Source organism: Sphingobacterium puteale (assembly GCF_050986225.1).
Classification (GTDB): Bacteria; Bacteroidota; Bacteroidia; order Sphingobacteriales; family Sphingobacteriaceae; genus Sphingobacterium; species Sphingobacterium puteale.
In genome coordinates, this window is the sequence record NZ_CP158959.1 from 634385 (window position 1) to 1095757 (window position 461373).

Annotated in this window: 392 protein-coding genes, 6 tRNA genes, 3 rRNA genes, 1 other RNA gene and 1 riboswitch (1 of these 403 running past the window's edge); of the genes, 213 read left to right on the top strand and 189 right to left on the bottom strand. The window is 40.4% G+C overall.

Annotation, left to right across the window (positions count from 1 at the left end):
* The first annotated feature begins 89 nt into the window (after positions 1-89).
* Together ABTV71_RS02540 and ABTV71_RS02545 are read left to right on the top strand one after the other, a co-directional pair.
* A complete protein-coding gene (locus ABTV71_RS02540) occupies positions 90-1052 on the top strand; it encodes a hypothetical protein (RefSeq protein WP_121124428.1) in 963 nt (320 codons plus the stop codon).
* A 170-nt stretch (positions 1053-1222) separates the two neighbouring features.
* Positions 1223-2464 carry a hypothetical protein gene (locus ABTV71_RS02545; RefSeq protein ID WP_121124429.1) on the top strand — a complete coding sequence of 414 codons (1242 nt, stop codon included), beginning with the start codon at positions 1223-1225 and terminating at the stop codon, positions 2462-2464.
* 138 nt (positions 2465-2602) lie between these two features.
* Here ABTV71_RS02545 and ABTV71_RS02550 read toward each other — a convergent pair whose 3' ends face one another.
* The 7 genes from ABTV71_RS02550 to ABTV71_RS02580 all read right to left on the bottom strand — a co-directional run bounded on the left by ABTV71_RS02550 (position 2603) and on the right by ABTV71_RS02580 (position 13201).
* The gene (locus ABTV71_RS02550; RefSeq protein ID WP_433902186.1) at positions 2603-7447 is read right to left on the bottom strand and encodes a DNA repair ATPase; all 4845 of its coding nucleotides are present in this window, start codon (positions 7445-7447) and stop codon (positions 2603-2605) included.
* Between the two features lie 20 nt (positions 7448-7467).
* Complete coding sequence (locus ABTV71_RS02555) at positions 7468-8901, bottom strand: serine hydrolase domain-containing protein (RefSeq protein ID WP_433902187.1); 1434 nt, start codon at positions 8899-8901, stop codon at positions 7468-7470.
* An 80-nt stretch (positions 8902-8981) separates the two neighbouring features.
* Positions 8982-11096, bottom strand: a complete 2115-nt coding sequence (locus ABTV71_RS02560; protein ID WP_433902188.1) for a flotillin family protein — start codon at positions 11094-11096, stop codon at positions 8982-8984.
* 88 nt (positions 11097-11184) lie between these two features.
* Positions 11185-11907, bottom strand: a complete 723-nt coding sequence (locus ABTV71_RS02565) for a hypothetical protein (protein WP_433902189.1) — start codon at positions 11905-11907, stop codon at positions 11185-11187.
* An 11-nt stretch (positions 11908-11918) separates the two neighbouring features.
* A complete protein-coding gene (locus ABTV71_RS02570) occupies positions 11919-12113 on the bottom strand; it encodes a DUF4177 domain-containing protein (RefSeq protein WP_183078687.1) in 195 nt (64 codons plus the stop codon).
* The gene (locus tag ABTV71_RS02575) at positions 12100-12807 is read right to left on the bottom strand and encodes a PspA/IM30 family protein (RefSeq protein WP_433902190.1); all 708 of its coding nucleotides are present in this window, start codon (positions 12805-12807) and stop codon (positions 12100-12102) included. Before ABTV71_RS02575 ends, ABTV71_RS02570 begins: the two co-directional genes overlap by 14 nt.
* Before the next feature lie 4 nt (positions 12808-12811).
* Entirely contained in the window at positions 12812-13201 is a 390-nt protein-coding gene (locus ABTV71_RS02580; protein ID WP_121124436.1) for a YbjN domain-containing protein, read from the bottom strand.
* Positions 13202-13292: 91 nt separating this feature from the next.
* On the opposite strand from ABTV71_RS02580, the gene ABTV71_RS02585 reads away from it, so the two are divergent.
* The 3 genes from ABTV71_RS02585 (at position 13293) to ABTV71_RS02595 (ending at position 15037) form a co-directional block, all read left to right on the top strand.
* A complete protein-coding gene (locus tag ABTV71_RS02585; RefSeq protein WP_433902191.1) occupies positions 13293-13952 on the top strand; it encodes a helix-turn-helix domain-containing protein in 660 nt (219 codons plus the stop codon).
* A gap of 59 nt (positions 13953-14011) precedes the next feature.
* Positions 14012-14353, top strand: a complete 342-nt coding sequence (locus ABTV71_RS02590) for a hypothetical protein (RefSeq protein WP_147430385.1) — start codon at positions 14012-14014, stop codon at positions 14351-14353.
* 285 nt (positions 14354-14638) lie between these two features.
* The gene (locus ABTV71_RS02595; RefSeq protein ID WP_146191128.1) at positions 14639-15037 is read left to right on the top strand and encodes a hypothetical protein; all 399 of its coding nucleotides are present in this window, start codon (positions 14639-14641) and stop codon (positions 15035-15037) included.
* Positions 15038-15100: 63 nt separating this feature from the next.
* On the opposite strand, the gene ABTV71_RS02600 is transcribed toward ABTV71_RS02595, so the two are convergent.
* Entirely contained in the window at positions 15101-15496 is a 396-nt protein-coding gene (locus ABTV71_RS02600; RefSeq protein WP_121124439.1) for a single-stranded DNA-binding protein, read from the bottom strand.
* A 182-nt stretch (positions 15497-15678) separates the two neighbouring features.
* On the opposite strand from ABTV71_RS02600, the gene ABTV71_RS02605 reads away from it, so the two are divergent.
* The gene (locus ABTV71_RS02605; RefSeq protein ID WP_121124440.1) at positions 15679-16038 is read left to right on the top strand and encodes a hypothetical protein; all 360 of its coding nucleotides are present in this window, start codon (positions 15679-15681) and stop codon (positions 16036-16038) included.
* A 139-nt stretch (positions 16039-16177) separates the two neighbouring features.
* Here ABTV71_RS02605 and ABTV71_RS02610 read toward each other — a convergent pair whose 3' ends face one another.
* The gene (locus tag ABTV71_RS02610; protein WP_433902192.1) at positions 16178-16765 is read right to left on the bottom strand and encodes a helix-turn-helix domain-containing protein; all 588 of its coding nucleotides are present in this window, start codon (positions 16763-16765) and stop codon (positions 16178-16180) included.
* 420 nt (positions 16766-17185) lie between these two features.
* Here ABTV71_RS02610 and ABTV71_RS02615 point away from each other — a divergent pair, with 420 nt between their 5' ends.
* On the top strand, positions 17186-17692 hold the full coding sequence (locus ABTV71_RS02615) for a tetratricopeptide repeat protein (protein WP_121124442.1): 507 nt from the start codon (positions 17186-17188) through the stop codon (positions 17690-17692).
* A 91-nt stretch (positions 17693-17783) separates the two neighbouring features.
* On the opposite strand, the gene metE is transcribed toward ABTV71_RS02615, so the two are convergent.
* From metE to ABTV71_RS02630, 3 genes are all read right to left on the bottom strand, one after another.
* Positions 17784-20096 (bottom strand): 5-methyltetrahydropteroyltriglutamate--homocysteine S-methyltransferase, encoded by a 2313-nt coding sequence (gene metE, locus ABTV71_RS02620; RefSeq protein WP_433902193.1) that lies wholly within the window; start codon positions 20094-20096, stop codon positions 17784-17786.
* 75 nt (positions 20097-20171) lie between these two features.
* Positions 20172-20275, bottom strand: a riboswitch (SAM riboswitch).
* Between the two features lie 152 nt (positions 20276-20427).
* Positions 20428-21117, bottom strand: coding sequence for a response regulator transcription factor (locus ABTV71_RS02625; RefSeq protein ID WP_108636230.1), 690 nt, complete (start codon positions 21115-21117; stop codon positions 20428-20430).
* Between the two features lie 54 nt (positions 21118-21171).
* On the bottom strand, positions 21172-23001 hold the full coding sequence (locus ABTV71_RS02630) for a sensor histidine kinase (protein ID WP_433902194.1): 1830 nt from the start codon (positions 22999-23001) through the stop codon (positions 21172-21174).
* 217 nt (positions 23002-23218) lie between these two features.
* Between ABTV71_RS02630 and ABTV71_RS02635 the strand changes: the two genes are divergently transcribed.
* Positions 23219-23542 (top strand): hypothetical protein, encoded by a 324-nt coding sequence (locus ABTV71_RS02635; RefSeq protein WP_433902195.1) that lies wholly within the window; start codon positions 23219-23221, stop codon positions 23540-23542.
* Positions 23543-23599: 57 nt separating this feature from the next.
* Here the strand turns inward: ABTV71_RS02635 and pyk are convergent, their stop codons facing one another.
* Complete coding sequence (pyk, locus tag ABTV71_RS02640; protein WP_121124446.1) at positions 23600-25027, bottom strand: pyruvate kinase; 1428 nt, start codon at positions 25025-25027, stop codon at positions 23600-23602.
* A gap of 136 nt (positions 25028-25163) precedes the next feature.
* Entirely contained in the window at positions 25164-25658 is a 495-nt protein-coding gene (locus ABTV71_RS02645) for an IPExxxVDY family protein (protein ID WP_241254902.1), read from the bottom strand.
* Between the two features lie 287 nt (positions 25659-25945).
* Here ABTV71_RS02645 and ABTV71_RS02650 point away from each other — a divergent pair, with 287 nt between their 5' ends.
* From ABTV71_RS02650 to ABTV71_RS02685, 8 genes are all read left to right on the top strand, one after another.
* Positions 25946-26182, top strand: a complete 237-nt coding sequence (locus ABTV71_RS02650) for an acyl carrier protein (RefSeq protein ID WP_028070665.1) — start codon at positions 25946-25948, stop codon at positions 26180-26182.
* Positions 26183-26209: 27 nt separating this feature from the next.
* Complete coding sequence (gene fabF / locus ABTV71_RS02655; RefSeq protein ID WP_121124448.1) at positions 26210-27463, top strand: beta-ketoacyl-ACP synthase II; 1254 nt, start codon at positions 26210-26212, stop codon at positions 27461-27463.
* Between the two features lie 84 nt (positions 27464-27547).
* A complete protein-coding gene (gene rnc, locus ABTV71_RS02660; protein WP_121124449.1) occupies positions 27548-28288 on the top strand; it encodes a ribonuclease III in 741 nt (246 codons plus the stop codon).
* 55 nt (positions 28289-28343) lie between these two features.
* Positions 28344-29726 carry a histidine--tRNA ligase gene (hisS, locus tag ABTV71_RS02665; RefSeq protein WP_433902196.1) on the top strand — a complete coding sequence of 461 codons (1383 nt, stop codon included), beginning with the start codon at positions 28344-28346 and terminating at the stop codon, positions 29724-29726.
* 243 nt (positions 29727-29969) lie between these two features.
* Positions 29970-30965: a pyruvate dehydrogenase (acetyl-transferring) E1 component subunit alpha gene (gene pdhA / locus ABTV71_RS02670; protein ID WP_120261760.1), complete on the top strand. Its 996-nt coding sequence runs from the start codon at positions 29970-29972 to the stop codon at positions 30963-30965.
* Between the two features lie 29 nt (positions 30966-30994).
* A complete protein-coding gene (locus tag ABTV71_RS02675) occupies positions 30995-32626 on the top strand; it encodes a dihydrolipoamide acetyltransferase family protein (protein WP_121124451.1) in 1632 nt (543 codons plus the stop codon).
* Positions 32627-32889: 263 nt separating this feature from the next.
* Entirely contained in the window at positions 32890-34080 is a 1191-nt protein-coding gene (locus ABTV71_RS02680) for a serine hydrolase domain-containing protein (protein WP_121124452.1), read from the top strand.
* A gap of 137 nt (positions 34081-34217) precedes the next feature.
* On the top strand, positions 34218-34577 hold the full coding sequence (locus tag ABTV71_RS02685; RefSeq protein ID WP_121124453.1) for a CoA-binding protein: 360 nt from the start codon (positions 34218-34220) through the stop codon (positions 34575-34577).
* On the opposite strand, the gene ABTV71_RS02690 is transcribed toward ABTV71_RS02685, so the two are convergent.
* The 3 genes from ABTV71_RS02690 to ABTV71_RS02700 form a co-directional block, all read right to left on the bottom strand.
* Positions 34574-35824, bottom strand: a complete 1251-nt coding sequence (locus ABTV71_RS02690; RefSeq protein WP_121124454.1) for an ROK family protein — start codon at positions 35822-35824, stop codon at positions 34574-34576. The two genes, ABTV71_RS02685 and ABTV71_RS02690, sit on opposite strands and share 4 nt — an antisense overlap.
* Before the next feature lie 151 nt (positions 35825-35975).
* On the bottom strand, positions 35976-39377 hold the full coding sequence (locus ABTV71_RS02695) for a family 16 glycoside hydrolase (protein ID WP_433902197.1): 3402 nt from the start codon (positions 39375-39377) through the stop codon (positions 35976-35978).
* 186 nt (positions 39378-39563) lie between these two features.
* Positions 39564-40832 (bottom strand): Gfo/Idh/MocA family oxidoreductase, encoded by a 1269-nt coding sequence (locus tag ABTV71_RS02700; protein WP_121124456.1) that lies wholly within the window; start codon positions 40830-40832, stop codon positions 39564-39566.
* Between the two features lie 537 nt (positions 40833-41369).
* Here ABTV71_RS02700 and ABTV71_RS02705 point away from each other — a divergent pair.
* Both ABTV71_RS02705 and ABTV71_RS02710 read left to right on the top strand, forming a co-directional pair.
* Complete coding sequence (locus ABTV71_RS02705) at positions 41370-43517, top strand: glycosyl hydrolase family 95 catalytic domain-containing protein (RefSeq protein WP_433902198.1); 2148 nt, start codon at positions 41370-41372, stop codon at positions 43515-43517.
* Between the two features lie 44 nt (positions 43518-43561).
* Positions 43562-44812 carry a glycoside hydrolase family 88 protein gene (locus tag ABTV71_RS02710; RefSeq protein WP_121124458.1) on the top strand — a complete coding sequence of 417 codons (1251 nt, stop codon included), beginning with the start codon at positions 43562-43564 and terminating at the stop codon, positions 44810-44812.
* A gap of 88 nt (positions 44813-44900) precedes the next feature.
* Here ABTV71_RS02710 and ABTV71_RS02715 read toward each other — a convergent pair whose 3' ends face one another.
* Entirely contained in the window at positions 44901-48782 is a 3882-nt protein-coding gene (locus ABTV71_RS02715) for a hybrid sensor histidine kinase/response regulator transcription factor (protein WP_433902199.1), read from the bottom strand.
* 141 nt (positions 48783-48923) lie between these two features.
* On the opposite strand from ABTV71_RS02715, the gene ABTV71_RS02720 reads away from it, so the two are divergent.
* The 7 genes from ABTV71_RS02720 to ABTV71_RS02750 all read left to right on the top strand — a co-directional run bounded on the left by ABTV71_RS02720 (position 48924) and on the right by ABTV71_RS02750 (position 60192).
* Positions 48924-52043 carry a SusC/RagA family TonB-linked outer membrane protein gene (locus ABTV71_RS02720; RefSeq protein ID WP_433902200.1) on the top strand — a complete coding sequence of 1040 codons (3120 nt, stop codon included), beginning with the start codon at positions 48924-48926 and terminating at the stop codon, positions 52041-52043.
* Positions 52044-52056: 13 nt separating this feature from the next.
* A complete protein-coding gene (locus tag ABTV71_RS02725; RefSeq protein WP_433902201.1) occupies positions 52057-53745 on the top strand; it encodes a RagB/SusD family nutrient uptake outer membrane protein in 1689 nt (562 codons plus the stop codon).
* 153 nt (positions 53746-53898) lie between these two features.
* A complete protein-coding gene (locus ABTV71_RS02730; protein ID WP_433902202.1) occupies positions 53899-55167 on the top strand; it encodes a DUF2264 domain-containing protein in 1269 nt (422 codons plus the stop codon).
* Positions 55168-55456: 289 nt separating this feature from the next.
* Positions 55457-56731: a glycoside hydrolase family 88 protein gene (locus ABTV71_RS02735; RefSeq protein ID WP_433902203.1), complete on the top strand. Its 1275-nt coding sequence runs from the start codon at positions 55457-55459 to the stop codon at positions 56729-56731.
* Positions 56732-57084: 353 nt separating this feature from the next.
* Complete coding sequence (locus tag ABTV71_RS02740) at positions 57085-59046, top strand: tetratricopeptide repeat-containing sensor histidine kinase (protein ID WP_121124463.1); 1962 nt, start codon at positions 57085-57087, stop codon at positions 59044-59046.
* The gene (locus ABTV71_RS02745; protein ID WP_121124464.1) at positions 59039-59665 is read left to right on the top strand and encodes a response regulator; all 627 of its coding nucleotides are present in this window, start codon (positions 59039-59041) and stop codon (positions 59663-59665) included. The genes ABTV71_RS02740 and ABTV71_RS02745 overlap by 8 nt, the downstream gene beginning before the upstream one ends.
* A 110-nt stretch (positions 59666-59775) precedes the next feature.
* Positions 59776-60192, top strand: coding sequence for a hypothetical protein (locus tag ABTV71_RS02750; protein ID WP_121124465.1), 417 nt, complete (start codon positions 59776-59778; stop codon positions 60190-60192).
* 118 nt (positions 60193-60310) lie between these two features.
* Here ABTV71_RS02750 and ABTV71_RS02755 read toward each other — a convergent pair whose 3' ends face one another.
* The 4 genes from ABTV71_RS02755 to ABTV71_RS02770 all read right to left on the bottom strand — a co-directional run bounded on the left by ABTV71_RS02755 (position 60311) and on the right by ABTV71_RS02770 (position 63630).
* On the bottom strand, positions 60311-61120 hold the full coding sequence (locus tag ABTV71_RS02755; protein ID WP_147430389.1) for a hypothetical protein: 810 nt from the start codon (positions 61118-61120) through the stop codon (positions 60311-60313).
* 150 nt (positions 61121-61270) lie between these two features.
* Positions 61271-61888, bottom strand: coding sequence for a hypothetical protein (locus ABTV71_RS02760; RefSeq protein WP_121124467.1), 618 nt, complete (start codon positions 61886-61888; stop codon positions 61271-61273).
* 288 nt (positions 61889-62176) lie between these two features.
* Positions 62177-62602, bottom strand: coding sequence for a hypothetical protein (locus tag ABTV71_RS02765; protein ID WP_433902204.1), 426 nt, complete (start codon positions 62600-62602; stop codon positions 62177-62179).
* A gap of 44 nt (positions 62603-62646) precedes the next feature.
* On the bottom strand, positions 62647-63630 hold the full coding sequence (locus ABTV71_RS02770; protein WP_433902205.1) for a helix-turn-helix transcriptional regulator: 984 nt from the start codon (positions 63628-63630) through the stop codon (positions 62647-62649).
* Positions 63631-63900: 270 nt separating this feature from the next.
* Here ABTV71_RS02770 and ABTV71_RS02775 point away from each other — a divergent pair, with 270 nt between their 5' ends.
* Positions 63901-64113: a DUF2750 domain-containing protein gene (locus ABTV71_RS02775; RefSeq protein WP_121124470.1), complete on the top strand. Its 213-nt coding sequence runs from the start codon at positions 63901-63903 to the stop codon at positions 64111-64113.
* 49 nt (positions 64114-64162) lie between these two features.
* The gene (locus ABTV71_RS02780; protein WP_121124471.1) at positions 64163-65116 is read left to right on the top strand and encodes a helix-turn-helix transcriptional regulator; all 954 of its coding nucleotides are present in this window, start codon (positions 64163-64165) and stop codon (positions 65114-65116) included.
* A 198-nt stretch (positions 65117-65314) separates the two neighbouring features.
* Here ABTV71_RS02780 and ABTV71_RS02785 read toward each other — a convergent pair whose 3' ends face one another.
* Positions 65315-65785 (bottom strand): DinB family protein, encoded by a 471-nt coding sequence (locus ABTV71_RS02785; RefSeq protein ID WP_121124472.1) that lies wholly within the window; start codon positions 65783-65785, stop codon positions 65315-65317.
* A 341-nt stretch (positions 65786-66126) separates the two neighbouring features.
* On the opposite strand from ABTV71_RS02785, the gene rplC reads away from it, so the two are divergent.
* The 34 genes from rplC to ABTV71_RS02955 all read left to right on the top strand — a co-directional run bounded on the left by rplC (position 66127) and on the right by ABTV71_RS02955 (position 86314).
* The gene (gene rplC / locus ABTV71_RS02790) at positions 66127-66744 is read left to right on the top strand and encodes a 50S ribosomal protein L3 (protein ID WP_077438124.1); all 618 of its coding nucleotides are present in this window, start codon (positions 66127-66129) and stop codon (positions 66742-66744) included.
* Between the two features lie 5 nt (positions 66745-66749).
* Positions 66750-67379, top strand: a complete 630-nt coding sequence (rplD, locus tag ABTV71_RS02795; RefSeq protein ID WP_070570413.1) for a 50S ribosomal protein L4 — start codon at positions 66750-66752, stop codon at positions 67377-67379.
* A 1-nt stretch (position 67380) separates the two neighbouring features.
* Positions 67381-67671, top strand: a complete 291-nt coding sequence (gene rplW, locus ABTV71_RS02800) for a 50S ribosomal protein L23 (protein ID WP_077438123.1) — start codon at positions 67381-67383, stop codon at positions 67669-67671.
* A 6-nt stretch (positions 67672-67677) separates the two neighbouring features.
* Entirely contained in the window at positions 67678-68505 is an 828-nt protein-coding gene (rplB, locus tag ABTV71_RS02805; protein ID WP_077438122.1) for a 50S ribosomal protein L2, read from the top strand.
* Entirely contained in the window at positions 68505-68771 is a 267-nt protein-coding gene (rpsS, locus tag ABTV71_RS02810) for a 30S ribosomal protein S19 (protein WP_002997495.1), read from the top strand. The genes rplB and rpsS overlap by 1 nt, the downstream gene beginning before the upstream one ends.
* A 6-nt stretch (positions 68772-68777) precedes the next feature.
* The gene (rplV, locus tag ABTV71_RS02815; protein WP_077438121.1) at positions 68778-69212 is read left to right on the top strand and encodes a 50S ribosomal protein L22; all 435 of its coding nucleotides are present in this window, start codon (positions 68778-68780) and stop codon (positions 69210-69212) included.
* A gap of 11 nt (positions 69213-69223) precedes the next feature.
* Positions 69224-70015, top strand: coding sequence for a 30S ribosomal protein S3 (gene rpsC, locus ABTV71_RS02820; RefSeq protein WP_077438120.1), 792 nt, complete (start codon positions 69224-69226; stop codon positions 70013-70015).
* A gap of 62 nt (positions 70016-70077) precedes the next feature.
* Entirely contained in the window at positions 70078-70500 is a 423-nt protein-coding gene (gene rplP / locus ABTV71_RS02825; RefSeq protein ID WP_046674870.1) for a 50S ribosomal protein L16, read from the top strand.
* Positions 70501-70592: 92 nt separating this feature from the next.
* Positions 70593-70811, top strand: coding sequence for a 50S ribosomal protein L29 (rpmC, locus tag ABTV71_RS02830; protein ID WP_077438119.1), 219 nt, complete (start codon positions 70593-70595; stop codon positions 70809-70811).
* 14 nt (positions 70812-70825) lie between these two features.
* Positions 70826-71080 (top strand): 30S ribosomal protein S17, encoded by a 255-nt coding sequence (rpsQ, locus tag ABTV71_RS02835; protein ID WP_028071573.1) that lies wholly within the window; start codon positions 70826-70828, stop codon positions 71078-71080.
* 1 nt (position 71081) lies between these two features.
* Positions 71082-71450, top strand: a complete 369-nt coding sequence (gene rplN, locus ABTV71_RS02840) for a 50S ribosomal protein L14 (protein WP_104385212.1) — start codon at positions 71082-71084, stop codon at positions 71448-71450.
* Positions 71451-71452: 2 nt separating this feature from the next.
* Positions 71453-71800: a 50S ribosomal protein L24 gene (gene rplX, locus ABTV71_RS02845; protein ID WP_104385211.1), complete on the top strand. Its 348-nt coding sequence runs from the start codon at positions 71453-71455 to the stop codon at positions 71798-71800.
* A complete protein-coding gene (gene rplE, locus ABTV71_RS02850) occupies positions 71800-72369 on the top strand; it encodes a 50S ribosomal protein L5 (RefSeq protein WP_046674875.1) in 570 nt (189 codons plus the stop codon). Before rplX ends, rplE begins: the two co-directional genes overlap by 1 nt.
* Positions 72362-72631 carry a 30S ribosomal protein S14 gene (gene rpsN, locus ABTV71_RS02855; RefSeq protein WP_028071569.1) on the top strand — a complete coding sequence of 90 codons (270 nt, stop codon included), beginning with the start codon at positions 72362-72364 and terminating at the stop codon, positions 72629-72631. Before rplE ends, rpsN begins: the two co-directional genes overlap by 8 nt.
* 137 nt (positions 72632-72768) lie before the next feature.
* Positions 72769-73167 (top strand): 30S ribosomal protein S8, encoded by a 399-nt coding sequence (gene rpsH, locus ABTV71_RS02860; RefSeq protein ID WP_077438117.1) that lies wholly within the window; start codon positions 72769-72771, stop codon positions 73165-73167.
* A 21-nt stretch (positions 73168-73188) separates the two neighbouring features.
* Complete coding sequence (rplF, locus tag ABTV71_RS02865; RefSeq protein WP_077438116.1) at positions 73189-73743, top strand: 50S ribosomal protein L6; 555 nt, start codon at positions 73189-73191, stop codon at positions 73741-73743.
* A 5-nt stretch (positions 73744-73748) separates the two neighbouring features.
* Entirely contained in the window at positions 73749-74102 is a 354-nt protein-coding gene (gene rplR / locus ABTV71_RS02870; RefSeq protein ID WP_077438115.1) for a 50S ribosomal protein L18, read from the top strand.
* 12 nt (positions 74103-74114) lie between these two features.
* Positions 74115-74633: a 30S ribosomal protein S5 gene (gene rpsE, locus ABTV71_RS02875; RefSeq protein ID WP_121124473.1), complete on the top strand. Its 519-nt coding sequence runs from the start codon at positions 74115-74117 to the stop codon at positions 74631-74633.
* A 5-nt stretch (positions 74634-74638) separates the two neighbouring features.
* Positions 74639-74818 carry a 50S ribosomal protein L30 gene (rpmD, locus tag ABTV71_RS02880; protein ID WP_045753985.1) on the top strand — a complete coding sequence of 60 codons (180 nt, stop codon included), beginning with the start codon at positions 74639-74641 and terminating at the stop codon, positions 74816-74818.
* 118 nt (positions 74819-74936) lie between these two features.
* On the top strand, positions 74937-75383 hold the full coding sequence (gene rplO, locus ABTV71_RS02885) for a 50S ribosomal protein L15 (RefSeq protein WP_121124474.1): 447 nt from the start codon (positions 74937-74939) through the stop codon (positions 75381-75383).
* A gap of 3 nt (positions 75384-75386) precedes the next feature.
* Positions 75387-76724 carry a preprotein translocase subunit SecY gene (gene secY / locus ABTV71_RS02890; protein WP_046674882.1) on the top strand — a complete coding sequence of 446 codons (1338 nt, stop codon included), beginning with the start codon at positions 75387-75389 and terminating at the stop codon, positions 76722-76724.
* Between the two features lie 9 nt (positions 76725-76733).
* Positions 76734-77516, top strand: coding sequence for a type I methionyl aminopeptidase (gene map, locus ABTV71_RS02895; RefSeq protein ID WP_077438114.1), 783 nt, complete (start codon positions 76734-76736; stop codon positions 77514-77516).
* 74 nt (positions 77517-77590) lie between these two features.
* Positions 77591-77809: a translation initiation factor IF-1 gene (gene infA, locus ABTV71_RS02900; protein WP_002997456.1), complete on the top strand. Its 219-nt coding sequence runs from the start codon at positions 77591-77593 to the stop codon at positions 77807-77809.
* Between the two features lie 45 nt (positions 77810-77854).
* Positions 77855-77971, top strand: a complete 117-nt coding sequence (gene ykgO / locus ABTV71_RS02905; protein WP_013665024.1) for a type B 50S ribosomal protein L36 — start codon at positions 77855-77857, stop codon at positions 77969-77971.
* A 28-nt stretch (positions 77972-77999) separates the two neighbouring features.
* The gene (rpsM, locus tag ABTV71_RS02910; RefSeq protein WP_077438113.1) at positions 78000-78377 is read left to right on the top strand and encodes a 30S ribosomal protein S13; all 378 of its coding nucleotides are present in this window, start codon (positions 78000-78002) and stop codon (positions 78375-78377) included.
* A gap of 10 nt (positions 78378-78387) precedes the next feature.
* The gene (rpsK, locus tag ABTV71_RS02915; protein ID WP_046674885.1) at positions 78388-78777 is read left to right on the top strand and encodes a 30S ribosomal protein S11; all 390 of its coding nucleotides are present in this window, start codon (positions 78388-78390) and stop codon (positions 78775-78777) included.
* A gap of 60 nt (positions 78778-78837) precedes the next feature.
* On the top strand, positions 78838-79446 hold the full coding sequence (gene rpsD / locus ABTV71_RS02920) for a 30S ribosomal protein S4 (protein ID WP_108636193.1): 609 nt from the start codon (positions 78838-78840) through the stop codon (positions 79444-79446).
* A gap of 96 nt (positions 79447-79542) precedes the next feature.
* Positions 79543-80535: a DNA-directed RNA polymerase subunit alpha gene (locus tag ABTV71_RS02925; protein WP_077438111.1), complete on the top strand. Its 993-nt coding sequence runs from the start codon at positions 79543-79545 to the stop codon at positions 80533-80535.
* 128 nt (positions 80536-80663) lie between these two features.
* Entirely contained in the window at positions 80664-81170 is a 507-nt protein-coding gene (gene rplQ, locus ABTV71_RS02930; RefSeq protein ID WP_077438110.1) for a 50S ribosomal protein L17, read from the top strand.
* Between the two features lie 157 nt (positions 81171-81327).
* Positions 81328-82473 (top strand): aspartate aminotransferase family protein, encoded by a 1146-nt coding sequence (locus ABTV71_RS02935; protein WP_121124475.1) that lies wholly within the window; start codon positions 81328-81330, stop codon positions 82471-82473.
* A 140-nt stretch (positions 82474-82613) separates the two neighbouring features.
* Positions 82614-83576 (top strand): acetylornithine carbamoyltransferase, encoded by a 963-nt coding sequence (locus ABTV71_RS02940; RefSeq protein WP_433902206.1) that lies wholly within the window; start codon positions 82614-82616, stop codon positions 83574-83576.
* A 53-nt stretch (positions 83577-83629) separates the two neighbouring features.
* Positions 83630-84427, top strand: a complete 798-nt coding sequence (argB, locus tag ABTV71_RS02945) for an acetylglutamate kinase (RefSeq protein WP_108636189.1) — start codon at positions 83630-83632, stop codon at positions 84425-84427.
* Positions 84428-84453: 26 nt separating this feature from the next.
* On the top strand, positions 84454-85260 hold the full coding sequence (gene proC, locus ABTV71_RS02950; protein ID WP_121124476.1) for a pyrroline-5-carboxylate reductase: 807 nt from the start codon (positions 84454-84456) through the stop codon (positions 85258-85260).
* The gene (locus tag ABTV71_RS02955; protein ID WP_121124477.1) at positions 85250-86314 is read left to right on the top strand and encodes a M20 family metallo-hydrolase; all 1065 of its coding nucleotides are present in this window, start codon (positions 85250-85252) and stop codon (positions 86312-86314) included. Before proC ends, ABTV71_RS02955 begins: the two co-directional genes overlap by 11 nt.
* A 34-nt stretch (positions 86315-86348) precedes the next feature.
* Here ABTV71_RS02955 and ABTV71_RS02960 read toward each other — a convergent pair whose 3' ends face one another.
* Positions 86349-86822, bottom strand: coding sequence for an Lrp/AsnC ligand binding domain-containing protein (locus ABTV71_RS02960; protein ID WP_046674894.1), 474 nt, complete (start codon positions 86820-86822; stop codon positions 86349-86351).
* Between the two features lie 357 nt (positions 86823-87179).
* Here ABTV71_RS02960 and ABTV71_RS02965 point away from each other — a divergent pair, with 357 nt between their 5' ends.
* Positions 87180-88226, top strand: a complete 1047-nt coding sequence (locus ABTV71_RS02965) for a hypothetical protein (protein ID WP_108636380.1) — start codon at positions 87180-87182, stop codon at positions 88224-88226.
* Here ABTV71_RS02965 and ruvC read toward each other — a convergent pair whose 3' ends face one another.
* Positions 88227-88793 (bottom strand): crossover junction endodeoxyribonuclease RuvC, encoded by a 567-nt coding sequence (gene ruvC / locus ABTV71_RS02970; protein ID WP_433902207.1) that lies wholly within the window; start codon positions 88791-88793, stop codon positions 88227-88229.
* A 100-nt stretch (positions 88794-88893) separates the two neighbouring features.
* Between ruvC and ABTV71_RS02975 the strand changes: the two genes are divergently transcribed.
* Entirely contained in the window at positions 88894-89868 is a 975-nt protein-coding gene (locus ABTV71_RS02975; protein WP_108636185.1) for a lysylphosphatidylglycerol synthase domain-containing protein, read from the top strand.
* Positions 89852-90982 carry a glycosyltransferase gene (locus tag ABTV71_RS02980; protein WP_245971328.1) on the top strand — a complete coding sequence of 377 codons (1131 nt, stop codon included), beginning with the start codon at positions 89852-89854 and terminating at the stop codon, positions 90980-90982. The genes ABTV71_RS02975 and ABTV71_RS02980 overlap by 17 nt, the downstream gene beginning before the upstream one ends.
* Before the next feature lie 7 nt (positions 90983-90989).
* On the opposite strand, the gene ABTV71_RS02985 is transcribed toward ABTV71_RS02980, so the two are convergent.
* A complete protein-coding gene (locus tag ABTV71_RS02985) occupies positions 90990-91724 on the bottom strand; it encodes a lysophospholipid acyltransferase family protein (RefSeq protein ID WP_433902208.1) in 735 nt (244 codons plus the stop codon).
* A 124-nt stretch (positions 91725-91848) separates the two neighbouring features.
* Between ABTV71_RS02985 and ABTV71_RS02990 the strand changes: the two genes are divergently transcribed.
* Genes ABTV71_RS02990 through ABTV71_RS03000 form a run of 3 tightly spaced genes read left to right on the top strand, consistent with a single transcriptional unit; the run spans position 91849 to position 94085 of the window.
* Positions 91849-92124 (top strand): DUF2089 family protein, encoded by a 276-nt coding sequence (locus ABTV71_RS02990; protein WP_433902209.1) that lies wholly within the window; start codon positions 91849-91851, stop codon positions 92122-92124.
* Positions 92114-92698 (top strand): YIP1 family protein, encoded by a 585-nt coding sequence (locus ABTV71_RS02995; RefSeq protein ID WP_433902210.1) that lies wholly within the window; start codon positions 92114-92116, stop codon positions 92696-92698. The genes ABTV71_RS02990 and ABTV71_RS02995 overlap by 11 nt, the downstream gene beginning before the upstream one ends.
* Positions 92699-92708: 10 nt before the next feature.
* On the top strand, positions 92709-94085 hold the full coding sequence (locus ABTV71_RS03000) for an alpha/beta hydrolase family protein (protein ID WP_433902211.1): 1377 nt from the start codon (positions 92709-92711) through the stop codon (positions 94083-94085).
* A gap of 137 nt (positions 94086-94222) precedes the next feature.
* On the opposite strand, the gene ABTV71_RS03005 is transcribed toward ABTV71_RS03000, so the two are convergent.
* The 3 genes from ABTV71_RS03005 to ABTV71_RS03015 form a co-directional block, all read right to left on the bottom strand.
* Positions 94223-94930 (bottom strand): SDR family NAD(P)-dependent oxidoreductase, encoded by a 708-nt coding sequence (locus ABTV71_RS03005; RefSeq protein ID WP_433902212.1) that lies wholly within the window; start codon positions 94928-94930, stop codon positions 94223-94225.
* A gap of 2 nt (positions 94931-94932) precedes the next feature.
* A complete protein-coding gene (locus tag ABTV71_RS03010; RefSeq protein WP_433902213.1) occupies positions 94933-95847 on the bottom strand; it encodes a lysylphosphatidylglycerol synthase transmembrane domain-containing protein in 915 nt (304 codons plus the stop codon).
* A gap of 88 nt (positions 95848-95935) precedes the next feature.
* On the bottom strand, positions 95936-96268 hold the full coding sequence (locus tag ABTV71_RS03015; RefSeq protein WP_121124486.1) for a hypothetical protein: 333 nt from the start codon (positions 96266-96268) through the stop codon (positions 95936-95938).
* Between the two features lie 54 nt (positions 96269-96322).
* Between ABTV71_RS03015 and ABTV71_RS03020 the strand changes: the two genes are divergently transcribed.
* From ABTV71_RS03020 to ABTV71_RS03030, 3 genes are all read left to right on the top strand, one after another.
* Entirely contained in the window at positions 96323-96886 is a 564-nt protein-coding gene (locus ABTV71_RS03020) for a lipocalin family protein (RefSeq protein WP_121124552.1), read from the top strand.
* 194 nt (positions 96887-97080) lie between these two features.
* Entirely contained in the window at positions 97081-98232 is a 1152-nt protein-coding gene (gene gmd / locus ABTV71_RS03025; RefSeq protein ID WP_121124487.1) for a GDP-mannose 4,6-dehydratase, read from the top strand.
* A 99-nt stretch (positions 98233-98331) separates the two neighbouring features.
* On the top strand, positions 98332-99258 hold the full coding sequence (locus ABTV71_RS03030) for a hypothetical protein (RefSeq protein WP_121124488.1): 927 nt from the start codon (positions 98332-98334) through the stop codon (positions 99256-99258).
* A gap of 559 nt (positions 99259-99817) precedes the next feature.
* Here the strand turns inward: ABTV71_RS03030 and ABTV71_RS03035 are convergent.
* The 5 genes from ABTV71_RS03035 to ABTV71_RS03055 all read right to left on the bottom strand — a co-directional run bounded on the left by ABTV71_RS03035 (position 99818) and on the right by ABTV71_RS03055 (position 107970).
* Entirely contained in the window at positions 99818-103564 is a 3747-nt protein-coding gene (locus ABTV71_RS03035; protein ID WP_121124490.1) for a HAMP domain-containing sensor histidine kinase, read from the bottom strand.
* Positions 103565-103652: 88 nt separating this feature from the next.
* Positions 103653-104426 carry a succinate dehydrogenase/fumarate reductase iron-sulfur subunit gene (locus ABTV71_RS03040; protein WP_183078688.1) on the bottom strand — a complete coding sequence of 258 codons (774 nt, stop codon included), beginning with the start codon at positions 104424-104426 and terminating at the stop codon, positions 103653-103655.
* Between the two features lie 14 nt (positions 104427-104440).
* Positions 104441-106375: a fumarate reductase/succinate dehydrogenase flavoprotein subunit gene (locus tag ABTV71_RS03045; protein ID WP_121124491.1), complete on the bottom strand. Its 1935-nt coding sequence runs from the start codon at positions 106373-106375 to the stop codon at positions 104441-104443.
* A gap of 57 nt (positions 106376-106432) precedes the next feature.
* Entirely contained in the window at positions 106433-107203 is a 771-nt protein-coding gene (locus ABTV71_RS03050) for a succinate dehydrogenase cytochrome b subunit (RefSeq protein ID WP_121124492.1), read from the bottom strand.
* A 170-nt stretch (positions 107204-107373) separates the two neighbouring features.
* Positions 107374-107970 (bottom strand): porin family protein, encoded by a 597-nt coding sequence (locus ABTV71_RS03055; protein WP_433902214.1) that lies wholly within the window; start codon positions 107968-107970, stop codon positions 107374-107376.
* An 88-nt stretch (positions 107971-108058) separates the two neighbouring features.
* On the opposite strand from ABTV71_RS03055, the gene ABTV71_RS03060 reads away from it, so the two are divergent.
* The 6 genes from ABTV71_RS03060 to pruA all read left to right on the top strand — a co-directional run bounded on the left by ABTV71_RS03060 (position 108059) and on the right by pruA (position 112421).
* On the top strand, positions 108059-108268 hold the full coding sequence (locus ABTV71_RS03060; protein WP_121124494.1) for a hypothetical protein: 210 nt from the start codon (positions 108059-108061) through the stop codon (positions 108266-108268).
* A complete protein-coding gene (locus tag ABTV71_RS03065) occupies positions 108265-108606 on the top strand; it encodes a tRNA-binding protein (RefSeq protein ID WP_121124495.1) in 342 nt (113 codons plus the stop codon). The genes ABTV71_RS03060 and ABTV71_RS03065 overlap by 4 nt, the downstream gene beginning before the upstream one ends.
* Before the next feature lie 9 nt (positions 108607-108615).
* Positions 108616-109083, top strand: coding sequence for a nucleoside deaminase (locus tag ABTV71_RS03070; RefSeq protein ID WP_433902215.1), 468 nt, complete (start codon positions 108616-108618; stop codon positions 109081-109083).
* 101 nt (positions 109084-109184) lie between these two features.
* On the top strand, positions 109185-109793 hold the full coding sequence (locus tag ABTV71_RS03075) for a superoxide dismutase (protein WP_121124497.1): 609 nt from the start codon (positions 109185-109187) through the stop codon (positions 109791-109793).
* Positions 109794-110039: 246 nt separating this feature from the next.
* Positions 110040-110693 carry a peptide-methionine (S)-S-oxide reductase MsrA gene (msrA, locus tag ABTV71_RS03080; RefSeq protein WP_433902216.1) on the top strand — a complete coding sequence of 218 codons (654 nt, stop codon included), beginning with the start codon at positions 110040-110042 and terminating at the stop codon, positions 110691-110693.
* A gap of 90 nt (positions 110694-110783) precedes the next feature.
* A complete protein-coding gene (gene pruA, locus ABTV71_RS03085) occupies positions 110784-112421 on the top strand; it encodes an L-glutamate gamma-semialdehyde dehydrogenase (RefSeq protein ID WP_433902217.1) in 1638 nt (545 codons plus the stop codon).
* Positions 112422-112534: 113 nt separating this feature from the next.
* Here pruA and ABTV71_RS03090 read toward each other — a convergent pair whose 3' ends face one another.
* The 6 genes from ABTV71_RS03090 to ABTV71_RS03115 form a co-directional block, all read right to left on the bottom strand.
* Positions 112535-113716 (bottom strand): metallophosphoesterase family protein, encoded by a 1182-nt coding sequence (locus ABTV71_RS03090; protein ID WP_433902218.1) that lies wholly within the window; start codon positions 113714-113716, stop codon positions 112535-112537.
* A 6-nt stretch (positions 113717-113722) separates the two neighbouring features.
* Positions 113723-114490 carry an endonuclease/exonuclease/phosphatase family protein gene (locus tag ABTV71_RS03095; protein ID WP_433902219.1) on the bottom strand — a complete coding sequence of 256 codons (768 nt, stop codon included), beginning with the start codon at positions 114488-114490 and terminating at the stop codon, positions 113723-113725.
* A 177-nt stretch (positions 114491-114667) separates the two neighbouring features.
* Positions 114668-115693 (bottom strand): recombinase RecA, encoded by a 1026-nt coding sequence (recA, locus tag ABTV71_RS03100; RefSeq protein WP_104385174.1) that lies wholly within the window; start codon positions 115691-115693, stop codon positions 114668-114670.
* Positions 115694-115761: 68 nt separating this feature from the next.
* A complete protein-coding gene (gene nth, locus ABTV71_RS03105) occupies positions 115762-116439 on the bottom strand; it encodes an endonuclease III (RefSeq protein WP_121124502.1) in 678 nt (225 codons plus the stop codon).
* A 220-nt stretch (positions 116440-116659) separates the two neighbouring features.
* Positions 116660-116851: a hypothetical protein gene (locus ABTV71_RS03110; RefSeq protein WP_147430391.1), complete on the bottom strand. Its 192-nt coding sequence runs from the start codon at positions 116849-116851 to the stop codon at positions 116660-116662.
* Positions 116852-116933: 82 nt separating this feature from the next.
* Positions 116934-118559: a S8 family peptidase gene (locus ABTV71_RS03115; protein WP_433902220.1), complete on the bottom strand. Its 1626-nt coding sequence runs from the start codon at positions 118557-118559 to the stop codon at positions 116934-116936.
* 300 nt (positions 118560-118859) lie between these two features.
* Between ABTV71_RS03115 and ABTV71_RS03120 the strand changes: the two genes are divergently transcribed.
* A complete protein-coding gene (locus ABTV71_RS03120; RefSeq protein ID WP_433902221.1) occupies positions 118860-120950 on the top strand; it encodes a S9 family peptidase in 2091 nt (696 codons plus the stop codon).
* 45 nt (positions 120951-120995) lie between these two features.
* Here the strand turns inward: ABTV71_RS03120 and ABTV71_RS03125 are convergent, their stop codons facing one another.
* Positions 120996-121259, bottom strand: a complete 264-nt coding sequence (locus ABTV71_RS03125; protein ID WP_108636160.1) for a hypothetical protein — start codon at positions 121257-121259, stop codon at positions 120996-120998.
* Positions 121260-121833: 574 nt separating this feature from the next.
* Between ABTV71_RS03125 and ABTV71_RS03130 the strand changes: the two genes are divergently transcribed.
* The 7 genes from ABTV71_RS03130 (at position 121834) to ABTV71_RS03160 (ending at position 128894) form a co-directional block, all read left to right on the top strand.
* Positions 121834-122550 carry a GNAT family N-acetyltransferase gene (locus ABTV71_RS03130; protein WP_077438076.1) on the top strand — a complete coding sequence of 239 codons (717 nt, stop codon included), beginning with the start codon at positions 121834-121836 and terminating at the stop codon, positions 122548-122550.
* A 183-nt stretch (positions 122551-122733) separates the two neighbouring features.
* Positions 122734-123918, top strand: a complete 1185-nt coding sequence (gene argG / locus ABTV71_RS03135) for an argininosuccinate synthase (RefSeq protein WP_121124505.1) — start codon at positions 122734-122736, stop codon at positions 123916-123918.
* Between the two features lie 78 nt (positions 123919-123996).
* Positions 123997-125016, top strand: a complete 1020-nt coding sequence (argC, locus tag ABTV71_RS03140; protein WP_433903694.1) for an N-acetyl-gamma-glutamyl-phosphate reductase — start codon at positions 123997-123999, stop codon at positions 125014-125016.
* 345 nt (positions 125017-125361) lie between these two features.
* Positions 125362-125859 (top strand): DUF1648 domain-containing protein, encoded by a 498-nt coding sequence (locus tag ABTV71_RS03145; protein WP_121124507.1) that lies wholly within the window; start codon positions 125362-125364, stop codon positions 125857-125859.
* A 21-nt stretch (positions 125860-125880) separates the two neighbouring features.
* The gene (locus ABTV71_RS03150; RefSeq protein WP_121124508.1) at positions 125881-126642 is read left to right on the top strand and encodes an AAA family ATPase; all 762 of its coding nucleotides are present in this window, start codon (positions 125881-125883) and stop codon (positions 126640-126642) included.
* Between the two features lie 330 nt (positions 126643-126972).
* On the top strand, positions 126973-128268 hold the full coding sequence (locus ABTV71_RS03155) for a DUF3472 domain-containing protein (RefSeq protein ID WP_433902222.1): 1296 nt from the start codon (positions 126973-126975) through the stop codon (positions 128266-128268).
* Between the two features lie 68 nt (positions 128269-128336).
* The gene (locus ABTV71_RS03160; protein WP_433902223.1) at positions 128337-128894 is read left to right on the top strand and encodes a DUF4468 domain-containing protein; all 558 of its coding nucleotides are present in this window, start codon (positions 128337-128339) and stop codon (positions 128892-128894) included.
* A gap of 47 nt (positions 128895-128941) precedes the next feature.
* Here ABTV71_RS03160 and ABTV71_RS03165 read toward each other — a convergent pair whose 3' ends face one another.
* On the bottom strand, positions 128942-129778 hold the full coding sequence (locus tag ABTV71_RS03165) for a hypothetical protein (RefSeq protein ID WP_433902224.1): 837 nt from the start codon (positions 129776-129778) through the stop codon (positions 128942-128944).
* 383 nt (positions 129779-130161) lie between these two features.
* Between ABTV71_RS03165 and ABTV71_RS03170 the strand changes: the two genes are divergently transcribed.
* From ABTV71_RS03170 to ABTV71_RS03185, 4 genes are all read left to right on the top strand, one after another.
* Entirely contained in the window at positions 130162-130677 is a 516-nt protein-coding gene (locus ABTV71_RS03170) for an RNA polymerase sigma factor (RefSeq protein ID WP_433902225.1), read from the top strand.
* 38 nt (positions 130678-130715) lie between these two features.
* Positions 130716-131405 (top strand): hypothetical protein, encoded by a 690-nt coding sequence (locus ABTV71_RS03175; protein ID WP_433902226.1) that lies wholly within the window; start codon positions 130716-130718, stop codon positions 131403-131405.
* 6 nt (positions 131406-131411) lie between these two features.
* A complete protein-coding gene (locus ABTV71_RS03180) occupies positions 131412-131933 on the top strand; it encodes a DUF4252 domain-containing protein (protein WP_121124512.1) in 522 nt (173 codons plus the stop codon).
* A 90-nt stretch (positions 131934-132023) separates the two neighbouring features.
* Positions 132024-132602 carry a DUF4252 domain-containing protein gene (locus ABTV71_RS03185; protein ID WP_433902227.1) on the top strand — a complete coding sequence of 193 codons (579 nt, stop codon included), beginning with the start codon at positions 132024-132026 and terminating at the stop codon, positions 132600-132602.
* Between the two features lie 87 nt (positions 132603-132689).
* On the opposite strand, the gene hemL is transcribed toward ABTV71_RS03185, so the two are convergent.
* From hemL to ABTV71_RS03215, 6 genes are all read right to left on the bottom strand, one after another.
* Positions 132690-134000 carry a glutamate-1-semialdehyde 2,1-aminomutase gene (hemL, locus tag ABTV71_RS03190; RefSeq protein WP_433902228.1) on the bottom strand — a complete coding sequence of 437 codons (1311 nt, stop codon included), beginning with the start codon at positions 133998-134000 and terminating at the stop codon, positions 132690-132692.
* An 87-nt stretch (positions 134001-134087) separates the two neighbouring features.
* Complete coding sequence (locus ABTV71_RS03195; protein ID WP_121124515.1) at positions 134088-134480, bottom strand: hypothetical protein; 393 nt, start codon at positions 134478-134480, stop codon at positions 134088-134090.
* A gap of 165 nt (positions 134481-134645) precedes the next feature.
* Positions 134646-135614, bottom strand: a complete 969-nt coding sequence (gene hemB, locus ABTV71_RS03200; RefSeq protein ID WP_433902229.1) for a porphobilinogen synthase — start codon at positions 135612-135614, stop codon at positions 134646-134648.
* Positions 135615-135713: 99 nt separating this feature from the next.
* A complete protein-coding gene (hemC, locus tag ABTV71_RS03205) occupies positions 135714-137300 on the bottom strand; it encodes a hydroxymethylbilane synthase (protein WP_433902230.1) in 1587 nt (528 codons plus the stop codon).
* A gap of 249 nt (positions 137301-137549) precedes the next feature.
* Positions 137550-138791 (bottom strand): glutamyl-tRNA reductase, encoded by a 1242-nt coding sequence (gene hemA, locus ABTV71_RS03210; protein WP_121124518.1) that lies wholly within the window; start codon positions 138789-138791, stop codon positions 137550-137552.
* 219 nt (positions 138792-139010) lie between these two features.
* On the bottom strand, positions 139011-139850 hold the full coding sequence (locus ABTV71_RS03215) for a hypothetical protein (protein WP_433902231.1): 840 nt from the start codon (positions 139848-139850) through the stop codon (positions 139011-139013).
* A 311-nt stretch (positions 139851-140161) separates the two neighbouring features.
* Here ABTV71_RS03215 and ABTV71_RS03220 point away from each other — a divergent pair, with 311 nt between their 5' ends.
* On the top strand, positions 140162-140500 hold the full coding sequence (locus ABTV71_RS03220) for a hypothetical protein (RefSeq protein ID WP_245971330.1): 339 nt from the start codon (positions 140162-140164) through the stop codon (positions 140498-140500).
* A gap of 31 nt (positions 140501-140531) precedes the next feature.
* Here the strand turns inward: ABTV71_RS03220 and ABTV71_RS03225 are convergent, their stop codons facing one another.
* The 4 genes from ABTV71_RS03225 to rbfA are packed head-to-tail and all read right to left on the bottom strand — an operon-like array spanning position 140532 to position 143320.
* The gene (locus tag ABTV71_RS03225; protein ID WP_121124521.1) at positions 140532-141182 is read right to left on the bottom strand and encodes a hypothetical protein; all 651 of its coding nucleotides are present in this window, start codon (positions 141180-141182) and stop codon (positions 140532-140534) included.
* Between the two features lie 2 nt (positions 141183-141184).
* Positions 141185-142273 carry an aminotransferase class V-fold PLP-dependent enzyme gene (locus ABTV71_RS03230; RefSeq protein ID WP_433902232.1) on the bottom strand — a complete coding sequence of 363 codons (1089 nt, stop codon included), beginning with the start codon at positions 142271-142273 and terminating at the stop codon, positions 141185-141187.
* Positions 142257-142913 (bottom strand): leucyl/phenylalanyl-tRNA--protein transferase, encoded by a 657-nt coding sequence (aat, locus tag ABTV71_RS03235; RefSeq protein ID WP_433902233.1) that lies wholly within the window; start codon positions 142911-142913, stop codon positions 142257-142259. The genes ABTV71_RS03230 and aat overlap by 17 nt, the downstream gene beginning before the upstream one ends.
* A gap of 32 nt (positions 142914-142945) precedes the next feature.
* Entirely contained in the window at positions 142946-143320 is a 375-nt protein-coding gene (gene rbfA / locus ABTV71_RS03240; protein WP_433902234.1) for a 30S ribosome-binding factor RbfA, read from the bottom strand.
* Positions 143321-144068: 748 nt separating this feature from the next.
* On the opposite strand from rbfA, the gene argH reads away from it, so the two are divergent.
* Entirely contained in the window at positions 144069-145400 is a 1332-nt protein-coding gene (gene argH, locus ABTV71_RS03245) for an argininosuccinate lyase (RefSeq protein WP_108636128.1), read from the top strand.
* 112 nt (positions 145401-145512) lie between these two features.
* On the opposite strand, the gene ABTV71_RS03250 is transcribed toward argH, so the two are convergent.
* On the bottom strand, positions 145513-146571 hold the full coding sequence (locus ABTV71_RS03250; RefSeq protein WP_433902235.1) for an aldose epimerase family protein: 1059 nt from the start codon (positions 146569-146571) through the stop codon (positions 145513-145515).
* 140 nt (positions 146572-146711) lie between these two features.
* On the opposite strand from ABTV71_RS03250, the gene ABTV71_RS03255 reads away from it, so the two are divergent.
* Complete coding sequence (locus ABTV71_RS03255; protein WP_433902236.1) at positions 146712-148070, top strand: deoxyguanosinetriphosphate triphosphohydrolase; 1359 nt, start codon at positions 146712-146714, stop codon at positions 148068-148070.
* A 169-nt stretch (positions 148071-148239) separates the two neighbouring features.
* Positions 148240-150351, top strand: a complete 2112-nt coding sequence (locus ABTV71_RS03260; protein ID WP_433902237.1) for a DNA topoisomerase 3 — start codon at positions 148240-148242, stop codon at positions 150349-150351.
* Positions 150352-150384: 33 nt separating this feature from the next.
* Here the strand turns inward: ABTV71_RS03260 and ABTV71_RS03265 are convergent, their stop codons facing one another.
* The 4 genes from ABTV71_RS03265 to ABTV71_RS03280 are packed head-to-tail and all read right to left on the bottom strand — an operon-like array spanning position 150385 to position 152560.
* Entirely contained in the window at positions 150385-151275 is an 891-nt protein-coding gene (locus ABTV71_RS03265; protein ID WP_433902238.1) for a TIGR01777 family oxidoreductase, read from the bottom strand.
* 26 nt (positions 151276-151301) lie between these two features.
* Positions 151302-151682: a hypothetical protein gene (locus ABTV71_RS03270; protein ID WP_433902239.1), complete on the bottom strand. Its 381-nt coding sequence runs from the start codon at positions 151680-151682 to the stop codon at positions 151302-151304.
* A gap of 4 nt (positions 151683-151686) precedes the next feature.
* Positions 151687-152049, bottom strand: coding sequence for a hypothetical protein (locus ABTV71_RS03275; protein WP_433902240.1), 363 nt, complete (start codon positions 152047-152049; stop codon positions 151687-151689).
* A gap of 4 nt (positions 152050-152053) precedes the next feature.
* Positions 152054-152560, bottom strand: a complete 507-nt coding sequence (locus tag ABTV71_RS03280) for a GbsR/MarR family transcriptional regulator (protein WP_121124556.1) — start codon at positions 152558-152560, stop codon at positions 152054-152056.
* A gap of 153 nt (positions 152561-152713) precedes the next feature.
* On the opposite strand from ABTV71_RS03280, the gene ABTV71_RS03285 reads away from it, so the two are divergent.
* From ABTV71_RS03285 to ABTV71_RS03295, 3 genes are all read left to right on the top strand, one after another.
* Complete coding sequence (locus ABTV71_RS03285) at positions 152714-153697, top strand: hypothetical protein (protein ID WP_121124531.1); 984 nt, start codon at positions 152714-152716, stop codon at positions 153695-153697.
* 93 nt (positions 153698-153790) lie between these two features.
* On the top strand, positions 153791-154219 hold the full coding sequence (locus tag ABTV71_RS03290) for an energy transducer TonB (protein ID WP_433902241.1): 429 nt from the start codon (positions 153791-153793) through the stop codon (positions 154217-154219).
* 77 nt (positions 154220-154296) lie between these two features.
* On the top strand, positions 154297-155061 hold the full coding sequence (locus ABTV71_RS03295) for a suppressor of fused domain protein (protein ID WP_433902242.1): 765 nt from the start codon (positions 154297-154299) through the stop codon (positions 155059-155061).
* A gap of 71 nt (positions 155062-155132) precedes the next feature.
* Here the strand turns inward: ABTV71_RS03295 and lat are convergent, their stop codons facing one another.
* Positions 155133-156419, bottom strand: coding sequence for an L-lysine 6-transaminase (lat, locus tag ABTV71_RS03300; RefSeq protein WP_433902243.1), 1287 nt, complete (start codon positions 156417-156419; stop codon positions 155133-155135).
* A 19-nt stretch (positions 156420-156438) separates the two neighbouring features.
* Positions 156439-157968 carry an L-piperidine-6-carboxylate dehydrogenase gene (gene amaB, locus ABTV71_RS03305; protein ID WP_433902244.1) on the bottom strand — a complete coding sequence of 510 codons (1530 nt, stop codon included), beginning with the start codon at positions 157966-157968 and terminating at the stop codon, positions 156439-156441.
* Positions 157969-158098: 130 nt separating this feature from the next.
* On the opposite strand from amaB, the gene ABTV71_RS03310 reads away from it, so the two are divergent.
* Entirely contained in the window at positions 158099-159271 is a 1173-nt protein-coding gene (locus tag ABTV71_RS03310) for an acyl-CoA dehydrogenase family protein (RefSeq protein ID WP_433902245.1), read from the top strand.
* A gap of 601 nt (positions 159272-159872) precedes the next feature.
* Here the strand turns inward: ABTV71_RS03310 and ABTV71_RS03315 are convergent.
* A complete protein-coding gene (locus ABTV71_RS03315; protein WP_433902246.1) occupies positions 159873-160157 on the bottom strand; it encodes a hypothetical protein in 285 nt (94 codons plus the stop codon).
* 644 nt (positions 160158-160801) lie between these two features.
* Here ABTV71_RS03315 and ABTV71_RS03320 point away from each other — a divergent pair.
* The 7 genes from ABTV71_RS03320 (at position 160802) to ABTV71_RS03350 (ending at position 169418) form a co-directional block, all read left to right on the top strand.
* Positions 160802-162331: ribosomal RNA gene (locus ABTV71_RS03320) — 16S ribosomal RNA — on the top strand.
* A 121-nt stretch (positions 162332-162452) separates the two neighbouring features.
* Positions 162453-162526: transfer RNA gene (locus ABTV71_RS03325), tRNA-Ile, on the top strand.
* 12 nt (positions 162527-162538) lie between these two features.
* A tRNA-Ala gene (locus ABTV71_RS03330) sits at positions 162539-162612 on the top strand.
* A 278-nt stretch (positions 162613-162890) separates the two neighbouring features.
* A 23S ribosomal RNA gene (locus tag ABTV71_RS03335) occupies positions 162891-165774 on the top strand.
* Between the two features lie 171 nt (positions 165775-165945).
* A 5S ribosomal RNA gene (rrf, locus tag ABTV71_RS03340) occupies positions 165946-166057 on the top strand.
* Together the 16S, 23S and 5S rRNA genes with 2 tRNA genes alongside form the textbook arrangement of a ribosomal RNA operon.
* A gap of 847 nt (positions 166058-166904) precedes the next feature.
* A complete protein-coding gene (locus tag ABTV71_RS03345) occupies positions 166905-168311 on the top strand; it encodes a Gfo/Idh/MocA family protein (RefSeq protein ID WP_183078746.1) in 1407 nt (468 codons plus the stop codon).
* Positions 168312-168380: 69 nt separating this feature from the next.
* Positions 168381-169418, top strand: a complete 1038-nt coding sequence (locus ABTV71_RS03350) for a formylglycine-generating enzyme family protein (RefSeq protein WP_433902247.1) — start codon at positions 168381-168383, stop codon at positions 169416-169418.
* A gap of 45 nt (positions 169419-169463) precedes the next feature.
* On the opposite strand, the gene carB is transcribed toward ABTV71_RS03350, so the two are convergent.
* Together carB and ABTV71_RS03360 are read right to left on the bottom strand one after the other, a co-directional pair.
* Positions 169464-172283, bottom strand: coding sequence for a carbamoyl-phosphate synthase large subunit (gene carB / locus ABTV71_RS03355; RefSeq protein ID WP_433902248.1), 2820 nt, complete (start codon positions 172281-172283; stop codon positions 169464-169466).
* 260 nt (positions 172284-172543) lie between these two features.
* Positions 172544-174802: a glycoside hydrolase family 20 protein gene (locus tag ABTV71_RS03360; RefSeq protein WP_121125612.1), complete on the bottom strand. Its 2259-nt coding sequence runs from the start codon at positions 174800-174802 to the stop codon at positions 172544-172546.
* A 150-nt stretch (positions 174803-174952) separates the two neighbouring features.
* Between ABTV71_RS03360 and lipA the strand changes: the two genes are divergently transcribed.
* Positions 174953-175834, top strand: coding sequence for a lipoyl synthase (gene lipA, locus ABTV71_RS03365; protein ID WP_104385109.1), 882 nt, complete (start codon positions 174953-174955; stop codon positions 175832-175834).
* A gap of 195 nt (positions 175835-176029) precedes the next feature.
* Here the strand turns inward: lipA and ABTV71_RS03370 are convergent, their stop codons facing one another.
* From ABTV71_RS03370 to upp, 6 genes are all read right to left on the bottom strand, one after another.
* Positions 176030-177664, bottom strand: coding sequence for an amidohydrolase (locus tag ABTV71_RS03370; RefSeq protein ID WP_433902249.1), 1635 nt, complete (start codon positions 177662-177664; stop codon positions 176030-176032).
* Between the two features lie 153 nt (positions 177665-177817).
* On the bottom strand, positions 177818-178228 hold the full coding sequence (locus ABTV71_RS03375; RefSeq protein ID WP_104385107.1) for a BrxA/BrxB family bacilliredoxin: 411 nt from the start codon (positions 178226-178228) through the stop codon (positions 177818-177820).
* A 149-nt stretch (positions 178229-178377) separates the two neighbouring features.
* Complete coding sequence (locus tag ABTV71_RS03380) at positions 178378-178911, bottom strand: AAA family ATPase (RefSeq protein ID WP_433902250.1); 534 nt, start codon at positions 178909-178911, stop codon at positions 178378-178380.
* A 23-nt stretch (positions 178912-178934) separates the two neighbouring features.
* On the bottom strand, positions 178935-179537 hold the full coding sequence (gene pnuC / locus ABTV71_RS03385) for a nicotinamide riboside transporter PnuC (protein ID WP_433902251.1): 603 nt from the start codon (positions 179535-179537) through the stop codon (positions 178935-178937).
* Positions 179538-179587: 50 nt separating this feature from the next.
* Positions 179588-180061: a ribonuclease H-like YkuK family protein gene (locus tag ABTV71_RS03390; RefSeq protein WP_046672303.1), complete on the bottom strand. Its 474-nt coding sequence runs from the start codon at positions 180059-180061 to the stop codon at positions 179588-179590.
* A 103-nt stretch (positions 180062-180164) separates the two neighbouring features.
* Positions 180165-180812 carry a uracil phosphoribosyltransferase gene (gene upp / locus ABTV71_RS03395; protein ID WP_121125610.1) on the bottom strand — a complete coding sequence of 216 codons (648 nt, stop codon included), beginning with the start codon at positions 180810-180812 and terminating at the stop codon, positions 180165-180167.
* A 284-nt stretch (positions 180813-181096) separates the two neighbouring features.
* Between upp and uvrB the strand changes: the two genes are divergently transcribed.
* From uvrB to ABTV71_RS03420, 5 genes are all read left to right on the top strand, one after another.
* Entirely contained in the window at positions 181097-183130 is a 2034-nt protein-coding gene (gene uvrB, locus ABTV71_RS03400; protein ID WP_121125609.1) for an excinuclease ABC subunit UvrB, read from the top strand.
* A 130-nt stretch (positions 183131-183260) separates the two neighbouring features.
* Positions 183261-183866, top strand: coding sequence for an outer membrane beta-barrel protein (locus tag ABTV71_RS03405; protein ID WP_433902252.1), 606 nt, complete (start codon positions 183261-183263; stop codon positions 183864-183866).
* A gap of 325 nt (positions 183867-184191) precedes the next feature.
* Positions 184192-185223, top strand: coding sequence for a glutamate 5-kinase (gene proB / locus ABTV71_RS03410; protein WP_433902253.1), 1032 nt, complete (start codon positions 184192-184194; stop codon positions 185221-185223).
* Positions 185220-186470 (top strand): glutamate-5-semialdehyde dehydrogenase, encoded by a 1251-nt coding sequence (locus ABTV71_RS03415; protein ID WP_433902254.1) that lies wholly within the window; start codon positions 185220-185222, stop codon positions 186468-186470. Before proB ends, ABTV71_RS03415 begins: the two co-directional genes overlap by 4 nt.
* Positions 186471-186481: 11 nt before the next feature.
* Positions 186482-186886 carry a hypothetical protein gene (locus ABTV71_RS03420; protein ID WP_433902255.1) on the top strand — a complete coding sequence of 135 codons (405 nt, stop codon included), beginning with the start codon at positions 186482-186484 and terminating at the stop codon, positions 186884-186886.
* A 64-nt stretch (positions 186887-186950) separates the two neighbouring features.
* Here the strand turns inward: ABTV71_RS03420 and ABTV71_RS03425 are convergent, their stop codons facing one another.
* Entirely contained in the window at positions 186951-188087 is a 1137-nt protein-coding gene (locus ABTV71_RS03425; RefSeq protein ID WP_343563241.1) for an acyl-CoA dehydrogenase, read from the bottom strand.
* A 287-nt stretch (positions 188088-188374) separates the two neighbouring features.
* Here ABTV71_RS03425 and ABTV71_RS03430 point away from each other — a divergent pair, with 287 nt between their 5' ends.
* Positions 188375-189010 (top strand): peroxiredoxin, encoded by a 636-nt coding sequence (locus ABTV71_RS03430; RefSeq protein WP_121125603.1) that lies wholly within the window; start codon positions 188375-188377, stop codon positions 189008-189010.
* A gap of 296 nt (positions 189011-189306) precedes the next feature.
* On the opposite strand, the gene ABTV71_RS03435 is transcribed toward ABTV71_RS03430, so the two are convergent.
* Both ABTV71_RS03435 and ABTV71_RS03440 read right to left on the bottom strand, forming a co-directional pair.
* Positions 189307-190413 carry a trypsin-like peptidase domain-containing protein gene (locus ABTV71_RS03435; protein WP_433902256.1) on the bottom strand — a complete coding sequence of 369 codons (1107 nt, stop codon included), beginning with the start codon at positions 190411-190413 and terminating at the stop codon, positions 189307-189309.
* A 24-nt stretch (positions 190414-190437) separates the two neighbouring features.
* Positions 190438-191010 (bottom strand): RNA polymerase sigma factor, encoded by a 573-nt coding sequence (locus ABTV71_RS03440; protein WP_120261390.1) that lies wholly within the window; start codon positions 191008-191010, stop codon positions 190438-190440.
* A gap of 289 nt (positions 191011-191299) precedes the next feature.
* On the opposite strand from ABTV71_RS03440, the gene ABTV71_RS03445 reads away from it, so the two are divergent.
* The 3 genes from ABTV71_RS03445 to ABTV71_RS03455 all read left to right on the top strand — a co-directional run bounded on the left by ABTV71_RS03445 (position 191300) and on the right by ABTV71_RS03455 (position 197114).
* On the top strand, positions 191300-195349 hold the full coding sequence (locus tag ABTV71_RS03445; RefSeq protein WP_433902257.1) for a glycoside hydrolase family 2 TIM barrel-domain containing protein: 4050 nt from the start codon (positions 191300-191302) through the stop codon (positions 195347-195349).
* A 250-nt stretch (positions 195350-195599) separates the two neighbouring features.
* On the top strand, positions 195600-196841 hold the full coding sequence (locus ABTV71_RS03450) for an MFS transporter (protein ID WP_121125598.1): 1242 nt from the start codon (positions 195600-195602) through the stop codon (positions 196839-196841).
* 48 nt (positions 196842-196889) lie between these two features.
* Entirely contained in the window at positions 196890-197114 is a 225-nt protein-coding gene (locus tag ABTV71_RS03455; protein ID WP_121125597.1) for a (4Fe-4S)-binding protein, read from the top strand.
* Between the two features lie 58 nt (positions 197115-197172).
* Here ABTV71_RS03455 and ABTV71_RS03460 read toward each other — a convergent pair.
* From ABTV71_RS03460 to ABTV71_RS03500, 9 genes are all read right to left on the bottom strand, one after another.
* Positions 197173-197249: transfer RNA gene (locus ABTV71_RS03460), tRNA-Asp, on the bottom strand.
* 26 nt (positions 197250-197275) lie between these two features.
* Positions 197276-197349: transfer RNA gene (locus ABTV71_RS03465), tRNA-Asp, on the bottom strand.
* 33 nt (positions 197350-197382) lie between these two features.
* Positions 197383-197456 (bottom strand) — tRNA-Asp (locus ABTV71_RS03470).
* Between the two features lie 60 nt (positions 197457-197516).
* Positions 197517-197590, bottom strand: a tRNA-Asp gene (locus tag ABTV71_RS03475).
* A gap of 72 nt (positions 197591-197662) precedes the next feature.
* On the bottom strand, positions 197663-198736 hold the full coding sequence (gene prfA / locus ABTV71_RS03480; RefSeq protein WP_104385093.1) for a peptide chain release factor 1: 1074 nt from the start codon (positions 198734-198736) through the stop codon (positions 197663-197665).
* Between the two features lie 98 nt (positions 198737-198834).
* A complete protein-coding gene (locus tag ABTV71_RS03485; protein ID WP_108636081.1) occupies positions 198835-199164 on the bottom strand; it encodes a DMT family transporter in 330 nt (109 codons plus the stop codon).
* A gap of 73 nt (positions 199165-199237) precedes the next feature.
* Positions 199238-199819: a Crp/Fnr family transcriptional regulator gene (locus ABTV71_RS03490; RefSeq protein WP_183078744.1), complete on the bottom strand. Its 582-nt coding sequence runs from the start codon at positions 199817-199819 to the stop codon at positions 199238-199240.
* On the bottom strand, positions 199801-200556 hold the full coding sequence (locus ABTV71_RS03495) for a UDP-2,3-diacylglucosamine diphosphatase (protein WP_121125596.1): 756 nt from the start codon (positions 200554-200556) through the stop codon (positions 199801-199803). The genes ABTV71_RS03490 and ABTV71_RS03495 overlap by 19 nt, the downstream gene beginning before the upstream one ends.
* Before the next feature lie 58 nt (positions 200557-200614).
* A complete protein-coding gene (locus tag ABTV71_RS03500; RefSeq protein ID WP_433902258.1) occupies positions 200615-202783 on the bottom strand; it encodes a M1 family aminopeptidase in 2169 nt (722 codons plus the stop codon).
* A gap of 215 nt (positions 202784-202998) precedes the next feature.
* Here ABTV71_RS03500 and ABTV71_RS03505 point away from each other — a divergent pair, with 215 nt between their 5' ends.
* Complete coding sequence (locus ABTV71_RS03505) at positions 202999-205122, top strand: prolyl oligopeptidase family serine peptidase (protein ID WP_433902259.1); 2124 nt, start codon at positions 202999-203001, stop codon at positions 205120-205122.
* A gap of 109 nt (positions 205123-205231) precedes the next feature.
* On the opposite strand, the gene ABTV71_RS03510 is transcribed toward ABTV71_RS03505, so the two are convergent.
* From ABTV71_RS03510 to ABTV71_RS03600, 19 genes are all read right to left on the bottom strand, one after another.
* On the bottom strand, positions 205232-206470 hold the full coding sequence (locus ABTV71_RS03510) for a thioredoxin family protein (RefSeq protein ID WP_121125593.1): 1239 nt from the start codon (positions 206468-206470) through the stop codon (positions 205232-205234).
* 258 nt (positions 206471-206728) lie between these two features.
* Positions 206729-207967, bottom strand: coding sequence for a thioredoxin fold domain-containing protein (locus tag ABTV71_RS03515; protein ID WP_433902260.1), 1239 nt, complete (start codon positions 207965-207967; stop codon positions 206729-206731).
* Between the two features lie 113 nt (positions 207968-208080).
* Positions 208081-209268, bottom strand: coding sequence for an aminopeptidase C (locus ABTV71_RS03520; protein ID WP_121125591.1), 1188 nt, complete (start codon positions 209266-209268; stop codon positions 208081-208083).
* A 199-nt stretch (positions 209269-209467) separates the two neighbouring features.
* A complete protein-coding gene (locus ABTV71_RS03525) occupies positions 209468-210520 on the bottom strand; it encodes a TerC/Alx family metal homeostasis membrane protein (protein ID WP_121125590.1) in 1053 nt (350 codons plus the stop codon).
* Positions 210520-211491, bottom strand: coding sequence for a polyprenyl synthetase family protein (locus ABTV71_RS03530; protein WP_121125589.1), 972 nt, complete (start codon positions 211489-211491; stop codon positions 210520-210522). Before ABTV71_RS03530 ends, ABTV71_RS03525 begins: the two co-directional genes overlap by 1 nt.
* 50 nt (positions 211492-211541) lie before the next feature.
* A complete protein-coding gene (locus tag ABTV71_RS03535) occupies positions 211542-212105 on the bottom strand; it encodes a DUF3109 family protein (RefSeq protein ID WP_121125588.1) in 564 nt (187 codons plus the stop codon).
* A gap of 5 nt (positions 212106-212110) precedes the next feature.
* Positions 212111-212896 (bottom strand): DUF3108 domain-containing protein, encoded by a 786-nt coding sequence (locus ABTV71_RS03540; protein ID WP_104385082.1) that lies wholly within the window; start codon positions 212894-212896, stop codon positions 212111-212113.
* 95 nt (positions 212897-212991) lie between these two features.
* The gene (locus ABTV71_RS03545) at positions 212992-213537 is read right to left on the bottom strand and encodes a DUF2480 family protein (protein WP_183078743.1); all 546 of its coding nucleotides are present in this window, start codon (positions 213535-213537) and stop codon (positions 212992-212994) included.
* Positions 213538-213600: 63 nt separating this feature from the next.
* Complete coding sequence (locus ABTV71_RS03550; protein ID WP_121125586.1) at positions 213601-215706, bottom strand: peptidylprolyl isomerase; 2106 nt, start codon at positions 215704-215706, stop codon at positions 213601-213603.
* A gap of 289 nt (positions 215707-215995) precedes the next feature.
* Positions 215996-216619, bottom strand: a complete 624-nt coding sequence (gene lptC / locus ABTV71_RS03555; RefSeq protein WP_121125627.1) for an LPS export ABC transporter periplasmic protein LptC — start codon at positions 216617-216619, stop codon at positions 215996-215998.
* A gap of 4 nt (positions 216620-216623) precedes the next feature.
* Positions 216624-217949 (bottom strand): hypothetical protein, encoded by a 1326-nt coding sequence (locus tag ABTV71_RS03560; RefSeq protein ID WP_433902261.1) that lies wholly within the window; start codon positions 217947-217949, stop codon positions 216624-216626.
* A gap of 176 nt (positions 217950-218125) precedes the next feature.
* Complete coding sequence (locus tag ABTV71_RS03565; RefSeq protein ID WP_433902262.1) at positions 218126-219109, bottom strand: DUF6427 family protein; 984 nt, start codon at positions 219107-219109, stop codon at positions 218126-218128.
* Between the two features lie 20 nt (positions 219110-219129).
* On the bottom strand, positions 219130-219339 hold the full coding sequence (locus ABTV71_RS03570) for a CcmD family protein (RefSeq protein WP_108636066.1): 210 nt from the start codon (positions 219337-219339) through the stop codon (positions 219130-219132).
* A 213-nt stretch (positions 219340-219552) separates the two neighbouring features.
* A complete protein-coding gene (gene ccsA / locus ABTV71_RS03575) occupies positions 219553-220221 on the bottom strand; it encodes a cytochrome c biogenesis protein (protein WP_121125582.1) in 669 nt (222 codons plus the stop codon).
* A gap of 35 nt (positions 220222-220256) precedes the next feature.
* Positions 220257-220916, bottom strand: a complete 660-nt coding sequence (locus tag ABTV71_RS03580; protein WP_121125581.1) for a heme exporter protein CcmB — start codon at positions 220914-220916, stop codon at positions 220257-220259.
* Between the two features lie 77 nt (positions 220917-220993).
* Positions 220994-221392 carry a hypothetical protein gene (locus ABTV71_RS03585; protein WP_433902263.1) on the bottom strand — a complete coding sequence of 133 codons (399 nt, stop codon included), beginning with the start codon at positions 221390-221392 and terminating at the stop codon, positions 220994-220996.
* Positions 221393-221495: 103 nt separating this feature from the next.
* Entirely contained in the window at positions 221496-223331 is a 1836-nt protein-coding gene (locus ABTV71_RS03590) for an ABC transporter ATP-binding protein (RefSeq protein WP_121125579.1), read from the bottom strand.
* A 161-nt stretch (positions 223332-223492) separates the two neighbouring features.
* The gene (locus tag ABTV71_RS03595) at positions 223493-224044 is read right to left on the bottom strand and encodes a hypothetical protein (RefSeq protein WP_433902264.1); all 552 of its coding nucleotides are present in this window, start codon (positions 224042-224044) and stop codon (positions 223493-223495) included.
* A 136-nt stretch (positions 224045-224180) separates the two neighbouring features.
* Positions 224181-224969 (bottom strand): SAM hydrolase/SAM-dependent halogenase family protein, encoded by a 789-nt coding sequence (locus ABTV71_RS03600; RefSeq protein ID WP_108636061.1) that lies wholly within the window; start codon positions 224967-224969, stop codon positions 224181-224183.
* Positions 224970-225392: 423 nt separating this feature from the next.
* Here ABTV71_RS03600 and ABTV71_RS03605 point away from each other — a divergent pair, with 423 nt between their 5' ends.
* The 11 genes from ABTV71_RS03605 (at position 225393) to ABTV71_RS03655 (ending at position 235328) form a co-directional block, all read left to right on the top strand.
* Positions 225393-226358 (top strand): PhoH family protein, encoded by a 966-nt coding sequence (locus tag ABTV71_RS03605; RefSeq protein ID WP_121125576.1) that lies wholly within the window; start codon positions 225393-225395, stop codon positions 226356-226358.
* A 220-nt stretch (positions 226359-226578) separates the two neighbouring features.
* Entirely contained in the window at positions 226579-227529 is a 951-nt protein-coding gene (locus ABTV71_RS03610) for a phosphoribosylaminoimidazolesuccinocarboxamide synthase (RefSeq protein WP_433902265.1), read from the top strand.
* Between the two features lie 33 nt (positions 227530-227562).
* Positions 227563-227943 (top strand): STAS domain-containing protein, encoded by a 381-nt coding sequence (locus ABTV71_RS03615; RefSeq protein ID WP_104385068.1) that lies wholly within the window; start codon positions 227563-227565, stop codon positions 227941-227943.
* Between the two features lies 1 nt (position 227944).
* Positions 227945-228856 carry a ribonuclease Z gene (locus ABTV71_RS03620; RefSeq protein WP_433902266.1) on the top strand — a complete coding sequence of 304 codons (912 nt, stop codon included), beginning with the start codon at positions 227945-227947 and terminating at the stop codon, positions 228854-228856.
* 109 nt (positions 228857-228965) lie between these two features.
* Positions 228966-230024: a histidinol-phosphate transaminase gene (gene hisC, locus ABTV71_RS03625; protein ID WP_121125573.1), complete on the top strand. Its 1059-nt coding sequence runs from the start codon at positions 228966-228968 to the stop codon at positions 230022-230024.
* Positions 230025-230028: 4 nt separating this feature from the next.
* On the top strand, positions 230029-231168 hold the full coding sequence (hisB, locus tag ABTV71_RS03630) for a bifunctional histidinol-phosphatase/imidazoleglycerol-phosphate dehydratase HisB (RefSeq protein ID WP_433902267.1): 1140 nt from the start codon (positions 230029-230031) through the stop codon (positions 231166-231168).
* A 123-nt stretch (positions 231169-231291) separates the two neighbouring features.
* A complete protein-coding gene (gene hisH / locus ABTV71_RS03635; RefSeq protein ID WP_121125571.1) occupies positions 231292-231891 on the top strand; it encodes an imidazole glycerol phosphate synthase subunit HisH in 600 nt (199 codons plus the stop codon).
* Positions 231892-231903: 12 nt separating this feature from the next.
* Positions 231904-232656, top strand: coding sequence for a HisA/HisF-related TIM barrel protein (locus ABTV71_RS03640; protein ID WP_121125570.1), 753 nt, complete (start codon positions 231904-231906; stop codon positions 232654-232656).
* A 1-nt stretch (position 232657) separates the two neighbouring features.
* Entirely contained in the window at positions 232658-233410 is a 753-nt protein-coding gene (gene hisF, locus ABTV71_RS03645) for an imidazole glycerol phosphate synthase subunit HisF (RefSeq protein ID WP_433902268.1), read from the top strand.
* A gap of 153 nt (positions 233411-233563) precedes the next feature.
* Complete coding sequence (hisIE, locus tag ABTV71_RS03650; RefSeq protein ID WP_121125568.1) at positions 233564-234148, top strand: bifunctional phosphoribosyl-AMP cyclohydrolase/phosphoribosyl-ATP diphosphatase HisIE; 585 nt, start codon at positions 233564-233566, stop codon at positions 234146-234148.
* Positions 234149-234428: 280 nt separating this feature from the next.
* Complete coding sequence (locus tag ABTV71_RS03655; protein ID WP_121125566.1) at positions 234429-235328, top strand: WD40 repeat domain-containing protein; 900 nt, start codon at positions 234429-234431, stop codon at positions 235326-235328.
* Between the two features lie 104 nt (positions 235329-235432).
* On the opposite strand, the gene ABTV71_RS03660 is transcribed toward ABTV71_RS03655, so the two are convergent.
* From ABTV71_RS03660 to dacB, 5 genes are all read right to left on the bottom strand, one after another.
* Positions 235433-235909 carry a GAF domain-containing protein gene (locus ABTV71_RS03660; RefSeq protein ID WP_121125565.1) on the bottom strand — a complete coding sequence of 159 codons (477 nt, stop codon included), beginning with the start codon at positions 235907-235909 and terminating at the stop codon, positions 235433-235435.
* A 107-nt stretch (positions 235910-236016) separates the two neighbouring features.
* Positions 236017-237873 (bottom strand): beta-N-acetylhexosaminidase, encoded by a 1857-nt coding sequence (locus ABTV71_RS03665; protein ID WP_121125564.1) that lies wholly within the window; start codon positions 237871-237873, stop codon positions 236017-236019.
* A gap of 534 nt (positions 237874-238407) precedes the next feature.
* Complete coding sequence (gene ruvA / locus ABTV71_RS03670) at positions 238408-238989, bottom strand: Holliday junction branch migration protein RuvA (protein WP_121125562.1); 582 nt, start codon at positions 238987-238989, stop codon at positions 238408-238410.
* A 33-nt stretch (positions 238990-239022) separates the two neighbouring features.
* Positions 239023-241305, bottom strand: a complete 2283-nt coding sequence (locus ABTV71_RS03675; RefSeq protein ID WP_121125561.1) for an NADP-dependent malic enzyme — start codon at positions 241303-241305, stop codon at positions 239023-239025.
* 93 nt (positions 241306-241398) lie between these two features.
* Positions 241399-242823, bottom strand: a complete 1425-nt coding sequence (gene dacB / locus ABTV71_RS03680; RefSeq protein WP_433902269.1) for a D-alanyl-D-alanine carboxypeptidase/D-alanyl-D-alanine endopeptidase — start codon at positions 242821-242823, stop codon at positions 241399-241401.
* 176 nt (positions 242824-242999) lie between these two features.
* Between dacB and ABTV71_RS03685 the strand changes: the two genes are divergently transcribed.
* The gene (locus tag ABTV71_RS03685) at positions 243000-244775 is read left to right on the top strand and encodes an aminopeptidase P family protein (RefSeq protein WP_433902270.1); all 1776 of its coding nucleotides are present in this window, start codon (positions 243000-243002) and stop codon (positions 244773-244775) included.
* A gap of 123 nt (positions 244776-244898) precedes the next feature.
* On the opposite strand, the gene ABTV71_RS03690 is transcribed toward ABTV71_RS03685, so the two are convergent.
* From ABTV71_RS03690 to ABTV71_RS03730, 9 genes are all read right to left on the bottom strand, one after another.
* On the bottom strand, positions 244899-245306 hold the full coding sequence (locus ABTV71_RS03690; RefSeq protein WP_433902271.1) for a response regulator: 408 nt from the start codon (positions 245304-245306) through the stop codon (positions 244899-244901).
* Positions 245306-247180, bottom strand: a complete 1875-nt coding sequence (locus ABTV71_RS03695; protein WP_433902272.1) for a PAS domain S-box protein — start codon at positions 247178-247180, stop codon at positions 245306-245308. Before ABTV71_RS03695 ends, ABTV71_RS03690 begins: the two co-directional genes overlap by 1 nt.
* A 360-nt stretch (positions 247181-247540) precedes the next feature.
* Positions 247541-249334: an alpha-L-fucosidase gene (locus tag ABTV71_RS03700; RefSeq protein WP_433902273.1), complete on the bottom strand. Its 1794-nt coding sequence runs from the start codon at positions 249332-249334 to the stop codon at positions 247541-247543.
* 218 nt (positions 249335-249552) lie between these two features.
* Complete coding sequence (locus ABTV71_RS03705) at positions 249553-251406, bottom strand: alkaline phosphatase (protein ID WP_433902274.1); 1854 nt, start codon at positions 251404-251406, stop codon at positions 249553-249555.
* Entirely contained in the window at positions 251400-252923 is a 1524-nt protein-coding gene (locus tag ABTV71_RS03710; protein WP_433902275.1) for a RagB/SusD family nutrient uptake outer membrane protein, read from the bottom strand. The genes ABTV71_RS03705 and ABTV71_RS03710 overlap by 7 nt, the downstream gene beginning before the upstream one ends.
* Positions 252924-253020: 97 nt before the next feature.
* Complete coding sequence (locus tag ABTV71_RS03715; RefSeq protein ID WP_433902276.1) at positions 253021-256398, bottom strand: SusC/RagA family TonB-linked outer membrane protein; 3378 nt, start codon at positions 256396-256398, stop codon at positions 253021-253023.
* A 35-nt stretch (positions 256399-256433) separates the two neighbouring features.
* Positions 256434-257381 (bottom strand): FecR family protein, encoded by a 948-nt coding sequence (locus ABTV71_RS03720; protein WP_433902277.1) that lies wholly within the window; start codon positions 257379-257381, stop codon positions 256434-256436.
* A gap of 98 nt (positions 257382-257479) precedes the next feature.
* Positions 257480-258007: an RNA polymerase sigma factor gene (locus ABTV71_RS03725; protein WP_433902278.1), complete on the bottom strand. Its 528-nt coding sequence runs from the start codon at positions 258005-258007 to the stop codon at positions 257480-257482.
* A 198-nt stretch (positions 258008-258205) separates the two neighbouring features.
* Positions 258206-259669: a hypothetical protein gene (locus tag ABTV71_RS03730; RefSeq protein ID WP_433902279.1), complete on the bottom strand. Its 1464-nt coding sequence runs from the start codon at positions 259667-259669 to the stop codon at positions 258206-258208.
* Positions 259670-259980: 311 nt separating this feature from the next.
* On the opposite strand from ABTV71_RS03730, the gene ABTV71_RS03735 reads away from it, so the two are divergent.
* The gene (locus ABTV71_RS03735; protein WP_433902280.1) at positions 259981-261081 is read left to right on the top strand and encodes a Fic family protein; all 1101 of its coding nucleotides are present in this window, start codon (positions 259981-259983) and stop codon (positions 261079-261081) included.
* 37 nt (positions 261082-261118) lie between these two features.
* Here the strand turns inward: ABTV71_RS03735 and ABTV71_RS03740 are convergent, their stop codons facing one another.
* Complete coding sequence (locus ABTV71_RS03740) at positions 261119-262210, bottom strand: DKNYY domain-containing protein (protein WP_433902281.1); 1092 nt, start codon at positions 262208-262210, stop codon at positions 261119-261121.
* Between the two features lie 809 nt (positions 262211-263019).
* Here ABTV71_RS03740 and ABTV71_RS03745 point away from each other — a divergent pair.
* The 6 genes from ABTV71_RS03745 to ABTV71_RS03770 all read left to right on the top strand — a co-directional run bounded on the left by ABTV71_RS03745 (position 263020) and on the right by ABTV71_RS03770 (position 274371).
* The gene (locus ABTV71_RS03745; protein WP_433902282.1) at positions 263020-264756 is read left to right on the top strand and encodes a hypothetical protein; all 1737 of its coding nucleotides are present in this window, start codon (positions 263020-263022) and stop codon (positions 264754-264756) included.
* Positions 264757-264835: 79 nt separating this feature from the next.
* Positions 264836-268255, top strand: coding sequence for a DEAD/DEAH box helicase (locus ABTV71_RS03750; protein ID WP_433902283.1), 3420 nt, complete (start codon positions 264836-264838; stop codon positions 268253-268255).
* A gap of 19 nt (positions 268256-268274) precedes the next feature.
* A complete protein-coding gene (locus ABTV71_RS03755; RefSeq protein WP_433902284.1) occupies positions 268275-268961 on the top strand; it encodes a hypothetical protein in 687 nt (228 codons plus the stop codon).
* A 52-nt stretch (positions 268962-269013) separates the two neighbouring features.
* Positions 269014-269337: a hypothetical protein gene (locus ABTV71_RS03760; protein ID WP_147430461.1), complete on the top strand. Its 324-nt coding sequence runs from the start codon at positions 269014-269016 to the stop codon at positions 269335-269337.
* Between the two features lie 125 nt (positions 269338-269462).
* Positions 269463-272714, top strand: a complete 3252-nt coding sequence (locus tag ABTV71_RS03765) for a SusC/RagA family TonB-linked outer membrane protein (protein ID WP_433902285.1) — start codon at positions 269463-269465, stop codon at positions 272712-272714.
* A gap of 136 nt (positions 272715-272850) precedes the next feature.
* Positions 272851-274371: a RagB/SusD family nutrient uptake outer membrane protein gene (locus ABTV71_RS03770; protein WP_433902286.1), complete on the top strand. Its 1521-nt coding sequence runs from the start codon at positions 272851-272853 to the stop codon at positions 274369-274371.
* Positions 274372-274569: 198 nt separating this feature from the next.
* Here the strand turns inward: ABTV71_RS03770 and ABTV71_RS03775 are convergent, their stop codons facing one another.
* Positions 274570-275655 (bottom strand): Gfo/Idh/MocA family protein, encoded by a 1086-nt coding sequence (locus ABTV71_RS03775; protein WP_433902287.1) that lies wholly within the window; start codon positions 275653-275655, stop codon positions 274570-274572.
* Between the two features lie 51 nt (positions 275656-275706).
* A complete protein-coding gene (locus tag ABTV71_RS03780; protein WP_433902288.1) occupies positions 275707-276318 on the bottom strand; it encodes a hypothetical protein in 612 nt (203 codons plus the stop codon).
* Positions 276319-276435: 117 nt separating this feature from the next.
* Here ABTV71_RS03780 and ABTV71_RS03785 point away from each other — a divergent pair, with 117 nt between their 5' ends.
* Together ABTV71_RS03785 and ABTV71_RS03790 are read left to right on the top strand one after the other, a co-directional pair.
* Positions 276436-276624 (top strand): sulfatase-like hydrolase/transferase, encoded by a 189-nt coding sequence (locus ABTV71_RS03785; protein ID WP_245971368.1) that lies wholly within the window; start codon positions 276436-276438, stop codon positions 276622-276624.
* A 7-nt stretch (positions 276625-276631) separates the two neighbouring features.
* Complete coding sequence (locus ABTV71_RS03790) at positions 276632-278722, top strand: polysaccharide lyase 8 family protein (RefSeq protein WP_433902289.1); 2091 nt, start codon at positions 276632-276634, stop codon at positions 278720-278722.
* Between the two features lie 120 nt (positions 278723-278842).
* On the opposite strand, the gene ABTV71_RS03795 is transcribed toward ABTV71_RS03790, so the two are convergent.
* The gene (locus ABTV71_RS03795; RefSeq protein WP_433902290.1) at positions 278843-281236 is read right to left on the bottom strand and encodes a TonB-dependent receptor; all 2394 of its coding nucleotides are present in this window, start codon (positions 281234-281236) and stop codon (positions 278843-278845) included.
* A gap of 425 nt (positions 281237-281661) precedes the next feature.
* Here ABTV71_RS03795 and ABTV71_RS03800 point away from each other — a divergent pair, with 425 nt between their 5' ends.
* From ABTV71_RS03800 to ABTV71_RS03830, 7 genes are all read left to right on the top strand, one after another.
* The gene (locus ABTV71_RS03800; protein WP_433902291.1) at positions 281662-282282 is read left to right on the top strand and encodes an RNA polymerase sigma factor; all 621 of its coding nucleotides are present in this window, start codon (positions 281662-281664) and stop codon (positions 282280-282282) included.
* A gap of 63 nt (positions 282283-282345) precedes the next feature.
* On the top strand, positions 282346-283326 hold the full coding sequence (locus tag ABTV71_RS03805) for a FecR family protein (protein WP_433902292.1): 981 nt from the start codon (positions 282346-282348) through the stop codon (positions 283324-283326).
* A 118-nt stretch (positions 283327-283444) separates the two neighbouring features.
* Positions 283445-287098, top strand: a complete 3654-nt coding sequence (locus ABTV71_RS03810; RefSeq protein ID WP_433902293.1) for a SusC/RagA family TonB-linked outer membrane protein — start codon at positions 283445-283447, stop codon at positions 287096-287098.
* Positions 287099-287112: 14 nt separating this feature from the next.
* Entirely contained in the window at positions 287113-288765 is a 1653-nt protein-coding gene (locus tag ABTV71_RS03815) for a SusD/RagB family nutrient-binding outer membrane lipoprotein (protein ID WP_433902294.1), read from the top strand.
* A gap of 31 nt (positions 288766-288796) precedes the next feature.
* The gene (locus tag ABTV71_RS03820; RefSeq protein WP_433902295.1) at positions 288797-289990 is read left to right on the top strand and encodes a metallophosphoesterase; all 1194 of its coding nucleotides are present in this window, start codon (positions 288797-288799) and stop codon (positions 289988-289990) included.
* A gap of 46 nt (positions 289991-290036) precedes the next feature.
* Positions 290037-290888 (top strand): glycerophosphodiester phosphodiesterase family protein, encoded by an 852-nt coding sequence (locus ABTV71_RS03825; RefSeq protein WP_433902296.1) that lies wholly within the window; start codon positions 290037-290039, stop codon positions 290886-290888.
* A gap of 325 nt (positions 290889-291213) precedes the next feature.
* Complete coding sequence (locus ABTV71_RS03830; RefSeq protein ID WP_433902297.1) at positions 291214-293577, top strand: glycoside hydrolase family 3 N-terminal domain-containing protein; 2364 nt, start codon at positions 291214-291216, stop codon at positions 293575-293577.
* Here ABTV71_RS03830 and ABTV71_RS03835 read toward each other — a convergent pair whose 3' ends face one another.
* The 9 genes from ABTV71_RS03835 to ABTV71_RS03875 all read right to left on the bottom strand — a co-directional run bounded on the left by ABTV71_RS03835 (position 293578) and on the right by ABTV71_RS03875 (position 309382).
* Positions 293578-293988 carry a hypothetical protein gene (locus ABTV71_RS03835; RefSeq protein WP_121125535.1) on the bottom strand — a complete coding sequence of 137 codons (411 nt, stop codon included), beginning with the start codon at positions 293986-293988 and terminating at the stop codon, positions 293578-293580.
* Positions 293989-294044: 56 nt separating this feature from the next.
* A complete protein-coding gene (locus ABTV71_RS03840; RefSeq protein ID WP_433902298.1) occupies positions 294045-295079 on the bottom strand; it encodes a sialidase family protein in 1035 nt (344 codons plus the stop codon).
* A 206-nt stretch (positions 295080-295285) separates the two neighbouring features.
* Positions 295286-296722, bottom strand: coding sequence for an alpha-L-fucosidase (locus ABTV71_RS03845; protein ID WP_433902299.1), 1437 nt, complete (start codon positions 296720-296722; stop codon positions 295286-295288).
* 71 nt (positions 296723-296793) lie between these two features.
* Positions 296794-298380: a SusD/RagB family nutrient-binding outer membrane lipoprotein gene (locus ABTV71_RS03850; protein WP_433902300.1), complete on the bottom strand. Its 1587-nt coding sequence runs from the start codon at positions 298378-298380 to the stop codon at positions 296794-296796.
* 11 nt (positions 298381-298391) lie between these two features.
* Positions 298392-301640, bottom strand: a complete 3249-nt coding sequence (locus ABTV71_RS03855) for a SusC/RagA family TonB-linked outer membrane protein (RefSeq protein WP_433902301.1) — start codon at positions 301638-301640, stop codon at positions 298392-298394.
* A gap of 23 nt (positions 301641-301663) precedes the next feature.
* Complete coding sequence (locus ABTV71_RS03860; RefSeq protein ID WP_433902302.1) at positions 301664-302734, bottom strand: ROK family protein; 1071 nt, start codon at positions 302732-302734, stop codon at positions 301664-301666.
* Positions 302735-303178: 444 nt separating this feature from the next.
* A complete protein-coding gene (locus ABTV71_RS03865; RefSeq protein ID WP_433902303.1) occupies positions 303179-305068 on the bottom strand; it encodes a SusD/RagB family nutrient-binding outer membrane lipoprotein in 1890 nt (629 codons plus the stop codon).
* Between the two features lie 11 nt (positions 305069-305079).
* Positions 305080-308190, bottom strand: a complete 3111-nt coding sequence (locus ABTV71_RS03870) for a SusC/RagA family TonB-linked outer membrane protein (RefSeq protein ID WP_433902304.1) — start codon at positions 308188-308190, stop codon at positions 305080-305082.
* A gap of 25 nt (positions 308191-308215) precedes the next feature.
* A complete protein-coding gene (locus ABTV71_RS03875) occupies positions 308216-309382 on the bottom strand; it encodes an ROK family protein (RefSeq protein WP_433902305.1) in 1167 nt (388 codons plus the stop codon).
* 249 nt (positions 309383-309631) lie between these two features.
* On the opposite strand from ABTV71_RS03875, the gene ABTV71_RS03880 reads away from it, so the two are divergent.
* Together ABTV71_RS03880 and rpsO are read left to right on the top strand one after the other, a co-directional pair.
* Positions 309632-310846: an acyltransferase family protein gene (locus ABTV71_RS03880; RefSeq protein ID WP_245971366.1), complete on the top strand. Its 1215-nt coding sequence runs from the start codon at positions 309632-309634 to the stop codon at positions 310844-310846.
* A 102-nt stretch (positions 310847-310948) separates the two neighbouring features.
* Positions 310949-311227 carry a 30S ribosomal protein S15 gene (rpsO, locus tag ABTV71_RS03885; protein WP_104385015.1) on the top strand — a complete coding sequence of 93 codons (279 nt, stop codon included), beginning with the start codon at positions 310949-310951 and terminating at the stop codon, positions 311225-311227.
* Between the two features lie 115 nt (positions 311228-311342).
* Here the strand turns inward: rpsO and ABTV71_RS03890 are convergent, their stop codons facing one another.
* Complete coding sequence (locus tag ABTV71_RS03890; RefSeq protein ID WP_433902306.1) at positions 311343-312002, bottom strand: DUF6266 family protein; 660 nt, start codon at positions 312000-312002, stop codon at positions 311343-311345.
* 615 nt (positions 312003-312617) lie between these two features.
* Here ABTV71_RS03890 and pnp point away from each other — a divergent pair.
* Together pnp and ABTV71_RS03900 are read left to right on the top strand one after the other, a co-directional pair.
* Complete coding sequence (gene pnp / locus ABTV71_RS03895; protein WP_121125524.1) at positions 312618-314804, top strand: polyribonucleotide nucleotidyltransferase; 2187 nt, start codon at positions 312618-312620, stop codon at positions 314802-314804.
* A gap of 89 nt (positions 314805-314893) precedes the next feature.
* Positions 314894-315349, top strand: a complete 456-nt coding sequence (locus tag ABTV71_RS03900; protein ID WP_433902307.1) for a hypothetical protein — start codon at positions 314894-314896, stop codon at positions 315347-315349.
* A gap of 37 nt (positions 315350-315386) precedes the next feature.
* On the opposite strand, the gene ABTV71_RS03905 is transcribed toward ABTV71_RS03900, so the two are convergent.
* The gene (locus tag ABTV71_RS03905; RefSeq protein WP_433902308.1) at positions 315387-315713 is read right to left on the bottom strand and encodes a DUF493 domain-containing protein; all 327 of its coding nucleotides are present in this window, start codon (positions 315711-315713) and stop codon (positions 315387-315389) included.
* Positions 315714-315789: 76 nt separating this feature from the next.
* Positions 315790-318072 (bottom strand): GH92 family glycosyl hydrolase, encoded by a 2283-nt coding sequence (locus ABTV71_RS03910; RefSeq protein WP_433902309.1) that lies wholly within the window; start codon positions 318070-318072, stop codon positions 315790-315792.
* Between the two features lie 143 nt (positions 318073-318215).
* Here ABTV71_RS03910 and ABTV71_RS03915 point away from each other — a divergent pair, with 143 nt between their 5' ends.
* Positions 318216-319226, top strand: a complete 1011-nt coding sequence (locus ABTV71_RS03915) for a LacI family DNA-binding transcriptional regulator (RefSeq protein WP_121125520.1) — start codon at positions 318216-318218, stop codon at positions 319224-319226.
* Here the strand turns inward: ABTV71_RS03915 and ABTV71_RS03920 are convergent.
* Positions 319216-319686: a methionine-R-sulfoxide reductase gene (locus ABTV71_RS03920; RefSeq protein WP_433902310.1), complete on the bottom strand. Its 471-nt coding sequence runs from the start codon at positions 319684-319686 to the stop codon at positions 319216-319218. The genes ABTV71_RS03915 and ABTV71_RS03920 overlap by 11 nt on opposite strands.
* A 338-nt stretch (positions 319687-320024) precedes the next feature.
* On the opposite strand from ABTV71_RS03920, the gene ABTV71_RS03925 reads away from it, so the two are divergent.
* From ABTV71_RS03925 to ABTV71_RS04000, 16 genes are all read left to right on the top strand, one after another.
* Positions 320025-321287, top strand: coding sequence for a cytochrome c3 family protein (locus ABTV71_RS03925; RefSeq protein ID WP_433902311.1), 1263 nt, complete (start codon positions 320025-320027; stop codon positions 321285-321287).
* 37 nt (positions 321288-321324) lie between these two features.
* Positions 321325-324339: a TAT-variant-translocated molybdopterin oxidoreductase gene (locus tag ABTV71_RS03930; RefSeq protein ID WP_433902312.1), complete on the top strand. Its 3015-nt coding sequence runs from the start codon at positions 321325-321327 to the stop codon at positions 324337-324339.
* 29 nt (positions 324340-324368) lie between these two features.
* The gene (gene nrfD, locus ABTV71_RS03935; RefSeq protein WP_077437920.1) at positions 324369-325853 is read left to right on the top strand and encodes an NrfD/PsrC family molybdoenzyme membrane anchor subunit; all 1485 of its coding nucleotides are present in this window, start codon (positions 324369-324371) and stop codon (positions 325851-325853) included.
* 6 nt (positions 325854-325859) lie between these two features.
* Positions 325860-326396 carry a DUF3341 domain-containing protein gene (locus ABTV71_RS03940; protein ID WP_104385006.1) on the top strand — a complete coding sequence of 179 codons (537 nt, stop codon included), beginning with the start codon at positions 325860-325862 and terminating at the stop codon, positions 326394-326396.
* 106 nt (positions 326397-326502) lie between these two features.
* Positions 326503-327018, top strand: a complete 516-nt coding sequence (locus ABTV71_RS03945) for a c-type cytochrome (RefSeq protein ID WP_317125734.1) — start codon at positions 326503-326505, stop codon at positions 327016-327018.
* Between the two features lie 19 nt (positions 327019-327037).
* A complete protein-coding gene (locus ABTV71_RS03950; RefSeq protein WP_433902313.1) occupies positions 327038-328273 on the top strand; it encodes a quinol:cytochrome C oxidoreductase in 1236 nt (411 codons plus the stop codon).
* A gap of 43 nt (positions 328274-328316) precedes the next feature.
* Entirely contained in the window at positions 328317-329654 is a 1338-nt protein-coding gene (locus ABTV71_RS03955; protein WP_433902314.1) for a cytochrome c oxidase subunit II, read from the top strand.
* Positions 329655-329787: 133 nt separating this feature from the next.
* Positions 329788-331554, top strand: coding sequence for a cytochrome c oxidase subunit I (locus tag ABTV71_RS03960; RefSeq protein WP_433903695.1), 1767 nt, complete (start codon positions 329788-329790; stop codon positions 331552-331554).
* An 80-nt stretch (positions 331555-331634) separates the two neighbouring features.
* Complete coding sequence (locus tag ABTV71_RS03965) at positions 331635-332678, top strand: COX15/CtaA family protein (protein ID WP_433902315.1); 1044 nt, start codon at positions 331635-331637, stop codon at positions 332676-332678.
* A 73-nt stretch (positions 332679-332751) separates the two neighbouring features.
* Positions 332752-333657: a heme o synthase gene (cyoE, locus tag ABTV71_RS03970; protein WP_077437914.1), complete on the top strand. Its 906-nt coding sequence runs from the start codon at positions 332752-332754 to the stop codon at positions 333655-333657.
* A complete protein-coding gene (locus tag ABTV71_RS03975; protein ID WP_121125512.1) occupies positions 333657-334238 on the top strand; it encodes a cytochrome c oxidase subunit 3 in 582 nt (193 codons plus the stop codon). Before cyoE ends, ABTV71_RS03975 begins: the two co-directional genes overlap by 1 nt.
* A 9-nt stretch (positions 334239-334247) precedes the next feature.
* Entirely contained in the window at positions 334248-334982 is a 735-nt protein-coding gene (locus tag ABTV71_RS03980) for a cytochrome c oxidase subunit 3 (protein WP_121125511.1), read from the top strand.
* 27 nt (positions 334983-335009) lie between these two features.
* Entirely contained in the window at positions 335010-335387 is a 378-nt protein-coding gene (locus ABTV71_RS03985; protein ID WP_077437911.1) for a cytochrome C oxidase subunit IV family protein, read from the top strand.
* Positions 335388-335399: 12 nt separating this feature from the next.
* Entirely contained in the window at positions 335400-336131 is a 732-nt protein-coding gene (locus tag ABTV71_RS03990; RefSeq protein WP_433902316.1) for an SCO family protein, read from the top strand.
* A 13-nt stretch (positions 336132-336144) separates the two neighbouring features.
* Positions 336145-336690, top strand: a complete 546-nt coding sequence (locus ABTV71_RS03995) for a DUF420 domain-containing protein (RefSeq protein WP_433902317.1) — start codon at positions 336145-336147, stop codon at positions 336688-336690.
* A gap of 27 nt (positions 336691-336717) precedes the next feature.
* A complete protein-coding gene (locus tag ABTV71_RS04000) occupies positions 336718-337173 on the top strand; it encodes an ABC transporter ATPase (protein WP_433902318.1) in 456 nt (151 codons plus the stop codon).
* Positions 337174-337338: 165 nt separating this feature from the next.
* Here the strand turns inward: ABTV71_RS04000 and mtgA are convergent, their stop codons facing one another.
* Positions 337339-338103, bottom strand: coding sequence for a monofunctional biosynthetic peptidoglycan transglycosylase (gene mtgA / locus ABTV71_RS04005; protein ID WP_121125507.1), 765 nt, complete (start codon positions 338101-338103; stop codon positions 337339-337341).
* Positions 338104-338155: 52 nt separating this feature from the next.
* Positions 338156-339685, bottom strand: a complete 1530-nt coding sequence (locus ABTV71_RS04010; RefSeq protein WP_433902319.1) for a TlpA family protein disulfide reductase — start codon at positions 339683-339685, stop codon at positions 338156-338158.
* Between the two features lie 144 nt (positions 339686-339829).
* On the opposite strand from ABTV71_RS04010, the gene mutS reads away from it, so the two are divergent.
* Positions 339830-342436: a DNA mismatch repair protein MutS gene (gene mutS, locus ABTV71_RS04015; RefSeq protein WP_433902320.1), complete on the top strand. Its 2607-nt coding sequence runs from the start codon at positions 339830-339832 to the stop codon at positions 342434-342436.
* A 95-nt stretch (positions 342437-342531) separates the two neighbouring features.
* On the opposite strand, the gene ABTV71_RS04020 is transcribed toward mutS, so the two are convergent.
* Entirely contained in the window at positions 342532-343677 is a 1146-nt protein-coding gene (locus ABTV71_RS04020; protein WP_433902321.1) for a hypothetical protein, read from the bottom strand.
* A 94-nt stretch (positions 343678-343771) separates the two neighbouring features.
* On the opposite strand from ABTV71_RS04020, the gene ABTV71_RS04025 reads away from it, so the two are divergent.
* Together ABTV71_RS04025 and ABTV71_RS04030 are read left to right on the top strand one after the other, a co-directional pair.
* Entirely contained in the window at positions 343772-344479 is a 708-nt protein-coding gene (locus ABTV71_RS04025; protein WP_433902322.1) for a tRNA1(Val) (adenine(37)-N6)-methyltransferase, read from the top strand.
* Positions 344480-344482: 3 nt separating this feature from the next.
* Entirely contained in the window at positions 344483-344977 is a 495-nt protein-coding gene (locus ABTV71_RS04030) for a metallophosphoesterase family protein (protein WP_433902323.1), read from the top strand.
* Positions 344978-345137: 160 nt separating this feature from the next.
* Here ABTV71_RS04030 and ABTV71_RS04035 read toward each other — a convergent pair whose 3' ends face one another.
* Positions 345138-345473: a MerR family transcriptional regulator gene (locus ABTV71_RS04035; protein WP_077437903.1), complete on the bottom strand. Its 336-nt coding sequence runs from the start codon at positions 345471-345473 to the stop codon at positions 345138-345140.
* Between the two features lie 221 nt (positions 345474-345694).
* Between ABTV71_RS04035 and ABTV71_RS04040 the strand changes: the two genes are divergently transcribed.
* Positions 345695-346063 (top strand): hypothetical protein, encoded by a 369-nt coding sequence (locus ABTV71_RS04040; protein ID WP_245971365.1) that lies wholly within the window; start codon positions 345695-345697, stop codon positions 346061-346063.
* Between the two features lie 83 nt (positions 346064-346146).
* Here the strand turns inward: ABTV71_RS04040 and accD are convergent, their stop codons facing one another.
* The 5 genes from accD to dprA all read right to left on the bottom strand — a co-directional run bounded on the left by accD (position 346147) and on the right by dprA (position 350352).
* Positions 346147-346989: an acetyl-CoA carboxylase, carboxyltransferase subunit beta gene (gene accD / locus ABTV71_RS04045; RefSeq protein ID WP_121125500.1), complete on the bottom strand. Its 843-nt coding sequence runs from the start codon at positions 346987-346989 to the stop codon at positions 346147-346149.
* Between the two features lie 211 nt (positions 346990-347200).
* Positions 347201-347298: signal recognition particle sRNA small type (gene ffs / locus ABTV71_RS04050), an RNA gene on the bottom strand.
* A gap of 151 nt (positions 347299-347449) precedes the next feature.
* Positions 347450-347677: a DUF6814 family protein gene (locus ABTV71_RS04055; RefSeq protein WP_121125499.1), complete on the bottom strand. Its 228-nt coding sequence runs from the start codon at positions 347675-347677 to the stop codon at positions 347450-347452.
* Positions 347670-349172, bottom strand: a complete 1503-nt coding sequence (locus ABTV71_RS04060) for an MFS transporter (protein ID WP_433902324.1) — start codon at positions 349170-349172, stop codon at positions 347670-347672. Before ABTV71_RS04060 ends, ABTV71_RS04055 begins: the two co-directional genes overlap by 8 nt.
* 58 nt (positions 349173-349230) lie before the next feature.
* Positions 349231-350352, bottom strand: a complete 1122-nt coding sequence (gene dprA / locus ABTV71_RS04065) for a DNA-processing protein DprA (protein ID WP_121125497.1) — start codon at positions 350350-350352, stop codon at positions 349231-349233.
* Between the two features lie 245 nt (positions 350353-350597).
* On the opposite strand from dprA, the gene ABTV71_RS04070 reads away from it, so the two are divergent.
* Positions 350598-350831 carry a hypothetical protein gene (locus ABTV71_RS04070; RefSeq protein ID WP_121125496.1) on the top strand — a complete coding sequence of 78 codons (234 nt, stop codon included), beginning with the start codon at positions 350598-350600 and terminating at the stop codon, positions 350829-350831.
* A gap of 55 nt (positions 350832-350886) precedes the next feature.
* On the top strand, positions 350887-351072 hold the full coding sequence (locus ABTV71_RS04075) for a hypothetical protein (protein WP_433902325.1): 186 nt from the start codon (positions 350887-350889) through the stop codon (positions 351070-351072).
* Here the strand turns inward: ABTV71_RS04075 and rsmG are convergent, their stop codons facing one another.
* Both rsmG and ABTV71_RS04085 read right to left on the bottom strand, forming a co-directional pair.
* Complete coding sequence (gene rsmG / locus ABTV71_RS04080) at positions 351073-351711, bottom strand: 16S rRNA (guanine(527)-N(7))-methyltransferase RsmG (protein ID WP_183078737.1); 639 nt, start codon at positions 351709-351711, stop codon at positions 351073-351075.
* 21 nt (positions 351712-351732) lie between these two features.
* The gene (locus ABTV71_RS04085) at positions 351733-352896 is read right to left on the bottom strand and encodes a glycosyltransferase (RefSeq protein WP_433902326.1); all 1164 of its coding nucleotides are present in this window, start codon (positions 352894-352896) and stop codon (positions 351733-351735) included.
* Positions 352897-353122: 226 nt separating this feature from the next.
* Between ABTV71_RS04085 and tgt the strand changes: the two genes are divergently transcribed.
* The 3 genes from tgt (at position 353123) to ABTV71_RS04100 (ending at position 356452) form a co-directional block, all read left to right on the top strand.
* Complete coding sequence (gene tgt, locus ABTV71_RS04090) at positions 353123-354253, top strand: tRNA guanosine(34) transglycosylase Tgt (RefSeq protein WP_108635974.1); 1131 nt, start codon at positions 353123-353125, stop codon at positions 354251-354253.
* Positions 354254-354354: 101 nt separating this feature from the next.
* On the top strand, positions 354355-355434 hold the full coding sequence (locus ABTV71_RS04095) for an LptF/LptG family permease (RefSeq protein WP_121125493.1): 1080 nt from the start codon (positions 354355-354357) through the stop codon (positions 355432-355434).
* A gap of 106 nt (positions 355435-355540) precedes the next feature.
* Positions 355541-356452, top strand: coding sequence for a DMT family transporter (locus ABTV71_RS04100; RefSeq protein ID WP_433902327.1), 912 nt, complete (start codon positions 355541-355543; stop codon positions 356450-356452).
* Positions 356453-356571: 119 nt separating this feature from the next.
* Here ABTV71_RS04100 and ABTV71_RS04105 read toward each other — a convergent pair whose 3' ends face one another.
* The gene (locus ABTV71_RS04105; RefSeq protein WP_433902328.1) at positions 356572-359622 is read right to left on the bottom strand and encodes a VIT domain-containing protein; all 3051 of its coding nucleotides are present in this window, start codon (positions 359620-359622) and stop codon (positions 356572-356574) included.
* A 178-nt stretch (positions 359623-359800) separates the two neighbouring features.
* On the opposite strand from ABTV71_RS04105, the gene ABTV71_RS04110 reads away from it, so the two are divergent.
* A complete protein-coding gene (locus ABTV71_RS04110; RefSeq protein ID WP_433902329.1) occupies positions 359801-361099 on the top strand; it encodes an esterase-like activity of phytase family protein in 1299 nt (432 codons plus the stop codon).
* Positions 361100-361286: 187 nt separating this feature from the next.
* Here ABTV71_RS04110 and ABTV71_RS04115 read toward each other — a convergent pair whose 3' ends face one another.
* Both ABTV71_RS04115 and gltB read right to left on the bottom strand, forming a co-directional pair.
* On the bottom strand, positions 361287-362747 hold the full coding sequence (locus ABTV71_RS04115) for a glutamate synthase subunit beta (protein WP_121125489.1): 1461 nt from the start codon (positions 362745-362747) through the stop codon (positions 361287-361289).
* Positions 362748-362764: 17 nt separating this feature from the next.
* On the bottom strand, positions 362765-367279 hold the full coding sequence (gene gltB, locus ABTV71_RS04120; RefSeq protein ID WP_121125488.1) for a glutamate synthase large subunit: 4515 nt from the start codon (positions 367277-367279) through the stop codon (positions 362765-362767).
* Positions 367280-367584: 305 nt separating this feature from the next.
* On the opposite strand from gltB, the gene ABTV71_RS04125 reads away from it, so the two are divergent.
* The 4 genes from ABTV71_RS04125 to ABTV71_RS04140 all read left to right on the top strand — a co-directional run bounded on the left by ABTV71_RS04125 (position 367585) and on the right by ABTV71_RS04140 (position 371355).
* Positions 367585-368682: a mandelate racemase/muconate lactonizing enzyme family protein gene (locus tag ABTV71_RS04125; RefSeq protein WP_433902330.1), complete on the top strand. Its 1098-nt coding sequence runs from the start codon at positions 367585-367587 to the stop codon at positions 368680-368682.
* 257 nt (positions 368683-368939) lie between these two features.
* Positions 368940-369920: a deoxyhypusine synthase family protein gene (locus tag ABTV71_RS04130; RefSeq protein WP_046674101.1), complete on the top strand. Its 981-nt coding sequence runs from the start codon at positions 368940-368942 to the stop codon at positions 369918-369920.
* 128 nt (positions 369921-370048) lie between these two features.
* Positions 370049-370696 carry a hypothetical protein gene (locus ABTV71_RS04135; protein WP_433902331.1) on the top strand — a complete coding sequence of 216 codons (648 nt, stop codon included), beginning with the start codon at positions 370049-370051 and terminating at the stop codon, positions 370694-370696.
* Between the two features lie 83 nt (positions 370697-370779).
* Positions 370780-371355, top strand: coding sequence for a non-canonical purine NTP diphosphatase (locus ABTV71_RS04140; RefSeq protein ID WP_121125484.1), 576 nt, complete (start codon positions 370780-370782; stop codon positions 371353-371355).
* A 102-nt stretch (positions 371356-371457) separates the two neighbouring features.
* Here the strand turns inward: ABTV71_RS04140 and ABTV71_RS04145 are convergent, their stop codons facing one another.
* The gene (locus tag ABTV71_RS04145) at positions 371458-374007 is read right to left on the bottom strand and encodes an OstA-like protein (protein WP_433902332.1); all 2550 of its coding nucleotides are present in this window, start codon (positions 374005-374007) and stop codon (positions 371458-371460) included.
* Positions 374008-374019: 12 nt separating this feature from the next.
* Between ABTV71_RS04145 and tilS the strand changes: the two genes are divergently transcribed.
* The 5 genes from tilS to ABTV71_RS04170 all read left to right on the top strand — a co-directional run bounded on the left by tilS (position 374020) and on the right by ABTV71_RS04170 (position 377808).
* Positions 374020-375393: a tRNA lysidine(34) synthetase TilS gene (tilS, locus tag ABTV71_RS04150; protein WP_245971362.1), complete on the top strand. Its 1374-nt coding sequence runs from the start codon at positions 374020-374022 to the stop codon at positions 375391-375393.
* 51 nt (positions 375394-375444) lie between these two features.
* Positions 375445-375939, top strand: coding sequence for a hypothetical protein (locus ABTV71_RS04155; RefSeq protein WP_433902333.1), 495 nt, complete (start codon positions 375445-375447; stop codon positions 375937-375939).
* Between the two features lie 89 nt (positions 375940-376028).
* Entirely contained in the window at positions 376029-376349 is a 321-nt protein-coding gene (locus ABTV71_RS04160; protein ID WP_121125482.1) for a DUF4834 family protein, read from the top strand.
* Positions 376350-376382: 33 nt separating this feature from the next.
* The gene (gene recF / locus ABTV71_RS04165; protein WP_121125481.1) at positions 376383-377486 is read left to right on the top strand and encodes a DNA replication/repair protein RecF; all 1104 of its coding nucleotides are present in this window, start codon (positions 376383-376385) and stop codon (positions 377484-377486) included.
* Positions 377479-377808, top strand: a complete 330-nt coding sequence (locus tag ABTV71_RS04170; protein WP_077437878.1) for a DUF721 domain-containing protein — start codon at positions 377479-377481, stop codon at positions 377806-377808. The genes recF and ABTV71_RS04170 overlap by 8 nt, the downstream gene beginning before the upstream one ends.
* 1036 nt (positions 377809-378844) lie before the next feature.
* Here the strand turns inward: ABTV71_RS04170 and ABTV71_RS04175 are convergent.
* From ABTV71_RS04175 to sucC, 3 genes are all read right to left on the bottom strand, one after another.
* Positions 378845-379465, bottom strand: a complete 621-nt coding sequence (locus tag ABTV71_RS04175; RefSeq protein ID WP_121125480.1) for an L-threonylcarbamoyladenylate synthase — start codon at positions 379463-379465, stop codon at positions 378845-378847.
* A 166-nt stretch (positions 379466-379631) separates the two neighbouring features.
* A complete protein-coding gene (asnS, locus tag ABTV71_RS04180; protein ID WP_121125479.1) occupies positions 379632-381077 on the bottom strand; it encodes an asparagine--tRNA ligase in 1446 nt (481 codons plus the stop codon).
* A gap of 247 nt (positions 381078-381324) precedes the next feature.
* Positions 381325-382518: an ADP-forming succinate--CoA ligase subunit beta gene (sucC, locus tag ABTV71_RS04185; protein WP_108635949.1), complete on the bottom strand. Its 1194-nt coding sequence runs from the start codon at positions 382516-382518 to the stop codon at positions 381325-381327.
* Positions 382519-382690: 172 nt separating this feature from the next.
* Here sucC and ABTV71_RS04190 point away from each other — a divergent pair, with 172 nt between their 5' ends.
* From ABTV71_RS04190 to ABTV71_RS04205, 4 genes are all read left to right on the top strand, one after another.
* Positions 382691-383341 (top strand): ABC transporter ATP-binding protein, encoded by a 651-nt coding sequence (locus tag ABTV71_RS04190; RefSeq protein WP_183078747.1) that lies wholly within the window; start codon positions 382691-382693, stop codon positions 383339-383341.
* Positions 383342-383450: 109 nt separating this feature from the next.
* The gene (locus tag ABTV71_RS04195) at positions 383451-383930 is read left to right on the top strand and encodes a hypothetical protein (RefSeq protein WP_121125477.1); all 480 of its coding nucleotides are present in this window, start codon (positions 383451-383453) and stop codon (positions 383928-383930) included.
* A gap of 75 nt (positions 383931-384005) precedes the next feature.
* Positions 384006-384536: an HAD family hydrolase gene (locus ABTV71_RS04200; protein ID WP_121125476.1), complete on the top strand. Its 531-nt coding sequence runs from the start codon at positions 384006-384008 to the stop codon at positions 384534-384536.
* Between the two features lie 131 nt (positions 384537-384667).
* Positions 384668-385672: a LacI family DNA-binding transcriptional regulator gene (locus ABTV71_RS04205; RefSeq protein ID WP_121125617.1), complete on the top strand. Its 1005-nt coding sequence runs from the start codon at positions 384668-384670 to the stop codon at positions 385670-385672.
* A gap of 79 nt (positions 385673-385751) precedes the next feature.
* On the opposite strand, the gene lpdA (ABTV71_RS04210) is transcribed toward ABTV71_RS04205, so the two are convergent.
* Entirely contained in the window at positions 385752-387140 is a 1389-nt protein-coding gene (gene lpdA, locus ABTV71_RS04210) for a dihydrolipoyl dehydrogenase (protein WP_121125475.1), read from the bottom strand.
* Between the two features lie 244 nt (positions 387141-387384).
* Here lpdA (ABTV71_RS04210) and ABTV71_RS04215 point away from each other — a divergent pair, with 244 nt between their 5' ends.
* Complete coding sequence (locus tag ABTV71_RS04215; RefSeq protein WP_121125474.1) at positions 387385-387684, top strand: DUF3817 domain-containing protein; 300 nt, start codon at positions 387385-387387, stop codon at positions 387682-387684.
* Positions 387685-387848: 164 nt separating this feature from the next.
* On the opposite strand, the gene ABTV71_RS04220 is transcribed toward ABTV71_RS04215, so the two are convergent.
* The 7 genes from ABTV71_RS04220 to ABTV71_RS04250 all read right to left on the bottom strand — a co-directional run bounded on the left by ABTV71_RS04220 (position 387849) and on the right by ABTV71_RS04250 (position 397120).
* Positions 387849-388253, bottom strand: a complete 405-nt coding sequence (locus tag ABTV71_RS04220; RefSeq protein ID WP_121126216.1) for an acyl-CoA thioesterase — start codon at positions 388251-388253, stop codon at positions 387849-387851.
* Between the two features lie 66 nt (positions 388254-388319).
* Positions 388320-389726: a dihydrolipoyl dehydrogenase gene (gene lpdA / locus ABTV71_RS04225; protein ID WP_121126217.1), complete on the bottom strand. Its 1407-nt coding sequence runs from the start codon at positions 389724-389726 to the stop codon at positions 388320-388322.
* A gap of 354 nt (positions 389727-390080) precedes the next feature.
* Positions 390081-390614 (bottom strand): plastocyanin/azurin family copper-binding protein, encoded by a 534-nt coding sequence (locus tag ABTV71_RS04230; protein ID WP_104384943.1) that lies wholly within the window; start codon positions 390612-390614, stop codon positions 390081-390083.
* 55 nt (positions 390615-390669) lie between these two features.
* Positions 390670-392271 carry a response regulator gene (locus tag ABTV71_RS04235; RefSeq protein ID WP_433902334.1) on the bottom strand — a complete coding sequence of 534 codons (1602 nt, stop codon included), beginning with the start codon at positions 392269-392271 and terminating at the stop codon, positions 390670-390672.
* A gap of 23 nt (positions 392272-392294) precedes the next feature.
* Positions 392295-392855: a chemotaxis protein CheB gene (locus tag ABTV71_RS04240; protein WP_121126219.1), complete on the bottom strand. Its 561-nt coding sequence runs from the start codon at positions 392853-392855 to the stop codon at positions 392295-392297.
* A 6-nt stretch (positions 392856-392861) separates the two neighbouring features.
* Complete coding sequence (locus ABTV71_RS04245; protein WP_245971405.1) at positions 392862-393701, bottom strand: CheR family methyltransferase; 840 nt, start codon at positions 393699-393701, stop codon at positions 392862-392864.
* On the bottom strand, positions 393689-397120 hold the full coding sequence (locus tag ABTV71_RS04250; RefSeq protein WP_433902335.1) for a response regulator: 3432 nt from the start codon (positions 397118-397120) through the stop codon (positions 393689-393691). The genes ABTV71_RS04245 and ABTV71_RS04250 overlap by 13 nt, the downstream gene beginning before the upstream one ends.
* Positions 397121-397718: 598 nt before the next feature.
* Between ABTV71_RS04250 and ABTV71_RS04255 the strand changes: the two genes are divergently transcribed.
* Together ABTV71_RS04255 and ABTV71_RS04260 are read left to right on the top strand one after the other, a co-directional pair.
* Positions 397719-398237, top strand: coding sequence for a KdsC family phosphatase (locus ABTV71_RS04255; RefSeq protein ID WP_121126221.1), 519 nt, complete (start codon positions 397719-397721; stop codon positions 398235-398237).
* Positions 398237-398818 carry a Maf family protein gene (locus ABTV71_RS04260; protein WP_433902336.1) on the top strand — a complete coding sequence of 194 codons (582 nt, stop codon included), beginning with the start codon at positions 398237-398239 and terminating at the stop codon, positions 398816-398818. The genes ABTV71_RS04255 and ABTV71_RS04260 overlap by 1 nt, the downstream gene beginning before the upstream one ends.
* Positions 398819-398856: 38 nt before the next feature.
* On the opposite strand, the gene ABTV71_RS04265 is transcribed toward ABTV71_RS04260, so the two are convergent.
* The 20 genes from ABTV71_RS04265 to ABTV71_RS04360 form a co-directional block, all read right to left on the bottom strand.
* The gene (locus ABTV71_RS04265) at positions 398857-401445 is read right to left on the bottom strand and encodes a TonB-dependent receptor domain-containing protein (protein ID WP_433902337.1); all 2589 of its coding nucleotides are present in this window, start codon (positions 401443-401445) and stop codon (positions 398857-398859) included.
* A 102-nt stretch (positions 401446-401547) separates the two neighbouring features.
* A complete protein-coding gene (locus ABTV71_RS04270) occupies positions 401548-401967 on the bottom strand; it encodes an HYC_CC_PP family protein (protein ID WP_433902338.1) in 420 nt (139 codons plus the stop codon).
* Positions 401968-402316: 349 nt separating this feature from the next.
* The gene (locus tag ABTV71_RS04275) at positions 402317-404782 is read right to left on the bottom strand and encodes a phosphocholine-specific phospholipase C (protein WP_433902339.1); all 2466 of its coding nucleotides are present in this window, start codon (positions 404780-404782) and stop codon (positions 402317-402319) included.
* Between the two features lie 5 nt (positions 404783-404787).
* Positions 404788-406227 (bottom strand): SusD/RagB family nutrient-binding outer membrane lipoprotein, encoded by a 1440-nt coding sequence (locus ABTV71_RS04280; RefSeq protein ID WP_433902340.1) that lies wholly within the window; start codon positions 406225-406227, stop codon positions 404788-404790.
* 15 nt (positions 406228-406242) lie between these two features.
* The gene (locus ABTV71_RS04285) at positions 406243-409629 is read right to left on the bottom strand and encodes a SusC/RagA family TonB-linked outer membrane protein (RefSeq protein ID WP_433902341.1); all 3387 of its coding nucleotides are present in this window, start codon (positions 409627-409629) and stop codon (positions 406243-406245) included.
* Positions 409630-409823: 194 nt separating this feature from the next.
* The gene (locus ABTV71_RS04290; protein WP_433902342.1) at positions 409824-411008 is read right to left on the bottom strand and encodes a FecR family protein; all 1185 of its coding nucleotides are present in this window, start codon (positions 411006-411008) and stop codon (positions 409824-409826) included.
* 82 nt (positions 411009-411090) lie between these two features.
* A complete protein-coding gene (locus tag ABTV71_RS04295; protein WP_433902343.1) occupies positions 411091-411684 on the bottom strand; it encodes an RNA polymerase sigma factor in 594 nt (197 codons plus the stop codon).
* A gap of 274 nt (positions 411685-411958) precedes the next feature.
* Entirely contained in the window at positions 411959-412720 is a 762-nt protein-coding gene (trpA, locus tag ABTV71_RS04300; RefSeq protein WP_433902344.1) for a tryptophan synthase subunit alpha, read from the bottom strand.
* 3 nt (positions 412721-412723) lie between these two features.
* The gene (gene trpB / locus ABTV71_RS04305; RefSeq protein WP_121126227.1) at positions 412724-413908 is read right to left on the bottom strand and encodes a tryptophan synthase subunit beta; all 1185 of its coding nucleotides are present in this window, start codon (positions 413906-413908) and stop codon (positions 412724-412726) included.
* Positions 413905-414504 carry a phosphoribosylanthranilate isomerase gene (locus ABTV71_RS04310; RefSeq protein ID WP_433902345.1) on the bottom strand — a complete coding sequence of 200 codons (600 nt, stop codon included), beginning with the start codon at positions 414502-414504 and terminating at the stop codon, positions 413905-413907. Before ABTV71_RS04310 ends, trpB begins: the two co-directional genes overlap by 4 nt.
* Before the next feature lie 28 nt (positions 414505-414532).
* Entirely contained in the window at positions 414533-415522 is a 990-nt protein-coding gene (trpD, locus tag ABTV71_RS04315; RefSeq protein WP_433902346.1) for an anthranilate phosphoribosyltransferase, read from the bottom strand.
* A 374-nt stretch (positions 415523-415896) separates the two neighbouring features.
* Entirely contained in the window at positions 415897-416319 is a 423-nt protein-coding gene (locus tag ABTV71_RS04320) for a hypothetical protein (protein ID WP_121126230.1), read from the bottom strand.
* Between the two features lie 125 nt (positions 416320-416444).
* Complete coding sequence (locus ABTV71_RS04325; protein WP_028072584.1) at positions 416445-416666, bottom strand: DUF2795 domain-containing protein; 222 nt, start codon at positions 416664-416666, stop codon at positions 416445-416447.
* A gap of 122 nt (positions 416667-416788) precedes the next feature.
* On the bottom strand, positions 416789-417547 hold the full coding sequence (locus tag ABTV71_RS04330; RefSeq protein WP_121126231.1) for an ABC transporter ATP-binding protein: 759 nt from the start codon (positions 417545-417547) through the stop codon (positions 416789-416791).
* A complete protein-coding gene (locus ABTV71_RS04335; RefSeq protein WP_121126232.1) occupies positions 417529-418320 on the bottom strand; it encodes a lysophospholipid acyltransferase family protein in 792 nt (263 codons plus the stop codon). The genes ABTV71_RS04330 and ABTV71_RS04335 overlap by 19 nt, the downstream gene beginning before the upstream one ends.
* A gap of 64 nt (positions 418321-418384) precedes the next feature.
* Positions 418385-419302, bottom strand: a complete 918-nt coding sequence (locus ABTV71_RS04340) for a substrate-binding domain-containing protein (protein WP_433902347.1) — start codon at positions 419300-419302, stop codon at positions 418385-418387.
* Position 419303: 1 nt separating this feature from the next.
* The gene (locus ABTV71_RS04345) at positions 419304-419777 is read right to left on the bottom strand and encodes a DsrE family protein (protein ID WP_433902348.1); all 474 of its coding nucleotides are present in this window, start codon (positions 419775-419777) and stop codon (positions 419304-419306) included.
* Between the two features lies 1 nt (position 419778).
* Positions 419779-420759, bottom strand: a complete 981-nt coding sequence (locus ABTV71_RS04350) for a c-type cytochrome (protein WP_433902349.1) — start codon at positions 420757-420759, stop codon at positions 419779-419781.
* Between the two features lie 80 nt (positions 420760-420839).
* Positions 420840-421742, bottom strand: a complete 903-nt coding sequence (locus ABTV71_RS04355) for a LysR family transcriptional regulator (protein ID WP_121126235.1) — start codon at positions 421740-421742, stop codon at positions 420840-420842.
* A gap of 60 nt (positions 421743-421802) precedes the next feature.
* Positions 421803-423173, bottom strand: coding sequence for a dipeptidase (locus ABTV71_RS04360; RefSeq protein ID WP_433902350.1), 1371 nt, complete (start codon positions 423171-423173; stop codon positions 421803-421805).
* Between the two features lie 106 nt (positions 423174-423279).
* Between ABTV71_RS04360 and ABTV71_RS04365 the strand changes: the two genes are divergently transcribed.
* The 7 genes from ABTV71_RS04365 to ABTV71_RS04395 all read left to right on the top strand — a co-directional run bounded on the left by ABTV71_RS04365 (position 423280) and on the right by ABTV71_RS04395 (position 432038).
* Complete coding sequence (locus tag ABTV71_RS04365) at positions 423280-423594, top strand: hypothetical protein (RefSeq protein WP_433902351.1); 315 nt, start codon at positions 423280-423282, stop codon at positions 423592-423594.
* Positions 423595-423768: 174 nt separating this feature from the next.
* Positions 423769-424152 (top strand): RNA polymerase sigma factor, encoded by a 384-nt coding sequence (locus ABTV71_RS04370; RefSeq protein ID WP_433903696.1) that lies wholly within the window; start codon positions 423769-423771, stop codon positions 424150-424152.
* On the top strand, positions 424145-424495 hold the full coding sequence (locus ABTV71_RS04375; protein ID WP_433902352.1) for a hypothetical protein: 351 nt from the start codon (positions 424145-424147) through the stop codon (positions 424493-424495). Before ABTV71_RS04370 ends, ABTV71_RS04375 begins: the two co-directional genes overlap by 8 nt.
* 185 nt (positions 424496-424680) lie before the next feature.
* Complete coding sequence (locus tag ABTV71_RS04380) at positions 424681-427425, top strand: outer membrane beta-barrel protein (protein WP_433902353.1); 2745 nt, start codon at positions 424681-424683, stop codon at positions 427423-427425.
* Between the two features lie 17 nt (positions 427426-427442).
* Positions 427443-428231, top strand: a complete 789-nt coding sequence (locus ABTV71_RS04385) for a GLPGLI family protein (RefSeq protein WP_121126240.1) — start codon at positions 427443-427445, stop codon at positions 428229-428231.
* Positions 428232-428527: 296 nt separating this feature from the next.
* Positions 428528-431245 (top strand): outer membrane beta-barrel protein, encoded by a 2718-nt coding sequence (locus ABTV71_RS04390; protein ID WP_433902354.1) that lies wholly within the window; start codon positions 428528-428530, stop codon positions 431243-431245.
* A gap of 1 nt (position 431246) precedes the next feature.
* Entirely contained in the window at positions 431247-432038 is a 792-nt protein-coding gene (locus tag ABTV71_RS04395) for a GLPGLI family protein (RefSeq protein ID WP_121126242.1), read from the top strand.
* Between the two features lie 75 nt (positions 432039-432113).
* On the opposite strand, the gene ABTV71_RS04400 is transcribed toward ABTV71_RS04395, so the two are convergent.
* A complete protein-coding gene (locus ABTV71_RS04400) occupies positions 432114-432293 on the bottom strand; it encodes a histone H1 (RefSeq protein ID WP_104384913.1) in 180 nt (59 codons plus the stop codon).
* Between the two features lie 118 nt (positions 432294-432411).
* Entirely contained in the window at positions 432412-434550 is a 2139-nt protein-coding gene (locus ABTV71_RS04405; protein ID WP_433902355.1) for a S46 family peptidase, read from the bottom strand.
* A gap of 176 nt (positions 434551-434726) precedes the next feature.
* Between ABTV71_RS04405 and ABTV71_RS04410 the strand changes: the two genes are divergently transcribed.
* The 4 genes from ABTV71_RS04410 to ABTV71_RS04425 all read left to right on the top strand — a co-directional run bounded on the left by ABTV71_RS04410 (position 434727) and on the right by ABTV71_RS04425 (position 437236).
* Entirely contained in the window at positions 434727-436097 is a 1371-nt protein-coding gene (locus tag ABTV71_RS04410) for a DEAD/DEAH box helicase (RefSeq protein WP_121126244.1), read from the top strand.
* A gap of 5 nt (positions 436098-436102) precedes the next feature.
* Positions 436103-436348, top strand: coding sequence for a hypothetical protein (locus ABTV71_RS04415; protein WP_121126245.1), 246 nt, complete (start codon positions 436103-436105; stop codon positions 436346-436348).
* A 99-nt stretch (positions 436349-436447) separates the two neighbouring features.
* A complete protein-coding gene (gene gldC / locus ABTV71_RS04420) occupies positions 436448-436798 on the top strand; it encodes a gliding motility protein GldC (RefSeq protein WP_088160288.1) in 351 nt (116 codons plus the stop codon).
* A 27-nt stretch (positions 436799-436825) separates the two neighbouring features.
* Positions 436826-437236, top strand: coding sequence for an EVE domain-containing protein (locus ABTV71_RS04425; protein WP_108635912.1), 411 nt, complete (start codon positions 436826-436828; stop codon positions 437234-437236).
* Positions 437237-437345: 109 nt separating this feature from the next.
* On the opposite strand, the gene ABTV71_RS04430 is transcribed toward ABTV71_RS04425, so the two are convergent.
* The 7 genes from ABTV71_RS04430 to ABTV71_RS04460 form a co-directional block, all read right to left on the bottom strand.
* A complete protein-coding gene (locus ABTV71_RS04430; protein ID WP_108636105.1) occupies positions 437346-437873 on the bottom strand; it encodes an acyl-CoA thioesterase in 528 nt (175 codons plus the stop codon).
* 14 nt (positions 437874-437887) lie between these two features.
* Positions 437888-438802, bottom strand: coding sequence for an SDR family oxidoreductase (locus tag ABTV71_RS04435; RefSeq protein WP_121126246.1), 915 nt, complete (start codon positions 438800-438802; stop codon positions 437888-437890).
* Positions 438803-438925: 123 nt separating this feature from the next.
* Positions 438926-439870: a M20/M25/M40 family metallo-hydrolase gene (locus ABTV71_RS04440; RefSeq protein ID WP_121126247.1), complete on the bottom strand. Its 945-nt coding sequence runs from the start codon at positions 439868-439870 to the stop codon at positions 438926-438928.
* Between the two features lie 133 nt (positions 439871-440003).
* A complete protein-coding gene (locus ABTV71_RS04445) occupies positions 440004-440654 on the bottom strand; it encodes a lipoprotein signal peptidase (protein ID WP_108635909.1) in 651 nt (216 codons plus the stop codon).
* Between the two features lie 54 nt (positions 440655-440708).
* Positions 440709-441095: a TraR/DksA family transcriptional regulator gene (locus ABTV71_RS04450; protein ID WP_046674049.1), complete on the bottom strand. Its 387-nt coding sequence runs from the start codon at positions 441093-441095 to the stop codon at positions 440709-440711.
* Between the two features lie 3 nt (positions 441096-441098).
* Positions 441099-444512: an isoleucine--tRNA ligase gene (gene ileS, locus ABTV71_RS04455; protein ID WP_121126248.1), complete on the bottom strand. Its 3414-nt coding sequence runs from the start codon at positions 444510-444512 to the stop codon at positions 441099-441101.
* A gap of 320 nt (positions 444513-444832) precedes the next feature.
* Positions 444833-445183 carry a HesB/IscA family protein gene (locus ABTV71_RS04460; RefSeq protein ID WP_104384906.1) on the bottom strand — a complete coding sequence of 117 codons (351 nt, stop codon included), beginning with the start codon at positions 445181-445183 and terminating at the stop codon, positions 444833-444835.
* 284 nt (positions 445184-445467) lie between these two features.
* On the opposite strand from ABTV71_RS04460, the gene glyA reads away from it, so the two are divergent.
* The 8 genes from glyA to purE all read left to right on the top strand — a co-directional run bounded on the left by glyA (position 445468) and on the right by purE (position 453213).
* Positions 445468-446739 (top strand): serine hydroxymethyltransferase, encoded by a 1272-nt coding sequence (gene glyA, locus ABTV71_RS04465; RefSeq protein WP_121126249.1) that lies wholly within the window; start codon positions 445468-445470, stop codon positions 446737-446739.
* 574 nt (positions 446740-447313) lie between these two features.
* A complete protein-coding gene (locus ABTV71_RS04470) occupies positions 447314-447904 on the top strand; it encodes an RNA polymerase sigma factor (RefSeq protein ID WP_077437828.1) in 591 nt (196 codons plus the stop codon).
* A 226-nt stretch (positions 447905-448130) separates the two neighbouring features.
* Complete coding sequence (locus ABTV71_RS04475; protein ID WP_121126250.1) at positions 448131-448826, top strand: zinc metallopeptidase; 696 nt, start codon at positions 448131-448133, stop codon at positions 448824-448826.
* 134 nt (positions 448827-448960) lie between these two features.
* The gene (gene ffh, locus ABTV71_RS04480; protein ID WP_121126251.1) at positions 448961-450301 is read left to right on the top strand and encodes a signal recognition particle protein; all 1341 of its coding nucleotides are present in this window, start codon (positions 448961-448963) and stop codon (positions 450299-450301) included.
* Between the two features lie 126 nt (positions 450302-450427).
* Positions 450428-451015 (top strand): NADH-quinone oxidoreductase subunit A, encoded by a 588-nt coding sequence (locus ABTV71_RS04485; RefSeq protein WP_433902356.1) that lies wholly within the window; start codon positions 450428-450430, stop codon positions 451013-451015.
* 2 nt (positions 451016-451017) lie between these two features.
* Positions 451018-451521, top strand: a complete 504-nt coding sequence (locus ABTV71_RS04490; RefSeq protein WP_104384901.1) for an NADH-quinone oxidoreductase subunit B — start codon at positions 451018-451020, stop codon at positions 451519-451521.
* A 32-nt stretch (positions 451522-451553) separates the two neighbouring features.
* Complete coding sequence (locus tag ABTV71_RS04495) at positions 451554-452696, top strand: 5-(carboxyamino)imidazole ribonucleotide synthase (RefSeq protein ID WP_121126253.1); 1143 nt, start codon at positions 451554-451556, stop codon at positions 452694-452696.
* Between the two features lie 7 nt (positions 452697-452703).
* The gene (gene purE, locus ABTV71_RS04500) at positions 452704-453213 is read left to right on the top strand and encodes a 5-(carboxyamino)imidazole ribonucleotide mutase (protein WP_433902357.1); all 510 of its coding nucleotides are present in this window, start codon (positions 452704-452706) and stop codon (positions 453211-453213) included.
* Between the two features lie 43 nt (positions 453214-453256).
* Here purE and ABTV71_RS04505 read toward each other — a convergent pair whose 3' ends face one another.
* From ABTV71_RS04505 to bshA, 4 genes are all read right to left on the bottom strand, one after another.
* The gene (locus ABTV71_RS04505) at positions 453257-454240 is read right to left on the bottom strand and encodes a sugar phosphate isomerase/epimerase family protein (protein WP_433902358.1); all 984 of its coding nucleotides are present in this window, start codon (positions 454238-454240) and stop codon (positions 453257-453259) included.
* 247 nt (positions 454241-454487) lie between these two features.
* The gene (gene frr, locus ABTV71_RS04510) at positions 454488-455051 is read right to left on the bottom strand and encodes a ribosome recycling factor (protein ID WP_121126255.1); all 564 of its coding nucleotides are present in this window, start codon (positions 455049-455051) and stop codon (positions 454488-454490) included.
* Positions 455052-455079: 28 nt separating this feature from the next.
* Positions 455080-455784, bottom strand: coding sequence for a UMP kinase (gene pyrH / locus ABTV71_RS04515; RefSeq protein WP_075991132.1), 705 nt, complete (start codon positions 455782-455784; stop codon positions 455080-455082).
* Positions 455785-455858: 74 nt separating this feature from the next.
* Positions 455859-457001 (bottom strand): N-acetyl-alpha-D-glucosaminyl L-malate synthase BshA, encoded by a 1143-nt coding sequence (gene bshA, locus ABTV71_RS04520; protein ID WP_121126256.1) that lies wholly within the window; start codon positions 456999-457001, stop codon positions 455859-455861.
* A gap of 257 nt (positions 457002-457258) precedes the next feature.
* Here bshA and ABTV71_RS04525 point away from each other — a divergent pair, with 257 nt between their 5' ends.
* The 5 genes from ABTV71_RS04525 to ABTV71_RS04545 form a co-directional block, all read left to right on the top strand.
* Positions 457259-457978, top strand: a complete 720-nt coding sequence (locus ABTV71_RS04525; RefSeq protein WP_433902359.1) for a DUF1003 domain-containing protein — start codon at positions 457259-457261, stop codon at positions 457976-457978.
* Positions 457975-458379: an alternative ribosome rescue aminoacyl-tRNA hydrolase ArfB gene (arfB, locus tag ABTV71_RS04530; RefSeq protein ID WP_433902360.1), complete on the top strand. Its 405-nt coding sequence runs from the start codon at positions 457975-457977 to the stop codon at positions 458377-458379. The genes ABTV71_RS04525 and arfB overlap by 4 nt, the downstream gene beginning before the upstream one ends.
* A 149-nt stretch (positions 458380-458528) precedes the next feature.
* Entirely contained in the window at positions 458529-458897 is a 369-nt protein-coding gene (locus ABTV71_RS04535; RefSeq protein WP_121126259.1) for a BlaI/MecI/CopY family transcriptional regulator, read from the top strand.
* A 29-nt stretch (positions 458898-458926) separates the two neighbouring features.
* Positions 458927-460972 (top strand): energy transducer TonB, encoded by a 2046-nt coding sequence (locus ABTV71_RS04540; RefSeq protein ID WP_433902361.1) that lies wholly within the window; start codon positions 458927-458929, stop codon positions 460970-460972.
* Between the two features lie 12 nt (positions 460973-460984).
* Positions 460985-461373, top strand: partial view of a hypothetical protein gene (locus ABTV71_RS04545; protein WP_433902362.1) — the 5' end (the start) only. Its footprint extends 505 nt past the window's final position; the window shows 389 of its 894 coding nt (coding positions 1-389); the start codon lies at positions 460985-460987; its stop codon lies beyond the right edge, outside the window.

A 461373-nucleotide genomic window follows, 5' to 3' on the forward strand; every position in this document is an offset into this window, starting at 1 on the left:
TGGTTAGAGTAGTGCTTCATGGTACAAGTCAACCTAGTGATGTTTCGAACGAGTGATAAAATTATAAACCAATATAAATTTTTAAGATTATGAATAATGTTGTGAATGGTAGCGGCGGGTTAAGAATTGAAAATAATGGGCCAGTTACCAAAAATGAAAATCAGAAAACAACGAACCATATCTATCTCCATCCTGGAGAACGAAGTGGTGAATTTGAACGATGGATGCGTGAAATTGGCGGATTGCTCCAAATAGATCGAGAGTATTCGGCGTTAAAACCACTTTTAGATCTTATTGTTGCGGTTTTGGAACCTGACCGGATTTTTCTGATACCGCATCCTGCTATTGAAAAGTGTGATGTCAAAGCCTGTATGGAGATTATCTTGATACTTGATGGCTGGGAATATGATTTAAATCGGAACGAGCCAATTGTAAGAAGTATCCTTGAGCTCGTTTGCTTGAGGCAAAGTATTATTGTGTTTAATCTATTTGCAAAGAAAGAATGGGAGAAAAAACTGGAGAAAGAATATTATTACTATATGGCGCATTGTCGATCTAAATTTCTGGTGTTTTCGGGCAATCCATATCGTTTGATCGATTCAGAGGATAGCTCGATAGAAAATTCAAAAGAAATCTTTTCCGGTAAATTTAATAACCAAATTACGAAAACAGAGCGGTTTCTGGAAAAATGTAAAACACTGTTATCGGACGATGAAGTTATTCCAGATCTAGCCTATGCCCTTATATCATCATGTCTAAAACAGATCTACAGCCTAGTCATTAGTACTTTTTCGTTAGATATTCCAGTTTTAAGCGGAACCTGTAAAGAACTCGAGGAAATGGCTGCCAGAGTGCTGCCACAATTGCGGGGGCAGATCAAGAAAAATATTGATAATTATCCAACGTTAGATGTGCTTGATTTCGAGAATTTTGAAGATGATAAATTGCGCATGAAGAGTCGCATTCCCGATATGGTGGAACTTGAACGTTTATTAGACATTGCTAAAATTGCTTTTGAGCAGAAGATGGTCGTATTATTTGGTCGTGAATAAACTTTGTAGTAGATAATAAGGCTGTAGTATCAAAGCTGTATAAATTCATGGGTGACATATTAAGCTTTTCACCACTTATCGTGGCGATCCTAAAATAAGAATTCTACAGATTAATAAAGGATCTGCGCTAAAGCAGATAAATACGTCGACAGTTAAATAAAATCAGCATTATGGAAAATCAATATTTAAGAAATCCTGAGGATGAATATGAAATCCCATGGTTTTTAGTAGGAGGGGGGATTTTCGAGTCTATTCAAGATGATACTTTTGAATCCTTTAACGAGAAATTATGGAATATATTGATCGCTTTAACATCAAAAAATAAAAAAGATGAAGAGGAACGAAAGCAATTAGTTGCGCATCTAGATAAGGTTATATTGATGGTCAAGGGCTGTCATTATTTTTTACACCATAAAAAGCGGTTAAATTATGAGGAAGAATGGATCGATATAAAATGGTATAAAAACCCATATAGGTGCAGTAAGAATTATCGGCCAAAAAGGGATAAAAAACTCAATCATCATTTGGCCCATTTTGAATACCCGTTTACAAAACTCTCCAGAAAAGAGATCCAAAACTTCCCAAAGGCCTTTAAGAATTTTTTTTCGAAAATGGATCTATCCTCTTGGCTTAATCTCCTTGGTGATTGGAAAAACTGTTTACTGTACGACGAAAGCTTAGTTGAGTGGATGGTAGATGATGCCCCACTAGAAACCTATGAACAATTGTTAAAACTACATGAGGCAAGCATTGTGGCATACAATTGGGCTGAAGCTGATTATCCTCCACCCAATAAGCATTTAATTATAGATTATTTGCTATCCAATTATGTCGATAGCTATCGCAGTGCAAGTCCCTATAAACGGATTGAGCAAATTTTTTATGAGAAGAATTATACAGATCTCCGTGAAGGTATCGTGAGTTTATATCCATTACAATCTTCTGAAAATAAACCGCCCAATATAGAGATTGATGATCTACGATACACATTGAGATGGTTATTGGAGACTGGTTGGTTACTGTTGCAAACAGACTATTTTCCGGAGGACTGGTTGGATCCGGATGCAGCTAACTTTTTACGATGTCCAATCAACAAAGAGGAATTATATTTCTGGAGGCCTAAATCGCTGAGTAGTAAAGAACAGAAAAATCTGAGAAAAACATTGTCCAAATTATATTATGGAATTGATGTGCGGAAAAATATTTCCGTCGTAGATGGGCGAATCATTTTCCAATATGAGCGTGGATGGTCGGCAGGAATGGTGGAAGAAGAGCTAGAAACTCGTAATCGACTTCTGAAGACATTGGATATATTAACGTTGGTTTTATTGGATTTATGCAAGCGTAGAACAAAGCCCGAAGGTATTTGCTATCCACCTGAGAAAACTGAGAAAGTTGAAGAAAAAGAATGATGATAGTATCAAATGATACTATCATTAATCAGCCTAAAAGTAGTTAATGCTTAAAAAATTTTGATAGTAATCGTATCAAAAATACTGCTATCCCAGCTGAACAAACAAGAAAGTCAGCTGGAATAGCAGTAAAAAGTTTTAATTCCTATACTCCCGAATTGCCTGAATAATACCTTCCAGATTTTCATTGAAGTCCAGTAGCTGACCGAATACTTTATCGTCTTTGGCCAGTCCACCATGTTTATTGTTCTTGCGGAAGATTTCCTTGATCGTTTCCCAACGTTCCTGTTCAACAGGATTTAACAGCTCGGCAAGCTCTTTTAGTTTTAAGAGGTTACTTTCAGTATCCGCTGTCAGTGTCTGCGATTCGCTCTCATAGTGCGCGAGAAGAACCTGATCAATTTCCTGCTCATTCATCATCGGTACCACCTGCGCCACCAGCTTGCTCATATTCCGATAGGATCCCTGCATTTTGAATGGCGGTTCGGTACGGTAATTATCCTGCATCGCTGCACTCTGAATATAATTCTGATTGACCTTGATCACGACATTTCTGATTTTCAGTACATGTCGCAGCACCGCGATAAAGTCATCAATATCCTGTTTCAGGTAGTTGCCCTCTAAATCGGGCAGTTGATCCATAACAGACTGCGCATAATTGACCAGGGCATAAAAGTCATTAAACGATTTGCTTGCAATCTTTTCGAGGTAACTGTTTTCAATCGCCGCATTTTCGATCAAACTGAGGTTGAATAATGCTTCGGTATCACCGATCACATCGCCGAGATTGTACACATCGGCCCGGTTGGCAAGCATGTCGGGGATCTGAAACTTAGAGCCGCTCTCTGTATATGGGTTTCCGGCCATCACGATGCAGAAGCGCTTGCCACGGAGGTCATAGGTCTTGCTCTCGCCCTCAAAAATACCATCAATCTTACGTTGACCATCGGCAAGGGAAATGAACTTTTGTAAAAACTCCGGATTTAAGTGCTGGATATCGTCCAGATACAGCATGACATTGTCGGCCATCTCAAATGCGAGATTGATCTTTTTGAGTTCTTCCCGTTCTCCGGATGTTTTCGCTTCAATCGGGTCAATGGATGTAATCGAATGACCAATGGTCGGGCCATTGATTTTGACGAAATGTAAGCCCATCGTTTTGGCAAGATATTCCATTAAGGTGGTCTTACCGTAACCCGGAGGCGAGATTAATAGAAGCATTCCCATACGGGCCGTACGCTTGTTGTCGCCTGCGGCTCCCAGCTGTTTGGCGAGGTTGTTTCCGATCAATGGGAAGTAAACTTCATTGATCAGCTTATTACGGACAAAGGAAGTCAGTACTTTGGGCTCAAACTCACCGATCTTTAGTTCTTTGGCATAGGACTTCGCAAGCTGTTCCTTCAATGTGGAGAATGCCACAAAACGGGGTACATTATAATCAGCGAATTGCGCCAGACGTGCTAAAAATTCGTGATATTGGATATACTCCTCTCCATTGTTCAGGATTGGATGGTTGCCTTTTAATCCGCTGATATGTGCCTGGTCTTTTGCGATGATCAGGTGATACGCATGGGTCGGATAAAGCAACATGATGGCTGCTTCCTCAATATATTTGCGTAGCGTAAGATATTCCGGATGCTCGTCTACAAAGGAATTGAGCCAGTTCAAAGTCAGGTAAAAACGATCTGCCAGGCTAAATTGCTCATTCTGAATATCCGCTTCAAATAGCTTGTAACTTTTCTTGGATTCCAGCAATCGAATAAAAGCCTTTTTCAGTTCATCGGATTGTTCACTGACGACAAAGGTATTGTAGCATGTAAACGTATGAAAAAGGTAAGTCGCGAGGTCACGGCCATGAATGGTGGAGCGATCCAAATGTGTCTCCCATGCATTGAATAACTTGGTCAGTTCATCAATGACAGACTGGTAACGATTTGAATTTGGAAACGTTTTTAATATCGTGTAAGTCGAGTGTATCAGTGCCAGCTGCTTTGCCCGTTGATCATCCGAAAGAGATTGCCAAAATAACTGAGCCATCGTACGCAATAGGGGATCAAAGCGAAGCAGATCCAATTTAGTATCCAACTGTTTGACCGTATCATAGATCAACAGTGCATCCACATTGTGAACTCCCTTGACATAGCCTTCCGAATAACTTTGCTCCACAGTCTGTGTGATAAATGAGGAGGCATCAAAATCTTGTTGTCCTTTCGAAGCAAGGAATGCTTTGTAGGCGAGGTATTCTGCACGATAGACTTCCTTATTTTCAGAGACAAGTTCCTGATCCCAGATGTCCTTAAAACTGTTGATTTCCTCGGTCTGCACCTTTTGATAGAAACTTGTCCCAGTCAGGTGGAAATACAGTTCATCATTTCTGCGCAGCAAGGTAAGGCTGAGGGATTGACTATTGACCGCAAACTTATGCTTGCCCAATGCAATGATATTTTCGCCATCTACAAAGAGATCATTTTTATCGCGTAAAACCCGTAAGGCATCTTCCTGTGATTTCTTTAACAGATTTTCAAGGTTTTCTGCTTTTGAGACATCCTGCAGTGTTTTTAGCTCCTGTACCAACTGTCTGATCTTGTCGATCATCAGATCCGAGGCAAAGAAGCTGAGGATCTCTTCCCGTGTTGCAAATGTCTTGGATTTGTTCTCAATGTTCTTTAATACACGAAGACCGATCTGTTCGAGCGAGGACGTACGCTTGTTGATCTGTTCAACAATTTGTTCCCTGCGAGAATTAAAAGCCTTGATAACCTCATCACGTTTGTCCGCGATCTTTAAAGCAAAATCTTCAAATTCAGAAAATTTACTTTCAAGTTCCTCCAGTTGAACGATGACTTTTGTGTAATATTCGTCGACCTTTTCGGTTGTCGTTGACAGTTCGAGGTAGTTGGTTACGGATTGCTCCAACAGGGTTAGCTGTGCTGAGAATTCCGCTATCGCTTCTGTACTTTTTAATGAATTGAGTTTTCGCGTAAGCTGTGCGCGAACCTCATTTAATGAGGAGAAAATAACCGAAATCTTCTCAATGATTTTGGTTGTCTGTGTGGAGTCGTCAATTTTTAGACTATTGAGGATATCAATCAATAGTTCCAGTTCGCTTGAAATGGCTGAATTGGCTTCCTCGATTGCTTTGGCATCATAGACCTTCACGATGGCCTCCACATTTTTCTTCTGCTGTTCCACCTTTTGTTCGTAAGGAAGCAGGGCTTCATCGCGTAGGAGGAAAGCAATGGTTTTTTCAGCCAGTTCGGAGGTGATACGCTGCAGTTTTTCCAATAGACTATCTATCCTGACCGTATCAATATATTTTATATTTTTAAGGTCGATGATTTCACCCTGAATACGGCGAGCATCGGCCAATTGATGGACGAGCTGATCGAGTTTGTCCACAACGGTACTATTGATGGTGAACGTGAGTTCTTCCATCTTCTTTTCTGCTGCTAGATTTAATTCTGCGGCATGTTTGCGTTGTGCCTGTACTTTGACAAACTCATCGATAGCGGTATTGGCGACTTCCTTGATCTGTGTTAATGGCTGGCCAAGATTTGATAAGGCGTCATCTTTGATCCAGAAATAAGAATCCAATAAAACCGTGGACTTTTTGAGGATATCTTCGTATAAACCTTCGTAGCTGTCCTCTTTGTTGATCAGCTGTATAACCTCCTGCGCCTCGGCCATCGCCTGCACGATCTGTTTATTGCCTACTTTATAAAGGGGATCATCTTTCTTCTGCTCATTTTCTTTGAGCATGGCCATATAAGGTGTTTCCCAGATCTGCACCTGATGGTGTCTGGTCGCTTCCGCCTCGGTACGGAAATAAATTAGGCTACCATCTTTAAACAAGGTAAATCCGTTGCAGATAATCGGGGTCTCAACATGCTGCTGAATGATGTTATAGGACAGTAGGATATAGGTATTGGTTTCCTCCTGACAGAATATATACAGAAAATCTTCACCATTGGGGGAGGCAATCCTGCGTAGGAATGATACTTGTTCAAACTGGGCATCAAAAACCTTATGTGTGCCATTTTGTAAGTAGTATCCATTGGAAAAAATAATCCCTTGATTGTCCGGTAACAATATTGCTGATTCATTCAGTGATTTTAGATTGACGACTTCCTTTGTCCGCTGGTTGTAGACGAAGGCCCTGAAATCTTCCTGGTACGGCTTGATACGTACCGCAATAAGGTTTCCGAGATCCGCGTAGTAATAATCGGCATCGTCCAATTGTTGGTCGGCATTGATGACTTTTTCGGAATAGATCCCTTTGCCGCTGTCTGTATTGTTTTCGATCTTGAAGGTGATATCGCCATGGATCGCCTCAATAAAGATCTTATCCATGATGGATATATGGGGATACTTTCCGAGCCGACGGTCTTCGAGCGTGGTTTTCGTCCAGTCAAATTCAAATTGATTAGGCAATTTGACTTCGTGGATGCTGCGGTCATCCTGATACTGGAGCTTACCATCTTTGATTAGCCATTTGAATGCTTTGAGGTCAGCGGGATTTTTGCTGGTCTGAAAGATCATGTACAAATAGTTCTCTGTCCTACGAAATTTGGAGAATATGGAGTCCCTATAGTATTTGTATAGGTTTTGATAATCTGAGATGAAATTTTGATCGTTGATCAGGTCGAGGGACTGCGGAATAAATTGATTGTTCTCAAATGCATAAACACTGAAAACATCTTCCAGCTTGATCTCGGTACGCAGTCCAAAATGCACGTTATATCCAAAAATACATTGATTATCCAAGGCCAGAATGCCGCGGGCAACACAGTTGTTTTCTGTGGTGATCCGTTGATTGGCTTTGAGGACAAAGCTCGTTGAATTGAAGACTTCTTTACGGGCTTCATTCAACTGTTGGAGCTTGGTCGCTAGTTCTTCTTTCTGTGTAAGAAGTCGTTTTCGGATAATTTCATATGCACCTTGGTCAAGGCTGTCGTTCTGATTTATTACGTTTTCTTCTGGCATAAGTTCCGCTAGTTCTTGACTTATTTAACTTTATTGAATTTTAATTCCTGACCATTTTGATACAGCGTCAGCGCTGTGATCTGATCATTTTCTTTGCTGAATTTCAGCTCGGCTTGCACAGCCGTATAAAATAACTCTAATTCGTTTTTCGGATAGACTTCGATGGCTGACTGTCCCGATAACTGGGCAAATAGACTACCATTATCATCAGCTGTAATTTTGAACTTCAATTCAGGTTGTTTTGTGTATTCATATGTTCCTAAAAGCTGTTTGATCTGAAACTCCACAAGTATGATCGCTCCCGTTAATTTTTCACGGTCAATAACTGGAGCTTTTCTTTTTTGAAGAACTGCATTAACAGCGGATGTCAACGGATATACATCGATCGTATTCCACTTGTTTATTAAAGCGATGAAATATTTTTGTTCTTTAAAATCTCGAATGTTGATCGTTTTATAGCCTGGATATCCCCCTGTGTGAAAATGCATCTTGCTTTCACTGTTGGTACTGTCGGTAAAGAGCCAGCCAAAACCATAGTACAAACCTGCCATTTTAATGGATTTGCCATTATTGAGCGTATCGACAGAGATGGCCTTCATGAAATTTTGACGCGTTAATAGTGTATTGTTTTGGATAGCCTGATTCCATTTGAAGAGATCTTGAGCCGTACTACTTATTCCATAGGGGCCACTTCCGCCATCAAAATAGGTTAGATAGCTAAATGCGGGAAAGTCATCAACACTTTTGAAGCTCCTGGTCTTCGCATCATAGGCCATTCCTTTTGCGTAGTTTTTCAGGTCAGCATTGGGTGAACGCGCCGAAAATACAGACGTGTTTTTCATTCCCGCGGGTTTGAATATATGCTGCTGCATATAGGAAGCAAAAGATTGCCCAGATACTTTTTCTACAATCAGAGCCAGGAGCAGGTAGTTTGTATTCGAATAAGTGTATTGATCACCTGGCTTAAAGGAGGTGCTGTCAATCTTTGTCTCAATTATTTTGAGAAAGTCCTGATTTGTATTTATTTTTTTCTTATCGATCCATTGCGGATCCCAAGCCAAAAATTCAGGTATTCCCGAGGTATGACGCAATAGATTTTTGATACGGACATTTTTGAATTTTATATGCGGGAAATATGTGGTAATATCATCCGCATAGGAGAGCTTGCCCTGTTCTTCCAATTGCATAATGGCCATCGCCGTAAACTGCTTGCTGACTGAAGCGAGTTCAAAACGACTGTTGTTAGTTATCTTTTTTCCCTTCTCTGCGGTTTCGAAACCCATATATTTTTCAAAAACAACTTTACCACTGTCGACTACCAAGAATGCCCCACTCAATTCACCGTCTTGATTCAAGGACTGGAATAGTGAATCCAATCGTTGCTGAACCGTCTGGGCCGTTAGAGACAGGGTGTTTAAGCACAGGAAAACAGAAAAAAGGATAAAACGTATCATGTGATTGCTTTGGTTTTTAAGATATTATCTTGAGCCTGTTAAGATTTGAATCTTTCCAAGGCTCAAGATAATGGATGTGGTTACAGCTTTTTATTGGAAATGCCTAAGTTTTTTGCCAATCCAAACAGGGAATTGATAAAACCTGCATCTTCACCGTTCTCGGCATCTGTGGCTGCCTGCTGTAATTTGATCAAGGCTGCAGAAACTGTTAAGTTCTTGATATCATTGGATGAGATCCCATATTTATCTGCGAGTCCGCGTACTTTTTCGGCGAGATCACCTTTCCCGTCCGGGCCCAATAGTGAATTCTTAATATCAGTCGCATGTTTAGAATTGTCGATCAGCTGGTCAAAACCTTTGGCGTTGGACACCTGACGTACAATGTTTTCGAAGAACATGGTTTCACCGCCGACAATGTCAATCTTCGCTGTTTTAAGTGCTTCGGACAATACCCCAGCCTGTGCTTGGGCAATATCTTTTTGGATGTTGATCTGTGCAAGTTCGATGTCACGTTCTTTCTGTAACTGTAATTTGAACTCCTCGTGGTCTTTACCCACACCATCCAGTTTTTTCATGGCCTCGGCTTTCTCTTCGATACCTTTTGCCTCCGCAAGTGTTTTTTCACGAACAACTTCTGCCTGTGCTAAACCTTCTTTGCGCATGGCCTCGGCTTTTTTCTCGATCACAGTGGCCTGTACAGTACCTTGCTTTTCTTCGGCTTCGGCTTTTGCAACCATTACTTCGGCTTCCGATAAACCTATTGCGGCTTCTTCTTTCGCCTGCGCTTCAGCTATGATCTTACGGCTTTCAGCCTCTTTGAGGGACGCTTCTTTTTTCGCTTCGGCGTCTATTAATAATTCCTGTGCACGTTTTTCAGCGATCTTACGTGCTGCTTCAGCGTCGATTACTTTTTTCTCAGCTTCTTGTTCTGCCGCAATTTTCGCTGCTTCAGCGGCTTTAACTGTAGAAATTAATTTCTCTTCGGCTTCTTGTGATGCTGCGATAACGCCCGCTTGTTTCTTCCGTTCTACTTCGCGGAATACTTCAATATCTTTGACTCCTTGTTGTTCCTCGATAACACCTTTTTCCAATTGGACGCGTTCTTTGATCACCCCCTGGATACTTTTCTTTTCTGTCTCAATCGAACGTTCTTTGTCAATCTGAGCCAAAGTGACTATACGCTCACGTTCGGTTTGTTCCAACGCGCGGTCTTTTTCCACACGTTCTGCTTCCACAGCATCAGTACGCTGCTTGTTCTTCTCGGCAATGATTATCTGACGTAGTTTATTTTCTTCCTGTACGGCCAGTTGCTCTTCGGTCGAAATGCGGACGCTTTCATATTTCAAACGCTCTTCTTCACGTACCTTTGCGATCTCTGCTTCTTCACGGGCTTTGATATTATCAATTTCACGCTTTTGCTTTTCTTCTTTTTCAGCAAGCTGACGATCCAATTCTAAAATCGCTTCGCGAGCTTCGACGTTTTGCTTTTTGATCAATTTCTCTTCGTCTCGACGGATAAAGTTGGCATTAATATTTTGTTTTGCTGTCAGTTCAGTGATTTTCTTGATACCTTCACTATCCAGGATATTGCTGGGATTCAAATGTTCGATATCTGTCTGCTCCAGATAGTCAATTGCACAGTCATCAAGGATATAACCGTTTAGGTCTGTGCCAATGATGTCGAGGATTTCATCGCGAAACTCACGACGGGCTTCATACAATTCGATGAAATCAAATTTCTTACCTACAGTCTTGAGCGCTTCAGAAAATTTGGATTCAAAAATGCTCTTTAAAGTTTCGGGTTCGCTGGCACGGTCACAACCCAGATTCTGGGCAACATTGATCACATCGTCCACATTTTTGTTGACACGGACAAAGAAGGCCACCTTAATATCAGCACGGATATTGTCTTTACAGATCAGTCCTTCGCCTTGCATACGGGCAATCTCAATTTTTTTGATGGAGATGTCCATGATCTCCATCTTGTGGAAAACCGGGACCACATACATACCCTTGTTGAAGGCGACTTTTGTCCCACCAACACCTGTTCGGACAATCGCCTTTCCTTGCGGAATTTTTTTATAGAAGGCACTCAGTACAACAAAGAATGCAAAGATTAAAAAGACAGCTAAACCGACAATCAGCAATATAATTCCGTTTAAGCCGCTTAAAAATAAAAGAGGTTGATATAGCATATGATTAGTATTTATTTAGATTTTTGTATTTAGATTTTGCTTGCGCAAGCTTATGGTTGACAAGGCGATTCTGTTTTGCGCATCAATTTTAAATATTGTCTATGGTGATTTCCTTTGTGACATAATAATATTTCTTGTCCTTGGATTCGTCCACGATAATGACATCATCCCCATAACCAATCTTTTCGCCATTATGGCTCACGACATTGAGACGAATTGGATCCTGCTGGATGATAAATTCAGCAGAACCAATTTTTTTACCTTCAATGCTTGCGCGCATTTTGCCCATGCGACCAAGGAAATCATGGCTTTCTTCGCCATTGTAGCCAATATTCTTGAACATTCTTGCTAAGGGTTTTGTCAGAAAATGCATAAAGAAAAACGTAACGATGAAAACAGGAATTAGGATCAATACAGATTTTATCCCCCAGGAAGCGACATCAATAAATAATGAGGATACAATGGTGATCACCCAGCCAATAAACTTAAACATGGTTACAATAAGCATAATCGGTACTTTACCAACGTTGATATAATCCATAGCTTTCGCAAAAAAGCCCGGTTCGGAATGTGTATCGGAGTCTGTATGCTGGTGTGGGTGATCGGGCCCGTCGGCATCAATATCATGTGAGCCATCTACGTCGCTGACGTCGGGGGTAGGGTGTAAATCCACATCGGCATCCGCATCAAATAGATGTACGCCATCGCCCATAAGGAACATAAATAACCAATACACTACAGACAGGCCTGTCAGGACAGTCATGATACCATTTGATAATGGGTTGAATAAGATATTGATTAATTCTGTCATCGTGTTTTCTTTTAAATTTTTTCTCTTTTGAAGGTGTAATGAAAAGACCATGAGCTACCATTGAGTTCAAGATCCTGCATTGCGACCAATTCCCAGCCCTGATTTCCTAAGTCGTTAAGAATCTCGTCGATTTTCTCCGGATCCAATTTGGTTCCCCAGAAACCTTTGGGCTCGATTTTAACGGTTTTATACTCAAATCTCCGCATCGCCATTTAATTTTCTTTTTAATTCTTCCAGTTCTCTGTTGACGGAATCCGAACCACCAATGGATTCATTAATTTCATCTACTTTGCTTTTGTTGCCCATTGCGATCTCACCATAAGCTTTGGCGAGAGCCTCGTCCTCTTCGACCTTTTCTTTCATGCGCTCCAGCATGGAAATGGTACTGTTGGAGTCAATGTTGGCTAGTTGTCGGTTGACCATTTTAGCCGCATTGGATACTTTAACTCTTGCTTTCAAGGTTGATAATTCACTTTCCCATTTAGATATATTGAATTTAAGTATATCCACATTCTTGTGCAACTCCTCTGCAGAACTCTGATGAATTGTCGCCTGTTTTTCCAGCTCAGTGGCTTCGATCAACAATTGCTTTTTCAGTAGTAAGGCCTCTTTAGCTAGACTTTCTGCTTTTTCAGCAGAAAGTTCCCCTTTTTGAGCCTTCTGCAATAATAAAATAGCTTTGTTTTCAAATTCATTGGCTTCTTCTTTTTTCTTTTCACAGTTATTCTGTGTACGTATGGCCAAGGCCTTTACTTTTGCATACGCTTCTACCGACTGCTCCAGGTCTTCTTTCATCTCACGGATACCTTGTTCCGTCATTTTGATGGGGTCTTCCATTTTATCCACTACAGCGTGGATTTCTGCTTGACCGATTCTGAAAATTCTCTTAAAAATATTCATTATTCTATAATTTTGAAAAACTAATTAACTGATTATAATACTCGCTGATTAAAAGACTGAGCGAATTGATGGCGGCATCAAATTCATTCTGATCGAGATTATGTAGCTGCAGCGTATATCGGAATATGACTTTTCTGCCATCCTCTGTCAAAGCAAACCCGCCATGGATAATATCTCTATTTTTGATAAGTAACGATTTGAACATATCCATGTTTTCGTTGTTGATGGTAAATAAATACTGCTCGAAAATTACGACAGGCTGTGCAATCCCCACAATGAGATTGCGGATACCATCATCTTCATTTTCGATCACAAAAACACCTTCTTTTTCATCCTTATGGGTAATGTTATAACCGATATTGGCGATATAATTTTCAATTTTTGAGAAGTACATAATCAAGTTTTTTATATATTGCACATATTCTTTGCATAAAGATAGTGAATTGCAAAAATATTTTGCAAGAAAAAATTAATTTTTTTTTAAAATGAGTAACGTCGGGAATAATATTAAAAAGCTGAGAAAGGTGAAAGGATTGAGTCAGCAGGCTTTTGGAGATGTTTTTAATCTCACTAGAGGGAATATTTCATCTTACGAAGAGTTGCGTGCCGAACCAAAAATTGAGATTGTTTTGAAGATTGCAAATTATTTTGGCATTCCTGTGCAGCATCTGATTGAAAAAAATCTTTCTGTTAATGAGATTCTCAATTTTAACGATTATTTTCAGCCTGATACGCCTGCAGTAGGGGAGAAGCGATTGGCACAGGTCCCGTTGTTGGAACGTGAAGCGTTGTTAGATGCCTGTACTTATGTGTCAAAATTAAATGAACTTCCGGTAATTGAGTTTCCGCTGCAAAGCCGCAGTCGTTTTATTGCGATGGAGTATATGGATGCTATACCGGTACCGGGCGATTTCACTGTAACAGCACAGTCGATTCTGTTTTTTGAAGAAATTGACATAGAAAGCTTACATACGTTAAACAATGCCTTTGGTCTGTGTTTTTCAGCCGAGGAATTCTTTATCGGAAAATATTCCATGGCAGAAACAGAAATAAGCCTGGTGTTAAACGCCTGGAAAAAAGTTGACTTTATATTGGCCGAGAAAGGAAACTTTTGGAAATTGTACGGTAAATTTGAACGGATATAGGCTGTCAAAGCAATACCTCCGATAATCCGAAAAGCGACCGGGCTCCTGGAAAACCAACCGTGGAAAAAATTGAAACCTCAGATAAGATCGACGAGAAAGTTGGTTGTTCAACGGAAAAGGCCATGAAAGTAATCCTTGCTCTCAAAGAGGTTGAAGAAAGCAAAAGAAATCTGGATAGCTTGACTGATCACAAAGCTAATATATCGTTTATCATCGATAGTTTGAAACAGGATGGAACAGAACTGTATTCTCTTACCGTTGGGTATAATAATGAGGAGAGATTCGAACCTTATTATCATTTCTACTTGAATAAAAGTGATTGTAAGAATATTCAGATTATGGATATCGTCTCTGGGGAATATCTTTCTCTGGCAAATTGGAGAAGCCAGAATCCTGATTAATGCCATAGTTTTGTTACAATCAGAGATTGTTTTAGTCATTGATATTTTAATTTAGACGCATGGAAAAGAGAAAAACGGAAGTTTTTTAATACTTATTTGTTTTTGTGAAAAAATATATTTGGATTATAAATTAAAATAATCCAAATTTAAGTTGGTAAATAATTTTAATTTATTATAAACTTATTCGTTTCGTGAAACCATCATTCTTTATTCAGCATCTCTGAATGATGAATAAATTTGATAGCTTCATCACAATTTAAAAACAAATTTATACAAATGAAAAAAATGGTATTATCTGCAGCAATTGCTGCACTTTTCCTTGTTTCTTGTAATAATGCAGATAGCAAAAAAGTAGAAACAAAGGATACGGTCACAACGACTGATACACAAGGTGGTGTTGCCCAAACAACAACGACTGAGACAACAACGACTACTGAGGTGCCGAAGTTTAGTTCTCCGGAAGCACAGCAGCTGGCAGACGATTACACAAAATATGTGAATGAATATGTGGCTGCTGCAAAAAGCGGAGATGCAACTAAAATTCAGGAGTTAGCCGGAAAACAACAGGAGTGGGCTACAAAAACTGCTACCGCTCTTACTAAATTAACTCCGGAAGATGCGAAGTTATGGTCGGAGTATGCTCAGAAGCTAGCAGCAGAGCTAACTGCTAGTGCAGCGAAATAGTTTTTTTGATAAAAATAAAAAGCAGGGCTTTGTATAAAAGTCCTGCTTTTTTTCTGTCTTAAATTAGAATGGAAGATCTTCCTCATCCTCCTCTTGTGGTACCGGAATATCCTCGTTTGAGCGGTTTTGATCTGATAGAATCAAAAAGCTGTCAACCTTGATTTCAGTAATATATCTTTTCGCTCCATCAGCATTTTCGTAGTTACGATAGGTTAGTTTCCCTTCAACCATGAGTTTGGTCCCGCGGCTACATTTCCGTTCAATGGCATTGTTTTGCTTGCCCCATACGACGAGTGTATGCCATTGTACTTCCTCGACCCATTCTCCGGCTTTGTTTTTGAAAAGATCATTTGTGGCAAGTCGTAAAATAGTGTAATTTATCCCAGTTGAAGTGGTTTTGATGACAGGATCATTTCCTAAATGACCAATTAATTGTACTTTGTTACGTAATGTGCTCATTTTGTCTAATTTTTAAATGTTTCTAATAATTCTTATTTTAGTTACTGGCCATAACAATTGATGTGGAATGACCTTGAGCAAAGATGAAAAGGACAAAGAATAATAATCGTCTGTTTACCATTTGTATTCGACTATAGTCGGTTGTAACCGTTTGTTGTCGTTTAACTTTCATATTGTATACTATGGAAAAAGTTTGTTTGGAATGTGGGAAAAATATACGGGGAAGATCGGATAAGCGCTTTTGCGATGACTCCTGTCGAAATGCTTACAACAATAAATTGAATAGCGATCAGACCAATCTGATCCGGAATGTGAATAATATATTGCGTAAAAACCGGCGTATTTTGGCGGATGTGCTGGAAGGGGAGGAGAAGGGGATGACAAAGGTACAAGGGGAAAAATTGAAAAGACTGGGTTTTGATTTCAAATTCCACACGCATACATTTGCTAATAATAAAGGGCAAACCTATAAATTTATCTATGAGATGGGCTACCTCATGCTAGAAAATGACTGGGTATTGATTGTCCAAAAGAAGCCATGATAAGACTCAATTTACGGTTTCTTTCTTCTATTGTCTCTTTTGGAAGAAAGGGTCCTTCTGACTTATAAAATCTATTCATACAGCTGTATTTTCAGCTTGCACGGATCATGAATTTCGATTTGCGCAAGCTGACTATCAGTTAATCTTGACTTGCATCGGATCCTTTAATTCGAAAATAGTTTATCACTGTGAAAATGATAATCACGCCATAATAGCATACGGGGATTAGCAGAAAAAACCAGCTTTTAAAGATGTAATTCAAATACAAGGGCTGTCGAATATGGAAAAATTTTGCTGCCAAGAGATAGCTTATAAAGGCGCCGAGAAGTAAAAGACCTGTTGCATGTATGATGATGATCTTTTTTAGATGCTTGCTGTATTGGGCGTCTTTATTTTGCTTGGTGTAGCCCATAATGGCTGGAACCAATAAGCCCAATAGCGGGTTGACTAAGAAAGTTAGAGAAGCTAGATAAAGAGCCTTTATGCTTCCGCTTTGATTGTTGTCGATACTGATTTGATTTACATTTGGCATAATTAATTGTTCTAAAGGAATTTTTAAAATCTGGCTGATTTGTCTTAAACTGAAACCACTGATCTCTTCTGTCCCCTTTTCGATTCGTTGTACTGTTCTTAAAGATAGACCGGCTTGATTGGCGAGATCCTGTTGTGTCAGTCCTCTGAGCTTTCTAGCTTGTTTGATGAGTTGATTTACTGTTTGATTTTCCATGAAACGAAAATGACTAAAAGGTTTATGATTTTAAAAAAAACGATATGACAATAATATGCCAATGATATTGCGTATTTGTAAGTTGTTAATAGTCAAATATTTTGTAATTTGATAAATATTTTGAATCTTTGCAGCACAATAAGGTATTAATATAAAATAAAAAACGGAAGAATATGTTTGCTATACTAAAAACCCCAGCTTCGTCCTTAAAGAAGAGTCTTGGGCATATTCTCCGGAATACCGCACTCTCTTAATCTTCTTTTCTGGGCCACTTTTGGCATTTGTATATGACATCGGATTGTGATGTCTGTATTGCCACGCGATCATTTGAGATGATCTAACCGATAAAAGGAAATGGCATCTGTGTGGCTAGAGGTAGCCGCAAGAAGCTCAATACTCATGTAATGTTTTAAAAAAACGATGAATTCAGTGAATAAATATGTTCTCCAGGCCTTGGATAATTATCCATATTATCTGGAGGATACGCTAGAATCCTTATCCTATGCCTTGTCATACGATGAATCCAATACGATGGCATTGTGCCTAATGGGGCGGGTCTATGCGGAGCAGCTGTTTGATTATGAACAGGCAAAGAAATATTTTCAGGAAGCTCTCAGCCATAATGTGCATGCTTTGGAGGTGTATCCTTATTTTATACAGACCTTAATAGACATGGGCGATTACGAAGCAGCAAAGAAAACCATCAAATATGCATTGACATTGCCCGGTATGTCCCTGACAGCGATCTGGATTAAGAAGGTGTTGCTGCTTGAGAAATTAAAGAAATACAAAAAGGCTTTAAAAATCCTCAAAATGGCTAAGTTGGATAACCTGGACAGCGATCTGTCCACGGTCATAAAGTCTGTCGAAGATCGGATTAAAGGAAAACAGGAAATGATCAAGACAAGCAAAAAGCGAGGTAAATAACTGAAGGAGATGCTTGATTTCGAATAAAATGCTCAAAAAATAAGCCCAAGATGAATTCTCATCTTGGGCTTTTATCAATATAGTTTAAGAATTATTCTGCTCTTAAGATTTTTGCAGCATCAACCATTGATTCTAAAGCGGCTTTGGTTTCAGGCCAAGCACGTGTCTTCAAACCACAGTCAGGGTTAACCCAAAGTTGTTCCGCAGGAACTACTGCTTTTGCTTTGCGCAATAAGTCTACCATCTCGTCTTTGCTTGGTACACGCGGTGAGTGGATATCGTATACACCCGGACCGATATCGTTCGGGTATTTGAAATCACCGGCAAATGCATTCAATAATTTCATTTGTGAACGTGAAGTCTCGATCGTGATAACGTCAGCATCCATTGCTGCGATATCTTCGATCACATTGTTGAACTCAGAATAACACATGTGTGTGTGGATCTGCGTATCATCTTCTACATTGGATGAAGAAACACGGAATGCACGTACCGCCCAGTTCAGGTAATCTTTTTGATCTGCTTTGCGCAATGGCAAACCCTCGCGGATAGCTGGCTCATCGATCTGAATGATTTTGATACCTGCTTTTTCCAACGCTTGTACCTCATCCAGGATCGCTAATGCAATTTGGTAAGTCGTTGTTGAACGTGGTTGGTCGTTACGTACGAAAGACCATTGTAAGATGGTAACAGGGCCAGTCAACATGCCTTTAACCGGACGGTTAGTCAATGATTGCGCGTAAGAAGACCAACGTACAGTCATATCTTGTGGACGATATACATCTCCGTAGATAATTGGAGGTTTCACACAGCGTGAACCGTAAGATTGTACCCAACCGTTTTGAGTGAATGCATATCCCGCCAATTGCTCACCGAAGTATTCAACCATGTCATTACGTTCGAACTCGCCGTGAACCAATACGTCGATATCCAATTGCTCTTGAAGACGGATTGTGTTTTCGGTTTCTTCAGCAATTGCTTTATCGTATTCTTCTTGTGTGATCGCTCCTTTTTTTAGATCAGCTCTCCATTTACGCACATCTTTCGTTTGCGGAAATGAACCGATCGTTGTGGTAGGGAATGCTGGCAAGTTGAACTTCGCTTGTTGTGCTGCTTTACGGTCAGCAAAAACTGATGTACGTTTTGCATCATCATCAGTAATGTTGCTTGTGCGTTCTTTTACCTCTGGTTTGTGGATCAATGGAGAAGTACGGCGGCTTTCAGCTGCAGCTTTGTTTGCTTCAAAACGTTTTGCTGTTTCGGCGTCAACTTCACCTTCTGCTAAAACTGCAAGGTCTTTTACCTCCGCTAATTTTTGTTTAGCGAACGCTAACCAGTTTTTCACTTCAGCAGGTAATGATTGCTCATTGTGCTCATTGTCCAAATCAAAAGGGACGTGCAATAAAGAGGAAGAAGGAGCAATCCAAACGCGGTCTTTGCCTAGTGCATCAACTGCTTGTTTGATTTTAACCAATGATTTTTCGTAATCGTTTTTCCAGATGTTACGGCCTTCAACAATACCTAAAGATAATGTCAATGAAGCTGGAACTTTAGCTAAAACGGTATCCAATTGGTTTTCTCCACGTACTAAATCCAAGTGTAATGCATGGATCGGTAAGTTAACCGCGATATCTTCGTTATCTTTTAAAGCTTCGAAGTAAGTTGTCGCGATCAATTTGATGTTTTTGGCAGCAGCAGCCAATTTCTCGAACGTAGGTTGGTATAATGCTTTTACTTTTGCATCTAAATCTAAAGCCAAGAAAGGCTCGTCGATCTGAACATATTGTGCTCCAGCTTCTGCCAATTTAGACAAGATTTGCTCATATACAGGAACTAATTTATCCAATAGGTCGATACGGTCGAAACCAGCTTCTTTTTCTTTACCGATCAAAAGGTAAGTGATTGGGCCTAATAAAACAGGTTTTGTCTCAATACCCAATGATTTTGCTTCGTTGTATTCATTCAGGAATTTCTCAGAAGTCAATTTAAACTCTTGATCTTTTGTGAATTCAGGAACCATATAGTGGTAGTTGGTATCCAACCACTTGGTCATCTCCATTGCAGTCACGTCAATTCCTTCTTGCTGGAAACCGCGCGCCATTGCAAAATATAAGTCTAAGCTGTAGTTGTTGTCTACTTTATTCAACAAAGAATGATAACGAGCAGGAATAGCACCAACAGTAAGGGTTAAATCCAATACTTGATCGTAAAAAGAGAAGTCGTTGGAAGGGATCAAATCTATTCCAGCATCTTTTTGTGTTTTCCAATTGCCTTCACGAATTTTTTTTGCTGTGTCCAATAATTCCTCAACAGAAGATTTTTTAGCCCAATAGGCCTCATTGGCTTTTTTCAATTCGCGGAACGCGCCCACACGAGGGTAACCTAAATTGTTAGTCAATAACATAATAATGTTTTTAATATTTCTTTTTCAACTATATTTCTTGCTAGAGAGAAGGACACACTAGAATTCGGTGACTTCGGCTTATCATTCCCATGTCAAGTAGGGTAGAATTTAGCACCTTGTCAAGGGACAGGTTGCTAAGGCTTCATCGGGTCTATTCCCTCTGCCTTTCTCTATAAGCGACGCTAAGTTAGCACATTTTTTTTTGACATGCAAATTTTTTATAAAAGAGCATGTATTTTTTATAATCTACTAAGAATAGAAATGTTTTATTTCTTTCTTTTCATTGGAAAGCAGGGTGAAATTGTTCAGTTGAATCTCACCCGCTATGCTTTTAGCTTACCAGAAGTTTGTATCCTTTCCCGTGCACATTGACAATTTCTACCTTGTTATCTTCTTTTAGATATTTGCGAAGTTTGCTGAGAAATACATCCATACTTCTGCCGGTGAAATAATTGTCGTCATGCCATATTTTTAATAAGGCTTCTTCACGGGTCAATACATCATTCTTTTTTAAACAAAGTAAACGAAGCAACTCGGCCTCTTTTGTTGATAATTTTTGCGTTTGGCCCTTGTAGGAAATCTGCTGACTTGTATAATCAAAGAAGTAATCTCCAATTTCAAATTTGTCTGCAACCACTTCATCTTCTTTGTCTCTTACGCTACGTTTCAGAAGGGCATTAATCCGAAGCAGTAACTCCTCAACACGGAACGGCTTGGTAATATAATCATCTCCACCTAATTCAAACGCCTCAGTCTTGTCTTCCATCATCCCCTTTGCGGTGGCGAAGATGATCGGTACAGTGCTATTTGTTTTTCTGATTTCGCGGCCTACGGTAAAACCGTCTTTTTTAGGCATCATGACATCGAAAATGCATAAGTCGTAATCATTTTTTTTGAATTGGGAGATGGCTTCATCCCCGTCTATACAGAGCGTGACGTCAAATTTTCCCTTTAATTCGAGATAATCCTTTAAAAGATCCCCCAAATTGGGATCATCTTCTGCTAATAATATCTTTTGCATAATGAATCTATTAATTTTCACTAATGTTCCCTGAATATACAAAAAAGGAACGTGTTATTTTTTTATGGGCAAAATTACCTCAAAGGTTGTGCCCTTATCTTTTTCACTTTTTACAGTGATTCTTCCATTAAGTCTTCTCAATATATCCTGTACATAACTTAAGCCTAAGCCAAAGCCTTTGACATTGTGGACATTTCCGGTGGGAATACGATAAAACTGATCAAATATCTTTTGTAAATGATCCCGGCTCATCCCGATTCCATTGTCGGCAATGGTGATAACAATATTGTCGCCAATATTTTTAGAACTGATATTTACATGTAGATCTCCTTTGCTGTACTTAATTGCATTGTCCATTAAGTTGTAAAATACATTGGAGAAATGCAGTTCATCCCCGACAACAATATCCTTTGTTGCAGCGAGATCGACACTGAATTTTCCGCCAATGTTCTGCATCCGAAGCTGCATACTGTCGGTAACAGCGGCGACAAGGTCGTTGATATGAACATCTTCGCGGTCAAGTTTCAATGTTTCTTTTTCAAGTTTTGCCAAATCCAGTACCCTTTCAATATGATTTCCGAGACGAACATTCTCATCATAAATGATATTGGCCAATTTCTGTACACGTTTATGGTCTGCATTGATGTCCGGATCCTTGAGTGATTCGCTGGCGATCATAATCGTAGCCACGGGAGTTTTGAACTCATGTGTCATGTTGTTTATGAAGTCGGTTTTCATTTCAGATACTTTCTTTTGCCTGAAGATAATAATAAGCGTATACGCAAAGCATCCGACCAATAGAAATAGGAGCGCGAGCATGGGCAGTAACAAATACCCCATGTTGTCCGCAATAATCGCCTTTTTATTCGGAAAGTATATGGTCAGTTTTCCTGGTGCAGCACCGATGTCACCTTTAAAAAGAGCAGTTGAGTACTTTGTGGTATTTATAGGGCTGTTTAATTCGGCTTCATTCAGAATATTGTTCAGCAAGATGTTGCTTGTGCTCCATATTTCGATATTAAACGGCGCTTTGATCTCACGTTGTGCCAGTTCTTCTTTTAAGAGTTCCTGAACAATAATGACGTTTAGCCGGTCTTTTAGCGGTCTTTTGGCAAGCTCCATCCCAATAGCGACATCTTCGATGTAATCAGCCTTTTTACCACCGAACATGGCAACAGAGTCGTAGACGTTGAATTCATACCGGGCATTTTGCCGGGATAATTTATTTAGTTTCGTTTCGAGTTCGAAAATCTTCCGGGCTAATTTTGGATCTGATCTTGGGGGGAGGACAAATAAATCTCTTCCTATCAGTCTTTTGTAGTCGTCAAAATGGATAATCAAAAATCGAGTGCTATCATCCTTTGCTTCTATACGCGGAATAGTCTTTGTTGCTGACACAATGACGTCTTCCTGATAATACATGCTATTTGTCGGGGTTTTGATAATATTGATCTCAACGAGATCCTGATATTGTGGTCTTCTGATATAGGTTTCATAAAACCAGTTTTCAATATTGACTACATTGGGGTAAAGTGCCTTTAATTTGTCTTCTCGTATTTTATATTTTTGATAGACCTGATCTAATTTGCCACGGAGCTCTTCAATTTGAGTTTGGAGCCTAAGCTGTTCAGTTAACTGACGTTGTTTCGCTTGTTCCTGCTTGGATTTTTCGATATTACGCTCCTGTTGTACTTTCGCGAAATCCACGACCTCACGGCGTTCGAGTTTTCCCGCAACAGCCGTAAGCGCAGCATTGACAGATTCATCAAAAAGCTGTGATTTTTGACGATAGGAATCCCGCAGGAAATAGAATTGCATGGCCAATACCCCGATTAGCGCCAAAGACATTAGTCCAATGATTAATACAATGCTATTTTTCTTCATTAAATCATATTTTGAAAAGGTATAATCTCAAGCGAATCATGCACTCATTATACACTGGCTTTCTGTACCATTCTTGCCTTCCATCTTCCACTTTACTTGAATTGTTACAAATATAAAGATGCTAACTTGTTTTGACGCTGTTTTAACAATGTTTAACAGCAATTGCTTTAAATCTTGGTTATGTTGTTGTAAATTAGAAGTTAAAATAGATTATGTTATGAAAGCTTACGTATTATCATTGGCATTATCTTTTACGGTTGGAATTGCCTTTGGCCAGATCAGACCCAAAGAGCATCGGCCCTTATTGCAGGATAAACAATCCCGGATGCCAGTCCTTGGATTAGATACCACATCAGCTAAGTATAATATGCCCGTCAAGAGATCCAAAAACCTGGATAGTTTGGCCCCCATGCCGGGAACGGAAAAATTACCAAAAAGAAGGAAATCATCCGAGGATACATTACAGTTTAAATTATTGGAAGATAGTTTGAAAGTGAAAGATTTCAAATTAAAGATAGACTCCCTATACCCTAAGAAATAAAAAAAGAAGAGCATCCGTTTCAACACGGATGCTCTTCTTTTTTTTTGCTCCTATTTCTTACAGCTGAGAAACACGGATCGTATTTGTTTTACCTTTTTCGATTAACGGAGTGGACGCCGTATTGATGATGATCGATCCCGGTTGAACGTAGTTGTTTTTGACGATAAATCTATTGACATCATGGATAGAACCATCTGTACTTTCGAATTTGTCGTAAATAAATGTTTTTACGCCCCAAAGCAAGCTCAATTGTCTCAATAATGTCTTTGTACCTGTAAATACCAGGATGTCCACATTTGGTCTGTAACTTGTGATTTCAAATGCTGTTGCACCGGAAGATGTCAGCACGGCAATTGCAGAGGCATTTGTTTTTTGAGCCAGATATACTGAAGAGGCGCAAATTGCGTCTGGAATAAGCGTTCCGTCGTGTATCTCACTAACTTTCTCATTATAATAAGGATAAGAAGTTTGTTCCACGTGGATAATAATCTTACTCATTGTTTCGATCACGATTTCCGGGAATTCACCAACTGAAGTCTCACCACTTAACATCACTGCATCTGCACCGTCCAATACTGAATTGGCAACATCGTTTACTTCAGCACGAGTAGGACGAGGTGTGGTAATCATGCTTTCCAACATTTGAGTAGCGATAATTACAGGTTTTGAAAGGTCCCTACATTTTTGGACAATGATCTTTTGAAGTCCCGGTACCTCTTCCATAGGAAGTTCAACACCAAGATCTCCACGAGCGACCATGATAGCGTCAGTAGCTTCGATGATCGCATCAATGTTTTCGATCGCTTCTGGTTTCTCTATTTTGGCGATTACGCGCGCATGACTTCCTTTTTCAGCAATGATCTTTTTGCACTGCGCGATATCTTCCGCCGAACGAACGAATGACATGGCAATCCAGTCAGCACCGTGATCCAATGCGAAGTTTAAGTTATCTAAATCTTCTTCAGTCAATGAAGGGATAGATACTTTGGTGTTTGGCAGGTTGACGCCTTTACGTGAAGTAAGAACGCCTCCATGCACCACTTCACAAGTAACGGTGTCTTTATGATTGGTCTCTAAAACACGAAGTTGAAGTTTTCCGTCATCAAGTAATATGATTTCGTTTGCTTCAACATCATTTGGAAAGTTTTCGTATGTAATATAGATTCTGTTTTCATCTCCAATGAGTTCGTGTGTGGTGATTTCAACTTTTGAACCATTGACGAGAACAGCACCACCTTCTTTCATCTTTCCGATCCGAATCTTTGGACCTTGTAAGTCAGCTAAGATGGCAACATTGAATCCGGTTTCATTATTTATTGCATTTATAGTTTCGATTACCTTAAGGTGATCTGCCTGGCTGCCATGAGAGAAATTCAACCGACACACATCAACCCCTTTGGCAATCATGTTGGTCAAAACTTGTTTGTCTGCCGAAGCAGGGCCTAATGTTGCGACAATTTTAGTCCTTTTTTGAACTTTTTCCATCTGTTATTTTGTATTTTTTAATGTTCTTCATTTATGACAACAAACAGCCTGCTGTATTGTTGTCGTTTTGTCAAAACTAAATCGAATTAATTTAGATTTACAGTTAGGTGTATTTGCTACACTAACCTACAGTCTGCTAAAATATGAGATTTTCTTTAGATTTCAATATTTTTGGTGATATTTCTTTCGCTATGACTACCTCCGGTAATTTGCTGATCCTTTTGATTATATGTTCAACGTCTTCTTCGCAGATGTAATTTTTGATGATGACAAAGAAATCAAAATGGGGGTTTTCAGGGATTAAAAAGGTTCCCTCGATACTTTTATTGTTGATAAGAAAATATTCTGTGTCCGAATCGGGACTGAGGTAATGAAAAGCGGTGAAGTGGTAGCTTATTTTTTTCTTTGCGTCAAAGATGATATGATATTCAAGCTCTTCTTCAGATTTGTTTTTTGGACGGCCATCATGATCATATTTGCTCTCTTTGCCTCTGGAAAAATCCAGATTTGTCACTTTGTTGATAAAGTGACAGAGGCGGTAATCTTTCAGCGGGCAGGTGATGGCGAGTAGGGTGAAATCTAACTCTTCATCCATGTCCATGTCTAACCTTGCTACTAACTTATTGACCACTTTTTTTCTAAAATATATGTTCTTATGCTAACGAAGGTACTAATAATTTTAAGGTGGGAATATACTTTTTGTGTAAAATTTGAGTTAATTAGCTGAGCGTTTGGAATACAAAATATTTTTTGTTATACTTGAACTAAGTTAATATAGAGTGGGTTAGCTAGTATAAGACGCGAATAAGTTCGGTCGCCTAACACGGTGACTTTCATCTAAATATCAATTTAGGTTTGAATTTTGATGAAATTTATTTTTCTTTGCACAGATTTATTAAACAATTAAACTATAAAATCATGTCAGATATCGCTTCAAGAGTAAAAGCAATTATCGTTGAAAAATTAGGTGTAGACGAAAACGAAGTAACACCAGAAGCTTCATTCACTAATGATTTAGGTGCTGATTCACTTGACACTGTTGAGTTGATCATGGAGTTTGAAAAAGAATTCAACGTTGCTATTCCTGATGATCAAGCAGAGACTATCGGTACTGTTGGTCAAGCAATCGCTTATTTAGAAAAAAACGTTAACTAACTAATTTAATTAGGCTAATCGTAATAAATGGAGCTTAAAAGAGTAGTAGTAACAGGATTAGGCGCCCTTACACCAATTGGTAATACCGTCTCAGCATACTGGGAGGCATTAATAAATGGTGTAAGCGGAGCTGCTCCTATTACGCATTTTGATGCGTCAAAATTCAAAACTCAGTTTGCGTGTGAGGTAAAGGGGTTTGATCCACATGATTTTATGGATCGTAAGGAAGCTCGTAAAGTCGATCCTTTTGTACAGTATGCAATTGCGTCTACTGATGAGGCAATTAAAGATGCTGGCTTAGATTTTGAAAAATTAGATACAAATCGTATCGGAGTAATCTGGGGCTCAGGAATAGGCGGTCTGACAACTTTTACAGAAGAAGTTGCCAACTTTGCAAAAGGGGATGGAACACCACGTTTCAATCCTTTCTTTATTCCTAAGATGCTCGTTGATATTGCTCCAGGACATATTTCAATGCGCCATGGCCTTCGCGGTCCTAACTTTTCGGCAGTATCGGCCTGTGCCTCTGCCACCAACGCAATGATTGATGCTTTTAACTATATTCGTATGGGAAAAGCGGATGTGATTGTTACCGGTGGATCAGAAGCGACGGTCAATGAGGCTGGAATCGGTGGATTCAACGCAATGCATGCATTGTCAACAAGAAATGATGATCCCAAAACTGCTTCCCGTCCTTTTGATAAAGACCGAGATGGTTTTGTTTCGGGTGAAGGTTCGGGTGCCTTGATCTTAGAAAGTTTAGAGCATGCCTTAGCACGTGGTGCAAAAATCTATGCAGAGATTGCCGGAGGTGGCATGAGTGCGGATGCACATCATATCACAGCCTCGCATCCTGAAGGATTGGGCGCTAAATTGGCAATGACGATGGCTGTCAACGATGCAGAGATGGATTTTTCAGATATTGATTATATCAATGTCCATGGAACATCTACACCTGTCGGTGATATCAGTGAAACGAAGGCTATTGTTGACCTGTTTGGTGAACACGCATATAAATTGAATATCAGTTCAACAAAATCGATGACTGGACACCTATTGGGTGCTGCTGGGGCGATAGAAACAATTGCTTCAATCTTAGCTGTGCAAAATGATATTGTCCCACCGACAATCAATCACTTCACAGATGATCCGGAAATTGATAATAAACTGAATTTTACATTCAACAAAGCGCAAAAACGTATTGTTAATGCAGCGTTGAGTAACACCTTTGGATTCGGTGGACACAATGCTACCGTGATTGTAAAAAAATATAAAGCTTAATGTTTGATCCTTCAAACATGGTTTGGTAATATGAGCTAGCGACAGGTTCTTTAATTAGAACTTGTCGCCTTATTTTTAGATGAGATGCCTTTTTCAAGGATATACAAGTTATATATTTCGCCGGATCGGGAATATGTTAGAAAACTAAAAAACCTACTTGGTTTTATTCCCGGGAATGTGCATCTGTACAAGATGGCATTTAGACATAAGTCTGTTGCAATAACAATCAAAGAAGGGGCTAAAAACAGCAACGAGCGCCTGGAATTCTTGGGTGATGCTGTTTTGGGATCTGTCGTTGCCGAACTGTTGTTCAAGAAATATCCGTATAAAGACGAAGGCTTCCTCACGGAAATGCGTTCCAAAATTGTGAGTCGTGCAAACCTGAACCAACTTTCCAGAAAATTAGGATTCAATGAAATGATACAGTTCGATGCCCGAATGATCAGTTTTCCAAACAAACAAGGGTCGTTGTTGGGCGATGCATTTGAAGCGTTGATCGGTGCCGTGTATCTCGACAAAGGTTACGTATTTACAAAAAGCTTTCTCCTGAACCGTATTATTAAACCACATGTCGATATCCAATTACTGGAACAGACTGAGACTAATTTCAAAAGCCGGTTGATCGAATGGTGTCAGCATACGGGTAAAGAAATCCTATTCCAACAAACGGATAACCCGGAGGGAGAATCTTCGAAAATGTTCAGTATCGAAGCTGTTGTAGATGGGGTTGTATGTGGTCTAGGACGCGATTTTAATAAAAAATCCGCTGAAAAATTAGCTGCGGAAAAAGCCTGCGAATTCCTTAAGATTCTGGAAGTAGAATAAAGGATTTTCATTCTTTAATTTATTTAGTCCCCGCTAAATATTAACTTTGCCGGATATGGCAACAGTAAAACCTTCCTTGGCGAAAGGAACCCGTGATTTTTCGCCTTCCGAAATGATCAAACGTAATTATATTTTTGACACATTGAAAGCTGTGTTTAAAAAATATGGTTACAATGAAATACAGACACCTTCATTTGAGAATTTAACGACCCTAACAGGTAAATACGGTGATGAAGGTGATAAATTGATCTTTAAGATCCTTAATTCCGGAGATTATTTGGCAAAAGCCCCAGATGGTCTACTTCATGATAAAAATTCAAATAAACTCATTCCACATATTAGTGAAAAAGCACTAAGATATGATCTGACGGTGCCTTTTGCACGTTACGTTGTGATGCATCAAAATGAGATCTCCTTACCATTTAAGCGGTTTCAAGTACAACCTGTCTGGCGTGCGGATCGTCCACAAAGAGGCCGTTACCGTGAATTTTACCAATGTGATGTTGATGTGGTGGGATCAGAAAGCTTGCTGAATGAAGCTGAATTTATTCTGATTTATCAAGAGGCTTTCGAACGTTTTGGACTGAAGGATTTTAATATTAAAATCAACAACCGGAAGATCCTTTCTGGTATCGCCGAAATTATCGGGAAGCCGGAGCTTATTGTCGATATGACTGTCGCCATTGATAAATTGGATAAAATTGGATTGGATGGGGTCAATAAAGAGCTGCTGGAAAGAGGTTTTACCGAAGCTGATCTGAATCTTTTGAAACCGATCATCTTATTGGAAGGTTCAAATAAGGAGAAACTTGCATCACTAAAATCTATCTTGGCGGATTCTTTGATTGGTTTAAAAGGCATAACTGAAATTGAGGAAGTCTTCGATTATATTACTAAGTTGAGCGGGGATACCACACTGTTGACCCATATTGTTGATCTGGATATTACCTTGGCGCGAGGTCTCAATTATTATACAGGCTGTATCTTTGAGGTGAAGACAAATGAAGTTGCCATGGGCAGTATAGGCGGTGGCGGACGCTACGATGACCTTACCGGGATGTTCGGTCTGAAGGACCTAACCGGTGTTGGTGTTTCTTTTGGAGCTGACCGTATATATGACGTCCTGGAGGAATTGAATTTATTTCCAGCAAACAAAGCAGATTCTACCAAGCTGTTGATTATCAATTTTGAGAAGCAACTTGAAACCTATACACTGAGTTTGCTCAATAAACTTCGCAAAGAAAATATTGCTGTTGAATTGTATGCTGCACCAGTGAAACTAAAAAAACAAATGGGCTATGCCGATGGAAAAGGGATTCCTTATGTCTTATTGGTCGGGGAAGAAGAAGTTTCTTCTGGTCAGTTATCGCTCAAGGACATGGAAAGCGGAGAACAGGTGAAGGTTACCGAAAATGAGCTTATCCAAAAACTTCGCTAGCAAATAATTTGTATAAAAAAGATAAAGCCAAATGATTATCAAGTCCTTTGGCTTTTTTATTTTCATAAGTTTTTGATTTATTTGGTTGTGCCATTCATTTATTTGTTAAAAAATGCTATATACTTTAAATCAAATGTCTTAGAAGTGTCTTAAAGTGTAAATAAAATTGATTTTTGACCAAGGAAATTCATCCAAAATTATTAGATTTGTAGTCTAGAATTGTAAGAAAATCAAAACTTTGAAATGAGTTCAACACCTATAACAAAAGAGACATATTTGGAGTGGTATAAGTCTATGTTACTTATGCGTAAGTTTGAAGAAAAAGCAGGTCAACTTTACGGACAGCAAAAGATTCGTGGTTTCTGTCACTTGTACATAGGACAAGAGGCAGTAGTCGCTGGAACGATGTCGGTAATTAAGCCTGAGGATTCTTTAATCACTGCTTATCGTGATCACGCCCACGCTTTGGCTAAAGGCGTTTCTGCAAATGCTTGTATGGCTGAATTATATGGAAAGATCACTGGTTGTTCGAAAGGTAAAGGAGGCTCTATGCACTTTTTTTCTAAAGAACATAAATTCATGGGTGGCCATGGTATTGTCGGTGGTCAGATTCCTTTAGGTGCTGGTATCGCATTTGCTGAGAAATACCTTGGTACAGATAATGTAAACATCTGTTATATGGGCGATGGGGCTGTACGTCAAGGTGCATTCAACGAAACACTAAACATGGCGATGCTTTGGAAACTACCTGTTATCTTCGTTTGTGAAAACAACGGTTATGCAATGGGTACTTCTGTACAGCGTACCACTAACATGCAAGACATTTACAAAATGGGATTAGGTTTTGATATGCCTTCAGCTCCTGTTGACGGTATGGATGTTGTTGCTGTACACAACGCAATGGACGAAGCTGTTCAACGTGCCCGTGCTGGCGAAGGACCTACATTCTTAGAAATCCGTACTTACCGTTACAAAGGACACTCTATGTCTGACCCTGCGAAATATCGTACGAAAGAGGAATTGGAAGCCTATAAAGATCGCGATCCATTATTAGCGACTAAACATGCTATTTTGGAAAACAAATATGCGGATGATGCTTGGTTTGCGGAGGTTGAAGCTGATGTGAAAAAAGTAGTTGATGAGTCTGTGAAATTTGCGGAGGAATCTCCTTATCCAACAGCGGACGAATTGTACAAAGATGTCTATGTACAACAAGACTATCCATTTATTTTAGATTAATACTCTTTAACTTGATAATATAATACAGAATGGCTGAAGTAGTAAGAATGCCGAAAATGAGCGATACAATGACCGAAGGGGTCATCGCAAAATGGCACAAAAAAGTTGGCGATAAAGTAAATTCTGGTGATTTAGTAGCTGAAATTGAAACAGATAAAGCTACAATGGACTTCGAGTCTTACCAAGAAGGTACTCTTTTATATATTGGCCCAAAAGAGGGTGAAGCAGTAGCGATCGATGCTGTTATCGCTGTTTTGGGTGAGCCCGGTGAAGATTTTCAGGCTTTGTTGAGCGGAGATGCTCCTGCAGCTGAAAAAGCGCCAGAAAAAACTGAAGAAAAAAAAACAGAAGAAGTTTCTGGTCCAGAATCTTCGGCTGACACAGTGACTCCTGAGGAATTGGGATGTACTGTGATCACAATGCCTTTGTTGAGTGATACCATGAAAGAAGGTGTTATTGCGCAATGGAATTTCAAAGTTGGTGACACGATTAAATCGGATGATGCTATTGCCGATGTAGAAACGGACAAAGCGACAATGGAAGTTACGGCTTATGCCGATGGTACGTTGTTATATGTTGGCCTTGAGGCCGGCGAAGCTGCAAAAGTAAATGATATTATTGCTATCGTTGGCCCTGCCGGAACTGATATCACACCTTTATTAAATCAAAAATCTGCTCCTGCGAAAGCAGAAACTGCGGAGGCTCCTAAAGCTGACTCGGCTCCGGCTGCAACTGCTGCGCCAGTTCCGTCCACTACTAGTGACGATTCACGTGTAAAAGCTTCTCCTTTGGCACGTAAGATCGCAAAGGAAAAAGGAATCAATTTGAGTGATATCAAAGGGTCAGCAGATGGTGGCCGTATCGTGAAAAAAGATGTTGAGTCCTTTGTTCCGACTGCAGCGAAAACAGCTGAAACTGCAGCTGCAGCAGCTCCGGCTACAGAAACAAAAGCAATTACTTTACCTACCTATGTTGGTGAAGAACGCTATACAGAAAAACCGGTCAATCAAATGCGTAAAACAATTGCGCGCCGTTTGGCTGAATCATTGTTCACTGCGCCGCATTTCTATTTGACAGTGTCTATCGATATGGACAATGCCATGGCTGCTCGTGCTCAAATTAATGAGATCGCACCAGTAAAGGTTTCTTTCAATGACATCGTCGTGAAAGCTGTCGCAGTAGCATTGAAAAAACATCCAGCTGTGAATTCTTCTTGGCAGGGAGATAAGATCCGTTTCAATGAGCATACAAACATTGGTGTTGCTATGGCTGTTGAAGATGGCTTGTTAGTTCCCGTAGTGCGTTTTGCTGATGGTAAATCATTATCTCACATCTCTGCTGAGGTGAAAGATTTTGCTCAAAAAGCGAAGGCTAAAAAATTACAACCAGCAGATTGGGAAGGTTCTACATTCACAGTTTCCAACTTGGGTATGTTTGGTATAGATGAGTTTACATCTATTATTAACTCTCCTGACGGAGCTATTCTTTCAGTAGGAGCTATCCAGGCAGTTCCGGTTGTGAAAAATGGTGCTGTAGTTCCCGGTAATATAATGAAAGTAACTTTGGGCTGTGACCACCGTGTGGTAGATGGCGCTACAGGGGCTGCATTCTTACAGACATTAAAAGCATTGGTAGAAAATCCAGTTCGGTTGTTAGCATAGATTTTTGATACCAATAAAATATTAGCCACTTTAGGAATAAAGTGGCTTTTTTTGTGCTAAAAATTCGTTTTTTTATACTAAAATCTTCATTTTAGCATTATTATATTTAAACTCGGTTCTTTATTGAAATTCAAAAAGAATACACAGAATGGAACGGGCATGAGATAATTGCGATGTATAAATCGTATGAAGACGAGGCGCAGATTTACCTTCGAGATAGGGGTAAACATAACATAAAATAGAAAATCCGGGAGATACAATACGTGAAATTATTTTTTTTAAAGGGAATGGTAGCTCTTTTGTTGGCATCTACAGTTGCCTGTAGTTCAAAAGAGAAAAAACAAAAAGAAGCGGCGATAGCACAGGCAAAAATAGATAGTACAAGACTTATTTACAACCCTCAGAATGCAGACCCCAATATTGATGCATTTATGAAAAACCTGCATTCGAGATCTGCATTTAACGGAAATGTGCTGGTGGCGAAGGATGGTAAAATTCTATATCAAAATACATTTGGCTGGGCCAACTACCTGAAACGTGATAGTTTGGATATTGATGATAAGTTCGAATTGGCGTCAGTCTCTAAACCTTTAACTGCTGTTGGTACATTGAAATTGGTCGAAGCAGGAAAATTACGCCTGGACCAGACAATTAATGATTTTTATCCAGATTTTCCTTATCCCGGTATTACGGTCAAAATGTTACTGACCCATCGGTCAGGCCTACCAAATTATGTCTATTTTTCAGAGAAACATTGGCCCGACCGCAAAAAAGGAATGACTAATCAGGATGTTATGAAAATGCTAACGGAGTTTAAGCCGAACAGATATGGCGCTCCCGGCGGACGGTTTTTCTATAATAATTCCAATTTTATGGTCTTAGGCGCTATTATCGAGAAGGTATCGAAACAGGATTATGCAACATATATGAAAGACAGTGTTTTCAATGTTGCCGGAATGACCAATACCGCTGCGCTGTCAAAAGCCGTATACGAAAAGATACCGACCAATGTCATTGGACATGATAAGATATGGCGTAGATCAGTGGTACAGAATTTTCAGGACGGCCCGTTGGGAGATAAGGGAATTTATAGTACAGTACGAGACCTTTACCGTTTTGATTTAGCGCTTCGTGATGGCCGTTTATTAAAACAATCGACGTTGGATTCGGCTTACCGTGGTTACCCTGATGCAAAAAAAGGTATTTTTAGCTATGGATATGGATGGCGAACTTTTGAACATGGGAACGACCATATTGTTTATCATACCGGATGGTGGCACGGTTTTCGTCACATCTATGTACGGGATCTGAAAAGAAATATTGTTATTGTTTTACTTTCGAATATGACAAATGGCAGTTTGGTGAAATTGGATGAGCTTTATAAAATTTTAGGAATGCCAGTTTTACGTAAGAATGCTTATAGCACTCATGGTGACTTTATTATTGATGAATAATTCTATGTTCATCCATAATAAAATGAATGCATAACTTTACTTTGGGCGTTGATAAGTTGATAACCGGATGCCGGATATAAAGAGGACGATAGGCAGGTTTTTAGAGATAAATCATTGATGAACAAAAAAGTATAAGGATGAAAAAGACGTTAATCTTAGGTGCCAGTACAAATCCTTCGCGCTATTCAAATAAAGCCGCGAATATGCTCCGTAAACACGGACATGATATTGTTAATATTGGTTTGAGCGGTGGAGAAGCGGCCGGTGTACCTATTGAAAAGAAAGGTGACATACATACTGATATTGACACGGTGACCATGTATCTTGGCGAACAGAATCAGAAAGAATATTATAACTATATTTTGGAGACCAAACCAAAGCGTATTATTTTTAATCCGGGTGCGGAAAATGCTGAACTGGAACAGCTGGCAATGGAAAATGGTATAAAAACTGAAAGAGCCTGTACTCTGGTATTGTTGAGTACAGGTCAGTTTTAGATTTTGGATTTCTGTTGCAATTCGACAGACAGATACTTTGTGATAAAATAGTTTGTCAAACCGATCGTGTTGCTGTCTAGATTCAGGCTTGATACTTTGATATCGCAATGTTCTTTTAAAATAGCCATCGTATATGAATTGATTGCCTGTTGTATAGGGATTGTAATTAACTCATTGGCTTTGGCAATTTTTCCTCCCAGTACAATTAATTCGGGATTGAGCAGCTGGATCAGGGAGGCAAACGCCTTCCCGAGGTTGGTGCCTAGTTTAGAAATTTGATTTATTGCGAATTGGTCGCCCTTATTAGCTGCTTCGATCACGTGCGTCGGTGTTAAGTGATCTAACTCTTCTTTCTGCAACTCATTGAGTTTGGTAAGCTCACCTTTCTCGATCTCCTGCTTTGCATTGTTGACCAAGGCAATTCCGGAGGCCACCGTTTCGAGACAGCCTCTTTTGCCACAATAACACAATTCGCCGTTATCAATAAATGGCATATGCCCTACCTCGCCCGAGTAACCGTCACGCCCGAGATAAACTTCGCCATTAGAAACTATTCCAAGACCTATTCCCCAATCCATTAGTATAATAAGACTATTCTTGGTGTTTTTGGCTAAACCGAATTTCAATTCCGCATACGCAGCACCCTTCACATCATTGAGTATGTATACGGGCTTTTGGTATTTGTCTTCGAAATATGCTGTGATAGATTGTGAAGCATCGTGTAAAAACGTTTCATTTGTTCCTTCCTCAGCATTGATTAGTCCAGGCATACTAATGATCAGTCCGGTTAGATTTTCGGTATCTACCGCTTTTTCCAGTAAATATTGGTCAATAATTTTTGTAATGTCATGAAGATTATCCGCGTTGCGGGATAACTCATTGTCCAGCTCAACAGTTTCAGCAACAATATTTTGATTATTGTCCATAATACTCAGTGTAATGGAGAAACGTTGAAGTTCTATACATAGTACTTGAAATAACCCGTCACATAGCCGATATAGGTTGGGTTTGCGACCACCGATGGATTCTCCCTTGTCAAATTGACGAACGATATTGTCTTCCAATAGTTCCGCAATCAGGCTGTTGACCGTTGGAAGGCTTAACGAAAGGTTTTTTACGATGTCGTTTACTGATACAGATCCTAATTCGGCTATTAATTTTATAATAGAAAGTTTATTGAATAGATTTTTCTTTTCAGGCTTGCTATCCAATTTTTTGTTAATCAATAGGTTTACGGCTTTAGTCATAAAACATCATATTTTGAATTAGAATCCCAGATCTTTAATTTAATAAAAGTTTTTGGAATCATTCTGTTATTTTTCTCACTTGTCAAACAAGCCGGTCTTTTAGCAAAAAGGGGATAAGATTCCTTATCCCCTTTTTCTGCACTTCAGGAAGTTATTTGAGTTTTTTAACTCGGATATCTTTGAAGAATACTTCAGTTCCATGGCCCAAGAAACCTATATGGCCACTTGTACGTTTTAAACCAGGGTGTTGTTTTCCATCCAGTGTTCCATTTTTACTCGCTTCAGCGATATCTGCATCAACAATAACGGTACCATTTAAAGTTACTTTAACACGATTGCCTTTTACATATATTTCTTCAGAATTCCACTCGCCCAATGGTTTTAAATGTCCTTTTTTGGCCGTTACCACGCCATAGATAGAACCGTGGTACTGGTAAGGTTTTAGGTCTTTATACACATCTGCACCGTCATCCAGTACTTGGATTTCCATAGCTTCATAAGCCGCATCTCCTTCTAATGGAGCACGAATCCCAACGCCATTGTTAGCTCCGGGAGTCAATTTGAAGTCAAAGCGATAAATAAAATCAGCATATTCTTCTTTTGTATATAAGTTGCCACCGAATTTTGCATTGGGATATACCCAGATATAACCTTCGTCATTTATTACATAAGCTTTGTTTTCAGTCCATTTGTCGAGATTTGTTCCATCAAATAGGACATCGAATCCTTCTTTTTTCTCTTGCTCACTTAGTTTAAAAACTTGTCTTCTGGGGAATTCTTTGATAAAGAGATCCCTATAGTAAACCACTGAACCATGAGCCTGCAGTTCAATCTGTTCTGTAGGGAAAATGGATTGATTTCTATCCCAGTAATTTTCAAGCGGGATATTATCGGTAACTAATTGACCATTTAACCAAACAGAGACATTTTCGCCCTGCATTTTAATTTTGAACGTATTCCATTCGCCCGTGGCATTGTCAGCCACTTTTAACGGTTTGCTTTCATTTTTTTGATTATTGTACAATCCTCCCGAACCGACTTGTGCACCGACTCTAGTGTTGGCAATATCCCAGATCTGAACTTGTGGTGTACCTCTCAAATAGATACCGGCATCACCCTCTATGCCACCATAGTTCTCCAATTTCCAGTCAACTAACATCTCGAAATCTCCGTATTGTTTTATTGTCGCCAGGTTATCTCCTTTTCCGCTAAAAACAATTTCGCCATTTGATGCTGACCAGCCTTTGCGCATGATGTCGTCTGCTTTGGCTTGTTCAGCTGCCAATGTTTTGGCATTCATTTTACTCCGTTTGATCGGATCAGCGACCAATCCCTTCCAACCACTTAGGTCTTTACCATTAAAAAGCGATACATAACCCTCTTTTATTGGCATTTCAGAAAGGTAACGAACTACGGCTTCTTTCAGGTAGCCACTCTCACTACCTGACAATTTACCTATGACCTGCTCTAAGACTTCCCTTACTTTGCTACCATAATATTTATTATCCATGGCTATGTTCATGGCGGTATTCGCAGCAGATTCGCCTAATTGTGGATCAGCCATTTTGTCCGCAGCAAAAATAAAAGCTTGATAGGTACCTGTTGGCTGCAGGGCTGCAAGTGCGGCTTTCTTCTGTTCTACTGTTTTTGCAACACTAAAAGCGTCGCGCAACAACAGTGTTTTCTGATCTGCAGTATTTGTCGAAGATGAAATGGATTTGATTAATCCTTTATAAACTGTATTGAATAAGTTTTCGTCTTTTTCCGTCCTGGATAATGATACCAGTTCGGGAAGGGCATTCGCAGATGACCAACTAGACAATGAGGTAATTGCTGCAGTCCTCAACTCCGGATTGTTATTATTCACGTAATTGCTAACTGCTTTTAAGGATTGGTCATCACCGAGTCCAGCAAAAATAGGAAAGTATTTTGAAGCACTAGGAGCTGCCGATTTTGAAATATTGGCAGCTAGTTTTCCTGTTAGTCCGTTGGCATTTGGGCTTGATTGGACGACATTGACAATCGCTTTTTGCAGTAAAGCGGCGGATTTCTGATCTGAGGTATTGTTCAGTCTATTGAAAAGTTCTTCGAGATCGGATTCCTGAGCGACATTAGGTAACGCTTTATTTATCGCTTCCTCAACGGAAGGGTTTGCTGTTTTGATTGCCAATACTGCTTTTGACGAAGCGCTATTGGAACGTTTACTCAATATATCCAGTAACTGAATTTTTTTGCTGTCATCAACAGTCGCAAGCGCGTTATTGACATCATTGATCACATTGGCGTCCTTGGAAGAAAGGATAAGTGCCTTAACAGAATTATTGAACTCTTGGTCCGCATCGAAGGCCTGAATTAAGGTATTGGTTTCTTTGCCCTGTGAAAGCGTGTTGATTGCGCTTAGTCCGGCCAATTTTGTGACTGGAGATGTCGCTTTGCCGACTAAGGCCTGGATTGCAGTTAAACTGCTTGCAGATCCGTTATGTGCAAGGTAATTTAGTACACTTTCCTGTACTTCTGGAGTACCTTTACTCGCTAAAGCGAGCAGGCTTTTGGCATCATTGCCTTTGCCATATTTGCCCAGCAATTGTAATGCGAGATTACGGTATGCGCCATTATCACTCTTTACGGCTGACAGCAGGTTTTTTTGTTGCTTTTTTGGATCGATGGCTGCCAATAGTTTCAACGAGGCAAATTGTCCGTTAATGGATTTTGCTTTTTGTGATTCCTGAAAGAATTTATTGAGGAATTTGACTGCGTCTTGATCATGCTTATTGTCGATCAGCGATTGCGCATAATCAATACCTAGTCCTACAGCATCAAATTTATCGTAGCTGTATGCCGCATCGTTTAATTTATTTTGAAATAAAGGCGCCGAAGCTGTACCGCCAATTTTACTGAGAGCGATCAACGCTGTGCGTTGGAAAGCATCTGAATTATATTTTTGCGTTAAATTTAAAATGGCATTTTCCGCATTGGTAACTTTTAAGTCACCTAATGCGGTAACGATGGCGATAGTAGTTTTTTCAGTCGTTGAGGCAGCTAGGGCTTTTTCCAGCGCCGCAGCGGACTCGCTGGTACGGATAGATACCAAAGTTCTTGCAGCTGCATCAGCGAGGTAATCGTTTGTTAAACAGTTTGCGACAGCAGGGACTGCGGAGTTGTCCGCACATTGGCGGAGTAAACGCAAAGCGAAAACTTGATTTGTAGGTTCGTTCAGTTGTGTGATAGATTTTGCTAAGCCTTCAACAAATATCTTTTTTTGCTGTTCTTTTCCGGGTTGATTGACATAAAAAGAATAGCTATTGGCAGCAAATTCAATAGGCGCATTATTACTTCCGGGAGCTTTTAGGCCTTTTAGGAAAGCAACGATGTCATCGGAAGTAAATCCTTCCAGTTCGTGCATGGCGAGTAGAAACTTTTCTTTTTCCTCTGCCGGTTGTTGGGCCAGTACGTCAGCTATTTTGGTAGCTGTGGTTCTATTTTGCGGTTGCTGGGCGTATGAAGCACTCGAGATGAGGAGTAATACAGCCAGCGAATTAAATATCTTTTTCATCCGTTTAAATCTGTTTTTCATTTGTGACGAAGCGATCAGATGTATTCATTTCCTTATGTAATTGAATAAATCATGATGGTTTCATTGAGATTTTTATCTTTTATCGGCATGAAGTATCATGGCGATTGCTATCCATCTGTTTTCTGATGTCTCTTTTGTTCATGATATTTCATCGGATTATAATTGTTAGATGGACCAAGGACCTCGCATTGGTTGGTGAATTAAACGGTTTGCCGCATCATCATCAATAAATTGCTCATTTTGAGAATCGTATTTCAATGAGCGGTTGAGACGAAGGGCTGCCAGTCCCATATTGACTAATGTACAGGAGCGATGTCCATTTATTTCATTGAGGGCAAATTTTTCGCGTGTCCGGACAGACTCCAAAAAGTCTGTAATCTGCGGAGCAGGCTCTGGATACTGCGCTAGTTTTCTTTCCAAATCTGGAATATCAGACGCAAAGCCTTTGTACAGTTTGCCTTTTGGACCTTCGATATAAGCTGCTTTTTCATCTTTGGCTTCGCCATCTAAAATGATCTGACAACCATCGGCGTAAGTAAACGTAATGCGTCTCCACGTACCCACCGCATCTGGGTGTTGCTGTGGTGCATCGACATCAACGGTCACCGGGCTTTCGTTGTCCTTACCGAGGAAATATTGCACGGGATCCATGTAATGTTGCCCCATATCACCTAATCCGCCCCCGTCATAATCCCAATATCCTCTAAAAGTAGTGTGTACACGGTGTTTGTTATATGGCTTATAAGGAGCGGGACCCAGCCAAAATTCGTAATCCAGCTCAGCCGGAACTTGTTCTTCGGGTAGGTTTTCTTTTCCCACCCAATAGAATTTCCAGTCAAACCCTGTATGCTTACTTATTGTCACTTTTAATGGCCAACCCAACATGCCTGTATCGACCAGTTTTTTGATTTTACTGACAGGAACATTCATTCCATAAAAATCGTCTTTGAAACGGAACCATGTATTTAAACGGAACATATTTCCATGCTGTGCTATCGCTTCTTTTACTTTCTTACCTTCACCGATGGTCCGTGTCATTGGTTTTTCACACCAGATATCTTTTCCTGCTTTAGCGGCTTCGATGGACATAAGACCATGCCAGTGTGGTGGCGTGGCAATGTGGACAATGTCTACTTCAGGAGATTTGATTAATTCTCTGAAATCGTGGTATTCTTTTACACCGCCCCCCAAGTCGTTTTGCGCTGCCGCAAGATGGCTTTTGTCAACGTCACAAATGGCAACTGTTTTTGTCCCGGCATAGCCGAAATGTCCACGGCCCATATTTCCGACGCCAATTACTCCTTTAGTTAGATGATCACTTGGAGCAAGATAGCCCTGGCCTCCAAGTACAAAACGTGGTACAATAGAAAATGCTGCAGCACCTACCACTGATTTTTTAATGAAATCACGCCTTGATGAATTCTGTTCTTTCATGTTGGTTGGATTAGTTGTTTTATAATTGATCCTTTTAGGCTGTTAAAATAACTGCAATTGGATATTGAACCTAAAAATAGATAAAAAACTGTTAAATATAAACTGATAACTAAAATTTTACGTATTGTTTCTTCTCGTTTTATGAAAAAATAATAAAAGAGCGGTTCTATAATCATTTCTTTCGTATATGGCGTTTGATTCTATTGCGGAAAAAGTAAATTTAGTAACAGAATTGTTACGTAACTACTCCCGAATGAATTCCCTGCCGAAAAGCCTAGATTTTGTGGACACAGTCTGGCGCGCCCAGTTGTATATCTGAGTATTTGACCGTTTTTGGTAGGGACGAAATGATTTTTGGCCCCATATTGATGCCCGAATCGTATGCTTAGTTTGAATTTATACCGCTGACACCAGAAAAAAATTAACGGATTTGCTAATGGGAACCTGAGAAGTCACTTAATCGTTTTCGTAAATCAAGCTTGATTATACTTAGATAATACGGCATCTTTATGGAGCCTTGTAAAGAGGAAAACCGATATGATGAGACCGAGAACACTATTATTAATCCTTATTTATATCATAACCCTACAGATGCTAGGGTTTGGGCAATTTAAGGTTGCTCCGCTCGGAAATACCATATATGAGGGGGTATTCACGGGTAACGGTCTATTGGGGACCATGACTTACCTGTCCGGGGAAAAGTCAGTGCGGGTTGACATTGGCCGAACAGATGTATATGACCATCGCGCCAATTCAGCTGATAAACTGTTTGATAAAGCCCGTCTGTCTCTAGGCTATTTCAATCTGGATTTGAGCTGTACGATCGAACAGGCCAAAGGAGATATCTATTTGAAGGATGCATATGCTGTGGCGACGATTGTGACCGATCAGGGATCAATCAAAGTAAGGACCACAACGCTCTCTAATGCTAACATTATTTTATTGGAGGTGTTAAAAAAGAATTTCAAAGGAAGGTATACGTTCAATTGGATTGCCGATTCCGCAATCAGTCCGCGCATGAAGTTTAACTACACCCCAAAACCCAAGGCTTACCTTCCCAATCCAACCGGAACCGACGGACAAGAGGGCCAGATAAAATTCTATGAACAACCCTTGACAGCAGGTGGCGGTTATACGACTGCTTACTTATTGCGTTCGTCCAAAGATCTTGATACCTATGTGATCACAGTCGGCTACAGTCAGGCTGGAAAAGACTTTACCAGAAAAACACTTGACTATCTCCAGAAATTTGATGCAGGGAAGATCAATGCCAGTCTGAAGGAGCATCGTCAATGGTGGACAGACTATTTTAAAGCATCTACGCTTGAATTGCCGGATCCAATCTACCAAGGTTTCTACGATATGCAATTGTATAAGCTCGCGAGTGCCACGCGCTCGGATAAACCAGCCATGGATCTGCAAGGTCCTTGGACAAGCGCTACGCCTTGGCCTGCTTATTGGCTTAATCTGAATATGCAGCTTGCTTATTCACCGACTTTTAAAGCAAATCATTTGGATATCTCCACATCCCTAATACGGATGATCGACCAGAATAAAGACAATTTGCGTTTAAATGTCCCGGAGCCCTATCGTTATAATAGTATCGCCATAGGCCGATCATCGGGACCGGATTTATGGAGCCCCGTGTTACTGCAGAAAGGCGTCTCCCTGGAAAAAGCTTCTGATGGTGATAAAGAGCTTGGCAATCTGGTGTGGCTACTGCATAGCTACTATCAGTATTATCGGGCAACATTGTCGCAAGAAGTATACGATCGTCTCTTTTCACTTTTGAAGGAAGCGGTCAACTACCATTTGCATCTAATGGAAAAAGATGCAACGGGAAAATACCACATCGCTGTTAAAACTTATTCACCTGAATATGCTAAGGGATTTGCTTACAATACAAATTATGATCTGTCTATTTTAAAGTGGGGGTTAAAGACGCTCTTGGAACTGGACGATGAGCGTGGGGGTAACGATCCACTTCATGCTGTATGGGAGGATGTGTTAACCCATCTGGTTGAATATCCACAAAACAGTGATGGTTTTATGATTGCCAAAGACGTACCCTATGATGAATCACATCGCCATTATTCGCATCTTATGATGATTTATCCTTTTTATGATGTGAACTGGGATCAAAGGGAGAATAGGAGACTGATCGAAAAATCCATCGCGCATTGGCAGAGCAAAAAGCAATGGCTCCAAGGCTATTCATTTACGGGTGCTGCTTCCATGTATGCAATGATGGGGCGTGGCGATGCTGCTTTAGCTTCATTGGATGTTTTGTTGAACAAATATATCAAACCGAATACCTTATATGCAGAAAGTGGTCCTGTGATCGAAACTCCGCTGGCAGCCATGGCAAGTATACAGGAATTGTGCCTACAATATTGGAACGGAATATTACGCATATTTCCGGCAGTTCCAAACAGATGGAAAGATGTTTCGTTCAGTCACTTTTTGGTGGATGGAGGCTATTTGATTTCAGCACGACGACAAAACGGAGCCACAGTAGCCGTTGAGATTAAAAGTCAATATGGAGGATCATTAAAACTCAGGCTTGATATAGTGAACCCATCCGTTCAAATACTTGGAAAAGGACAGTACACGAAAAAAGCGGATGGGTTGATCCTATTAGAACTCGATAAAGGTGCCATAGCTGCTATCCGTGAAAATAAATAGTGCGAAGACTTAAAAATCAATAACGTAAAAAGGGAATATAAATAATGAGACTAGAAAAGCAAATCTTAATGATTGTATGGGCTGCTTTGGGAACAAGCAGTCTGGCCCAGGGGCAAACGGAAAAATTGAACCTGTCGAAAGAGTTTATTCAGCAGCAACTTGACGGCGCTGCCAAGCAGATAAAGGTTTTGGATAAAGAAACGCCAAAGGATAAATTTCCAAAAACATTTGAAAATGGGAAGGAGGTTTTTTCGTCATCGAGTTGGTGGTGTTCCGGATTCTATCCCGGTACTTTATTTTATTTATATGAAGGAACCAAAGATCAGGAACTGCTGCGGAAAGCTGAAGATAAATTGACCTATCTGGAGAAGGAAAAAAATAATAAGGGGACGCATGATCTGGGCTTTATGCTGTTCTGTAGTTTTGGAAATGCCCTTCGGTTGACCGGAAATACACAGAAATACGAACCGGTTTTAACGACAGGGGCCAATTCATTGGCATCGCGTTATAGTCCGAAGACAAAAACTATCCGTTCGTGGGATCACGGGGCCTGGGACTATCCCGTCATTATAGACAATATGATGAACCTGGAGTTTTTGACACAGGTCTCTAAAGTAACAGGTGATAAGAAGTATTATGATATTGCGGTCACGCATGCCGAAACGACGCTAAAAAATCATTTTCGAAAAGATTATAGTTCGTATCATGTGATAGATTATGATAAAAATACGGGTAAGGTCCGATCTAAAAAAACACATCAGGGTGCTTTTGATGAGTCTGCATGGTCGCGTGGCCAAGGTTGGGCTTTATATGGTTACACGATGATGTACCGTGAAACAAAGAAGAAGGAATTTTTAAAGCAGGCGCAACAGATAGCGAAATATATCCTTGACAATCCAAACTTACCCTCAGATCTGATTCCTTACTGGGACTTTGACAAGGATAAGATCGCTTCATCTGATAAAATGTATCCGAATAAAGATCTAAGAGACGTTTCTGCTGCTGCGTTGTATGCTTCGGCCTTACTGGAACTTTCGCAATATACTAAAGGCAGTGAGTCGGCACTTTACCTCAACAAGGGCGAGACAATAATTAAAAATCTATCGCAAGCACCTTATCTGGCTCCATACGGACAAAATGGAGGCTATATTCTTCAGCACAGTGTTGGTGCTTTACCCTTGAATTCAGAAGTGGATGTGCCTTTGACCTACGCTGATTACTATTATGTAGAAGCATTGGTGCGCTATAAAAGATTGTTGGCGGGTGAGCCAATAATTAAAGAAATTGCAAAATAAATATATATATATCACAAAATAAAGAAGCCATATTTTTAGCATAAAATGTGGCTTCTTTATTTTAACAATCCCTGTTTAAGTAATGGTTTTAGCCGTCTTGATCTGAGGCCGACGTTTCTTCAGACGGATTATGTCCGAAATGTTTCTTGAATTCTTTACTAAAGTATTTTCTGTCTGAAAATCCTACGGAATAAGCGACCTCACTGATATTCATTGAAGATTTCAATAACACTCTGGCTTTATTAAGTCGGTACATCTTGACATAATTGTTGATAGACAGATTGGATATTGCTCTGAGCTTGCGGTAGAGAATAGGCGCACTCATTCCCATGTTTCGGGATATAAAGTTAACGTCAAAATCTTCCGACTGGATATTTGCTTCAATCAGTTGATCCAATGTGGCAATAAATTGCGCATCCAGTTCATTGTCGAAATCTGTCTTTTTAACCTGAAATTCCCTGCTCTTTTTACGGCTGATTGCGATGAGATTCTGTACAGATAGAAACAATAGCCTATTGTCAAAAGGTTTGGTTAGATAGATGTTTGCTCCAAATTGTAGGGCCTGTGTCTGTGAGGCACTGTCTGTCACTGCGGTCAGCAAGATAACGGGAATATGGCTAGTTGTGATATTTGTCTTTATTGCCTGGCATAACTGAGCTCCGTTCATATAAGGCATCATTAGGTCAGACAGGATCAGGTCGGGGATATATTCTTGCGCTTTTGTTAATGCATCTTCGCCATTGACAGCCGTGATGACGGTATAGCTTTCCTGAAACAAATGGACAATGGTATCCAGTAGTTCTCTATTGTCTTCGACAATGAGAATGGTCTGTTGCAAAGATCTGTCCGGGGCAGCCGGAGTTGCTAAATTTGAATTATCTATTGCGGTCACCATAGGGTCTGTAGGAGAGGACACGCGGACTTTCGATAGCTTTGGCAAACGTAGGCTAAAAACCGTCCATTCTCCTTGTTCATCTTTCATTGTAAAGCAACGGATCTCTCCCTGATGTTGTAAGATAATCTGTTTGGTCAACGCTAATCCGATTCCGGTACCTATGCTGTCGTTTGCCTGTTCTTCCCGATAATATTCTTCAAAGATCTTGAATTGATTATCCGTTGCAATGCCAATGCCGTTATCAACGATGTTGATAATGACGCTGTCTTCACTCTCAAGGAGCTCAAGATAAACGGTGCCATTCTCGGGCGTATACTTAATGGCATTTGACAATAGATTGAACATAACCTTGTCAAATTGAACAGGGTCTATGGATTGTAACCCTACGGCATCTAATTTCCGGATATAATAATTGATATGTTTATTCTGCGCAAGATCGTTGAGGAGGTAAAATGTGTCTTCAATATATTCTTTGAAAGGGATATCATTTTGTTTCAGGATAAAGTGCTTGTCATCAAATTTTTTGAAATCAAGTAGCTCGTTAACAACCCCCAATAATTTAACAGCGTTCTTTTTAATCCGTTTGATCTTAGACTGGGTGGTCGATAAATTGGCGGTTTCGGTAATGATTTCATCCAGAGGTGCGGTGATCAAGGTCAGCGGCGTACGGATTTCATGCGAAATTTGTGTAAAGAATTTGATTTTCTTTTCCTGTTCCCGTTCGGAATTGATCAGCATCTGGCGTTCAACGACAAACTTAATGACAAAATGCACCCCGAGAGTAAATAGTCCGGCGTATAAGAGGTAGGCCCACCAGGTGCGCCAGATCGGAGGTTTTATAGTTATATGTATTTGTAGCGGAGTACTGCTCCAGATGCCGTCATTATTGCTGGCATATACGGTCAGTGTGTGCCGACCTTCGGGGATATTGGTGTATCTGATACTTGGGGTATTAGTTTCTATCCAGTCTTTGTCAAAACCTTCAAGTTTATAACGATATCTATTTTTCTGTGGTTTGATAAAATTGGAACTTGAAAAATTGACCGTGATAAAATTCTCGTCATAACGTAATTGCAACTGATAGCTGTTGGACCGATCACCTCGCTGGATGCGGCCATAGTTTAATGGGGTATCTTCAAGGAATATATTTCTAAAAAGCACATTCGGTTTCTTCTGATTAAAAGTGATTTTTCGGGTGTCGATGGAAACCAGGCCGTTCAGTGTAGTCACGAACAAGACGGCGGCGTCGCTGCTATAGACCTTTGCTCCTTGCATGTTCTTAACGGGGAGACCATCGTACTGATTAAGAACCGTATGATACTTGGTACTCGGATCAAAAAAAATCAGTCCATTTTTGCTGCTGATCCAGAAATGTTTGTCTATCATCACTGGCCAGCCAAGGGTGTTATTTGGGAAGCGTGCTATGAGGGTTAAACGATCTTTAAGATCGAAATGATATAAATCCCCCTTCGAAGTGAGCCAAATATTACCATTGGGTGCTACATAAAATCCATTTATGTAAAGTGAGTCAACTTGCTTTATGGGGTGGATAGTAGTACTAAAAGTCTTTCTCCGAAATAGCCTTCCTGATTGCAGGAAATAAATCTGTTGTTTATCATCTGCCTGTATCTCATCTATTGTATTTGCTGCGAGCGAGGAATCAAACTGTGGTGGTTTTTCCTGTTCCTTAATGTAAAGCCCCTTATTTGTACCTAAATATATTCGTTGTGCAGGATCCACGTAAATGCTGTAAATATTGTTTTTCAGGTTTAAGAGATCCTTTTCGAGGAGATAATTTTTGGTGTTACCCGATTTTAGGTCAATGATGGAGTAGCCACCACCATATTGTGCGGCATATAATTTTTCATCCCGTACATAAAGGTCTTTTATCAGGTTTGATCGGGTCAGCTTCGGTTGCGGACTAGTATTCCCCGTAATTTTATCAATTTTATTGATTCCTTCTTCTTCAGTGCCTATCCAAGCAGCATTTTTGGAAACGGCAAAACTACCCACGATATCGCTATTCAAACGTTGCTTTAATAAAGAACGTGTAGAATAGGATCGGATAGGGATCAAATCAGGATAAACTGCATTAATACCTCCAAAATATGTTCCTAGCCAGATCACTTTTTGATTATCGACAAAGATGTCATAAATTGAGTTTTGACTGAGAGAGTTTTTTATGGACGTATTATGTTTGTAATTTGTGAAAGCAGGAGACCCCGTGAAAACGGAAAGCCCTTTCAACGTTCCGATTAATAGCTCCCCATTTGCGTTTCTGATGATTTTACGGACGTTGTTACTCAGGAGGTTACTATTTTCTTCTCTTAGATTCCGCCAATTTCGACTGGAAAAATTGAACAGAAATAGACCATGTAATTTTGTCCCTACCCAGAGCATGTTGTCTTTAAAATGCATTGTACTAAATATTCGTTCCTTTAGAGGTAATACGGGAAACCCCAAGCTATGGATTTTAGATATTCGTTTGTTTTTGTATATAAATGATTCAAGACCGTGGGAACTAGCTATCGTGTACGAGTTTAGTCCTGTTTGAACTATAGTCTGTGTATGAGGTCGATCTAAAATTAATTTAAAATCATAGGAGCCTGAAGCCGGAATAGCTATATATAGACCTCTATTTGTACATAAAAAGATATGACCTGAGAGAATTTGTATATCCGAGACAATGAGTTTTTCTATAAAAGGCTTTCCTTTTCTCAATACAGCCTTTCGTTTGTCAATGTTGAAGATAAATACTTGTGTTGCGGTAGCTATAAAAAGATCATCTTTGTCATTTATACAAATCTTATTGATATAATCCAATTTGTTGAATATGCTATCCTGAACACGAAGGTTTAAAATAGTTTGTGAGTCGTAAACAAACAGATTATTCCCTCCGCCAAACCAAAGTTTTCCCTTTTTATCCTGCGCAATAGTCAAAACAGCCTGTTTATCTAATACATTGTCCTGTGTTAGTGTCTCAAAACTGAAATTCTGGCCCAAACAAGGCATAAAAGGACAAAATAGCCATGCTATGATGACCACGTTTTGGATCTGCTTTATGAGGAAATTCATAGATAAATAGCGGTTATAGTTCAAATTTAAGATTTTACCCCTTAATATTTATAAAAATCACCCTATTGAATAGTTGCACTTGCCCAATTTTGATGCTGTTAAGCAACCGATTTTTAAATTATAAAACCAATTTCCTAAAGTATGGCTAAGTTTTACGCAATTGGATTGTCCGCTATGACATTATTTGCTGTTGGTGTCGCTAATGCCCAACAGAAAGTAAATGTTACAGGACAAATCAAAGACAGTCAAGGAACACCATTATCAGGTGTTACAATTCGAGAGAAGGGAGAAACACGCTCAACCTCCACAAATGGATCGGGAACCTATTCCTTGTCCGTCAGTCCCAATGCAACACTAGTAATCTCCTATGTGGGATATCAAAACCAAGAAATTGCCCTCAACGGACGAAATGTCGTTAATGTAACTATGGATGGTACAAGTTCGGTTATTGATGAAGTTGTTGTTGTGGGGTATGGAACGCAGAAAAAGGCAAATTTGACGAGTTCAGTCTCTACCATAGATCAGAAAGTTTTGGACTCTCGTCCAATATCCAATGTCATGTCTGCAATGCAGGGAGCTGCGCCTGGATTAGTAGTGACTCGCTCAGGTGGACAACCCGGTGCCGAGGGCTTTTCGGTTAATATTCGTGGAGATCTATCTACGGGTTCATCTAACCCATTGGTACTTATTGACGGTGTTCCCGGTTCTTTGACCTATACCAATCCAGACGATATTGCAAGTATTTCTATTCTTAAAGATGCTTCGGCAACGGCCATATATGGATCTAGGGGAGCAGCGGGTGTCGTTCTTGTGACGACAAAATCTGGTCAGGGAAAATTGAAGGTAAACTATCAGGGGATGTGGACGGCGAAAAAGATGGGACTTTTTCCTGAGCGGATTAATAGCTGGGAGGAGGCTGAGATGCAGAACCTCGCTCGTATAAACGCTGGTCAATCTCCAGATTGGTCAGCAGAGTTAATTGCTCTGATGAAGGATCCTAATCAATATTATAGAATTAACCCAACGAACCCCACTGCCTATCAATATTTTGGCAATTATAATTATCCGGAGATTTTATTGAAAGATAAATCAACACGTTTAAATCAAAATCTATCTATTTCAGGAAGTACAGAAAAGGATAATTACTTGTTCTCATTGGGTTATATCACGGATAAAGGAATTTTTAGATTTGGACCAGATGACTATAAACGTTTGAATGGACGTTTTAATTATCATCGGGAACTTTCCAAGATGTTTAGCTTGGACTCTAAAATATTATACAGTAGATCGGAGAGGAACTCAAGTGTTTTAGGAGCCAGTAATGATTATGGTTTGATTTATAATATTGTTTCTTCAAGGAGTATTAGTCCTATATATCTTCCAGAAAGTGGTGATACAAAATATGCCGCCGGAAGTGCTGCTGGAGAAACTGTTGGGTTATTAAAGGATGGCGGACGTAACAATAATGTCATCCAAGAAATTGGCGGAAGTTTTGAGCTTGGGGCAAAAGATATTTTTACGGAGGGTTTAAAGCTACGCCTGTTGTATAGTCCAAGAATTGTGATGGAGAATGATAATAATACCAGAATCCCAGTTCCGATGTATAATGTAAATGGACGAACTGGATGGGCAGGGGGAATTAATCTTAATTCAATCATCAAGGGGCGTTCTCAAACATTAACGAACAATTGGCAAGCTGTAGGTGAGTATAATCGAACGTTTAATGAAAAGCACGAGGTGTTAGTACGTGGAGGATATCGTTATGATGATTATCGTTACGATTATATTGGTGCGTCAGCATCGAATCTCCCTACGGATGATGTATTGGCTTTAAGTCAATTTGGGGATAAAAATAATACTAGTGTTGGAGACAATATACAAACCAATACATTGATTTCTTTCTTTGGTACCGCACAATACGTTTTTGACCAGAAGTATATTATTCAGGGAACGTTAAATCGGGAAGGAAGCTCACGTTTATCACCAGCCAACCGCTGGATTACTTTACCTGGTGTCTCAGCAGGCTGGCGTATAAACAATGAATCGTGGTTTGGCAATGCTTCCAAAATTTTTAATGAATTAAAATTGCGAGCAGCTTGGGGTAAACAGGCAAATGATCCTAATAGCGATAATCCCCGGGCTAATAATTACGATTATATAAATGCGCTATCCAAGGGAGATGCATATCCATTTAATAATGTACGGAATACTTACTATTGGATTGGAAGTGCCGCTTCACCGCTAAGAACCTGGGAGAAAGTTACAAATACCGATGTTGGATTGGATTTCGCGATGTTCAATAGAAAACTTGATGGATCATTCTCTTATTTTTGGCGTGAAACCAAAGGAACATATGGGGTCATAACGCAGCCTGGTGTATTTGGTATTGGCAGCCCTAGTTCAAATATTGGCGATTTCAAATCTTGGGGCTGGGAGCTGAGCTTAAATTGGCGTGATAAAATTGGTGAGGATTTTAATTATACTATTGGAGCTAACTTATCAGATAATAACAACAAGGTTGTTAAATTTTTAAATAGAACCAGCTTAGGTGGCGGTCTCGTTTCTCTTTTAGAGGGATATTCTAAAAATTCAATTTTTGGATACCGTACGGATGGTTACTTCCAAAATGCTGATGAGATAAAAAATAATCAGGTAAATCATCAAAACCCGAATTTGGGGCCTGGAGATATTCGCTATGTTGATGTAAATGGTGATGGAATTATTTCCTCTGGTAAAGGTAATTTAGAGGATCCAGGTGATTTAGTATATCTCGGTACTCAAAATCCAAGATATTCTTTTGGATTGAACCTAGGTTTCAATTATAAAGGGTTTGATTTTAGTGCATTTATTCAAGGTGTTGGGAAAAGAAAGTTTTTACTGCCTTCCGTTTTGACTCTTCCTTATGTTGAAAGCTGGCGGCAGGCTTGGGCCATCCATAAAGATTACTGGACGCCAGAAAATCCAAATGCAATGTTTCCAAGGCCAGTCATGGGAGGTGGAAGTAATACAAGAATTTCGGATAAATGGGTAGTCAATGGAGCTTACGCACGTATGAAAAATATCCAACTGGGCTATACCTTACCAAAGGAATTGACGACAAGAGCGAAAATAGAACGTCTAAGGGTCTTTTTCTCCGGCGAAGATCTATTTGAATTTAAAAAATCATGGAACCCTTATTATGACCCTGAAACACCAAATGGACAGGCATTCGGATATCCATTTTTCCGTTCATTCACATTAGGGGTAAATGTTACGTTTTAAAACTAGGGAAATTATGAAAATCGAAATAAATAAATCAAAAACCATCATAAAGAGAGCTGCAAAATTGGGAATACTGATTGCATCGGCCAATATTCTATTTTCGTCATGTATGAAGGATTTAGATAATAAGATAGATGAGACTAGGGTGACAGATGCGTCTTTTTGGAAAACCGAACAGCACTTGTTGATGGGTGTAAATTATCTTTATACCTTCTTGCCAGGAATTGGCGAAAATAGCGCCGCAAATTGGACTGATGACTCTCGTTCTACAGGTAACAATTCAATCAGCGATGGATCTCGCTTGGTGCCTAATAGTAGCGGGGATTATACAAATAATTATCAGCTAATCCGCGCAGTAAATACTATCTTAGAAAAGGCAGAAAAGATGTCGCTAGATGCGGCTGTTATAACGAAATATAGCGCTGAAGCACGTTTTTTTAGAGCTTATGCTTATGGAGAATTGCTCAAGAGATTTGGGGGAATGCCGATCGTAACCCGGACATTAAATCTGAATGATGAATTGCTTCAAGCGCCAAGAGGAACACGTGACGAAGTTGTCAATCTGATTTATAGCGACCTGGATTACGCGATCCAAAATTTGCCTGAAGCAAGTGCGACAAAATCCACTGATTACGGGCGGATCAATAAGAGTGTTGCTCAGGCGCTTAAGGTTAGACTTGCGCTTTTTGAAGGGACTTTTGAAAAGTATCATCAGTTTGGAGATGCAAAAAAGCACCTGACATTAGCGAAAAATACGGCCAATGATATTATTTCAACAGGCTATTTTAAGCTTTTTACTTATGGAGCTGACCCGGCAAAGAGTTATTATTATCTTTTTCAAAAAGAAGGGAATGGTTATGCAAATAAGGAAGTCATATTACCCCGTTTATATGGTAAAGATATGACGGATAGAATATCAACGCACAATTATAGCCGGAATATAGAACAAGGTGCGATTACTCCCACGCGTTATTTAGTAGACGCTTATTTATATATCGATGGTCTACCTAGAGATGGGGCAAATAGATCTCCTTATTATAAACCTAGTGTAAGCACCTTAACGGAATTTGAAAATAGGGATCCTCGTTTGGCAATGACTGTTTTTAAAACCGGAGATACTTATATCAATGGCTCTAAATACCAGCCTATGTTTTCATTTACACAAACTGGCTATAAAACCTTCAAATATTTTAATGATACGGATTGGGTGAACCAAGCGAGTTTTAATGAACATAAAATTATTCGATATCCTGAGGTGTTGTTGTCATATGCAGAAGCAGTTTATGAACTAGATGGAAATATTTCAGATGCTGACCTGAATAAATCGTTGAATATCGTTCGAGAGCGTGCTGGAATGCCAAAATTGACAAATGCTTTTGCTTTAGATCATCAATTGAATGTATTAGAAGAAATTAGAAGAGAGCGTAGAGTCGAATTTGCAATGGAAGGTGAACACCGCTATTGGGACATTATCCGTTGGAAAATTGCAGAAAAGGTATTGCCATTACCTACGTTAGGCATTCAGTTTTTCAAAAGCGAATATGCGGAACAACCTGTTGTGAGTCTTACGCCTGAAGGATATGTAATCGCACAAACAGCAGCGACGAGAAAATTTGATCCCGCTCGTGATTATCTCTGGCCGCTTCCTATCTCAGAATTGTCCTTAAATCCGAATTTGGTACAGAATCCTAAATGGCAATAAGATTTGATTTGTAACAAATTTACGGATCAATCGCTCGCGCAATCGTTTGCCAGAGCGATTGATTCTTTTTAGCTTGTTTTTCTGTATTAAAATAAAGATTTTTAATGTTTTGTGTGTGCTTGTTGAGCACATATTACTTATAAACCATTATCGATGAAGAGAAGATCCGTATTAAAATTATTAGGCGGTGCTGGGATTGGTGCACTGACACCATTGTTGCCGATGGACGTGAAGGCAAATGTTTTACATAAAGAAAGTATAAGCTATACGGGAAATGATCGCGCTTATTGGGTATCAATACTAAGCAAGATGGCCACACCTATATTGGATAATATCAGTAAGCAACAATGGCGCAAAAATATGCCGATGGAGGTAAGTCCTACTTTTGATAGCAGAGATCCGGGGGTGGGTTACCTCGAGGCTTTTGGTCGATTGTTGGCAGGAATGGCGCCTTGGTTGGCATTACCCGATGACAGCTCAGAAGAGGGGAAACTCCGTAAAAAATTACGTGATCAAGCCTTATTGGGTATCAAATATGGTGTGGATCCAAAATCTCCGGATTACTTTACATGGCGGGGACCTTCATCGCAAACCCTGGTAGATGCAGCGCATTTGGCTTTAGCGTTTCTGAGAGCACCTAAAGCGCTATGGGAACCATTGGACCAGATAACCCAAAAAAGGGTTGTCGAAGAATTCAAACTATTGCGTAAGATCAAACCGAATGAAAGCAACTGGTTACTTTTTGCTGCAATGACCGAAACCTTCCTTTATAGTGTAGGCGAGGAATGCGCGCGTGAGAAAATAGACTATGCAGTCAATAAATTTGATCGGGAATGGTATGTTGGCGATGGCTGGTATAGTGATGGGGCACGCTTTAGCTTTGATCATTATAACGGCTATGTGATCCATTGTATGCAGGTCGAATCACTACGTCATAATATTTCTGCGGGTGGAAAATACAAGGAAATGTATGAACGTGCATATAAGCGAATGCAGCGTTATGCACATCATTTAGAACGGATGATATCGCCTGAAGGGCACTATGTGGTCGTTGGGCGGTCGTCTACTTATAAGAATGCGGCCTTTCAACCTCTGGCAGCAGTAGCTTTAGAGGATAAATTGCCAGAAGATATCTCAAAAGGTCAAGTAAGGGCGGCCCTTACGGCGGTACTCAGACACATCTATATTGACAAAACTTTTGCTCCTTCGGGATGGCTCCGTATGGGAGTGGTTGGAGACCAACAGTCAAATTTGGCTGACTATTATACTAACGCCGGATCAATGTATGTGGCATCGCTGTCGTTCCTGCCGTTAGGATTACCTGCTACGGATGAGTTCTGGACATGTGTTCCACAGAAATGGACATCGCAGAAATGCTGGAATGCGGAACAGTTTCCGAAAGATTATTACGTCAGTTATTAATTCCTTGTTCTTTTATTCATAATCTAAATAATAACAAAATAGAGGTAGTAGATAGGTCTCATACTATATAAGTAAAAATTCAAAACTCATAGCTTAACACTAAATAAAGATAAAAACAAAAATAAAGATACTTGTTAAGCCTTAGGCTCGTATTAAGTAAAAACTCAATACGCAAGTCTCAATACTAAATAGATAACAGATAGAAAATAAAAAAAATAGAGATACTAGGTAGGTCTTAGACGTGTTTAAGTAAATTCTTGATACTCATATCTCAATACTCAATACTAATATGAAGGTACAACACTATATTTCAGGAGCGTTAATGATCGGGCTTGGTCTACAGGCAATATCATGTTCTAGTCAGAAGAATTTAACAACAGCCAAATTGGGGCTTAACAAGGAATTTGTCCAAACCAATCTTGAAGACGCACATAAACAGATTACCTATCTGGCCGCGTCCATACAGGAGTCGGATATTCCCACCACGTATAAAGACGGGAAATATGTCAACTGGGGCTCTAGCTGGTGGTGCTCCGGATTTTATCCCGGTACTGTGCTCTATCTTTTTGAATATACAAAAGACGAGAAGTTGTTGAATGAGGCAAAGCGGAAACTAAATCATTTAGAAAAAGAGAAGAACAATAAAGGAACACATGATCTTGGGTTTATGCTATATTGCAGCTTTGGTAATGCATTGCGTTTGACAGGTGATTCTACAGCTTACAAAGAAGTGCTAAGCACTGGTGCGGCTTCATTGGCAACACGTTTTCACGAAGCTCCGAAAACCATCCGTTCATGGGATGGTGGTAAGAACTGGGACGGGCAACCGTGGACTTATCCCGTTATCATCGATAATATGATGAATCTGGAATTTTTGACTGAAGTGTCCAAAATAACAGGAGATAAAAGATTTCGGGATATAGCTATTCAGCATGCAAATACGACAATGGTCAACCATTATCGGAAAGACTACAGTTCTTACCATGTAGTAGATTATAATCCAGAAGATGGCAGTATCATATCCCGGAAGACTGCTCAGGGTGCATTTGATGAATCTGCCTGGGCAAGGGGACAGGCTTGGGGTCTATATGGTTACACCATGATGTACCGCGAAACCGGTGACAGTAAATATTTGGAACAAGCTCGGAATATCGCCAAGTTTTACCTTAATCATCCCAATCTTCCGAAGGACCTGATTCCGTATTGGGATATGGATCAAAATAAACTGACCAAAGAAAGTAAGTACTATCATCAGAAGGATCTACGTGATGTCTCTACCGCAGCGGTTACCGCTTCAGCTTTGCTGGAATTGGCACAGTATACAAAAGGTAGTGAAAGCCAATTGTACATTTCCAAAGCCGAGCAGATGTTAAAGTCACTTTCTTCTAAACCGTACAAAGCGGACTATAAAGAAGCTGGTGGTTATATATTGAAACACAGTGTCGGTTCTATTCCACATAAAACTGAGGTAGATGTACCATTGACTTATGCCGACTATTATTACGTAGAGGCGCTGATTAGATATAACCGAATGCTCAATGGCGAAAAAGTGATCAAACAGTAAGGATATTATCAATGTATAGCGGGCTAGGCAAGCTAGCTCCATTTTAAAAGAATGAATTCCAGTCATATGAACTATACATAACTTATCATTATCGTATTGTTGCCGCCAGAACCGCTGTGGGGCACTTGAAAGGGCTTTAAAGTAGTTGATCGGAGTTTATGTATCTGAACGATCCCGGTTCTATGTCTTGTTTTACTTCATTAATTGATCTGATGGATTTGGGCAATGATATTATCAAGCAGATAGAACAAGTACAGTTGTATTAAATGTCGTCGGAAAACAACAATATATTATCTTTTTTTTGCATTTTGTGTGATAGAAATAGACCAATCTGTCAATATCAAGCTGAATAGATGAAAAAACTTGTTTTTCTTACGATACTGCTGTGCAACATGCTTTTATCTGTTTTTGCATTACAGCAGAGCGGACCGTCTACCGGTTCCATTGACAGTCTGTGGAATGTATTCAATACCGTTAAGAATGATAGCCTGAGAGCGAGAGCAGCTCTTTTGATCGCGAATCAATCGATGTTCGAAAAAAAAGATTCAGTCACTGCTCTGCGCTATTTGGGTGAAGCACAAAAATTATGTGCAAAGCAGTCATACCTGAAGGCTTTATATACATACTATCGGGCTTCACATATTTTTATGACCGCGGGGGAGACCGATGAATGTCAGCAGCTTTACCGGCAGGCTGCGGTTATGCTGGAGAAATTTAATACCCAGGAAGCTTATGAATTTTGGGTGAAAGCCTGGTGGAATTATGCTATGATTATTGATCATAAAGATGATCGGAAAAGCATGGTGCAGATCCAGATTGATAAAATAATTCCCGCAGCAATCAAACAGAAGGATTATAATCAAGCTGCAAAATCCTACCAGGCTATTGGTTCCGCTCTTAAGGAGATCGGCGATACAGAAAGGGGAATTTATTATTTTAAAAAAGGACTTGAACTCTATGAGAAATACCCTCTTTCAAAAGAGAGACATGCTATATCATTATTAAATTTAGCACGTGAATATGTAGAATCTCGCGAACTTAACTTAGCGAAATCCTATCTTTTAAAATCGGAGCGAATTTTAGATACGCTAAAGGAGTCTTTGGCACATCTGAATTATGGTGAAACAGCCAGTATGTATTATTGCGCAAAGAACGATTTTCCGAAAGCGCTTCAGGTCGTCGAAAAAGCGCTGAAAATTGCGGAACAGCTAAATATGCCTTATGAGATAGGCATGATGCATTATCAGAAGTTTAATATCTTTTATAGTTTGGGAAAATATGAACTTGCATTGAAGGAGCTTAAGATTGTCATGCGGGATATGCCTTATGATATGACAAGTAATATGCAACAAATTGCTAAAGATTTGTCTAATACCTATGCCAAATTAAACGATTACCCAAATGCTTATAAATGGCTTGGGAAACATGTTGCCATTAAAGACAGCTTGGCACAAGTGGCTTATAAAAGTGAAATAGCTGGCCTGGAGACCAGATTTAGAACAGCTGAGAAGAACGAGAAAATCATGAGACTGGAGTTTGAACAGAGGGAGACTGTACTTCAACAGAAAAACCAGCGTTTATATAATTATATATTGGGTATATTTTCTTTGGTCTTGCTGTTGTTGCTCGTCTTGTCTGTCTATTTATATCGTCAGCACAGGAAGAGGGCACAACGCGACCTGGAACTGTTGGCACAGCAGCAAGAACTTCAAGTGACCAAAGCGCTCTTGGAGGGGGAGGAACTGGAACGTCATCGGGTTGCCCGTGATTTGCATGATGGACTTGGCGGGCATTTGACTGCCATGAGACTTCAGGTCTCTTCCGAAGACAATCTGCCGGTATTGGATGGGATAAAATCTCAGCTGGATCAGATGATCTCTGATGTCAGACTGATAGCACATAATATGATGCCTGAAAACTTATCACGCTCGGGGTTATCGGTAGCCCTAGAAGATCTCTGTACTTTGATGCAGCATGGCGCTGTTGTCATTGAGCTGCAGTGCAATGGCCTCTCCAGCACTATTGCGGAGAATATGCAGTTGAATATTTATCGTATCATTCAGGAGCTGATCAATAATGCCATTCGACATGGGGACGCAGATCAAATTATCGTGCAATGCCTACAAAATGAGCAAGGCTTTTTGATCGGTGTAGATGACAATGGCAAAGGATTTGACGTAGGGGAGGTTGTGGGAGCTAAACGGGGAATGGGACTTAAGAATGTACAAATGAGGGTAGAGTATTTAAATGGAAAAATGAATATCTCGTCACAGCCAGGGGCGGGAACAAGTGTCAATATTGAAATCAATGTCTGAGGAGCAAAAAACATTGGCTATCTTGGATGATCATCCAATTGCCATCGAAGGAATCAAATCATTTTTAAAAGAAAATCTGTCATACGGCCGGGTGCTTGGATTTTCACTGGGTCGGGCGCTGACCGATTTTTTGAAGCAGGATCAGATAGATCTGCTCTTATTGGATATTGCCCTGCCCGATACGAACGGTATCGATCTATGTGGCGAACTCAAAAGGAATTATCCCGAGCTTATCATCGTTGGCTTTAGTAATCATATGGCGCGCAATAGCATTCTGCAGATGCTTGCCAATGGTGCTGCAGGATATATTCTAAAAAGTGCCGATGCAGAGGAAATTATAGCCTGTATTCAGAAAGTTTCTCAAGGCAGTATGGGCTTATGTGGGGCAACGCAACGGCTCATAGCCGCCGCACCATCCCGACAACTACCTTCACTGACGATGCGCGAGAAACAGGTGTTGCAGTTACTGGCAGAGGGAAAAACAAGTGCGCAAATTGCCGAAAAACTATTCCTGAGCCCATTGACAGTAGATACTTATCGAAAAAATCTGATTCAAAAATTTACCGTAAAAAATACTGCTGAGCTGCTGACAATACTCTTTAAGGAAAATTTACTCTAACCCCTTGCTTGTGGTGACTACCCTAAAATTGGGAGGGTAAATTACCCTATTTCGTGGTATTGTTCGCCCCCCTGTGTATATCTACTTTTGTTTATATAGATATGCAAAAGATGAAAACAATTAACAAAAACCTAATGATCCTTTGCCTAGCGGCAATGGTGTCAATGATCTTTGTCAGATGTAGCAAAGATAAGAATGAACCTATCGTTTCGGGAAAAATAGATGCCATTGTAGGCTCTTTTAAAGGAAAGATGGTCATCGGCGGTGATGCTGAATATTTTAACGCGATTGTCAATGTTACCAAGGTGGATGATGGCAAAGTGAAGGCCACAGTGAAAACAGGTGAGGCCTATAGTAGAGCTACTGCTAAAACATTTCCTGTACAAAACGTATCCAATATCCATATTTCCGGTCAGGGACCCATGGGGTCAATTACCTATAAACTTGATGATAAGAATATTCAGATAAGCACAGAGTCTGAAGCTAGCAGCGATGTAGAATTTTATTTTGAGGGAACAAAGCAATAATCACTTTCGTTAGGAATTCAAGAAAAAAAAATCACGGTCCAACTAATTGGAATGTGATTTTTTTTGTTTTATCCAGTGCTGGAGTGAATCTTTGGAAATATAACTCTCTGTATGAAGCCTATTTCAGGTTTTTATGCAGTTCATCCAGTCCCTTGTTGACAATCTCGGTCCTTCTGTAACATTCTTCCGATCTGGCCTGAAGCGCGTTGAAGGAGGCAAATAGAACCTGTCCGTAGTCGTTGTACCTATCCTGCAGTTCGATGACTTGGGACAAAGCCTCTTTAAATTCCTCCTGGTCACGGTCTAGTGAGACAATATCGACCTGAGCCTCCAGATAATGGTGATAGATCTGATTGACATCCTCCCAGAGCTGTTCGTCTATCCAGCTTTCTTTTTCATAGATCATCTCAAAATGAGCATTAAACCATCGGTATGCTTCGGAAACCTCATCGTGGAGATCCTGTATCTGTTGGTTGTGGTAGATTACCCCCTTAAAGAACTCCCCGATATTGATGTTGATTTTTGTGCCGTCATCATGTTCATCGAAAGGGAGGACCGAAGGCGCTTTGATCTTAAGCATGACTTCCAGTATATCTAGGTCCTGTTCAATGGGCAGCAATAGATATTCAAGTTCGGCTACTTCATAATCAATCTCTTCCAGTATCCGATATTGCTCTTTGAGTGATTGAAGCATATCCCAGGTGAGGTCGTGCATGAGGTAGTGGGCATCGAGGCCCTTTTTTTCAAAATCCGACCGGGGCTTATCAAGGTGAAAGCGGAGGACGATTGGCCTTAGCTGGTGTTCTCTGACGATTTCTTTCATAATTGTAGTGGTATGGATATCTGGAATTACCGCCATTTTAACTGTTTTGACCGGTCTTTTTAGTCCTTCCCGCATCAAGATAGAAAATGGCGGTGTTTTTTCCAAATCTGTTCTTTCTGTTAACGTAGTCTATACGCTGGTATCTGTTGATTTATACCTCCGCTGGCGGAAGTTTATATTTATCCAGGAAAATGCGGCTTCCTCGAGTCCTTAACGTGTCAGGCCAGAGGAAGCCGGCGATGTGGGCCCTAGCGACTACAGTACAAAGCTGCTGGTCACATCGCTGTAGTTTGGTGTCGGATCAATGCCGATATAGGTGACCCTAAATTCATATTCCCTGAATGTTTCCAGGCCTTCAATGATACAGGTACTTTTTGAGCTGAGCTGGGATGTCCATTCCAGTTCGCTTCCTTTGTGTCTGTACTGGTATTGGTACATTCTCGCTCCGGGCCAGGCATCTGTTTTTAGCGTAATCCGTCCACTGCCTACATGGCTTGGTTCGGCAACGGGGCGCTGTGCCTTTCGCACTAGGCCGGCATAAGAGGAGCTTGTTTTTTTGATATTGAAACCGGCCGCCAGTACGATCGTGTCGTCGTTGCCTGCGATGGTATCCACATATTTGCCGAGCTCTTTAAGTACGTAGACCAGTTCCTCTCTTTTTTGTTTACGGACCATAATTGCCCTGGTGTCTCTGTAAGCCGCCTCAGTTGCGGAGTTGCGGAATGCGGCGAGTGCGGATTCCAATACTGTCAATGAGGGTACCGGCGTTGGGAACAAGATAGCTTCCTGGGCCATCTTCGTGGCGATCTGCTCCGCAAACTGCATTAATTGTACATCGGTCTGGTCTTTTTCGTTAATTGTTAATTGACTCATAATTTTTAAATGTTAAAAGTTTAAAATAAATTATTGTGCTAGCAACGATACAAACATACGACAGTGGAGAGGACGTGGAGGGGGTAAAATTGTCCCAAAATGCAAAAAGCAGAAAATTCTTTTTGGGACAATTTTACCCCTTTTATTTATCGAATTGGAATAATATATTCTGAAAAAATGGCGTTTTTTGCGGAATGGAGTCATATTTTGGGGGGAAAGTTTTGTTGACCTGATCTTAGGAGAAAAGTAAATTCCCCTAAGGAGTTTTTGAATTCCCTTGAGGGAAAACTACGCCCCCTCTGGTGTAAAGTAAATTCTCCTTGGAAGATTTTGTAACCTCTTAAGCGAGAATTGCACCTCCTGTGGAGTAAAGTAAATTCCCTCCGGAGGATTTTGTGATCCCTTAAGGGAGAATTGCGCATCCAGTGGAGTAAAGTAAATTTTCCTTGGAAGATTTTGTAACCTCTTAAGCGAGAATTGCACCTCCGGTGGAGTAAAGCAAATTCCCTCTGGAGGATTTTGTGATCCCTTAAGGGAGAATTGCACATCCAGTGGTGCAAAGTAAATTTCCCTTGGAGTATTTTTCGTACCCCTGGGAGAGATTTGCATCTCCAGTGGAGTAAAGTGAATTTTCCTTGGAGCATTTTGCGTATCCCTGAGGAAGATTTGCATCTCCAGTGTGGTAAAGTAAATCCCCCTTGGGGTATTTTGCATACCCTTAAGGGAAAAGGAAGCTTCTGAAGAGCTTAAAATAAATTTTATCCATCGCTTTTATAAGCGTATTTAGGTTCCATAGGCGGCGGGTGTAGTTTGCGCTCCATGGCCGGAGTGTGGCCAAAGTAGTGGACATAAGTTTTAATAAAATATTTGGCCGTCGAAAACTGTAATCTGAAAGCGATCATATCGACGGAATCGTTGGAGGTACGGAGCATTTCACGTCCTTTATAGATGCGTATGGTCCGAATTGCCGCATTGACAGTAAGGTTGTTCTCTTGAAATACGCGGCAAAGTGTGGTCTTGCTCGTTAGAAGGGCTTTAACGATGGTATCGACTTTTAGTCCCTCATCCATATAATGTGCATAGATATAGGCCTTTGCCCGATGTAGGAGCGAGATATCCTCCTGTTGAGCCGATTTGCGCTGTTCGGTCAGGTCCCTATGATAAAGCTCAATGATATTGCTTGTATAAAATTGTAGCCTGACACTTAATGAATAGGCCGAGGATTTGGCCTGTTGGATAAGGTCGAGGACTTTTCTGATGCGGTAGCCAATCTTTTCCATGGCTAATACCTGTGTTACCTGTAGCCTGTCCAGTTGCAGGGTATTCCATTCCAGTGCTAAGGAGCTGGAATCTTCTATTTCAACTCCGATCAGGATCATGGCGACTTTACCAGCTTTTATCTGATAGCTGATTTCTTGATCTCTATTAAAGTAGCCCAAGTATTGCTGATGGACTAAAGTGGCTTGACTAAAGCCTTTTATGGAAGAAGAACCGTGAAATTGGAAAGCCAGCCAGAGCGTAGTCTCGCTATTGCGGATATTAAAGTTCCAGTCTTCTTCAAAATGTCCGGCTATTTCCAAAAAAGAATGGCTGCCTATTTTTTTACTGGCGATATACTGATTTTTAGTACAAAGAATAGGATCCTCCGCCGTCAGAAAATTAAAGTACAGTCCTTTGGGGGCGGTATGGCGTTGTGCTAAATGATACGGATATTTAAGGTTTATGCTTTTGTTGATTAGCATATTTTTTTGAAAAATTGGTTAGTATCGTTAAGATACAAAAGTATTTCGATGTAAGCAACTTAATGGTGTTCAAAGATTATTTTCTTTTTAAAGGACAGTGTGAACAGGAGGGACGAATGGAATTCAAAAGGACGATGATATTGATCCCCGCCCTATTCGCTTTATATCTAATTTTTTCAATCAGGCCGTAGTAACTCCAGTTGCGGAGCAAGAATTTATCTCTTTAGCGACTTCTTTACTCGTTTTTGGTCATTCTCAGAATAGGCATTATTGTCAGCAGTCAAACAATGGCCAGATTATTCGCCTAAAGCAATTACTTTAGTTGGGTTTAAGAATGACGTGATAGAGTTGATTGAACAAAATACTTGTTTAATTCATGTGTTTTCTGTCGATTCAAAGGCTGGGTTAGTGGTCAATTTAAAGGAATTTGCTCGGGATATGAGTGATGAATTTGGAAAAATATTAAACATCACCTGCTTTTGAGCGTGTTTTTCTACGTTAGAAAAAATGAATAACTCGTATCTTTATCCCTATGACCGACATTCAGAAAAGATTTGACCGTATCCTTGCTATTTATATGCACCTGCAAGCAAAGCCTGTGGTGACTGCCGCTGCGCTGGCAGAAAAATATGAGGTAAGCCTGCGGACCATCTATCGCGATATCCGCTCCCTCATGCAGGCGGGAATACCTATTTATGGCGAAGCAGGAAATGGCTATTCCTTGGTCGAAGGATATAAAATGCCGCCCCTGCAATTTAGCCGCGAGGAGGCCCTGAGTTTTGTCGCTGCTGAAAAATTGGTTGAGAAGTATACAGATAAGAATCTCGCCCACCATTTTACCACAGCTATGCTCAAGATGAAGGCTATTTTGAGAGGGAATGAAAAGGAACATGTTGCTTTGTTGGGTGACAATTTTCTTGTTCGAGGCGGCCGCCATCAGTTCAATGAGAAATTGACCCATGGTACAAATACACTTATAGAAAGTATAGCGGAAAAAAAATGTGTGGAAATTTATTATTCCAAACCGTCAGACAAAACACCAGAAAAACGGGAGATTGAGGCGGTGGGTATTTTTGTGGAAAGTAAGTTTTGGTATGTCCTTGCTTATTGTAAACTCCGCAATGACTACCGGCAATTTCGTCTGGACCGGATCAGCAATATCCGGAAGCTCGCTGATGGTTTTGGAAAAGAACACCCCGAACTTTCTTTTTTTCTGAATAAACGGCACGAGATGCCAACAACTAAAGTGGTAGTTCAGGTGAACAGAGAGATGGCGAGGTATATGGAATGGGATCGTCATTACTTTGGATTTCAAAAGGAAGTAGTTACTGACAGTTATGTTGAAATGCACTTTGAAAGCATCCATGTTGAGCGTGGATTTGCACGCTGGTACATGATGTTTGCCGATAAAGGAAAGATTATAGAGCCGGAATCGCTAAAAGGAACCGTAAAGCAATTGCTGGAGGCAGCACTCGAACAGGTTTAATCTGAGTTTAGGGGGCTTGGGGCTCCCTCTGTCGGATTGCTAAAAAAGGTACCTGTCCGGAATTTTGGATGCAATCCGAACAAGTACCTTATATAATAACAAGGTCTAAGATATTAATGATAATAAATTGGCAGGTTGCCAATAATATGTAGAGCGTCTGCAACCAGTAATACTAAAATCTCCGATCTCATCTAACAATTAATCCCGTTCCCAGAAAAACGGTGGTTGGACACCAAGCAGACGTAGGTATACAAATCCTTGACCACGGTGGTGGATTTCGTTGTCAATGAAATAGAGTATGCTGTGAATAATCGGTGACTTGTATTGACCAAATAAGTTAAATTCTTCGGAGAAGCGTTCTTCCGAAATTTTGTCAAATAGTGCGCTGATCTGCGGAGTAGCTTCATCCCAGGCTTGCAACAATTGCGCTTTGGTTGTATAGTTGAATTTCTCGTTAAGTTCACCGCTTTCGTTAGCGACAATTTCCTGTAGCCCGGGAACCGCGATACCCAAAAGCTCCTGGATCATTTCGGCAAATGTCCGCATGCCTTCTACTTTATACGTGAAAAGTGCTTCTTCCGGAAATTTTTCGATCGTTTGTCTTGTTAAATTTCTGTGGCCCAACCAATGTGCAAGCAGCTCGTTCTTGGAAATGATTTCTGTTTTCATGATTATCGTATTTTAAGTGTTCAAATTTTAATCTGGATGAATTGTCTTCCATTATTAAGACAGTTCAAAATTAGCCGAAGATATGACAGCTGTATGGCAGCAGAGAAAATGAAATCTTGTTTTTTTATTTTTTTGGTGAATGAATTGTGCGGTGTGGTGTGAGTTGTCTGATCGGGAGAATAAAACCAGCGTAAGGAGGAAATTAGAAAATAAAAAAAATAATTCACTAATTATTTGACAGTTATAAAAATGTTTGTAACTTTGCAGTCCCTTAATGGGAATAGTGTGTCTTGAGCGAAGCCCTACTGCTTCGAAGGACTTTTAATTAATTAATTTACAACATGTCAGGTATTATTGGAAAAAAAGTAGGAATGACAAGCCTGTTTAACGCTGAAGGAAAGAATATTCCTTGTACAGTGATTCAGGCTGGGCCGTGCGTGGTTACGCAGATACGTACGGAAGAAAAGGACGGCTACTCGGCAATTCAACTTGGTTTCGACGAAGCTAAGGAGAAAAACACGACAGCACCTTTGAAAGGGCACTTTGCGAAAGCAAACACAACGCCTAAGCGTAAGTTGGTAGAGTTTAAAACTTTCCCAGATGCAAAACAACTTGGTGACGTAGTTGACGTTACACTTTTCGAGGAGGGCGAATTCGTAGATGTAGTCGGTACTTCAAAAGGTAAAGGTTTCCAAGGTGTAATGAAACGTCATGGATTTGGTGGTGTAGGTGGTGCGACTCACGGTCAGCACAACAGATTACGTGCTCCAGGTTCATTAGGTGCTTCATCATGGCCTTCACGCGTATTTAAAGGTATGCGCATGGCTGGTCGTACAGGTGGTGACAGAGTTAAAGTTCAAAACTTACAGGTGTTGAAAGTTTACGCTGAGCAAAACCTTATCGTTGTTAGTGGTTCCATTCCAGGAGCTAAAGGTTCTTATGTAATCGTAGACAAATAGTAGAGATGGAAGTTAAAGTTTTAAATTTATCAGGTAAAGAAACAGGTGCCAAGGTGCAACTTCCTGAGTCGGTATTTGGGTTAGAGCCTAACGATCATGCGATCTATTTGGATGTGAAACAATACTTAGCGAACCAACGCCAAGGAACTCACAAATCTAAACAACGTAATGAAATCGCGGGTTCAACTCGTAAATTACACAAACAAAAAGGTACTGGTGGTGCTCGTGCGGGTTCTATCAAATCTCCATTGTTTAATGGTGGTGGTCGTGTATTCGGTCCTCAACCTCGTGACTACTCGTTCAAATTGAATAAAAAATTGAAACAAGTAGCTCGTAAATCAGCGTTGTCATACAAAGCAAAAGATAATAACATTGTCGTATTGGATGAAGTAAAATTCGATGCGATCAAAACTAAAAACTATGTTGCTTTGATAAATGCGTTGAACGTAGCTGATGAGAAAACCTTATTGGTATTGCCAGCTTACGATGAAATTGTTTATAAATCAAGCAGAAACTTGAAAAAAGCAAAAGTTATTGTTGCTTCTGATTTGAATACATATGATGTATTAAATGCAACAAAATTATTGTTAACAACAGATTCTGTTAAAACTTTGGAGGAAGCATTAGCTAAGTAATATGGAAATTATCAAAAAACCTATCTTGACTGAGAAAGCTTCTATCTTAACGGAGAAATTAAACCGTTACGCTTTCAAAGTAGATCACAGAGCAAACAAAATCCAGATTAAATCAGCTGTTGAAGCTATGTTCGGTGTGACAGTTCTTGCTGTAAACACTGCAGTTGTAGCAGGTAAAGCGAAAAGCCGTTACACAAAAGCAGGTTTCGTATCTGGTAGAGCTCCTAAGTATAAAAAAGCTATCATTACGATTAAAGATGGCGAAACTATTGACTTTTACAGTACTATATAATTTAAGATGGCAGTTAAAAGATTCAAACCGGTAACCCCTGGTACTCGTTTCAGAATAGGCGCAGATTATTCTGATGTTACTACAAACGTTCCTGAAAAATCGTTAGTAGTAAAAATCAACAAGAAATCAGGTGGTCGTAATAACTCCGGTAAAATGACTATGCGTTATCTCGGTGGGGGACATAAAAAAGTATACCGATTAATTGATTTCAAACGCGATAAAAAAGATATCCCTGCAAAAGTAGCTACTATTGAGTACGATCCAAACCGTACTGCTCGTATTGCATTGTTGCACTACGCTGATGGTGAAAAACGCTACATCATTGCTCCAGCTGGTTTACAAGTTGGTCAAACTGTAGTTGCAGGAGATAAAGTTGCCCCAGAAGTTGGTAATACATTACCATTAGCAAACATTCCATTGGGTTCTATCATCCACAACATTGAATTAAATCCTGGTCAAGGTGGTTCAATTGCTCGTTCGGCTGGTACTTATGCTCAATTGTCTGCTCGTGATGGTAAATATGCCATCATCAAATTGCCTTCAGGCGAAACACGTATGATCTTATTGACTTGTGTTGCTACAATTGGTTCAGTATCGAACCATGAAAGATCTAACCAAGTGTTAGGTAAAGCAGGTCGCAAACGTTGGTTAGGTCGTCGTCCAAGAGTTCGTGGTGTTGCGATGAACCCAGTAGATCACCCAATGGGTGGTGGTGAAGGCCGTACTTCAGGAGGTCACCCACGCTCACGTACAGGTGTATTAGCTAAAGGCTTCAAAACACGTTACAAGAAGAAAACATCGAATCGTTACATCATTGAGAGAAGGAAAAAATAATGGCTCGTTCAATTAAAAAAGGTCCTTATATCGATCACAACTTAGAAAGAAAAGTTCTTTCTATGAATGAAACTAACAAAAAGTCAGTTATCAAAACATGGTCTCGTAGATCAATGATTTCACCTGATTTTGTTGGCCATACCTTCGCAGTGCACAACGGGAATAAATTTATCCCTGTTTATGTAACAGAAAATATGGTAGGTCACAAGCTTGGTGAATTCGCGCCTACGCGTACATTCAGAGGCCACGCAGAAAAGAAAAAATAATAGGTAATGGAAGCAACAAAAAAACTTAAAAAGTCTGTCTTAATTAGACAACGCAAAGAGCAAGAGAAAGCTCAACAAGGTGGAGCTTCGGATGCCAAATTATTGAACTGCCCTACTTCGCCTCGTAAGATGCGTTTAGTGGTAGACTTAATTCGTGGCCAGCGTGTTGAAAATGCATTATACATTTTGAAACACTCTAGTAAAGAAGCTGCTGCTCGTGTAGAAAAATTATTATTATCTGCAATCAAAAACTGGGAAGCCAAAAACGAAGGTAAATCAGTGGAAGAAAGCGAACTAATTGTAAAAGAAGTATCAGTAGGTGGCGGTCGTCAATTGAAAAGATTGCGTCCAGCTCCTCAAGGTCGCGGATACAGAGTTCGTAAACGTTCAAATCACGTTACGTTGGTAGTTGATAGCAAATTAAACGTTGAACAAAACTAATTTATTGAGAAATGGGACAAAAAGCAAATCCAATAGGTAGCAGATTAGGAATCATCAAAGGTTGGGATTCTAACTGGTTCGGAGGTAAAAACTATTCCGATAAATTAGTTGAAGACGAAAAAATCAGAAAATATCTTTCTGTTCGTATTGCAAAAGGTGGTGTAGCTAAAGTTGTTATCGAAAGAACTTTAAAACGTATCACTGTTACAATTCACACTGCTCGTCCAGGTATCGTTATCGGAAAAGGTGGTCAAGAAGTTGACAAGATCAAAGAAGAGTTGAAAAAACTGACTAAAAAGGATGTTCAAATCAACATTTTCGAGATCAAACGCCCTGAGTTAGATGCTAAGTTAGTAGCTGAAGGTGTCGCTAAGCAATTAGAGGCGCGTATTTCATTCCGTCGTGCAATGAAAACTTCAATCGCTTCTACGATGCGTATGGGTGCAGAAGGTATCAAAATCATGTGTTCAGGTCGTTTAGGTGGTGCTGAAATGGCACGTACTGAACAATACAAAGAAGGAAGAACTCCTTTACACACATTGCGTGCTGATATCGACTACGCTTTAGCTGAAGCATTGACTACATACGGTAAAATCGGTATCAAAGTTTGGATCTGTAAAGGTGAGGTTTACGGTAAACGTGACTTATCTCCAAACATTGGTCAAGCATCTGGTGTAAAATCACGTGGCAACCACGAAGGTGGTGGCGAACGTCGTGACAACCGTAACAAAGGTGGTCGCGGTGGAAACAACCGTGGTGGAAACAACCGTGGTGGAAATAACCGTGGTCCGAAAAAAGATTAATAGAGTTTATTTAGATTACAACAAAAACCTGCTGAAGAAGCAGATTTAAAAAGTATACGAACATGTTACAGCCAAAAAGAACGAAGTTCAGAAAGATGCAGAAAGGCCGCATGAAAGGTAACGCTTCTCGTGGAGCGGAGTTAGCTTTCGGTTCTTTCGGTATCAAAACAATGGAGCAAGCATGGATCACTAGCCGTCAAATCGAGGCAGCTCGTATTGCGGTTACACGTTATATGAAACGTGAAGGTCAAGTTTGGATTCGTATTTTCCCTGACAAACCTGTTACGAAAAAACCTGCAGAGGTACGTATGGGTAAAGGTAAGGGTGCTCCAGAATACTGGGTAGCAGTAGTACGCCCAGGCCGTATGTTATTTGAAGCAGAAGGTGTGCCTTTGGAAATTGCCAAAGAAGCTTTACGCCTTGCAGCTCAAAAACTTCCGGTTCAAACTAAGTTTGTGATTCGTAGAGACTACGTTGAAGCATAAAAATCTTGGTAATGTCATCATTTAAGCGTTAGGGCCGTTACCCCTAACGCTATATATAAACAGATGATAACCCAAATAACAACTGAAAAAACATGAAAAATTCAGAAATTTTAGAATTATCTAATGAGGACTTAGCAGCTCGTCTTGTAGAGGAGAAAGCAGCCCTTACAAAATTGAAATTTGCACATGCTGTTTCAGCTATTGAGAACCCTAACGTGATCAAAGCAGCACGCAAAACTATCGCTCGTATCAGTACAGAGATCAGTGCACGCAAAGCTGCAGCTAAAAACGAAACAGCCTCTGAGGCGTAAAATTTAAAGTCGAAATGGAAAGAAATTTAAGAAAAACAAGAATCGGCTTAGTAGTTAGCAACAAAATGGACAAGTCTATCGTCGTGGCTGTTGAACGTAAAGTAAAACACCCTATCTATGGTAAGTTCGTTAAAAAAACTACTAAATTTAAAGCTCATGACGAAACTAATACCTGCGGTATCGGCGACACGGTATTAATCATGGAAACTCGTCCGCTGAGTAAAACAAAAAACTGGAGATTAGTTGAAATTATAGAAAGAGCTAAATAACATGGTACAACAAGAATCAAGACTTAATGTAGCTGACAATAGCGGTGCTAAAGAAGTTTTAGTAATCCGTGTATTGGGCGGTACGCGTAAGCGTTATGCATCAATCGGAGATAAGATTGTTGTATCGGTGAAAAGCGCTATGCCTTCAGGAAACGTGAAAAAAGGTTCCGTTTCTAAAGCAGTAGTAGTTAGAACGAAAAAAGAAATCCGTCGTAAAGATGGTTCTTATATCCGTTTTGATGACAACGCCGCTGTATTATTAAATAATAATGATGAGCCACGTGGCTCACGTATCTTTGGCCCTGTTGCCAGAGAATTGCGTGAGAAACAGTTCATGAAAATTGTATCACTAGCACCGGAGGTTTTATAATTATGGCAATCAAGAAAACAAAAACGACTACGCACAAAATCAAAATTAAAAAAGGTGATTTAGTGAAAGTTATCGCTGGTAACTCTAAAGGTGTTCAAGGAAAAGTATTAACTGTTTTAGTGGATAAAAATAGAGCTATCGTTGAAGGCGCTAACATCGTAAAAAAACACACTAAACCAAGTGCAGCTAATCCTAATGGTGGTATCATTGAGAAAGAAGCTGGTATTCACATCTCTAATTTAGCTGTTATCGATCCTAAAACAGGTGAAACTACCCGTGTAGGCCGTAAGTTAAATGCAGATGGTAAATTAGTTCGTTACGCTAAAAAATCAGGGGAGGAAATTAAATAATGACTTACGTACCAAGATTAAAAGTGAAATATGCGGAGGAAATCCGTAAAGCACTTCAAGAAAAATTTCAGTATAAAAGTATTATGCAGGTTCCCAAACTTGAGAAAATCGTTGTTTCACAAGGCGTAGGAGCTGCAACAGCTGACAAAAAATTAATCGATAACGCTATCGCTGAATTGACTTTAATTACAGGTCAACAAGCCGTTGCTACGAAATCGAAAAAAGATATTTCAAACTTTAAATTACGTAAAGGTATGCCTGTAGGGGCACGTGTTACTTTACGTGATAACAACATGTTCGAATTCTTGGATCGTTTGGTAGCCGTATCGCTTCCACGTATTCGTGACTTCCGCGGTATCAACGATAAAGGTTTCGACGGACGTGGTAACTATAACTTAGGTATCACTGAACAAATCATTTTCCCTGAGATCAACATTGATAAAATCAACAAGATCCAAGGTATGGATATCACTTTTGTGACTTCTGCTCAAAATGATGTTGAAGCTTTAGAATTGTTGAAGCAATTCGGTTTACCATTTAAAAATCAAAATACTAATAACAATGGCTAAAGAAGGATTAAAAGCACGCGAAGTAAAACGCGCTAAATTGGTAGCTAAATATGCGGCAAAACGTGCAGAATTAAAAGCTGCTGGCGATTACGTTGCATTAGATAAATTACCTAAAAATGCTTCTCCGGTACGTTTACACAACCGTTGTAAATTGACTGGTCGTCCTAAAGGATATATGCGTCAATTCGGTATCTCTCGTGTAACTTTCCGTGAGATGGCTTTAGATGGCAAGATCCCAGGGGTGAAAAAAGCTTCTTGGTAATTTAAAAAAAATACTTAATTTTGCCCGGGCAATTCTACTTAGGATTGCCGGGTTTTTGCATTTTAAAATTGTTTAACAGATAGCAGGTCCCAGACCAATGGTTGGGAGGGAAACCGCTGTCGCAAATTTCATATATAATGACTACAGATCCAATTGCGGATTACCTTACACGAGTAAGGAATGCCATCAAGGCCAACCACAGGGTTGTTGAAATTCCTGCATCGAACCTTAAGAAAGAAATTACTAAAGTTCTTTTTGACAAAGGTTACATTGCTAATTACAAATTCGATGAGAATGGCGTACAGGGTACGATCAAAATCGCATTGAAATATAACCCAATTAGCAAAATTCCGGCTATTCGTACGTTGACACGTGTGAGTAAACCTGGTTTAAGAAAGTATGCAAGTGTTGAAACTATGCCTCGTGTTTTGAATGGTTTAGGTATCGCTATCTTGTCAACATCTAAAGGTGTAATGACAGACAAAGAAGCTAGACTTCAAAATGTTGGTGGCGAGGTTTTATGTTACGTTTATTAATCTAGGTAAAAACACAAAGAAATGTCAAGAATTGGAAAAGCGCCTATCGCTATCCCTGCAGGGGTAACTGTTACTATTTCAGACAAAAACTTAGTATCAGTAAAAGGTCCTAAAGGCGAATTAACACAACAAGTTGATCGTGACATCAATGTTGCTCAAGAAGAAGGTAACATCGTCGTAACACGTCCAACTGATCAAAAGAAACACAAAGCATTACACGGTCTATACCGTTCCCTGTTGGCTAACATGGTTCAAGGTGTGACTGAAGGTTACAAAACTACGCAAGAGTTAGTCGGTGTAGGTTACCGTGCGACAAGTACTGGTAACGTATTAGAGTTAACTTTAGGTTTCTCTCACCAGATTGTCTTTGTATTGCCAAAAGAGGTTAAAGTATCAACTACTGCTGAAAAAGGTAAAAACCCTACAATCACTTTAGAATGTGCTGACAAACAATTGATCGGTCAGGTAGCGGCTAAAATCCGTGGCTTCCGTAAACCAGAACCTTACAAAGGAAAAGGTATCAAGTTTGAAGGTGAAGTGTTGAGAAGAAAAGCAGGTAAATCAGCTAAAAAATAATAATCATGGCAGGACAAAAAGCATCTCGTAGAGAGAGAATCAAAAAAGGAATCAGAAAAAACCTTGCTGGAACGTCTGAACGTCCACGTTTATCGGTTTTTAGAAGTAACAAAGGTATCTATGCACAAATCATTGACGATAATGCAGGTAAAACATTAGTTGCTGCATCTAGCTTGTCAAAAGAATTTGTTGCATCTGGTAACAAAGTTGAGCAGTCTAAAGCTGTAGGTAAATTGGTTGCTGAGAAAGCATTAGCAGCAGGTATTAATAAAGTAGTTTTTGACCGTAATGGGTACTTATACCATGGCCGTATCAAATCTTTGGCTGAAGGTGCTCGCGAAGGCGGTTTAGACTTTTAATCATAGAAAGAAATGGCATTAAGCAATATAAAAAGAGTAAAATCAAGCGAAATCGAATTAAAGGATCGCTTAGTAAGTATCCAACGTGTAGCGAAAGTTACTAAAGGTGGTCGTACTTTCAGCTTCTCTGCAATTGTTGTAGTAGGTGATGAAAACGGTATTGTTGGTTACGGTTTAGGTAAAGCTAAAGAGGTAACTGAGGCAATTACTAAAGGTATCGACGACGCTAAGAAAAATTTGGTGAAAGTTCCTGTAATCAAAGGTACTGTTCCTCACGAGCAATATGGTAAATATTCTGGTGGTTCGGTTTTGGTTAAACCAGCTATTGCCGGTACAGGAGTTTTGGCAGGTGGTGCAATGCGTGCAGTATTGGAGTCTGCTGGTATCAAAGACGTATTGGCTAAATCATTAGGTTCTTCTAACCCACACAACGTGGTAAAAGCAACTGTAACTGCTTTAGCAAACATGCGTGATGCATATACAGTGGCACAACACCGCGGTGTCGATTTGAATAAAGTATTTAACGGTTAATTATCATGGCAAAAATCAAAATCACCCAGATAAAGAGCGTTATCGACAGAAGCGAGCGCCAAAAGAAAACTATTGAGGCATTGGGTTTGAAAAGAATCAACCACTCAGTAGAAGTTGAAGCTACTCCAGCAATCATTGGAATGGTACGTAAAGTAAACCATTTAGTAGCTATCGAAACTATTTAATATTAGCATATGGAAAGGGTCTTTGGGCTCTTTCCATTACTTGTATTTATAATAATTATTTTTTAATCGCTAGTACCTGTTTAGTGAGAGCGAAGGGCTAGCACAATTTAGTTTAAAAATGAACTTAAGTAATTTAAAACCTGCAAAAGGTGCAGTAAAAAGTAGCAAACGTATTGGCCGTGGTACTGGTTCTGGTCGTGGTGGTACTTCTACACGTGGTCACAAAGGAGCTGGTTCTCGTTCAGGTCACTCTACGAAAATTGGTTTCGAAGGTGGTCAGATGCCTTTGCAACGTCGTGTACCTAAATTTGGTTTCAAAAACATCAACCGTGTGGAGTACAATGGTGTCAACCTGGATACTTTGCAAGCGTTGATCGAGAAATTCAATTTGACAGCTGTAGATTTCGATGCATTGAAAGCTCATGGATTAGTGTCTAAAAATGACAAAGTAAAAATCTTGGGGCGCGGTGAATTGAAAGCTAAAGTTGAAGTAACAGCGCACGCGTTTACTGCTTCTGCTCAAAAAGCTATTGAAGCTGCAGGCGGTTCTATCGTTAAAATTTAATAAATGAAGAAACTAATCACAACCTTAACCAATATTTGGAAAATCGATGATTTACGTACGCGTATTCTAAATACCTTACTTTTTCTTTTGATTTACCGTATTGGATGTCACGTGGTATTACCAGGTGTAAATCCTCATGCTTTGGCTTCCGGTCAAAAAGAGGGTTTATTGGGCTTATTGGATATGTTTGCGGGGGGATCATTCTCTCGTTCGGCTATCTTTGCTTTAGGGGTAATGCCATATATCTCGGCATCCATTGTTGTTCAATTGCTGGGCATCGCGGTTCCTTACTTCCAAAAGATGCAGAAAGAAGGGGAAAGTGGTCGTCAAAAAATGAATCAGATTACTCGCTATTTAACATTAGGGATTACTTTGCTTCAGGCTTTTGCTTATGTACGTACTCAGATCGAGCCAAGTGCTAAAACAATCGCAGACCCATTGTTCACTATTCTGACTGCCATAGTTTTGACAGGCGGTACTTTATTTGTGATGTGGTTAGGAGAAAAAATTACGGATAAAGGTATCGGTAATGGTATTTCTTTGATCATCATGACTGGTATTATCGCTCAATTGCCAAGTGGTATCACTGCGGAATGGGTTTCTAGAATGGCGAAAGGTGGTGGTGGTCCAATTCCATTGTTGCTTGAATTTGTAGCTTTGTTCTTCGTCGTGATCTTTACGATCTTGATCGTACAGGGGGTTCGTAAGATTCCTGTACAATACGCAAAGAAAATTGTTGGAAACAAGCAAGTCGGTGGAGTACGTCAGTATATACCTTTAAAGGTAAATGCTGCAGGTGTAATGCCGATCATTTTTGCACAGGCGATCATGTTTGTGCCAATGAGTTTAGGACAGTTCTTCCCAAATCTTCAGTCGGAATTTTTGACTTCGTTGAGTAACTATACTTCTGTAGCGTACAACGTGACTTTTGCGGTGTTAATTATCGCATTTACGTTCTTCTATACAGCGATCATGGTTAATCCACAACAGATGTCAGATGACATGAAGAAAAACGGAGGTTTTGTTCCGGGTATTAAACCGGGATTGGAAACTAGTAATTTTATAGACCGCGTAATATCAAATATTACATTTCCAGGTGCAATTTTCTTAGCGATTATTGCTATTCTGCCTGCTATTGCAAGTTTGTTTGGTATTAATAATCAATTTGCACACTTCTACGGAGGTACGTCCTTATTGATTTTAGTGGGTGTGGTGTTGGATACTTTGCAACAGATCGAATCTCATTTATTGATGCGTCATTACGATGGATTGATGAAAACAGGTCGTATTAAAGGTCGTTCGGCCGCGTCTGTTGAGGGAATGGATCATTCGGCAATTTAATTTCTTTAGATGTCTAAAGTATTTTATAAGTCAGCAGATGATATAGAGCAATTGCGGAAGTCAGCAGATGTGCTTTCGCAATTGCTTGGTGAAATCGCAAAAGTGATTAAACCTGGGGTAAAAACTATATCTCTTGATAAATTAGCTTATGAGTATATCCATGATAACGGCGGGACGCCGGCGTTCTTAAATTACCATGGATTTCCATACTCTTTGTGTATCTCTGTCAACGATCAGATTGTGCACGGTTTTCCCAGCGATTATGAAATTAAAGATGGTGATCTTGTTTCAGTCGACGGGGGGGTCAATTTGAACGGTTTTATCAGTGATTCAGCTTACACTTTCGGTGTCGGTGAGATTTCTGAGGAAGCCCAATTGTTGTTGGATGTCACAAAGGAATCATTGTACAAAGGTGTTGAACAGGCTGTGGCCGGTAAACGTGTTGGGGATATTTCCTCTGCAGTCCAAGAGTACGTGAGCAAATTCGGTTTCGGAATTGTGCGCGAATTGGTCGGACATGGCGTTGGATATCATTTACATGAAAAACCAGAAGTTCCAAATTATGGAAAACGTGGTGCAGGCCCGAAGTTGGAAGAAGGTTTGGTTATTTGTATCGAACCGATGATCAATGCGGGACGAGCAGGTGTTCGTTTTTGGGACGATGGTTGGACAGTAAGTACAGTAGATGGGAAATTATCGGCGCACTTCGAACAGATGGTTGCTATCCGAAAAGGAGAACCAGATGTGTTGCTGACATTCGAACATGTAGAGAAAGTTTTGAGTAAAAAGTAGTTGGTTTTCAATTATTTTTATTTATCTTTGCACTCCTGTTCGCAGGCTTTTAAATTAAATTTAATCGAGAATATATGGCTAAACAAGCCTCAATAGAACAAGACGGTATAATTAGAGAGGCACTTTCTAATGCTATGTTTAGGGTAGAATTGGAAAATGGACATGAAATCATCGCCCATATTTCTGGTAAAATGCGTATGCACTATATCAAAATTTTACCTGGGGATAAAGTTAAATTGGAAATGTCTCCGTATGATTTGACTAAGGGAAGGATTACTTACCGCTATAAATAGTCGTAAGCCCTTTAATTAGCGCAAGCTTTTGAAAAAATAAATATCATGAAAGTAAGAGCATCAATAAAAAAACGTAGCGCGGACTGTAAGATCATCCGTCGTAAAGGTAAAGTTTTTGTAATCAACAAAAAGAACCCGAAGTTTAAACAACGTCAGGGTTAATTCATTAAAAATAATAGCTTAATATTATATGGCAAGGATAGCAGGTATTGATTTACCTAAAAACAAAAGAGGTGTGATCGGCCTTACCTATATTTTTGGTATCGGTCGTACAAGAGCTCAATATATCTTGGAAAAAGCTGGTATCAGCGAAGATGTGAAGGTACAAGAGTGGAATGATGAACAATTGGCAGCAATTCGTAGCATCATCAACGATGAATTGAAAGTAGAAGGTGCATTACGTTCAGAAATCCAATTGAACATCAAACGTTTAATGGATATCGGTTGTTACCGTGGATTGCGTCACCGTAAACACTTACCGGTTCGTGGTCAACGTACTAAAAACAACTCACGTACTCGTAAAGGTAAACGTAAGACAGTTGCAAACAAGAAAAAAGCTACTAAATAATAAATAAGAAATGGCTAAAACTAAAAAAGCTGCAAAAAAGCGTATCGTTGTTATCGAACCTGTTGGTCAGGCTCACATTAACGCAACGTTTAACAATATCATTGTAACTTTGACTAATAACCAAGGACAAACTATTTCTTGGTCTAGTGCCGGTAAAATGGGTTTCCGTGGTTCAAAAAAGAATACTCCATATGCTGCTGGTCAAGCTGCGCAAGACTGTGGAAAAGTTGCTCATGACTTGGGCTTACGCAAAGTTGAAGTGTTTGTTAAAGGACCTGGTGCTGGTCGCGAATCTGCAATCAGAACATTACAAACTGTAGGAATCGATGTGACTACTATTAAAGATATCACACCACTTCCTCACAACGGTTGTCGTCCTCCAAAACGCAGAAGAGTTTAATTAATTTAAAGATAAGATTCATCGGCTATAGGCTGATAGATACTTTAATTGTAAAAGAAAATGGCTAGATATACAGGACCTAAGTCCAAAATTGCCCGTAAATTTAGAGAGCCGATCTTCGGCCCTGATAAAGCGTTAGAAAAGAAAAATTACCCTCCTGGACAACACGGAGCTTCTAAACGCAGAGGTAAACAATCTGAATATGCTATTCAGTTGTTAGAAAAACAAAAAGCAAAATACACTTACGGTGTATTAGAGCGTCAATTCGCAAACCTATTTGTTAAAGCTTCCTCTAAACAAGGTATTACAGGTGAGATCTTCTTGAAATTATTAGAAGCTCGCTTGGACAACGTAGTTTACCGTTTAGGTATCGCTACATCTCGTGCCGCTGCTCGTCAGTTGGTATCTCACAAACACATTACTGTTAACGGAAGTGTTGTTAACATTCCATCATATAGCTTGCGTCCAGGTGACGTTGTAGCAGTTCGTGAACGTTCTCAAACTCTTGAAGCCATCACAAATTCAGTTGCAGGTCGTACTGTAAACAAATTTTCTTGGTTAGAGTGGAATGCGAAAGAATTGACAGGTACTTTCTTAAGCTATCCAGAAAGATCTGATATTCCTGAAAACATCAAAGAGAACTTAATCGTTGAGTTATACTCTAAATAATAAATAAAATAGAAGTATGCATAGTCCATTTTTGGGGTATGCATCTTTCTGTTGTATTACAATTATTATTACAAATAAAACATTAAAAGAAAATAAATGGCAATTTTAGCATTTCAAAGACCGGATAAAGTTATCATGCAAAAATCTACGGATTTTGATGGTACGTTTGAATTTCGTCCATTGGAGCCTGGTTTTGGTGTAACCATTGGTAATGCTTTGCGCCGTATTCTATTGTCCTCGTTAGAAGGATATGCAATTACGTCGATAAGGTTTTCTGGCGTTTCGCACGAATTTTCAACGATCAAAGGTGTTGTTGAAGACGTAACTGAGATTATCTTGAACTTGAAACAGATCCGTTTCAAAAAAACAGGTGAGATTGGCGACAACGAAAAGGTATTTGTAGTAATCAATGGTCAAGAGCAATTCTTAGCTGGTGATATCACAAAATTCTCTAATAACTTTACTGTCTTAAATCCAGACTTAGTAATCTGTAACATGGATAACGCAGTGACAATTGAATTGGAATTGAGTATTGCTAAAGGTCGTGGATATGTAAATGCAGATGAGAATAAAGTGACTGACGCGCCAGTAGGTGTTATCGCTATCGATTCGATCTTTACTCCGATCAAGAATGTTAAATATACCATTGAGAATTACCGTGTAGAGCAAAAAACTGACTACGAGAAATTGTTGTTGGACATTTCTACAGATGGCTCAATTCACCCCGAAGAAGCTTTGAAAGAGGCGGCTAAGATCTTAATTCAACACTTTATCTTATTCTCCGATGAGAATATGCTTCTTGAGTCTCAAACAAAAGAAGAAACTAAAGTTGTCGATGAGGAGATCTTGCACATGCGTAAGATTCTGAAAACGGAATTAGTGGATCTTGACCTTTCAGTGCGTGCATTGAATTGTTTGAAAGCTGCTGATATTCGTACGTTAGCTGAGTTGGTAACTTACGACGTAGCTGATATGTTGAAATTCAGAAACTTCGGTAAAAAATCGTTAAGCGAAATCCAGGAATTGGTTAAATCTAAAGGTTTATCATTCGGAATGAACTTAGCGAAATATAAATTAGACGAAGAATAATAATTTATTAAGCGACCACTATATGTAATTCCTCTTGACATGGATTGCGGGATAAGATGAGCATTGCTTTTAAAAGTCTAGCAATCTAGTTAAAACAAGAACGGTATATATAGTATAATAAAATCAAAATGAGACACGGAAAAAAAGTAAATCACTTAGGCCGTACGGATAGCCATAGAAAAGCAATGTTGGCTAACATGGCAACATCATTAATCCTACACAAACGTATCACTACGACTTTAGCTAAAGCTAAAGCATTGCGTACATACGTTGAGCCTTTGATTACTAAATCTAAAAACGACACAACACACTCTCGTCGTACAGTATTCGCTTACTTAAAAGATAAAGACGCAGTTTCTATCTTGTTCCGCGAAATTTCTGAAAAAGTGGCTAACCGTCCAGGTGGTTACACCCGTATCATCAAAATGGAAAACCGTTTGGGTGATAACGCAGAAATGGCTTTCATCGAGCTAGTTGATTACAACGAAATCTACGGTAAAAAAGCTGCTGCTGCTGAGAAAAAAGCTACTCGTCGTCGTGGTGGTGCTAAAAAAGCTGCTGCTCCTGCTGAGACCGAAGCTCCTGCTGAAGTAAAAGCTGAAGTAGAAGGTGAAGAAAAAGTTGACGGAGAATAATATTGATCCCGTTACAAATAAAAAAGTCCTCTTTTTAAGAGGACTTTTTTTATTTTATGACCATTCCTACCGTTTTAACTGATATATTTGTAATGCTAAAATCTGATAGCTTTTTCTATTACTAGCTATTTCGTTTATCAATCTATAATTCATTAAGATGAAACCATTTGATGTTTATCCCATTAATCCCATTAACATAGTTAAAGCTAATGGATCTACGGTGTGGGATGCCGAAGGAAATGCTTATTTGGACTTGTATGGTGGCCATGCCGTGATATCGATCGGACACACGCATCCACGTTATGTACAACGTATTACAGAACAGTTGAATCGTATCGGATTCTATTCTAATTCTGTTGAAATTCCAATTCAGCGTGAACTTGCGCGATTGCTTGGCGAAGTATCTGGTAAGGTTGATTATGACTTATTCCTTTGTAATTCGGGCGCAGAAGCGAATGAAAATGCTTTGAAGCTTGCTTCTTTCTATAATAAGAGAAAAAAAGTAATCGCGTTCTCTAAATCGTTTCATGGTAGAACATCGCTGGCTGTAGCTGCGACCGACAATCCAAGTATTGTTGCGCCTGTCAATGAGACTGACAACGTCGTTTTTCTTCCGTTCAATGATGGGGAAGCACTAAAGGATGCATTTTCAGCTTATGGCACAGAAATTTCTTCTGTTATTATCGAAAGTATTCAGGGCGTTGGTGGAATTAGAGAAGCGTCCGTTACCTTTCTTCAATTGATCCGCTCACTTTGCGACCAATATAATGCGGTATTTATTGCGGATGAGGTGCAATGCGGCTATGGTCGGACAGGTTTGTTCTATGCGCAGGATTATTCTGGAGTAGATGCGGATATTTATACCATGGCCAAAGGGATGGGAAATGGTTTTCCTATCGGGGCAATAAGTATCTCTCCTAAGTTTAAAGCTTCCCACGGTAGTTTAGGGACAACCTTTGGTGGCAACCATTTGGCCTGTGCAGCGGCTTTGGCTGTTTTGGAGGTCATTCAACAAGATCGTTTGATGGAGAATGCGAATGCTGTAGGACAGTATCTCATTGACGAATTAAAGCGAATTGAAGAGATCGTAGAAGTGAGAGGAAGGGGATTGATGATCGGAATCGAGCTTCCTGCATCTTTGGGACATGTAAAGAAAGATCTTTTGTTAAAGAATCGTATTTTTACGGGGGAGGCTAAACCTTATGTTATTCGATTGCTTCCAGCATTGAATATTACAAAAGAACATGCTGATCAATTTTTATTGGCATTAAAAGAACATATAAAGGCGGCTGTAGTCGCTTAACGATAATTAGATGAAATAATAAGGGTGACTTCCTCCTGTAAGGTGGAATCTATCTGAATTGTTTCTTCAGCATAAATAAACAAAGCGGGTAGCACAAAGCATTGTGTCCTAGAAAAGGCTCGCATAAATGATTTATATAGATGAAAAAGTTTTTCTCTGTAAAAGACGTATCCAGTGTAGCAGACGTTGTCCAAGAGGCGTTAGCGCTAAAAGCGGCACCTTATGATAATCAAGATCTTGGTAAACATAAGACCTTGGGTCTTGTATTTTTGAACCCTAGTTTGCGTACACGTCTGAGTACCCAAAAAGCGGCGATGAACTTGGGTATGAATGTGATGGTTATGAACATGGACAAGGATGGCTGGGCGTTGGAGACACAGGATGGTGTCGTGATGAACGGCAGTACTGTTGAACATATCCGTGAGGCAGCAGCCGTCATGGGTGAATATTGTGATATCCTTGGCTTACGGTCTTTTCCGAAGTTAAAAGATCGAGAAGAAGATTACAGTGAGGATCTATTCAATAAATTTATTAAATATTGTGGTGTACCTGTTGTTTCGCTTGAAAGTGCAACACGCCATCCATTACAAAGTTTAACGGATATCATAACGATCACTGAACATAAGAAGACGGCGAAACCAAAGGTTGTATTGGCTTGGGCTCCGCATGTGAAAGCTTTGCCACAAGCTGTGCCAAATTCCTTTGCAGAGTGGATGTGTAAGGCACAAGAAGAAGGACTTGTCGAGTTTACTATCGCGCAACCTATGGGCTATGAACTCAGTAAGGATTTTACGAGAGGAGCGACAATTTCAACAAATCTAAATGAAAGTCTGAAAGACGCTGATTTTGTTTATGTGAAAAACTGGTCATCCTATCAGGAGTATGGCGAGGTATATACGGTAGATGAGGATTGGATGATGGATAACGAGAAACTGTCTTTGACAAATGATGCGAAGGTCATGCATTGTTTGCCTGTAAGGCGGGATCTGGAGTTGTCATCCGAGATTTTGGATGGACCAAACTCCTTGGTGATTAAGGAAGCAAGTAATCGTGTCTGGGCGGCGCAGGTTGTTTTAAAACGAATGCTGGAAGATCTAGTCTAAGAACGGTCTTTTTGATTATTGAGAAACTATTTTTATTTGGGAAAAGTTGCGTAATGGCTAATAGTGTATTAAATATTATAAAAATTGGCGGAAATATTATCGACGATGAGGGTCTGTTAGATTCTTTTTTAGAGAAATTTTCCGCACTGTCAGGGAAGAAAATCCTCGTGCATGGCGGTGGCAAAATTGCGACACGTCTCGCAAGTGAGCTTGGTCTACAAGCACAAATGGTTGATGGTCGCAGAGTGACAGATGAAAATATGCTGCGTATTGTGACGATGGTGTATGCTGGATTGACAAATAAGACCATCGTTGCCAAATTACAAAAACTAAAATGTGATGCTGTTGGTTTGACAGGGGCAGATGGTGATGTGATTAAGGCTATAAAAAGACCTGTCAAGGATATTGACTATGGTTTTGTTGGAGATTTATTGCATGATTCTGTGAATACATTGGCAATAAAAAAATTCCTGGAAGCGGGCTTTGTTCCGGTATTCTCTGCCATTACACATAATGGTTTAGGGCAGCTGCTCAATACGAATGCGGATACCATTGCATCTTCTTTGGCAGTCTCTTTGTCGTCCCTATATGAGACTTCGTTGGTATACTGCTTCGAGAAAAATGGAGTATTACGTGATGTGACCGATGAAAATTCGGTGATACCAACGATTAAATCCGACGAATTTGAATATCTTAAAGAGTCAGGCATTGTCAATGATGGTATGATTCCAAAATTGCAAAATGCATTTAATGCAATAAATAAAGGTGTTCAGGAGGTATATATTGGTCATGCCAATAATTTGCACTTGTTTCAACAAGGGCAGTTTGGTACCTGTTTGACATTAAAATAATCATGTAATCTAATCTAAACCCAACTATGAAAAAGGTCACTATTATCGGAAGTGGCAATATCGGTCTTTCCTTGGCGAAAGGGCTTGTAAAAAGCGCGTTCGCCAGTGCTGCCGATATTACATTGACCCGCAGAAATCTGAATGCTTTGGCTGAGGAAGCAAGCCAGGGATTCTCGGTAAGTAATGATAATAAAGCTGCTGTTAAAGGTGCTGATATTATTGTCTTCGCCGTATTACCGCAGCAATTAAAAAAGGTATTGGTTGAAGTCGCTCCCGAAATAGATAAGAAAAACCAGATTTTTGTTTCCATTGTATCTGGTGTTTCCTGTGCTGACCTGAGAGCTGTATTGGGTGATGATGCGACGGTAGTACGTGCGATGCCAAATACGGCCATTGCTATCGGTCAGTCGATGACTTGTATTGCGAGTGATCATGCTTCAGAAGGTAGTCTAGCTGAGGTAGAAAGGATGTTTGAGACCGTTGGTTCGGTAGTCATTATAAATGAAGATCTGATGACTTCAGCAACAGCCTTGTGTGCCTGTGGAATAGCATTTTTCTTACGTGCTATACGAGCTGCGTCACAAGGTGGGGTTGAAATTGGCTTCCATGCACATGATGCCTTAAAAATGGCTGTTCAGACGGCTAAAGGTGCCGCAGATTTATTATTGCACACGAATGCGCATCCTGAGGGCGAGATCGATAAGGTAACTTCACCGAAGGGGTGTACCATAGCCGGATTGAATGAAATGGAACATCATGGTTTTAGTTCGGCTTTTATCAAAGGAATAAAATTGTCTGCGGATAAAGCAGGAGGACTATATCATGAAGGATAAGGAGAGCTTATTCAAAGATAGTCTAGCTTTATTGAAACAGTTGATCGCTCTTTCGTCCTTAAGTCGGGAGGAGGTCCTGACAGCTGACCTGATTGAGGCATTTTTCAAAGAAAGGCTCATTAAAACCTTTAGAAAGGGTAATAATGTTTGGGTATACAATAAACAGTACGCGCTAGATAAGCCGACTATTCTGCTTAATTCGCACCATGATACGGTAAAAGCCAATCCGGGTTACACCCGTGATCCATTGGCACCTTCTGAGGAGGATGGGAAACTGTACGGTCTAGGAAGTAACGATGCGGGCGGCTGTCTGGTGTCGTTGATCGCTACTTTCTTGTATTTTTATGACGAGAAGGATTTAAAATATAATTTTTGTGTAGTGGCGAGTGCCGAGGAGGAGATATCGGGCAGAAACGGGATTGAGTCTGTCCTGGAGGATATCGGACCTATTGATTTTGCAATTGTTGGCGAACCGACACTGCTGGATTTAGCTATCGCAGAAAAAGGTTTGATGGTATTGGACTGCAATGCGATAGGGGTAGCGGGCCATGCTGCGCGTAATGAAGGCGATAATGCTATTTATAAAGCAATTAAAGATATCCAGTGGTTTAAGGAGTATGCTTTTGAAAAAACATCAACGACTTTAGGCCCGATAAAAATGTCCGTGACAATGATTCAAGCAGGATCGCAGCATAATGTAGTACCGGCTAATTGTAGTTTTGTGGTTGATGTACGGACAACTGATGCTTATACAAATGAAGAAACACTGGCGATCATCAAATCTCACGTTACTTCTGAAGTTTCGGCTCGATCTACTCGTTTGAAATCATCTGCTATTCCGGAGGAACATCCTATCGTTCAGGCAGGAGTAAAACTTGGGCGTAAGCTATATGGGTCTCCGACAATGAGTGATCAGGCGCTTATTCCAGTACCTTCTTTGAAACTGGGGCCCGGAGACAGTGCAAGATCGCACATGGCTGATGAATTTATTTATATTGATGAAATTCGGGAAGGAATAGATTTGTATATAGCTATGCTACAAGAGATAGTATAAAAAAAGCTTCCAAGAGTTGGAAGCTTTTTTTATACTAGACTAAGCTGATCTGCCGCTTAATACTTTCTTCAAGGGAGATAATCGTTTCTGTGCGCTGAATTCCGGGCACGGATTGAATATCTTCATTCAATACTTTTCTGAGGTGGACAGTGTCCCTACAGATAATTTTCGCAAAAATACTGTATTGGCCGGTACAATAATGTAACTCAACCACTTCTTTGATTTCTTTCAGCTTATCTACCGCATCTGCATATTGTGAACCTTTTTCTAGATAAATACCGAGAAAGGCAGTGATGTCAAATCCAACTTTTTGGGGATTGATAATAAGATTTGAACCTCTGATGATACCTAACTCTTCCATCTTCTTCATTCTAACGTGGATGGTACCACCTGATACGATTAGCTTTTTTGCAATCTCGGTATAAGGAATAGAAGCATCGTTCATTAGAATAGACAGGATTTGGATATCCAAATTGTCTAGATCATAGTTTGCATATTGATTTTCCATTAACAATGGGTTTTGTGTTTCATTCATTGGTCATACATTAAAATCTGACCAATTGCTAAAATAATTAAATTTATTTCAAAATTACTAAGAATTTTCGGTTTATAGATGTAAATTTAATAAAAAATACTTATTGATATTGATAATGTTGTATGTTTTTGATTGAAAGTGCTTATAATTGTTTTAGAGGTGATTTTATTGTAAAGTTATCGGATTCTTTCGTTATCTTGTTATTAAAGTTGAGAGGAAATATAGGGATATCGTGTGATTAAGGATCTCATACGGTGTTATGAAGATCAAAGGTAAAATAAGAGTAAACTGTAGGGCCTGTCACAGCAAGGTCTCAATACTAGAATAACGATGGAAGAAGTTCAAGATGTAAAGATTTCGAGGAAGAAGCCGATTTTTGAGGTAGGGGAAGGGCTCCATAAATATCTTAGGCTATATCAACGGGATGAGAAATTGCCCATTGGTTATAAGGATCTATTGAATTTTACAGAGACGGTACCGGTCATGGATAAATTTGGTCATGATACTTTTTGGGAAACTCCACTTTATCCTCAATATCTCATTGATCAGTTGTACGACGGGTTAAAAGTAATTTATGCTAAGCTCAAAGCTTCTGGTAATACACGGATTGTACAGCACAAATATATCGACCGTGTGGAGTATTGTGGTTTTGGTAATACGAGGCCTTTTCGTATTCGTATTGTAAACCGGCTGAATGACGTCTATGATTATTTCTATATCAAGCAGGCAGATGCATCACGGATATACGGTTTAGAGCTGGAGGAAATACTATCTCCCAATCAGGTCAACTATATGGTGGATCAGGATACACTGGTTGAAGAACATATTGTTGGTATCCCCGGTGATATATTTTCTCAAACCCGAATGTTTACGCCTGATTACAATTTGACACGTATTTCGAAGGAATTCGTCAAGTTTAATGAACGTTGTATTATCACGCTGCTGGGAGATATGCGTGCCTATAATTTTGTTATGCAGATTACACCTGATTTTGATGACTTTCAGTTTAGGATCAGAGCAATTGATTTTGATCAACAATTTTATGAGGGAAATCCCAAGGTATATATGCCACAGTTCTTTAAAGAGAACTATCCATACGTCAAGCTTGCCATGGAGCATTTGACAGAAAAAACGGTGCAGCAATATCAACAGGAGGAACGTTCTTCGATCGTGCACAGGGTGCGAAGCGAGCGACACCGCATTGCTGATCTTCGGGATGCTTCGCAAACTCAAATCCTTTCAACACCCGAAAACATTAAACAACTGCGCGAAGGTTATGCGGAGTTTTACCAAAATAACTCTTACTTGAAATGTAAGACAATGACTGATATTGTTGAATTAAATGTGAAAAATGTGATTCGACAGGTACAGATGTAATTATCTGATTCGGTCTTTATTGTCTTTGATAAAAGAGGACCATCCTGAATAGGATTTTCCGCTGCCAGTGCTGCTGTTTTTTTGAAATGAATGGCAGACCGCAATTGCCAGCCCATCTGTCGCATCTAGGAATTGGGGCGTTTCTTCAAACTTTAATAGGTTTTTGAGCATGGCAGAAACCTGTTCTTTCGTAGCATTTCCATTTCCGGTGACGGATTGCTTTATTTTTCTGGGGGAATATTCAAAGATCGGAATATCCTGTGCCAGTGCAGCAGCCATGGCAACGCCCTGCGCCCTTCCTAGTTTGAGCATCACTTGAATATTTTTGCCGTAGAAGGGAGACTCTAGCGCAACGCAATCCGGATTATATTCCTGCATTAGTGCAGAGGTCTTTTTGAAGATGCGTTGCAGTTTTAATGCATGGTCATCGAGATGCCCCATCTTGATCACACCCATTGAAATAAGGGATATGGTATTGCCGACTTCTCTGATAATTCCGTACCCAAGCACGACCGTACCGGGATCTATCCCTAGAATGATTCTTTCTTTCGCCTTTTCCTTCTGCATGTACAATATTACAAATTTTGCGCTTTATAAGTGGATTGATGTCTACAAAACTTAATCATTTGGCCAAAATTTAGTAACATTGCTCTCTAATTATCAAAAGTTGACCGGGAGACAAAAAAAATACATCAGTCTTTTATTAAAGATACTGGTTTTTGCACTTGCGACATGGTATATTATTACCAAGGTGTCTGATAAGAGTAATATCGATAAGTTTAAGACACTGATCACTGGATTGGAACAGCATTCTGTTGTATGGACGCTGATCTTGATTGTTGTTTTAATGCTTGTAAACTGGCTTCTGGAGGTTGTTAAATGGCGCTATCTAGCATCCAAACTGGAGCGAATATCCTTTTGGAAGGCGTTTCAATCCGTTTTTTGTGGACTTACTTGGGCGATTTTTACTCCGAATAGGATTGGCGAATATGGTGGAAGGGTATTATTTCTGAAACCCCAAAATAGAGCTAAGGGAGCCGTCGCCATGGGGGTTGGTTTATTTGCCCAATTGGTACTGACGAGTGTAGCAGGATCACTGAGCATTGCTTGGTTTCTCTGTAAGTTCTTATCTACGCCATTATCTGTTCAATTTGGTGTTTGGTTGTTGGCTATTATTTATGCTGTCGGGTTTGTGATATTGTATTTTAATGTGCGATGGGTGGATATGCTTGTGGGCCGAATTAAGTTTTTGACGAAAATCAAACCTTTTTTTGAAGTTCTTGAACATTATTCTGCACGTGAGCTCTGTATTGTTTTGCTAAATTCATTGGCTAGATTTATCATTTTTACCTCACAATATATTATTTTGATGAAATTGACTTTGCCTGAATTGCCTCTTTTATCCATGATCTTGATGATTTTTATCCTCTTTTTCGTTCAGGCAGCACTACCAACCTTGGATATTTTTGATTTTAGTGTGCGGAGTTTTGTGGCAAGTAATCTTTATAGCTATATTACAACACAGGAGATTGCGGTGATGGCTATTGTATCATGTATTTGGTTTGTCAATTTAATTCTTCCTGCAATATTTGGTTCTATTTTTGTTTTTAAGATAAATTTTTTCGGTGATACAAATTCTTAGCTATTTATTGATCAGTTTTGCCTGTGTGTACGCTATTCTCGTATTATGGATGCGGAAAGGTTGGGCCAGGATCCAGGTGCCTTATAGTAACTTAATTTCTACAAAAACCGTATCGGTAATTATTGCTGCCCGTAATGAAGAATTAAATATCCGGAGAACGATAGAATCCATATTAAATCAAAATTTTCCAAAAGAGCTTCTTGAACTTATCATTATTGATGACCATTCGGACGACAATACCTCCGCGATTGTTAAAGAATATATAGAAAGTGGAGTCAAGCTGATTCAGTTAAATGAGAATGGTCGGATGAATTCCTATAAGAAGCTGGCCATTTCGAGGGCAATTGACTGCTGTAGGGGGGAAATTGTTATAACGACTGACGCGGACTGCCGGATGGGCCCAAATTGGTTGGCTACCGTGATCGGAACCTTTGAAAAGGAAGATGCTTATTTATTGTCTTCTCCAGTCGTATACTCAGAGGAAAAGAGCTTTTTTGAACGACTACAGACCTTGGAATTCCTGTATCTTATAGGCCTTGGTGCAGCGGGGATAGGTAATGGAAAACCTACGACCTGTAATGGTGCGAATTTAGCTTATCGAAAAGATATATTTAAACAAATGGGAGGGTTTAAAGGTATCGATGAGCTTGCTTCGGGGGACGATGAGTTATTTTTGCATAAAGTGGCGGAGAAGTATCCCGAACGAATTGCTTTTTGTAAATCAGAGGATGCTATTGTGTATACAGACGCTAAGCCTGATCTTGGGTCATTTATTAGTCAAAGAAGACGCTGGGCATCCAAGAGTACCAGGTATAAAAATAAAGGCGTCATTGCTTTAGGAATTGCTATTTGGCTGTTTAATGTGCTATTGCTGCTGGCAGCAATTCTTGCGATCACAGGAGGGAAGACACTTGGATGGGTTGTCCTCTTTGCATTGCTCCTTAAAATAACAGTTGAGTTTTTGTTTATTCAGCCCTTAACCAATTTCGCAAAACGCGCGACTTTGCTTTGGTATCTCCCGATATTGAGTCTTGCTCATATTCTATACTTAGCTTATATCGGAATATTGGGGAATGTTGGAAAATACGATTGGAAGGGTAGGCAAGTCAAATAAAACTATATTAATTTTCCACTTTCCGCTTAATCGTTTCTTCCGCTAATTTTACGATTTCCTCGATATTTTTATCCGTGGTGTCCAAAGGGTCCAGTACTTCCCATGTCATATGTAAAAAAGGAGTCAGTGGATACATGCCATATTGTACCATTTCGTAGGATCCTTTTATCGCAATCGGAACCACCAATGCATTTGGGTTTTTCTTTAATAATGTTGCAATACCACCAACGTGAAAAGCTTTCATCTTGCCTGTTTTTGACCGGGTCCCTTCTGGAAAGATAAAGGCCGACCAATTTTTTGTTTTCATATTGTTGGCAAGTTTGAGGATCTCAGCTATGGATTGTTTTGGGTCATTACGATCAATATTGGCAGCCCCACCATGTTTTAGGTTAAATGAAATACTGGGTATACCACTGGCCAGTTCAATTTTTGAGATAAATTTTCCATGAAATCTTCGCAGAAAATAGATCAGTGGGGGGATGTCAAAAGTACTTTGATGATTGGCAACAAATATGATCGGCTGCCCTAATGGGATGGATTTATTGTCAATAAAAGTGACCCTATTGAATAAGGTATAGTAGCATGCAACCAAACATGCATTTAAGATGTCAACGCTTTTTTTATGCGCATTGTAGCCTCCTAATTTTAGGCATAGCCATTGGATAGGGTGGAATATAATCAAAGATAAGCCAAAACAAAACCAAAATATAATAGATAGGATATAGCCTAAAAACTTTTTCATATGCTTTTTTTATTGTTTACAAATATATCATTAAGCAACCATTTTTGAAAAATATTGATAATATTGTGTTTTATTTTAATAATATTAATATTATATTTAACAATATTAATATTCATTTTGTAGAATGAAAAAAATACCTATAAATTGTCCATGTTGTGATGCGAAGTTAAAAGTCTCCAAGCTGGTCTGTGATTCCTGCGATACCGAAGTTGCTGGTAAGTTTACTTTACCCTTACTCATGCAACTGACAGTAGAAGAGCAGGAGTTTGTTCTGAATTTTCTAAAGTATTCAGGTAGCTTAAAAGAGATGGCCAACCAGATGGGTAAATCTTATCCTACTGTTCGCAATATCCTAGATGATCTGATTCATAAATTAAATACGTTTACCAATGAAAATTAAGCAGTTGTTATTAAATCCCTTTGTGGATTTTTCTGAACGGGTACTGTTTGTTGTAGGTATCATCGGCTTTTTGTTTTCCAGTTATCTTGTTTATCTGTCTGGCGAGCAATTTAATGGCTTTATGCATTTCTTTAGACCCCAAGTACCGGTTTCCTTTATTACGGTGTTAAAAGTTCATCTCTATATGGTTTTGGCTCCTTTAATTTTATTATATGCAGTAGGGAGGATGCTAAACCATAGGACCAGAATCATCGATGTATTGAATGTCATTTTGATTGCGCCATTTTCGCTTTACTTGGTTCTGCTACTGGGTAAACTATTGAATCAGGATGAATTTACCAAACAGATTGATGAAGCCTTAAAAAATGGTGATCATACTTTATCGACTATAGATAAAGGCCAAATGATATTATTTGGTGTATTTGGAATATTGGCGCTATTTCTCCTGTTTTACCAGTTCTATTTATTAGTCAAAGGAATGAATGTTGCCGTAAACAATAAAAAGATTTGGATAAGCATATTATTTGTGGCATTATATTTTATACTTGATTTAGGTATACAGTTTTATTTTTGATAGCAAGGAAATGATGAAGAAAATTTTCTATTTATTTTTGATCTGTTTGCAGTTCTCATGTGCAGATGCACAGACCTTTGATGGTTCATGGAAAGGTGAAGTGAGCGTGTCTGGGCAGAAATTACTTTTGGTATTTAATCTAAAACAGGATAGTAATGATAATTGGGTAGGAACTTTTGAAAGTCCGATGCAGACCTCATTGAAATTTCCGATTAATACAATAGAAGTGAACAAGGACTCGATATCGATGGATGTCAAAGCGATAGGTCTATTTTATACAGCTTATCTGGATCGGGATAAAGATGTGATGAAGGGAGTGATGAAGCAGGGGAGTTTTGAATCTGCTATGATATTGGTACGAAGTGAAAGTGAGCAAAGCGGACTTTCCCGTAAGCAGGACGTCTTTCCTCCCTACGATTACATCGAACAGGAGGTTACGTTTCAAAACGTGAAAGGAAATGCTACTTTAGCGGGAACGCTTACTTATCCCAAAGGGGGAGGCGCTTTTCCGGCTGTTATCCTCGTTAATGGAAGTGGACAACAAAATAGAGATTCAGAAGTTTTTGGACATCGTCCATTTAAAATATTGGCGGATCACCTCAGTAAAAATGGTTTTGCCGTGCTTCGTTATGATGATCGCGGTATAGGCGGTTCTAAGGGAGAGGTCAATTTGGCTACGACGGTTGATTTCGCTTCGGATGCTAATGCAGCTGTGGATTTTCTGAGCAGGCAACAGATGGTCAACACAGAAAAAATTGGTATTATCGGTCATAGTGAAGGAGCTTTGATCGCTGAAATGGTTGCGGCGGAGAACGATAACGTCAATTATATTGCTTTGTTGTCCGGACCTGTCCTCAAAGGTGATTCCTTATTGATTCTGCAGAGCTATGCTTTGGGGAAAGTGGCTGGATTATCTGAACCGGCCTTGGAAATAAATAAGCGCAATAACAGAAGGTTATATGACATTCTGCTGACGGATGAGCCGCCAGAGGATCTGGCAAAATCATTGGAAAAAGAACTTATCAGTCAAAACGATGGAAATGCATTAACATCAGCTATGAAAGTTAAATTGAGTCCGATGTTGATCCCATGGTTCAAAACTTTTCTCCGCATCGATCCGGCTTACTATCTTAAGCAAGTGACAGTACCTGTTTTCGCGTCCTTTGGAGGAAAGGATATTCAGGTTCCTGCAAATGAAAATATCTATGCTCTTCAACGCCTTCACTTAAATACGACAGATGTAATAATTAAAGATTACCCCAATTTGAACCATCTCTTCCAAAACGCGCAAACAGGAAAAATTGAAGAATATTTTGAAAACTCGGAAAGTTTCAATGAACAACTAATGGATGATCTTACAAAGTGGCTTAAATTGAAGGCAAAGTAATTGGATCAAGATATTCGTATGAACGACACCTATTAAAAGTTCAGCGTCCTATCTAAAGATCTATCTCCGATAGATCTTTAGATAGGACGCTGATAAGTGAATATTTTAGCAATACGCCGTTTTCTTCTTCTTACTTGTTAGGGGGTTGTATTGGCTACAGGAAGGATTTTGCCATTGAAATATTTATGCCCATTCTGTGCAAAATCAGCAATATATCTGCCCATTTCAAACGCAAGCGTACCAGCCTCCATGCCCGGGAATGCAGCTTCAAACATTTCGGTTTGTGACGATCCCAAGGCTAAGCAGTTAACCTTGATGCCGTTCTCCTTAAATTCTTCAGCGAGACATTCTGTTAAAATCGCCAACGCGCCTTTACTGGTAGAATAAGCTGAAAGCCCGGGAAATTTCATTGAGCCTTGAAAGCCGCCCATACTGCTGACGTTGACAATATGGGAACCTTCGTGCATGAACGGAACAACATGCTGTATCATATTGACGTGTCCCATAATATTTGTCTGAAGCATTTCCGCAAAATCCTGACTGCTGGTCTCCATGAACGGTTTATTGATTAATGCCCCGGCATTGTTGATCAGGATGTCAACGCTGTCAAATTTCGATTGAATAAAAGGAACTAGCGTTGCATAGTCATCATAAACGATATCAAATTGCGCAGGGTAGAGTGTACCCCCGTCATAATTGAGCTGACTTGCGATTTCATGAAGTTTTCTCAATTTGTCTGCTGATCGGGCCAATGCAATAACCTTGTTGTCCTTTTTTGAGGTCAAATCAAGTACAGCTTCAAACCCCACCCCGCTGCTTGCTCCGGTAATAATAATATTCGCCATGTTTATTCTTCTAATTTTTGACTTTGTTCAACTTCTTCGACAGAGGGCAGTTTATCCTCTCCGATTGCTTTGGGATTGAAGATAAAATAAATTCCGGAGAGTGCAACCATCGCCGAGATAATATAAAATAACAATGTGATCAATACCGCATTGTGTGAATCAACCTGAAATATGCCTGCTCCCCACATGATTACGAGTTCGCGCATACCCAATCCGCCCACGGAGAAAGGGATGATAGAGACTAATGAAGACGCCAGAAATAGAAATAGATAAGGGGAGAACTTTCCGTTAAATCCTAAGGCATAAAGAATTAAAATCGCTGCGAGCACTTGCATGGACTGCACACCAATCGCTTTTAGGTGCGCTTTTAGGAAGGTAGACCTGTACTCTTTGAAAAATTTTGTGACAATAAAATAGTAGAGGATACTGCCTAGCATAAACAAAATGACCGTCAGGTAATTTGGAATTCCCAGCTGTGGCATGTAGGTAATTAAAGCGGCAATAATTAGGCATAAGGCCCATAAACCACTTAGCCTGTCTAAGAATAGTGCCGTAAATAATTTACGGCCTTTAATACTGAATCTTTTTCGTAGAAAGAAGATTTTGTATCCATCTCCACCTACCCCCCCCGGTAGAATGAGGTTGTAGAATAGTCCCAACTGGTAGAGCTTCAAATTATATTTTTCGGAAACATCCAAACCAATTGCCCTCAAAAAGGTTAATAAGCGTGAAGACGATATAAAAATTGAGATGCTATAAGCTAATAATGCTAGGAATAAAAAGATAGGATTTGAATGAATTACAGCTTCTTTGAGATCTTTTAGCGAAACTTTACTGAAAACCCAATATAAGGCTCCCACAGTAACGACAATCTTTAGTATATTTTTTAGGATCTTAAAACCTTTTTTTTTGTCCATAGAAGTTTATTTTTCCAATCTTAATCAATTATATTGGCGATTTTGGAAAATTCAAAGTTAGGAACTTTGTCGAATTGTGCAATTTTACTTAAGCGATAGTTGGGTAAATTCTTGAATACAATAATATCAGATATAAAATACCGAATATTGTCGCAAGAGAAAATAGCCAATTTAGGTCAATTCTATTATATTTGTGTTTTAGCACAGCAATCATTAAACCGACGATAAAGCAAAATAGCAAAATAGGGGCGATCAAAGAAACCTTATTTGTGAAGGCTAAGCTGATTTGACTTAATTTCGCCTTAGCTTCCTGGCCAAGAAAAAGTGGATAGGTTGCGAAGGCCAGGAGAATAATAAATAGCCTTAAAAGAGTTTTTGCAATTATTTTGCTTATGGTATGATTTTTGGCTGTAATCTTCATGATTTGTGGATTAATTTACCCCAAAAATACAATTTGAAATTAAAATTTAGACATATGAATCGATTCGTTTTATCATTAGCAACTGTTTTTGCTACGGTGTCCTTATTCTCTTGTGGTGCACAAAAGCAAGGTACATCATCTGGAAATCCTAGTTATGGTTCTTCCAATACAAGTGCAGCTTCGGGACCTAGCGCCTCAGAGTGGAAATCTGCCGTGAAAGGAACTTGGACACTGAATTCAATCGATAGGGAAAACTTACCTTCTACGTTCACGATTAAAAGTGTCTTTGAAGAAGCTCCAGCAGAGTGTTTTGTAGGTAGTTCATGGAATTTTATTGGAAACGGAAAGGGATCAATCACCTTTAACGCGCAAGGTACTTTATGTGCTCCGGGGGCATCACGTGAGATCTTCTGGTCTATCTATAATCCTGGAAAAGGTCTAGGTGAGCCGCAATTCCAGTTTAAAAAGATCTATGCAGGAGATAAAGCCAAAAACGTGACCACAGGTTACCGTTTGGATCTGTCTTATTCTGATGGTAATAAATTAGTCATGAAAATGCCGTTGACAGTTGCCAATGGTGAAGCATATTTGGTCTTTAATTTCTCCCGCGTAAATTAACAGAAGCAAGAAAAAAGGCATAATGAAAAGCTATAGGAAATCCTATGGCTTTTTTTGTTGAAAATTTAATACTTTTACACTCCGAAACCATCATGATTTATTCCTATTGGGAGCGGAGTTGAACAGATTTATCGGATGAAAAATAGCATGATTCCCGGCGACAAGGCTAGGAATTGCTCAATATAGATAGAAATATGGCTGAACAAAACACGAAAACTGCATTGATAACAGGTATTACAGGTCAAGATGGTGCCTATTTAGCAGAATTCCTATTGAAAAAAGGTTATAGGGTACATGGTCTAAAACGCCGGAGCTCCCTTTTCAATACCGATCGTATTGATCACCTTTATCAAGATCCCCATCTTGACAATAGAAATTTTACATTGCATTTTGGTGATTTGACTGATTCAACCAATTTGATCCGCGTTATTCAGGAGACGCAACCGGATGAAATCTACAATCTAGCGGCGCAATCCCACGTTAAGGTAAGTTTTGATACCCCCGAATATACCGCCAATGCCGATGGTATCGGTACACTTCGTATATTGGAAGCAGTCAGATTACTGGGAATGATTGAGAAAACACGTATTTATCAGGCCTCAACTTCTGAGCTATATGGTCTGGTGCAAGCGGTGCCGCAAAGTGAAACTACTCCTTTCTACCCGCGAAGCCCGTATGCTGTTGCCAAGATGTATGGCTATTGGATTACTGTTAATTACCGCGAAGCCTATAAGATGTATGCCTGTAACGGTATTTTGTTCAATCACGAAAGTCCTGTTCGGGGCGAGACATTTGTGACGCGTAAAATAACCCGTGCTGTAGCAAAAATTGCATTGGGATTACAGGACAAACTCTATCTGGGAAATCTTTCTGCTCAACGGGATTGGGGGCATGCAAAGGACTATGTTGAGGCGATGTGGTTGATACTCCAACAGGAAAAACCTGAGGATTTTGTCATTGCGACCGGAGTTACCACAACTGTCAGAGACTTTGTCCGCTTAGCTTTTGCCGAACTGGGGATTGAAATCGAATTCAGCGGGAAAGGAGAGCAAGAAAAAGGAGTGATCATTGATGTTGATGAGGAGCGTTTGGCCGAATTGAATATTGATAAATCGCAGATTAAATTTGGGCAAACAGTCGTTAAAGTGGATCCGGCTTATTACCGACCGACAGAAGTTGATTTGCTTATTGGAGATCCTACCAAAGCAAATACCAAGCTAGGCTGGAAACCTAAATATAACCTCCAGATGCTCGTAACAGATATGGTACAATCAGATCTGCATCTCATGAGAAAGGAAGAATATTTGAAACAAGGTGGTTTTCAGACACTGAACTATTTTGAATAATTCATAATTGATAAGGAAAAAATAAAACTGGAATAATTTTTGTTTAAACATTTATTGGTATGAATCAATGAATTCATACGATGAATATGACAGTGTATTATGATGAATTCAGAGGTTGTTTCGAATAAGAAGGAGGACGAAAAGAAGAGAGATTCTTCTAAAGTTTATTTCTTCATCATTGCGATAGCAGCGTTACTAGCAACGAATATATATTTTTATGTTAAGTTTAAGACGAATGGAGAAAAAGTCTATGCCTTAACTGTAGAAAAAGAAAACCTTCAGGTACAGATCGATCGGATAGAGGCCGAGTTGGATAAGATTGACGTTGAAAATATTCAATTGACTCCTGAGATGACGGTGCAAAAGGATGATTCGCGAGCAGAAATTGCTGCGCTAAGGAAAAAGCTTGAAAATAAAAGCATTACTCCTAAAGATATAGATGATGCGCAACGTAAAATCAATCTATTAAAGAAGCAAGTTGACAATTATCGTGTGGATGTTCAGCGATTGATTCAGGAAAATCAAATTTTATCAAAGCAGAATTCAAATTTGAATGAGTCTGTTGCCGAGAAAAACAAACAAATTACTTCTTTGACGACGACTAATTCTGAATTGAAGGAGAAAGTGACAACAGCATCTGCTTTAAAGGTTTCAAGTATCAGCATTAATGGGCTTGAGGTCAAAAAAAATGGTAAGGAGTCTGTTGAAGAACGGGCCAAACGTGTGGATAAACTGAAGATCAATTTTACCATCGCCGATAATGCACTGGCAAAAAATGGAGAGCGGGACATTTATATAAGAATTATCGATCCGCAAGGTAACCTGGTTGTTCAGGGAGACAATATTTTCTTTGTTCATGGTGAAAAATTGCAATATACCTTTAAGCATAATATTTTGTTTACGAATAAAGGAGAGGATTATATTGTGTATTGGGCAGCAGAGAATGGTTTTACCAAAGGAGCATATACGGTATTACTTTACGAAGACAATGCTATAATGGGCAGATCCACAGTGGTATTGCGTTAGTAAAGCAGTAATATAAAAAAGATAGAACGGGCGTCCCACAGTGATGCCCGTTTCGTTTTACAGTCCGCTCAGTTTTTCAGTTTGGTTTTAGGATCTTTTTGTCATTTACTTTACGACACAAATGAAATTCTTTAGGATCAGGCGTACAAAAGTTGATGATTTAGTCCAAGTGGCGAAGAAGTCACTAAATGGCATTATGTGATGATCCTATTTGCCTATGACCTAAGATGATGAACAATTGCCCATTCGCCAAATTCAATATCGACTTTACTACGCTTCCATATATACAAGGCATTGAAATTGGTATAGGGGTTGGATCAAAAATCAATTTTACTATATTGATGCCAAATAAAATTCGACACTTTGTTAGATTCAGCGAAAAAGGGTCAAACCTCATCTGGAGATTTGACCCTTTTTTTATGATTTCTGTAATTAAAAGCTTTCCTCCCAAATTTAATTCTGATTTGCAAATGTGAATTTCATTTATGATACGGCCGCCTTCTTTTATTTATAAAATAGGCGCTCTAGATATGGTCAGTTTATTTTTACGCCATCCCGATTAAGACTCTATTTGCTGTAAAGGAAGTAGGATATGGAAGGTGGTTCCCTCCCCCTCCATTGTTTCAAAGTAGATCTGTCCGTTACAAGCTTCTATCGTTTTCTTAACGAGTACCAGGCCTAAACCATTTCCGGAGCTTTTTGTGGTGAAGTTAATTTGGAATATCTGATCTTTCATCCCTTCGGGTATTCCATAACCATTGTCCTTGACATCTATCTTTACAAACTTGTCTGAGTATCGTTCGATGGATATTTCTATCTTCATGTTTTTTCTTCCATATCCACCCTCAATGGCATTTTTTATCAAATTATTGAATGTCCGAAGGAGCTCATTGCCATCGGCTTTAACAATCAGTGTTTTTTGATCAGCATTATTTATTAAGCGGATGTTAACGTTTGGGGTATTGTTATAGAGTGATATGGATTTCACAACTTTTTCAACGATATTGATATTTTCCATCACCGTCGTTGGAAATTTTGCAAAGTGGGAAAACTCTGAAGCAATCTGTGTCAATGCATCTATTTGCTCAATAAATGAGGTGGAAAACTTATTGAAGCGATCCGGAAACTTCGGATCATTGTCTTTATACGATCTTCGAAGCTGTTGTATGCCTAATTTCATGGGCGTCAACGGATTTTTAATTTCATGTGCGATCTGCTGCGCCATCTCACGCCAGGTAGATTCACGTTCCGTGTCCTTGATCTTATTGGCATAGTCCTCCAGTTTTATGATCATGAGGTTATACTCTTTGATTAATGTCCCTATTTCATCGTTTCTTTGCCAGAAAAGGGGTTCGTTAGGCTGTCCTAGCCGAAGCTGAGAGATCTTTCTACTGATGATACTGAGTGGATTGGTTACACTGTTGGCAACAAAAGTGGCATAGAAACCGAAACCAATGATGATTAATGAATAGATATTGACAATGGTATTAAGTAGTAAATTTTTATTGATATTTTCTTCTTTTTGAAGCGAGAAATTCGGAATGCCTATATAAGCGACCGTGCTGTAATCTTTATCCCTAATTGTAACGTAACTTGTTTCAAACTGAAAGGTTCCGATTCCCTCATCTTCAATTGTTTCTGATTTTTTTAGCAGCGAAAGATTTTTTAGCGCTATCGGGTTGATGAATGTGGAGAAAAGTTCCAGGTCATAAATTCGGCGTTGTGAACTGTACAAAAGCCTGCCTGATTTTGAGTACAGGTTGAAATCCTTTGATATGGTCTCAGATAATGTCTTTAGAATGCTAATAAGTTGGTTTTCATTGGAGACTTCATCGGTATTGGGGAGCATATTTTCTATCCGTTTTCCTAGTTCGATAATGAAACGCTCCTTACTATTTCTATTGTTGTTGTAGAGCTGTTTATTGATGCTGATATATGAAATCACAGCCGATATCAGAATGGCTAAGATCACCGAGGAAATAATCGAGGTCTGGATACGTGTCGAATATTGTATTTTATTGATGATTTTATAGAATTGATATTTCAGATTGCGAAACGTCAGTTTTGTATTTTTCAGGAAGATATAAAACGAAGTGACATAATGAAACAACATGAAAATCATGAAAAACACCAAAAACAGGAAAGAGGATGTCGCGACATAATCCCAAAACGATGGTTTCTGTTTACTAATGACATAGGTTGAAAAGGTATTGGCAACATAAGCCATGTGTAGGTATGAATCCCGATCCAATATCTCAATATATTCTCCAGGTACACCTTTTAATCCCCGGAGGTTATTTTCATAGGTATACTTGCCAAATTGCGTGACAAGCGAGCCTCCTTTATACAAGGCAATGGAATACTCTCCTTTATTATAATATTGCGAATTATTGATCCGCATATCTGTCAGTATTTCGGGATACGGTACCGTATAACTGAAATCCTTGTTGGATAGATTAATAATCACGTTAACGACCCTGTTTTGATCGATTGTCACCGGAATAATCGAAAAATATTCATGTGTTCCAAGTTCAGCACTGGCACGGTAAAAATTTTGAGTAACCTTGATCGATTTATTGATTACTTTCTCTCGATATTCATTAATCTTATTTTGACTGTTCGGATTTAATGGAATACTATTTTGATCATAGTAATATGCCTTAAAGTCATATTTTGAAAGATATCCACTGAAGTATTTTTTCTTGATAAAATCATTGATGGCATCGGTATTTGTATAGGGTAAGCTGATATTGAACAAGTGTTTTAGTTCCTTATCATTGGTAATTCCATTCTCAATATCTGAGAATAGTGAAACAGCATTAACGTCATCTTCCGATTGAAGATTGTTTAACAAGATCTTCATGTCAATGAGATCTCGCTCCTGATAGAAACGAGCATGCGTAATGGTACTTATGATCGCCCAAAGGATCAAAACGGCGATATAATTGGTCAGAATATGCCTATCAAAGTATTTCTCGCCGAAAGATTTGATTAGGATAATCAGGGCTAAAAGCAGATTGACCAAGCTATTTTTCTCAATGTAAATGGAGATAATGAGAATCACAAATATGACACAGGCCAATTGGATATTTAACAACTGAGTAGGTTTTAGTTCCAACTTTTTAAGAAAGAACAATACCAGATCTATGTAAATGCTTAATGCTAATATTCCCATTCCGACAATGCCTAAATCCACCCAACTCAGGAAATGCAGGTCAACAAGTTTGGTGAAATCGAAATAGATATTATTTGAATGGGTGATCAGTGTGCCGGCAATATCATATAAAAGTGCAAAGGCAAAATATATACTCAGTATAAAGCCAATGGCAATAGGTAGTCTAAAGAGACGGATATTTTTGATTTTGTCAAAATTGAGCTCCTTTCGAATGGAATAGATAAATAGTATCCACCATAGGATCAATATTGTCGTGGATAACACCGACCAAATATTTGGGAAGAATCTATTATAGGCATAGTTGCGGGAGTCAAATATAGCAAACGTGGCATTTTCAGAGAGCAGATTCCATTTCAGGTCCGCAAATTTGACCAAGACAAATATACCCGCCAATAACACTATTGCCCACCAAGCTCTTTTGGTCTTTGCCATGTGCAGGCAAAGGCTGTTGAAGAAAATCAAAAGCGCAATCCATGCCAGTAACCAGCAGAAGAATTGTAAGATGGTATAGATATTTTCATGCTCGCCATCTTTAAGCTTCACAGAAAATAGGTAAGAGCCCTCATTGCTGTAGATATTTTTGATGGCTACGGTATCCGTATAGGAGGCAATGTCGATGTTTCGCGTATCAAAAAAGTTTCTGCGTAGCGAAGAGTTTAAGTAAGGATTGTTATTGTTGGTATAAGGCTTAACAAGAATATAGGCAAGTATGCTAATATTTCCAATTGTTTTTTTACGAATGACGTAGGACCTATTGTCATCTTGTACGAAATTAGATTTTTCTAAGAAGCCCTGATCGGTGATCGGTACAAATAAATTTGTGCTCCACATCTTGGGTTGATGGTCCTTAAAGAGGAAAAGATAAACCTCTTGATCGTTTTTATACCTTTCGAAGGCTTGATATACGGCTATGGGGTATTGATCGTAATTTTTAAATGTTTTGAGCAGCAGCGAGTCCTTAAAAATAAGATCTACCTTTTTTTCTTGTTCGGAGATATAATCATTGAGTGATTTGGTATCGATGTCAAGTATTTCCTTATTTGTAACAGATTCTTTGATGGTGATCGCTGTTCCTATAAAGCATAGTGTTAAGATAAGTAGAAGTAAACGAATTTTTATACCAGAATTCACGTTAGTCAATTTACATTATTGTAAATATAAAAAAAAGTCCTTGCTTTCTTAGGACAAGGACTTTTATATTATTTTATTCTAAAATTGCTTATGCGTGTGGTTCTTCCTGTTTGAAGATTTTAGCAGTCAAATACTCGCGGTTTAAACGAGCGATATTCGTTAATTTAATACCTACTGGACATTCAGCTTCACAAGCACCGGTGTTTGTACAGTTACCGAATCCCTCAGCATCCATTTGATCTACCATTGCTTGTGCACGTTCGTAACGCTCAGTTTGACCTTGAGGCAACAAAGCAAATTGAGATACCTTAGCCGATACAAATAACATTGCAGAAGCATTTTTACATGCTGCAACACAAGCGCCACAACCGATACACGTTGCCGATTCGAAAGCTTCGTCAGCAATACGTTTAGGAATAGGAATCGTATTGGCATCCGGAACGCCACCTGTGTTGATATTTACATAACCACCGGCTTGTTGAATGCGATCAAAAGCCGTACGATCAACCGCAAGGTCTTTCAATACCGGAAATGCGGCAGCTCTCCAAGGTTCGATCACAATAGTTTGTCCATCGTGGAAACTACGCATGTGCAATTGACATGTTGTCGTACCTTCTTTAGGACCGTGTGGGCGGCCGTTGATTACTAATGAACACATCCCACAGATTCCTTCACGACAGTCGTGATCGAAATATACAGGGTCTTCACCTTTACGTGTCAATTCCTCATTCACAATATCAAGCATCTCTAAGAAAGACATATCATCAGCGATATTGCTTGCCTGATAAGTTACAAATTGACCTTTATCTTTATCATTTTTTTGACGCCAAACTTTCAGCGTTAAATTCATATGTTGTGCCATGATAATTTTCTTTCTTATTTATAACTTCTTTGTGTTAACTGAACGTTCTCGAATACCAAGTCTTCCTTGTGCAATTGCTCTGGCACATTTTCACCTTTGTATTCCCAAGCAGATACGTATGCGAACTCCTCGTCATTACGTTTTGCTTCACCTTCTTCAGTTTGGCTTTCCAGACGGAAGTGACCACCACAAGACTCAGCGCGTTGTAATGCATCAACAACCATTAACTCTCCCAATTCTAAGAAGTCAGCGACGCGACCAGCTTTTTCTAAAGAAAGATTTAATTCTTCGTTTTCTCCAAGGACCTTAACGTTAGTCCAGAATTCTTTTTTCAACTCTTGAATCAAACCCTGAGCTTTTTGTAGTCCTTCAGCTGTACGAGCCATACCACAGTATTCCCACATAATGTGACCTAATTTTTTGTGGATATCATCAACCGTTTGTGTTCCATTTAAAGACAACAATTTGTTGATTTTTTCTTCAACTTCTTTACGTGTGGACTCGAAAGCTGGGTGGCTATGATCTACTGGTGCGAAAGAACCTAGTTTAGCAAGGTAATCACCCACAGTGTAAGGAATTACGAAATAACCATCTGCAAGACCTTGCATCAATGCCGAAGCACCTAAGCGGTTTGCACCGTGGTCAGAGAAGTTACACTCACCTAATGCATACAAACCCGGGATTGTTGTCATCAAGTTGTAATCCACCCATACACCACCCATGGTATAGTGAACAGCTGGGTAGATACGCATTGGTTGTTTATAAGGATTCTCGTCAGTGATCTGGTAGTACATGTCAAATAGGTTACCGTATTTAGCACGTACAGCATCTTCTCCTAAACGGCCAATAGCTTCTTTGAAATCCAAGAATACCGCGAAACCAGTTTTACCGACTCCACGACCATCATCAACAGCTTCTTTGGCATTACGGGACGCTACGTCACGTGGTACAAGGTTACCGAAGGATGGATATTTACGTTCTAGGAAGTAATCTCTGTCATCTTCTTTGATGTCGTTGGCTTTGATTTCACCTTTACGTAATTTTTCAGCCATCTCTTTCGTCTTAGGAACCCATACACGGCCATCGTTACGCAAAGACTCGGACATCAAGGTCAATTTCGATTGGTGATCTCCAGTGACGGGAATACAAGTTGGGTGAATCTGTGTATAACAAGGGTTAGCGAAGTAAGCTCCGCGTTTGTGCGCTCTCCATGCTGCTGTAACATTACATCCCATTGCATTTGTAGAAAGGAAGAAGACGTTACCATAACCACCAGTACACATCAATACCGCATGCGCTGCATGTGTTTCGATTTTTCCAGATACCAAGTCACGAGTTACGATACCTTTGGCATGACCATCGATCATGACCAAATCCAACATCTCATGACGTGTATACGATTTTACTTTTCCTTTTTTGATTTGACGGTTCAATGCTGAATAGGCGCCAAGCAATAATTGTTGTCCAGTTTGACCACGTGCATAAAATGTACGGCTTACTTGAGCACCACCAAAAGAACGATTGTCCAATAAGCCACCATATTCACGTGCAAAAGGAACCCCTTGAGCAACACATTGGTCGATGATGTTCACAGATACTTCGGCCAAACGATAAACGTTTGCCTCGCGTGAACGGTAGTCACCACCTTTGATTGTGTCGTAGAATAAACGGAAGACAGAGTCACCATCATTTTGGTAGCTCTTTGCCGCATTGATACCACCTTGTGCCGCAATGGAGTGCGCACGACGAGGTGAATCTTGGTAACAGAAGGTAATTACATTGTATCCTAACTCAGCTAAAGATGCTGCTGCAGATGCACCAGCAAGTCCTGTACCAACAACGATAACGGTAAATTTACGTTTGTTAGCAGGGTTAACCAACTTAAGATTAAATTTATGATTTGACCACTTTTGGGCTAATGGGCCCGCTGGTACTTTTGAATCTAACATATCTCTTAATTTTATATTGAACGATAAGGCCTAAGCCCCACCTTAAAAGATTCTGAATTATTTAAAGAAGAAAAACAATGGCATTATTGCAAAGCCAATTGGAATTAATACCCCAAATACCCAAACTCCGATTGCTCTGATAATTCCAATGTATCTTCTGTGGTTAAAACCTAAAGTTTGGAATGCAGATTGGAAACCATGAATTAAGTGGAATGCCAAAGCCGCCATGGCAATAACGTACAAAGCAACTAAAGCCACATTTTTGAAGGCAAAGTCAACTTGCTTATACAAATCTCTTGCTTTTAAGATTTGAACATTGTTTTCTACCGTTTCTTGGTAGTCGTGGAATTCAGAAGCTTGAAGTTCTCTAGCTGTTGTCTGTCCAGTTGCCAAATCAGTACGGTATTCGATGTAAGGTACCTGATCATTGTGAAACTTCCACCAAAAATTAGACATGTGTGTAGCTAAAAATACTAAAATGACAGTACCTAAGATACCCATGTTGCGTGAATTCCATTTACTGTTTGCTTGACCATCGTATTTGGCATAACCAATGGGACGGGCGGCTTTGTTTTTCATCGACAATGTAATGGCGTAGATGACGTGAACGATTACCGAAGCGTACAATAAGTAAGAAACAACTTTGATTGGTGTAAAGTGAGTCATGAAATAAGCGTACTTGTTGAACGCTAGACCCGCATCATCTTTAAATAATTGCAAGTTACCAACCAAGTGAACAACTAGGAATAAACATAGGAAGATTCCTGTTAAGCTCATGATTAGCTTCTTCCCAATCGAAGAACTGAAAACTGGCTTTGATTTACTCATTATGCTTGTAATTTAATTTTAATTAGGCAAATCTACTATTTGCTATTAAATATGATACCATTTTGACAAGAAAAAGGAATAATTTAGAACGGTTCTAAAGTTTCTTAAAATAAAAAGTCCGTTTTGGATAAAAACGGACTTTTTAATAAGAGTGAAACGTTGCTAATGACTTATAGGATACTGAATAATCTATACCCCAAACCGATGCTCCACATGTTGATTTTTGGATTTGCCTGACTTTCGTTGTTAACTTTGTTCAAGCCCATTTCATATCTTAAATCAACACGTAAGCTTGAAATGTCAGCACCTACGCCAAAGGCCCAGGCTGTGCCACTTTTCTTGTAGTTATTTGGGTTCAACTGGTCAATAACCTTATCCTGTTTATCGTCTACTTTAAAAGAAAAGATTGGACCAGTCTGAATTCTTGCCCCAATTGGGCCCAAACCAAAACGTTTGCCCAATAATACAGGAACATCGACTGTAGTAAACTTAACATCAGTAGTTTCTCCATTTTCTGCTTTTACAGTCGTGTTTTTACCTGTTAAGTATACCTCTGGCTGAATATGGAAGCCCAATACACCAACACGTCCATAAAGACCCGCTTGGTAGCCTGCTTTCGTGTCAGAATTGAAATATTTGCCATCGCTTTTAAGCTTGGAGAAGTTTAACCCTCCTTTTAAACCCACCTCAAATCCGGGGAGAAGCTGCGCTTGTGCCGTTGCTACGCTACCACAAATCAAGAGTAATGCTGGTAAAATCTTTTTCATAATCTTTTATTTATGTATATATTGTATCTTTAAACAAACTTTCACAAGTTTGGTAAAGATATACAAATTTTGTACCTAAATCATAGTTATGCTGAAAATTAACGAAGAACAATGGCTGGTTGCCAAAGAAAAACTCCGTCGCAAGTACAATCATTTAAGCGACGAAGATTTAGCTTTTCAAGCAGGTGAAGAGGATAAATTGATTCATAAACTCGCTTCGCGTTTACGACGCAAGCCCTCTTATATTATATTTACAATTGGTAAGGAAATTCAGGACATTAATAGCAATAGGTTATGAGTGACAGCATCAGCTGGACAGATTTTGAAAAAGTAGATTTACGGGTCGGAACCATTTTGGATGCAAAGGATTTCCCGAAAGCAAAAAAACCAGCTTATCAACTGAAAATTGATTTTGGAAACGAAATCGGAATATTACAAAGTAGCGCCCAGATAACAGCACATTACAGTAAGGAAGAACTGATCGGAAAACAGATTGTTGCAGTCGTGAATTTCCCAAAGAAACAGATCGCCAATTTTTTCTCCGAATGTTTGGTGACAGGATTTGCTGATGAGCGTGGAGATATTATTTTGACTACTGTAGACAGGAAATTACCAAATGGATCGAAACTTAGTTAAGTTTGTGGCATGACATTTATAGATTTTGAAGGAACACAGTTAATGGATAGCGATGAATCATTTATGCGGATGGCATTAAATGAGGCGAAAAAAGCTTTTGAAGAAGGGGAGGTTCCTATTGGCGCAGTTATCGTACATAAGGGGCGCATCATTGGTAAAGGGCATAATCTTACCCAACGCTTGAATGATGTCACTGCTCATGCCGAAATGCAGGCCTTTACAGCAGCAGCAAACTATCTTGGTGGAAAATATCTGGACGATTGTACATTGTACGTGACTATTGAACCCTGCATCATGTGTGCTGGAGCGGCTTACTGGACACATATCAGTAAAATTGTCTATGGGGCCAAGGATGAAAAGCGAGGTTATTCTCATTTTCACGATAAGATTTTACATCCGAAAACTGTCGTTACCCAAGGTGTTTTACAGGAGGAATGTGCCGATTTGGTAAAATCATTTTTTCGTCAAAAACGCTAACGAAATATTGAATTTATTGTAACACATAAAAACATAACAGGCTATATTGTGTTATATTTGTATACATAAACGAAGTAATAAACATTTAAATTAAAATAAATATGGCATTTGAATTAGAAGCGTTACCATACGCAGCCGACGCATTAGAACCGCATATTGACAAGACTACAATGGAAATCCACCATGACAGACACCATCAGGCATACGTGGACAACTTAAATAAAGCTATCGCAGGAACAGATGCAGAAAACCTCTCTTTATTAGATATCATCAAGAACGTGAGCAAATATTCAGCAGCTGTTCGTAACAATGGTGGTGGTCATTTCAACCACTCTTTGTTTTGGAAAGTTTTAGGTCCAAATACTGGCGGAGCTCCTACAGGTGAATTGGCAGAGGCGATCAATGCTACTTTCGGTTCATTTGACGAGTTGAAAAAACAACTGCAGGCTGCTGGTGCTACACGTTTTGGATCAGGTTGGGCATGGTTGATCGTTGGCGCAGACGGCAAATTGGCGGTGACTTCGACTCCGAATCAAGACAATCCATTGATGGATGTAGCAGAGGTAAAAGGAACACCAGTTTTAGGTATTGACGTTTGGGAACATGCGTATTACTTGAAATTCCAAAATAAACGTCCGGCTTATTTGGAAGAAATCTTTAATGTTATCAATTGGGATGCCGTAGCACAGAATTATGCTGCAGCAAAATAATTGATCATTTAAATAGGTACAAGAAGAAGCGACAATTTAATTTATTGTCGCTTTTTTTTTGAAGGTGTCTGATATTATTGGCTAGAGAGAACTTTCAGTTCGCTTTCAACGGTGTTGGCCTTCCAAATCATGAAGGTTTTGTTTCAGTGAACTGAGCCCATTTTTTGTATTACCTGCATTTGTACGACGTCTAGTTGAAAGCAAGAACGGTTTGTAGCTTGAACAAACAAATTGACAATTAAATACATGAAAAATCTTTATATAATTTTAGTGGCACTTTTTGTCTTTACTTCCTGTCAGGGGCAGGAAAAACAATCAAAGAAAACGGACTTTTCTAAATTGCCCGCAAAAAATACGGCCAACCCTGATACAGCTACATTTGCTGCAGGTTGTTTTTGGTGTACCGAAGCTCAATTTAAGGAGTTGAAAGGTGTGCAGCAAGTAGTTTCCGGATATACAGGTGGGTGGGTAGCTAATCCCAGCTATGCTCAGGTCTGTACAGGTAATACGGGACATGCCGAAGCGACCAATATTATTTTTGATCCGAATGTGATCAGTTACGATAAACTATTGGAGGCCTTTTTTGTCGCACACGATCCCACGCAACTCAACCGTCAGGGGAATGATGTGGGGACGCAATACCGCTCAGCTATATTCGTCCATAGCAAGGAGCAGCTGGATAAAGTACAGTTTTATATCGCGGCTCTAAATAAGGAGAAAGTTTATAACGAACCGATTGTAACTGAGGTTATGCCAGCAGTGGTATTCTATCCCGCAGAGGACTATCATCAAGATTATTATAGGTTAAATGGTAAGGAACCATATTGTCAATTGGTCATTAAACCGAAATTGGAAAAATTTAAACGTATCTTTTCCAAGGTGCTCAAAGAAGGAGAGTAACTTTGGGTATTCGTAAAATTTAAGGTAATTTTACTCTTGTTAGCATCATTTAGTGTGATTCTAAAAAGTTGAATAATAAATAATTGTAATATGTCTAAAGGATTTTTTACAGTTCCTGTTCCTGCCAATGAACCGGTGTATACTTACGCTGTTGGAACGAAAGAACGTAAATTGTTGAAAGCAGCAATTGATGAGGCACGTTCGAAACAAATCGATATCCCAATGTATATTGGCGGTAAAGAAATCACTACTTCAAAAAAAGTAACTATAGCTCCTCCACATGACCATCAACATAGCTTAGGTCAATACAATCAAGGCGACAAATCTCATGTAACAGACGCAATCAATGCCGCTTTGTCGGCTAAAAAGGATTGGGAAAATCTAGCATGGGAAGATCGTGCGGCAGTATTCTTGAAAGCGGCTGAATTGATTTCAGGAAAATACCGTTATGAGTTAAATGCAGCAACAATGTTGGGTCAGTCAAAGAACCCATATCAAGCTGAAATTGACTCCGCTTGTGAGATTGTGGATTTCTTGCGTTTCAATGTACAATACATGAGCGAAATCTATAAACAACAACCTCCAGTATCGGGAAAAGGTGTGTGGAACCGTGTTGAACAACGTCCTCTTGAAGGGTTTGTGTTTGCATTGACGCCATTCAATTTTACTGCGATTGCAGGTAACTTGCCATCTTGTGTTGCGATGATGGGAAATGTTGTGGTATGGAAACCATCCAATACACAAATCTATTCTGCAAATGTGCTGATGAAAATCTTCCGTGAAGCCGGGCTTCCTGATGGTGTCATCAACTTAGTTTATGTTTCGGGACCGGATGCTGGTGATGTGATTTTCCAACATCCTGATTTCGCCGGGATCCACTTTACAGGTTCAACAGGTGTATTCCAGGATATCTGGAAAACTATCGGCGATAATATTCACCGTTATAAAACTTATCCACGTATCGTCGGTGAGACAGGCGGTAAGGATTTCATTGTTGTACACCCTTCGGCTGATCTAAAAGCGGCAAATACAGCTTTGGTTCGTGGAGCATTTGAATATCAAGGTCAAAAATGTTCAGCAGCCTCACGTGCATATATTCCTAAATCATTATGGCCAGCATTGAAAGAGTCAATGACTGCTGATGTGAATTCATTTACAATTGGTGGAACTGAAGATTTTACAAACTTTATCAATGCTGTTATCGACGAGAAATCATTTGATAAATTGGCGAAATACATTGACCGTGCGAAAGAATCCAATGAGGCAGAGATCGTAGTTGGTGGTACTTATGATAAGTCCAAAGGCTATTTCATTCACCCGACGATCATTGAAGCTTCAAAGCCAGATTACGAAACAATGGTCGAAGAATTGTTCGGTCCTGTATTGACCGTATATGTTTATGAAGATGCTAAGTTTGAGGAAACATTGGATATCGTTGATACAACTTCGATCTATGCATTGACTGGTTCAATTATCGCACAAGATCGCTATGCCATTAATTTAGCTACTGATAAATTAAGACATGCAGCGGGTAATTTCTATGTGAATGATAAATGTACCGGTGCCGTAGTAGGACAACAACCATTTGGTGGGGCGAGAGGTTCAGGTACAAACGACAAAGCTGGATCTATGATCAACTTATTGCGTTGGGTATCTCCACGTACAATCAAAGAAACCTTCAATCCAGATACAGATTACAGATACCCTTTCTTAGAAAAAGGCGAATAAAATAATCGAATTATCCTGCACGAACGGTTATGCGTAGCTTGCTTGTAAGCTCTATCGACGATAGCGGATACATTCAACATAACAAAGGCACCCCGCTATGTGGAGTGCCTTTGTTATTTTTTAAACTGTCCCAGTTCAGTTCCATCGTCTCGGGTCATCCGGATAGCCAGTGATTTGGCAGATCCCGAAATATCGATAACGGTCCTTTTTCCAGCTTTTGGGCCACCGCCTATAAATACGGGGTAATTGTGGTCCTTATCTGCCGGATAGTATCCATATTGATGTGTATGGCCAGAGACCATTGCATCTATTTTGTATTTCTGAAACAAAGGATGGAAGCATTCCCGGTTGTGCAATGTACCATGCCATTCGTCTGAATGGAATATAGGGATATGGCTGATCACCACTGTATGTTGAGCAGACTTTCGTTCTTTGGATTGTAATACGGTTTCCAACCACTTCGCCTGTTCTTTTCTGTAATTGTCGTAATCTACAGTACCCGCATATACCTCATGGCTGTCAGGTTTATCCTCACCACTATCTAGCATAATCCAAAAAATAGGTCCCCTTTTGAACGCTTGGTAGTATTTATTGTTGGGATAAGCGAAATACCGTTTGAAATTGCGCGCGAAGGAACCTCTTGTTTCATGATTCCCACGGTTCATAATAAAGGGTTTCTCAGTAGCGAAAAATTCGATCGGCTTTAGTAATTTCTCGGTAATATCCTCTTGGTTGGTCACATAATGAAAAGAATCTCCATTCAAAACAAAGAAGTCATAGATTGAGATGTCATGATTGGGTACAAGATCACGATAACTACTTTTTTCTTCATGGACATCATTATAGACCAGACAACGGATTTGTTCTTGATTATTTTTTGCTAGTTTTGCTTCAAAGATGGGCGTTTGGATTTCTTGCGCATAGACGATCTTATAGGGATCAAATTTTTGAATTTCTTTTGCCCGGATGCGATAACGAAAAGACCTGGGGGCATCTGCGATAGTGAAGTGAAAGAAATCTGTATTTGCATTAATCATACCATCTTCGGATTGGTGGATCGTTTGCTGTACATTACCTGCATTGTCAAGAATTTCCAACCAGGCTAGAGCAGGTTTGCTCAAGATCGTAAAGATGCTGATTCCTTTCTCCGTCTGATTCTGTAAATAAGCGGGTACTATAAAACTAAAATCTCCTTCCGGATTTTCTGTTTCTTTTTCTTTAGCGACGCCGATATTGGGCAATGTAATTCCTGCCAATGCTAGCGCTTCTAAAAATCTTCTTCTATTAAAATTCATAATCGGTTATTTAATTTCGATTTCAACATATAATGGTCGATGGTCGCTCGCATATTTCTCTTCAAGGACACGGTGGTTGAAGAATTTCGGATGTGATGAAGTATTGACCATAATATAGTCTATTTCGGTATTAGGCTTATCTTGTGGAAAAGTTAAGCCATTTTGGCCCGTCGTTTTTGTGAATATTTTACCAAGTTCTACGATCGCAGGATCAGTGGGTTCGGAGTTTAAATCGCCGACCAGGACCGTCGGTAGCTTTTCATTTTTGAAACGGGATGTAATGAATTTTGCTTGTGCGATTTTGTTTTTGTCTTTTAGATCTAGGTGGGTGTTCGCAAATAAGATCTTCTTATTGTTGATACGCACTTCAACAATGGATAAGCTTCGACGTTCGCTTTTGACGGGAGAAGGTAGAAAATGTTTTTCTACACGTTCTATCGGATGTTTCGATAATATTGCTGTGCCATATTCACCTTTTTCAAGGTCTATTCCTTTTGAAAAAATGTAATGCATTCCTGTTAGTTCAGCTAATCTTTTGGCTTGATCCTCGTTATAGGAGCGCCCTAGGTTGACATCAATTTCCTGCAACCCTACAAGGTCTACATTACTGTTTTTAATAATATGAGCGATGGTATCGAGATTGACAACAGATTCCTTTTCTGCGGGTGGATTGCCATGATGAATATTGAAAGAAAGTACGCGGATTTTTTGTGCACTGAGATGGAATACTGATCCAAAAAGGATTAAAAGAAATGCAATTAGCTTACGGTTCATTTTTCAAAGTTAAGTTTAGAATGATGTCAGCGATTTATGTTCACTCCGCTAAAAATACTAAAATCATAGCGTACAAACTCAAAACTTTGGGCGTGTAACAAAATAATCATTTAAACAAAACAAAAATAGCCATCCCAAAAAGGATGGCTACCTACATTATACTAATTTTTACAGCAACTAGTCTTCATTTTCTTCTACATGAAGCATAGGATCTTCTCCTGTTACTTCAGTACGGATTTTTGCCTCAAGTTCATCCATTAGATCTGGATTGTCAAACAATAAGGCTTTTACAGCATCTCTACCTTGTCCTAATTTGGTTTCACCATAGCTAAACCAAGAACCTGCTTTTTTGATGATGCCATATTCAACACCTAAGTCAATGATTTCACCGACTTTTGAGATACCTTCACCAAAGATGATATCAAACTCTGCAATACGGAAAGGAGGTGCTACTTTATTTTTTACAATTTTAACTTTTACACGGTTACCGGATACCTCATCAGAATCTTTAATCTGTGATGTACGACGGATATCCAAACGTACAGAAGCATAGAACTTCAATGCGTTACCACCTGTTGTTGTTTCAGGGTTACCGAACATCACACCAATTTTTTCACGCAATTGGTTGATGAAAATACAGCAACAGTTTGTTTTTGAAATTGTTCCGGTCAACTTACGTAAAGCTTGAGACATTAAACGGGCTTGAAGCCCCATTTTTGAATCACCCATTTCACCTTCAATCTCACCTTTAGGTACTAATGCCGCTACAGAGTCAATAACAATGACATCAATTGCACCAGAACGGATTAAATTGTCAGCAATTTCTAAGCCCTGCTCACCATTATCAGGTTGAGAAATTAATAAGTTCTCAACATCAACACCAAGCTTTTGTGCGTAATATTTATCAAAAGCGTGTTCAGCATCAATAATTGCTGCAATACCGCCTTTTTTCTGTGCTTCAGCAACAATGTGTGTTGCTAATGTTGTTTTACCCGAAGATTCAGGTCCATATATTTCAATGATACGTCCTTTTGGAACACCGCCAATTCCTAAAGCGATATCCAAACCTAAGGATCCTGTAGAAATTGCCTCGATTGGCTCAACAGCTGTATCTCCTAATTTCATAATAGAACCTTTTCCAAAGTTCTTTTCCAATTTATCTAACGTCAGTTGTAACGCTTTTAATTTATCTGTGTTGCTCATATTTTTAGTATATATTTATCAAAATTAAAAATAAAAAAGAATAAACCAACTATTATTCACTAAAAAAATTAGTTTTTTATTTCTATCGTGCTTGGAGCACTCTTTATGTGATGGGTCTTCTCGAAGTATTTACACATATAGGTGATCGGGCATTTTTCACAAAGGGGTTTTCGGGCCAGACAAATATATCGTCCATGCAAGATCAACCAATGGTGCGCAACGGCAATGGTCTCTTTTGGGAGATTTTTAACTAACTGTTTCTCTACAGCCAAGGGGGTTGTCGCACGATAGGTGAGCCCAAGTCGGTTAGCCACACGAAACACATGAGTGTCTACAGCCATTGCTGGGTTATGATAGACAACGGAGGAAATGACATTGGCAGTTTTTCTACCTACCCCGGGCAGCTTGACCAAATCTTCAATCTGCTCGGGAACGACATTGTCAAATTTTTCAATAAGCATTTGGGCCATTCCGACCAGATGTTTGGCCTTATTATTTGGATAACTTACGGAGCGGATATAGCTAAATACCTCATCCACACTGGAAGCTGCCAAACTATACGCATCGGGGTAACGTTCGAATAGCTTTGGCGTAATTTGATTGATTCTCTTGTCTGTACATTGGGCAGATAGAATAACAGCGACAAGCAATTCATACGGATTACTATAGTTGAGTTCTGTCTGCGCATCCGGATTATTTTTGGAAAAATATTCCACAAAAGCTTTGTATCGTTCTTGTTTTAACATCACTCCAAAACTAGCCAAAATTTCTATCAAAAAAGAAAACTTAACGCTTACATACGGCTCACCGAGCAGATTAATATGGAATACAGATGGATTGCGACAATAGGCGCGCGGCTTGAAATCTATCGGGTATTTTAGTAAAGTGGCAGTGGCATTTACCTGCTTAGATAATAGGAAGGAGGAAAGCTGATATTATTTCAATAAATAAGGCCTAATCTTTGGATTAGGCCTTTCTTTTTTCCATTTGTTTGGAATATTCCATGATATTCGCAATACATCTTTTGCTTGGATTAAGCAACATTTTGGGTAATTGAAGTTTCAATTCATTTTCTATATCCTCGTCAGTCATTACCTTCTCGTTTTGGGTTAGCAAATTTTGAACTTCGTTTTCTGATTGGGTAAAGTTTTCTACCATAAGCATCTTGAGTTTTGTCCCTGTAAGTTAATTAATTAAACGGACAAAAGATGATTTTGGTATACAAAAACGAGAATAATATTTATTTTTTCTTTTTACTACTAAATTCTTCAGCTTTAAGAATCGCATTATATGCATTAACGATTCCTCCGGTGACAGAGATATCTGCTAATTTGACCATTTTTGTTGTATCTTCACTTACCTTGATCTGAACCATCCCCACCGGTTTTTCGACAGATTCCAAAATGACCTGTTTGGTTTCCACAGCTGAGAGATTCGGATAGTAGGAGCGTATCATAGCTGCCAATCCGGCGACTACAGGAGCAGCCATACTTGTTCCTTGTTCTTCTTTATACTGTGAATCTGGAATAGTGGAATTGATCTGCACACCGGGAGCAAACACATCAACTGAATTTTTGCCATAATTGGAGAAATCGGCTAAAAGCGTGTTGTCCGGATATAAGCCCGTTGCACCCACGGTGATCCAGTTGTTTGCGATACCGGTAGTATCTCCCTTTGTATCGGTGTAGTATTTCATCGGAAAATTTGGTTCCACGTCATTATCCTCGCTGTCATTCCCTGCTGCATGCACCATCAACACATCTTTGGACTCGGCATATTTAACAGCCTCATCCACGGTTTGCTTGTTGTGTGCATAACTTTTTCCGAAACTCATATTGAGCACCTTTGCGCCATTGTCTACTGCATAACGGATTGCATTTGCGACGTCTTTGTCACGTTCATCACCGTCCGGAACCAAACGTACAGCTAAAATTTTGACATTGTCTGCAACGCCATTGATGCCAATGTTGTTGTTGCGACTGGCGCCAATAATACCGGCTACATGGCTACCATGAAGTGCATCAGGACCCTTTACGTCCGCATTTCCGTAATAACGTTCGGAGGCATCCTCATAATTGTCGCCAACAATGGGACGGGAATCGTATTCCTTATTCAAATGGTATTCCACCTGATTGTTGAAATATTTTGCACCCTCCGTGATATCATCAAAAAACTTGACAAAACCATTGGTTTGAATCTCATCTTTCGCATAACTGAGTGCGATACGTTGATTATTCGATTTTGGGTTGAAGTTCTCTAGATCGGTCAATGTAATTTCCGCTGGTCTTTTACCTATTTCACGGACCACGGCGTCTAGGTTGCGTTTAAGGGCATCATAAGAAAATTGCCCCATTTTGGCTTCTTCCAACTTGTTCTTGTATTTGACCACCATCTTTTGATAGGCCAAAAAAGCTTTCCTGTCAGCTTTATTCAGTTCAGTCGTAGGGGTGACACCTGCAAATTTTTTATCTAAAATCCTTAATTGTCTCGTAAGTTCTAGGTTGTCAAATTGAACGTCCTTCCCATCGGCATTGCCAATAAAGTTCCAGCCATACTTGTCATTGATATAGCCGTTACCGTCATTATCCTTCCCATTGGTAAGACTGTCCTTTGGATTGATCCAAATGACATCCTTCAGATCCTCGTGAAAGACATCCACGCCACCGTCCAAAACGCCAACAATGACAGGTGTTGATTTTTTCCCCTTTAATAAAGTTTTATAGGCTTTCTCCGTACTGATTCCCATGACACCATCCGTGTGGTAATCCAAGTTATACCAATTTGGAGGTACAGATTCACTTTGAGCAAACGAGATTACCGGCAGCACACCTAGGGCAATCAGATATAATGATTTCTTTAAATTCATAAAATTTTCTCCTAGCATTGTAGCAAAGATAGTATTAATGCTTCTGATGAATTGTTAATTTTTATTAAAAGTGACTTTTCGTGCTCTTAATGGGATAGATCACAAGGATACGTATTGCGAAATATGAAAAATCATAGGACGGACTAAAACCAATCGGCCGTATTTAAAATATCGTTTTGATATGTTTAAATAAATGCGTTAAATTGAATTCCTTTGGGAGATCGCGCGATTATGAGGAACAAAAACATAATACGTGGTTTTTTAAGTTAGAAGACGATATTTAGCGAATTTATAGCATATATGCAAGATAACAAAAATGTACAATGGCCGGAAGTTTCAGCGCCGATAGCTGCAACATATCCATATAAAAGACAGATTCATGGTGATACCGTCGTGGATAACTATTACTGGATGATTGACTATTTTAAAAAGGGCCCCAGATCGGAGGCGGTGATCAATTATCTGAACGAAGAAAACGCCTATACCACAGCAATGCTAAAAGATACGGAATCTTTTCAGGAAGATTTATTCCGCGAAATGAAATTCCGCATCAAGGAAAAGGATGTGTCCGTACCTTACTTTAAGAACGGTTACTATTATTACAGCAGAACTGAGGAGGGCTATCAATATTTTAAGTTTTGCCGCAAGAAGGGTAGTTTGGATGCCGACGAAGAATTATTATTGGATATTGACAACCTAGCGGAAGGATATGCCTATTACACTGCTAAGGGGTTTTCAATTAGTCCAGACAATCGTTTGCTAGCTTTTAGTGTGGATACGGTTTCCAGAAGGGAATATACAATATACATCAAAAATCTGGAGTCAGGTGAGATTTACCCTGACCGGATTGCTAATACGGAAGGTACTGCAATCTGGGGGAATGATAACCAGACACTGTTTTATACAGCTAAAAACCCGGTGACATTGCTGAGTGAAAAAATTATGCGGCATTCATTGGGCACGGACGTTTCAGCAGATGTATGTGTTTATGAAGAAAGAGATAATACAAACTACATCGCGGTCGGTAAATCAAAAAATGGTAAATACATTATCATCAGTTCCGAAAGTACCCTATCCTCCGAGATATGGTTGTTGGATGCCGATCTTCCCAATGATGATTTTAAGGTCTTTCAGCCACGCCGGAATGACGTGCTTTATACCGTAGTTCCTTTGGAAGATCGCTTTTTGATACTGACCAATGATGAAGCCATTAACTTCCGGGTGATGCAATGTCCGCTGGACAAAACGGGGCTTGAACATTGGACTACTTTCTTGGCACATCGTCCAGATGTGCTGGTGAGTGACATCGAAGAGTTTAAGTCTTTTTTGGCAATAGCTGAACGAAAAGATGGATTGACTCAGTTGGCGATCTATAATCTGGGCAGTCAGGAGCAGCATTATTTGGATTTTGGAGAGGTGGCCTATACGGTATATCCGGGGATCAATGTCGAATATAATACGGAAAGTCTGCGTTATGGTTATACTTCTTTGGTGACGCCAAGTTCCGTCTACGAATATAACATGCGGGATCGGAGCAAAGTATTGCTAAAGCAGCAGGAAGTTCTGGGCGGCTATGACCGGACAGCCTATAAGACTGAACGTATCTATGCCTCCGTGAGGGATGGTGTAAAAGTGCCTATTTCTCTAGTTTATAAGAAAGGGACCAAATTAGATGGCACAGCACCGTTATTACAGTATGCCTATGGTTCCTATGGTGCATCGATGGATCCTAGTTTTTCCAGCAATCGCTTGAGTTTATTAGACCGTGGATTTATTTATGCACTGGCACATATCCGTGGTGGCGAAGAAATGGGACGTCAATGGTATGAGGATGGGAAAATGATGCATAAAATGAATACTTTTAATGATTTTGTGGATTGTGGGCGGCACCTTATTGAACAGGGCTACACTTCTCCGGCCCACCTTTATGCACAGGGAGGAAGCGCAGGTGGATTATTGATGGGGGTTGTTGCGAATATTGCTGCCGCGCAATACCATGGTATAATAGCACAGGTCCCTTTTGTAGATGTTGTGAATACCATGTTGGATGAGACAATACCATTGACGACGAATGAGTATGATGAATGGGGCAATCCCAACTTGTCTGATGCGTATTTTTATATGAAAAGTTATTCGCCTTATGAGAATATTGAACCGAAAGAATATCCAAATATGTTGGTTACCACTGGGCTACATGATAGCCAAGTTCAATATTTTGAGCCCGCCAAATGGGTGGCAAAATTACGGACTGCCAAAACGGGTAAGTCTGTTTTGCTCTTGAAAACAGATATGGATTACGGGCACGGCGGCGCTTCGGGAAGATTTGACTATTTGAAGGAGATTGCTCTAGAATATGCTTTTTTGTTTAAACTGGAAGGAATCGACCACTAAATTGAGATAATACGACAACAATAAAAAAGCGGCATTGCCGCTTTTTTATTGTTGAGCATGATTGATGCTGTCCTGCTGTTTTTGTAAACGTTCTTCACGTTCGATTTCTCTGGAATCGATCTGATGTTGTTGATAGTTGTCCATCGCAACTTTGCTCGCTTTCTGCGATACATAGATGGCAAGTATAGCAACCACAGTAATGATTGCGAGCCCCCAGGCATATTTACGTTTGTCCTGTTTGACAAGCCAATACATAAAGACAATATAAGGTACAGCAAAAATAATATAGAAAATTAAACTCGGTGACATGCTATTTTCCTCTAAATGATGTATACAAAAGTATCGTTTTTTGGCCAAAAATAACGAACCCGTGAAAAAAGTCCCCTTATCAATTGATAAAGCCTTAAACCTTTATGGATTTTATTGTCAAATTAATATCGTCTGAAGCCAGGGGATAGACTGGGGATGTCAATAATTAATTGCTTGAAAATGAAGGTTACAAGCCTGTTTTGAGTCCTGATTGTAATTTTTTGATTTTTGCAAAAAATCCATGATAATATTGTGGAAAAGAAAAAAATATTTTTATACATTTGCAACGTCAGAAACAAATTGACAGAGAAATAAAATGAAACAGAGCAAAAAGAACGACTATTCTTATACTCAAACTTTTGAGAAGTTTATGAGGAAGGTGTTTTGTGCTTTCATTTTCGTAGAAATACCTGTTTTACGCTTCCGACGACCCATACTACCTCGGGCTTGATTTGAGGTAGTGAATCTTCCAAACAAGGCCATGATTGTCCGATGGTTTTGAATCCATTATTTTAATTTATTCAGTAACAAAACACGACAGTAGTTGTTGTTTTATTATTAGGGTCGTAAGTCAATGACTATATCAGATTTTTTAATTATTCCGGCTAAACCTGAGCATGCACATTATGCAGAGGTTATTTGCAACGAAATGTTCGAGTCTGCAAAGGCTCGTGGTACTGGTATTGCACGTCGTAAACCAGAGTATGTTGCCAACAAAATGAATGAGGGTAAAGCAGTGATTGCTTTACATAGGGACGGTCGATGGGCAGGTTTTTGTTATATTGAAACTTGGGGCCATGGCGATTACGTTGCAAATTCTGGACTTATAGTCAATCCCGAATTTCGAAAGGTAGGTTTGGCAAAAGCCATTAAGAAAAGGGTATTTGATCTGTCCCGTGAAAAGTATCCCAAAGCAAAGATATTTGGTTTGACCACAGGTTTTGCTGTCATGAAAATTAATTCAGAACTTGGATACGAACCCGTACCTTATTCAGAATTGACGAACGATGATGAATTTTGGAAAGGCTGTCAGAGCTGTGTGAATTATGAAATTTTAATGAGCAAAGACCGTAAGAATTGTATGTGTACAGCCATGCTCTGGGATCCGGAAGAAAAAGAACGTGAGCTGAAAGAAAAGATCCAACGTAAACATGAAGCAAAGGAGCGTTTGGAGAGAATCACACAAAAACAATCCTTGTTAAAACGTATTCAGGCAAAGTTCTGGAAATCGGCCAATAAATTCATTGCGGTCAATTTCCCAAAACATAATAAAGTTGCAAAAGGATTTTAATAACTTTAACAGAAGAAATCGAGTGTCATACATCTTTCTTCGCAAAAATCATACATAACATGTCAACTGGCGTAGTAGCCATTGAAAATAAATAATGAACAGCGATGAAACGGTCAGCTTAAGGCTCAAATAGAGCCGGATTGGCTGATAATAGTTTCACGGCAAAAAAAACAATTTATCTCAATGAAAAAAGTAGTTTTAGCATTCAGCGGAGGATTAGATACTTCGTTTTGTTGTATTTATCTTTCGCAAGATTTAGGTTTGGAGGTTCATTCCGTAGTCGTAAATACAGGTGGTTTTTCGGATGAAGAATTAAAGACGATTGAAGCACGTGCGTACGCATTAGGCGTAAAATCACATACGGCGATTGACGAAACAGCAGACTATTACCGCGAAACTATTAAATACTTGATCTTTGGTAATGTGCTGAAAAATGCGACTTACCCACTGTCAGTGTCCGCTGAACGCGTATGTCAGGCTACTGCCATTGCAAACTATGCAAAGAAAATCGGTGCTGAATGTGTTGCACATGGTTCTACAGGGGCCGGAAATGATCAGGTACGTTTTGACATGATTTTCCAGACCTTGATCCCAGGGGTTGAAATTATCACACCGATCCGTGATCTGCAGTTATCCCGCGAAGCGGAAATAGAATACCTGAATAAACATGGTGTTGAATATTCTGCCGAAAAAGCTAAATATTCGATCAATAAAGGCCTTTGGGGTACGTCGGTAGGTGGAGCAGAAACATTGACATCCAATCAATATCTACCGGAATCAGCATGGCCAACGCCGGTAACTTCTTCAGAACCTCAACAGATCACAATAGATTTTGAAAAGGGCGAGCCAGTTGCTTTAAACGGAGAGAACATGGCATCTGTGAAAGTCATTCAGGAACTGCAGGCTATTGCACAACCTTACGGCATCGGTCGTGATATTCACGTAGGTGATACAATCATTGGTATCAAAGGTCGTGTAGGTTTTGAAGCCGCAGCTTCAGTGATTTTAATTAAGGCACACCACACCTTGGAAAAACATACGCTGACTAAATGGCAATTATCTTGGAAAGATCAAATCGCTGCTTTCTATGGAAATTATATGCACGAAGGACAAATGCATGATCCTGTCATGCGCGATATTGAAGCATTCTTGCAGTCTTCACAAGAAACTGTAACAGGTCGCGTAATCGTTGAACTACACCCTTATCGTTTTATAGTGATTGGTATTGAATCCGAGCACGATTTAATGTCGAATAAATTTGGTAGCTATGGTGAGATGAATAAAGGTTACACGGGTGACGATGTAAAAGGATTCTCCAAAATTTTTGGAAACCAGACCATTATCTGGCATAAAGTAAATCAAAAATAAAAAATTAGGATACTTCTGTAAGCCATTGGCTTGCAGAAGTAAAGTCTTAATAGTCATACTAGCTACTCAATACGAAATATAAATATGATAAAAGTAGGAATCGTTGGTTCAGCAGGATATACGGGCGGAGAATTATTGCGGGTATTGATTTATCATCCTGAAGTAGAGATTGTATTTGCTAATAGTGCGTCTAACGCGGGAAACAAATTATATGAAGTCCACAATGATCTGTTCGGTGATACAGAACTGACTTTCTCTTCTGATTTTCATTCCGATATTGATGTATTGTTCTTATGCGTTGGGCATGGCGATGCACGCAAATTTTTGAATGCGAATCCAGTTGCAGCATCTGTAAAGATTATTGATCTTTCGCAAGATTATCGCCTTCGTGCAAATACCGCTTATCAGGGGCAGCAATTTGTATATGGACTTCCGGAGCTAAATAAGGAAGCGATCAAATCTGCGCAGTATATTGCTAATCCGGGTTGTTTTGCAACAAATATACAATTAGCCCTATTGCCGCTGGCAAGTAAAGGGTTATTACCCGATCAGATTCACGTTAATGCAACAACGGGATCTACCGGTGCCGGACAGAAGCCGGGGGCGACCACACATTTCTCTTGGCGTAACAACAATCTTTCTGCATACAAGTCTTTCGAGCACCAACACCTACAGGAAATTTCGGAGTCGTTGGATCAATTGCAAAATGGATTTTTGCCAGCGTCTGATGATTCGTTATTAGCACGTGCTGCTGAAAGGATAAATTTCGTTCCACAGCGTGGCGATTTTACACGGGGAATTTTCTCGGCAATTTATGTTGATTCTGATTTGACCGAGGAACAAGCGTATGAGTTGTACGAATCGTATTATGCAACACATCCATTTACACACGTTAGCCGGAGTAATATCGACCTCAAACAAGTTGTAAATACCAATAAAAGTATTATTCATTTGGAGAAACATGGAAATAAGTTGCTGATCTTAAATGTGACTGATAATTTGTTGAAAGGAGCATCTGGTCAAGCCGTACAAAATATGAACCTCATGTTCGGATTGAATGAGCGTACGGGATTAAATTTGAAAAGTGTTGGTTTTTAATTGTTTATAGCTTATTCAACACCTGTATTAACAGACTGTGAATAATCGAAACAGTAAAATCCTGATAAAATTACAGTTGTCAACATAGTTATTAACGCTGTGTGGAAAAGTGAAGAGGGCAACCGCTTCACTTTTTTTATGCCCGACGCCGATTTGTATAAGGATTAATGTGGATACGCTCAATGACTGTTCAGGTATTAGGCCGATTTTAATGGAATATTGAGGTAGTTAGCAGTCGGTTTATGCATTGTATTGTTACCGTATGTTTCTTAACTTAGTGAGTATAAAATCGAGTTTTATTCGATCTTGTTTAGCCAAATCAATGTATCGATAACCAATTTCAAAATGGAAAAAAGACCACGTATAAAACTCATACCGACGCTCGGCGATATCATATTGGAATTAATTGGTTACCTGTCCTTATTCACGTTATGGTATCTGGTTGCTATAAATTATTATAAACTACCTGAAACGATTCCAGTGCATTATAATACTGCAGGAAATGCGGATAGTTTTGGTGGGAAAGAGACTATTTTTGCTTTACCAATTATTGCCACAATACTATTTATAGGAATGACGATCCTAAATCGATTTCCACATACATTTAACTATCCTGTTCGGATAACTGAAGAAAATGCCTTCCGGCAATATGCAAACGCAAGTCGTATGATACGGTACTTGAAATGTATTATTGTAGTTATTTTTGGTGTTATCACGTTCAAGGCGATTCCAAATTCGGCAGGGACTTCTGATGGGTTAGGCGAATGGTTTTTCCCACTGACACTGGGATTTATCTTTATTCCATTGATCTATTATGTTGCACAAGGATTCCGGAAAGCTTAGTACTTCATTACTATACATTCTATGCACTATATTCATTCCATAAGAAATACAAAACCAATCGAGGATCGAATCGCTTATCCATTTAATATTGATTCAATATTGAATTTGAATGAATTGCGGTTTAGATCTCCAGTGACTTTTATTATTGGGGAGAATGGTTCGGGTAAGTCCACTTTGGTGGAGGCTATTGCGATTAATGCTGGTTTCAATCCCGAAGGAGGAACGAAGAACTTTAATTTCCATACGAAGGATTCCCATTCCGAACTTTTTAATGATCTGCAGGTCATAAGAACAGCCTTCCGTGAGCATGATGGCTTTTTCTTACGGGCCGAGAGCTTTTATAATGTAGCGACTGAGGTTGATGAATTGTTCAGTGAAGAGAAAGAGGCAATTTTAAGAGATCCAGATAAAGAAAATGCTCTTTCTGAGCTTTATGGTGGCTCATTGCACGAATGCTCTCATGGGGAGAGTTTTCTTAACTTAATGCATAAACGCTTTTCGGGACGTGGACTGTATCTGCTTGATGAACCTGAATCAGCACTTTCCATCAATAGCCAATTTCGTTTACTAACTAGAATAAACCAATTGGTCAACAATAAGTCCCAATTTATTATTGCCACCCATTCACCAATTTTGTTGGCCTATCCAGATTCGGAGATTTACACCGTTTCTGAGTTCGGTTTGCAACAGGTGGAATATGAAGAAACGGAACAGTTTAAACTATATAAATATTTTCTGAATAATTATCAGAAGATGGTTACCGAACTCGGTTTGAATGAATAGGCTTTCAATTAAAGAAGTAGCTCTGCTCTTTTTCTTTAATTTATTTGAGATTCACACGGGGCTACGCAGATATCTTTCATAAATCTTTTTAATAGGTTAAATAGCGGGTTGATTATCGCTGCTTTTTTACACAATCGATTGATATACATTTCCTTTCTTTTTCTGTCAATCTAAGCCTTATCTTCATCAAAATAATACAGTTTTTAAGAATCAATATATATTCACGCTTAGATTAGTGTAATTGATATCCTTCAATTCCTATAAAACCCTGGTAGCTTAGGTAACATAAGTAGCCAAGGTAACAGACAATAGATGAAAAAAATTAAACAGATGAAAAGAAAATTCTTTATCAAGCAGCTCTTCATAGGTGCCTTATCTTGCCTTTCATTAGGTGTTGATGCGCAAACCTCTATAAAATCTTATGCCGTTCCGCTCGCAGGAAATGCTTTTATTACTAGTGGACAAAATGATGGAGCAGAAATTTCTGGACGCAATGGATTGGTAAAATGGTCAAGTGATCAAAGCGTTGCATCGGTATATTTCAGAACGGAGAAAACGGGGAACCTCGAATTAAGACTCAAAGCAAAAGCTCATGCCGGAAATTCCTCCAAAATAGAGATTTCTGCTTTGGGCAAAAAGAGTTCTTTGGATATCAAAGGGACTGAGTTAGCCGAAACAGCGGCTTTGTCTATTGATGTCAAAACACCGGGCTACGTACAGGTGAATTTAAAAGGATTAAGTAAGTCGGGTGATAGGTTTGCCGATGTAACGGAATTAATCGTTAGTGGAGAAGCTGCAGCTGAAGGCCTTACCTACTCAAATGATCCTGATTATTACTATTGGTCACGTCGCGGCCCTTCCTGTCACTTAAATTATACGATACCAAGTGAAGGGAATGTCAGCTATTATTACAATGAGGTAACTGTACCAAAAGGTGAGGATAAAGTCGGTTCATATTTTATGGCGAATGGCTTTGGAGAAGGATATTTTGGTATACAGGTGAATTCGGAAACCGAACGACGTATTTTATTTTCAGTATGGAGCCCTTTTCATACGGATGACCCGAAAAGTATTCCAAATGAACAAAAAATCCATTTATTGAAGAAAGGAAAAGACGTGCATACAGGAGAATTTGGCAACGAGGGATCCGGAGGGCAGAGTTACCGTAAATATTTCTGGAAAGCGGGTGAAACCTATAAATTCTTGTTGAAAGGCGTTCCGGATGGAAAAGGAAATACAGACTATACTGCTTGGTTTTTTGTGCCTGAGGAAAATGCATGGAATGTCATTGCTAGTTTCAAACGTCCGCAAACAAATACATATTTAAAAAGGTTTCATAGTTTCTTAGAGAATTTCAGTCCGAATCAGGGGTATCTAGGAAGACAGGTGGAATTTAAAAATCAATGGGTTTATGATGGTCAATGGCGCCCTGTTCAATCCGCCTCATTTAGTGTTGATAATACCTACCGTGCCCATCAACGTATTGATGCTATGGGAGGAACAACAAAAAATGGCTACTTTTTAAGAAATGGCGGTTTTTTTAATGAGATTGTTAAACCGGGCAGCAAGTTTGAGCTTGTCAATAAAAGGACTGCTCCGAAAATTGATTTTGAGAAATTGCCGTAGCACATCGATATAATTCTGTTTTTCTTTTAAATATTTAGTAATTTGGTAACGATTAATAAATGTTATAAATGAAGAAACTTGTTTTTGCACTATTTATGCTTTGTGGTTTGCATACTTTTGGTCAATCCATGAAGATTACGTCTAATGGTTTTGTGGATATGACTGATCTGACCAAGAAATATGTCATTATTGATTTTCCCGGTATTTCGCGAGAGCAACTTTTTAAGGAAATGATCAAGTTTATAAATGCAAACTATGAAAGGCCTGAGGAAATTACCAATGTTATAGAGAATGAACAAATCGTTATCAATGGGCATGATTGGCTTAAAGTTGAGCAAGGATATCTTGTTGGAGGAGTAAATGCCCAATATATTTATAAATATGATCTGCAATTCAGAGATGGTAAGATTCGATTTGAACCGATTTTTGATCGCATAAAATATGGGCCAAATGAAACTTTAAGCTTAATTGGTAAAAAGTCTTGGACGGCAGGGACAAGTGGTCTCTTTACCGAAAAGGGTAAAGTAATCAGTAAGCGAGAGGTGCTCTTAATGGACAAAAAAATAAATGAATTTATTCAATCGATGAAGGACAAAATTACATCGGTTAACGGTAAAGATTGGTAGTAAACAAGAGAGTCGCATCAAAATGCGACTCTCTTGTTTTTACATGCCTATTTTTCAGAGAGTTTAATATCTCGTTCTACTGATACATTATCACCGGTAACGGCATTTCCCTCTTTATCTACCAAGGTTAATTTTACTTTGTTATTTCCCATTGGCAAGCCCTTTATTTCGTAAGGGGCCCATTTATCCAATGTAAATGTCTGTCCGTTGATATCTGCTATCACCTTATTTCCGTCTGGAGCAATACTAGTGTTGACCAAGTAGAAATCCAGAAGTAGATTTTTGGTTTCGTCACCTTTGTATTCCCCTTTTGGACGCGAGTAAAACAAAGACGGTTCTTTAGGGGTTGGCTCCTGTGACAATTTCCCCGTGGCATCTATCTTGAATTTAATCAATTTTGAGGCCTCCGTAGTTTTAATGGATTCATGATAGGACCGGGACAAAAATGAGAGTAAATAGTGCTCTGAATTTAAAGCCAAAGTAACGCTGTGCTCAGGTTTATACAGAGCGGTATAAGGTTTATTATCTAAAATAAAATGGATATGTTGCCCATCGTGCGAGTTGGCTAAATGGGCGGCGTGAGCATCTTCTGTCATTTCAGTTAGCTTGAAATTTTTAACAGCATATTTCACGGTAACCTTTGCAGAGTCAGCACCTGCTTTTTCGGCGCTTATAGAAGCGATTTCGAGGTGCGCTCCGGGAAATTGTTTTGACTCAGCAATTGGACTAACTGAAATGGAATCCATTTTCTGTGCAGTATTCGTATCGGCATCACCCATTGAATCCTTTTGATCAGCACCTTTATTGGATGAATTATTACATCCGGCGGCTCCGATCAATAATACTAATGCAGCAGTAATGGCTGTAATTCTGTAGTACTTCATAATTTTTCTTATTTAAATTTTTATCGTTCAGCATCTTAAATAACAATAGCTTAGCGTATTTTGTTTGTAATAATGCTACAAAAGAGTATAATCTGTTAATGAGAAAACGGTATCTTAAAACAGGAAATCATCTTGTCTATCGTTTTCAAGGGGCTGAAAGAACAGCGTACATAGCCTGTGATCTGAATAAATAAATAGTTTAAAAAAATATTTATATGAGATGTAATAAATAAGAAGTCTGAAATGTCTTGTTTATATAGTATGCAAAAATGGTAAAGGAAATAATATAGCACGTATTTAAAATGAACAAACAAAAATTAGATAAACTGCAGTTTTGTACAATCAAAATCTCAAATCTGGCATCTCAATACTAAATACTAAGAATGAACCAAGAGCAATTTAAAAATACCGTTTTCGTCCATAAGGATAAGCTATTTCGCTTTGCGAAACGGATCTTGGTTGATGATGATGAAGCATTTGATGCGGTTCAAAATGTGATGATGCGTCTATGGCAGGGGAAAGATAAATTGTATCAATATAGGAATTTAGAGGCATTTTGCATGCAGAGCATTAAAAATGAAGCATTGAACCGGATTAAAAAAGCGAAGGTACGTACAGATTTTGCCGAACAGCACCAGATTATTTCAACAACAGAAAATTCTGTTGAAAATACGAAAGAAATCATTTTGGAAATGATCAACTCGCTACCCGAGAAACAACGCCTTGTGATGCACCTACGTGATGTGGAAGATTATGATATTGACGAAATCGGTGAAGTATTGGAAATGGGGGAGTCTGCTGTCAGGGTTAATCTGATGCGGGCCAGGCAGAAAGTAAAGGAGCAGTTGACAAAATTATTTGATTATGAAAGCTTCCGGATTTATTCAACTAAAAAATAGATCCAATAGCTTCATTAACAGTGAAACTCAAAGTTGTAATGATGAAAAACAGAAGATTAGCGGAATTGAAAGAAAAATACTTTGATGGCAAGTCGTCATCGGAGGAAGAAAGGGAGCTGAAAAAATCGGATGAACTGTTCTTTCAGCTATTGGATCAGGAAAAGAATGTGAAAATGGACTGGTCGTTTGAGGATTTTGAAAATCAAGTCAAAGCAGATAAAAAAATCATCAGATGGCGAGACAATATCTGGATAAAATATGCTGCTGCGGCAATTTTTTTGTTCGTGGTTGGATTATCAGTCTATCTGAACCAGAAGCAGCAAATACAACAGCCAGTACTTGCCCATAAAGAGATCAAAGAACCTCAAAGACCGTCGATGAAAGAGGTGGAGGGAAACAATGAAGCAACAGTTCATTCCGATGTGGTGAAAGTAACACATGGAGACAGGAAACGAAGTACAATGCTGGCGACGAATACTTTGAAGCATTTCAATCAACGCGTGCCATCGAAGAAAATAATGGCGAAAAAGAAGCGGGTTGTCCAGTCTTTACAGCAAAAGGAAGATGGTTATCAAGCAGATTATGTGGTATTAAATGGCAAACCTGTTGCTAACGAAGAGGAAGCTGTGGAATTGACCCTTAGGTCATTGGGATTGCTGGCAAACAATCTGGAAAATGGAGTAGATAAAGCAATGAATATAAAACAAATGTCAATATCGATTAACTAAAATAATATGAAAGGATTATTAATAGCTTGCCTATTACTTGTAGCAAGTATGGCAAACGCACAGATTTCCAAGTTAGATAAACTTTTCGAGCAATATCAGGGGAAAAAGGGAGTGACCACACTTAAAATTGGAGCCCCTATGTTCAAGTTGTTAGGGAATTTAAAAATTGATGACGAGGATATGCAGACGATTACGCCTCTACTCAAGAATGTTAAATCTTTGCGTATGTTGATCGTAGAGGATGGCGAAGATAAAAACTTGACAGGTATCATTCGCGGCGCCGTTTCAAATTTAAAATACGAGGAACTTATGTCGCTCAACAGTGAAGGTCAAGATATTCGATTCATGGTGGAGAATATGTCTGCTAATGCAGATATCCTAAACAATTTGTTGCTTACAATAAATGGAGATGACCAGAATCTATTTATGATTCTGGATGGGGCGATACCTTTGAAAGACGTGACGAACTTGGTCAATGAAGGAAATAACAAAGTGAGTAAGGACAAACAGAATAACAATAAAAAGTAAATATTATGAAACCATCATGATTTATTCACTCAAACTGGAAAGTGAATAAATCTGATAGCTTCATCACAACTGAAAAACAAATTTATACAGATGAAAAGATTACTAACATTGTTATGCCTAATTGCAGTGCTATTTTCATTGCAATCCTGCATCATCAAAAAAGGTTCCAACATGGATTTCGTCAGGGGATCCAATGTTTCAAATAATGCAGAGATCGTTGCCATTAATTTGCCGATGTGGTTGACAAAACCATTTATCAAAAAGGCCTTGCAGGACGAGAACGACGAGGATGCAAAGGTCATGGCGGGCATCGTCAAAAAATTGAAAAAATTCAGGATGATGACATTATCAAATAATGATCAGGAAAAGAATGTATTGATTCTGGAAGATTACCATAAGTTTTTAAAGAAGAATAAATTTGAGGAGCTACTGGTGATCAACACTGAGGGGGAGGAGATCTCGATTAATGCGCGCATTGATAAAGATAATGTGATCAGCCGGGTTTCGCTATTGGTCCATGACGAAGGAGATGAAAGTGTATTTATGGATATAAAAGGTAAGTTTTCGCTGGATGAGCTTATCCAGGGATTGAATAAGATAAAATCAAAGGATAAAAAGCTCGCCACCAAATTGGCTGATACCCATACTGTAGTTCAACAGGAACTTTAGCTGAGATAGAGAATCCTGATTAAACAGCATATAAATGCCCCAAAAACTATTTTAGTTTTTGGGGCATTGTTGTAGTATACTTCCTTTTTATGACTCAAAGACGATGTCCAGGGCATCAAAAATATGTTTTTTTGCCGTAGCTAAATCTGCGTCAGTATGTGCAGCGGAAACAAAACCGACTTCATACCCCGAAGGACCGAAATAAACCCCTCTATTCAGGAGTTCGCGATGCATGATTTTGTATGATTCCATGGAAGCGGGATCAATCTCGCTTGCTTTCTTGATATCTTCTTGCTCAGTAAATGCAAACCAGAAAATAGAGGCAACGTGGAATAATTGTACTCGGTAGCCTTTTTCAGCGATATAATCACGCATATCCTGTACGAATGCCGCAGTTTTCGCATTTAAGTTTGTGTAGAAATCATCTTGTGCCAAAATAGTCAAGGCTGCAATACCCGCTGCCATGGCTACAGGGTTCCCTGACAAGGTACCAGCTTGATAAACGGCACCATCAGGTGAGATACAGGCCATAAGTTCTTTGGATGCCCCATAGGCTCCCACTGGCATGCCACCGCCTATGATCTTGCCATAGGTGATAATATCTGGCTGTATTTCGTAGTAAGCAGAAGCTCCTTCAAAACCGATCCGGAATCCGGTGATGACCTCATCCATGATTAGCATACTCCCATTTTCTTTTGTGATATCACGGAGGAAATGCATGTATTCTTTGGATTGCATCAATAGACCATTGTTGGCTGGAATACCTTCAATGATCACTGCAGCGATCTGATCTTTAAATTCTGTAAAAGCAGCTTTCAGTGCGTCTTTGTCATTTAACTCGATGACGATTGTTTCATCTGCAAAAGCTTTGGGAACGCCAGCCGAAGAAGTTTCTCCGAAAGTCACCAATCCCGAGCCTGCTTTTACCAAAAGCGAATCCGAATGACCATGGTAACATCCGTCAAATTTGATGATCTTATCGCGTTTGGTATATCCTCTTGCCAAGCGGATTGCAGACATCACAGCCTCGGTTCCTGAACTGACAAAGCGGATTTTTTCGATATATTTATTTTTTTCAATAATCAATTCGGCAAGTTGATTTTCCAGAGCAGTAGGTGCACCAAAGCTCAATCCTTTACTTAATTGTGCTGCAACGGCCTCGCGAACTTGACCGTTATTGTGTCCCAAAATCAAAGGACCCCACGAACAGCAGAAATCGATGAACTCATTGCCATCAGCATCCCAAAGATGCGCTTTGTCGCCACGTTCAATAAATAAGGGGGTACCAAATACGGATTTAAAAGCTCGAACGGGAGAGTTTACGCCGCCCGGGAAATATTGTTTTGCTTTTTCAAATAATTCAGCAGATTTTGCTCTTGAAATATCAGGTGCTTGCATAGTCATTATATTTGAATGCGAAGTTATCTTTTTTTACGAAGATAAGTCTCATGGAAACGTAAGGAATCAAGAATTCAGTGGTATTCTTTATTTAAAGGTCGGGGTGTCCTCTTTTTTTCGTAATAATATTTCTTGTTTATTGATCAATAAAGTGATCTCGTTTGTTGAGTTTATTTGAATCTCAAATGGAGTTTTGTTGTCGCTGTATTTTCCAAATAGATTGGGACTAAATAGATAACCACTAAATTTCTGTTGGTTTAATAGCACGAGGCTATCGACTTTCTGGTGTACTGAGGTATTAAGGCTTCCTGCTTTTGCGTTTATAAACGTAAAGAAAGCATCACCATTTTTATTAAATGCTACTGATTTTAATTTTGCGTCTTCGGCGATCCATACACCTTCCAGAAGTGAGTAAATAGGATGCTCATGGGCAGCAGAACCCGACAGTAGAAAACTGCTGATAAGAATACTTTTTAACATAATATGGATGTTTATAATAATCCGTTTGACTCTGCTGGGGTCAGATAGTTTAAAAGTAGTGGACCAAAAAAAGGTTCGAAAAACTTAATTTCGAACCTTTTTTAATATTTACTTTTATCTTTGAGCAATTCGCTGTTTTTAGAGCGACCCCCCGATCTTATTTGCCTAAATAAAGCCCTTTTCCAAGACTTCTTTTGAGTGGTACGATAAAATCGCTGTTGCGCCCGCGCGTCTGAAGCTTAATAAAGTTTCCAGGATTACACGTTCATCCAACCAGCCATTTTGAATGGCAGCTTTTAACATAGCGTATTCGCCACTGACATTATACACCGCGATCGGGAGATCAAAATTATCAGCAAGAAGTTTCACAATATCTAAATAGGGAAGTCCCGGTTTAACCATTAGAAAATCCGCACCTTCTTGGGCATCTAGTTGTGCCTCGATAAGTGCTTCTTTTGCATTCGCAGGGTTCATCTGATACGTTTTCTTATCCCCATGTTTTGGAGCTGAGCCCAAAGCATCTCTGAAAGGGCCGTAATAGGCTGATGCATACTTCGCCGTATACGACATTAAAGACACGTTTGTGAAACCATTATGGTCCAATAGCTGACGAATATACCCGATACGTCCGTCCATCATATCCGATGGCGCGATAATATCTGCACCCGACTGCGCGTGTGCGAGTGCCATCTTGCCCAATACTTCCAATGTTTCATCATTTAAGATCTCGCCATTCTCAACAATTCCATCATGACCATCGCTGCTGTAAGGGTCCATTGCTACATCCGTAACGATACAAGCTTCGGGAAAATTTTTCTTTACAGCCTCAATAGCCCGTAAATACAAACTTCCGTCACGGTAACTCTCCGTCGCGTATTTGTCCTTCAATGATTCTTCAATATTGGGAAATAGGTCGAATGAACGTAGGCCTAATTTGAGGCAGCTCTCCACTTCTTTCAATAAATTATTTATCGAATAGCGGTAGATGCCCGGCATCGATTTAACCTCGGTTTTTTGATTTTGGCCATCTACAATAAAAAGTGGAAAAATCAAATTTGACGCGTCTAAACGTGTCTCTTGAATCATGTCGCGAATCACGGCAGATTTACGATTTCTTCTCGGACGTTGTAACATTATATTTAATTTATTTATGATCCAGTAATCCAGTGTTGTTCAATGACAAAGACTATAAATTCTTTTGCCAACTTCTCAATACTAATTGCGCAATACTATTTAATATTCTAAGCCAAAAACAGCCTCTGAGAGACCGATCTCGTCTGGTGAATAGGGAAGTGTATAAGGAACATTCATCTCATCAAACTTGGCTCCGGTTGAACGACCGATGCAGATGACTTTTTGTCCCGGTTCTAAAAGATTGTCCGCAAAATAAGCCTCTACATTACTAGGACTTGTAAATACGAGTACTTCTGCATTGGATGGATCGACGTCCTCTTCCAATACGGTTTCATAGACTGGGATATTAATGATCTTAGTTTCCGGACTTAATGCTTTCTGAATCGTCTCAAGCGATTCCTTTGCACGCGGGATAAGTACTGTTCCACCATTTGCTAGTTCGGCAAATTTCTTAGCAATCTCTTCCATGTTAATCCCTTCACTGTCACCGGAAAAATCCGCTACGCGATCATACTTGCGTAGTATTTCCTCTGACCCACGACCGATCACGCCTATTTTGGTCTTTTTACTTAACCGAGGCTCCAGGTTGAAGAAATGCTCAATCCCGTTTTTGCTTGAAAATATAATCCAATCAACATGCTTTAGGATAAAAGGGTCCAGTTTATTGATGATCGGAAATATCTTGATCAGCGAGCGGCCTTCGATAGTGATATTATGTTTGGCCATAGCACGGGCGAAGTAGGAATTTTCGTCTACCTCCCTGGAAATAAAGACAGATTGCGGTAACTTACGATCTTTTGCGTACTTGCTGAAAATACGCTCAGCCAATCTGGTTGGATCGGTATCTCTCAAATATACACGGTCAGGAAAGTCTTCACTTGTATCGGCAATGGAAGCCCAAGCTTCATATTCATCACCGCTTTTACGGCAATAACATCCGAGTGGTGCATGACATCCAGCGTCAAATTTGTTCAATACCAAACGTTCTACAGCAATGGTTTTAGCGACTTCATTGTTATTTAGTGGTTGCAATGCAGTAAAGAGTTCTTTATCGACTTCACGGATCTGAATAGCTAATACACCTTGTGCCGGAGCAGGGATAATTTCGACCGGTGGAATTTCTTCGACATGAAAGTCTGTGATATCCATTTCGATACGGCTGATACCAGCTTTTGCCAGCACAATCGCATCGTATTGCTCGTCCCGCAGCTTCTGCATTCTTGTTTGGAGGTTACCTCTTAGATCGTCGAATTCCAGGTCTGGGCGTAAAGCCGATATTTGTGCTTTTCTACGGTTGGAAGATGTTCCGACAGTTGCGTTATGTTTTAGGGATAGACGTTTCTTGATATCTACACAATCCTTGTGGATAATCAATAATTCGGAAGGGTCCTCCCGTTCGGAAACAGCCGCAATAATCAATCCCGGCGGATTGATTGTAGGTAAATCTTTGTGTGAATGTACGGCTAAATCGATAGTCCCGTTCAAAAGTTCTTCCTCAAGTTCTTTGGTGAAAAATCCTTTACCTTCCAATTTATCCAAACGGAGATGCTGAATAATATCACCTTGAGTTTTGATGACTTTTAACTCTGCTTCTATACCAATTTCCTGTAATCGGTCTTTCACAAAATTTGCCTGCCACATTGCAAGAACACTTCCCCGGGTGCCAATGATTAGTTTTCTATTCACGTTATTTTACTTTACCTATTAAAATGTGTTTAATACAATTTATTGAAGCAAAAATAAATAAATAGGTGGAATATGTTGACACGTTACTGTCATTATCTAGGAGGAAATGATTGATAAACCGAAAATTAGAACAGCAGTAGGGGCTCCCTTGATAAAAAAATCAATTGCATACGGTTGCCATTATTGGGGTGCAAGTCAGAAAAGGATAAATGTAATTTGTCAGAAATGATTGCAGCGGTAGGATTGCAATTAGTTTTTCTCAATCTCAGGCGTTTTAACCAAGATTTCTTTCGCCATAACCATCGGAACTTTGATATATTTCTTTTCCATATAGTTGATGACTTTTTCAAGAACCTCCCTCGCTTCAGGTGTCAGCGCCTGTACTTCTTGGGCAAAGACCTCGTTTAAGGCAAATGACTTGATTTCTTTGATCTTCTCAGGAACTTCACGCATAGCAACCTCTACGCGTCTCTGTTTGATCAGTGGTAAAAATTCCTGAATATTGTCCTGTATGATTTTTTCAGCACTGTCCAGTTCATTATAACGTTCCTGGATATTTTTCTCCGCAATAGCTTGTAAGCTACTGACTTCAATGTAATGAATCGGGTTGTGTTTGATTACTTCGGCATCAATATCATTTGGAACAGCTAAATCAATGATAATTTTCTTGTCGGTTTCACCATTTAGTAGCGATTGGTACAAGGTATTATCAATGATTGATGTTGGGGCACCGGTACATGTAATCAGAATATCAAAACCTCCTTTGTATTTGTCAATGCTAGCAAGTGGATAAGCCTCAGCATTTAACTCCTCAGCTAATGCTTTTGCGTTTTCAAGCGTGCGGTTAAAAACGACAAATTTGGCTTTTTGATTTTTTTGGAAATATTTTGCTAAGTTCTGGTTTGTTTCGCCTGATCCGACAATAAGGATTCTAGGGTTTTCAACGAGCTTTAATTCACGTAATTTGCGGTAGGCAAGAGAAACAACAGAAATCGGATTTCTGGAAATTTTTGTATAAGTATAAACTTCTTTTGCTGTTTTTACAAGACGATCCATCATTAAACGAAGGAAATCACCTGTAAAACCAGCTTCTCTACAGCGATCATAAGCTCTACGTACCTGCGCCAAGATTTCTTTCTCGCCAACAACAAGGCTTTCGAGCGAACAGGACATCCGAAGCAAATGATGTAAGGCATCCATTCCTTCATATTTGTTGACCTGACCCAAATAACATTGGAGTCGCTCCTGCGGAACACAGAAATTTAATTTTCCCATAAATTCCGCAATAAATTCGTTAGTCAGCTCATGAGCACCATAAAATACAAACTCTACCCGGTTACAAGTACCTATGTAAAAGATCTCTGGAATATCCAGGCTGTGTTTTAAGCTAATGAGGCGACTTTCTAAATCCTCATTGCAGATCACTAGATTACCTAGATCTTTTAATTCGACATGTTTATGAGTAAACGCTAATACTTTAAGATTTTTCAAAGCTCTAATCCCTCGCTTATATTTAACGGTACAAATGTAGCTTAAATGCTTTGTGCTTGTGTCAAAAATCTGTCAAACGCATTAATTTAGAAAGATTTTAAATAGCTTTATTTTATTTTTAATTGGTTGGTTTTTAGTATTTTAAGTATTATTGTAGAATAGAGTGATTTTCATCACACATCTGTGTGATGAAAATTTCAACCTCTTGAAGGTGTTAAACTATTCATTATTGCCTGTATTTGTTTGTGCTGAGTCTATGGTGATATCTTCCAGTTCCTCTACATAGGGGACTTCTTCATTGGTGGTTGCCTCCTTTATTTCACTGTCAGTATATTGATAATAAGTATCAAATGTTTTAGTCTCTTTATTGTAAATCAATGCATACTTGGAACTTTTGTTTTTGACAATAATTCCGTCAGCTGGGGCGGGCACCAATTTCATCTCATCCATAAAAATCTTTTGTCCCTTTTTGAAGCTATTGATCAAAGGAAGTTCACCGGAATATTCTTTCCAGAAAAGAATATCTCCTTTTGCAGATATAATCCAGATGGCACTACTTTGATAGTCATTTTTTTCCACTAAAAAAGCCATTTCTTTATTCCAATTGTCCGCATCATGACGATCAGTAAAATTACCGTAACAGAATACCGATTTTGCACGGTCCTTTATACGGGTAAATTTATAGATAGGTTTATCACCGGAAGGTTCCAGGTAACTATTTCCCATAAAGATTTTTGTAATGCCTCTCCGGTAACGTAATGGAATATTGTCATATTCGGGGATTGTAAAGATGGCATTGTTCCAATGGGCATAGTCATCAATGGAGCTCCAGCCATCAGCCTCTTCGAGATCTTTTGGATCTGCATTTTCAAATCCGTCCACGGCTGTTGCACTTTCTACAGGCATAGCATCAAGGTCTTGTCGCTGGACAACATTATAATATCCTCCACCGGCAACTGCGATCAATAACAAGACAATTCCGATAACGATATATATTCTTTTCTTTGATTTTTGTTTTGGCGCCTGTTCTGTCTCAGGTTCTTCAAATGCTCTTTTCATGTTCAATATTTGCCTTAAATTTTAAATCAACTTTTTGTAAAGACTCTTTTTCAGATACTTTTTTTAACTCAATTTCGAAGGGGTCTATTTTGTTCAATTTCAAATGATCTTTTGGATTATTGTTATTTGTCCGGAATGTTATACGAAAATTTCGTTTTAAAATTAGAACAAATTTCCAAAAAATGAAATACAAGTTATATATGTGGCGATATTCAACTTATATTCGTATCAATTTTAAAGTAATTTGAGCCATGGTCATCATCAGGAAGTATTTTGCCATTGTTGGACTAATCATTTGTTTTTTGTCCAGTATGACTCCATTTTTAAAAGTTCCTATCAAGGGTAACTGGAATCTTTATCAGGTGGACGCCTATCTATTTTTTATTACCATGCTGATTCTGGGAATAACAGCATTGTTATTTTTTGTTCGTGCGGTACGCGCCTATCAATGGATGACAAGGCTGTCCGCATGTTGGTATCTAGTCAGTATTACCGCCGTATGGTTTAAAATCAACAATTATTTTGGCTGGGGGTTTGCGGACAAATTGTTGTCCAAATCGCTCCACATGCGTTGGGGATGGATTGTCTATTTGATTGGGATCCTGCTATTGCTGTTGAGCACCAAGAAGATTGTGTCAACAAATGAGTGAAGCAAAAAATAAGCTAGATATTTTATCTAGCTTATTTTTTGTTCGGACGATGCGGTATAAAATGCGCCTTTAGTTTATCCAGACCGAGATCCTCTTCAATTTTGTCTAACTCATAAGACCAGATCTTCTCATCCAAAATTTCATGCAGCACTTTCGGATTGGTGAGGTCCACTGGACGTACACGCTGCTCTCTATCGATTGGATTAGTCAGCTCCTGCAAACTGCTACTATGTCTAATGATCTGAAAACGGAATGTCGGCCATTTTCCAACATTGGCGAAGTTTCCTGTATAAAATTGGATAGAATCGTGCGGCGGTATTTTATTGCTAAAAAGGCCTTTCACTTTATTCGCCGTAGCTTCGGAAACTGATACCAATAGCTCATAACTTGTCTCATTGATAATATGTAGTTTGGCCAATCCATCTTTATGATCTCCGGAGATAGCCAGTAAAATTCCTTTTTCGATAAATCGATACGGAGTCAATGGGGCGGCATGTTGATCAAGCTCGTCATCTGCTCTGCGCATATTTCCAAAGACGAGCGTGATCTTGTCCATGGGAACAGGAATTTCAAATCCTGTTTCATCTGTTACTCCGACAATATTGTTCGCTTGCATGGAGGTGATATGTCCTTCAATGGGCTCATCCACAAATCTGACTAAGTCGCCTATTCTAAATTTCATGATTAATTTACTTTTGTATCTATAATATATAATAGTTTTTCAAGATCTGCATGGTCATTGTAGAGGTGGAATCCGACGCGTATACCGGAACCGCGGGGGAAACATTTTATACCTTCATCCATCAGAAGCTGAAAATTTTTGGGGTCGATCTGTATATTGAAAATATTGCTTTGTGGACGTCTATTTATAATAAGATCCAGGATTAGCCCTCTGCTAACCAGTTCAGCCCGGGCCTGTGTCACCAGATTCTGTGTATACAAGACTGTTTCAGCATAGCCCCATTGTTCCAACTGCAATAAAGACTGTTGTAAGGTTCCGTGAGCTAGGGTATCCAAGTGTCCTGGTTCAAAGCATAACTGTACTACGGATTTATTCATCCATTGGTTGTCGAGGTAACTGTAATTTCTCTGGATATCAGCATAAAGGATTTCTTTAAGTCGATCGTTCAGCAGGATAAAGCCATTTCCGAATCCGGCCATTAGCCATTTGTATCCACTGCTCAATACGGCGTCAAAGCCCGAGGAATTAAAGTCAAATAAATCAGTTCCTAAAAATTGCGTTCCGTCGCCAATGATTAACAAATCAGGATGCTGATGTTTTAATTCCTGTATAAAAGAAAGGTCTATTTTTAAACCGAAGATGTACTGAACTATGGATAGAATAAGTACGTTGGGTCTAAAAGTTGCCATGGCATCCAGAATATTAGCTTCAAGCTGTTCGTCCATGTTGACAAAGCTATGCTCAAACCCACTAATTATTGTTGGGAAATTTACCGAGGGATAATCATTGTCCAAAAGCAGCACCTTATAATGCTTGGGAAGGCCCGCTAATAATGCATTGAAGGCAAAAGAAAAGCAGCTTGACAAAAATACATTGCCCCTAGGACAATTGAAAAACTGCCCTAGTGTATTTCTGCAGGAATCCAACATGGCGCCCTGTTGTTCACGAAGTGATGTGTTGGACTCATGAAACGCTTGATCGCGTTGCGTACGCCATTGCTTTGTTTCACGTGAAAGTAGGCCTGATCCGGGGGTAGTCAAGTAAGTTGTCGCTTCATCAATGTCAAAATATTTACTATAGGGACTGTTCATATCTTGGTTTTTTTGTTAATATTGCTAAATAATCAGGTAAAGAAAGGTATTCACCGCCCATGCTTTCCAAATGAGACGTATGAAATTGACAGTCTATCAATTGTAGGTCTATTTCTTGTGCCAGGTAAATCAGTGCAGCTTTAGAAGCATTAGGTACTTTGGAAAACATGCTCTCCCCACAAAATACACCATTGATCAGCATACCATAGAGCCCACCTACAAGTAATCCATCTTGCCATACTTCCACTGAATGTGCATATCCTATTTCATGCAGTGCTGTATAAGCCTGGATCATGTCTTCTGTGATCCATGTTCCATCTTGATCTTTTCTATTGATAGCGGAGCAATTTTGGATAACTGCGTGAAAGCTGCTGTCTACCGAAATGGAAAAGGTCTTTTTCCGGATACAGGCAGCCATGCTTTTGCTGATCTTAATCTTGGCAGGGTAGATGACGAAGCGTGGATGAGGTGCATACCATAATATCGGTGTATCATCACTAAACCAGGGAAATATACCATTGCTATAAGCCAAAAGCAGTCGGTCAGCCGAAAGGTCACCCCCGATAGCTAATAAACCATCTTCATCAGCGTAGCTCGGATGTGGAAACTCCAGCTTTTTGTTATCCAGTTCAAATACCATCGATCCTTAGATAGGCCAATTTTTAAATTGCGTTATTCTTCTGGTTGACGAGGCTCTTTACTTATTTCTTCAAATAATTTTTCCATGTGCTCCACGTACTCATTGGTGTCATCCAGAAAAAATTCCAATTGTGGGACAATTTTGACTTGGTTTTTAATTTTTGATCCCAATTTATAACGTATCTCGGATGTTTTGGTACGTATTGCTTTGATGTCTTCCTGCGCAGTCTTCGTGTTTAAAAAGCTCAAATAAACACGTGCGATAGCCAAATCAGGAGTAACTCGGACACGTGTAACTGTAATGAATGCTCCCGGAGCCCATGCCTTACCTTCCCGTTGAAATAATGCTGCTAGATCTTGTTGAATGACTCCAGCAAAACGTTGCTGTCTCTTGCTTTCTGTTCCCATCGTATACGTTTTATGTTGAATATTCTCAATATGATACACAAAGATAGGTATTTTAGGCTAGAATCACATGCATACCTATCGACTGGGCTTGAGCACCCGTGTATACGAAAAAAGGCACATCTTGGTTTGACGTGCCTTTAAATTTCGATTCACAATTGGTTAGGTAATTTCTTGCAAGTTTTAAGACGTTGGGGTCTATCATATTTGGTTTTTAATCTCGGTGTATTTAAAGTGGTAAGTATTTACTAACCTTACCGGCTTTTATTTTTTCATCTCCCTTACACTACAAACATAGGAATACTTAAAAAACTGACAAAATAACTTTTAAAAATAAAGTGAGTGGTTACTTATAATATGTGTTTATTGCGATTTAACAAACTTTTAACATTTGTTTTTTTTTTTAACACATATTTTTTTATCCTCAAATTCTCCTTTTCACCCTTCTTTTGATTATTGTTCCACCTCGCACAGCTTGGCATTGATATAACCATTTGCAATTGGTATTTTTGCAATGTTAATAAATCAGGTGCATTTGGATCAATAACTTCAATCTATTTAAGATAGAGCATAAATAATGAATAAAGATCGTTTTATGCGTAACAAAGCTGAGTTGTAAATGCTAGATTGCGCCAATTGACAAATAACTTATGACATACAAATAAATATTCTGATGAGCTATGATCAGCTGCAAAATCGAAATGAATATTGGCTCATCGTAATTTCGTTACCATAAAACAATATATAATTAATGAAAATCTGGCAAAAAAATATAGATGTTGATTCGTTTGTAGAATCTTTTACCGTAGGTAATGACCGTGTAATGGACCTACAGCTTGCTGCAGCGGATGTTTTGGGCTCTTTGGCCCATACACGGATGCTAAATAGCATCAGCCTGATGACTGATGAGGATCTTGCTTTGGTACAGAAGGAACTGAAAAATATCTATAAGGAAATTTTAGCAGGGGATTTTCAGATTGAAGATTCGGTCGAAGATGTGCATTCACAGGTTGAGATGTTACTCACACAACGCATCGGCGAGGCCGGAAAAAAAATTCATTCAGGCCGATCCCGAAATGATCAAGTGCTTGTGGACTTAAAACTGTACTTCCGTACAGAGATCCAACATATAATTCAGAATACCGAAGCTTTCTTCAATGAACTGATCCAGCTTAGCGAACGTTATAAACATATTTTGATACCGGGCTACACACATCTTCAGATTGCAATGCCATCATCTTTTGGTTTATGGTTTGGCGCTTATGCGGAAAGTCTGGTTGATGATCTGGAAATGATGAAAGCTGCCTGGAAGGTCTGTAATAAAAATCCATTGGGTTCGGCTGCGGGTTATGGTTCTTCTTTTCCGTTAAATAGAACAATGACCACACAGTTATTGGGATTTGAAGATCTGAATTATAATGTGGTCTATGCGCAGATGGGTAGGGGGAAGACCGAACGGATTTTAGCACAGGGGATGAGTTCTATCGCGGCTACATTAGCAAAGTTTGCGATGGACGTGTGTTTATATATCAATCAGAATTTTGGCTTTATTTCATTCCCGGCCCATTTGACAACAGGGTCGAGTATTATGCCACACAAGAAAAATCCTGACGTTTTTGAACTGATCCGTTCACGTTGTAATAAAATTCAGGCATTGCCGAATGAAATTGCATTGATGACAACGAATCTTCCTTCAGGTTACCATAGGGATCTCCAATTGCTAAAAGAAAATCTATTCCCGGCGTTTAAATCGCTGAATGAATGTCTTGAAATAGCGACTTTCATGCTAGAGAATATTTCCGTAAAGGACAATATCCTTGATGATCCAAAATACGATTACCTCTTTTCCGTCGAGGTGGTAAACAATGAGGTGCTTAAAGGCGTGCCTTTCCGTGAGGCTTACCGGACTATTGGTATTGATATAGACGAAGGACGTTTCAAACCATCGAAAGAGGTTAACCATACACATGAAGGTAGTATCGGAAATCTTTGCAACGATCAGATTCAACGAATGTTTCAGCAGGTAAAAGCGACTTTCGGATTTGAACAAGTAGAAAAGGCCTTGGAAGAATTGGTGAAATAAGACCAATCATCCTGTTCAGTCCGTAAAACTACTTGGTAACAATAGTTGCTGATTGAGACATGCTTGACAAACAAGAGCTGTGATATATTTATGTTATCACAGCTCTTGTTTTTTATTTCTTAATTGAAAATTTAAAGTGTGTCTCTGAATCAAACGATTCACCGGCCTTTAAAAGCGTCGAGGGAAATTCTACCTGATTGGGGCTGTCAGGAAAATGTTGTGTCTCCAGACAGAATCCGGCATAAGGCAGATATTTGTACCCTCTTTTGCCGATATCATTTCCCGTCATCCAATTTCCGGTATACAGTTGTACCCCGGGCTCGGTAGTGAATACATCCAGCTGAATGCCTGTGTTTTTTGAGTAAGCTGTTGCGCAGGGCTGGGAGATTGGTTTATTATTGACATAACAATGGTCATAGCCCTTGGCTACAATGAGCTGCTCATCATTTTCTGTGATGTCCTGAACAATTTTTTTAGGGGTTCTGAAGTCAAAAGGCGTCCCTTCTACTGGTACGACCGCATTGGGTACTTGATTCTCATCCACAAACAGCACTTCATCTGAATTTATTTGAAGTACTTGTTGCAATACATCTCCGCTTCCCTCTCCATCAAGATTGAAATAGGTATGATTTGTTAAATTAATATGCGTGTCAGCATCGGACTGTGCGTGGTATTTGATAATGATTTCGTTGTTTCTCGTTAGGGTGTAGGAAACCATTATTTTTAAATTTCCCGGGAAGCCCTCCTCGCCATCTTTAGAAACATAATAAAATTCTACATGAGACTGATAGGTTACTCTACGGTCCCAAACTTTATCATGGAAGCCCGATATTCCACCATGCAGACAATTTGTGCCATTGTTCTGGGGAAGAGTATACTGTTTCCCGTCTATTTCAAATTTGCCGTTTGCGATGCGGTTTGCAAATCGGCCAGCAGTACAGCCATGGTATTTTTCATCGGATTCCAGATAACCCTGAATAGAATCAAAGCCTAGAGCAACATCAACTAGGTTGCCTTTGTTGTCGGGGACTAGGATACTGACAATACGGGCGCCGTAATCCGTTAAAAGCACCTGCATACCGCCCTCATTTTTTAATAAAAGTAAATGGGTGTTTTTTCCCTCAATATTGGTTTCAAAATGTTTTGGAATAAGTGATTGATATCTAGTCATGATTGTTCCTATTGGTATTGATAGTTAAAGATACATATAAGTAGTGAGATATGAGAATTGAGAAGGGAGACTCCGGTTAGGCTGTTTTTTCGGGTTGATCTAATAGGTGCCTGAATTTTTATTTTTTATATATTTGCGCTATGTCTGAAAAAATGAACTGGAAAGATTTGCTTTCTGCAAAACGCTGGGGCTATGAAGATAGAACAGCTGACAGCTACCTTGTGGCTCGGTCGGAATTTCAACGGGATTATGACCGGTTGATCTTTTCTTCCCCATTTCGAAGATTACAGAATAAAACGCAGGTTTTTCCGCTTCCGGGAGCTGTTTTCGTGCACAATAGGCTAACGCATAGCTTGGAGGTTGCCAGCGTAGGTCGGTCACTTGGCCGTATGTTTTATGCGCAGTTAAAGGAGGAAAATTCCAATATAGATACCGAATACCCGTTTCTGCAGGAAGTCGGAAATATTATTTCGGCAGCCTGTCTATCTCATGATTTAGGTAATCCAGCATTTGGCCATTCGGGGGAGTCTGCGATATCCACCTACTTCACAGATGGGGAAGGGCGTAAGTATCAGGAACAAGTGACTGCCGAAGAATGGGCAGATCTGACACATTTTGAAGGCAATGCCAATGCTCTCCGGATTCTGACCCACGCTTTTCAGGGAAAAGACCCTAAAGGATTTGCACTGACATATACATCCTTGGCATCTATTGTAAAATATCCTTGTTTAGCGATAGATGGCCATATCAAAAAAAGCCATCACCGCAAAAAGTATGGATTTTTTACAGAAGAGCAAAAAGCATTCGAGAAAGTAGCCAATGAATTGGGGCTGTTAAGGGATCCTTCAAACCCCAAAGGGTATTTACGGCACCCTTTGGTGTACCTGGTCGAGGCGGCTGACGATATCTGTTACAATATCATTGATCTGGAGGATGCACATCATTTAAAAATACTATCCTACCAAGAGGTCGAGGAACTTTTGTTGCCGTTATGTGGTTCCGAAAATCTTCGTGACCGATTGGATGGTTTGCTGGATACACCGAGCCGTGTGGCGCTATTGCGGGCTAAGGCAATTAACACCTTGATCAAGGGTTGTGTGGATGTGTTTGTACGTGAACAGGAACAGTTTTTGTCAGGGACTTTCTCCTCTGCATTGATGGATGCGCTGGATGAAAATATTGTCAAGCAAATGAATAAGATCTCGAAAATTTCCATAGCGAAGATCTATAATGCGCCTACCGTAGTCCAGATTGAGATCGCCGGTTATCGTGTCATGGATGCTCTGTTAAAGGAGTTTGTGCCTGCATACCTCAAAAAGAACAAAAATAACTACGATAAAAAATTAGTTGCACTGATTCCGGAGCAATTTTATACTGACAAGCAGGATTCCTATTCCAAAATCCGCTGTGTACTGGATTTTGTTTCTGGTATGACTGATGTATATGCCATTGAACTCTATCGTAAGATTAAAGGAATAACAATTCCGAGTATCGAATAAGTTTGCGAACAATTTATTTTGTTAGCGAGTGATCCCAGTAATCGAATTATTAAGATCATGCTTACTTTTGTAAGTTATCTTGTCAAAACAAAAATGAAAGGGCTTGATAAGCCAAGGGCTTGTATAGGTAGTGTCTCAAATCTCAATACTCAAATCTCAAAACGTTAAAATGAAAGTTGTAATAGCTGAAAAGCCCTCTGTGGCACGTGATCTGGCCCGTGTCATGGGAGCGAAGGAAGTCAAAGATGGCTATATCGCCGGAAACGGCTATGCCTTTACTTATGCTTTTGGTCATTTGGTTCAATTATGCACGCCTCAGGCTTACGGTTATAATAGCTGGACCATTTCCAATCTTCCTATTATACCTGCAAATTTTAAACTTGAATCGAAAAAAGTTAAGCGGGATGGAAAGCAGATGGATGACGCAGGTGCGGTCAAACAGCTGAATACGATAAAATCGCTGTTAGAGCAGGCGGAAGAGATTATTGTGGCAACGGATGCGGGGCGTGAGGGGGAGTTAATCTTTCGTAATATCTATTACTTTTTGGGTTCGAAGGTGCCGTTTAAACGACTGTGGATTTCGAGTCAGACGGATAAAGCCATCAAAGAGGGCTTTGCAAATTTAAAAGCGGGAACAGAATACGATAGTTTATACATGTCTGCCCGTTCAAGATCAGAGTCAGATTGGCTGATCGGGATCAATGCTACACAGGCGATCACCTTGGCAGCAGGCAACAAAGGGCTTCTTTCTTTGGGAAGAGTTCAGACGCCAACCTTGGCGATGATCTGCTCACGTTACCTGGAAAATAAAGATTTTAAGCCGCAGGCATTTTATAAAATACAGGCCGGCTTCGAAAAAGATAATATCAGTTTTAAAGCTACTTCAAACAAAATAGATAAAAAAGATGTTGCCGAACAGACCATCGCCCGATTGACTGTTGGTGCAAATGCACGCGTTGCTAAGGTTGAAGCTAAAGAGACAAAGGAGCAGCCCCCTTTACTCTTTGACTTGACTTCCCTGCAACAGGATGCGAACAAAAAATATGGTTACTCAGCCGATCAGACCCTGAGTATTGCGCAGGCACTTTACGAAAAAAAAGTGATTACCTATCCACGTACGGGATCCCGTTATATCGGTGAGGATGTTTTCGAACATATCGAGGAGCTTTTTCAGCACCTCTCGGATCATGCGGAGGAATCTATTGCTTCCATCGCGAAGAATTTAATCGGGGCAAAGTTAAATAAGCGTTCTGTAGATGACAAAAAGGTAACCGATCACCATGCGCTGTTGGTGACTGATGAAAAGCCCGGCCACATGTTGAAAGAACAGCAGAATATTTACAACATGATTGCCAAGCGTATGGTCGAGAGTTTCTCTGAAGTCTGTATCAAGGATATCACCACAGTCACCATAGACGCACAGGGAGTCGAGCTGATCGCAAAGGGAACGGTCATCAAACAGTACGGCTGGCGCCTTTCTGCCGAGCAGATAGAAGCTCCGGATGAGGATAAGAACGCCGATGACCAAGACAATGAGAATGCGCAGTTACCTAAATTGCTGGCGGAGGAATTACTGCAAATATTGACATTGGAACTTGCCGAGCGTTTTACCAAGGCACGTCCGATTCATACTGAAGCTTCACTCTTAAAAGCAATGGAAACTTCAGGTAAAGAAATTGAGGATGATGAAATGCGTCAAGCGATGAAAGACTGTGGACTGGGAACACCAGCTACCCGTGCGGCAACGATAGAAACGCTTTTTCAACGGGATTATATTAAACGGGATAAGAAAAAATTGATTCCAACAGAAAAGGGGCTAGCTGTGTATAATCTTGTCAAAGATCGCTCGATCGCCAAAGTAACACTCACGGGAAAATGGGAGCAAAAGCTGGAAGAAATGCGGGCCAATAAGGTTTCTTATGATGTTTTTATGAAACATATTAAGGACTACACGGCGAAAATTACCAAAGAGTTATTGACATTGCGTATTTCATTGGCGCAAGAGGAAGTCAAACCACAGCAAAAGGGGAAAATCAAATGTCCTAAATGTGAGAAGGGCTTAATCCTGCTCTATGATCGGGTGGCACAATGTGATCACTATGCCCGCGGTTGTGATTTTAAGATCTGGCGAACATTGAACGGTATTTTTCTGGAGGAAAAGGAGATGAAGAATCTGTTGGAAAAAGGGAAGACCTCGGAATTTAAAGGTGTTAAAAATAGTGAGGGTGCCATCGTAAATGCTCCCCTTGTATTTGAAAACTTTAAAGTAAACGTGGGATAGTTAAATCTATCCCACGTTGAGCACTGGATATATTTATTCTTTAGCTAAAATTTCTTCTAAAGCAGTTGAAATCGTAGGAAACTTAAATTCAAATCCATTATTTTCTAATTTTTCCGGTACCACCCAACGACTTTTCAAGAGCAGCTCGGTTTCCGTCCCAATCAATAAAGCACCTATTTCCAACAGCCATTTCGGTGAGGGGAGCCCAATTTTTCGATGCATGATGCTTCGAAAAGTCTCCATAAAGGTCTTATTCGTAATCGGATGGGGGGCAGCACAATTTATGACGCCATCTATTTCATGATGTTTTTGTATAAATAAGATAATCTGGAATAGATCTTCGATATGTATCCAGCTAAAATATTGATTACCATTGCCTTGTATTCCGCCTAAACCGAAGCGAACAAGATTTTTAAAAGGTTGTATAACACCACCATCAGCGCCTAGGACAATAGCCATCCGAAGAGCCGCCTGTCTGGTTCGGGGTAAGTGGAAATCGAAAAATGTCTTCTCCCATTTCTTTGCGACCTCGACAGAAAATCCCGTTCCGATCTCACCGCTGCTTTCGGTCATTGGACGATCGGCTGCATTGCGGTAGATTGTTGCAGTGCTTGCATTTAACCAAAGAATAGGAGGATGGCTGCAATTTTCAATTGCCTTACCTAAAATACTTGTTGTCTCTGTTCTTGAAGAAAATATTTGCGCTTTGTTGCTGGCATTGTAGCGACAATTGACGGATTTGCCCGCGAGGTTGATCAACATTTCAGCGTGTTCAAGTGCGGCCGAAATGCCATCCGTATCGGTCCAGGGCATATTTCCTTTCTGTCGACCAACGAGGATCACCTGATATCCCATTTTTTGGAATTTTTTGGAAAGATATTGTCCGACAAAACCTGTTCCACCTGCAATGACTATTTTGGGCATGATAATACCATTTTTAGAGGTCAGTTTTACTCGCTAATTGTTGTTGGCATATTTCTTCTTTGTTTTGCGATTCTTTTGCCCCGGAAGAATAGAAACATATTCAGAAAAAGCATGACACCTAAATAAATGCTGAATCCACCGATTTTATAACTAAGCCGCTCAATGAGCTCCTGTACACTGGGCTTATACAAGCTGATCTCCAGAATATACAATGCAAATCCCAGATTCATGAGATAGAAACCAATCCGGAAAAGATTGTTTGTCGCATTGGCGACTTCCGGTCGCCCCGCAAAAATATCATTCATGTACACGATGCTATTTTTGAAAAGCACATATGCAACGTAATAGGTTAATGCGATTGCAATAGGTAAATAAATAAAATACCCGATAACTGTTAAATTTCCCATGATATTATGATTTAATGGTGAATGAATTTGTCTTTTTTGCGAAGAAATAAATACCGAGCATATTGATGTAATGCATACCGACAAGTACAAATAACAATGTCCCGGTTTTTAATGCAATACTGCTGAGTAGATCTTCGAATGTTTGGATCTGCTTCCAGAAACTGAATTGGATGACGGCATAACCAATATTGAGCAAGTAATATCCCATAAGCAATAAGTTGTTTGTTGTGTCTGTTAGTGCAATGTTGTTTTTAAACAACGAAAGAATAAAAATCCGACCATTTGTGTGAAACAACCGACCTACCCAAAGGATAATGTAACAGGTTAGCAAACCATATATCGCGTATGCAAGGATATTAAAGTTCATCAGATTACATCATTAGTTTGATCAATTTTAGTAACAGATCCCCGCCGCTAGAATTGAATAATTTGTTTGCGATGGCTTCGAGTTGATCCGTTAATACTTGGATATCTTTTACTGTCTTATGAAACTCCTTGCCTTCTGACGTTTTATCTTTCTCGGTATTTTTGCTGATTTCTCTGAGAATATCCATGACCGGATCAAGTTCCTTTTGCTTGCGCATAACAGCAATTTTCATCGCCCATTTTAGTACGTCTTTCTCCGCAACGAAATATTCCTTTCGGTCCCCTGCAATATGTTTTTTGTAAACAATGCCATAATCGACCAATTGACGGATACTCATGTTGGCATTACCTCTGGAGATAACCAGCTTTTCCATGATTTCATCTGTAGACATGGGGTTGCTCGCAGAAAGGAGTAATGCATGGACCTGAGCAACGGATTTGTTGATCCCCCATTCGGAACCCAACGCTCCCCAAGTATCTATAAATTGCTGTTTTGCTTCTTGTAATTCCATCTTCATTTTTATTTCTTACTCAAATTTATATATAGTTTTTGAATTTTCAAAAATTTCTGAAAATAAAATAAATTCAATAAACAAGTCACCATATCGTAATAAGGTTTTCCTTTTCTTGTGTCCTTTTTGATTTGTATTAACTTTGCTGGCATTATGGCAACAACTTTGTATAATCCATTCAAACAATTTCAGTTTGATCCGGCTATCTGTTTTTTAACAGGTAATAAACTTCAGTATGAGGAGGAGAGTATCCATGTCTTTCCAGTCTGGATGATGAAATCTTTTCAATTGGAAGATAAGCCGTTCAAAATGCTAGATGAGAATTTAGTAACCTATAAGTCCTTAAAACTTCCATGTTCTATCCTTGCTGCTGAAGCAATAGAGCAGATGGAACGTGCCGTTGAGCAATCATTCGAGCAGGGCTATGAAGCGGTCCGCCAATTAGATCCTTTGCTACTTTTTCAATGGATGACAAAAATCATCTATGGCGTTGTCTATAACGAAATTCTCGCTGGAATCCGTCAACAGAAAGCTTCAGGTGAAGACATGAACTTTTCGCAGGCTTTGGCACAGCGTTTTACAAACCTGCATGCCATGTTGCAGTCGTTGATTGTTCCAATGGAATTTGAAAATACATTTCCATTTTCCCTTGTTGTTGTGCCCGTAGAAAATGCACCGGATACCTTTATGTATCGCGATGAAATAAATACCTTGATTTTTTCGATTCGAATGAAAGATTTTGCGCTCATTGCTTGCCTTCAGGATAATGCGACAAACAATATCTATCACGAAGACGTATTGAAAGTGATTGCTGGCAAAAAGCTTCACCCTATACAGTTTGAAGAATTATGTGCCCGCTTTTTCTATTCAGCCTATTTATTCAACCGTTTACCCGATTATACCTATTTAAATACGCCGCAGAAAGTTTATGTTGAACCCATGCCTTTAGCGGATATGTCTATGAAACCTATATTTGATCATTGGCAGAACAAGACCTATGGTCAGGTACTGGAAAATTTCTGGAAGCCTTGGGGGTTGACCTTATTTGAAATTATTAAAAATCCAGAACAACCAATTAGCTTTTTGCTGGATGATCAAGGTGCTTTTATCGGGGATGTTGATATGCCCCTTAATTAAATCTGAAGAGAGTAGTGTAATAAGTTGTTCCAAATACACGTTAAAATGGTATGATTATGGATAGGATCAGGTATGTATTCACCAAATTTTAAAATGACTGTTTTATCAGTCCTATTTTTTATTGTTTGTTTGACCTCAAAGGCACAGACTGGTGTTGTTCGTAACATTCCCACAGATAGTCTAGTTCAAAATGTGGATGATTTTCCTTACTTTAAGGGCGGAATAACGGCATGGTCGAGGTTCTTGCAAAATAACCTCGATTTGACACGAACTGTCGGAGCTATGGATAGTATTGCTTACATAAAGTATGGCTCCAAACAAACAGCGATTCTTAATTTTATCGTTTGTGAGGATGGAGCAATTTGTAATATCGAAATTGAGAATCCAGAAAAGATAAGTCCTGAATTTGCTAAAGCAGTACTGGCCACTATGCGCAAATCACCGCAATGGATGCCAGCTTTAGTCAAAGGAAAGCCGGTCAAAACAAGATTTAGGCAACCTGTAGTTGCTGTTATTGAATAAATAAATACAAGCTGCAATCTGAAAATTTAACCATTTATTCGCATAGTATGTCATTTTGGGATAAAGTCAAAAAAATCATGAGTGGGGAAGAGGATGAATCCTCCACTGAAAAGAAAGATGTTGAAATTACCGCCGGGGGTTCGACTGTGTATCGTTATGAAAATCAACCTGAGGAAAAAGATCCAAAAGACCTGTTCCCCGAGGTGCAATGTGTTTATTTGGAAGAGATTGAAGAGCATTTAGCAAAATATATAGCTGAGCCAGATTTGGTTTTTCACGAAATTATATCGGAGTTGGTGCATATTGATGTGCATTGGATCAAACCTAGCGCGAATTACCCGTACAATATCTTGGTGACATCCGGCATGAGTGACCTGCCGATGAATGTTCCGGAGGAAATAGATGATAAGCAAGCTTATGAACGCGCCGAATTGATGGTTGTACTTCCTGCGGACTGGAAGATAGGCGAGGAGGAATTTCAGGATGATAACAATTACTGGCCGGTCTATTTTTTGAAAAGACTGGCGCGTTTTCCGCACGAGTATAAAACCTGGTTAGGTTATGGGCACACGATTCCTAATGGAATGGAAGCTGAAGAAATAGCAAATACCGGTTTTGGTTGTATGCTTTTATTGCCTCCCATGTTGAGTTTTGATGAGGAATTTTTGGAACTTCAAACGAAAGATGGTAATGTCATCAATTTCTATGCGATGATTCCGGTCTACAAGGAAGAGATGGATTTCAAACTGGAAGAAGGAACAGATGCTTTATTGGATCGTTTTGACGAATATGGAATATCAGAACTGGTCGACATAGATCGTCCAAATGTTTGTAGGAACTAGCGATCTAAGGCTTTCCTTTCAAAAATGCAGTATTGTCAGGAGATAATCCTCGGCAATACTGCATTTTTGTATTAAAGACTGTCGTTGATGATCGCCATTGTTTTGTCAATATCTTCCGTGCTGACATTTAGATGTGGCCTGAAGCGGATGCTTTTCTCGCCACAGCCCAAAATGATCAATTTATTGGTATAAGCACGTTTGATAAATTCGTTACGGGAGTCTGCAGTATCAAAATCCAAGGCAACAAACAAGCCTTCCCCTCTTAAGTTACTGAGCTGCGGTCTATTTTTCATAACTTCCTGTAGCTTGCTTTTAAGGTAAGTTCCTTTTTCGGTGGCATTGGCTAATAGATTTTCCTGTTCGATGACTTCTAGAATTAATTTGAAACGCAACATGTCTATAAAATCTCCGCCGAAGGTTGAGTTGATCCGGCTGGATTCTTTGAATACATGATGCTCAACCTGATCAAATTTTTCCTTATTCGCCAATATCCCGCAGACTTGAGCCTTCTTGCCAAAAGCCAGGACATCAGGTATAATCCCATAATGTTGATAAGCCCACATTTTTCCGGTAATACCCAGCCCTGTTTGTACTTCATCGAAAATCAGGAGAATTTCATTATTGTCGCAGATCTGGCGCAGTTGCTGGAAAAATTCTTTCCGAAAATGATTGTCTCCACCCTCGCCCTGTATTGGTTCAATGATGATGCAGGCAATATCGTTGGGATTGTCGTGGATGGCATGATTGATTTCTGCGATTGCCTTCTCTTCCACGTTTATTGTTTGGCTGATATTTTCCGTCGTTAATGGATACGTTAATTTGGGGTTTACAATACGCGGCCAATTGAACTTTGGAAAATACATATACTTTCGGGGATCCTGCGTATTTGTTAAGGAGAGCGTATAGCCCGATCGACCATGAAAAGCCTGTTTAAAATGGATGACCTGACTCGCTTCTTTTTGTATGCCCTGAGCGAAATTAAGTCTTGTTTTCCAATCAAAGGCTGCTTTCAGTGCGTTTTCCACGGCCAGTGCTCCACCGGAAATAAAAAATGCATAGGGGAGTTCTTTTGGTATTGCCACACGGTCGAAGGTATCTACAAAATCTGCGAATTCTTTGGGGTAAATGTCCGATATAGCAGGCTTGTTGACTGCCATCTTGCCCAGAAACTCACGATGCTTGACCAGATGGGGATGGTTATAGCCAACAGCCATAGAGGCAAACATGCTAAACATATCCAGGTATTCGTCCCCATTTTCATCGACAACATAAGAGCCGTGTGATTTTTCCATATCCATGACCAGTGGAAACCCGTCTGCCAATATATGTTTACTTAGTCTTTCATGTACGTTGCTCATAATTTCGAATCTGAATGGTTTATAAATCAAATTTTATACCTTGTGCCAATGGTAAGTCTGTTGTGTAATTAATGGTATTTGTCTGGCGACGCATATATGCTTTCCATGCGTCGGAACCGGATTCTCTACCTCCCCCAGTATCTTTTTCTCCGCCGAAGGCCCCACCGATTTCTGCACCTGAGGTACCGATATTGACGTTTGCTATACCACAATCCGATCCGGCAGCACTAAGAAATAGTTCGGCTTCTCTCAGATTGTTTGTCATCACAGCTGAGGACAGGCCTTGGCTGACGCCATTTTGCAAGGCGATAGCATTGCCGATGTCGCCTTGATACTTTATCAAATATAGAATGGGAGCGAAAGTTTCGTGTTGTACGATCTCATAATGGTTTTCGACTTCGGCGATAACGGGCTGTACATAGCAACCACTTTCGTAACCTTTGCCCTCTAGTACTTTTCCTTTGATAAGAAGTTTCCCTCCTTGTGTTTTAATTTTGTCTAGTGCGTTTAAGTATGATTTTACGGCGGCTTTATCAATCAATGGTCCTACATGATTTTTTGTATCCAATGGGTCGCCAATTTTTAATTGACCATAAGCTTTTGTCAGTTGTTTCTTTACTTTGTCGTAGATACTCTCATGGATAATCAGTCGTCGTGTGCTAGTACAGCGTTGTCCTGCTGTTCCCACGGCTCCAAATACAGCACCGATGATTGTCATGTTGAGATCCGCATCTGGGGTAACAATAATCGCATTGTTGCCACCAAGTTCCAGTAGCGTTTTGCCCAGCCGTTGTGCGACGGTAACAGCAACTTCTTTTCCCATCCGTGTCGATCCCGTTGCTGAAATTAAAGCGATACGGTTATCAGCAGCAAGCCATTCACCGACTTCTTTGTCACCTATGACCAAGTTGGAGATGCCCTCAGGTAATCCATTGTCATGGAGGATTTCTGATAATAGTTTTTGGCAGGCAATGGCACATAATGGCGTTTTCTCGCTAGGTTTCCATATGACTGTGTTTCCGCAAACCAAAGCGATGGCCGTATTCCATGCCCACACAGCTACGGGGAAATTAAAGGCGGTAATAATACCGACGACGCCCAGTGGATGATATTGGTCATACATGCGATGGCCAAGACGTTCGGAATGAATAGTATTTCCGTAGAGCTGTCTTGATAAACCAAGGGCAAAATCACAAATGTCGATCATTTCTTGTACTTCCCCCATACCTTCCTGGTAAGATTTACCCATTTCATAGGAGACTAATTTTCCGAGGGTCGGTTTCAATTCTCGTAATTTATCACCTAATTGACGGATAATGTCTCCTCTTTTTGGAGCGGGGATAAGTCGCCACGCTTTGAATGCGTTTTGGGCATCACCGATGATTGTCTCATAATCCTTCTGGCTGCTACCTGACACTTTTGCAATGAGTTTTCCATCTACAGGAGATAGGGATTCGAATACCTCACCACCAGAAAACCACTTTTGGCCTGTTGACGAGCCTAAATTCTGGGATGTTATGCCGAGTATTTTAAGTTCTTTTTCTATCATAATGGTTTATTTTATTCGTGGGATATGTTAAATATAGGGAATAAAATTCTGTTAAACAAGTCATGTGTGAATATTGTTCAGTTTGAAAATATTTTATTATCTTAGAGAAGCTAATGTAGACTATACGATTATGAAACAAATAAATGTTGATTATTTTCAGGTAGATGACCTTTTATCGGAGGAGCACAAGCTTGTCCGTCGTGCTGTTCGGGATTTTGTTCGGTCAGAGATAAAGCCATTCATAGAAGATGCAGCACAGGCACATCAGGCCATAGAAGGGTTGATGCCCAAACTTGGTGCAATAGGTGCTTTAGGTCCTTATATTCCAGTGGAATATGGTGGCGCTGGATTAGATCAGATTTCTTATGGTTTGATTATGCAGGAACTGGAGGCCGGTGATTCTGCGGTTCGTTCTGCGGCTTCGGTGCAATCTTCTTTGGTGATGTATCCGATATATACCTATGGTAGCGAGGAGCAACGCCGTAAATATTTGCCGGGACTTGCTTCCGGGGAACTTGTGGGCTCTTTTGGTTTAACCGAACCGAATCACGGTTCTGATCCCGGAGGGATGGAAACACGGTTGACAGCGAGTAATGGTGGTTTCTTATTGAACGGTGCTAAGATGTGGATTACAAACTCGCCAGTATGTGATCTTGCTGTAGTGTGGGCACGTGATGAGGCTGGAAAAGTACGAGGGGTAATTGTTGAACGTGGGATGGATGGTTTTGAAACACCGGAGACATTACATAAGTGGTCTTTACGAGCTTCTAAAACTGGCGAGTTGGTTTTTCATGATGTCTTTATTCCCGCTGAAAATGTATTGCCTGAGGTAAACTCAATGCGTGGGCCGCTGTCTTGTTTGAATTCTGCACGGTATGGAATATCTTGGGGCGTGATAGGTGCGGCGATCGACTGTTATGAAACGGCTGTTCAATATGCTCTGGAGCGTCAACAATTTGACAGACCAATTGGTGGGTTTCAGTTGCAACAGAAAAAATTGGCTGAATTTCTGACAGAAATTACGAAAGCCCAGTTATTGTCTTGGCGTTTGGGGATTTTAAAGAATGAAGGGAAAGCAACGCCGCAGCAAATTTCGATGGCCAAACGGAATAATGTGCATATGGCTTTACAGATTGCGCGTGAATCTCGGCAGGTTTTGGGAGGAATGGGCATTGTCGGAGATTTTCCAATTATGCGACATATGATGAATCTTGAGTCGGTTATTACATATGAAGGAACTCACGATATCCATTTATTGATTACTGGTCAGGATATCACAGGGCTTAATGCATTTTCTTCTTAATTCTGTTTATATCTTAAATTCTATTTGGGATACTATTCAAAGCTATTTGCGGAGGTCGCATACTTTTTGCGGCGTCCGCATTTTGCTTTTTATGGGAAGTAATCTGCTCAATTTATTTTTTGATCCGTAGTTTTTGGATGCTTTTGCGTCAAAAAACTGCGTTTCAAGCGAGTTAGTTCGCGTGTTTAGCGTTTTTTGACGCTGCGGTTCGTTTTTTGGCCACCCCTGAATTAGGTCTAAATCGGGCTTTGAAGGTGTCTGAGTGCAGATTTGGGCGATGTAAGCCCGGATTGCAAACCTGCTGTTTCCATGCTAGGACCTGGACTTAAGGCGGACTCACCGCAAATACAGCATAGGCAGGTATCAAAGTAGTCCCGACTGAAATACACCCGACTGCCGGGGGCTATTCTCGGTGCAGGGGGGCGGCCCCGAAACAGAATGCTTTTGTCTTTGGAAATATCAGCTCTGGTATCTTTTAAAGATAGTTCCAATATTAAAATAGCAGTAACCTAAGGTTAGGTTAGCATTTAGTTAGGTTTAGTTTAGCTAAAACCTAAACAAAACCTAAGTAATACCTAAACTAAACCTAAACAAACCCTAACTAAACATCGGATTTGTCCTTACCTTGATAACCACTGTTTGCGGGCTGTTTTTCTACGGTCATGTTTTTTTTGCTGTGGTTTTTAGGTCTGTCTATCCGCCGCCTTTCCGTCATCCCTACTGGTAGATCCGGCCCCTCGGATTTTTTCTTCTGTTCCGGGCGACTGTTTTTCAGGGGTTCGCTGAGATGTCCATTCTCAGGTTCTGATTCCCGCTGCCCATGCACTTTTCTCCCTTCATTGTTTTTTTGCGTATAGCTGGCCTTGCTGCGACCTTTCCACTGCATTACCCGGTTTTGCGCTGCTGCGGCGTAAGTCTAGCCCATAGGCAATCCGGCCTTTCCACAGCGTTTCCACAGTCTCGGCGCTGTTTCCCTGCGTCCGATCTGGCCATAACCGTCCTTTTTTGTCCCCCGGAGCCCTCCGTGATCCTGTTTTACAAAAAGAATCGGCCAAGTTCACAGCGAGTTAGCAGCAAAATGAAATAAATAAGAACAAAAGGCTTGGAAGTTTGCCCGAAAACTCCCTATCTTTGCACCACTCCGCAAGGGAGGGACGGTTACTTCGAAAGAAGAGACCATGAAAAAAAGAAGGGTTTAATGAGAGTTAAACGCGGAAATCGGGAAAAAGAAAAAAAACTTTAAAAGTTTTTTGGAAGTCCGGAAAAGATTTCTACCTTTGCAGTCCCAACGGAAACGGAGGGAAACAAAAAAGATAAAGAGGGGCCTGGTGCCCATCGGAATATAGCGGATACGGAAGTTGAAGCGGCAAAAGTTCTTTAAGAAAACACAATCATGTAAGCGTGACGGGTAGACAGACGAAAGTCGAAAGTCATGAACAAATTCAAGAATAGTTCAATTCGGTCCAAGATCAGAGATATAAAAAAAGAATTCTGATTATTATAAATAGTTGGAATCAAAAACTTCATTTTACAATGGAGAGTTTGATCCTGGCTCAGGATGAACGCTAGCGGCAGGCCTAATACATGCAAGTCGGACGGGATTTAACTTAAAGCTTGCTTTAAGTTAATGAGAGTGGCGCACGGGTGCGTAACGCGTGAGCAACCTACCTCTATCAGGGGGATAGCCTCTCGAAAGAGAGATTAACACCGCATAACATCAACAGTTCGCATGTCCGGTTGATTAAATATTTATAGGATAGAGATGGGCTCGCGTGACATTAGCTAGTTGGTAGGGTAACGGCTTACCAAGGCGACGATGTCTAGGGGCTCTGAGAGGAGAATCCCCCACACTGGTACTGAGACACGGACCAGACTCCTACGGGAGGCAGCAGTAAGGAATATTGGTCAATGGGCGGAAGCCTGAACCAGCCATGCCGCGTGCAGGATGACTGCCCTATGGGTTGTAAACTGCTTTTGTCCAGGAATAAACCCAGATACGAGTATCTGGCTGAATGTACTGGAAGAATAAGGATCGGCTAACTCCGTGCCAGCAGCCGCGGTAATACGGAGGATCCGAGCGTTATCCGGATTTATTGGGTTTAAAGGGTGCGTAGGCGGCCTGTTAAGTCAGGGGTGAAATACGGTGGCTCAACCATCGCAGTGCCTTTGATACTGACGGGCTTGAATCCATTTGAAGTGGGCGGAATAAGACAAGTAGCGGTGAAATGCATAGATATGTCTTAGAACTCCGATTGCGAAGGCAGCTCACTAAGCTGGTATTGACGCTGATGCACGAAAGCGTGGGGATCGAACAGGATTAGATACCCTGGTAGTCCACGCCCTAAACGATGATAACTCGATGTTGGCGATAGACCGCCAGCGTCCAAGCGAAAGCGTTAAGTTATCCACCTGGGGAGTACGCCCGCAAGGGTGAAACTCAAAGGAATTGACGGGGGCCCGCACAAGCGGAGGAGCATGTGGTTTAATTCGATGATACGCGAGGAACCTTACCCGGGCTTGAAAGTTAGTGAAGGATGCAGAGACGCATCCGTCCTTCGGGACACGAAACTAGGTGCTGCATGGCTGTCGTCAGCTCGTGCCGTGAGGTGTTGGGTTAAGTCCCGCAACGAGCGCAACCCCTATGTTTAGTTGCCAGCATGTGATGGTGGGGACTCTAAACAGACTGCCTGCGCAAGCAGAGAGGAAGGTGGGGACGACGTCAAGTCATCATGGCCCTTACGTCCGGGGCTACACACGTGCTACAATGGATGGTACAGCGGGCAGCTACATAGCAATATGGTGCTAATCTCTAAAAGCCATTCACAGTTCGGATTGGGGTCTGCAACTCGACCCCATGAAGTTGGATTCGCTAGTAATCGCGTATCAGCAATGACGCGGTGAATACGTTCCCGGGCCTTGTACACACCGCCCGTCAAGCCATGAAAGTTGGGGGTACCTAAAGCATGTGACCGCAAGGAGCGTGTTAGGGTAAAACCGATAATTGGGGCTAAGTCGTAACAAGGTAGCCGTACCGGAAGGTGCGGCTGGAATACCTCCTTTCTAGAGTATCGCGGACCGGTACTCGTCACGTTACATATGATTGAAAAAGAATAAAACATCAGAAGAAAGTGCCCGCCCCGGATGGAGCGGTCCCTGAGAGAGATAGATGAACAGAATAGCTAGTCCCGTAGCTCAGTTGGTTAGAGCACTACACTGATAATGTAGGGGTCAGCAGTTCAAATCTGCTCGGGACTACGAAATTAAAAAGGGGAATTAGCTCAGCTGGCTAGAGCACCTGCCTTGCACGCAGGGGGTCAACGGTTCGAATCCGTTATTCTCCACGTTCTTAGTACATAGTATCAAGTATTTAGTATGAAGATGACGGTATAGCGATATATAGGAGTCTAAATACTAACATCTAACTACTGGTTACTAAAAAAAGAGTTCTTTGACATATTGAAAGAGAAAAAAAATTACAAGAGAAGACAACAGTAGAGACAATACGTGTATGTGTCTGATGTAAAGAGGAGACCCCCGGTGAATGCCGGACGAATCTTTGCGTAGCATACGGGTATATATATCAAAAGCAGCCGCATAGTAGCAAAAGGCTATGCCGGTGAAGAAAGTAAATAAGGGCACACGGGGGATGCCTAGGCTCTCAGAGGCGAAGAAGGACGTGATAAGCTGCGATAAGCTCTGGGGATCGGCAAATGCGACTTGATCCAGAGATTTCCGAATGGGGCAACCTGACTATTTGAAGAATAGTCGTATAAAACGCGAACGCGCTGAACTGAAACATCTAAGTAGGCGTAGGAGAAGAAAATAACAATGATTTCCCAAGTAGTGGCGAGCGAACGGGAAAGAGCCCAAACCGATCATGTTACGGCATGGTCGGGGTTGTAGGACCACGAGATTGTACAATGCTATGAACTGGAAGCAGGTGGGAAACTGCGCGACAAGGGTGAGAGCCCCGTACAGGTAAAGAATATTGGCATAGTGGTATCCTGAGTACCGCGGGACCGGAGAAATCCTGTGGGAATCCACCAGCACCATCTGGTAAGGCTAAATACTCCTGAGAGACCGATAGTGAACCAGTACCGTGAGGGAAAGGTGAAAAGAACCCCGAACAGGGGAGTGAAAAGAACCTGAAACCGTGTGCTTACAAGCGGTTGGAGCAGAGAGATTCTGTGACAGCGTGCCTTTTGCATAATGAGCCTACGAGTTACTCTTGTCTGGCAAGGTTAAGTCCTTCAGGGACGCAGCCGAAGCGAAAGCGAGTCTTAATAGGGCGCATAGTCAGATGAGGTAGACGCGAAACCTTGTGATCTACCCTTGGGCAGGTTGAAGTTGCAGTAACATGTAATGGAGGACCGAACCGATAAACGTTGAAAAGTTTCCGGATGACCTGAGGGTAGGGGTGAAAGGCCAATCAAACTGGGAAATAGCTCGTACTCCCCGAAATGTTTTTAGGAACAGCGTCGGCATGGAGTCTGATAGAGGTAGAGCTACCGATTGGGTGCGGGGGAGTCAAATCCTACCAAATCCAGACGAACTCCGAATGCTATCAGATATGGCCGGCAGTGAGGCTTTGGGTGCTAAGGTCCAAGGCCGAGAGGGAAAGAACCCAGACCATCAGCTAAGGTCCCCAAATCCGTTCTAAGTTGAACTAACGAGGTCCGGTTGCCCAGACAGCTAGGATGTTGGCTTGGAAGCAGCCATTCATTTAAAGAGTGCGTAACAGCTCACTAGTCGAGCGGCCGGGCGTGGATAATAAACGGGCATCAAGAACGGTACCGAAGCTATGGATTTGCATTGAAAGATATGCATCTGGTAGGGGAGCATTCCATCGCCGGGGAAGCACAGTGGTAATGCTGTGTGGAGGTTATGGAAAAGCAAATGTAGGCATAAGTAACGATAAGGCGGGTGGGAAACCCGCCCACCGAAAGACCAAGGTTTCCTGATCAACGTTAATCGGATCAGGGTCAGTCGGGACCTAAGGCGCACCCGAAAGGGGCAAGCCGATGGACAACTGGTTAATATTCCAGTACTCTTGATAACTGCGATGTGGTGACGGAGTAGTGACACTGCCGCGAACTGACGGAATAGTTCGTTGAAAGGCGTAGGTATTGGAGTTGTAGGCAAATCCGCAACTCTAGCTGAAACCCAATAGTACAGCAAAGCTCCGGTGGCGCTGATAGAGCAGGTAAACAGACTTCCAAGAAAACCCGCTAAGCTTCAGGTTATGAAGACCCGTACCGCAAACCGACACAGGTGGTCGAGGAGAGAATCCTAAGGTGCTCGAGTGAGTCATGGCTAAGGAACTCGGCAAAATGGCCCTGTAACTTCGGGAGAAGGGGCGCTGTCTCAGTGATGAGCAGCCGCAGTGAAAAGGCCCAGGCGACTGTTTAACAAAAACATATGGCTTTGCAAAATCGCAAGATGAAGTATAAGGCCTGACACCTGCCCGGTGCTGGAAGGTTAAGAGGGGATGTCATCGCAAGAGAAGCATTGAATCGAAGCCCCAGTAAACGGCGGCCGTAACTATAACGGTCCTAAGGTAGCGAAATTCCTTGTCGGGTAAGTTCCGACCTGCACGAATGGTGTAACGATCTGGGCGCTGTCTCAGCCATGAGCTCGGTGAAATTGTGGTATCGGTGAAGACGCCGATTACCCGCAACGGGACGGAAAGACCCCATGCACCTTCACTATAGCTTAACATTGAGATTGGGTACAGGATGTGTAGGATAGGCGGGAGATATTGAAGTGGCTTCGCCAGGAGTCATGGAATCACCCTTGAAATACCGCCCTTTCTGTATCCGGTTTCTAACTCCATCATGTGGAGGACATTGTTTGGTGGGTAGTTTGACTGGGGTGGTCGCCTCCAAAAAGGTAACGGAGGCTTTCAAAGGTAAGCTCAGTACGCTTGGTAACCGTACGCGGAGTGCAATGGCATAAGCTTGCTTGACTGTGAGACCGACAAGTCGAACAGGGTCGAAAGACGGACATAGTGATCCGGTGGTTCTGTATGGAAGGGCCATCGCTCAAAGGATAAAAGGTACGCTGGGGATAACAGGCTGATCTCCCCCAAGAGCTCATATCGACGGGGAGGTTTGGCACCTCGATGTCGGCTCGTCACATCCTGGGGCTGGAGAAGGTCCCAAGGGTTGGGCTGTTCGCCCATTAAAGTGGCACGCGAGCTGGGTTCAGAACGTCGCGAGACAGTTCGGTCCCTATCTGTTGTGGGCGTTGGAAGTTTGAGTGGATCTGACCTTAGTACGAGAGGACCGGGTTGGACAGACCTCTGGTGAACCTGTTATGCCGCCAGGTGTACGGCAGGGTAGCTACGTCTGGAATAGATAAGCGCTGAAAGCATCTAAGTGCGAAACTAGCCACGAGATGAGACTTCCTTATAGGGTCGTAGGAGATGACTACGTTGATAGGCCATAGGTGTAAAGGTTGAGAGACCAAAGCCAAGTGGTACTAATAGCCCGAAGCTTTCTCAAGCAGACAGACACTGTTGTCTTCCTCTTTAATTTTTGAAACGAAAAAAGAATAAAAAAGAAACAGAACTCTTTCAATATATATGTCAATATAGTGTGAGCTATAGGATGGGTATACACTTTCACGGGAAAGTCTAAATACTCATGTCTGACAGCTACTACTATAAAAAAACTTTAGGTGCCTATATCGGCGGTGTCTACCTCTTCCCATTCCGAACAGAGCAGTCAAGCCCGCCAGAGCCGATGGTATTGCCGTAACAGGTGGGAGAGTAGGTCGGTGCCTTTTTTTACACGGAAGCCCTTGCTGGAAACAGTCAAGGGCTTCTTTCGTTTGGATGCTCCCCAAGGACCTTTATTTATCCTCCGGTCCATTTCCTCCCTTTGCCGGTACCATGCCCCCGCTCCATGTTCGCTATCAAGAAGCGGCGGGGAACAACTACGGAACAGGGATCCTAAAGCGCATTTAGAATAGCATTGTTCCAAAGGATTGAGTAATCATCATCCTGACACGATCCATCTCACCTCATTGGCTTTTCCCTTTTCGTTGGGCACATAGATTTGATAGCTTCGTTCATTTAACTAACTTGATCGATTAACTATTTTCATTCTATGGCTGGATAGGCAAAGGGGAGTTCATTAATATTTAATTTGCTGCTAAACGTTCAAATCTGTAATCTTCAACACCAGGAATTAGTCGAAGATTATTGAAAACATAATCATTAAATTTTGCTTTAATGATTCAATATTTTAGAAAACCATTCAAAAAAGACCCCGCAAAATGACCTATCGATGGAAGAGTACAGGGCTAAAGTTTTGTGTATATGTTTTTTCGGATTTTGCTCTGATATTGGAATAGTGTATTTACTGTGATGCGATACTTTTCATTAAAAAGACAAGATAGTAATAAATTAAGCAATCGTTTGTGTAGATTGAACAAACGATTGCTTTCAAGTTTGATTTTTTATTTTGAGAAAAGTGTTATATTATTGTTAAAGAGATTAAGTTCTTTAGTTAGAACCAAATATAAATCCAAATCCAAAGGGATTTTTCTTATTGACTGTTTAGTTTGTTTTAAAATAGGTGATTTTTTAGAGGGACCAATTGGTCCCTTTAAATTTACATGACTTTAAATTATGGATTCTAGAAGAGATTTTTTAAAAAAGGCCGGGATTTTATCATCGCTGGCTGTTTCACTTCCTACTTTGGTGAATGCCAATGCAACGGCAGAAGCATTTAATATGTGTGGTTACGCCGCACCCAAAATTGATAAGGTGAGAGTTGCTGTAATTGGATTGGGGATGCGTGGTCCCGGAGCAGTCGAACGACTGTCTTTTATCGAAGGTTGTGAGATCGTTGCACTTTGCGATAAACACCCTGAACGAGTTGAGAAAGCACAAAAGATTCTTACTTCGAAGGGCTTGAAGGCTGCAAAGCCTTATTCAGGAGAAGATGGCTGGAAATCATTGCTGAAAGAAGAAAAGTTAGATCTTGTCTATATTTGTACGCCTTGGGATTACCATGCACTCATGAGTATTGCAGCTATGAAAGCGGGTAATCATGTGGCTTGTGAAGTGCCAATTGCATTAACGATAAAAGATTGTTGGGAGGTAGTCAAAACATCTGAAGCGACAAAAAAACATTGTATGATGTTGGAGAATTGTTGCTATGACTTTTTCGAAATGTTGACATTGAATATGGTCCGCCAAGGTTTATTTGGTGAATTGATCCATGGTGAAGGTGCTTATATCCATGACTTATTGGACTTGAATTTCTCAAAGAATGGTTATGACAATATGTGGCGTCTAAGGGAAAATATTAAATACAATGGTAACCTCTATCCAACTCACGGACTCGGGCCTGTCGCACAGTGTTTAAACATCAATAGAGGAGACAAGATGGATCATCTTGTCGCGATGTCGTCCAATGATTTTATGATGGGCGAGAAGGCTAAGGAACTCGCTGGAAAGGATTCGTTCTTTCAGGAATTCGTCGGAAAGAAATACCGTGGCAATATGAATACCACGCTAATTCGGACAGCGAAGGGTAAAACAATTATGCTACAACATGATGTGACTTCGCCTAGACCATATTCAAGACTACATACATTAAGCGGTACAAAAGGTTTCGCTCAAAAATACCCAACTGAGAATATTGCATTCGGTCACGAATTCATCAAGGAAGAAAAACTCAAAGAATTATATGATAAATATACACCAGAATTAGTGAAATACATCGGTGATAAGGCCAAAGAAGTTGGCGGTCACGGCGGGATGGACTTTATGATGGACTGGCGTCTAATCGACTGTCTGCGTAACGGATTGCCATTGGATCAAGATGTTTATGATGCTGCTTCATGGAGTTGTATTGTACCATTAAGTTTTGAGTCTGTTGAAAAGAACTGTAAAACGGTAGCTGTACCAGATTTTACAAAAGGTGCATGGAAGAATAATAATCCTGTGGATATCACCTTAAATGGTGGAGGTAATACACCTATTCGCTCAAAAAATACGAAAAAAGAAAATGTACAATTGGATGTATAAATTGTGCATCTAAGTCAATAATTGAAAGGGGAGCATTTTATTGTTCCCCTTTTATGTTTATCTTTAGGTATGTTAATCAATCTGACGCTAGTTACCTGTCTATCTATATTTTCCACAAGAGATACCCTTTCATGCTGTGTCGGTGAAAATATACCTACCCGGGCCGGAATGATCAAATCTCAGTTAGCCAAACAAAGCAGTAATGCTACGGGAAAGATGGTTTTAATTGAAGGTGGTAAATTTCTGATGGGAAGTTCGAATTTCGAAGATAGTAAACCTGTACATACTGTAGAACTCCATTCATTTTATATGGATGAGCATGAAGTTACAAATGCACAATTTGCTCAATTTGTAAAAGAGACTGGATATGTGACCGTAGCTGAGCGAAAGCTTGACTCAAAGGATTTTCCCGGTGTTGATCCGAATATGCTTGTCCCTGGTTCAGCTGTATTTTCAAAACCCAAAGAACTCAACTCTTTAAATAATTATCTGATGTGGTGGGAATATATTCCTGGCGCAAATTGGCAGCATCCTGAAGGACCCAATAGTTCAATAGAAGATAAAATGAATTACCCCGTTGTTCAAGTCGCCTACGAAGATGCTGCTGCTTATGCAAAATGGGCGGGGAAAAGATTGCCTACAGAGGCGGAATGGGAATATGCTGCCCGCTCGGGTAGGGATACGAACGAAGACCTGTACTATTGGGGAAAAGAACTTAAACCCAATGGCAAGTGGGCAGCGAATATATACCAAGGAAAATTTCCGGTTGAAGACTCAAAAGAAGATGGATACGAGGGGGCCGCTCCCGTAAAATCTTTTCAGGCGAATGCATTGGGACTCTATGATATGGAAGGGAATGTCTGGGAGTGGTGCTCCGATTACTACCGTCCGGATTATTACAAGAGTAGCACGGTGGCAAATCCCAAAGGACCTGAAAACTCCTATGATCCACAGGAGCCTAATCTTGAAAAACGTGTTCAGCGTGGTGGATCATTTCTCTGTAATGATCAATATTGTGAACGTTATAAAGCGGGGAGCAGGGGAAAAGGGGAGGTCAATAGCCCGACAAATAATGTCGGTTTCCGATGTGTTAAAGATATAAAATAGAAAGGGCTTGCATTTTGCAAGCCCTTTCTATTTTATAATGACGTGTTATTGTGCATTCAAAAACATTGATTTTTGATTGTACAATTCTCTGAAATATGGATCTTGAAGATCTTTGATAAAGCGGATCGCTTCACCGGTTGATTTCATTTCAGGGCCTAATTGTTTGTCTACTTCAGGGAATTTATTGAAGGAGAATACTGGTTCTTTAATTGCATATCCTTTCAATTTACGTTCGATTGTGAAGTCACTCAATTTATTGACACCTAACATCACTTTTGTCGCGATGTTGATGTAAGGAACATCATACGCTTTTGCGATAAAAGGAACTGTACGTGATGCACGTGGATTAGCTTCGATGACATACACATTCTCACCTTTTACAGCAAATTGGATGTTTAGTAGACCACGTACATTCAACGCTTTTGCTAATTTGATGGAGTATTCTTCCATCTTATCCTGAACAGCTTGTGAGAGGCCGAATGGAGGTAATACCGCCGATGAGTCTCCGGAGTGAATACCTGCAGGCTCAATGTGTTCCATCATACCGATGATATGTACATCTTCACCATCACAGATTGAATCTGATTCTGCTTCTTCAGCGCGATCCAAGAAATGGTCGATCAGGATATGGTTACCGGGAAGGTTTTTCAATAAGTTAACAACCGATTTTTCCAGGTCTTCATCATTGATGACGATGCTCATCCCTTGTCCACCCAATACATAGGAAGGGCGAACCAATACTGGATAACCAACTTCGTTGGCTACTTGTAAAGCCTCTTCTGCCGAGGTAGCTACGCCATATTTTGGATATGGAATATTTAATTCTTTCAATAGATCAGAGAAACGGCCGCGGTCTTCTGCCAAGTCCATATTCTCGAATGATGTACCAATGATTTTTACACCAAGTTGCTCCAAACGCTCAGCCATTTTAAGCGCTGTCTGTCCACCTAATTGAACGATTACACCTTCTGGTTTTTCCAGTTCGATGATCTCACGGACATGCTCCCAGAATACGGGTTCGAAGTATAACTTGTCTGCCATATTGAAATCTGTTGATACTGTCTCAGGGTTACAGTTCACCATGATTGCCTCGTAACCACATTCTTTCGCAGCCAATAATCCGTGTACACAAGAGTAATCGAACTCGATACCTTGACCGATACGGTTTGGACCTGAACCTAAAACGATGATTTTCTTTCTGTCTGAAGAAATGGATTCGTTTTCTTCTTCGAATGTCGAATAGTAATATGGGGTCTGTGCAGGGAATTCCGCTGCACAAGTATCAACCATTTTGTAAACACGGTTGATGCCTAGTTCCTTACGGCGGTCATATACCTGATCTTCCGTTACATTACCTAATAACCAGGCAATCTGTACATCTGAATAACCTTTTTGTTTTAAGGTCATGAAGAAATCGCGTGGAATGTTATTCAATTGATAACGACGTAATTCTTGCTCAAGGTGTACCAACTCTTGGATCTGTACCAAGAACCATTTGTCGATACGTGTCGCTTTGCGGATAGATTCCAAAGGAACACCTAATTCGAATGCATCTTTGATATGGAACAAGCGGTCACCGCTTGGATGCTCTAGGCTATCCATGATCTCGTCCAGATTTCTCCATTGACGACCATCAGCACCTAAACCTGCACGACCAGTTTCAAGAGACTGACACGCTTTTTGCAAAGCTTCGATAAATGTACGGCCGATCGCCATCACTTCACCTACAGCTTTCATTTGAAGACCTAATTCCTTGTTTGCACCTTTGAATTTGTCAAAGTTGAAACGCGGGATTTTTACGATAACATAATCTAGCGTTGGTTCGAAATATGCTGAGGTTGTTTTTGTAATCTGATTTTGCAACTCATCCAAGTTGTATCCGATGGCTAATTTAGCCGCAATCTTTGCAATTGGATAACCAGTTGCTTTCGATGCTAAAGCTGAAGAGCGTGATACACGTGGATTGATTTCGATCGCAATAATTTCTTCATTTTCTGGATTAACAGAGAACTGAACGTTACATCCACCGGCGAAGTTACCAATCGAACGCATCATCAAGATCGCTTGATTACGCATATCTTGGTAGCATTTGTCTGATAATGTCATACCTGGCGCAACTGTGATGGAGTCTCCGGTGTGGATACCCATCGGGTCAAAGTTCTCAATGGTACAGATAATGATGACATTGTCGTTGGTATCGCGAAGTAATTCCAACTCGAACTCTTTCCAGCCCAATACAGCTTGTTCTACCAAAACTTCATGTGTTGGTGAAGCATGCAAACCTCTGTTTAAAGCTGCATCAAAATCTTCTTTTCTGTGCACAAATCCACCTCCGGTACCTGCGAGTGTATAGGAAGGACGAATAACAAGAGGATAACCAATTTCTTGTGCAGCTTCTTTACCTTCAAGGAAAGAGTTAGCAATTTTGGATTTTGCAACACCTACACCGATATCAACCATTAATTGACGGAATTCTTCACGGTTTTCAGTTTTTTCAATGGCAGCAACATCAACACCGATTACACGAACGTTGTATTTTTCCCAAAGGCCCAGGTTGGAAGCTTCGATACATAAGTTCAAAGCGGTCTGACCACCCATGGTAGGAAGTACTGCGTCAATGTTATGTTTTTGCAATATCTCTTCAATACTTTCGCATGTTAATGGAAGTAAATAGACATTGTCTGCAACAACTTTGTCCGTCATGATTGTTGCAGGGTTTGAGTTGATGATGGATACTTCAATACCTTCTTCTTTCAATGAAAGGGATGCTTGAGATCCAGAATAATCAAATTCACAAGCTTGACCGATAACGATGGGACCTGATCCGATGATTAAAACCGACTTAATGGAAGTGTTTCTTGGCATTATATCTAGTTCAAAAAATTAAATTTCCTATTGTAAATCTGAGCAAAGACAATCAAAAATAGCTCATGGGGAAGGGTCATTCCGACTGCTTTGTCGGAGTGCAAAGTTACATTTTAAATTTTGAAAATGAAGTATTTATTTTAAGAATATTTCAAAATAAAATATGCTTTATTGGAAAAGTGGTCTTGAAAATAGGAATACTAGTTGGAAAACGTAAGGAATTGGTGCTCCAACTAGTATCGGCAATCGCTTATTTTCTGTTAATAAACAATGATTTCGTCTGTAAATAAATATCCCTTTTTGGGGTTGCTAGCTTTGATTTTTATGTAGCGTGCCTGCTGCGCTTTATTGAGTTTCAGCTCGAAGCGTTTAAATGTTAATTTGGATTCTGTATCGGATACATCGTTTTTTACTGTCCCTATGGAACGGAATGTCCGACCATTGTCAGAAACGAGAACCTCCATTTCCCCGGGCATATAAACTCCGGGGCCTATCATTTGCATGAAATTCATGGCAACTTGATGGATTTCTTCCCTTCTTTCCAAATCAACGACCACATCGATCGGGCTGGTAAACCCCTGCCATTGACCATCGTGATAAGAAAGGCCTCCCATTAGTCCATTGGTTAAAGTCGAATCTTTTTGCGCTGGATATCCTGACCACTGGGTGTTGTATGTTACTTTTTTTCCAATGGCACGATGAATATCAATATCAAAGGATAATGTTGGGCCTATTTTGATAGAGTCCTGAAAGTATGCTGCATTAATATGCCCTGTTGAGCTCAGTTCAAACGGACCTGTATAGGGCGTAGACTGAATCGTAGGCTCACTCCCATCAATGGTATAACGGATCTGATCCGTTTTTAGTTGCTCCGTTGTAAGCGTAATCTTGCTGTTGTTTTTAATCGCATTATATGATGCTGTATAGGCAACATTGAACGAGGGGCGGTAATAGTTCAGATTCAGTTCCTGCAGCAGCTTATAGTGTGATTGTATTCTTCGTTGAAAGTCCGGCCAGCTTTTTGCGTCTTTATTTGTCCAACTGACTTCTGACAAGGCTAAAGCACGTGGAAATACCATATATTCGACATGCTCTGTCGTTGGGACATATTCTGTCCAAATATTAGCTTGTGCACCCAGGATGTGTTTCACCTTGTCCGTTTGTATCGCGTTTGGAATAGGGTCATAAGAATATACCTTATCCAGGGTTAGGTATCCGCCAATTGCTTCGGGTTGTGTCCTTGGATCGGTCTGATAAGAATCAAAATACAGGTGTGAACCGGGAGTCATAATGACATCATGGCCGGCATTTGCCGCTTTTATTCCGCCTTCTTCGCCGCGCCAGCTCATGACCGTGGCACCTTCAGTCAGACCACCTTGTAAAATTTCATCCCAGCCGATAAGCTTTCGGCCCTTTGATTGCAGGTATAAATCCATTTGCTTGATGGCATAGCTTTGTAATTCATCTACTGATTTTAAACCTTCCTTTTGCATCAGGGCCTGGTCTTTTGGACATTTTTCCCAATGTTTCTTTTCGGCTTCGTCCCCGCCAATATGGATGTATTGGGAAGGGAATATGGTGAGTACTTCATCCAGTACATTTTTTAGGAACTCAAAAGTCTTTTCATTGCCGATGCAAAACTCGCTTTGGCTGTAGGGTTTCCCTGAACAGGAAAGTTCGGGATATACAGCTAATACCTCTTCCGAGTGTCCGGGCATTTCTATTTCCGGAATGACATTGATGCCTTTTCGGGCAGCGTAGTCGACCAGTTCGCGCGCTTCTTCCTGTGTATAAAAGCCACCACTGGCATTCGGATTTCCTTTTTCTACATATTGACGGCCATTGTTCCACCAATCTTTCCAATGCGCATGTGTACGCCAGGCAGCCTTTTGTGTTAATTCCGGATATTTTTTAATCTCCAGTCGCCATCCGGCTCCATCTGTCAAGTGCCAGTGAAAGTTATTGAACTTATAAATGGCCATGACGTCGATATATTTCTTTACGAAAGAAAGCGGCATAAAATGACGGGAAACGTCTAAATGAAGCCCGCGATAGGAAAAACGAGGTTCATCAACGATTGTCGCAAATGCTATTTTGCTGGGCTCAGCTTGGAGGTAGCCTAACTGAATCAAGGTATAAATCCCATTGATGACCTGCGGCGTATCCCAGGCTTTGAGTAGAAGACCTTTTTCATCAATTTGAATTGAATAGGCATTTTTGCTGAGGTTGTCTGCATCGACAGCCTTTACGATACGAAAGCCTTCTTTCGGTGCTTTTTTGTTTTTCTTCAGTACTTCAACCGCTAAGCCTTTGATCGCGGGGTGCTCGGTAAGCAATTGTGCCGCAGCTTGAAAATCATCCGAAACAATAACGGAGAGCTGTGTGGGGATGTTATATATTCCGGACGCTACGGTCACCTTGGATGGCTTGGGAATTAGATCAAAATTAGTTTGGGCCTGAGCGCTAAAAATGCAGGTTCCCCCAAGCAATAAAAGGGATAAGGATCGACTCAATCGCATAGTAAAGTAGTTAGATCAATAGATAATCAACACAAATATCCTAATTTTTGTTTCATTATTCTATTATTGCTGTTATTCGATAAGCTTTTATGATATAAATCCAACAAATTGCCGGATAGAAATTACATTTTTAATCCTTAACTTTGTTGTATGATTGAACTTCCAGTTATTCCGGCAACTCCTGCACAACGCAAGCCCGATTGGTTGCGTGTCAAATTGCCTGTTGGTAAAGAGTATAGACATGTCAGAAGTCTTGTTGATGAACATAAATTGCATACCATTTGTGAGAGTGGAAATTGTCCAAATATGGGTGAGTGTTGGGGGGCGGGAACAGCGACCTTCATGATCTTAGGCAATATCTGTACGCGATCATGTTCGTTTTGCGCTGTGGCAACAGGTCGTCCTCTAGCGGTCGATTTGGATGAGCCTAACAGGGTCGCAAACTCAGTGAAGCTAATGCAGGTCAAACATTGTGTCATCACCTCTGTTGACCGTGATGATCTGAAAGATGGTGGTTCGACGATTTGGGCCGAAACAATAAATGCCATCCGTAGAGAGAGCCCCGAGACAACCCTGGAAACGCTATTGCCAGATTTCAAAGGGCAATGGGACAATCTGGACCGTGTCATTGCAGTTCGCCCTGAGGTCGTTTCACATAACTTGGAAACAGTTCGCCGTCTAACTAGAGAAGTGCGTATCCAGGCGAAATATGATCGTTCTTTGGAATGTTTGCGTCGCATTTCCGAAGCAGGCCTTCGTACAAAATCAGGCATCATGCTTGGTCTCGGGGAAACGGAAGAAGACGTCATTGAAGCAATGCAGGACTTATATAATGTTGGTGTTCATATTTTGACACTTGGACAATACTTACAGCCAACGAAAGCACATCATCCCGTTATTGAATTTATCACACCAGCTCAATTTGAAAAATATCAAAAAATTGGTTTGGAAATGGGATTCAAATATGTTGAATCTGGACCTTTGGTTCGTTCATCTTACCATGCTGAAAAGCATTTGTTCGATATGCAATAATAACGTGTTAAACAGTTAGACTTCAAGTCAAGGAAAACAGGTGCTGTTTTCGTGTTGATATATAAGAAGCCTGTGTGAGATTATATCATACAGGCTTCTGTTGTCATAATGAGTCGCCAAGTTCTTGCTGTTTCTTTACAGACAAAAGTGCGGCGCTGCGACAATTTGTACTTGCTCAGCATAAATAGCTTATGCTTACCGTGTAAAAACCGTTTCTCCGGCAATGACGGTGCGCAAGGTTTTCACGTTGCGCAGCTGCTCATTCGGTATTTTGAGAATGTCGTGTTCGAGGATAACAAAATCAGCGTCTTTGCCGGCTTCTATGCTTCCCCGTTTTTTCTCCTGAAAGCAGGAGTATGCAGCCCAAATTGTCATTCCGCGCAATGCATCTTCCCGACTGATAGCGTCTTGCATTTGGAAGCCCTGATCTGGGTAACCTTTTTTATCAACGCGGGCCACGGCTGCGTGAAAACCGTATAGCGGATTGAAATGTTCAACAGGGAAATCACTTCCTAGAGCGAGTTTACCATACGCTTTCAATAGGTGCTTGTATGCATAGGCTCCTTTCATTCGCTCTTCTCCCAGGCGGTCTTTAGCCCAGTACATGTCCGATGTAGCATGGATTGGCTGTACAGAGGGAATAATCTGGAATTTTCGGAATTTATCGAAGTCGAATGGTGAGATAATCTGTGCGTGTTCAATACGCCATCTGCGATCTGTATGTGGTTGTAGATATTTGCCATAGATGTCCAGGATAATTCTGTTGGCTGAATCGCCGATTGCATGGGTGTTGGCCTGGAAATTACTCGCGGCAATCGCTTTGATCATGTTTTCATATTCCTGTGGGCTGTGTAAAAGAAAGCCATGTGTAGGTGCATCATGATAATGAGCGAGGAGGCAGGCTCCCCTTGAGCCTAACGCGCCATCTGCAAGTAATTTAAACGACTTTATCTCCAGTCGGTCTGTTTCATAAAATCCCTGCGCTATAAATGAGTCGATATTCTGCGGATTGCCAAGGATCATGGCATAATCCCTAAATTTCAATTCCCCATCCTGGTAGTATTTTTTTAAGAGGTCGAGTCTTTCTTTTGATAAACCGGCATCCACAATAGAAGTAAGGCCCACAGAAAGCAATGAGTCCTGGGTTCGCTTTAACATTCTCAGGTACTCTTTTTCATTGGGTACCGGGATTATTTTGTTGACCAAATCCATGGCGTTGTCGATCAAAAGACCATTTGGTGTATTGTTACTTCCACCGACAACGCCACCATGAATAAGGGGAATGCTTGTCAATTTGGCCCATTCTAAGGCTTTGGAGTTTACCACAGCGGCGTGATAATCTACCCGTATCAGGTACACCGGTATATCTGGGAAAGCTTTATCCAGTAGTTCTTTTGTAGGAAAGGATTTGTCTCTCCAGCGATTTTGGTCCCAGCCACTCCCGATGAGCCAGGTTTTATTGGGATTTTTTTGCTGATAACTTTTAACCCGTTGAATCACTTCTTCGAAAGAATCAGCTCCATTGAGGTCGACCTGATCCATCAGTTCGGCTTCATCAAATAGATGCGCGTGTGCATCATAGAATCCGGGATAGATCGCTTTCCCTGCAGCGTCTATTTTTTCTTTGGCTTTATACTTTCGTTGAATCTCTTCGTCTGATCCTATGGCAATAAATTTACCGTCCTTAACTGCAAATGCTTGTGCTGCGCTAAAGGTGGAATCAACGGTATACACCTGGGCGTTGTGCACTATCAGATCTACCTTTTCTTGAGGGGAACAGGCAATGAAGATCATGGAAAAGAGGAAAACGATAACCGGAAATTTTCTCATATCCTAAAATAAAAAAAAGTGTTTATAAAGCCAGTTCATATTTCTTTGAAATATGAACTGGCTGGAATATCGTAAGGTATATTATGGGAGGTACAAAAACGGCTATCCAAATAATTCGGATAGCCGTTTTAATTCAAAAATCAAAATACGTGATTAGCAGTACTCGTCAAATGCTGCAACTAAATTGTCAGCAATCATTTGTGCCGGGCGACCTTCAATCATATGTCTTTCAATCATGTGTACCAATTTACCATCTTTGAACAATGCCATTGCCGGAGAAGATGGGGGGTAGGGCAACATGTAGTTACGTGCTGTGTTAACAGCGTCAGTTTCCATACCTGCGAAAACAGTAACTAGTTTTGCCGGATGTTTTTCGTTTTTTACAGCCGCTTTTGCTGCAGGACGCGCATTTGCTGCCGCACAACCACAAACGGAGTTTACAACCACAAAAACGGTTCCTTCTGAAGCGATTGCAGTATCAACTGCTTCTGGAGTTTTTAATTCTTCGAATCCCGCATCAACTAACTCTTGACGCATTGGAGCTACTAAATATTCTGGATACATTATTTCTTAAGTAAAATGTTAATATTCTAATTTAATTCGGTAGAGTACAGCTTTTAGTTACATTATAACTTTCTTGTTTATTGCACTAAGAGGTATACTTTACAAGTACAAATATAGCTGTAAAAGGCTGCTTCGTCAAGGTGCTTGTCTCAAATCAATGTCAGAAAATCGTTAACAGCTGTTAAGCCATTTTCCAGTCGCTGCTGTCCCTCGCCTGAGATAATGTGATATTGACCATTGACAGCATTTAATTCCGTTTTCCATACCTCCATAAAGTATTCTCGTTGCTCCGGAAAATCTCTTAAGGGATCGTCCTGCCAGGGAAGGTCGATATCCATCAGTAAGTAGAGATCATATGGATGTTGCCGGATCTTGTCCGTGATTTCTTTTGGGGTATGCTTGAATAGATAGTCAGACCAGATTTTCACAGTCATAAAAGTAGTGTCACAGAACAGCATATTTCCCTTTGCTAAAGGGAGGAGTGCTTCTTCCAAAGCAACCTGTCCATAAAACATATTGACCTCATCCTGTAAAGTGTATTTATTATTGAGGCTCTGACAGTAGTAGCGCGAATATTCCGGAACGCAGACCGTTTGAAATTTTTCAGCGAGATACTGTGCCATGGTTGACTTTCCTGTAGACTCGGGGCCTACGACGGCAATTTTTATTAACTCTTTTCCCACATCTATCCTTTTGATAGGCAATATTACGCAAAATTTTTATAGCTTTTTTGCCAGTCACGATAACCATTCCAGGCAATTATGGAGAATACAAGATACAGTACAGCTGTTAGCATAAGTTCTTTGTGTATATACAATGGAATATAGCAGATATCCACGAAAACCCAAAGAAGCCAGTTCTGAAGGATCTTTCTCGTCATTAGAAACTGGGCTAGAAAGCTAACTGAGGTACAGAATGCATCGATATAAGGGACATCGGAATTCGTCTTATTGTCCAAGAGGTAACCTATTAGAGCTGTTAAACAGATGATAGCGAGAATGATTAGCATCAGCTGCTTTTTATTGGCCTTAACAATTGGTTTCTTATTTTCCTCCCTTCGCTTATGCCAATAATACCAGCCGTATATGGCTGTGGATAGAAAATAAAATTGCAATACGGTATCGCCGTAAAGCCTGGCATCATAAAAAAGAATGGCATAGGACAACACACTGATGATACTAATGGGCCAGTTCCATATGTTCTGCTTTGCCGCCAAATAAACACAAAGAAAGCCCGTCAGTGTACCTAACCATTCAAGCCAAGAGGTCTGGGCAAATTGACGCGCAACCTGCTGAAAAAAATCTTGCATCTGGTGTATTAAAATTACACCTAAAGATACAAAGTCTGTCCAATAGTCAGCTACTGCACCTGTTTATTGGCACAGTTGGTACTCGCAAACGACTCTGGTTTGGCCTTAAATACAAAACCCATACCCATAATATACCCCATGGCCTCTTTGAGGGCTACATTTGACTGGAAATTTGGATTGGTGTTGATGTCGGCGTGGACTTCGAGGTCTACTTTGTGTTTTTCGAGGAGGGGGCAGAGTTGGTAGGCGATGTCGATGGATTTTTGGACTTCGAGCAGCATCCGTTCTTTAATACTCATTCGGTGATGCCTTTTGTCCCGCTGGATAAACATAAATCCACCTTTATGTTCCCGGAGAAAGACGATGACGGTGGCAAAGTCGATGATTCCCCTCTTTACCTGGGAATCGGTGCCGATATAAACCTTGAGCTTATTCCCGAGGGCATCTTCTCGTTTAATGACTTCTTCAACAGCATCGAAAATCGTGGAGCGAATGGATTCGCCATTGTATTTTTGCCATCTCATAGTGGTATAAATTAGATATAAAAAAATTAAACTTCATCATTGACATAAATTTACTGAATTTCAATGAGCTAAGTGTTAATTTAATTTTAAATAATTATCCACATTAATGAAGTTTTTCACCATAGGCCAGATCTCCGGCATCGCCAAGACCGGGAACAATATAGGCTTTTGTTGTCAATTCATGGTCGACATCGCCTACCCAGATATGTGCGGTAGGAACGAAAGCCTTGACATGGTTTAATCCTTCTTCCGAGGCAATTGCTGCAACAATATGAAGTTCTTTAATCTCGTATTCTGCCAAAAGATCTTTGCAGCATAAGACGAGGCTCTTTCCGGTTGCCAGCATTGGGTCGACGATGATGACCGTTCTATTATCTAAATTGGGGGTATTTACATATTCTTTATGAACTTCAAACTCACCGCTCTTCTTGGTGTGGCGATACGCCGCGATAAAGGTGTTGTCTGCTTGATCAAAGACATTTAATAAGCCTTGATGGAAGGGAAGTCCGGCTCTTAGGATGGTCGCCAATACCGGTTGTTCCATTAACAGATGTGTTTTGGCGACGCCCAATGGTGTTTCAACTTCCACAGGTTTAAATGTCATGGTTTTGCTGATCTCATAAGCAAATACTTCTCCGAGTCGTTCCAGATTCCGTCGGAAACGCATACGATCGCGCTGAATCGTAACATCTCTCAATTCTGCAATAAAATGATTTGCAATGCTATTTTGGGTAGATAGAATAGTGACCATGGCGTGCGTGCTAGTTCTGTTAAAGCTAAAGATAGTAAATAATCAACTGAAAGTAATAACATCTTCGGCATAATTATAGTTTGATATAAAATGGTAAAAAAATTAGTAAATTTGTGGGTAGACCATTTGATATATGGCCCTAGACCATTGTTGCACAATCGCAACGTTAGTAGATTACATCATGGAGTTTGTGTGACGGATTTTTTTAGCAGAAATGTAGTAACACACCTGCTATGATGTTTAGCGAAAGGTCGAAATAGTTTTCTTTAAGAAATAGGAATTGTATGAAATTTGAATTAACATCAGAGTATAGACCGACAGGTGATCAGCCAGAGGCAATCAAAGAATTGGTAGCAGGTGTGGAGCAGGGCGAGCAATATCAGACACTTCTGGGGGTTACGGGATCCGGTAAAACATTTACCGTAGCCAATGTAATTCAAGAAACACAAAAGCCAACGCTGATATTGAGTCATAATAAAACATTGGCTGCACAGCTGTATGGTGAATTCAAACAGTTCTTCCCGAATAATTCGGTCAATTACTTTGTTTCTTATTATGATTATTATCAGCCTGAAGCATTTATAGCCTCCACAAATACCTATATAGAAAAAGATCTGGCGATCAACGAAGAAATCGAGAAACTGCGATTGGCGACGACTTCTGCATTGATGTCCGGACGACGCGATATTGTTGTGGTCTCTTCGGTGTCCTGTATTTATGGTATGGGAAATCCAGAAGATTTCTCACGATCAATTTTTCGTTTTGGCGTAGGGATGACAATTACGCGAAATGCCTTTTTACATAAGTTGGTTGAAATTCTCTATTCCAGAACAACAACAGAGTTTAAGCGCGGTACATTTCGTGTTAAAGGAGATACCGTAGACGTATATCCGGCTTACCTGGATTTTGCGATCCGTATTTCATTTTTTGGCGATGAGATTGATGAATTGAGTGAGATCGATCCGGTATCTGGTAAGACCTTGAACAAAATGGAAGATCTAGCGCTTTTTCCTGCGAACCTTTTCGTTACACCGAAAGAGAAATTTAAGGAATCGATCTGGGCTATTCAGGATGAATTGATGCAGCGTAAGACGCAATTGGAGGAGGAAGGGCTTATGCTGGAAGCCAAACGTTTGGAAGAGCGGGTGAACTATGATCTGGAAATGATGCGCGAACTGGGCTATTGTTCCGGGATAGAAAATTATTCCCGATTCTTTGATGGCAGAAAACCGGGTATGCGCCCTTTCTGTTTACTGGATTATTTTCCGGAGGACTACCTGCTTGTTATTGATGAGAGCCATGTTACCTTGCCCCAGTTACGGGCCATGTATGGTGGTGACCGTTCACGTAAGGTCTCTTTGGTAGAACATGGTTTTCGATTGCCGGCAGCATTGGACAACAGGCCGCTCAATTTTCCGGAGTTTGAATCGCTGACCAATCAGACCATTTATGTTTCAGCTACCCCCGGAGACTATGAATTGCAGCAAACAGAAGGTGTTGTTGTTGAGCAGGTCATCCGTCCGACAGGCTTATTGGATCCTGTTATTGAGGTTCGCCCGGCGATCAATCAGGTCGATGATTTCTTGGAGGAAGTCGATAAAACAATTAAAGAAGGGGGGCGTGTCTTGGCAACGACCCTGACCAAACGGATGGCGGAGGAGCTGTCCAAATACATGACCAAGCTGAATCTGAAAGTGCGTTATATACACTCCGAAATTAAAACCTTGGAACGTGTGGAGATTTTAAGGGGATTACGTTTGGGTGAATTTGATATTTTGGTGGGAGTGAATTTGCTTCGGGAGGGATTGGATCTGCCTGAAGTCACACTTGTCGCTATTCTCGACGCTGATAAAGAAGGTTTTTTACGTTCTGAGCGCTCGCTGATCCAAACCATTGGACGTGCTGCCCGGAATGATAAAGGGCGGGTTATTATGTACGCGGATAAAATGACAGATAGTATGCGTGTTACGATAGACGAAACCAACCGGCGCCGGGATAAGCAGATGAACTATAATGTCGAACATGGTATTACGCCACGCACGGTTGGTAAGACCAGGGAAGAGATCCTGGAACAGACCTCTGTCGCCGATTTCTCAGGCGTTGAACAGAAGATTTACGTTGAGCCAGACCCTACACAGGCTATTGCAGCAGACCCAGTCATGCAGTACTTGAGCGAGAAAGATCTGAAGAAAGCGATTGATAATGTACGGAAGAAAATGGATAAAGCTGCAAAAGAAATGGACTTCTTGGAAGCAGCAAAATACCGTGACGAAATGTTCTCTTTAGAGAAAGTGTACGAGGAAAGATTCTCCTCGTAATAGTTCCTTTGTGTTAATATCTATTAATTATTGTTAATCAATATTAAGATTTGTTAAACAACGCTAAATAGCATTTTAATTAGGATTTCGCGGTGCATATTTGTGGCAATTATAAATAAATTGACCACATATGAAACATTTAATTGGCAGCGTTATGCTGTTATTTGCGCTTTCCACAGCATTTTGTCAAAGTAAGATTTCTTACGGTATAAATGCGGGATATACGAACGCTGGATCGCTATTATCCAACAAACGATCCCACAATTATAGCTTTAGAAGCATCTCTGGGATTACGGCAGGTGTTTTTGTCGAAATCCCGCTCATTGCTGGGATTTCTATTCAACCTGAAGTCAACTTTACCCAAAATGGTATGGAGGCCAAGCATACCTTGGAAAATAACTGGACCAGCTACCGGAGAAATGCAATTGATATCCCGTTGAATATTGCTTATAATATTACTATTGGCGAAGGTCGAATTTACCTTGCTGCTAGCCCATATTACGGTATTCAAATGAACGTCAACAATAATGATGGAAAGTTTTATGACGCGACAACCAATCCATCAGATTATGGTTTGGGCTTTAATTTGGGCTACAAATGGAATGGTGGCTATGGTCTTTTCATGGGGGCCAATTATGGGATGAAAGACATGAGCGTCAATGAGAATGTAAAACTCTATAACCGCACGTTTAATATCGGTTTACGATTTGACCTACACCAAATACTAAAAAAATAACATATCCTACTATATCTTTAACGAGAAGCAGCGCTCAATCAAGTGTACCACCTCAGAAAGTGCCTGACTTTTTGAGAGTACACATAAGAGTGCCTGCTTTTTTGACTTTATGCCTATTTGTATTTGAAGGGGCATCCGATCCCATCGGAGCCATCCTAATTTTCACAATCCGATATTTCCCCATTTTCGCTTTCTAATCCATTGTAATCCTTATCACTGAAGGAATGAACGGTTGAATTATATTGTTCAAATATTAACATATTTTGCAAAAATCAAATTCTTCTCACTAAATTAGAGCTTTAATCTAAACTAAAGCATACTTACAATGAAAAAGCCTATTCTCGTTGTCAAATTTGGATCGGCTTCTATTACCACGAAAGAGGGAGAAGTTGATGAACGTATTGTTTTGGAGATTGCCAGGCAGATTGCTTCTTTACAGAGGAAGTACAATATTGTCCTGGTATCTTCGGGTGCTGTTGCTGCCGGCAAGCGTTTTCTCCCCCGTTACACAGGCACGCTGTCCGAGCGGAAAGCGGCAGCTGCCATTGGGAATCCGATATTGATTAATACGTATTCCACCTATTTCAGGCCTTTTAAGATTTCATTGGCACAAAGCTTATGCGAGCGACATCATTTTTCCAATCGGGATCAGTTCCTGCAGTTAAAGAATACCTATGAGGAACTTTGGCGCAACAATGTAATCCCTGTAGCCAATGAAAATGATGTGGTGAGCAATAAAGAGCTGAAGTTTTCGGATAACGACGAACTCGCAACACTTATTGCTGTTGGATTTGGAGCTGAAAAATTATTGTTTAGTACTTCTGTTCCCGGGGTATTGGACGCGAATAATAAAATTATAGAGACTATTGAGACCATTGACCGGGATATTCTGGGATTGGCAAGAAAAGATAAATCTGCTGTCGGATTAGGTGGTATGACCTCTAAACTGAATTTTGCACGGCTTGCCAATCAGATGGGGATCGGGGTGGTCATTTTTAGCATGCAGACCGAAGATGCGATCACAAAAGCCCTCAAACATGAGACAGGTACCTTGTGTTTGCCTGAGAGTAAAAAGATCTCTTCGCGAAAAAAATGGCTAGCGAGCGGAAGTTTGATTAAGGGCGAATTGATGATTGATCGTGGTGCCGAAGAGGCTTTATTAAAACATAAAAGCTTATTGGCTGTGGGGGTAACCCGTATTGTTGAACATTTTGAGAAGGGGGAGGTGTTGAACATTGTGAATCTCGAAGGTCTGACGGTGGCCGTGGCCAGGGCGAAAATGGATTCATCTTTGTTATCTCAGTCCAGTAAAAAGAATTTAGAAATTGCGCATGCAAATGATATCGTATTGTTATGAGTGAAACAATAATTGAACAACTGAAGGCGGCAACGAAGGCAAAACAGTTCTTGCAGCAGCTTTCTCCAGAAGGTAAAAAGAAAACATTAGATGCGATTGCTGCTGCTCTTATTGAAGAAGAAGCTCCTATCCTGCAGGCAAATAAAATGGATCTGGATCGTATGGACGATGAAGATCCCAAAAAAGACCGCCTTCTACTGAATAGTGGTCGTTTGAAGGCGCTGTCCGATAGTGTAAAGCAGATTGCTGATTTGGCAGACCCAACGGATCAGCTGTTGCTGAAGAAAATGCTGCCCAATGGACTGGAAATAGAGAAAATTACTGTGCCCCTTGGTGTGGTTGGTGTGATCTATGAATCCCGTCCAAACGTGACCATTGATGTTGCAGCTCTTTGCATACAATCAGGGAATGTTTGTCTGTTGAGGGGTGGTTCTGATGCGCTCTATACAAATGTAGCCTTGCTGGAAGTCATTCATGCTGTCCTAGAAGAACAGGAGATACCAAAAGATATTGTACAATTATTGCCGGTCGATCGCAAACATGTGTCAGAATTGCTGGAGGCAACTAAATATGTGGACATTATTATTCCGCGGGGCTCACAATCTCTGATAAATTTTGTACGGGCAAATGCGAAAGTTCCGGTGATTGAAACTGGTGCGGGAGTATGTCATACCTATGTGGATCAAACTGCCGATCTCGAAATGGCAGCAAAAATTGTCGCCAATGCAAAGATCTCCAGACCATCAGTCTGCAATTCTTTGGATACGGTTTTAGTGGATCAGCAGGTGGCACCCGAGTTTTTAATTAAACTGGCACCTTATTTTGAGCATGCCGCCGTGGAAGTTTTTGCAGACACTTATGCATTTGAGCGATTGGAGCAGCATGGATTTTCAAATTTAAAGGCAGCAGAAGAAGCGGATTTCGGTAGAGAATTTCTAGATTTGAAGTGTTCGATAAAAACAGTCAATGGATTGGACGAAGCATTGGAACATATCGAAAAGTATTCTTCAAAACATTCGGAGTGTATTGTGTCTTCAAATGAGTTGGCTATTGAACGGTTTTTGAATGAAGTGGATGCTGCAGCGGTCTATGCAAATGCTTCAACGCGTTTTACGGACGGTGGGGAATTTGGACTGGGGGCTGAAATAGGTATTTCAACGCAAAAATTGCACGCCCGTGGTCCCTTTGCACTGGAAAAATTGGTAACAGAAAAATGGATTGTCCGGGGCAATGGACAGATCCGATAATAGATTTCAAAATGGGAGTAAGTTTTAAAAAAGATTTAATGGTGCGTTGGGTTGAAGATATCGGAAAATTTCTTCGTATTTGGATCGAAGGATATGATGCTTTTGCCGAGCCTAGTGACCCGGCTTTATTTGCAGATGCCTATAAAAAGTATTTTGACAAAGATCGCGATTTTTATTTGCTGCTCTCTGATGATGAACTTACGTCCTATTCAAGAGAAGCATTGCAAGCACAGCAGCTACATCCACTGGCGTTGACCTTCTTCTTTGATGGGTTGAATGTACAGGGTGAAGAACAGCAGAATTTATTGCGGAAAGCAAAGCTCCTCTTAAATTTGGCGATGGCTGAGACGGCGAGTTTTTCTTTTCAGGATTATCAGTACCTGTCGATGATAGATAGTAAATTGAATAATCAATAAAAAAATTCAGTTCGTTTCTTTAAATGCGAACTGAATTTTTTATTCTAAGCAATGTTGTACGTTTTTACCGCAAGATTTCCCGCGCAATGACCAGCCGTTGTATCTCGGATGTACCCTCATAGATCTGGGTGATTTTGGCATCACGCATTAGTCTTTCTACATGATATTCTTTCACATAACCGTAACCGCCGTGTACCTGTACAGCTTCGACGGTATGTTTCATGGCTACCTCAGAGGCATGAAGCTTGGCCATTGCGGCCTCCTTTCCATACGGCAGCCCCTGATCTTTGGTCCATGCAGCCTTATAGGTCAACAGTCGGGCCGTTTCGATATCGACTTCCATATCGGCCAGTTTAAATTGGATAGCCTGATGTTCCGAAATAGGTTTTCCAAATGTTTTGCGTTCCTTGGCATAGGCAAGTGCCAGATTGTAAGCACCGGCCGCAATACCCAAGGCTTGCGCCGCGATGCCTATACGACCTCCATCAAGAGTTTTCATGGCAAATTTAAATCCAAAACCATCCTCACCGATACGATTTTCCTTTGGAACTTTAACATCGGAAAATAGCAAGGAATGTGTGTCTGAACTTCGAATTCCCAGTTTATTTTCCTTTGGTCCAATGGTGAAACCCGGCAGTCCCTTTTCGACAATCAACACATTGATTCCTTTATGACCTTTTTCTGGATGAGTCTGTGCAATAACGAGGTAGATATCGGCGTGACCGCCGTTTGTAATCCAGTTCTTCGTGCCATTCAATAGATAATGATCGCCTTTGTCTTCGGCTATTGTATGTTGCGAGGAGGCGTCAGAGCCTGCCTCAGGTTCCGAAAGCGCAAATGCGCCCAGTTTCTCTCCCTTGGCAAGTGGAACCAGATACTTTTGTTTTTGCTCTTCGGTTCCGTAGGCGTTGAGTCCATATAGTACCAACGAATTATGTGCTGAAACAATAACGGCTGCAGATGCATCAATTTTCGCGATTTCCTCCAATACCAGAACATAGGCCAGGGTATCCATACCGGCACCGCCGTAGGCCTCTGGGGTCATGATACCCATAAATCCAAGTTCGGCCATTTGTTTGACAAAATCGGTAGGAAATTGGGCCTCCTCGTCCCGTTGTATGACGCCTGCTTTTAGTTCCTGGGCAAACTCCCGCGCCGCATCACGGATCATTTTATGCTCTTCGCTTAATTCAAAGTTCATGATATCTCAATTTTTATGGTCTATAACTTATCATAACTGTAACTGTTTACAAATCACCGCGAAGCAAAAATGTTTTTAAAACCCGCAGTAGGAGCGCTAATTTCAATCCATTTGTTGGAGAAATAGATCACTTATACCCAAATATACTAAATATATATTATGCTTGCATAGTATTTTAGGTTTGTTTTTCATCTGAATCTAAAAAAATGGGGAATTATTTGTTTGCTAAATTTAATCTACTATATTTGTAGAGTATGTAGTTTTGAACATATTTAAATGATAAGATTATGAGTTTAAGATTAGGAGACGAAGCGCCAAATTTTAAAGCGCAAACGACTATTGGTGAAATAGATTTTCACGATTATATTAAAGACAGTTGGGTGGTGTTTTTTTCACATCCTTCTGATTATACACCTGTATGTACAACGGAGCTAGGTCGTACGGCGAAATTGAAATCTGAATTTGACAAGCGAGGAGTTAAAGCGATTGCCTTGAGTGTAGACAACGTTACCGATCATTTGAACTGGATCAAGGATATCAATGAAACACAGCAAACAGAAGTTAATTTTCCGGTTATTGCCGATGAGGATCGCCATATTTCCGAGCTTTACGATATGATTCATCCAAATGCTTCGCTGACGGCAACTGTACGTTCGGTTTTCATTATCGGCCCGGATAAAAAAATAAAGTTGACATTGACATATCCTGCATCTACAGGACGTAATTTTGATGAAATCTTACGTGTAATTGATTCACTGCAGCTTACCGCCGATTATCAGGTTGCAACACCCGCTGACTGGAAACATGGCGAAGATGTCATTGTTGTCCCTGCGATCAAAACGGAAGATATCCCAGCAAAATTTCCGAAAGGATTTAAGGAAATCAAACCTTATTTAAGAACAACGCCACAGCCTAATTTATAATCAATTAGGTGTGAAATTCTTATAAAAAGAGGGAGCGTCCTGTAAGAAAGGATGCTCCCTCTTTTATTTTGCCCAGGTCCTTCATTAGCTCTTTTCGAGTGCCTATCGCAGGGAATTTCCTTCTTAGGATAGTTTCTTTTGTTAGATCCTATCTCATAGGAACTGCGAACCTCAATTGGAGCTAGCGGAACAATTCATTATTTGCATCGAAATCACTGCTGGAGGCAAATATTGCCCCAGCAAAAAAAGGCGATACTTAAGTACCGCCTTTTTTTATAAGCATTAAGGTTGGAGTCTTAATAGACTTTAACCATATAAATATAGTCTTGTATTTTTTTGATCTGTTCTGTTCTTGGTAAACCTGCCAAAGCATTCTTTTTATTGATTTTTACGCCCGTGGTTAATGAGTCGCTCGGAATATCAGCAAGCGCATTCATGATTGACTTGGTTTTGATGGCAAAAGCAGCACCATCTATTCCTCTTTGTTTACCGGAGATAATACCGATCACATTGCCTCTGCTATCCAATACGGGGCCACCACTGTTTCCGGGATTGACAGGAACGGATATTTGATAAGCGATCGTGTCACCCGCGTAACCTGTTGACGAGCTTAAGTATCCTTGTCCATATACTGCTTCATCACGTGGAAAGCCTATGGTATAGATATCTTCTCCTAAATCTGAAGTAGACGTTTTGAAGGTATAAGGCAAGCTTTTGGACTTTTTGAAGTTTTTATCGGCAATATATAGGATTGCTAAATCTTTGCTGGCGTCGGTGTGAACTACTTGCGCTTTGTAGGAGTTCCCTTTACTATTTTGCAGGTAAATGGAATCAGCACCGCTGACGACGTGATAGTTTGTTACCACATAGCCATCTGTTGTCAACATAAAACCGGTTGCTCCAAATTGACTTTCGCTACTTTTAACCGACTTTTTATCGTTGATATCTTTTATTGCGGCGTTGTGGGCATTGACATTTTTTTTGACATTATTCATGTCGCGGCGCAACGCGCTGTAATCCGAAGAGGCTTTTTCCAGGTTGCTATAATAGCCACTCAGCCATAAAGTGCCAAATACCGCAAATACTGCTACAACTGCAGCTACTAAAGAGCTTGCTTTGATCCGTTCCCAAAGTGATATAACGGTAGATTGTTTTATCGGAACCACTTTTGCAGTTGGACTTTGGGATGCATGATATTCCTTGGCTGAGTTAGCCAATACTTTTTTGAAATCAAGCCTTTGGCTGGTTTCCTTCATATGGGCAACAAAGTCGCGGTGTTGTTGTAATTGGGCAGCATACGAAGGGTTTTCAGCACAAAAAGATTCGAATGCGGCTTTTTCCGCAGCAGAGAGCTCCCCGCGCAGATATTGATCAGCCAATTCGAAAAATTCTTTTTGATTCATTGTTCCCATGGTGTTACTCAAATGTTAATCTGTTGAAAAAAATATTTTTTTCAGCCGTTGCAGGCATTTATATTTTTGAGTCTTGGCGTTGTCTGTGTTGGTGTAACCGAATTTTTCACAGATGTCCTGCATCGAGTGGTTTAAGATATAGAAATCATGTAAGATTGTCTTACAGGGTTCCCCCATTTTCTCTAGCGCAAGTTCCATTTGATCGAACTTTTTTTCAAGTTCCTGATGCTGTTGTAAATCTTCTTCCTCAAATAGGGAATCTTCATACCCGCTAATGTCACTATTGCCAAAACCAGCACGATTGAGTTGCTTTAGCCAAAGCCTTCGGCAAATCGAGTAAAGATATGTTTTGAGTTTGCTGCTGAGCTCAAAGTCACCTTTAGCAACCTTATCATAGAGCACAATCACCGCCTCTTGAAAGATATCTTTTGCTTCATCCTCACTTCCATTGTTTTGCAGTATCATATGGCTTATGGACGGATAATATCGTTTATAGATACTATCTATCGCCAAGCTATTGCCTTCTTTGAGGCCTTCAATGATCTGCTCATCATTTTCTAGCAGGACTGATTTACTGAATTTACTCACCTATTAATACCTTAATGCCTAAATTGTAACCCTTTGAAAAATGAAAATCTTCAAAATATTTTCAAACGTAAACTTTTATTTGTTGAATGCGAAATCTACGCCCAAAAATACTGCTTATTCCCTGAAACCGAAAGCATTTGTTTTTGCGCCTATATTCGGATACGCTTCGAATCCACAATTGTTTTTCCATGTATCGAAAAAGTTTCGCAATCGAGTGCTTTAATAATCTGCTTGTTATTCCTCTAAAATGAAGTTACATTTGGTTTCCTGAACTAAAATGCTTAAATACATGATGTTAAGAAAATCCGTTATTTTTTCAACCTTACTGGCCTCTTTGCTGTCCCTGCATTCGGCCTCAATCATAGGGCAGACTTCCACGGCTCCTATTGCAGGATTTCAGTATGGAGATATGTTATCGCCAAAAGGAAACGAATGGGAATCGCCCCAATTGCTATCTCTCAATAAGGAATTGCCACGCGCTTCGTTCTTTTCCTTTTCAAACGTTGAAACTGCGAGAAAAGTACTTCCCGAACATAGTAACTTTTGGCGCTCACTCAACGGTTCCTGGAAGTTTCATTGGGTAAAGACGCCCGAGGAACGTCCAAAAGAATTTTACGATCCTCAATATGATGTCAATGCCTGGGAATCCGTACCTGTACCAATGAGCTGGAACATCTATGGTATTCAAAAGGATGGCAGCTTAAAATATGGTGTACCGATCTATACCAACCAACGGGTGATTTTTCAACATCAGGTAAAGGTGGATGATTGGCGTGGAGGGGTAATGCGTACACCGCCACAAGATTGGACGACTTATATATACCGCAATGAAGTGGGGTCATACCGCCGTAATTTTACGGTCCCGAAGGATTGGGATGGTCGTGAGGTATTTCTCAATTTTGATGGGGTAGACTCCTTTTTCTACCTCTGGGTGAATGGCAAATATGTTGGCTTTTCAAAAAATTCAAGAAACCTTGCGTCCTTTAATATCTCTTCTTTTTTAAAAAAAGACGGGGAGAACGTGCTGGCGGTAGAAGTCTACCGTAACTCGGACGCTTCATTCTTGGAAGATCAGGATATGTTTCGCCTGCCGGGAATATTTCGCGATGTCTCGTTGACATCAACACCCAAAATCCAAGTCCGTGATCTGGCAGCAATTCCAACATTGGATAATCGCTATGAAAATGGTACCTTAAAAATTACGGGTACCGTCCGTAATTTAAGCAGTAAGAAAGCTGAGGGTTATAAGCTTGTCTACTCCTTATATAAGAATAAACTGTATAGCGATGAGAATACACTTGTAGACCAGGCTGAAGTATCCGCTGTTGTTCCACAATTGGATGCGAAGGCTTCGAACAGTATTGAAGCGACATTAGCGGTAAAAAATCCAGATAAATGGTCCGCTGAACTTCCCTATCGATATACATTGGTCGCCGAATTGAAGGACAAGAAAAATAAGACGATCGAGACTGTTTCTACCTATGTCGGATTTCGGAAGGTTGAAATTAAAGATACCAAAGCGTCTGACGACGAATTTGGCCTTGCTGGACGTTATTACTACATCAACGGCAAAACGGTTAAACTAAAAGGTGTCAATCGCCATGAGACGAATCCTGAACATGGAAAAGTCGTTACCCGCGAGCAGATGGAAGCCGAAGTAAAGCTGATGAAAAGTGCCAATATCAATCACGTGCGTAATTCACACTATCCGGAACCACCCTATTGGTACTACCTCTGTGACAAATACGGCATTTATCTTGAGGATGAAGCCAATATTGAAAGCCATCAGTACTATTATGGAAAAGAATCGCTTTCTCATGTTCCCGAATGGAAAAATGCCCATGTAGCACGGAATATCGAAATGGTGCATGCTACCATCAACCATCCTTCTGTCGTGATCTGGTCACTTGGTAACGAGGCTGGTCCCGGAGATAATTTTGTAGCGGCTTATGATGCGATTAAAAAAATAGATACCTCAAGACCTGTCCAGTACGAACGCAACAATGCGATCGTGGATATGGGCTCAAATCAATATCCTTCGATTGACTGGGTCAGAGGGGCGGTCAAGGGAACCTATAAATTAAAATATCCTTTTCATATCTCTGAATACTCGCACTCGATGGGGAATGCCGTCGGTAACTTAATTGATTACTGGGAAGCCATGGAGTCGACAAACTTCTTTATGGGGGGCGCAATCTGGGACTGGATTGACCAAGCGATGTATTATTACGATAAAAAAACCGGAGACCGCTTTCTGGCTTATGGCGGCGATTTTGGGGACAAGCCGAATGATGGCACTTTCGTCAACAATGGATTGATCTTTGCCGATATGAAACCCAAACCTCAATATTATGAGGTAAAAAAGGTTTATCAAAATGTAGGCGTTAAGGCCATTGATATGACTCAGGGGAAAATTGAACTATTCAATAAAAACTATTTCAAAGATCTTGGTGACTATCAGGTTCACTGGTCACTGTTCAAAGATGGGATAGCCCTTGCCGGATATACAGGTACAATAGCCACTGCTGATCTGCCCAAAGCACGTCGAAAAAAACAGGTTGTCCTGCCAATCGAATATGCTAAATTGGATGCGGGATCTGAATATTTTGTCAAGGTTCAATTTCTGCTCAAAGAGGATAAGCCATGGGCAAATAAGGGTTTTGTTCAGATGGAAGAACAGCTGTTTGTTAAAGCAGCAGAAAATAAACCGTTGATTTCGGCTGTTGTTAAAGGGAAAAATCCAGTTTTATTCAAAGAAGGTGAGCTGCAGATCGTTAAAGGAGATCAGTTTCTTGCGAAATTTGATAATAATACCGGATCAATCTACAGCTTAACATATGCAGGTAAGCAAATTATACGCGATGGGGAAGGGCCTAAACTGGATGCATTGCGTGCGCCCGTCGATAATGATAATTGGGCTTACCAGCAATGGTTTGAAAAGGGCTTACACAACTTAAAGCACAAAGTCTTGTCTTCCAATAGCTATACCAAGAAAGACGGAGCTGTAGTTTTGGCATTTACAATTGAGTCACAGGCTCCCTACGGTGCTTCCTTGTTAGGAGGAACATCAGGAACCTATACACTCAAAGAGCATACGGATAAACCATTTGGCAAGGATGATTTCAAGTTTACGAGCAACCAGATCTGGACGATTTACCAAGATGGCTCGATTGAATTATCATCCAGCATTACTTCCAACAATGCATCTGTTGTATTGGCCAGGTTGGGTTATTCCTTGCAGTTGCCGGGTGAATTTGGCAACTATACCTACTATGGACGTGGTCCGATCAATAATTATGCAGATCGTAAGACGGCACAATTTATTGAATTGCATAAAAGTACAGTAAAAGATCAGTTCGTATCATGGCCTAATCCGCAGAATATGAGTAACAACGAAGATGTTCGCTGGACTTCGCTAACTAATAAGGAAGGACAGGGAGTGATCTTTATTGCAAAGGAACATCTTGCGACATCTGCGTTGGAATACAGTGAGCTGGAATTGACCTTTGCACCGCACCCGTATCAATTGCCAAAGAGCTCCGGCGTGCATGTGCACCTTGACGCTGCGGTCACCGGACTCGGGGGCAACAGTTGTGGACAGGGGCCCCCATTGGAAAAAGACCGTGTGAAAGCGGCACCAACGTCAATAGGATTTATTATCCGCCCTGTACAGCAAAATGATTATCTGGCTAAAGCAGGGGTGGCTACAGCTGGTGATGCGCCTATTTCATTCGCCAGAAGTTCCACAGGTGAGGTAGCTGTGCTTTCCGGAAATAAAGCAGAAACTGTACTGTACACGGTGAACAATGGAAAGGCAAATACCTACAAGAACCCTTTTGATCTGCGTCAAGGGGGAACAATAACGGCCTGGTACCAGGGGAATGAAAAACTAAAAGTGACACAGCAGTACAGCAAGATCGAGACGGTTCCGATGGAGGTCGTCTTTGCTTCCAGCCAGGAGACCGGAGAAGGTGATGCCAAGAACCTGTTGGATGGCGATCCTACCTCAATCTGGCATACGATGTATTCAGTTACTGTCGCTCAATATCCGCATTGGGTTGATTTTGATGCCGCGAGTGTCAAGACGATCAAAGGTTTTACATTTTTGCCGAGAGCGGATGGCGCCAATGGCGATATCAAGGATTATAAAATTCAGGTAAGTAAAGACGGTAAAAACTGGGAAGAGGTGATGTCGGGTACATTCGAGCGAAACAAGAAACTCAAAACTGTTCGCTTTGAGAAACCTGTCAAGGGACGTTATATCCGCTTTACGGCATTGAGCTCGCAGCGTGGCGATGATTTCGCTTCGGGGGCAGAATTTGCTGTTATTGCCGAGTAAAAAACAGGCTAAAAGCGATCAGAGCCAGCACCCTGTACACAGGAGTGCTGGCTTTTTTATTTTAGGAGTATGTGCCGCTAAGGAAATGAAACATGTCGAGGGTTCACGATATCCTAGTGGCGGATTTTGTAAAAAGGTGGACCTAAAGGTGTTAAAAGGTGTATTGAATAATTTTTATAAACTTATTATGCAGAATGTTCCAGCGCTTATGTATTTTTAAACCAGTTTAAACCAAAATCACTATTATCGTATGGAAATAGATCAACAGGCGAATGCACCCTTTACGGCGTACCAGAAACTCGTGGTGTTTTTGCTGGCGATAACGCAGTTTACCGTTGTACTTGATTTTATGGTCATGTCGCCGATGGGTGATATTTTGATGAAAGCCATCGACCTAAAGCCGGCTCAATTTGGTGTCGCGGTTTCAGCCTATGCATTTAGTGCCGGTGCATCAGGTTTACTGACAGCGGGTTTTGCCGATCGTTTTGACCGGAAGAAGCTCTTGCTGTTCTTTTACTCCGGTTTTATTGTCGGAACTTTTTTCTGTGGATTTGCCAATGGTTATTGGACTTTGGTTGCTGCCCGCGTGGTGACCGGTCTGTTTGGTGGTGTCATCGGTTCGATTTCCATGGCTATTATAACGGATATATTTACGCTGCAACAAAGAGGTCGCGTGATGGGTTTTGTGCAGATGGGCTTTGGCGCCAGTCAGGTATTGGGGATTCCGATAGGCCTGTATATTGCAAACAACTGGGGCTGGCATAGTGCTTTCCTGTGGATCGCTGTGATGGCCTTGGTCATTGTCATTATTATTGCGGTTAAACTGATTCCTATTACTGCACATATCGGCCTGCAAAAACATCAATCGGCGCTGAAACACCTTTGGGCGACATTCTCTCAAAAAGAATACCGTATCGGTTTTCTAGCGACAGCACTACTGTCCATCGGAGGATATATGATGATGCCATTTGGAAGCGCTTTTGCCGTCAATAACCTGCATGTTAGCCACGAGCAACTTCCTCTATTATTTATGATTTCAGGTGTAGCCTCCTTGATTATTATGCCTATCGTTGGTAAATTGAGTGACCGTTACGATAAATTTAAAATCTTCGCACTTGCTTCGCTATGGCTGATGGTCGTGGTTTTGATCTATACCAATCTGGGAGTATCCCCGTTTTATCTTGTCGTCGTTTTGAATATTCTGATGATGGCTGGTATACTAAGCCGCATGACACCTTCTTCGGCTTTGATCAGTGCAGTTCCTCAGATGAAGGATAGGGGCGCATTTATGAGCATCAGCTCATCCTTGCAGCAGCTGGCTGGAGGAGTAGCCGCCTCCCTTGCTGGTGTGATCATTGTGCAACAGACAAAGGAAAGCCCGTTGGAGCATTATCCAACCTTGGGTATCATTGTCGTTCTGCTCTCTGTTGTGAGTATTCTTATGATTTATCGTGTCAGCAGAATGATTAAACGAAGACGTCCGATTTCGTAAAACAAAATCGTTCTTACCGCTATTAGTAATTTAGGAGAGATTTTTATTATGGAAGAAAAAATTGTTAAATATGCCCATCCCAATGGGGAGATCACTGTACTTTGGATTCCCGAGCGATGTGAACATGCAGCGGTCTGTGTTAAAAGTTTGCCACAGGTATATCATCCGAAAGATAGGCCTTGGATTACGGCTCAAAACGCAAGTACAGCCGAGCTGATCGACCAAATTAAACGCTGTCCTTCGGGAGCACTGCAGTATGAGTTGAAAAAATAGGCGTGGAGATTTTTGTAACAAAAAAAAAGCATCATTTGAATAAAATGATGCTTTTTTTTGGCGGTCTGGACGGGACTCGAACCCGCGACCCCATGCGTGACAGGCATGTATTCTAACCAGCTGAACTACCAGACCAACAAGGTGTGTTTTTAAAATTTTAGCGGTCTGGACGGGACTCGAACCCGCGACCCCATGCGTGACAGGCATGTATTCTAACCAGCTGAACTACCAGACCTAAAATCTTAAAGATTGTTTTTAATAATTTTAGCGGTCTGGACGGGACTCGAACCCGCGACCCCATGCGTGACAGGCATGTATTCTAACCAGCTGAACTACCAGACCTAAAAATCTTAAAAACTTATTTTGTTAAAGAACTTACCGAGATTACTCTCTTTTTTGAAGCGGTCTGGACGGGACTCGAACCCGCGACCCCATGCGTGACAGGCATGTATTCTAACCAGCTGAACTACCAGACCTCAACCCTTCTCCTCAGAAGGTGTGCAAATATAGCGTTTGTTTACGTATCTGCAAAGATTTTTTGAAAAAAACTAGTCTACTTGACCGTCTTTCATCTTCTCCGCATTCTCTGCAAATTGTAATGCGTCGATAATTCCTTGAATATCACCGTCCATAATCGCCGGTAGGTTGTACATCGTCATACCAATACGATGCTCTGTTACGCGACCTTGTGGATAGTTATAGGTACGGATTTTTGCTGAACGGTCACCTGTGGACACCAAAGTTTTTCTTTTTGCAGCAATATCACCGTTCTTTTTGTTCAGTTCAAGTTCATAAAGTTTGTTACGAAGCATCTCCATCGCTAACTCACGGTTGGCCAACTGGGAGCGTTCAACCTGACAAACAACAACAATACCTGTTGGTTTATGTGTCAATTGTACTTTTGTTTCTACTTTATTGACGTTCTGACCTCCGGCACCACCCGAGCGGGATGTCTGTAATTCGATATCACCCGGATTGATCTCAACATCCACGTCTTCTGCTTCTGGCAATACGGCAACTGACGCAGCTGACGTATGTACACGTCCTTGTGTCTCTGTATCAGGGACACGTTGTACGCGGTGTACACCAGACTCGTATTTCAGTTGACCATAAGCATCCTCGCCGATCACTTTAAGGATAACCTCCTTATAACCCCCTGAAGTTCCTTCGGTAACGTCCATCACCTCATTGCGCCAGCCTTTTGTTTCAAAATAACGGGTGTACATACGGTAAAGGTCACCGGCAAATAAAGCCGCCTCGTCACCGCCGGTTCCACCTCGGATCTCGATAATGGCATTTTTGGCATCCTCAGGATCTTTAGGAATCAGCATCAAACGGATTTCTTCTTCTTTTTCTTCTTTTTCAACCAATAAAATATCCAGCTCTTCCTTGGCCATCTCACGAAGTTCCTGATCCTTCTCGTTCATGATGATGTCTTTATTGGTATCAATATTACTGACCATATTTCTATAAATATGGTATTGATCCACGATTTTGCCCAAATCTTTGTATTCTTTATTCAATTTGGCAAAACGTTTCATATCTTGCATGGTGTCAGGGTTGCTTAATTCAGCTTCCACTTCTTCCCATCTTTCTTTGATCGCTTGTAATTTATCTAACATATATCAAAAATGCTTCTTCCAGGAATTTATGACCTAGATTACTATTGAGAGTACAAAAGTAAGGAAATTTTGTTGCTTTTGAACTACCTAGCCAGCTATTAATGAGAGGAAACTGCTTTTAGTCCAACAATGGAAGCAATCAGCGTGAAAATAAAGAATATGCGCCAGAAATCTGCAGGTTCTTTAAAGAAGATAATACCCATTAAAACCGTTCCGACAGCACCGATACCTGTCCATACAGCGTAGGCTGTTCCGAGCGGAAGTGTCTGTGTTGCTTTGATCAACAAGCCCATACTTGCAAATAGGAAGACAACAAAGGCTCCATACCAGAGCCATTGCTCACTGCCCTCTGCATCCTTGGCTTTTCCTAGACAGGTTGTAAAACCAATTTCACATATTCCGCCAAGAATTAAAAATACCCAGTTCATATATCTGTTTTTTTGTTTCAGGAACAAAGGTCTACGTTTTTCCGCAGAATAATTTTAACAAATGTTAAAAATTTTAAGGGATATTTGCCCGGATGCGGCTGAGGGTCACTTGGCTAACGCCCAGATAAGAGGCAATGTAACCAAGTTTGATCCGTTGTATATATTGAGGATATTTTTCGAGCAACTCGGCGTATCGTTCCTGGGCTGTATTAAAAAGTTTGGACATGGTGCGCTGTTCGGCTTTGATAAATTCTAGTTCAGCCATTTTTCTGCCCCAGTTAGCAATGGCTATGTCGCTCTCATAGAGACTAAATAGCTGTTTCTGGTCAATTTTGTAGACTATACTGTCTTCGAGGAGGTCTATGTTTTCGTAGCCCGGTGTGTCATGCACATAGCTGTTCATCGAGATTAATGTGCCGCCGGGAGAGACAAAATCGAGTGTGATCTGTCGGTCTGCAGTTTCGTAATAGACACGGGCTAATCCGGAAGCCAAGAAATAAATGTCTTTCTGGATTTTATCCTGCCGGATCAGTACACTATTCCTTTTACAGATAAGCTTTTCACTGATCTGCTCCAACCGGTCAATGCTCGTGGGGTTTAGAAAATGGTAACCCTGAAAGCAGTCTGCTAAAGAAATTACAACTTTTTCTCCCATTTTTCTAAACGTAAAGTTTCCCCATCCCATACTGCGTAAGTATAATAATTGATCCACTCCCCCAAGTTAACAATACGGCTTTCCGCATTGAGCCTTAGATCGTAGGGCAGGTGTCTATGGCCAAACAGATAGAAGTCGTGATGTTGTTTATGCTCGATTTCTTTCGCATAACCGATCAACCATTCTTTGTCTTCACCGAGAAATTTTTCATCTTCATTGTTGGCAAGCCTGCTATGTTTGGACCATCGGGTGGCAATACCTATCCCTAGATTGGGGTGCAATCGAGCAAATAACCATTGACAGAAACGACTCCGAAATACTTTCTTAAGCAATTTATACTTGTAGTCCCCGGAGCCTAGTCCATCCCCATGATGGATGTAGAAAAGTTTATTGCCAAGTTCAAGCTCCAATTCATTGTCAATGATCTGCGCATTTAATTCCTTTTTGAGGTAATCAAACATCCACATATCGTGGTTACCCTTAAATAAAGTGATCGGGATACCCAGATCGGCAATTTCTGCCAGTTTGCCCAGAAAGCGGATATAGCCTTTGGGTACCACGGTCGCATATTCAAACCAAAAATCAAAAATATCGCCAACAAGGTAGAGCTGTGCTGCGTCGACCTTGATTTCGTCGAGCCACTGAATAATAGCCTGTTCTCTTTCGCGGGAGCGCTCCAGTGGATAGGATCCAAGGTGGAAGTCTGAGGCAAAATAGATTTTTTTTCTTGTTGACATGTGCCCAAATCTAAAGAAAATGGAAGCGAATACAAAATTCGCTTCCACAATATATTTTTTACAATTTGGACAGATCTGTCAGGAGGGATTTCAAATATTCCGAAGCTTCGGGGTCTATGTTCTTGGCTGCCTGCTGAAGTTGATCAGGATAGGCATCCTTAATGGCCATGAGTGAACTGGCGATAACCATATAAGACTGATCTTTAACTCCGTTAAACAGCAAGTTTTTATACTTTTTATCTTTGATCTGTCCCAGCTTGCGGATTGCAGAAGCGCGTACGACCGAGGCGGTGGATTTTTCAGCCAATGAAGCAATGATGTTCACCGTTGATTTCCTAACAGCAGGATCGGTTGGATCTGTGCCCTGAATGGCCATCGCTGCCAGATCTGCATCGGGATCAGCCAAGGCCGCTGTCAGTATCTCCTGTCCAACTGTTGTTTTCGGATTTTTCATTGCAAATAGTAATGCGGTAAGACGGTTGGTAAAAGATGGTGCATGTTTATATTGATAACGATAATCCGCATCGCTTTTGTCGATCCGGATCTCGCCGACAAGCGTTTTTTGGGGATCGATATCAATAAATTCAGGGGGACTTGCCAAGGGAATGGTCAGCTGTGTCGTACGTTTGTTGAGCTGTACCGTTTTGCTGATTTTGCCTTCTTTGGTATAGATGTCAATCGTGAGTGGTAATTGAAATGTTTGAACGCTGGAATCTTGTGCTTGATCGATGTTGAGGACAAGTGTGTTGTTCTCATTTTTGTGTGTTACGTTGAGGATCGGATGACCGCCTTTGTAATACCATTGATTGAAATAAGGTGCCCAGTCCTTACCAGTAACTTCTTCCATGGCCAGACGTAATTGCTGTGGCTCGCCGGTTTTGAAAGAATTTTCCGTTAAGTATTTTTTGAGTGATTGATAGAACGCTGTATCGCCCATCTGTTCCTTTAAGGCGTATAATATCAACGAACCTTTGGCATAGCTGATATGATCAAACATATCTTCTTTGTCGTGGTAATAGTAACGTGCAAGTGCTGGGCTATTACCGTTCTGCGTTGATTTGAGGTACGACTGTAGCTTTTCGAATCTTGATTTATCCCCTTTTTCTTTGCCACCGTCATGCTCATGCCAGATGATCTCGCCAAAGGTTGCGAAAGATTCGTTCATCGTTAAGTTGGACCAGGATTCGGCGGTAACCAGATCACCAAACCATTGATGGAACAGCTCATGGGCAATGGTGCCTTCTTCATTTTCGTCCAAAAGTTCCCTTTTGGTCTTTTGAACATGTTCGCCGTGCAGCGTTGCCGTGGTGTTTTCCATGGCGCCGGAGACATAATCGCGACAGACGATCTGCGCATACTTGTTCCACGGATAGGGAACGCCCAAGGTTTTACCATAGAAATCCATCATGGCAGGGGTTTTACCAAAGATATCTTTCGCATATGGGGCATACTTCGGCTCCAGGTAGTAATCCACAGGAATATTATTGTATTTATCCCGGTAAATCTTAAAATCTCCTACGGCCATCATAAAGAGGTAAGGCGCATGAGGTAGGTCCATTTTCCAGGTATCGGTACGTGTTCCGTCGTTGTTTTTTTGCTGATTGACCAGAGCACCATTGGACAGACTGACATAATGATCCAGTACGGTCATTGAAATTTCGGCTGTCGTCTTTTGGTTGGGGCGGTCAATGGTTGGAAACCAGGCCGAGGACGCCTCTGTTTCACCCTGAGTCCAGATTTGTCGCGGTTTATTCGCTGTCCGTTCGTCCGGATTAATAAAATAAAGTCCTTTCGCATCATTGATCGCTGCACTTCCCTGTACTTTGAGTAGGTTCGGTTTGGCGGTATAGTCCAGGTATACCGTATATTTTTCGTTTGAAAGATAATTTCGGTCCAGTTTGATCAGAAGAGAATTATCGTCGTAAGTATATTTTAGGGGAACGAGCTGCTGCCCATTGACCAGCGCAATCTGTTTGATATCCATGCCTTTGGCGTCCAGGCGAAGTGAGTCTGTTGGATAGAAATGTGGCTGCAGCGTAATCCATTCTTTCCCATTCAGAAATTGATTTTTATAGTCAAAACGGACATCGAGTTTGGTATGGACAAGGTTGTTGACCTTGGTCGAGGTAGTACGATATTGCTGATCTATCGAAAGCTGTTGCGCTTGACTCACACCGAAAGCAGAAAGGGACATGGCCAAGTAAAGGAAAGCGATTCTTTTGCGCATTGTTGGATATTTAAGAGATTAAATAAAGCTAAAAAAAATTCAGCTGATGTAAAAATAAGGATTCTGGAAATTTCATCAGGATAAGATCTGACCTTTGGTCTGAAGGCGAGAGTTATTGTTCAAGATGTCCTGATCATGACACTTACTTTAAGCTATCGTTATGAAATCTGAAATTATATTTGTTATTTTTGAGTGAAACAAGTATAAAGTTCTTTATGATAAACAAAAAAATTGGTCTTATCCTGATGGTGATCGGTATGGCTGATACAGCAACTCCTGTGTGTGGACAACAGTTGAAATATCCAACGACGAGCAAAGGCTCTGTTGTTGACGAATTCTGGGGCGAGAAAGTAGCAGATCCCTACCGTTGGTTGGAAGACGACCGGTCAGCAGAAACTAAAAGTTGGGTCCAAGCCGAAAATAAAGTCACTTTTGATTATCTAAATACCATTCCTTTCCGGACAAAATTGAAAGAGCAGCTGACGGAAATCTGGAATTATGAAAAAATAGGAACTCCTTTCAAAGAGGGTGCATATACCTATTTCTTTAAAAATAATGGACTTCAGCAGCATTCCGTACTTTACCGTAAACAAGGTGAGAATGGTACAGAGGAGGTTTTCCTTGATCCGAATACCTTTTCAAAAGATGGATCTACTTCTTTGGCTGACGTTTCTTTTTCAAAGGATGGAAGTCTGGTTGCTTATTCGATCTCTGAGGGAGGTTCAGACTGGAGAAAGGTGATTGTGTTAAATGCTAAGGATAAAGCTCCCGTTGGGGAGACACTTGTGGATGTGAAATTCTCGGGCATCGCCTGGAAAGGAAACGACGGATTTTACTATTCAAGCTATGATAAACCCAAAGGATCGGAATTATCCGAGAAGACGGATCAGCATAAATTATATTACCATAAGCTCAGAACGGCGCAATCTACGGATCAGCTGATTTTTGGCGGATCGGCAACGCCGAGACGTTATGTAGGCGCTTCATTAACTGATGATCAGCGTTATTTGATTATCTCTGCCGCCAATACAACTTCGGGTAATGAGCTTTATTACCAAGATCTGAGTAAACCCAATAGCAAGATCATCTGCCTACAGGATCATTTTGATGCAAATACAGGCGTAGTCGATAATATCGGGGATACTTTTCTATTGGAAACAAATTATAAGGCGGCCAACAATAGATTAGTCAAAGTTGATCTGAAAAATCCGGTCAGGGAAAACTGGAAAGATGTGATTCCGGAAACTGAAAATGTACTTTCGATCAGCACCGGTGGTGGTTATCTATTCGCAAATTACCTGAAGGATGCCGTCTCGGCTGTCATCCAATACGACTATACCGGTAAAAAAATCAGACAGATCGAATTGCCGGGTGTAGGAACAGCAAGTGGTTTCTCGGGCAAGAAAAAGGAAAAAGAGATCTACTTTGGTTTCTCGAATTATATTACGCCTTCATCAAGCTATAAGTTTGATGTCAACTCGGGACAATCGACTCTTTATATTAAACCGAATGTCAAGTTTGACAGTGATCAATATGAATCTAAGCAGGTGTTTTATACCTCCAAGGACGGAACAAAGGTACCTATGATTATTACCTATAAAAAAGGCATCGCCCTGAATGGAAAAAATCCAACGATTGTATATGGTTATGGTGGTTTTAATATCAGCCTTACACCAGCTTTCAGCACTTCTGTTGCGGTTTGGCTGGCAAATGGTGGCGTATATGCTGTTCCAAACTTACGCGGAGGTGGCGAATATGGTCAAAAATGGCATGATGGTGGAAGACAGTTCAACAAGCTGAATGTATTTAACGATTTTATCGCTGCGGCTCATTATCTGCAGGAGAATGGTTACACCTCACCTGAATACACGGCATTGTCAGGTGGTTCCAATGGTGGTTTGCTCGTTGGAGCAACAATGACCATCGATCCTAAGGTTGCCAAAGTCGCCTTGCCGGAAGTGGGGGTCTTGGATATGTTGCGTTACCATACATTCACAGCTGGCGCAGGCTGGTCATACGACTATGGGACTGTTGCGGACAGTAAAGAGATGTTTGACTATCTGAAAGCCTATTCACCCGTGCACAATGTGAAAGCAGGTGTTTGTTATCCGGCAACCATGGTATTGACTGGCGATCATGATGACCGCGTTGTTCCGGCGCACTCCTATAAGTTTGCATCCGAGCTGCAGGCGAAACAGGCCTGTGATAATCCAGTGTTGATCCGTATTGAAACCAAAGCAGGACATGGTGCCGGCCGATCTACCGAGGTGTTGATCAATAGTACGGTTGATAAGTATGCTTTTGCGCTCTGGAATATGGGAATTAAAGAACTAAAATAAGGTAGTAATACTCTTTCCTTTGAAAGTGACAGCTGAATATGGTTAAAGGAAAGGCCCCGATCAAATTACATTGATCGGGGCCTTTCCTTTTTTATAGACGATATATTATTTATTGCCAGGTCTTTTCGCCTTTTTTCATTTTTTGTAAAGTTGCCACATATTGTTCTTTTTGTGTGGCATCTGTAAGAAGTGAGATCGCCTTTTCCTGTGTTTTAATGGCTTGCTCTTTGTTTCCTAATCGGTAAAGAAGGTTTGCAAAGGTATCTAAATACATCGGTGCATCTTTCTCTTTCTCAAGCGATAATTTGCTCCATTCTGCAGCGGCCTTTAAACAGGCAGGGTCATCACAGCCTTCAAAAATTGACCAGGCCATGTCGTTCAGTTGTCCTGCAGTAATCGCTGAACCATATTTTGCGATATATTTATTGAAGCTATCTCTTAGTCCTGGAAAATTTTTCGTGTAAGCAAAATAACGGGGCTGCATTTCCAAACTCGCTTTTTCGGTATTGATGGTAGGATATTTTTGAGCCAGTTCTTTTTCAATGGCCGCAAAATCTACCGCTTCTTTTGCTTGTATTTTGGTATTGACAGCCTCACCAATCAGTAGTTTCGACAGAAAATCATTTGCTTTGACTTTTTCACTGACTGCATCAAATTTAGCGGGGTTATCTTTTATCAAGTTAAACGCTTTTGAATCCTTTATGCTCGCCGAAGAAAGCAATAACTCCACATTGTCTTTTGTAAAGATTTGGTCTGTCGATAGGGTGGATAGTACTATACCTTCTGCTTTTGCCTGTGTTTCTTTATCATAGGCATCTTTTGCAGCTGCTGCCATGGCTTTTGCAATTGTTGCATTTTGTGGATCAGCATTGAATTTCGCCAATAGGGTTTCATATTGGGTGTTTGGATCTAGCGCTTTTTGGGCTTTAGCGATGAAAGCATCTGCTTCTCCGCCACCAACAATCCGATGGACAAGATTGCCTTTTGAATCGAAGATCAGGAATGTAGGATAGGCTCTTACTGTATAATCTTTGGCAAAACGATCTGCTTCTGCATACCAGGATTTTATTTCCTCACTGTCGTCCTTGGTTTTATCCATCTGGATTTTGGCGTTGATAAATTTAGCATTGAAGAAATCTCCCACTTTTGCCTGTGGAAAGATTGTACTTGCCATATACTTACAGGGACCGCACCATGTGGTGAAACAATCCACAAAAATAAATTTGTTTTCTTTGGCCGCTTTTTCTTTTATCTGATTCCAATTGAGGCCATGCTCAAATTTTACACCTTCACTCTGCGCAAATAGGAGCGATGGAATCAGAAGTAACATTAAAATTAACTTTTTCATAATCCGTTGATATTTAGGTGTTAATTTACGGAATAAAAATTGCGATCAAGAAAAATATTGTGGAAAAAAATTAATCAAGGAGTTTACTATTTTGAGACATCGATGGATGCATCTGTCGAATTAGAACCCTGGTCAATAAAATAAGGCAATGCCTCGGCGACATTGCCTTATTTTATTGACCACATGTTAGAGGTCCGGCCATTGCATTTAAAGCATATTCATTAAAAAGTCAAACGCGGGGATCCGTGAAGGAGAGCTTTAATTTTCCCAGGTTTTTATCCCCTTGGTCATTTTGTCCAATGTTTCCTGATAGATCGGTCGATCGTCGTCACTGGCCATTTCTATGGCTTTATTTTGCCACTTGATCGCCTTGTCTTTTTCACCTTTTTTATACAGTAGGTTGGCATATGTATCTAAGAATGCAGAACTGGGATCCTCTATGATCGATTTTTTGCTCCAGCTGATCGCTGCGTCGATACATTCGGGATCGCTGCTGTTATTAAAGATTGTCCATGCAAAGGTATTCAATTGATGGGCAGTAAAATCCTCTGACGATAGATAATCATTGATGGTATTTTTCATGGCCACATAGTTCTTGACCTGAAGATAATAGTGTGCCCTGATCTTTTTAAACATTGGGACAAAGTCTATGTCCGGATATTTTGCGGATAGCTCGCTTTGGTAACTATCCCAGTTAGGCTCGTGTTTGGCGTCTATTTTAATTTGAAAAAGCTCATTGACTACGACGTTTGCCAGTGTACGGTTGGCGATTCCCGGAGATTCCAGCAGAATATCTATTTTTTCCTTATTGTTGCGAATCAAGTTAAAAGCTTTTGAATTTGTAAACTTGGCAGCAGCCAATAGAATATGTACATTTTCTTTCTTAAAAAGCTCGTCGGTGCCCAAGGAGTTGGCTAAAGTATTCTCTGCTTTACGGGCGGTATTCTCATCATAAGCAATGTTTGCCGCTTTTAACATCTGTTTGGCCGTGTAGATATCCTGAGGCCTTTTTTCGAATTTTTTTAATAGGGTATAATACTGTGTTTCCGGATACAGTCCATCCAATACATGTTCGACAAACTCAGGGGCATCGCTCGCACCAACAATGCGGTGTACCGCTTCCCCGTTTGGATTGAAGATCAAAAAGGTTGGAAAGGACTGGATATTGTACTCACTGGAAATAGCACGGGCATCAGCGTACCATTTCTTGACAGCAGCATTGTCCGCCTCGGTGGAGTCCATCTGAACCCGGATACTGATAAAATTTTGATTGATGGGCTCACCAACCTGTTCCAAAGGGAAAATTTCATTACTCATGTATTGGCAGGGGCCACACCAGGTTGCAAAAAGTTCTACGAAGATAAACTTATTTTCTGCCTTCGCTCTTTCTTTGACCTGTTTCCAACTTAATCCTTCTACAAATTTCACCCCTTTGGTCTGGGACTGTGCTAAGTTCCCAAATAAAATTGCAAGGCATAATGTGATTATACTTCTCATACTCACTGAACAACTAGATTTATAATTTATGTTTAAGTTATCAAATTAATCTGAAAACAAAAACACCTCTGAAAGATTAATTTCAGAGGTGTTTTAAAGGGTCTTTAAATCGCTTATTTGATATTTATCTTTGATTTTAAATCTTTGGTCAGACCATCTTTATGTAACAGTAAAGATGTTGTTTTATAGCGTACAAATTCTTTGGAAGCATACAGATATCCTTTGTAGTCATTGGATGTTCCCCAGGAGTTTTTAACGATATAGTATTCTTTTCCGGTTTGATCTTTCACCAGACCTACGATATGCATACCGTGATCATCTGTTGTTTGCCAATTGTCGAAAGCTTTCTGGCGCTCCTCTGGCGTAATTTTCATTTCTGGTTTAGGGCCTACAAACATGCTGGCTTTTTCTTGCTCGCTCATTTGTTCGAATGGTTTTTCCGGTACATAAGCAACGCCGTTTTTCCAGGAGAATCCTTTTTCTGACACGTCAGTTGCCCATGCAACAGTATACCCTTTTTGTAAAGCATTATCGATGATGTCCGTTAAATCGTTCATTTTGACGTTATAAAAACGGTCAAATGACCAGTTGTCGGGAATTAACAGAACAAATTGGCTGTAATAAGGGTGGTCAGTAACTGAGGCAATGCCAACATAATCATCTGGATTGATACCAATGACCTGGTCTGCGAATGTACGTGGCGTATATGATTTACCGTTGTAATCGAATTTTTCAGGAACTTCACCTAAGTAAGAGTCCATTGCTGCCGTATAGGCTTTTTCCCAGTTCGGAGTCAAAGTTTTACCTTTTACAATCGAACCTAACATTGCGTCAAGCATAGAGGTCATTTCACCAAAGTTATTGCGTGTGCTGCCATAGTGTAGACCAGTATAGGCCGATTGGGGCATCGTACCATATTTGCGGAATGAATTCAGCACATCGTGGAATTGACCGCCTTCGCCCAGAGATAATCCGCCATGAAGACGTACATAAGTACGTGCTTTATCTAAATACGTATTACGTGCTGTATATATCTGAGAGATCTCCACAGGTTTTTTACCCATACGGATCATCTCGGATTCTAAAAACGAGTTTCCTGAATAAGACCAACATGTACCTGAAGAACCTTGATCCTTGATCGAGGTGTTACCTAAATTGATAACTTCTGTAAATGTAAACCCAGATTTGCTATTGTCATTTTGATTTGCTTTTAAGGCATTGATCAAATTGTCCTGTGCTTGTACTTGGAATGAAGCTGCAAAAAGAGACGCGGCTAGTACAATCGATTTATTCCAATTCATTTGTTCGTATTTTGTTAATTTAAAGTGGTGCTAAATTAAATAAATTAAATTTAGTAAGGTAAATTCCTCTGTAAAATAATTGTTCTTAAAAAGAGGCTGTAATTCAGCCCTTTTTTAGGTTGGCTTATAGGCGTAAAAACTAGGCTTAAACTATTGAAAAGCAAAGGGCCGTAATTTTTACGACCCTTTGTTTGTATGTTTATTCTGCAATTTCTTTGTGCTTAGGAAAGAGCAGCGAAGCAATAATGCTTAAGGCAAGTATACTGATGATCACAATCAGAGAATGTGTCGTTGTAAAGCCAACTTCTGCCAGCCAGTGATGCAATAACATCTTCAAACCAATAAAGACTAATAAAAATGCCAGACCAACTTTCAAATATTGGAATTTATGAATAATATTGACCAATAAGAAGAACATGGAGCGTAATCCCAGGATGGCGAAGATATTTGAGAAGAACACCACATACGGATCTTTGGTCACCGAGAAAATGGCAGGGATAGAATCCACTGCGAAAATAAGATCAGTGAATTCAATTACTAATAAGACCAAGAATAAGGGGGTCATGTATTTTACACCATTCTCGATATGGAAAAAATGACCACCATCCAATTTTGGTGTTACCTTAAAATATTTAGAGGCAAATTTGACAACAGGGTGGTTTTGCGGATCGACTTCTTCCTCTTGATTGCGGTTGATAAACATTTTGACACCAGTGAAGACTAGGAAAGCACCAAAGACATATAGAATCCAGCCAAATTTAGCGATCAGGGTTGCCCCTAGGAAAATAAATAAGAACCGCATAATGATTGCACCCAAAATACCCCAGACCAAAACTTTATGATAATAGCGTTCAGGAATTCCAAATGAGGTGAACAGGAGTACCATTACGAAAATATTATCCACTGAAAGTGCATATTCAACCACATAACCTGTCAAATATTCCAAACCCAAGTTTTTATTATAGACGTCTAAACTTGCCGCCAGATCGCCGGGAATAATTTTGATCTCGTGGTGATGTTTGGTGATGACTTCTTGTAGATGATTTAAATCATGGATATTATGCAATTCAAATCCATAATGGCGTAGTAGCCAATAGAAGCCTAAAGAGAACAATACCCATACTGCGCTCATAATTGCTGCAGTCTTTAAGCTAACAGGCTTATCACCCTTGGAGAATAATCCAAGGTCAATGGCTAGCATCAGTGCAATGAAGATTAAAAAACCTCCAAAAAACATTAATTCGTGACTCATTATTTTTTTCTTTCTGTTGTATATTTTACCAATTGTAATAATCCTTCTTTGTATTCGTTATCAGGGAAATCCTCCAGGATCCGAAAAGCATCTTGTTGGTATTCCAGCATTTTGTGCGTTGCGTATTCCAGCCCACCGCTGTTGCGTACAAAATCAATCACTTCAGCAACCTTTTTCGGATCTTCATTATGGTTTCGAACCAGATTGATGATCCTCCGCTTTTCGCTGGAACTTGTCTGATTTAAGGCATGAATCAAGGGTAAAGTCATCTTTTTCTCTCTGATATCATTGCCGAGCGGTTTTCCTACATCATCTAATCCAAAATCAAACAAGTCATCTTTAATCTGAAATGCAATGCCAATTTTTTCGCCAAATTGATGGAGTTTGTTCACCGTCTCTGGATCTGCATTGGATGAAGCCGAGCCGCAGGCACAACAGGATGCGATTAACGAAGCTGTTTTTTTCCGTATGACTTCAAAGTAAATGGATTCTTCGATATCCAGTTTGCGGGCCTTTTCGATCTGAAGTAATTCACCTTCACTCATTTGGTCAACTGCTTCTGAAACAATTTTTAACAGGTGATAATCCTGATGTTTTACAGAAAGCAACAAACCTCTTGAAAGCAAGAAATCACCTACCAGCACCGCGATCTTATTTTTCCAGAGTGCATTGATGGAAAAGAAGCCCCTACGTTCATACGAGTTATCAACAACATCATCATGCACCAGTGAAGCTGTATGTAATAATTCAACCAAAGCGGCGCCCCGGTAAGTCGATTCATTGATCCCATTGCAGATGCCCGCTGAGAAAAAGACAAACATTGGCCGCATTTGTTTGCCTTTGCGTTTGATCAGATATTGCGTGATACGGTCCAACAATGGAACGGAGCTTTTCATCGATGCTTTGAATTTCTTTTCAAAAGCCTCAAGTTCGTGGATAATAGGGCGTTGGATCTCTGTTAATTTTGACATGAATTGGAATGAAATACCAAAAAAGTTAAAGCTTAAAGATAGTGATTTTGTTACAACTCGTCGACTGCCCGCTCAAGATTTTTGTACCATTCTTCGCCATAGGTGCGGATCAGGGGATCCTTTAGAAATTTATAGACTGGCACCTGAAGTTCCTTTCCAAAACTACAGGCATCTTTACAGATATGCCAGCGGTCGTAATGAAGTACGTCAAATTCTGGATAATGCGTCGTCCGGATAGGATAGAGGTGACAGGAGACTGGTTTCCGCCAGTGAACTTCTCCTAATTCATAAGCCTTCTCTATAGCACATTTGGTAATACCATTTTCCCAGGTGACATACGCACATTCTTTGTTGCCATCAACACATGTTGTGGTTAGATCACCATCTACATCGACGACGTATTTGCCTTGTTCTTCGATAGCCTTGATACCTTTCTCGGTCATATATGGCTTTACCTTGGGATATATCTCTTCCAATACTGCCTTTTCGCTTTCCAGCAAAGGTGCTCCCGAATCTCCTTCGATACAGCATATACCTTTACATTTTGATAGATTGCACACAAAGTCATTATTGATCAGATCTTCGTGTACCAACACATTTCCTACTTCAATCATTCTATTTATTTTGAGTAGCTTGCTTTTTGGCCCAATTTATATTTTAGTCCGCTTGCTTCCAGGAGTTCTAAAGTGACAGAGCCAATTAATATATCGACATTGGCCTTCACAGGAATGCGGTTACCATCGTTGGTTACCCAAAGGTATAGCTTGCTATTTTTTTTAAAGATACGCCCCGGTTTAATTTCGGGACTGAATTTAAGGCACTCCAATGTACCCAATTCGGTTTTTATTTTTTCGATTCCGATATACTGAATGCCCAGTGTGGCAATTTCGTCATTCAGGAAATAGGTCAGTTTAAAGGATTCCCCGGGCTTTACCGAACTTAAGTCCAAATTACGGGCAAAGTAGTAGGAGGACAGCAAATCAAAGGTCTGATCCACCTTGGATGTAAATGTTCCCTTATTACCGACCACTGTATGTGTATCCTGATTGAAACGTACTTTATCGTTCCTTCTGTAACCACCTTCACGGATGTTTTCCGTATAATAGTAAGGTAAGAATGTCTTACTATTGATATACGAATTATATTCGTTTCTTACGGTATAAATGGCAAATGCTCCAGCTGTTTTACCAGCGGCATACAGATGAAAGGAAGGATTCCCAAATCCGTCTTTTGTATCACCGACAGTCAACGTTCCCGTTGCTGCGGAAATTATACCATAGCGGAGTTTGTACTTTAATTTCTCTCCACCTTTAAATGCCGATTCCTTTAAATGGGGTAAATCCTGAGCGAAAACTGTACTTACAAAAACTGATAAGTATAGGAGCAATGTCGATATAAGTTTCATGTACGTAAGTTTACGAAAATTGTTTGAAAAGAAATGTTAATTTCATCAGAATAAATTGTCTTTTTAAGGTGATGAAACCCACATGAGCCAGCTGCTTATACTTGTTTGTCAGCTGCTTTTGGCGCTTGAGGACTTCTTTTAAAAACTGGAACTGTGGAACAGGGTTCCCCGTACATAATACTTTTAGCTACTTTGCTAAGTTTTACCGTGAACTGAACAAATGACGATTCCGGAATGAAGGTGTCTCCACAGCCCTTCACGACCACCCGTTGATCGCGAAACTGCTCCATGTCAATTTGGTCAATAGCGGCGGCATACTGTATGCGTACGAGCTCATCTAAATCTCCGAAGATAACAGTAGCGGCATGAGGTTCTAGCTTATTTGCCAGCAGCATATAGGCCCATGTGGGTACAATAGCATCAGCGGTACAGGTGATGGCAACATGTTTGTTGGTATACAGTGACCAGTCATGTGTTTTGATGAACTCGCGGAAATCTTTTTCCCGTAACATCAGACCATGGAACAAATTATCCTTGATATCATATAGGACGTTGTCGGTCTTCGGATGATAATCCGCCAGATCAACGGTCATCAATCCACTTTGCGCAACTTTATTGACAATATTTGTTTGAATTTCCATAGTTATTTTATCAAAAAAAGCCGGACGATAATTCGTCCGGCTACAAATTTACTTAAAAATCTTCTAAAAGAATTTCACTCTATTGTCAATGATTTCAGCTTTGTCTTGCAATGCGCGGAAAATAGATCCCCAAGCGCGTTGTGCCTTAGCGGCAAGCATTTGTTTCTTTTGTCCGTTGATGTCAGAGATCGCTGATGGGTTTGTGAAACCATTCACCTGCACGACATACACACCTGTGTTCCCTTCAATAGCTTTCGAAGGTTTGTTTGGTTGAAGTCCAAATACAGTACCTACTACTGCATTTTCCAAGGCCACACCCGGAATAACAGGGTTGGCAAATACCACATTCTCCACATGGATCGCCGATTTGCCCACTTTTTGAGCCACTTGGTCAATGGAAGAAGCTCCAGCCAAAGCTTTTGCAAATCTTTCTTTTAATACTTTCGCTTTAACCTTGTTTTTAACTGCAGGTTCAATGTCTTTTTTCACTGCGTCTAGCGAAAGTACCCCTTTGGGTTGTACATCCACTAGGCTCGCTAAGATATAAGAAGTTTCAGTTTCAAATACTTTGTCGGAGATATCACCTTTTTTAGCTTCGAAAGCCCATTTTATCAAATCACGTGGCGCTTCAGTACCATCAAGCACATTGTCCATTGCTGTAACACGTGATGCTGTGCGCGCTTCCAAACCAAGTTTTTTAGCCTCTTGTGCAAAGTTTTGTGCAGTAGCTGCAGATAAGAATGCTGTCGCTTTGCTATGCGCATTGTTTAGGGTTTCTTTACCACTGTTGATTACCTTGTCGATGATCGCAACTTTCGCGTATTTCGCTGTACCGATCTGTTTTTCGATTTTGATAATATGTACGCCAAACTGGGATTTTACCACTTTAATATCTCCCGTTTTTCCTTCAAATACTGCTTTTTCAAATTCTGGTACCATGCGGCCTCTTGTAAAAGTACCTAGCTCACCACCATTTGTTTTACTGCCCGGATCACTGCTGAACTGGACAGCTAATGCTGCAAAGTTGTCACCTTTTTGGATTAAGCCTTTGATAGAATCCGCTTTTGCCAATGCTTTGTCCACACCACCTTCGGCGGTAGCATCCAATAGAATGTGCGAAGCTTTTACTGAATCCGGTCCCACGACTGTTGAAACTACTTTTGCAATTTCGTAAGCATTGTTGCTCAAGAACGGGCCTACTGTAGTACCTGCAGCTACGTTGAAGACTACAGAATCCAAGGATGGACTCAATTGGCCTTTTTTCACATAGGTGAATGGATATTTATTGTCCGAATTGATGGAAGCAAATAGTGAATCATCCTTCGCAACAATAAGATCTTGTTTTAACTTGTCGATCGCTTCTTTGACAGCTAATGAATCTTTAGCAAGAGGTTTTGCATCTACAGTAACGTATTGGATCGCACGTGTTTCCTCTTGTGTTTTGAACATATTTTTATGCTCATTGTAGTATTCCTGGAAATCCGCATCGGTCACTTTAGCTTCAGCATCTTTTACAGAAGCATAGTCTAAAAGGATGTATTTGAAATTGGCCAATTTATTGCGTTCCTGATATTCTTCGTTAGCTTCCAATGAAGTTACGTAAACACTGTTCGAAAGCAATTCGCCATACTTGCTGCTTAGGCGTTCGTCTCTTACACCTTCAAGTAGAACCTCCCATTGCTGGGCCACTGCTTGGTTACCGGATGTATTCATTTGACTTATAAAAGTCATCAATTGGCCATGGTCAAACTGTCCTGTTTGCGGATTGGTAAATGCTTGTACGATCTGAGGAGAAGGATTTGGTCCTTTTACTAGATCATTTAATTCATCTTTACCTACTGTCAAACCGATTTTTTCAATCTCTTTTTTCAAGATCTCTCTGGATAGGAATTGATTCCAAACCTGTTGTACGGCATAAGTTCTCATTTGAGGAGTAACTGCACCGCCCATTTGTTGTTTGAACATTTCTTCGGCCTGTTCCACTTGTTGGTTGAACGCAGGATACTCAATTTCTGTTCCGTTGACTTCCCCTACACGATTTTGATGTCTCGCCCAAAAAGGGGCTCCTCCTCGAACGACATCGCCTAGTAAAAATGCTAAAATTGCGATAGCCATCGCTGCGGTCAATATGACACCAGCTTTGTTACGCAAAAAGCCCATTAATCCCATAGTCTGCTTATTGTGTTTATATTGTGTAAATACTTGTATTTCGTTAATTTATGCATAGCATAGCAAAATGCGGTGCAAGATACAATTTTTATAAAAAAAAACGGAATATTTTCCTGAATGTAATAAAACAAATTTGAAAACTATTTGTATGCTGCTGTTTTTTTATTGAAAATCTCTCAATCAGGCGATGCCAATAGGCCGCAAGGGTTCTGTTGTTGAGTTACTTGTATTTTCCGGGGCTTTAATTGCTCAGACCACTTCGCGTGCCTGTGGGACTTGCACATACGAGCTATCTCCCTATCGATGGAAATAGACTATTGTCCTTGATAATGACAACACCGGTCGCATTCTGTATGTTGGCATGGAGCAGATCCTTGTCCGAACTAAAAGAAGAACCCTGTAAGTTGCCACGTTGATCCTTGAAGAAAGCCTGAACAGGAAGGTTGTTGTAAAAAGTCCTATTAGGATCTTTTGCACCTTCGTCATAGACGATTTCCTCCGTTTTCAGAATAGATCCATCAGCCATGGTCACGACTACATTTTTGGTAAAGATCGTTGTTTTTTCTTTTTCTCTCCGGACGGCATGGTCAGAAGTAATACGTTGGGTTTCCTTGAGGTTTTCATCATAGAATATGATTTTTATGCTCTTTGGAAATTCATAGATTTCAGTGCTATCGTGTCTGATCCGCATTTCGGGGGCCGTGAGGTTGGCTTTGACCCGGGTTGAATCACTATAGATGATATCCACATGACGTGAGATATCCACGGCTTCCTCTTTTTTTAGATTAGCGATCCGGTCAACTTCCTTTAGGTCCGGCTCACAGGAGGTCAATAAGAGCGCCCCTAGCAAAAATAGAATTACCAGGGGCGATATATTTTGAAATATGGAACTTGCGAATACTTTGCGTACCATTATGCTAATCAATTGGGTTTCTTCTAAACCAGCGGTCATTGAGTGTAAAGCCAATATTGAAGTTGATATAACGTTCCCGTAGGAGACCATTGGCTGCTTTTCCCATCTGTCCGAATTCTGCCGATAAATTGACTTTTGAAAATGCACCTAAATACAGCGTTCTAGCTAATGGTAATCCCACACCTACAGTTACAGCCATATCATTGATGTTTTCACCGGCCTGAAAATACTGTGTTTTGTTGTATCTGAATCCAAGACGATAGTCTACCTGTTTTAAATAGTTAAGAGACGATCTGTCCGGAGTCAATTGTCCACCAAGAGCTACACCATAATTTTTGCGGAGTCTATTTTCACCACTTCTGACCTGAAATCTCGACCAGTCTGCATATTTGAAATCTGCCCCGACTAGCCATTTGCCATTTCGAGCAAGTGTAACCCCCACATTGTGTTTTAAGGGAAGGGTTAAATGTCGGCTGATACGATCGGACATGTAGGTCGTATCGATCGGAATATTTTGATTGTCTGGATCAGATGATGGAGCGGTCCTTGTGTCGATAATTGTTGTGCGTTCCTTGATATCGTTGTTCAGTGATCCTGAATAACCGAAGCTCAATACATGCTCTTTTCCTAGAGGCTGTTCATATTGTAAACCGTAATCAAAGATAATACCTTGGATTTCACGCTTATTCTGGCGTTGGGGGTTTAAAGCTCCGGAGGTGACCGGAAATTCAACACGGCTATAGTCATTTAAGGTTCCGAATAGGTACGACATATTCGCACCGATGCTCAACCCTTTGTAAACACGTACACCCCATCCGGCGTAAGCTTTTGTCAGACCGCCTTCACCAGTAAATACCTTGTTATAGATTTCGGAATTAATACCCTCCTGCGAACTTGTTCGGTAACCAACATCCGAGAATGGCAATATACCCATACTGATACCGCCGAACTTTTTCATTGGAAAAGTCATCGTGATATGGCTAAAAGCAAAATCAGCGGTGTTGTCCGCTCTGGTAGTGGATTTGAGTTGCGTATAGTTGCCATATAGACCGGCATCAAAAACACTCACGCGTGCTGCAGAGTAAGACGCAGGATTGCTCGGGTTGGTATTGTATACTCCGTCAAATGTACGGATACCTGTATTAATTCCCCCCATAGCTCTGTACTGAGGCAATAAATCTTCACGGATTTGACCTATTCCCAGTTGAGAATATGGCGAAGCTGATGTTGTTTTTTGGGCAAATGCGGTAGTAGAACTAGCTAAAATTCCACCTGCTAACAACAGTTGGAGGGATTTATTTCTTAGAGAGCTTATAAAGCGTTTCTGCATGGTCAACCTATAAAATTGAGAAACTAATGTTTATTTAGTTTTTGTGAAATCTTTGAGTTTTTTGACTCCTGTAATTAAATGTTCTTTGCTTTTATTCGCATACAAAACTATTCAATTTTTGTGAGCTTGTTAAGCCGATTTTGTTAAAAAAGGTTAAACGCTTGTTGTACAATCGTTTAGAAAAATTGGAAGTAGATTATCGTTAATACAATAATGGCGTAAACGACTTCAAAAAACCATTTCTTTTTGGCATATGTGAAGTAATAGGCCATATAAATGGCGATTGGAGGGGCACAGAGTAAAAAATGAGCTTCTGTAAGCTTCTTGTTCCAATAAAAAGAAGCCACGGCCAGGCATAACATGAAAAACAACAATTGGAAAGATTTCCGGATGTGCACGATGCTTTTGAAAAAATTATCCTTGAGGATCAACAGGAAAAGGATCAGGGTAAAAAGTACTGGAACCAATACGAGGTAGTCAACTAGTTGAATACGAATGGCTGTTGGAAACTTATAGGTAAAGGGTAACCATATGGTGTAAAATAGTTCCATTTTTCCTGCCCATAAGTAGATTACTGCCAATATAAAATAGATTGTAGCCAGTCCCAATAATGGTGTGATCCACTCACGCCAATTAAATGGCCTAAAAATAAGAAGACTTATCCATAACAGGAAAAACATGCTCAAAAAGGGGAAATAGATGAGACTTCCGATACCGACAATCATACCCAGGTCAAACATTTCCGCTTTCACATCGGTCTGACGATATAAGGAAAGCAATTTACTGAGCATCCATATTGAAATAAAGTTACAGATGAGCGTGGGAGACAGGACCAGAAAAGGTAAAAATAAACTGGCCAATGTCATGTACATCAAAGCAACCAGAAAGCTAGGTTTTCCGAGCAAGTTAAAGTGACTTGTGATCCGGTTGAGTATGGTTGCCTGAAAAATGGTCAAAATGAGTGTGATAAAGACATTGGTTGCCGGAGATAGATTGATTAAATTGTTTTCCCCCAATAGGTTACCAAGAGCCGGTTCAAAAATAACAGAATCCAATTTATCCGGAAGGTGTAGGAATATGCCGAGGCATAATACAAAACCCACAAAGGATAAAAATAGGATATTTACTGGTGTATAATTTCTGAACTGACTTATAATCATGGTATGCAATAGATAGCTGACTATTTATTCTTTTTTTCCAATTTCGTAATGCGGCGGTCGAGCAAGAAAAGAAAGAAGGCCAAACCTAAAAAAATGACCAGCATCACGAGCACAACCACATAGATTTTGCCTTCACTACGTAATCCTGTTGCCATATCAACGTCATCCTGAGCGAAGGTGCTTACAGTTGATAAGATTAATAATGCAATTGACAATGTTATTTTTTTCATTCTATTATTTGTCTTTTAATGACTGATGAGTACTGGGGTAACTCTCCTGTTTCATCAGAACTTTATTTTTGATCAGTGTTATCGCCATTTGATCCGCTATAAACATTGGTAACAAATGGCTTATGCTTGTTTTCCGTTTTATTTCATGAGCTTAGGACTTATTATTGTCGTAATGCCCATTTTTAAGGAGGTTATAGCCTGTTTCTGTTCTTTTTAAGAATCGATTTGCAGCTCTTTTCTTTCCAATAGACGTACTCTGTAACGCATTGAACAGATCCAAAAAGCAATCATTGGCCATCCGATCATGGCGGCATAGAATGTCGGACGGAGCTCGTTGCTCATTTGTAGCTGGCCAAAGGTAGCATTGCCACCGCTTCCGGGATGAAGAGAATCTGTCATTTTTGGAAGAATATAAAGCAATACAATAATGATCGGAAATGCAAAGATATTATAGACAGCAGATATTTTTGCCCGTTTCTGCTCTTCTTCGAGCGCATTGCGGAGTACGAGATAGGCTAAGTACATTAATGTCGCGATTGCCGAACCGTTTAACTTGGGGTCATTTGGCCAAGGTTCTCCCCAGGTAATGTTGGCCCACAGCATTCCCGTTGCCAGGCCAAAAAAACAAAAGGTAATACCTGTATTTACGGCTTCTATGGCCATTAAATCGTATTCTGCTTTACCTGTATTAAGGTATTTGACACTATAAATAACAGAAATCAGGTACATCACAATCATTGCAGACCACATCGGAACATGGAAATAGACATTACGGATACTTTCGTGAAGGATAAATAGGCGGGGGACAGGGCCCAAAAGACCATTGATAATGACTGCGCAGATAATCAGAACAGCTAATATTTTCCACCATTTTTTTCTCATGGTAAATTGAATTTAATGTGTTTCAATCCTAAAATTTAATCTCGCCAAAGGTACGGAAATAACAATAAAGAAATAGTGATCGTGATTACATTAATTGCGAGTAATACAATTATTTCTCTCATACTTGCTGCTCTTTCCATGCCTTCTATTGCATTGCGGGAGAGTTTGATCAGTACGATCAACAGCGGTATAATTGCCGGAAAACTTAAAATGGCCATTAGCGTGCTGTTATTGCCGGCTTTGGAACTTATGCCCGAAATCATGGTAAATACACTGGCAAAACTGATGCTGCCCAAAATGACCGAAATGAAATATAGCGTGGGGTCCCCGAGAGGATTTTGAAATATGATCGAATAAACGAAATAAGCAATGGAGGCCAGGATAGTCATCAATAACATGTTGTAAATGACTTTGGCAAGGATAATTGCCCGTGGGTCAACTAAGGAGTAATAATAGAGTTGTCGGTTGGGATTTTCCTGGACGAAGCTCTTATTGATGGCATTGATGGATGCAAATAACATGATAATCCAGAACAATGCGTTCCAAACTGTGGTATCTACTGACTTGAATGCTTGATAACAAACAAATACAGTAGATACGACATATAGTAGGATTCCGTTGATGGCGTATTTTGATCGCCATTCCAGAATGATGTCTTTAAGAATTAAAGTTTTTACCTGTTGCAGTAAAGTCATATTCCGCAAAGATACAAATGTATTTTAACCACCGAATGCGGTTAAACCACCAATTCTTAAAAAAACGTTTTTTTTACTTATGCATTAGAAATTTTTGATTTAGCAGCATCGGTTGTGTTGTCGATTTTATTTGCTAAATTTTGTGCCGCATTGTTGGCGTGGTCCAAAGCTTCTCTGCCTGCTTCTTTTGCCTTATTTTTCAATGCATCTGCATCGTCCGTCGCTTTGGTGAAAGCTGCCTGTGCTTTTGATTTTAAGTTGTCCAGCTCAGCTGAAGCTCTATTGGCTAACTTTTGGGCTTTTCTAGCTTCTTTTTTCGAAAGATCTTTCAATGACTTAGTTAAGCTTTTGATGCCATCATTTGCACGATCTAATTGCTTTTTCCCGTCATCTGTTCCTAAAAGATACCATGCAGCAGCTCCCGCAGCCAATCCTACCAAAGCAAATGCCACTAATCCATTTTTGCTATTTTTCATAATTCTTCTATTTTATTGTGTATTCAAATGATAATCAAGTATGATACCAAATGAACAATCACTGGGACAATTTGTTTAAAAAGAATCAATAATTAACAAAATTTTACATATCTACTTTTTGCTGTTTGGATTGCAGGGTATAGAGGTGGCGGTAGAGTCCGGTTTCTTTCTGTAATAATTCGAAATGTGTTCCGCTTTCCGAGACGATGCCATTTTCGACCACGATAATTTTGTCTGCATCGACTATCGTCGATAAACGGTGAGCAATGATGATGGATGTGCGGCCACGCATTAATTCTTCCAGGGCATCTTGTACCTGACGTTCTGACTCGGAGTCCAATGAGGACGTTGCTTCATCCAGAATCAGAATCGCTGGGTCTTTAAGTAAAGCCCTGGCGATGGCGATACGTTGACGTTGTCCTCCGGAGAGTTTTACACCACGTTCTCCGACTACGGTATCATACTCTTCAGGGAAATTTAATATAAATTGATGGGCGTTGGCGCGTTTGGCAGCTTCTGTTATTTCATTTTCCGTAGCGTCTAATTTACCATAGGCGATATTCTCGCGGATCGTTCCGCCGAATAACAGTACGTCTTGCGGTACTATGGCCACTTGGTTACGTATATCGCACAGCTCAAAGTCCGAGGCTGGCTTGCCATCATAAAGTACTTCTCCCTTATTGCTGGTATAGAACTGTAGTATTAAAGAGGCTATGGTTGATTTGCCGGTGCCGCTAGGGCCCACGATGGCGATTTTATCGCCAGCATTGGCGGTAAAGTTAATGTCTTTGAGAATTTCAATATCAGGACGGCTAGGGTACGCGAATGCCACATGATCAAAACGGAGATTTCCACTTATCTTTTTACTGATCTCCTTGCAGCTCGGTTCAACTTTGATATCTTCCTGTGGTTCATCAAGAATTTCCAGGATCCTTTCGCTGGCACCGAGTGAACGCTGTATGTTTGCGTATAATTCAGGGAAACTCCCCATAGATCCGGCAACAAACATCGAATAAAGGATATATGTTGTTAGATCACCGACAGACATCTCATGGATAGAAACCAATGCGGCACCATACCAAATAACGGCGATAACAGCACCGAAAATACAGAATATGATAAACGAAGCAAAGGCTCCTCGAAATGTTGCTCCCTTGACCGCTAATTTGACAACAGAATCCATCTGATTACTGTAACGGTTGAATTCAAAGTATTCGTTCACAAAAGCTTTTACATTGCTAATGCCTAATAAAGTTTCTTGAACTATGCTATTTGATTCCGCCATCTTATCCTGCGCCTGTCTGGATAATTCACGAATAAATTTTCCGAAGACAATTGCGGCAACCACAATGACAGGTAATATGCAGAGATTCATCAAGGCCAATTTGGGCGATACCCAAACGAGCAGAAATACCCCAAAACAAAGGCTGATCAATTGTCTTAAAATTTCAGCCAATGTAGTGGTCAAGGTGTCCTGGATCTGGGATAGATCTGCGGAAAGTCTGCTATTTAATTCTCCCACGCGACGATTGGCGAAAAATTCAATTGGCAAGGAGATAAGCTTATGATAGGTATCTTTACGAATTTTGGACAAAGCGCGTTCAGCGATCTCGACGAAGATACGGATTCGAAAAAAAGAAACGACGGACGTAAAAGATAGAATGATAAAGGCTATTCCTCCAATGTAATACACTTCAGGGGGCAGCCAGGTGTATTTTTGCTTGCCTTGGGCGGCATCAATCATCGCACCCAAGAGTGCAGGGAAAGCTAGCATGGAAAGACTGGATAATACCAAAAATAACATTCCGATTCCAAACTTAACCCGATAAGGCCTTAAATAGGTCATTATTTTCGAAGCCCGTAATAGGAGCTCCTTATTTAACTTTGGTTTTGGTAGATCTTCTTCTTGTTTATTACCACTATTGAAACCTCTTGCCATAATCCGCTACTTCAATGTTTTGTTGCGAGGACAAATGTAAAGAGATTAAAAATATTTTGCTATCATACTTTGGTCAATTTTTTGGCTTTTGACTGGTTTAGTTATCATTTGATCAATTCTCGCGGTACATGTCATCGCTACATGCCCAAAAACACAAAGCGCTAGTCCGTATTTTTAGGGATTGGGAGTGATTTTCGTGTACGGCTACGATACAATAAGAGTGCTAGCGCCATGATGACGAGCAAGGCCATGTAAAGCCATATATTGCCGGACAGTCCGTTTCCGCCTGATTTGTCCAATTGTGCCCTGAGTCTTTCATTTTCAAGCTGAAGTTTATTAATTGTACCTATATAGGATGAGATCTGCTTATCGTATTCCGTGGCCATCTGCCGGAATTTGTTCTTTTCGAAATCTTTGATTTTGAGTAGCTGCTGGGTTTCCAAAAAGATGTTGTTATCCGTGATCACGACATCTTTGAGGATATCGATGCTTTTTTGCATATCGTCCTTGGATTTGAACAGTCCAAAAAGCCCTGTTTTCTGAGTGAGGCTCGTGTCGTAAGCGCCGAATTTCTGCTGTCTTGCCTCAAGCAGGTTATTGACACGTTTGCGCTGTACTTCAAAAGCACTGGAATCTGCATTTTCCTGCGCTATCAAATACCCGAGGTTAAATAATAAAAGAAAGGACAGTAGCGTGTATTTTAAAGACTTCATAAACAATGAACCAATCAATCCCATATTAAGTTTGCTGAAATTGCTTTGCCTTGGCAGCATAACTGCTACAAGCGCTACGCCTGTTTTGGAGCTTGACCCATGTGCGCAAATAATTTCTAAGAATGAATTTATGAAATTAATCTTTAAATTCGATACGGATGACATTGGAATCGTCATCGTGAAGTCCCAAAAGCTGGCTCGCGTTGCCCTTGTTGATGGCAATTTCCAAATAATTACTGATTCCAAAGAGACATAATTTTTCGCCTTCGCCGACCTCATTGTAATGCCAGGAAAGGTTGGTGATCGTTTCGTTGCGCTTGAAATACAAGACAAAATTTCGCCCTTTTTGGACTTTATTGAACAGGTCTTTTGAAATATTGGTAATGGCATTGCCAAAGGCGTCAACGTAAATGACATTGCCCCGTATCATATCCTTATCAAAGATCGGCTGTAATGTAACTTTTTCTATCAGTTGATGCATTGGCGTGCCCACATCTTTCAGTTTCCCTCCTTTTGCAATATGACAGGCTGATTTTGAAAGAATGTCAGCGAGCGGGAAATGGAGGTATCGCAGGTCCTGCATCAGATTGAGTTCATACAATTCCTGGGGCTCATTTCCATTTAACAGCAAACTGAAAATACCATTGTCCGCGCCGACAAAATAATGGTCCTTGTATTTCATGCCGATGTATTTGGATTCTTCATGAAACAAGGTGTTGATACCGATGATATGTACAGTTCCCTTGGGGAAATAATGATAGGCGTTGCCAAGTACAAAGGCTGCGCGCGGAATGTTGAATGCTGGGATCTCGTGGGTGATATCGACAATATTAACATCAGACAACTGCGTTAAAAGGCTTCCTTTTAGCGCAGCTTGATAAAAATCCTTATGTCCTAGATCTGTCGTTAACGTAATTACTGCCATTATAATCTAAAGTAGACCGAATTGCTGTCGAATTCCCTTTTTGAATGAATAGAAATAGATCTTCTGTTGCTTATTTGTTCTGATGCTAAAAAATCTATTTAAATAGAGAGCAAAATTACTATTTATCAGCTGATTTGTAAAGCTAATTGAAGAACTTATTTTGAATATATCTTTTTCCGGTTGATACACACAAACATAGCTTCGATTAATATAATAAAGAATCGGTTTTCTCACCCTGAAGATCCACTTTTAAAAGCAAAACTCAGGTGTAAAATACAAAAAAAATAATTTGGTTTTCTTTTTGCAAAAATCTCTTTGGTATGGTCTATTTTCTCATTAGAATACGTTAATTTTGAATAGTATTACGCATAAGAGCTATTGCGTGGTAGCTACAGTCTAATTAATTCTAAAATAGGATAAAATTTGAACGAATTACTAATTGCATTAGATGGTCTGAATTTGCCCGTATTATGGGGAGCAGACAATGAGCACTTTGATTATTTAAAGAAGCAATTCCCAAAACTGCGGATTGTGGCTCGTGGAAGTGAAATGAAAGTGTTAGGTGATGCGAAGGAGTTGGAGCTGTTTGAGCAATCGTTTAAGGAAGTCATGGCTCACTTTGAGAAATTTAACAACATTACCTTGTTGGATTTTGAAAATCTCCTTGGGGCAAGTGCAGGTTCTGCTGTGCAACAGGAAAAGGAAATTGCTGCCAAGCAAGCTGCCTTTGGGTCTGAGCCCATAGTTTATGGCCCCAATGGTTTGATTGTCCGCGCGCGGACAGCCAATCAGCGACGGATGGTCGATAGTATTTCGAAAAATGATATCTTATTTGCCATTGGTCCGGCAGGAACAGGAAAGACCTATACGGCTGTTGCACTTGCTGTCCGGGCACTTCGAAATAAAGAAATCAAACGTATTATCCTGACAAGACCAGCGGTAGAAGCCGGAGAAAACCTCGGTTTTTTACCCGGAGACCTGAAAGAAAAGGTAGATCCCTATTTAAGGCCTCTTTACGATGCATTGGACGATATGATTCCGGCCGAGAAATTAAAAGGATATTTGGAAAACCGTACCATCGAGGTTGCGCCACTGGCATTTATGCGGGGACGCACATTGGATAATTGTTTTGTCATTTTGGATGAAGCCCAAAATGCAACGGATATGCAGTTAAAGATGTTTTTGACCCGTATGGGGCCGACCGCAAAATTCATTGTTACGGGTGATATGACACAGGTCGATCTCCCTAAAAAGAATCAATCGGGCCTTTCGACATCGATCCGTTTGCTGGAAAATATTGAAGGTATTGATATTATCCACCTTAGTGGTGGCGATGTGGTTCGTCATAAATTGGTACGACGCATTTTGGAAGCATACGGCGACATTTAGTCGTTCGTTGCAAAAAAGATCAATTGTAATATCCCCGATCAGAAGCCCAGTACGGACCAAGATGAGTTAGGGATATTCATATCGTCTTTAAAAGACACAATAAACTGGTTCATTTAGGCCATTAGGAAAGGCCATGGATGAATAATCGAGTCTTGTTTTCAGACATGGCTATGAAAACGAAGACTGATCAATAATTATTTATTTGAATTTTACTTTGAACATGAACGCTATAAAAGAAACAAATTTCAATTTCGAAAACCAGACTGCTTTTTACAGAGGAAAAGTACGAGACGTGTATACGATTGCAGATACCTACTTGGCTATGGTGGCTTCTGACCGTATTTCGGCATTTGATGTGGTACTTCCTCGTCCTATTCCCTACAAAGGACAGGTGTTAAATCAAATTGCGGCTAAATTTTTGAAAGCGACATCCGATATTATCCCGAATTGGGTCGTATCTGTACCGGATCCTAGTGTGACCATAGGTCAAATGTGCGAACCGTTTAAAGTTGAAATGGTTATCCGCGGTTACCTATCAGGACATGCCTGGCGTGAATATGCTGCAGGTAAACGGGAAGTTTGTGGCGAGTCTCTTCCTGAGGGGTTGAAGGAGAATGATAAATTGCCCGAACCGATTATCACACCGACGACCAAAGCAGCAGTAGGTCACGATGAGGATATTTCCCGCGCGGATATCTTGAAAAGAGGGATTGTAAGTGAGGAGGATTACGTGCAATTGGAGAAATATACCAGAGCTTTGTTTCAACGCGGAACCGAAATTGCAGCACAAAGAGGGCTGATCCTAGTGGATACTAAGTATGAATTTGGTAAAAAAGACGGTAAAATAGTCCTTATCGACGAGATTCATACTCCGGATTCTTCCCGTTATTTTTATGCTGACGGATATCAAGAACGTCAGGACAAAGGGGAAGCACAAAAGCAATTGTCAAAAGAGTTTGTTCGTAAATGGTTGATAGATAATGGATTTCAGGGTAAAGATGGACAGGTGGTCCCAGAGATGACAGATGAGATCATTGCTTCAATTTCCGAACGCTATATTGAGCTATACGAGCACATCGTGGGCGAAAAATTTGTTTATCCTGATCAGGAAAATGTACTGGAACGCGTGGAAAGAAATGTGACAAAAGCCTTAAAAGAGCTAAATTATTAGTACATTGTATCCTCAAACTAAGGAAATAAACTTATGAAGTATACTATTGATAAACACGATCGCTATATTGTCATAGAGCCTCATGTCGAAGTGATAGATGCGGATAATGCAGCGAAACTCAAGGGTGAGTTTCTGTTGCGCAATACTATTGGCCAACGCAACATTGTTCTGGATATGATTCATGTTCAAAAGACGGATGAAGTTGGGATCCGTTTGGGCATATTGGCGCACCGCCTATGTCAGTCTGTTGGTGGTGTATTTATTTTGGTCAATCTTTGTCCTAAATTAATGGATATGGTTCGCGTGTCGCACCTGGATAAATCGATAAAGATCGCTCCATCACTGAAGGTTGCGGAAGATTTGATCTTCGCGCACGAACTGGAATCTGAATACCGGGGGACAATTGAGGATTAATATGAAGTTTGAAGTTCTGATATTAGGAAATAGTTCCGCGACACCGATGTTTGATCGCCATCCGACTAGCCAAGTGCTGAACTTTAACGAACAATTGTTTTTAATAGACTGTGGGGAAGGGACGCAAATGCAGCTCAGCCGTTATGGAATTAAAAGCAATCGTATAGGACATATTTTTATTAGTCACTTACATGGAGATCACTATTTAGGTTTAGTGGGACTGCTCTCTTCGATGCATCTTGTTGGCCGCAAAAGTGATCTTCATTTATACGGACCGGCTGCCTTAAAAGAGATTCTGGATGTCCAATTTCTGCATTCGGAGACAGTCTTGCGCTATAATCTTATTTTTCATCCTATTTCACCCGACGGACCCGGTATTATTTTTGAAAACCGGACCATGAAAGTGAGCGCGTTTCCTTTAACACATCGTATTGCCTGCACAGGTTTTCGCTTTGATGAGGGACCACGGGCCAGGACCTTGCTTGGTGATGTGGTTCAAGCGTTGAATATTCCCACAGTATACTATCCCGCTATCAAGAAAGGGATGGATTATGTGGACGAAAAAGGGGATGTTTACCCAGCGGATCAATTGAGCCTGCCCGCACCCAAATCCAGAAGTTACGTATATTGTTCAGATACGGTACGCACAGAGGGTTATCTTCCCTTTGTTCAGCATGCCGATCTCATGTACCATGAATCTACATTTTTACATGATATGGTCGACCGTGCAAAAGAAACTTTCCACACAACGGCATTGGAAGCCGGAGAAATTGCCAAAGAAACCCATGCAAAAAAATTATTGCTCGGTCATTACTCCGCACGGTACCGGGATTTGGCACCCTTGTTGGAAGAAGCTCGAACAGTATTCCCCAATACCGAACTTTCGATCGAAGGGAAGTGGTTTTTAGTTTAGTTTTTTGTGAATTTTATACCACATTTCTATGACCAAATGCTTTTAAATTGCTTATTATATTGCATTTGATAAACAATTTATCTAAGTTTACGGCTCTAATTTTTTTATAATGGATAATCCATTCAACTTAAACAACCTATTACGGGAAAATATTAAGAAGCTCGTACCATATTCGTCCGCAAGAGATGAATTTAAAGGGGAGGCATCCATATTGATTGATGCCAATGAAAATCCTTTTGGATCCCCACTTAACCATGATTACAACCGATATCCAGACCCACTCCAACATCAAGTCAAAGCAAAACTTTCAACAATAAAAGGTGTTCCTGCGGAAAATATTTTTTTAGGCAATGGAAGCGATGAGGCGATTGATATTTTGTACCGCGCATTTTGTACACCCGGTGTGGACAATGTTATCCTCGTTCCGCCGACCTATGGTATGTATGAGGTATCGGCGAATATCAATGATGTCGCTTTCAAAAAAGTAAACCTTACCGCAGAATACCAGTTGGATCTGGATGGAATAGCGAATGCCATAGATGCACATACCAAGCTGATTTTTATCTGTTCGCCAAATAATCCGACCGGAAATTCTATCCGTCGTCAGGACATCGAAACGGTATTGAATAATTTTAAGGGGCTTGTCGTCGTCGATGAAGCTTATATCAATTTTTCAGCAGTAAAATCATTTACACAGGAATTGGCTGAATACCCTAACTTGGTGGTATTGCAGACTTTGTCCAAAGCCTGGGGGCTTGCAGCGTTGCGATTGGGCATGGCATTTGCGAGCAAAGAAATTATAGCAGTTTACAATAAAATTAAACCACCTTATAACATTAATCAGGCAACACAAGATATCGTGTTAGAGGCCCTGAATAATGTGGATCAAGTCAATGACTGGATCAAAGAGACTGTTTCGGAACGTGAGAAACTGGTACGTGAACTACTCGAACTGGACTATGTACAGTATATTACTCCTTCTGATGCCAATTTTATCCTGGTCAAGATGGAACAGCCGAGAGAAGTTTATGACTATCTGGTTCAGTATGGGATCATCGTCAGAGATCGGTCAAAAGTCGAACTTTGTGAGGGCTGTTTGCGGATCACTGTCGGGACACCTGTTGAAAACAGAACTTTATTAGAAAAACTTAATCAAATCAATAAATAATACTATGCCTGATAACTTAAAACGTGTACTGTTTATAGACCGTGATGGAACATTAATTTTGGAACCAGAAGATGAGCAGATCGATTCTTTTGCAAAATTAAAATTCTATCCGGGCGCCTTGCAGTACCTGCCACGTATCGCGAAGGAACTGGATTTTGAATTGATCTTGGTTTCAAACCAAGATGGCCTGGGAACATCTTCCCATCCGGAAGAGAACTTCTGGCCCGTCCATCATTTTGTAATTGATACGTTTGCAGCAGAGGGTGTAGTATTTGCCAAAGAACATATAGATAAAACTTTTCCGCATGAAAATGCCGACACTCGTAAACCGGGTATTGGTATGCTCAGTGAATATTTCGATCCGTCAAAATATAATTTAAGTGAATCGTTCGTTATCGGTGACCGAGTCAATGATGTGAAGCTCGCGCAAAATCTTGGGGCCAGAGCAATATGGCTGCGTGCCAATGATCAATTGGGGGCTTTAGAGAACGTTGACATTGATCCTACAGTCGTAGCTTTAGAAACAATGGACTGGAAAACAGTTTATGAATTTCTGAAATTGGGAACGCGCACTGCCGAACATCATCGTAAAACTAACGAAACGGATATTTTTATTCAGTTAAACTTGGATGGCTCCGGTAAATCGGAAATCGAAACAGGATTGCCCTTCTTTGATCATATGTTGGATCAAATAGCCCGACATGGTGCATTGGACTTAACGATCAAAGCGAAAGGCGATCTTCATATAGACGAGCATCATACGATTGAAGATACAGGGATAGCTTTGGGTGAGGTATTTTTGAAGGTATTGGGAGACAAGCGTGGTATTGAGCGTTACTCTTACACCTTACCAATGGATGATTGCCTGGCACAGGTTGCACTGGATTTTGGTGGACGCAATTGGATCGTATGGGATGCAGAATTTAAACGTGAGAAAATAGGTGACATGCCAACAGAGATGTTCTTCCATTTCTTTAAATCATTTTCTGACGCCTCCAAATCAAATCTAAATATCAAAGCAGAGGGGGATAATGAGCACCATAAGATCGAAGCAATTTTTAAAGCCTTTGCCAAATCGATTAAGAAAGCGGTACGGAGGGATGCGGATCATATGCAGCTACCAAGCACCAAAGGTGTTTTGTAGTTTTGTTTAATTAATAAAGAGAACCCATGGGATACATGAGTAAAGATGAGCGATGACCGCATGATGCATAAATTTGTGGAGCCAAAGTCTTAATACTCAAATCTCAATACTCAAATCTCAAAAATGATAGGAATTATTAATTACGGCGCCGGGAATATTTTTTCCCTGACTGCTGCGCTAGATCGCGTGGGACTGACCTACGGCATGATCAATACGGCGGAAGAGATGGATCTCTACGATCGGATTATTATTCCCGGAGTAGGCCATGCGGGGGCAGCCATGAATAAATTACGGGAATCGGGATTAGTGCCTTATATTAAAGCACTGCGTAAACCTGTACTGGGAATCTGTGTTGGGATGCAGTTGTTGACCGATTATTCGGAGGAAGGTGATGCCGATCTGTTGAAATTGTTCCCGTTGAAAACGTTACATTTTGAAACCAGAGTAGCCGGCAAAGTGCCTCATATGGGCTGGAATAGCGTTTCGGTGCAAGCAAATAATCCTTTATTTGCGAATATAGCGGATCAGACTTATTTTTATTTCGTCCATTCGTATTATATTGAATATGATACGATATTTACGGCCGCTAAATGTGACTATGGGTTGCCATTTTCAGCAGCAATTTCCAAAGATAATTTCTTTGGCGTACAATTTCACCCGGAGAAGTCGGGAAAAGCAGGTGAGCAGTTGTTGCTCAATTTTTCAACTATTCAATTAGACTAAAAATATTCGATTATGTATATCATTCCAGCAATTGACGTTTTGGACAAAAAAGTTGTCCGTTTAAGAGAGGGTAACTACAACGACGTTACAACTTATGCGATTAGTTTAGAGGAGCAGATCGAGAACTACCATGCGAATGGTACAGAATTGGTTCATATCATAGATTTAAATGGCGCAAAAGGTGATTTTAGCAATCAGGCCTATTTATTTGATATCATCCAAAAGACCGATATGAAAATTCAGTATGGCGGTGGGGTCAGAAGCATTGATAAAGTAAAGGAATTGGTTGATGCCGGTGTATATCGTGTCATCGTGGGTACGCAAGCGATCACAAACCCTTCTTTTTTGGAAGAACTGGCAACCCTAAATGAAGGGAAAGTTAAATACGCAGATCATATTGTCATTGCAATTGATGTATTGGACGAAGTCATTAAATACTCCGGCTGGTTAGAAAGTTCGCCAATTAAATTGATCGAGTATATTGATAAATGCTTGGCTTTGGGATTTTTTAGATTCCTTTGTACCGATATCAGTAAAGACGGTAAATTAGGTGGCGCAGGCGTGGAGTTGTATCAAAAATTGCTGGACCATTCTCCGATCATCAAGCTGATTGCTTCGGGGGGTATCAGCTCTATGGATGATATTCAAAAGCTTCAGGAGCTGGGTGGTGTAGAATCCGTTGTTGTAGGCAAGGCGATCTATGAGAATCGTATCTCAATTGATGAAGTCAAAGACTGGAATCTCAAATCATTAATCCGATTTTAACATGCTGGCAAAACGGATAATTCCTTGCTTGGATGTTAAAGATGGACGTACGGTAAAAGGGGTCAACTTTGTTGATTTGCGTGATGCGGGTGATCCTGTTGAACTCGCCTATGAATATTCCCAGCAAGGAGCTGATGAACTTGTGTTTTTAGATATTACAGCTACACATGAAGGTCGCAAGACAACGATAGATCTGGTAAAAGCGGTAGCTCGTCAGGTAAATATCCCTTTTACAATCGGTGGCGGTATCAATGAAATCAGCGATGCGGATATCTTATTGAATGCTGGTGCGGACAAGATTTCGATCAACTCTGCTGCGGTACGAAATCCGGAGTTGATCAATCAGATGGCTGCAGCTTTTGGAGCTCAGTTTGTGGTTGTCGCTGTCGATACAAGGTCGATCGAAGGAGAGGATTTTGTCCATTTAAGTGGGGGGCGTATCAAAACGGAGATCAATACCCTGGATTGGATCCGTGAAGCGCAAGAACGTGGAGCCGGAGAAATCCTGTTGACATCAATGGATCACGATGGCACGAAAAACGGTTTTGACAATAAATTCTTAAAGGCCGTTAACGATCGTATTCATATTCCGTTGATCGCATCTGGCGGGGCCGGTAATCAACAGCATTTCATCGATGTATTTCAACAGGCCAATGTGGATGCCGCGTTAGCCGCTTCTGTATTCCACTATGGCGAAATATTGATTCCGGACCTTAAGCAGACTTTACGCCAACATGGTATTGTCGTAAGATAATTGCGGGTAGAGATCCAGAAATAAAGCGCAAAGATCCAGAAATATGGATCAAAGAATAAAGAATTAAAAGAGGAGAAGATAGATAGTGAGTAAGCCTTGGGCTTGCGCTACCAGAGTCTCAATACTAGATACTAAATACTAGATACTAATACAATGTTAGATTTCGCAAAAAGTGACGGACTTGTTCCAGTGATTGTGCAAGACGCCCAAACCCTGGAAGTGTTGATGTTAGGCTACATGAATGAGGAGGCTTGGCAAAAGACACAGGCAGAGAAGCGCGTGACTTTTTTTTCTCGTAGCAAAAACCGTCTCTGGACTAAAGGAGAGGAGAGTGGAAACTTTTTAAACGTAAAGAGTATCCATATTGATTGCGATAAAGATACCGTATTGATTAAGGCTGATCCTATGGGACCCACTTGTCATACGGGAAGCCGGAGCTGTTTCAGCACAGAATTCAATCAGAATTTTATACTGGAGCTCGAACGTATCGTCAATCATCGTTACGAAAATCCTTCTGACGAATCCTATGTTAACCGTTTGCGGTCCAGAGGAATTAATAAGATCGCCCAAAAGGTAGGCGAGGAAGCTGTAGAAACGGTTATTGCCGCATTAACTGAAACTGAAACAGACTTTATCAATGAGACTTCTGACCTATTGTTCCATTTGATCGTATTGTTGCGTGAGAAGGGATTTTCGTTGGAAACAATCGCTAAAAATCTTGAAAGCAGACATCAATAACGCTGTTCCCCAAGAAAGCCTTTGTGACTGAATAGTATATGTACCGAATTCGAATATACACGCAAAGAAAATTTATGGAAATCGGTAAATGGGCGAGGCTTTAAGGTAATATGACAAAATAGTCTTAGAAGTGCAGTATATTTGTGAATATGCTGCACTTCTTTTTTATTGTTTTCCGGCTGTTTATTTGGAGTTGGTAAATTTAAATTGATGAGGAAGCGAATTTCATTTGCAAGCAGGGCCACTTCGGTAATCATCCGGAGAATTTGAATAGATAACTATGAATATTAAATTAAGAGCAACATTATCGGGACATCAAAACCCAATTTTTTGTGTAGAGAAGGGATATTATCCGCATACTTTTTTTACGGGTGGCAACGATAAGGGCGTGGTGGAATGGGATATTGAAAAGAATGGTTTTAAGCGTATTCTGTGTGCGGTGACCTCCTCCGTGTATGCTTTAAAATTGATTCCTGGAACTGCGATACTGACGATTGCGCTGCGGGAGGGAAAGTTGCTTTTCGTGGATGTACAGGAACAGAAACTCGTGGCGAGTTTGCAGCTCGGCAATAGAGCTATCTTTGCACTTTCCTATATCCGGCAAAAGAATGAGTTGCTCGCCGTAGGGGAAGAAGGACGACTTTATGTAATCAACCTCGCCACATACAAACGTATCTATGACGTAGAGCTATCCCAAACGACAGTACGAAGTATTGCAGTGGATGCCGATGAAACCAAGATTGCTCTGGGCGATAAAGATGGCTGGGTATATTTGTTGGCTAGCGAGGACTTTCATGTTATCGAACGGATGAAGTTGCATAGTCTGCCCACAACCTCTTTGGCTTTTCTTCAAAATAAACTGTTAAGCGGTGGACGCGATGCACAGCTTATTATTTCGGATGTCAATCAACTGAGCAATAACTTTTCCTTTGTACCACACTTGTTCACAGTGTATGGGATCTATCCACACCCTTTTGAACCATTTTTTGCAACAGTAAGCCGCGATAAGTCACTGAAATTCTGGTCTAACGCCGATTTTGCGCTTTTGAAGAACATGAGCCGCGACAAAATGCAGGATGGCCATCATCTATCCGTCAATGCAGGAATCTGGTCCGAAGACGGCCAATATTTCTTTAGTGTCAGTGACGACAAGCTTGTTAAAATTTGGGAATTACAATAAGATAAAGACCGTGAGTGCTCCCGTAGAAATCATTTGTATGAATGATTCGACTTTGGATTATTAGGTTTTTGCAATATACCTTTTTGCTCATAATGCTTAACGTGTTATTTATCCAACAACTGCAAGATTTGGGTAAGGTACTTTTCGTCAATTTCGTCGAAGCTATCCAATTCACTGCTGTCCACATCAAGTACACCGATAATTTCCCCCTTTTTGTAAATAGGTAATACGATTTCAGAGCGTGACAGCGAACTGCAGGCAATGTGCCCGGGAAATTGCTCCACATCGGGTACAATAAGTGTTTTTTCCTGTGCCCAGGCTCCCCCGCATACACCCCTTCCTTTTTTTATGCGTGTACAGGCAACAGGTCCTTGGAAGGGACCAAGAACAAGTTCTTCAGCACCGTCTACGAGATAAAAACCAACCCAAAAAAAATTGAATTGTTCCTTTAATGCTGCCGCAATATTGGAAAGGTTTGCAATCTGATTATTTTCTCCCTGTAGCAATCCACCTATCTGTGGAAGTAAGTTTTGATATTGTTCTTCTTTGCTGCCTTTGGCAATTAACAGATCCTCAGCCATAGAAATTCTTTTTAAATTCTTGTAGTGATACCACACGTCAATTAAAAAGCGCTGATATCTGTTCAAAGTTAACAGAATATTAGCGCTTTCGCATGGACGAAATGATATTATTTCTTTGTATTGATAATGTTTACCCTAATGTAATTGCTTCTTTTTCCGGAAGGCGTTACAACTACGGCTTTGAATACCCGTTCTTTACTGTTTGGAACCGTCACCTTGACCGGCCCGGTATATTCAAGATCCAATTCTGAAGGGTCATAATTGTCCAGGGTATAATAGATTTTGGCACCTTCTACAGATGGCTTTAAATCCCGGATGGTATATTCTGATGCATATATCGTCGTGTCAGTGATACCATATGCCTCAGGTACACGATAGAATGTGTTTGTCTGATCGAGCTTTGCCAATTGGCGTGCCGCACGTTGTTCGGAAAAATTCTTCCAGTTTTTATTCTCCGGTTGCGTCCAGGCAATTTCCGAAAGAGCCAGTACACGCGGTAGGATGGTGAACTCTACTTTATTGGAAGAACCGATATATTCTGTCCAGATATTCGCTTGTACACCCAAAACGTGTTTCTTGTTGTTTTCCGAAATTTTGGTAGGCATAGGGTCGGCAGCATATACTTTATGCAATGTCGAAAGCCCACCGATGCTCAATGGCTCTCTATTTTGATCAGCACCTTGTTTGTGGTCAAAGTAAAGTCCATAACTGTTGGCTGTGATAATGACGTCATGTCCTTGGTTTGCCGCTTCGATGGCTCCTTGGTCTCCTCTCCAGCTCATAACAGTCGCATTTGGTGCTAATCCACCCTCTAAGATCTCATCCCAGCCAATGATACGTTTGCCTTTGCTATTAATGTATTTTTCCATACGTTGAATAAAATAGCTCTGCAATTCATGTTCGTCTTTGAGGTTATTATCCTTGATTCTTTTCTGACAATGTGGACAAGTCTTCCATTTGGTCTTAGGACACTCATCACCACCGATGTGAATATATTCGCTTGGGAACAATGGAATGACTTCGTCGATAACATCTTCCAATAGTTTGAATGTCTCTTCTTTGCCAGCACAGAAAACATCATCAAATACACCCCAGGTCTGCGCTGCTGTGTATGGCCCAGGGTGATCACCACAACCTAGCTCTGGGTAAGCAGAAAGCGCCGCCAAAGCATGCCCTGGCATCTCTATTTCAGGAATGACAGTAACATACTTCGTTTTTGCATAAGCAACGACTTCTTTGATCTGGTCTTGGGTATAGAAACCACCATAAGGGGTATTGTCGTAGTCACCGTCAGTTTTATAGTTACCCAATAATGTCTGGTTACGATAGCCACCTATCTGTGTCAGTTTGGGATGGGATTTAATTTCAATACGCCAGCCTTGATCATCTGTCAGGTGCCAATGAAAAGTATTCAGTTTGTAGGATGCCAAAATATCAATATACTTCTTGACAAATTCTACGGGGAAGAAGTGACGGCCAACATCAAGATGCAATCCGCGGTAAGCAAAACGAGGTTCATCCTGAATGGATGCTTGCGGAATTTCGATACTTGCTTTTTTATCGACCGGAAGCAATTGAATCAAAGACTGCATACCATAAAATAGGCCGGCTGCTTTTCCACTGACCGTAATTTGGTCAGAAGCGATGTTGAGATCATAGGCTTCCGTATTGGTTGATTTTGCACTTTTAGAAGAAAAATAAATACAGTTTTTACCTGCCGACTTTACCAGCGATAAATTGAGGTTGTAGTTGCTTTTTAAAAAATCCTGAAATAAAGCGGCAACTTTTTTGTCCTCTTCACTATCAAAAGCAATTCTTGTGTTCGCATTGGTTTTGAATGAGCCATTTTTGATCTGGACATGTTGCGGTAGAGGCACAATATTCAATGTGACATCTTTTTTTTCCTGCGCAAATACTGCTGCTCCTATACTTAAAGCAAGCGCAAGTGAAAATAGTTTTTTCATGAGTGCGATTATAACTGAAATAAGAAGCCCTAAAAATAAAGGAATAAATACGATTTAGCAAAGGCTTAATGTAACAAATAGCGTGTTGAAATAGGATAGGATACTCTTCTTTGTGTTTTGTAGTGATTTGATTTACTGTGTTTTTAATTAAAACAATCGTTTGCATTGCCCGCTGAGGATACTGGTGATTTATCCCATTTGGATGCATATTTATTGTCGAATAAAGTTTATCTCATCCGTAATTTTATCTGAGCTTACAGTATTGGACGGCCCAGCTTATTAAAAAGCAAACGGTTCGATTCAATGATTGAACAAAATGCAGATTAGCTCTCGTTTAACATGTTTTTTATACGAGATTGATAAGAATATTATACGCTTTGATCCGAATGAAGTCCCTATGAAAGTCCCTATAAATCTTATGGCATTTATAAAGATACATCCTAGCGATCCTGAAATTGGAGTACAGCAGATGAAACTTTATTTGAGCCAAACCTGTATGCCTCTTTTTGTTAAGCGAATTGAGCCCGCCGTTTTTTAAAGCCTCTTTAGCGCTAATTTGATCATATCCTCCACAGAGAGGTTGGCTTCTGTTTTTAGAATCGTATTCAATACTTTTTCGGCCGCAGCTTTATTGAAGCCCAACATGACCAGGGCAGATAAAGCTTCGTCCGGTATGGATTGCGATTGAATCGTAGTTGAAAGTGCTTCCACGCCCTGTTTTTTCAATTTATCCTGAAGTTCAAGGATCAGACGCTGTGCTGTTTTGGGACCGATTCCTTTAATTTTTTGAATTAAGGCAACCTGACCATTGACAATGGCGGATTGTATTTCATCGGGTGTATTGGACGATAAGATCATCCGGCCCGTATTAGGGCCGATACCTGAAACGGAGATCAGGTTCTCGAACAGTTTTTTCTCACTCTCCGTGGCAAAACCATATAGCGTATGGGAATCTTCCCGAACTTGCAGTGAAATAAATAATTTACAGTTTTCCTGATCCTTGATTTGGGAAAAGGTATAAAGAGAGATGTGAACATAATAACCAATCCCACTCACATCGATAACAACATGAGTGGGGGCTTTATATGCTAATTTTCCATTAAAATATTCGTACATAGTACTACGAATATAGGAAGATTTTAAGCGATTCTATAAATTTTTGAGATGTGCTTGAACATCAACTACGGCAATGGTTACCATATTGACGATTTCGCGTACAGAGCTATCCAATTGTAGTACATGGATCGGTTTGTTCATCCCCAAAAGAATTGGACCTACCGCTTCCGCTTCACCGACTTCCTGTAATAGCTTATAGGCAATGTTACCGGATTCCAGGTTCGGGAACACAAGTGTGTTTGCTGATTGTCCATTTAGACAGCTGAATGGGAAATTGTCGGTCAACATATCGCTATTTAAGGCGAAATTAGCTTGCAGGTCGCCATCAGCAATGATGTCAGGGTGCTGCTCATGAATGATCTGTGCTGCTGCCCTCACTTTGGTAGGAGTCTTTCCTTCACTGGAGCCAAAATTGGAGTAAGACAACAAAGCAATGCGTGGTTGGATATTCATGCGTTTAACCGCTTTGTCCAAAAGTAAGGTGATATCAGCCAGCTCCTGTGCAGTAGGATCCTCATTCACGGTAGTATCCCCCATGAAAATAGGACCTTTTTTGGTTAACATCATATACATACCTGCAACTCGGCTGCCCGGTTTGGCACCGATGACATGCAATGCCGGGCGGATGGTGTTTGCATAGTTTTTGGTCATACCAGAAATCAAGGTATCTGCCTCGCCAAACTCAACCAAAGAAGCCCCAAAGTAGTTGCGGTCAAACATCAGTTTGCGCGCATCGTAACGGGTGATTCCTCTACGTTGTCTTTTGGTGTAAAGGTGCTCGATGAATTTTTTCGAACGCTCTGATTCACTGTCAACCTCAGCCACTGGATCAATGATTTCCACACCGTCCAATTCAAAAGCATACTCTTGGATCAAGCGTTGGATTTTCTCTTTCTTACCTAATAGGATCGGTATTGCAATACCTTCTTCTTTTACGATTTGAGCAGCACGTAATGTTTTGTAATTATCTGCTTCAGCAAAGACAACACGTTTTGGGTCTCTTTTAGCGGCCATCGTGAGGTTTCGCATGATCGCATCATCTTTACCTAGGCGCTTACGCAATGCATCGCGGTATTTATCCCAATCTTCGATTGCTGTTTTTGCAACACCGGACTCAATTGCTGCTTTTGCTACAGCCATAGAAACCTCCGTAATCAGACGAGGATCGGTAGGTTTAGGAATGATATACTCTTCGGAGAATTTTAAATTGTTGGTATTGTACGCTTGGTTGACTTCTTCAGGAACGGGTTGTTTTGCTAGGTCAGCAATAGCACGTACTGCGGCAATTTTCATTTCCTCATTAATTGCTGTCGCGCGGACATCCAAAGCACCACGGAAGATGTAAGGGAAGCCCAATACGTTGTTCACCTGATTTGGATAATCCGAACGCCCAGTACCCATGATAATATCGCTACGGGTAGCCATTGCCAGATCGTAGGCAATTTCTGGATTTGGATTGGCCATCGCCAAAACAATCGGGTTAGCAGCCATTGATAACAACATCTCTGGAGACATGACATCCGCTGCAGATAAACCAATAAACACATCGGAGTCTTTGACAGCATCTGCTAGGGTGTGGATATCACGATCTGTAGCGTACTGTGCTTTCATGCTGTCCAGATTTTCTCTATCCGTACGAATGACGCCTTTACTGTCAAGCATCACAATGTTTTCTTTGCTTGCGCCTACGGAAATATACATTGCTGTGCAGGACATTGCAGCAGCACCGGCACCATTGACGACGATTTTTACTTTGGAGATATCTTTTCCGATAATTTCACAGGCATTGATCAGTGCTGCACCGGAAATGATTGCTGTACCGTGTTGGTCATCGTGCATGACCGGAATATTCATTTCCTCTTTCAGGCGGCGCTCAATTTCAAAACATTCAGGAGCCTTGATATCTTCCAGGTTGATACCTCCGAAAGTAGGTTCCAATGCTTTTACAATTTTAACGAACTCGTCAACATTTTTGGTGTCCACTTCGATGTCAAAGACATCAATGTCAGCAAAAATTTTGAACAATAAACCTTTTCCTTCCATGACCGGTTTACCTGCTTGAGCGCCGATATCACCTAGGCCCAATACAGCTGTACCGTTACTGATAACAGCAACAAGGTTCCCTTTTGCGGTATATTTATAAGCATCTTCTTTATTCTCGGCAATAGCCAAACATGGCTCCGCTACGCCAGGAGAATATGCTAACGATAAGTCTCTTTGCGAATTTGTTGGTTTTGTCGGAACAACAGCTATTTTTCCAGGTCTACCCATTGAGTGGTAATTTAACGCTGCCTGTTTACGATTAGTGTTACTCATTACGATTTTATTAATTTAAGGCTACAAATCTATCATTCTTTTTGATATTTGAAAATATTTGCCAATATCTTATTATAAATAGACAATAATATGTTATTTCAAAACGTCCAGCAATTTAAACATTTGCCTGCGCATATTTGCTCCTGATCCCGAATAATTATTGACCAATAAGGTATAGGTAAAAGACTGTCCATTTTTTGCTGTGTGCACGCCGGTATAGCCTAAGGCACCAGCAATTGTTCCGCTTTTCATCTTCATCTCATTGTAGGTCGGCAGGCTTTCGTAGAATACGGGATACCAGTTTTGCTTTTGCGCGTACTGCATGATTTTGTTCATGGCCAGGGTCGTAACTCTATTCTGTGGCGAAAGCCCCGAACCGTCCACGCTATTGATCTCGCCCGGTTTAATCCCTAACTTGGCGTTCCAGTATTTTTGGATATAATTGGCACCATCGTCAGTGCCCGTTTTTCCAGCGGTGGTATAGGCGATAGCCTTTAGTAAGGCTTCCCCATAGAGATTGATACTTTTTTGATTAAACCAATAGACAATTTTGTCCATGGTAGGCGATAGGTGCACATCCAGTGTTTGCTTTTGGGATACGTCTATCGAATCCATCTTCGCCCCTGTTGCAGGCGGTTGAATAGCAACAATGCCCTGTTTGTTGAGACCTTCATTCAATTGAAAGGCTAGATCATATGCAGGGTCCGGGGAAGCGAGTTCGATGGTTTTCTTTAAATCCTGACCATAGCTGCCACGGACAAATATTTTGGTCGAATAAGGTGCCGAATAGGCATACACATTGTCCCCGGTACCAGCTTTACCAGTAGTGGTTTCGTTGATAATGTTCAGGTAAGGAGCGCGGGTCGTGTCTTGGATAATTTCGGCTTTTGCACCCACTTTATTGCTCGGACTGAAATTTATACCAAAAGCATTTTCGCGCCAGTTGAGCGATGAAATGCCTGCGCCGTAATAATTGCCCATGTCTGTCCAGATCCAACCCCCCGGTATTTGGTTGCCATTATATAGACGGTCATCGGCAATCACTGCACCATTGATGCTTCGTATCCCTGCGTTTTGAATGGCCGTAATCCATTTGTTTAACACAATAGCTGCATTGGTCTCCGGATAACGGTCGCTCCCCAGTGTAGGGTCACCGGTGCCCGAAACAATGATATTTCCATTGAGGACTCCGTTTTCATCGATTGAACCTGTATAATATAAGGTCGTTTTAAACTGATAGCTCTTTCCAAGAAAATCCAATGCAGTAGCAGCTGTAATGACTTTCATCGTTGAAGCTGTAGCCAGCCCGATATTTTCGTTGGCAGCAAAAATGGTTTGACCTGTCTTTCCGTCAAATACTGTCAAAGAACTTATTGCGTTCTTCAGGCTTTCTTGGTTTTGAAATTGATTGAATGCTTCTTGGATCCCGGTTCTGATATTCTGAGCAAACAGGGAGCTTGTCACCGCGGTAAATGCATACGTCGATAGTGTTATGGAATATAGGGCGATTTTTTTCATCAACATGTAATTTCTTTGAAAATGAACTGTACGATTCTTTGATATTGCACCGTTGGTCCAATGTATATATAATTTTAACTAGCGTATATACGCATTTAATTCGTTTGTTTTATTTGCCTTAAAGTTAGGTATTCGACCCTAAAAAATCCTAACTTGCATAAAATTGTATAGACAACATGAAGCATATCGAAAAATTAGCTGCTATTCGTGAGGCTATGAAGATTCAAGGAATCGATGGATATATTATCCCGTCATCAGATCCTCATATCAGTGAATATTTACCGGAACGTTACAAGTGTATTGCCTGGGCCTCAGGTTTTACAGGATCTGCAGGTACTTTGGCTATCACGCAAGATTTTGCTGGCCTTTGGACAGATTCCCGTTATTTTGTTCAGGCTGTGGAACAATTGGAAGGAACCGGTTTTGAATTGGTTAAGCTGAAAGTCCAGGCAGCGGCGGAATATGCGGATTGGTTAGGTGAGAAATTGAATGCAGGAGCAAAAGTTGCTTTTGATGGTAATCTAGCCTCACTTTTGGTGGCTCAGTCTGTCAAAAATGCTTTGGAGCCTCTGGATATTCAGGTGGACGGTCATATCGATCTGTTATCTGATTTATGGGAGGGCAGACCGGACTTACCAAAGGAGCAGGCTTACCTGTTGCCAGAAAGCACCACAGGGCAGTCTACTGTTGCGAAGATTGAGGCTGTTCGGGCTGAAATGAAGAAAAATCGTGCCGATGCACATTTAATATCTTCCTTGGATGATCTCGCCTGGTTACTTAATATCCGTGGCCAGGATGTACCCTGCAATCCAGTTGTTTTAGGATTCGTATTGATTACAGCGGATACAGCAACGCTCTACATTGAGCTGTCGAAGTTGAGCACCGAAACAATTGCTGAACTAAAAGGCTATGGTGTAGAAATAGCTGCATACGAAAGCATCTATCAAACGATTGAAACATTATCGGCCAAGGCCATCTTAATTGACCCGAAGCGTACTTGCTTTGCTGTATTTGACAGCGTGCCTGATAGCATTAAAATCGTAGAAAAAATAAATCCTTCTACGACCTTAAAAGCCATTAAGAATAAAGTTGAAATTGAAAATAACAGGCATACTTTTGTAAAAGACGGTGTTGCACTTACGAAGTTTTTTAAATGGCTGGAAGAAAATGTTGCCAGCGAAGAGCTGTCTGAGCTGTCTATCGCTGATAAGCTGCGTGGCTTCCGTGAGGAACAAGACGGATTTGTTGATGTTTCTTTCACCACCATAGCAGGATATCTAGACCACGGTGCATTGCCACATTATTCGGCGAATGAGCAATCTAACTATACGTTGCGACCCAAAGGGCTGTTATTGGTCGATTCCGGTGGCCAATACAAGACAGGTACAACGGATATTACACGTGTTGTTTCACTGGGAGGTCTTACGCAAGAGGAAAAAGAGGATTATACCTTGGTATTGAAAGGTACGATAGAAGGTTCGCAGGCTATCTTTCCTGCAGGTACACGGGGATATCAAATTGATGCCATTACCCGTCGTCCACTGTGGGAAACGTTACGTAACTATGGGCACGGCACAGGGCATGGCGTTGGATTTTTCCTGAATGTGCATGAAGGGCCGCAGACATTTAATGCTGCCGCAATAGATGTTGCTGTTGAACCCGGCATGATTACCTCTATTGAACCTGGTCTTTACCGTGTTGGTAAACACGGCATCCGTATTGAAAATCTGGTATTGACGCGTAAAGCGGGATCCTCTGAATTCGGTGACTTCCTGGATTTTGAGACATTGACAATCTGTTATATTGCGACGGACTTGATTGAAAAATCTCTTTTGGAAAAAAGGCATCTTTCGTGGCTGAATAATTACAATCAATGGGTATTTGATCAGTTATCAACACATCTTTCAAGTGAAGAAAAGAACTGGCTTGCAGAGAAATGTAAGGCAATCTAACAATGCAGATAAAAAAGGAAATAGGCATCAGTCTTTTAACTGATGCCTATTTTGCCTCTAAAGAACAGACTAATTGTCTGTTCAATGCTGTTATCCAGCATTTTGGAGATGGAGCGATCATCTTTAATGAGGCGCTCTCAGAATTTCATATAATAATTCTTTGCCAAAAGGTTTCAAAATAAAACCACTTATAAAAGGATAATTTGCCAATTGTTCCTGGTCGCTCTGGCTGGTGGAAGAGCTTATGATAAAGATCCTGGTCTGCTTGATAAAATCGGTTTTATCCTCTAAAACGTCCATCAGTTCCCAGCCTGTCATAAAGGGCATGCTGATATCAACAAACAGTACGGTTGGCCCGGATGATGCACTGATGTCATGCGATTCCATAAAATCCAGCGCGTCCAATGCATTTTTGAAAGGGTAAAATTCAATTGGATAATCCGAAAACCCCTGTAGCATGTAGCCAAAAATAGTGCGTAAGATCGCATTGTCGTCTATAAGGATGATTTTTCTTTTATTTTCCTGATTCATTACGTTCTTTCTAAAAATTTGACTGAAAAGACACTGCCTTCGTTCGGTTCACTTTGTACATCTATTTTCCCCCCCAGTGACTCCACCTGATAGCGCGTGAGAAATAATCCAATACCCTTACTCTCAAAGCCGCGATGGAAAACTTTTTTGAACATAAAAAGCTGGGATTTGTATTTAGGTAGATTGATACCTAATCCATTATCCTTGACGGTCAATAATGTTCCATTTTCCTCTAGGGAAGTCCTGATTTCAATACATGGCGCTTTATCGCTCGCTGTAAATCGAAGTGAATTACTGATGAGATTGCCAAGGATACTTTCCAGATAAATTTTTGGATAGTAGATATTGGTCACATTGAATTCGACAGAAATAATGGCATTCTTTTGCTGTATTTCTCCAATATACTGTTGTTTTACTTTATAAAATATTTGGAGAAAATCACAGTCTTCAAATACGAGCGATTTATTCGACCTCAATTCAAGTATCTCACCCAAGTCGTGTAACGTTTCGGTAAGTTGCTCCGTGCTGATCTTCAAAAGGTTCAGAAAATCAGCCTTTACCGCTTCATCTGTTGAGACTTTAAGCTCATCGATGAGCATCGGCATATTACTTAGCGGTCCCTTTAAGTTATGCGCAAGGATATTCGTAAATTCTTCCAGTTGTCTGACTTTGGTTTCGAGTTCCATTTTAACCAGATCAGATTCTATTTTTTGCCGCTTTAATATTTCGATATTTTTTTTTGATTCAGAAATATCCTGAACCTGAACGATCAAAAATAGGGGGGCATTGGCATTGTCAAAGACTGCTGCAATTGTCACTGAGCACCACACATAATGACCGAGTTTGTGTCGGTAACGTTTTTGTATGGTAAATGTTTCAATTTCACCACGAATAAGTTTTCTCCTGAGCTCGATGTCACGTTCGACGTCATCAGGATGAGTGTTGTGTGAGAATTTCATTGTTGACAACTCTTCCTGTGTGTACCCCAGAATCTTGGTTAATGTATGGTTGGATTCAATGCAATAACCATCTAGATTTGTCAAGGCAATGCCCAAACCAGAGAAATGGAAGGCCTGATTGAATTTATGTTCGTTAAATCGGATTTTTTCGGTTGATTCAATCTGCTTTGTAATATCGGAGACAACTAATGCGATCCGGTTTTGCGATCGATGAATAGGTTTGATCTGTAGACTATACCATTTGTCTGTATGTTGTTCGGAAGGAGACTGAAACTCCATTTTAAATTCCCTGTTTAACCGTAAAGATTTCTGGATCAGTTGAATCGTTGGTATAGCCAGATCTGCCGGGAAAAGTTCGGTCAGGCTTTTGTTTAAAAATTCCTCCGGTGGGTAGAATAGTAAACCGGGATCATTGGTCCAATAGTTTTTAAACACTCCGGTATCGGTTACTTCAAAGACCAGATCGTTGAGGGAGGCAACCAGCAGTTGCAACTGCTGTTGTTTATCTTTCAGGGCATGGTTCTGATTGATAACTTTTGAAATATCGATGAAAGATATTAGGAGGCCGGTGTTACTTTCTTCGGAGAAAGGGCTGGTATGGAAAACAAACCATTTAAACATATCCCCTGTTGCGATTCCTAAGATTATTTCTTGGTCGTTAGGATTGTTTTTGAGCGCGATCTGAAAGCGAGTCTGTTCTGCTGTAAGAGGCGATACGTCCTCAGATGAATAAAATGTAATTAATTGATGTAATTTTTTGCCTTTTGCATCCTTAATCTCTAACGCTAAAAGCTCGCATGCGCGTTCATTGAGATGTAGAATGGTGCCGTCTTCCAAAGTTGTAATCAATCCTTCCAACCCCGAACTTTGCGTTTGAGCGGAAGGCGCAGATAAAGAGTTCCGTTCTAGATGCATTAACCAACAATATTTAGGATCAATTTACTCATTTATAAGATATGACACTTGTCTGGTCTCAATTTACAAAATTGGTAACTTTTACCACAAAATAATAAAAAAATATTAAAATAGGTAATTTTTGCATAACGAGTTGCAGAGTAGGTTATTATGTGTAACACAGTAAAGAGCAAAAGGTTTCAGAGGGTATTCAATAAATCCTTTGTAAAATTACCCAATCAAAAATGATTTGAAAATATGGATTTAAACTGTTGAAGGGGTTACATTAAAAAAATAAAACACAGTTTTCGAATAGTAAAAAAGGCTTATGAATACAAAAAATCATAAGCCCTTTTTTAAGTAGTTATTAATCTAAATAACTCAATTTTTTGTTTTTTCCAGCCATAACCAATTAAACCAGAGTGGAAGCCGCTGTTGACTTTTGTACGTCAGGATATATTTCCCCGGTTTATCAAATTTTAATGTTCCGATACGCTTTTCTATAAATTCTTCGGTGTAGTTATTTTCATTTGGCTCGACAACCATTTTATCTGTAGGATCAAAACTTCCCCCCAGTTGTTGGTTAGCAACGCTAATTTCGAAGGGAATATTTTCTTTATTGGGATTGTGCGCAGAGAAATCTATCGCATATGTTCCGGCCTCCGTAACCGTCACTTCCCAGTCGATCTTCGTATTTCCCGTGAGGACAGCATGGGTCGGATTTTTGCCGTTATAACGTACGATTTTCAGGTCATTATTGAGGCTATTGGTTGATTTTAGAGAAAAACCACCAAAAGTAGATTCAGGGACGGTATTTTTGTCCAGTTCCAAGGGACCATCGAAGGTCAATTTTACTTCCGAAACATAATGATCCGGTTGATCAACAGGCAGGTCAATATGGATTGAACTCAGCTTCTGCTCATAGTTCAAAGTCGTTGAACTGTTACCTTTCATCATTGCTATATTGGACGGTTTGGATTTGATACCTGTAATACGAAGTTTGTGATCCAAAGGCCAGTTAAATACATGCGCATAGACCACCGTTTTATTTTGTTCGGTTTTTGTGGTCAGGTAACCCCAGTCAAAATGGTTGTTTTTTAAAGAAAGACCCGTGGCACCATAGATGCTTTTGCCATAGGTATTTAACCAAGAGCCTACATCATGTAAGCGGCTTACGCTCTCGTAAGGAACAGTACCATCGGCACGAGGACCGATATTTAAGGTGAATCCACCGTTGAGACTAACGTTTGAAATCAATGACTGAAAGATCTGACTGGTAGATTTCCATTCGTTTTCCTGACCGTTGTAGCCCCAGGAGTGTGCGATCGTGCCCGGCGTCTCCCAAGGGTGAGCGATATACTTGCTGCCAAACTGATTGTCGCCAAGGGTTTCGAAATCTACGTTTTCAGCATCTGTTGGAAGGCCCAGTCGTGAATTGATCAGGCAGTTCGGTTGCAGCTCGCGGATTAATTTTACGACCTGAAGCAACTGTTCTTTTTTGATGATGGATTTTTGATAGGGGATCCACATGTCAAACCATATCAGTGAAATATCACCGTAGTTGCTCATGAGCTCACGAAGCTGGGGTATTACTTTTTCCTGCCAGTACTTATTATATTGTGCATCCGTAACATGTCCGGACAATTCTTGCTGATGATTCCAGCCATAGGGATGTTCCCAGTCGATCCAGTGTGAGTAGTAGAAGCCGAGTTTTATACCATGCTTTTTACAGGCAGCTGCGATTTCTTTGATCACATCGCGGTTGGAGCTACTCAGTTTAGGTAAACTATAGGTTCCTACTTTGGTATCCCATAGCGCCACACCATCATGATGTTTGGTCGTGATAATCATATATTTCATTCCGGCCTCCTTTGCCAGAAGCACCCATTTTTCCGGATCTATCTTGTTCCAGTCAAAGCGCTTGGCCAAGCTGCCATATTCTTCTTTCGATACGCGGTTGCGGTAGCGTAACCATTCCGCATAATTATTCATATACCGTAAAGGCTCACCTTTCCACATACCTTCAGCAGCGCTGTATAAGCCCCAGTGGATAAACATGCCAAAACGGGCATCTTTAAACCAATCCGCCTTTCCATTGTCCTGAGCAAAAAGAGGTATGGAAGCGCTGACCAGTAGTAAAAATAAGATCGCGATTCTTTTGAGTCGTGGTATCATAAAGGTTGTTCTTGTTCGGATTACAAGATAAGTAAAAAATCGAATAACAATAAGCTAAATCGAATTTTGAGGGAAGGAGAGGTATTTCACTGCTTTGGTGGTTCCATAAAAATAAAATCCCCTGATTGTACAATCAGGGGATTTTATTTTGCGGATATCATAGTACTATCTATGGGAATCTGTTGGGATCGGATACCCGATCTGTAAGCAGTATTTTTTTAGTTCAGCCTATAAGCCTTCAGAATCTTTTTGAAAATTTCAGTATTGTTGTAAACACCTATAAAATGCTGTGAACCGGGACCGTAAGCAAAGACCGGAACCATAATGTTGGTGTGATCATCGCTGCTAAAATTTCCTCTGACTGAACCTTTTCTATAATTAGCATCCAATAAGGATAGTCCACCCGTTTCATGATCTGCTGTCACAATGACTAGGGTTTCACCATCTTGGTCTGCAAATTTTAAAGCTTCGCCCACCAGTCTATCAAAATCATGTTGTTCTGTGACAACATAAGATAGGTCATTTGCATGTCCTCCATAATCGATCTGCGCACCCTCAGCCAAGATAAAGAAGCCATGTTTATTTTTGGATAACAATTGTATGGTTTTTAAAAGCGAGGTTTTTAACATGTCTCCTCGTCCGTCTAGCACTTTTCTTGTCGCCGAATCCGCTAGAAGCACCAATTGTTTGCCCGAAGTGGCTTTTTCGAAGTCGCTCAATGTGGTCTGTAGTTGGTAACCTTTTTCATTCAATTTTTGCATCAGTTTACCGTTCTTATTCTTTAGAAAACTTTCCTGATGGGAACCTACCAAGATATCGACATGACTGTGGAGGAAGTCCGCTGCAATTTCTTGCGACATTGTCCTGTCCATTTGATGTGCGTAAAATGCTGCAGGTGTTGCATCGGTAATGTCTCCTGAGCTAATGATACCACTTTTGATACCATGGGAGGCCAAGGTATCGGGAATTGAGGCGATCAATTTACCATTTTCATCCACACCAATATATCGGTTGTTGGTTTTATGCCCAGTAGCAATCGCTGTTCCACCGGCTGCGGAGTCTGTAAAATCAGAGTTTGATGCTTCGGTGCGGGAAAAACCAATATGCTGCATATTGATGATATTTGATTGGCCAAAATTAGCGCTTAAACCAGCTTGAATTTGGGCTAAGCCCATTCCGTCTCCAATCAACAAAATAACATTTTTTATGTTGGTGGTGGCACCATCACTTTTATAGTTGGGTATGTAGGGACTGTAGGACTGTGGATTGCTGTATTCAACCTTGGCATTATTTAGATAGAAATTTTTTAATGCGGTTGGTTGATCCGTATTGATCCAATCTACACCCATGTACGCCAATTCTTTCCAGCTGTTAGGGCTATCTTTTGTAGCCCAAAAGCGGAAAGGTTTGCCCATTTTATGCGCTTTGTCAATGACGGTTTTCATTTTTTCGAGATCAGGTGGAGTAGGTGTTCCTTTGCCGTTCCAAACCGAATAGTGAGCAATACTCTGACTGATCATTCCAATGCGCTTCAACTGTTCAGGCGAGTAATCTTTTTCGGGCCTCCCGTCGAAGTAGATAAATTGTGGATAATGATTAAATTTTTCGACCGGAGGAATATTCCCACTGATAACAATCTTAATAGCTGAAGGATTTTTCTGCTGATCAAATACAGCCTCATATCCTTTTAGATTTTCCAACAAGTTAGAAAGTACCTGTTCGTAATTTTCCTTAATATCGATCACCAATTGCAACTTTTGACTGGGATCGGCATATGGACGGTTACCATTTTCTTTGAAGAAGGCAATTAGAGGTTCGATATAAAGCTTTTTTAAGGTCTTCCCGGGCTTGATTTCACTGCTTTCGTGTGCAACGTAGAGCTCTCCATTACGATAGAAGACATCAGCTTCGATAGAGCCCATACCAGCGTAGTAGGCCGCCAGCAATGGAATCTGTTGTTTGTAATCGTTATGGCTGTGCCCTGCATTAGCAGTCAGTTTCTGCTGAGCGGAAACTGACTGAATACTTAGACTGGCAAATAATAACCAAATTAACTTATTGCTTTTTACCATCCTGCATTTTGTTTAATTACACCTGAACTGTTGTCGATTTCACGTTGTGGTATCGCCCAAACATCGTGCACCTGTGGGTTGAAGGTTCTGGCTGGCCAGATAACCGTACCATCGAAATCATGTAAAGGTTTGGCATAAGTGGCTTGTGCATCACCCCATCTGACCAGATCACGGTGACGGTCCGCCCATTCGCCAGCAAGTTCATTTCGGCGTTCGCGTTTTAAATCCACTAATGTCATTCCGCTTTTCGGTAATAATCCAGCCCGTTTTCTGATTTTATTTAATTCAGTATCACCAGCACCTGAGCCATTTAAATTTATGATTGCTTCAGCTTTAATTAAAAGTACTTCCGCATAACGCATCAATGGTACATTTAAATCTGTTGTTCCATTATCACCGTTTGGGTTGACGTGTGTTGGAATGGGATCTTTGTATGAAAAAGGCTCCATGTACTTCTTGAATTGATAGTTGGATGTCGCACCACCATCTTTTGTAAAAGTACGTTCCGCACCGAAGAACTGGAATTTGTCACCAGGTTTTAAGATCGTTGCTTCGCGACGCGAGTCACCCGTCTCAAATGAATCGTACAGTTCTTTGGTAGGCAGATAGTACCCCCAGCCGTTGTAAATTCCCCAAGCTTTATTGGTCAACATAACTCCCGGAAGCTTGCTTCCCCAGCCAGTTCCACCACCATCCGGCGTACAGACAACAGACCAGATATATTCTTGAGACCAGTTGTTGGCCGCCTTAAACACATCGACAAAGGTCGGTAGCAAATTATGTTTGCCTGAATTGATGACCATATCCGCATATTTTGCTGCGTTTGTATAGTCCTTTTTGTAGAGATAGACTTTTGATAGGTAAGACCAAGCTGCGGTTTTGTGTCCTTTGCCATAATCAGATGAATTCATATCTGAAAAATAGGGTAGATTTTCAGCCGCTTTTAAAAACAAAGAGATAATATAGTCATAATTTTCGTTGACATTATTGGCACGCGGAACCGGTACTGTGGCATCTGTTTCTGGTGTGACAATTGGCACACCAGCTTTGTCGTTTCCGTAATTTGCTGCCAGTTGAAAGTAAACTAAGCCCGCATTAAAATAAGCATCGCCAATAATTTGCTTTTTCCGATTTTCATCCATTGAGATGCGCGGGACATTGATAATAATGTCGTTTGCTCTTTTGATGATGGCATAGCGCATACTCCATTGTGTTTCTGTGTAACCACCACCAATGTAGCTGCGGTTAAAATTCTTAATATTATCTGCTTCAGGTTTATTGCGTCCTGTGACCATATCGTCGCTTGCATTGATAAACCAGAACATCCCACGTCCATAGTAATCCTCTTCATTGTATTTTTCGTACATGCTGGCCTCTGCTTTGATCGCATCTTGTTCTGTTTTCCAAAAATTCTGTGAAGAGGGTGCGCCTTCTGGAGAAATATCCAATTGTTTCGTACACGATGCAAAGAGTGCTGTTGCTGCTATTGCAAGGTATTTTATATTCGTTTTCATCATTTGCTTATTTTCTTTTTTAATGATTGATAAGGGCCTAGACCAAATGGCTATAGATTGAACTATCCTTTGTTTAGATCCTGTTGGCATTATTTTAAGATTAAAAATTGACATTTAAACCGAAGATAAAGCTTCTGGCTTGTGGGTAACGACCAACATCAAGTCCATTGTTATCCATACCAATCTCTGGGTCGAATCCCGTATATTTTGTGAACGTGAACAAGTTGTTTGTAGTGGCGTAAACTCGTACGTTCCCAAGTTTAAATTTATCAGCCAAAGATTTTGGTAGGGTATACCCCAAAGTAACGTTACGGATGCGGAGAAAAGAACCATTTTCGATATAGAAATCTGAGGCATTGAAGTTACCATTGGCGTCTGAACTCGAGATAATTGGCACTTTTCCGTTCGGGTTTTCTGGCGACCAAGCATCAAGAATTCCTTCTAATTTATTGTACGAAGGGCCACTGGCGCTGTACGTCGTTCTCTTGACTGCATTGAAGAGTTTGTTGCCTTGTACACCTTGAGCAAAAATATTAAAATCGAAATTTTTGTAGTTAGCATTGAAACTTAGACCATAGGAAAAATCAGGATAGGCGCTGCCAGCGTAATAGCGATCTTCGGGACCAATGGAACCATTGCCATCGATGTCTACAAATTTAAAATCACCGGCTTTTGCATTGGGCTGAACTTTTTGTCCATTGGCATTTTTGTAATTATCAGCTTCTGCCTGGCTCTGAAAAATGCCATCCGTCTTTAAGACATAATAGCTATAAAGTGGTTGACCGACAGTTATTGTTAGGGGAGCCAACTCATTTCTAAAGTTGGTGCCTACGGCAATATTGTTCAATCCTGGAGCCAATTCCTCAACGTTGTTGGTTAATTTGGTTAGTGTCGCATTGATGGAGTACGAAAAGTCCTTGTTTTTCGCACTGCTATAGGTTAATCCTAATTCAAAACCTTTATCCTTTACCAGGCCCCCGTTAATGGTTTGCGTACTTAGACCCGCGGTTCCCGGAAGCGTTCGTGTTAAGATCATATTATTTGTTTCCTTGACAAAATAATCCGCGACCAAACTCAAACCGTTCAAAATACCAAGGTCCAAGCCTATATTGGTTTGCTTACTTTCTGCCCAACGTAAGTCTTCATTTGGTAATACATTCTGCGCATAACCATTTTGTAATACTGGTTTTGCACCGAAATAACTCGTTGTTCGCACAAGAAGTGGGCTAACATCCAGTGGGCTTAATCTTGCAAGACCACCAAGTACACCATAGCTACCTCTCAATTTTAATTCATTCAACCATTCTACGGATTGTAAGAAATCCTCTTTATTCAGCGCCCAACCTCCCGAAATGGAATAATAGTTTCTATATCTGTTTTTCTCCTTTAACATTGACGAACCGTCACGTCTTCCAATTAATGAAAGCAAGTATTTTTCATTGTAATTGTAGTTTGCTCTCAGGAAAAGAGATGAAATTGCTGTAGAGTTATAGCCGCTTTCGGGCGGTTGTACTGTATTCGCATTATTTAGATACCTATATTGTTTGGATTCATCATCAAAACCAGTTGCTGAAGAATTCAGATAGGTACTTTTGGTTCTTTGAAACGTATAACCACCTGTCAAATCAAGTTGGTGGGCATCAAATGAAGTTTTGTAATTTAGGACTTGTTCAGCGAGGATATCATTTGCGTCGCTAGCCCTTTCAACTAAGCTATTGTTCAATACCGGTTTACCTATTTCAGGACGTTTTGGTGTGAAGCTTTTATATCTGGAGTTCGTTTTGGTAATGCTTAAATTCGATCGGAATGTTAAGCCTTTGGCCAATTGAATATTTGCATAGGGATTGACGACTAATACATTTTCAGGTTGATTGATGTCAATACGCATCAGTTCGGCAACGGGATTAATAATATCCCCATAATCACCTGGAAAAGGACCTGGTAGACCTGCAAAACTGCCGTCAGGATTATAAGGAGTTCCATTGGTCGGATAATAAATTGCAGAAAGGAGTGCCCCAGTGTAATCACTGCTGGTATTGGCGCCATTTCCATTGGTGCTGCTATAGGACATGTTTTCCCCTACTTTTAACCAAGGGGTTATCTGATGCTCTGAGTTTACCCTGAAATTGTAGCGTTGTGTTTTTGTATTAAGCACAATACCTTCCGCATTGCGGTAATTGAAACTCAAGTAAAAATTGGATTTTTCATTTCCACCATTGATAGCGCCATTGTAGTCCTGCAAAGTTGCATTTCTAAAGACTTCATCCATCCAGTTGGTTTTGGTAACCTGTCCGTCTGGATATTTTGCGGGGTCGAAAGCAGGTAAGATGGTTGTACCGCCATTTTTTGCCGCAGTCGCTGCCACTTCCGCACGTTGTTGGGCATTTAGAGGTTTTAGTTTGCGCCATGCACTTTGTTGGCCGATTTTGGCATCAACACTGATTTGCATCTGTCCTTTCTTACCTTTCTTTGTTGTGATGAGCACCACACCACCCGAAGCTCTAGCGCCATAGATCGCAGCAGAGGCATCCTTTAACACTGAAATAGACTCGATGTCGTTGGGATTTAATTGTGGGGTACCTAAGAAAATTGAACCATCAATAACATAAAGTACATTTTCTCCATTGATACCTCCGGCGCCCCTAATATTTATACGTGGCGGTGAAGTTGGGTCACCACCTTCGTTGGTCACAATCACTCCGGGAGATTTTCCTGCGAGCACTTCGCCAACACTGTTTACTGACCGTGAGGATAATTTATCAAGTGATACCACACTTACGGCACCAGTTAATGTTTCTTTTTTCTGTGTTCCGTAACCAACAACGACAACTTCAGATAATGTCGAACGTTCCTCGCCTAAGGTTACATTAATAACTTCATTGTCGCCCACAACCACCTCTTTTGAGCGGAAACCAATCATGGAAAACGAAAGTGTCGCCTGTGCCCCTGCTTCAATACGGAAAGAACCTTTGGCATCAGTCGTTGTGCCAACTTGGGTTCCGACCACTTTTACAGATACACCAGCAATAGCGCTACCGAGGGTATCCCTAACAACGCCGGTAATGATACGATCTGCTTTGATGTTTGCTTGCGTGGTAAGTATAATATGACCATCTTTTTCTACCGCACTGATTCCAAGTTTATTCAACAGCGAACGTACAGATTCCGTTTTGAAATTTCCACTGACAACAGTATTGCGTTCTTGCAGAAGGTCCGGATTGTAAACAAAACTTAGCCCTGAAAGATTCTCCATTTTATGCAGGATAGCTTCAAGTTGTTGTCCCTTGCTTATTTTAATGTTTATTCTACTTTTATCCAATCTTTGAGCCATTCCTGGAGATGCCATCAGAGAACTGCAGAATATGGAGGTAATTGAAAATGTTAAGCACGGATACTTCAGGATCCGATAAAAAGAGAGTTCTCTTTTGAGTGGAGGTGTTTTCATTTTTTTGTAATAATTAGGTAATGAATTACGCATGGTGACTAAGATTTTTTGCGGTTATTTTTTATACATTATTTATGGATTTTAAATATCTTATGGTTTTCGGTCGTACTATATTTAATATGGTGTAGGCTACAGAGAATATCCAAAATCTCCTCTGGTTTTTGTGTGCTATTGAATGTAGCTGTAGTTTTTAAGGTGGAAAGTGCTTTGTCTTTCAATATGATTTCGATGTTGTAGACATATTCCAATTGTTGTATCACTCCTTGTAACGAAGTCCCATTAAATTCGATTGTCACTGGCGTGGTATCTTTTGTTGAACTACGGGATGCTTGTTCGGTCTGTGTGCTGTAGCGCAAACTCTGGTTTTTGGTCAGCAAGCCCAGGACTTTATCTCCCCGTTGTACTGCAACTTTACCTGTTGCAACGAGCACCTCTATGTTTTGGGAAGCTTGGTATGTTTTAATTCGAAATGAGGTTCCCAGCACTTTTACTGCTAGGTCGGAAGCTAACTGTACATGGAAAGGATGCTTTTCATCATGTGCAATCGTAAAAAACGCCTCACCTTCGGCAAGCTCAATTTCGCGTATGTTGCCGTTAAATTTACTTGGGTAACTAATTTTGGACGAAGGCTCTAGAATAATCTCCGAACCATCATTTAATGTGATTTTTTTACGTTCGCCGGGCTGCGTTGTTGTCACGATTTGGGAAGTGGCAGAGAAAGTTTGTTCGTTCAGTCGTCCAACAAGGAAGCTTGCGGACATTATAATTAAAACCGCCGCTGCTATTTTCAGAATCGGATAGCGCGAGAAGAAATGCTTTTTGATTTGTTTTTCTGAAATGGCAGACTGAATATTAGCTGACAATTTTTCGCGGAGCACAGTTTTGCGCTCTTCCGAAACCTTATTGTTTGTATTATCCAGTTGAGCATACCAATCTTCAACCTGTTTGATCTCGGCTGCATTGGCTTCCCCATTTAAATATTTTTGCAGTAGTTGCTTTGCTTTTTCTTCCATCATTTGAATACATGTCACTTCAAATGGCAAATGGTACTAGTGGAAAATATTAGGGATATATTAATTTTTTGTTAACTGAAAATCAGTGAGTCAGGCAAGAGCTATGAAAGGCTTTTTTTGAGCAATTTCATCGCTGAGGTAATCTGGTTTTTTACAGTTTGCACGGAGATATTCAACTCAGCCGCGATCTCTTTGATTGATTTTTCCTGCTTTCGGCTCATCAAAACAACTTGTCGCATACGTTCCGGAAGTTGCATTAAAGCTTCTTCAACTTTTTGTTGGGCATCTTGTAGGATGATTTGATCGTCGGCTGCGTCTGCATATTGTTGGTTCATTAGTGTAGCGAATTCCGCTTGATGCCCATTTTTAACCGTATTATTTCTGAAATAATTGATTACCTTGAATTTTACAGCCCCGTGTAGATAGGCTGAGAGACCACCTGAGAGGGCGATCCGTTCACGATTTTCCCAAAGAGAGATAAAAATTTCCTGCGTGATATCCTGAGCTACATTCTCTTCACCGATTTTTTTAAAAGCCGCATCAAAAATGGTTTCCCAATACAGATTAAAAATCTTTTCCATTGCAAAATGGTCACCTTTCTTTAATAATGCTATTAATATTTCGCTCACAGGATCAATTTGATTGGGCAAAACTAGTAACCGTATGTTCCTTTAAAGTTAATAAATCTTAAAGAGTATATTTTGTCTGCTATGATTTAATCCTGCAAGTTTATTTTTAAATTATTTCATATTTCGCCCCCCGTTTATGTATCAAATTACAACGGGGCTTTTTTAGGCGATCACCGGATGCTGTTCGCGTACCAGCTCTTACTCGCGGTACGCTTTTCCGGTATAAATATCTATGTAATAGTAATTATCTTTATTTTCCGCATCTTTTTCCCGTACCAGTCCATTTGAGCTGATCGTGTCATAACTTTTGCTTCCGATCTGCTTTTTTGTTTTATTATCGTACAAGGTAAAAGGCCCATCTTTTTGCATCTGTAAGGAAAAGATCTGTTGTTTGCCATCCAAGATATCAATATGCTGAAAATTTGGCGGTAAATCCCATGTTTTGGTCTCGGCATTCCAGAGGCCCATGGTTGGATCCTGCTCTCCTTTTTTGATGTTGATGAGGTATAATGCCTCAGTTTGATAGACGTATTTTATTTTTCCCGTTTTCCAATCTTTTTCAAGGGTATTCTTCGTAAACAACATATGTTTATCAGGCCAGACCAGATAACCTACCTGATCCAAAATAAAGAAATCCTTGACGTTGATTTTATCCAATAAATTGCCATCCTTGTCAAGATACAGCCAGTCATAAGCCCATACCTCGTGGTCATAATTAAATCTTCCCAGAATAAAGTAAGGTGAATTGTTGACAGAATACACGAGAGAAACTTCTCTCAGGAAAGCCATCTGTGCTGCAGTAGCCTGTTTGATTTGTTTTGGCAAAGCTTTCTCATATTCCGGAAAAACATAGATGGCACCTGTGCTGATGTCTTTTAACAATTTAGGCACTGTTGGTTTATAGCGATCCTGATTGATGGAATCCAGCTGTAAAGGCTGGCCGTTCCAAAGCAAGTCTATTTTATCGACACCGACCAGATTGGAAAAAATAGGCCGGTTCTGTTGAATATCGTAGATCTCAAAACGATTTTCAGCAGGAGGAATATATCGGCCATTTTCCAAAATCATATCAATTTTTGTATTAAGCTTTTTTAGATGCTGATTTTTTAGTTCATAAAGATTCCCATTTAGGACGAAATGTTTATCATCCAGATCGTATACAGCCGAACTGTATTCGTTTTCGTCATAGGGAACATCTTTGTCCAACAGGATCTGGTCGGTTTCTAGCACACGGATTTCTACCTTAACATAGGTCGCTGTTTTTTTTATGCCACCACCCATGATACTCCAGTCCCAGTTCCAGAAAGGCAGTTTTTTCTCATGCTCCCGACGTTTCATAAGCAGCGTCACTTGGCCTAATGGTTGTAACCCAAGATCAGTATCAGAATAATTTTCGATAAAATCCCCCTTTGAATTAATTAAAGCCTGCTGGTTCTTCTCATTTGAGACGATAGCATAGCCAGTGGAAGTGAAAGGTTCGGCTCCATAGAATTTTTGTGTCAGCTGCTTCCGGAGCGAGCTGTCCACATAGACAAATTGTTTGTCCTGGGTCTGCATCGGAATCCAATGGATAGATTTTAGCGATGAATTTATGGTGGACTCTTGTGCACAGGCCGTCATACAAAGAATGGTTATTAAACCTACTAATATTGATTTGATCATCTTTTTTCTTTTTAATTGAAAGCGTTTGCTGTTAAAAGAGCAACGAAAAGTTTCGTATATACTCATTATGCCAATGCAACGCTTTATGACAGGATCCATGTTAAATACAGGGATACTGAGGCTAAAGTAGACGAAAATTGCCTTTGGAAAAATAGCCGAATTCAGTGATTATAAAGCGACTTGATTGGTTGCTGGACAGCCATGTTAAGCTCGTTTGTTCCTGTATTATTTTTTCGATGAGCCGATTAAATTGGCTAATCGGCTCAAAATTTGCTTATATTTGAGCCGATTAGGCTTTAAAATCGGCTCAAATGTATAATTGGCAATATAAAGAATGGCCCCATTTCAGCTATAGTATCGAAGATATTCTACCTGTAGCTGTTGCATTTGCTAAAGAAATGGGAGAGCTAAATGGTTTGTTAACAGGATTAAATGCGGAACTAAAACAGGAAGCGTTTATGGAGATTCTGATCGCTGAGGCAATGAAAACTTCAGAGATCGAGGGCGAATATATGAGCAGAGAGGACGTAATGTCCTCCATCAAAAGAAATCTTGGCATTAAAGACGACGTAGTCGTTCATGACCAAAGAGTTACTGGTGTTGCGAAATTGATGACAACCGTACGGGAGAGTGCGGTAAAAGAATTAAGCGTCGATTTGATCCAGCAGTGGCATGCCATACTTATGGCAGGATTTCCGAAAATTAATGCGGGAGTATGGCGTACAGGTGATGAACCTATGCAGATAATTTCCGGCTCATATGGTAAAGAAGTTGTCCATTATGAAGCTCCCCCATCTGTTGTTGTTCCGAAAGAGATGGAGCAACTGGTTCACTGGTTTAAATCCTATGAAATTAAAGAGTCGGAGTATATTATCGGTGCCCTTATCAAGACAGCTATTGTCCATTTGTATTTTGAATCTATTCATCCCTTCGAAGATGGGAATGGACGGATCGGAAGAGCGCTGGCAGAATACACTTTATCCCATACGCTACAGACCCCTGTCTTGTTGTCGATATCAAAGACGATTGAAAAAAATAAGCAGGCTTATTATGAAAATCTAAAAATTGCTCAGGCTAGCTTGGATATCACAGGCTGGATAGGCTACTTTACCCAAGTTATTTTAGAATCTCAGAAAGAAGCAAAAGAACTGATTGAGTTTACAGTAATAAAAGCAAAGTTTTTTGATCGTAACCGGGATTTATTGAATGAGCGGCAAATGAAGGTTATTAATCGCATGCTCGAACAGGGGATTGAAGGATTTGTCGGTGGTATGACCGCAAAAAAGTATATGTCCATTACGAAGACCTCAAAAGCTACTGCGACAAGGGACCTGCAATACCTGCAAGAGCATGGTATAGTTGAACAAATTGGACTTGGAAGATCAGTACGTTATGAACTTATACTTAGTTAGACGACCGATTTTAAAATAATAGCATCAAGCGATATCATTATTTCTTCTTCACCGGAATAAGCTCTGCACCTCCCTCCTTGGGCCGGTACCAGTACTTGTTGCCCAGATCATCCTCAAAATCGTGATTTACTTTTGCTTTATCTACACTTCTGAAGCTTTTGACATCGGGACCTTCAAAGATTTTATCGCCGACGAAAATCTGCTTGGCATCTTTAGCAACGGCACGTTTGAGCACTTCAAAGGTTTTTGGGTCAGCTACAGATAGGAGCTGTCCGTTATAATAAATGTGATTTTTGTCGCCGGACCAGAACGAATTCCCACCAATTCCTTCCAATATTTTGAAGCTTTCGGCATCTACATCTAAGAAGGGAAAACGCTTTCCCTGAATGATAACCAATTGATCAATAATAATTGATTTTCTGTCCAACAATCTGATGTTATTGACCGTGGGCAAAGCCACTTCGAGTACACCTATGCCTTGGTAAGGTTCGTAATACAGCAGTTTTTTGCCATCCAAAATAAGATATTCACTGTTGACAACCTTAACATGTTCTGTTGTATACTGGAGCGGATTAATACCTTTCTGTGTGACAACGTAGAGCCGGTTTTTATCTTTTACAAAATTTTCATTCAAAATTTCGAATGTTTTATAATCGACGTCTATGGGTAAGGATTGGTAGAAATATTGTGTTTTGTCTTTGGAGAGCGACTGAAGTTGATCATAGAGCGTGGTGTATGTTTCGGGATCCGCGCCCTTCACGACGGTAAGCTGTTGTTTGCTACATGCGCCTGTTGCTGATGGAGAGCCCGTGAAATGAAAGACATGATGTTGATCCACCGGTATATTTTCTTTGAGTTTAAAGGTCTTTGCGTCTACGAGCTGTTGCGGGCAACCCATAAAATAGATCGTATTTTTGTCGCGCGCATAGACATTTTTAATGACAGAAAAACTGCTGATATCGGCCTCCATCTTTCTCGAACTGCGCTCAAAACCATTGCCGCCCGGAATAAAGTAAATCGTTTCTCCTTTTTTATAGTAATCTTCGGACAACGGACTCACCTGCTTTTTGCAGGAAAATAATAAGCCGATGCAGGCACTGATCATTCCCATCTTAAAAATATATTTCATACTTCCTTGTTATGATTTGCTCCATGATGACGTGCTATCCAGCGTATTGTTTTGGCTTTGGCATACCTATCCCTCCTTAATTTACCTTAAAATACGATGCGTTTGCAATACATGGAATAACGGTTTACGATTCGCTTATGGCTATTTATGATTCGTTTACTGTATACTTTCCGTTCTTTAATTTTCTCCTGCGCAACCCATGATTAACCTAAGCATAAGTTAGTAAATATTTTTACGATTTAAACAAGCGGGATTGGTGATCTCCCCGGCTGGATAGAACGTGTTTGCAGTATCGATTAAGTATTGATCAGGTAGTTCAAGCTAGATACATATCAATACGAAAACCTTGCTGTACCATGTGCATGGCGTACCGGAGACTTTTAGTACCCCACGGACGCTTAGGCGCCTGTGATTCGAAATAAAACAATATTCTCTAAAAATAATTGGTATTATATTTTTAATTCATATATTTGTATATATAAACTATATTATTGTATCGTAATGGTGTTTTGGAATAACCTGTAGCACCAATATTTATCTGTCTCTTTGTCGGCAAACAGATAGCTATATTTCACAAGTGCATTAGAAATTTCGATACGATTTTTTATGTTGATTGCCGACCTTTCCTAAAATAAACCAAGGTGCAAACGCAAATGCATTTTACCTGTTGATTTTCTATTTAATCACCTTGGTAGTCACTTCTGTTTTTTTTCCAATATAGCTAATGCTTTTTTACAATAATAGGTTCTAACTATATGTTGTTCAATAGGCTATATGTTGTAAGTTTTTATACTCATTAAGTCATTATTATGGAAATTAATAACCAATTGATTATCGATCGTTTATCTCAGCGCATGGATCTCGACCGGGTTTATCTCGTTAAATATCAGTTTTTGGATCAAGAATACCAGCACTTAGTTTTGACACTTAAACCTGTGAGCGGACTTTCGCACAAGATATTAAAACCTATTGTGGAATTATGTCTGTTGGATCAAGAATGCATTTCATTTGAATTGATTTTTACGCCTGAACTGAAAAATAAGATCAAGATGGGAAGTTTATTCTATTGTTATGCGGCTTTACCCAAGCACGAGATTTTTAGTTCCGGTGAGAACAATACCGCGATCAGTAAACCGAAAGAGATAAGGGGAATACTGGATCTCTCGGATAAGCATTATCAAAAGGTGCAGGCCGCTTCTGCGGAATTTTTGCAGGCGGCACAGACATTTGCCGATACGGCAAACTATCTCCGTGCATTATTTATGGTTCATCAAAGTCTGGAAAGCCATTTAAAATTGCTGCAAGTGATGGTGGAAGCGAAAGGAACTAATGTACACAGTCTGGACAGTAGAATAAGAAGCCTTGACACACATTTCTCGATGTTTAAAAAAGTCTTTATGGGTGAAGGCGATGAAGAGAAAGAGCGCTTCCGCTTATTGGATACTTCCTTTAATGCTGTCAATCAGAATAAAGATCTGGAGATTTCCGCTATAACAGCCTCACAGTTATACGATCATTGTGTGGTTATGCAAACAGCAATAGAAAAACTCTACCGTTACTTTATGGAGGAATTGCAGGCCGTGTACGAAAAAAATATGGCGACTGAAGCGGCCGTCCAAGCTGATCTTGCAAAGGCTAAACTGGCGAAAGAAGAAAAAGTTAAAATAGCACAACAGGAAACGCTTGTCGCAACGTCTACTTTTCATGCATTCCCCTGGCCTGAACAGTATCAGTCTGATATACAGCGTCTCCTCCATCAGATCCGTCAGGACAACCAGACTGAACAGGTGATGTTGCTCAATTATTATGTGAGTAAAACCCATGGAAAAGGGTTATTCGACTATCCTCCAAAAGATTTCGGAAACGTCAGCATTTACTTGGTTGTTATAAAAAAACGGATTGGACAATGTTACTTCCATAAAGTTTCTTTTGGTCGGGCGACAGCAGTTATTTCATTTTTAAGCAGCAGCTTTATCGCAGCGAAATTAAATATGGGAAGTCGCTTTTCACAAACGATCTGGAACGACTCTGTTGTCCTTTACCGCAATCCGGGCTATAAGCCGACCTATTCGCTAACTCCTGTAAATTGGCCCGAAACGCTGTTGAAAACAACCAATGCTTGGACACGTAATGCAAAGCTGATGGAGGATCTGGTGGCTATATTTTCTGATGGTATTCTTTCCAGCAAGCAATTAGCGGTGCTGTTATTAAATCAGTTGGTCTTGATCGGAATACATAGCTACCTCTACCTGCGGATCGGTTACACACCAATGAATGCTACGTTGGAGGAGTTGGTCGAATGGAGCTGTATCTGTGATAAAAAAGTAAGCGATTTTTTCACCTCAAATGAACCTTCCGAAGCGCTGTTGTACCAGGAGTTATTAAAGGATATGAAAGGGCGGATATATGAGCTGCCTATTGAATTGGACCGGCTGGATATGGATTACTTTAAATCTAAAGCTAGCCGAATTATAGCCTTTTTTGCTGACCTATGTGAGCAGAGTTTAAGGTATATGGAAGTGAAATCGGGGATAAAAATAAATTGAAGCCCGCTATGAAAGGCTAGACCCTCATCTAAGCATGGTAGACTTATAAAATTAAACCATTATAACTAAACATAAACCAATGAAAAATGAAATAGATGTAACGATCCCATGGCAAAATAAGCAAGAAAAATCCCTGTCTATCGTTTATCTGAAAGGATTTTTTAACGAAAAACCGGCAAGATTAACTTCGAATTTTAAAATAATTCTAGAAGAGAGCGTTTTTAATAATAAATATGCGTTTGAGAGTTTGTGTAAGGAAAATATTCGTGTCCTGATCACGTTAACCGCCGATCATTTGAAAGCAAATTGTTCGTGTGGGAGAATGAACACGACATTATGTGAACATGTCTATGGTTTATTGCGTGAAAAGTTAAGTGGGAATAAACATTATTTTTTTCATTTATACGATCCAAAATGGTTTTTAGTCCATCCTGACCAACGTGAATTATTTGGTTTATCTCTTAAAGATGAACATAAGAGAATACCGAAAGTTAAAATCAACGCAACAGCAGATTGTGGGAGTATCTACGGTTTTCATAACCCATCAGAATTATGCCATGTAGCTAGCAATAGAGTTTATGCAAATGAACCTTCAATATCGAAGTCAGAGGGCAAATTTATCGTGGCAATTCCGATAAATAATACGATTGATCAATTACCTTTTTTACTCCCATTTTTAAGTGGAGAAAGGAAAAAAAATGTTTTCAAAGAAAGCTATTTGTTAAAAGATGACATGCCGCATCCTGAATATCTTACCAGCCATGAGATGATGCTTGATGCTGTAGCAAAAAAAATGATGCAGCTGGGAGCCTCTGCATTTAACGTTATCAGACCAAATGAACTTTCAGTCGTTGAACGGAATGAGAGGGATCATCGAATAATGGATTTATGGAGAGATCTTATTTCAAATCAATTGTCTCAAGATGAAGTGATTTTTTTCTACTCCCATACGAATAATTTCGGTCTAAGACACTACCAATTCCGATATAGTTCTGCTTACAATCAATCACATAAACTGAAAATAGCTAATGGCGATTTTAAGCTTAAGATTCAAGTGGTAGAGAATCAAAAAGGTTTATTGATGAAGGTGCTGGGCTATTATAAAGGTAATTTGATGAAGAAAATTAAGTTTTTAAGTGATGTGCATAGTTTCTTTGTCGAATTAAGTTCCAAGTATGTACTTTTTATTGACGATATACAAGTCGGGAAACTTCTAAATCAATTCAGGCATTCCGCATTCAAAATTTTTGTATTGCGACAAGATATCGCTAAATTTTATGAAGAAATATTGCATCCAATAGCTCAACACTTTCCGATAGTGTATAAAAATGAAACGCTTCAAGATCATGCAGCAACTAAAAAGAGAATTGAGGAGACGAAAGTATTGGAGGTGTCGCTTCAAGATGATGCGTTGCTATTAAAAGCATCCATAGATTTTGGAACAGTTAGCCTACCCATTGTTGAGATGCCCAGTTCAACTGTTTTAACTTATGTTGATAATGAAATTCAGGTTCAAGTACGAGACGTTAACGATGAGCTAGCCTTTAGCGATTTTGTCAAAAATCAACATGAATCTTTTGCGGAGCAAACTTCCCCGCATACTTGGGAATTGCGAACATCTCTAATTGCTAGAACAAATTGGCTAAAAAATCTGCGCAAGACATGCCAAGATCATCAGATAAAGCTTAAACTTATAGGGCTTGTTAAAGGATCTTATTACTATCCTTTCTCCTTGAAATGGGATGTAGTGGAACTAAAGTCTCAATCAAATTTGTTATATATCAATATAAAATTTAAGCTGGGTAAACTACTATTGGAACCTAGTCTATTTGAAAATTATCTATTTGAAAAGAAAAATTGGTTCAAGATCGATACTGAGGATTATATCTATATAAGCGACTCTTTGAAATCACTTTTTTTACCTCTATTCGGGCAGGCGCGCATAGAAGATCCTTACATCATTTTAACCTCAGCGCAATTGATCTCTTTTCAAACGCAATTAGAAAAGATAGATCCTAGGATTATTAATGATAGCACAAGAGAAAGAAGGGATAAACTAGCCAATATGACTGAAATTCCTTTATTAGATGTTCCGGATACGGTCAAAGCAACGTTGCGTCCCTATCAGAGGATTGGTTTTAGTTGGATGGGATTTCTACAAGAATTTCAATGGGGTGGTATTCTGGCGGATGATATGGGACTTGGAAAAACATTGCAAGTAATTACTTTATTGGAATATTATTACCAAAATAATCCTGATGCAGACCCTTCACTTATTATTGTTCCTAATTCATTGTTATTCAATTGGCAAAATGAAATTGAAAAATTCGTTCCGGAAAGAAATTATTATATCTATCATGGTATAAAAAGAAAAGGCCAAGAGACGTTAGCAAAAGCATCATTTGTGCTGACAACCTATGGGACAGCGATGGCCGACCTTTCCTTTCTTCAATCTAAATCATTCAGCTATATGATTTTGGATGAGTCTCAAATGATAAAGAATAGGAATTCTAAACGATTCGAAAGCTTGTTTACAATTATAGCCTCGTTTCGAATAGCAATGACCGGTACGCCAATTGAAAACGGCATTCAAGATATTTATGCGCAAATGACTATGGTTAATCCTGGCTTTTTTGGGAATTACAGAAATTTTAATAAAATGTTTAAGTCTATGGGAGATGGGGAGGAGGTCGATACGCCACTCACGAATTTGCAAAAGATGATTGCTCCATTTATTCTGAGGCGAACCAAAAAACAAGTCGCAATAGACTTGCCAGATAAAACGGAGACTACTCTGTATTTGGATATGCAAGATGGACAACGGAGAATCTATGATAACTATCGTAAAAAATATCGAGACGAGATTGAAGAGAATTTAAACCGTGAAGAGTCTGCAAAATCCAAATTCTTAGCCATAGAGGCCCTACAGAAACTACGGCAGTTGTGTAATTCGCCTGTATTGATGAAAGAGGGTAATTTTGTTAACGAATCTGTCAAGATGGATTTTATAGACGAAATGATGGAAGAAGTAGCGCCAAATCATAAGATTCTTCTTTTTTCATCCTACACGTCTATGCTCAAGCTTGTAGCTCAACGGATCGAAAAGCACGATATAGGATATACCTATCTTGATGGTAGAATGAATCAGGAACAACGGCAAGCTGCGGTCAAAAGATTCCAAAATGACGATATGTGTCGTGTTTTTCTAATCAGTCTAAAGGCCGGAGGAACTGGCCTGAATCTGACAGCTGCGGACTATGTGTATATTTTGGATCCTTGGTGGAATCCAGCCGCTGAAGCCCAAGCGATCGACCGTTGCTATCGCATTGGACAAGATAAGCATGTGATGGCCTATAAGATTGTTTGTCGAGACTCTGTCGAAGAGCGAATCCTAGAACTTCAGGACAGTAAAAAAAGAATGGCTGAGGGTGTAATCTTGGACGAAGCCAATCTGATGAAATCCATTAGTAAAGAAGAACTACTGAGATTATTCGAGTAACCAATTATAAACTTAACTTATGAATACCGGATCTACAACCAAAACTTCCTATGCTGGAATGATGTATTCACATGATTTTCAGCTATGGTATACGTATTTCAAGCGGCGGATAAAAAAAGAATGGCGGCCTGAGGAACTTTCGTTCTTACTTGGAAAACCCGATCATGCTTACCTGGATTTTGAAAAAATGTTTCAAGTCCGAAAGTTTTTAACGCAAGAATCTATTTTATTGGATGGAATATATGCTAGTTCGCGGATCGAAACTATGGAATTCCATAGAGAAGAATATGAAGTATCCGAGGAGCGTCTGGTACGTCTTAAAATTGAGGAGGATGAGGTGAAATGGAGTTATTCCATTGAGGTGCCTTGGACCTTCTTAAGGGGTAAAAAAAAACCTCCTGCGCCATGCTTACAATTTGAAGAATGGAAATCCGAGAAAGATCTTCAACTTGAATCGGACGCTATGCTCCATGTCCGGCAAAAACTGGAAGCATTATTGGAGGGTGAATACTTTGAAAATGGTGCTACAGCGTTGCAAATGTTTCGTCAGGTCGAACCTACCGGTCTTGTTCATTTACAAATTTTCCCACGGCACCTTAAAAATGTCTTGTATAGCTTCATCCAACAGAACAAACTCGTTGTTAGAAATATAGAAAATCGTTATTCTTTTTTCTTAACGGATTCTCAACAAGCTAGTCGCAAATAGTATTTATTAAATGGCTGGCGTTGAGAAAAAAACTATCATTATATTTATCCAAATGAATATAATGATTCCCGGACATAAGACAGCCATCGTACCAGCCCTTCTAAAAGGAATAGCTGGTACGATAGCTGTTTTTGCTGTTTTGACAGCGCTCTCTTATCAGAATCAACTGCCTGTAGATGGTAAACTGGTAATCGGATTTCCTTGGGAATTCTATTCAAGTGGCGCAGGCTACAATGTCGAACGCGATGAATATATGGGCTTTGAAGATTTTGAACCACTCAAACTGTTCGGCAATATCCTCTTCGCCGTCGTTGTGTACCTTATAGTACTGCTGTCGCTTCGTGCCCTTTTTTTGCGAAAAGGAAGCGCTAATTAATGTTATCCTTTTGTTAAAGTTCTATTGCTTGCTAACTCGGTTTAGTTAAGAACTATTAACCTTTTATTGATACTATCTTCATATTGCATTTGTAATCTTGTACCCATAAATCAAATGCACTACTTATGAAAATTAAAACCAACAATGTCTTTTGGTTATTATGTGCTATTGCAGCAAGCTCATCCGCTGTTCAAGCTAAACCTCTTTCACTAACCGAAGTCCAGTTCAGGCAGGTACAAAATCCCGTTAGGGGCCGTGTGGTCGATGCGCAGGGTAATGCCGTGTCGGGGGCAACGATCCAAAATCTGAAAAGTAAAAAATCTGTTCAATCCGATGAAAATGGAAATTTTCAGATCGATGCGGAGATCAGTGATAGACTTAGTATCTCCTATGTAGGATTTAGTAACCTTATCCAGCCTATAACGCAATCCAATGGGCAGATCTTTGTCCTACAGACCAATGAAAACACGCTTGAAGAAGTAACGATTTCTATCGGTTATCAGAAAATACGAAAATCCGATGTTACTGGTGCCATTGCAAGTGTGAAGGCCGAAGAATTAAACCTAAGTGCGCCAAAACTATCTCAGGCTTTAGTTGGTAAAGTAGCCGGGGTACAGGTGATGCAAACAAGTGGTGCCCCTTATGACGGGACCAAAATGCGTGTCCGCGGTATGGGATCGATCAACGCCGGTTCGGATCCATTGTACGTTATTGATGGTTACCCATCTGGAAACAATTTAAATATCAATCCCAATGATATTGAATCTTACGACGTTTTAAAGGACGCTGCTTCTGCAGCGATCTATGGATCCCGTGGCGCCGGAGGTGTTGTATTGATCACCACCAAACGTGGCAAGGAAGGTAAAAGTAATGTGGATTACGAAGTATTGGGGGGCTTTGGTCAGCTTTCCAAGAAAATAGACGTCTTAAATTCGGAACAGTTCATTGATCTCCTGATTGATGGCCGTAATAATTCCTATAAAGACCTTTTGGCCGCGAAAGGGATCGCTTGGAGTGATAGCAGACGCTTTGATGATAATAAAACACGTATCGCCAATGTCGGAAATGCCGGCTCGGTGAGTATTCCTGAAGACTATTATGACTTTGCCTCCGGTACAGCAAAAAAAGCGAAATATGATACGGATTGGCAGGATGCCTTATACCGTAATGCACCTTTCCAACGTCATAACCTCTCCACCCATGGCGGCAATGAGAAAAATCGTTACTTTCTAAGTGGTTCCTATCAGAATCAACAAGGTATTATGTTAGGTACAGACCAAAAAGTGTTTAACTTTCGGGCTAATATTGACAGTAAAGTAAGTAAAAGACTCACCGTCGGCGCAAATGTTTCATTTACATATAATGACAACAACGAGGTGACGACAGGCCGCTACGACAGAAGCCCATCAATGGCCGCGTTAATTTATTTGCCGACCCTCCCTGTTTATAACGAAGATGGAACCTATGCCAAATACCTGATGGCTGATCTGTCTGCAAATAACTTTGGTATCCAGAATCCAGAAAACCCACTGGCCTATGTTACTGAAATTAAAAACAACCGCCGTGGAAAGAGAGGAATATACAATGTCTTTGCTGATTTTTCCATTATTGATGGCCTAAATCTTAAAGTAAACGGTGGATTGTCTACTTATGACGAGAAGTATGATTATTTTCGTCCGACAAGTATATCCGATGGAAACAACAAACCGTTTTCACCGCAGGCAATTTCTGCAGCCTACGCAGATGCCAAGACAAAAAATGAACTGGATAAATTGCTAGAAACAACATTAAACTATAACAAGACTTTCGGTGAGAAACATCAGGTATCTGCATTATTGGGTTATTCGGCTCAACGAACGGATTACGATTATCAAGGTGTGCGGGCCAACGGCTTTAATAACAATGCGATTGGCGAAATTACCGATAAGGGAGCCGATCCTTCTAATTTCCAATTGTTAAAAGACGATACGTTCAAACGTACGACAACGCTCCAGTCTTATTTTAGCCGCGTAAACTACAGTTTTGATTCGAAATATTTCCTTTCGGCATCCATTCGTACAGATGGTTCCTCGCGCTTCGGACCAAATAACAAATGGGGAACTTTCCCCTCGGTTTCAGCTGGATGGACGGTCTCCAAAGAGGAGTTTTATACCGATTGGTTAGGACAACAATCGACAGTCAAACTAAGAGCGAGCTGGGGACGTAGTGGAAATAATAATATTGGTGACTATCGCGCGATTTCCATTATCAACTCGCCAGCGGGAGTTATTCTTGGCGATAAAGTGGAAACTTCCTATACCGCAGGTGATCTACTCGATCCAAAATTGAGCTGGGAAACAACTTCACAATACAACGCCGGTCTGGATCTCGGTTTGCTAAAAGGCCGACTCAACATTATGACCAACTTCTACTTGAGCAGTTCCTTTAATTTATTATTCAACCAGCCACTCTCCGCTGTATCTGGATCAACGACGATCTTGACCAATCTGCCAAATTCGAAGGTTCAGAATAAAGGTTTTGATGTACAGATTGATGCAACACTAATTCGAAAAAATGAATTTGAATTGGGATTCAGCGGAAACATTAATGTTAACAGAAATAAGGTGCTTGATCTAGGAGGTGCTTCTACCATCCTGACGAATGGCGCTGAACGCTCTTACTTAACGCATATCACACAAGAAGGAAGTCCAATTGGTATGTTCTATGGTTTTAAAGTTCTTGGCGTGGCAACAGCGGAAAACTATAAAACTGTCGCACCTTCAGCGGCTTCAACAACTCCGCTACAACCCGGAGACCTTTATTTTGAAGATGTAGATGGCAATGGTGTAGTCAATGATGCCGATAAACGGGTGATCGGCAATCCGCATCCTAATTTTACCTATGGCTTTGCCTTCAACGCGCGCTATAAGGCATTCGATCTACGCGCATCATTTAATGGCTCCCAAGGGAATAAAGTGCTGGATGGCTATGATTATTACCTCTACAATATGGAAGGCTCCGGCAATCAATATGCGGATGTCGCACAACGCTACCGTTCGGCTCAAAATCCAGGAAATGGAAAAGTATACCGTGCATCGCGTGGCGGTACGCAAAGTAACAGTACGCGTCTTTCTGATTTTTATCTGCAGGACGGTTCATTCTTGCGTATGACAAATATTGCTCTGGGGTACAATCTTCCCAAAAGCCTTGCAGAAAAATTAACACTTTCTGGGGTAAGGGTCTATGCTACAGTGGACAATCCATTTACGATTTCTAAATACAAAGGCTACAATCCGGAACCGGATTATAATCAACGCGGCAACCTGACACCAGGTGTGGATTATGGGCTTTATCCATTGGTGAGATCGTATAACCTTGGTGTGAAAGTAACGTTCTAATGATTTGACCGAGGAGCTATTGTGCATACAGGCATATTAGGAAAAAAAACCTATCAGTAGCTTCGTCTTTATAAATAATCGCCTTGCAAACCTCGCTTTGAAAAGAGGTAGGCAGGAAAAAATAAAAAATAACAGGATGAAAAAAAGATATATATTACCCTTTGTTTTGTTGGCATTGTCTTCATGTACCAAAGACTTTTTAAATCAGAAAAATCCCAATGCCGTCACGATCGATGATTATTTCAAATCAGAAAATGATGTGCTCTTGGCTGTCAACGGGCTCTATCAGTCCCTTCGTACGGGAAGTACACTCGGTGAATCGAGCACTTTATACAATGAAGAACGTTCGGACAACTCAGGACGTAATGATAACCAATCCAATGCCGGGGAACCATTCCAGTTCAATGACTTCTCGTTGCTGCCGAGTAATACTTATCTCAAGACACATTGGTCTGCCATGTATGCTGCCATCAGCCGTTGTAATGTGGTTCTTTCACATGTCGATAATGTGACCTTTACAAGTGCAGAATTAAAAGGCCGTTATATTGCGGAAGCGAAATTCGTCCGTGCATTACTATATTTCCATATGGTACGCAAATTTGGAGATATTCCATTGTCTACGGTACAGGTTACAAGTAAAGAGCAAGCAAATGAATTGGCTTTTCGGCAAAAAGAGTCGGTTGTGTATGAACAGATCATTAAGGATTTGACGGAGGCATTGTCCAGCAATCTTCCCAATACACAGAAAGATTACGTCATTGGTAGAGCGTCTAAATCGGCCATTAATGCGATTTTGGGGCAAGTATACTTAACGTTGGGTGCAACGCAGACGTCGGGGAGTGCAGAAAATTTTGCGAAGGCAGAACAGTACCTCAATGCGGCTTACCAAATGCGAACTTTTGGCAAGCTAAACGAAATCCCCTATGCGGATGTTTTCGATGTGACCAAGAAAAATAGCTGTAAAGAACTCGTTTTTCAGATTCAGTACAAACAGGGAGACCAAAACTATAGCTCGAGTATCGCCCGTAATTACCAGGCGCGAGGAGAAACTATCAACTCACGTTACAATTCGACAGGTGCTGGTGAAGTGGCAAAACTAGATTTGATTAAAGATTACGAGCAAGACGATATCCGAAAAGGTTTCTCCGTGAAATTTGCCACCAATACGCAAGTTAACGATTGGTTTGTAACCAAATTTAGGGATAATAGTGACGCTGCGGGTACCAACGGTTGGGGCGGAAATGACTGGATCTTGATCCGCTATGCTGATGTGATGTTATTATTAGCGGAGACCAAATACCGTTTAGGTAAAGAAGCTGAAGCTATTGCGTTGCTGGATCAGGTTCGTGAACGCGCAGGGCTACCTTCGTATGCTGTGTCCATGTTGAACAATGACTATCGCACAAAATACCCAACATTAAAAGAAGCGATTTTACATGAACGCCGGGTGGAACTGGCTTTCGAAAATCATCGTTGGTTTGACTTAATCCGGAACTATAATCCGCAGGAATTGGTGACGTACTTTAAAACTAAAAACCAGGCGGATTATGGGAATGCTAAAATCTCCAATATTTCCACAAAGGATAGATACTATCCAATTCCTTTTGATGAATATAAATTGGATCCACAGCGTATGTATCAAAATCCTGGCTATTAATCTATCAGGGTATACGGGAATTGGGCTATGTTCCTTTGTATTAGGAAAACGAATTTCGGATGTTATCATCGAATTTCGGGCAAAGGAAGAAACGTTGATGATAGATCCAGATGAGCCATTGAATCCCTGATGGATCGTTTGAGATATCTTAGAAAAAGGTATATGGATGATGTCCATATACCTTTTTTTGTGCTAAGATCAATTTAATAAAATTGACTTTCCTTCCTTTGCGGAACGCTTGGCTGCCTCCAATATCTCAACAACCGTCACATTGTTGCTGATGGAACCTAAATCGCCTTCAGGCAGCTGATTTCCTCTTAATACATGTTCCAGATACTGGATGTGATTTTCGAAATAGTGCTGATCTGTTTGAATAACGGTCGGCTCCCCATTATGCTGTACATATTTCAATAGCTTTTTATCATTTTTTGCATAGAGCTGAGCCTTTGTTCCGAAAACTTGTAGATCCTTGACACTATATGGCCATGCCCAAGAGGCCTGGATAATACCTGTACTGCCATCGCGGTAATTTAAGATAATCGTGGCATCATCTTCGACTTTTGGATAAACTTCGGGCTTCAGTTGATGCGTAATGGCACTGACAGAAATAGGACGTTCACCATTCTTGATCCAGGTCATGAGATTGGCCCCATAACAGCCGAAATCCATTAATGCTCCACCGCCATTTTTCTGTGGATCTGTTAGCCAGTCGAGAAAATAGCTGCTACAGCCGATCTCTTTGGGCCCTTCATGTCCATCTTTTACAATCATCCGTGTCACTCGACCCACTGCATTTTGATCAATCAATTGCTTGAGCTGTTGGTTGCTCTTGTACCAGGTCGTTTCATAATTGACCAAAAAAGCCGTTTTGTTTTCCCTAGATAAAGTTGCTATGCGTTTGGCATCAGCCAATGTGGTTGCCATCGGTTTCTCTACCATGATAGGTATTTTGAGCGGTAGGCAGATTTCCGCTACATTGATATGCTCATTGGTGGGGTTGTAAGCAAGAACGACATCGGGCTTTACTTTTTTGAGCAAGGAACTTAGATCTGGGTAAAAAACGGACTTCGGAAGATGGTATTGTGCCTGAATTTTGCCGGCTAGGACACTGTTAGGCTCGGCTATTCCAATAATATCGACCTTCTTCTCTTTGTATAGGTTCAAAAGGAGGTATACATGGTCGTGATTGAGTCCCGCAACAGCGACTTTAAGTGGACTGTCCGCATAAGCAACATGCTGAAATAGCATCGTCAACAAAAAAAATATCTTTACTATATGTTTCATGGTATTCTGTTTAGGTTCGATAAAGATACCAATTTGAATTCTTTAAATCCTTTAGTAAATCCAGTCAATCTTTGGATGCGATTGTATTATTTCCGCTACGATATCGAAATAAGTCTGTCCTTTTCCAGCTTGTAAATCGGCTAGCTTTTGTTGGAAATAGGTATGATTGAATGGTGAATTGGCTGCAAGTTTCTCCTGGTAATAGGCGAGCGTGGTGGTCACACCTAATGCAGCCCGACTGTGAGCGATATCCCGCCAAATGATCGTATGCTTTTTTGCGTCCTGCAATTTCCCAAATCCCCCGTAAAGCAGGTCGTCGAAACCGTCCAAACTGCCAATTTTCCAATTCTCACCGGCCATATAGACCTTATTGATTTCGGCGTAAAAACTCGCAATATCTGCAATATGAGCCCCTTCGATAACAACAAAACCCCATTCGGGATGAAGGGAAATGAGTTTGGTAAAGTCTGCCCAGAGCTCCGCTATCGGGATCGGAAAAGACGCTTTTGACCATTTTTTCGCAAACCGAAAAAGGTTTGGCAAGAAGTGCTCCGGAGTACTTTCGCGTAGGCTTGTCAGGGACTCGGACAAAGCCTGCTCCTGAAGATTTCCGACCAGAACTTTAGCAATAATCACAAGTTGATTTCTGTCGTTTATTTCCATCAGCTTCACATTAGATTTACTTATATAAAGGACTAAAAAAAAATGAATTAACGAAATCGTTTTCGATTTTTTTACGAAAATACAATACATTTAAGGTTACATTTAGCTATAAATCTAATGCTATGGTCTATCGGAAAAATGTGCTTTCGTATACTTGCGGTGTTGAGTATACTTTCTCTAATCGAGATTCCTGTCTATGCACAACAGCGACCCAATGTTATTGTGATCCTGAGCGACGATGGTGGATATGATGATTTTGGCTGCTTTGGCGAAAAAGATGTTCATACTCCGCATATTGACCAATAAAAAACGAATGAAAATCATACTTATACTTTTACTCGCATTTGGAGCTGTCATGGCTAAAGCCCAGGACAGCCATACATTTGACCGCATCAAAAAACATGTGTACGACGACGAATTGCAAAGTTCGGCCGCGCCCAGTGATAAAGCCACAATTTGGAGGAGTCAATTGACTGAAGCTGGTACTTGGTCTGATATAGATTACACAAGTAAATCAATTTCACTCTGGCCTCCGGGAGAACACTTAGACCGCCTGAAAGCTTTGATCGTAGCTTATGTATCTCCCAAAAGTAAATTTTATCAGCAAAAGTCGCTTTATGACAAGATTGTACAGGCAGCGCAGTATTGGGCAAATAATCGCTTTGAATCAACGAACTGGTGGCACAATGAAATTGCCTCTCCCAAAGCAATAGGTGTCTGTCTGATCCTGATGAAATTTGGTCAGGAGAAAATTCCACCTACCTTGGAAATGCAGCTGGTGAAACTCATGGAGCGGGGAGATCCTTATAAAAAAACAGGTGCCAACAAAAGTGATATTGCCATGCATTACTTTTACCGGGCACTGATCCTGTTAGATGAGAATCTATTGGCTGCAGCAATGGAGCAATTGCTCCTTCCCATCCAGTTAGTGGATGGCGAAGAAGGCTTACAATATGATTTCTCTTACTTGCAACATGGCCCACAACTGTATATTGCGGGCTATGGTGAAGAATTTTTAAAGGGTATTTCCAAAGTCATGGCCTATGTCCGTGAGACACCTTATGCGGTTAATAAGGAGAAATTGGACCTCTTCGAAAAATTTCTTTTGGAAACCTACCTGCCGATCATACGCGCACGTTATATTGATTTTAATGTGCATGGACGCGGGATATCGCGACCAGATATATTGCGCAAGGATCAGGAGGTCGGCATATTGCAGCAGATGCAATTGATCGATCCGGCCAACAATGCTGTTTGGAAGAAAGGAATGGCAAAATTAGATAGCCTTCAGGCTTTTGATGCTGAATTTACTCACCGGCATTATTGGAAAGGGGATTATACCACTCATCTCAGAAAGCAGTATCATTTCAACGTACGCCTGGCAAGTAAGCGAACCAACAAATCGGAATCGGGAAATGGGGAAAATATGCTTGGAAAAAATATGACGGATGGTGTAACCAATATTCAGGTTTTTGGACCGGAATACTATAATATCATGCCGGTATGGGAATGGGATAAAATTCCGGGTACGACAACACGGGATTATCCGGATGATCAGGAACTGAAAGAACAGTGGGGGGCTCTGGCGACCAATGCTTTTGCCGGTGGTGTTAGCAACGGTACGATCGGTGCATCGGCGATGTCTGTTCAATATGATGGTGTGAGTGCACAGAAGGCATGGTTCTTTTTCGACAGGGAGATCGTTTGCTTAGGAAGTGGAATTACATGTGCTGCGGTGGAACCGGTCGTAACAACACTGAATCAAACTTGGTTGAATGGCCCGGTCGTATGGAATGGAAAAGAGATCTCGACGAGGGATTCTCTGATCAGAAATGTAAAAGGTGGTGAATATGTACTGCATAATCGGGTCGGCTATTATTTCCCGGAAGCAATGAAAGTCGCTCTGACGGCAAAAGAACAATCGGGCTCCTGGTACCGCATCAATCGTTCCCGATCAAAAGATGCTGTCCGTGGTAAGGTATTTAAATTATGGGTTGAGCAAGCAGCGAAACCTGTAAATGGAAGTTATGCTTATATTGTTGTACCTGGTGTAGATCAGATAGATAAGAGGGCTATGCAGCAGCTAAAAATCTGGCACAATACACCTGCTATTCAAGCCGTAGAACATCAGGGGCTGGCTGCTATTCAGGCAGTGTTCCATCAGTCAGGTACCTGTCAAATTGGGGCTTGGTCTATTCAGGTGGATAAACCGGTCATTCTGCAAATTACAAAGGGAGATAGCGTATTCAAGCTGGATGTGGCAGATCCTCTACAACAGGAAAAAGCCATACATGTTCATCTCATTAATAAAAGTGCAAAAGTAAACCAAACCGTTGAGATAGCTCTGCCGCAAGCTGAGTACGCGGGTAGTACGGCGTCAAAAATAATCACGATCGGTAAATAAGTAAAGTCTTACCCCTTTCGTAATTGTCGTGAATATTAAAAAGGAAGGTCCAGGATCTGTAAGGAACCTGGACCTTCTTCATTTATTTGACCGTAGTTTGCTATTCACGTCGCTGGTCTATTAGAATTCTATTCTATAGTTAATCGTTGGGATGATCCCGGTCCATTTTTGTGGCTCAATGATACGTTTGCTAAAATTGTAATGCATACCGACCGTATTCTCTCTATTAAGGATATTTTGAATGTCCAGGATGATGAGGTGGCTCACTTTCTTGCGGTTGATGCGGTAGCTTGACGAAAAGTCAAGTCGGATATAAGGATCGGCAGTTAGGGTGTTAATCCGGCTTTGATCGATGATTTCCTCATCTAAACGTAAGGATTCATCTTCCAGCACCGGAGAGTATTTTCTTCCGCCGGCGTAGATCAGTTTGGCGTTCATCCCGAATAGGTTATTTTTATTTTTTCCCACTGTCCATTCTTTTCCCAATAATAGATTGCCGACATAGCGTGTATTGAATGTTGTATTGTATTCTTTGCCATTGAGTGCTTTGAATTTGGAATCAAATACCGAAGTGGTGGCCATAAAATAATACCCTTTGCTGAGTGATTTTTCAACTGTTAGTTCAATGCCATAGTTTCTACCTGTACCTTTATTGACCAATTGACGATAGGTCGATGTTCCGATTGCCGAAATATCCGATACGTTGAGCAGGGAGAAGTTCATGTCTGGATCTGAGGAGACAGGTACATTGTATAAATGTTGGTAATAGACTTCGGTTTTAAATCTCAGCGTGCGGCTTAGATTTTTTTCATAGCCCATAACAGCCTGCGCGGATTTGGTAGGAGATAGTGCAGTATTATCTGTTGTATTTTGTCCGGTTCCTCCGCTCTTGGCAAAGTAATAACTGAGTGGTTCTAAACGATTGTAGAGTCCTGTGCCAAAGGATATCGTCTGATCTGCCGCGACTTTCCAGTTTAAGCCCAGTCTAGGTTCTGCAGTCCAGCTTTTACTTAAGGCAAAATAGTTGGCATGTACCCCCGTATTTAGTGTCAGGCGATCGGACAGTTCTGTTTTGAGCTGTGCAAAAGCGTCATAGGTACTGGTATTTCCCTTTTCATTGACACGTTCTTTTAATGCGGCAAGTTCGGTATCATAGGTTAAGGCGTAGAGATCATAGCGAAGCAGACTGGCATTGATTCCCGCCCGGATCGTGTTTTTACTGTTTGCTCTGTAATTCAGGCTACCCGCATACCGTATTGCGGTATTTGTAAATTTATCTTTGTGATATAGGCTTGCCACGTAGTCCTGTGTCAGGGTATCTGTTTTATTGGAATTGCGGCTGATTGATGCTGAAATAATGTTATTGAAATACAATCTATCGTTAGCGATATACTGATGTTTTAGTCCGGCACTTCCAGCGTTAAATCCCAGGTTCATGTCCTGCGCATCTGTCCGTTCCTCCCATTCCTGGAAATTGCGTTTGGCAGTTTCGTTTATCTTTCCGAGGCCGCCGATCCCAAAGAGCGAAAATGTTCCGGCCTTCTTGGTCGGAAAAACAAAATTAAAGGAGAGGTCCTGGTACTTTGGAATACCTGTATCCGAGACTTTTACACCTATTTTTTCCAATAGACTCAATGAGGAGTAACGATAGCTGATCAAATAAGAGGCATCGCTTCCTTTTTTGAAAGGGCCCTCTAAAGTTGCACCTACCCCCAACACACCGACATTGAATGTATATTCGCGTTTATCGGTATTTCCCTTTCTAAATTTAAGGTCAAATACTCCTGATATGGCGTTGTTGTATTCAGCAGCCAGTCCACCAGTATAGAAATCAGATTTTCCTAAAACCATCGTATTAAGCATACTTATCCCCCCACCAGCGGCACCTTCGGCTCCAAAGTGGTTGGGATTTACAATTTCGATGCCTTCCAATCGCCATTGTAAGCTTTTAGGCGAATTTCCACGCACAATGATCTCGTTGTCGTCACCACCGGCAACAACACCGGGAAAACTTTGCGCCATTCTGGCCGGGTCAAAAAAAGCTCCAGCATAACGGTTGGTCTCCTCTGGAGAAAAAGAGCGCCCGCTGGTCATCGCCATTTGATTTAATGGTTGCTTTCCAGTGTTGGCATAAACCACAGCTTCGTTTAAGGTGTTTGCCTGTGGTTCCATTTCAATATTAAGGATATTCTCACGGCCGGAGGTGATGAGCAGTTCTGACAGTTCTTCCTGTCTATAGCCCGCCATACGTACCCGTAATACTTGACGTCCAACAGGAACCTGCATTAGCCTAAATACTCCCTGCTGATCTGTACTAACGGATTTTGTATCACCGTCGGAGGAAAGGATAATGGTGGCACCGATCAGTGGTAGTCTTGTATTTTTGTCCAGTACAGTCCCTTTGACAGTCTCGGTCACCATCCGTCGGTTTGTCTTCGTCGAATCTTGTACCTGGGCAAGTGATTGCGTGGCCTGGGTCGCCATTGCAATTATTAAGATTGATGTTAGTTTCATATTGATTAAGCTTTATTTTTATGACAGCTAACTTTCGTTTTACCCTTAGCAACCGCGATAATTTTTTTAAACAGACTTTTTTGTCCTTGAAAATAGGATGAAGTAAAAACGTTATTAACATAAATAGCATTTATATAGAGCAAATTAACAGTGTTGTTAACATTTTTATGATTGCACGATACCTCGAAAGGATCGGGCGATGAATTGACTATTTCTTGTAAGCAAACACAGAAAAATTACCCACCTCATGCTGGGCAGGTTTTCAACAAAATGTCTTTTAATGCTTAGGTACTTAACACGGTTATTAACAAAAATAAAGGCTTATTGTACAATATCGCTCCCATCTCATATAAATGGGAAGCTTGTGTTTGAAATCTTCCGGAAAAATTAACATTCCCGTAATCTTGCGCCACTATCTTTGTAAGGTGAAAACGACCAAAGGCCATGTAGATAACCATTATTTATCACGTTTTAAAGCGGGTGATCCCAAAGCTTTTACCTATTTTTTTGATTTGTATTGGGAGGAGCTGTATACAACGGTCTTTCGCCATCTTAGGGATGAAGCCTCCGCAAAAGATCTCGTGCAGGAAGTTTTTATACACATCTGGGAAAAACGCCATCTCATTAACACCGATTATAGCTCCTTGAAATCTTATCTCTATACTTCTGTTAAAAACAAAGTACTCAATTATTATGCGACGGAGCGGGTGCGTAAACAGGTGTTTGATCAGGCTGCCGAACGAATGGAGCTATTTACCAATTTAGATGATCACAATCTGGCAAAGTACAAGGCGTTGGAGGTCATTGTGGAAGAGTCTATTGGACGGTTGCCCAAATTGATGCGATCGGTTTATTTGATGCGCTATGAAAACTATTCGATAACGCAAATCGCCAAAGAGTTAAACCTCGCCGAACAGACTGTCAAAAATTATTTGTCGGATGCAAGAAGAATCCTGCGTCAGGAATTGACACAACGATTTGCTGATCGTGATTCTATTTTTTTACTCTTCGCCGGTAGTTGTCTGCTTCATTATTATTTAATATAAAAAACACATTGAATTAAAGTACTTCGAGGGTATTCAACTGTATTAGAATAAAAAATAATAACAGTGAATATCGAGAACTTTAAACGTATAATACAAGATTACCTGCAGGGAAAATTGACCGAAAGGGAAAGTGAACAGGTGGATAGTTGGTATCAGTCTATTACAGAAGAAGATATTAATCCGTTTCATGATGAAGCCCATCGTCATGCGGTAAAGGACGAACTGTTTAAACGGCTTGTACCAACCCTACAAGCTGAAAGAAAAAGCGCAGTTCGGATCCAGCGGTTTCGCTGGTTGTCTGCCGCTGCGGCAATTCTATTACTCGGTATCTCATCTCTTTTATTTTTGCGGAATCATCAACAAGCTCTTCCTTCTAGGAAAATATTAGCTGAAATGCAGCTTACGCAAACAGTGACGAAAGCTGGTGAATTGCGGGAGATTTTTCTTCCTGACGGAACTTCCGTTTTTCTCAATGGAAATACACAGATTCGTTATGATAAGATAAACTATGGGAAAAGTAGAGCCATTTTTTTAGATCGGGGCGAAGCTTTTTTCAAGGTCAAGCGTGATACCCTGCATCCATTTACGATAGCATCAGGAGCTGTCTCAGTCACTGTATTGGGGACATCCTTTAATGTCAATCGTTCGCAGGCTTCCGGACAAGTTACGGTTGAAGTTAAAACCGGACGTGTAAAGGTGTTCGCTGAAGAAAATGGGGAACAACGTATCCTGACTCGGGGTAAAGCTGCACGTTACAGTCTGGCAAAAAAATATTTTGAAATTTTTGATCAGAATCCAAATACCGTAAACCTATGGACACAGGGGGGAATGCTATTGAACAATGTGGGATTCAATGCGCTTAAAGAAATTATCTACAACCGTTATGGTGTTGTATTGATTGCAGACAACCTTGATACGGATAAATTCAATTACTCCCTGATGATTCCTCAGGTTGAGTCATTGGATCAGGTCTTGACTATGATCTGCACTATTCATCAAATCAAATTTAGGAGGGAAAAAAATGAAATAATCTTACACAAATAAGCTGCATTAGCAGGAAACGACGGAAAATCTAACAAAGGAAAAGTGCTCATCTGGCAAACCGCTAAATCGACCAGTGAGCACCTTAATAAGTCATGTTAAAAAACATTCGTACAAATATATGTATAAAATAACAAAGCTCACCAGCCTGGCAGCAAAGCTCGCGCTCTGTTCAGTGCTTTCTATTTCGGGAACAAATAGTCGTGCCGGGTCAATGGATAGCGTACATCTGATACCGAGCGATCTGATCAATATTCATCTTCGTAATGGTAATGCGGCTGAGGCTGTGCTCCAGCTGTCACAGGAAACAGGTCAGGCAATTGGTTATGATCGGAATATTCTCCAGCTGGAGCGTATAGCAATAACTGAAAAGGTATTCCGCAATGTGCGTGTCGATGAGGTATTGAACTATATTTTGAGAGGTACCGATATTCAATCAAGGAAAGTCGCGGGCGGGATTGTCCTTGTTCGAAATGCGAGCAAGCAAACCTCTTATCCGCTGAAGTTGCAGATTTTAGATGAGGCCAACAAACCTGTAGCTGGTGCGTCGGTGCATGTGCTCCAGGCGGAACAGAAGAGCTTGTCCAATGCAAAAGGGGAGGTAACCATCAAGTTGCCCGCAGGTGAATATCATGTGGTGATTACACATGTTGGCTATGAGAAAAAGGAGCTTCATAATGTAAAACTGGACGATAACAATACTGCTGTACGTCAGGTGTTCTTAAAAGGAAATGATAGTGTGCTTGATGAAGTTGTGGTAACGGCACTAGGGATCAAACGTCAGGATCGTTCCCTGGGTTATGCCGTCGGAAAGATTAAAGGCGAGGATCTCAACCGTGTCAACAATGATAATTTTTTGGTTGGAATGGCGGGGAAAGTTCCGGGAGTCACGATCAGTTCAACGGGGCCGGCAGGCTCGACAGTCAATATGGTGATTCGGGGAGCTTCTTCGTTGAGTACAGACAATCAGCCGCTTTTTGTCGTCGATGGGGTGCCGTTAATGAATAGTCTGAATAATATCGGTCAAATAGGGGATGACAATAAAGTCGATTATGGTAATGCCATTGCCAATATCAATCCCGAAGATATCGAGAATATCTCGATCTTGAAGGGACCCAGTGCGGCAGCTCTTTATGGTTCCAGAGCAGGCAATGGTGTCGTACTAATTACAACTAAGACAGGTAAGAATGCAGAAAAAATGACTATTGCTGTCAATAGCAATACGGTATTTGATATTCCCTATAAGTTTATCGACTTGCATAACAAGTTTGCTAGCGGTACCATGCCCTGGAAACCCGGAGACCAGCCCGGAGATTTGATCATCGAGGAGGAGTCAAGTGCGATGGTCGGCCCGGCCTTAGACAAAGGATACAAAGCTGTTCAATGGAATAGCCCGCTTGATGAGCAGGGTAAGCCGATCCCAACGGAATTGAAATCGTATCCGGACAATATTAAGAATTTCGTACAAACGGGTATTACAAGCTCCAATGGTATTTCCCTGAGTAACCGTAGTGAACGATTGGATTACCGTTTTTCGTATTCTAATATGGCAAATAAAGGGATTATTCCCAATGCAGACCTTTTTCGAAATACGTTAAATATCAATTCAACAATGCGAATTCGAAATAGTCTGACTTTAGGTCTTTCACTGGATGCCAGCCGAAATAATTCAAATAATAGACCTGCAGGAAATCGGGGTACAAATCCCATTCAGGCAGCGTATGAGGTCGCTCCTCATATTAATATTCTCGATCTAGAAGAATATTGGCTCCCCGGACAGGAACAGATACAACAGCGTTCCCAATCCATTGGTAACCATAATAATCCATATTTTCTGGCCTATGGCGTCAATAATGCCTTCACACGGGACCGTGTATTTGGAAATCTACGACTGGATTGGAAGATTAAAAAAGACTGGACCGCGATGCTGCGCTATGCCACAGATGTTTACTGGGAAAATAGGGAAACGAAAATCCCTTATAGTTACACCAATGAACCCAGAGGTGCTTACGGTATCGTGAATCTGATGAATATGGAACAGAATATTGATTTTCTAACCACTTACACGCAGAAAATAGGCAATTTCAATGTAGCTGGCTCATTGGGTGGCAACCTCCGTTATAATCACGGTAAGTCTGTACAAAACATATCAAAAAATGGTGCCGGTCTGATCACACCTGGCTTATATACTTTGGCAAACATCAGTCCGCTGAATCTGGACTTCTACAGCTCTATCTCGGAAAGAGCAATAAACAGTGTGTATGGATTGGTGAATCTCAGTTATCGTGATATGGTTTATCTGGATCTGACAGGGCGTAACGATTGGTCAAGTACGCTTCCGGTAGACAACCGATCCTATTTTTATCCTTCGGCATCATTAAGTCTACTGGCCAATCAGGTATTGAAGCTACCTAAAGCTATTCATTTAATGAAGCTTAGAGCTGGAGTTGCACGTGTCGGAAATGACACCTATCCTTATAACTTATCCAATGTGTTGAGTAATCCGGGTAGCTGGGGTGATGTACTGCGCCTGACACGCTCCGGAGCGCTCTTGATTCCTGACCTGAAACCCGAGATCGCCACGTCTTATGAGTTAGGGATGGATCTGGGGCTGTGGAACAATCGCTTAAAGTTTGAGGGGACTTATTACAAGTTAGAGAATAAAAACCAGATCATCTCTACGACGCTCCCAAGTTCAAGTGGTTTCAATTCAAAAAATATTAATGCCGGCTTATTGAGTAGCCGCGGTATTGAGCTGGCCCTCTCGGGGCGGCCTATCGCCAAAGAAAATTGGTCCTGGGATCTCGGGCTCAACTGGCATCGCAACCGTACGCGTATTGATGAATTATCGGATGGGGTCGAATTTTATACCTTTTGGACCGACGGCAGAGGCGGAGCACGTACCTACGTAGGGGAAGAAATCGGTGATTTATACGATTCGAAGCTGGTCACAGTTGAAGATCAGTCATCACCTTATTACGGATTTCCAGTCCTGAACAAAAATGGTTCCTGGCAGGCTGTCCGGATCAATAATAGCCGGAATAAGATCGGAAACTTTAATCCGGATTTTACCATGGGGCTGCAGTCCAGCTTAAGGTATAAAAAGTGGACAATGAATATCGCGGCGGATATGCGTTTTGGTGGAAAATTCATGTCACAAACTTATCGGTATTTTGAATCCAACCTGACCACACAGCGTTTTCTTGATCAGCTGATCAACCCCAAAGGAATGACAGGAGAGACACTTCGAAATTACCTGATAGATAATAATCTGGTGCGAGTGGAAGGGAACCGCTATCCGATTGTGGGGGGGCCGGGGGAAGAGTATGGCGGTTATCCTGTGAATGTGGGCGGTGTCACCGGAAATTTCGGTGTATTTAACCCCGGGGTGATTGCCCAATACGATGATAAGGGAAATATCACAGGGTATACTGAAAATTTAGGCGCCGAGGGGACCAAATATATTGCTTACTCAGATAATTATCCCTGGGACTTTATGAATGCCGCAACATTCGATGCTTCATTTGTCAAACTTCGTGAACTTTCTTTTAGCTACGATCTGTCGGGAAAATGGTTGAAACGGCTCGGCATTGCGAATGGAAGCCTAGGGGTTTATACACGCAATCTGATCATATGGACCAAAGCAAAAGTAGGAATAGATCCCGAAATGGCTTTCCAACCCGAAACAGGCATCGGATTTAAGCAAGGAATTGAGCGTTATAACGTGACGCCTTGGTCAATGCCGATAGGATTTAAAGTAAATGTGACATTTTAACACCGCTAATAACGATGAAAAAACAGTTGAAGACATTAACAACAATGATCATTGCCTTTGGGATGGTTTTGAATATTTCTGCTTGTAAAGACTTGACAGAACTCAACATCAATCCGAACGGAGTGAGTGAAGAGGATGCAAATCCCAATCTGCTATTGCCAACGATATTGACGGGAGCAGCACAAAAATACAATGAATTAAGTTTCTCCGATCTTGGTGGAGTGATGCAACATACGCAGTTTGATGCTTGGTTCAACTCGCACAATGACTATGAATGGACAGGGGGGATTTTGAGCTGGGACAGTTACTATGGTTTTCTGCGTGATAATGAACTGATGCGTAAACGGGCGGAGAAATTGGGGCTGGATTTTCATCAGGGTGTTGCCCTGGTGATGCGTGCCTATCTGTTTGGCCTGATCACCGATTTATGGGGCGATGCGCCTTATACGGATGCCCTGAAAGCAGAACTTGGAGACACAAAATATAATTTTCCAAAATACGATAGCCAGGAGGTGATCTACAAAGGTATTATTGAGGAACTAAAACAGGCAAATGAATTGCTGTCGCGACCGGATGCATCCTATGAGGTATTGGCGGGTGCTGATGTGTATTTTGGTGGTAAAGCCTCCAAATGGCGCCGTTTTGCCAATTCCCTAGCCTTGAGGTATTATATGCGTATTTCGGAGAAGGCGAATGCTTTTGCTAGGCAGGGGGTTGAAAACATGCTGGCCAATCCCGATAAATTTCCACTGATCACCAATTCGGCAGACGAGGTACTGATGGATTTTGCTGGCAATAATGCCGCCGATTCGTGGCCGTCAAATACGGTGTATGATGCCAGTGGAAGCAATTTCAGAAGAATGAAAATGTGTGCTACATTTGTCGATCGACTTCAGGAATTGAATGATCCACGACTGGCTGTGTGGGCAAAAAAGGTCGAGATACCAATAGAAGTGAGCAGCACGGTACCCCATGGTACTGATAAAATTGTTAACGGCATTCGCATCCTGTCACCCGATGTAGTCAAGGGGATACCTATTGATACAGACAAGGATTATGTGGGCTTACCACCAAGTGGATCGAAAAATCCTTCTGCCTATAATTTGAATCCAACGCCAGGACAGACTTCCATCAATCCGCATGTTTCTTACCTTAACGATATTTATCGCTCGGCCAAGGGAACTTTGCTCAAAGCGAGGTTGTTGACTGCGGCCGAAGTGGAGTTTATCTTGGCTGAAGCGGCCTGGAAGGGCTGGGCTGTACCTGAGACTGCGCGTGCATATTATGAACGTGGTATTCAAGCCTCGCTGACAAGCTGGGGAAAAGCGTCAAATTACGCAGATTATATTCGCCAAAAAGGTGTGACTTTTGAAAATACACAAGTACAGATTATGGAGCAAAAATGGATCGCTAGCTGGTCCACTGCTGCACAGGCTTGGTTTGATTATCGGAGAACGGGGTATCCAAAATTAAATGCTGGACCAGCAGCGATCCGTACACAGCTCCCGGTACGTGTACCTTACATGCAGACAGAAATGAGTGTGAATCAAAAGAATGCCGAAGAAGCGTTAAGCCGTATTGAAAAAACAGCGTATTCGCAGGCCGATAATGAAAATAGTGCCTGGTCCAAACCTTGGTTATTGCAAGGAACGGGCAAACCTTGGTAAAAATTACAGGATATATAGATTAAAATAACAAATGAAAATAAAACCTCTTTTTTTAGCAATAGCGTTATGTTGTTCCATGACGCATGGTCAGGCACAGTCCAGTGTGACAGATAAACAGCCGGATCGGATTATGTTGACCTGGTCTGACGATCCGAGCAGCACACAGTCAGTCTCCTGGCGCGCGACAGGTAATGGCGATAAAATAATAGGACAGATTGCCGAAGAGCAAAGCAATCCCGATTTTGAAACAAAAGCGCATACAGTAGAAGGTACCCGATCGTATCTGGAAAGGGGCGAGCAGAAGGATATTTACAACCATGTTAGCTTTCGGAATTTAAAACCCGGAACAACCTATACCTATCGTGTCGGTGACGGTATACACTGGAGCCCATGGAATCAATTTAGAACGGCGGCACAATCGGGTGATTTTTCCTTTATCTACCTGGGGGATGCACAGAATGATTTGCGTTCGCGCTGGTCAAGGACGATTCGTCGTGCTTTTCAGCAGGAATCAAACGCTCGTTTTATTGTTCATGCCGGTGATCTGATCAATCGCTCCAATACGGATGAGGAATGGGCTGAATGGTATGAAGGGACAGGGTTTATTCATCAAATGATACCTGCTATCCCCACGCCAGGGAATCATGAATACCGACGGGATTCGACAGGGCGTCTGGTTCTGGATCCGCATTGGAAAGTCCAGTTTAACCTGCCAAAAAATGGACCTGAGGGATTACAGGATGCAGTTTACTATTTGGACTATCAGGACCTGCGCATTGTTTCTCTGAACTCCCAATTAATTATGCTGGATTCGGTAGCGGCTTCTACACAAGAAAAATGGCTGGAGCGTGTACTTTCCTCTTCCACAAAAAAATGGAATATCGTCGTGATGCATCATCCGGTATATTCTACAGCCAAAAGTCGTGATAATACGATATTAAGAGAACGATTTAAACCCATCTTGGAAAAATATGGTGTTGATTTGGTTTTGCAGGGCCATGATCATACCTATGCCCGGGGCAGTCTTGGCCGAAAGCGTCCTGTATACCTATTGTCGGTGGCCGGACCGAAGATGTATGAGTCCGATTCTGAACGATGGATGGATGTTGCAACGGAGCAAACACAGCTGTACCAAGTAATAAAACTCACGGCAAATAAGCTCTATTTTGCAAGTTATAAGCTGAATGGACAATTGTTTGATTCATTTGAACTGTCAAAAAAGTGATTTCGCCTTATGGCTGAATAAAAAATTGCTTAAAAAATACCTGTATATGATGAAAAAGACGCTGTTTTCTACTCTCTTGTTGAGTATAATAATTAGTTTTACGACGAGTCTATGTGCCCAATCAATTGATTTAATAAAAAGGCTGGACCAAAAAAGTCTGCATATCGTAGCACATCGGGGGGCACACCTGGAACAGCCAGAAAACTCGATCGCTGCTATTGAAGAAGCCATTCGGCAAGGCGTTTCAGTAGTTGAGGTCGATGTGAGAGCGACCAAAGACGGTGTACTGGTGCTCATGCACGATAAAACCTTAAACCGCACCACAACTGGAGATGGGGAGGTCTCCAAACATACCTTCAACGAGATTCGACAGCTACGCTTACGTACCAAGGCTAACGGTGAAGCGTCGGAATATGCTGTACCCACGTTAGAAGAAGCTTTACGCATAGCGAAAGGAAAAATTATTGTAGATCTAGACTTTAAGGAAGATCGAAAAGAGTTTATTGAGAAAACCTATGATCTTGTTGAAAAAGAAGGGATGGAAGATGAGGTGTTGTTTTTTCTTTATGATTATAAGGATATGCCTAGGATTTACAAACTCAATCCAAAGGTGACGCTCTTTCCACGGGCACGCAGCATGAATGATTTGAATGCCATTCTGAAGATGAAGATAACCTCAATCATTCACCTTGATGAGTCGTTTACGGATACCAAAAGGCTTGATTCAATGCGGCAGCAAGGTATTTATTTTTGGATGAATAGTCTTGGTGAATATGACGATAAGGCAGGACAAGAGGGCGAAGACATTTATCGGTCTTTTTTGGAAAAATATCCTTTTGTACGGCTGATTCAGACAGATTATCCCAACCTTTGGCAAGAAGTCCTTAAAAGATTTTAATATGTTTTTATTACGTAGTATATTTCCTATAACATTCACTAGAAAGACGGCTTGCCGTCTTTCTCACTTTTTTATCAATACATTTGATATTTATTGCTAATTTTCAGTATCAGGGATCACAGATCACATTTTTTCGATCAGCTATGTAAACGAGAACATTCGTTGCCAAATTGATTATCGAGAGGACTAAGGAAACAAAAATATTAACTTGTTTATTTCTGCTAAATCGTTAATTTAGTGTTTTGAAACCGGTTGCATAAATCGTGTGATACATAAATTTAGGTTTCCGTATAAGAATAGAAAATAGAAAAATAATAATCTACTTATGAAAGTCCGCATATTACTTTTTACTGCATTGACAACATTGCTCTCGCCAAAAATTCAAGCCCAGCAATTTCCATATAAAAATAGCACATTGCCCACCGAAAGAAGGGTCAGTGATCTGTTGGGGCGAATGACTGTTGAAGAGAAAGTTGGACAGCTGAGTAAATTGCTTGGATGGGATATGTATGAGAAACAGGGAAAGCAAGTTGGGGTTAGCGATAAGTTGCGGAAAGCGGTCAAGGAGCAGCATATCGGCTTGTTGTGGGCCACGTTGCGCGCTGATCCCTGGACACAAAAAACCTTAGTCAATGGCCTTACTCCCACAGAAGCCGCACGCGCGACCAATGCCATCCAGCGATATATGTTGGATAGCACCCGCTTGGGTATTCCATTGTTACTATCTGAAGAAGCTCCGCATGGACACATGGCCATTGGTGCTACGGTATTCCCGACGGCAATAGGACAGGCGAGTACCTGGAATCCGGATTTAATTCAGCGTATGGCGTCGACAATAGCACAGGAAACCTACGCCGTAGGTGGAAAAAATGGCTATGGTCCTGTATTGGACTTGGCCCGGGACCCCCGCTGGTCCCGCACGGAGGAAACCTATGGCGAAGACCCTTACCTCATCGGACAGATGGGAAGTGCCATGATCCGTGGTTTTCAGGGTGAGAAGCTTGGGCAACAGGATAAAATTATTGGTACGTTGAAACACTTTGTCGCTTACGCGGCACCCGATGGCGGACATAATGGTGAGTCTGTATCTTTTGGTGAACGAAGCCTGAGACAGTATTTTCTACCGCCATTCGAGCGTGCAGTTAAATCCGGTGCGGGGTCGGTTATGACGGCTTATAATAGTATTGACGGTATTCCTTGCTCCGCAAACCCCTGGCTGTTAAAAGATATTTTACGTAAAGATTGGGGGTTCAAGGGATTTGTGGTGTCAGATCTATTAAGTATTTCTGGTCTCAACGGTGGGCATGCGACAGCGGCGACTGCAGCAGAAGCCGCTTCACAAAGTATACATGCCGGATTGGATGTGGACTTGAGCGGATCGGGATATGGCCCGAATCTGTTACAAGCGGTGCAACAAGGGCTGGTCGAGCCGGCAGTATTGGATACAGCAGTGGCGCGGGTGCTACGCATGAAGTTTAAACTTGGTCTATTTGACCGTCCTTATGTGGAGGAGAAGCTTGTTGCTCAGAAAGTTGCCACAGCACAGAATAGATCTGTTGCAAGACAGGTTGCACGCGAATCCATCATCTTGTTAAAGAACGAACAAAATATCCTGCCATTAAGTAAATCGTTGAAACGGATTGCGGTGATCGGACCAAATGCTGACAATGGCTATAATCAATTGGGTGATTATACTGCGCCACAGGCCGAAGGCAAGGTTCAGACTGTATTGACCGGTATTCGCTCGGCTCTGGGAAAAGGAACGCAAGTTGATTATGTCAAAGGTTGCGCCATCCGTGATACAGCAAATTCTAATATTTCAGCTGCGGTAGCAGCTGCTGAGCAAGCAGATGTGGTAATTTTGGTTCTCGGAGGTTCGAGTGCACGGGATTTTAAAACTTCCTATCAGGCTACGGGAGCAGCGAATGTAGATCCCAATACTGTCAGTGATATGGAAAGTGGTGAAGGATTTGATCGCGTTTCGTTGGATATGATGGGCGATCAATTAAAACTGATGAAAGTGATCCGGGCAACAGGAAAACCTCTAGTCCTGGTTACGATCATGGGAAGACCTTTAAATCTTAATTGGGCTTCGGAACATGTTCCTGCGATCGTCAATGCTTGGTATCCTGGACAGGAAGGTGGATTGGCTATTGCAGATGTGTTATTTGGTAATTATAATCCCGCTGGAAGGCTACCGATTTCTGTGCCGCGCGCTGTAGGCCAACTGCCGGTACATTATAACCATACAAAACCCAAACACCACGATTATGTTGAAATGTCAGCTAAACCTTTGTATGCTTTTGGGTATGGATTAAGTTACAGTAAATTTGAATATAGCAACTTACAGGTAGGATTGACCGAAGGCGCAGCTGATTTTGTATGTACGGTTTCCTTTGATGTCGAAAACAAAGGTCCTGTGACGGGCGATGAAGTGGCCCAGTTATATGTTGTTGATGAAGTCAGTTCGGTGGTTACGCCCATTATGCAATTGAAACAGTTTGCGCGTAAAAATATTGGGGCAGGGAAGAAGGAAAGTTATTCTTTTCAATTGACCAAAGAGGATCTTAAACTTTGGAATGCGAACCAGGAGTGGAAGACTGAAAAGGGAAAGTTTAAGCTATTGGTAGGCACTTCATCGGATGATATTCGACTTAAGGGAGAAATGGAATTAACGAAGGATTATTAATTAATCCTTCGTTAATTTATAGATATAGCTATTGTTTTGATAAGGAGCTTTTGACAAATTAAGATCTTTTCCATCGAAAGAATACGTGTAGTCATAGTTCAATATCAATGCCCAGTCGAAATCTGCAGTCCAAATATTTTTGTCTTTAAAAATAATTTGGTCTCCAACAATTTTGTACGTTCCTGAACCACCGGCAGGAAATCGGTTTTTGTTTGCTGTACAAAAGAAACTGTCTGCTTTAAATCGGACGGTTACGTCTCCAGTGAAGGTTTGGTCCTGATTTTTATAGTTGACTATAAATTTCCCCGAATAACTTCCTTCGAGATACCGGTTTTGATTAGAAGTTTCCTTTGAGCAACCTGCGCATACGAAGCATGCTAAGCATGTTAATAATTTTGATATTGATCTCATAACTCGGTTTTTAGAATATTACGAAGTTACTGCCATTTTTGCTACAACTATCCTACTTATTTGAGCACAACATGCTTAATACTCTTTCTATTCCATGTATACGTGATATGTATTAAACCACTGGTATCTTGAATAATTGTGGGGTAAGAATACTCGTCCCCCTTGACTCCGTCTTCAAGTATAAGAGCATCTTTCCATTGAAGACCGTCTTTGGAAATTGCTACATGAAGCTTTGTACGTCCTTCCCACCAATCCTTCCCAGCTATAGCGGGGTTGTAAACGATCATAAACAAGCCATTTTTTAATCGAATGGCATCAGTTGCCGAATTAGGATTGAGCAAGTTTGTTGCCTGCCAGGATCCCCAAGTAACACCCTTATCCGTCGAAAAAGCTGCCATAACCTTGTTTTCTTTACTTCGGCAGAGCACCTGAATGCGTCCATCCGAATGTTGGACAATGCTTGGCTGGATGACTTGAATGCTCGTATCGGGGCGTATGTTGCTGATGGACCAGGTTTTACCCTGATCCCGACTGATTTCTATATGCGCCTTCCATATTTCTTCTTTAGACTCTGTGCTGGAAGGAGATAGTATGTCACCGTTGGACAATGTAAATGGTTTATTTTTGATCGGACCCAAAATACCATCGGGTAATGCCTGTGATGCAGACCAGTGGTAACCTTTATCGAGGGAGTATTTGACATAGCCTTTCCATTCGCGTGGATTAGGACCAATTTTATAGAATAAATATAGGGTGTCGTTCTTTGGGTGTTGATAGAGTACAGGGTTCCAGGTCGGATAACGCTTTTCTGCAAGAATCCCATCTGCGATTTGGACTGGTGTTTGCCATTTTCCATTTGTATAATGAGAACTCCATATCACCACATCAGGATTGGATTCTTGCGTGCCACCAAACCAGCAAGCCAAGAGGCTGTCTTTGCCGAAGGATTGTATGGTCGAAGCATGGCATTGTTTGAAAGCAGCCTGGCCTTCTTGAAAGATCTGCCCAGAAGAAACTATCTGTGGCTTGTAGGTTTTACATGAATAAAATGCTAAGAATAGGAGGGCTAAAAATGGGGTTATATTTTTCATTCGGTTACTATTTGCTGCCAAGTTCACAAGTGGCGTTTTTTATAGATAGTATATTTAGTTATTCGGATAATGATTAAGGGTAGAAATCGGGGGATTTGTATTTACTGGTTTTCAGCAGTGAAATGAAAGCCTCTGAAACCACCTGAAGTCGATCATCGTTATCGGATAACAAAAAAACAGCTGGATGTAATCCAGCTGCTTTTTTGTTACTTGCTTTGCAATTGAATCGCGGTAGCATAATTGAATCTTGTGCCCGGACTTCTCAGGGTGATCTGATTGTCACGTTGCGACCAGTCCAAGCGACCTTTATGGCCCAATATTGCTATTTTTTTCACTTTAAAATTGTCTGGCACCTGAAAGACATATTCATTCGGTTGCTGATAAGTGTCACCTTCCGAAAGGTGAAATACATTGACGATTTTACTGTCCTTACTTCTGGTGTAATAGTAATCACCTTGATGGTAAGGGGCGATGGTACGCGTGGCATAAACGGCATTTTGGTTGATCTTCATCCAGGCGGCCAATTCGTTTAAACGGTCATATGCAGCCTGATCGTAATCACCTTTGGGGCCGGGAGCGATGTTAAGCAGATAGTTTCCGCCACGAGAGATGATCTTGACGAGAGTCTCAACGATCTTTTTTGTTGGTTTGTAGTTATCATTGGGAACGTAGCTAAAAGAATCGCCCATGGTAATGCAGCTTTCCCAGGGGATATCCAGTGGATGTTCGGGTACGGCCTGCTCCGGCGTGACATAATTTTCCCAGTTTCCGGGAACGGTGCGGTCGACAACAATAATTCCCGGTTGATTTTTTCGGGCCATGCCACCAATGCGGTCCATGTCAATATCTTGTTCAACTTTAATGGTTTTTTGCCAGTCGACGGACTGATCGATCGTTTTGAATGGACGTACCCAACCACCGTCTAACCATAAGATATCGACCTTTCCATATTCGGAAGTGAGCTCGTTGATCTGGTTGTAGGTATAGTTTTTGAATTTTTCCCAACGCTCAGGATGTTTTTTAGGATCGTAGTTTACATTGCGATCTTTTGGTGGGAAATAATTCCACCAGTAAAAATCCGTATGCCAATCCGGTTTAGAGAAATAGGCGCCAATTTTAAATCCGTCATTGCGAAAGGTATTGAATATTTCTTTGGTGACGTTAGCTTTTGGGTTTGAAGAGAAAGGGGTTTTGCTGGAAGTAATTTTGTAATCCGATTCCTTGGTATCGAACATGGCGAATCCATCGTGATGCTTGGTCGTAAAGACGACATATTTCATGCCGGCTGCTTTTGCGGCGTCGGCCCATTTTTGTGGGTTGAAATCCGTAGGATTGAATGTTGTCTGTAGATTTTCGTAGTTCTTTACGTATTCGTTATAGGTTGCGCCGTGCTCTGGTTTACGCTGTGTCCATCCTTCATCTTCGGGACATAAGCTCCAGCTTTCCACGATACCCCATTGGCTATATGTGCCCCAGTGCATGAAAAGACCAAATTTCATATCCTGCCATTGTTCGAGGTTTTCGATCACCTGTGGGTCGGTAGGTTTTTGGTAGCCACCCGACACATTGTGTGCTTGACCAAAGGCTAAAGTTGTGCTTGTCGCTAGCAGTGCGGTTGATATAAGGGTTGTCAGTTTTTGCATGTATAAATATAATGAAAATGATAAAAAGAAAGCCACTTGAAGGTGGCTTTCTGTAGGAGATGTAGTGTCGATTAATTGACGTCCCAGAAAATTTTGGTGTCACGTGTGTCTTTAGATTTCACAGCTTGATAGTTTTCACTATTGTTAGTAATCTCGGACGAAGGATACGTTAATCGTACAGGAGGTCGTTGAAACCCATTCAATGTAGAAGCTGGAAATGCTGGCAACGTTGGATAGCCTGTTCTTCTATACTCCGACCAAGCTTGTTCGCCCTGTAACCAACCAAAATGTAACCATTTTTGTGTTCCTATTAGCTTTAATTTTGTGTTTTTATCACCACTGAAAGCAATATTTGATTCAGTAACAAATTTATCGATTACATCATTACTTGGTTTAGTTACCTTAGCTAGGTTTGATGAGTTTGCATTCAGATAATAATAGAAAGCGACAGACTGTTTAACTGCCGTTTCGTAAGCTGTTTTTGCAGCGGCATCAGTACCCCATCTTTCTTGAGCTTCAGCTTTGATGAAATTTGTTTCAGCGGCAGTCATCAACACGCCAGGTAGTTTATTATTGATCCATGCAGTTGCAGAATCGACAACCGAATACTTCATGTACTGAGCATTAGCTTGAGCCGAAGTGAATGTAATTGGCATAGCTTGGTATTCCTTATTAGGAATAAATTTTCCGCCTACTGTTTCTCCAAACTTATCGAATAGTACTGCAGTACGAGGATCATTTGCAGTTTTCAAAACGGTATTAAGCATATAATCAGGAGCATAATGGCTGGGTAGTTCCCTCACTGCGTCTAATAAGCTCGATGTATAGTTTGTTAAAGGCTGTAACAGTATATCCTCTGTTCCAACACTATAATCGCCAGTATTTGTGCCGTCAAGTAATGGGTATTCAGTTGGATTGTTCAACATTTCCATGATGTCGGTTTTAGCTTTATTTTCTTCAATTGCCGAGATTCTCATTAACAAACGTAGACGTAGAGAATTAGCATACTTACGCCATTTCGTAAGATTTCCTGAATTTAGAATATCTGCTCTATTAAATTCATTTGTTGCGGAAGCATTTTTAAAAAAGCTGTTCGCTTCTTTTAAGCCAGTTAAGAAGGTGTTATATAGCTCTTTTTGATCATCAAATTTTGCCAATTTAATCTGATCTGTTGATGCAAGACTACCAGCTTCTGAAAAGGGTATGTCGCCAAAGTTATCGACTAGTTTCGAGGCTTGGTCGTAAAGGACAACTTTTGCCGCCGTCATAAATATTTCTTTTGAAGCTTTGTCTTGATCTGGAAGACCATTAAATGTTTTCTCCATTACTCTGTAGATTCCCATCATTCCGGGAGAGTAGAAATCTTTCCAATAATCATTTGTATAAGAGTCGCTTTGCTGATACATTGTGTTTTCATTTTCAAAATATGCTGTTTGGGTGTATCGAGCATGGTGCATAAATATAAATGTCCTATAATGCCAGTATTCGGATCTTAAACGTGGATTATTTAAAATCTGCGTGAAAAAAGCTGGAATATTAGGTGTTACTGTTTGTTCGGGGTCGACATAACGGTCTTCTAATTCAGTTTTACAAGATTGAAAGCTTCCCAGTGTCAAGAGAAAACTTCCATATATTAATATTTTATTAAATTTTTTCATTGCTTTAAGTATTAAAATTTAGCATTAAGAGAGAAACCAAAACTTCTAGTTGCTGCATTAGAACCGATATCTATACCTTGAGAATACCAATAGTTACCAACAGGTGCTTCTGGATCAATATCTTTGATCGAACGATAGAAGTAGAAGAGGTTTCTTCCTATTAGAGAGAAACGTAAACTATTCAATTTTAATTTTTGAGTAAATGATTCAGGCAAATTGTAACCGATAACAACCTCTCTTAGCTTGATGAAATTATTATCTAGCACAGCCGCTTTCTCATTCCAAGCATTGTTACCCCAGTAGAAATTATTAATATAATATTCAGCACCAGAAAGATGAACATCATTTTTAGCGCCTGTGTTTTGGTTAACTCCATCTAAAGTTATGCCTGATTCACGATATTCCAATGTGCTTTCTAGTCGACCAGCTCCGTAAGCATATTTGTGCGGCGTGGAGATCATTTGCCCTCCAAATCTGTAGTCAGCAGTAAAGTCTAAACTAAAGTTTTTGTAATTGAAGGTATTTGATAATCCTCCAATTGCTTTAGGCATAATATTACCCGCTTTAACATAAGTTGACTTGTCAATTACGTAATTACCTTCATCGCTGATTAAAAACTCTCCGTTTTCATTGGTAGCGCGAGGGAATACGTATATATTTCCAAGTGTCTCTCCCGGTCTGGCCTCCATCCGAATAGAACTTTGGTCTGCATCATAAAAAACTAATTTTGGTACACCTGAAATTAGAGCGTCAAGTTTGGATTTATTATTCGAGAAATTCAGTCTAGCATTCCATCTGAAATTTTCTTTTTGAATAGGTGTACCGCTTAATGAAACTTCCCAACCTCTATTTGAGATTTTTCCTACATTGAGTATTTGAGTTGTAGCTGCTGTCGTGTATGCTGTAGACAGCGGCATGATTTGATCATCTATAAAATTTGAATAATAACTAACATCTAACCCTAATCTATTTTTCAAGAATTTTAAATCCAAACCGATTTCTTTTTCAGTTTTCTTTTCGGGCTTCAAATTCAAGTTGCCATAGCTAGAATTTAGGTTTAAAGCAGGTACCGGACCATTTACAGTAATTAGTGACGATTGTTTGTATGCGATATTTGATGCGTAAATTGGTGCATCATTACCTACGACACCGTAAGATGCTCTTAACTTTCCATAGCTAAAGAAATCAGGCAATTTAAATGCATCAGAGAATACAAAACTCGTATTTACTGAGCCATAATGGTAAGGGTTATTTTGTGCAGGTAACGTTGAAGAATACTCCTTACGCCCCGTACCTTCCAAGAACAAATAATTTTTATAGGAGAGGTTTAACAAGCCAAAGTAAGCATATTTAATCAGTTCCTTTCTAACGTGTGTAGTAACAGCTTGACCGAAAGTGTTATTTAAACTAAACCAATTGGCTGAAACTAAACCACCTTCCGTTCTTGACATTTGATCATCATAGTTTTCCATACGGGATTGAAAACCTCCACTTAAACTAAAATCAAAGTCATCAGATAATTTATCAGCATAGGTTAACAATGCGTCTCCATAAATAATTTTATATATTCCTTTGGATACCTCGAATTTACCTGTACTATTGGTCGCATTATATTGAACAGCATATTCATTATGCTCTTTATTTTCGATGTTTAGCCCTGTGAAATCCGTTCCTAAGCGGCCCCTGAACTTTAGTTTGTCCAAAATACCCCAATTTAACGTCGCACTTCCAAGAAAGCGGTTTTCCTTCTCCTCGTAACTGTTCCGTTTTTGTTGCCAAAAATAATTTAGGAGATTTACAGCCCTATAATTAACTGGGAATGCTTCCGGCCTATTTGAACCAAAAGGATTGTAGCGGTAGCCATCGGAAGTTTGGTAGAGTTGATTTTTCATTTTTTCAACATCTTCTGCTCCACTAAAAAAACCAGCATAAGAACCCAGAACATCTCCCATTAAACCAGGTCTATTCTTTGTAATTGTACTGATATAAGATGCAACTACATCCAAGTCCAAGCGATCTGCAAGCTTGATCGAACTGTTCAAATTAAAGGTACTTTTATTCATCTTACTTCCTGGTACAATTGCCTTGTAATCCATATTGGAAGCGGATAACCTATAATTTATTTTTTCAGTTTGATTAGAGATGCTTAAATTAAAGTTGCTATTGTGCCCTGTATCAAAAATATCACCGTAATTTCCTTTGTTAGCCGAGTATTTTCGAAGTGAACCATCCCACCAACGCACGTCTTGTCCATCATATTTCGGCCCAAACTGGCCCCATGCGTTATAATTTAAAAGTCTATCGCCTGGGAAAAGCGGATTTGTCATCCAGCCTTCTTCCGTTGCGCCTGATTGTAAGTTCGTCGCAGCATCATAACCAGGTCCATACTCATACTGTAATCTAGGAAGGAAAGCGGCAGTTTCGATTGACCCAGTATAATTAAAGTCGATTCCAAGACCTTTCCCTTTTACTCCTTTTTTAGTCGTAATTACGATTACACCACTAGCGGCATCAGAACCGTATAACGCAGTTGCACTGGCTCCCTTTAAAATTGTCATGGATTCAATATCATTAGGGTTTAAATCTAACATACCATTTCCACGTATTCTGTTATCTGACCATATAGCTTGACCTCCGGGATCTGTTATACCGCCGGTGTTATTCAAACCTTTTGAACCCGCCTGTTGATCGTTTCTAATCATGACCCCGTCAACAACATATAAAGGTTGCCTATTGTTACTTAGGGAATTAATACCGCGGATTTGGATATTAACCGCACTGGAAGCTCCTCCGGGAGCTGAATTAATTTGTACGCCTGGCGCTTTTCCATAAAGGGCAGAACCAATGTTTGTTGTACCTGCTTGAGTTAGTTCTTTTGAACTTATTGTAGATGAAGCGTATCCAAGGGCTTTAGCTTCCCTTTTTATACCCATAGCAGTGACAACAACCTCTTCTAAAGCAGAAGCATCTTCAGTCAATTTGATGTTAATTGTTTTGGTTGATCCAACGACAATCTCTTGAGATTTATATCCAACAATGGATACGCGTAATGTTTCGCCCTGTGAGGCTTGAATTGTAAAAGATCCATTGGCCCCAGTTTGCGTGCCCCTGGTTGTTCCTTTTACAGAAACAGTCGCGCCGGAGACTGGTCCCTTAGCATCTGAAACTATCCCAGTAATGCTTTGCTGCGCATAGAGAGATGTGGCACTAAAAAGTGTACATAACGCCAATCCTGCAGTTTTTTTGTAAAATAGACTCATGTTTTAGGTGTTTGTGTAAAATATTAGTTAATTATCCTGTTCATAAATTTTTCGATAACTAAGGCTGTTGTACCAAGTTGCTGCGCACTTTGTAGTTTTGAAATTTCAATAGTTGTCTTTTTAGCAATCTTTGGAATACAATATTCATTAACAGCTACTTGAATATGAGGTGCAAGAATATCTCCGATTTCTGCCCCTTGTCCACTAATGATAATCTTATTGGGATTAAGTATATGGATTAATGTAGAAATTCCTTTCCCTAATAAGTAGCCGATTTTTCCAATGTTGTTTATTGCAACTTGGTCACCTATCCTTGCCGCTTCTACCATCGCTTCGACTTTGTTGTTATATTCTTTTGCTAGTTTATCATAAATTGAATATTCTCCATTTTTTATGTCTTTTTCAATATTTTGAATCGCGGCGCTTAATGAAGCCTCAACTTCCAGACAGCCCCGTTTTCCACAAGAGCATAGGGTCTGCGCATCTGAAATTGGAATGTGACTAAATTCGCCAGCAAATCCTGATGTACCTTTGAAAATATTGTCGTTAATGAGTATACCTAATCCAACACCCCAATTGAGATTAACAACAAGGGAATGAGAAGAATCCCGAGCTTCACCAAATTTTTTTTCCGCCCAAGCGACACAGCGTGAATCGTTATCAATTACAGCCGGTTTATTGAATTTGAGTTCGATCTGTTCTTTGATGTTATATAAAGGTGATTGGCTACTATAAGATTCATTTAAACCGGAATCAGCATTTACGAAACCGGGCATACTTATTCCAATTCCAATGACATATTGCAATTCAATGGAATTGCTGGAAATAAACTGATCTATTGTTTCCATAATCATGTATGCTGCATCTGGATTCCTGAGATCAATCTGCATATTGTCTAGGGAGAATAGTACACCTGCCTGAAGATTGGATAAGGCAATTGATGTGTAGAACTGATCAATTGATATGCTAATAATAGTGTATCGTAGATTTTCGTTAAGCATATATTGAATGGCTTTTCTTCCACCTGTTGAGGGTGCATAACCATTTTCAACGATAATGCTTTTTGAGAGGAGCTCATTGATCTGTTTTGTCACAGAAGGAATACTTTTGGACAGCGAACTGGCAATGTCTGCAATCGGTTGCATTGGCCGATAATACAAATTTCTTAAAATCTCGTCGACCATATCTAGTTAAACTTCATTAATGCGTAATTATTGGGTTCTAATATTCGTATCTGATATTTTTATATCATAGGTAGCTAACTGTAAACGCTCCTATTTAACCTGAGGAAATCTAGGGTATTTATTTTAGCTGTTGTTAGCATGTGGAATAAAGATATATATTGTTTATTTAAAGCTCCAAATTCTTTTTAAAAAATTTAAAAAGAATTTAATAGATTCTTTATTTTTAAGTGAAATACCCCTTTCTTTTGATTGATTATTAAATGTAATTGTAACAGATATAATCCATTTATTCGACATTAAATAAAAAAGCCGGCTTTAAGCCGGCTTTTTATAAATTATTGAGAAGGGCAAAACTTATTTCTGTTTTGCCCACCATAATGGTGTGTAGACAATATCGTTACCGCCAAGTAGAGCTACTGCCTTTGCATAATTTGTTTGATCTGCATTACTAAAGGAAGAAGGGTAACTTGTTCTTTGTGGGAAGAAGTTGATCTGGTTCTTTGTATAATTTGAACTTGTCAGTTGCGGCATTGTCGCAATATTTGTTTCCACGGCCGGGTTTTCAAAGAAAGGAAGTCCCAATCTGCGATGATCATTCCATGCTTCAAGACATAGATATGGAAACGAAGCGATATACTTTTGCGTGATAATTTTTGTCAGCTTATCATTCTTCACTGTTCCATTTTTATAAATGGTGTTTTCAGGATATTTGATTGTAGCTGTCCCTGTTGTATTGGTATAACCATCTTTGTATTTGACAGTAAAGCTAGCCGCCGGTTCAGTTGTATGATCATATTTTACAGATGTTCCAACACGGTTATAACTCTCTGATGCTAAATACTGATTTAGGTAAGACGATGTTCCCCAATAATCGAAGTTTTCAGCAACAGCTTTTTCGTAGGCAGCTTTGTCAGACATTGGTGTGGACCAGCCTCTCAATGCAGCTTCTGCTATCAAGAAATAACTTTCCCATGAAGCGAAGAATAGGCGTTTTTGCGTACTTGTTCTGAATTTGTTGATCATTCCCGGAATTCGCCCGTTCTGCCCTCTAAACACCATGTTGGAAGCTTTGGCGCCCCATGTACCAGCACTAAAAGCATTCCATGTATAGGAAGTATTAAACTTTAGAGTATTTCCATCTGGTTTTTTGATTTCTGCATCTTGAATGCTAGCTGCTGACCAATATTCTGGGTCTGAGGTATGTCCAGGAATGAAAAATGCCTTATAAGCACGTGGATCCATTTTATTTGGAATACCATCTAGATAGTAACCTTGACTTGGGTCATTAGACATTGTTGAAAAGTTGTCCAGATAGCGGATGCCAAAGTCGTCTTCATCTTTTATTTTGTTAACAATTGAAGATTCAGTAAACTGATCTGCTGTTTTGATACCCCCAAGTCCAATAAAGATATTATTTAATGTAGCGGAAAGCAGTTGTGTGTTCCATGAACGGCTCATTACACCAGTTAATGGATCCCAGCCATCTTTTTCCTGAACGCCAAAGTTCTGTGAGGCATTATCAATGTATTTGTTGGTTTTAACGGCGTCCTCGAATTCACTTTTAGCCTTATTGGCATCGACTTCAGATAATCGCATCGCCAACCGCATGCGCATCGAGTTTGCATAGCGAATCCAATTATCCCAGTTAAAACCGTAAGCTGCGTCATAATTTTTAATATCTTCTTTAGCAACCGCTGGATCAATTTTTGACTGAGCATCTTTCAGTTCTGCCAATAGGTAATAGTATACATCTTTTACTGAATCAAACTCGGGATTAACCCCTTGAAATCCTTTTGTAGGAACTGGACCAAAGTTATCTGATAACTCACTTAATAAATAAGCACGCCAAATTCTTGCAACTTGCATCATATTGGCATTAGAAACTGTTGCAGTTCCATTTTCGATTTTCTTTTGACCAATTTCAATGGCAGAGTTCGCGTTGTTTAACCAGCCGGAAATACGCGACCAATATATATTATTGAATTCATCGCTTTGCTGACCGATATTGAGAAAATTAAAATATTGTTGATGTGCAGCCGTTTTCCACGAATAAACAAACAGACGCTCAGCAATTTCAGGATCTTGCTGTGCTCCAATTATAGAATTGTTTAAAAAATATTCTGGTCTAACCTGTTCATCGTTAGCCGCAGTGGGATCTATGTTGATATCCTCTAGCTTTGTGCAGGAGGTTATTGCGCTTCCTAATAGTGTTACCAGCGCTATTTTTGATAGTGTATTTTTCATGATAATTCAGATTAAAAACCGATGGATAAGTTTAAGAAATAAGAACGTGAAGTCGGAAATGATAAATATTCAAATCCAGTTGCATTTGAGCTTATCGCATAAGTGGATTCTGGATCTACGCCATTTGCATAACTCTTTAACATCGCTAAATTGTTGACCGATACGCCGACTTTTGCATTTTTTACGATTGACGATTTTAGAACGGATTTTGGAATCGAATAATTTAATTGTAAATTCCTAATTCTCACATTCGTGGCGCTGTAGATATTTTGTTCTGAAATTCCTAAATTGCCTGTGGAGGCGGCAACTGCTTTCCAATAATCTTCTGGTGTAACCTCCACTTTGCTTTGTTCGTATTTTCCGTTATTTAAGATAACGCCATCAACAACAAATTTATCACGATTACCATTAACTACTGTTTCGGCGGAGGATCCACTCAGTTGCAGTGCTTGTTGTGTTCCAGAAAAAAATTGCCCGCCAAAGCGTCCATCTATCTGGAAGCTCAGACCGAAATTTTTATAGGTGAAAGAGTTCGTTAGACCGGCAAGCGCCCGAGGAGTTTGATCTCCTAATAAAACCGGATCTCCTGGAGCATGTTGTGGTAGACCGGTTCCGGTTAGTAAAAGCTTACCATTATTCAGGTCATTCGGGTCCTCAATACGTAGGAATTTTCTACCGTAAATTGCTCCATATCTATCGCCTTGGGATGCGTAGATAAATGTGTTATCAAATCCGCCAAGTGTTATGCGTTTAGATTCTGGGTGCAATTCAATAATTTTATTGATGTTTTTAGAAATGTTAGCATTTATATTCCATTTAAAATGCTCTTTTCTTATTACTTCTGCATTTAATGTTATTTCAAATCCTTCATTCAATATGTTACCAGCATTCGCTTTGAAAGATTGATAACCCGAAAGATTATTCATTGGAATATTAATCAGCTGATTGGTGGAGTTGTTTTTATAATAGGTCAAATCAAGTCCGAGCCTATTGTTAAGAAATCTTGTCTCTAAACCTACTTCGATTGATTTTTGAAGTTCGTTAACAACTCTGTCATTAAAAAGAACATCCAGTTTTGATGCAGTTGTATTATTATTTGGATCATTTCCGATCTTATATGTATTATACAGTTGATAGGGGTCCATATCCCGCCCCGTCTCTGCGTAAGAAGCCCTAATTTTTGCAAAGCTGAACCAAGCCGGCATGCTGCCTGATTTATTAATTAAATCGGAAATAACCAACGATGTACTAACCGATGGATAAAAATAACTGTTTAGATCGGGGTGTAATGTTGATGTCCAGTCATTCCTCCCTGTTAAACTAACGTACCAAAAATTATCATAATTAATATCAATATTCCCATAGAAAGAGTTTATTTGCTTTTTGCTAATACTCTCAGTGAAGCTTGGATTTCCAATATTATTATTTATTGCAAATAGATTTGGAACTCTTAAACTACCCGCCCCGGCACTTAAAGATGTACGGTTACGTTCCATAATTTGTCCGTAAATTGCTGCGCTACCACCCCATTTTCCGAAAAGATTATCTTTTCTAGCTTGTAAACTGACGATGTAGTTATTTTCATAAAACTTGTCGGTTCCTGTACCATAAGAATTGTTAATATGTGAACCTGTATAAGTCTTATTCTCATTTTTAGTTGAATAATTATCGGACCCTACACGCACATCTGCACTTAACCAGTCATTGAAATCGTATTTGACGGTCGCATTCATGAGGTAACGATCACGGGTGTCACGGCTCAGTTTGTTACTCGCAGCCCAATAAGGATTAATTCCTGAAGTTTCGAGGTACCATTTTTGTTTGACTCCCAATTCATCCATTCCGTCTTTAAATTGCGTAATATCTAATGTTCTGGGAAAGGTCAGGAGTTGACCATAATAGTTGCCCGGATTTGACCCGCCCACAGCTCGGTTGTAGGCCATATTGCGCATATATTGTACTTTAATGTCTGTAGTCCACTGATTGCGTTGACCGAATTTTGCATTTACGCGGTTGATCAGATTTAAACGGTTTAATTTTTGACCAGGCGATTTACTATTATCGTGAAGGTACGTTGCAGAAGTATAAAGATTGACTTTATCTGATAGGGCTTGTTGGAAATTAATGTTTTGCGTAGTACTGAAACCTGTTTTGAAGAAATTTCCGATATTATCATACGCTCTAAGTGTGGTCTTGGAACCGTCCCATAATTCAACTTCCTGGCCTGTTATTTTCTCTCCCCAAGAACTCGTAGAGAGCTTTCCAAATACTCCTCCCTCACCCTGAGAGAATTCACTCTGCAGTTTTGGAGTCATAAAGATGTTCTCGATACCGGTGATGGTAGAGTAGGAAATGCCTACGCCGTCTTTTGCTTTACCACTTTTGGTGGTGATTAAAATAACCCCATTGGAAGCCCGAGATCCATAAAGTGCAGATGCCGCACCACCTTTCAAGACCGACATGCTTTCAATGTCTTCAGGGTTCAAGTCTCCGAGACCACCACCCATATCTGCTGTTGGATTCCAGAAATCGTTATTTGATGCGCCAACAAAGTTGTCCATAGGTACTCCGTCGACGACAATTAAAGGTTGGTTGTCACTCGATATCGAGTTGAATCCCCTAAGAATAATTTTAGAGGAGGAAGAAGGTCCCCCAGATCCTTTAATAACCTGAAGACTGGATACTTTACCCGAGAGTGCATTAGCAATATTATTTTCTCTTGCATCAGTAAGGGCGCTGCCTTGTATGTCTTGAAAAGAATAACCTAAGCTCCTCTTTTCTCTTTTTACCCCCATTGCTGTGACAACAACCTCACCTAAGGTGGATTCGTCATTTGACAGACTAACATTAATCGTTTTAGTTGCACCAACCACAATTTCTTGTGGTTTATAACCTACCAAGGAAATACGTATGGTCTCGCCTTGAGCAGCTTGGATACTAAATGCCCCATTTGAATTCGATTGGGTAGCCCGAGTTGTCCCTTTTACAGAGATCGTAGCTCCCGATAATGGCCCCTTGGCATCTGAAACTGTTCCAGAAATGCCTTGCTGTGCAAAAAGCGATGTAGCACTGAAGAGTGTGCACAACGCTAAGCCAGCTGTTTTTTTGTAGAATAGACTCATTGTTTAGTGTTTAATTTGTTAATAATTATTTAGTTAGGATCCTGCCGATATGATTTTCTGCGACAATAGCAGCAGTACCCTTTACCTGGGCATGTTTGTTTAATTCAGACATCTGGATTTGTGTGGTCTTTGCAATTTCAGGTATACAAAACTCGTTGATTGCAATCTGAATCTGCGGATTCAAAATGCGCCCCAATTCGGCGCCTCTGCCACTGACAATAATTTGTTTGGGATTTAAAATGTGAATCAATGTTGAAATTCCTTTCCCCAGCATATAGCCTATCTTTCCAAGATTGTTAATGGCTATCTGGTCTCCCACATTGGAGGCTTCAATCAGTGCATCGATTTTGTTGAGATTACTCTTAACAAATGTGCTATAAATGGAATACTCATTTTTCTCGATATCATTTTCGGTATTCCGAATAGCCGCATTCAACGAAGCTTCTACCTCTAAGCATCCTCGTTTGCCACAAGAACAGAGCGTATTGTTATCAGAAAGTGGGATATGACTAAATTCGCCCGCAAATCCTGATTCTCCCTTAAATACAGTTCCATTAATAATAATCCCTAAACCAACGCCCCAATTTAGGTTGATGATCAAAGAATTTTCGATGTTTTTTGCCAAGCCAAATTCTTTTTCAGCAAGTGCTATGCAACGCGAATCATTTTCGATTACTGTGGCGACCTTGTATTTTTTCTCTATTTTATTTTTGATCTTATAGAGTGGATGGGTGACGGGATATGACTCGTTGACACCAAGTTCCGAATTCACAAAACCGGGCATGCTGAGACCAATACCAATAAGCCTATCAAGGGGGACGGCAGAGGAAGTTAAGATTCGCTCAACTTCTGAAAGAAGTAAGTCGGAGGAATTATCGGATTGTAGCTCCAATGGAATATCGCGATGTTCAGCGATTATATTTTGGCCTAAATCCGTCAATGTGAATGTCGAAAAATATTGATCGGCAGATATCGTTAATATATGGAAATTCAATGATGGGTTAAGTGCAAACTGTATTGGGCGCCTTCCTCCGGTGGATTCAGCAAACCCGCATTCGACAATTATCTTTTCCTGCAAAAGGTGATTGATAACCTTTGTGATCGAAGGTGTACTTTTCGAAAGCTTTTTTACCAACTCTGCTATAGAGAGTGCTGTATCAAAATAGAGGTTTTTTAGTATTTCTTTTTCCATTGGTATTTGAAATTCTTCATAAAAGCTGGTTAAACTTTTGTTAAAGATATGTTAAAAAGAATTCAAGTTCCAAATACTTTTTAAAGTTTTTTAAAAAGTATAGCTTTTTTATATAAAATCGGTGTGAACATATTTTTATTGTAACAATTCTATTTGCAAAGTGTCCTTCCCGTTTATGCCATTTATATAAACATTATGCATAAAAATGAATTCTGTAATACCTATATTTACGAACTAATCACTTAATTTATGATGAAACAACGTTATTATTCCTTGGATGTATTTCGTGGAGCTACTGTGGCGCTGATGATTATGGTAAATAATCCGGGGACATGGGCGCATATGTTCGCGCCGCTGAAACATGCAGCCTGGCATGGCTGTTCTCCTACGGACTTGGTTTTTCCGTTTTTTCTATTTGCGGTAGGAAATGCCATGTCCTTTGTGATTCCCCGATTACAGGAAGCTGGTCCTGCGGTTTTCTGGAAGAAGGTGCTTAAACGCACGGTCTTAATTTTTGCAATTGGTCTTTTTATTAACTGGTGGCCTTTTATTAAATGGGAAGGAGCAGAGCTGGTTCTTAAACAATGGGTTGATCCCAGTGATCCGAGCCGGGGCATTCGTATTCTGGGCGTATTACAACGTATTGCGATTGCCTATTGTTTTGCATCCATATTAGCGTATTATTTTAAAGAGAAGGCGATTATTTGGATTTCTGCTGGTATATTATTGTTGTATTGGGCTGTTTGTGCAATGGCAGGGGGAGCTGATCCGTATAGTTTAGAAGGATGGTTTGGAACAAAGTACGATATCGCTATCTTGGGTGTGCCCCATATTTACAAAGGAGAAGGTGTTCCATTCGACCCGGAGGGATTGATGAGTACCTTACCGGCGATCGTGCAGGTTGTGTTTGGCTATCTGGTCGGTGTGTTTATCAAGAAGCAAGGACAGGTGGACTGGTTATGGTCTAAGGTGCCTGCTTCAAACGAACCTCATTTTAAATTGTTGGCGGGGATGTTTGTGACTGGTTTTATCCTTGTTGTTTTGGCTTGGGTCTGGGCGCTCGGTTTTCCGATCAATAAAAAAATCTGGACAAGTTCGTATGTGCTTTATACAACGGGGCTTGCTACAATGACTATTGGTGGTATGATCTGGTTTATAGAAGTGCAGGGCGTTAAAAACAAATTGACGCAATTTTTTGATGTGTTTGGCAAGAATCCTTTGTTTATATTTGTACTGAGTGGAATTTTGCCACGTTTTCTGGGGTTATTTCGAATTTCAGATGGCGTAGCAGAAGATGGAACACAAAAATATATAGATGCTTTCGCTTGGTTTTATAAATATGTCTGTGCCAAAGTTCCCGGAATTCCAGAAGTTGGTTCTTTCGTCTATTCGCTGTGCTTTTTGACACTCATGTGGGTGATTTGCTACTGGTTGGACAAGAAGAAAATATACGTGAAAGTATAGTAAAGGTGAGGAGGTTATGAAAATGGATTTGCCAATCTGAAAAAAAACACTACCTTTGCACGCAATTAATAAATTTTTTAACGCTTTAATATTATTCAAGAGATGTATTTAAGTAAAGAGTACAAAGCTGAGATCTTTGCAGAATTTGCTGGATCAGCTACTAACACTGGATCTACAGAAGGTCAAGTTGCTTTATTCACTAAGAGAATTGCTCACTTAACTGAGCATTTGAAAAAGAACAGAAAAGATTTCGGTACACAACGTGCCCTACAAATGTTGGTAGGTAAACGTCGTTCATTATTGGCTTATCTTTACAAAACAGATATTAACCGTTACCGTGCGATCATCAAAGGTCTTGGTTTACGTGATATCATCAAATAAGCTTTTGTACAAAGGTTTTTAGGGAAGCCATCCAAATTTTGGATGGCTTTTTTTTCTGAAAGTGTCTGATTTCTATTGGTCAGAAAGAACCTTCAATTGATTTTCATAGCTGCGGTCAAATCTTTATCTTGCCCAAGTGCAGACTGTCTGTATTACCTCCACCATAGCTCTCTACAAAAAATATATACACTTCATAAGTCGCTTCCTTTGTATGTTCTGGAATATTAATATCTTGTTTGCCAGCTATTAAGCTATTTTTCGAGTCGTTCGTCAAAAGAGGATATTCAACTCCATTATCCCCTGCGCTATATAGTACTAAGAAGGAGTCGTAAGACCTTGTGTCAAACTTCTTCTCCAGATAGGCATCATATTCCCAAGTAACCTGAAGCACTCCGTTTTCTTGATCGAAATCCATCGTGTAAGAAGTGATGGGGTTGGGGCTTCCTTTGGCAACCATAAATTTCTTCCAGTCAACTACAAAACCGTCTCCTTCCTGCATAAGTGCTTCGTTCAGATTATAAGACATCGCACCATCATATGCCCGCTTTGGATAGCTGTACGCCTTATAGCCTATCTTGATGATCGGATTTAACATACTAATATGTGACCTCACAATTTTGAAGCGTGTTCTACTGAGCAGCTGTTCAGGACTGGGCTTCCGTTTTTTAACGCGAGGGAGAGAGCGTACATAATTTCCTGTTTTCGTCAACACAAATACAACAGAACCTGCTTTCCCGGAAACAGTTCCATTAACGCCATTTTTGATAATTGCCATAACTAACTGATTAGAAAATAGATAATCAAGATAGACATTAAAACCGAAACATCCTAATACCAAATTATACCTAATAACAATTTTTAATCAATTTTTAGACAGTAATCAGTCAGTGGTTATTCAGTTTATACTGAGTTATCACTGAACCATCACTGAACAAACACTGAACAATTAATGTTAAAAGGTAGAATTTGATCCCTATTTGATCATAATGTGCTGTCTTTAAAATTAAAAGAGGAAAAAGGAAAGGAGCTAGGCTTGTGTAACAAAAATGCCCAAATTTAAAATCACAATTTCTGGCTTGATAAGTTAGATCTAAATATATTAAAAGCATCCAAGGTCCGATCTTTTCTGGATGGGCCGTTGTTATTCGGAAAATATTCAAAAAAGAGTACTTAAAAAAGGCACTCGAAGGTGCTTTTTTAAGAGCAGATTTCCAAAGAATGTCATCGGATGCTTCAGCTCCCTGTGGCCTGAGTATTGGCTTTGCATATTTAGCCCGATGTTAATTGCATTAATCTTAATATTTTAATTTACCTTTGTGCTGAAATCTAACGTATTTAAAATATAGGCACGCTGCCAACAAGATGAAAAGCGTGTCAAAAATAAGATTAAATGAATTACAACGAAATTAAAACAACCATCGATATGGGTAATGGCACCCAGATCGAATTGTCTACAGGAAAATTGGCAAAACAGGCTGATGGTGCTGTGGTATTAAAACAAGGTGATACGATGTTGCTTGCAACTGTCGTTTCTGCCAAAGAAGCTAAATCTGGTGTTGATTTTTTACCACTTTCAGTAGATTATCAAGAGAAATATGCGGCTACTGGCCGTATTCCGGGGGGCTTCCTACGTCGTGAGGCTAGATTATCAGACTATGAAGTATTGATTTCTCGTCTGGTAGACCGGGCTCTACGTCCATTATTCCCTGAAAACTATCACGCAGATACACAAGTTGCCATCAGCTTGATCTCTGCGGATAAAGATATTATGCCTGATGCGTTAGCGGGTCTGGCGGCTTCCGCTGCTATTGCAGTTTCTGATATTCCTTTTAACGGTCCTATTTCAGAAGTTCGTGTAGCAAAAATTGATGGTCAATTGGTTATCAATCCAAAATTATCTGAACTTGAAAATGCAACTTTAGAATTTATCGTTGCCGGCTCTGCACAGGATATCGGTATGGTGGAAGGTGAAGCAAAAGAAATTTCCGAAGCTGAAATGGTAGAAGCAATTGCTTTTGCTCATGAAGCGATCAAAAAACAAATCGCAGCACAGGTTGAATTGGCGAATCTAGTCGGTAAAACTGTAAAGCGCGAATATAACCACGAGCCTGAAAACCTTGAATTGAGAGATTCAATATTTGCAGCTACGTATGATAAAGTTTACGCTATCGCAAAATCTGCTTCAGCGAAACATGAGCGTTCTGAAAATTTTGCGAAGATCGCTGAGGAATATAGAGCAACAATGCCAGAGGAATTGGATGATGATACTGCATTCTTATTCAAAAAATATTTCCACGATGTTCAGTATGATGCTGTTCGTAACCTTGTCTTGGACGAAGGAATTCGCTTGGATGGCCGTGATGTACGTACAGTACGCCCGATCTGGTCTGAAGTGGATTACTTACCAGCAGCACACGGTTCTGCCGTATTCACACGTGGTGAAACACAGTCATTGACTTCGGTTACTTTAGGTGCTAAAGACGATGAGCAAATGATTGATGGTGCTTTTATCAACGGTTATAACAAATTTATCCTTCACTATAACTTCCCTGCGTTCTCAACAGGTGAAGTAAGACCAAACAGAGGTCCGGGCCGCCGTGAAGTTGGTCACGGTAACCTGGCGATGCGTTCATTGAAACAAGTATTACCTGCGGATAGCGAAAATCCGTATACAATCCGTGTGGTTTCGGATATTTTGGAATCCAATGGTTCATCCTCAATGGCGACTGTATGTGCCGGTACATTAGCTCTTTTGGATGCTGGTGTGAAGTTGAAAGCTCCTGTATCGGGTATCGCAATGGGATTGATCTCTGATGAGAAAACTGGTAAATATGCAATTTTATCGGATATCTTGGGCGATGAAGATCACTTGGGTGATATGGACTTTAAAGTAACTGGTACCGAAAAAGGTATTGTTGCTTGTCAGATGGACTTAAAAATCAATGGTTTGAAATGGGAAGTGTTGACACAGGCATTGGATCAAGCGAAAGAAGCGCGTTTACACATCTTAGGTGAAATGAAGAAAACCATTTCTGCTCCACGTGAAGACTACAAACCACATGCACCTCGTATTGTTCAGTTGTTGATCGATAAAGAATTTATCGGTGCTGTAATTGGTCCAGGTGGTAAGATCATACAAGAAATGCAACGTGAGACGGGTGCAACAATCTCTATCGAGGAAGTTGATAACAAAGGTGTCGTTCAGGTATTTGCAGACAATAAAGCCGCAATTGATGATGCTGTAGGTCGTATCAAAGCGATCGCTTCTAAACCTGAGATTGGAGAAACTTACGAAGGTAAAGTAAAATCAATTATGCCATTTGGCGCATTCGTCGAGATTATGCCAGGCAAAGATGGTTTATTGCACATCTCTGAAATCGACTGGAAGCGTCTTGAAACAATGGACGGTATTTTCAAAGAAGGTGATAAAGTAACGGTTAAATTATTGGATATTGACAAACAAGGTAAAATGAAACTTTCTCGTAAAGCTTTATTGCCTCGTCCTCCAAAAGAAGATAAACCAAAACAAGATAAGCCGAACGGCGAAGCTCCCGTAGTTGGTGCCGGACAGGAATAAGCTTATATGAATTACTATAGAAAAGCCCGCTATGTAGCGGGCTTTTTTTTGTGGGCTTAATTTGATTAACTTAGTGCTATACTTTAATTATGATCCGAATATATTGTTTTCTGTTTTTATCGGTATTATATCGGCCGGTTGTTGCGCAGGTATCAAAAAATACTGATACAAGCCATATCTATACCGCCGTGGACATTTTCCTTGTACCGAGGAGCGGGATGGATAACTTTAAGATCCATTGGCTAAATTATCTAAAAGAAGCTAAGCGGGATGGTCGGTTGGAAAAAGCGATACATGCTGACCATATATTTGAGGTATTCGTCACAAAAAACGGGGAACTATTGGGCAGGAAAAGTGGTTCTGAAGATCGAGTTCTACTTGATTTTCTAACAAGGCAAAAAAGATGGAGTCCGGGGATTCAATCGGGGCGCCCGATATGTTCTCTTTTGAAGCTCAAAGTCCCGAAAGAATTGTTTGATAAGGTAAGGATGGAAGAACTGGTTGGTCAAGGCGATTTGGTCAGGCAGGAACTTCTTGAACAATAAACAAAAGAGGCTGTCATTTCGACAGCCTCTTTTGTTTTTATAGCATAATAACGCCTTTTATCTTGGATACTTCTTTGTAGAAGTAAATGACCTGATCTGCATCTTTTACATTTACATTAACCGTGATCGAGGTGTATTTGCCTGTTTTGGAATCCTTGAAGTCAAAACGTGCATCAGTATCATCAAATACACTTTGGATCTGATTGAAATGATCTTGATCTTTTGGTAAGATAAATTTGTACGTATAGTCTTTTGGAAAGGTTTCCAAGTCCTCTAATCTCTCTTTAAAAGTTTCATAGAAGTCTTTTGGATTATCACCTCCGTCGGGGATGTCTTGTATGTTGATGTTTTTGTAATCTGCCATTTTTTGTTCTCCTTAATTTATACAGTAAGGTGTTAACAAATATTAATCCACGAATGTTTTGCTGACAATTTTTCAGTTAATTATTGTCAATACTTGATGGCCTGTCTGCTTTATTTTTTCCAAAGTTCTTATTCGGCGTGGCGCTCATCTCAATTTCCATCTGACCACCCTGCAGCAATTGTGCATGTGTGATAAAAGTCTTGCTGTAAGGTTTTCCGTCCAGTTTGATGGATTTGATGTACTGGTTTGCTTTGCCTTGGTTTTTCACCGTTATTGCTAGGGTTTTGCCATTTGGCAAATTAATGTTGGCCTGTTCCATCATCGGCGAGCCAAATACATAAACACCGCTCATCGCATTCAACGGATAGAATCCCATCGCGGAGAACACGTACCATGCGCTCATCTGGCCGACGTCATCGTTACCACAGAGTCCTGCTGGTGTGTTTGTGTAAAACTCAGTCATTGCTTTACGTGCTAAGGCTGCACCCTTCCATGGCTGTCCCGCATAAGCATATAGGTAAGGAATATGATGGTTGGGCTCATTACCCTGTGCGTATTGGCCGATTAGTCCCGAGATATCTGGTGAGGCTTCACCGCCCAAATCCGAGGACATGGTTGTGAAGTAATCCAGTTTCTTCAAAAATTGTTGTTCGCCACCAAAAAGACTGATCAAGCCTGTCACATCTTGTGGTACCAACCAGGTATATTGCCATGCGTTTCCTTCACAGTAATCATTCTCACGGTGCTTGGCCATTAGCGGATCAAAGGGACGGCGGAAGTCGCCATTAACTTTTTTGCCGACAAAGTGGCCAACTTCTTTGTCGAAGTATTGTTCGTAAAGTTTATAGCGTTTTTTGAAATAGGCAGCGTCTTCGTTTTTACCAAGTTTCTCTGCTATTTTATAAGCACCAAAATCAGCGATAGCATATTCCAGTCCCCAAGCGACCGATTCATTCGGCATGCTGTCAATAGGGATATAAGTCAGGTCACGTGCGTATTTTAGGCCGTGATCATTACCCATTGCTGTGGTCTTGACAGCTTCCCATACCAAAGGATAATCTTTCTCGTCAATGATTCCTTTTAAGAATGCATCGGCGATCACTGGAATAGCTGGCAGGCCGACCATGGTATTGGTCTCATTTCCCTGCAGATGCCACATCGGTAACTTCCCTTGTTGTTGATAGATCGCAAGCATGGTTTTGATAAAATCCTGATTGATTTTGCGGTCCTCAAGGATGGTCATCAGTGGATGAAGCCCACGATAGGTATCCCATAGGGAGAATACGGTATGATTTACAAAATCTTGCTTTTCATAAACTTGCTTATCCGTACCCAAATAATCACCGTTTGCATCGTTGAAAATTGTAGGGGCGAAATAGGTATGGTATAAAGCGGTATAGAAGATTGTTTTTGTATCCTTATCTGCTTCAAACTGGATTTTGTTTAAGGTTTTATTCCAACGTTGATCGGCTTCTTGCTTTACTTTTTCAAAATTCCAGCCTGGAATCTCCGCATTGATATTATTTAAGGCATTGGTAGAGCTGACGGGTGAAATACCGACTTTCAGTTCAATGTTCTTGTTTTTAGCTGCATCAAAGAAAAGCGCTGCTTTGATGGCTTGTCCTTTGAAGGTTGTCTGACCGAATTTTTCGTCTTTGCCATCAAAGAATCTAACCTTTTGGACAGGCTGAGAAGTTTTTATAGCAAAGTATAGCTTTTGGTCACTGGCCCAACCGGTGGAAAAACGATAACCAACGAATGTAGAATCATTGACCTGTTTGATATAGGTATCAGTTGGTTTATCCCAATTGATGTGATAACCCAGATCAACTAAAATATGGGCATTGTCTGTTTTTTCGTATTGGTATTGGTGATAACCAACTCTTTCTGTTGTTGTTAGATTCGCCTGAACGTTATAGTCATCCAGATACACACTGTAGAATCCGGGTTTAGCGACTTCATTTTCTTTTTTGAAAGATGAACCATAACCTGTATTCATCTTATTGAATTCTGCTGGGGTTAATTGCAGTTTGCCATTGGCCGGAACGATCATCAGATCATTGAGGTCACCTATACCTGTTCCGCTCAGGTGGGTGTGGGTGAAACCCAGTATTTCCTGACTTTTGTAATTGTAGCCGCTGCACCAATCCCAGCCATTGAATTTGTCCCAGATCTGTGGGATCTGCGTTGGGCCAAGCTGTACTGCACCTAAAGGTACATTGGCTCCGACAAACACGTGCCCGTGATCTGCTGATCCAATAAATGGATTGACATATTGTGTTAAATTTTGCTGAGCTTGAACGCAAAATGGTAAAATTAGCGTGCCCAACACTGTTGTGATGAGTTTATTTCCTATCATAGGTTTTGTGTTCGGGTATTTGAAACTGCCTAAAATTAGTAAATAAAACCTTTTAGCGCAATTTTATTATTATTTTAGTAAATTGTCGTTAAATTTTTTACTTTAGTAATCTTCGAAATAAAAACTAAACAAACCTACTCTACATGAAGAAACGTATTCTGATCAGTGATATCGCAAAGGCGTTGGGAATTTCTGTAACTACAGTATCCTTTATTTTGAATGACAAGGCAAAAGAGAAGCGTATCAGCGAGGCGTTGACCAAGCGCGTATTGGATTATGTCAAGAAAGTAGGGTATAAGCCAAATGAATTGGCGAAAAGCTTGCGTACCGGAAAAACCAAGATATTGGGTTTGATTATCGAAGACATCTCGAATCCATTTTTCGGTAATATCGCACGTCTGATCGAAAGCAAGGTTTACGAGCAGGGATACCGCATTATCTATTGTAGCACAAATAACGATGTGGACAAGGCGAGGGAGTTAATTCAGATGTTTTACGACCGTCAGGTCGATGGCTTTATTATTACCCCATCAGATGGCTTGGAAGATACTGTTAAGCAATTGCAGCAAAGTAATATACCCGTTGTACTCTTTGACCGCTATTTTCCGAACCTGGAAACAGATTATGTAGGGGCTGACAACTTTCAGGGGGCCTTTGATGCCACCAATCATCTGTGTCAGCAAGGGTATAAACGTATTGGCTTTGTGTCCTTATATTCTGACCAGACGCAGATGAAAGAACGCTCAGATGGTTACCTGAAAGCAATGGATAATAACAAACAGCAAAGTTTTATACAGAAGGTGCAAATGGATGCTTCAGATGACGAAGCAATGGAGTCATTAAAAGATTTTATTTGTGAAAACCGTCTGGATGCTGTTTTATTCTCGACCAATTATCTGGCGATTTCGGGATTAAAGGCTTCGAAGAAATATAATTTTGCCATGCCTGCGATGATCGCCTTCGATGATCATACTGTATTTAAATTACTGGAGCCATCCATCACTGTTGTTTCACAGCCGATCAAGGAGATCGCAGAAAATCTGATCAATATACTTTTACTTCGATTACAGGGAAAAATAAAAGCAACACGTAAGCTCGTGTTGCCTTGTGAATTGAAAATTCGTGAGTCAACGAAAGCAAAGGCTACTTTGTAGTATCCGCTACAAATTTCATTGAAATAGAATTGACGCAATGGCGCGTGTTTTTTGCCGTGAAACCTTCTCCAAGAAAAACATGCCCCAAATGCGCACCACATTTAGTACAGAGAATTTCTGTGCGGCGTCCATCTGCATCTGTGATCCGCGTGATTGCTTCAGGGATCTCATCATCAAAGCTCGGCCAGCCACAACCAGATTCAAATTTTGACTCCGAACGGTACAGTGGACTATCGCAACGTCGACAAATGTAAGTTCCTTTCGCTTTGTTATCCAAAAGTGCACCCGTAAAAGGACGTTCCGTCCCTTTATGCACAATCACATATTCCTCTTCTTTGCTTAACGGGTTGTATTTTTTATTCGTTTCCATTTTCGTAGTCTGTTTAATGTTCTGCTGCCCCTGACAGGAATAGCCTATGAGGAACAAACAGATACAGTAGCTATATAATAGCGCTTTCATACCTATAAAGTTACGAAATTAATATGGAAAATGTTTTTTTTAGTCCGGAATGATCTTGATATTCAGGTATTTTAAATTGTCATAGTAATGTCTTATATTTGATTGAACGACGTAATGAAAAGTTGTAGCGAAAGAGCTACTTTTTACTATAATAGTGATTTCACGGTGGTTTAAAGGCAATTGTTTAGAATGATTATAAATTGATATTAAAGGTCACAAAATTGTCAGCGATTTATTAATAAATCATACTTTTGTGGCATTGTTAGGGGGGTAGTGGCTCCTTTAACCATGGGAGTTAATTTTTTACATTCACAAATAAATAGTATAAAGTGCTAAATATGAGAACTATCTCATCCGTTTTGGGAAGCCTTGCGAGGGTGGTGTCAACGAGTTTGATGCTATTATTTGCCGTTACGACGTTGCATGCGCAAGATGTCAAGGAAGGTGAAAAAATCTTCAAATCTAAGTGTACATCCTGTCACGCCATTGACAGAAAAGTAGTTGGTCCTGCGTTGAAAGGAGTTCCAGATACAAAATCTGAGGAATGGTTGATTAAATGGATCCGCAACTCTCAAGCTCTAATTGCTTCTGGTGATGCCGAAGCGGTTAAAATCTTTGAAGAGTACAACAAGTCTGTGATGACTTCTTTTACGGATTTATCTGATGATCAGATTAAATCGGTAATCGCGTTTATCAAAGATGCTTCAGTAGAGAAGCCGAAAGAAGCTGGTGCTGCAGGCGCTACTGCAAAAGATGACAATGCATCTATGTTCATGATCTTGGGCTTGATCGCGGTTGTTGTTTTGGCGGTTGTCGTGATCGTGGTGTTGAATCGTGTGATCCGTACCTTAGAAAATGTAATTGCTAAAAATCAGGAAGCTATTGCAGCGCAACAAGAACCTGAAGACAATCAACGTTTTGTGAAGTTTGCGAAAGCATTCGTTAAAAACAAAAAATTGGTTGGATTTACCGTGTTGATGCTTGTTGCTCTCTTGGCAGTAGGTGGTTGGAAGACGATGTGGAACGTAGGTGTTCACGAAGGTTACAAGCCTGTTCAGCCAATCAAGTTCTCACATCAAATCCACGCAGGTGTAAATAAAATTGAGTGTCAATATTGTCACGGTGGTGCATTTAAATCTAAAAATGCTTCTATTCCATCGGCCAATGTATGTATGAACTGTCACAATACAATCACTGCATCAGAGCATTACGATGGTGAAATCTCACCAGAAATCGCGAAGATCTATCGTGCGTTAGATTGGAACCCTGAGACACGTACTTATGGTAACAATCCGAAGCCAATTCAATGGGTTCGTATCCACAACTTGCCTGATTTCGCTTACTTCAATCACTCACAACACGTTGTGGTTGCTGGAGTAGAGTGTCAGACTTGTCACGGACCGATCCAAAATATGGAAGAAGTATACCAATATTCTCCATTGACCATGAAATGGTGTGTGGACTGTCACAAAAAGACAGATATCAAATCGGATAATAAATATTATGAAGATCTGATCAAGGCACACGAAAGAATTAAGAAAGGTGAGAAAATGACTGCAGCCATGATCGGTGGTCTTGAGTGTGGTAAATGTCACTATTAATAATTATTTGAAATACGCAATCTTATATACAGCTTAAATGGATAGCAATAAAAAATATTGGAAAGGTTTGGAAGAGTTAAATCAAACTCCTGCTTTCGTTGAGGGAAGCAAGGGTGAGTTTGCCGAATCTATTCCTGTAGAAGATGTATTAAACGAAGCTGGCTTGAGTACTAAAACTCCTCGCCGTGACTTCTTGAAAGCATTAGGTTTTGGTTTGGGTGCTGTTTCTTTAGCGGCTTGTAACCGTACTCCTGTGCATAAGGCAGTTCCTTATTTGATTAAGCCTGAAGAAATAACTCCAGGTATACCTAACTACTATGCTTCGACATTCAATGGTCAGAGTATCTTGGTTAAAACGCGTGAAGGTCGTCCGATCAATGTTGAGCCTAACCCGAATGCGATTGGTTTGAACCAAGGTTTGGATTCAACGACCGCTGCTTCTGTATTAGATTTATATGATGAGTCTAAATTGAAGCAAGCACAATTGAAAGGTCAAGATGTAGAGTGGTCTAAATTGGATGGGGAAGTTGTTAAAGCATTGACTGCTGCTGCATCTTCTGGCAAACAAATTACGATCGTTTCGAATACCGTAAACAGTCCTTCAACTTTGGCAGCTATCGCTGCTTTCGCAACGAAATTCCCTACAGTTAACCACGTACAATATGACGCTGTTTCTTACAGCGGTATTATCGAAGCAAATAAAGCTTCTTTTGGTAAAGCTGTAGTTCCTTCATACAATTTTGATAAAGCAAATGTAATCGTTTCAGTTGCTGCTGATTTCTTGGGAACTTGGTTGGCAGGTGAAGAACATACACAACAATACGCTAAAAACCGTGACTACAAATCATTGAAAAATGGAAAAATGTCACGTCACGTACAATTTGAGTCCGGTCTTTCGATGACGGGTACAAATGCGGATGCGCGTATTGCGATCAAACCTTCGGAAGAAGGTGCTACGTTGATCGCTTTATATAATGCAATCACTGGTCAATCATTGGCTGGCGCGACTGCAAACAAAAAAGCACAAAAAGGTGTTGCCCTAGCGGCAAAAGAATTGGTCAACAGCAAAGGTGCTGCCGTAGTTGTTGCCGGTTCAAACGATGTGAATGTTCAGGTATTGGTCAACGCGATCAACGTTGCATTGGGTGCTTACGGTACAATCATTGATTTAGATAACTATTCGAAACAATACCAAGGTTCGGATTCTTCTTTCCAAGCTTTCTTAGCTGCTGCAAAAGCTGGTCAGGTAGGTGTAGCGTTCTTCTTGAACAGCAACCCTGTTTATGACTACTTCAAAGCAGAGGATGTCAAAGCTGTATTGAAACAGATTCCTTTCACTTTATCATTCGCACAACGTGCTGATGAAACTGCGTCGGAATTGACAGCGATCGCTCCCGCAAGTACTTTCTTGGAGTCTTGGGGTGATGCTAATCCGAAAGAAGGTTTATATTCAATCGTTCAACCGACAATCAATCCTGTTTTCCAAACGCGTCAAGCTGAACAAAGCTTGTTGACTTGGGCAGGAAACACAACAGATATGTACAACTTTGTTAAGAACTTGTGGTCTACACAAATCTTAGCTGGTTCTACGAAAAACTGGGATGCTGTATTGCAAACTGGTTTTGAATATAAAGGTGCCAAAGCTTCAACTGCTCCTGCATTTACAGGAAATGCTGCTGCTGCCGCTGCTGCAATCGAAGCTTCTAGTAAAGCAATCACTGGCGAGTTTGAATTGAAACTTTACGAACCTGCTGCTCTTCGCGATGGTCGTTATGCAAACAATGCTTACTTACAGGAATTGCCAGACCCAGTATCTAAAGTAACTTGGGACAATTATGCAGCCCTAAACCCTAAAGATGCTGAAAAACTAGGTTTGGGTGAAGATGGTAAAGTAACTGTAAAAGCAAATGGTGTTGAACTTGAATTGCCAGTTGTACAACAACCAGGTCAAGCACAAGGAACTGTTTCAGTTGCTGTAGGTTACGGTCGTACTAAAGTTGGTAAAGCAGGTAATGAAGTTGGTAAAAACGCATTCCCATTTGCTTCTATCATCAACGGTACTGTTCAAGGTGTTGCAAAAGCAACTGTAGCGAAAGCTTCTGGAACTTACCAATTGGCACAAACACAAACACACCACACGATCGAAGGTCGTAACGTGATTCGTGAGACTACGTTTGCGAAATATTTGAAAGATCCTAACTCTGAGGCAGGACGTTTTACAGATAATCACAAAACGTACGATCTGTGGAATAAATATGAGCAACCGGGCCACAAATGGGTGATGGCAATCGACTTGAACGCTTGTACAGGTTGTGGTGCTTGTATCGTAGCATGTAACGTGGAGAATAACATCCCTGTTGTAGGTCGTGATGAGGTTCGTCGTCGTCGTGAGATGCACTGGTTACGTATCGATCGTTACTATACAATCGAAGGCAAAGAGAAAGATCTGACAAAAGAGAAAGAGATTGCGAAAGCTTCAGCTGAATTGGATTTCGAAGATATCACTGTTGTTCACCAACCGATGTTGTGTCAGCACTGTGGTCACGCTCCTTGTGAAACGGTTTGTCCAGTATTGGCAACAGTACACTCTTCAGAAGGTTTGAACCATATGGCATATAACCGTTGTTTTGGTACACGTTACTGTGCGAACAACTGTCCGTTCAAAGTTCGTCGTTTCAACTGGTTCGCATACTGGAATGATTCACGTTTTGACAACTACTTGAACAATGAGTTCACACAATTGGTCTTGAATCCAGATGTGGTCACTCGTTCACGTGGGGTAATGGAAAAATGTTCAATGTGTATCCAACGTATCCAAGCAGGTAAATTGCAGGCTAAGATTGAAAACCGCAAAGTGAAAGATGGTGATATCCAAATGGCTTGTCAACAAGCATGTTCGGCAAATGCAATCATCTTCGGTGACGCTAACGATCCAGAATCGGAAGTATCCAAAGCATTGCGCAACGAGCGTGTTTATTACGTACTTGAGGAAATCAATGTTCAACCGGGTATCGGTTATATGACAAAAGTTAGAAACACTTTTGAGGCGTAATCTTGTACAATATTTGAAATAAAAATACTATGTCATCGCATAACGAATCAATATTAAGAGAACCATTAATGACCGGTAAAGACATCACGTATGCAAAAATTACGGATGATATCTTACTACCGGTTGAAAATAAACCAAATAAAGCATGGTGGATTGGTTTTACCGTTGCTGTATTGGGAGCTTTATTATGGGTAGTTAGCGTTAGTTATACCTTTTGGACAGGTATCGGCGCTTGGGGTCTGAATAAAACTGTAGGCTGGGCTTGGGATATCACCGACTTCGTATGGTGGGTTGGTATCGGTCACGCCGGTACGTTGATTTCGGCCGTATTATTAATTTTCCGCCAGAACTGGCGTAATTCCATCAACCGTTCCGCAGAGGCGATGACGATCTTTGCGGTAATCTGTGCGGCTACATACGTTGTCGCTCACATGGGACGTCCTTGGTTGGCATATTGGATTTTCCCACTTCCAAATCAATTTGGATCACTTTGGGTAAACTTCAACTCGCCATTGGTATGGGATGCGTTTGCGATCTCAACATACTTCACCGTATCCTTGGTATTCTGGTACTGTGGTTTGTTGCCGGATATCGCGACTATCCGTGACCGTGCTACTGGATTAAAACAAAAGATTTATTCTGTATTATCATTCGGTTGGAATGGTTCTGTGAAGACTTGGCAACGTTTTGAAATCGTGTCCTTGATCTTGGCAGGTATTTCAACTCCACTGGTACTTTCTGTACACACCATCGTATCCATGGACTTTGCAACTTCGGTTATCCCTGGATGGCACACGACGATCTTCCCGCCATATTTCGTGGCAGGTGCGATCTTCTCAGGTTTCGCGATGGTACAGACCTTATTGTTGATCTTACGTAAAGTAATGAACTTTGAGAACTACATCACGATGTTCCACATTGAATCGATGAATATCATCATCATGACGACAGGTTCTATCGTGGGTGTGGCTTACTTAACAGAGTTGTTTATTGCAATGTACTCTCGTTCAGAATACGAAATGTATGCTTTCGAGAACCGTATGTTGGGTCCATACGCTTGGGCGTACTGGTCAATGATGACTTGTAACGTAATTTCTCCGCAATTATTCTGGTTCAAAAAAATCCGTACAAGTATTCCGATCTCATGGATTCTATCCATTGTGGTAAATATCGGTATGTGGTTTGAGCGTTTCGTAATTATCGTGACTTCATTGCACCGTGATTACTTGCCTTCATCGTGGGCAATGTTCTACCCAACTTGGACAGACGTAGGTATCTTTGTAGGTTCAATTGGATTATTCTTTACCTTATTCTTGTTGTTCTTACGTTTCTTGCCAGGTATCGCAATTGCCGAAGTTAAATTGTTGTTGAAATCATCGTCATTACAACACAAAACTAAATTGGCTCAAGAAGGTGCTTTCCCTGCAGAGCAAGTGGAGTACTTCCAAGAATCATTGGAAAAATATGATTCAGTGACAGAAGAAGAGATTAAAGAATTATCAGTTAGAAAATAATCAGCAATGAGCAATACAAAATATATATTAGGTAGTTTTGCGGATCCGGATGACATGATGCATGGGATCGACAAATTGCAAGCAAACAATATAAGTATTTATGACTGCTTTACTCCGATGCCTATCCACGGCATCGAAGCGAAGTTAGGTGTGAAACCTTCTCGCTTGCCTATCGCAGCATTTTGCTTTGGAGCATTGGGAACGACATTAGGTTTTAGTTTGTTGTATTATACTATGGTATACGATTGGCCAATGAATATTGGTGGTAAACCATCTTTTGCAATGCCAAACTTTGTTCCTGTAACATTTGAGGTTACCATCTTATTGTGTGCTTTGGGTATGGTTGCTACATTTTTCTTCCGTAACCACCTATTCCCGGGACGTGCACCACGTGTGATGGACTTGCGCGCAACTGATGATCGTTTCATCCTTGCAGTAGATGCCAAAGAAAATGCAGACCACGCTTTGATCGATAGTTTATTGAAAGAAGCTGGTGCTGTTGAAGTTAAGTACAATGATAGAAAATATGTTAGCTATGAATAAGAAGAATTTACTTGGAACTGTATGCGCAGCTGTAGCATTAACAGCACTCGTTTCTTCTTGTGGTGATAAAACAACTCGTAGTACAGGTTTGGAATTTTCCCGTAACATGTACGATCCGCTTGCGTTCAATCCGGATCAACCTAACGCGAATTTTGCTGATGGAAAAACAGCGCAAACTCCGCCAAAGGGTACCGATCCAGTTGGATTCACTCGTTTCGAGTATGCCAATACATTAGAGGAGTACGAACGTGCGGGACGGGAAGTTAAAAATCCTTTGGTTGTCAATGCAGAAAACCTTGAAAAAGGAAAAGCATTGTTCACCACTTACTGTTCGGTATGTCACGGACCAGAAGGTAAAGGCGATGGACCGCTGACGAAAGATCGTAGTGTAACTGATTCTAGAGGTACCCGTCAATTAGAGAACTTTCCGCCGCCACCATCTTACCATAGAACGGATAAGGCGAACTCTTCAAGAGGTGGTTTCATGGCTGACTTGACGGATGGTAAAATCTACCATACGATTTATTATGGACATAACTCCATGGGATCACATGCATCGCAATTATCTCCAGAAGAGAGATGGAAAGTTGTTATGTATGTTCACGAATTACAAAAGAAATAATCTAACATCAGATATATAAATGGGAACTCACAGTCATCATCACGATTATAATTTCAACGAGCGATACGAGTTTGCTGGCAAAGCTAAAATGTTCAGTATTATCGCTGTTGTACTAGGCGTAGCTGCTGTAGCTATCGGGTTGCTTTCGGGCGATCACGTTACTGTAGAGCGTACATACGCCAACTTGTTATTGATGGGTTATTACTTTACATGTGTATGCGCAGCTGGAGCATTCTTCGTTGCTTTGCAATATGTAACACAATCTGCATGGTCTGCAGGTCTGGTACGTATACCTCAAGCTATGGCAAGCACCCTGCCTATCGCAGCACTCTTGTTAGTGGTTATTGTTGGATTGGGTTTATCTACGCATAATCTTTACCACCATTGGCATGGCGAAGGTTTGTTGGATCACAATAGCCCAAACTATGACCCTATTATTGAAGGAAAGTCTGCATACTTGAATGTACCTTTCTTTTTATCTCGTCAAGTTATCTTTTTAGGAGTATATAGCATTTTTGCTGTTATCCTTGCTAAGCTTTCATACAAAGAGGATTTAGAAGGCGGTTTGGCTTCTTACAAAAAGTCATTCAAATTGTCTGCAATCTTCTTGGTTATCTTTGGATTTACAACACCAATTTGGGCATTCGATACGATTATGTCTCTAGAGGCACACTGGTTTTCAACGATGTTCGGATGGTATAACTTCGCAGCAATGTGGGTGAGTGGTATCTGTTGCATTACCATCATTGTTGTTGTCTTGAAAAAAGCGGGCTATATGAACTGGGTAAACGAAAATCATTTACATGATTTGGGTAAATTGATGTTCGGTTTCTCCATCTTCTGGACCTATGTTTGGTTTGCACAATTCATGTTGATCTGGTATTCAAACATTCCTGAGGAAACAGTTTATTTCTACAAACGTTGGGAGCCTGAATACAAACCTTGGTTTTGGTTGAGTATTATCATTAACTTTGTGTCTCCATTGCTTATATTGGTAGATCGCGATGCTAAACGTAAACAAAATGTTATGTTGTTCGTAGCGATTCTATTGTTGGCAGGTCACTGGCTTGATTATTATATCATGGTTATGCCCGGTACTGTTGCTGAACATAGAGGATTTGGTATCATTGAAATCGGAACTGCACTTGGTTTCTTAGGTTTGTTCATCTTTTTAGTGATGAGTAAATTAAGCAAACAAGCCTTGGTGCCTAAAAATCATCCTTTCTTGGATGAGAGTTTACATCACCAGATATAGTTTCACTTTTAAAGGAAGGTTACGTAAAAACGTTATAAAAGAAATGAGCTTTAAATTAAATAATAGATTCAAATCCATCTCGGGTTTTGTGCTTGCACTAGGGCTGCTTTTTGCAAATCCTATTCTTGCAAGTCAACAAGATACAGTAGCATCTGATTCTGCTAAAGTGGCGACTACAGCGGTAGCTGCCCCTGCAGCAACGGATTCGGTTGCAAAAGATACAACAGCGGCAGCAGGTACTGCTGCTGTTGCATCTGCTAGCTCGACGACAGAGGCTAGTGCAGCTGCTCCTGCTGTTGAAGAAGTGAAGCAAATAGACCCTCAGGTTTATAAAAACTTCACATACTATGTGTTATTGTTCTTGGTCATTTGTACAGTCATTGCTGTTATTGGCAAGGTACTTTCGATCTACGAATTGACACGGAAAATGAATGGTCGATACAATCCATTTGCGAATAACACATTCCAATCGGCATTGTTGTTTATCTTCTTGGTTGTATTTCTTTACGGTGTCTACTGGTCATACGTACATTGGGGCGCCGCATATTGGCGGTCTGCGGTGACAGAACATGGTGAACGTATTGATACCATGTTTATCATCACAACGGCAATTACAACATTTGTATTGGTTATTACACATATTTTGTTGATGACTTTTACATTCTTGTACCGCATGCGTGCAAAACGTCAAGCGTACTACTACCCGCATAACAATGCGATCGAGAAACTTTGGACAATTGTTCCTGCTGTGGTTTTGACCGTATTGGTACTGTTCGGTTTCTTTACTTGGAGATCAATTACCAATGTTCCCGAAGATCTTCAGAAATCTGCATTGCAAATTGAGGTGTTGGGTGAGCAATTCCAATGGAATGTGCGTTACCCTGGTACAGACGGCGTTATTGGTAAACGTAATTACAAAATGACGACACCGACAAATCCTTACGGTATCGATTTTAATGATAAAAATTCATGGGATGATATTCAAGGTTCTGAAATCTGGTTACCGGTAAACAAACCAGTTCGTTTCCATATCGTTTCAAAAGATATTATTCACTCTTTCTTTATTCCAGATTTCCGTGTTCAGATCAATGCGGTACCGGGAATGACTAATTACTTCCAATTCACTCCTACTGTAACTACAGAAGAAATGCGTGATCGTTTGGGAGACTACAACTATGATTTTGTGATGTTATGTAACAAAATCTGTGGATCTGCGCACTGGAACATGCAAAAGAAAGTGGTTGTTGTAACGGAGGCACAATATAAAGAGTGGTTAGCTAAACAAAATAAATATTTTACCGAAGATCTTCAAAAGGAATTCAGCGGTAAGACGGCTAACGTAAAAAAGGATAGCGTACAAGTTACAGCATCTTTGAACTAATTAAGAATTTTTGAATATAAAATCGAATATGTCAAGTACAGTAATATCGCATAGCGCTGAACATCACGATTCGCACGGACATCATCACGAGGAATCATTCATCAGAAAGTATATCTTTTCTGGTGACCACAAGATGATTGCCAAGCAATTCTTGATCACTGGTATCATCATGGCAGTTTTTGCGATGCTTTTATCAGTATTATTCCGTATCCAGCTAGCATGGCCGGATAAAGAATTCCCTATATTAGAAGTATTCTTGGGCAAATGGGCTGAAGGTGGCCGTATTAAGCCGGAGTTTTTCCTTTCCTTGGTGACCATCCACGGTACTGTCATGGTATTCTTCGTGTTGACAGCGGGTCTATCGGGTACATTCAGTAACTTATTGATTCCATATCAAATCGGTGCGCGCGATATGGCGTCGCCGTTTATGAATATGTTATCTTACTGGTTGTTCTTCATCGCGTCAGTCATCATGGTTGCTTCTTTCTTTGTAGAGAGCGGTCCTGCTTCTGCTGGTTGGACAATCTATCCGCCATTATCGGCTGTACCAACAGCGATCGCCGGATCTGCGACAGGTATGACCTTGTGGTTGGTGAGTATGGTTCTATTCGTTGCTTCGCAGTTGATCGGTGGTATCAACTACGTGAGTACGATTTTGAACATGCGTACAAAAGGTATGGATCTATGGAAAATGCCATTGACAATCTGGGCGTTTTTCTTAACTGCAATCGTGGGTATGTTGTCATTCCCGGTATTGGTATCTGCAGTGGTTCTTTTGATTTTTGACCGTGCCGCTGGTACGTCATTCTACTTGTCTGACTTGGTTGTACAAGGACAGATTTTACCTAACGAAGGTGGTTCCCCAATCTTGTTCCAGCACTTATTCTGGTTCTTGGGTCACCCTGAGGTATATATCGTTGTCATGCCTGCTTTAGGTTTGACTTCTGAGGTTATCGCAACAAACTCACGTAAACCAATCTTCGGTTACCACGCCATGGTTTACTCCTTGATCGGTATTACCGTGTTGTCATTTATCGTATGGGGTCACCATATGTTTGTGACAGGTATGAACCCGTTCTTGGGTGGTGTATTTATGATCACAACGCTGATTATCGCCGTTCCTTCCGCTGTTAAGGCATTTAACTACTTGGCTACGTTATGGAAAGGTAATATCCGCTTTACGCCAGCAATGATGTTTGCTATCGGTTTGGTATCTTTCTTTATCTCCGGTGGTTTGACAGGATTGTTCTTGGGTAACGCGGCATTGGATATCAACCTGCACGATACGTATTTCGTTGTAGCTCACTTCCACTTGGTCATGGGATCTGCTTCCATCTTCGGTATGCTTTGTGGTGTTTACCACTGGTATCCTAAAATGTTTGGTCGTATGATGAACACGAAATTAGGTTATTTGCACTTTTGGTTGACTTTTATCGGTGCTTACCTGGTATTCTTCCCAATGCACTTTATGGGTATTGATGGTGTACCGCGTCGTTACTATGCATTTACGGAGTTTGCTTTCATGGCAAAATGGGTTTCTGTGAATCAATTGGTTACTTGGGCTGCGATTATCGCTGCTTTGGGACAGGTTGCGTTTTTATGGAACTTCTTTTACTCGATCTTCTTCGGTAAGAAAGCGTCACAAAATCCTTGGCAATCGAATACCCTGGAATGGACTACTCCGGTAGAACATATTCATGGTAACTGGCCGGGAGAAATTCCAACCGTACACCGTTGGCCTTACGATTACAGTAAGCCAGGTCATGGTGAGGATTTCATTCCTCAAGATGTTCCCTTCTCTGAAACGATGAGCTCGAATTTGCCTCATGATTTTGAAGGAGATGAGGAAGCTGAGCGTATCCAGGCGGAATGGAATGCTCAAAATGGTAGAAAAGACTAATAAGATTTAATCGAATAGAGTAGGGCTGGTACCTACTCTATTTTATACAAGTTTGTATTTTAAGAGGTAGGGGTTGTATTATGTTTCCAGCAGCTGAAAAGCGATTTATAAAGACCAATTTTATTACGATTATCGTATTGTTTATGGTCATTATTGCTGGAGGCGTTGTGCGGAGTACAGGTTCAGGCATGGGATGCCCAGATTGGCCAAAATGTTTTAACCGTATTATTCCACCCACTGATATTTCCCAATTACCACAGGGATACGAACAACATTATATTGAAGGGAGAGCAAAGAAGAATGAACGTTTCGCCAAGATTGTAGAATTTTTTGGTGATAAGGAAATGGCTTACAAGCTCCGGACAGACAAAAGTATTTTGCAACACGAAGAGTTTAATGTTGCAAAAACCTGGACGGAGTATATCAATCGTTTGGTAGGCGTTATTTCTGGATTCTGTTTATTGTTTACTGCGATTTATTCTTTCACATATATAAAATCAAAAAGTTCGATCGTTGTTTGGTCAGTGGTTAATCTTTTTGTTGTGGTCATTCAGGCCTGGTTGGGTTCGATCGTTGTATCCACCAATTTGATGCCCTGGATTATCACGGTACATATGCTCTTGGCGCTTGTAATTGTTTGTATCAGTATATATACCTACTTTAAAGCAGTTACGTTACGTGACAAGACTATATTGGTTAATCGTTCTTTAGGCATAATAAAAGGTCTTGCGTTGATTTCCATTTTGTTGATGTTGACGCAGGTGATCGTTGGAACGGGGGTTCGGGAGGAAGTTGATCTGTTGACCGGCTCTAACATTGCCCGTGCCGATTTTATAACAGCTATTGGCCAACAATTTGAAATACATCGATGGTTGGCGTATTGTTCTTTGATTTTAGTTATTGTATTATTCTTTTTGGTCCGCACAAGTTTCAATACGGGATCTAAGCAATTGAAATTTGCTTTAATCACTTTGATCCTCGTGGGTATCCAAATGCTATCAGGAATTATCTTAGCTCGATTTGCAATACCTGCATTTGCACAGACAACGCACCTGGTGATTGGGACACTTTTATTTGGTGCTCAATTTTACCTGTTGTTACTGTTGAATAAGCAAAGGCATTAATTTTGAAATTCGAGATGTTTATGTTAAAAACTATGTGTTTGAATACACTGGTAGTAGGAGGTCTCTTTTAATTATGAAAGAATTTATTTCAGATTTTAAAAAGCTCGTTAAGTTAAGGCTTACGTTGACGGTGGTATTCTCCGCCTCAATTGCTTTTCTGATAGGATCAAAACAACAGGGTGAAATTTTCTGGGTCAATTGGTTATTGTTGACTGTGGGTGGTTTTCTGGTAACAGGTTCTGCCAATGGTTTTAACGAAATCATCGAAAAAGATCTGGATAAATTGATGAAACGTACAGAAGATAGACCGCTACCTTCGGGTCGGATGACAACAGGTCAAGCTTTGGTATTAAGTGTCTTTATGGGCATCTTAGGTACTTTGGTATTGGTTCGCTTAAATTTTGTCGCTGGCTTACTGTCGGTTTTTTGTATCCTTCTTTATGCGTTTATCTACACACCTTTAAAAAGAAAATCACCAATAGCCGTTTTTGTAGGGGCTTTTCCGGGCGCATTTCCACCATTAATCGGTTATTATGCAGCCTTTTCACAGGATGATCTGGCCTATTACAGTGGACACAACGAAGCCGCAATTATTATTATTCCCTTTGTGTTGTTCGCGATTCAGTTTTTATGGCAGTTTCCACATTTTTGGGCAATCGCCTGGGTTGTGGATGACGACTATAAATTGGCTGGTTTTAGGTTGTTACCAACGACAAAACGGGATAAGATATCGGCCTTTATGGTATTCATTACCGGATTGTTAATGATTCCTGCTGGATTTATACCTTATTATTTTGGCTTTGGTGGAATTTGGTTTACGATAGTGTCCGTCATTGGTGGATTGATGTTTGGGTATTATGGCTATTTGCTGTTTAAGAATTGTGATATTCCTTCGGCAAAAAAAGTTATGTTTACATCGTTCATCTATTTACCTGTTACACAACTCGTATTATTGCTTAACTTTATTCCTTTGAAATAATGTTAGATATACAAGCACAAACTGACGAGAAGTTAGTACAGAGAAAAGCTCAGAAATTCAACCTTTGGTTGGGTATGTTGGGTATGTTCATGATGTTTGCTGCGTTATCCAGTGGTTTCATTGTTTATACAGCAAGTGGGGTGGACAAAGGGATCAAGACCTTACTGCCAGATACGTTTGTGTATAGCACAATCGTGATCGTGGTGAGCAGTCTTACGATATTTTTAGCGCATAAAGCTGCTAAAAATGGTGATTCATCCAAACAGAAGTTATTATTAATGGTGACTTTCGTTTTGGGTATCGTGTTTTTTGCATTACAGGTACATGCTTGGAATGTGTTAACTGAGCGAGGCGTTTATTTTGTGAATAACAATGCGTCTCAATCCTTTATCTACATTTTTACGGGAATGCACTTGGCGCATATTATTGCGGGGTTGATCGTTTTGATTGGCGCGATTATAGGGGCGAATAAGCTTTCTAAGGACGGCAATCTCTTCCGCATGGATCTTGCCAGTATTTTTTGGCATTTTCTCGATCTTTTATGGATTTATATATATGTTTTCTTACTTTTGAATCAATAATAGTAAACAATGAGTACAACAGTATCGCAATTGGATAAGGTAAAAACTGGTCCATGGAATGGTGGAAAATCACCTTGGAACTTAGAGTATGGAAAAATCATGATGTGGTTTTTCTTGGTAGGGGATGCCTTCACATTTTCTGCATTTTTGGTTTATTACGGCGCACAACGCTTTTCTCACCCAACATGGCCTGATCCTGATAAGATTTTTCAATCTATCCCGGGTATTGCGGAGCATGGTCAACCTTTGGTATTCGTAGGTTTGATGACCTTTATTTTGATTATGTCTTCAGTGACAATGGTATTGGCTGTAGAAGCTGGACACCGCAATCAAAAAAATGAGGTTGTTAAGTGGATGTTGTGGACGATTTTAGGTGGTATCTGTTTCGTTGGCTGTCAGGCTATCGAGTGGACTCACCTACACCACATGGGATTCTGGTTTGGTAAAAACCCAGCTACAGGTTTGGAAGGGGATGCAATCAAGACCGCATTATTGCCATACTTTACACACGATATTTCCTATACATCGGCATTGCAATTCGCAAACTTGTTCTTTACGATTACAGGTTTCCACGGTTTCCACGTTACAGTAGGTATTATTTTGAACATCATCGTTCTTTGTATGACCTTAAATAACACATTCGAAAATCGTGGTTCTTACTTAATGATTGAAAAAGTAGGTTTATATTGGCACTTTGTGGATTTGGTGTGGGTATTCGTATTTACATTCTTCTACTTAATCTAATCATTGTATTATTAATTTTAGATCGCTATGTCACAATATCAAGATAATATCGCTCACGGAGAGCATGCTCACGAAGGTGGGATGGATAAGAAAGCCATCTGGAGAGTATTTGGCGTACTTTTGGCGCTTACTTGTCTAGAGTTCTTAATTGCATTAGGTTTTGTTCACCACTGGCAGATTTTGGCCAAAGGCGCATTGGTAAATACGATTTATATCGTTTTAACTTTAGTTAAAGCATATTATATCGTAGCATTCTTTATGCACTTAAAATTTGAAAAATCGAGTTTCATTGTTACCGTATCAATCGTCTTTATTTTTATTATTTATTTTATCGTCCTGATGCTAGTTGAGGGAGGTTTCTTGGCTGGTGCTTTTCAGGAGCATCAATTGTTTCCAAATAAATAGATAAAGTGAATAATGGATAATAATAATACTGGACAAAAGAAAGGTATTAAAACTATATTGATCCTGGCAGTAATTCTTTTATTGCCAGGATTTTTATATTTTATACTAAATAAAAGTGGTTCCAATAGCTACGTTTCCCTACCTATTTTCGGAAAAAAGGAGGTTCCCGGAACAACACACCGTAAATGGGGACGTGATATTCCCGATACCATCTATCATACCGTTCCTCCTGTTGATTTTGTGAATTATGATGGCAAGCCTGTGCGCCTATTGGATCGTGATACGACCTTGTCCGTGGTACATCTGATGTATTCAAAAGATGCCTCATTGTCGCGAATGATGGTAAAGAAGCTGGATCAGATTGCCAATCGCTTTATTCATAATAAAAAGGTAAAATTGTATTCAATCACCGTCGATACTGCATACGATAAGCCAGCGGTTTTAGCTAAATATGTGAAAGTTTACAAACCCTGGACTAAATCTTGGTTTTTTGTGACAGATCCTTCTGTTGATATCTTTAAATTTGCGAAAGAGAGCCTGCTACAGGATGCATTGGTAAATACGGATGGTAACAAACCATTTATTATCGGGTCCAATTATCTTTTACTAGATACGAAGGGGCGCATTCGTGGGATATACGACATTAATGTAAAAACAGATGTAGATCGTCTGGAAGACGAAATTAAGTTATTGTTGGTGGAGGAAATCCGAAACCATCCGGCTACAATAGAACAAAAGAGATAGATTAGTTAGCATTATGGAAGAGAGTCTGATCAAAGAGAAAAAGTATAGCAAGTGGATCTGGTTATTGTCTATTGTGATTCCAATAGTAGTAGCGATCCTGTTTACGGTGAATTTACAAAAGTTAGGCTACGATGTAAAGCCATTGACGTTTTTGCCACCTATTTATGCGACGATCAATGGCATTACCGCGATACTGTTATTTTGGGCAGTTGCTGCGATTAAAAAGGGAAATAAAACTTTACATGAACGTTTGATCAAATGTTGTATCGCTTGTTCCCTGGCCTTTTTGGCGATGTACGTCGCTTACCATATGACATCCATAGAGACAAAATATGGAGGTGAGGGAATTTGGAGGCCTGTTTATTTCTTTATACTGATCACACATATTCTTTTGTCGATCATTATTATTCCCTTTGTGCTTTTTACTTTTGTAAGAGGTATTTCGGGATCTTATGAACGCCATAAAAAGCTAGCACGGATTACTTATCCCATGTGGCTTTATGTTGCTGTGACCGGTGTTATCGTGTACTTAATGATTTCACCTTATTATATAGGTTAATTTAACAAAAGGAAAAGGAGTTTGCTTATGAAACGTATTTGGATTTACCAGGCTGATCGTATTTTGACTGAACAGGAATCTCAACAAATTTCGGTAGAATTGACTGCTTTTGCCGAACAGTGGAAAGTGCATGGAAAGCCCTTATCTGCTTCTGCTGAATTGCGTGACAACCTTTTTATCATTCTAAAGGTTGACGAGGATGTTGCTGCCGCTTCAGGTTGTTCTGTCGATAGTTCTGTTCGTTTTCTGAAGGGTATAGAGGAAAAGTACCATGTTCAGCTCTTCGACCGTATGCAGTTTGCCTATAAATCAGTGAATGGTGTTGCCGTGGTCAACCGTTCGGGTTTTGAAAAATTATTGGCCGCGGGCGAAATAAATGATCACACGCTTGTATTTGATAACACAATTACTTACGAGCATCAATTGGAGAATGCTTGGGCGGTTCCTTTTAAGGAGAGCTGGCATAAAAGATTATTTGCATAACGAAAATAACATGTATTAAAAAACGCCATTCCTAAAATGGCGTTTTTTTTATGTTGTCACGAGATAGCAATGAATCATAAGATAAATGAAGTGATCGGTATTCTATCTGCTGCGTCAAATCAATGAAATCTCCATCTTTAACGCTAATATTCAATGCAGGCTTAACTATTCCGGAATGGTATAATGATGCATGTACTTTGCAATGGCATTTGCTCTTCTGTTGACATAAGAAGAAGGATTACGTGCGTCCCATTCGCGGGGATTTGGCAGGATTGCGATAATTAATGCCGCTTGTTTTTTGGACAGATTACTTCCGGTTTTGCTGAAGTAGTATTCAGCAGCTGCATCTGCTCCATAAACTCCCTGCCCCATTTCAATGACATTGAGATAGACTTCAAGAATACGTTTTTTACTCCAGAAGGTTTCAATGAGTACTGTGAAGTAGGTTTCAAATCCTTTTCTTAACCAAGAACGACCTGGCCATAGAAAGACGTTCTTAGCGACCTGCTGACTGATTGTACTTCCGCCACGGAGCTTTTTACCCTGTGCATTTTTCTTGATGGCATTTTGAATACCTTTAAGGTCAAAACCCCAGTGGGTCATAAAATGGGCATCTTCCCCTGCAATGGCCGCTAATTTTAAATTGTCCGAAAGTTCGTCGTAACTCAACCAGTTTTTTTTCAGTTTAAACCCCTTCCCCTGTTCCTTAAGTTCAAACCCACGTTGAATCATCAGCCAGGTAATGGGGGGATTAATGAACCGCAAGCTAATTACCCAAAAAAGACTAATACCGATAAAATAAAGAACTACTCTGCTTGTGATACGGAGAATAGGTGATTTGATAGACTTCAACGGATTGAAGGAAGCTTTCTTAAAGGTATTTTTTTGTTTACTGGCTGTATTTTGCTTACCAGATCTCTTGATGGCCATATCATTACAAAATTTGTGCAAACATAACATCAAAAAGTTATACTTTCATACTTTACTTCATCATTTCTTTTAAATTTTCCAAAGTCACAGCACTCATCCAAGATATAGCTTTTGTATCTATTTCTCCATTCGGCTTTACAACAACATATGTTGGAAATCCGGAACGATTAAATAAAGTGAATAGTTCACTGATCACCGTATTTGCGACAAACAGATGTGTACCTGGCTGTTCCAGTTCTGCTACTTTGTTGATCCATTTTTGTTGGTTAGAGGAAGCGTCGGTGCATAGATAAATAAATTCTACAGGAAGTTTTGCCTCTTTTGCTTGGTGATGTAGTTTTTTGCTGTAGGGCATCTGATCAAGACAGGGACCACACCAGGTCGCCCATATATCCAATAAGATAAGCTTGTTTGGATATTTTGCTTTGATGGTTTGAAGAAGTTCGGCACCCGTTTTCGTATTGTTCAATAGCAATGCTGCATCGAAAGGGAGCTCTTTAATTAATGTGCCGAAAGGGGTTTGCTTTGATTCGGTAGGAGTGGAATCTAATATATCTTTCAGTTTTGCCTGTTTGGCAGTTAAATTTTCTATTTCAATATTGAGGTTGTCTTTGGCCCATGCACTCTTTAATTTTGGCAGTAAAGTACTATAAATCGTATTTTGTGTTTGGATATCATCATCATCGAATTTTAAGTTGAGGATATCTGCATAATTTTCTGGAAAAGTTTTGGTAATATAATCGGATACTTTAACAAAATCGCCACGACTTGCGTTGTCAGGATAGAGGACATATTTGGTATAGTAATGTAAAAATCGGTAATAATCGCTAACTTCATTGGAAATGGAGTAAATCGGGATTAACAGACCATCGCCGATTTCTTTGTTGATTTTATTTTGCATATAGTAATCCAGCAGTCTGTAGGTATACTGCGCATTAGTTGCTGCATCAATTAGCGGTTTGCAGGTTGTACTATAAGCTTTATAAAATGCTGTATTTGTATTTCTTTGAATCGTAAATAAGGAGTCTAGTTTTTGCTGAAACTGGGGATCTTTGGGATCGAGCTTTCGCAGGGGTTTGTAAAAATCAGGGTTATTTTTCTTATCGAATAAGATATACTCATTCATCTGTCGATTTACTTCTGCATCTTTTCCAGCGAAGGAAATACCATCACCGATCATGTAAACCTTGTTTTTCTTCAGCTTCTCTAAATCAAAGATGAGTTCTAAATCCTCATGAAGATAAAGACAGGTATAGGCATCATAATCACCCAAGTTAAACCAGACTTGCTGATAGGGAAGATTATGCGTTTGTCTAAATTCGAATGTGCCATCAGCGTTCACTGGTATCGTTGCTTTACTTTGATGAGTTCCTATTAAATTGACGATACTGTATTGTATTTGGATTTTGGATAGTTCTTCCTGATTAGCATTTATGATTTTACCAGTCACTTTAGCCAGTTGTTTTTTGCTCAATTGATCATAGGATTCATCTGTTAGGGAAATTGGTTCAAGGTCCTTTTGCGCATAAAGCATACATGGTAGCCATAGCGTAAGCAATAAAGCAATAAAATAGACTTTCATAACAAGTGGTTTATATGTAAGCCAAATATATTAATTAAAAAAAATCAATTTCTCTTAATTAATGTTAAAATTTGTTCGATATTGTAATTTGCCAAAGCGACGATATTATCCTATTTTTACGCTTCACAAATTTGATTTTAGAAGTTGGCAAAAGAAAAGAAAGTAACTCCGTTGATGCAGCAATATAATGCGATCAAGATTAAGTATCCTGGTGCATTATTGCTGTTCCGTGTTGGCGATTTTTACGAGACATTTGGTGAGGATGCAATCAAGGCGGCTCAGATTTTGGGTATCGTTTTGACGAAACGAGGAAATGGTTCGGAATCCGAAACGGCTTTGGCGGGTTTTCCACATCACTCTCTGGAGACTTATCTCCCTAAATTGGTGCGTGCAGGTCAACGGGTAGCAATCTGTGATCAGCTGGAGGATCCCAAAACAACCAAAACGATCGTCAAACGTGGCGTCACGGAATTGGTTACTCCTGGAGTCTCTTACAATGATAACATTGTTCAGCAGAAATCGAACAACTATCTGGCCTCTATTTTTACAGATAAAGATAAGATCGGTATTGCTTTTCTGGATATTTCGACAGGTGAATTTCTTGTTGCTCAGGGAAGTATATCCTATATAGATAAATTGCTTCAGGGCTTCAAGCCGACGGAGATCATTTTGCCGAAGAAACAGAGCAAGGATTTTATTGAGCAGTTCGGAGCGCACTATTATACCTATTTTTTGGACGAATGGCCTTATACCGGTGATTATGCGACAGAAGCTTTATTAAAACATTTTGAAGTTGCCTCCTTAAAGGGCTTTGGCGTGGAGCGTATGTCTGCGGGTATCGTTGCGGCGGGTGTTGCCCTGCATTACCTCAATGAGACAGAACACCGTAACCTACAACATATATCGACACTTTCCCGCATTGAAGAGGACCGGTTTATGTGGCTGGACCGATTTACAATCCGTAATCTGGAACTGATCGGATCCATGAACGAAAATGCAGTTACGCTATCAGATGTCCTCGATCATACAGCCAGTCCAATGGGCGCACGGCTTTTGAAGCGTTGGATTGTCATGCCGTTGAAAGACAAAAAGGGTATTCAGGAACGTCTGGACGTGGTGGATTTCTTTTTTAATAACCGTGAACTGCGGGACGAGCTGATCGGGCAGATTAAACAAGTTGGTGACCTGGAACGATTGATATCAAAGATCGGGCTTCAAAAGGCCAATCCGAGAGAGATCGTTCAATTGAAACGTGCTTTACATGCCATTGAAAACCTCAAGGAACTGACCGATCGTAAGGACGCGCAATCGCTGGCCCTGATATCCGATCAATTGGATGCCTGTGCCGCTATTCGAGAACGAATAGAACAACAAATACAGGCTGAGCCGCCTGTGGCCATCAATAAGGGCAACGTCATTGCTGCGGGAGTTGATGCTGAATTGGACCGCCTTCGTAAGATTTCTTTTGGTGGTAAAGATTATTTGTTGGAAATTCAAAAAAGGGAAGCTGAACTGACGGGTATCCCGTCCCTAAAGATCGCCTTCAACAATGTATTTGGTTATTATCTTGAAGTAACGAATACACATAAGGACAAAGTTCCCACGGAGTGGATCCGCAAGCAAACCTTGGTCAATGCGGAACGATATATCACAGAGGAACTGAAAGAATATGAAGAGCAGATTCTTGGAGCCGAAGAAAAAATCCAGGCATTGGAAAATAGACTCTATGCTGAACTATTGGTTGCTATTGCAGAATATATCAAACCGATTCAACTGAATGCACAGCTTATTGCCAAGCTGGACGTGCTACTTAATTTTGCCATTGTCGCAGAGAAGAACTACTACGTCAAACCGGAGGTAAGTGACAGCAAGATTTTGGATATAAAAGGTGGACGGCATCCTGTTATCGAAAAAAATCTGCCGATAGGTGAAGATTATATTACCAACGACACCTATCTCGACCCCAAAGCACAGCAGATTATTATTATCACGGGGCCGAATATGGCGGGTAAATCGGCTTTGCTCCGTCAGACAGGGCTAATTGTCCTGATGGCACAGATTGGTTGTTTTGTACCTGCCAAAGAAGCCAAAATAGGTCTTGTCGATAAAATATTTACCAGGGTAGGAGCTTCGGATAATTTGTCTTCCGGAGAGTCTACATTTATGGTGGAGATGAATGAAACCGCCAGTATCATGAATAATCTTTCGGATCGAAGTCTGATCCTTTTGGATGAAATCGGACGTGGAACAAGTACGTACGATGGAATTTCGATCGCTTGGGCAATAGCAGAATATTTACATAATCATCCTGCTGCCAAAGCGAAGACTCTCTTTGCGACACATTATCATGAATTGAATGAACTGTCAACCTCGCTTGAGCGCATAAAAAATTACAATGTTACGGTAAAGGAGGTCAATAATAAGGTGATCTTTTTGCGTAAGCTCGTACCCGGAGGATCCGAACATAGTTTTGGTATTCATGTTGCCAAGCTCGCTGGAATGCCGCCGAAGCTGTTGAACCGTGCCAATCAAATTTTGAAACGATTGGAACAGGAGCGTACAGGGGGAGAGCAGATTAAAGACAGCATGCGTAAGATTCAGAAACAGGCCTATCAGTTGCAGATGTTTTCTATAGATGATCCGGTTCTGAATAAAATCCGTGACATGTTGAACAACTTGGATGTTAACTCACTTACTCCTGTGGAGGCCTTGATGAAACTGGATGAAATTCAGCGTTTGCTAAAAAATTAGGTAAAAACAGATTGACTTATTGCGCACGTGGATCCCAAGGATCTGCTTCAACAGGAGGGAAGAGGTTCAAATGGAGAAACTGATGATAAAGTAAACTAGAACCTGAAGAAGAACGCCGCAGTTCCGTAATTCGACTGTATGGGTGTCAGTACCTTGCTGCTCGCATCATAGGGAGCATAGTGGTAAGCCACTTCAATTCCAACATATTTCTTGTTTTTCATCTGAAAAAGAGAAGCAAAACCCAAGCCTAAGTGAACATTATTAATGGTTACCATACGATCGTTGTAACCACCCTCATAATAGTAACCGTCCGGGTCATAATATCCGTCTGAATAGACGCTCTCCGTGATGCCCGTATCTGTAATATCTATCCCTATTATGCCTTTGGGAATCAGGATGCATTTTTCGTTATCAAAAATTTTATAGCCTAGGGAACCACCTATAAACCCGGTGGCGGAGGAATTGACCGTAACATCGGATCCTTCATAATTATAGGCGATATTTTTATCATTTGAATTGATCCGCACATGGAAACCGCCTTCGAAAATAAATTTGCGTTCCAATGAACTCATAAGCATAAATCCAAACATGAAATTTGTTCCAAAAATCTTGTTTGAACCTCCAAGAGGACTTATCAAACCGATGAGCGGAACATAGCCCAGTTTGGATCTACTTCTGTTTCCGTAGGCTTGAGGAAGATTCTTCTGTTGTTCTGTAATTTGTGGTGCCGGTTCATCTTCTGGGCTATCGGTGTCGGCAAACAGATGAAGAATATCTCTTTCACGGTCATCGAGACTGTAGTTAGTTGAGGAGAGCAGCGCGCGGGCTCTTATCTTGATTAAATTGTCCAGGGGATGCCGAAGGGGAAAGAAATTGTATATCGATTTATTTTGTTCATATTGCTGGGCGAAGTCGTCCCGGTCAGCAGCATCTAAACGTTGAACAAATGTCTTGTCCAATTGATTACTGATATAACGTTCTATTTCTGTACCACTATCCTTTTTCTCGATAATGAGCAGAAGAATGCGTAAACGCTGGCTGAATTCCGGTATACCACAGCTGGCCTGTAAGGTATTCAATAGGGACGGGATTTTGTCGAACTCATTGTTGTTCAACGCTCCTGTTATTAAAGGAAGGACCTCTGCTGTATATTTTTCGCATGTTTCTTGTGCCGAAGTTTTTTGTGGTGCAAGAAAACAAATGAAAGCAAATACTGCAAAAATGAACTGACGGATCATCATGGCTTACGGATTTATCAGAGACTAAATTAATAAATAAATTGAATGATGTCTTTGTTATTTGTGGCAAACATCTCAAAAGTTTTATCTTTGGCTCATGGCGTCTATATTTCGATTTAAACAATTTGAAGTTGATCAATCCAATTGTGCGATGAAGATCAATACAGATGGCGTATTGTTAGCGTCATTGGTCGATACGGATGGTGCGAGGCGGATGCTGGATGTCGGTACGGGCACAGGTGTGATCGCCCTTATGTTGGCTCAACGGATGATTGACAGCCAGGTGGAGGCCGTGGAGATAGATGAACTTGCAGCAGAGATGGCTAGAAGAAATTTTAATAATTCGATTTTTAAGGATCGGCTCGTATTGCATGCGACTGCTTTTCAACACTTACAAATAAGCGATCACTACGATCTGATTGTATCAAATCCTCCTTTTTACACAGATTCACTGCATAATCCAGATGTCCGGAAGAAATTAGCCCGGCATACGGATCTGGACTTTTTTCGAGAATTACTACAGTTCGCGTCGTCGTATTTAACTTCTAACGGTAAAATTGTTCTGATTCTTCCTACACAACTCGCGGAAACAGTAATAGCATTGGCAGTGGAACGTCGCTTGTATCGTACCGCTGAAATTGAAATAAGCTCATTCGTTGGAGAGCCCGTGATTCGAAAGATCGTTACTTTTGAACGTATGCCAAATACGACGGTTGACCGACGTGAATTTGTGATTTATAAATCCAGGGGCGTTTACTCGGATTCGTACAAGAATGCTCTGTCGCCTTATTTTTTAGCTTTCTAAACTATGACAAAAATTGGACTTCTTTCGGATACACATTCCTATTTAGACGAATCTGTATTCAAGTACTTTGCTGATTGCGATGAGATTTGGCATGCTGGGGATTTCGGCGACGCCGATATTGCGGACCAACTAGAAGCTTTTAGACCTTTGCGTGGGGTGTACGGAAATATTGACGGAAAAGATCTTCGCTTGCGTTTTCCTGAAGATTTAAGATTTACCTGTGAAGAGGTGGAGGTTTTTATGACCCATATTGGGGGCTATCCGGGGAAGTATGCTCCTCGAATCAAGGCCGACCTATTGGCTGATCCCCCAAAATTGTTTATCACTGGGCATTCCCATATCCTTAAGGTTGTTTTTGACCCGAAAATCCATTGCCTTCATCTCAATCCAGGTGCTGCAGGCAAACATGGTTGGCATAAAGTAAGAACACTTATGCGCTTTGAGATCAATAAGGACAAGATTGAAAATCTTGAAGTGATTGAGCTCAAGGGGAGATAGCCCATAAATAGACCTATCATTTATTGACGTTTGCAGATGAGATTTTATCAGCCCGAACAAACTGCTGCCCGTTTTATATTAGGTTTTTTGTTTGGCGTTATCAAACTCTAAAGGGGCGTGCTACAGCTCTTGTCTTAAGATGGATATATAGAAGATATTCTTATAAAGAGTCACGGACTTCCAGCAAGAAGCTCTTCAGGCGTTCTAAAGAATCCACAACACGTTGATTTTCTTTTGCCTCGGATTTGTTGTCACGGAGATAGTCTCTTGCACCTTGTAACGTATATCCTTTTTCTTTTACCAAATTGAAGATGATTTTGAGGTTTGCGATATCTTCCTGCGTAAAAAGTCGGTTGCCCTTTTTATTTTTCTTGGGTTGAAGAATGTCAAACTCACGCTCATAAAAACGTATCTGGGATGCATTTACATCAAACATCTCTGTAACTTCCCCCATTGTATAATACAATTTATTTATTTCACGCTCTTTGTACGGCATATCATCGCAATTAATCTATAGCAAACTTAATAAAAATTCCAATTCAAAAAGAAATTTTGCGGTTTCTTATTTTAGATTGCCGGGAAACAAAGCGGTGAAAGAGAGCCGGTAATTGAAGTTCTGATCTATACATGGTCTTAGCCACTTTGGGACTGGGACATTGCAAGTTGTTGTTATGGCGCTATGGTGCGCATTGTAAATAAGGACTAAATTAGCTAAGTTTGACTGGGGTTGAACCTATATGGACAGATCGGATGATTATCGTTAGCAAATTTTGGACAAATTTATTCTCTTTTGGGAAAGCCGATGCAATTACTATTTTTCCAATTATATTTCTGAAACATGCATTTTTTAAAGATAACAAGGAGCTGATCCGCCACGAGCGTATCCACTTGCGGCAAGCTTTAGAACTGGGGATTGTGTTTTTTTATCTCTGGTATTTATGCGAATTTATGGTTCGCTTTGCCCATTTTCAGAATTTTGACAAAGCTTACCGCCAAATTTCCTTTGAACGGGAAGCTTATCGTCACGAAGATGATCCTGCCTATTTATCCAGAAGAAAGATCTGGGCATTTTGGAAATACATATAATTGACACGATCAGCAATTTAAATTGCATAAAAAAAGCTCTTAAAATATGTTAAGAGCCTTTTTGTATATTTAATTTTTACGTTTTATCCGACTAATTTGAGATAAGTGGCTACTTTGTCTTTTAATTGTCTACGGTCAACGATAAAATCCAAGAATCCATGTTCAAGTACAAACTCAGATGTCTGGAATCCTTTAGGAAGGTCCTTTTTGATTGTTTCTTTAATAACACGAGGGCCGGCGAATCCGATCAACGCGCCGGGTTCAGCAATATTAACATCGCCCAGCATGGCATAAGATGCTGTTACTCCGCCGGTGGTCGGGTCAGTCAGTAGACATACGTAAGGAAGCCCTGCTTGTGCCAGTAACGCTAATTTGGCTGAAGTTTTTGCCATTTGCATCAAAGAGAAAGCGGCTTCCATCATACGTGCACCGCCTGATTTTGAGATCAGCATAAAAGGAATTTTATGCTCGAGGCAGTAATCAATGGAGCGCGCGATTTTTTCTCCAACGACAGATCCCATCGATCCGCCGATAAAGCTAAAGTCCATACAAGCGATCACGATGTCTTGGCCATTCATTTTACCGTGACCAGAGCGTATCGCATCTTTAAGGCCCGTTTTTGCTTGACTTTCTTTTAAGCGTTCAGGATATGGTTTTGAATCGAAAAATTCCAGCGGGTCACCAGAATTTAGGTTGGGAAACAGTTCAGTAAATTCGTTATTGTCAAATAAAATTGAAAAATATTCTTTGGAGCCAATTCTTAAATGATGGCCACAATATTGACAAACATAGTCGTTTTCTACTTGTTCAAGATGCAACAGTGGTTTTTTACACGTGGGACACTTGTTCCACATACCATCCGGTGCTTCTTTTTTATTAGCGGTAGCTGTGCTAATACCAGCTTTTTCTCTTTTAAACCAACTCATACGATAGTTCTTATTCGATTACAAACTTAGATAAAAATGCTTTTATATACAATTATAATTGTGTTGAATGTAAAGGGCAGTAAATCAATTGTTTCGTGTGTTAAGGGACACTGGTCGGCGGATAAGACACTCGATTTGAGAGCATATTGTTGGGCTAAATTGGGGTGGCTGAGGTTGAGGACGATCCCTGATCAAAAATTTGGGCACAAAAAAAGGGTAAGCTACTTCTATCGCACCGCTCAACCAAATACCCTTGCTTTGTTCCCAACCTGGGGGAGTCAATGGGAGCTGGTCGTAGAAGACTTACCCAGCACAAAAGTAGAAAAAAAAATAGTTTTAGGAAAGAAAAAATGCCTTTTTCTCCTACTTTGCTGATTCTCATTAGAATAAATTGTTCAAAGGGCCATCTTGTTGGTATAAATAATCCTTTAAGATGGCCATGAAGCCTTTTTTTTATGCATTACATCTTCTTTCTGTCGTATTCGCCCAGCAAAGAATAGTAGCCAAACAGCCCCAAACCGAGGGAAATGATCGGCGTTAAGATACAGAGGATAATGATGCCAAAGACCAGATCCTCTTGATGTCCTGTAGCAATTTTAGGTAATGCCAATTCAAAAATGGAAAAATATGCCGTGTATATGGCTAGTATGATCCATACTATACCGAGAAGTTTTTTCAGATTATTCATGGTTCGGAGGTGTTGATTTGTTGTTGATGTATAGACTACCGATAATAAAGCAGACTGCAGCAATAAGGATAGGATACCCTAGTCCCGCCAGATAAAACTGTGGCGTATTCGAGGCTTCTGCATTTGTGGTAAGGTAGGTGGAAACTGCCGGAAGGAGCCCTCCAAATATACCGTTGCCCACATGATACGGTAAAGACATGGAGGTATATCGGATTTTTACAGGAAACAGTTCTACTAAAAATGCTGCAATAGGTCCATAAACCATCGTAATATAGATGACCTGTATAAATATAAGGACAACGAGCAGTATGTAATTTTTGCCTGTTAAATGTACGGTTGTTTTGACCGTTTCTTTTCCTTTAAGGTCTCCTTCCTGATGTTGTATTTTTGAACTGGTCATTTCTGTCCCATCGGCATATTGGCTTTTTGTGATGGTAACAATGGTCGAATTCTGCTGTATGCTCGGTACTGTTGTTTCGTCGAGCTTGTTTTTTTGCTGTACATTTGATAGCTGATACATCGCTTCGTAAATGGGGCGATAGGTCAGCACCGCCAGGAGCATACCACCCAGCATAATCCACTTGCGACCAACCTTATCGCTAAGCCATCCAAATACGACAAAAAATGGAGTGCCTAATAATAACGCGATACCTAAAATGGTATCTGCCTGATCGGATTGCACGTGCATGACTGTTTTCATGAAACTCATGGAGTAAAACTGTCCTGTGTACCATACCACTCCCTGGCCCATGGCGGCTCCAAATAAGGCGAGTAATACAAATTTGAGGTTATAGCGATTTCCGAAACTTTCCTTGAGTGGGTTTGTACTTGTCTTACCTTCTGCTTTCGCTTTGCTAAACTCAGGCGATTCCTTCATTTTTTTACGGATCAGGTATGAAACATAGACCATTACTAAGGAGAGTAGGAAAGGGATACGCCATCCCCAGCTGTCAAATTGTATCTCACTCAGAAAACTTTTGGTTAAAAGAATCACCACAAGGGATATAAACAGCCCAAATGTGGCGGTGGTCTGTATCCAGGATGTCCAATAACCACGTTGCCCCAACGGAGCATGTTCGGCGACATAAGTCGCCGCACCACCATATTCGCCGCCCAGAGCGAGTCCTTGCAGAAGCCGTAGGATCAAAACAATCAATGGTGCCCAAAAACCGATCGTTTCGTAACTTGGAATACAACCAATCAGAAAGGTTGCGCCACCCATCAGCATCAGTGTTACCATAAAGGTGTATTTGCGGCCGATGATATCGCCCAAGCGACCAAAAAACAATGCTCCAAAAGGGCGTACGACAAATCCAGCGGCAAAAGTTGCCAATGTCGATAGAAAGGCCGCTGTGGGATTATCGGCAGGAAAAAATTTGGTTGAAATTACGATGGAGAGACTTCCAAAAATAAAAAAGTCATACCACTCAATGAGAGTGCCCATGGATGAGGCGCCGATGACTTTCCAGATGCTCTTTGTGCTGTTTTCGTTCATTAATAATCGGTTTAGTGTTATTGAATTAATTTTTACGTTTATTAGGTCGTCCTTACATTTACTTGGCCACCAATGGTGACGCCGCAAGCGATTTATATACTTTTCCGGGGAGTGAACGGATCAACGATTGCATTTCCAGTTCTAATAAGACCAGGGCCAGCTTACTCTGCGGCCAGCTCAGCAGCTTGATCATTTGATCAAGTTCCAGTTGTCCGCTTTGGTGAATGAGAGTGAAAAGGCTTTCCTGATCTTTAGTCAAACTCAATGGGAGGGCTAACTGCTGGTATACGTCATTTTTTTTACTGATTTCCCAATTCATGACATAAGCGAGATCTTCGGCATGTCTGATCATGTGGGCACGATTTGTTTTGATCAGATAATTGGTTCCTTCACTGCTCTTCTCGTATATGGATCCCGGAAAGGCACATACGTCTCTGTTATAACTATTCGCTATTTCGGCTGTAATTAATGCGCCGCCCTTAATTGCCGCTTCTACCACGATAGTAACATCTGCCATCCCGGCGATAATGCGGTTACGCATTGGAAAATTGACTCGTTCGGGTATGGTCTCAGATGTGAATTCGGTTAATAGTCCACCATTTTCGAGCATTTTTGATGCGAGTTCGCGATGAGATGCTGGGTATATCCGATCCAGTCCATGAGCTAGTACCGCAACGGTCGGGATATTATTTTTTAAGGCATTGCGGTGTGCCAGAGCATCAATGCCATAGGCTAGGCCGCTGACGATCAGCGTGTCCCGGTTTTCATTTAAGTCACTGATCAGGTCCTCGCATATTTTCTGCCCATAATGTGTCGCATTTCTTGTCCCGACGATGCTGATGACTTTTGTTGCGTTGAGCACTGCATTTCCCTTGTAATATAACATGAGGGGGGCATCATCACATTGTTTTAGTCTATCGGGGTATTCCTTATCTTCGATCCATAGCGCTTTAATGTGATGTTTGTCGATAAAAGCGAGTTCCTTTTCGCAGGCTGACAGGTAAGTTTTGTTACGGACAGCATCGGCGATAGATGCCTTCACCCCCGGGATCTGCATCAGTTCTTTTTTTGAGTAAGAGAAGAAATCCGCTAAGTTGTCGCAATGGTCCATGATATTACGCGCTGTTCTAGGGCCAATGCCCTTGATCTTAGTCAAAGCTATGGGATAGATTAATTTCATAATTGGGTACTCTAAATATAGTGAAAAATTATAAATCTTGTAGTGCTTTTCATTAGAATTAATCATTTGATTTTGTGGCCGTTTTCCGCAAATCTTAGTTGTGTTGTTTCTTCTGATAAGCCGTAACCCTGAGATCGTATTGCTGGTTGATTTCAGAACCGTTCCTTTTAGGGGAACAATTTGAGGCTGTTTTTGCGAAGAATGGTTTGATTTGGTAGCTTTGTTGAATTAACAATATTTTTAGTATGGAAATGAAAGAACCTTTTGATATAGAATTGGGCGATATAATTTATTCTGTTTTTCCGGAAGAAGAAGATACCTATGTGATCTTTAAAGAAGGAATGGAATATGTGAAAATTATAAAGGATACCGATACCACTTGGCTAAAACTAAATCCAGAAACCGAATTGCCGATGTTTGGAATGGATGAAGAGATTAATCTGATCGGGGAAGAGATCAAAAAAGAACTTAACCAATAAGTCTTATAAGTTAAAGATCGTTAAAATTATTTTGCTATTTTTAATCGCTCTTTGCATGTATCTGGCCTCTGATCGGCAGGTCTTTGCGCTACTTAAAGAGGTTATTTTGGAGGATACTGTGAAGAATAAGGGAAAAGATACGCTTAGACTGGATACGAGTCAGATCATTCGTGAATACCTGGATTCTGTAACCATTATCCACAGGCGGCTTCAACTGCCTATGGATAATGCTAAACTTTGATTACATCGGTACGTATACCAAATATTTTGTTTCAAAAAAATCTTCCTTAAAGTAGCCCGAGAGCGGGTACAATTCGGCTTTTAGTTTGGATTCTTTGATTTCTTCGCTCAGGTCACCACCTTTTAGATAAAGAATTCCGTTGGGAATACCGTTTTTATCTTTCTTTGCGAATTTGTTTCGGATCCAGGGGGTGAATTCTCCAAGTCTAGTTACTGCCCGAGAGATGACAAAATCATATTTGTCATCCAATTGTTCTGCGCGAATATGGTCGGCTTCAACATTTTTAAGGCCTAGTCCTGCGGCGACTTCACGGACTACCTTGATTTTTTTTCCGATCGAATCGACTAAGTGGAACTTGACGTCGGGGAAAAGGATCGCCATGGGGATGCCCGGAAACCCGCCACCGGTACCGACATCCAAAATCTGTGTTCCCGGAGTCAACTCCTGAACAAATTTGGCGATACCCAATGAATGTAATACGTGATGAAGATATAGGCTATCAATATCCTTACGTGAAATTACATTGATCTGACTATTCCAAAAAGTGTAGAGGTCCGCAAGTTTGGCAAACTGTTCTTTTTGTATATCCGTTAATTTCGGAAAATAGGAGTATATGATATCGACTGTAGGATTCAACATGTGATTTTTTAAAGGGGTGAATTATTTCCAGCTTATTTTTTTCTTTTTTCGGCTGAACAAACCATTGATACAAATATAGAAATAGTAGATGAAGTCTACCAAAGGAAGCCACCAAATCAGTTCTTTCACTTCGAGTTTCCTGTAAATAGATGAAAAAATGGCCCATTGGGTGAATAGTCTGAGCAGGTAAGCTGTAAGCGGAACGTACCAGAACATCGGAAAAGCAATAGCAACAGCAATCAAGGTTACGTAAAACAATACTGCAGAGACCAGTTGTATACCCAGCATGCGCTGGTGACGTTTTTTATAAATGGTAGAGGCTCCTGAATGTCTTGCTTTTTGTTTATAATAGCTTTTCCAGGTTGTTTTGGGTGCCGAGTAAACAATTGCGGTTGGTGCGAGGACGATATTGACATTGGTTGCGGTGGCATTTTGGTTGACAAAAAGATCGTCGTCCCCGGATTTGACATGCATGTGGGCGGCGAATCCTTTGTTGCGGAAGAAGAGTTCTTTTTTGTAGGCCATGTTTCGGCCAACGCCCATATAGGCGTCTCCTTTGAGTGCATAGGACAAATAGCTCATCGCGGTATGGCTCGTTTCAAACCGAATCAGCAAATTGAGTAAGCTTCTTTTTTTTAAATAAGGCGAATAGCCCAATACGATTTCGGTCTCTGGCCTAAAAGCCGATGCAACCTCTTTCAGCCACTGATCAGATTGAGGAGCACAATCTGCATCAGTAAATACCAAAGTCTGATGTTTTGAAGCCTTGATCCCCATACTTACCGCGAATTTTTTGCCATGCTTCAATCGGATATGCTCTTTGATATCGACAATTTTTAAATGGGCATATTGCTCATCAAATTCCTGGAGTATCCATGGTGTTTCATCGGTCGAAAAGTCGTTGACAACAATAACCTCAAAATTGGGATAATCTTGTTCAAGGATACTGGGCAAGTATTCACGGAGATTATCCTGCTCATTGTGCGCACAGATAATGACAGATATTGCCGGGAGATCCGTTCCATCTTGATAAGCTTCAATTTGGTACCTGCTTAATTTGCTGTAAACAAATAAGATGTAATATAATTGTGCCAATAGGAAAAGACCTAATATTCCAAATATAATATATGGAAGATTGGCCAAAAATACATGTAGGTCAAGCATAGCCCACAAAGATAAGCGCATTCATAATCTTTTTATAAAGGAAAATGATAATTTATTCGTGAAACATCCTGTTTGCAAATCTTTTTGTAGTATTTTTGCAACGTATTTTAGGAAAGGACGGGCGTAAACACACTGGCAAGCGGAACCATATTTCCGTTGTTGAAAACAGTCTTGCCCATAATTAATGGGAAAAACACATGCAGAGGTCTGTCTACTAAAATGAAATTAGTCTCAGAGGAAAATATTAATGAAATTTACGCTACAAGCACAAGATACACTATCAAAAGCACGTGCGGGTGTTGTCGAAACTGCACACGGTCCCATTCAAACTCCCATCTTTATGCCTGTTGGCACCGCCGGTACGGTGAAGGCCATTCATCAGCATGAGTTGAAAAATGATATTGAAGCACAGATTATTTTGGGGAATACCTATCATCTTTATTTGCGTCCGGGATTGAACGTCTTGAATAAAGCTGGTGGATTGCATAAGTTTAACGGCTGGGATCGTCCGATTTTGACCGATTCTGGCGGTTATCAGGTTTACTCCCTGACGGAAGTGCGTAAGATTAAAGAAGAAGGGGTAACTTTCCGTTCGCATATTGATGGTTCAAAACATCTTTTTACGCCAGAAAATGTTATGGATACGCAGCGTATTATCGGTGCGGATATCATCATGGCCTTCGATGAGTGTACACCTTACCCTTGTGATTATGGTTATGCACGTCGTTCATTGGATATGACTCACCGTTGGTTGAAGCGATGTGTCGATCGTTTTGATAGCACGGATCCGCTATATGGATATGATCAGACTTTATTTCCTATTGTACAAGGCTCAGTTTATAAGGACCTAAGAATAAAATCCGCAGAGACAATAGCCTCCTTTAACCGGGACGGAAATGCAATCGGAGGATTGTCCGTGGGTGAACCAGCAGAGGAAATGTACGCGATGACCGAAGTGGTCTGTGATATTTTGCCTAAAGAAAAACCGCGTTATTTGATGGGAGTAGGTACCCCTGTAAATATCCTGGAAAATATCGCTTTGGGAGTCGATATGTTTGACTGTGTCATGCCAACGCGTAATGCAAGAAATGGGATGCTTTTTACTCAAAACGGGATCATCAACATTAAGAATGAAAAATGGAAGGACGATTTTTCACCTATTGAAGCAGAAAGCGATTTACATGCAGATCAGTTCTATTCAAAAGCGTATTTACGGCACCTGATAAAATCACAGGAAATTTTAGGTGCACAAATTGCTTCATTACACAATTTACATTTTTATCTTTGGTTAGTCAATCAGGCCCGGGAGAAAATCATAGACGGTACATTCTATGACTGGAAAAATAAAATGGTGAAAATTTTGGATCAACGTTTGTAATGGAGTCACATAAAAAAATAAAACATAGATAAAGTATGTGAGCCCTGGGCTTGCAGAAGTAGAGTCTCAAATCTCATATCTTAATACTCAAATCTAACAATATGCTTTCGTTAATCGATCGTTACATCATCAAAAAGTATCTGACAACATTTGTTTTCACGATGGCCATATTCACTGTGGTGATGGTCGTCTTTGATGTGTCCGAAAGATTGGATGATTTTCTGAAATACAAAGCACCATTGGATAAGATTATCTTTGAGTATTATGCCGGGTTTATTCCATTTTATCTTAATTTTCTCTGTCCGTTAATTAACTTCATCGCGGTGATCTTTTTCACTTCGAAAATGGCGGACCAGACCGAGATTGTCCCGATATTAAGTGCGGGTTATAGTTTCAACCGTTTGTTGCGGCCTTATATGATAGCTGCAACAATAATCTTTGCTGTATCTTTCGTATTCAATATATTCATTATTCCGCATACCAATAAAATGAAGGTGGATTTTGAGAATATCTATGTGAAACCATTGAAGGACAACTCCCGGGTATCAACACATATGCAGCTGGATAAAAACAGTTACGTGTATATTGACAATTTTGATAATGCTACCAAGACTGGCTATGGTTTCGTCCTGGAGATTTTCAAAGGAGATACATTGAAGGAGAAGATGATGGCAGACCGTATTACCTGGGATTCAGTGGCGACGAAATGGAAAATAGAGGGATACACCAACCGTATTATCAATGGCTTACGCGAGCGAATGGACAAAGGAACAGTCAAAGATACGACATTGGATATGAAACCCTCTGATTTTGAGTTAAGGGATAATATGTTTACTGCCATGGATACGCGAGAACTCAATATCCGTATCCATAAAGAAGAAACGAGGGGAACGGGGGTAATGAATGACCTATTGCTGGAAAAATATAAACGCTATGTTTACCCATTTTCGGCTTTTGTTCTGACGCTCATGGGGGTAGCGCTTTCCTCCAAGAAAGTCAGAGGTGGTATCGGTTTAAGTCTTGGTGTCGGAATCGGCTTGAGTTTTACGTATATTGTTTTTATCCAATTTGCCACCATGTTTTCACTGAAAGGCGGATTGCCGCCGATAATTGCGGTATTGATTCCAAATGTGACTTTTTTATTGGTCGCAATTTATCTGGCGATAAAGGCGCCAAAATAACTCCGATTACGATCATCAGCTTAAGCAGCGCACAAGAAAAGGGAAAATAAGTGCTGCGCATGGTGATTTTTCATTGCCATTACAAATAATTTATATTCTATTGAATATGTCCAAAATTCATCTAAATCGGAATATCTTAATTCTGCATTTAACAATCCTGATTTGGGGATTTACGGGGATTCTAGGGAGTCTCATTTCTGTTTCTGCGATTCATCTGGTTTGGTACCGCGTGGCGATAGCTTCTATTTCTTTGCTGGCCTATTTCCTGTTGACCAAACAAACGGTAGTAGTTTCCAGAAAACAGTTTCTCCAGTTTTTTATGGTAGGGGCCGTGGTTGGTCTACATTGGGTTTTATTTTTTTATTCCATCAAAGTATCTACGGTCTCGGTCACGTTGGTAACCTTATCTTCGGTGACATTGTTTACGGCAATATTGGAACCGATTATCAATAAAAAGCGGATCGCGCTATTGGACATTGTAGTTGGTCTGGTGATCATCGTGGGGATTTATACCATATTTTCCTTTGAAACGCATTATTTGGTCGGCTTACTGGCGGGGCTTGGCTGTGCTTTTTGTGCCAGTATATTTTCCATTGCCAATGCTAGGATGGTCAAGAAATCCAGTCCGACACTGATTACGTTTTATGAAATGCTGGGTGCCTGTTTTTGGATCAGTATATTGATGCTGTTTACCGGGGATTTTAATACTGAGATGCAATTAGGTCAACAGGATCTGATCTATCTGCTATTGTTAGGGGTAGTCTGTACGGCAGTAGCCTATGTGATGGGGGTAGCGGTCATGAAAGAGCTATCGGCTTTTACGGTTGCATTGACGACGAATTTGGAGCCTGTCTATGGAATACTTTTGGCCATGTTGATCTTTGGACAGAAAGAAACCATGAGCGCTGGATTTTATCTCGGAGCTAGTATTGTTCTCGGAGCAGTGTTTACCTATCCTTATGTGAAAACAAAATTGGAGAAAAGACAGAAAGATCTTATTATCCGAAAACTACATTAAAAATTACCGGGCTGTCCAAAAAGGCGGACAGTCGGTAATCTTTTGTTGTACACACTCCTATTCCTGACAGTAGTTCGCTTTGATCGTTCAGCATATCAAGAATTCAATTGGCGGGCAAATTAAAAGGTAAATTCACCTACCAGAACATTTCTCTCCTGATCTCTATCAAGGTAAATCGTCGTGAGTTTCCGTTCCTGTCTTCCGGTGCTATAATAGGTGTATATTTCTGCCAGAACAGCAGCTGGACCGGCCAAGGTCAGAGAACTGTCGTTGTAGAAATCAACTTCTATTTTATATTTTCCTTTTAATGCTTTCTTTAATAAAAATTGTTCTGGACCGTAGCCTCCGGTAAAGTCGTTACTGAGGCGGCCGCCGATTGCTGTTGCGGGGTTGCTGTAGAAGCATTTTTCTCCGTTTGGATCAGTTACCCAAAGATCGATATCGGTGTTTTGGGAATTCCAGTTGATGACTACGCGCATGTCAACGGGTAGGTCGGCAATCAGCTTTTTCTCCACAGCAACTTTTGCAGTTGCGTTTTTCTGAAGTTTAATGAGGTTATTGATCTCCATCACAAGAATTTCTTCGATACCATCATCTCTATTTGCGGCCTCGGGTGAATAGCTTTGTGTCAAGATACCATAAAGTTCATCCAAGGCTTCTTTATAACGACCTTTATCCTGTAATACTAGGGCATAATCACGATGGCTCTGTGGATCCATTGGTCGCCATTTCAGTACTTTACCGGCTATGTACAAGGCGTTGTCGACATCACCCCATTCACGGAGCTTGTAGGAAATGGTCTTGTAAAGATCTGCATTTTCAATTTGCAGGTCTGCCAACGCACTTAGGATAAGTAAGGCCTTTTGCCTATCTCCCTTTTTGAAAAAGAAGTTGGCAACATCGAAATAGAAGGTAGGTGTTCCCATATACTGATCCCGTAGCTGAAGATAGCTTCTGTAAGGATCTTTGGATTGATTGAGTTCCTTTAGGTAAGCATTGTCTTCCTTAATTTCGGGAATACTTATTTTGCCGGTTGTGCTGCCGAGGGGACTGGTGGGTTGTACTCCAGCAACGCGTCCTTCTAGTGCCTGAACAGCATCTACAGTAGCGGTTTCTTGAAGTGCGTCGTTGGATGAGATTCCCTCCAGCATTACTTTGCTGGCCGCTTCGGTAGCAGCTCCTGAATTGGCGACTGCAGACATGCTCTTGTCTTCACTAGTCCCTACTGATGATCTGGCTTCCACAACCGGCGGTGTAGCCACTGGGCTTGCGACGGGACGGGATGGTGTGGGGGGAACAGCGATATTTACAGTGGGAGCGTCTTGGGCAATAGCTGTACCAGTAGACCGACCTGACCGATCCCGTTGTGGATATTTCGTTTTTTGCTGAAAGTCGGTATTCCACCAAGATTGAAGTTGTTCGGTGATATTCTGGGCCTGTGTCAATAAATCCGCTACGCGTTCTTCCTTTTCGATGCGCTCTTCTTTTATGAGTCGATTGAATTCGGGAAGCAACTCAGCTGGTGGCGTGATTGCATAACGTATATAATCTTCCAAATTTTCCAAAACAATTAAACTGGTGTTCCGTGTCACAATGCCAAATTGTTTTCCGATTGCTTCGATTTCATCCCGATGGTCGTCGTATTGGATGTCCAGTGTATTTATTTTCTTTTGTGCCCAGATCTGTTGCAGATCGATCTCGCCATTGTCGGACTTTAATGGAACTTTGATCTCTTTAATTATCTGTGTTCCATCACCGACTAAAAGTGTGATTTCTTTTGCATCACTGTTTTTACCAAGTCCCGAAACAGAAAAATAGGATTGAATAGGGGAGCCCTTTTCGGGATAGATTTCGGTAAAAGCATATTGTTCTTTTACACCCAAGAAGAGGAGGTCAATTGTGTTTAACGCGTTATAGGCTTGATTGGCTGTTGTTGCTGTCAAGTTGACCATTTTTCCAAAATGCGTCTGAGCAATTTGTTTGAGGTTCGCATAATCTGAGGCTGTTGAGGAAGTAATGCAATAAGTGGGCTTATCCAGCACAATTTTACCTTGGCCAAATGTAGAAAGTCCGTCACTGAAAAAGAGGTAATTTGCGCCATGCAGAACTCCGCTCTTCACTTGGCTATAATCAGTACCGCCGTCATAAACAGTCTGTTTTAGGTAATCCTTCAATTCTGTCCAGTTTCCGTTGTTGATCTGAAAAGTGCGGGCTTTACTGAAACGAATATCTAGATACCCTAGATCCACTGATATATTCTGATTTTCATTGAAAAACTGATCCAGGAGACTGAATTCTTTGTCCAGATCTCTATTTTTTGAACTTAGTGAACGATCCCAAATAATGGCGAGGCTGTTGCCCCATTTTTTTTGCGTCTGCTTTGGAATTTCCATTTTTGCATTGGCGAGAAAGTAAAAACTACCATCTTGGTTGAATTGTTTTAATCCGGAGACGGCGTTTTCGTTTAAAGGGAGCTTAATCGCCAGATTTTTTGAGGATTTAAACTGTTGCTTGTGTAGTGTAGCGGCGTAGTTATGATTTTGTTCAGCAAATGCCAAGGAACCATCGGGTTGCTCAGTAAAGCTTGGTTTTTTATTGCCTTGGTAAACGTTGATGTTCAGCTCGACGTTTTCAATAATGGAATTATAGTTCAAAGGCAGATAATAGTATAATGCCTGATCGGATTCCGGTGTTAGGTTTTCGGAATAACTAATCTGGACCGTACGCTGTCCTTTTGAAGGTAGGGGATAGATTCGGCTTCGGAAATTGTTTCCTTCTACTTTTTCAAGCAATCCGGGGTCTACTCGTCGTGTTTCTATACTTTCAAAAACTTCGGTTCCTTTATTTTTGTCCACAGGTACCGCCTGACGTAGTTTTCCATTGATATCCAGCGCATAACCGCTAACGGAAACGCCTTCAGGCATCGGGAAAGTAAGTTCTCCTTCAAGATCCCGATTTGTCGTGTTTTCGAAAGTCATGGTTATGGATGTTTTTGCAATATTTCCAAAAATACTAACAGCTACTTTTAGGTCGACGAGTTTTGCTGCATCTAGATGTTGCTCATTTTTTATTTTTAAGCTGGGGACCTCACGGGTGGGTTTTATTTGAGACTTTGTATCCACATTGGAAAATACCAATAAGGTGAGGAGGGCTAATATTGTCTTTTTCATCTTTGAAATGATTTGTTTATCAATTATTTTCTGAGTGATGCAATGAAAAACGAAATTCCATAAAGTCAATCTATTTTTATTTGTCATTTGGTTTGGTCGGTGGATGTAAGTTATTTAAACGTTTGTTAATGATGCCCTAATATGCGAGGTTTATGTTTGCAGGATAATAGAATAAATTATGAAAAGATTATACAGTGTATTGGGGATTGCTCTTTTGTGTGCCTCCTGCAGTAAGGATGATGTATCAAAGATCATTGATCCGATTGTCAATTTAACTTATCCGGATAAGGCTGTAGCCATGGATCCAAAAGTATTGGGTACGATTGGTGAGGTAAAGGTATATAATGGTGGGTATGGCTCTTCCATGGTTCAGGATCCGAATGATAAGACAGTGTTTTACCTCTTAACAGATCGCGGGCCAAATATTGATGGTACGGAAAAAGATAGTAAAGTTTTTGCTAACCCGATGTTTACCCCTCAGATCGGTAAATTTCGATTAAAGGATAATGTGCTGGTTTTTGAATCAGCTATTGAATTAAAGAATAAGAACGGCGTAAAATTGAACGGCTTGCCGAACCCTGAGGGAAAAGGTGGTTCGGGAGAGAAAGCTTTGGATACGAATGGAAAGGATTTGGGAAAAAGCGAAGATGGTATCGATTCGGAGGGCTTGGCAAGAGCCGCTGACGGTTCTTGGTGGGTAAGTGATGAATATGGACCACATATCGTTCACTTTGATGCTTCTGGAAAGGAGATTGAGCGGATCAATCCTTGGACAACAGGAAAGAAATTACCATTGGTATTTGCTAAGCGCCGGGCAAATCGAGGGATGGAGGGATTGACCATTACGCCTGATGGAAAGACATTGGTAGGTATTATGCAATTTCCACTCTATAATCCTTCAAAAGATGCGGTGAAGAATTCTTTGGTTATCCGTATCGTAACCATGGATATCGCAACAGGAAATACCAAGCAGTATGTGTATATGATGGAAAAGACCGATTTGCAGGCTGTCAGTGAAATTGCTGCGGTGTCTAACTCTACCTTTATTGTATTGGAACGTGACGGTGCATATGCAACAGAAGCAACACGTGGTGATGTGTTCAAAAAAATCTATCATATAGACCTTGCGGGTGCAACAGATATTTCTGATCCTAATAATGGTGTTAATGGTTTGTTTCCTGGGAATGGTACAAAGACGGTCGAAGAACTGAAAGATGCAAAGACCCTGGCGGAATATAATATTAAGCCTGTAACCAAAACCTTGGTTGCTGATTTAATGACCGATATCAAAGAGTTATATCCGCACGACAAAGCAGAGGGTTTGGCGGTTATCAATTCATCTTTAATTGCGGTATGTAATGATGATGATTTTGGGGTTACAGGAGAAGGTTTTTACGAGTCGAAGATATTACCGGCTATAAAGACGGTAGATCAGAATAGCATCTATTTTATTAAATTAAAGACTCCTTTGAAATAACGACTTTGGTTGATATCAAAAAATGCCTGTTTTAAAAAGTCAGGTATTTTTTGATATTTCCATTTTGAAACTAGTAAATTGCTGAAGGATTCTTTCTATCACAATAAAAGCACCTTAAGGTGCTTTTATTGTGATAGAAAGAATCCTGATCCATTTTTTATTTATGTCTGTCTATAGTAGACTACAATTAAGCTTGCTGGGTAGCCAAGAAATCCTTGCTTTCAAGTTCGGAATAGCCCATGAGGTATTCGTCTACTTTTCGTGCGCACTCCCGGCCTTCAGAAATCGCCCAGACCACCAAGGATTGCCCTTTGCGGCAGTCACCCGCTGTAAAGATATTTTCCACTGAAGTTTGGTAATCTTTATCATTAGCCAGAATATTTCCTTTTTCGTCCACGCGCACACCGAGTTGCTCCAATAGTCTTTGCTCGGTATGTTTGTAGCCAATAGCCAATAAAACCAGATCAGCTGGAATTTCCCGAACTTCGGATTCACCCAATCTCGTACGGCGTCCAAATTCGTCGACTTCGTATTGAACTTCTTTAATTTTTACCGCTTTGACATGGCCATTTTCGTCGTGAACAAACTCTTGCGTCTCCGTTGCCCAAAGACGCTCACAACCTTCTTCTTGTGAAGAGGAGGTTGCGAAGGTCACTTTGTCCATCGGCCAGGGATTGTTTCTTAAACGTTCTTTTGAAGGTGTTGGTTTACGGGCGATCTGTGTAATACTTTTGGCCCGGTGGCGGTTGGAGGTACCTATACAGTCCGAGCCTGTATCACCGTCACCAATCACGACCACATGTTTATCTGTCGCTAGAATGCGTTCCTCGTCAATACTGATGCCACTGACTTCTTTGTTCTGCTGTTTCAAGAAGTCCATGGCGAAATGGATTCCTTTGGCTTCATGTCCGGGCAACTGCATGTGCCAGGGGATGGTCGATCCAGTAGCCAATACTACGGCATCATAAGCTTTCAATTCGTAAAAGCTAATGTCTTTTCCTACCTCTGTATTTACGCTAAATTCAATCCCAGACTCTTTCATTAAATTAATCCGGCGGTCGATAACAGACTTCTCCAGTTTAAAATCCGGAATACCATAGCGGAGTAAGCCTCCTACCTGATCGTCACGTTCGAAAACAGTGACGTCATGGCCCGCTTTATTCAATTGTGCTGCTGCAGCAAGTCCGGCCGGGCCGGAACCGACCACGGCAACACGTTTTCCTGTTTTTAAATAGCTCTTATGGGCCTTTACATAGCCTTTTTTGAATGCAATCTCAATGATATGCTTTTCAATTTCTTCAATTGTGATCGGTGTGCTATGGATGCCCAATACGCAGGCCGATTCGCAAGGAGCAGGACATATTCTACCTGTAAATTCAGGAAAGTTGTTGGTCGAGGTCAGGATCTGATAAGCCTCTTCCCATTTACCGTCGTATACGGCATCATTGAATTCAGGAATGACATTGCCCAGCGGACAGCCTGAATGACAAAACGGAATACCGCAATCCATGCAACGCGCGGCCTGTTTATTCAGCTCATTCTCAGAATATCCTTTATTAAATTCTTTGAAGTGCTGCACACGGCCTTCAACAGCTTCTTTTGTTGGAAGCACGCGCTCAAATTCTTTAAAACCTGTAATTTTTCCCATGATCTGTGCTTCCTATTTTATGCTTCAACTAATTTTTGACGAATGACATTTTTATATTCCCTAGGGAATACTTTAATAAATTTATTTTTTTCCCGGGTCCAGTTCTGTAAGATGAAATCTGCTCTACGGCTATTGGTAAGTAATACATGACGTTTCAATAGGGCAATAATTGCTGTTTCATCTTCACTTTCCAAGGGATCCAGGTCCACCATCTCCTGATTGCAGTTTTCGCGGAAATCATCATTGATGTCATAAATCCACGCAATACCACCGCTCATTCCGGCTGCAAAATTGCGTCCTGTCGCGCCGAGGATCAGCGCGCGACCACCGGTCATATATTCACAACCATGATCACCTACTCCCTCGACGACAGCGGTAGCTCCCGAGTTACGAACAGCAAAACGTTCACCTGCTTGTCCATTGACGAAGAGGTGTCCTGAGGTAGCTCCGAATAGTGCTACGTTGCCGATAATGATATTATCTTCAGGTACAAGGGCACTTTCCGTTACTGGATAAATGGCCAACTGTGCCCCTGATAAGCCCTTGCCGACATAGTCATTGGCTTCGCCCTGCAGCTCAAAAGATAGTCCTTTTGTTGAAAATGCACCAAAGCTCTGACCCGCCGATCCTTCAAATTTGAAATTGACCGTGTTATCCGGTAATCCTTCAGACCCGTATAATTTGGAGATCTCATTGGATAACATTGTTCCGATGGTACGGTCGGTATTTTTTACTTTGAAAGTTCCAAAAACCGGTGTTCTGCTTTCTAGCGCTAGTTTGGATTGTTTCAATAATCCCCAGTCCAAAATCATGGCCATGCCGTGATCCTGCTCTTCCGTATTGTACAACGACTGTCCCGGTTCATTGCGTTCCACATGCAGGATGTCTGTAAAGTCGATTTTCTTTGCTTTCCAATGGTCGATGTTCTCCCGTTTTTTGAGGAACTGCGCACGACCTACCATTTCGTTGATGGTGCGGAATCCGAGGTATGCCATGGTCTCGCGAACTTCCTCGGCAAGGAAGGTGAATAGGTTGACGATATCTTCGGGTTTTCCGGAGAAAAGTTTACGCAATTCGGGATCTTGTGTGGCAACTCCTACCGGACAAGTATTTAAGTGACACTTGCGCATCATGATACAGCCTCCAGCGACCAATGCAGCTGTGGATACACCCCATTCTTCGGCGCCTAAGAGTGTTGCGATAACGATATCGCGACCTGTTTTTACCTGACCATCGGCCTGTAAGACCACACGGCTACGTAACTTGTTTTTCACAAGGGTCTGATGTGCTTCGGCAAGGCCCAGTTCCCAGGGTAATCCGGCATGTTTGATCGAACTGATTGGTGAAGCTCCTGTTCCGCCGTCGAAACCTGCGATCAGGATGACGTCGGCATGTGCTTTGGCAACACCAGCGGCTATTGTTCCTACACCAGCTTTAGATACCAATTTTACGTTGATTCTTGCTTGACGGTTCGCGTTCTTTAAGTCAAAGATCAACTGTGCCAAATCTTCGATGGAATAAATGTCATGATGTGGTGGCGGTGAAATCAGCCCCACACCAGGGGTAGAGTGTCTGGTTTTTGCAATCCAGGCATCTACTTTAGGGCCTGGTAATTGACCGCCTTCACCCGGTTTAGCACCCTGTGCCATTTTGATCTGTAACTCATCCGCTTGTGTCAGGTAATTGGAGGTGACACCAAAGCGTGCAGAAGCGACCTGCTTAATTGCCGAACGCATGGAATCTCCATTTGGAAGAGGTTGATAACGCAATTCATCTTCCCCGCCTTCACCGGTGTTAGATTTTGCGCCGATGCGGTTCATGGCAATGGCAAGGGTACTATGCGCTTCGTGGGAGATAGATCCAAAGGACATCGCTCCGGTAGCAAAGCGTTTTAGTATTTCACTTGCCGGCTCAACTTGCTCCAATGGAATGGAATTGCGATGTTTAGCAAAATCCAATAGTCCACGAAGGGTAAACATATGTTCTTTCTGTTCGTTGATCTTGGTCGCATATTTTTTATACGTGGCGTAGTCTCCGGTCCGGCATGCCTGCTGCAATAAGTGAATGGTGTCTGGATTCCACAAGTGACCTTCGCCACGACGTTTCCATTGATAGATACCACCTTCCGGCAATAGGCTCTGTGGTGTACGGCTTTTTTCAAATCCGCGCCAGTGTTTAGATAAAGCCTCTTTAGCCAGATCATCCAGTGTCATACCACCGATACGGGATACTGCGCCACAGAAGAATTTATCAACAACAGATTTGTCGATACCAAGTACTTCAAAGATCTGTGCCCCGTGATAGGATTGTAATGTTGAAATCCCCATTTTGGAGAAAATTTTCAATAAGCCATTGTTAACGGCTTTTACGTAGTTTTTGGATAGTTCCGGCCAGGTAAGTTCGGTATCTAAGGTATTCTGTTCCTTCATGGTACGAATACTTGCTAGTGCCATATATGGGTTGATTGCCGTAGCACCAAAAGCCAATAGACAGGCAAAGTGGTGTACTTCCCAGGCATCGCCGGCTTCGACGACTAGACCAACAGCACCACGGTTACCGGTTTTGATCAGGTGGTGGTGGACCGCTGATACGGCAAGCAAAGAAGGGATAGCCGCGTGTTTGGAATCTATGGCACGATCTGAAAGTATCAATACCTGAAAACCATCCCGTACAGCATCATCAGCATATCTGCACAGACGCTCTAAACCAGCTTCCAGCGAACCCGGCTTTCCGTCTGAACGGAAATAGGACTGAATGGTTTTTGCCTGAAATAATCCGGTATCTATAGAACGCAATTTTTCAAGTTCTTTGGATGTAAGGATCGGATGAGGCAAGGTCACACAGTGACAGAATTTTTTGTCCTCGATCAGGATGTTGCCTGCATTACCGATAAAGGTCGCCAAGCTCATGACCAAACGCTCCCGGATGGGGTCGATCGGTGGGTTGGTTACCTGTGCGAAAAATTGCTTAAAGTAGCTTGAGATATGTTGTGGCTGATCAGAAAGAATAGCCAAAGGAACATCCGAACCCATCGAACCTGTTGGTTCGTATCCGGTCAATGCCATTGGTGTCAGGATTGTTTCGAGGTCCTCTCTGGAGAAGCCAAATGTCTTTTGATATTTGAAAACGGATTCTTTGGAAAGATAAGTATAGGTGACGCGCGGTTCTTCCAGTTCTTCTAACTTGATTTTATAGTTGTCCAACCAATCGCTATAAGGTTGTTGGTTGATCAATTGATCTTTTACTTCTTCGTCCGTCAAGATACGACCTTGTTCCATGTCGACGAGAAATATCTTGCCTGCCTGTTGGCGGCCTTTTTTAATAATGGTCGATTCTTCGATCGGAAGTGCGCCGGCTTCGGAGGCGACCACAACACGGTCATCCGAAGTTACAGCATAACGTAATGGGCGTAAACCGTTGCGGTCTAGTGTTGCCCCGATATGTTTACCATCGGTAAAACATAGTGCTGCAGGTCCATCCCAAGGTTCCATTAAAGTTGCATGGTACTCGTAGAATGCACGTTTCAATGGATCCATTTGGGTATTACCATCCCATGCCTCAGGTACCAACATCAACATAACGTGTGTCAGGCTACGGCCACTGTGTAAAAGCAGCTCGGCAACATTGTCTAGACAGGCTGAATCCGACTGACCCCGATCAACAACAGGAAGCAAGATTTCCATTTCATCCTCGGTGAAATATGGAGACGAAAGGGAGCGCATGCCTGCATAAAACCAATTGAGGTTACCGGTCAAGGTGTTGATCTCACCGTTGTGTGCCAGCATACGGAATGGTTGCGCTAGCGACCAAGAAGGAAAAGTATTGGTCGAGAAGCGTGAGTGTACCAATCCAAATGCAGATACCACACGGGGATCGCGTAAATCAAGGTAATAGGTGCCGACTTGGTATGTTGTTAATTGACCTTTGTAAATGATAGTTTTGCAAGAAAGTGATGCAAAGTAAAGTGGGAGCGGGTATTCTTGTTGTTGTTTAACTTTTTGAATGATCAGGCGACGTAGAACAAAAAGCTTGCGTTCAAATTCTTCCGTGTTTGAAACTCCGTCCGGTCTGCTAACAAAAAATTGGACGATTTCAGGTTCGGCACTGAGCGCTGTTGGTCCAATACCTTCTCGATTGACTGGTACTGGACGGTAGCCAAGGAATTTCATACCCCTTTCGGCTGCCGCTTCCTCAATCAAGTCCCGACATATTTTGTTCATGCCTTCTTCTTTCGGAAGAAATACCATTCCTGTTCCATAATATCCCGGTTCCTCTAATTGTATTCCTAAGCTGATACATTCTTCCCACAAGAATTCATGTGGCAACTGAATCATGATACCAGCTCCGTCTCCACTTTCGGGATCACAACCACAGGCCCCACGATGCTCCATGTTCTCCAGCATGGTCAGGGCGTCTTTTACTTGTGCGTGTGATTTATTCCCTTTGATATGGGCGACAAAGCCTACTCCACAGGCGTCATGCTCAAAATTAGGGTCGTAAAGGCCCTCCGTTTTCGGTCTTTGTTGAATCATCTTTCCTTTTCAAATATTATACATTGCTAATATAGGAATAAAAATGGATAAAATTATAAATATTCTAATAAAAATGTGTTTGTTTTGATTTTATTGTTTGTTTTTAATGTTTTTGTTATGGATATTGTATTTACTGTTTGATTGTGTTAACACGCTTTTTCGACCCTTAAATAATGCATCATTTGGCGATAAATTTTTACTGGATATGGAAAAAACATCGTGGGATTGCAATAATATGTATAAATTAGGCAAAGTATTGCATATCGTTTGTGCTTTATCAAAATGACTTAATTTATAGACAGAAGATGAAAATAACTGAAATTGAGATATATCGGCTGAGTATTCCGATGGAGCCATTCGTCATCGCGACCGGAACCATGGATTATGCCCAGAATACTTTTATACGGGTACATACCGATACGGGAATCTACGGTGTCGGTGAATGCTCGGCATTCCCCATGATTGTGGGAGAAACACAGGATACCTGCTTGGTTTTGGCGCGTGATTTTGCCAAGATCTGGAAAGGAAAGGATCCATTGGCTATTAGTGAACGACTGGCTGAGCTGGATTTGTATATTGCAGGGAATCGAACGATCAAATCAGCTTTTGATATCGCATTGCATGACTTAGCGGCCAAAGATGCGGGTATTCCTTTGTATCAATTTTTGCGCGGAGCCAAACGGGAGATAACAACGGATATAACGCTGGGTATAGCATCTCCAGAAGAGATGGCGATGAAAGCTAAGCGTCTGCAGGAAGGTGGCGCTGTGCTATTGAAAGTAAAATTGGGTAAGGATCCGAAAACAGATGTCTCACGTATCCGTGAAATTCGAAAAGCGGTAGGATTTGAGATGCCTATCCGGATAGATGCCAACCAAGGTTGGTCCTACGAAGAGGCAGTGGAAGCTTTACAAGGCTTAGAACCGTTTAAAATTCAGTTTTGTGAACAGCCCATGCGCACATGGAACGATGAGTTATTACCTCAGCTGCGTACCGAAACGATCGTCCCAATTATGGCGGATGAGTCGGTCTATTCCCATCATGACGCCGAGCGGCTCTGCAAAGCGGACGCTTGTGATTATATCAACATCAAATTTTCAAAATCCGGTGGTATCCAGGAGGCCTTGAAAATCAGTCAGGTCGCCGCGGAGTATGGCATCAACTGTATGATCGGTGGGATGTTGGAATCTCGTTTAGCATTAGCTGCTAAAGTCCATTTCGCCTATGCGGCTCCCAATGTCAAATTTTTTGATCTAGATACCTGCATGGTCGGACACCTGAAAGATCCGGTCGTCGGGGGGATCCAATATGACGGTTACAAAATCCATCTATCGGACCAGCCGGGTATCGGCGCTGATATAGAACAAGCATTTTTGGATGGCTGTGAAAAATGGCTGATTTAACTTATATACATAAGGTATGAATAGCATGAACTGGGGGATAGGTGGTCAGGAGATTGCCGTCCTTTTTGTTATCCTGATTTTCTTGGTGGCCGCCTATTTCTTTTTCTCCAAACTGTTGAAGAAGTAAAATTGTCTATTTTTTTACATTTGTTAAAAAATAAGCAGTCAATAGCTGTTTTGGTGAGAGAGGAAGCCTAAAATAGATAATATTCAGTACCTTTGCGGTACTTATTATTTTATAAAAGTTAGAAAATATCATGAGTACTCAAAAAGGACCTATTTCTCAATTTATTGAGCATAATTACCGTCACTTTAACGCAGCAGCATTAGTAGATGCTGCAAAAGGTTACGAGGAACATCTTTTGGATGGTGGAAAAATGTTGATCTCCCTGGGGGGTGCAATGTCTACTGCCGAATTGGGTGTTTCTTTGGCAGAAATGATCCGTCAAGATAAAGTACATTTTATTTCATGTACTGGGGCTAATTTGGAAGAGGATGTGATGAACCTGGTTGCTCACTCACATTACAAAAGAATCCCGAATTATAGAGATTTGACAGCGGAACAGGAAAGAGAATTATTGGATAATCACTATAACCGTGTAACAGATACTTGTATTCCAGAAGAAGAAGCTTTCCGTCGTTTGCAGAAACATCTTGAAGATGTGTGGCATGCCGCTGAAGCGAAAGGTGAGCGTTACCTGCCACATGAGTTTTTGTATCAGGTCGTTAATTCTGGTGTATTGGAGCAATACTATGAAATTGATCCAAAAGATTCATGGATTGTTGCTGCTGCTGAGAAAAATTTGCCTATTGTATGTCCGGGATGGGAAGATTCGACTACAGGTAATATCTTCGCGTCAAATGTAATCAAGGGTAAATTGAAAGCGAGCACCGTTAAATCAGGTATTGAGTACATGATTTATCTGACAGAATGGTACCGTAACAATTCCGCTGGAAAAGGCGTAGGTTTCTTCCAGATTGCCGGTGGTATTTCCGGTGATTTCCCGATCTGTGTAGTTCCGATGATGTATCAGGATTTAGAATGGGAAGAAGTGCCTTTCTGGGCTTATTTCTGTCAAATTTCTGATTCAACGACTTCTTATGGTTCTTACTCTGGGGCGGTTCCAAATGAAAAAATCACTTGGGGTAAATTGGATATTGATACACCTAAATTTATTGTGGAATCTGACGCGACAATCGTAGCGCCTTTGATTTTCTCTTATATCTTGGGACATTAATCTTTTTAATAGAGAAAGGGGAGTGAGGAATAAAGAATTTGACTCAGGCAAGTTCTTTATTCCTCACTCCTTTTTTCTTTTACTTTTTTCTTGTTTATCTTTACTTTCCACTATTTCTTTTTCAGACGATGAGCAATTTAACAACAGATAATCCGGTAGCCCTTCAAGCCTTAATGGATGAAACTATTTTTTCCAATGGGTATGACTTCCGGTCGGAACCAGATGCTTTAGCCAAAGCAAAGGATACGGAATATGTGGCTGTTGGAATTCCCTCGGTTGATCATCTCTCTACACCAGTTATTTCAGACAAAAATATTGAATCAAGTGCATTAGAGAACGAAAAAGATCAAAAGGGTACTGTCAATGCGCTGGAGGTATTAGGCGGAGAATTTATTTATCAGGGCAGCAAAGATCAAGGGATACTCTTTATTCTGCGTTATGTAGCATATCCTTATTTCTCTCCGGCGGCTCTCGACGCATTTGAAAAAACTATTGGTGCCTTAAAATTGACCAAGGAAAATGTTGCGGTGGTTAACTTGGCCAATGCACATAACCCAAACGATTTTAAACGTATCATGCAGTTTTTTGAACCCAAAAAGATTATTCTATTAGGTGTGGAGCCCGCATCCTTAAAGCTTCCTCCGATCGAACACAATTCTTATATGAAAGGTCGCATAGCGACGGTATTCAATACCTTCAGTTTTGAGGAGATGTTTGCCGATGTCAATAAAAAGAAACTGTTCTGGAACGAGTTTAAAACATTTATCGTTTCGTAATTTTTAAAAAAGATTTGTCCCGTTACAATGATTGCCGTCTTTTAAATAAGAATTTCTACTTTTGGCAATATAATTTGAAGAAAATGCTAGAACTTGTATTTGCAACGAATAATGCCCATAAACTGGAGGAGGTTCGGGCAATAGTGGGAGATGCTTTTGTTATTAAAAGCTTAAACGATATCGACTGTCAGGATGATATACCGGAAACCGGGGAGACATTTGAAGAAAATGCACAGCAAAAAACGGACTATTTGGTCAACAAATATGGGCTTTATTGTTTTGGTGATGACTCAGGCCTGGAAATAGATGCCTTAAATGGAGAGCCGGGGGTGTATTCGGCACGTTATTCGGGCTCTAGGGATATGGAAAAGAATATTGATCTTGTGCTGGAAAAATTAGGCGATAATCCAAATCGTTCGGCCAGATTCAAAACCGTTATTTCGTTGTACCTGAATGAACAACAGCATTTTTTTGAGGGAAGTATCGAAGGTCAAATCATTAAAGAGCGTAGAGGAGTGGATGGATTCGGTTATGACCCGATTTTTATCCCTGATGGCTATAACACAACTTTTGCTGAGATGAGTGCCCAAGAAAAAAATGCAATCAGTCATCGTGCGATTGCTGTCGGCAAACTTGCCCAATATCTAAAAACAAAATAATGCTTAGACGTAGTTTTAGTTGATAAACTTTATCCTTGACGGTAAACACAAACGGGGCAAAATATTTATTTTGCCCCGTTTGTGTTTACCTTTTTATATGGTCTATTTCGCCTCTTTCTTTTTGGACTTTTGGGTACTATCCGGTGCTGCTACTGTCAACGGTTTTAAATTCGTTGAATCCCGTTTTACAGCTGTTTTATCGGTTGTTGGCGCAATGTCGTTTTCTACTTTTTGCTTGGCTGTTGTTGCTTCGGGGGGTGTTGCTTTAGGCGTACCGCCTGTTTTATTCGAAACAGCTTTTGCTCCGGCTTTCGTGTCATTCCCTTTCTTCTCCTGGCGCTGATTATCCTCTTTAGGCTTGGATTTCATTTTTCCATTTTCCTCCGTTTCCTTTTCTGTCGGAGCGGTGAAAGATGATTTGGAAAGGTCACGTTTTCTATTTAATAGATCCGCTTTCGATTTAGGACGGTCTTCAGGGCGCCATGTAAAGTTTGGTAGAAACTCTTTGTCTGCGGTAACCTCCGCTATCGGATAGACCTTGCCATCGACTTTTCGGATGGAAACGTATTCTTTGAGTTTATTGTCCTCCATCAGAATTTTAAAACGACTGCTCCGATCATGTACCAATTCTGTTGTTACATTTGTTTTCTCATCGATATTATAGAAGATGTTTTCAGCATTTCCATCTACAAAGAGGCGTTCCATCCGGTTATTGGTAAAGAAACTGGTAATTTTTCGTCCTTTGATCTGATTGAATTTTAATGAATCGCTTGTGGCATTGACCATAAATGCATTTCCGACTAACAGCGAGTTGTCCAGTTTTTGATTTTTGACCTGCAAGAAGATTGTATCGCCGGATATTTGCGAATTCTCAGCCCACATCATCGGTTTTCCCATCAACCGAAACATTGAATCCTGCATACCATAATACATCGAATCGGCAACCGCCTGCAGATCGGATTTGAATAATCGGGCATTATAGTAGGCTTTCAGAATTCTGGTTTTTGCGGTATCCTGAGCCAAAGAATCTTTTTTCCCGCCTTGCGCATTTTTTAATGCAGCATCCATAATCTGATCCGATTCCCCGCCTTTTGGGATGATGGCTTTTTTACGTAACACACTATCGGCTTTCAGGTTTTTTTCAATCTCAATCCGATTTTGATCACCTACGATCACCGGTTGTTTCTTCGCAATATTCTGCCTCTTCGTGGCACTGGTATCTGCTGATTTCTTGATTTCCTTGCCGAGGGCAGGTTCCTTGATTTCTTTCTTATGGAGGCTGTCTATACCTTTTTTTAAGCTATCGGCTGCTTGTCGTAAATTATTGGTTGAATCTATATCGGCGGACATAGAATCTGTATCACCGTAATCGACCTCATTGTCTTCTTCAATGGCTCCCCCTTCTCGGTTTAATTTAAAATCCCGCGCGATATAATCTCGCCGGAAGATCATTTGTGAGAATAGGGTGTCTGCAGTCATAAAAACAGAATCCATCTCGGACTTTTCTTTTAATTCCTCATCCTTTCCGATGACATTCTTATTTTCTGCTACGGTCTTCTTAGGATCCTTATCGGTAATAAGTGCTGCTTTGTTATTTTTTTTCTTGTCTTTCTGTTCTTCTTTTTCAGCTTTCTTTAATTCTTTTGCTTCTTTTTTTAGTTCCTTTTCAGACTTTTTCTGTACAGGTGAAAACGAGGAGACAGAATCTTTTTTTGTTGAATCCTTTTTTACCACGGAAATAACCAAGGGTTTGTCTGTCATCGTAATGGACTCATTTTTTCCATTATAGAGTCCATATCCACCATATGCATAAAATTTATCAAGGGTGTCCACGAAGACGACATTTTTCACGGCTTTACCGATGCCGACCTGTCTATCATAGAAAAGACTATCTCCCTTCAGGAATTTAGTGCCTTCTGTATAAAGATTGTTCTTGGAAAAATAGGCCTGACCGGTAGCCATATGGTAACGGCCTTTCTCGGTATATAGATTTTCGCCCTTATTCCCTTTCATATTTGTAGGGCCGTAGAAATCCGTTATTCGGGTGTTGCCATTGTATTTCATGGAGTCCGTATAGACTTTTACGTTCGGCGATCGGACAACAACCTTTTGGTTAAAATATGATTCGCCGGTATTTTCGAAATAGGTAGCACGCTGACTGGTGATGGTGTCGCTTCCGGAGAGAATACGTCCACCGCTATAGTAGTTTCCAATTTTACTACGCATGTTATAAACGAGGTGATCGGTGGTCAATATTGATCCGCTGGTACTGACCATACGCACTGCTCCGGTTAATGTCGCTAATTGCATAGCTGCTTCATAATGCAGCTTATTGGAAAATATCTGTGTGCCATCAGGTTGGGTGATGATTACATTTCCATAGGCCTCAAAGAATTGTCGACCCAGTTTATCATTATGCAAATACCCACTGTCAGACGATAAGGTCGAGCCAACGTGCTCATAGACCGGGCGGTAAAAAACAACATTACCGTTCTTTCCAGTAATAATATGTGACGAAGAAAGTAACTTTAATTCGTCCTGTTTCTGCGCTTGGACCGTCAAGCCAGTTAAAATAAATACAATCAGGGTAAAAATGTATTGTCTCACAAGGGCAAAAATATGGATTTTAATTGCTACTTTATTGGATTTCACAAATTTTAAGATGTGAATTTATCATTCAGACAAATATACCGTAACTTTGTTTATATGAATGTGCTGGAAAGATTAAAGGGATATATTGAAAAGGAGCATTTGATGATGCCTCATGACAGAATATTGCTTACGGTAAGTGGGGGAAAGGATTCGATGCTGATGGCACATTTATTCGCAAAAGCCGGCTTTAATATCGCTATTGCACATTGTAATTTCCAGTTGCGTGGAGAGGACTCCGAACTAGATGAAGCTTTGGTTCGAAAATTTGCTGCTGATAATGGGATTCCAATCTTTGTCAAGCAGTTTGATACCAAGACCTATGCCAAGGAAAATCAAATTTCCATTCAGATGGCTGCGCGCGAACTTCGTTATCGCTGGTTTGAACAACTTCGTGAGCAACTTCAGTTTGACCGAATTGCTGTCGCTCAACACCTAAATGATCACATTGAAACCGTCTTGTTAAATCTTTCACGTGGAACTGGCCTGCAAGGGCTTCAGGGCATCTTGCCTATAAGAGATCGTATCATTCGGCCACTTTTATTTCTTAAAGCAAGTGAAATCGAATATTACGTTCAGGAATATGCCATTGCTTATCGGGATGACCAATCTAACTTTTCGACAAAGTATGCGCGCAATAAGATAAGAATCGATATTATTCCGCATTTCAAAAAGCTACAACCCGATTTTGAACAGATTTTCGAACAGAATATTACGCACTTTAAGGAATCTTATCAATTGCTACAACAATTTGTCGAACCGATCCGGAATAAACTTTTTCGGTCTACAGGCGATGGTTGGGTAGTGCGCAAAGAGGATTTGGAAGAACATTTGAACAATTTGCCTTTATTGTACGAGTTGTTTTCCGGTTTTAATTTTTCTAAAGCTGTGTTAAGTGATTTACAGCAAGCTTGGGGACGGGAATCAGGGCGTATCTTCCAATCGGATTGCTATCATATGCTTTTGGATAGAAATGAGCTTTTTATCAAAGAAAAGGAGTTTATATCGTCGGACGAGGCGATCATTACCTCTGAAACATCGACGGTGGAGTGGAAACAATATTGTTTCCATGCTGGGGTCTCTACAGAACTTACGATTAACAATAGTAGGGAGATTGCAAAATTCGATTATGATCTGCTTATCTTTCCATTGACAATCCGTTCATGGAAGATCGGAGATAGCTTCTATCCTTTGGGCATGGATGGGCGAAAAAAGCTGAGTGATTTTTTCATCAATAAGAAAATCAGTTTATTTGAAAAGGAAAATATTCCGATCCTGGTGAATGGAAATGGCGATATTCTTTGGCTTGCCAAATATCGCATGGATAATCGCTATAAGATTACCAGCAATACAAAAAAAGTCCTTACTTTAGTCTGTAAATGTGGTTAAGGATTAAGGAGCAAGAGGAAATTGTCCCAATACCCTATTATAAAAAAAGAAATGAAAGAAGGTGTATTCTATTCGGAAAATCAATATTTAGGACGTGACCGTGTTTGGATAAGCGTACGTTTGGTACTTGTGTTATTTTGTTTTACCGCATTTTATCTGAATTTGGACCATTTGATTTCCAGTCAATTGTTTTTCATTGTCGGAGTGGGAATCATCATTACATCCATTGTTATGATGTATATGGTCTTGTTTCGTATAGAAGTATTCCAGGATCATATCCTGATCAGTGGCCTCTGGTCCACTCGGGTGGTGAAAATAGATTTGGCTTCTATTTCGAAAGTTGAAAAGGGGCCATACAGCACATTTTTTTTTAATAACCCTGTTTATAACCTGCATTCCAAAGGGAAGATTAAGTTTTTTGCAGGGGGTAAAAATGCAGTTTTCCTAACGGATAAAGATGGATTGACTTATGTGTTGGGAACCCAGCGACAAGAGGAGCTTTTTCGTACAATCATGGAAACGAAAGGAAAACTGACGAAGTCTTAAAAATTGTTAATAATTTCTTATCTGACATTTTAAAGACAACAGTTTATTGAGTTATTGGTTAAATTTGAGAAAATAGCAACGAATTAACTATGGCATTTTTAAAATTTATACTTATTACATTTGCTGTTTACTTTGTAATAAGATTCTTATTCAAATTATTATTACCGTTTGCAATGCGTAAAGCAGCTGAAAAGCTGATGAAAAAAGCGCAGGAACAGGGGGGAGCATATAGCGGCCAAGGGCAAGGTGGTACTTTTCACTATGAATTTACCGGTCAGGGGCAGCAAGAAAATAAAAGATCTCAGCCTGAAGGCAAAATCAAAGTTGATTATATTCCACCGAAGGAAACACCCGAGCGCAAAGGGGCGGAAACGGCTGGTGAGTTTGTCGATTTTGAGGAAATAAAATAATTTTTAGCGGCCCAAATAGCGTATCTTTGTGCTATGTGGCTTAAGCAACTTTCTGTTCTAAATTTCAAGAATTACTCGGAAACTTCTTTGGAATTTCTCCCTGAAGTAAATGCTTTTACAGGGAATAATGGTGTTGGCAAAACCAATCTTTTGGATGCAATCCACTATTTATCGCTTTGTAAAAGCTACTTTAATCCTATAGATTCGCAACATATCAAATCCGGTAACGATTGGTTCATGGTTCAAGGTGAATTTGATAAAGAATCGAATAGCGATGTTATTTCCTGCAGCCTAAAAAAGAATCAAAAAAAGCAGTTTAAAAAGAACAAAAAAGATTATCCTCGACTGGCCGATCATATCGGACTTTTTCCTTTGGTTATGATTTCTCCAAATGATAGCATTATCATTACGGATGGGAGCGAGGAACGTCGAAAGTTTGTGGATAATGTGATTTCCCAAACGGACAATAAGTATCTGGATACGCTAATTATCTATAATAAATTCTTAGCCCAACGAAATAGCCTGCTCAAACAGGCCCGTCAATCCAATGTGCTGGACTTGGGATTAATCGAAATTCTTAACTTTCAACTGGAGGAAGTCGGCAATATTATCTTTGCCAAGAGAAGAACATTTATGGAAGAGTTTCAACCTGAGTTTGATCGGCATTATGAATTTTTGACCGAAGATGCTGAGTCTGTCCAGCTGCAATATGAGTCTCCCCTAATGTCGGATTCCTTCTTGAATATTCTGGCAAAGAACCTTGAGCGTGACCGTATTTTGGAACGTACTAGTCAGGGAATTCATAAAGATGATCTGATATTTACTATCCATGGTGGAATGCCGCTGAAAAAGTTTGGCTCCCAAGGACAACAAAAATCATTTCTCATTGCGTTAAAACTTGCTCAATATTCCTATTTACAGCAAAAAAAAGGATTTAAACCCTTACTTCTCCTGGATGATATCTTTGATAAACTGGACGATCGTCGTACGCATAAATTGATGCAGATGGTCTCTGATGATGATTTTGGTCAGATTTTTCTGACGGATACGGACTCAAAAAGAATTCAACGAATCTTTGATGAAATCAATCGGCCTGTTCGTATATTTGGAATCGAAGGAGGACAAGTGAATGTATAAGAAGCAACCAACGAAGAAGAGCCTGGAATTTATTCGGTCAAGCGATGACATGACCATTAAGCAGGGGGTGGAGCGTCTCCTCGAAGCTTATAAACTGCGCCGAAAATTTGATGAGACCTCAATCGCTTCGGTATGGCCTCAACTGATTGGAAAAGCAATTGCCAATCGCACACAGCAGCTATATGTACGTGACAAAAAGTTGTTTGTGCGCGTAGAGTCTGCCGTGATTAAAAATGAACTGGCATTAATGCGTCGTCAGATTCTCGGAAGGGTAAATGAGTATGTCGGACATGTCATTATCGAAGAGGTCGTGATTTTGTAGCCTGTATTCCTAGCTAAGTTTAACCAGTTGTTTGATAACCTATATCATCTCCCTGAAACCGCAGGGACAAAGCTGTTTGCACGTTTTGAACACACTGAATCCAAGCGGGATGACTATCCCATCAGAGAAGGAGATTACTTTTTCATTTTATTTTTATTGGCCGGTTTGATCCATCAATACAGCTGGAGTAACAAGTGAATTTACACAGTGGATCGGTACAGCCAATCTTTTCATCACTGATCTCGCATCTTTTATTTTTGATGTTCCTTCCATATAGAATTTTCAATGCATCAATGATTGTCGTATATACCGTTTATCAAAATGAGATTATCAACAGATGGAAGCAGATATCGTTTTATTTTATCTCCACTGGCAGGTCTCGTCCTTTGTGATCTGTGTAAAGCTTGAACTTGTATCATAAGGCATTCGATACCATAAAGTAAAGTGACAGGCGTAGGTTTGTTTTTATATCGTAAATCCAATGACACTTTTTTAAGATGTCGCGATTGCCTATGCGATTCGAGTGAGCACACAGAGAGCCCGAGGATTAAAAGTTTTGAACAGGAGCCTGTAATCATTCACCACAAGACAAGAATTTGAACTCTTTAATAGGGTAATAAAGCAGCGAGTGGCACTTGGGGCTATAGCTTTCAACATTGAGATGTGAATATAGGATGATTATACACAATGAATTTTGGCTGAGAGATGCTTTCAGCTGTGTTGTTAACATTTTTGTGTGGATAACCTCGTAGTTTTGCACATTTTGCTGTGATTTTTAATTTTGCCTTGTTGTGTTATTCACATTTTAATGTTGGTAAGTGTTGAGTTGTTCACATTTTCAGGTAACGGATGGGTATGGACATTCCACTTATTAACATTTTGTATGTTAATAAGTGGCTATTTTTGTTAATAAGTCCAAGCTAAAATACTAAAGAGTCAACCTTATGCACAAAATACCAACAGTCCTTTAGGGTTGGTATTTGTTGGGCGCATGTTTATTGGTCGACTAGATTTCCCTGTGGGAATATGGAAGCTACTATAGGTACTGTTCCAGATCGCCTTTGCCTTCACGGATAACGTCAAAGGTTCCTTCCGTCAGATCTACTACCGTGGAAGCAACATTGTCCCCATAACCACCATCGATAACAGCATCGACAAGATCCTGATATTTCTCGTAGATCAATTCGGGATCAGTTGAATATTCGATTATTTCATCTTCATCGTGAATGGAAGCCGTCACAATCGGATTGCCCAATTGTTTCACAATTTCCCGAACAATGTTATTGTCTGGCACGCGGATACCCACAGTCTTCTTTTTCGAACTTAATAGCTTGGGAACTTTTGTTGTTGCGTTAAAAATAAAGGTAAAGGGGCCGGGGAGCGCTTTCTTCAGGACACGAAATACGGTGGTATCGAATGATTTGGTGTACTGGGAAATATCGGTCAGGTCATAACAGATAAAGGATAGATTGGCTTTATCCGGTTTTAATCCTCTGATCTCACAGACACGTTCTATTGCTTTTTGTTGTGTAATATCACAGCCGATACCATAGACGGTATCGGTGGGGTAAATAATTACTCCGCCTCTTTTAAGGATGTCAACAGCCTGTGCAATGGCTTTTGGATTGGGATTGTCGTTATATATCTTGATAAGCATATTGCGTATAGTATATTTATTATAACGTATGAAAATCATAGTTTTTAATCTGGGAAGCCCTGAGCGAGGTGCTTACCATTTCAAGGGGGCAAAACTATTATTCAGATACGTATCTTTCTAAAAGAACAACAGCCAAAATATTTTGTTTTGGCTGTTGTTCTTTATGTTAAAATTCTGCGTTCTTCGGAGTACGGGGGAACGGTATTACATCGCGGATATTGGTCATTCCGGTAGTGAACAACACCAAGCGCTCAAAACCTACACCAAATCCTGAATGTGGTACAGAACCAAAACGGCGGGTATCCAAGAACCATTCCATTTCTTCTGCTGGTATGCCTACTTCTGCCATACGCGCCAATAGACGATCCAGATTTTCCTCACGTTGTGAGCCACCGACCATCTCACCGATACCTGGGAAAAGAATATCCATTGCACGTACGGTATTACGCCCCTGCGCATCTGGCTCGTTCTGTTTCATGTAGAAAGACTTGATCTCTCTTGGGTAGTCAGTCAGAATAACAGGTTTCTTGAAATGTTTCTCGACCAAATAACGTTCGTGTTCAGATTGCAAGTCAGCTCCCCAATCGTCAATTAAATACTTAAATTGTTTCTTTTGGTTTGGCTTACTGCGTTTTAGTATTTCAATAGCATCTGTATAAGTTACACGCTCGAAATCATTGGCTAAGACGAAGTTTAACTTTTCAACCAAATTTAATTCAGAACGTTCTGCTGCTGGTTTTGATTTTTCTTCTTCCAATAAACGACTTTTCAAAAACTCGATTTCCTCAGGACAAGTTTCTAAAGCGTATTTGATCACGTATTTTAATAATGCTTCGGCCAAATCCATGTTGTCTTCCAGTTCATAGAAAGCCATTTCCGGTTCAATCATCCAGAATTCAGCCAAGTGACGTGTAGTATTTGAGTTTTCTGCCCTAAAGGTCGGACCAAAAGTATAGATATTTCCAAAGGCCATTGCTCCAAGCTCGCCTTCTAATTGACCGGAGACCGTCAGGTTTGTCGATTTTCCAAAGAAATCCTCTTTAAAATCAATTTCTCCGTTTTCTTTACGCGGTGGATTTTTTAGATCCAGCGTAGTCACCTGAAACATTTCACCAGCACCTTCGGCATCAGAACCTGTGATAATCGGTGTGTGCATATACACAAAATCATTTTCCTGGAAAAATTTATGTACTGCGAAAGCCAAGGCATTACGAACTTTGAATACCGCATTGAATGTGCCTGTACGGAAACGTAAGTGCGCAATTTCACGTAGAAATTCTAAGCTGTGCTTTTTGGGTTGTAAAGGATATTTTTCAGGGTCTGAATCACCAATAATGCTTACCTCAGTAGCTTTAACTTCTACTTTTTGTCCCTTACCCAGTGATTCTATCAATTGACCTTTTACGCGAACTGCAGCTCCGGTAGTGATACGCTTCAGGATATCTTCAGGTGTATTTTCAAAATCGACTACTGCTTGAATATTATTGATTGACGAACCGTCATTAATTGCTATAAATTGATTGTTACGGAAAGTTCTTACCCAACCTTTAACAACGACCTCTTTGCCGAATTCTGTGGCATTCAATAGTTCCTTTATTCTTGTGTGTTCCATCTTAATTTTTGGAGAATGACTTGTAAAAGATGCTTTGTTTAAAAAGCAATACAAAAATAAGCTATTCTGTTGATTTATTGGGTATCAATGTTGATTTAATTCGCTGACTGAGGGATCAATGAGCTTTTAAACTTAATTTTTCCGGACGAATATTTGGATCAAAATCAATAGAAAGGGGGCGGCATTTAGAACAAAAAGCGGATCAACTCAGTTGATCCGCTTTTAAGCTTTATGACGATCGAAGGAATTATCCTTTCAATACTTTGGTTACTAATTCAGCAGCTTCCTTCAATAAGATTGCAGAATAAACTTGTAGACCTGACTCATCGATTAATTTTTTCGCTTCTTCAGCATTTGTACCTTGAAGTCGTACGATAATAGGAACAGGAATATTACCAATTTCACTGTAAGCATCAATTACCCCTTGCGCAACACGGTCACAACGAACGATACCACCAAAGATATTGATTAAAATAGCTTTTACATTCGGGTCTTTCAAAATGATATTGAAACCAGCTTTCACCGTTTCAGCATTTGCCGTACCACCAACATCCAAGAAGTTCGCAGGTTCTCCACCCGCTAATTTGATGATGTCCATTGTTGCCATTGCAAGACCGGCACCATTTACCATACAACCTACGTTACCATCTAGTTTAACATAGTTAAGGTTTGATTCGCCAGCTTCAACTTCTGTAGGATCTTCTTCGGTTACATCGCGCATAGCAGCGTAATCAGGATGACGGTACAATGCGTTCTCGTCAAGATTAACTTTGGCATCAACAGCTAAGATCTTGTCGTCGGAAGTTTTCAATACTGGATTGATCTCGAACATCGAAGAATCAGTAGAATCGTATGCTTTATAAAGCGCAGCAACAAATTTTACCATTTCTTTGTGTGCAGCACCGGAAAGACCTAGATTGAAAGCGATTTTACGTGCTTGGAATCCTTGTAAACCTACTTTTGGATCGATTTCTTCTTTGAAAATCAAGTGCGGTGTTTTTTCTGCAACTTCTTCAATGTCCATACCACCTTCTGTAGAGTACATAACGATGTTACGTCCTGTAGCACGGTCCAATAAGACAGACATGTAGAATTCTTTTGTTTCGCTTTCACCTGGATAGTAAACGTCTTGAGCGATCAAAACTTTGTTTACTTTTTTACCTTCAGGTCCAGTTTGAGGCGTTACTAATTGCATACCAATGATGTCAGTTGCCCTTTGTTTGACTTCATCTAAGTTCTTAGCTAACTTGACACCACCACCTTTACCACGGCCACCAGCGTGAATTTGAGCTTTGACAACAACCCAGTCGGAATTGTAGTCTTCTTTCATTTTTTTAGCCGCTTCCACAGCTTGCTCTGGAGTATCTGCTACGATACCTTCCTGTACGCGCACACCAAAGCTCTTTAGTATTTGTTTTCCTTGATATTCGTGAATGTTCATTTGCAAAAATATTTGGCGTAAAAATATGTTTTTTTGAGGGATAAGACAAGGGATAAATTGCTCTTTTATCTATTTTTTGACATTTGTGAAAAATAAAATGGCTGAAATAGAGAAATAACTGCTTATTTATTCAAAGACGTGATATCGTAAATTTATTTATCTTTGTCCTATGATGTTACAAGCCAAAGGAATTCACAAAGCTTATGGGGCATTGCCCATCTTAAAAGGCGTTGACATAAGCGTGGAAAAAGGTGAAATCGTGAGTATTGTCGGAGCTTCAGGAGCAGGTAAGAGTACACTTTTACATATTATCGGAACATTGGACAAACCTGATCAAGGTTCAATATTTATTGATGGTGTTGATATCCATAAACTGAATGCCAAAAAGCTGAGTGCTTTTCGAAATGAGCATATTGGTTTTGTTTTCCAGTTCCATCACTTGTTACCTGAATTTACGGCATTGGAAAACGTGTGTATTCCTGCATTTATCCATGGGCAGAAGCGGGCAGAAGTGGAGACAAAAGCAAAGGAATTATTGGAGTTACTTGGAGTTTCACATCGTATTGACCATAAGCCTGCTGAGATGTCAGGGGGGGAACAGCAACGTGTTTCTGTTGCACGGGCCTTGATAAATGATCCTTCTGTTATTTTGGCGGATGAACCTTCCGGAAACTTAGACTCTGAAAATGCTGCGGCACTACATCAGCTGTTTTTTGATCTTAGAAACAAATTTCAACAAACATTTATCATTGTAACCCATAATGAAGAATTGGCCCGCATTTCAGATCGGACAATTCATATGCGGGATGGATTGGTTGTTTAATTTATATCATGTTACAAGCATCTTAGATTTAGATTGTCTTGTGAGCGACCAAAAACTGATTATTGGGCATCGTGGATCACTAGTCCCCTATGAATAACAAATTATTTTGATGAAGAAAATATTAATAACTTTCGGAACCAGACCACTGGCGATGCGTATTGCCAAAAAGCTTGCAGGTAAATTTGAAGTTTTGTACGCCAGTTCGGAAGAGATTCCGGAGTTACTATTAAAATCGGGGAATTATGAGTCTATCCCCAAAGGATTACTGCCTACCTTTGCCCACGAGTTGCTCAAATTGAGCCTAGACCAGCAAGTGGACTATGTGCTGCCTTTAGGTGTTTTTGAGCTCGAACCATTGGCTGAAGCCAAAGTATTATTTGAGGAGTACCAGATAGCCGTACTTGTTCCGGATAAAGATATGCTAGGCACTTTTCCTATCATTGAAAATCCTCCTGCCGAACTCCCCTATGTTTTGCTTTCCAAAGGCAATAATTTATTGGAAGACGATGTTGCTGAAAATACCTTGGATGGACTATTGGTCAGATCGGATTCTGAGGAAGATTTTGCGCTAGTCTGTGTATCGAAATAAGGCGACTGTACTATTGTTCGCCTCATGCTGAACCTGACTTGTGCGACGTTTTTTTAATTTAAAGGTTTATTAGTGATGCTGTTTCCAGAAGAAAAGAAAGTCTATGTGTTTGAATTGGATGATGTTATTTTTCCAAAGAAAGACTACTTGCTCCAAGTTTATTATCTGTTTGCTAATTTTATTGAATTCACGGAGACCTTTCCTCCACAGGGTGATTTGGTTAACTTTATGAAAAACCATTTGGAAAATCAGGGCGAAGAATCCCTATTTGAACATGCGCAAGCAACATTTGGATTTGACATGAAGTACAAGGAAAATTTTGAACGATTGCATGTAAATGCCGTATTGCCGTTAAAGCTGCATCTTTTTGATCATATCTCCACATTATTTTCTCAATTGAGTGCTGCTGGTAAAATGATATGTATTCTGACGAAGGGAAATCCACTGGAGCAACTGAACAAAGTGAGATTTGTGGACTGGGGGCCTTTCAGCGATCGGATAAAAATTTATTTTGAGGATGAACTTGTGTTTCGTAAGATAGATCCCATGTCATTCTTAGCCCAGGAATTTGCGGTAGATAGTTCCGCAATTCAATTTGTGGACTAAGTTTTCATTGATTATCTTTGTATTATCTACCAACAATGTTTTGACTTTAGAATATACTGAATAAACATTGTTGAAAAAAAATTATGATTAGGGATATAAAAGCCCTATTTTTATATAAAGCCCTTGGATTTATGAATAAAGTGAACAAGCCTGCCACGATTAAGGAAATTGCCAAGAAGCTGAAAATCAGTCCTTCCACGGTGTCGAGAGCATTGAATGATCATCCAAGTATTGGATTGGTAACGACAATGCGTGTCAAAAAAATGGCCGAAGAATTGAACTATGAACCCAATCAGACAGCTATTTTCTTTAAACAACGCAAGACATTTACCATCGCTGTTATCCTGCCTAGTTTATCGGAGCCATTTTTTTCCTTCGCGATCAGCGAAATAGAAAACGTTGCTTCGGCTCAACGGTATACTGTTTTAATGGGGCAATCATTGGATGATCCGGATCGGGAAGAACAGATATTAAAAACATTTAAAAATCATCGTGTAGACGGTATATTAATGTCGATCGGGAAGAAGACAACAAATTTGGAGTTTATCGAAAAGCTGGAGTCATCTGGAATACCGGTTGTCTTTTTTGATTGTGTCCCTAGTTTACCGAATATCAATAAAGTCCAGAGTGATCTGTCGACCGGCATGAATGAGGCTGTGGATGCTTTTGTGGCACGAGGGCACAAAGTAATTGCTTTAGTTAATGGACCGAAGACATTACCTGCCAGTGAGGACCGAAAAGTAGCATATTTGTCTGCAATGAAGCGAAATGGAATGGACATTCTGGAAAAGAATATTATTGAAACAGACCTGAGCACAGAGGGGAATGAAAAAGCCATGGAAAGTATATTTGCAATGCCTGAACGACCTTCAGCGATTATTTCTTTTAATGACTTTGTTACACTGGATCTGATGAAAGCGGCGCGCAACAAGGGATTGGTTCTAAATCAAGATATCTTTTTCATTAGTTATGCCAATTATCCACTGTGGCAGTATATGGAAAATCCACCCATGGGACGTATCGAACAGTTTCCGGGTATGCAGGCACGTAAGGCGGCCGAAATTCTATTTGAGCGAATTGAGAATTCAGATGTAGCAGATCAACAAATTGTTTTTAAGTCGAGATTGGTGATGTAATTTTTTAGCTAAATGAATAACAACATAAAAAAGAGGGGAAAATCATTCGATTTTCCCCTCTTTTTTATGTTATATGCGACTATAGATGGATCACTTCACCGTATGCATCGGCACATGCTTCCATAATAGCTTCACTCATCGTTGGGTGTGGATGGATTGATTTGATCATTTCATGTCCTGTTGTTTCCAATTTACGGGCAACAACAACTTCTGCGATCATTTCAGTAACGTTAGATCCGATCAGGTGTGCACCTAGGAATTCACCATATTTTGCATCAAAGATAACTTTGACGAAACCGTCTTTTGCTCCAGCTGCAGAAGCTTTTCCTGAAGCGGAGAATGGGAATTTACCAACTTTAATTTCATATCCAGCTTCTTTCGCTGCTTTTTCGGTATAACCGACAGAAGCAATCTCAGGAGAACAGTAAGTACATCCGGGGATATTGTTATAATCGATAGGTTCTACGTGAAGACCTTTGATTTTTTCGACACAGGTAATACCCTCTGCTGAAGCAACGTGAGCTAAGGCCTGGCCTTTAACGATGTCACCAATAGCGTATACACCTTCAATATTTGTTTTGTAGAAATCGTCTACGACAACACGGCCACGATCAGTTTTTACACCAACTTCTTCCAAACCGATGTTTTCGATATTGGGAGCAATACCTACCGCAGACAGTACAACTTCCGCTTCGATGACTTCAATACCTTTTTCCGTTTTAATGGAAACTTTGCTCAATTCTCCGGATGTATCAACGGATTGCACCTCTGATTTGGTAAGGATATTAATGCCTTGTTTCTTTAAGCTTTTTTCTAATTGTTTTGAGATTTCTTCATCTTCAACTGGAACGATTCTATCCATAAATTCAACGATAGTCACTTTTGTTCCAATTGCATTATAGAAATAAGCAAATTCAACACCGATGGCACCGGAACCAACAACAACTAAAGATTTTGGTTGTTTAGGTAATGTCATTGCCTGGCGGTAGCCTACAATCTTTTTACCATCTTGTGGTAAGTTAGGCAGTTCACGTGAGCGTGCTCCTGTGGCTAGGATGGTGTGTTTTGCCGCATATTCTTTGGTCGAACCGTCTGCACCTTTTACATCGATCTTACCGCCTTTTTTAATTTTTGCAGTTCCGTTGATGACATCAATTTTATTTTTTTTCATCAAGAACTGAATACCTTTACTCATTCCTTCAGCTACGCCGCGGCTTCTTTTGACGATAGCTTCGAAATCAGCCTCACCACCTTGAACATTGATGCCGTAATCTGCGGCATGGTTTAAATATTCAAATACTTGAGCACTTTTCAATAATGCTTTTGTAGGGATACAGCCCCAGTTTAGACAGATTCCGCCTAATGATTCGCGTTCAATAATCGCTGTTTTGAACCCTAACTGAGCGGCTCTAATGGCAGCAACATACCCGCCTGGACCACTACCGATTACAATGATGTCGTAATTCATATAAATAAATATTCTGTAGTTGAGTGTTATAGCTTCAAATACCAAGGTACCGAACCTTATATTCATTCAAAAGTACATATTTTTTCTGATGAATATGAACTATTTATTGTAAAATTGGCGGTTTTTGATAAAACAATGTCATTGTGTAGAGCGTAATGTCACGTGTCGGTAAAAGGAAGAAAAATAATGGAGTAAACGTGTTTAGAGTGTTATTTTTGATGTTCACAATACACAGTTTATCATTATGTTAAGAATATTTAGACAAATTGCGCTGTGGGAGGCTATTTCCACGATCTGCTTGTTTTTTATTGCAATGCCCCTGAAATATTTTGCCGGAATACCCGAGGCAGTGAAGATTGCGGGATCCATTCATGGCTTTTTTGTCGTTATATTTGTCGTGATGCTCATCATGTCTACCATCGAATATAAATGGCCCATTCTGAAGGCAATTAAGTACTTTTTGGCCTCCTTGGTTCCCATCCTTGGATTTTGGGTAGAATTGGATTTAAAGAAGGAGATCGAAGGAAAAAGACAGAAATCTTAATCATTTGGATTTGAGATATTAATATTGAGATCTTAAAATCATTACGCTTAGGGATAGGTTTAAGTTAAGCATACGGCAATGGTGCCCGATAATTTGTGCGCGTAAATTTGCGGGTAGCGATTTATAAAAAATATGCTTCAATACAATAGGAACAGGCGAGATGGTTAATCATCTCTTCCTGTTTTCTCGATTCCCATGTAAGCATAGGTAATGCTATCTTTTCCATGTGGGACGGGGGTTCCATCCTCATCTAAATTGACAAATACCAGTTTGTCGATAGATAGGATTGTTTTCTTCGAGATTTTATTTCGGACTTCACAACGCATTGTCAATGATGTTCTTCCAAAATTAGTTGCCTCTATGCCTAACTCTAAAATATCTCCCTGTTTGGCAGAATTTACAAAATTGATTTCAGATATAAATTTGGTAACGACCTTTGGATTGCCCAATTGTACAATCGCATAAATGACAGCTTCTTCATCTATCCAACGCAAAAGTGTTCCGCCGAATAATGTACCGTTCGGATTAAGATCTTCGGGTTTGACCCATTTTCTTGTGTAAAAATTCATTTTATATAGGTAGTTATGACAAAGGGGAAAAGTTTCCTTTTCCCCTTTGGTTTATACTATTAACGCTTATGCGTGTATTGCTCTATTGGCTGTTGCGGCTAATGCGGCTTCTTTAAGAGCTTCGGTATAGGTTGGGTGAGCATGACAGATACGTGCGATATCTTCCGCAGAAGCGCGGTATTCCATGGCTACTGTAGCTTCACCGATCATGTCTGCTGCACGTGGACCGATCATATGTACGCCTAATACTTCGTCTGTTGTTGCATCAGCCAATACTTTTACAAAACCATCTGTATCACCTGAGGCTTTTGCACGGCCAGAAGCTTTGAAGGAGAAAGATCCAGCTTTATATTTCACGCCGGCTTCTTTCAATTGTTCTTCCGTTTTTCCAACTGAAGCCACTTCAGGCCAGGTGTAAACAACTCCGGGAATTAAATTGTAATCGATGTGTGGTTTTTGTCCCGCAATATATTCCGCAACATATACACCCTCATCTTCGGCTTTGTGTGCCAACATCGCTCCAGTGATCACATCACCAATAGCAAATACGCCTTGTACAGCGGTCTCCAAGTGAGCATTTACCGGGATTTTCTTTCCTCTTTCTTCGACAGTGATGCCAATATTTTCTAAGCCTAAACCTTCAGAGTATGCCGTACGGCCAACAGCTACGATACAATAATCACCTTCTAGGGTTACTTCTTGTCCTTTTGGATCTTCAGCTGTTACTTTTACGGTTTTTCCTTTTGCTGTTGCACCTGTGACTTTGTGACCCAAGTAGAATTCCATGCCCAATGATTTTTTCAAAACACGTTGCAATTCTTTACCTAAGCCACCATCCATTGTACCAATGATGGATTTCGCAAATTCAACGACAGAAACTTTTGAACCTAAACGGGCATAAACTGAACCTAATTCTAAACCAATGACACCACCACCGATGACGATAAGATGTTTAGGGACCTCTTTTAGGTTAAGCGCTTCCGTAGAAGTAATAATTCTTTTTTTGTCAACCGGCAAAAAGGGTAGAGAAGTGGGTTTTGAGCCTGTGGCAATAATTACATTTTTTGCTGTAACTTGTTCCGTAGAACCATCTGCTTTTGTTATTTTAATGGTGTTTTTGTCGACAAATGAACCCACACCTTGGAAACTGTCAATTTTATTTTTCTTGAATAAGAAAGTGATACCGGCGGTATTTTGAGCAATGACATCGTCTTTACGAGCAATCATCTTTGCCATATCCACCTTTAGGTCTTTTAAACTGATGCCAAATGCGTCAAAATTATGGGCAGCATTGTGGTAATGCTCCGATGAATCTAAAAGCGCTTTTGAAGGAATACATCCAACGTTAAGACAAGTACCACCAAATGTGCTATATTTTTCAATAACAGCTGTTTTTAATCCTAATTGGGCACAACGGATAGCTCCTACATATCCGCCCGGACCACTTCCGATTACAATTACGTCGTATTGCATTGATTACGTTTTAATTTTTAGTAGTACAAATTTAATGATTATTAATGGGATAGGAAATCAAAACTTACGATTTGTAGGCGAATAGACTTACTTTACATTTTTTTGATAAATGGATAGGCATGTACAACCCAAAAAATAATCTTATTTTCGATAAATCTGTATGTGATAAAGTTATTTTGGAAATAAGTTGCTAATTAACAGGAGCAGGCATCGGCATGATGCGGGGTTGTAGATGATGGGCAACTGAGTCAGCGAAAGGGATCAAGGGGCGGCAAGTTGTGATCATTTTAACGAAAAATAACACCTCAACAAAAAAAGGATACCTATATCTAGATACCCTTTTTTGTTTGTATATTATTCTGCAACGATTTTTCCTTGCATTACTCCGTAGTGACCGGGGAAACTACAGATGAAAGGATAGACTCCTTTTTCAAGTGTAAATGTAATTTTATCTGTTTCACCTGGACCTAATAATTTCGTGTGGGAAACGATGGAAGATAATGCTGATTTTGGAATATACTCATCAGCTGCGGCTGCTGCCGCCTCAGCTCCGAAAGTCGGAAGATCTACACCCGGTTTAAGGATGACAACATTATGTCCCATAGATTCTTTTGGCATGGTACCTGCATTTTTGAAAGATAATTCTACAGGTTCGCCAGCTTTCACACGGAATAAATCCTTGTCAAATTTCATCTGATCATTACCTTCTAAAGATAAGCTGTTGGAAATAGCTACGTTTTCAATTCCAGGTACTGTTTCTGTTGCTTGGTTTTCTGTTGAAGTTGTCGATTCTGTACTAGCTGATTTGCCAGACTTCTCACTGTTTCCGCCACAAGATGCAATTGACAAGGCAACTGCAACTGCTGGTATCATAAAAAGTTTTTTCATTATTATGTTTTGTTAATTCTTTAAAATTAATGATTTCATCGGTAAATCGAAACAATCATTTCAATTTTGACAATAAAGCTTCAATTGTTTTGTATAATTTGATGGGATCAAATGGTTTTCCAACCACTTCATTGGCTCCTGCATCCAAGGCTTCTTGCTGTTCTGCTTTTAAAACTGAAGCAGAAATGGAGATAATGGGCATATTCGCTATAGCTGGATTCATATGGCGACGTATTTCTTTGATCGCTTCAAAACCACTCATGAGTGGCATATGTGCGTCCATAAATACCAGGTCTATTTTTTTTCTGTTTATTTCCTGAAGGGCAAGCTGTCCATTTGTCGCCAAGGTGATCTCGCAATCCCAGCTTTTGAGGATATTTGCTAACATAAAGCTATTTAGTTCATTGTCTTCGGCAATCAGGATCATCGGAGAGTTAAATTTTGGTAACTCGGTATAAAGCACTTGTGTTTCTTTTTCTTTAGGTTTATCTTCTATTTTGTCAAAGGTGCATTCAAAAGAAAATGTGCTTCCTTTGCCATATTCACTTGATGCGAAAACCTTTCCGTTGAGAAGGGCGGCAATACGTTTTACAATTGCTAAGCCCAAGCCCGTTCCACCAAATTTTTTTGTGATGCTGTCTTCTCCTTGTTCAAATGCGATGAATATTTTTTCCAATGCATCTTCTGCGATGCCGATCCCCGTGTCGATGACCTGAAACTGTAAACCAATTTGCTGATTACTCTCCGTTAGAAGCTGGATTTTTAAAATGACCGAGCCTGCGGAGGTAAATTTGAAGCTATTGGAGATGAAGTTCGTTAGAATCTGTTTTAAGCGAAGCGGATCCGTTAAAAAATAACTGTTTATCCGGTCGTCCACCTCGATATTAAAATTCAAACCTTTATAGTTTGCCTTATCGATAAACAGATTATTCAAATCATCGGTAATATCATGCACCGAGGTGGATTCCATATTCAGCTTCATCATGCCCGAATCGACTTTGGAGAGGTCCAAAATGTCATTGATGATCGTAAGTAAGTTTTGAGAGGCCGAATCGAGTTTATAGATCCAGTTTTCCTGTTCAACGGTAAGCTGTGAATTTTTTAGCATTTGGGTGATTCCCATAATGCCGTTGATAGGTGTCCGAATCTCGTGACTCATATTGGCTAAGAACGTTTCTTTTGACTTTCTGGCGAGTTCAGCTTCTTCTTTTGCTTTAAGAATAGCTTGTTTAGACTCCTCCAATGCAATGTTTTTTTCTTTAATTTCCTGTTGTATTAACAGCTGCTGAACAAAAGATTTGACTTTTGCGATGGTAGCTTCTGGATTGAGAGGTTTATATAGATAGTCTACAGCGCCACTGTTAAGTCCTTGAATAAGATACTTATCCTCCTTGGAAATCGCAGTTACCATGATCGGGATGATGTGATTCGTCTTTGGGTTTTTCTTCAGGAAGGTGACGAATTCAAATCCATTGATTTCGGGCATCTGTACATCAACCAGAGCGAGATCAATTTCTTCTTTCCAACAGATTTTTAACGCTTCATTGGGATCTGTACTACTAATTATATTTACATATTCGATATCCTCCAACAATGCTGTGAGACTGATAATATTCTCAATTTTATCATCGACGATCAATATATTAATCTTCTTCATTATATCAAATCTAAAATACAACTTTAGGTTAATTGCATTATGTAATCTTTTATTTCGGCTATACTCAAAATCTGATCTTGCGCATTAAGGTCTATTGCCGCCTGAGGCATTATCGGAACTTCTGCCTCAAGTGGGTTCTGTACATAGGTTTTTCCGCCGTACTTTTTTATCATTAACAATCCTTGTGCGCCATCGTGGTTGGCCCCGGAAAACAAAATTGCAATACAATTTTGTTTATAGATTTCGGCAGCCGACTCAAAGGTCACATCAATAGATGGTCTTGAATATTGAACCGGTTCTGAGATATCCAACGAAAAGCTATAATCTGGCTCAATAAGTAAATGATAGCCTGCGGGAGCAAAATAGATTGTTCCGTCCGCGATACTCTCTTTATCGTCAGCCGTTTTTACTTTTTGTAATAGGGCTTTCGAAAGGGTATCTTCTATACTTGATGCGTATTTGGGATTGCGGTGAACAACGACGATGATCGGTATCTGAACCGGACGTTCCAATGCCTTTAGGATGTTTAAAATAACACTGAACCCGCCAGCGGAACCCGCTAATAAAAGAATTTTACGTTCCATCTTGACCTAACCGATTTTTTGATAAATGTTGTGTTTGTTATTTACAACCTTGAATTTTGCTGCATTTTTATAGTTAATTAATGATTCTTTTGAACCTAGACATAGGAAACCAAGGTGACAAAGTGAATTATAAAATAAATCCAATACCATTTCCTGGAGGTTTGTGTCAAAATAAATCAATACATTACGGCATGTGATCAATTGAAATTCATTAAATTCCCGATCGGAAACCAAGCTATGCTGTGAAAAAAGCACATTTTTTTTTAGACTATTATTTATCGTGGCCGCATTGTACATTGCTGTATAATATTCGGATAAAGAGCTTTTGGGATCCGTTTTAATAAAGTTTTCAGAATATTCCTTCACTTTTGCCAATGAATAAATGCCTCGTTTGGCTTTCTCCAATACTTTGGTATTAATGTCAGTTCCATAGATAAAAGAACGTTGATAAAGCTCTGCTTCTTTTAGTAAAATGGCCAAAGAGTAAACTTCTTCACCCGTGGAACAACCGGCACTCCACAGCTTAATATGAGGGTAGGTGGCCAGATAGGGAAATACTTCGTTTTTTAATGCTTTGTAAAATTCCGGATCTCTGAACATTTCAGTCACATTGACTGTAATTTCCTGTAAAAAATGAGTGCTAAATCCTGGCTGGTTAATCAGTTTGGATTTTAATTCGACCAAGTCCAGTTTGTTTAGCTCCATAATTCTGGTGACACGCCGCTTGAGGGATGCTCTCGTATATCCGGACACGTCATAGCCGTGAAGATTTTTGACAACATCAATAATTTCCTCCAACTCTTCAAAAGTGATCATTACTGCTACTTTAGTAGTTAACTCAACCATACACGCATTAAGGATATCAATTTATCCACATCAACGGGTTTACTAATATAATCGTTTGCTCCTACAGCAATTGTCTTTTCCCGGTCACCTTTCATTGCCTTTGCTGTCACGGCGATAATAGGGAGATTTGAAAATTTCTTGTTTGACCTTATTTTTTCGATCGCTTCATATCCGTCCATAACCGGCATCATTATGTCCATTAAAACAAGATCAATATGCTCGTTGCGTGCTAGAATATCCAATGCCTCCTGACCATTATTTGCAATCTCGATTTTCATATCATAGCTTTCGAAAGCGGTACTTAGTGCAAAGATATTGCGCATATCATCGTCTGCCAGCAAGATGGTCTTAGCCGCCAGATTATTCTCCACGAGCACCGACGCGTTATTGTTAAATGTGAGGTATTCCGTTTTGCTGCTCCGGATTTTATTTAAGAATAAATTGACTTCATCGATCAGTCTATTATTGGATTTGGCTGATTTTAACACCATGGCCTGACTATGCTGCAAAATCTCGGAGGTTTGTTCAGGACTTAGCTCCATCGCTGTGTTGATAATAATCGGTAAATCTTTAAACTGGCTGTTTGATTTGATCTCATTGAGCAGTTCAATGCCTGATTTATCCGGTAAATTTAGATCCATAATGATGCAGTCAAATACTTTTTCCTGGTCCAGCAGATCGAGCGCCTGTTGCGCATTGAAGGCCTGAAATATCTGAATATTTTGTTCTTCGAGCGATTGCTTGATAAAATCACTTTGAATTTCCTGATCTTCTACCAATAGGATTTTCTTAATAGGATGGCTTGTTGACGCTTTAATTTTTTGAAAAGTCTCCGCGAGTGAGTTTTCAGAAACCGGTTTGGACATAAATCCGATAGCGCCCGCAGATATCGGTTCATCATGCAGGAAAGTTCCCGCTGACATCATGTGTACGGGGATATTCTTCGTTGAATCTGTTTTTTTGAGATTACGTAACACTTCCCAACCGTCCATTTTTGGCAGCATGATGTCTAGTATGATGGCAGCAGGGATTAAGTTCTGCGCTTTATGAAGGCCATCTTGTCCGTCATAGCTGATATAGGGGTCATAACCATTTTGGATCGCATAATCTTTTAGTATATCTGCAAAAATAAAGTCGTCTTCGATGATCAGTAATTTATTGTTTCTATTACTATTTTCAGTATGACGATTTTTTTCGAGGGGTATATTTTCTAATTGCGGATAGGATGGTACGTTATTTTGTTCAATAACCGGTAGTTCTGGGATGTTTTCAATTGCAGCTTCTTTCTCCAGTGGTACGCTGAAAATAAAGGTACTGCCTTCACCAACTTTGCTGTTTAGGGTAATTTTTCCCTTCAATAGATTTGCAATCTCACGACATATGGACAGGCCTAGCCCCGTGCCGCCATATTTGCGGCTTGTGGATCCGTCCTCCTGTTTAAATGCATCAAAGATGAGCTCTTGTTTTTCCGGAGCGATGCCGATACCGTTATCCTTAACCGTAAAATAGATGTTATCATTTTCTATATTGATCTTGAGCGATACTGTGCCATTTTCGCCCGTAAATTTAAACGCATTCGATAGCAAATTTTTTAGAACCTGTTGTATGCGATGTTCATCACCAATAAATTCTTGTGGAGCATTGCTATCAATTTCAACGTTAAATTTGATCATCTTGGATTCTGCGGTATCGTGGAAGAAATCATTTATGTAATTGACAAGATCGCTTGTATTGATACGTTCCTTTTGGACTTCAACTTTTCCGGATTCTATTTTTGCCAAATCCAATAACTCGTTGATCAAGTGGAGTAAATCCGTACCTGCACTGTGGATCACTGAAGCATATTTTATCTGGTCGTCATTCAGATTTTTCTTTTTGTTGTCCTGCAGCAATTTAGCAAGTATAAGAATACTATTCAGTGGAGTCCGTAGTTCATGACTCATATTCGCCATGAATTCGGATTTGTACTTACTTGATAATTCGACTTCTTCAATTTTTTGTGCAATGGCCTGTCTTGCTTTTTCCAGATCTTCATTTTGAGTGAAGAGTAATTTCGCCTTCTCATCGAGCTCATTGTTTGTTTGGATGAGTTCCTCCTGTTGTACACGGAGCTCTTCTTCGGAAGCTTCCAGCAAATGAGTCTTATGGACTAACTCCTCGTTTGTGGTTCTTAATTCTTCCTGTTGAGCTTCAAGTTCTTCCGTTTGCTGCTGAAGTTCTTCATAGAGATCGGCAAGTTTGCCATGGGTCTGCGCAACTTTGAGGATGATCGCGATGTTGCCTTTTACTTTATCAAGGAAATTAAATCGTAACCGTTCTTCTTTTTCCAGCACGATCGGGCAACAGATTTCCATTAAACCAACGCAGTGATTTTCATAGGTGAATGGAATAATGTAGATTTCTGTTTCTATTCTTTTGGATAAAGAAGTTTCTAAAACGAGATGATTATGGTCGATATCCTTGATTTTAACTACATTATGTTTGTTTGTTACTTCCCCCAAAATACCGTCATCTTCTTTAAAACTTTTTTTAATCTGCTGTGTCGCGGCGATTCCTATTTTATGACATAACTGATATTCCCGGTAATTATCATCAAAAATATAGACTGTACCTCCCAGCGCTTTCGTTGTGTTGGTAATCGCATTTAGACTGATCTCAGCTATTTTTTTATCGTTGTAATCGCCCCTTAGCTGCTCATCTATATGGTTGATGGCATTCAAAATCCAGTTATCATTATTGGTTTGATCCTGTAAATGCTGAAGACGACTATTAGATTCTCTTTGACCTTTGACAGTGGCTCTCAATACTTTTGAAATACCGGAAAATTTTGCTAGAATATAGAAAAAACCGCTTAAGCCGATCGCAATGAAAAAATAGGTAATGTTCTGCGCCAATTGGAGACTGTTTCTGGATTTTTCCAGCCGACTTGCCCTTTGATCAAGCAGATCTCTGGATAGCATATCTATTTGATTTAAGATCGCTGTTTTCTGTTCCTGGATATAAGATGGCAGCGAACCATTGTTCAGTTTAGCATAGGTTATATCTTTTTCGAAATCGTAGAAAAGTACAATTTCTTTACGAAGTGTTTCAATCGCTAGTGGGGAGACCGGATAGAGCTCATCGGCTCGAACAATAGATCGCAGTAATTCATCTATGTGCTTTCGTTCGTTTCGATAAGGAAGAAATAAGTCCGGATCTTCCTTTATGAAGTAATGAAGTTTAACATCATTCACTTCATCAATGTTTGATCGGACTTCATTGATCACATTAAATTTATTTTCAGCGATCCGGACAATATTACGCTCGTTATCGACGATATGATGCAGAGAAATAAAAAAGTATAGAGCGGAAATAAAGATAAGCGAAAAAGAAATTATCACTCCTATGGTAATTTGCTTTCTATAGTTTTTTTGCTCCATGCGAGAATGAGTTTAATGAATTTTGATCGCCCAACTATCGTTCATTTTTCTGTCAGTAGTTTCCTGATGGTACCTGGGGAAAAAAGATGTATGTAAAATAACAAAAAAACTTGCTATTCCTAAAATAGTCAAAAAAGCAAAAATATGCAATACTGTACGTAAGGAAATAAAAGGTTCTAATAAAACAAAACCCTGATGATGGGCACCAGGGTTTGTTACTAACCAATTATAAACCTAAATTATGAAAAGACTTTTTAAGGGCGACCAAACTAAATTAGTTGCCGTGTTTTTTGCTGTGAAAAACTAAATTGATTGTTTTTTTAATCTTATGCTGCTTTAAACAAAATTGTTTGTTTGAACAGTGCTGTTAGTGTTTTCATAGCGAGATAACCTTTAATTATCTTCTACAAAGATACGCTAAATATCAGGTTCCGTCCAAATGTTTTTTATAATAAGTTGCTGATACAACTATGTTGTGACATACAAATGATATTTTGGCTTATCTGAATAATTTTATGGCATAAACAGAGAAAATAAGGAGGGAGTATGGAATCGTATATTTAGCGGAAATGCTTTATTTTTACAAAAATATATTTCAATGGTATTGACTGAATTTAAAACAATAAAAGGATTTGTATTGGATGTGGATGGGGTATTGACAGATGGAACTGTACAGGTGAATGAAGCTGGGGAACAGCTGCGAACTTTTAATATAAAAGATGGTTATGCCATACAATTGGCCATTAAAAAAGGTTATCCGATCTTTATCATCACTGGCGGGGCATCCATAGGGGTGGAGCGCCGTTTACAGGGATTGGGCGTAAAAGAAATTCACTCGCGAGTCGTAGATAAGCTTTCGAAATTGAAAGTGTTAGCTAAAGATTATCATCTGGGACTTGATGAATTGATGTATATTGGTGATGATATCCCTGATTTTAGTTGCATGCGATCTGTTGGTTTGGCTGTGTCGCCGGCAGATGCCGTGGAAGAGATCAAGAAGATATCACATTATATCTCGGCTTTCAATGGCGGAAGAGGGGTTGTACGGGAACTGATTGAAAAGGTACTTAAAGTGCAGGGAAATTGGTATGAGGACGAAACGATAAAAAGTATTTAATGATGTTAGAAAATTTAAAGAACAAAACGGTTATCCTGGGATCCCAGTCTCCAAGACGCAAGCAGCTCTTATCTGGGCTGGGCATTACCTTTGAAGTAGAGGTGCGGGAGACGGATGAATATGTCGATCCGAGTCTTTCTGCCAGTGAAGCTGTTCGTCAGATTGCACTGCAAAAAGTACAGGCTTTTGCAGATAAAACAGATGGCTTGGTGATCTGTGCTGACACCGTTGTTGTTTCGGCCGAGGGTGAGATTTTAGGGAAACCGAAGAATGCAGCGGAAGCTAAGCAGACTTTGGCAGACCTATCCGGAAATAAACATGTGGTCATTACCGCGGTAGCAATACGTTGGCATGGTGTCGTGCAATCCTTTGTCGAAACGACAACAGTGTATTTCCACGTATTGGATCGAGAAGAAATTGATTATTATGTTACTCATTTTTCACCGCTTGATAAAGCTGGATCTTACGGTATTCAAGAATGGATCGGCTTAATTGCTATCGAGAAGATCGAAGGCGAATATAATAATGTCGTTGGCCTTCCGACGGCGCGATTATATCAAGAATTGAAGAGGTTAACATAAAAAAAGCGGCTCGCCGCTTTTTTTATGTTAAAATGATTCTATTTTATGAAATATCGAACGCCTGTATAAAACATGCGTCCTGTTAAAGGTCCCCATAACATGGAGGTGTCAAAATAATTTCCGAAAGGTTGATCCGCCGCAAGGATGGGTGTTTTCTGGAAATAATTGGACAGGTTTTCACCACCGACATATACGGTAAAGTTTTTATCTTTTCCAAAAGTTTTGCTGATCTGTGCGTTCATCGTTGCGTACGTTTTTGATTCGGAGGCCATCTGGTATTCAACTGGATTATCCATGGTTGAAGGGATACGTTTCGGTCCGACCACATTCAAGGTATAATCTAAGCTCCATCCGGAATGATGATTATAGGCTAAGTTGACGAAACCACGGTGTTTTGCCAACAATGGTTTTGTTTTTCTTCCGCTCTGAAAGTCGGTCTGCACATCCAATAGCCGATAAGCCAATCGTGTTTCAAAATGTGGCGCTGGCATAAATCGAAATTCTGTCTGCAAACTATTTGAGAATGATTTTCCGGTTAAGTTGTAAAAACTGATTTCTCTTGGATTTTCGTAGTCGACCACCACCTGATTGGAAAAGCTGTTATGAAAGAATTCAATGGAGGCGGAGGCTTCCCTTCCAAAGATGCGCATATTCTGGTCTACCGCGATCCCTGTATTCCAGGATACCTCTGGTTGCAAACCATAAGCTTTATTGTAGATATCCTGAGACTGAATGATCAATCTCCTGCTGCTTGCTAAAACCGCCGTGTTTTCAGCAAAAATATTGGCGGTGCGTTGACCTCTACCTGAGCTTGCACGGAATGTCGTTCCAGCAATAGGAGCATAGCGTAAATTCAACCGTGGTGTAGTGAACCAGCCATATAATGAATTATAGTCCTGACGCAGTCCGACGACCGCATCAAATTTTTCGGATGGACTGAAGGTATATTCTGCAAATGCACCTGAAACGACTTCTTTACGTTTGAAATTTTGATCGGTTAAATACCATTCATCGTAGTTATCGTAATTGATGGAGGCGCCCACACGATATTTATGGGCTACGGTACCTATAATATCCTGAAATAATAGGTTGGCATAACCATTTTGCTGTTCGGAGTTGTAATTTTTTAAGCCGAAATAACTTTTTTGATTATAGTTGGAACCAGCCAATTGCAGACCGATGCTTCGGTGTTTATTTTCTGGGAAAACATAACCGATTTTAGCAAATCCTTCAACGCGTTCGATGTCGAATCCCAGTCCATAACGATTCGTCGTGCCCTTATCTGTTTTTTTGTCAAAATCTATTTGTCCGCCAGTACGATCGTCATTTAAATATTTGACACCAAACTGAATCATCAGACCTTTACCGTTCTCATACAACCAGCGGTTCACACCGGAGAAAAGATTGCCAATGGGCACATCTCTAAATCCATTGTGGCTAAAGTTCATGGATTTATTATACATAAAGTTGTCGTGTAATAACACAGATGTTGACCAATGTTGACCTATTTTTTGAGATAGATTTAAATTTACATCGGTACGTCCCATGTTATTTGCATAGGCATTGAAAAATATTCTTTCAGAATTTTGTGGCTTTTTCAGCTCGACATTGATTTGACCGGCCATACTTTCATAGCCATTAGCCACAGATCCCACTCCTTTGGCGATTTGAATGGATTCAATCCATGTACCAGCAATGGAATTAAGTCCCAATGGGGAGGCCAGCCCACGTGGTCCAGGAAGGTTTTCTACCGTCAATTGTGTATATATACCACTAAGACCCAGCATTTGAATCTGTTTACTGCCGGTTACGGCGTCTGCACTAATAACATCCACTGAAGCGTTGGTTTCGAAGCTTTCACTTAAATCACAACAGGCGGCTTTAAATAGCTCTTTGCCTGTAAGAACTTCCAGTCGAGCTGGTGTCATCCGGTCAATATAATTGGACCGACGTGTCCCTTTGACTTCGACTTCCATGAGTACATTTCCCTTCGCAGTGATCATGACGACCTCATGTAGGTCTTTGATCGTGATTGTATCGGATTTCATCCCGACATAACTGACGACTAATTTGTCAAAACCCTCTTTGTGCTCGAGCTTAAATACACCGTTTTCATTACTTCTGGTATTTTTTGTCGGTAAATTCGCCCAATGTAAATTGGCACCAACGATAGGTTTTAGATCTCCTTTTTCATTTTCTTCGACAACAACACCTGTGACGGTATGGGGATGATCATGTGGTTCGCCCGTTGTAGGTACCGCCTTCTTTTCCGGGACTTTCCCATTTTCCAACCGTGGATACATACAGCACTCATGGAGTTTCGCATAGGATTCCTCACTTGCAACCAAATTCTCAACATCGTGCCCGACTTGCGCGATATTCTTTTTGATGGTTTCAAGTTCCACTTTTTGGGAATTGTATTTCAGATGTAGCAAATTGTCGCCCGCATTCCAGGTTGCGCTTTCAACGCCTTGTATTTTTGCGGCGGTTTCGATCCTTTTTTTACACATCGCACAGTTTCCTGCCACAGTAAGCGTGCGGGTGCTATCGCTTTGTGCCTTCACAATTGCGAAAGAGAATAACAATAAAAGGGTAGTCGTATATATTTTTTTAAAAATTTGATTCATAGTTTTTTGATCATGTACGGGCTAAAAAAAATGGGTATAGCATGTAAGGTCGAAGGTAAGATCTTCGACATTTTTTTGATTAAAAATCAAAAAGCCATGAAATCAAATTCTGAAACTCTGATTTAGAATAAATACAGGAGGACTGTATCTGTTGAAAAAGCTGTTCTGGTTTGTACTTAATTTGGATGAACTGTCCTCATCAGCAGAAAATTGGTGATAATGATGTATCCAGTAAAGTGTAATGATCGCGGGAGAAAAATGATTGAAATCGAGTGTTTGAGATAATCGGTTGAAATCACCCACTTTTTGGGCAGCAATAGTGACATCCTTGCAACTGCCTTCTTGATGACAGTGATTTTGCTGCTTTTTTTCTGACTTGGCACACAGTGGACAATGAGCTGTGTGATTTTGGCTTAATGAAACACTTTGTGCCTCGCCCTGACAAAAATGAAAATGTAAAGTTGCACCACTTGCCGCAAGCAAATAAAAAAATAAGCCGATAAACAATGCAATTTTTCTCATCTCAACAAAAGTAGAGAAAATTTGTATTTCTTTTTTGTAATATTTTGGATAAATGTTATAACTTGTACATAAGAAATAAAAAACCAAAAATTACCGTTATGATGTGTCTACTATTTATTAACTCCATCAGTTTATATTTATTAGCTGTTTTTTTGATTGTTGGTGCAGTTTTACTGTACAAAGGATTTTACCACCTTATTCGTCGTATACAAGAGTAATATCGAAAGGTTGGTTTGTATAATGATGATTTTTGGAAATAAAAGATTTCAGACGTATTGACCACTTGTTACAAGAATCATGGATAGACGGGGCTATCTCCTTTCGAAAATAACCCCGTTTCAATTTATTGTTATCTGCTTAATAACGGATCACTTTTTCCGCTTTGTCCAATTTCTATACGACCGGCATATTGCTCTTGGAATGCACTGTAATCTTTACAGCTGATACGGAAATCATACCAAAAGCTTTGTTTGGAAAGATCGAACAGAATGGTCGTTGATACACCACTTTTAAGCTGAACTTCTTTTCTGGCCTGTCCATAGCTGACATCTTCCACTAGGAGCTGATGACTTCTACTGTCTTGATTTATACATGTAAACAAAAGACGGCCTGTAAAAGAGTTCTCATCTTTGCTTTTTTCGTAAGTACAACGGATTTTAATATTGGGGTGTTTGGCATCACCTTTAAACATCCGGTAAAACCCATTTGGTCCATGTATATCGAGCTGGAATAATCCGTTGTCAAATGCATTGATAGACCAATTGTCTGATAGGCTGTCGCCTGCTGCTACGGCGTAGTTGCGGGAAGTGCCAATCTCTCCCTTATAGGGCATGCTATGATATACTGTAAAGGGAGCGCCCGCCGAACCTGTCCCAAACATTTTATTGGACGCTTCAAATGTTAGCTGATACTTTCCGCCGGATAGATATTCCCCATGGGTATAAAGCTCATAGGGTAATGTACAGGAGTCGCGAAGTCCCTCTTCCTGTTTTGGAAAATAAGGCGAGCGGCTAGGATCCTTCTCGATCTGTTCGATCTCATCGGCAGTTAATGCCTTGAATCCCATTGGCAGACCTTTAAATTTTGCCTGATGGATCTCTTTGATAAATGGCTGACGTTGCAGTACCAATGGCTTTTTGATGAGCTCCCCATGATATGGCCTAAATACAGAAGTGAGATCTCCACAGACGGTACGTCGCCAGCTGCTGATATTGGTTTCTTTGACTTCTTTGTTGACTTTGTGGCTGATGAATTTCTCTAAAAACTGTAAACTTGAGGTATGGTCAAAAACCTGTGAGTTTACCCAGCCACCTCTTGTCCAGGGGGAAGCAATGATCAGCGGGACACGATATCCGAGGCCTATATTACTTTCTCTTCCACTTTCTGGATAATACTGTTCATCACGACGGACAAACTCCAATTTGGGATCTATGCCAGTGGATACCTTACCGCTATCGGCTTCGTAGGGATTAGGTGCCGTAAAAGGGGCGAAGTGATCAAAATAACCGTCATTCTCATCATAGGTAAGAATAAAGATTGTCTTTTTCCAGACTTCTGGATTTTGTGTGAGGATATCCATAATTTCACTCACATACCAAGCCCCAAACCAAGGCGAATCAGGATGGTCTGAGAAAAGCTGCGGCGGCGCAAGCCAGGAGACGGTAGGAAGTTTACCTTCCTCAACATCTTTTCTAAATTGATACAGGACATCGCCTTTTGGGATTTGCAGCTCCCGCTGATGGTCACCTTCCTGATACTGCATCGTTTCAAGCTCCATGTAATCCGCTTGTGCACTATTATTCACAAATGCCCGACGATGGATCTCTTTTGTACGTTCATCAAGTTTTTCAAAATTTTCTGCGGTATATTGTTGCTGCTCTTCCTGCACATTTTTAAGGTCCTGATGCAGCTTGTCAAGTTTATCTTTACTTGTCGTTGCGGCTATCTTCTGTTCCAGTTCTTCTTTTTTCCGAGCAAGTAGTTCTCTATAACGCGGACTATATTTCACCTGATATTGGGGGAAATATTCCATGGGATTACATCCAAAATTTGCCAACCAACCGTTGGCTTCGCCACTGTATCCGGCACTGCTTGAAGAAATCTCATTTTGGTATATTTTCCAGTCTACGCCAAGTTCTGAAAGACGTTCTGGGAAGGTTTTCCAGTTTGCTTTACCACTGAATTCTGAATCACCGTTCCAAACCAATGCCTTTCCATTTAAATTTTCGCGAATATTAGCTGTCCAAAAATAGAGTCTATTGGGGTTTGTACCTGTAATACTCGAACAGAAATGTTGATCACAGATGGTAAAAGAATCCGCCAGTGAATAATAGAATGGAATATCCTCCCGGGTATAATGTCCCATGGTCAATGGAAGGTCTGCGAATTCTTTAAATCCCGAATGTTTGACGTCTAGCCATTTGTCCATCTTTCCTTTGTTTCGGGCATCGGTCTGGTCGGTCCAATTATGAGGCAAACAGCCCATCCAGGTAATTTTTGAATCCTTAATGTCTAATCGGAATGGGGCATAAGTTTCGCCTGTTTTTTGCGTCTGTAACCATACTTTGTGGCTGTTTGGCTGACGGATCGCCCGTGGATCATTGAAGCCCCTCACGCCTCGTAATGTGCCAAAAGCGTGATCAAAAGATCTATTTTCCTGCATGAGTAATACCACATGTTCGGCATCATAGAAGGTACTGCCCACCGCAGGATTGATGGCCATTGCTTTTGCAATAGCCGATGGAATAACCTGAGAAAGGGATGCGCCTCCCGCGAGCATGGCCGCCTTTTTTAAAAAATCTCTTCGTGTGTCCATGTTTTTTATTTAATTAACCACATCGTGGCATTTACATTGTCTCCCTCAGTGAACTGTCGTTTTACAGCTGCATCCAGGTTGGTCTCATTATATTGGGATTCAGCAAGTGGATATTGCCAGCGTTTAGGTATTTTCCCGCCATTTAATGTTCCCGGGCCAACTCGTAATACCGGAATACCAGTGCGTCGTTGTTCAAAAAAAGGTTCCCAACCGGAATTCATATAGAAGGCTATATATTTCTGTGTTAATATTTTTGTTAGCGGATCACCTGTTGCTAACTTGACAAGATCTTTATTTAAGTAATCTGAAACGATTGTTCCTGTAATTTTATAGAAAGCCATTGATGCAGTTATTCCTTTTTGATAATGGTCGTTCATATCACCAGAGATCCAACCCCGTTGAATTGCTTCAGCAATTAGAAATTCTTGTTCAGCGTAACTTAAAAAGATCATCGGTTCATTCACTGGATTACGAAGATCGACAAATCTTCTGGCAATTAGTGAAGATTGTGCGGCACTGGCCTGTTGGTCAGCAGGAGAGAGGCCAGCATCTACCCCTTTGTAATTTGAGAAAATTCCTGCTGTTTTTCCAGCAATTGGGTCTCCAAAAGAGAATAAGCGTGGGTCTTCTCTTTTTTGCAGCATTTCTACAAAAGATTGCTCAAGGGATACTAAAGTTGAAACACTTAGGTGTCCGGCAGTGGGGTAATAATTTGAAGGATCGGAAGTATTGAATACAAGTTGAGCATTGTCAGTAATATTCGCCATTAATGGATATTTTGTCGGATTGCTGACTATAGATTGAAACTGTTGCTTAATAGCAATTTTTGTTTGCCCCTCTTTTTTTGAAAGATGAATCAGCAGACGTAGTCTGTAAGCATTTACCAATTTTTTCCATTTATTGGCGTCACCGCCATAGATAATATCACCATCTATTTTTCCATTAGCGGCATCCAAAAGGGAATTAGCTTCCTCCAGTTCCTGCAATAATCCATCATAGATATCTTCTTGTTTGTCATAGACTGGCGTGCGACCGTCCTGTTCAGCATGAAGAGCATCTGTATAGGGGATATCACCAAAGGTTTCGGTCATTTGCGCGAAATAAATTGCGCGGAACAGATGAACAAGACCTTTAAAATTTTTATTGTCTGCAATGAGCTCTTCTAATTTAAGGACCTGTCTTAAGCCATCATAACCACTGAATGATCCTCTGTTCCAATTGTAATTAATGGATTCATTTGGTCGCTCATAGTAGGTGAGGTGTCTTGACGCATATGCGGCACTGATGGGATTATTGTTAAAGATATTCTGACAGATATAGCTCATTAATAAAGCTGGCGTAGCTTTGGTTGGTTTATTGGGGTTATCTTGATAGTAATCAAATTTTTTGCAACCCATACTCAAAGCGAGTATACTTACGATCAATAATATATATGTTTTTTTCATGATAAGTTCTTGCTTTTAGAATTTGAGATTAACATTGAATCCTATATTACGAATGGTGGGTTCAGGGAAAATAATACTATTTGTCTGTGGGGAAACACCGTTGTTTTTTGTCAAACCGTTATAACCATCAGGATCCATAAAAGGAACTTTCGCCCAAAGGGCTAGATTGCGCCCGACAAGAGAAATACTAGCAGCTTTAAAAGGACCTTTTTTCAATAAATGGGATGGAATTTGATATGTCAATGTTACTTCACGCAGTTTCACGAAGGTTCCACTATAGTTTACAGATTCGTCGATACCATTGGTATATTTTGCAAACACCCAATCTATGTAATTAACTCTAGTTGTGTTCGGTGCAAAAGTACGTGTATCAGCAGTGATGTTACCTTGGGCGTCATAGCTAACTTCGCCGCCTGTTTGAGTGACTCCACCAGCAAGGTATGTCTTTTCTCCGTTATATGCATCGTCCCGATAACTGTTTGCTGTATTGGGATGCATTCCACCTTCATACATTTTTGCTTCTAAACCATTGTATATTTTTCCGCCAACACGGCCATCAAAAGCAAAAGAAAGTCCGAAATTTTTATATTGAAAGCTGTTTTGGAAACCAAATTCCCAATTTGGGAGGACATACCCGAGGTTGGTCTCTTGATTAATATACTGTGGAATACCATTCTCGTGGACAATCTGTCCGTCAGGAGACTTTTGCCATGCCCAGCCGCGATAGATATCCATTCGTTCACCTACTTTCACCCCGCCACGAATTTCTTCGCCACCATAATATTCAAGTACCGTGTTTCGTAGGCGGGAATAATTCAATGTGGTCGTCCATTTGAAGTTCTCGGTCTGTACTGGTGTCCCAGAAACAACAAGTTCGATACCTCTCCGACGATAACGATCCCCGTTCAGTTGAAGTTTGGCAAAACCGGAAGCTTCAGAGAGCGGAACTTCAACTACATTGTTCGTTCTGTCGTAGTTGAAGTAGGTGAAATCTAATCCGATACGATTACGAAACAGACGTAATTCTGCACCATATTCCTGAGAGATTGTTTTATTAGGTTTTAATCCCGGAGGACGTAAGGTATTAGGGAGATATAAGGAGGGGTTGCCGTTCCAACGATTTTTAACATCATAAGTAAGGAGCGCGCTGTAGGCACTGATATCTGTTGTTGCATCGGTAACTGCAGCACGAAGTTTAAAATAGGATATTGCTTCTGGTAAATGGAACATTTCGGAAACAATCAGACTGAGGGAGGCGGAAGGATAGAAATAAGAATTATAGGGTGACTGTAAGGCTGAGGTCCAATCATTCCGCCCAGTCAAACTTAATGTCGCCATGTTGCGGTAATCCAGGTCGACATAACCGTATACACCATATACTTGTTTTTCAATCCGTTCATTCGTCGAACGGACAGGATCTCTGGAATTATCCAAATTATACCATTCTGGAACAGACAGCCCGCCAGTGGTTTTGGATTCTAATTTGTTGTATTGGTCTAATCGAGTGCTTGCACCGACACTAGCTGTAACAGTAAAATCTTGAGCTATCTTTTTGTCATAGGTCAATAATGCATCGCTAACAAAACGCATCCGATTATCACGATTGATACTGTAATTGCCATAAGGAGCGGCATCCGTACCATAGTTAATATAACTATAGGGAATACGACTTTCACTGTTTGCAAAGTTTGTGGTAATGCCACCGCGAACGAGTAATTTTAGGTTATTGTTAAACTTATATTTGATATTTCCTTGCGAAACAATTACGTCGTTGGTGTAGGCTCTTTCCTTCTCATAGGCCAAAAACCAGGGGTTATTGTACCAACTGTAATTGTAGGTCAGTTGTTCCAGTCCCTCCCGGCCCGGCTTCCAATAACTCCGCATGTCGCGGATATCAACATCAGGCCCCATCCATAAAACAATATTATAAAGATAGTTGTCAGGTGAATAACCACTGTTTGGATAATTGGGCGAGTATTGCCTATTATATGAAAGTGTCGCTTCGGCGTCAAGTTTACTATTTAGTTTCAGCTTACCTGCAAGGCTCAAGGTCGTTGAATTTAATTTTGTATTGGGCACTTGTCCTTTTTGATACAGATGAGAAAGTGAGATGCGGTAGTCCGATTTGTCTGTTGATCCAGCAACACTTACATTGTGTGTTGTAATCAAACCATTGTTAAGAAAGTTGCCAAGATTATCTTTTCCTCGGCTAATCCATGGTAGTGGTTTTAACTTATTTGTTTCTGGATCCAAGGGACTATTGTATTGGGGTATTTCGATAAAACCACTTCCCGTGGTCGGATCAGGCTGATTCAGTTTTGGCCCCCAGACATAACCATAAGCATCGTTGATACCGCCACCTTTTCCATCTACGAAAGCATATTTTCCATTGAATCCCATTCCATAGTCCTGTTGTGTTTTTGGGATACGTAAAAATCCGGCCTGAAATTCCGTACTGGAATTATAGGTGAGTTCAATTCCTGCGGTCCCACCTTTGCCCTTTTTGGTGGTGATCATAATTGCACCGTTTTGAGCCACTGATCCATATAAGGCTGATGAAGCTGTTCCTTTCAATACTGTGATATTTTCGATGTCATCTGCATTCAGACTCCACATATCAAAACCATCAGGAGCAGGAACCCCATCGATAACAATTGTTGCATTACCACCTCTCAATGTAATTTCAGGATTTTCAAATAAGGTAGATTTGGTTCTGACCTGTAGTCCCGCAATTTTTCCAACTAGACTGGATGCAACATTGGGCTCGCGGGCGGCGGTCAGACTCTCTCCTTTGACATCCTGTGAAGCATAAGCCACTTTACGTTTCTCTTTATTAATACCCAAGGCTGTGACAACTACTTCGGCCATAGCGTTACTGACCGGGTTAAGGTGGACGTGAAGTACTTTATCTTTAGCGATAATCTCTTGTTTTTCGTAGCCCAGAAAACTAAAAATAAGTGTTGAATTATTAGGGACTTTTAATGAGAATTTTCCTTCAGAATCGGTCCGTGTTCCGATTTTGTTGTCGGCTTTTGTATAGATATTAACACCCACGAGAGGCCCCTTGTCATCCCTTACGGTACCGGAGACTTCCATTTGTTGGAGTTTATTGGCTGCGGTAATGGTGATTGTCCGTGACATCTTTTGATAATTAAGTCCTCTTGGGATAAGGATTTTATCTAGCGTTTCATCTAGAGATGCCTGTTCTACGGTTAGGTTGACTACCTCTACTTTATTGATCAGTTCACTTGAATAGAAAAATTTATAATCAGTCTGCTGTGATATTTTCTTTAACACGCTTTCTAAACGCATGTGCTTGACTGATAGGTTGATTTGTTGCCCATTTGTTTTAGCATTTAGCCCAATGGAGAACAGAAACATGAAGATGATTATCAATTTCATTCTTCTAATGATTAAATAATGGCCCGTAAAAAAACGACATAGTCGTATTGTTCCTTTACGATCACAGAAATATTCCATAATTTTGAATTGAGGTTGTTTAATATTTTTTTTGAACAGCTTTTTGAACAGATTGCGGAGATGTTACCACCATCTCCGTATTTTTTTGTATCAACTTCTTATCATAGGCAGCGTTTTTATTTGTTTTTTTGTTTAACAGTAAGATGATTCCCGTTAAGGGTAAAATCCAGATTACCAACATTAGCGAGCATTTTCAGTACACCATTTAATTTACTGTTACGGTCCATACTACCACTATATCGACCGCTTGGTAAATTTCCGTTAATGCTGACTTTCAGATCATACCAATTACTGACATCTTGTAATATCTTACCTAATGGTTCGTCTTTAAAATAAAAATATCCTTCTTTCCAGGCAGTAGCGCTTTCAACGTCAACTGTTTGGAGTTGTAGCTTATCTTTAGTATCTATAAATGCTTTTTCTCCTGGGACCATGGTGATTCGCTGATCGTGATAAGTCAATTGAACGGACCCTTCTACTAATGTCGTCGCAAAATGTTTGGGATGATAAGCACGTAAATTGAAAGAGGTGCCCAATACTGAAATATTTAGATCACCAGTTTGAACTTTGAATGGACGTTTCTTATCTTTTTGAACCTTAAAGAAGGCTTCACCTTCAACTTTGACAAAACGTTCATCTGTGGGAAAACGATTGGGGAAATAGAGCTTGGAATTGGCATTTACCCAAACAGTAGATCCATCAGGCAACTGTATTTCGAAAGTTCCGGCTTTTGGAACTTCGAGGATATTCCATTGGATGGTTTCTTCAGCTGAACTGCCACTATAGACTAACCGCCCCTTTTCATAGTTGAGATTATTGTCTTTTGCGTTGATAGACTGTTGTTTATCAAAACTTAATTTTTTACCAGTATAAAGTGTAAGACGAGCTTGGTTTTTTCCCGGGAGAATTTCTTCGGTTTGTTTCTTTGCGGCCTGTCTTATGGTGTCCTTAGGTATCCTCGGTTTATTTTGCCAAAGGTATGGTAAAAGACAGAGGATCATTACGGCTGCCGCTGCTGCGGAAAAACGATATAAAGTCTGTAACCGGCTCCGTTTTTTTTCACTTTCTTGAAACTTTGACATTGTCAGTGCTATTCTTTTGTCGACAGTACAAACGATTGATGTAACAGCCTCGGGGGAAGTTTCGGATTGGCCCACCGCAATCTGTTGTTCAATCAGCTTGCGGAGCTGATCCATGGATGTTGGGGAACCAAAATGTTCCATCAATTGATCAATGTCCTCAATTGAGCAACGGTTGGCAATAAAATCCTGAAACAGTTTATTTAAATTTTTCTTTTCCAAGGGACTCGTTTACATCTATTACGTACTACGGTAAAAAAGTCACTACATGAAATCGAAAAATTTTTTAATTTTTTATGAAGCGTTATTTAGTCCACAACAGAAGAAGGAAATAAGGAAGGTTTACAGGGTTCTGTAGAAATAATAATATTTTCTTATTGGCACGATTTAAATGGTTACTGATCGTATTTGGAGATATTTGCAAAAGATCGGACACTTCGTCATAACTACGGCCTTCAATTTTGCACAGTTGGAACACCGTTCTGCATTTAGGAGGAAGTTCTGTCAGTGCTTTATCTATCAATTCTCTTCGGTATTTATTTTCCAAAAGCTCATCGATATGCTGGTAAACGGTTTCCTGTATATTGATAAGATAGTCCTGATAATTTCGATCCTTACTGATCTTGCGATAAAAGTCAGCGACCATATTAGCTGCTATCCGATAGAGGTAGCCTTCAAAACAACGTTCGGGATCAATCTTGGATCTATTTTCCCAAACTTTGACAAAAACATCGTGGAGAATGTCTTCTGCGACATCAGACGCTTTTACGAGTTTAAGCAGATTGCCAGCTAGCTGATGCTTGTACGTATTGTACAACCATTCAAAAGCTATCATTTCACCTGCATTTAAGCGAATGATCCATGCGGTATAATTCAGATCTTCAGCCTTACTCTTCATTTCGCGAAACTATTGGTTATAGATGAATTGGTCGTTAACTCAATGTAATCAGATTGTGTATATTGGTCTTTGACGAAATACACAATCCTTAAAAGCGTATCTACACTACAATAATAGTAAATTATAAATGAAGTTAATAAATATCTTTTAAAGGGAATAGAACTATGGGCAATTCTATAGCTGGTCGATAGGAGTTCTTTTTGAGATAGTTAACAGGGTACTAAAGCGAGTCCATCGCTTTCCGGTGAATTCGCTTTAGTACTTGCTGTTGTCCCTACCCTTTTATTGATTTTATAAAATCAGGGATTTGATCCATATAATCTTGCTCTCCGAGCCTCTTAACAAATGCACTGCCGATAATTGCGCCAGCAGTATATTGACTTGCTTTCTGAAAAGCTTCTTTGTTTGAAATTCCGAAACCAACGATCAATGGATTTCTTAGCTCCAGATCATGAATCCGTTTAAAGTAGGCATTGGTGTCTTCGCCCACATCCAGTGTTTTTCCCGTTGTGGCATTGGAGGACAATAAGTAGATAAAACTATTGGAGAGACTGTCTATTTTCCGGATTCGTTCGGTTGAGGTCTGTGGTGTTACGATAAAGATATTCGCGATACCGTTTTTTTCAAACGTTTCTCTGTAGAGATCCTCATATTCATACATGGGCAGGTCAGGAATAATAACCCCGTCTACACCGACATTTTTGCACTCTTCACAGAATTTCTCCACGCCGAATTGGATCACCGGATTGACGTAACCCATGAGGAAGACCGGGATCTGTACATGTTGGCGTAGTTCACGTAACTGTTCAAATAATTTTTTGACAGTCATTCCATTGGCCAGAGCAACTTCTGAACTGTGTTGGATAACAGGTCCGTCTGCAACAGGATCAGAATAGGGGAAACCTATTTCCAAAAAGTCTGCACCTGCTTCTTCCAGTTTCTTAGCAATCTGGATTGTACTGTCCAGTGCTGGGTATCCTGCTGTAAAATATATCGATAGAAGGGGATTTCCTTCTTTTTTTTCAATCGTATTCATGCTTTAAAAATCAAAGTATTTCATATAGTTATCAAGATCCTTATCGCCGCGCCCTGATAAACAAACCACAACGGTTTCATCACCCTTAAAAGGAATTTTCGCTAAATAGGCAAGTGCATGTGAACTTTCTATTGCGGGGATAATACCTTCGAGTCGAGTGAGCTCTAGGCCCGCATGCATTGCTTCATCATCTGTAATACTAACATATCTTCCTCTTCCGGATTTAAATAGCCAAGCATGTTGCGGTCCGATCCCAGGATAGTCAAGTCCGGCTGAAATAGAGTAGGGTTCAATAACCTGACCGTCTTCCGTTTGCATCAATATGGATCGGCTTCCGTGCAATACACCTTCTTTCCCCAAAGCTGTCGTAGCAGCTGATTCTCCCGAGTCTACACCATGTCCAGCAGCTTCCACAGCATATAGCTGTACAGCTTCATCATCCAGAAAATGATAGAACATCCCCGCAGCATTGGAGCCGCCACCGACACAGGCTAATACGATGTCTGGGTTCTCCTTTCCGGTTTTTGCTAACAACTGCTTTTTCGTCTCTTCGGAGATAATGGATTGGAATCGGGCAACCATATCTGGGTAGGGATGTGGGCCCACGACAGAGCCAATAATGTAATGTGTATCCACAGGATTATTGATCCAGTCACGCAGCGCTTCATTTGTCGCATCTTTAAGTGTTTTAGAACCTGAGGTAGCAGCAATGACTTCTGCGCCCATCATTTTCATTCGCGCCACATTGGGAGCCTGTCTTTGGATATCAATTTCCCCCATATAGACAGCACATTGTATTCCTTTTAATGCACAGACTGTAGCCGTAGCAACACCATGCTGTCCGGCCCCTGTTTCCGCAATGATCCTTTTTTTTCCAAGACGCTCGGCCAAGAGAATCTGCCCGATGGTATTGTTGATTTTATGGGCTCCAGTATGATTGAGATCTTCACGTTTAAGGTAGATCGTCGTACCATACTTTTCAGACAGTCGCTTCGCATGGTACAAAGGGGAGGGGCGTCCGACGTAATCACGGAGTAGCTGATTGAATTCCTCCTGAAAACTTTTTTCTTCGATTATCTTGAGATATTCCTCACGGAGCTCTTTCACGTTGGGGTAGAGCATCTCGGGGATATAGGCACCACCAAATGGACCATAATATCCTTTTTCATTGACTTGATATATACTCATTTTTTAATACTATTTATGCTACGGGCCAAAAGATCGACATCTTTTAATCCTGGTTCTACTTCAAATTTTGAATTGAGATCCAAGGCATACAACCTGGGATCATTTGCTTGTAAAGCATCTTGGACACTGTCCGCATCTAATCCGCCACTAAGAAAATAAGGGCACTCGAGTTCGTATTGCTGCAATAAGGACCAGTCAAATCGCATCCCGGTGCCGCCGTAAGAACTGCTTTTGGTGTCGAATAAAAAAAAGTCTACAGCTCCCACGTAAGCGTCCAATACTGACCAGTCAAAATGCGGGTCTATACCAAAAGCTTTGATCACGGTCACTGGTGCACATTGCTTAAGTTCTGCACAGAATTGAGGACTTTCATCACCATGCAGTTGAACTGCATCTAATTCGAACTCTTCTATTTTACGATAGACCTCCGTGAGGTTCGCATTGACAAAAACACCAACTTTTATAACACCTTGGAGTCCTTTAATATAGTCTTTATTAGCATCGCCAACAAAACGTTTGGATTTTTCATAAAATATAAAACCGATGTAGTCAACAGCAAGGGCGGTCACTCCAACGATATTGTCAGGGTGCTTCATGCCACAAACTTTTATCTTGATTGCCATCTTATTGCTTTATTATTTTTTTGAAACTTTTGAGCGCCCTTCCTGTCATAAGTGATTCCTCGGCTTCATAGAAACAGTCGCCAAAAGATTTTTCAGGATGAAATGTTTTTATGGCAAACGCCGCATTTGTCAAAACAACATTGTTCTGCACATCTGTGCCTGTGTTGTTCAAGATGGACAAGAAGGTCTGGGCTGCTTCGGCGATGCTGTCCCCACCTGCGAGTTCCTGTGGAAGAACAGGGCTGAAGCCCAGTTCCTCCATGTTATAATAATTTTCACCCTGATTGTTGATAACCTTGAAATCTCCGGTCATCGATATCTCGTCATAACCGTCCAGTGCATGGATAATGGAATATTGTTTGTTCGTATTTTGGTATAAATAACCGTATAAGCGTGCAAGCTCCAAGCTGAATACACCAACCGATTGAAATTTCGGATTGGCCGGGTTGGTCAATGGCCCCAACATGTTAAAGAATGTTTTTACACCTAAGGCGCGCCGTATGGGGGCCACCGTTTTCATGGCTGGGTGAAACAATGGCGCGTGCAGGAAACAGATATTGGCTTCATCGAGCTGTCGCTGCAACTCGGTTTTGTCATTACTGAATTGATACCCTAGATACTCCATTACGTTGGAGGAGCCGCAGCTCGATGATACACCTATATTGCCATGCTTTGCAACCTGATAACCTGCGCCAGCTGTCACGAAGGAAGCAATGGTAGAAATATTAAACGTATTTTTACCATCACCGCCAGTACCACATAAGTCGATCAAGTCATAGCCATCAAAATCCAGCTTGAGGCACAGATCGTACATGGCATCTCGAAATCCGCCAAGTTCTTCCACCCGAATACTGCGCATACCATAAGCTGTCATAAAAGCAGCGATCTGATGGCTATCATATTTACCTTTGGCAATGTTCGTCAAAATCTCGTAAGCTTCTTGCCGCGAAAAGGTCTTGTATTCAAATAAATGGGCTAAAATTTCTTTCATAATATTTTTTAAATAAAAAAGGGCTTACCTTATTTAGGCAAGCCCATCATATCTTGATGTATATATCAAATAATGCAATAGGTGTTTGCCACAACGTTATTCGTTGTGCCACCACCAAGCCTTATTCAATATACTTATTATCATTTCCATTTTTGTTATTACAAATATGGTTGATAGAATTCTAAAATGCAAGTGTTTTTATTGAAAAATTTTTAAGAAAGCTGTCTAGGTTTAAGATGGCTCATAAGTATAGGCGAGTGAGATCCTGAAATAAGTCAAGTGTATGGTGCTTGTCCATATCATGAATAGGATGATCAGGTGCAAACTATGGCGAGTATTTTAAAAGGATTGAAAACGAAGATCACTTATGGAAATTAATAGAACACAAAATGTGCTTTATTGTTTCCTTTGGAGACCAAGGTAAAGGAGGCAATTTTTTTGTCTCGGATAACGGCGGCAAAAACAAAACGCTTGAGATACCTCACGAAATATACTTGCTGCGGATCTATTCCTTCCAGATCAATATCGTAGGTTTCTTTCCGGCCAGCTGCTATAAAGTTGATGTATTCTAATTGACGGATATCTTTGCTTTGTACATTGATTCGAATTTCGTCTATGCTGGCCAAAAGATATTCCTGTTGATCTTCATCTAGATTTTTCGCCGTTAATATATCCTGACTTAAAATGATGTCAGTCGCCAGATCGGGATCATTTAGACGATGGACGAATTTTCTTAACACAGCAATATTTTCTGTCGCTGCAGGATTTTCCTGAGCGAACAGAGAAAAAGATAGCATACAGCTTATGAACGTTAACAACAATATATTTGGTTTTATCTTCATAAGCTTAAGACTGAATGTCATGACAATGGATTAATTTTCTGAAATAAAAAACGCCTTTGACTAAAGGCGTTTTTTATTTGCTAATATTCATCTTCGTTGAAGAAGAAATCATCTTTTGTTGGATAATCGGGCCAAATTTCTTCAATATTTTCATATGGCTCACCATCATCCTCAAGAGATTGTAAGTTTTCAATCACCTCAACTGGTGCACCCGAACGAATAGCGTAATCGATTAATTCATCTTTTGTTGCTGGCCACGGTGCATCTTCTAGATGCGAAGCTAATTCTAATGTCCAATACATATAAAAACAATTTAAGTTCTCTATTTTCGCAAAACTATCATTTAATTTAACTTAAACAAGTAAATCAACTGTTATTTTTGTGTAAATAATATAAGTGATTGATTTGTAGTGAAATAATATTTTTAAATATTCTCAAAGTCGCTCCCTTTTTCATTTAAGGCACTTAGCCGTGGTGACACGGATTTAATGTCTGTATTGGGGTAATCGTTTTCAATTAGACCATCGCGCATGCGTACAATGCGATGGGCATGTAGCGCAATATCTTCTTCGTGAGTGACTAAGATAATGGTATTTCCTTTGGAATGAATCTCCTCGAGCAAACCCATGATTTCAATGGATGTCTTTGTATCAAGATTTCCCGTTGGTTCATCGGCTAATATGATCGAGGGATCATTGATCAGGGCCCGGGCAACCGCCACCCGCTGACGCTGTCCCCCTGAAAGCTCATTGGGTCTGTGATCCATGCGGTGTCCCAATCCGACGCTTTCCAATGCGCCCGTAGCTTTTTCTTCCCGCTTGGCTTTATTGTACCCTGCATAGATTAAAGGGAGTGCCACATTCTCCAATGCGGTGCTTTTAGGAAGGAGATTAAATGTTTGAAATACAAAGCCGATCTCTTTATTTCTTACTTCGGCTAACTCGTCTTCCGACATGTCACTTACATTAATCCCATTCAGGATATATTCACCCCTACTGGGCGTATCGAGGCAACCCAGAATATTCATCAACGTGGATTTTCCGGATCCTGAAGGCCCCATGAGCGCTACAAATTCTCCTTTATGAATATTGAGCGTTACTGAGCTGAGTGCATGGATTGTCTCTGAGCCTATTTGGTATTCACGTGCAATATCCTTGATTTCGATTAATATCTTTCCTGACATATTTTTTGGACGTTCTCTGGTTGATGAAAATACGATTTATTCTTCATAATCCAATAGGAATGCATTTTGTCATAAACAATTTTCTCCAAGTCTGTGGCATTGTTGTCGTCAAAGTCTTTTGTTTCAATAGGCGAAAAAACATGGACCCTGACAATTCCCGGATGGGATCCTCTTTTGGCGCCATCATCAAAAAAGATATCCCAGGCGTTTTCAATGATAATGGGAACCACCGGCACATCGTTTTGTGCCGCAATACGAAATGCCCCAGACTTAAACGCATGTATCTGAGGTGGAAATCCGTCATCTATTTTTCCTTCCGGAAAAATGACAACACTGCGACCATTTTGGACAAGCTCGTTGGCACGTTGAAATGCCTTAAATGAAGATACTTTACTCCTCCGTGTGACAGGAATGTCTATAGTTTTGAAAAATATACGGGTTACGGGATTTTTAAGAAGAGAGGCCTTCCCGATAAATGAAAACGGAACAGGACATAGATAGGTTAGCGCTGTGATATCAAGCACTGAGGTATGGTTGGGACAAAGTACCATTGGTCTGTTCCAGTCCATCTCTGATTCATAGGTGACTTTAAAAAATACACCTGCCAATGCTGATCCTCCTATGGATACCCAACGTCGCATACGCGCAATCTGGGCATAGTTCTTTTTTGGATGCCGGGCCAAGAAATAGATATAGGGGAATAATACGATGAAAACAAGTAGAACGCTAATAAAATACCAGTAACGATGGAGTTTTTTGAGCAATAGAACCATACAATTCAACTAATTTTGACCTAAAGTAAAAAAAGAAAATGGATAATTAATTATCCATTTTCTTTTAGTCTATTGTAAAGCCGTACTTTTTGTAGATCTGCTTTGCTGTGGGGGAGTCCATAAATTTTAAAAAATCATCTGCAGCCTGTGCATGTGGTGCATTTTTCAATTTCGCGGCCACATAGGTTGCTGTGGTATTCTGCGCACCAGGAATGGCTATGCCTTCAACAGGATGACCGATAAGCTTTTGGTAGACGACCTCTGAAGTCCAGACCGGAGCTACATCGGCTTGACTGTAAAGGATACGCATGGGGCTTTCGCGATGATGTATTTTTGTTAAATACGTACTGCCATCCTTTACCTTATCTTCCATGATCTTCTTGACCAGCTGTTCACCGCCTGCTTTTTTGTAGGAAGCCTTAATCTGTTCACCTATGCCTTCCCATTGTGGGTTAGGCATGCTAATCCGTACATTGGAATTGCCCAGATCGTTCAATGTTTTGATATTTGCAGGGTTGCCCTGAGGGACCATCAGGCAAATGTTGTTGTAACAATAGGTTTGGGTATGACTGAAATAATCTGCCATCTCGTTAATTGCACGTTTGCTTGCGGTGTAGATATCGGGTTGGTGCGTAATACGCAGATTGCCAATCGTAATGGAGCCCCCTTTTATCTGTTTCGCTAGGATTCCCGGTGGCAATGTTTCGACAAAAATACGTTCGTATTGTGGATATTCTTTTTTGAAAGATGTCAGTAAATCATCCACAACCATAAACTGGTTGCCGGCAAAAAAGACAGTGAGCTGCGGGTTTTCAATATCCCCGTACAGATCCGGAATATTGTCTATCCCGGGAACAGTAAAATTTAATGCTGATTCGGGCGGATTGTTCCAAGGGGGATCAAAACGATGTTCCTGTGCCCTGATTTTTGGAACGGTAAAGCATGCCAAGGCGAGACTTAAGGTGATTGATTTTTTCATCATACTATGGTTTAACAATGACCCATCCCTCATTTGCCCTTAAGATCAATTCGCCATTCCCGCTAGGGACATAACCGATGAAATCAAACAGTTCTTCTTTTGCAATATGTTTTTCTTCCAATGTGTTTAGACACTGGGCGACAATAACACCTTTTTCTACAAGGTCCTGTAAGGGTTTTTCATACTGGCTATTCTTTTTTAAATAGGCTTCGGTACCACCAGAAAAAGCCACCAGTTCAATTTGAAGATGTCCTTTCAGTCGCGGATCTTTCAGTACATTGTTGATATTGCGAATGGCTTTCTCAATGGTTTTTGGATCATTACTATCCAATTGATAGATCGCCTTATACAGTTTTTTCTTGGAAACAGCCCCTGTATATTGATGGTTGTTTAGCAATAATTTATTGCTTTGTGCTTTCGCCTGTATTGTTGTCATCGCTAAGAGGATGCACACCATTGTCATCTGTTTTTTCATCATATTAAAAATTATAAGGTCCATGTTTATGTTGTTCTAAACTAATATTGTCTGCGTATGGCGGATAAGGGCTATCTTTTGGCTTCTTAGTCAGATTCGGGTAATCAAATTCCTTGTTCGCTTTTTTCGGACGATCGAAAGAATTGATGTAGGCGGCGACATCATAGGCTTCCTCATCGCTGAGCTGCGGAGCATCATAACTTGCCCCTAAAGGCATGTTTGCTTTTATAAAACGCGCTGCTGTAAGCAACCGTGCCATGCCAGCTCCATCGTTGTAGCTATCTTTTCCCCAAAGTGGTGGATATAAATAGCCCTTGCCGGTAGGCTGTGGCACCCCTTGTCCGTCTTTGCCATGGCAGCTTGTACATTTGCCTTCAAAGACCAATTGACCATGTTTTAAATCCGCAGCACGATTTGGTATGCCCATTTTGACAAAGCCCTGACCAGTTAATCTTCCCTTATTGACCGTATTGATACTGATATTTTTTATATAGGTGACAATAGCACGCATTTCTTTGCCATTTTCTGGAATAGCTCGGCCGTTCATACTTCTTTCGAAGCAACCATTAATACGTTCCTCTAAGGATTCAACTTTGTTTTCTCGTCCGATATAGGTTGGAAAAACATTTGTGAGTCCAACATACGGAGCTGCGAAAGCTTTTGTCCCACCGTTGAGGTGACAACTGCTGCATGCTAATTTATTTCCGATTTTTATTTCCCCCTCGTAAAAATAGTCATAAGTGTTTTTGATCAGCTTCTCGCCGTAACTAGCCATTTCACCTTCTGGGTTGTCTTTGAAGGATACGGCTCTGAACTGCGACACATGTGTAATGAGAGAATCATTTTCTGCAGCGGGCGAATCGGTCGATTGACCGGTGTTTCCATGTTTAAGTGGAAATATACAGAGTGTTGTACAGGTGATGAACAATGCAATAATGATCCAACTGAGCGCCTTTAGGTAAGTTGTTAGTTTTTTGTATTCCATGCCTCTAATTCGTTTGTACAAATCTACCGGTCTATTAACAGCGATTAAAACGAAGTTTTTTTATGAGATATAACCAAATGTTATATCTTGAAATTTTGTTTCAGGCAGAACTGCAAGAATTGGTTGGGGGTACCGGCAAGACCTCCGTATAGATGCGTGAAATAGAAATAACGTTCAATAGACAGTTGAGGAATATCGACAATGGTCAATTGATTGTTCAGTACCTCCCGTTGAACCGTATGAATAGAAAGAAAGGCAAAACTATGGCGGCGGGCCAGGTATCCTTTTATACTTTCTGTTGATGGTAATATCATTTCTATCTGGATCTCTGAAAGACTGATACGTTGTTCTTTTAATGCATTTTCAACAATGGTACGCGTACCCGACCCCTGCTCACGAAGGACTAAAGGTAGACGTGTAATGTCCGAAAGAATAGGATTTTTCAATTGTTTTAAAAGCGGGTTTTCGCTATTGGTGATCAAAACGAGCTCATCTTTCATAAAGGGGATATATTTTAATGCCCTGTTGTCTGTTGAGCCCTCCGTGATACCCAGGTCCAATGTTTTGTCAATAAGCTGTTCTTCAATGCTACGGCTGTTGGATTGAAAAGACTGGATGCGGTTATTTGGATATTGGGAGAGAAAATCTGCCAGTAAGGTGGGAAGCACATATTGGGAGATTGTTGTGCTGGCTCCTAACACAAGGTTTCCCTTACGTCCCGTTTGAAGTTCTTGTATTTCCTGCCCTGCCTGATTGTAGAGGTTGATAATCTGTTGGGCGTATTTATAGAGAATTTGCCCCGGCTCAGTCAGGTCGAGGTTATTTCCCTTCCTTTCAAAAAGAGGGACACCAAGTTTTTTTTCCAGTTCCTGAATGTTTTTGCTGACTGCAGGTTGCGAGATGAAAAGTGCCGAAGCGGTCTTGGTGAAATTAAGATGCTGAGCTGCAGTATAAAAAACGATGAGGCGAAAATCAAAATCCATAAATGATAAAGGGTTATTTCTAAAATTTAAAAATAACCCTTTATCTAATGAAAAACTAAATTATTTACTTAGTTCTGCGTAATATTTATGAAATAAAGGAATAGTAGAGATACCCATGAGGTAATTCTCGATTCCATATTTTTCGTTTGGAGAATGCAGGTTATCGCTGTCTAGTCCAAATCCAAGAAGCACTGTTTTTAATCCTAAAACGTCTTCAAATAAAGCGACAATTGGAATAGATCCACCACCGCGGGTAGGGATTGGTTTTACGCCAAATGTTTCATGTAAAGCTTTTTCAGCGGCTTTATAGGCAACACTGTCTGTTGGTGTGACTACCGGTTCTCCACCGTGATGCGGTTTCACTTCTACTTTAACATAATCTGGTGCAATACCCTCGAAGTGTTTTTTGAATAACTCAGTAATGCGTTCAGAATTTTGGTTCGGGACAAGACGCATCGAGATTTTTGCATTTGCTTTGGAAGGCAATACTGTTTTGGCACCTTCGCCGATATATCCGCCCCAGATACCATTGACCTCCAAAGTAGGACGGATTCCTGTGCGTTCTAAAGTGGTGTATCCCTTCTCTCCCCAGATATTCTGAATACCCAAATCTGATTTGTATTCTTCGATATCAAATGGAGCTTCATTCAATGCTCTGCGTTCTTCATCCGTTAATTCAACAACATCGTCGTAAAATCCAGGGATCGCAATATGGTTGTTTTCATCGTGCAGGGAGGCGATAAGTTTTGCGAGAATCGTTGCTGGATTTGCAACCGCACCACCATATACTCCAGAGTGTAAATCCCGGTTTGGTCCAGTGACTTCAACTTCGACATAAGAAAGTCCACGGAGACCTGTCTCCAAAGAAGGTTGCTCCATGCTGATCATAGATGTATCCGAAATCACGATCACATCTGCCTTCAGTCTTTCGGTGTTTTCTTTTACAAATGTTCCTAGGTTAACCGAACCAACTTCTTCTTCACCTTCGATCATAAATTTGATGTTACATGCCAAAGCATTGTTTTGCATCATATATTCGAAAGCTTTCACATGCATATAAAACTGTCCCTTGTCATCTGCCGAACCACGGGCATATATTTTTCCATCGCGGATAGTCGGTTCAAAAGGAGGGGTGTCCCACAACTCATATGGATCTGCTGGCTGTACATCGTAGTGACCGTAAGTCAGTACAGTTGGCAATGAAGGATCAATAATTTTTTCGCCATAAACGATTGGATTACCAGCAGTGGCACAAACTTCTACGTTGTCGGCACCTGCTTCACGCAATTTTTGAGCAACAAATTCAGCAGTCTTCTGTACATCGCCCTTAAATTTGGGATCAGCACTGACCGAAGGTAAACGCAATAAATCAAACAACTCATCTAAAAAACGTTGCTTGTTTGCTTCTACATATTCTTTAATGTTTTGCATATTGTTTGTATTTGAAACAAATTTACACAAATAGACACATTTAACTCAATTTGTTGTAACCTTTTCAGAAGTGATAGTGACTAATGTTAAAACTGAATCAAATATTATGGAAAAACAGACAATGGCAGCAGTTGTGGCTGTGGGATTATTTACCTGTATCACACTTTGTGTTTATTTTGTCATGCGTTATCGCAGTACCGCAATCAATATCCCGGGAGAGGAAAGAAGAAGACAGCCGGCCGACTGGCAGAAGCCGGGTATTTTGGTGCTGGGGATAGGTATTGGGCTACTTATTGTTGGGGTAGTGGAAAACTATGTGAGTGCCGGTTTGCCTGATTCACTCGCAGTCGCAATCTTAATTATAGCCGCCGGTGTTGCAATGATTGTAGCGAATAAACTGGATAAAAAACACGATATTTAACCATCCAATGGATGAAATCTATATTCGGAAAGTACTGTCCGGTGATGTGGAATCATACCGGTATTTTATAAAAACGTATCAAGATATGGCTTTTTCTGTTGCGCTTTCCATTGTTAAGCAGGAACATTCGCTGAGGATGTTGTTCAAGATGCTTTTATAAAATGTTATCAGTCGCTGTCCTCATTTAAAGGTAAATCAAAATTTAGCACCTGGTTTTATCGTATCGTTGTTCATATTGCTTTTAATAGCATACGGTATAAGAAATTGACGCTGATCGACTTTGATCTCACAGACCATGATCAGGCTTATGATGAGTCTATACTTGATGCAATTATCGACAATGAGCGAAGAGAAATGATTAATGATGCCCTTGCTATTTTGTCTCCCAAGGAATCTGTCGCCTTACGTCTATTCTACCTGGAGGAACAATCAATGGAAGAAATCCAGGAAATAATGGGTTGGACACTCGCTAATACGAAAGTCATTCTGCATCGGGCCCGAAAAAATATGCAACAGGTATTGAGTCAATTGATTAAAAAATCCGAATATCATGGATAACGAACACAAGAAAATGAAACAGGTCATACAAATGAGCAAAGTAAGCATGCCCTTTGATGACTTCGAACAACGTATTATGGGCAAGATCGCAGATTTAGAAAACGCAAAATCTAAAGCTCTTTCAGATAAAAAATATGCCATTATATTTTTCCTTTTGGGATCAATCTGTGGTATTCTACTCAATAGCTATTGGATGAATAAACTTGAGATGATGGAGATGATGGCCACATACCGCAATTATATAGCGATATTCTCCCAGATTGTTTTTGTGGTATTGATCTGTTTTTTCTGCCTGCAATTGTGGAAATTGATCAAGATACAACGCGATAAAAGCTATCAATAATTCCGAATCTTTTGTGGAATTTATTCGATTGCTGTATCCTGATTATATAACCTTTTTATTTCGTCTCAATTAGCCATAGACCGTTTCAAAATACTTTTTGAGAAATAAAATTAAATTTACTGTAACAAAACATTGGTTTTATCTACTAATGTTATATTGATATTAATATACTATCCAACAATTTTATGAAAATAGTTTTGCATATTCTCTTGTTTTTCGTTTTCGGAGTCCATGGAATAGTGTCCGCACAGTCCAGAATTATTGCCGGAAAAATAAGTGATGTAAAAGATCAGGTCAAGCTATCTGATGCAACAGTCATGTTGCTTACCGCTAAAGATTCCATATTGACAGGTTTTACAAGATCAGATGAAAATGGACTTTTTTCTTTATCAAAGCCAGATACAGGATCCTATTTACTGATCGTAAGTTATCCCAAATATGGCGATTATTATACAGAGATTTCTAAAGATAAAGATTATTCCAAGTTAACTGTGGGGTTGACCAAAACAGCCACTTTATTGGAGGAAGTTATCGTTACCGGTCGAATTCCTATTACAATAAAAGGGGACACCACTGAGTATGATGCTGGTAGTTTTAAAGTGGAAAAAAATGCGAAGGTGGAAGACTTGTTAAAGGTCTTGCCGGGGATCACCGTTGACGCGTCCGGAAAAATTACTGCACAGGGTAAAACTGTCAAAAAGGTATTGGTGGATGGCGAGGAGTTTTTCGGTGATGATCCGACATTGGTGACCCGCAATATTCGATCAGATATGGTTGATAAAGTACAGGTTTATGAAAAGAAATCCGAGCAGGCAGAACGAACGGGTGTAGATGACGGACAGCGCGAACAGACGATTAATGTCAAATTAAAAGATGGTTCCAAAAACGGCATGTTCGGAAAAGCTTTACTCGGAGGCGGTACCAGTGACTATTACATGGGGCAGTTGATGTTAAACAAATTCAAGGGATCTCAAAAGATCTCCGTTTATGGCCTTTTTGGAAATAATGGGACGACAAGCATGAACTGGCAGGATGCACAGAAATATGGTGGTGATTCAGGTGTTTCATACGGGGATGACGGATCCATGTCCTGGTCTAGTTTTACAGATCCTTTTTCAGGGCAGGGCGTAATCGGTATACCCCGTGCGATCAATTCTGGAATCAATTTTTCAGATAAATTCAACAAGGATAAACATAATGTCAATATCAACTATAAATATGGAAGACTAAGCAGTGATGGGGATGATGAGACAATCAGTACGGGGCTGATCAATAATAAGTCAACTAAATCCGTAGATACAGAAAACGATCAGCATCGTGCCAATTTAAAATATGATCTGAATTTTGATTCATTAAATACCTTGACCATCCGAGGCGGAGCTTCCCGCAAAAATCTTTGGTCGGACAACAAACGTGAAGCTTATCAGTTTACCCAGAATATGGATACAACTGTCGCTGAAAACACCCGTGAGACCATCAAGAATACGGTTAACGAGTTGAATTTTAGTACTTATTTTACTCATAAATTTAAGAAAAAAGGGCGTTCCTTTACATTTGACGGCCAATTCAGGCGAAGTGAAATGATAGGAGAAGGTCATTTATACTCAACTGTTGAAAATTATGCTAAAAAGGATTCCGCGGGCCATAGACAGATTGACGGGACAGATCAACGAAAGGAACGCAATAATAAAAATGATGTGCTGGGTGCTTCGGTATCCTATACTGAGCCTCTATCGAAAGTGTGGAATCTTGTTGTCGGAACTGGAATTGAAAGTAGTAATAACTCCTCCCGCGTTGAATCATTTAACAAAGGTGCTGACGGGAAATATGATGATCTGGACAGTCGTTTCAGTAACAATTATGATTTTGATAGACGGAGCAGCAGATATAAATTAGCCATCGTGCATACAACCGATAAGTTGAAGTTTACCGTTGCCAATAATTTAAATAATGATAAACTGAAACAATATAATTATTATAGTCAAGAAGCGCTTTCCAGAAGTTATTTTACTTATAATCCTAATGTGAGTGCTGGATATTCCTTCACGAAGACCAAAGGATTATGGTTGAATTACACGGGAAAGAACCAGTTACCTTCCATGAGTCAGATTCAGCCTATTCTGGATAATTCGGATCAGATCAACCGGTATTTGGGAAATGAAAATTTAAAACCTTCTTTTAGAAACTCCTTAAATATAAATTATAACTCATTTCGGATTTTGACAGGAAGTTATGTTTATGCAGGCGGGAATATCACTTTGGATAAAAATCCGATCACACAAAATATTGATACTGTAAAAGGACTCAATATCTACACCTGGAATAATGTAAAGGGTAAAACAAATACTTCCGTGAATATCTGGTCCGGATACCATTTTAAACTGAGCAAAAAATTGGGTTTGTCCAATTCACCACAGTTTTACCTGAATATGAGTGATAATTATAATCTATTCAACCAGCAATTAAACAAGGTCAACACAACGAATTTCAATTTTACATACAACTTTAAAAGAGATACAAAGACTGGATTGAATTTCGATTTAAACTTCAGCCCACAATATCGCTTAATGAAATCCAGCCTGGAACGTAATACGAATAGTAATGGCTTTGTATTTGGATCGAATGGCAGTGTAGAATATTTTATCAATAAAACCTTTAAAGTATATACGAACTATAGCTATACCTACGAGGCAGCAACGAAGGCTTTTGACGAAAAATTTGAGCAATTCCTGTTGCATCCCGGAGTAAGTAAAAAGTTCCTGAAGAATGAATCTCTGATGTTGGATTTTATGATCAACGATGTACTTAATCAAAATAAAGGTTTTAGCCGTTCGGCATCAACATCAATTTTTACACAGCGACGTTATGATACGATCCGTAGATATTATATGCTCAAGTTATCCTGGGATTTCACAAAAATGTTTTTATAAAATTTAAGATAAATACCATGTTAAAATATATCGTTTTTCTCTTTTTTTGTTGTACAGTTCTAAGTCTCAAGGCGCAGTACACGCTATTCGGAAGGTCCGGGAGCATTTCCTATGATAAAACCATGTACATGAAGAATATTGTGGGTAAAAAGTTTTTGGCAAAGGCTGATGATAAATCAAAAATATTTTTTGAACAGGTATTACCCAAACTTCCTGAAAATGCTGTATTGAAAAAGATCCTAAAATTCAATGCCAATGAAACCTTGTTTGAGCCAGTCAAAGATGATAATCTGGATCAAATGGTTAAGCAATATATCATGATGTTTGCATTGGACTTTGAAGCGATTACGTTGTCCGATATGACGACACGTTCCTTTCAACGATATAATGATATTGTTGGTGAAAAGATCATTGTTGAGGACACGATGAAACGTATTAAATGGAAAATTACTGACGAGTATCGGGAAATCGCGGGATATAATTGCCGGAGAGCCAATGGTCTTACAGCTGATTCGATTTACGTGATCGGCTATTATTGTAACGAGATTCCAATCAGTGGCGGACCTGAGTCCATCAACGGTCTTCCTGGGATGATCTTGGGCTTGGTGGTCCCCAGCCAGCATGTTTCCTATTTTGCCACGAAAGTCGAATTGAGCAACGATGTGATCATGGATAAAAAAAGGTTCGAAAAAAGTAAAGTGAAACGGATGACCAGAAAGACAATGACCGATCAGATTTCGGGCGTTTTGTCACAGCACATGAATAAAGAAACCGTTCAGTTTATCATGGAATTGGGCAATTTGTAAAGACACGTCAAGCATAAATGTGTTTAGTTTGTCAGGCACTCATGTGCCTTACCAAGAAAGGGCTACCCAAGGGTAGCCCTTTCTTGGTAAGAAAAAGTTAAATCTATGTTGATCGGGATAACTTTATTAGAAATTTAGCTGCTATATGATAGGCTAAAAGCTACTTAGTATGTTTATTTTTATATTTTTTTTCATTACATGGTTATTTTTTTTAACCGAAGTAAAAAATAATAGTTGCAAAATTGTAGTTTTGCCTGCTAATACAATTTATCATTATACACCATTCAATAAATTTTATGAAAAGCCTGTGGTTACCACTTTTACTTTTCCTACTTTGCTCCTGCGGAATAGTTCAAGCACAATCCAAAATTGAGGGAAAGATTAACGACGTAAAAGATCAGTTAAAGTTACAAAATGCAACGATCATGTTGTTGACAGCCAGAGATTCGATACTAACGGATTTTACCCGCTCTGATGAAGTCGGAAAATTCTCTTTGGCCAAACCAGATACCGGACAATATATTCTTATCGTTACCTATCCAAAATATGGTGAATTTTATGCAGATATCTTACCGGGGAAGGATTACACAAATTTATCGATTGGACTGACAAGCAGTACAACTTTATTAGAGGAAGTGATTGTAACGGGACGTATCCCTATAACAATTAAAGGCGATACAACGGAATACGATGCTAGAAGTTTCAAGGTGGAGAAAAATGCAAAGGTTGAAGATCTTTTGAAAGTGCTGCCCGGGATCACCGTGGATGCTTCGGGGAAGATTACCGCACAGGGGAAAACGGTCGAAAAGATGCTTGTCGATGGCGAAGAGTTTTTCGGGGATGACCCAAAATTGGTGAGCCGAAATATTCGTTCGGATATGGTCGATAAGATTCAGGTCTATGAGAAGAAATCCGATAAAGCAGAGAAAACCGGTATTGATGATGGAGTACGTACACAGACCATCAATGTAAAATTAAAAGAGGAAGCAAAACGTGGTATATTTGGGAAAGCTGATGCTGGTGTCGGAAATAATAAATTTTACCTTGGCCAAGGCTTTTTGAATTATTTTAATCAATCTTTTCGGCTTTCAACTTATCTGATAGCAAGTAACACCGGAAAAACAGGACTGAATGGTCAAGAGGCATCAAGTATAGGTGGTGATGGTGACGGTTCTGGAAATTTTGAGGGCGAAGGGGTTCCGAAATCCTTAAACACAGGTTTTCTATATTCAGATAAAACAGCGAATAAAAAACATGTATGGCGTATTGATTATAAGTATGGTCAATCGAATGTAGATCTGGACAGAAGTATATTCACAAGAAATGCAGCACGCGATACCATTCTGATCAGCAACAATAATACGGCAGCTTCCAGCGACAGTAAAAAACACAATGTCGGACTGAAATATGAATTTAAAATAGATTCTTTATCGGATCTGACCATTTGGGCTGGTGCGAATAGGAGAAGGGATATTAGCTCCTCAGCAACAATCTCAACGACCTTTAACCAATTTGATCAACAGATTAATGGAAATACCCGAAATTTTAAGAATGATACCGAGGCTGGGCAGTATAATACCTCCGCAATTTATGTGAGGAGATTTAAGAAAAAGGGGCGTTCATTAACATTTAGCTATGCAACATCAGGCAACAAGCAGGACGGAAGACAGCAGCTATATTCCAATCTAAGCTATTACAGGGATGGTGATTCTGTCGGCAGTACGATTTTAGATCAAGAGAAGGTGATTGCAAATAAATCGTTTGCAATAGGGGGAGATGTGTCTTACTCTGAACCCTTATCAAAGAAGCTTATCCTAGCGTTTGAGTACGGCATCAATTTCAACCGCGACAATAACTCGGTAAAATCATCTAACAAAAACCCTGTCACGGGAAAATACGATGATCCGGATGAAGTTTATAGTAACGATTTTTTGTATAAAACCACGAGGAATACCTATAATCTTTCGGTCAACTATAAACCGCTGGAAAAATTTGTTATTAATATCGCAAATAGATTTGAAAATAGTGATTTGTCGCAGTTAAACCGAGCCGATAATGCACATCTGTCCAGGTCCTTTTTTGTTTATAACCCTGTCTTGGATTTAAATTATGAAATTAAAAAAAATAGGTCGATTTCAATGGTGTATAGAGGAACAAATGGATTACCTTCACTCAATCAGATTCAGCCACTACGGTCAAACCTTGACCCGTTGAATGAATATTTAGGAAATGAAAACTTAAAACCATCTTATACCAATGAATTGAATTTAGGTTTTAGATCTTTTTCAATTCTTAAAGGTGAGTTTTATGGTATTTTCATCAATGCTTCCCGTACGAACAAAGCCCTGGTTCAAAATGCAACAATAGATTCTGTGGGTAAGACAACGTTTATCTGGGATAACTTAAATCACAATACCAATAATCAGATTAGCATTAGTCCTATGTATTATGGAATCCTGTGGAAAAAGTATCAATTGAGACACGGTGGAGGACCTACTCTTTCCATTGGTAACAATTATAATTATGTGAACAATGTTTTGGCGAATGCGAAGTTTCAAACTTATTCATTGAATTACGGGCTTCAAAAGTCCACAACAAAAGGTCTAGATTTTGAATTTGAAGTTTCGCCGGGCTATGTCATCCAAAATAATTCAATTGGTAAAATGGAAGACAGTAAAGGTTTTACATTATCTTCTAATGGAAGTCTTAAATATTTCCTTCCGGCCAAATTTGTATTGCGGACAGACTTTAACTATCGATATCAGGCACCGACGGCCGTATATAGTAAAAAGTTCGAACGTTTTGTGTTGAGCCCCGCACTATCGAAAAAGTTTATGAAAGACGAGAAGCTCGAAGCAACCTTTATGGTTAATGACATATTGAATCAAAATATTGGCTTTGAACGGAATCAAAACGGCACGTTGCTTACCGAGCGCCGATTTAATACAATCGGTAGGTATTATATGGTAAAACTAAGCTGGGAAATCAATAAGATGTTAGCTAAATCGAAATAAAATGAGAACGATAAAAAATATAATAACCCTATTTTTAGTCCTATTTTTTGGGAAAACGGTGGTAGGACAATACGCTTATTTCCCTGACCGCGGAACGATTACTTTTGAGAAAACCGTATTTCTTAAAAATTTGATCAAGCGTTATGGAGCCTATTCCAAAGATGAAGAGAACCGTAATGCCTTTAAAGGATTGGGGGAAGCGGCTCCAGAAAATCAAGTGCTGAGAAAGACCTTGAAATTTTCTCCTGATGAAGTGATGTATGAGCATATTGCTGAAGATTATCCTGAAGTCACACAGGGGTTGATGCAAATGGGGATTTTTGAATCCGGAATTAGCAGTTACCAGAATTTGAAAACAAAGGAATTCAAATCCACGTTCGAATTGGGGGGAGAACGGATCGTAATAGCTGATTCGATGCTAAAGATAAAATGGAAAATTACGAACGAGTATCGGGAGATCGCGGGGTATCAATGTCGGCGGGCCAACGGACTTGTGCTTGACTCGATCTATGCTGTAGCATTTTATACGGATCAGATTCCAGTATCTGGCGGACCGTCCGCGTTCAATGGTTTACCGGGAATGATTTTGGGGTTGGCTGTTCCGGAGCTTCACTATAATATGTTCGCAACTAAAGTCGAACTGAGTCCAGTAACGATTTCTTCTGCCAATCTTCTTAAGAAAAAAGACAAACCTTTGAATAGAAAACAGGTTTACGACAAACTAAATGCTGTTGTGGGTGGCTATCTTGGCGTTAAGGTGTACAACCTTGTGATGGGTTGTTATTACTTGTAGCCAGCCCAGATCCCCGAAAACATAAAAAAGGCCCTTCATTTGAAAGGCCTTTTTTATGTAAAAACTCAGGAAAGATTATTTTCCGCCGTTTTTCTTAGCAGTAACTTCGTTACGAATTTCTTGTGCTAAGGTTTTGATGTCTTGTAATCCTTTACGTACACGTGTACCAGCAGCAGAATTACCATTGTTGAAGAACTTGTCTGCATCAGCTTCGATAGAAGCTACTAACTCTTTTAATTTTACGTAGTTTTCCATTTTTTTATAATTATAATTTTAGTTTTTATGGTTTTTCCTAAACACTCCTTAAATATACAAAAACGAATCAAATAGAAAATAAATTTCGTTTTTTTTTATCGAAAAAGCTTAAAAAAAACTATTCAACAATCTTAAGTTCGTCAATAATGTTGGTTGCTCCTGCAAATTTATCAATGATAAATAAAACGTAGCGAATGTCAACTGAAATTGTACGTTGTAACTTATGGTCGAAGATCACATCGCCGGCCATCGCCTCAATATTACCATCAAAAGCTAGGCCAATTAATTCACCATTGCCATTTATTACGGGAGAACCTGAGTTTCCGCCTGTTATGTCATTGTCACTTAGGAAGTTTACTGGTAGATACCCTTTTTTGTCAGCATAACGTCCATAGTCCTTATTTTTGTACAGATCCATCAAACGTTGCGGTAAATCGAACTCTTCATCACCTTTTTTGTACTTCGCGATAGTACCTTTTAAAGTGGTGTAGAAGTTCTTGTCAGCGTCATTTCGCGGGTCTTCTGGTAATCCTTTGATTGAACCATATGAAAGACGCAATGTGCTGTTTGCATCTGGATAGAACTTTCCTTTTGGATTGGAAGCCAATACACCGGCGACGTATTTGCGGTAAGCTCCATCAAACTTGTCTTGCTCAGCTTTTAAGCTCGGATCTTCCTCACGGTATTTACTGATCAAAGCTGAAGATAATTTGTACAAGGGATCGTTTGCCAAAATTTCAGCATTTGGATTCTCTAAATAATTATTCAAACGCTCTGCAGAAGCAAAAATGCTGTTTTTTACGGATTCTTTGATGTAAGCTGTAAAATCATTATTGTTTTTCGCAGCCAATTCAGCAACATAAGGGGCAATATTCCCTGCTTTTTTGGCATATAGGTTCAATTCGTCGATCAATACCTGTTCTTCCAGGGGTAGATACATTTTTTCGTAACCAGCATCGATCGCCGATTTTAGTCGAGGAAGAATACCTTTTCTACGTGCTTCATCACCCGCAGCATAAACTTCTAAGCCGGAACCGATCGTGTAAGGTAGTGTTGCAATCGCACTGGAACGAATCATTCCCATGAGATAGTTGTCATGTCTAGCTTTCTCGTTGGTTGCAGTATAGAAAGCATTGATTGTTTTGATCACGTCCCCGTATTCCGCTTTGTTGGCTGCCTTGTTTGCCCATTTATCAAATTTAACCTCATCTTTAGCTTTTGACGCTGCTGTTTTATGTAAGGTCAACGCGTCAATCATACCTTGACGGTTTTTCCAATAATTGGCGACCTGAGAGTATTTCGACGCATAATTCAACTTAACTGCCTGATCTTGGTCCATGAATTTTTTCATGGCGTCCATGCCCGTTTTGGAGGCCTCTACCCAAGCAGGGTATGCAAATTTTACGTTTTGATTGATTCCACCCGAAGGCATCCAACGATTTGTACGGCCGGGATAACCCAAGATCATTGCAAAATCGCCTTCTTGAATACCTTTTAAGCTTACAGGTAAGAAATGTTTTGGTTTCAACGGAACATTGTCCTGTGCATATTCCGCAGGGTTTCCGTTTCTGTCTGCATAGACACGGAAAATCGAAAAGTCACCTGTGTGACGCGGCCATTCCCAGTTATCTGTGTCTCCGCCGAATTTACCGATGCTATTTGGTGGCGTTCCCACTAAACGTACATCGTTATAATCTTGGTACACAAAATAATAATATTCATTTCCTTGGTAGAAAGATTTTACCTCAACAACATACTTACCATTTTCGCTGTTCTCTTTTTGGATTTTGGCGATCTCAGCAGCGATAATTTTGTTGCGCTCATCTTCAGTCATTTTATTATTGACCAAACTTAAGATGCGTTTCGAAACATCATCCATTCGTACGAAGAAGCGGACAGATAGCGATTTTGGTTTCAATTCCTCGCTTTTTGTTTTTGCCCAGAAACCATTTGTTAAGTGGTCATTTTCTGGTGTGGACAGTTCGGCAATGGCGCCATACCCACAGTGGTGGTTGGTGAATACCAAGCCTTGGTCAGATACAATCTCTGCAGTACATCCACCGTTGAATTGTACGATCGCATCTTTTAAACTCGAGTGGTTAATGCTGTAGATCTCTTCGGCACTTAAACGAAGACCTTTCTTTTGCATATCAGCCTCATTCAGACGCTTTAGATACATTAAAAACCACATTCCCTCATCGGCAAATGCAGCAAAGCTTGTTGTTATCAGCAACAAACACATCCATAATTTTTTCATATCAACCTGATAAAAAGTTTGTTTATACCCTACAAAAATGCTTTAATTATGTTAAAAACCAAAATATTAGACTTTATATTATGCTTTTTCCCAATTTTTATGTCAATTAAAAGTAAATGTGTACGGGAATGTCCTTCAGGGAAAGTCAAATGGACTCTTTTCCTTATCTTTGTAAGATGCAGCAATCATTTGAAAATTTTAAATTCAATAAACAGATCTTAAATGCGATCACAGAAGCAGGTTATGAACAGCCGACTGAGATCCAAGAGAAGGCAATTACACCGATATTGGCGGGGCAAGATGTGATGGGAATAGCCCAGACAGGAACCGGAAAAACGGCTGCATTTGTATTGCCCATGCTGATGAAATTGAAATACGCCCAAGGAATTGATGCGCGAGCCTTGATCTTAACTCCAACCAGAGAATTGGCCATGCAGATTGAAGAGAATATCAGGCTATTTTCTACTTACCTCGATTTACGTTCGGTTGTTTTATATGGCGGATTAGGGCCTAAGACACAGATCGAAACGCTTGAAAAAGGAGTTGATATTATTGTCGCTACACCTGGCCGATTCTTGGATTTATATTTGGAAGGACATATTGTCGTGAAGTCACTCAAGTTTTTGGTGTTGGATGAAGCGGATAAGATGATGGATATGGGCTTCATCAGTAAGATTCACCGTGTATTGGAAATCGTGCCACGTAAACGCCAAAATTTATTGTTTTCGGCGACCATGAGCGAACTTGTTCGTAAGATTGCCGGTGATTTTTTGGCTTTTCCCACTGTAATAGAAGTTTCTGAACAGGCAACGCCGGCTAAAACGGTCAGTCAGGCTTTATATTTTGTTCCCAATCAAAAAACTAAGTTAAATTTACTGCAGCATCTATTGAAAGACGATGAAGCTTTTAGCAGACTGATTGTTTTTTGTAAAACGAAACAAGTTGCGGACAATGTTTTTCATTTCCTGGAACGTAAATATGGCAAAGACGAAGTCCGTGTTATTCATGCCAATAAAGGGCAGAACACACGTATCAACTCAATCAATGCATTTAAGGAAGGGAATATCCGTATCCTTGTTGCAACGGATGTTGCGGCACGGGGACTTGATGTTTCCAATGTAAGCCACGTGATCAATTTCGAAGTGCCTATTGTTATCGAAGACTATGTACATCGTATCGGACGTACAGGCCGGGCATTTAATGAAGGGGATGCGATCACTTTTTGCAATGAGGCCGAGAAATACTATGTACGAAAAATTGAAAAATTGATCAAACAGAGTATTCCGGTATATCCAATTCCAGAGGAGGTTTTCGTGGAGAAGACGCCTTTTCAGGAGAAACAGGATATTGCACGCGATATTGACAACCAAAAGAAAAAAGACAACCCGGATTATCAGGGCGCTTTCCATGAGAAGAAATATGTGATCAAACAAAAGGAAGTACGCGAAGCACAACGTGCCTCAGGCTTTAAGCCGAAGGCTAAAAGCAAAGGGAAGTCCAGTGGGGGAAAATCCACAGGACCAAGCCGTAATTTCAAGAAACGTTAACCAACATGCGGTTTACCCCATTAAATATTGCTAGTGCATGCTTGGTCGCCTGGTTTGTCATGGAAAATCCCAATGACGAAAGGGCACTATTTACATGGGGAGCATTTATAACTTTGATGGTGCTACTGATAGTGGTAGACATTTTGTTTAGAGTACTCATTAAAGAAAATAAGAAAATGTGGATGTTACAGTTGGCATTTTTGGTGTTGGTCTGCGTTGCCAGCCTGATCGTTAAAGTGATATTCAGTTGATATATTTAAAAGTGAAAATTAAAAAATGGAGATAGTGTATAAGCCCTAGGCTGGTTGAGGTAAAATCTCAATACTCAGATCTCAATACTCAGTACTAAGATGAAAAAAGCAGAAATAAAATTACAAGTAGAGCTTGACGAAAACAATGTTCCTGAAAACATCATGTGGTCGTCCACAGACGGGAATAATGCGGAAGAATTACCCGCGAAAGCGATGTTTTTAGCCCTATGGGATTCACATTATAAAAACTCAATGCGTATCGACCTTTGGACAAAAGACATGCCGTACGACGAGATGAAGCGTTTTTTTTACGAAACTTTACAAACTTTAGGCGACTCCTTTATCCGTTCTTCAGGCGGGGATCCCATGGCCGAGAAGGTTATTGGTGACTTGCGCGATTACTGTGCGCATTTCGCAGACAAAATGGAAGTATTAATGCCACAACAATAGTTTTTAACGCTTAACAAACAGTTGATTATGCAATATTTCTTAGTGAAATCTGAACCATTTAAATATAGTTGGGAGCAATTTAATAAAGATGGACGGACGTTTTGGGACGGTGTTCGCAATTACCAGGCTAGGAATAACATGAAAGCAATGAAGGAAGGCGATTTGGTCCTTTTCTATCATAGCAACGAGGGAAAGGATGTCGTTGGTGTCGCCAAGGTCGTGAAAGAATTTTATCAGGACCCAACAACCGACGATGAACGCTGGGTTGTCGTAGATCTGGCTCCTGTTGAAACACTGAAGAAGTCTGTTACGCTGGAGACCATCAAAGCAGATGAGCAATTACAGGATATCGCTTTGGTAAGACAGGGGCGTCTATCGGTGATGCCGCTAAAGCCCGAGGAATTCGACCGAATCTTGGCTTTAGGCAATGGGGAATAACCATTCGACATAAAAAGGTGCAGAATCACATTTTTTGCAGCATATAAAATAAAACGAGGATATGTATGTATATCCTCGTTTTATTTTATAGCAATGTATCAGTCCTGTATTAGTTCTTCTGGCTGAACAGACTGACCAATGCTTTTAGTTTTTTTGCATTTTCGGGTTTTAGTTTTCCCGCAAGAATAAGGCGAAGCTCTCTGCGTTGCAATGCATCTTCATAAGCTTTGTGTTCTGATTCTGTTTCAGGAATCAATACCGGCACAGTTTTAGGGTTATTGTCGGCATCAACGGCAACAAAAGTATAATACGCTTCATTGGTTTTTACGCGAGTGCCCTCCGGCAAATTTGATGCAAAAATTTCCATGCGTACCTCTAACGAACTGTTAAATGCACGGGTGACCTGTGCCTGTATGGTGACCACTTCACCCAATTTGATCGAACGTTTAAAAGATACATTATCTACAGATACCGTAACGACCACATTGCTACAATGTTTCTGCGCAGCAATAGCCGAACAGATATCCATCCAATATAATAAACGGCCGCCCATGAGATTTCCAAACGTATTGGTATCATTCGGAAGGACCAATTCATTCATCTCCGTATATGACTCTCTCGCAAATTTCTCTATCATATTATTTTGTGTCATTATCTTCCAAGTTCTTTAGATTGCCTATCAATTATTGCCAGGGACTCTACAAATGAGGTCGGTACATAGCCCAGTTCGTTTTTGGATTTACTGAGATCAAAACCTGTCAGACGAGGCCTGTTGTCCGCTTGTCCGATACTTGCTGCACTGATTTCCGAGATCAATGATTTGTCAAGTTGCCAATAATCTGCGATAGCATAAACCGCTTCATTGATGGACATCAATTCTGCCCCGGAGATATGGAATATCCCACGAGCCTCTCGTTCAATGGCCAATTGACAAGCAGACGCTAAATCATCTACAAATGTAGGCATTCTCCATTGGTCATTGACTACTTTTATCGCTTCTTTTTGTTTGAGCTTTCCCTTTGCCCAGAGGACCAAATTGGAGCGATTTGGATCAGCGTTGATACCGTATACTAAAATCGTACGTAAAATGGCATAATTACAGGAAGACCGAGCCAGCACTTGCTCAGAAGCATATTTGCTTTTTCCATATTCACTTTGCGGGTTTGGTAGGTCTAGCTCATGATAAGGGCTGCCTTTTTTGCCATCAAACACAAAGTCGGTGGATAAATGGACCAACTGCGCCTGATTTTTTTCGCAGTAGCTCGCCAAGGTTTGTACCAGATCTACATTGATTAGCTGGCAGGCTGCTTTATCGGCCTCACATGCTTCAACACTGGTCATCGCTGCAGTATGCACAATCGCATCAAAGGTATGACTGGATAAAAAATCGGTCAGTTTTGTATGATCCAGTAAATCAATTTGCTCAAATACATATCCAGCTTGATTTGGATTTCTGTTTGAGCCTTTTGAAATAGCTGTAACTTTATAGCGATCGTCTCCGGCAAGTAGGTCTACGACCTTTTGACCCAAAAAACCGTTGGATCCTGTGACAAGAATTTTTTTCATCCGTATAGTTATTTTTTTATCCGTCTTTTAATTCAATAGGGACTTACACTGTATCATTCATCCCGATCGAGTTGTACCCGGGACTAATCCGGGCTTCGAGAAAACAAGCGGAATTCTGTGCGTTTAGTTCGTCCAGATAAAGTCCATTTTATTGGACTGTTTCATCACATTTTCAATGACCGATTTCTCCAGATCGAGAATAGATTTCAATGCCTGGTAATCAATCTTTTCCGCATCATCGGTAGGCATGTGGTAGTCTGGATGCCCTCCGGTATGGAAAAATAATACAGGAATATTTTTCTTATAAAAGGAAGTCTGATCGGAACCGCCATTACCATCCTTGCTCAGGTTGAATTTTATTGGCGCCTGGATATCTTTGAAAATTATTGGCCATTGGCTGCTTGTGCCATAGCCGATAACGGCAAGTCCATTATCAGGGTTGTAACGGCCGATCATATCCATATTGAGCATGGCTGTGATTTTTTCAAGCGGTAGGGTGGGGTGCTCCGTAAAATATTTGGAACCTACTAATCCCAGCTCCTCAGCGCCAAAGGCTATAAATAATAGATTGTAAGGTTCTTTTTCCTTATTGGTGCTAAAATAACGGGCAAGTTCCAATAAACCAGCAGTACCAGAAGCATTGTCATCAGCGCCATTGTGGATTTTGCCGACACCCAAGGAGTCTTTCGAACTACCTTGGTGACCAGTACCCAAATGATCGTAATGGGCTCCAATAACCACTGTCAGGGCAGCTCCATTATCAATAAAGCCGATAATGTTGTCTGCATCACGGATACTGTCGGCTACTTTCACTTTCCATACTTTGGCTTTGAAAGATTGACGGTAACCATTTTCACCTTTAGGCTGCAATTTATATTTTTTGAATTCTTTTTCGATATAGTCAGCAGCTTTGAATACTTCTTTGCTACCAGTTCCTCTACCTTTCATTTTGTCATCTGCCAGGTAGTAGATATGTTTTTTCAGGTTTGAAATTTCAATTTGCTGTGCTTGTGCGTATTTTGTCAAACAAAGTAAGCAGAGGATTAGGAATAAATTTATGTTTTTCATTTTTGATATTTAGTATGGAGATCGCCATAACCTACATGACTGGATTCTTGATAATCGGATTATGATCCCCATTTATTTTTAACGTTTTAAAAGAAAAGCCTTGCGATTAACAAGGCTTTTGTAAGATATTTCGTTAATCTTCAACGATTTCGCTATGGATACTTGATTTTTCCTCTTTTTCCGTTTTAAAATACCGTTTTTGGAATAGTAATATTAACACAACACCTACTGAGATTGCCGAATCAGCGATATTAAATACTGGTCTGAAGAATAGAAAATCTTCGCCACCCCAAAAAGGCACCCAGGTAGGGAATGTACCTTCGATTAACGGGAAATAAAGCATGTCGACCACCTTTCCATGCAAGAAGGACGAATAGCCTCCAGCGGCGGGAAATAAGGATGCTTTGTCGTAAAAGGTGCTCTCACTGAAGATTACGCCATAGAATGCTGAATCAATGATATTGCCCAAAGCACCAGCGAGAATCAAGGCTACGTTTAATATAAAACCACGGTTGTATTTATTCTTGATCATATAGTGTAGACCATATCCAATACCAGCTACAGCCAGTATCCGAAACACGGTCAGGAACAATTTCCCGTAATCACCACCAAATTCCATTCCGTAGGCCATTCCATTGTTTTCAATAAAATGGATCTGGAAGAATTTACCTAATATGTGATGACTTTGTCCAATTGTCATCGAGAGCTTAACCCATATTTTGGACAATTGGTCTATTAAAAGAATCGCGACAATTAGTGCGACTGGTTTCGTATACCCCTTCATTGTGCTATAAAAATGGTCTTTGCCCGCGCAAAGACCATATATTTTTGCTTAAAATTAATATTGTTTGTTTTTCGCTTCGATGCTCAATGTCGTATGCGGGACAGCTTTCAAACGTTCTTTTTGAATCAGTTTTCCGGTTTCTCTACAGATACCATACGTTTTGTTCTCGATGCGTACCAAGGCTGCTTCAAGGTTGTCGATAAACTTCTTTTGACGCGCAGCCAATTGGTTGGTTTGCTCTTTTTCCAACGTTGCAGAACCATCCTCTAAGGTCTTGTAAGTCCCCGCAGTATCATCTGTACCATTCGCATTGCTGTTATTAAGCGTTGCTGTCAACGAGGAAAGCTCTTCTTTTGCTATTCTAAGCTTGTCCAAGATAATATCTTTGAATTCTTGTAATTCTGAATCGCTATAGCGTGTTTTCTCGTTGTTGTTTGCCATAATTTAATTTTTTTGGATTAATGCCTTAAGTTCTTTGCCATCGATCTCGATGGTCTCTCCTTCAGTTAGTGAATCTTCAAATACCAATGAATCGGCTAGAATTTCGGTGCAAATATACGATAAATTTTCTTTCGCAGCATTGACTACTTCTGAGGTAGCTGTTAACTTTACGTTAATTCTATCCGTCACTTCAAGCCCTTTTTCCTTCCGTAGATTTTGTAGACGGTTGATCAATTCTCTTGATAAACCTTCTTTCTTCAATTCTTCGGTGATATGGACATCCAATGCTACGGTCAATTTACCTAGATTGGCAACCTGCCATCCTTCCACATCCTCTGCTATAATTTCTACATCGCTCAATAGAATAGTATATGGTGTGCCAGCTAAGGCCAATTCACCAGTTGATTCCAAGGTACTGATCTGTTCTATAGTCAACGATTGGATAGCTGAAGAGACTAACTTCATATCCTTACCAACTTTCGCGCCAAGAGCTTTGAAGTTTGGTTTTATTTTTTTCTTGATAATACCTGTTGTATCCGTAATGAACTCAATATCTTTGATATTAGTTTCCGAAAGTATCAAATCTTTTACTTTTTCTACTTTCTCCTGGAAAGCACTGTCCAGTACTGGGACGAGGATTTTGTTCAATGGCTGACGCACATTGATCGACGTTTTTTTACGCAATGAAAGTGTCAAAGAGGAGATGTCTTGTGCCAGGGCCATACGTTCTTCCAGATCTTTGTCTACCAAGTTTTCATTGTATACCGGGAAGTTCGCCAAGTGTACAGAATCAACTTGCTCTTTATTTGTTGCAGTATTCAAATCCAGGAACAGTCTATCCGAGAAAAATGGCGATATCGGTGACATTAATTTCGCAATGGTATCCAAGCAAGTATATAATGTCTGATAGGCAGAAATTTTATCTTCTGTATATTCTCCCTTCCAGAAGCGTCGGCGGCACAAACGGACGTACCAGTTACTCAGGTGTTCGTCCACAAAATTTTGGATTGCACGAGCCGCTTTTGTCGGTTCGTAATCCGCTAGATATTCATCCACTTCTTTCGTTAGTGAATTGAGTAATGAGATGATCCAACGATCGATTTCAGGACGGTTTTCCAATGCAATATCTGGTTCTGCGTAGGAGAACTTGTCTATATTGGCATAAAGTGCAAAAAATGCATAGGTATTGTATAGCGTGCCGAAAAATTTACGACGTACCTCATCCAATCCCTCCATGTTGAATTTTAGGTTATCCCAAGGAGCTGCATTACTGATCATATACCAACGAGTAGCATCGGCACTGTATTGATCTATTGTTGAAAATGGATCAACGCCATTACCTAGACGTTTGGACATCTTATTTCCGTTCTTATCCAATACCAGACCGTTGGAAACCACGTTTTTAAAAGAAACTGATTTATACATCATCGTGGAGATCGCATGTAGCGTAAAGAACCAGCCACGAGTCTGGTCAACACCTTCCGCAATGAAGTCTGCCGGATATGCATGATTGAATCCGTCTTTAAAAGGAAACTCTTCACCTTTTGCCAATTTCTCATGATCCAATCCCCATTGGGCATAAGGCATTGCACCTGAGTCGAACCATACATCGATTAAGTCAGGCTCACGGAATAATTTTTGACCGGCATCAGAAACAAGAACGATATCGTCCACATATGGACGGTGTAAATCCAGCTTTTCTGTATCAAATTTATCCAGGTAAGCCTGGTTTTTCGCTTTCTCATCTGCCGATAGGACATCCGAAGTCAGTGAAGCCTCCAACAAAGATTTTAATTCCGGTAACGAACCGATACAAACCTCTTCATTCTCATCTTCCGAACGCCAGATAGGAAGAGGAGTCCCCCAGTAGCGTGAGCGTGAAAGGTTCCAGTCTACCAGGTTTTCCAGCCAGTTTCCAAAGCGTCCTGTTCCGGTAGCTTCAGGTTTCCAATTGATTGTTTTATTTAAAGCAACCAAGTCCTCTTTTACGGCAGTTGTACGGATAAACCAGCTATCCAATGGATAGTATAAAACCGGTTTGTCAGTACGCCAGCAGTGTGGGTAGGTGTGCTCGTATTTCTTAACATCAAAGGCTTTATTGTCCTCCTTAAGTTTGATCGAGATCAATACGTCTGTAGGTTTGAAATCTTCTTTCGCACGCTCATCAGCACTGTAGTATTCTTCTTTTACAAATCGTCCTGCAAAATCCGTGATTTCATTGACGAAACGGCCTGTACGGTCTACTGTAGGAACATCTTTTCCATTTTCGTCTTTTACCAAAATACCCGGAACACCATGTTCTTTCGCTACCCGGAAGTCATCTGCACCATAAGTAGGCGCAGCATGCACGATACCCGTACCATCTTCGGTGGTCACAAAGTCACCGGGGATGACGCGAAAAGCATTTTCCTGTAGATCTTCATTGGTGATATAAGGCAGCAACTGTTCATAGCGCAAGCCTACAAGTTCTTCGCCCACAAATTCAGCCGCAAGTTCCCAAGGGATTACTTTATCGCCCAATTTGTAGTCTTGGAAAGAGGCATTTTCACCTTCAGCTTTAAAGTGTTTACTGATCAGATCTTTCGCTAATACAACAGATACCGGTGCACCCGTATATTTATTGAACGTTCTGATTTTGACATAGTTTATTTTCTTGCCAACAACCAAAGCTGTATTGGAAGGTAAGGTCCAAGGTGTAGTTGTCCAGGCGATAAATGCAACATCTTCGGCTTCATCATCCACTAATTTTTCAATAGCTGGATGCAGCTGGCTTTTGATCAATCGGAATTCAGCAACAATGGTTGTATCCTTCACATCTTTATACGTGCCCGGCTGATTAAGCTCATGTGAACTCAAACCTGTACCCGCAGCAGGTGAATAAGGTTGAATGGTGTAACCTTTGTATAATAAACCCTTTTTGTAAAGTTCTTTTAACAAATACCATAAGGTTTCGATGTATTCGTTTTTATAGGTGATGTAAGGATGTTCAAGATCAACCCAATAGCCCATTTTGTTGGTTAGGTCATTCCATACATCCGTGTATTTCATTACTTCCTTGCGGCAAGCGTCGTTATATTCTTCTACGGTAATCTTTTTGCCAATATCCTCCTTAGTAATACCAAGGGCTTTCTCGACAGCAAGCTCAATCGGGAGACCATGGGTATCCCAACCTCCTTTTCGTTTCACCTGGTAGCCTTTCAATGTCTTGTAACGACAGAAAATATCCTTAATCGTACGAGCCATTACGTGATGGATTCCAGGCATTCCATTTGCAGAAGGTGGCCCCTCAAAAAATGTATATGACTTGCTCTCAGGGCGATTATTGATACTTTTTTCGAATATTTTTTCCTGTTCCCAACGGGTCAAAATCTCTTTACCAATCTCCGGTAAATTTAACTGCTTATATTCTTTGTACATCAGACTGTTGTATGCTTCTTTTCTAAAGGTCGCTAATTTAGTGAATTATGATGGAAAAAGGAAGAGGCTTTTGTTGCTGTAATATCATTATATAAAGGACTCAATCTTTTCAAAAATATTGCCAGGGGATAAGAATGGAGTATTACGCGAGAATGCTCCGCGCTGAGATCGAGTTAAATGCTGAGAAACCGTTAAATTGTTGTGGGAACGGGCGAATAAAAGAACACCGAAAATAGATCCACATCTATCTAGAAAGCTAAAATAAAAGCGGGATTGCTACTTGCAATCCCGCTTTTATTGAAATATGTATAGATTTCAACTTATGCTGAAAAACTGCTTCCACACCCACAGGTGCTTGTCGCATTTGGGTTATTGAAAGTAAAGCCTCTCGCATCAAGTCCTGATTTGAAATCAATTTCCATGCCTGCAAGATATAGGCCGTGGGCTTTGTTCATAAATATGCGGATGCCTTCAATTTCGTACTCGTTGTCTCCATCTTTTTTCTGGTCAAAGCCCAGGATGTAACTCATACCCGAACAACCACCGCCTTCTACACCAACACGTAAACCAAAATCATCAGAGATTTCTTGCTGATCCTTTAATTTATTGAGTTCCTTGATTGCTCCTTGCGTTAAGGTAACGGGAGCAATTGCTGTATGTTCTGTGCTCATTTTGATATTGTTTTAGCCAATTCTTAAGCAAAAATACATATTTTAAGTCGCAAATTGTTTGTATTGCATTTTTTGACATTTACAAAACATTCAATTTTTGGGGAGAGGAACGCTTGAATTAATATTTAAAAAGATCGTATGGGAATTAGGTAATTCGCATAAATAAGGCTGTTTTCCTAAGAATATTTAATAAAATATGGCTGTTTGTCGATATTCTTTATGGAATATGCTATCTTTGAGGCATTAAAATAAAAACAAAATTTACTTTACAACATTTAAAAACAATGGAAAGAGATCAAGCCATTTTTAATTTAATAGCTGATGAGCTTAAACGCCAAGAAGAAGGTATTGAATTAATTGCTTCGGAAAACTTTGTTTCAAAACAAGTGATGGAAGCTGCTGGTTCAGTGTTGACAAATAAATATGCAGAAGGCCTCCCGGGAAAACGTTACTATGGAGGTTGTGAAGTTGTGGATGAGATTGAAACCATCGCTATTGACCGTGCGAAACAATTGTTCGGCGCAGAATGGGTAAATGTTCAGCCTCACTCTGGTGCACAGGCAAATGCTGCTGTTTTTTTGGCGACAATCAAGCCCGGCGATAAAATTTTAGGTCTTGATTTATCGCACGGTGGACACTTGACTCATGGATCACCGGCAAATCTTTCTGGTAAGATCTATCAACCATTATTTTATGGTGTAAAAGAAGATACAGGTTTGATTGATTACGAGCAATTGGAGGAGACTGCTCTTCGTGAAAAGCCAAAAATGATCATCTGTGGTGCTTCGGCTTATTCACGTGATTGGGATTATGCCCGTATCCGTAAAGTTGCTGATGAAATCGGTGCGATTGTTTTGGCAGATATTTCCCACCCTGCAGGTCTGATCGCTCGTGGTTTATTGAATGATCCACTTCCTCATTGTCATATTGTGACAACAACTACACATAAGACATTACGTGGCCCACGTGGCGGTATGATTATGGTAGGTAAGGATTTTGAAAATCCTTGGGGTATCAAAACGCCTAAAGGCGAGACCCGTACAATAACGCAATTGTTGGATCTTGCTGTTTTCCCAGGTACGCAAGGTGGTCCTTTGGAACATACCATTGCTGCAAAAGCAATTGCTTACGGTGAAGCGCTATCCGATGATTATATGGAGTATATTGTTCAGGTGAAGAAAAATGCGGCTGCATTGGCGAAGTACTTCGTCGATAAAGATTATAAAATTATCTCTGGCGGTACAGATAATCACTTGATGTTGGTTGACCTGCGCAACAAAGATATTTCAGGTAAAGAAGCAGAAGCAGTATTGGGCAAAGCGGGTATCACAACCAACAAAAACATGGTTCCTTTTGATACACGTTCACCTTTTGTGACTTCAGGAGTACGTTTTGGCACTGCAGCAATCACGACACGTGGCATCAAAGAAAATGAAATTGTTCAAATCGGAGAATTGATTGACGAAGCATTGCGAAATGCATCGAACGATGCCGAATTGGATAAAATTCATGGTAAGGTGAAAGCCATGATGGCCGAGTTTCCATTGTATAAATAAGACGACTGCCTCGCTATACAATAGCGGAATCACTCCAGGGTGGTTCCGCTATTTTTCGTTTTGGACCTAAGCTACATTTGCAACTCCCGGCTCTGCCTATGTTCGTTCCCTTCTTTTAAGATGTCATGTTCGAGGCAGTATGGACTGCGAAACCGGTTTATAATTCCCTGTTGGAAATTAGGAGACAACTTTTGGAATAATAGGCGTTTTATACTAATTAAAACAACGAACTAACAGAGGCTTGATACGCTTTCATCCAATGGGGGCCGGACCAGGTTCTTGTAAGCTCCCTGTTATCTGTCAATTTGGGTCAGCGTGATTCATCGGATAAGTCGAAGCAGACCTAAGTATGTCAGGTGCTTTTTTTGTAAAAGGAAGGAAGTTTTTAATTTTTAAAATGTTAAAAAGTCTTAAAATAAAATGTAAAAATTTGATTACTCAATAATTTTACGGTACTTTGAGATAGTATTAATTGATTGTTTTACAATAAGAAAGGAACACTATACGCTAAACATTTACATTTTACAACAGAACTGATAATTTAATTGCGAACTGCTAAAAAAGTAAGTGACGTATGAGACTTTTGAAAAGTAAGAGTGATCAAGAATTGATCCAAATGTATGTCGGTGGCCAGGAGTCTGGCCTAGAGGCATTGTTGAATCGATATAAATCGAAGATTTACACCTCTATATATATGAAAGTAAAAGACGAATATCTTGCTGAAGATATTTTCCAGGAGACTTTCATTAAAATCATCAATACCTTAAAATCGGGCAAATACAACGAAGAGGGGAAATTTTTGCCTTGGGCGATCCGTATTGCGCATAATATGATCGTTGACTTTTTCAGGAAAGCCAAACGGGCTCCCAATATTGTAAATGCAGATGGTTTTGACATTTTTGAAGTGTTGGAGTTCAGTGATGAAAGCGCTGAGTCTAAAATGCTGAAACAACAGGTCGATGTCGATTTAAAGAAAATGATACAGAAACTACCTGATGATCAGAAAGAGGTTTTGATTATGCGTCATTTTTGTGATATGAGCTTTAAGGATATTGCCGAGATAACAGAGGTGAGTATCAATACTGCGTTAGGAAGAATGCGCTATGCTTTGAGCAATCTTCGTAAAATGATTGAAGGCTCTGATTTAGTCTTTCAGATGGGATAGTGGAAAAAATACTATAATTTAGAAAATAACAATAACGGGGTGAGGTTTTCACCCCTTTTTTATGCAACAATGTCATGTCGGCATCAGAAGAATTTGTTCTTTTTGTCAGTTATAAGCTTTTTATTATCTTAGAAATTCATGTCTTAATCAATTTATGGGAATTGGAATAGGGTTTGATAGTCATATAGAAACTATTAAAAGATAAAACGATAAAAATATAAAAGCTATGTACTTGATTTTATTTATTGGAATAATGGTGGTAAGCCTGATTGTCCAGACACGATTTAAAAACAAATTTAAAAAGTATTCGGAGATGCCGTTGGGGAATGGGATGTCGGGTGCTGAGATTGCGCAAAAAATGCTCAACGATAACGGTATATATGATGTGAAAGTGATCTCCATTCCTGATCGCTTGGGCGACCATTATAATCCATCGGATAAAACGGTAAACCTGAGTCCTGAAGTGTATAGTGGTCGTAGTGTGGCGGCGGCGGCAGTAGCGGCGCATGAATGTGGTCACGCTGTTCAGCATGCAAAGGCTTACAAATGGTTGGGTTTCCGTTCGGCAATGGTACCTATGGTCAATGTGGCTTCCAAACTGACCTCATGGGTGCTAATGCTCGGTGTGATGTTATTTGCATTTTCCAAAGGCGGTAATCCTTGGCTGCTGGCCGTAGGGGTAGGTGCTTTGGCTATTACAACAATTTTTTCATTTATCACACTTCCGGTAGAATTCGATGCATCAGACAGGGCGCTAGCCTGGTTAAACCATGCCGGAGTTACCTATAACGGTGAGGAGCACGATGGTGCGAAGGATGCGTTGAAATGGGCTGCCATGACGTATGTAGTTGCTGCTTTGAGTGCCTTGGTAACACTTTTATACTATGCGTCGATGTTATTTGGCGGGCGTAGGAGCGAGTAAAGAACGATTTAACAACTTTAGGATATAAAAAATGCGATTATTTTTAATGGTCGCATTTTTTATAGGGTGTTAATGAGGTTACTACAGACTATTTTTTTAACTTTGCTGTTTATATAGAATAAGACTCAGATTTTATGTTTTCAAATCTTCAAGATAAGCTAGATAGAGCCTTTAAGGTATTAAAAGGGCAAGGCAGTATTACCGAAATTAACGTTGCTGAAACGATGAAAGAAATTCGCAAGGCATTGTTGGATGCCGACGTGAATTACAAGACTGCTAAAACTTTTACAGATGATGTTAGACAAAAAGCTTTAGGGCAGAACGTTTTAACAAGTATTTCTCCGGGTCAATTGTTGACTAAAATCATGAATGATGAGTTGACAGCATTGATGGGCGGATCTGTTACCGAGCTGGAGACTGGTAAAAATCCTACTGTTATTTTGATCGCGGGTCTGAACGGTGCCGGTAAAACAACTTTTTCCGGAAAGTTAGCCTTATACCTGAAAGATAAAAAGAACAAAAAGCCATTATTGGTCGCTGGTGACGTTTATCGTCCGGCCGCCATTGACCAGTTGGAGGTACTCGCTGAGCAAGTTGGTGTACCTGTATATGTCAATAGAGAATCAACGGATCCGATTGCTATTGCCAAAGCAGGTGTTGAAGAGGCAAAACGCAATGGCCATAATGTAGTCATTATTGATACCGCTGGTCGTTTGGCGATAGATGAGCCTTTGATGGTAGAGATCACTGCGGTTAAGGAAGCAACAAAACCGGATGAGATCTTATTTGTAGTTGACTCGATGACGGGTCAGGATGCTGTCAATACAGCGAAGACATTCAACGATCGCCTTGATTTTACAGGTGTTGTATTGACCAAATTGGATGGTGATACACGCGGTGGTGCTGCGCTATCCATAAAATCCGTTGTCAATAAGCCAATTAAGTTTATCGGTACCGGAGAGAAGATGGATGCATTGGATGTTTTCTACCCCGATCGTATGGCATCCCGCATTTTGGGTATGGGTGACGTGGTATCTTTGGTAGAGCGTGCACAACAACAGTTTGACGAAAAGCAAGCTGCTGAACTTCAAAAGAAAATCCGTAAGAATAAATTTGATTTCAATGATTTCAAATCCCAGATCCAACAGATCAAAAAAATGGGTAATATGAAAGATTTGATGGGCATGATCCCCGGCGTAGGAAAGGCAATGAAAGATATTGAAGTCGATGACAATGCGTTCAAACCTATTGAAGCGATCATTGATTCGATGACTCCTTTTGAGCGTGAAAATCCGGATGTAATTGACCAAAAACGTCGTTTACGTATTGCCAAAGGTTCCGGAACAGACATTAATGAAGTAAACAAATTGTTGAAGCAATTTGGTGATATGCGAAAGGTGATGAAGCAAATGTCTAACCCGGCGATGGCCGCTAAGCTGATGCGCAATATGCCTAAAATGCCAGGAAAAATGTAATTTTAGTGTATAGTTATATCGTATGGGGCATTGTAGGCATACAATGCCCCATTTTTTTAATAAATAATTCGTAATTTCAAGTTCCTCGCTCGAGTAAACGAAATAATTGTTAAATTTGTAATTATTATGGATGACCCCGCGCAATTATCGGAATACGGCAAAATCCTTATCATTCTGTTGATAGGGACGCTGTTAGTCTGTGCGACCATTTTTCTAGCACGTTTAATTTCTCCCAAAAAGAACAATCCCATTAAATCTGGCACTTACGAATGTGGTGAAGATCCTGTCGGATCCTCTTGGGTACAATTTAATCCTCGATTCTACGTCATTGCCTTGGTGTTCCTGTTGTTTGATGTGGAGCTTATTTTTATTTTTCCATGGGCAACAGTATTTGGGCAATCGGAATACATTGCCGCAGATGGTCGATGGGGCTGGTTTACCATGATTGAAATGGCCATGTTTATCGGCATATTAATCTTGGGATTAGTTTTTGTCTGGAAAAAAGGCGATCTCGAATGGGTGAAACCCAATGTATCTTTGCCTAAGGTTCCTGTAAATATTCCTCAAAGTGCTTATTCCACATTGAATAATCGTACCTATCAGGTGCGGGACTATAGGGAGCCGGCAGACGTGGCTATGGAGAATACTGTCGCACAGGAAGTGGCAGCTGCTCCAAAGATCGCTTTTAAACCTCGATTTAAAAAAACTGAGTAAGCATGAGTTTAGATAGTCAACTGCAAAATAATGGTGTCGTCGTTGCCAAATTGGATGATTTGCTAAACTGGGCGAGACTTTCGTCGATGTGGCCCATGAGTTTTGGCATTGCCTGTTGTGCGATCGAGATGATGGGGGCGATGGCCTCGACTTATGACCTGGATCGGATGGGCGTTTTTCCAAGGCCTTCGCCGAGACAGTCTGATGTTATTATAATCGCAGGTACAGTTACATTCAAAATGGCTGACCGTATAAAAAAACTATATGAGCAGATGCCCGATCCTAAATATGTGATCTCGATGGGATCCTGTTCCAATTGTGGCGGACCTTATTGGCAACACGGCTATCATGTGGTTAAGGGAGTGGATCGGATCATCCCGGTGGATGTGTATGTTCAAGGTTGTCCTCCACGTCCAGAAGCCCTTATCGGTGCATTTATTGAACTGCAAAAGAAGATAGATAAAGAAAGTTTATTAGGCGAACAATTGTTCAAGGAAAAAGCTTAGAAGATAAATTTTATAAGATTTTAAAATCAATTATGGCAAAAGATTTTTATGGCGAACTGCAATTAGGCATTCTTGGTGGTGGTCAACTCGGAAGAATGTTAATCCAGGAAGCCATTAATTACAATGTAAACGTTCATGTGTTGGATCCTGATAAGAATGCCCCTTGTCGGAAGCTGTGCAATAAGTTTGAATGTGGTTCATTGAGTGATTTTGAGACAGTATATAATTTTGGAAAAGATCTGGATCTGATAACGATCGAAATCGAAAAAGTAAATGTTGATGCCCTGGAGAAACTGGAAGAGGAAGGCGTAGTCGTTTACCCACAGTCGCGTATCATTCGCCTGATCCAAGATAAGGGGTTGCAGAAACAGTTCTTTAAACAAAATGATATCCCGACCTCAGCGTTTCAATTGATATCAACAAAGGATAATTTAAAAAATCCTGCCCTGAGCCTACCTTACATTCAGAAACTGCGTAAAGATGGTTATGATGGAAAAGGGGTTAAGAAAATTGTTACTGAAGCGGATATTCAGGATGCTTTTGAAGAACCGAGTTTAATTGAAGAGTGGGTAGATTTTGAAAAGGAAATCGCTGTCATTGTCGCCCGTAACGATCGGGGGGATGTCTCCACCTTTCCGATGGTAGAGATGGAATTCAATCCACAAGCTAATTTGGTTGAGTTTCTTATCGCGCCATCCTTGTATGGCGTGGAAATTCAACAGCGCGCGGAAGCAATTGCAAAGAAAATTGCAGACGATTTGCAGATCGTGGGCCTGCTTGCTGTAGAAATGTTCCTAACGAAAAACGGAGATATTTTGGTGAATGAACTGGCTCCGCGCCCGCATAATAGCGGACATCAAACGATAGAGGGCAATTATGTTTCTCAATTTGCACAACATTTAAGAGCAATATTCAATTTACCATTGGGCGATACGAGATGTCGGACAAATGCGGTCATGATCAATCTTTTGGGCGAAAATGGCTACGAAGGTTTAGCAAAATATGATGGCGTAGAAGAGGTATTGGCGATGGAAGGAGTTTATTTGCATCTGTATGGCAAGAAATATACAAAGCCTTTTCGCAAGATGGGCCACGTATGTATCATCAATGATGATCGGGATAAAGCAATCTCCAATGCAAGAAAAGTACAAGAAATATTAAAAGTTAAAGCCTAATAATACTATGTCAATCAATAATAAGGCCCAGGTAGGCATTATCATGGGAAGTAAATCTGATCTTCCAGTTATGCAGGATGCCATTGATGTCCTCAAAGTCCTTGGAGTGGAATTTGAAGTTACCATCGTTTCGGCACACCGTACGCCACAACGCATGTTTGATTATGCGAAAGATGCGGCATCCCGCGGATTGAAAGTGATTATTGCAGGAGCTGGCGGGGCAGCACATTTACCGGGAATGGTCGCGTCAATTACACATTTACCTGTGATCGGTGTTCCCGTAAAATCCTCTAATTCTATCGATGGATGGGATTCGGTCTTATCAATCCTGCAGATGCCCAACGGAATTCCAGTGGCTACAGTTGCCTTAAATGCTGCAAAAAATGCAGGTATTTTGGCTGCTCAGATTCTAGGAACTCATGATGAGACGATCAGTAAAAATATTATTGACTTCAAGGAAGAACTGGCGCGTAAAGTGATTGAGACAGCCGTTGAAGTGGAGGATACACAGTTCTAATGGAATTGATCAAATAGAAAAGGGAAGCATTTGCTTCCCTTTTCTATTTGATCAGATTTGCCTGCACATAATCGTAGCTCTTTTTAAGACTCTCCATCTTATTTGGCATATAGATGTTGTCTTGCTCCACGAATGCATATTTCAGCCCTGCTTTAGCTTTCTCTTTGACAATCTCGGTAAAATTGATACTTCCTGTACCAACTTCGGTATATCTGATATCTTTAAAGATCTGTTCAACCGGTAACTCGCCGTCCTTAGGCCATTCGATCGGATTGGATTTTGTGCGGTCCATATCCTTCACATGCCATAGTTTAAATCTATTCGGGAATTTTTCGAATATGGATATCGGATTTTTCCCGGCTTTCTCGGCCCAGAAAAGATCAAGTTCAAAATCCACTAGATCAGGTTCTGTGAAAGCTAACATGACTTCTTCCCCCATTGTATTATTCCCCAGATCTCTAAATTCCCAGAAATGGTTGTGGTATGCAATTTTTAATCCGAGTTTCTTCGCCTGTTCTCCTGCTTTATTAAGTTGTTCTGCGGCATAGAGATAATCGTCTTTTTTAAGTGCATTAATATCGAACATTGGTGTAACTGGCGCAATAACATATTCCTGACCGAGCTCTTTTGCTGCATCAAAGTAAATAGATAAATCTTCTTTATCGGTATGGGATTTACTGAGATATTTAGACATATCATAATGACCCGAATGAGTTTTTAAGCCGTTGTCATCCAAAATCTTTTTTAGCTCTTTATAAGGTAATTTCCAGAATTGTTTGGCGGCAGGATCAATACCATATAGCTCAACATGTTTGAAGCCAATTTTTGCAATTTGCTCCAAAGAGCCTTTTGGATCTTTATCCATTAAATCCCGTATGGAATAGAGCTGTACACCTATGTTCTGCAGGGGATTGTCACTGACGGCGCCCGTTTTATTTTGACAAGATATCAAGTTGGGCATCAGATAAGCTGCCGAAAGACCTATTCCAGCTTGCTTTAAAAATTGACGGCGAGAATTGTTCATCATATAACTGATTATGTGTTAGTGTACAATGTACAATTATTTTGGTCAAATATCAATAAAACGTCGCGGAATATTTTGTAAACGGATCATATTGAACTATCGGAAAATAAGGAAGAAGCTGCCGGAAAGTAAAAGGGGGCGCCTGCTGAATATTTAATGAGAGTGGGTGCCGGAATACGAATACCATAAACAAAACGAGGATATTCAATCTTTTTGAACATCCTCGTTTTGTTTGTTTAAGAATAGCAACTTAAACAGTCATGATATCTTTTTCTTTCAGTTCAGCCAATTTATCAACCTTTACAATAAATGCATCAGTCAATTTTTGAACTTCGCCTTCGGCAGTTTTGATCTCGTCTTCTGAGGCACCATCATTTTTCAATTTTTTGATGGACTCATTGGCATCTTTACGAATATTACGGATAGCTACTCGGCCTCTTTCAGTCTCTTCTTTTACTTTTTTCACCAGGTCACGTCTTCTTTCTTCAGTCAAAGGAGGGACATTCAAGCGGATTACGATACCATCATTTTGAGGATTGATGCCAAGGTTAGCATCCGTAATAGCTTTTTCAATTGCGTTGATGAGCGATTTTTCCCAAGGTTGGATGACAATTGTCCGTGCATCAGTTGTATTAATGTTAGCTACTTGCGAAAGCGGAGTCGCGCTGCCATAATAATCGACTGAGATACCATCCAACATAGATGGTGAAGCTTTACCGGCGCGAATTTTTGTTAATTCAGACTCCGTGTGAGCAACTGCTTTGGACATCTTGTCTTTACAATCGTCCAATTCAATTGAAATTAGTTCGTTCATATAAGATTACGTTTTATACAGATTTTAATTATTTTACCACAGTTCCTACATGTTCACCATTGGCAAGTTTCAACAAATTGCCAGGTTTGTTCATGTCAAATACAATGATGGGTAATTTATTTTCTTGGCAAAGGGTAAAAGCAGTCATATCCATGACGTTTAACCCTTTCTCATACACTTCCGTGAATGAGATCTCTTCGAATTTTGTTGCACTAGGATCTTTCTCCGGATCAGCAGTATAGATACCATCTACACGTGTTCCTTTTAGTACTGCATCGGCATTGATTTCAATCGCACGCAAAGAAGCTGCTGTGTCCGTCGTGAAATATGGGTTTCCGGTACCAGCTCCGAAAATAACAATACGACCTTTTTCCAAGTGGCGTACAGCTCTTCTGCGAATAAATGGTTCACAGATCTGCTCCATCTTGATAGCCGTTAGCAAACGTGTCTTTTTCCCTACTTTTTCAAGAGCATCCTGAAGTGCCATACTGTTGATTACAGTGGCAAGCATTCCCATATAGTCTGCCTGAACACGGTCCATCCCTGATTTTTCAGCACTTAAACCGCGGTAAATGTTACCACCACCGATAACAATTGCTATTTCTAAACCTTGATCGTGAATTTCTTTGATATCATTAGCGTATTGTGATACACGGTTAATATCGATACCATAGCTTTGGTCACCCATTAAGGATTCACCGCTAAGTTTTAATAAGATACGTTTGTATTTCATAATTGTTTTTTTGGAAATTTTCCAAAGGTCAAAGATAAAATTTTTTTTTCAACCCTTAAGGCCAAAAATGATATTTATTGTGCTTTTGTTGTTTGATCAATCACTTCCCGGTAATATTGTTCGTATAGAGGCATGATATTGGACAATTGGAATTTTTTAGCATGGTTTAACGCTGCTTCTTTAAATTTTTCCAACCGTTCTGCATCTTCTAAAATATAGATTGCATTCTTGGCCATATCATCGACATCACCCACATTACTGAGGAATCCTGTCACGCCGTTCTCATTGAGTTCGGGTAATCCGCCTGTGTTGGATGATACAACTGGAACTTGGCAGGCCATTGCTTCTAGCGCGGCCAATCCAAAACTTTCGGAACTGGAAGGCATCAGGAAAAGATCAGAAACAGATAAAATCTCTTCCACGGCATCCTGTTTACCCAAAAAGCGAACATCTTTACACACATCCAATTCTCTGGATAACTCCTCCGCGTTGCGGCGTTCAGGCCCGTCACCTACCATTAATAGTTTGGAAGGGATGACATCATGGACTTTCTTAAATATACGAATAACGTCTTCTGTATTTTTGACTTTTCTGAAATTGGAGGTATGGACCAAGATCCGTTCGTTACCCGGAGCAATCGCTTTTTTGAAATGGGAGCGATCCCTATTGCTGAATCTATCGAGATCGATAAAGTTGGTAATCACTTTAATATCTCTGGAGATATCAAAATATCGGAGTGTCTCATCTTTTAGATTTTGTGAAACGGCGGTTACACCGTCTGACTGATTGATCGAGAAGGTGACGACCGGGCTAAAGCTCTTATCCTTTCCAACCAGCGTAATATCTGTGCCATGAAGAGTGGTAACCACCGGAATATTAATGCCATACGTGGTCAGCAAGATTTGTTTTGCCATGAACGCAGCCGAAGCGTGGGGAATAGCGTAATGTACATGGATCAGATCCAGCTTTTCAAAGCGTACAACATCAACCAGTTTACTGGCCAGGGCAGATTCGTAAGGTAAAAAGTCAAAAAGCGGATATTGGGATACTGCTACTTCGTGATAGTATAGGTTTTCCGAAAAGAAATCTAGGCGTGCAGGTTGTCGGTAGGTTATAAAATGGATCTCATGCCCATTGGCCGCCAAAGCCTTTCCTAACTCCGTTGCCACAACACCACTGCCACCAAATGTGGGATAACAAACAATGCCTATTTTCATTGATATAATTTTTATTTAGTGTTCGCTTTCATTGGTACAAATGAACTCGCTGCACTCGGTTCTATTTTAAAGGTGATGAAGCTTCAGATTTAACGCCTTTTCTGTATGCGAATAAATCCTGATGATTTCATAACTCATTTTTTGTGCTGCAAATTTCGACTATTTATGCCTAAAATAACAAAAACCAATTGCCATAGTTTTGTGAATTTTTTGATTACTTAAAAAGCATTATCTTTAAGTAGACATTTAAGCGGTATATGGACAATTTCACAAGTGATATCTCAGGACAGCAATTCCCTGTCGAACAGTGTATTTTGGGGGCTTCGATCCGACAACCTATTTATAGATTAATCCGAAAGGAATATCCCAATTTTGGGAAAGACAAATATATTGCCGCAACGGAATTGACTAAGTTTAAAGAAGCCTATATTACCGAATTTTTGAAGGATGAGTCTGGACAGCTCAGTCAATTGGATCAACAAGTGATACAGAGCTTTAAGGATAATAAAGTCATTAGTGCAGGTATAGACAGTGATGTAGGCGGCGCAACCTCGGTGGGAGAGCGTATAGCGGATAAAGTTGCCGAATTCGGCGGGAGTTGGACATTTATTATTTCTTTCGTCGTATTTTTGCTGATCTGGATTGCGCTCAATACCTATTGGCTAAATAATAAGGGTTTTGACCCTTATCCATTTATTTTGCTTAATCTCATTTTATCTTGCGTCGCCGCCCTGCAGGCACCGGTCATTATGATGAGCCAAAATAGACAAGAGGCTAAAGACCGGGAGCGGGCACGCAATGATTATATGGTCAACCTTAAAGCTGAACTTGAAATTAGGGAACTGCATGAAAAAATAGACCATCTCATTATTCGTAAAGAGCAGGAACTCGTTGAGGTACAACGTGACCAAGTCGAAAAATTAGGTTTTCTGCTCAAGAAGATGGAAAAAATAGAAGAAGCATTTAAAAACAAATGAATATAACAGGAATAATAGGAGAGCTGACGTTTAAATTTTCACGGTCCGGTGGGGCAGGGGGACAACATGTCAATAAGGTATCCTCTAAAGTGACCCTACAATGGAATGTGGAGCATTCGACAGTTTTATCAGCTGAGGAAAAGGCTATTCTGACTGAAAAGCTCTCAAATCGCATAAATAAAGAAGGCATTTTGCAGCTGGAAGCTGATACAGACCGTTCGCAGCTACGTAACAAGGAAATTGCCATTGACCGTTTTCTTCACCTGGTGAAGGATGCACTTTTGCCTATAAAACCAAGAAAGAAAACCAAAATACCCTATTCCAGTGTGTTAAAAAGACTAGACCGAAAGAAGCAGCAGGCCCAGCTGAAAGCTTCACGCAGACGGAATTTTGAGGATTAGTCTGTTATAAAGTAGTATTTAATTTAACTTTATTTAGCTCAAAATCAGTGTTTTAAATATATAACTAAAGAAATAGTTGTAAAACTATTTCTTTAGTTATATACTTGTATGGTAATCGATTACAACAGTACTGTTAATATAAAGGAGTTATGGAAGATTTCAAAGAACTGACTAAAGCAGAAGAACAGATCATGCAGGAACTTTGGGAAATAGGACGTGGTTTTGTCAAAGATATCATTGACCGTCTACCTGAACCGAAACCTGCTTACAATACAGTTTCAACCATAGTGCGTATTCTCGAAACCAAGGGTTTTGTATCGCATGAGTCTTTTGGTAAAAGCCATCAGTATTTGCCAAAGATTTCAAAAGAAGAATATAAAAAAGGAATCACTGGTAAGTTGTTGAATAATTATTTTGATAATTCTCCCAAAAGTATGCTTTCTTATTTTCTGGAAGAGAATAAATTGGATGTCAAAGAATTAGATGATATTCTTTCGATTATCCGACAAAACAAATAGCAACAACCACCTCTTATAAACTTTTGATTATGATTTACTTATTGATTGTCAATGTTTCATTGATTATCGGCTTTGTGCTCTATAGGCTGATTTTTCGAAAACTCACCTTTTTTCAATGGAATCGGGTTTATTTGATCGGGATGATATTTTTCTCGCTCCTGGCACCCATTGGGATTTTTATTGAATTACCGAACGCCCAGATAATCGCGTATTCCATACCGATGGTGGATCTGAGTGGCTACATGGATATTGCCATTAGCAGCCCGCAGGAGCAGCCGATCTATTTGATAGACATTATGACCTATGTCTATTGGACAGGGGTTGCGATTGCCTGTGCTTTCCTGATCGCTCGGGTGAAGTGGTTAATTCGTGCTTTACGTCACGAACAAGACTATCTAAGTTTTTCATTTTTCAATAAAATCATCATTGGAGAGTCTATTAAAGACAGCGGCAGTATCGAATTACATGAACGTGTCCATGTCGAACAGGGCCACTCTTACGATTTGCTTTTGATGGAGCTGTTGAAAATTTTCAACTGGTTTAATCCGATTTTATATTTCTTTCAAAAAGAGTTAAAGTTCCAACACGAATGTATAGCCGACGAAATCTGTTCGACAGATAAGGTGGCCTATGCCGAAATGTTGGTTGCTCATGCCCTGAAGACGGATCATCTTCCGCTGACGCATGAGTTTTCTAATCATTCGTTTTTAAAGAAAAGAATTATGATGTTATTTAAGAATAAATCAACACAGAACCATAAGCTTTTGTATGTAACCATTTTACCGATGCTATTGGTGGTGACGGCTTCGACCCTGGTATTTAACACGACCCGGGCGAAGGATCTTGTCACCGATATGGAAAGTTCCATTAACCAGTTGGAGATACCCGGATCAAAAGAATCAGCGATGTCTGTTGAAGAATTGATTTCGCGGAACCAAGCACCGGGAGGACGGTGGAATGCGATTGCTGAACCTTCACTAGCTGTGGCGGGAAGCAATGTTTATGCAAATGAGAGCGCAAACGCCTTGATCCAGCCGGATACAACGAATCCTCGGAAAGATATCGTTTTTACCGAAGTCGAAGTTCTTCCTGAACCCGTTGGTGGAATGCGGCAATTTATGATGTGGGTTGGCAACAATTACGACTACCCGAAAGCCGCATTGGAAAACGCAGTGAATGGTATTATTGAAATTTCCTTCATTGTGGAACAGAATGGGAACTTGTCGAGTTTTGAAGTCAAAAAAGATCTGGGCTATGGTACCGGTGAAGCTGCGTTGAAGCTAATGAAAAGTGCGGCAAAATGGAATCCCGGCCTACAAAATGGTCGAAAAGTACGTGTAGCCTATACCTTACCTATCCGTTTAAATACAATGCAAGAGGACAGCTCGCCGGCTCCAGCTAAAGCAAAAAAAGCAGTTGCTACGCCGAAGCTCGGCGTTGATGGCTTAAGCAGCTGGTTTGCCCAGAATTTTAAAATGCCCCGAAAAATATCCAATAAAGACCTTGATCCCGTGATTGAAAGTTACTTTATTATTAATCCCGATGGTACAATAAAGTCTTTAAAAATCAGAACGGATCTTGACAAACAGTTTATTGATCAAGCGACTAAATTATTGTCCCGGTCAAAATGGGAACCTGCTCTGGTGGATGGCAATCCTGTTGAATCCAAAGCTGCCTTCTATTACAAATTTGCCCCTAATGGTGGTTATGTGAAGAATTATACGCGTGTAGACGTGACGTCAGAACCTATTGGAGGGATGATTGCCTTACGTGATTATGTGATGAAAAATTACGCCCCAAACTCAACTGGTGAAGATGGGAATGTCGTTGTGCAATTTGTTGTCGAAAAAAATGGTCAGCTGAATAATTTTAAAGTCGTCAGCACGCCTAATACGAAGGCCGGTGACGAGTTGGTCCGACTGTTGCGATCTGGAGCAAAATGGAAACCCGGTATTCTCGATGGCAGTCCTGTTAGAAATCAATATGAGCTGACATTAAAAATAATGAAGGTGAACGGCGATTTTTATGATGTTTATCGTTGGGAAGGACTAAAGATGCAAAACTTAAAATCTTAGGAGACCGCCCGGATGTTAAGAAAAGAGAAACCCTTACTCCTGTTAATCACCGTGTGGCTAATTTTTGCACTTGTTTCCTGCAGATCCTATCAGATTGCTCCAAATGGCTATACAGTGGAAGGAGATGAATATTTTATCAATATCGATAAAAACCTGGCTGTATTTTTAGGCGACGATATTTTAAAGGAAGAGAACTGGCAATCCAATGGTGGGCCGATCAATGTGAGTAAGGTCACTGCCAAATACAAAAATGTACTCAAACATCTAAATTACCCGGATACTGCTTACAAGGTCTTATTTACCGGACATATGAAAGGGAAATATAATTATGACATGCTTGCTGTGATAAACAATTTTCCGAATGTCAAAGGCAAAAGAAATCATTTATTGGACTTGACCGC

Coding starts and splice junctions, on each gene's coding strand:
- ABTV71_RS02540 (WP_121124428.1), top strand. CDS start 90: ATGAATAATGTTGTGAATGGTAGCGGCGGGTTAAGAATTGAAAATAAT.
- ABTV71_RS02545 (WP_121124429.1), top strand. CDS start 1,223: ATGGAAAATCAATATTTAAGAAATCCTGAGGATGAATATGAAATCCCA.
- ABTV71_RS02550 (WP_433902186.1), bottom strand. CDS start 7,447: ATGCCAGAAGAAAACGTAATAAATCAGAACGACAGCCTTGACCAAGGT.
- ABTV71_RS02555 (WP_433902187.1), bottom strand. CDS start 8,901: ATGATACGTTTTATCCTTTTTTCTGTTTTCCTGTGCTTAAACACCCTG.
- ABTV71_RS02560 (WP_433902188.1), bottom strand. CDS start 11,096: ATGCTATATCAACCTCTTTTATTTTTAAGCGGCTTAAACGGAATTATA.
- ABTV71_RS02565 (WP_433902189.1), bottom strand. CDS start 11,907: ATGACAGAATTAATCAATATCTTATTCAACCCATTATCAAATGGTATC.
- ABTV71_RS02570 (WP_183078687.1), bottom strand. CDS start 12,113: ATGCGGAGATTTGAGTATAAAACCGTTAAAATCGAGCCCAAAGGTTTC.
- ABTV71_RS02575 (WP_433902190.1), bottom strand. CDS start 12,807: ATGAATATTTTTAAGAGAATTTTCAGAATCGGTCAAGCAGAAATCCAC.
- ABTV71_RS02580 (WP_121124436.1), bottom strand. CDS start 13,201: ATGTACTTCTCAAAAATTGAAAATTATATCGCCAATATCGGTTATAAC.
- ABTV71_RS02585 (WP_433902191.1), top strand. CDS start 13,293: ATGAGTAACGTCGGGAATAATATTAAAAAGCTGAGAAAGGTGAAAGGA.
- ABTV71_RS02595 (WP_146191128.1), top strand. CDS start 14,639: ATGGTATTATCTGCAGCAATTGCTGCACTTTTCCTTGTTTCTTGTAAT.
- ABTV71_RS02600 (WP_121124439.1), bottom strand. CDS start 15,496: ATGAGCACATTACGTAACAAAGTACAATTAATTGGTCATTTAGGAAAT.
- ABTV71_RS02605 (WP_121124440.1), top strand. CDS start 15,679: ATGGAAAAAGTTTGTTTGGAATGTGGGAAAAATATACGGGGAAGATCG.
- ABTV71_RS02610 (WP_433902192.1), bottom strand. CDS start 16,765: ATGGAAAATCAAACAGTAAATCAACTCATCAAACAAGCTAGAAAGCTC.
- ABTV71_RS02615 (WP_121124442.1), top strand. CDS start 17,186: ATGAATTCAGTGAATAAATATGTTCTCCAGGCCTTGGATAATTATCCA.
- metE (WP_433902193.1), bottom strand. CDS start 20,096: ATGTTATTGACTAACAATTTAGGTTACCCTCGTGTGGGCGCGTTCCGC.
- ABTV71_RS02625 (WP_108636230.1), bottom strand. CDS start 21,117: ATGCAAAAGATATTATTAGCAGAAGATGATCCCAATTTGGGGGATCTT.
- ABTV71_RS02630 (WP_433902194.1), bottom strand. CDS start 23,001: ATGAAGAAAAATAGCATTGTATTAATCATTGGACTAATGTCTTTGGCG.
- ABTV71_RS02635 (WP_433902195.1), top strand. CDS start 23,219: ATGAAAGCTTACGTATTATCATTGGCATTATCTTTTACGGTTGGAATT.
- pyk (WP_121124446.1), bottom strand. CDS start 25,027: ATGGAAAAAGTTCAAAAAAGGACTAAAATTGTCGCAACATTAGGCCCT.
- ABTV71_RS02650 (WP_028070665.1), top strand. CDS start 25,946: ATGTCAGATATCGCTTCAAGAGTAAAAGCAATTATCGTTGAAAAATTA.
- fabF (WP_121124448.1), top strand. CDS start 26,210: ATGGAGCTTAAAAGAGTAGTAGTAACAGGATTAGGCGCCCTTACACCA.
- rnc (WP_121124449.1), top strand. CDS start 27,548: ATGCCTTTTTCAAGGATATACAAGTTATATATTTCGCCGGATCGGGAA.
- hisS (WP_433902196.1), top strand. CDS start 28,344: ATGGCAACAGTAAAACCTTCCTTGGCGAAAGGAACCCGTGATTTTTCG.
- pdhA (WP_120261760.1), top strand. CDS start 29,970: ATGAGTTCAACACCTATAACAAAAGAGACATATTTGGAGTGGTATAAG.
- ABTV71_RS02675 (WP_121124451.1), top strand. CDS start 30,995: ATGGCTGAAGTAGTAAGAATGCCGAAAATGAGCGATACAATGACCGAA.
- ABTV71_RS02685 (WP_121124453.1), top strand. CDS start 34,218: ATGAAAAAGACGTTAATCTTAGGTGCCAGTACAAATCCTTCGCGCTAT.
- ABTV71_RS02690 (WP_121124454.1), bottom strand. CDS start 35,824: ATGACTAAAGCCGTAAACCTATTGATTAACAAAAAATTGGATAGCAAG.
- ABTV71_RS02695 (WP_433902197.1), bottom strand. CDS start 39,377: ATGAAAAAGATATTTAATTCGCTGGCTGTATTACTCCTCATCTCGAGT.
- ABTV71_RS02700 (WP_121124456.1), bottom strand. CDS start 40,832: ATGAAAGAACAGAATTCATCAAGGCGTGATTTCATTAAAAAATCAGTG.
- ABTV71_RS02705 (WP_433902198.1), top strand. CDS start 41,370: ATGATGAGACCGAGAACACTATTATTAATCCTTATTTATATCATAACC.
- ABTV71_RS02710 (WP_121124458.1), top strand. CDS start 43,562: ATGAGACTAGAAAAGCAAATCTTAATGATTGTATGGGCTGCTTTGGGA.
- ABTV71_RS02715 (WP_433902199.1), bottom strand. CDS start 48,782: ATGAATTTCCTCATAAAGCAGATCCAAAACGTGGTCATCATAGCATGG.
- ABTV71_RS02720 (WP_433902200.1), top strand. CDS start 48,924: ATGGCTAAGTTTTACGCAATTGGATTGTCCGCTATGACATTATTTGCT.
- ABTV71_RS02725 (WP_433902201.1), top strand. CDS start 52,057: ATGAAAATCGAAATAAATAAATCAAAAACCATCATAAAGAGAGCTGCA.
- ABTV71_RS02730 (WP_433902202.1), top strand. CDS start 53,899: ATGAAGAGAAGATCCGTATTAAAATTATTAGGCGGTGCTGGGATTGGT.
- ABTV71_RS02735 (WP_433902203.1), top strand. CDS start 55,457: ATGAAGGTACAACACTATATTTCAGGAGCGTTAATGATCGGGCTTGGT.
- ABTV71_RS02740 (WP_121124463.1), top strand. CDS start 57,085: ATGAAAAAACTTGTTTTTCTTACGATACTGCTGTGCAACATGCTTTTA.
- ABTV71_RS02745 (WP_121124464.1), top strand. CDS start 59,039: ATGTCTGAGGAGCAAAAAACATTGGCTATCTTGGATGATCATCCAATT.
- ABTV71_RS02750 (WP_121124465.1), top strand. CDS start 59,776: ATGAAAACAATTAACAAAAACCTAATGATCCTTTGCCTAGCGGCAATG.
- ABTV71_RS02760 (WP_121124467.1), bottom strand. CDS start 61,888: ATGAGTCAATTAACAATTAACGAAAAAGACCAGACCGATGTACAATTA.
- ABTV71_RS02765 (WP_433902204.1), bottom strand. CDS start 62,602: ATGCAAAATACCCCAAGGGGGATTTACTTTACCACACTGGAGATGCAA.
- ABTV71_RS02770 (WP_433902205.1), bottom strand. CDS start 63,630: ATGCTAATCAACAAAAGCATAAACCTTAAATATCCGTATCATTTAGCA.
- ABTV71_RS02780 (WP_121124471.1), top strand. CDS start 64,163: ATGACCGACATTCAGAAAAGATTTGACCGTATCCTTGCTATTTATATG.
- ABTV71_RS02785 (WP_121124472.1), bottom strand. CDS start 65,785: ATGAAAACAGAAATCATTTCCAAGAACGAGCTGCTTGCACATTGGTTG.
- rplC (WP_077438124.1), top strand. CDS start 66,127: ATGTCAGGTATTATTGGAAAAAAAGTAGGAATGACAAGCCTGTTTAAC.
- rplD (WP_070570413.1), top strand. CDS start 66,750: ATGGAAGTTAAAGTTTTAAATTTATCAGGTAAAGAAACAGGTGCCAAG.
- rplW (WP_077438123.1), top strand. CDS start 67,381: ATGGAAATTATCAAAAAACCTATCTTGACTGAGAAAGCTTCTATCTTA.
- rplB (WP_077438122.1), top strand. CDS start 67,678: ATGGCAGTTAAAAGATTCAAACCGGTAACCCCTGGTACTCGTTTCAGA.
- rpsS (WP_002997495.1), top strand. CDS start 68,505: ATGGCTCGTTCAATTAAAAAAGGTCCTTATATCGATCACAACTTAGAA.
- rplV (WP_077438121.1), top strand. CDS start 68,778: ATGGAAGCAACAAAAAAACTTAAAAAGTCTGTCTTAATTAGACAACGC.
- rpsC (WP_077438120.1), top strand. CDS start 69,224: ATGGGACAAAAAGCAAATCCAATAGGTAGCAGATTAGGAATCATCAAA.
- rplP (WP_046674870.1), top strand. CDS start 70,078: ATGTTACAGCCAAAAAGAACGAAGTTCAGAAAGATGCAGAAAGGCCGC.
- rpmC (WP_077438119.1), top strand. CDS start 70,593: ATGAAAAATTCAGAAATTTTAGAATTATCTAATGAGGACTTAGCAGCT.
- rpsQ (WP_028071573.1), top strand. CDS start 70,826: ATGGAAAGAAATTTAAGAAAAACAAGAATCGGCTTAGTAGTTAGCAAC.
- rplN (WP_104385212.1), top strand. CDS start 71,082: ATGGTACAACAAGAATCAAGACTTAATGTAGCTGACAATAGCGGTGCT.
- rplX (WP_104385211.1), top strand. CDS start 71,453: ATGGCAATCAAGAAAACAAAAACGACTACGCACAAAATCAAAATTAAA.
- rplE (WP_046674875.1), top strand. CDS start 71,800: ATGACTTACGTACCAAGATTAAAAGTGAAATATGCGGAGGAAATCCGT.
- rpsN (WP_028071569.1), top strand. CDS start 72,362: ATGGCTAAAGAAGGATTAAAAGCACGCGAAGTAAAACGCGCTAAATTG.
- rpsH (WP_077438117.1), top strand. CDS start 72,769: ATGACTACAGATCCAATTGCGGATTACCTTACACGAGTAAGGAATGCC.
- rplF (WP_077438116.1), top strand. CDS start 73,189: ATGTCAAGAATTGGAAAAGCGCCTATCGCTATCCCTGCAGGGGTAACT.
- rplR (WP_077438115.1), top strand. CDS start 73,749: ATGGCAGGACAAAAAGCATCTCGTAGAGAGAGAATCAAAAAAGGAATC.
- rpsE (WP_121124473.1), top strand. CDS start 74,115: ATGGCATTAAGCAATATAAAAAGAGTAAAATCAAGCGAAATCGAATTA.
- rpmD (WP_045753985.1), top strand. CDS start 74,639: ATGGCAAAAATCAAAATCACCCAGATAAAGAGCGTTATCGACAGAAGC.
- rplO (WP_121124474.1), top strand. CDS start 74,937: ATGAACTTAAGTAATTTAAAACCTGCAAAAGGTGCAGTAAAAAGTAGC.
- secY (WP_046674882.1), top strand. CDS start 75,387: ATGAAGAAACTAATCACAACCTTAACCAATATTTGGAAAATCGATGAT.
- map (WP_077438114.1), top strand. CDS start 76,734: ATGTCTAAAGTATTTTATAAGTCAGCAGATGATATAGAGCAATTGCGG.
- infA (WP_002997456.1), top strand. CDS start 77,591: ATGGCTAAACAAGCCTCAATAGAACAAGACGGTATAATTAGAGAGGCA.
- ykgO (WP_013665024.1), top strand. CDS start 77,855: ATGAAAGTAAGAGCATCAATAAAAAAACGTAGCGCGGACTGTAAGATC.
- rpsM (WP_077438113.1), top strand. CDS start 78,000: ATGGCAAGGATAGCAGGTATTGATTTACCTAAAAACAAAAGAGGTGTG.
- rpsK (WP_046674885.1), top strand. CDS start 78,388: ATGGCTAAAACTAAAAAAGCTGCAAAAAAGCGTATCGTTGTTATCGAA.
- rpsD (WP_108636193.1), top strand. CDS start 78,838: ATGGCTAGATATACAGGACCTAAGTCCAAAATTGCCCGTAAATTTAGA.
- ABTV71_RS02925 (WP_077438111.1), top strand. CDS start 79,543: ATGGCAATTTTAGCATTTCAAAGACCGGATAAAGTTATCATGCAAAAA.
- rplQ (WP_077438110.1), top strand. CDS start 80,664: ATGAGACACGGAAAAAAAGTAAATCACTTAGGCCGTACGGATAGCCAT.
- ABTV71_RS02935 (WP_121124475.1), top strand. CDS start 81,328: ATGAAACCATTTGATGTTTATCCCATTAATCCCATTAACATAGTTAAA.
- ABTV71_RS02940 (WP_433902206.1), top strand. CDS start 82,614: ATGAAAAAGTTTTTCTCTGTAAAAGACGTATCCAGTGTAGCAGACGTT.
- argB (WP_108636189.1), top strand. CDS start 83,630: ATGGCTAATAGTGTATTAAATATTATAAAAATTGGCGGAAATATTATC.
- proC (WP_121124476.1), top strand. CDS start 84,454: ATGAAAAAGGTCACTATTATCGGAAGTGGCAATATCGGTCTTTCCTTG.
- ABTV71_RS02955 (WP_121124477.1), top strand. CDS start 85,250: ATGAAGGATAAGGAGAGCTTATTCAAAGATAGTCTAGCTTTATTGAAA.
- ABTV71_RS02960 (WP_046674894.1), bottom strand. CDS start 86,822: ATGGAAAATCAATATGCAAACTATGATCTAGACAATTTGGATATCCAA.
- ABTV71_RS02965 (WP_108636380.1), top strand. CDS start 87,180: ATGGAAGAAGTTCAAGATGTAAAGATTTCGAGGAAGAAGCCGATTTTT.
- ruvC (WP_433902207.1), bottom strand. CDS start 88,793: ATGCAGAAGGAAAAGGCGAAAGAAAGAATCATTCTAGGGATAGATCCC.
- ABTV71_RS02985 (WP_433902208.1), bottom strand. CDS start 91,724: ATGAAAAAGTTTTTAGGCTATATCCTATCTATTATATTTTGGTTTTGT.
- ABTV71_RS02990 (WP_433902209.1), top strand. CDS start 91,849: ATGAAAAAAATACCTATAAATTGTCCATGTTGTGATGCGAAGTTAAAA.
- ABTV71_RS02995 (WP_433902210.1), top strand. CDS start 92,114: ATGAAAATTAAGCAGTTGTTATTAAATCCCTTTGTGGATTTTTCTGAA.
- ABTV71_RS03000 (WP_433902211.1), top strand. CDS start 92,709: ATGATGAAGAAAATTTTCTATTTATTTTTGATCTGTTTGCAGTTCTCA.
- ABTV71_RS03005 (WP_433902212.1), bottom strand. CDS start 94,930: ATGGCGAATATTATTATTACCGGAGCAAGCAGCGGGGTGGGGTTTGAA.
- ABTV71_RS03010 (WP_433902213.1), bottom strand. CDS start 95,847: ATGGACAAAAAAAAAGGTTTTAAGATCCTAAAAAATATACTAAAGATT.
- ABTV71_RS03015 (WP_121124486.1), bottom strand. CDS start 96,268: ATGAAGATTACAGCCAAAAATCATACCATAAGCAAAATAATTGCAAAA.
- ABTV71_RS03020 (WP_121124552.1), top strand. CDS start 96,323: ATGAATCGATTCGTTTTATCATTAGCAACTGTTTTTGCTACGGTGTCC.
- gmd (WP_121124487.1), top strand. CDS start 97,081: ATGGCTGAACAAAACACGAAAACTGCATTGATAACAGGTATTACAGGT.
- ABTV71_RS03030 (WP_121124488.1), top strand. CDS start 98,332: ATGATGAATTCAGAGGTTGTTTCGAATAAGAAGGAGGACGAAAAGAAG.
- ABTV71_RS03040 (WP_183078688.1), bottom strand. CDS start 104,426: ATGGCACAACATATGAATTTAACGCTGAAAGTTTGGCGTCAAAAAAAT.
- ABTV71_RS03045 (WP_121124491.1), bottom strand. CDS start 106,375: ATGTTAGATTCAAAAGTACCAGCGGGCCCATTAGCCCAAAAGTGGTCA.
- ABTV71_RS03050 (WP_121124492.1), bottom strand. CDS start 107,203: ATGAGTAAATCAAAGCCAGTTTTCAGTTCTTCGATTGGGAAGAAGCTA.
- ABTV71_RS03055 (WP_433902214.1), bottom strand. CDS start 107,970: ATGAAAAAGATTTTACCAGCATTACTCTTGATTTGTGGTAGCGTAGCA.
- ABTV71_RS03060 (WP_121124494.1), top strand. CDS start 108,059: ATGCTGAAAATTAACGAAGAACAATGGCTGGTTGCCAAAGAAAAACTC.
- ABTV71_RS03065 (WP_121124495.1), top strand. CDS start 108,265: ATGAGTGACAGCATCAGCTGGACAGATTTTGAAAAAGTAGATTTACGG.
- ABTV71_RS03070 (WP_433902215.1), top strand. CDS start 108,616: ATGACATTTATAGATTTTGAAGGAACACAGTTAATGGATAGCGATGAA.
- ABTV71_RS03075 (WP_121124497.1), top strand. CDS start 109,185: ATGGCATTTGAATTAGAAGCGTTACCATACGCAGCCGACGCATTAGAA.
- msrA (WP_433902216.1), top strand. CDS start 110,040: ATGAAAAATCTTTATATAATTTTAGTGGCACTTTTTGTCTTTACTTCC.
- pruA (WP_433902217.1), top strand. CDS start 110,784: ATGTCTAAAGGATTTTTTACAGTTCCTGTTCCTGCCAATGAACCGGTG.
- ABTV71_RS03090 (WP_433902218.1), bottom strand. CDS start 113,716: ATGAATTTTAATAGAAGAAGATTTTTAGAAGCGCTAGCATTGGCAGGA.
- ABTV71_RS03095 (WP_433902219.1), bottom strand. CDS start 114,490: ATGAACCGTAAGCTAATTGCATTTCTTTTAATCCTTTTTGGATCAGTA.
- recA (WP_104385174.1), bottom strand. CDS start 115,693: ATGAGCAACACAGATAAATTAAAAGCGTTACAACTGACGTTAGATAAA.
- nth (WP_121124502.1), bottom strand. CDS start 116,439: ATGTTAAAACAAGAACGATACAAAGCTTTTGTGGAATATTTTTCCAAA.
- ABTV71_RS03110 (WP_147430391.1), bottom strand. CDS start 116,851: ATGGTAGAAAACTTTACCCAATCAGAAAACGAAGTTCAAAATTTGCTA.
- ABTV71_RS03115 (WP_433902220.1), bottom strand. CDS start 118,559: ATGAATTTAAAGAAATCATTATATCTGATTGCCCTAGGTGTGCTGCCG.
- ABTV71_RS03120 (WP_433902221.1), top strand. CDS start 118,860: ATGCAAGATAACAAAAATGTACAATGGCCGGAAGTTTCAGCGCCGATA.
- ABTV71_RS03125 (WP_108636160.1), bottom strand. CDS start 121,259: ATGTCACCGAGTTTAATTTTCTATATTATTTTTGCTGTACCTTATATT.
- ABTV71_RS03130 (WP_077438076.1), top strand. CDS start 121,834: ATGACTATATCAGATTTTTTAATTATTCCGGCTAAACCTGAGCATGCA.
- argG (WP_121124505.1), top strand. CDS start 122,734: ATGAAAAAAGTAGTTTTAGCATTCAGCGGAGGATTAGATACTTCGTTT.
- ABTV71_RS03145 (WP_121124507.1), top strand. CDS start 125,362: ATGGAAAAAAGACCACGTATAAAACTCATACCGACGCTCGGCGATATC.
- ABTV71_RS03150 (WP_121124508.1), top strand. CDS start 125,881: ATGCACTATATTCATTCCATAAGAAATACAAAACCAATCGAGGATCGA.
- ABTV71_RS03155 (WP_433902222.1), top strand. CDS start 126,973: ATGAAAAGAAAATTCTTTATCAAGCAGCTCTTCATAGGTGCCTTATCT.
- ABTV71_RS03160 (WP_433902223.1), top strand. CDS start 128,337: ATGAAGAAACTTGTTTTTGCACTATTTATGCTTTGTGGTTTGCATACT.
- ABTV71_RS03165 (WP_433902224.1), bottom strand. CDS start 129,778: ATGAAGTACTACAGAATTACAGCCATTACTGCTGCATTAGTATTATTG.
- ABTV71_RS03170 (WP_433902225.1), top strand. CDS start 130,162: ATGAACCAAGAGCAATTTAAAAATACCGTTTTCGTCCATAAGGATAAG.
- ABTV71_RS03175 (WP_433902226.1), top strand. CDS start 130,716: ATGATGAAAAACAGAAGATTAGCGGAATTGAAAGAAAAATACTTTGAT.
- ABTV71_RS03180 (WP_121124512.1), top strand. CDS start 131,412: ATGAAAGGATTATTAATAGCTTGCCTATTACTTGTAGCAAGTATGGCA.
- ABTV71_RS03185 (WP_433902227.1), top strand. CDS start 132,024: ATGAAAAGATTACTAACATTGTTATGCCTAATTGCAGTGCTATTTTCA.
- hemL (WP_433902228.1), bottom strand. CDS start 134,000: ATGCAAGCACCTGATATTTCAAGAGCAAAATCTGCTGAATTATTTGAA.
- ABTV71_RS03195 (WP_121124515.1), bottom strand. CDS start 134,480: ATGTTAAAAAGTATTCTTATCAGCAGTTTTCTACTGTCGGGTTCTGCT.
- hemB (WP_433902229.1), bottom strand. CDS start 135,614: ATGTTACAACGTCCGAGAAGAAATCGTAAATCTGCCGTGATTCGCGAC.
- ABTV71_RS03215 (WP_433902231.1), bottom strand. CDS start 139,850: ATGAAAAGAGCATTTGAAGAACCTGAGACAGAACAGGCGCCAAAACAA.
- ABTV71_RS03220 (WP_245971330.1), top strand. CDS start 140,162: ATGACTCCATTTTTAAAAGTTCCTATCAAGGGTAACTGGAATCTTTAT.
- ABTV71_RS03225 (WP_121124521.1), bottom strand. CDS start 141,182: ATGAAATTTAGAATAGGCGACTTAGTCAGATTTGTGGATGAGCCCATT.
- ABTV71_RS03230 (WP_433902232.1), bottom strand. CDS start 142,273: ATGAACAGTCCCTATAGTAAATATTTTGACATTGATGAAGCGACAACT.
- aat (WP_433902233.1), bottom strand. CDS start 142,913: ATGGTATTTGAACTGGATAACAAAAAGCTGGAGTTTCCACATCCGAGC.
- rbfA (WP_433902234.1), bottom strand. CDS start 143,320: ATGGGAACAGAAAGCAAGAGACAGCAACGTTTTGCTGGAGTCATTCAA.
- argH (WP_108636128.1), top strand. CDS start 144,069: ATGAAAATCTGGCAAAAAAATATAGATGTTGATTCGTTTGTAGAATCT.
- ABTV71_RS03250 (WP_433902235.1), bottom strand. CDS start 146,571: ATGACTAGATATCAATCACTTATTCCAAAACATTTTGAAACCAATATT.
- ABTV71_RS03255 (WP_433902236.1), top strand. CDS start 146,712: ATGTCTGAAAAAATGAACTGGAAAGATTTGCTTTCTGCAAAACGCTGG.
- ABTV71_RS03260 (WP_433902237.1), top strand. CDS start 148,240: ATGAAAGTTGTAATAGCTGAAAAGCCCTCTGTGGCACGTGATCTGGCC.
- ABTV71_RS03265 (WP_433902238.1), bottom strand. CDS start 151,275: ATGCCCAAAATAGTCATTGCAGGTGGAACAGGTTTTGTCGGACAATAT.
- ABTV71_RS03270 (WP_433902239.1), bottom strand. CDS start 151,682: ATGGGAAATTTAACAGTTATCGGGTATTTTATTTATTTACCTATTGCA.
- ABTV71_RS03275 (WP_433902240.1), bottom strand. CDS start 152,049: ATGAACTTTAATATCCTTGCATACGCGATATATGGTTTGCTAACCTGT.
- ABTV71_RS03280 (WP_121124556.1), bottom strand. CDS start 152,560: ATGGAATTACAAGAAGCAAAACAGCAATTTATAGATACTTGGGGAGCG.
- ABTV71_RS03285 (WP_121124531.1), top strand. CDS start 152,714: ATGGCAACAACTTTGTATAATCCATTCAAACAATTTCAGTTTGATCCG.
- ABTV71_RS03290 (WP_433902241.1), top strand. CDS start 153,791: ATGACTGTTTTATCAGTCCTATTTTTTATTGTTTGTTTGACCTCAAAG.
- ABTV71_RS03295 (WP_433902242.1), top strand. CDS start 154,297: ATGAGTGGGGAAGAGGATGAATCCTCCACTGAAAAGAAAGATGTTGAA.
- lat (WP_433902243.1), bottom strand. CDS start 156,419: ATGAGCAACGTACATGAAAGACTAAGTAAACATATATTGGCAGACGGG.
- amaB (WP_433902244.1), bottom strand. CDS start 157,968: ATGATAGAAAAAGAACTTAAAATACTCGGCATAACATCCCAGAATTTA.
- ABTV71_RS03310 (WP_433902245.1), top strand. CDS start 158,099: ATGAAACAAATAAATGTTGATTATTTTCAGGTAGATGACCTTTTATCG.
- ABTV71_RS03315 (WP_433902246.1), bottom strand. CDS start 160,157: ATGCAGTGGAAAGGTCGCAGCAAGGCCAGCTATACGCAAAAAAACAAT.
- ABTV71_RS03345 (WP_183078746.1), top strand. CDS start 166,905: ATGGATTCTAGAAGAGATTTTTTAAAAAAGGCCGGGATTTTATCATCG.
- ABTV71_RS03350 (WP_433902247.1), top strand. CDS start 168,381: ATGTTAATCAATCTGACGCTAGTTACCTGTCTATCTATATTTTCCACA.
- carB (WP_433902248.1), bottom strand. CDS start 172,283: ATGCCAAGAAACACTTCCATTAAGTCGGTTTTAATCATCGGATCAGGT.
- ABTV71_RS03360 (WP_121125612.1), bottom strand. CDS start 174,802: ATGCGATTGAGTCGATCCTTATCCCTTTTATTGCTTGGGGGAACCTGC.
- lipA (WP_104385109.1), top strand. CDS start 174,953: ATGATTGAACTTCCAGTTATTCCGGCAACTCCTGCACAACGCAAGCCC.
- ABTV71_RS03370 (WP_433902249.1), bottom strand. CDS start 177,664: ATGAGAAAATTTCCGGTTATCGTTTTCCTCTTTTCCATGATCTTCATT.
- ABTV71_RS03375 (WP_104385107.1), bottom strand. CDS start 178,228: ATGTATCCAGAATATTTAGTAGCTCCAATGCGTCAAGAGTTAGTTGAT.
- pnuC (WP_433902251.1), bottom strand. CDS start 179,537: ATGCAAGATTTTTTTCAGCAGGTTGCGCGTCAATTTGCCCAGACCTCT.
- ABTV71_RS03390 (WP_046672303.1), bottom strand. CDS start 180,061: ATGAGATGGCAAAAATACAATGGCGAATCCATTCGCTCCACGATTTTC.
- upp (WP_121125610.1), bottom strand. CDS start 180,812: ATGGTCACTATTCTATCTACCCAAAATAGCATTGCAAATCATTTTATT.
- uvrB (WP_121125609.1), top strand. CDS start 181,097: ATGAAATTTGAATTAACATCAGAGTATAGACCGACAGGTGATCAGCCA.
- ABTV71_RS03405 (WP_433902252.1), top strand. CDS start 183,261: ATGAAACATTTAATTGGCAGCGTTATGCTGTTATTTGCGCTTTCCACA.
- proB (WP_433902253.1), top strand. CDS start 184,192: ATGAAAAAGCCTATTCTCGTTGTCAAATTTGGATCGGCTTCTATTACC.
- ABTV71_RS03415 (WP_433902254.1), top strand. CDS start 185,220: ATGAGTGAAACAATAATTGAACAACTGAAGGCGGCAACGAAGGCAAAA.
- ABTV71_RS03420 (WP_433902255.1), top strand. CDS start 186,482: ATGGGAGTAAGTTTTAAAAAAGATTTAATGGTGCGTTGGGTTGAAGAT.
- ABTV71_RS03425 (WP_343563241.1), bottom strand. CDS start 188,087: ATGAACTTTGAATTAAGCGAAGAGCATAAAATGATCCGTGATGCGGCG.
- ABTV71_RS03430 (WP_121125603.1), top strand. CDS start 188,375: ATGAGTTTAAGATTAGGAGACGAAGCGCCAAATTTTAAAGCGCAAACG.
- ABTV71_RS03435 (WP_433902256.1), bottom strand. CDS start 190,413: ATGAATCAAAAAGAATTTTTCGAATTGGCTGATCAATATCTGCGCGGG.
- ABTV71_RS03445 (WP_433902257.1), top strand. CDS start 191,300: ATGATGTTAAGAAAATCCGTTATTTTTTCAACCTTACTGGCCTCTTTG.
- ABTV71_RS03450 (WP_121125598.1), top strand. CDS start 195,600: ATGGAAATAGATCAACAGGCGAATGCACCCTTTACGGCGTACCAGAAA.
- ABTV71_RS03455 (WP_121125597.1), top strand. CDS start 196,890: ATGGAAGAAAAAATTGTTAAATATGCCCATCCCAATGGGGAGATCACT.
- prfA (WP_104385093.1), bottom strand. CDS start 198,736: ATGTTAGATAAATTACAAGCGATCAAAGAAAGATGGGAAGAAGTGGAA.
- ABTV71_RS03485 (WP_108636081.1), bottom strand. CDS start 199,164: ATGAACTGGGTATTTTTAATTCTTGGCGGAATATGTGAAATTGGTTTT.
- ABTV71_RS03490 (WP_183078744.1), bottom strand. CDS start 199,819: ATGGGAGAAAAAGTTGTAATTTCTTTAGCAGACTGCTTTCAGGGTTAC.
- ABTV71_RS03495 (WP_121125596.1), bottom strand. CDS start 200,556: ATGTCAACAAGAAAAAAAATCTATTTTGCCTCAGACTTCCACCTTGGA.
- ABTV71_RS03500 (WP_433902258.1), bottom strand. CDS start 202,783: ATGCGCAAAAGAATCGCTTTCCTTTACTTGGCCATGTCCCTTTCTGCT.
- ABTV71_RS03505 (WP_433902259.1), top strand. CDS start 202,999: ATGATAAACAAAAAAATTGGTCTTATCCTGATGGTGATCGGTATGGCT.
- ABTV71_RS03510 (WP_121125593.1), bottom strand. CDS start 206,470: ATGAAAAAGTTAATTTTAATGTTACTTCTGATTCCATCGCTCCTATTT.
- ABTV71_RS03515 (WP_433902260.1), bottom strand. CDS start 207,967: ATGAGAAGTATAATCACATTATGCCTTGCAATTTTATTTGGGAACTTA.
- ABTV71_RS03520 (WP_121125591.1), bottom strand. CDS start 209,268: ATGAATTGGAATAAATCGATTGTACTAGCCGCGTCTCTTTTTGCAGCT.
- ABTV71_RS03525 (WP_121125590.1), bottom strand. CDS start 210,520: ATGAGTCACGAATTAATGTTTTTTGGAGGTTTTTTAATCTTCATTGCA.
- ABTV71_RS03530 (WP_121125589.1), bottom strand. CDS start 211,491: ATGTCAAAATTAACAGAGATCCAACGCCCTATTATCCACGAACTTGAG.
- ABTV71_RS03535 (WP_121125588.1), bottom strand. CDS start 212,105: ATGATTGAAGTAGGAAATGTGTTGGTACACGAAGATCTGATCAATAAT.
- ABTV71_RS03540 (WP_104385082.1), bottom strand. CDS start 212,896: ATGAAACTTATATCGACATTGCTCCTATACTTATCAGTTTTTGTAAGT.
- ABTV71_RS03545 (WP_183078743.1), bottom strand. CDS start 213,537: ATGGAAATTCAAACAAATATTGTCAATAAAGTTGCGCAAAGTGGATTG.
- ABTV71_RS03550 (WP_121125586.1), bottom strand. CDS start 215,706: ATGGGATTAATGGGCTTTTTGCGTAACAAAGCTGGTGTCATATTGACC.
- lptC (WP_121125627.1), bottom strand. CDS start 216,619: ATGGTACGCAAAGTATTCGCAAGTTCCATATTTCAAAATATATCGCCC.
- ABTV71_RS03560 (WP_433902261.1), bottom strand. CDS start 217,949: ATGCAGAAACGCTTTATAAGCTCTCTAAGAAATAAATCCCTCCAACTG.
- ABTV71_RS03565 (WP_433902262.1), bottom strand. CDS start 219,109: ATGATTATAAGTCAGTTCAGAAATTATACACCAGTAAATATCCTATTT.
- ABTV71_RS03570 (WP_108636066.1), bottom strand. CDS start 219,339: ATGAAAAAAATAACATTGTCAATTGCATTATTAATCTTATCAACTGTA.
- ccsA (WP_121125582.1), bottom strand. CDS start 220,221: ATGAGAAAAAAATGGTGGAAAATATTAGCTGTTCTGATTATCTGCGCA.
- ABTV71_RS03580 (WP_121125581.1), bottom strand. CDS start 220,916: ATGACTTTACTGCAACAGGTAAAAACTTTAATTCTTAAAGACATCATT.
- ABTV71_RS03585 (WP_433902263.1), bottom strand. CDS start 221,392: ATGAAAAATAGCAAAAATGGATTAGTGGCATTTGCTTTGGTAGGATTG.
- ABTV71_RS03590 (WP_121125579.1), bottom strand. CDS start 223,331: ATGGCAAGAGGTTTCAATAGTGGTAATAAACAAGAAGAAGATCTACCA.
- ABTV71_RS03595 (WP_433902264.1), bottom strand. CDS start 224,044: ATGAAGTCTTTAAAATACACGCTACTGTCCTTTCTTTTATTATTTAAC.
- ABTV71_RS03600 (WP_108636061.1), bottom strand. CDS start 224,969: ATGGCAGTAATTACGTTAACGACAGATCTAGGACATAAGGATTTTTAT.
- ABTV71_RS03610 (WP_433902265.1), top strand. CDS start 226,579: ATGAACGCTATAAAAGAAACAAATTTCAATTTCGAAAACCAGACTGCT.
- ABTV71_RS03615 (WP_104385068.1), top strand. CDS start 227,563: ATGAAGTATACTATTGATAAACACGATCGCTATATTGTCATAGAGCCT.
- ABTV71_RS03620 (WP_433902266.1), top strand. CDS start 227,945: ATGAAGTTTGAAGTTCTGATATTAGGAAATAGTTCCGCGACACCGATG.
- hisC (WP_121125573.1), top strand. CDS start 228,966: ATGGATAATCCATTCAACTTAAACAACCTATTACGGGAAAATATTAAG.
- hisB (WP_433902267.1), top strand. CDS start 230,029: ATGCCTGATAACTTAAAACGTGTACTGTTTATAGACCGTGATGGAACA.
- hisH (WP_121125571.1), top strand. CDS start 231,292: ATGATAGGAATTATTAATTACGGCGCCGGGAATATTTTTTCCCTGACT.
- ABTV71_RS03640 (WP_121125570.1), top strand. CDS start 231,904: ATGTATATCATTCCAGCAATTGACGTTTTGGACAAAAAAGTTGTCCGT.
- hisF (WP_433902268.1), top strand. CDS start 232,658: ATGCTGGCAAAACGGATAATTCCTTGCTTGGATGTTAAAGATGGACGT.
- hisIE (WP_121125568.1), top strand. CDS start 233,564: ATGTTAGATTTCGCAAAAAGTGACGGACTTGTTCCAGTGATTGTGCAA.
- ABTV71_RS03655 (WP_121125566.1), top strand. CDS start 234,429: ATGAATATTAAATTAAGAGCAACATTATCGGGACATCAAAACCCAATT.
- ABTV71_RS03660 (WP_121125565.1), bottom strand. CDS start 235,909: ATGGCTGAGGATCTGTTAATTGCCAAAGGCAGCAAAGAAGAACAATAT.
- ABTV71_RS03665 (WP_121125564.1), bottom strand. CDS start 237,873: ATGAAAAAACTATTTTCACTTGCGCTTGCTTTAAGTATAGGAGCAGCA.
- ruvA (WP_121125562.1), bottom strand. CDS start 238,989: ATGTACGAATATTTTAATGGAAAATTAGCATATAAAGCCCCCACTCAT.
- ABTV71_RS03675 (WP_121125561.1), bottom strand. CDS start 241,305: ATGAGTAACACTAATCGTAAACAGGCAGCGTTAAATTACCACTCAATG.
- dacB (WP_433902269.1), bottom strand. CDS start 242,823: ATGAAAAAAATCGCCCTATATTCCATAACACTATCGACGTATGCATTT.
- ABTV71_RS03685 (WP_433902270.1), top strand. CDS start 243,000: ATGAAGCATATCGAAAAATTAGCTGCTATTCGTGAGGCTATGAAGATT.
- ABTV71_RS03690 (WP_433902271.1), bottom strand. CDS start 245,306: ATGAATCAGGAAAATAAAAGAAAAATCATCCTTATAGACGACAATGCG.
- ABTV71_RS03695 (WP_433902272.1), bottom strand. CDS start 247,180: ATGCATCTAGAACGGAACTCTTTATCTGCGCCTTCCGCTCAAACGCAA.
- ABTV71_RS03700 (WP_433902273.1), bottom strand. CDS start 249,334: ATGATACCACGACTCAAAAGAATCGCGATCTTATTTTTACTACTGGTC.
- ABTV71_RS03705 (WP_433902274.1), bottom strand. CDS start 251,406: ATGGTAAAAAGCAATAAGTTAATTTGGTTATTATTTGCCAGTCTAAGT.
- ABTV71_RS03710 (WP_433902275.1), bottom strand. CDS start 252,923: ATGATGAAAACGAATATAAAATACCTTGCAATAGCAGCAACAGCACTC.
- ABTV71_RS03715 (WP_433902276.1), bottom strand. CDS start 256,398: ATGCGTAATTCATTACCTAATTATTACAAAAAAATGAAAACACCTCCA.
- ABTV71_RS03720 (WP_433902277.1), bottom strand. CDS start 257,381: ATGATGGAAGAAAAAGCAAAGCAACTACTGCAAAAATATTTAAATGGG.
- ABTV71_RS03730 (WP_433902279.1), bottom strand. CDS start 259,669: ATGATCAAATCAATATTAGTAGGTTTAATAACCATTCTTTGTATGACG.
- ABTV71_RS03735 (WP_433902280.1), top strand. CDS start 259,981: ATGTATAATTGGCAATATAAAGAATGGCCCCATTTCAGCTATAGTATC.
- ABTV71_RS03740 (WP_433902281.1), bottom strand. CDS start 262,210: ATGAAATATATTTTTAAGATGGGAATGATCAGTGCCTGCATCGGCTTA.
- ABTV71_RS03745 (WP_433902282.1), top strand. CDS start 263,020: ATGGAAATTAATAACCAATTGATTATCGATCGTTTATCTCAGCGCATG.
- ABTV71_RS03750 (WP_433902283.1), top strand. CDS start 264,836: ATGAAAAATGAAATAGATGTAACGATCCCATGGCAAAATAAGCAAGAA.
- ABTV71_RS03755 (WP_433902284.1), top strand. CDS start 268,275: ATGAATACCGGATCTACAACCAAAACTTCCTATGCTGGAATGATGTAT.
- ABTV71_RS03760 (WP_147430461.1), top strand. CDS start 269,014: ATGAATATAATGATTCCCGGACATAAGACAGCCATCGTACCAGCCCTT.
- ABTV71_RS03765 (WP_433902285.1), top strand. CDS start 269,463: ATGAAAATTAAAACCAACAATGTCTTTTGGTTATTATGTGCTATTGCA.
- ABTV71_RS03770 (WP_433902286.1), top strand. CDS start 272,851: ATGAAAAAAAGATATATATTACCCTTTGTTTTGTTGGCATTGTCTTCA.
- ABTV71_RS03775 (WP_433902287.1), bottom strand. CDS start 275,655: ATGAAACATATAGTAAAGATATTTTTTTTGTTGACGATGCTATTTCAG.
- ABTV71_RS03780 (WP_433902288.1), bottom strand. CDS start 276,318: ATGGAAATAAACGACAGAAATCAACTTGTGATTATTGCTAAAGTTCTG.
- ABTV71_RS03785 (WP_245971368.1), top strand. CDS start 276,436: ATGCTATGGTCTATCGGAAAAATGTGCTTTCGTATACTTGCGGTGTTG.
- ABTV71_RS03790 (WP_433902289.1), top strand. CDS start 276,632: ATGAAAATCATACTTATACTTTTACTCGCATTTGGAGCTGTCATGGCT.
- ABTV71_RS03795 (WP_433902290.1), bottom strand. CDS start 281,236: ATGAAACTAACATCAATCTTAATAATTGCAATGGCGACCCAGGCCACG.
- ABTV71_RS03810 (WP_433902293.1), top strand. CDS start 283,445: ATGTATAAAATAACAAAGCTCACCAGCCTGGCAGCAAAGCTCGCGCTC.
- ABTV71_RS03815 (WP_433902294.1), top strand. CDS start 287,113: ATGAAAAAACAGTTGAAGACATTAACAACAATGATCATTGCCTTTGGG.
- ABTV71_RS03820 (WP_433902295.1), top strand. CDS start 288,797: ATGAAAATAAAACCTCTTTTTTTAGCAATAGCGTTATGTTGTTCCATG.
- ABTV71_RS03825 (WP_433902296.1), top strand. CDS start 290,037: ATGATGAAAAAGACGCTGTTTTCTACTCTCTTGTTGAGTATAATAATT.
- ABTV71_RS03830 (WP_433902297.1), top strand. CDS start 291,214: ATGAAAGTCCGCATATTACTTTTTACTGCATTGACAACATTGCTCTCG.
- ABTV71_RS03835 (WP_121125535.1), bottom strand. CDS start 293,988: ATGAGATCAATATCAAAATTATTAACATGCTTAGCATGCTTCGTATGC.
- ABTV71_RS03840 (WP_433902298.1), bottom strand. CDS start 295,079: ATGAAAAATATAACCCCATTTTTAGCCCTCCTATTCTTAGCATTTTAT.
- ABTV71_RS03845 (WP_433902299.1), bottom strand. CDS start 296,722: ATGCAAAAACTGACAACCCTTATATCAACCGCACTGCTAGCGACAAGC.
- ABTV71_RS03850 (WP_433902300.1), bottom strand. CDS start 298,380: ATGAAAAAATTTAATAAAATATTAATATATGGAAGTTTTCTCTTGACA.
- ABTV71_RS03855 (WP_433902301.1), bottom strand. CDS start 301,640: ATGAGTCTATTTTACAAAAAAACTGCAGGATTGGCGTTATGTACACTT.
- ABTV71_RS03865 (WP_433902303.1), bottom strand. CDS start 305,068: ATGAAAAATACACTATCAAAAATAGCGCTGGTAACACTATTAGGAAGC.
- ABTV71_RS03870 (WP_433902304.1), bottom strand. CDS start 308,190: ATGAGTCTATTCTACAAAAAAACAGCTGGCTTAGCGTTGTGCACACTC.
- ABTV71_RS03875 (WP_433902305.1), bottom strand. CDS start 309,382: ATGGAAAAAGAAATACTAAAAAACCTCTATTTTGATACAGCACTCTCT.
- ABTV71_RS03880 (WP_245971366.1), top strand. CDS start 309,632: ATGATGAAACAACGTTATTATTCCTTGGATGTATTTCGTGGAGCTACT.
- rpsO (WP_104385015.1), top strand. CDS start 310,949: ATGTATTTAAGTAAAGAGTACAAAGCTGAGATCTTTGCAGAATTTGCT.
- ABTV71_RS03890 (WP_433902306.1), bottom strand. CDS start 312,002: ATGGCAATTATCAAAAATGGCGTTAATGGAACTGTTTCCGGGAAAGCA.
- pnp (WP_121125524.1), top strand. CDS start 312,618: ATGAATTACAACGAAATTAAAACAACCATCGATATGGGTAATGGCACC.
- ABTV71_RS03900 (WP_433902307.1), top strand. CDS start 314,894: ATGATCCGAATATATTGTTTTCTGTTTTTATCGGTATTATATCGGCCG.
- ABTV71_RS03905 (WP_433902308.1), bottom strand. CDS start 315,713: ATGGCAGATTACAAAAACATCAACATACAAGACATCCCCGACGGAGGT.
- ABTV71_RS03910 (WP_433902309.1), bottom strand. CDS start 318,072: ATGATAGGAAATAAACTCATCACAACAGTGTTGGGCACGCTAATTTTA.
- ABTV71_RS03915 (WP_121125520.1), top strand. CDS start 318,216: ATGAAGAAACGTATTCTGATCAGTGATATCGCAAAGGCGTTGGGAATT.
- ABTV71_RS03920 (WP_433902310.1), bottom strand. CDS start 319,686: ATGAAAGCGCTATTATATAGCTACTGTATCTGTTTGTTCCTCATAGGC.
- ABTV71_RS03925 (WP_433902311.1), top strand. CDS start 320,025: ATGAGAACTATCTCATCCGTTTTGGGAAGCCTTGCGAGGGTGGTGTCA.
- ABTV71_RS03930 (WP_433902312.1), top strand. CDS start 321,325: ATGGATAGCAATAAAAAATATTGGAAAGGTTTGGAAGAGTTAAATCAA.
- nrfD (WP_077437920.1), top strand. CDS start 324,369: ATGTCATCGCATAACGAATCAATATTAAGAGAACCATTAATGACCGGT.
- ABTV71_RS03940 (WP_104385006.1), top strand. CDS start 325,860: ATGAGCAATACAAAATATATATTAGGTAGTTTTGCGGATCCGGATGAC.
- ABTV71_RS03945 (WP_317125734.1), top strand. CDS start 326,503: ATGTACGATCCGCTTGCGTTCAATCCGGATCAACCTAACGCGAATTTT.
- ABTV71_RS03950 (WP_433902313.1), top strand. CDS start 327,038: ATGGGAACTCACAGTCATCATCACGATTATAATTTCAACGAGCGATAC.
- ABTV71_RS03955 (WP_433902314.1), top strand. CDS start 328,317: ATGAGCTTTAAATTAAATAATAGATTCAAATCCATCTCGGGTTTTGTG.
- ABTV71_RS03960 (WP_433903695.1), top strand. CDS start 329,788: ATGATTGCCAAGCAATTCTTGATCACTGGTATCATCATGGCAGTTTTT.
- ABTV71_RS03965 (WP_433902315.1), top strand. CDS start 331,635: ATGTTTCCAGCAGCTGAAAAGCGATTTATAAAGACCAATTTTATTACG.
- cyoE (WP_077437914.1), top strand. CDS start 332,752: ATGAAAGAATTTATTTCAGATTTTAAAAAGCTCGTTAAGTTAAGGCTT.
- ABTV71_RS03975 (WP_121125512.1), top strand. CDS start 333,657: ATGTTAGATATACAAGCACAAACTGACGAGAAGTTAGTACAGAGAAAA.
- ABTV71_RS03980 (WP_121125511.1), top strand. CDS start 334,248: ATGAGTACAACAGTATCGCAATTGGATAAGGTAAAAACTGGTCCATGG.
- ABTV71_RS03985 (WP_077437911.1), top strand. CDS start 335,010: ATGTCACAATATCAAGATAATATCGCTCACGGAGAGCATGCTCACGAA.
- ABTV71_RS03990 (WP_433902316.1), top strand. CDS start 335,400: ATGGATAATAATAATACTGGACAAAAGAAAGGTATTAAAACTATATTG.
- ABTV71_RS03995 (WP_433902317.1), top strand. CDS start 336,145: ATGGAAGAGAGTCTGATCAAAGAGAAAAAGTATAGCAAGTGGATCTGG.
- ABTV71_RS04000 (WP_433902318.1), top strand. CDS start 336,718: ATGAAACGTATTTGGATTTACCAGGCTGATCGTATTTTGACTGAACAG.
- mtgA (WP_121125507.1), bottom strand. CDS start 338,103: ATGGCCATCAAGAGATCTGGTAAGCAAAATACAGCCAGTAAACAAAAA.
- ABTV71_RS04010 (WP_433902319.1), bottom strand. CDS start 339,685: ATGAAAGTCTATTTTATTGCTTTATTGCTTACGCTATGGCTACCATGT.
- ABTV71_RS04020 (WP_433902321.1), bottom strand. CDS start 343,677: ATGATGATCCGTCAGTTCATTTTTGCAGTATTTGCTTTCATTTGTTTT.
- ABTV71_RS04025 (WP_433902322.1), top strand. CDS start 343,772: ATGGCGTCTATATTTCGATTTAAACAATTTGAAGTTGATCAATCCAAT.
- ABTV71_RS04030 (WP_433902323.1), top strand. CDS start 344,483: ATGACAAAAATTGGACTTCTTTCGGATACACATTCCTATTTAGACGAA.
- ABTV71_RS04035 (WP_077437903.1), bottom strand. CDS start 345,473: ATGCCGTACAAAGAGCGTGAAATAAATAAATTGTATTATACAATGGGG.
- accD (WP_121125500.1), bottom strand. CDS start 346,989: ATGAGTTGGTTTAAAAGAGAAAAAGCTGGTATTAGCACAGCTACCGCT.
- ABTV71_RS04055 (WP_121125499.1), bottom strand. CDS start 347,677: ATGAATAATCTGAAAAAACTTCTCGGTATAGTATGGATCATACTAGCC.
- ABTV71_RS04060 (WP_433902324.1), bottom strand. CDS start 349,172: ATGAACGAAAACAGCACAAAGAGCATCTGGAAAGTCATCGGCGCCTCA.
- dprA (WP_121125497.1), bottom strand. CDS start 350,352: ATGAAATTAATCTATCCCATAGCTTTGACTAAGATCAAGGGCATTGGC.
- ABTV71_RS04070 (WP_121125496.1), top strand. CDS start 350,598: ATGGAAATGAAAGAACCTTTTGATATAGAATTGGGCGATATAATTTAT.
- ABTV71_RS04075 (WP_433902325.1), top strand. CDS start 350,887: ATGTATCTGGCCTCTGATCGGCAGGTCTTTGCGCTACTTAAAGAGGTT.
- rsmG (WP_183078737.1), bottom strand. CDS start 351,711: ATGTTGAATCCTACAGTCGATATCATATACTCCTATTTTCCGAAATTA.
- ABTV71_RS04085 (WP_433902326.1), bottom strand. CDS start 352,896: ATGCGCTTATCTTTGTGGGCTATGCTTGACCTACATGTATTTTTGGCC.
- tgt (WP_108635974.1), top strand. CDS start 353,123: ATGAAATTTACGCTACAAGCACAAGATACACTATCAAAAGCACGTGCG.
- ABTV71_RS04095 (WP_121125493.1), top strand. CDS start 354,355: ATGCTTTCGTTAATCGATCGTTACATCATCAAAAAGTATCTGACAACA.
- ABTV71_RS04100 (WP_433902327.1), top strand. CDS start 355,541: ATGTCCAAAATTCATCTAAATCGGAATATCTTAATTCTGCATTTAACA.
- ABTV71_RS04105 (WP_433902328.1), bottom strand. CDS start 359,622: ATGAAAAAGACAATATTAGCCCTCCTCACCTTATTGGTATTTTCCAAT.
- ABTV71_RS04110 (WP_433902329.1), top strand. CDS start 359,801: ATGAAAAGATTATACAGTGTATTGGGGATTGCTCTTTTGTGTGCCTCC.
- ABTV71_RS04115 (WP_121125489.1), bottom strand. CDS start 362,747: ATGGGAAAAATTACAGGTTTTAAAGAATTTGAGCGCGTGCTTCCAACA.
- gltB (WP_121125488.1), bottom strand. CDS start 367,279: ATGATTCAACAAAGACCGAAAACGGAGGGCCTTTACGACCCTAATTTT.
- ABTV71_RS04125 (WP_433902330.1), top strand. CDS start 367,585: ATGAAAATAACTGAAATTGAGATATATCGGCTGAGTATTCCGATGGAG.
- ABTV71_RS04130 (WP_046674101.1), top strand. CDS start 368,940: ATGAGTACTCAAAAAGGACCTATTTCTCAATTTATTGAGCATAATTAC.
- ABTV71_RS04135 (WP_433902331.1), top strand. CDS start 370,049: ATGAGCAATTTAACAACAGATAATCCGGTAGCCCTTCAAGCCTTAATG.
- ABTV71_RS04140 (WP_121125484.1), top strand. CDS start 370,780: ATGCTAGAACTTGTATTTGCAACGAATAATGCCCATAAACTGGAGGAG.
- ABTV71_RS04155 (WP_433902333.1), top strand. CDS start 375,445: ATGAAAGAAGGTGTATTCTATTCGGAAAATCAATATTTAGGACGTGAC.
- ABTV71_RS04160 (WP_121125482.1), top strand. CDS start 376,029: ATGGCATTTTTAAAATTTATACTTATTACATTTGCTGTTTACTTTGTA.
- recF (WP_121125481.1), top strand. CDS start 376,383: ATGTGGCTTAAGCAACTTTCTGTTCTAAATTTCAAGAATTACTCGGAA.
- ABTV71_RS04170 (WP_077437878.1), top strand. CDS start 377,479: ATGTATAAGAAGCAACCAACGAAGAAGAGCCTGGAATTTATTCGGTCA.
- ABTV71_RS04175 (WP_121125480.1), bottom strand. CDS start 379,465: ATGCTTATCAAGATATATAACGACAATCCCAATCCAAAAGCCATTGCA.
- asnS (WP_121125479.1), bottom strand. CDS start 381,077: ATGGAACACACAAGAATAAAGGAACTATTGAATGCCACAGAATTCGGC.
- sucC (WP_108635949.1), bottom strand. CDS start 382,518: ATGAACATTCACGAATATCAAGGAAAACAAATACTAAAGAGCTTTGGT.
- ABTV71_RS04190 (WP_183078747.1), top strand. CDS start 382,691: ATGTTACAAGCCAAAGGAATTCACAAAGCTTATGGGGCATTGCCCATC.
- ABTV71_RS04195 (WP_121125477.1), top strand. CDS start 383,451: ATGAAGAAAATATTAATAACTTTCGGAACCAGACCACTGGCGATGCGT.
- ABTV71_RS04200 (WP_121125476.1), top strand. CDS start 384,006: ATGCTGTTTCCAGAAGAAAAGAAAGTCTATGTGTTTGAATTGGATGAT.
- ABTV71_RS04205 (WP_121125617.1), top strand. CDS start 384,668: ATGAATAAAGTGAACAAGCCTGCCACGATTAAGGAAATTGCCAAGAAG.
- lpdA (WP_121125475.1), bottom strand. CDS start 387,140: ATGAATTACGACATCATTGTAATCGGTAGTGGTCCAGGCGGGTATGTT.
- ABTV71_RS04215 (WP_121125474.1), top strand. CDS start 387,385: ATGTTAAGAATATTTAGACAAATTGCGCTGTGGGAGGCTATTTCCACG.
- ABTV71_RS04220 (WP_121126216.1), bottom strand. CDS start 388,253: ATGAATTTTTACACAAGAAAATGGGTCAAACCCGAAGATCTTAATCCG.
- lpdA (WP_121126217.1), bottom strand. CDS start 389,726: ATGCAATACGACGTAATTGTAATCGGAAGTGGTCCGGGCGGATATGTA.
- ABTV71_RS04230 (WP_104384943.1), bottom strand. CDS start 390,614: ATGAAAAAACTTTTTATGATACCAGCAGTTGCAGTTGCCTTGTCAATT.
- ABTV71_RS04235 (WP_433902334.1), bottom strand. CDS start 392,271: ATGAAGAAGATTAATATATTGATCGTCGATGATAAAATTGAGAATATT.
- ABTV71_RS04240 (WP_121126219.1), bottom strand. CDS start 392,855: ATGGAACGTAAAATTCTTTTATTAGCGGGTTCCGCTGGCGGGTTCAGT.
- ABTV71_RS04245 (WP_245971405.1), bottom strand. CDS start 393,701: ATGGTTGAGTTAACTACTAAAGTAGCAGTAATGATCACTTTTGAAGAG.
- ABTV71_RS04250 (WP_433902335.1), bottom strand. CDS start 397,120: ATGGAGCAAAAAAACTATAGAAAGCAAATTACCATAGGAGTGATAATT.
- ABTV71_RS04255 (WP_121126221.1), top strand. CDS start 397,719: ATGGTATTGACTGAATTTAAAACAATAAAAGGATTTGTATTGGATGTG.
- ABTV71_RS04260 (WP_433902336.1), top strand. CDS start 398,237: ATGATGTTAGAAAATTTAAAGAACAAAACGGTTATCCTGGGATCCCAG.
- ABTV71_RS04265 (WP_433902337.1), bottom strand. CDS start 401,445: ATGAATCAAATTTTTAAAAAAATATATACGACTACCCTTTTATTGTTA.
- ABTV71_RS04270 (WP_433902338.1), bottom strand. CDS start 401,967: ATGAGAAAAATTGCATTGTTTATCGGCTTATTTTTTTATTTGCTTGCG.
- ABTV71_RS04275 (WP_433902339.1), bottom strand. CDS start 404,782: ATGGACACACGAAGAGATTTTTTAAAAAAGGCGGCCATGCTCGCGGGA.
- ABTV71_RS04280 (WP_433902340.1), bottom strand. CDS start 406,227: ATGAAAAAAACATATATATTATTGATCGTAAGTATACTCGCTTTGAGT.
- ABTV71_RS04285 (WP_433902341.1), bottom strand. CDS start 409,629: ATGAAATTGATAATCATCTTCATGTTTCTGTTCTCCATTGGGCTAAAT.
- ABTV71_RS04295 (WP_433902343.1), bottom strand. CDS start 411,684: ATGAAGAGTAAGGCTGAAGATCTGAATTATACCGCATGGATCATTCGC.
- trpA (WP_433902344.1), bottom strand. CDS start 412,720: ATGAATACGATTGAAAAAAAAGAAGGAAATCCCCTTCTATCGATATAT.
- trpB (WP_121126227.1), bottom strand. CDS start 413,908: ATGAGTATATATCAAGTCAATGAAAAAGGATATTATGGTCCATTTGGT.
- ABTV71_RS04310 (WP_433902345.1), bottom strand. CDS start 414,504: ATGAAGCACCCTGACAATATCGTTGGAGTGACCGCCCTTGCTGTTGAC.
- trpD (WP_433902346.1), bottom strand. CDS start 415,522: ATGAAAGAAATTTTAGCCCATTTATTTGAATACAAGACCTTTTCGCGG.
- ABTV71_RS04320 (WP_121126230.1), bottom strand. CDS start 416,319: ATGCTATCTTTTTCTCTGTTCGCTCAGGAAAATCCTGCAGCGACAGAA.
- ABTV71_RS04325 (WP_028072584.1), bottom strand. CDS start 416,666: ATGTATTGGACATTAGAATTAGCTTCGCATCTAGAAGATGCACCGTGG.
- ABTV71_RS04330 (WP_121126231.1), bottom strand. CDS start 417,547: ATGTCAGGAAAGATATTAATCGAAATCAAGGATATTGCACGTGAATAC.
- ABTV71_RS04335 (WP_121126232.1), bottom strand. CDS start 418,320: ATGGTTCTATTGCTCAAAAAACTCCATCGTTACTGGTATTTTATTAGC.
- ABTV71_RS04340 (WP_433902347.1), bottom strand. CDS start 419,302: ATGATGAAAAAATCAATCACCTTAAGTCTCGCCTTGGCATGCTTTACC.
- ABTV71_RS04345 (WP_433902348.1), bottom strand. CDS start 419,777: ATGATGAAAAAACAGATGACAATGGTGTGCATCCTCTTAGCGATGACA.
- ABTV71_RS04350 (WP_433902349.1), bottom strand. CDS start 420,759: ATGGAATACAAAAAACTAACAACTTACCTAAAGGCGCTCAGTTGGATC.
- ABTV71_RS04355 (WP_121126235.1), bottom strand. CDS start 421,742: ATGGATTTTGATTTTCGCCTCATCGTTTTTTATACTGCAGCTCAGCAT.
- ABTV71_RS04360 (WP_433902350.1), bottom strand. CDS start 423,173: ATGCAAAACATTAAAGAATATGTAGAAGCAAACAAGCAACGTTTTTTA.
- ABTV71_RS04365 (WP_433902351.1), top strand. CDS start 423,280: ATGGAAAAACAGACAATGGCAGCAGTTGTGGCTGTGGGATTATTTACC.
- ABTV71_RS04375 (WP_433902352.1), top strand. CDS start 424,145: ATGGATAACGAACACAAGAAAATGAAACAGGTCATACAAATGAGCAAA.
- ABTV71_RS04380 (WP_433902353.1), top strand. CDS start 424,681: ATGAAAATAGTTTTGCATATTCTCTTGTTTTTCGTTTTCGGAGTCCAT.
- ABTV71_RS04385 (WP_121126240.1), top strand. CDS start 427,443: ATGTTAAAATATATCGTTTTTCTCTTTTTTTGTTGTACAGTTCTAAGT.
- ABTV71_RS04390 (WP_433902354.1), top strand. CDS start 428,528: ATGAAAAGCCTGTGGTTACCACTTTTACTTTTCCTACTTTGCTCCTGC.
- ABTV71_RS04395 (WP_121126242.1), top strand. CDS start 431,247: ATGAGAACGATAAAAAATATAATAACCCTATTTTTAGTCCTATTTTTT.
- ABTV71_RS04400 (WP_104384913.1), bottom strand. CDS start 432,293: ATGGAAAACTACGTAAAATTAAAAGAGTTAGTAGCTTCTATCGAAGCT.
- ABTV71_RS04405 (WP_433902355.1), bottom strand. CDS start 434,550: ATGAAAAAATTATGGATGTGTTTGTTGCTGATAACAACAAGCTTTGCT.
- ABTV71_RS04410 (WP_121126244.1), top strand. CDS start 434,727: ATGCAGCAATCATTTGAAAATTTTAAATTCAATAAACAGATCTTAAAT.
- ABTV71_RS04415 (WP_121126245.1), top strand. CDS start 436,103: ATGCGGTTTACCCCATTAAATATTGCTAGTGCATGCTTGGTCGCCTGG.
- gldC (WP_088160288.1), top strand. CDS start 436,448: ATGAAAAAAGCAGAAATAAAATTACAAGTAGAGCTTGACGAAAACAAT.
- ABTV71_RS04425 (WP_108635912.1), top strand. CDS start 436,826: ATGCAATATTTCTTAGTGAAATCTGAACCATTTAAATATAGTTGGGAG.
- ABTV71_RS04430 (WP_108636105.1), bottom strand. CDS start 437,873: ATGATAGAGAAATTTGCGAGAGAGTCATATACGGAGATGAATGAATTG.
- ABTV71_RS04435 (WP_121126246.1), bottom strand. CDS start 438,802: ATGAAAAAAATTCTTGTCACAGGATCCAACGGTTTTTTGGGTCAAAAG.
- ABTV71_RS04440 (WP_121126247.1), bottom strand. CDS start 439,870: ATGAAAAACATAAATTTATTCCTAATCCTCTGCTTACTTTGTTTGACA.
- ABTV71_RS04445 (WP_108635909.1), bottom strand. CDS start 440,654: ATGAAGGGGTATACGAAACCAGTCGCACTAATTGTCGCGATTCTTTTA.
- ABTV71_RS04450 (WP_046674049.1), bottom strand. CDS start 441,095: ATGGCAAACAACAACGAGAAAACACGCTATAGCGATTCAGAATTACAA.
- ileS (WP_121126248.1), bottom strand. CDS start 444,512: ATGTACAAAGAATATAAGCAGTTAAATTTACCGGAGATTGGTAAAGAG.
- ABTV71_RS04460 (WP_104384906.1), bottom strand. CDS start 445,183: ATGAGCACAGAACATACAGCAATTGCTCCCGTTACCTTAACGCAAGGA.
- glyA (WP_121126249.1), top strand. CDS start 445,468: ATGGAAAGAGATCAAGCCATTTTTAATTTAATAGCTGATGAGCTTAAA.
- ABTV71_RS04470 (WP_077437828.1), top strand. CDS start 447,314: ATGAGACTTTTGAAAAGTAAGAGTGATCAAGAATTGATCCAAATGTAT.
- ABTV71_RS04475 (WP_121126250.1), top strand. CDS start 448,131: ATGTACTTGATTTTATTTATTGGAATAATGGTGGTAAGCCTGATTGTC.
- ffh (WP_121126251.1), top strand. CDS start 448,961: ATGTTTTCAAATCTTCAAGATAAGCTAGATAGAGCCTTTAAGGTATTA.
- ABTV71_RS04485 (WP_433902356.1), top strand. CDS start 450,428: ATGGATGACCCCGCGCAATTATCGGAATACGGCAAAATCCTTATCATT.
- ABTV71_RS04490 (WP_104384901.1), top strand. CDS start 451,018: ATGAGTTTAGATAGTCAACTGCAAAATAATGGTGTCGTCGTTGCCAAA.
- ABTV71_RS04495 (WP_121126253.1), top strand. CDS start 451,554: ATGGCAAAAGATTTTTATGGCGAACTGCAATTAGGCATTCTTGGTGGT.
- purE (WP_433902357.1), top strand. CDS start 452,704: ATGTCAATCAATAATAAGGCCCAGGTAGGCATTATCATGGGAAGTAAA.
- ABTV71_RS04505 (WP_433902358.1), bottom strand. CDS start 454,240: ATGATGAACAATTCTCGCCGTCAATTTTTAAAGCAAGCTGGAATAGGT.
- frr (WP_121126255.1), bottom strand. CDS start 455,051: ATGAACGAACTAATTTCAATTGAATTGGACGATTGTAAAGACAAGATG.
- pyrH (WP_075991132.1), bottom strand. CDS start 455,784: ATGAAATACAAACGTATCTTATTAAAACTTAGCGGTGAATCCTTAATG.
- bshA (WP_121126256.1), bottom strand. CDS start 457,001: ATGAAAATAGGCATTGTTTGTTATCCCACATTTGGTGGCAGTGGTGTT.
- ABTV71_RS04525 (WP_433902359.1), top strand. CDS start 457,259: ATGGACAATTTCACAAGTGATATCTCAGGACAGCAATTCCCTGTCGAA.
- arfB (WP_433902360.1), top strand. CDS start 457,975: ATGAATATAACAGGAATAATAGGAGAGCTGACGTTTAAATTTTCACGG.
- ABTV71_RS04535 (WP_121126259.1), top strand. CDS start 458,529: ATGGAAGATTTCAAAGAACTGACTAAAGCAGAAGAACAGATCATGCAG.
- ABTV71_RS04540 (WP_433902361.1), top strand. CDS start 458,927: ATGATTTACTTATTGATTGTCAATGTTTCATTGATTATCGGCTTTGTG.